At 50.7% G+C, this 461,373-nt stretch carries 365 protein-coding genes, 14 pseudogenes and 4 riboswitches (2 of these 383 running past the window's edge); of the genes and pseudogenes, 80 read left to right on the top strand and 299 right to left on the bottom strand.

All coding sequences use genetic code 11. The features are described 5' to 3' along the window. From B9T62_RS04420 to licT, 6 genes are all read right to left on the bottom strand, one after another. Window positions 1-561, bottom strand: partial view of a carbohydrate ABC transporter permease gene (locus B9T62_RS04420; RefSeq protein WP_087914147.1) — the 5' portion only. The gene continues 309 nt to the left of window position 1, outside the view; the window shows 561 of its 870 coding nt (coding positions 1-561); the start codon lies at window positions 559-561; its stop codon lies off the left edge, out of view. Between the two features lie 15 nt (window positions 562-576). Next, window positions 577-1,539, bottom strand: coding sequence for an ABC transporter permease (locus tag B9T62_RS04415; protein WP_087914146.1), 963 nt, complete (start codon window positions 1,537-1,539; stop codon window positions 577-579). A 644-nt stretch (window positions 1,540-2,183) separates the two neighbouring features. Then, window positions 2,184-3,734: a response regulator transcription factor gene (locus B9T62_RS04410; protein ID WP_087914145.1), complete on the bottom strand. Its 1,551-nt coding sequence runs from the start codon at window positions 3,732-3,734 to the stop codon at window positions 2,184-2,186. Window positions 3,735-3,878: 144 nt separating this feature from the next. Beyond that, a complete protein-coding gene (locus tag B9T62_RS04405; protein ID WP_087914144.1) occupies window positions 3,879-5,336 on the bottom strand; it encodes a glycoside hydrolase family 1 protein in 1,458 nt (485 codons plus the stop codon). A 42-nt stretch (window positions 5,337-5,378) separates the two neighbouring features. Beyond that, on the bottom strand, window positions 5,379-7,241 hold the full coding sequence (locus B9T62_RS04400) for a beta-glucoside-specific PTS transporter subunit IIABC (RefSeq protein ID WP_087914143.1): 1,863 nt from the start codon (window positions 7,239-7,241) through the stop codon (window positions 5,379-5,381). A gap of 191 nt (window positions 7,242-7,432) precedes the next feature. Next, a complete protein-coding gene (licT, locus tag B9T62_RS04395; RefSeq protein WP_087914142.1) occupies window positions 7,433-8,290 on the bottom strand; it encodes a BglG family transcription antiterminator LicT in 858 nt (285 codons plus the stop codon). 243 nt (window positions 8,291-8,533) lie between these two features. Here licT and B9T62_RS04390 point away from each other — a divergent pair, with 243 nt between their 5' ends. After that, window positions 8,534-8,782, top strand: a complete 249-nt coding sequence (locus B9T62_RS04390; protein ID WP_087914141.1) for a DUF7667 family protein — start codon at window positions 8,534-8,536, stop codon at window positions 8,780-8,782. Window positions 8,783-8,890: 108 nt separating this feature from the next. Here the strand turns inward: B9T62_RS04390 and B9T62_RS04385 are convergent, their stop codons facing one another. From B9T62_RS04385 to B9T62_RS04375, 3 genes are all read right to left on the bottom strand, one after another. Beyond that, window positions 8,891-10,717, bottom strand: a complete 1,827-nt coding sequence (locus B9T62_RS04385) for an ABC transporter ATP-binding protein (RefSeq protein ID WP_211296488.1) — start codon at window positions 10,715-10,717, stop codon at window positions 8,891-8,893. A gap of 39 nt (window positions 10,718-10,756) precedes the next feature. Next, window positions 10,757-12,517, bottom strand: a complete 1,761-nt coding sequence (locus B9T62_RS04380; protein ID WP_087914139.1) for an ABC transporter ATP-binding protein — start codon at window positions 12,515-12,517, stop codon at window positions 10,757-10,759. A 1,139-nt stretch (window positions 12,518-13,656) separates the two neighbouring features. Beyond that, complete coding sequence (locus B9T62_RS04375) at window positions 13,657-14,208, bottom strand: hypothetical protein (protein ID WP_087920129.1); 552 nt, start codon at window positions 14,206-14,208, stop codon at window positions 13,657-13,659. Window positions 14,209-14,440: 232 nt separating this feature from the next. Between B9T62_RS04375 and B9T62_RS04370 the strand changes: the two genes are divergently transcribed. Further along, window positions 14,441-14,689, top strand: a complete 249-nt coding sequence (locus tag B9T62_RS04370) for a hypothetical protein (protein ID WP_087914138.1) — start codon at window positions 14,441-14,443, stop codon at window positions 14,687-14,689. A gap of 175 nt (window positions 14,690-14,864) precedes the next feature. On the opposite strand, the gene sufB is transcribed toward B9T62_RS04370, so the two are convergent. The 7 genes from sufB to B9T62_RS04335 all read right to left on the bottom strand — a co-directional run bounded on the left by sufB (window position 14,865) and on the right by B9T62_RS04335 (window position 21,401). After that, entirely contained in the window at window positions 14,865-16,262 is a 1,398-nt protein-coding gene (gene sufB, locus B9T62_RS04365; protein ID WP_087914137.1) for a Fe-S cluster assembly protein SufB, read from the bottom strand. A 24-nt stretch (window positions 16,263-16,286) separates the two neighbouring features. Beyond that, window positions 16,287-16,718 (bottom strand): Fe-S cluster assembly sulfur transfer protein SufU, encoded by a 432-nt coding sequence (gene sufU / locus B9T62_RS04360; protein ID WP_087914136.1) that lies wholly within the window; start codon window positions 16,716-16,718, stop codon window positions 16,287-16,289. Continuing rightward, window positions 16,705-17,931 (bottom strand): cysteine desulfurase, encoded by a 1,227-nt coding sequence (locus B9T62_RS04355; RefSeq protein ID WP_087914135.1) that lies wholly within the window; start codon window positions 17,929-17,931, stop codon window positions 16,705-16,707. The genes sufU and B9T62_RS04355 overlap by 14 nt, the downstream gene beginning before the upstream one ends. Further along, entirely contained in the window at window positions 17,928-19,229 is a 1,302-nt protein-coding gene (sufD, locus tag B9T62_RS04350; RefSeq protein WP_087914134.1) for a Fe-S cluster assembly protein SufD, read from the bottom strand. The genes B9T62_RS04355 and sufD overlap by 4 nt, the downstream gene beginning before the upstream one ends. A 26-nt stretch (window positions 19,230-19,255) precedes the next feature. Beyond that, complete coding sequence (gene sufC, locus B9T62_RS04345; RefSeq protein ID WP_087914133.1) at window positions 19,256-20,038, bottom strand: Fe-S cluster assembly ATPase SufC; 783 nt, start codon at window positions 20,036-20,038, stop codon at window positions 19,256-19,258. 314 nt (window positions 20,039-20,352) lie between these two features. Then, window positions 20,353-20,814: a Dps family protein gene (locus tag B9T62_RS04340; protein ID WP_087914132.1), complete on the bottom strand. Its 462-nt coding sequence runs from the start codon at window positions 20,812-20,814 to the stop codon at window positions 20,353-20,355. Window positions 20,815-21,098: 284 nt separating this feature from the next. Next, window positions 21,099-21,401 carry a YunC family protein gene (locus B9T62_RS04335; protein ID WP_087914131.1) on the bottom strand — a complete coding sequence of 101 codons (303 nt, stop codon included), beginning with the start codon at window positions 21,399-21,401 and terminating at the stop codon, window positions 21,099-21,101. 217 nt (window positions 21,402-21,618) lie between these two features. Here B9T62_RS04335 and B9T62_RS04330 point away from each other — a divergent pair, with 217 nt between their 5' ends. Next, the gene (locus tag B9T62_RS04330) at window positions 21,619-22,134 is read left to right on the top strand and encodes a hypothetical protein (protein ID WP_087914130.1); all 516 of its coding nucleotides are present in this window, start codon (window positions 21,619-21,621) and stop codon (window positions 22,132-22,134) included. A 95-nt stretch (window positions 22,135-22,229) separates the two neighbouring features. Here B9T62_RS04330 and B9T62_RS04325 read toward each other — a convergent pair whose 3' ends face one another. After that, window positions 22,230-22,613 (bottom strand): DUF423 domain-containing protein, encoded by a 384-nt coding sequence (locus B9T62_RS04325; protein ID WP_087914129.1) that lies wholly within the window; start codon window positions 22,611-22,613, stop codon window positions 22,230-22,232. A 164-nt stretch (window positions 22,614-22,777) separates the two neighbouring features. On the opposite strand from B9T62_RS04325, the gene B9T62_RS04320 reads away from it, so the two are divergent. Continuing rightward, window positions 22,778-23,188 carry a hypothetical protein gene (locus B9T62_RS04320; RefSeq protein ID WP_087914128.1) on the top strand — a complete coding sequence of 137 codons (411 nt, stop codon included), beginning with the start codon at window positions 22,778-22,780 and terminating at the stop codon, window positions 23,186-23,188. Window positions 23,189-23,345: 157 nt separating this feature from the next. Here B9T62_RS04320 and B9T62_RS04315 read toward each other — a convergent pair whose 3' ends face one another. Further along, entirely contained in the window at window positions 23,346-23,801 is a 456-nt protein-coding gene (locus B9T62_RS04315) for a hypothetical protein (RefSeq protein WP_087914127.1), read from the bottom strand. Between the two features lie 365 nt (window positions 23,802-24,166). Here B9T62_RS04315 and yhbH point away from each other — a divergent pair, with 365 nt between their 5' ends. After that, window positions 24,167-25,327, top strand: a complete 1,161-nt coding sequence (gene yhbH, locus B9T62_RS04310) for a sporulation protein YhbH (protein ID WP_087920128.1) — start codon at window positions 24,167-24,169, stop codon at window positions 25,325-25,327. A gap of 225 nt (window positions 25,328-25,552) precedes the next feature. Here the strand turns inward: yhbH and melA are convergent, their stop codons facing one another. The 6 genes from melA to B9T62_RS04280 all read right to left on the bottom strand — a co-directional run bounded on the left by melA (window position 25,553) and on the right by B9T62_RS04280 (window position 34,107). Next, window positions 25,553-27,058, bottom strand: coding sequence for an alpha-glucosidase/alpha-galactosidase (gene melA, locus B9T62_RS04305; protein ID WP_087914126.1), 1,506 nt, complete (start codon window positions 27,056-27,058; stop codon window positions 25,553-25,555). A 100-nt stretch (window positions 27,059-27,158) separates the two neighbouring features. Next, window positions 27,159-28,097: an AraC family transcriptional regulator gene (locus B9T62_RS04300; protein ID WP_087914125.1), complete on the bottom strand. Its 939-nt coding sequence runs from the start codon at window positions 28,095-28,097 to the stop codon at window positions 27,159-27,161. Between the two features lie 33 nt (window positions 28,098-28,130). Then, window positions 28,131-30,200 carry a methyl-accepting chemotaxis protein gene (locus tag B9T62_RS04295; protein WP_087914124.1) on the bottom strand — a complete coding sequence of 690 codons (2,070 nt, stop codon included), beginning with the start codon at window positions 30,198-30,200 and terminating at the stop codon, window positions 28,131-28,133. Between the two features lie 301 nt (window positions 30,201-30,501). Further along, on the bottom strand, window positions 30,502-31,347 hold the full coding sequence (locus B9T62_RS04290) for a sugar ABC transporter permease (RefSeq protein ID WP_087914123.1): 846 nt from the start codon (window positions 31,345-31,347) through the stop codon (window positions 30,502-30,504). Next, window positions 31,344-32,660 carry a carbohydrate ABC transporter permease gene (locus B9T62_RS04285; protein WP_087914122.1) on the bottom strand — a complete coding sequence of 439 codons (1,317 nt, stop codon included), beginning with the start codon at window positions 32,658-32,660 and terminating at the stop codon, window positions 31,344-31,346. Before B9T62_RS04285 ends, B9T62_RS04290 begins: the two co-directional genes overlap by 4 nt. Window positions 32,661-32,766: 106 nt before the next feature. After that, entirely contained in the window at window positions 32,767-34,107 is a 1,341-nt protein-coding gene (locus B9T62_RS04280; RefSeq protein ID WP_087914121.1) for a sugar ABC transporter substrate-binding protein, read from the bottom strand. A gap of 634 nt (window positions 34,108-34,741) precedes the next feature. On the opposite strand from B9T62_RS04280, the gene B9T62_RS04275 reads away from it, so the two are divergent. After that, the gene (locus B9T62_RS04275; RefSeq protein ID WP_087914120.1) at window positions 34,742-36,487 is read left to right on the top strand and encodes a glycoside hydrolase family 13 protein; all 1,746 of its coding nucleotides are present in this window, start codon (window positions 34,742-34,744) and stop codon (window positions 36,485-36,487) included. Between the two features lie 201 nt (window positions 36,488-36,688). Here the strand turns inward: B9T62_RS04275 and B9T62_RS04270 are convergent. After that, window positions 36,689-44,370: pseudogene (locus tag B9T62_RS04270) on the bottom strand (pullulanase). Between the two features lie 619 nt (window positions 44,371-44,989). On the opposite strand from B9T62_RS04270, the gene B9T62_RS04265 reads away from it, so the two are divergent. The 6 genes from B9T62_RS04265 to B9T62_RS04240 all read left to right on the top strand — a co-directional run bounded on the left by B9T62_RS04265 (window position 44,990) and on the right by B9T62_RS04240 (window position 53,571). After that, the gene (locus B9T62_RS04265) at window positions 44,990-46,027 is read left to right on the top strand and encodes a LacI family DNA-binding transcriptional regulator (protein ID WP_087914119.1); all 1,038 of its coding nucleotides are present in this window, start codon (window positions 44,990-44,992) and stop codon (window positions 46,025-46,027) included. A gap of 148 nt (window positions 46,028-46,175) precedes the next feature. Next, on the top strand, window positions 46,176-46,838 hold the full coding sequence (gene pgmB / locus B9T62_RS04260; protein ID WP_087914118.1) for a beta-phosphoglucomutase: 663 nt from the start codon (window positions 46,176-46,178) through the stop codon (window positions 46,836-46,838). 100 nt (window positions 46,839-46,938) lie between these two features. Further along, window positions 46,939-49,257, top strand: a complete 2,319-nt coding sequence (locus tag B9T62_RS04255) for a glycoside hydrolase family 65 protein (protein ID WP_087914117.1) — start codon at window positions 46,939-46,941, stop codon at window positions 49,255-49,257. Between the two features lie 78 nt (window positions 49,258-49,335). Beyond that, window positions 49,336-51,018: a glycoside hydrolase family 13 protein gene (locus B9T62_RS04250; protein ID WP_087920127.1), complete on the top strand. Its 1,683-nt coding sequence runs from the start codon at window positions 49,336-49,338 to the stop codon at window positions 51,016-51,018. A gap of 108 nt (window positions 51,019-51,126) precedes the next feature. After that, a complete protein-coding gene (locus B9T62_RS04245) occupies window positions 51,127-51,981 on the top strand; it encodes an AraC family transcriptional regulator (protein ID WP_211296411.1) in 855 nt (284 codons plus the stop codon). A gap of 738 nt (window positions 51,982-52,719) precedes the next feature. Then, the gene (locus B9T62_RS04240; RefSeq protein WP_087914115.1) at window positions 52,720-53,571 is read left to right on the top strand and encodes a DegV family protein; all 852 of its coding nucleotides are present in this window, start codon (window positions 52,720-52,722) and stop codon (window positions 53,569-53,571) included. Between the two features lie 69 nt (window positions 53,572-53,640). On the opposite strand, the gene B9T62_RS04235 is transcribed toward B9T62_RS04240, so the two are convergent. The 6 genes from B9T62_RS04235 to B9T62_RS38675 form a co-directional block, all read right to left on the bottom strand. Continuing rightward, a complete protein-coding gene (locus B9T62_RS04235; protein WP_087914114.1) occupies window positions 53,641-55,257 on the bottom strand; it encodes a PAS domain-containing protein in 1,617 nt (538 codons plus the stop codon). 129 nt (window positions 55,258-55,386) lie between these two features. Further along, the gene (locus B9T62_RS04230; protein ID WP_245864337.1) at window positions 55,387-56,088 is read right to left on the bottom strand and encodes an ABC transporter permease; all 702 of its coding nucleotides are present in this window, start codon (window positions 56,086-56,088) and stop codon (window positions 55,387-55,389) included. Then, window positions 56,072-56,992 carry an ABC transporter ATP-binding protein gene (locus B9T62_RS04225; protein ID WP_087914112.1) on the bottom strand — a complete coding sequence of 307 codons (921 nt, stop codon included), beginning with the start codon at window positions 56,990-56,992 and terminating at the stop codon, window positions 56,072-56,074. The genes B9T62_RS04230 and B9T62_RS04225 overlap by 17 nt, the downstream gene beginning before the upstream one ends. A gap of 137 nt (window positions 56,993-57,129) precedes the next feature. Further along, the gene (locus B9T62_RS04220; protein ID WP_087914111.1) at window positions 57,130-58,059 is read right to left on the bottom strand and encodes a sensor histidine kinase; all 930 of its coding nucleotides are present in this window, start codon (window positions 58,057-58,059) and stop codon (window positions 57,130-57,132) included. Further along, window positions 58,056-58,778, bottom strand: coding sequence for a response regulator transcription factor (locus B9T62_RS04215; protein WP_087914110.1), 723 nt, complete (start codon window positions 58,776-58,778; stop codon window positions 58,056-58,058). The genes B9T62_RS04220 and B9T62_RS04215 overlap by 4 nt, the downstream gene beginning before the upstream one ends. Window positions 58,779-58,803: 25 nt before the next feature. Further along, on the bottom strand, window positions 58,804-59,589 hold the full coding sequence (locus B9T62_RS38675; RefSeq protein ID WP_157685441.1) for a hypothetical protein: 786 nt from the start codon (window positions 59,587-59,589) through the stop codon (window positions 58,804-58,806). Between the two features lie 628 nt (window positions 59,590-60,217). Between B9T62_RS38675 and B9T62_RS04200 the strand changes: the two genes are divergently transcribed. Then, complete coding sequence (locus B9T62_RS04200; RefSeq protein ID WP_087913723.1) at window positions 60,218-61,435, top strand: IS4 family transposase; 1,218 nt, start codon at window positions 60,218-60,220, stop codon at window positions 61,433-61,435. Between the two features lie 740 nt (window positions 61,436-62,175). On the opposite strand, the gene tnpB is transcribed toward B9T62_RS04200, so the two are convergent. Next, on the bottom strand, window positions 62,176-63,279 hold the full coding sequence (gene tnpB, locus B9T62_RS04195; protein ID WP_087914107.1) for an IS200/IS605 family element RNA-guided endonuclease TnpB: 1,104 nt from the start codon (window positions 63,277-63,279) through the stop codon (window positions 62,176-62,178). Window positions 63,280-63,521: 242 nt separating this feature from the next. Beyond that, on the bottom strand, window positions 63,522-64,826 hold the full coding sequence (locus B9T62_RS04190) for a competence protein CoiA family protein (protein WP_087914106.1): 1,305 nt from the start codon (window positions 64,824-64,826) through the stop codon (window positions 63,522-63,524). Between the two features lie 226 nt (window positions 64,827-65,052). Here B9T62_RS04190 and B9T62_RS04185 point away from each other — a divergent pair, with 226 nt between their 5' ends. Beyond that, window positions 65,053-66,444: a SpoVR family protein gene (locus B9T62_RS04185; RefSeq protein WP_087914105.1), complete on the top strand. Its 1,392-nt coding sequence runs from the start codon at window positions 65,053-65,055 to the stop codon at window positions 66,442-66,444. 142 nt (window positions 66,445-66,586) lie between these two features. Then, window positions 66,587-67,456, top strand: a complete 870-nt coding sequence (locus B9T62_RS04180) for a PhzF family phenazine biosynthesis protein (protein WP_087914104.1) — start codon at window positions 66,587-66,589, stop codon at window positions 67,454-67,456. Between the two features lie 8 nt (window positions 67,457-67,464). Here B9T62_RS04180 and B9T62_RS04175 read toward each other — a convergent pair whose 3' ends face one another. After that, complete coding sequence (locus B9T62_RS04175) at window positions 67,465-68,355, bottom strand: AraC family transcriptional regulator (RefSeq protein ID WP_169834326.1); 891 nt, start codon at window positions 68,353-68,355, stop codon at window positions 67,465-67,467. Window positions 68,356-68,640: 285 nt separating this feature from the next. On the opposite strand from B9T62_RS04175, the gene B9T62_RS04170 reads away from it, so the two are divergent. After that, window positions 68,641-68,835 carry a hypothetical protein gene (locus tag B9T62_RS04170; protein ID WP_087914103.1) on the top strand — a complete coding sequence of 65 codons (195 nt, stop codon included), beginning with the start codon at window positions 68,641-68,643 and terminating at the stop codon, window positions 68,833-68,835. A gap of 454 nt (window positions 68,836-69,289) precedes the next feature. Here B9T62_RS04170 and B9T62_RS04165 read toward each other — a convergent pair whose 3' ends face one another. Further along, complete coding sequence (locus tag B9T62_RS04165; protein ID WP_087914102.1) at window positions 69,290-71,185, bottom strand: PrkA family serine protein kinase; 1,896 nt, start codon at window positions 71,183-71,185, stop codon at window positions 69,290-69,292. 234 nt (window positions 71,186-71,419) lie between these two features. On the opposite strand from B9T62_RS04165, the gene B9T62_RS04160 reads away from it, so the two are divergent. After that, entirely contained in the window at window positions 71,420-72,247 is an 828-nt protein-coding gene (locus B9T62_RS04160; protein ID WP_087914101.1) for a DUF2161 family putative PD-(D/E)XK-type phosphodiesterase, read from the top strand. Window positions 72,248-72,671: 424 nt separating this feature from the next. Here B9T62_RS04160 and B9T62_RS04155 read toward each other — a convergent pair whose 3' ends face one another. The 3 genes from B9T62_RS04155 to B9T62_RS04145 all read right to left on the bottom strand — a co-directional run bounded on the left by B9T62_RS04155 (window position 72,672) and on the right by B9T62_RS04145 (window position 75,935). Further along, on the bottom strand, window positions 72,672-72,863 hold the full coding sequence (locus B9T62_RS04155) for a hypothetical protein (protein ID WP_087914100.1): 192 nt from the start codon (window positions 72,861-72,863) through the stop codon (window positions 72,672-72,674). Between the two features lie 1,062 nt (window positions 72,864-73,925). Further along, window positions 73,926-75,143, bottom strand: a complete 1,218-nt coding sequence (locus B9T62_RS04150) for an aminotransferase-like domain-containing protein (protein ID WP_087914099.1) — start codon at window positions 75,141-75,143, stop codon at window positions 73,926-73,928. Between the two features lie 135 nt (window positions 75,144-75,278). Continuing rightward, window positions 75,279-75,935, bottom strand: a complete 657-nt coding sequence (locus tag B9T62_RS04145; protein WP_087914098.1) for a response regulator transcription factor — start codon at window positions 75,933-75,935, stop codon at window positions 75,279-75,281. Window positions 75,936-76,218: 283 nt separating this feature from the next. Between B9T62_RS04145 and B9T62_RS04140 the strand changes: the two genes are divergently transcribed. Both B9T62_RS04140 and B9T62_RS04135 read left to right on the top strand, forming a co-directional pair. Then, a complete protein-coding gene (locus B9T62_RS04140; RefSeq protein ID WP_087914097.1) occupies window positions 76,219-76,626 on the top strand; it encodes a hypothetical protein in 408 nt (135 codons plus the stop codon). Continuing rightward, window positions 76,623-77,690, top strand: a complete 1,068-nt coding sequence (locus tag B9T62_RS04135; RefSeq protein ID WP_087914096.1) for a phosphodiester glycosidase family protein — start codon at window positions 76,623-76,625, stop codon at window positions 77,688-77,690. Before B9T62_RS04140 ends, B9T62_RS04135 begins: the two co-directional genes overlap by 4 nt. A gap of 351 nt (window positions 77,691-78,041) precedes the next feature. Here B9T62_RS04135 and B9T62_RS04130 read toward each other — a convergent pair whose 3' ends face one another. The 5 genes from B9T62_RS04130 to B9T62_RS04110 all read right to left on the bottom strand — a co-directional run bounded on the left by B9T62_RS04130 (window position 78,042) and on the right by B9T62_RS04110 (window position 84,461). Continuing rightward, entirely contained in the window at window positions 78,042-78,296 is a 255-nt protein-coding gene (locus B9T62_RS04130; protein WP_087914095.1) for an AbrB/MazE/SpoVT family DNA-binding domain-containing protein, read from the bottom strand. Window positions 78,297-78,418: 122 nt separating this feature from the next. Beyond that, window positions 78,419-78,883 (bottom strand): tRNA (uridine(34)/cytosine(34)/5-carboxymethylaminomethyluridine(34)-2'-O)-methyltransferase TrmL, encoded by a 465-nt coding sequence (gene trmL, locus B9T62_RS04125; protein ID WP_087914094.1) that lies wholly within the window; start codon window positions 78,881-78,883, stop codon window positions 78,419-78,421. Between the two features lie 718 nt (window positions 78,884-79,601). Then, complete coding sequence (serC, locus tag B9T62_RS04120) at window positions 79,602-80,693, bottom strand: 3-phosphoserine/phosphohydroxythreonine transaminase (RefSeq protein ID WP_087920125.1); 1,092 nt, start codon at window positions 80,691-80,693, stop codon at window positions 79,602-79,604. Between the two features lie 104 nt (window positions 80,694-80,797). Further along, on the bottom strand, window positions 80,798-81,682 hold the full coding sequence (locus B9T62_RS04115; protein ID WP_087914093.1) for a hypothetical protein: 885 nt from the start codon (window positions 81,680-81,682) through the stop codon (window positions 80,798-80,800). A gap of 37 nt (window positions 81,683-81,719) precedes the next feature. Further along, window positions 81,720-84,461, bottom strand: coding sequence for a GH36-type glycosyl hydrolase domain-containing protein (locus tag B9T62_RS04110; RefSeq protein ID WP_087914092.1), 2,742 nt, complete (start codon window positions 84,459-84,461; stop codon window positions 81,720-81,722). A gap of 477 nt (window positions 84,462-84,938) precedes the next feature. On the opposite strand from B9T62_RS04110, the gene B9T62_RS04105 reads away from it, so the two are divergent. Next, a complete protein-coding gene (locus B9T62_RS04105; RefSeq protein ID WP_087914091.1) occupies window positions 84,939-87,512 on the top strand; it encodes a glycosyl hydrolase in 2,574 nt (857 codons plus the stop codon). Between the two features lie 307 nt (window positions 87,513-87,819). Here B9T62_RS04105 and glnA read toward each other — a convergent pair whose 3' ends face one another. From glnA to metA, 22 genes are all read right to left on the bottom strand, one after another. Then, complete coding sequence (gene glnA, locus B9T62_RS04100) at window positions 87,820-89,244, bottom strand: type I glutamate--ammonia ligase (protein ID WP_087914090.1); 1,425 nt, start codon at window positions 89,242-89,244, stop codon at window positions 87,820-87,822. A 284-nt stretch (window positions 89,245-89,528) separates the two neighbouring features. Further along, entirely contained in the window at window positions 89,529-90,575 is a 1,047-nt protein-coding gene (gene aroF, locus B9T62_RS04095) for a 3-deoxy-7-phosphoheptulonate synthase (protein WP_087914089.1), read from the bottom strand. 210 nt (window positions 90,576-90,785) lie between these two features. After that, window positions 90,786-91,745, bottom strand: a complete 960-nt coding sequence (locus B9T62_RS04090) for a 4-hydroxy-3-methylbut-2-enyl diphosphate reductase (protein WP_087914088.1) — start codon at window positions 91,743-91,745, stop codon at window positions 90,786-90,788. A gap of 60 nt (window positions 91,746-91,805) precedes the next feature. Next, window positions 91,806-93,266: a sensor histidine kinase gene (locus B9T62_RS04085; RefSeq protein WP_087914087.1), complete on the bottom strand. Its 1,461-nt coding sequence runs from the start codon at window positions 93,264-93,266 to the stop codon at window positions 91,806-91,808. 1 nt (window position 93,267) lies between these two features. Next, entirely contained in the window at window positions 93,268-93,957 is a 690-nt protein-coding gene (locus B9T62_RS04080) for a response regulator transcription factor (protein ID WP_087914086.1), read from the bottom strand. Window positions 93,958-94,110: 153 nt separating this feature from the next. After that, the gene (locus B9T62_RS04075) at window positions 94,111-95,775 is read right to left on the bottom strand and encodes a S1C family serine protease (RefSeq protein WP_087914085.1); all 1,665 of its coding nucleotides are present in this window, start codon (window positions 95,773-95,775) and stop codon (window positions 94,111-94,113) included. A 742-nt stretch (window positions 95,776-96,517) separates the two neighbouring features. Next, window positions 96,518-96,820, bottom strand: coding sequence for a hypothetical protein (locus tag B9T62_RS04070; RefSeq protein WP_087914084.1), 303 nt, complete (start codon window positions 96,818-96,820; stop codon window positions 96,518-96,520). Beyond that, window positions 96,802-97,122, bottom strand: coding sequence for an anti sigma factor C-terminal domain-containing protein (locus B9T62_RS41185; RefSeq protein WP_211296410.1), 321 nt, complete (start codon window positions 97,120-97,122; stop codon window positions 96,802-96,804). Before B9T62_RS41185 ends, B9T62_RS04070 begins: the two co-directional genes overlap by 19 nt. An 8-nt stretch (window positions 97,123-97,130) precedes the next feature. Further along, window positions 97,131-97,895 (bottom strand): anti sigma factor C-terminal domain-containing protein, encoded by a 765-nt coding sequence (locus B9T62_RS04060; protein WP_087914082.1) that lies wholly within the window; start codon window positions 97,893-97,895, stop codon window positions 97,131-97,133. 5 nt (window positions 97,896-97,900) lie between these two features. After that, window positions 97,901-98,380, bottom strand: a complete 480-nt coding sequence (locus B9T62_RS04055; protein ID WP_087914081.1) for a sigma-70 family RNA polymerase sigma factor — start codon at window positions 98,378-98,380, stop codon at window positions 97,901-97,903. Window positions 98,381-98,511: 131 nt separating this feature from the next. Then, on the bottom strand, window positions 98,512-99,165 hold the full coding sequence (locus B9T62_RS04050; RefSeq protein WP_087914080.1) for a response regulator: 654 nt from the start codon (window positions 99,163-99,165) through the stop codon (window positions 98,512-98,514). A gap of 3 nt (window positions 99,166-99,168) precedes the next feature. After that, window positions 99,169-100,251 carry a sensor histidine kinase gene (locus B9T62_RS04045; protein ID WP_245864336.1) on the bottom strand — a complete coding sequence of 361 codons (1,083 nt, stop codon included), beginning with the start codon at window positions 100,249-100,251 and terminating at the stop codon, window positions 99,169-99,171. Window positions 100,252-100,253: 2 nt separating this feature from the next. Then, a complete protein-coding gene (gene liaF / locus B9T62_RS04040; protein WP_087914079.1) occupies window positions 100,254-101,324 on the bottom strand; it encodes a cell wall-active antibiotics response protein LiaF in 1,071 nt (356 codons plus the stop codon). 163 nt (window positions 101,325-101,487) lie between these two features. Further along, window positions 101,488-103,416 (bottom strand): methyl-accepting chemotaxis protein, encoded by a 1,929-nt coding sequence (locus B9T62_RS04035; RefSeq protein WP_169834325.1) that lies wholly within the window; start codon window positions 103,414-103,416, stop codon window positions 101,488-101,490. Window positions 103,417-103,703: 287 nt separating this feature from the next. Next, entirely contained in the window at window positions 103,704-103,850 is a 147-nt protein-coding gene (locus tag B9T62_RS38670) for a hypothetical protein (RefSeq protein ID WP_157685437.1), read from the bottom strand. 137 nt (window positions 103,851-103,987) lie between these two features. After that, window positions 103,988-104,755 (bottom strand): 3D domain-containing protein, encoded by a 768-nt coding sequence (locus B9T62_RS04030; protein WP_245864335.1) that lies wholly within the window; start codon window positions 104,753-104,755, stop codon window positions 103,988-103,990. 96 nt (window positions 104,756-104,851) lie between these two features. Continuing rightward, on the bottom strand, window positions 104,852-106,795 hold the full coding sequence (gene thrS / locus B9T62_RS04025) for a threonine--tRNA ligase (RefSeq protein ID WP_087914077.1): 1,944 nt from the start codon (window positions 106,793-106,795) through the stop codon (window positions 104,852-104,854). 603 nt (window positions 106,796-107,398) lie between these two features. After that, window positions 107,399-107,569 carry a type II toxin-antitoxin system antitoxin gene (locus B9T62_RS04020; protein ID WP_087914076.1) on the bottom strand — a complete coding sequence of 57 codons (171 nt, stop codon included), beginning with the start codon at window positions 107,567-107,569 and terminating at the stop codon, window positions 107,399-107,401. Window positions 107,570-107,580: 11 nt separating this feature from the next. Further along, entirely contained in the window at window positions 107,581-108,423 is an 843-nt protein-coding gene (locus B9T62_RS04015; protein ID WP_087914075.1) for an SPFH domain-containing protein, read from the bottom strand. A gap of 259 nt (window positions 108,424-108,682) precedes the next feature. After that, window positions 108,683-109,819, bottom strand: a complete 1,137-nt coding sequence (mqnC, locus tag B9T62_RS04010; RefSeq protein ID WP_087914074.1) for a cyclic dehypoxanthinyl futalosine synthase — start codon at window positions 109,817-109,819, stop codon at window positions 108,683-108,685. Between the two features lie 157 nt (window positions 109,820-109,976). Beyond that, window positions 109,977-111,146: an aminotransferase class I/II-fold pyridoxal phosphate-dependent enzyme gene (locus B9T62_RS04005; protein WP_087914073.1), complete on the bottom strand. Its 1,170-nt coding sequence runs from the start codon at window positions 111,144-111,146 to the stop codon at window positions 109,977-109,979. 50 nt (window positions 111,147-111,196) lie between these two features. Then, window positions 111,197-112,114, bottom strand: a complete 918-nt coding sequence (gene metA, locus B9T62_RS04000; RefSeq protein WP_087914072.1) for a homoserine O-acetyltransferase MetA — start codon at window positions 112,112-112,114, stop codon at window positions 111,197-111,199. 90 nt (window positions 112,115-112,204) lie between these two features. Then, window positions 112,205-112,336: riboswitch (SAM riboswitch) on the bottom strand. Between the two features lie 395 nt (window positions 112,337-112,731). Between metA and corA the strand changes: the two genes are divergently transcribed. Beyond that, window positions 112,732-113,667: a magnesium/cobalt transporter CorA gene (gene corA / locus B9T62_RS03995; RefSeq protein ID WP_087914071.1), complete on the top strand. Its 936-nt coding sequence runs from the start codon at window positions 112,732-112,734 to the stop codon at window positions 113,665-113,667. A gap of 102 nt (window positions 113,668-113,769) precedes the next feature. Here corA and B9T62_RS03990 read toward each other — a convergent pair whose 3' ends face one another. Next, window positions 113,770-113,991 carry a hypothetical protein gene (locus B9T62_RS03990; protein ID WP_087914070.1) on the bottom strand — a complete coding sequence of 74 codons (222 nt, stop codon included), beginning with the start codon at window positions 113,989-113,991 and terminating at the stop codon, window positions 113,770-113,772. A gap of 91 nt (window positions 113,992-114,082) precedes the next feature. On the opposite strand from B9T62_RS03990, the gene B9T62_RS40155 reads away from it, so the two are divergent. Continuing rightward, on the top strand, window positions 114,083-114,898 hold the full coding sequence (locus B9T62_RS40155) for a hypothetical protein (protein ID WP_211296409.1): 816 nt from the start codon (window positions 114,083-114,085) through the stop codon (window positions 114,896-114,898). A gap of 260 nt (window positions 114,899-115,158) precedes the next feature. Here B9T62_RS40155 and B9T62_RS03980 read toward each other — a convergent pair whose 3' ends face one another. After that, on the bottom strand, window positions 115,159-116,175 hold the full coding sequence (locus B9T62_RS03980) for an HRDC domain-containing protein (RefSeq protein ID WP_087920122.1): 1,017 nt from the start codon (window positions 116,173-116,175) through the stop codon (window positions 115,159-115,161). Between the two features lie 237 nt (window positions 116,176-116,412). Continuing rightward, entirely contained in the window at window positions 116,413-117,291 is an 879-nt protein-coding gene (locus B9T62_RS03975) for an ROK family protein (RefSeq protein WP_087914068.1), read from the bottom strand. A 486-nt stretch (window positions 117,292-117,777) separates the two neighbouring features. On the opposite strand from B9T62_RS03975, the gene B9T62_RS03970 reads away from it, so the two are divergent. Next, window positions 117,778-117,978: a hypothetical protein gene (locus B9T62_RS03970; protein WP_157685436.1), complete on the top strand. Its 201-nt coding sequence runs from the start codon at window positions 117,778-117,780 to the stop codon at window positions 117,976-117,978. 340 nt (window positions 117,979-118,318) lie between these two features. Here B9T62_RS03970 and B9T62_RS03965 read toward each other — a convergent pair whose 3' ends face one another. From B9T62_RS03965 to cobI, 4 genes are read right to left on the bottom strand one after another with little or no spacing between them, the layout of a single operon-like run. Then, window positions 118,319-119,833, bottom strand: coding sequence for a cobyrinic acid a,c-diamide synthase CobB (locus tag B9T62_RS03965; protein WP_087914067.1), 1,515 nt, complete (start codon window positions 119,831-119,833; stop codon window positions 118,319-118,321). After that, window positions 119,830-120,948: a cobalt-precorrin 5A hydrolase gene (locus B9T62_RS03960; protein ID WP_087914066.1), complete on the bottom strand. Its 1,119-nt coding sequence runs from the start codon at window positions 120,946-120,948 to the stop codon at window positions 119,830-119,832. The genes B9T62_RS03965 and B9T62_RS03960 overlap by 4 nt, the downstream gene beginning before the upstream one ends. Further along, entirely contained in the window at window positions 120,938-121,831 is an 894-nt protein-coding gene (cobM, locus tag B9T62_RS03955; protein WP_245864334.1) for a precorrin-4 C(11)-methyltransferase, read from the bottom strand. The genes B9T62_RS03960 and cobM overlap by 11 nt, the downstream gene beginning before the upstream one ends. Then, the gene (cobI, locus tag B9T62_RS03950; RefSeq protein WP_245864333.1) at window positions 121,828-122,703 is read right to left on the bottom strand and encodes a precorrin-2 C(20)-methyltransferase; all 876 of its coding nucleotides are present in this window, start codon (window positions 122,701-122,703) and stop codon (window positions 121,828-121,830) included. The genes cobM and cobI overlap by 4 nt, the downstream gene beginning before the upstream one ends. A gap of 433 nt (window positions 122,704-123,136) precedes the next feature. Between cobI and tnpC the strand changes: the two genes are divergently transcribed. Continuing rightward, window positions 123,137-124,642 (top strand): IS66 family transposase, encoded by a 1,506-nt coding sequence (gene tnpC / locus B9T62_RS03945; protein WP_087914065.1) that lies wholly within the window; start codon window positions 123,137-123,139, stop codon window positions 124,640-124,642. A gap of 316 nt (window positions 124,643-124,958) precedes the next feature. Here the strand turns inward: tnpC and cbiE are convergent, their stop codons facing one another. From cbiE to B9T62_RS03870, 16 genes are all read right to left on the bottom strand, one after another. Next, a complete protein-coding gene (gene cbiE, locus B9T62_RS03940; protein ID WP_087914064.1) occupies window positions 124,959-126,215 on the bottom strand; it encodes a precorrin-6y C5,15-methyltransferase (decarboxylating) subunit CbiE in 1,257 nt (418 codons plus the stop codon). Continuing rightward, window positions 126,208-127,353: a cobalt-precorrin-5B (C(1))-methyltransferase gene (locus B9T62_RS03935; RefSeq protein WP_087920119.1), complete on the bottom strand. Its 1,146-nt coding sequence runs from the start codon at window positions 127,351-127,353 to the stop codon at window positions 126,208-126,210. The genes cbiE and B9T62_RS03935 overlap by 8 nt, the downstream gene beginning before the upstream one ends. Window positions 127,354-127,637: 284 nt before the next feature. Then, on the bottom strand, window positions 127,638-128,288 hold the full coding sequence (locus B9T62_RS03930) for a precorrin-8X methylmutase (protein WP_087914063.1): 651 nt from the start codon (window positions 128,286-128,288) through the stop codon (window positions 127,638-127,640). 16 nt (window positions 128,289-128,304) lie between these two features. Then, window positions 128,305-129,093 carry a precorrin-6A reductase gene (gene cobK / locus B9T62_RS03925; RefSeq protein WP_087914062.1) on the bottom strand — a complete coding sequence of 263 codons (789 nt, stop codon included), beginning with the start codon at window positions 129,091-129,093 and terminating at the stop codon, window positions 128,305-128,307. 6 nt (window positions 129,094-129,099) lie between these two features. Further along, window positions 129,100-131,376 (bottom strand): precorrin-3B C(17)-methyltransferase, encoded by a 2,277-nt coding sequence (gene cobJ / locus B9T62_RS40485; RefSeq protein ID WP_245864332.1) that lies wholly within the window; start codon window positions 131,374-131,376, stop codon window positions 129,100-129,102. Between the two features lie 513 nt (window positions 131,377-131,889). After that, the gene (locus B9T62_RS03910; RefSeq protein ID WP_087914061.1) at window positions 131,890-132,735 is read right to left on the bottom strand and encodes an energy-coupling factor ABC transporter ATP-binding protein; all 846 of its coding nucleotides are present in this window, start codon (window positions 132,733-132,735) and stop codon (window positions 131,890-131,892) included. Window positions 132,736-133,003: 268 nt separating this feature from the next. After that, window positions 133,004-133,789 carry a cobalt ECF transporter T component CbiQ gene (cbiQ, locus tag B9T62_RS03905; RefSeq protein ID WP_087914060.1) on the bottom strand — a complete coding sequence of 262 codons (786 nt, stop codon included), beginning with the start codon at window positions 133,787-133,789 and terminating at the stop codon, window positions 133,004-133,006. After that, on the bottom strand, window positions 133,773-134,069 hold the full coding sequence (locus B9T62_RS03900) for an energy-coupling factor ABC transporter substrate-binding protein (RefSeq protein WP_087914059.1): 297 nt from the start codon (window positions 134,067-134,069) through the stop codon (window positions 133,773-133,775). The genes cbiQ and B9T62_RS03900 overlap by 17 nt, the downstream gene beginning before the upstream one ends. Then, window positions 134,069-134,833, bottom strand: coding sequence for an energy-coupling factor ABC transporter permease (locus B9T62_RS03895; protein ID WP_087914058.1), 765 nt, complete (start codon window positions 134,831-134,833; stop codon window positions 134,069-134,071). Before B9T62_RS03895 ends, B9T62_RS03900 begins: the two co-directional genes overlap by 1 nt. Window positions 134,834-134,932: 99 nt before the next feature. Further along, the gene (locus B9T62_RS38660; protein ID WP_157685435.1) at window positions 134,933-135,094 is read right to left on the bottom strand and encodes a hypothetical protein; all 162 of its coding nucleotides are present in this window, start codon (window positions 135,092-135,094) and stop codon (window positions 134,933-134,935) included. 21 nt (window positions 135,095-135,115) lie between these two features. Further along, window positions 135,116-135,308: riboswitch (cobalamin riboswitch) on the bottom strand. 100 nt (window positions 135,309-135,408) lie between these two features. Then, entirely contained in the window at window positions 135,409-135,477 is a 69-nt protein-coding gene (locus tag B9T62_RS41660; RefSeq protein WP_157794191.1) for a hypothetical protein, read from the bottom strand. After that, on the bottom strand, window positions 135,474-136,493 hold the full coding sequence (locus tag B9T62_RS03890; RefSeq protein ID WP_087914057.1) for a HAMP domain-containing sensor histidine kinase: 1,020 nt from the start codon (window positions 136,491-136,493) through the stop codon (window positions 135,474-135,476). Before B9T62_RS03890 ends, B9T62_RS41660 begins: the two co-directional genes overlap by 4 nt. Further along, the gene (locus tag B9T62_RS03885; RefSeq protein WP_087914056.1) at window positions 136,490-137,179 is read right to left on the bottom strand and encodes a response regulator transcription factor; all 690 of its coding nucleotides are present in this window, start codon (window positions 137,177-137,179) and stop codon (window positions 136,490-136,492) included. The genes B9T62_RS03890 and B9T62_RS03885 overlap by 4 nt, the downstream gene beginning before the upstream one ends. 30 nt (window positions 137,180-137,209) lie before the next feature. After that, the gene (locus B9T62_RS03880; protein ID WP_087914055.1) at window positions 137,210-137,926 is read right to left on the bottom strand and encodes a hypothetical protein; all 717 of its coding nucleotides are present in this window, start codon (window positions 137,924-137,926) and stop codon (window positions 137,210-137,212) included. Between the two features lie 18 nt (window positions 137,927-137,944). Next, window positions 137,945-138,727, bottom strand: coding sequence for an ABC-2 family transporter permease (locus B9T62_RS03875; protein ID WP_087914054.1), 783 nt, complete (start codon window positions 138,725-138,727; stop codon window positions 137,945-137,947). Then, window positions 138,724-139,470 (bottom strand): ABC transporter ATP-binding protein, encoded by a 747-nt coding sequence (locus B9T62_RS03870; protein ID WP_087914053.1) that lies wholly within the window; start codon window positions 139,468-139,470, stop codon window positions 138,724-138,726. The genes B9T62_RS03875 and B9T62_RS03870 overlap by 4 nt, the downstream gene beginning before the upstream one ends. 336 nt (window positions 139,471-139,806) lie before the next feature. Between B9T62_RS03870 and B9T62_RS03865 the strand changes: the two genes are divergently transcribed. Both B9T62_RS03865 and B9T62_RS03860 read left to right on the top strand, forming a co-directional pair. Then, on the top strand, window positions 139,807-141,528 hold the full coding sequence (locus B9T62_RS03865; protein ID WP_169834323.1) for a sensor histidine kinase: 1,722 nt from the start codon (window positions 139,807-139,809) through the stop codon (window positions 141,526-141,528). After that, window positions 141,503-143,134 (top strand): response regulator, encoded by a 1,632-nt coding sequence (locus tag B9T62_RS03860; RefSeq protein ID WP_169834322.1) that lies wholly within the window; start codon window positions 141,503-141,505, stop codon window positions 143,132-143,134. The genes B9T62_RS03865 and B9T62_RS03860 overlap by 26 nt, the downstream gene beginning before the upstream one ends. 38 nt (window positions 143,135-143,172) lie before the next feature. Here the strand turns inward: B9T62_RS03860 and B9T62_RS03855 are convergent, their stop codons facing one another. The 23 genes and pseudogenes from B9T62_RS03855 to B9T62_RS03730 all read right to left on the bottom strand — a co-directional run bounded on the left by B9T62_RS03855 (window position 143,173) and on the right by B9T62_RS03730 (window position 171,277). Further along, a complete protein-coding gene (locus B9T62_RS03855; protein ID WP_087914050.1) occupies window positions 143,173-144,876 on the bottom strand; it encodes an extracellular solute-binding protein in 1,704 nt (567 codons plus the stop codon). A gap of 111 nt (window positions 144,877-144,987) precedes the next feature. Then, the gene (locus tag B9T62_RS03850; protein WP_087914049.1) at window positions 144,988-145,866 is read right to left on the bottom strand and encodes a carbohydrate ABC transporter permease; all 879 of its coding nucleotides are present in this window, start codon (window positions 145,864-145,866) and stop codon (window positions 144,988-144,990) included. A 16-nt stretch (window positions 145,867-145,882) separates the two neighbouring features. Next, window positions 145,883-146,848 (bottom strand): ABC transporter permease, encoded by a 966-nt coding sequence (locus B9T62_RS03845; protein WP_087914048.1) that lies wholly within the window; start codon window positions 146,846-146,848, stop codon window positions 145,883-145,885. Between the two features lie 803 nt (window positions 146,849-147,651). Next, entirely contained in the window at window positions 147,652-148,056 is a 405-nt protein-coding gene (locus B9T62_RS03840) for a carbohydrate binding domain-containing protein (RefSeq protein ID WP_087914047.1), read from the bottom strand. Window positions 148,057-148,077: 21 nt separating this feature from the next. Next, window positions 148,078-149,271 carry a glycoside hydrolase family 5 protein gene (locus B9T62_RS03835; protein WP_087914046.1) on the bottom strand — a complete coding sequence of 398 codons (1,194 nt, stop codon included), beginning with the start codon at window positions 149,269-149,271 and terminating at the stop codon, window positions 148,078-148,080. 585 nt (window positions 149,272-149,856) lie between these two features. Continuing rightward, window positions 149,857-150,783: a 5'-3' exonuclease gene (locus tag B9T62_RS03830; RefSeq protein ID WP_087914045.1), complete on the bottom strand. Its 927-nt coding sequence runs from the start codon at window positions 150,781-150,783 to the stop codon at window positions 149,857-149,859. A gap of 53 nt (window positions 150,784-150,836) precedes the next feature. Continuing rightward, window positions 150,837-151,127 carry a hypothetical protein gene (locus B9T62_RS41180; RefSeq protein ID WP_281257686.1) on the bottom strand — a complete coding sequence of 97 codons (291 nt, stop codon included), beginning with the start codon at window positions 151,125-151,127 and terminating at the stop codon, window positions 150,837-150,839. Then, a complete protein-coding gene (locus tag B9T62_RS41175) occupies window positions 151,033-151,704 on the bottom strand; it encodes a sugar phosphate isomerase/epimerase family protein (protein ID WP_087914043.1) in 672 nt (223 codons plus the stop codon). Before B9T62_RS41175 ends, B9T62_RS41180 begins: the two co-directional genes overlap by 95 nt. A 22-nt stretch (window positions 151,705-151,726) precedes the next feature. Continuing rightward, window positions 151,727-152,542, bottom strand: coding sequence for a carbohydrate ABC transporter permease (locus B9T62_RS03815; protein WP_087914042.1), 816 nt, complete (start codon window positions 152,540-152,542; stop codon window positions 151,727-151,729). 33 nt (window positions 152,543-152,575) lie between these two features. Beyond that, complete coding sequence (locus tag B9T62_RS03810) at window positions 152,576-153,493, bottom strand: carbohydrate ABC transporter permease (protein WP_211296408.1); 918 nt, start codon at window positions 153,491-153,493, stop codon at window positions 152,576-152,578. Continuing rightward, window positions 153,456-154,814, bottom strand: coding sequence for an ABC transporter substrate-binding protein (locus B9T62_RS03805; RefSeq protein ID WP_087914041.1), 1,359 nt, complete (start codon window positions 154,812-154,814; stop codon window positions 153,456-153,458). The genes B9T62_RS03810 and B9T62_RS03805 overlap by 38 nt, the downstream gene beginning before the upstream one ends. A gap of 131 nt (window positions 154,815-154,945) precedes the next feature. Then, a complete protein-coding gene (locus tag B9T62_RS03800; RefSeq protein ID WP_342746185.1) occupies window positions 154,946-155,737 on the bottom strand; it encodes an HAD-IIA family hydrolase in 792 nt (263 codons plus the stop codon). A 212-nt stretch (window positions 155,738-155,949) separates the two neighbouring features. After that, a complete protein-coding gene (locus tag B9T62_RS03795; RefSeq protein ID WP_087914040.1) occupies window positions 155,950-156,528 on the bottom strand; it encodes a glycerol-3-phosphate responsive antiterminator in 579 nt (192 codons plus the stop codon). Window positions 156,529-156,727: 199 nt separating this feature from the next. Next, complete coding sequence (locus B9T62_RS03775) at window positions 156,728-162,589, bottom strand: glycerophosphodiester phosphodiesterase family protein (RefSeq protein ID WP_157685434.1); 5,862 nt, start codon at window positions 162,587-162,589, stop codon at window positions 156,728-156,730. A 537-nt stretch (window positions 162,590-163,126) separates the two neighbouring features. After that, window positions 163,127-163,450: an ArsC/Spx/MgsR family protein gene (locus B9T62_RS03770; RefSeq protein ID WP_087914039.1), complete on the bottom strand. Its 324-nt coding sequence runs from the start codon at window positions 163,448-163,450 to the stop codon at window positions 163,127-163,129. 971 nt (window positions 163,451-164,421) lie between these two features. Then, window positions 164,422-165,605, bottom strand: a pseudogene (locus tag B9T62_RS03765) (IS256 family transposase). 556 nt (window positions 165,606-166,161) lie between these two features. After that, window positions 166,162-167,169 carry an RluA family pseudouridine synthase gene (locus tag B9T62_RS03760; protein WP_087914038.1) on the bottom strand — a complete coding sequence of 336 codons (1,008 nt, stop codon included), beginning with the start codon at window positions 167,167-167,169 and terminating at the stop codon, window positions 166,162-166,164. Further along, window positions 167,169-167,732, bottom strand: a complete 564-nt coding sequence (locus tag B9T62_RS03755) for a cob(I)yrinic acid a,c-diamide adenosyltransferase (protein ID WP_087914037.1) — start codon at window positions 167,730-167,732, stop codon at window positions 167,169-167,171. Before B9T62_RS03755 ends, B9T62_RS03760 begins: the two co-directional genes overlap by 1 nt. 197 nt (window positions 167,733-167,929) lie before the next feature. Next, complete coding sequence (locus B9T62_RS03750) at window positions 167,930-168,187, bottom strand: aspartyl-phosphate phosphatase Spo0E family protein (protein ID WP_087914036.1); 258 nt, start codon at window positions 168,185-168,187, stop codon at window positions 167,930-167,932. A gap of 481 nt (window positions 168,188-168,668) precedes the next feature. Further along, window positions 168,669-169,889: an aminotransferase class I/II-fold pyridoxal phosphate-dependent enzyme gene (locus B9T62_RS03745; protein WP_087914035.1), complete on the bottom strand. Its 1,221-nt coding sequence runs from the start codon at window positions 169,887-169,889 to the stop codon at window positions 168,669-168,671. A 13-nt stretch (window positions 169,890-169,902) separates the two neighbouring features. After that, window positions 169,903-170,403 carry an Lrp/AsnC family transcriptional regulator gene (locus B9T62_RS03740; protein ID WP_087914034.1) on the bottom strand — a complete coding sequence of 167 codons (501 nt, stop codon included), beginning with the start codon at window positions 170,401-170,403 and terminating at the stop codon, window positions 169,903-169,905. Window positions 170,404-170,625: 222 nt separating this feature from the next. Further along, window positions 170,626-171,018, bottom strand: a complete 393-nt coding sequence (locus B9T62_RS03735) for a spore coat protein (RefSeq protein ID WP_087914033.1) — start codon at window positions 171,016-171,018, stop codon at window positions 170,626-170,628. 25 nt (window positions 171,019-171,043) lie between these two features. Then, window positions 171,044-171,277 carry a hypothetical protein gene (locus tag B9T62_RS03730; RefSeq protein ID WP_087914032.1) on the bottom strand — a complete coding sequence of 78 codons (234 nt, stop codon included), beginning with the start codon at window positions 171,275-171,277 and terminating at the stop codon, window positions 171,044-171,046. Between the two features lie 156 nt (window positions 171,278-171,433). On the opposite strand from B9T62_RS03730, the gene B9T62_RS03725 reads away from it, so the two are divergent. Continuing rightward, window positions 171,434-172,684 carry an NAD(P)/FAD-dependent oxidoreductase gene (locus B9T62_RS03725; protein ID WP_087914031.1) on the top strand — a complete coding sequence of 417 codons (1,251 nt, stop codon included), beginning with the start codon at window positions 171,434-171,436 and terminating at the stop codon, window positions 172,682-172,684. A 125-nt stretch (window positions 172,685-172,809) separates the two neighbouring features. Here B9T62_RS03725 and B9T62_RS03720 read toward each other — a convergent pair whose 3' ends face one another. From B9T62_RS03720 to B9T62_RS03675, 10 genes are all read right to left on the bottom strand, one after another. Next, window positions 172,810-173,163 carry an FMN-binding protein gene (locus B9T62_RS03720; protein WP_087914030.1) on the bottom strand — a complete coding sequence of 118 codons (354 nt, stop codon included), beginning with the start codon at window positions 173,161-173,163 and terminating at the stop codon, window positions 172,810-172,812. Window positions 173,164-173,211: 48 nt separating this feature from the next. After that, window positions 173,212-174,642, bottom strand: coding sequence for a flavocytochrome c (locus tag B9T62_RS03715; RefSeq protein ID WP_087914029.1), 1,431 nt, complete (start codon window positions 174,640-174,642; stop codon window positions 173,212-173,214). Between the two features lie 1,139 nt (window positions 174,643-175,781). Further along, the gene (locus B9T62_RS03710) at window positions 175,782-176,942 is read right to left on the bottom strand and encodes a DUF4367 domain-containing protein (RefSeq protein ID WP_157685433.1); all 1,161 of its coding nucleotides are present in this window, start codon (window positions 176,940-176,942) and stop codon (window positions 175,782-175,784) included. Continuing rightward, complete coding sequence (locus B9T62_RS03705) at window positions 176,924-177,472, bottom strand: RNA polymerase sigma factor (protein WP_245864533.1); 549 nt, start codon at window positions 177,470-177,472, stop codon at window positions 176,924-176,926. The genes B9T62_RS03710 and B9T62_RS03705 overlap by 19 nt, the downstream gene beginning before the upstream one ends. A gap of 168 nt (window positions 177,473-177,640) precedes the next feature. Beyond that, a complete protein-coding gene (locus tag B9T62_RS41655; protein ID WP_087920113.1) occupies window positions 177,641-177,826 on the bottom strand; it encodes a pyridoxamine 5'-phosphate oxidase family protein in 186 nt (61 codons plus the stop codon). Between the two features lie 348 nt (window positions 177,827-178,174). Continuing rightward, window positions 178,175-178,906, bottom strand: a complete 732-nt coding sequence (locus B9T62_RS03695; RefSeq protein WP_087914026.1) for a response regulator — start codon at window positions 178,904-178,906, stop codon at window positions 178,175-178,177. 1 nt (window position 178,907) lies between these two features. Continuing rightward, window positions 178,908-180,512 carry a DcuS/MalK family sensor histidine kinase gene (gene dcuS / locus B9T62_RS03690; RefSeq protein ID WP_087914025.1) on the bottom strand — a complete coding sequence of 535 codons (1,605 nt, stop codon included), beginning with the start codon at window positions 180,510-180,512 and terminating at the stop codon, window positions 178,908-178,910. Window positions 180,513-180,627: 115 nt separating this feature from the next. Then, the gene (locus B9T62_RS03685; RefSeq protein ID WP_245864330.1) at window positions 180,628-181,191 is read right to left on the bottom strand and encodes a hypothetical protein; all 564 of its coding nucleotides are present in this window, start codon (window positions 181,189-181,191) and stop codon (window positions 180,628-180,630) included. A gap of 137 nt (window positions 181,192-181,328) precedes the next feature. Beyond that, entirely contained in the window at window positions 181,329-181,748 is a 420-nt protein-coding gene (locus B9T62_RS03680) for a DUF350 domain-containing protein (RefSeq protein ID WP_087914023.1), read from the bottom strand. 32 nt (window positions 181,749-181,780) lie between these two features. Next, complete coding sequence (locus tag B9T62_RS03675) at window positions 181,781-184,147, bottom strand: endonuclease MutS2 (protein WP_087914022.1); 2,367 nt, start codon at window positions 184,145-184,147, stop codon at window positions 181,781-181,783. Window positions 184,148-184,326: 179 nt separating this feature from the next. On the opposite strand from B9T62_RS03675, the gene B9T62_RS03670 reads away from it, so the two are divergent. Continuing rightward, window positions 184,327-184,674 (top strand): phage holin family protein, encoded by a 348-nt coding sequence (locus B9T62_RS03670; protein WP_087914021.1) that lies wholly within the window; start codon window positions 184,327-184,329, stop codon window positions 184,672-184,674. 325 nt (window positions 184,675-184,999) lie between these two features. Here B9T62_RS03670 and B9T62_RS40475 read toward each other — a convergent pair. Further along, window positions 185,000-185,547, bottom strand: a pseudogene (locus B9T62_RS40475) (GGDEF domain-containing protein). An 861-nt stretch (window positions 185,548-186,408) separates the two neighbouring features. Between B9T62_RS40475 and B9T62_RS03655 the strand changes: the two are divergent. Further along, window positions 186,409-186,819 (top strand): cupredoxin domain-containing protein, encoded by a 411-nt coding sequence (locus B9T62_RS03655; protein WP_211296407.1) that lies wholly within the window; start codon window positions 186,409-186,411, stop codon window positions 186,817-186,819. 651 nt (window positions 186,820-187,470) lie between these two features. On the opposite strand, the gene zapA is transcribed toward B9T62_RS03655, so the two are convergent. The 8 genes and pseudogenes from zapA to murQ form a co-directional block, all read right to left on the bottom strand. Continuing rightward, entirely contained in the window at window positions 187,471-189,660 is a 2,190-nt protein-coding gene (gene zapA, locus B9T62_RS03650) for a cell division protein ZapA (RefSeq protein ID WP_087914017.1), read from the bottom strand. Window positions 189,661-189,853: 193 nt separating this feature from the next. Then, a complete protein-coding gene (pheT, locus tag B9T62_RS03645; protein ID WP_087914016.1) occupies window positions 189,854-192,304 on the bottom strand; it encodes a phenylalanine--tRNA ligase subunit beta in 2,451 nt (816 codons plus the stop codon). Window positions 192,305-192,336: 32 nt separating this feature from the next. Then, window positions 192,337-193,370: pseudogene (gene pheS, locus B9T62_RS03640) on the bottom strand (phenylalanine--tRNA ligase subunit alpha). 465 nt (window positions 193,371-193,835) lie between these two features. Next, entirely contained in the window at window positions 193,836-194,333 is a 498-nt protein-coding gene (locus B9T62_RS03635) for a PTS sugar transporter subunit IIA (RefSeq protein ID WP_087914015.1), read from the bottom strand. Between the two features lie 41 nt (window positions 194,334-194,374). Continuing rightward, a complete protein-coding gene (locus B9T62_RS03630) occupies window positions 194,375-195,241 on the bottom strand; it encodes a MurR/RpiR family transcriptional regulator (protein ID WP_087914014.1) in 867 nt (288 codons plus the stop codon). A 44-nt stretch (window positions 195,242-195,285) separates the two neighbouring features. Then, window positions 195,286-196,335, bottom strand: coding sequence for a DUF871 domain-containing protein (locus B9T62_RS03625; protein ID WP_087914013.1), 1,050 nt, complete (start codon window positions 196,333-196,335; stop codon window positions 195,286-195,288). Between the two features lie 60 nt (window positions 196,336-196,395). Continuing rightward, complete coding sequence (locus B9T62_RS03620; protein ID WP_087914012.1) at window positions 196,396-197,850, bottom strand: PTS transporter subunit EIIC; 1,455 nt, start codon at window positions 197,848-197,850, stop codon at window positions 196,396-196,398. Window positions 197,851-197,853: 3 nt separating this feature from the next. Beyond that, window positions 197,854-198,756, bottom strand: a complete 903-nt coding sequence (gene murQ, locus B9T62_RS03615; RefSeq protein ID WP_087914011.1) for an N-acetylmuramic acid 6-phosphate etherase — start codon at window positions 198,754-198,756, stop codon at window positions 197,854-197,856. A gap of 550 nt (window positions 198,757-199,306) precedes the next feature. Between murQ and B9T62_RS03610 the strand changes: the two genes are divergently transcribed. Then, entirely contained in the window at window positions 199,307-200,890 is a 1,584-nt protein-coding gene (locus B9T62_RS03610; protein ID WP_169834321.1) for a sensor domain-containing diguanylate cyclase, read from the top strand. Between the two features lie 1,383 nt (window positions 200,891-202,273). On the opposite strand, the gene pulA is transcribed toward B9T62_RS03610, so the two are convergent. The 13 genes from pulA to B9T62_RS03545 all read right to left on the bottom strand — a co-directional run bounded on the left by pulA (window position 202,274) and on the right by B9T62_RS03545 (window position 220,291). After that, window positions 202,274-204,673, bottom strand: coding sequence for a type I pullulanase (pulA, locus tag B9T62_RS03605; RefSeq protein ID WP_087914009.1), 2,400 nt, complete (start codon window positions 204,671-204,673; stop codon window positions 202,274-202,276). Window positions 204,674-205,090: 417 nt separating this feature from the next. Further along, a complete protein-coding gene (gene ptsP, locus B9T62_RS03600; protein WP_087914008.1) occupies window positions 205,091-206,803 on the bottom strand; it encodes a phosphoenolpyruvate--protein phosphotransferase in 1,713 nt (570 codons plus the stop codon). Next, a complete protein-coding gene (locus tag B9T62_RS03595; protein WP_087920112.1) occupies window positions 206,796-207,071 on the bottom strand; it encodes an HPr family phosphocarrier protein in 276 nt (91 codons plus the stop codon). Before B9T62_RS03595 ends, ptsP begins: the two co-directional genes overlap by 8 nt. A 98-nt stretch (window positions 207,072-207,169) precedes the next feature. Further along, on the bottom strand, window positions 207,170-209,230 hold the full coding sequence (ptsG, locus tag B9T62_RS03590) for a glucose-specific PTS transporter subunit IIBC (RefSeq protein ID WP_087914007.1): 2,061 nt from the start codon (window positions 209,228-209,230) through the stop codon (window positions 207,170-207,172). Between the two features lie 289 nt (window positions 209,231-209,519). Continuing rightward, window positions 209,520-210,377, bottom strand: a complete 858-nt coding sequence (gene glcT / locus B9T62_RS03585; RefSeq protein ID WP_087914006.1) for a glucose PTS transporter transcription antiterminator GlcT — start codon at window positions 210,375-210,377, stop codon at window positions 209,520-209,522. A 130-nt stretch (window positions 210,378-210,507) separates the two neighbouring features. Then, window positions 210,508-212,121, bottom strand: a complete 1,614-nt coding sequence (locus B9T62_RS03580) for a hypothetical protein (protein WP_087914005.1) — start codon at window positions 212,119-212,121, stop codon at window positions 210,508-210,510. Then, window positions 212,114-212,821: an ABC transporter ATP-binding protein gene (locus B9T62_RS03575; protein ID WP_087914004.1), complete on the bottom strand. Its 708-nt coding sequence runs from the start codon at window positions 212,819-212,821 to the stop codon at window positions 212,114-212,116. The genes B9T62_RS03580 and B9T62_RS03575 overlap by 8 nt, the downstream gene beginning before the upstream one ends. 76 nt (window positions 212,822-212,897) lie before the next feature. Then, complete coding sequence (locus B9T62_RS03570) at window positions 212,898-214,448, bottom strand: flotillin lipid rafts scaffold protein FloT (RefSeq protein WP_245864329.1); 1,551 nt, start codon at window positions 214,446-214,448, stop codon at window positions 212,898-212,900. After that, window positions 214,448-214,984 carry an NfeD family membrane protein gene (locus tag B9T62_RS03565; RefSeq protein WP_087914003.1) on the bottom strand — a complete coding sequence of 179 codons (537 nt, stop codon included), beginning with the start codon at window positions 214,982-214,984 and terminating at the stop codon, window positions 214,448-214,450. Before B9T62_RS03565 ends, B9T62_RS03570 begins: the two co-directional genes overlap by 1 nt. Window positions 214,985-215,189: 205 nt before the next feature. Continuing rightward, window positions 215,190-216,353: an iron-containing alcohol dehydrogenase gene (locus tag B9T62_RS03560; RefSeq protein WP_087914002.1), complete on the bottom strand. Its 1,164-nt coding sequence runs from the start codon at window positions 216,351-216,353 to the stop codon at window positions 215,190-215,192. Window positions 216,354-216,520: 167 nt separating this feature from the next. Beyond that, window positions 216,521-218,101 carry a UDP-glucose--hexose-1-phosphate uridylyltransferase gene (locus B9T62_RS03555; RefSeq protein ID WP_087914001.1) on the bottom strand — a complete coding sequence of 527 codons (1,581 nt, stop codon included), beginning with the start codon at window positions 218,099-218,101 and terminating at the stop codon, window positions 216,521-216,523. Between the two features lie 23 nt (window positions 218,102-218,124). Then, window positions 218,125-219,111 carry a UDP-glucose 4-epimerase GalE gene (gene galE / locus B9T62_RS03550; protein ID WP_087914000.1) on the bottom strand — a complete coding sequence of 329 codons (987 nt, stop codon included), beginning with the start codon at window positions 219,109-219,111 and terminating at the stop codon, window positions 218,125-218,127. A 1-nt stretch (window position 219,112) separates the two neighbouring features. Then, on the bottom strand, window positions 219,113-220,291 hold the full coding sequence (locus tag B9T62_RS03545) for a galactokinase (RefSeq protein ID WP_087913999.1): 1,179 nt from the start codon (window positions 220,289-220,291) through the stop codon (window positions 219,113-219,115). 215 nt (window positions 220,292-220,506) lie between these two features. On the opposite strand from B9T62_RS03545, the gene B9T62_RS03540 reads away from it, so the two are divergent. Continuing rightward, a complete protein-coding gene (locus tag B9T62_RS03540; RefSeq protein WP_087913998.1) occupies window positions 220,507-221,373 on the top strand; it encodes an AraC family transcriptional regulator in 867 nt (288 codons plus the stop codon). Between the two features lie 78 nt (window positions 221,374-221,451). On the opposite strand, the gene mgrA is transcribed toward B9T62_RS03540, so the two are convergent. The 4 genes from mgrA to B9T62_RS03520 all read right to left on the bottom strand — a co-directional run bounded on the left by mgrA (window position 221,452) and on the right by B9T62_RS03520 (window position 224,852). After that, entirely contained in the window at window positions 221,452-222,456 is a 1,005-nt protein-coding gene (gene mgrA / locus B9T62_RS03535; protein ID WP_087913997.1) for an L-glyceraldehyde 3-phosphate reductase, read from the bottom strand. Window positions 222,457-222,556: 100 nt separating this feature from the next. After that, entirely contained in the window at window positions 222,557-223,294 is a 738-nt protein-coding gene (locus tag B9T62_RS03530; protein WP_087913996.1) for an NAD-dependent protein deacylase, read from the bottom strand. 26 nt (window positions 223,295-223,320) lie between these two features. Beyond that, window positions 223,321-224,091, bottom strand: coding sequence for an HAD family hydrolase (locus B9T62_RS03525; RefSeq protein WP_087913995.1), 771 nt, complete (start codon window positions 224,089-224,091; stop codon window positions 223,321-223,323). A gap of 20 nt (window positions 224,092-224,111) precedes the next feature. After that, complete coding sequence (locus B9T62_RS03520) at window positions 224,112-224,852, bottom strand: alpha/beta hydrolase (RefSeq protein ID WP_087913994.1); 741 nt, start codon at window positions 224,850-224,852, stop codon at window positions 224,112-224,114. Between the two features lie 209 nt (window positions 224,853-225,061). Here B9T62_RS03520 and B9T62_RS03515 point away from each other — a divergent pair, with 209 nt between their 5' ends. Then, window positions 225,062-226,102 (top strand): acyltransferase family protein, encoded by a 1,041-nt coding sequence (locus B9T62_RS03515; RefSeq protein WP_087913993.1) that lies wholly within the window; start codon window positions 225,062-225,064, stop codon window positions 226,100-226,102. Window positions 226,103-226,132: 30 nt separating this feature from the next. Here B9T62_RS03515 and B9T62_RS03510 read toward each other — a convergent pair whose 3' ends face one another. The 6 genes and pseudogenes from B9T62_RS03510 to B9T62_RS03490 form a co-directional block, all read right to left on the bottom strand. Next, window positions 226,133-227,080 (bottom strand): ArsR/SmtB family transcription factor, encoded by a 948-nt coding sequence (locus B9T62_RS03510; RefSeq protein WP_087913992.1) that lies wholly within the window; start codon window positions 227,078-227,080, stop codon window positions 226,133-226,135. Between the two features lie 345 nt (window positions 227,081-227,425). Continuing rightward, window positions 227,426-227,549 (bottom strand): annotated as a pseudogene (locus B9T62_RS40150) (transposase); the annotation flags it as partial. A 199-nt stretch (window positions 227,550-227,748) separates the two neighbouring features. Further along, window positions 227,749-229,530: a glycoside hydrolase family 2 protein gene (locus B9T62_RS03505; RefSeq protein WP_087913991.1), complete on the bottom strand. Its 1,782-nt coding sequence runs from the start codon at window positions 229,528-229,530 to the stop codon at window positions 227,749-227,751. A gap of 42 nt (window positions 229,531-229,572) precedes the next feature. Further along, a pseudogene (locus B9T62_RS40470) lies at window positions 229,573-229,665 on the bottom strand (carbohydrate ABC transporter permease); the annotation flags it as partial. A 59-nt stretch (window positions 229,666-229,724) separates the two neighbouring features. After that, window positions 229,725-230,138, bottom strand: coding sequence for a hypothetical protein (locus B9T62_RS03495; protein WP_245864328.1), 414 nt, complete (start codon window positions 230,136-230,138; stop codon window positions 229,725-229,727). Between the two features lie 330 nt (window positions 230,139-230,468). Then, window positions 230,469-231,032 carry a family 43 glycosylhydrolase gene (locus B9T62_RS03490; RefSeq protein ID WP_245864327.1) on the bottom strand — a complete coding sequence of 188 codons (564 nt, stop codon included), beginning with the start codon at window positions 231,030-231,032 and terminating at the stop codon, window positions 230,469-230,471. Between the two features lie 148 nt (window positions 231,033-231,180). On the opposite strand from B9T62_RS03490, the gene ilvD reads away from it, so the two are divergent. Beyond that, window positions 231,181-232,869 carry a dihydroxy-acid dehydratase gene (ilvD, locus tag B9T62_RS03485; RefSeq protein WP_087913990.1) on the top strand — a complete coding sequence of 563 codons (1,689 nt, stop codon included), beginning with the start codon at window positions 231,181-231,183 and terminating at the stop codon, window positions 232,867-232,869. A gap of 650 nt (window positions 232,870-233,519) precedes the next feature. Here the strand turns inward: ilvD and B9T62_RS03480 are convergent. Then, complete coding sequence (locus B9T62_RS03480; RefSeq protein WP_087913989.1) at window positions 233,520-234,926, bottom strand: polysaccharide deacetylase family protein; 1,407 nt, start codon at window positions 234,924-234,926, stop codon at window positions 233,520-233,522. Window positions 234,927-235,169: 243 nt separating this feature from the next. Here B9T62_RS03480 and B9T62_RS03475 point away from each other — a divergent pair, with 243 nt between their 5' ends. Further along, window positions 235,170-236,333: an AI-2E family transporter gene (locus B9T62_RS03475; protein ID WP_087913988.1), complete on the top strand. Its 1,164-nt coding sequence runs from the start codon at window positions 235,170-235,172 to the stop codon at window positions 236,331-236,333. Here the strand turns inward: B9T62_RS03475 and B9T62_RS03470 are convergent. From B9T62_RS03470 to B9T62_RS03430, 8 genes are all read right to left on the bottom strand, one after another. After that, window positions 236,330-238,144 (bottom strand): peptidoglycan D,D-transpeptidase FtsI family protein, encoded by a 1,815-nt coding sequence (locus B9T62_RS03470; RefSeq protein ID WP_087913987.1) that lies wholly within the window; start codon window positions 238,142-238,144, stop codon window positions 236,330-236,332. The genes B9T62_RS03475 and B9T62_RS03470 overlap by 4 nt on opposite strands. An 819-nt stretch (window positions 238,145-238,963) precedes the next feature. Further along, window positions 238,964-241,033, bottom strand: a complete 2,070-nt coding sequence (locus B9T62_RS03460; protein WP_169834320.1) for a methyl-accepting chemotaxis protein — start codon at window positions 241,031-241,033, stop codon at window positions 238,964-238,966. Between the two features lie 46 nt (window positions 241,034-241,079). Further along, complete coding sequence (locus tag B9T62_RS03455) at window positions 241,080-242,042, bottom strand: acetylxylan esterase (RefSeq protein WP_087913984.1); 963 nt, start codon at window positions 242,040-242,042, stop codon at window positions 241,080-241,082. A 133-nt stretch (window positions 242,043-242,175) separates the two neighbouring features. Then, the gene (locus B9T62_RS03450) at window positions 242,176-243,198 is read right to left on the bottom strand and encodes a glycoside hydrolase family 130 protein (protein ID WP_087913983.1); all 1,023 of its coding nucleotides are present in this window, start codon (window positions 243,196-243,198) and stop codon (window positions 242,176-242,178) included. 54 nt (window positions 243,199-243,252) lie between these two features. Beyond that, entirely contained in the window at window positions 243,253-244,086 is an 834-nt protein-coding gene (locus B9T62_RS03445) for a carbohydrate ABC transporter permease (protein WP_087913982.1), read from the bottom strand. Between the two features lie 4 nt (window positions 244,087-244,090). Further along, the gene (locus B9T62_RS03440; RefSeq protein ID WP_087913981.1) at window positions 244,091-244,972 is read right to left on the bottom strand and encodes a carbohydrate ABC transporter permease; all 882 of its coding nucleotides are present in this window, start codon (window positions 244,970-244,972) and stop codon (window positions 244,091-244,093) included. A gap of 17 nt (window positions 244,973-244,989) precedes the next feature. Further along, entirely contained in the window at window positions 244,990-246,360 is a 1,371-nt protein-coding gene (locus B9T62_RS03435) for an ABC transporter substrate-binding protein (protein ID WP_087913980.1), read from the bottom strand. Window positions 246,361-246,702: 342 nt separating this feature from the next. Beyond that, on the bottom strand, window positions 246,703-247,470 hold the full coding sequence (locus B9T62_RS03430; protein ID WP_087913979.1) for a response regulator transcription factor: 768 nt from the start codon (window positions 247,468-247,470) through the stop codon (window positions 246,703-246,705). A 237-nt stretch (window positions 247,471-247,707) separates the two neighbouring features. Between B9T62_RS03430 and B9T62_RS03425 the strand changes: the two genes are divergently transcribed. The 4 genes from B9T62_RS03425 (at window position 247,708) to B9T62_RS03410 (ending at window position 251,722) form a co-directional block, all read left to right on the top strand. Continuing rightward, window positions 247,708-248,655, top strand: a complete 948-nt coding sequence (locus B9T62_RS03425; RefSeq protein ID WP_087913978.1) for a glycoside hydrolase family 113 — start codon at window positions 247,708-247,710, stop codon at window positions 248,653-248,655. A 24-nt stretch (window positions 248,656-248,679) separates the two neighbouring features. Then, window positions 248,680-249,900 (top strand): AGE family epimerase/isomerase, encoded by a 1,221-nt coding sequence (locus tag B9T62_RS03420; protein WP_087913977.1) that lies wholly within the window; start codon window positions 248,680-248,682, stop codon window positions 249,898-249,900. Window positions 249,901-249,902: 2 nt separating this feature from the next. After that, on the top strand, window positions 249,903-251,081 hold the full coding sequence (locus tag B9T62_RS03415) for a glycoside hydrolase family 130 protein (protein ID WP_087913976.1): 1,179 nt from the start codon (window positions 249,903-249,905) through the stop codon (window positions 251,079-251,081). A 365-nt stretch (window positions 251,082-251,446) separates the two neighbouring features. After that, on the top strand, window positions 251,447-251,722 hold the full coding sequence (locus B9T62_RS03410) for a hypothetical protein (RefSeq protein WP_157685430.1): 276 nt from the start codon (window positions 251,447-251,449) through the stop codon (window positions 251,720-251,722). A 200-nt stretch (window positions 251,723-251,922) separates the two neighbouring features. Here B9T62_RS03410 and B9T62_RS03405 read toward each other — a convergent pair whose 3' ends face one another. Further along, on the bottom strand, window positions 251,923-253,383 hold the full coding sequence (locus B9T62_RS03405; RefSeq protein ID WP_087913975.1) for a stalk domain-containing protein: 1,461 nt from the start codon (window positions 253,381-253,383) through the stop codon (window positions 251,923-251,925). Between the two features lie 209 nt (window positions 253,384-253,592). On the opposite strand from B9T62_RS03405, the gene B9T62_RS03400 reads away from it, so the two are divergent. Next, window positions 253,593-254,495 carry a manganese catalase family protein gene (locus tag B9T62_RS03400; protein WP_087913974.1) on the top strand — a complete coding sequence of 301 codons (903 nt, stop codon included), beginning with the start codon at window positions 253,593-253,595 and terminating at the stop codon, window positions 254,493-254,495. 124 nt (window positions 254,496-254,619) lie between these two features. On the opposite strand, the gene B9T62_RS03395 is transcribed toward B9T62_RS03400, so the two are convergent. The 13 genes from B9T62_RS03395 to B9T62_RS03335 all read right to left on the bottom strand — a co-directional run bounded on the left by B9T62_RS03395 (window position 254,620) and on the right by B9T62_RS03335 (window position 270,898). After that, window positions 254,620-255,693: a LacI family DNA-binding transcriptional regulator gene (locus B9T62_RS03395; protein WP_087913973.1), complete on the bottom strand. Its 1,074-nt coding sequence runs from the start codon at window positions 255,691-255,693 to the stop codon at window positions 254,620-254,622. 44 nt (window positions 255,694-255,737) lie between these two features. Continuing rightward, on the bottom strand, window positions 255,738-257,045 hold the full coding sequence (locus tag B9T62_RS03390; protein ID WP_087913972.1) for an ABC transporter substrate-binding protein: 1,308 nt from the start codon (window positions 257,043-257,045) through the stop codon (window positions 255,738-255,740). Between the two features lie 15 nt (window positions 257,046-257,060). Continuing rightward, entirely contained in the window at window positions 257,061-258,950 is a 1,890-nt protein-coding gene (locus B9T62_RS03385) for a sensor histidine kinase (protein ID WP_087913971.1), read from the bottom strand. 291 nt (window positions 258,951-259,241) lie between these two features. Beyond that, window positions 259,242-261,467, bottom strand: a complete 2,226-nt coding sequence (locus tag B9T62_RS03380) for a methyl-accepting chemotaxis protein (RefSeq protein WP_087920110.1) — start codon at window positions 261,465-261,467, stop codon at window positions 259,242-259,244. Between the two features lie 253 nt (window positions 261,468-261,720). Next, on the bottom strand, window positions 261,721-263,052 hold the full coding sequence (locus B9T62_RS03375; RefSeq protein ID WP_087913970.1) for a peptidase U32 family protein: 1,332 nt from the start codon (window positions 263,050-263,052) through the stop codon (window positions 261,721-261,723). 56 nt (window positions 263,053-263,108) lie between these two features. Continuing rightward, window positions 263,109-264,041 carry a peptidase U32 family protein gene (locus B9T62_RS03370; RefSeq protein WP_087913969.1) on the bottom strand — a complete coding sequence of 311 codons (933 nt, stop codon included), beginning with the start codon at window positions 264,039-264,041 and terminating at the stop codon, window positions 263,109-263,111. 441 nt (window positions 264,042-264,482) lie between these two features. Continuing rightward, complete coding sequence (gene mltG, locus B9T62_RS03365; protein WP_245864326.1) at window positions 264,483-265,526, bottom strand: endolytic transglycosylase MltG; 1,044 nt, start codon at window positions 265,524-265,526, stop codon at window positions 264,483-264,485. Window positions 265,527-265,920: 394 nt separating this feature from the next. Further along, on the bottom strand, window positions 265,921-266,229 hold the full coding sequence (locus B9T62_RS03360; protein WP_087913968.1) for a DUF1292 domain-containing protein: 309 nt from the start codon (window positions 266,227-266,229) through the stop codon (window positions 265,921-265,923). Continuing rightward, window positions 266,222-266,530 carry a DUF1292 domain-containing protein gene (locus B9T62_RS03355; RefSeq protein WP_087913967.1) on the bottom strand — a complete coding sequence of 103 codons (309 nt, stop codon included), beginning with the start codon at window positions 266,528-266,530 and terminating at the stop codon, window positions 266,222-266,224. The genes B9T62_RS03360 and B9T62_RS03355 overlap by 8 nt, the downstream gene beginning before the upstream one ends. Window positions 266,531-266,543: 13 nt before the next feature. After that, complete coding sequence (gene ruvX, locus B9T62_RS03350) at window positions 266,544-266,960, bottom strand: Holliday junction resolvase RuvX (protein ID WP_087920108.1); 417 nt, start codon at window positions 266,958-266,960, stop codon at window positions 266,544-266,546. Next, window positions 266,960-267,235, bottom strand: coding sequence for an IreB family regulatory phosphoprotein (locus tag B9T62_RS03345; RefSeq protein ID WP_087913966.1), 276 nt, complete (start codon window positions 267,233-267,235; stop codon window positions 266,960-266,962). The genes ruvX and B9T62_RS03345 overlap by 1 nt, the downstream gene beginning before the upstream one ends. 350 nt (window positions 267,236-267,585) lie before the next feature. Further along, the gene (gene alaS / locus B9T62_RS03340; protein ID WP_087913965.1) at window positions 267,586-270,219 is read right to left on the bottom strand and encodes an alanine--tRNA ligase; all 2,634 of its coding nucleotides are present in this window, start codon (window positions 270,217-270,219) and stop codon (window positions 267,586-267,588) included. A gap of 403 nt (window positions 270,220-270,622) precedes the next feature. Further along, window positions 270,623-270,898: a MarR family winged helix-turn-helix transcriptional regulator gene (locus tag B9T62_RS03335; protein ID WP_211296406.1), complete on the bottom strand. Its 276-nt coding sequence runs from the start codon at window positions 270,896-270,898 to the stop codon at window positions 270,623-270,625. Between the two features lie 161 nt (window positions 270,899-271,059). Between B9T62_RS03335 and B9T62_RS03330 the strand changes: the two genes are divergently transcribed. The 4 genes from B9T62_RS03330 to B9T62_RS03315 all read left to right on the top strand — a co-directional run bounded on the left by B9T62_RS03330 (window position 271,060) and on the right by B9T62_RS03315 (window position 276,297). Then, entirely contained in the window at window positions 271,060-271,959 is a 900-nt protein-coding gene (locus B9T62_RS03330) for an AraC family transcriptional regulator (protein WP_087913963.1), read from the top strand. Between the two features lie 97 nt (window positions 271,960-272,056). Then, the gene (locus B9T62_RS03325) at window positions 272,057-273,553 is read left to right on the top strand and encodes an amidase (protein ID WP_087913962.1); all 1,497 of its coding nucleotides are present in this window, start codon (window positions 272,057-272,059) and stop codon (window positions 273,551-273,553) included. Between the two features lie 109 nt (window positions 273,554-273,662). Beyond that, window positions 273,663-274,001: a DUF3139 domain-containing protein gene (locus B9T62_RS03320; RefSeq protein WP_245864325.1), complete on the top strand. Its 339-nt coding sequence runs from the start codon at window positions 273,663-273,665 to the stop codon at window positions 273,999-274,001. A gap of 1,378 nt (window positions 274,002-275,379) precedes the next feature. Beyond that, window positions 275,380-276,297 (top strand): ArsR/SmtB family transcription factor, encoded by a 918-nt coding sequence (locus B9T62_RS03315; protein WP_087913961.1) that lies wholly within the window; start codon window positions 275,380-275,382, stop codon window positions 276,295-276,297. A gap of 500 nt (window positions 276,298-276,797) precedes the next feature. Here the strand turns inward: B9T62_RS03315 and B9T62_RS03310 are convergent, their stop codons facing one another. Together B9T62_RS03310 and B9T62_RS03305 are read right to left on the bottom strand one after the other, a co-directional pair. After that, on the bottom strand, window positions 276,798-277,082 hold the full coding sequence (locus tag B9T62_RS03310) for a DUF6171 family protein (protein ID WP_087913960.1): 285 nt from the start codon (window positions 277,080-277,082) through the stop codon (window positions 276,798-276,800). 14 nt (window positions 277,083-277,096) lie between these two features. Continuing rightward, window positions 277,097-278,593: an alpha-N-arabinofuranosidase gene (locus tag B9T62_RS03305; RefSeq protein ID WP_087913959.1), complete on the bottom strand. Its 1,497-nt coding sequence runs from the start codon at window positions 278,591-278,593 to the stop codon at window positions 277,097-277,099. 173 nt (window positions 278,594-278,766) lie between these two features. On the opposite strand from B9T62_RS03305, the gene B9T62_RS03300 reads away from it, so the two are divergent. After that, complete coding sequence (locus B9T62_RS03300; RefSeq protein WP_087913958.1) at window positions 278,767-278,958, top strand: hypothetical protein; 192 nt, start codon at window positions 278,767-278,769, stop codon at window positions 278,956-278,958. Between the two features lie 53 nt (window positions 278,959-279,011). On the opposite strand, the gene B9T62_RS03295 is transcribed toward B9T62_RS03300, so the two are convergent. The 7 genes from B9T62_RS03295 to B9T62_RS03265 all read right to left on the bottom strand — a co-directional run bounded on the left by B9T62_RS03295 (window position 279,012) and on the right by B9T62_RS03265 (window position 286,558). Continuing rightward, window positions 279,012-279,797, bottom strand: coding sequence for a GNAT family N-acetyltransferase (locus tag B9T62_RS03295; RefSeq protein WP_087913957.1), 786 nt, complete (start codon window positions 279,795-279,797; stop codon window positions 279,012-279,014). Window positions 279,798-281,035: 1,238 nt separating this feature from the next. Then, window positions 281,036-281,746 carry a GDSL-type esterase/lipase family protein gene (locus B9T62_RS03290; RefSeq protein WP_087920106.1) on the bottom strand — a complete coding sequence of 237 codons (711 nt, stop codon included), beginning with the start codon at window positions 281,744-281,746 and terminating at the stop codon, window positions 281,036-281,038. 53 nt (window positions 281,747-281,799) lie between these two features. Beyond that, window positions 281,800-282,024 (bottom strand): class I SAM-dependent methyltransferase, encoded by a 225-nt coding sequence (locus B9T62_RS03285; RefSeq protein WP_087913956.1) that lies wholly within the window; start codon window positions 282,022-282,024, stop codon window positions 281,800-281,802. 182 nt (window positions 282,025-282,206) lie between these two features. After that, entirely contained in the window at window positions 282,207-282,635 is a 429-nt protein-coding gene (locus B9T62_RS03280; RefSeq protein ID WP_087913955.1) for an RbsD/FucU family protein, read from the bottom strand. 13 nt (window positions 282,636-282,648) lie between these two features. After that, window positions 282,649-283,299 carry a class II aldolase/adducin family protein gene (locus B9T62_RS03275; RefSeq protein WP_087913954.1) on the bottom strand — a complete coding sequence of 217 codons (651 nt, stop codon included), beginning with the start codon at window positions 283,297-283,299 and terminating at the stop codon, window positions 282,649-282,651. Window positions 283,300-283,323: 24 nt separating this feature from the next. Then, on the bottom strand, window positions 283,324-284,763 hold the full coding sequence (locus B9T62_RS03270) for a rhamnulokinase (protein ID WP_087913953.1): 1,440 nt from the start codon (window positions 284,761-284,763) through the stop codon (window positions 283,324-283,326). Between the two features lie 28 nt (window positions 284,764-284,791). Further along, window positions 284,792-286,558: an L-fucose isomerase gene (locus B9T62_RS03265; protein ID WP_087913952.1), complete on the bottom strand. Its 1,767-nt coding sequence runs from the start codon at window positions 286,556-286,558 to the stop codon at window positions 284,792-284,794. 238 nt (window positions 286,559-286,796) lie between these two features. On the opposite strand from B9T62_RS03265, the gene B9T62_RS03260 reads away from it, so the two are divergent. Next, window positions 286,797-287,567, top strand: a complete 771-nt coding sequence (locus B9T62_RS03260; protein ID WP_087913951.1) for a DeoR/GlpR family DNA-binding transcription regulator — start codon at window positions 286,797-286,799, stop codon at window positions 287,565-287,567. Between the two features lie 97 nt (window positions 287,568-287,664). On the opposite strand, the gene B9T62_RS03255 is transcribed toward B9T62_RS03260, so the two are convergent. Next, the gene (locus B9T62_RS03255; protein ID WP_087913950.1) at window positions 287,665-290,040 is read right to left on the bottom strand and encodes a glycoside hydrolase family 95 protein; all 2,376 of its coding nucleotides are present in this window, start codon (window positions 290,038-290,040) and stop codon (window positions 287,665-287,667) included. Between the two features lie 15 nt (window positions 290,041-290,055). After that, window positions 290,056-290,727, bottom strand: a complete 672-nt coding sequence (locus tag B9T62_RS03250; protein WP_087913949.1) for an SGNH/GDSL hydrolase family protein — start codon at window positions 290,725-290,727, stop codon at window positions 290,056-290,058. A gap of 79 nt (window positions 290,728-290,806) precedes the next feature. Here B9T62_RS03250 and B9T62_RS03245 point away from each other — a divergent pair, with 79 nt between their 5' ends. Continuing rightward, the gene (locus B9T62_RS03245) at window positions 290,807-291,781 is read left to right on the top strand and encodes an aldo/keto reductase family protein (protein WP_087913948.1); all 975 of its coding nucleotides are present in this window, start codon (window positions 290,807-290,809) and stop codon (window positions 291,779-291,781) included. A gap of 1,244 nt (window positions 291,782-293,025) precedes the next feature. After that, window positions 293,026-293,553: a hypothetical protein gene (locus tag B9T62_RS03240; protein ID WP_087913947.1), complete on the top strand. Its 528-nt coding sequence runs from the start codon at window positions 293,026-293,028 to the stop codon at window positions 293,551-293,553. A gap of 87 nt (window positions 293,554-293,640) precedes the next feature. On the opposite strand, the gene B9T62_RS03235 is transcribed toward B9T62_RS03240, so the two are convergent. The 5 genes from B9T62_RS03235 to B9T62_RS03215 all read right to left on the bottom strand — a co-directional run bounded on the left by B9T62_RS03235 (window position 293,641) and on the right by B9T62_RS03215 (window position 299,347). Further along, entirely contained in the window at window positions 293,641-294,603 is a 963-nt protein-coding gene (locus B9T62_RS03235; RefSeq protein WP_087913946.1) for a glycoside hydrolase family 43 protein, read from the bottom strand. Between the two features lie 72 nt (window positions 294,604-294,675). Beyond that, on the bottom strand, window positions 294,676-296,154 hold the full coding sequence (locus B9T62_RS03230; RefSeq protein WP_087913945.1) for an alpha-N-arabinofuranosidase: 1,479 nt from the start codon (window positions 296,152-296,154) through the stop codon (window positions 294,676-294,678). Between the two features lie 29 nt (window positions 296,155-296,183). Beyond that, the gene (locus B9T62_RS03225) at window positions 296,184-297,071 is read right to left on the bottom strand and encodes a carbohydrate ABC transporter permease (protein ID WP_245864530.1); all 888 of its coding nucleotides are present in this window, start codon (window positions 297,069-297,071) and stop codon (window positions 296,184-296,186) included. 78 nt (window positions 297,072-297,149) lie between these two features. Continuing rightward, on the bottom strand, window positions 297,150-298,028 hold the full coding sequence (locus B9T62_RS03220; RefSeq protein WP_087913943.1) for a carbohydrate ABC transporter permease: 879 nt from the start codon (window positions 298,026-298,028) through the stop codon (window positions 297,150-297,152). 77 nt (window positions 298,029-298,105) lie between these two features. Then, window positions 298,106-299,347 (bottom strand): extracellular solute-binding protein, encoded by a 1,242-nt coding sequence (locus tag B9T62_RS03215; RefSeq protein WP_087913942.1) that lies wholly within the window; start codon window positions 299,345-299,347, stop codon window positions 298,106-298,108. 499 nt (window positions 299,348-299,846) lie between these two features. Here B9T62_RS03215 and B9T62_RS03210 point away from each other — a divergent pair, with 499 nt between their 5' ends. Both B9T62_RS03210 and B9T62_RS03205 read left to right on the top strand, forming a co-directional pair. Next, window positions 299,847-300,806, top strand: coding sequence for an ArsR/SmtB family transcription factor (locus tag B9T62_RS03210; protein ID WP_087913941.1), 960 nt, complete (start codon window positions 299,847-299,849; stop codon window positions 300,804-300,806). Between the two features lie 88 nt (window positions 300,807-300,894). Beyond that, a complete protein-coding gene (locus B9T62_RS03205; RefSeq protein ID WP_087913940.1) occupies window positions 300,895-301,053 on the top strand; it encodes an asparagine synthase in 159 nt (52 codons plus the stop codon). 135 nt (window positions 301,054-301,188) lie between these two features. On the opposite strand, the gene B9T62_RS03200 is transcribed toward B9T62_RS03205, so the two are convergent. From B9T62_RS03200 to B9T62_RS38650, 18 genes are all read right to left on the bottom strand, one after another. Continuing rightward, window positions 301,189-301,959 carry a class I SAM-dependent DNA methyltransferase gene (locus tag B9T62_RS03200; protein WP_087920105.1) on the bottom strand — a complete coding sequence of 257 codons (771 nt, stop codon included), beginning with the start codon at window positions 301,957-301,959 and terminating at the stop codon, window positions 301,189-301,191. Window positions 301,960-302,010: 51 nt separating this feature from the next. Continuing rightward, window positions 302,011-302,931: a CvfB family protein gene (locus B9T62_RS03195; RefSeq protein ID WP_087913939.1), complete on the bottom strand. Its 921-nt coding sequence runs from the start codon at window positions 302,929-302,931 to the stop codon at window positions 302,011-302,013. Then, the gene (gene rsfS, locus B9T62_RS03190) at window positions 302,928-303,275 is read right to left on the bottom strand and encodes a ribosome silencing factor (RefSeq protein ID WP_087913938.1); all 348 of its coding nucleotides are present in this window, start codon (window positions 303,273-303,275) and stop codon (window positions 302,928-302,930) included. The genes B9T62_RS03195 and rsfS overlap by 4 nt, the downstream gene beginning before the upstream one ends. Further along, window positions 303,272-303,850, bottom strand: a complete 579-nt coding sequence (gene yqeK / locus B9T62_RS03185) for a bis(5'-nucleosyl)-tetraphosphatase (symmetrical) YqeK (protein ID WP_087913937.1) — start codon at window positions 303,848-303,850, stop codon at window positions 303,272-303,274. The genes rsfS and yqeK overlap by 4 nt, the downstream gene beginning before the upstream one ends. Next, the gene (locus tag B9T62_RS03180; RefSeq protein WP_087913936.1) at window positions 303,822-304,424 is read right to left on the bottom strand and encodes a nicotinate-nucleotide adenylyltransferase; all 603 of its coding nucleotides are present in this window, start codon (window positions 304,422-304,424) and stop codon (window positions 303,822-303,824) included. Before B9T62_RS03180 ends, yqeK begins: the two co-directional genes overlap by 29 nt. A gap of 33 nt (window positions 304,425-304,457) precedes the next feature. After that, a complete protein-coding gene (yhbY, locus tag B9T62_RS03175) occupies window positions 304,458-304,751 on the bottom strand; it encodes a ribosome assembly RNA-binding protein YhbY (RefSeq protein ID WP_087913935.1) in 294 nt (97 codons plus the stop codon). A gap of 363 nt (window positions 304,752-305,114) precedes the next feature. Continuing rightward, window positions 305,115-305,993 carry a shikimate dehydrogenase gene (gene aroE / locus B9T62_RS03170; RefSeq protein ID WP_087913934.1) on the bottom strand — a complete coding sequence of 293 codons (879 nt, stop codon included), beginning with the start codon at window positions 305,991-305,993 and terminating at the stop codon, window positions 305,115-305,117. 16 nt (window positions 305,994-306,009) lie between these two features. Next, the gene (gene yqeH / locus B9T62_RS03165; RefSeq protein ID WP_087913933.1) at window positions 306,010-307,137 is read right to left on the bottom strand and encodes a ribosome biogenesis GTPase YqeH; all 1,128 of its coding nucleotides are present in this window, start codon (window positions 307,135-307,137) and stop codon (window positions 306,010-306,012) included. Beyond that, entirely contained in the window at window positions 307,137-307,661 is a 525-nt protein-coding gene (locus tag B9T62_RS03160; protein ID WP_087913932.1) for a YqeG family HAD IIIA-type phosphatase, read from the bottom strand. Before B9T62_RS03160 ends, yqeH begins: the two co-directional genes overlap by 1 nt. 86 nt (window positions 307,662-307,747) lie before the next feature. Further along, window positions 307,748-309,985 carry a transglutaminase TgpA family protein gene (locus B9T62_RS03155; protein ID WP_087913931.1) on the bottom strand — a complete coding sequence of 746 codons (2,238 nt, stop codon included), beginning with the start codon at window positions 309,983-309,985 and terminating at the stop codon, window positions 307,748-307,750. Between the two features lies 1 nt (window position 309,986). After that, on the bottom strand, window positions 309,987-311,234 hold the full coding sequence (locus B9T62_RS03150) for a DUF58 domain-containing protein (RefSeq protein ID WP_087913930.1): 1,248 nt from the start codon (window positions 311,232-311,234) through the stop codon (window positions 309,987-309,989). Window position 311,235: 1 nt separating this feature from the next. Next, a complete protein-coding gene (locus B9T62_RS03145; protein ID WP_087913929.1) occupies window positions 311,236-312,192 on the bottom strand; it encodes an AAA family ATPase in 957 nt (318 codons plus the stop codon). A gap of 244 nt (window positions 312,193-312,436) precedes the next feature. Further along, window positions 312,437-312,937, bottom strand: a complete 501-nt coding sequence (locus B9T62_RS03140) for a hypothetical protein (RefSeq protein WP_087913928.1) — start codon at window positions 312,935-312,937, stop codon at window positions 312,437-312,439. A 580-nt stretch (window positions 312,938-313,517) separates the two neighbouring features. Continuing rightward, on the bottom strand, window positions 313,518-318,557 hold the full coding sequence (locus B9T62_RS41170) for a rhamnogalacturonan lyase family protein (RefSeq protein ID WP_281257683.1): 5,040 nt from the start codon (window positions 318,555-318,557) through the stop codon (window positions 313,518-313,520). A 202-nt stretch (window positions 318,558-318,759) separates the two neighbouring features. After that, the gene (gene spoVAE / locus B9T62_RS03130) at window positions 318,760-319,110 is read right to left on the bottom strand and encodes a stage V sporulation protein AE (protein ID WP_087913927.1); all 351 of its coding nucleotides are present in this window, start codon (window positions 319,108-319,110) and stop codon (window positions 318,760-318,762) included. Next, window positions 319,107-320,141 carry a stage V sporulation protein AD gene (gene spoVAD, locus B9T62_RS03125; RefSeq protein WP_087913926.1) on the bottom strand — a complete coding sequence of 345 codons (1,035 nt, stop codon included), beginning with the start codon at window positions 320,139-320,141 and terminating at the stop codon, window positions 319,107-319,109. The genes spoVAE and spoVAD overlap by 4 nt, the downstream gene beginning before the upstream one ends. Next, window positions 320,138-320,590 (bottom strand): stage V sporulation protein AC, encoded by a 453-nt coding sequence (gene spoVAC, locus B9T62_RS03120; protein WP_245864528.1) that lies wholly within the window; start codon window positions 320,588-320,590, stop codon window positions 320,138-320,140. Before spoVAC ends, spoVAD begins: the two co-directional genes overlap by 4 nt. A 184-nt stretch (window positions 320,591-320,774) precedes the next feature. Continuing rightward, window positions 320,775-320,942: a hypothetical protein gene (locus tag B9T62_RS38650; RefSeq protein ID WP_157685429.1), complete on the bottom strand. Its 168-nt coding sequence runs from the start codon at window positions 320,940-320,942 to the stop codon at window positions 320,775-320,777. A 146-nt stretch (window positions 320,943-321,088) separates the two neighbouring features. On the opposite strand from B9T62_RS38650, the gene B9T62_RS03115 reads away from it, so the two are divergent. Both B9T62_RS03115 and B9T62_RS03110 read left to right on the top strand, forming a co-directional pair. Further along, the gene (locus B9T62_RS03115) at window positions 321,089-322,162 is read left to right on the top strand and encodes a M42 family metallopeptidase (protein ID WP_087913924.1); all 1,074 of its coding nucleotides are present in this window, start codon (window positions 321,089-321,091) and stop codon (window positions 322,160-322,162) included. 204 nt (window positions 322,163-322,366) lie between these two features. After that, window positions 322,367-322,597: a hypothetical protein gene (locus B9T62_RS03110; protein WP_157685428.1), complete on the top strand. Its 231-nt coding sequence runs from the start codon at window positions 322,367-322,369 to the stop codon at window positions 322,595-322,597. A 356-nt stretch (window positions 322,598-322,953) separates the two neighbouring features. On the opposite strand, the gene B9T62_RS03105 is transcribed toward B9T62_RS03110, so the two are convergent. From B9T62_RS03105 to B9T62_RS03075, 7 genes are all read right to left on the bottom strand, one after another. Further along, entirely contained in the window at window positions 322,954-324,117 is a 1,164-nt protein-coding gene (locus B9T62_RS03105) for a mannitol-1-phosphate 5-dehydrogenase (protein ID WP_087913922.1), read from the bottom strand. 2 nt (window positions 324,118-324,119) lie between these two features. Continuing rightward, window positions 324,120-324,551 (bottom strand): PTS mannitol transporter subunit IIA, encoded by a 432-nt coding sequence (locus B9T62_RS03100; protein WP_087913921.1) that lies wholly within the window; start codon window positions 324,549-324,551, stop codon window positions 324,120-324,122. A gap of 16 nt (window positions 324,552-324,567) precedes the next feature. Further along, window positions 324,568-326,631 carry a BglG family transcription antiterminator gene (locus B9T62_RS03095; RefSeq protein WP_087913920.1) on the bottom strand — a complete coding sequence of 688 codons (2,064 nt, stop codon included), beginning with the start codon at window positions 326,629-326,631 and terminating at the stop codon, window positions 324,568-324,570. Between the two features lie 111 nt (window positions 326,632-326,742). Next, window positions 326,743-328,206 carry a PTS mannitol transporter subunit IIBC gene (locus B9T62_RS03090; protein WP_087913919.1) on the bottom strand — a complete coding sequence of 488 codons (1,464 nt, stop codon included), beginning with the start codon at window positions 328,204-328,206 and terminating at the stop codon, window positions 326,743-326,745. A gap of 768 nt (window positions 328,207-328,974) precedes the next feature. Next, entirely contained in the window at window positions 328,975-329,874 is a 900-nt protein-coding gene (locus B9T62_RS03085; protein WP_087913918.1) for an aldo/keto reductase, read from the bottom strand. 121 nt (window positions 329,875-329,995) lie between these two features. Further along, window positions 329,996-330,310, bottom strand: a complete 315-nt coding sequence (locus B9T62_RS03080) for a DMT family transporter (protein WP_087913917.1) — start codon at window positions 330,308-330,310, stop codon at window positions 329,996-329,998. A gap of 1 nt (window position 330,311) precedes the next feature. After that, a complete protein-coding gene (locus tag B9T62_RS03075; RefSeq protein ID WP_087913916.1) occupies window positions 330,312-330,656 on the bottom strand; it encodes a DMT family transporter in 345 nt (114 codons plus the stop codon). Window positions 330,657-330,718: 62 nt separating this feature from the next. Beyond that, a riboswitch (guanidine-I (ykkC/yxkD leader) is annotated at window positions 330,719-330,823 on the bottom strand. A gap of 197 nt (window positions 330,824-331,020) precedes the next feature. Between B9T62_RS03075 and B9T62_RS03070 the strand changes: the two genes are divergently transcribed. Together B9T62_RS03070 and B9T62_RS38645 are read left to right on the top strand one after the other, a co-directional pair. Continuing rightward, a complete protein-coding gene (locus B9T62_RS03070) occupies window positions 331,021-331,836 on the top strand; it encodes a hypothetical protein (RefSeq protein WP_087913915.1) in 816 nt (271 codons plus the stop codon). A 432-nt stretch (window positions 331,837-332,268) separates the two neighbouring features. Continuing rightward, entirely contained in the window at window positions 332,269-332,607 is a 339-nt protein-coding gene (locus tag B9T62_RS38645; protein ID WP_157685427.1) for a hypothetical protein, read from the top strand. Between the two features lie 680 nt (window positions 332,608-333,287). Here B9T62_RS38645 and B9T62_RS38640 read toward each other — a convergent pair. The 3 genes from B9T62_RS38640 to B9T62_RS03050 all read right to left on the bottom strand — a co-directional run bounded on the left by B9T62_RS38640 (window position 333,288) and on the right by B9T62_RS03050 (window position 337,732). Then, on the bottom strand, window positions 333,288-333,428 hold the full coding sequence (locus tag B9T62_RS38640; protein ID WP_169834319.1) for a hypothetical protein: 141 nt from the start codon (window positions 333,426-333,428) through the stop codon (window positions 333,288-333,290). Window positions 333,429-333,584: 156 nt separating this feature from the next. Beyond that, window positions 333,585-336,413, bottom strand: coding sequence for a glycoside hydrolase family 3 protein (locus tag B9T62_RS03055; protein WP_087913913.1), 2,829 nt, complete (start codon window positions 336,411-336,413; stop codon window positions 333,585-333,587). A 638-nt stretch (window positions 336,414-337,051) separates the two neighbouring features. Next, on the bottom strand, window positions 337,052-337,732 hold the full coding sequence (locus B9T62_RS03050) for a hypothetical protein (protein ID WP_087913912.1): 681 nt from the start codon (window positions 337,730-337,732) through the stop codon (window positions 337,052-337,054). 526 nt (window positions 337,733-338,258) lie between these two features. On the opposite strand from B9T62_RS03050, the gene B9T62_RS03045 reads away from it, so the two are divergent. Then, window positions 338,259-339,152: an alpha/beta hydrolase gene (locus B9T62_RS03045; RefSeq protein ID WP_169834318.1), complete on the top strand. Its 894-nt coding sequence runs from the start codon at window positions 338,259-338,261 to the stop codon at window positions 339,150-339,152. 157 nt (window positions 339,153-339,309) lie between these two features. Here the strand turns inward: B9T62_RS03045 and B9T62_RS03040 are convergent, their stop codons facing one another. The 6 genes and pseudogenes from B9T62_RS03040 to B9T62_RS03015 all read right to left on the bottom strand — a co-directional run bounded on the left by B9T62_RS03040 (window position 339,310) and on the right by B9T62_RS03015 (window position 344,581). Further along, the gene (locus B9T62_RS03040) at window positions 339,310-339,783 is read right to left on the bottom strand and encodes an Ig-like domain-containing protein (protein WP_087913910.1); all 474 of its coding nucleotides are present in this window, start codon (window positions 339,781-339,783) and stop codon (window positions 339,310-339,312) included. 53 nt (window positions 339,784-339,836) lie between these two features. Then, window positions 339,837-340,034: pseudogene (locus B9T62_RS03035) on the bottom strand (hypothetical protein); the annotation flags it as partial. A 73-nt stretch (window positions 340,035-340,107) separates the two neighbouring features. Further along, a complete protein-coding gene (locus B9T62_RS03030) occupies window positions 340,108-340,896 on the bottom strand; it encodes a PHP domain-containing protein (protein ID WP_087913908.1) in 789 nt (262 codons plus the stop codon). 32 nt (window positions 340,897-340,928) lie between these two features. Further along, entirely contained in the window at window positions 340,929-341,762 is an 834-nt protein-coding gene (locus B9T62_RS03025) for an energy-coupling factor transporter transmembrane component T family protein (protein ID WP_087913907.1), read from the bottom strand. Then, window positions 341,749-343,710, bottom strand: a complete 1,962-nt coding sequence (locus B9T62_RS03020; RefSeq protein ID WP_087913906.1) for an ABC transporter ATP-binding protein — start codon at window positions 343,708-343,710, stop codon at window positions 341,749-341,751. Before B9T62_RS03020 ends, B9T62_RS03025 begins: the two co-directional genes overlap by 14 nt. After that, on the bottom strand, window positions 343,703-344,581 hold the full coding sequence (locus B9T62_RS03015) for a DUF8171 family membrane protein (RefSeq protein WP_087913905.1): 879 nt from the start codon (window positions 344,579-344,581) through the stop codon (window positions 343,703-343,705). Before B9T62_RS03015 ends, B9T62_RS03020 begins: the two co-directional genes overlap by 8 nt. Window positions 344,582-344,765: 184 nt before the next feature. Here B9T62_RS03015 and B9T62_RS03010 point away from each other — a divergent pair, with 184 nt between their 5' ends. Beyond that, window positions 344,766-345,599: a MurR/RpiR family transcriptional regulator gene (locus B9T62_RS03010; RefSeq protein WP_087913904.1), complete on the top strand. Its 834-nt coding sequence runs from the start codon at window positions 344,766-344,768 to the stop codon at window positions 345,597-345,599. A gap of 643 nt (window positions 345,600-346,242) precedes the next feature. Here B9T62_RS03010 and B9T62_RS03005 read toward each other — a convergent pair. Further along, window positions 346,243-346,549, bottom strand: a pseudogene (locus B9T62_RS03005) (glycoside hydrolase family 2 TIM barrel-domain containing protein); the annotation flags it as partial. Between the two features lie 105 nt (window positions 346,550-346,654). Between B9T62_RS03005 and B9T62_RS03000 the strand changes: the two are divergent. Together B9T62_RS03000 and B9T62_RS02995 are read left to right on the top strand one after the other, a co-directional pair. Then, on the top strand, window positions 346,655-348,718 hold the full coding sequence (locus tag B9T62_RS03000; protein ID WP_087913903.1) for a Na+/H+ antiporter: 2,064 nt from the start codon (window positions 346,655-346,657) through the stop codon (window positions 348,716-348,718). 212 nt (window positions 348,719-348,930) lie between these two features. Further along, window positions 348,931-350,250, top strand: a complete 1,320-nt coding sequence (locus B9T62_RS02995; RefSeq protein ID WP_087913902.1) for a hemolysin family protein — start codon at window positions 348,931-348,933, stop codon at window positions 350,248-350,250. Window positions 350,251-350,458: 208 nt separating this feature from the next. Here the strand turns inward: B9T62_RS02995 and B9T62_RS02990 are convergent, their stop codons facing one another. From B9T62_RS02990 to B9T62_RS02960, 7 genes are all read right to left on the bottom strand, one after another. Beyond that, window positions 350,459-350,893 carry a MarR family winged helix-turn-helix transcriptional regulator gene (locus B9T62_RS02990; RefSeq protein WP_087913901.1) on the bottom strand — a complete coding sequence of 145 codons (435 nt, stop codon included), beginning with the start codon at window positions 350,891-350,893 and terminating at the stop codon, window positions 350,459-350,461. Next, window positions 350,881-351,699, bottom strand: a complete 819-nt coding sequence (locus B9T62_RS02985) for a class I SAM-dependent methyltransferase (protein ID WP_087913900.1) — start codon at window positions 351,697-351,699, stop codon at window positions 350,881-350,883. Before B9T62_RS02985 ends, B9T62_RS02990 begins: the two co-directional genes overlap by 13 nt. 428 nt (window positions 351,700-352,127) lie before the next feature. Beyond that, a complete protein-coding gene (locus B9T62_RS02980) occupies window positions 352,128-352,559 on the bottom strand; it encodes a protein-tyrosine phosphatase family protein (protein WP_087913899.1) in 432 nt (143 codons plus the stop codon). Window positions 352,560-352,673: 114 nt separating this feature from the next. Continuing rightward, window positions 352,674-353,093 carry an arsenate reductase (thioredoxin) gene (gene arsC, locus B9T62_RS02975; RefSeq protein WP_087913898.1) on the bottom strand — a complete coding sequence of 140 codons (420 nt, stop codon included), beginning with the start codon at window positions 353,091-353,093 and terminating at the stop codon, window positions 352,674-352,676. Window positions 353,094-353,126: 33 nt separating this feature from the next. Beyond that, window positions 353,127-354,200, bottom strand: a complete 1,074-nt coding sequence (gene arsB, locus B9T62_RS02970) for an ACR3 family arsenite efflux transporter (protein WP_281257682.1) — start codon at window positions 354,198-354,200, stop codon at window positions 353,127-353,129. Between the two features lie 19 nt (window positions 354,201-354,219). Beyond that, window positions 354,220-354,564, bottom strand: coding sequence for an ArsR/SmtB family transcription factor (locus tag B9T62_RS02965; protein WP_087913896.1), 345 nt, complete (start codon window positions 354,562-354,564; stop codon window positions 354,220-354,222). A 97-nt stretch (window positions 354,565-354,661) separates the two neighbouring features. Then, window positions 354,662-354,985 carry an ArsR/SmtB family transcription factor gene (locus tag B9T62_RS02960; protein ID WP_087913895.1) on the bottom strand — a complete coding sequence of 108 codons (324 nt, stop codon included), beginning with the start codon at window positions 354,983-354,985 and terminating at the stop codon, window positions 354,662-354,664. 502 nt (window positions 354,986-355,487) lie between these two features. Here B9T62_RS02960 and B9T62_RS02955 point away from each other — a divergent pair. From B9T62_RS02955 to B9T62_RS02940, 4 genes and pseudogenes are all read left to right on the top strand, one after another. Further along, window positions 355,488-355,937: a MarR family winged helix-turn-helix transcriptional regulator gene (locus B9T62_RS02955; protein ID WP_087913894.1), complete on the top strand. Its 450-nt coding sequence runs from the start codon at window positions 355,488-355,490 to the stop codon at window positions 355,935-355,937. Window positions 355,938-356,015: 78 nt separating this feature from the next. Continuing rightward, window positions 356,016-356,816, top strand: coding sequence for an arsenite methyltransferase (locus B9T62_RS02950; protein ID WP_087913893.1), 801 nt, complete (start codon window positions 356,016-356,018; stop codon window positions 356,814-356,816). A 132-nt stretch (window positions 356,817-356,948) separates the two neighbouring features. After that, a pseudogene (locus B9T62_RS02945) lies at window positions 356,949-357,146 on the top strand (N-acetyltransferase family protein); the annotation flags it as partial. A gap of 951 nt (window positions 357,147-358,097) precedes the next feature. Beyond that, window positions 358,098-358,922, top strand: a complete 825-nt coding sequence (locus tag B9T62_RS02940; RefSeq protein WP_087913892.1) for a carbonic anhydrase — start codon at window positions 358,098-358,100, stop codon at window positions 358,920-358,922. Window positions 358,923-359,166: 244 nt separating this feature from the next. Here the strand turns inward: B9T62_RS02940 and B9T62_RS02935 are convergent, their stop codons facing one another. The 5 genes from B9T62_RS02935 to B9T62_RS02915 all read right to left on the bottom strand — a co-directional run bounded on the left by B9T62_RS02935 (window position 359,167) and on the right by B9T62_RS02915 (window position 367,871). Beyond that, window positions 359,167-359,370 (bottom strand): hypothetical protein, encoded by a 204-nt coding sequence (locus B9T62_RS02935; RefSeq protein ID WP_245864324.1) that lies wholly within the window; start codon window positions 359,368-359,370, stop codon window positions 359,167-359,169. Window positions 359,371-359,427: 57 nt separating this feature from the next. After that, window positions 359,428-360,273, bottom strand: coding sequence for a pirin family protein (locus tag B9T62_RS02930; RefSeq protein WP_087913891.1), 846 nt, complete (start codon window positions 360,271-360,273; stop codon window positions 359,428-359,430). Window positions 360,274-360,624: 351 nt separating this feature from the next. Continuing rightward, window positions 360,625-364,662 carry an endo-1,4-beta-xylanase gene (locus B9T62_RS02925; protein WP_087913890.1) on the bottom strand — a complete coding sequence of 1,346 codons (4,038 nt, stop codon included), beginning with the start codon at window positions 364,660-364,662 and terminating at the stop codon, window positions 360,625-360,627. Between the two features lie 434 nt (window positions 364,663-365,096). Further along, entirely contained in the window at window positions 365,097-366,899 is a 1,803-nt protein-coding gene (locus B9T62_RS02920; RefSeq protein ID WP_087913889.1) for a glycosyltransferase, read from the bottom strand. Window positions 366,900-366,920: 21 nt separating this feature from the next. Then, on the bottom strand, window positions 366,921-367,871 hold the full coding sequence (locus tag B9T62_RS02915; protein ID WP_245864323.1) for a glycosyltransferase family 4 protein: 951 nt from the start codon (window positions 367,869-367,871) through the stop codon (window positions 366,921-366,923). A 227-nt stretch (window positions 367,872-368,098) separates the two neighbouring features. On the opposite strand from B9T62_RS02915, the gene B9T62_RS02910 reads away from it, so the two are divergent. The 3 genes from B9T62_RS02910 to rfbG are packed head-to-tail and all read left to right on the top strand — an operon-like array spanning window position 368,099 to window position 370,859. Further along, window positions 368,099-368,971, top strand: a complete 873-nt coding sequence (locus tag B9T62_RS02910; RefSeq protein WP_087913887.1) for a glycosyltransferase family 2 protein — start codon at window positions 368,099-368,101, stop codon at window positions 368,969-368,971. A 32-nt stretch (window positions 368,972-369,003) separates the two neighbouring features. Beyond that, complete coding sequence (gene rfbF, locus B9T62_RS02905; RefSeq protein WP_087913886.1) at window positions 369,004-369,774, top strand: glucose-1-phosphate cytidylyltransferase; 771 nt, start codon at window positions 369,004-369,006, stop codon at window positions 369,772-369,774. Then, window positions 369,762-370,859: a CDP-glucose 4,6-dehydratase gene (rfbG, locus tag B9T62_RS02900; RefSeq protein WP_087913885.1), complete on the top strand. Its 1,098-nt coding sequence runs from the start codon at window positions 369,762-369,764 to the stop codon at window positions 370,857-370,859. Before rfbF ends, rfbG begins: the two co-directional genes overlap by 13 nt. A gap of 89 nt (window positions 370,860-370,948) precedes the next feature. On the opposite strand, the gene B9T62_RS02895 is transcribed toward rfbG, so the two are convergent. The 8 genes from B9T62_RS02895 to B9T62_RS02860 all read right to left on the bottom strand — a co-directional run bounded on the left by B9T62_RS02895 (window position 370,949) and on the right by B9T62_RS02860 (window position 379,010). Further along, window positions 370,949-371,887 carry an NAD-dependent epimerase/dehydratase family protein gene (locus tag B9T62_RS02895; RefSeq protein ID WP_087913884.1) on the bottom strand — a complete coding sequence of 313 codons (939 nt, stop codon included), beginning with the start codon at window positions 371,885-371,887 and terminating at the stop codon, window positions 370,949-370,951. Next, a complete protein-coding gene (gene rfbC / locus B9T62_RS02890) occupies window positions 371,884-372,447 on the bottom strand; it encodes a dTDP-4-dehydrorhamnose 3,5-epimerase (protein ID WP_087913883.1) in 564 nt (187 codons plus the stop codon). The genes B9T62_RS02895 and rfbC overlap by 4 nt, the downstream gene beginning before the upstream one ends. Before the next feature lie 22 nt (window positions 372,448-372,469). After that, window positions 372,470-373,495: a glucose-1-phosphate thymidylyltransferase gene (locus B9T62_RS02885; RefSeq protein WP_087913882.1), complete on the bottom strand. Its 1,026-nt coding sequence runs from the start codon at window positions 373,493-373,495 to the stop codon at window positions 372,470-372,472. Next, window positions 373,492-374,490 carry a hypothetical protein gene (locus B9T62_RS02880; protein ID WP_087913881.1) on the bottom strand — a complete coding sequence of 333 codons (999 nt, stop codon included), beginning with the start codon at window positions 374,488-374,490 and terminating at the stop codon, window positions 373,492-373,494. The genes B9T62_RS02885 and B9T62_RS02880 overlap by 4 nt, the downstream gene beginning before the upstream one ends. A gap of 88 nt (window positions 374,491-374,578) precedes the next feature. After that, window positions 374,579-375,439, bottom strand: coding sequence for a hypothetical protein (locus tag B9T62_RS02875; RefSeq protein ID WP_087913880.1), 861 nt, complete (start codon window positions 375,437-375,439; stop codon window positions 374,579-374,581). Between the two features lie 91 nt (window positions 375,440-375,530). Continuing rightward, complete coding sequence (locus tag B9T62_RS02870; protein WP_087913879.1) at window positions 375,531-376,523, bottom strand: phosphotransferase; 993 nt, start codon at window positions 376,521-376,523, stop codon at window positions 375,531-375,533. Window positions 376,524-376,743: 220 nt separating this feature from the next. Then, window positions 376,744-377,532, bottom strand: a complete 789-nt coding sequence (locus B9T62_RS02865; protein ID WP_087913878.1) for a HipA family kinase — start codon at window positions 377,530-377,532, stop codon at window positions 376,744-376,746. A gap of 14 nt (window positions 377,533-377,546) precedes the next feature. Next, window positions 377,547-379,010 carry a hypothetical protein gene (locus B9T62_RS02860; RefSeq protein WP_157685424.1) on the bottom strand — a complete coding sequence of 488 codons (1,464 nt, stop codon included), beginning with the start codon at window positions 379,008-379,010 and terminating at the stop codon, window positions 377,547-377,549. 173 nt (window positions 379,011-379,183) lie between these two features. Between B9T62_RS02860 and B9T62_RS02855 the strand changes: the two genes are divergently transcribed. The 4 genes from B9T62_RS02855 (at window position 379,184) to B9T62_RS02840 (ending at window position 382,734) form a co-directional block, all read left to right on the top strand. Beyond that, a complete protein-coding gene (locus B9T62_RS02855; RefSeq protein ID WP_342746155.1) occupies window positions 379,184-379,801 on the top strand; it encodes a glycosyltransferase family 2 protein in 618 nt (205 codons plus the stop codon). Window positions 379,802-379,881: 80 nt separating this feature from the next. Further along, on the top strand, window positions 379,882-381,201 hold the full coding sequence (locus tag B9T62_RS02850; protein ID WP_087913876.1) for a glycosyltransferase: 1,320 nt from the start codon (window positions 379,882-379,884) through the stop codon (window positions 381,199-381,201). Beyond that, entirely contained in the window at window positions 381,201-381,731 is a 531-nt protein-coding gene (locus tag B9T62_RS02845; protein ID WP_087913875.1) for a PIG-L family deacetylase, read from the top strand. The genes B9T62_RS02850 and B9T62_RS02845 overlap by 1 nt, the downstream gene beginning before the upstream one ends. A gap of 37 nt (window positions 381,732-381,768) precedes the next feature. After that, entirely contained in the window at window positions 381,769-382,734 is a 966-nt protein-coding gene (locus B9T62_RS02840) for a glycosyltransferase (protein ID WP_087913874.1), read from the top strand. A gap of 52 nt (window positions 382,735-382,786) precedes the next feature. Here B9T62_RS02840 and B9T62_RS41650 read toward each other — a convergent pair. The 6 genes and pseudogenes from B9T62_RS41650 to B9T62_RS02815 all read right to left on the bottom strand — a co-directional run. Beyond that, window positions 382,787-382,909 (bottom strand): annotated as a pseudogene (locus B9T62_RS41650) (hypothetical protein); the annotation flags it as partial. 24 nt (window positions 382,910-382,933) lie between these two features. Next, window positions 382,934-383,824, bottom strand: a complete 891-nt coding sequence (locus B9T62_RS02835) for an ROK family protein (protein ID WP_087913873.1) — start codon at window positions 383,822-383,824, stop codon at window positions 382,934-382,936. A gap of 6 nt (window positions 383,825-383,830) precedes the next feature. After that, the gene (locus tag B9T62_RS02830; protein WP_087913872.1) at window positions 383,831-385,327 is read right to left on the bottom strand and encodes a glycoside hydrolase family 32 protein; all 1,497 of its coding nucleotides are present in this window, start codon (window positions 385,325-385,327) and stop codon (window positions 383,831-383,833) included. A 32-nt stretch (window positions 385,328-385,359) separates the two neighbouring features. Then, a complete protein-coding gene (locus B9T62_RS02825) occupies window positions 385,360-386,973 on the bottom strand; it encodes an ABC transporter substrate-binding protein (RefSeq protein WP_087913871.1) in 1,614 nt (537 codons plus the stop codon). A gap of 58 nt (window positions 386,974-387,031) precedes the next feature. After that, the gene (locus B9T62_RS02820) at window positions 387,032-387,913 is read right to left on the bottom strand and encodes a carbohydrate ABC transporter permease (RefSeq protein ID WP_087913870.1); all 882 of its coding nucleotides are present in this window, start codon (window positions 387,911-387,913) and stop codon (window positions 387,032-387,034) included. A 17-nt stretch (window positions 387,914-387,930) separates the two neighbouring features. Beyond that, window positions 387,931-388,815: an ABC transporter permease gene (locus B9T62_RS02815; protein WP_245864521.1), complete on the bottom strand. Its 885-nt coding sequence runs from the start codon at window positions 388,813-388,815 to the stop codon at window positions 387,931-387,933. Window positions 388,816-389,262: 447 nt separating this feature from the next. Between B9T62_RS02815 and B9T62_RS02810 the strand changes: the two genes are divergently transcribed. Next, window positions 389,263-390,303, top strand: coding sequence for a LacI family DNA-binding transcriptional regulator (locus B9T62_RS02810; protein ID WP_087913868.1), 1,041 nt, complete (start codon window positions 389,263-389,265; stop codon window positions 390,301-390,303). A gap of 105 nt (window positions 390,304-390,408) precedes the next feature. On the opposite strand, the gene B9T62_RS02805 is transcribed toward B9T62_RS02810, so the two are convergent. The 4 genes from B9T62_RS02805 to B9T62_RS02790 form a co-directional block, all read right to left on the bottom strand. Next, window positions 390,409-391,695: a cellulase-like family protein gene (locus B9T62_RS02805; RefSeq protein WP_087913867.1), complete on the bottom strand. Its 1,287-nt coding sequence runs from the start codon at window positions 391,693-391,695 to the stop codon at window positions 390,409-390,411. 299 nt (window positions 391,696-391,994) lie between these two features. Next, window positions 391,995-393,389: a transcriptional regulator gene (locus tag B9T62_RS02800; RefSeq protein ID WP_245864322.1), complete on the bottom strand. Its 1,395-nt coding sequence runs from the start codon at window positions 393,387-393,389 to the stop codon at window positions 391,995-391,997. Window positions 393,390-393,759: 370 nt separating this feature from the next. Beyond that, complete coding sequence (locus tag B9T62_RS02795) at window positions 393,760-396,120, bottom strand: beta-galactosidase (protein ID WP_087913866.1); 2,361 nt, start codon at window positions 396,118-396,120, stop codon at window positions 393,760-393,762. A gap of 16 nt (window positions 396,121-396,136) precedes the next feature. Next, entirely contained in the window at window positions 396,137-399,493 is a 3,357-nt protein-coding gene (locus tag B9T62_RS02790) for a DUF5107 domain-containing protein (protein ID WP_087913865.1), read from the bottom strand. Window positions 399,494-399,878: 385 nt separating this feature from the next. On the opposite strand from B9T62_RS02790, the gene B9T62_RS02785 reads away from it, so the two are divergent. From B9T62_RS02785 to B9T62_RS02765, 5 genes are all read left to right on the top strand, one after another. Further along, on the top strand, window positions 399,879-402,101 hold the full coding sequence (locus B9T62_RS02785) for an AraC family transcriptional regulator (protein WP_087913864.1): 2,223 nt from the start codon (window positions 399,879-399,881) through the stop codon (window positions 402,099-402,101). Further along, window positions 402,059-402,253: a helix-turn-helix domain-containing protein gene (locus B9T62_RS02780; RefSeq protein WP_087913863.1), complete on the top strand. Its 195-nt coding sequence runs from the start codon at window positions 402,059-402,061 to the stop codon at window positions 402,251-402,253. The genes B9T62_RS02785 and B9T62_RS02780 overlap by 43 nt, the downstream gene beginning before the upstream one ends. Window positions 402,254-402,509: 256 nt before the next feature. After that, window positions 402,510-404,138, top strand: a complete 1,629-nt coding sequence (locus tag B9T62_RS02775) for an extracellular solute-binding protein (protein ID WP_087913862.1) — start codon at window positions 402,510-402,512, stop codon at window positions 404,136-404,138. Between the two features lie 72 nt (window positions 404,139-404,210). Further along, window positions 404,211-405,170 (top strand): ABC transporter permease, encoded by a 960-nt coding sequence (locus B9T62_RS02770; RefSeq protein ID WP_087913861.1) that lies wholly within the window; start codon window positions 404,211-404,213, stop codon window positions 405,168-405,170. 12 nt (window positions 405,171-405,182) lie between these two features. Next, the gene (locus B9T62_RS02765; protein WP_087913860.1) at window positions 405,183-406,064 is read left to right on the top strand and encodes a carbohydrate ABC transporter permease; all 882 of its coding nucleotides are present in this window, start codon (window positions 405,183-405,185) and stop codon (window positions 406,062-406,064) included. A gap of 363 nt (window positions 406,065-406,427) precedes the next feature. Here B9T62_RS02765 and B9T62_RS38630 read toward each other — a convergent pair whose 3' ends face one another. The 8 genes from B9T62_RS38630 to B9T62_RS02730 all read right to left on the bottom strand — a co-directional run bounded on the left by B9T62_RS38630 (window position 406,428) and on the right by B9T62_RS02730 (window position 417,050). After that, window positions 406,428-406,598 carry a hypothetical protein gene (locus B9T62_RS38630; RefSeq protein ID WP_157685422.1) on the bottom strand — a complete coding sequence of 57 codons (171 nt, stop codon included), beginning with the start codon at window positions 406,596-406,598 and terminating at the stop codon, window positions 406,428-406,430. A 23-nt stretch (window positions 406,599-406,621) separates the two neighbouring features. Beyond that, window positions 406,622-409,414, bottom strand: a complete 2,793-nt coding sequence (locus B9T62_RS02760) for a glycoside hydrolase family 2 TIM barrel-domain containing protein (RefSeq protein ID WP_087913859.1) — start codon at window positions 409,412-409,414, stop codon at window positions 406,622-406,624. Between the two features lie 5 nt (window positions 409,415-409,419). Next, window positions 409,420-410,268 carry a carbohydrate ABC transporter permease gene (locus B9T62_RS02755; RefSeq protein WP_087913858.1) on the bottom strand — a complete coding sequence of 283 codons (849 nt, stop codon included), beginning with the start codon at window positions 410,266-410,268 and terminating at the stop codon, window positions 409,420-409,422. A 5-nt stretch (window positions 410,269-410,273) separates the two neighbouring features. Further along, complete coding sequence (locus B9T62_RS02750) at window positions 410,274-411,179, bottom strand: carbohydrate ABC transporter permease (protein ID WP_245864320.1); 906 nt, start codon at window positions 411,177-411,179, stop codon at window positions 410,274-410,276. 66 nt (window positions 411,180-411,245) lie between these two features. Continuing rightward, complete coding sequence (locus tag B9T62_RS02745) at window positions 411,246-412,589, bottom strand: ABC transporter substrate-binding protein (RefSeq protein ID WP_157685420.1); 1,344 nt, start codon at window positions 412,587-412,589, stop codon at window positions 411,246-411,248. A gap of 156 nt (window positions 412,590-412,745) precedes the next feature. Further along, complete coding sequence (locus tag B9T62_RS02740) at window positions 412,746-414,305, bottom strand: response regulator (RefSeq protein ID WP_169834317.1); 1,560 nt, start codon at window positions 414,303-414,305, stop codon at window positions 412,746-412,748. Next, complete coding sequence (locus tag B9T62_RS02735; protein WP_087913854.1) at window positions 414,298-416,055, bottom strand: cache domain-containing sensor histidine kinase; 1,758 nt, start codon at window positions 416,053-416,055, stop codon at window positions 414,298-414,300. Before B9T62_RS02735 ends, B9T62_RS02740 begins: the two co-directional genes overlap by 8 nt. Before the next feature lie 146 nt (window positions 416,056-416,201). Further along, a complete protein-coding gene (locus tag B9T62_RS02730; protein WP_087913853.1) occupies window positions 416,202-417,050 on the bottom strand; it encodes an AraC family transcriptional regulator in 849 nt (282 codons plus the stop codon). A gap of 156 nt (window positions 417,051-417,206) precedes the next feature. Here B9T62_RS02730 and B9T62_RS02725 point away from each other — a divergent pair, with 156 nt between their 5' ends. After that, window positions 417,207-418,337 carry a glycoside hydrolase family 88/105 protein gene (locus B9T62_RS02725; protein ID WP_087913852.1) on the top strand — a complete coding sequence of 377 codons (1,131 nt, stop codon included), beginning with the start codon at window positions 417,207-417,209 and terminating at the stop codon, window positions 418,335-418,337. A 249-nt stretch (window positions 418,338-418,586) separates the two neighbouring features. On the opposite strand, the pseudogene B9T62_RS02720 reads toward B9T62_RS02725, so the two are convergent. The 7 genes and pseudogenes from B9T62_RS02720 to B9T62_RS02685 all read right to left on the bottom strand — a co-directional run. Continuing rightward, window positions 418,587-418,868: pseudogene (locus B9T62_RS02720) on the bottom strand (sigma-70 family RNA polymerase sigma factor); the annotation flags it as partial. 387 nt (window positions 418,869-419,255) lie between these two features. Further along, window positions 419,256-419,717, bottom strand: a complete 462-nt coding sequence (locus tag B9T62_RS02710) for a helix-turn-helix domain-containing protein (protein WP_157685419.1) — start codon at window positions 419,715-419,717, stop codon at window positions 419,256-419,258. Between the two features lie 410 nt (window positions 419,718-420,127). Further along, on the bottom strand, window positions 420,128-420,694 hold the full coding sequence (gene sigK, locus B9T62_RS02705; RefSeq protein ID WP_342746184.1) for an RNA polymerase sporulation sigma factor SigK: 567 nt from the start codon (window positions 420,692-420,694) through the stop codon (window positions 420,128-420,130). Between the two features lie 4 nt (window positions 420,695-420,698). Beyond that, window positions 420,699-421,304 carry an ATPase gene (locus tag B9T62_RS02700; RefSeq protein WP_087913848.1) on the bottom strand — a complete coding sequence of 202 codons (606 nt, stop codon included), beginning with the start codon at window positions 421,302-421,304 and terminating at the stop codon, window positions 420,699-420,701. Next, window positions 421,297-421,476 (bottom strand): hypothetical protein, encoded by a 180-nt coding sequence (locus tag B9T62_RS02695; RefSeq protein WP_087913847.1) that lies wholly within the window; start codon window positions 421,474-421,476, stop codon window positions 421,297-421,299. Before B9T62_RS02695 ends, B9T62_RS02700 begins: the two co-directional genes overlap by 8 nt. 146 nt (window positions 421,477-421,622) lie before the next feature. Further along, window positions 421,623-422,135 (bottom strand): annotated as a pseudogene (gene sigK, locus B9T62_RS02690) (RNA polymerase sporulation sigma factor SigK); the annotation flags it as partial. A 33-nt stretch (window positions 422,136-422,168) separates the two neighbouring features. Beyond that, window positions 422,169-423,218 (bottom strand): NAD(P)-dependent alcohol dehydrogenase, encoded by a 1,050-nt coding sequence (locus tag B9T62_RS02685; protein WP_087913846.1) that lies wholly within the window; start codon window positions 423,216-423,218, stop codon window positions 422,169-422,171. Window positions 423,219-423,328: 110 nt separating this feature from the next. On the opposite strand from B9T62_RS02685, the gene B9T62_RS02680 reads away from it, so the two are divergent. Next, window positions 423,329-423,745, top strand: a complete 417-nt coding sequence (locus B9T62_RS02680; protein ID WP_087913845.1) for a MerR family transcriptional regulator — start codon at window positions 423,329-423,331, stop codon at window positions 423,743-423,745. Window positions 423,746-423,933: 188 nt separating this feature from the next. Here B9T62_RS02680 and B9T62_RS02675 read toward each other — a convergent pair. From B9T62_RS02675 to B9T62_RS02660, 4 genes and pseudogenes are all read right to left on the bottom strand, one after another. Further along, a pseudogene (locus B9T62_RS02675) lies at window positions 423,934-424,209 on the bottom strand (sigma-70 family RNA polymerase sigma factor); the annotation flags it as partial. Between the two features lie 618 nt (window positions 424,210-424,827). Continuing rightward, the gene (locus B9T62_RS02670; protein WP_087913844.1) at window positions 424,828-425,121 is read right to left on the bottom strand and encodes an AMP-binding protein; all 294 of its coding nucleotides are present in this window, start codon (window positions 425,119-425,121) and stop codon (window positions 424,828-424,830) included. A 30-nt stretch (window positions 425,122-425,151) separates the two neighbouring features. Continuing rightward, entirely contained in the window at window positions 425,152-425,814 is a 663-nt protein-coding gene (locus B9T62_RS02665; protein WP_211296405.1) for a YdcF family protein, read from the bottom strand. After that, entirely contained in the window at window positions 425,811-426,641 is an 831-nt protein-coding gene (locus tag B9T62_RS02660; protein WP_169834316.1) for a pyruvate kinase, read from the bottom strand. The genes B9T62_RS02665 and B9T62_RS02660 overlap by 4 nt, the downstream gene beginning before the upstream one ends. Before the next feature lie 36 nt (window positions 426,642-426,677). Here B9T62_RS02660 and B9T62_RS02655 point away from each other — a divergent pair, with 36 nt between their 5' ends. Next, window positions 426,678-427,424, top strand: coding sequence for an IS4 family transposase (locus B9T62_RS02655; protein ID WP_157685418.1), 747 nt, complete (start codon window positions 426,678-426,680; stop codon window positions 427,422-427,424). Next, on the top strand, window positions 427,421-427,816 hold the full coding sequence (locus tag B9T62_RS41645) for a transposase (RefSeq protein ID WP_157685417.1): 396 nt from the start codon (window positions 427,421-427,423) through the stop codon (window positions 427,814-427,816). The genes B9T62_RS02655 and B9T62_RS41645 overlap by 4 nt, the downstream gene beginning before the upstream one ends. A 388-nt stretch (window positions 427,817-428,204) precedes the next feature. Here the strand turns inward: B9T62_RS41645 and ltrA (B9T62_RS02645) are convergent, their stop codons facing one another. The 13 genes and pseudogenes from ltrA (B9T62_RS02645) to B9T62_RS02590 all read right to left on the bottom strand — a co-directional run bounded on the left by ltrA (B9T62_RS02645) (window position 428,205) and on the right by B9T62_RS02590 (window position 446,992). Continuing rightward, a complete protein-coding gene (ltrA, locus tag B9T62_RS02645) occupies window positions 428,205-429,443 on the bottom strand; it encodes a group II intron reverse transcriptase/maturase (protein WP_087913485.1) in 1,239 nt (412 codons plus the stop codon). A 543-nt stretch (window positions 429,444-429,986) separates the two neighbouring features. After that, a complete protein-coding gene (gene ltrA / locus B9T62_RS02640; protein WP_087913531.1) occupies window positions 429,987-431,249 on the bottom strand; it encodes a group II intron reverse transcriptase/maturase in 1,263 nt (420 codons plus the stop codon). Window positions 431,250-431,892: 643 nt separating this feature from the next. Then, window positions 431,893-432,594, bottom strand: a complete 702-nt coding sequence (sigK, locus tag B9T62_RS02630) for an RNA polymerase sporulation sigma factor SigK (RefSeq protein ID WP_087913841.1) — start codon at window positions 432,592-432,594, stop codon at window positions 431,893-431,895. 255 nt (window positions 432,595-432,849) lie between these two features. Beyond that, complete coding sequence (locus B9T62_RS38620) at window positions 432,850-433,002, bottom strand: hypothetical protein (RefSeq protein WP_157685416.1); 153 nt, start codon at window positions 433,000-433,002, stop codon at window positions 432,850-432,852. 28 nt (window positions 433,003-433,030) lie between these two features. After that, a complete protein-coding gene (locus tag B9T62_RS38615; RefSeq protein WP_157685415.1) occupies window positions 433,031-433,534 on the bottom strand; it encodes a DUF5050 domain-containing protein in 504 nt (167 codons plus the stop codon). A 484-nt stretch (window positions 433,535-434,018) separates the two neighbouring features. Continuing rightward, complete coding sequence (locus B9T62_RS41640; RefSeq protein ID WP_353953971.1) at window positions 434,019-434,108, bottom strand: putative holin-like toxin; 90 nt, start codon at window positions 434,106-434,108, stop codon at window positions 434,019-434,021. 269 nt (window positions 434,109-434,377) lie between these two features. Next, window positions 434,378-434,545: pseudogene (locus B9T62_RS02620) on the bottom strand (RNA polymerase subunit sigma-70); the annotation flags it as partial. Window positions 434,546-434,811: 266 nt separating this feature from the next. Beyond that, entirely contained in the window at window positions 434,812-435,213 is a 402-nt protein-coding gene (locus tag B9T62_RS02615) for an Imm8 family immunity protein (protein ID WP_087913840.1), read from the bottom strand. 460 nt (window positions 435,214-435,673) lie between these two features. Further along, window positions 435,674-436,168, bottom strand: coding sequence for a DUF2247 family protein (locus B9T62_RS02610; protein ID WP_281257751.1), 495 nt, complete (start codon window positions 436,166-436,168; stop codon window positions 435,674-435,676). A 258-nt stretch (window positions 436,169-436,426) separates the two neighbouring features. Beyond that, window positions 436,427-436,951: a hypothetical protein gene (locus tag B9T62_RS02605; protein WP_087913838.1), complete on the bottom strand. Its 525-nt coding sequence runs from the start codon at window positions 436,949-436,951 to the stop codon at window positions 436,427-436,429. Between the two features lie 484 nt (window positions 436,952-437,435). Next, the gene (locus tag B9T62_RS02600) at window positions 437,436-438,062 is read right to left on the bottom strand and encodes a copper transporter family protein (RefSeq protein ID WP_087913837.1); all 627 of its coding nucleotides are present in this window, start codon (window positions 438,060-438,062) and stop codon (window positions 437,436-437,438) included. 22 nt (window positions 438,063-438,084) lie between these two features. Further along, a complete protein-coding gene (locus B9T62_RS02595) occupies window positions 438,085-444,813 on the bottom strand; it encodes a DUF6531 domain-containing protein (RefSeq protein ID WP_245864319.1) in 6,729 nt (2,242 codons plus the stop codon). A gap of 25 nt (window positions 444,814-444,838) precedes the next feature. Further along, a complete protein-coding gene (locus B9T62_RS02590) occupies window positions 444,839-446,992 on the bottom strand; it encodes an S-layer homology domain-containing protein (RefSeq protein ID WP_157685414.1) in 2,154 nt (717 codons plus the stop codon). A 51-nt stretch (window positions 446,993-447,043) separates the two neighbouring features. Further along, window positions 447,044-447,137: riboswitch (cyclic di-GMP riboswitch) on the bottom strand. A gap of 764 nt (window positions 447,138-447,901) precedes the next feature. Between B9T62_RS02590 and B9T62_RS02580 the strand changes: the two genes are divergently transcribed. Next, window positions 447,902-448,303, top strand: coding sequence for a CHRD domain-containing protein (locus tag B9T62_RS02580; protein ID WP_087920101.1), 402 nt, complete (start codon window positions 447,902-447,904; stop codon window positions 448,301-448,303). 730 nt (window positions 448,304-449,033) lie between these two features. On the opposite strand, the gene B9T62_RS02575 is transcribed toward B9T62_RS02580, so the two are convergent. From B9T62_RS02575 to B9T62_RS02555, 5 genes are all read right to left on the bottom strand, one after another. Continuing rightward, window positions 449,034-449,912 (bottom strand): DUF3037 domain-containing protein, encoded by an 879-nt coding sequence (locus tag B9T62_RS02575; RefSeq protein WP_087913834.1) that lies wholly within the window; start codon window positions 449,910-449,912, stop codon window positions 449,034-449,036. Continuing rightward, window positions 449,882-450,883: a hypothetical protein gene (locus B9T62_RS02570; RefSeq protein ID WP_087913833.1), complete on the bottom strand. Its 1,002-nt coding sequence runs from the start codon at window positions 450,881-450,883 to the stop codon at window positions 449,882-449,884. The genes B9T62_RS02575 and B9T62_RS02570 overlap by 31 nt, the downstream gene beginning before the upstream one ends. Before the next feature lie 104 nt (window positions 450,884-450,987). Then, on the bottom strand, window positions 450,988-451,677 hold the full coding sequence (locus B9T62_RS02565; protein WP_087913832.1) for a hypothetical protein: 690 nt from the start codon (window positions 451,675-451,677) through the stop codon (window positions 450,988-450,990). A 29-nt stretch (window positions 451,678-451,706) separates the two neighbouring features. After that, window positions 451,707-453,263: an IS1634 family transposase gene (locus tag B9T62_RS02560; RefSeq protein WP_087913831.1), complete on the bottom strand. Its 1,557-nt coding sequence runs from the start codon at window positions 453,261-453,263 to the stop codon at window positions 451,707-451,709. A 448-nt stretch (window positions 453,264-453,711) separates the two neighbouring features. Continuing rightward, window positions 453,712-455,583: a polysaccharide deacetylase family protein gene (locus B9T62_RS02555; protein ID WP_087913830.1), complete on the bottom strand. Its 1,872-nt coding sequence runs from the start codon at window positions 455,581-455,583 to the stop codon at window positions 453,712-453,714. Between the two features lie 336 nt (window positions 455,584-455,919). Here B9T62_RS02555 and B9T62_RS02550 point away from each other — a divergent pair, with 336 nt between their 5' ends. After that, window positions 455,920-457,101: a glycoside hydrolase family 10-like protein gene (locus B9T62_RS02550; protein ID WP_087913829.1), complete on the top strand. Its 1,182-nt coding sequence runs from the start codon at window positions 455,920-455,922 to the stop codon at window positions 457,099-457,101. Between the two features lie 103 nt (window positions 457,102-457,204). Here the strand turns inward: B9T62_RS02550 and B9T62_RS02545 are convergent, their stop codons facing one another. The 5 genes from B9T62_RS02545 to B9T62_RS41635 form a co-directional block, all read right to left on the bottom strand. Then, entirely contained in the window at window positions 457,205-458,371 is a 1,167-nt protein-coding gene (locus B9T62_RS02545) for a hypothetical protein (protein WP_087913828.1), read from the bottom strand. Then, window positions 458,368-459,828 carry a sensor histidine kinase gene (locus tag B9T62_RS02540; protein WP_087913827.1) on the bottom strand — a complete coding sequence of 487 codons (1,461 nt, stop codon included), beginning with the start codon at window positions 459,826-459,828 and terminating at the stop codon, window positions 458,368-458,370. The genes B9T62_RS02545 and B9T62_RS02540 overlap by 4 nt, the downstream gene beginning before the upstream one ends. Next, window positions 459,825-460,538 carry a response regulator transcription factor gene (locus tag B9T62_RS02535; protein ID WP_087913826.1) on the bottom strand — a complete coding sequence of 238 codons (714 nt, stop codon included), beginning with the start codon at window positions 460,536-460,538 and terminating at the stop codon, window positions 459,825-459,827. The genes B9T62_RS02540 and B9T62_RS02535 overlap by 4 nt, the downstream gene beginning before the upstream one ends. Window positions 460,539-460,769: 231 nt before the next feature. Beyond that, window positions 460,770-460,904, bottom strand: a complete 135-nt coding sequence (locus B9T62_RS41165) for a hypothetical protein (RefSeq protein WP_281257681.1) — start codon at window positions 460,902-460,904, stop codon at window positions 460,770-460,772. A gap of 420 nt (window positions 460,905-461,324) precedes the next feature. Continuing rightward, a protein-coding gene (locus B9T62_RS41635) for an ATP-binding protein (RefSeq protein ID WP_087913825.1) crosses the window boundary here: on the bottom strand, window positions 461,325-461,373 show its final stretch. The gene runs 194 nt beyond the window's last position; only the last 49 of its 243 coding nucleotides appear in the window; its start codon lies off the right edge, out of view; it ends in the stop codon at window positions 461,325-461,327.

Raw genomic sequence — 461,373 nt, 5'->3', positions numbered from 1 at the left:
CACAATACGGAACAGAATCCGGAAATCATTAGCACCGTCCAGCTTGGCGGACTCGATAAGGCTGATCGGCAGGCTCTCGAAGCTCGTCTTCATAATCAGGAAATAGAAGGTACTGATTGCCCCCGGGATAATGATCGCCCAGCGGGTATCCACCAGCCCCAGATTCTGAACCAGCAAGAAGGTTGGGATCATCCCCCCGCCAAAAAACATCGTAAAGGTGATCAGCTTCATCAGCGTTTTTCTGCCGTACAGATCCATCCGGGACAGGCCATAAGCAGCCAATGAGGTCATCAGAAGATTGAGCAGCGTTCCTACAATCACATAGAAGAGCGTATTCATATATCCGCTGTAGATCTTCGAATTCTGAAATACCGCCTTGTAAGCCTCCAGCTGAAACCCTTCAGGCAGCAGCATCAATGACCTGGAGCGCAGCAGCTGATTCGGGTCGCTGACAGAGGAATTCAATACATACAGCAGCGGATAGAGTGAAATAATCATGACCATACCTAGCAAAAGAACATTAAAGCAATCAAATATTCGTTCTCCTGGCGAGCGTCGCATCGCTTATCCTCCTGTTCACCATAGACTGGTTGAATTTACTTTTTTACTGATGGAGTTAGCCATGATTAACAGCGCGAAATTAATAACTCCGTTAATTAACCCGATAGCGGTCGAGTAGGTATAGTTCCCTTCCAGAACCCCTGACCTGTAGATGAAGGTTGAGATGACATCCGAGGTCTCATAGGTAGGTGCGGTCTGCATCAGCAATATTTTCTGGAAATCAGAGTTCATCACCGCGCCCAGCCGCAGAATCAGCATCACAACAATAGTGGGCGTAATTCCCGGAAGTGTAATATGGAGCAGCTGTTTCCAGCGGCCCGCTCCGTCGATCTTGGCGGCTTCATACAGCCCCGGATCAATGCCGCTGAGCGCTGCCAGGAAGATGATCGAAGCCCAGCCGGCACCCTGCCAGATGTTCGAGAATATGTACAAAGCACGGAACATGTCTTTTTCCGCAAGGAACATGATCGGCTGCATATCGAAGAAATCCCGGAATATATTAAACAGCCCGCCATCCAGCGCGGAGAAGGTCTTGAGCATCCCCACTACCACTACCACCGAAATAAAGTGCGGCATGTAGCTGATGGTCTGCACAGTGCTTCTGAACCATTTTTTCCTAACCTCGTTTAGCAATAAGGCCAGGATAATCGGCGCCGGGAATCCAAACAGAATACTGTAAAAGCTTAGAATCAAGGTGTTCTTGATAATCCGCCAGAAATAATAGCTGTCAAAAAACATCTTGAAATTATCAAAGCCGATCCACTCACCGCCAAATATCCCCTTGATCGGACTGTATGATTTCTGAAAAGCCATCAGCAGGCCATACATCGGCCCATAACTGAATATCAGATAATACAGCACCACCGGAACCAACATGAGATACACGTATTTATTGCGTTTCAGCTCTTTTTTGATAAAAGATCGTTTGTTCTCCTTCAGCTTGGTTGTGTGAACCGGCAACTGTTGTTTAAGCTCCACTGTCTCCCCCCATTTCTTTAATCCTTAATAAAATAGTAGCGCTTACAGTTATTACTTTACAGATTGTTGCGTTTATTTCCCATGCTTAAATCAGGGGGGAATTTGTTCAAAACCGATGAATCGATCCCTCCCAAACCAACCTTCGATCCCACCCAAACCCTCCCTTCCAAGGGAGGGCCCCAAAGGGCTGCACCCTCTGGACTCCCGCAAGTTTGGTGAAGGAGTCTGGCGGTACTGTGATTAGGGGGCTGGGGAGGGTGGACCGCTTATCCCTGCGGGACCGCTTGGACGGCGCTGATGTTGGCCGGCGGTCCCTGACGGGATGCTCGACCGGAGGTTAAGTTCAAGGGCGGGCTGTTCCTGCGGAATGCGCAAGACCCTAAGGGCAAGATCCTAAGGGCAAAGGCGGGCTGTTCCTACGGAATGCGCAAGATCCTAAGGGCAAGATCCTAAGGGCAAAGGCGGGCTGTTCCTGCGGAATGCGCAAGATCTTAACGGCAAAGGCGGGCTGTTCCTGCGGAATTCGCAAGACCTTAAGACCAAAGTCGGCTGTTCCTGCGGAATTCGCAAGGGCCATCACACAAAAACACCCTGCGGCGCCAAACTTCGGCGATCCGCAGGGTGTAGCTAGATTGTCGGCTCTCTTAGACTACCGTTCTCTTGTATTCCGACGGGGAGAAACCGGTGTGCTTCTTAAACATTTTGCTGAAATAGGAGACATTATCACCGAAGCCCGACTCCTCTGCCAGATTGGTGATTGTACAAGATTCTTCCTGCTCTATGCGCTCCAGAGCCTTCTGGATCCGGTAGGTCATCATATAGTTAGTGAACCTGTCACCGGTTTCCTTCTTAAACATCTTGCCGACATAATCAGGATTCATATACATCTCATTCGCAATCGTCTGCAGCGTCAGTGTCTCATCACGGTATCGTGTCTGCACCAGCTGCTTCATCGTAATCACCATCTGCGACTGCTTGCAGCGGTTTCGTGCGTAACGCTCCAGAGTTACCTCCTTGGCGATGTCCAGCACAAACTGTTGGAAGGACTGGAGGGTGCTTGTCTCAATGACCCCTGGCAGCTTGTCCATATAGACCTGCATCCGTTCCTGCTCGCATAAGCGGATAATCTCCATAAAGATCTGGATCAGATACGATTTGGTTTTGGCAATATTGCATCTAAGCTCGGACAGGCTTAACAGCAGTGCCCGCAGCTCCTCCTCTGCATCCTCCCAGTGGCCGGCTTTGATCAGCAGGATCATCCGCTCCTGGTCCATTTGCAGTTCAATCTCCTGCCCGTCGTCAGGCGCTGAGATATCCTTCTCTGTGATCAGACTGCCTTCCCCAAGATAGAAGCGGTGGTTCAGACATTCGACCGTTTGTGTGTAGAGGCGCCTCGCCTGTGACAGCTCACCCGCTTCACTGAGCGAAGCCGTAAGATCGATATGATAATACTTCATGAACGTCTCGCGGATGGTGTCTATTCTTGTGAACAGCTCCGGCTCAGTCAATCCGTCTTCCATCAGCAGCAGGACACGTCTGCCTACAGTTGAGCTTAGGATCGGATTCTGAAAAATGTCCTCGGCGATATTCCGCACCGCGAAGAGATGTTCATATTCATGCGCGCCTTCTATTTCTACCAGCAGCAGCCGAACGGTCTGGCTCTGAAAGGAGAAGCCGAATAAATCCCCGAAATACTGCCACTCCTTGACCCCATAGGTTTTATTCGTCACGAACTCTTTCAGAAACTGTTCCTTGGCATGGGGCATTACACGCTCCAGACCATATTTGATCGACATTATGAAGTTCTCCTGCTGCTCCCGTTCCTCTCTTTCCTGGACCAGCTCGGCGAGCGCCTCATTCAGGCTCTCCTCACTGCACGGCTTCAGCAAATAATGCTTCACCCCATACTGCATCGCCGTCTTGGCATAGTTGAATTCCGAGAACCCGGTTAACACAATGAATGAGATCTGCGGATACAGCTCGCTGACCTTGGCAACCAGCTCGAGGCCATCCATCCCCGGCATACGAATATCGGTAATCATAATATCCGGGGGATTCTGCTCGATCATTTCCAGTGCCTCTACACTATTTTGCGCTGTTCCGGTTAACACCGTACCCAGTGACTCCCAATCGATCACTGAGGATATTCCATCCAAGATAATAAACTCATCATCCACCAACAATACCTTCTGCATTACAGTCCCTCCACTACTTAAGCGTTTACATTATTGCATAATAATCAGCCTATCATAAAAATGCCGGCTTGCCTCTATCCCTCAGAAAAAAAGAGGATACATTAGCCCAGCGGCTAACGTATCCTCTCTCACCTTGTATAAGTCCTACAGCTTCTCGCCATTGCTGGCGATCACTTCTTTATACCAATGGAACGAATCCTTGCGCGAGCGCGCCAGGCTGCCGTTACCCTCGTCGTCCAGATCGACATAGATGAACCCGTAACGCTTGGACATCTCAGAGGTGGACATGCTGACCAGGTCGATCGGGCCCCAGCTGGTGTAGCCGATCAGCTCCACGCCATCCTTGATTGCTTCCTTCATCTGCTGGATATGCTGTCTGTGGTAATCGATCCGGTACGTATCATGAATCGAACCGTCTGCTTCCACTTTATCGTAGGCACCCAGACCATTCTCGACAATAAACAGCGGCTTGCGGTAGCGGTCATACATCGTGTTCAGCATCACGCGCAGGCCAATCGGATCAATCTGCCAGCCCCAGTCGGAGGCCTTCAGATAAGGGTTCTTCACGCCGCCGAACAGGTTGCCTTCCGCCCGCTCCCCTTCCGGACTGGTCGACACGGTTAAGGTCATATAATAGCTGAATGCCACATAATCCACCGTGTTGTTCCGCAGCGTCTCGGCGTCGTCCGCTTCCACGTGCAGCACAACATTGTTCTCATCGAAGTAGCGCTGCATATACCGCGGATACTCTCCCCGGGCATGAACATCAGTGAAATACAGATTCATCTGGTTCTCCTGCTGGTTCTTCAGCACATCCTCGGGATTGCAGGTATGGGCATAACTCTCCATCCGTGCCAGCATACAGCCCATCTGTGAACCGGGGATGATTTCATGCACCAGCTTGGTAGCCAGTGCACTGGCCACGAACTGGTGATGCAGCGCCTGGTACATCGTCTGCAGCTTATTCTCCGACTTGTCGATCACTACACCGCCACCCGTAAACGGACTGAGTGTCATCATATTGATCTCGTTGAACGTAATCCAATACTTCACTTTATCCTTGTACCGCTTAAAGACGGTCTCCGCATAAGTGGTGAAGAAGCCCACCACCTCGCGGCTGGCCCAGCCATTATATTTCAGCGTAAGACCCAGTGGCGTTTCATAATGGGCCAGTGTAACCAGCGGTTCAATCCCGTATTTATGCAGCTCATCAAACACATTGTCGTAGAATTGCAGCCCGGCTTCGTTCGGCTGAGCATCATCGCCATTCGGGAAGATCCGCGCCCAGTTGATCGACAACCGGAACACCTTGAAGCCCATTTCGGCGAACAGGGCAATATCCTCCTTATACCGGTGGTAGAAATCAATGCCCTCCCGTTTAGGGAAGCGGGCTTCGAACTCGCCAGAGAGAATCTGCTGAATCCGCTCCGAGCTGATCTCAATCGCGTGGTCCTGTGTCCGTTTGTCCTTCGGTACATAAGCAACCATGTCGGCGCTGGAGAGGCCTTTGCCGTCTACATCATAAGCCCCTTCCAGCTGATTGGCCGCTGTGGCGCCTCCCCATAAGAAATCTGCCGGAAACCCCTTGTTGATCTTAGTCATCATACTCTCTCCTCTGTAATCATAATCGTAGTCGTTATAGCTCTATACCACCAGCGTCAGCAGATACTCCCCTGCCTTCACCTCTGCTTCTCCACTCTTCAGCACATCCAGATAACCTGCGGAATTGGTGACAATGACAGGGGTTGCCGTGACGAAGCCCGCTTCGCGGATCGCTTTCAGGTCAAACTCCAGCAGCAGCTGCCCCTGCTTCACCTGATCGCCTTCCTGTACCTTTTTGTCAAAATGTTTCCCTTTCAGCTTCACCGTATTGACTCCTACATGGATCAGCAGTTCTGCACCATCCTCCGAGGTAATGCCGATGGCATGGCCTGTCGGAAATACGGTTGTAACCGTACCGTTCACCGGCGAGGTCAGTCTGCCTGAAGAAGGCTCAATTACAATTCCTTTGCCCATTGCACCGGAGGCAAAAGCTTCGTCTGGCAGGGTATTGAGCGTCTGCAGGGTGCCATTCAGCGGACTTACCACCACTTCCTTCTGTATTACACTTGGAGTGGAGGCAGGATTAGCCTGCGCCGCCGGCGCTGCGCTTTCAGCGGCAGGATCATCGAAGCCCAGCAGAAGCACCAGCAGCATAGCCAGTACGAACGCAATGACCAGTCCGATTACAGCCCAGGTAAAGCCGGTTCCGATATAGGTGGGCAGAGCCAGCAGGCCAGGCAGAGAGAAGGCCAGCGCTCTCGCACCGCCGACGGCAATGACAGCACCCCCGACCGCACCGGCGATGCAGGCATAGATGAACGGTTTCTTTAGCTTCAAGGTAACTCCGTAGATCGTAGGCTCCGTGATCCCGAAGACCGCCGCCAGTGTAGAAGAACCGGCCAAGGCCTTCATCTGCGTATTTCTTGATTTCAGGAAGACGGCAAAGACCGCCCCGGCTTGAGCAAGCACAGCCGCCGACAGAATCGGCAGCATGGTGTCATAACCGATAGTGTCGATGTTACTTAACATAATCGGAACGAATCCCCAGTGGACACCGAAGATGACGAACACCTGCCAGAATGCCCCGGCTATCGCGCCTGCTACCAGCGGACTCAAATTATACAGCCATGTGTAGCCGGACGCCAGTCCGTCACTGATCAGCGAGCCTACCGGACCAAAGACGAGAAAGGTTAAGGGAATGACAATTAAGAGCGCAAACATCGGCACAAGTATATTTCTGACCGACTCATGGATGATGGAGCGGAAGCCTTTTTCCACATAGGATTGCACCCACACCGCCAGAATAATCGGAATGACACTGGAGGAATAGTTCACCAGCACCACCGGAATCCCCAGGAAACTTAGACTGCCCGGACTGTCCACGGCAGCTATAACCGCCGGGTATATCAGTGCTCCAGCTATTGCCACGGAGACGAACTGGTTAGTCTTAAACTTCCGCGCCGCCGTAATAGCCAGGAAGATCGGCAGGAAGTAGAACACACTGTCAGAGGCGGCATTCAGAACCAGGTACGTTCCGCTCGTATTGCTGATCCAGTCCAGCGAGAGGATCAACGCAAGCAGCCCCTTCAGGACCCCCGCACCGGCTAGCGCCCCCAGAATAGGGGAGAAGATACTGGAGATGACATCAACCGCTCTGCCCAGTATCCCCGTGCTGCCTTCACCCTCATCGGAATCGTTCTTCTTCTCTGCATCCTGCAGCTGGGTGTCCGCCATAATCTGTTCAAACACTGTACTGACATTATTGCCGATGACTACCTGAAACTGTCCGCTGTTCTCGACAACGGTAATAACCCCGGGGGTCTTCTCCAGCGCTGCTTTATCCGCTTTGCTGTTATCCTTTAATTTGAATCTTAGCCGGGTCGCACAATGAAAGACGGAAATCACATTGGATTCGCCGCCTACCAGAGAGATAATTTGTTTCGACAGCTCTTTAGTGTTACTCATATCTGTAAGTCTCCTCTGCATGGTTCTGAATTTGAAGGTTCGCAGCAGTTATAGAATGTGCCAGCACTCCACGCATTAACCACCATGAACAAGAAAAACCTGAACTCAAGGTAAAATGAAGACATTACGCCTCATTTTGCCATCAGTTCAGGTTTTGCCTGCATTACCAGTAACACCCTGTTTGGTTGATGCTATTCGATATTTTGTTGAATATCATTACGCTCCGTCACCCGGTGGATATGGATCGTCAGGTAGACGTATTCATCCTTGCTCAAGCTCTGTCCATAGGATTTCTCCAGATATTCGTTGATCTTGACCGTACATTCAAAAGCTTTGACATACGTCATGCGAACCTGATTATACAGGAAATCCTCCCCGCTGGTGTGCGTTTCCTTGCGCAGCACCCGCATCGCAAAATACTGCAGATGAGTCAGGAAACGGGAATAATTCAGCGAAGTTTCATCCTGTACCGAGCCGTAATGATAGGTAACGATATTCAGAATGTTCTGGACGATCTCCGTCATTTTGAGCGTGGATCTCATCTCATTGCCGTCAATTCTCGCATTCACCAGATGCAGGGCGATAAACCCGGCTTCATCCTCTCCTAACCAATGGCCGGTCGATTGCTCAATCAGCTTCAGCGCATCCATCCCGATCTTAAATTCCTTCTTATAGAAGCGTTTGATCTCGAATAGCATCGCGTTCTTCAACACAATGCCCTTCTCATAACGCTGGACGGCGAACTGGATATGGTCTGTCAGGGTCAGGTATATATTATCGCTTAATTCGGTTTGCAGCACCCCGTTCGCATACGTGACGATCTCACTCGCCAATTCCAGCAGATTCACCGGGATGTCGTTCAGCAGCTCGGTCAATCTGGCCGTGAAGGCATTCTCATTCAGCAGAAAAATCTTGTCGATCTTCTCGGCATCCACCGTATCTCCAATGACCTTATTGAAGGAAATTCCGCGTCCCATGACAATAACTTCCTTGCCCTTGTTGTTGCGGGTCAGCAGTACATTGTTGTTCAGCACCTTCTCTATAATCAAACCTTCTCACCCCCGAGCTTTTACTGTACAAAAAAAGCCTAAGTTAATTCCAGTATCATTGGTAAAATGATCCTCGAATTAGCTTAGGCATTGCCCACGTTAGCGGTCACAATCCTGTATTACTGCTATTGTAACATATAATAAAACGATTACAATAGCTTTTTTTCAGTTTATCATCCCGGAGCACCGGCAACACTGGTAAATGGCAATAACAAGTTCACTAGCACAAAGGGGGAGCGTCTGATGTTAGCCATCCATGAGCGCCTTGCCGAATTATTTACCCTCAGCCGCCAGCGCCGGCTGACCGCTTCCGAGGAAGCCGAGCAGCAGCAATGCCTGTATGTCAATGCTTCCTACTGCTGGGAGATGTCGCGTCTGCACAACGAATCACTGCTGGCTGATCTGACAGGTGATACAGCGTGGCAGCAGGAGCTCAGCGAACAGATGCTGGAGCTGCGCGACACGGGCAGACTCCCGAAGCGCGGCAAATAGCTGCTGCAGTCTTATATAGAAGGAATATATCCTATTAGAATGCAAACAGAACAGCCCGCTCTCCCTGCCGTTAAGGCAGGAAAGCGGGCTGCTTCCATTAAGTGCAGTTTAATTCAGGAAGCGGAACTGCGCTTCAATCAGGCCGTTATATACTCCGTCCCGCGAGGTCAGCTCCTGATGGGTGCCTTCCTCTTTAATCTCACCGTGATCCAGCACAACGATCTTATCCGCATGGCGGATCGTAGACAGGCGGTGGGCGACGATAAAGGACGTCCGCCCCTTCAGCAGCGTCTTGAGCGCTTCCTGGATCTTCAGCTCTGTTTCGGTATCAATACTCGCCGTGGCTTCATCGAGGATCAGAATCCGCGGATCGGCGAGCAGCGCCCGCGAGAAGGAGAGCAGCTGGCGCTGGCCCATCGAGAGTGCGCTGCCGCGCTCCTCGACTTCCGTCTCATAGCCGCCGGGCAGCTTCATAATGAAGTCATGGGCGTCTACCGCCTTGGCCGCATTCTCCACCTCTTCATCGGTAGCATCCAGCCGCCCGAAGCGGATATTCTCGCGGATGGTGCCTGAGAAAATAAAGGTATCCTGCAGAACGATCCCGATCTGTGTACGCAGACTGTCCAGCGTGACATCGCGGATGTCCTGACCGTCAATCGTAATCCGCCCGGAAGTAATATCATAGAACCGGCCTATCAGGTTGATGATCGTGCTTTTGCCGGAACCGGTATGGCCGACGAGTGCGATCGACTGTCCTACCTTTACATCCAGGTCGATGCCTTTCAGGGCAGCCCTGCCTTTTTCGTATTCAAAAATCACCTGGTTCAGGTTAATGTCGCCTTTAATCATCGGCAGCGGTTTCGCACCCAGTTTGTCCTGCACGGACGGCTGTTCATCCAGATATTCAAAGATCCGCTCCGAGGAAGCCATCGCCACCAGCAACTGGTTGTACATCTGGCCCAGACGGTTGATCGGGTCCCAGAAGTTGCTGACATAAGTGCTAAACGCCACCAGGTAGCCGACCGTCAAATCGCCGGATTGAATCAGCTGGGCACCATACCAGAACAGCACCATCGTGCCGAGTCCACCGGTGATTTCTATGATCGGGCCAAACGCCTGGTTCATGGCCGATGCCTTGTTCCAGGATTTGCGGCTCTCCATGTTCATCACGTCGAAATAATTCATATTCTCCTGCTCCTGCGTGTACGCCTGCGTCACCCGGATGCCCTGAATCGATTCATTGAGGTGGGAGTTGATCCGTGAGTTCTTCATACGCACATCCTGCCAGGCGATCCGGATTCTCTGGCGCAGCTTGGTGGAGATCAGGAACATAATCGGTACAGTCAGCATGACCGCAAGGGCCAGCTTCCAGTTGATCAGCAGCAGGATCACCATAATTCCTACCAGCTGCACACAGTCGATCATCAGATTAACGACCCCGTTCGTGAACAGATCCTGTAAGGAGTTAATATCATTGGTGACCCGGACGAGGACTGAACCTGCCGGACGTTTGTCAAAGAAGTTAAACGACAGCTTCTGGATATGCCGGAACAGGTCAGAGCGCAGGTCATAAATCACCCGTTGCCCAATGATATTGGTATACTTGATGCGGTACACTCCGGCAATCCATTGAATGATATAGAGGATTACCACGCTGGCCGTCAGTGTATACAGCAGAGTCAGGCTTGGGTTGCCCACCTTGGGATTTATAGCCTTGTCTATCGCCATACTAGTCAGGAACGGTACAGTCAGCTTGGTAATTGTGCCCAGGATCATCATGATGGAGACCAGCGGCAGCATTTGGCGTGCATAAGGCTTCATATAACCGAACAGCCGGGTGAACTGCTTCCAGTCAAAAGCCTTGTCAATCACATCATCATCCTTGTAGACAAAACGCTCCTCGAGCGTCTGCTGCTCGGCAGCCGTCTGCTCCATGTCTGCCGCAGCTTGTTTTTTGGCTTCAGTTGTCATATACTACGCCTCCTCTCTTCCGGTTGCCCTGGCTAGATAATCGGCGTACTGAATCCGGTAGACATCCCTGTAAGGACCGGGAATCTCGATCAGCTCTTTATGTGTGCCCTGCTGCAGCACATGGCCTTCGTTCATCACAATGATCTGGTCGGCATGGCGCAGGGAGGAGATGCGGTGAGCAATAATCAGCGTGGTCCGCCCGCGCATAACCTCCTGGAAGCCGGCCTGAATCTCATGCTCGGTCTCCATATCGACCGCACTGGTCGCATCATCCAGGATCAGGATACGCGGATTCTTCAGCAGCGCCCGGGCAATCGCGATCCGCTGCTTCTGTCCGCCGGATAATCCCATTCCCCGTTCTCCGACTACGGTATCGTACCCTTCCGACATTTCCATAATGAAGTCGTGGGCCTTCGCCAGCTGGGCGGCACGGATAATTTCCTCCATCGTTACATCCTTAATGCCGTAGGATATATTGTTGCGGATCGAAGAAGAGAACAGGAACGTCTCCTGGAACACGGTTGCGATCTGGGAGCGCAGACTGCGCACACTATATTCGCGGATATCGGTGCCATCCAGCGTAATGCTGCCCTGATTCACATCATACGCCCGCATCATCAACTGGGTAATTGTCGATTTGCCTGAGCCGGTACCTCCCAGGAAACCGATGACCGCACCCGATTTGGCTTCAAAATGAATGTCCGTGACGGCAGGCATCTTGTTTCCGTAAGCGAAGGTGACATGATTAAAGGCAATGTCGCCTTTAATTTCAGTACCCTCCAGCTCGTGCGCATCTTCCTTGTCCTTCACGTCCACCCGTTGATTCAGCACTTCAAGCACACGTTCTCCCGAAGCTTTGGACTGAGTGTAGTTGTTAATATGGAAGCCAAGGCCCCATACCGGACCAATGATGTACCAGATCAAGCTGAAGAAAGCAACCAGCTCACCCAGCGACATATGATCCTTAATGACAAGCGTTCCGCCAACGCCAAGCAGGATGGCTACACTGACCGAAGCCAGCAGCTCCATCGCCGGGAAGAACTTACTCCACAGCTCAGCGGCAAAAATCTGATTGTTCTTATAACGTTCATTACGGTGCGAGAATTTCTCTACCTCGTAAGCCTCTCTGGCAAAGGATTTAACCGTCCGCACACCTGTTACATTCTCTTGGACAGCCGTAGTCAAGGAGCTCAGCGCGAGGCGCATCTCCTGAAAGGCCGGATGGATCTGTGATTCGAAACGGAAAGCTACCGCCGCCAGAAACGGCATCGTGATCAGTGTCACCAGCGTCAGCTGCCAGTTGATCGTAAACATCATAATAGAACCGAAAAATACCATAAAGAACACATTCAACAGCTGGGCGAAGCCGAAGCCGATAAACATCCGGATCGCTTCCAGGTCCCCGGTCAGCCGGGACATCAGGTCACCTGTCTTGGCCATATCATAATAGCGGAAAGACAGGAATTGCAGCTTCTCATAACAAGCATTACGCAGACGGTAGGCCAGGTAATTCCCCAGTCTTCCGCCCCAGAATCCGTGGGCAAATTGCAGACAGGCTTTGACAAACACAACCGCCAGCACCGAGACAGCCAGCACAGGCACCTCTTCAAACTTCATTGGAACAATGACATCATCAATCAGCCTTCTTAACAAGTTGGGGGTAATCAGCCCCACTGCAGTCGCGGCGGCTAAGGCTACAATCGAAAGAATCAGTAAATGCAGCTTCTCCCGGTAAAACCCCCGCAGTTGCCTGAGAACATCCATATCTCTCCTCCTATTAGCTTTACGTAGTAAAGCGGCTTCGTAAGCATTGGTTTTTAACGCTTTCATTTTAGTGACTTCATGCAGTGTATCATCCCTATTTTGTGGCGGCAAAGCGGAGAATAGACCGTTTTTGCGGTTTTTTACGAATAATTTCAGCTCCAGAAGAGGTTAAGGCCCACCTAACTCTTAAAATGCTTCTAATTCCTCCCGAATGCTGGCGAATCATCCATTGGTCCATTAGGCAGAGAATCCGCTGTCATTTCATAACACCTTTATCTTGTTGAAATGTATAAAAATACAAAATCGATCCCTCCCAAACCCTCCCTTCCAAGGGAGGGCCCCAAAGGGTTGCACCCTCTGGACACCGGCAAGTTTGGCGAATGAGTCTGGCGGTACTGTGATTAGGGGGCTGGGTGGGGGGAGCGCTTATCCCTGCGGGACCGCTTGGACGTCGCCGGGCTGGCCCGCTATCCCTGACGGGATGCGCGCGCCGGGGCTAAGGTCAAAGGCGGGCTGTTCCTGCGGAATGCGCAAGACCTGAAGGGCAAAGGGCCGGCTGTTCCTGCGGAATGCGCAAATAACAACGGCTCAAGCTAAAAATCAGTGGTTGATTAGAAATGTGAACAGCGTAGAGGGTTGGAGGAATTCTGGAGAAACGGTAGTGTTCGCCTTTAAAGACCTATTTCGTTACTTCTTAGATCCCACGGAGAATTTCGGGTGCAGCATCAGAGCTATCAGAGAAATTAGATGCGAAAGTACATCTAATTTCAGCTGAAACTCCTGTTATCGGGCAAATAAGTGCGAATCTGCAACTATTTTCGAGTAAATCGCTTCTTTAACGCTCCAAATCCGAAATTAGATGCGTTTCCGCACTTATTTGCTCTAAAACGGAAAAAATCAGCGAATTAGATGCAGATTCGCAACTAATTCGGTGGACAAGACTGATGAACACGATCTTGGAACGGAGGCTGAGGTCTCTGATCATACGAAGCCCGAAGTAGTAACCTGATTTCACCCTATGTTCAGTTAACAATCAGGAAACCGGCCTTTAACAGCGACCGGGATCCCCCCAACCTGCAGCGTGCTTCCTCACAAGGGTTATTCACCGATTTAAGTTACGAGCCATAACATCATCAATTTTATTTGGCAGCCTTGGCTGCATCCAGAATCGCTGTCAGATAACCTTTGGTATCCACCAGAGTAGCTCCGCTGACAGCGTCCACCATCTGGGTTTTGCTCTTCTTGGCCAGTGTAGCTTCCAGCTCCTTGATGGTCTTGCCGGTCGCATATTTCTCAACAGCTGCCAAGTTCTTGTCGTATGCAACTGTAGATTTAGCTTCTTCGGTCATGTGCTCACTGTAATATTTGTTGTTGGCTTTCTTGGAGGCCAGCACCATCTTGGCATCCTTATAATTCTGTCCGAAATCCGCATCGGAGTTAGGCACTCCCTTGGCCACGTCCGTGCTAAGGAATTGATAGTCATCCAGCGAAGCGGCTACAATTTTGCCGTTCTGAACGACAGCGACAGCCACGGTGAAGCATTTGGTGCCATGAGCAGCCGCTTCTACCCTGCCTACTTTAAGCGGCGCACTTGCCGCTGAAGATACATTGTTCAGAACCGCACTGGTTCCGCCCCCTACAAGTGCCAATGAAATACCGGCAGCCATCACTAATTTTGTAACTTTTTTCACAAACATTCCCCCGATCCTAATGTATGAAACGCTTACATTCTATATTTATCAATTTCCAGCCCCTTAGTCAGTTACAAATGTTACTAGAATAATGTAAATAACAGGGAATGTAATGAGTGGGAGTTAATTACGAAGAGATTGACCAGTTGCTTGCTACTCCGCTGTGGTCTAGCACATTAGAATCTACTGTGTATTTTATATAAAGAAACATAATAGAAAGGGGTAGATCCGAATGGCTACGCGTCAGCCCGACTTAGTATTGATCACCTGGAGCAGAAATCCTCTGATTCCTGGATCTGCACGCCGGATTATCAGTGTCCGCATTATCGGAAATGCTCAGCCTTGTAGACCTAGCTTGAGACCAAATGGATTGCTGAACACCGCCTTAGCTTGTTTATTAGACAACGACATTGGTTTTAAAGTAGTCTTCCGTAAAAAAACTTCAAGAATTAGCGGATATATATTGTTGCAACGCAATTAATTTTAGGGGGCAGCGAAATGGCTGCTCCTTTTTACTTCGTGGCTCCCCACGTTCTCCTGCATGCTCATGTTTCCTATTTACTGGATAGCTTGGCACAACACAAAAAACGTGCCCGAGCGACTTCAACACCTAAGGTGTCAAGATCACTCGGGCACGTATTTGCAGAAGGTATCGGTTACCCGATACTTCCTTCCATTTCGAACTTGATCAGACGATTCATCTCAACGGCATACTCCATCGGCAATTCTTTGGTGAATGGCTCGATGAAGCCCATAACGATCATCTGGGTAGCTTCGGCGTCGGTGAGGCCGCGGCTCATGAGGTAGAACAGCTGCTCCTCGGAGACCTTGGATACCGTTGCTTCATGCTCCAGCGTAATGTTGTCATTCATAATTTCATTATACGGAATGGTATCTGATGTGGATTCGTTATCCATAATCAGCGTATCACATTTGATGTTGGATTTGGCGCCATCCGCATTGCGGCCGAAGGAGGCCAATCCGCGGTACGTTACCTTACCACCGTGTTTGCTGATCGATTTCGATACAATTGTAGATGTGGTATCAGGTGCCAGGTGGATCATTTTGGCGCCTGCATCCTGATGCTGCGCTTTGCCGGCAACGGCAATTGAGAGCACGGAACCTTTGGCGCCGCGGCCCTTCAGCACAACCGCCGGATATTTCATCGTCAGCTTGGAGCCGATGTTGCCATCAACCCATTCCATTGTGGCGTTCTCTTCAGCAACCGCACGTTTCGTAACGAGGTTGTAGATGTTTGGCGCCCAGTTCTGGATGGTAGTGTAACGCACACGAGCGTTTTTCATGCAGAGAATTTCGACTACGGCACTATGCAGGGAATTGGTGCTGTAGATTGGAGCTGTACAGCCTTCCACATAATGCACGAAGCTGTCTTCATCGGCAAGGATCAGGGTGCGCTCGAATTGGCCCATGTTCTCGGAGTTGATGCGGAAGTAAGCCTGCAGCGGCACCTCGCATTTCACACCCTTAGGTACATAGATGAAGCTGCCGCCGGACCAGACCGCACTGTTAAGGGCAGCGAACTTGTTGTCCGCAGGCGGAATGATGGTGGCAAAATATTTTCTGAACAGCTCCGGGTATTCCCGCAGCGCGGTGTCCGTATCGGTGAAGATTACCCCTTGATCCTCAAGGGACTTCTGCATGCTGTGGTAGACAACCTCGGATTCATACTGGGCGGATACGCCGGCAAGGAACTTCTGCTCCGCTTCCGGAATACCCAGCTTGTCGAAGGTTTCCTTAATTTCGGAAGGAACCTCTTCCCAAGTCTTGCCCTGCTTCTCTGAAGGTCGAACATAATACTGAATTTCCTCGAAATCCAGATCATCGAGATCGCCGCCCCATTTAGGCATCGGCATTTTGCGGAACTGCTCCAGTGATTTCAGACGGAAGTCCAGCATCCACTGTGGTTCATTTTTGATTGCGGAGATTTCTTTAACAATTTCGGCCGTCAATCCTTTACCAGACTGGAAGATCGACTTGTGCTCATCACGGAACCCATACTGGTATTCCTCCATATCAGGCGCTTTCTTAGCCATGGTGTCAGCCTCCTTGTTTCTGTTTTATTGGTGGGTCTCTTCTTGATCTATGCCTTTGCGTAGCGCGTTCCAGGCCAAGGTGGCACATTTGATCCGCGCCGGAAATTTATTGACACCGGAAAGGGATTCAATATCCTCATAATCTCCGAAGTCGGCTTCCTCGCCCTTCATCATGGAGGAGAATTGCTCCGCCATATCAAGCGCACGCTCCACGGTTTGGCCTTTGACCGCTTCTGTCATCATGGAAGCCGACGACATGCTGATCGAGCAGCCTTCTCCGCTGTAGCGGGCATCCTGAACGATTCCATCCGCAACCTTCAGCTGAAGGGTAATGCGGTCGCCGCAGGTCGGGTTGTTCAGTTCAATCTTTACAGCGTCGTCTTCGAAAGAACCACGGTTCCGGGGATTTTTGTAATGGTCCATAATTACGCGTCTGTACAAGTCATCCAAGTTCATCGGCGAAATACTCCTTTGTCTTGATTAAGGCGGCCACCAGCTGATCCACATCACTTTCGGTATTGTACAGATAGAAGCTAGCGCGTGCAGTAGAGCTTACCTCCAGCCAGCGCATCAGCGGCTGGCAGCAGTGATGCCCTGCACGGATAGCGATCCCCTGCGCATCCAGAACGGTTGCCACATCATGGGGATGCACATCGCCCAGATTGAAGGTGATTACCCCCACCTCACGGTTGCGGGGGCCATACATGCTTAAGCCTTCAATTGCAGCGAGGCGCTGCTCCGCGTAAGCGGCAAGAGCAGTCTCATGACGGTGGATTTCATCCATGCCCACCTCCTGCAGGAAGTCGATGGCCGCTCCTAGTCCTACTGCACCGGCAATAATCGGTGTGCCGCCTTCGAATCTCCACGGAAGCTCTTTCCAGGTTGCATCATAGAGGCCGACATCATCAATCATCTCTCCCCCGAACTCAACGGGCTCCATCGCTTCCAGCAGAGCTTTCTTACCATAGAGGGCGCCGATGCCGGTTGGAGCAAGCATCTTATGGCCGGAGAGGGCGTAGAAGTCACAATCCAGGTCCTGCATATCGACCTTCATATGCGGTGTACTCTGTGCACCGTCGACCACGATAACCGCACCATGACGATGGGCGATCGCCGCCAGCTCTTTTACCGGATGGGTAACCCCCATAACGTTGGATACATAAGCAATGGCCACAATCTTGGTATGGTCGGTAATAGTTGTTTCGGCATCCTCCAGCAGGATCGTTCCATCCTTCTGAAGGGGCAGATATTTCAGGGTCGCTCCTGTTCTCTTGGCAAGCTGCTGCCACGGAATCAGATTGCTGTGATGCTCCATCTGAGTGATTACAATCTCGTCTCCCTCACCGACCGCTGAAGGGCCATAGGAGGAGGCTACAAGATTAAGCGCTGTGGTTGTTCCGCGAGTGAAAATAATTTCTTTACTGCTGCGGGCATTGATAAATTTCTGCAGCTTCTCTCTCGCACCTTCGTAGGCATCCGTTGCCCGGCTGCCCAGTGTGTGCACGCCGCGGTGCACATTAGCGTTGTCCCATTCATAATAAGCTTTGACGGCCTCAATGACCTGGCGCGGCTTCTGAGAAGTCGCCGCGTTGTCCAGATACACCAGAGGATGGCCGTTGATATCTTGGTTCAGAATGGGGAACTGCTCACGGATCGACTGGCTGATCATTGGCCCAACTTCCTTTCCACAAGAGATTGGAGCTGATTGCGCAGTCCCTCCAGTGGAATCTGTGACACGACAGGAGCCAGGAAGCCATAGATGACAAGTGTTTCTGCATCGTGTTTGGAAATTCCGCGTGACATCAGGTAATATACCTGCTCTTCATTGACCCGTCCTACGGAAGCGGCATGGCCGGCTGTAACATCGTCTTCATCTATAAGCAGGATCGGGTTCGCATCTCCGCGTGCTTTGGGGCTCAGCATCAGAACTTTCTCCGTCTGCTGTCCGTCGGCCCGGGTGGCGCCCTTCTCGATCTTGGTAATTCCGTTAATAATCGATGTGGCAGAATCACGCATTACAGCACGGGTGATCATGTCACTTGGTGTGTTCCGGCCAAAATGCTGTGCCTGTGTAGTGTAGTTCAGCTTCTGAGCACCTGAGCCTACCGCAATCACCTTGGCATTGGAGGAAGAACCATTGCCCTTCAGGATTGATTTGGTATCGCTGACGGTATCCCCGTAGTTCATCTCGCCCACGATCCACTCAATGGAGCCGTCATTCTCAACCACCGCACGGCGGTAGGTCACGTCCGTTGTATCTGCACCGAGCTGGTGAACGGAGGCATATTGCACCTTCGCACCTGCACCCACAAATACTTCAACCGCACCGTTGTGCAGCCCGGCTTCCGATTTGTCGGAGACATAGTTGTCTACATAGGTCACGGAGCTGTTCGCGTCGGCTACAACCAGAATATGCGGTACAAAAGCAGCTTCGGCATCATCGGTCAGCAGAATGGCCTGAACCGGTGTATCCACAATCACATTCTTCGGAACGTACAGGAATACGCCTCCGTTCCACAGCGCTGCATGCAGCGCGGCAAGGGAATGCTCATCCGGCTTAACGGCTTGATGCAGATAGCGCCGCACCAGTTCGCCATGTTCCTTGACCGCAGTCTGCAAATCGGTGAAAATAACGCCCTGTGCTGCAAGCTCCGGTGCCAGCCGTACATAAACGGTTCCCGAGTTGCGCTGAATGATCAGGCTGCCCTGCTCCTGGTCTTTGACCAGTGCTGCTACAGAAGCCGGAGCTTCTTCCAGGCTCTGTAGTGCCTGAACAGTCTTATAGCTGCCGTATTTGCTAAGATCCCAGCGGTCGATCCGTGTCTTCTCCAGCCTTGGCAATGCAAGTTCTGCTGCCAATTCCAGTGCCTTCAGGCGGCTGTCCTGCAGCCAGCCCGGTTCGCTGTTTGCCTGCGATAATTCGCTTAAGCGCGCAGCGTCCACTGGAAGAATGGTTTCTGTCGTCATAAGTGGTCTCCTCCTTCCGGCTCGTCTTACGCTTCGTTTCCTACAGTTTCATCTTCGATGCCCAGTTCTTCCTTAATCCATTCATAACCATCGGCCTCAAGGCGGCGCGCCAGTTCAGGTCCGCCGGATTTCACAATCCGCCCCTGCATCATAACGTGCACATAATCTGGTGTGATGTAGTCAAGCAAACGCTGATAGTGAGTGATAACCAGGAAGCCGCGGTCTTCGCTACGCATGGAGTTCACACCATCGGCAACAATTTTCAAAGCATCGATATCCAGACCGGAGTCAATTTCGTCCAGGATGACGATTTTGGGATCGAGCATCATCATTTGCAGAATTTCGTTCCGTTTCTTCTCCCCGCCGGAGAAACCTTCATTCAGGTAACGGTGCAGGAATTCGGGATTCATATCCAGTTCCTTCATCTTAGCTTCCATCTGCCGGATGAAACGGATCAGTGAAATTTCACTGCCCTCTTCACGGCGGGAATTAATGGCACTGCGCAGGAAGTCGGAATTGGTAACACCCGAGATTTCACTTGGATATTGCATCGCCAGGAACAGACCGGCGCGTGCACGCTCATCTACAGCCATTTCAAGCAGATCTTCGCCTTCAAGTGTAGCGGTCCCTTCGGTAACTTCATATTTCGGATGTCCCATTAATGCGGAAGCCAGCGTACTTTTACCCGTACCGTTAGGTCCCATGATGGCATGAATTTCGCCACCCTTCATCTTCAGGTTGATCCCCTTCAGAATTTCTTTACCTTCTATTGATGCTTTCAGTCCCTCAATGACAAAATCTGCGGCCATAATTAGTATTCCCTCCATTGATCGATTTGCGAAATCAGAAAGCTGTATGTTGCACAGGGTATCCCTGTTGCCAGCACAATTAGATTTTATATCACATTATAATTATTATAATGTGAAATGGAATGATTATCAATGATTCTCATCAATTTTATAACAAAGCCTGTTTTTTTACAAATATCGATTTTCACTTTTCCACAACGCAAGAGGTCCGTCAATATAAACAAATAAAGCCTCCCGCAGGAGGCCTTATGATATTAACAGACAAGAAATTACATGATTTCATTAAGGCATTAGATCATGAGATGTCGATTCGATCAGCCCAGGAAGGAGCGCAGCATCCATTGGTGCTTCTCCAGATCACTGCGGATCTTGATGAACATATCCGCTGTAGGCTGGTCGGAAACCTGCTCAGCGGCTTCGATGCCTTCTGCCAGCTCCTCAACCACGGTTGCAAAGTCCTCGATCAGGGTCTGCACCATACCATGAGTGTCCTCTTTGCCTGTGGCTTCCTGGATGGTCGCAAGCTCCAGGTATTCCTTCATGGTCGCTGCAGGGCTTCCCTTGATGCTGAGCAAACGTTCGGCGACCTCATCCATTTTGAGCGTAACCTCATCGTATAGTTCTTCAAACTTCACATGAAGTGAGAAAAATTGCTCTCCCTTGACGTACCAGTGATAGTTGTGAAGCTTAACGTAGAGTACGTTCAAGTTCGCTACCTGAGTGTTCAGAATCTGCTCCAGTGATGCGGTGTTTACTTTGTTCGATGCTTTAGCCATGGTATGATCCCTTCCTTATTCCTAAATTTTAGCCGGCTGCTTGTACCATAATCCGGCCTTGCAGTTGTCTATACACCATTTACCCTTCCCCACTTCAGACGAAACAAACTGCCCAGGAGATTCATCCTTGAACCTGTTTATGTAGAATGAGCCAAGAGGAGTTGACTTATACACCGAGAACTCCTGTACCGCAGCGTTTCAGAAATAAAGGGCTTCCCCCCAAGCCGAACGGCTTAGGAAGACACCCCCTTCAAGCTGAAATACCTTCCTGTGACAATGTTGGCTCACAGCATCCGCAGCAGCGCTTCCGCACCAATCATGCCCGGCACAATACCCAGCGACTCTGCTTCAAGCGTTACCGACTCCAGCGGTGCTGCCAGCAGCTCGGGTAAGGTGCGCACGCCTACCGCACGCGCAGCAATAATCTGCCGGTCGCCGAGCTTCTCATTAAGCAGTCCAATATCCAAGGCGCCGCACATGATGTAGCCTCGGCTTGTGCTGATAGACAGCAGCGTGGTTTTGGGCAGCTTAACCTCTACGCCGATCACCGTATGTTCACCTATAACAATTGGCTCTATGGTAACCAATGACAACACCTCCGTTTTTGTCAATCCACGCTGTATATGTATGCTTCCTGCACAAACCGCGTGTGGACAGAAGACCTGTTCCTTGACAAAATAAAACAGTTCCAAGGACCTAATTCCCACTAGGTCAGGTATATGATTCTCAGTGGTTTAATGATATAGTTTATATACTTTATTACTATATTTATAGTATCGTTCTTAACGATAAGCTGGGGGATTTATGAACAAGAAATTACAACATACTGACGGCAATCATCTATTTAACCTCGACATCCTTATTGATGCCCGTACGAACCCGCTCGCCTTACAATATTTACTGGAGATGTTGAACAGCAGCAGTGCAGTTACAGACTTCAACATTAATTCAGGTTTGGATATGGGAAGAACGATAGACACCTTGCTGCGTTCCGCCAAGATAGCTTTGAATCAAGAGACACCTGTTCCTGCCAACCTGAAGATGGCGCACAAGCCGGTTGCCAAGGAGGACCCCAAGCTGCCTGAAGCTGCGGCCAAACCTTCTATTCACGAAACACCCGCCGATGCCTATGGCAAGATCCGCCAGTATATCCAGAGCAATCAATTGGTTCGCCTGAGAGCCAACCGCCATGGCAAGCAGGTATCGATGCCCTGCCGGATTCTGAATTTCGATGAGGCCGCCAACTCCCTAAGCGTATATCACGTAGATGAGAAGCAAGTCTATACCTTTAATCTGAATGAGATCGACGAATTCAACTGACTCCATGCAGCTAGCTGGGCAGCACTGAGCGCCAATAACCCTGTATCCTTAAAGCGGATACAGGGTTATTATCATGCAGAGGCCAACTGAGGCTCTTAGGATTTCTCTCTATGCGAGAGCGCCTCCAAGGCCAGACAGATCCAGCCGGCGATAAAGCATATGCCGCCAAGCGGAGTAATGGCACCCAGCACCTTGATGCCGCTGATGCTCAGCACATACAAGCTGCCCGAGAAGAGCAGAATGCCTGCTGTCAGCAGCCGTCCCGCCCAGCGGAGACGCGGCCGCTCCCCCCACTGGCCGGCAACAAGGGCAATCAGAATCAAGCCCAGCGCATGCATCATATGATATTGCACACCGGTCTTATATACTTCCATATAATCGGCGCTGATTACCGGCTCCAGCAGATGTGCGCCGAATGCGCCGATCGCCACGGCCAGCATAGCGAGCAGAGCTCCCCAGGCCATAAATGTTCGCTGCACGAGCAGATCACTCCTTAGATTCAATTTCATCTTATCTTAACTTGCCCCGTGCTGCATTTCCAGCTGCAGCCGGATTTTCGTATTCAGAGCTTGCATTTCCAGCCACATTATGAAAAAGTGAACAGGAAGGATTTATTACTCTTATCTATGAAGGAGTGCGGTTTATGGACAACCACCAGCTTTCCGAAACACCGGCTCATCCCCCTGACTCCTACCCGGAAAGGCCTCATGATTATCCTCATTCCGGTCCCGGCATCGCTTCCTTTGTAATCGGCCTCATCAGCATCGTCGGCTATGTAGTGACCTTGTTCGTGGCCAGTTCCAGGTCCTACAGCGTCATTGTTGAAGACAACCGGATTGTAGGCGATGTCTCACAGACGATTATGTTCCTGGGCTTGGCCGTACTTAGCCTCACAGCACTGAATGTCATCGGTGTTGTCATTGGAATTATCGGTATTTCCCTTAGCAAACGCCGGAAGCTGCTGGGCATTATCGGCACCCTGATCAATGGCCTGATTATTCTGTTGTTTATGTTCATGGTGGCAGCGTTCCTCGTCAATGCGGGTTCCATTTAACCTAAGAAGAACCGGCCGCTTGCATTGCAGGCTGATATGCAGCCAAAGAGCTGTTCCCGGATGAACCCGGGAACAGCTCTTTGTGTTGTGCACTCAGAAATTATGGACTTACAAGCAAATCAAGTGACGTGCATACAAGGGTGTGACCAAGCCGCTCTCAGCTCCCCTGTTCTTCAAGGGTCAATCTGGAGAGAATGCGCTGCTTCACGCTTGAATCTCCTTCTATTGCTTTCTCTACATATTCGAAAGTTACGGTATCATCTGTATTTAGCTTCTCCGGGGCAGTCTCTGTCCCAGCACCAAGTTCAAAAGCAGTAGGTCCTTCTTCCGTCTGAATCTCCACGGAATGATTATCAATTTGTCCCAAATAAATTCCTTTCCCTTGCAGCACTTGCGGCTGCGCTTCAGATGACGGCGAGAGGCTTGGCGTTGCTGCAGTCTCTGTAGGTACGGGAGCAGGAGTAGTTGTAACTGCAGTCTCTGTAGGTGCGGGAGTAGTCGTAGCCGCCGGCTCCGAGGGAGCTGCCGCCGGTGAATTTCCGCTGCAGGCTGTTAAAGCTAGCGTTAAGACAGCAAGCGCTGCGGCTGCCGGCAATGAGTATTTCTGTCTCATGTTGTGTTCCTCCTTAGGTCGCGGTAGGTTGACCTGATTCTTAACACTATAAACGTTCAACCTACCACAAAGGTTTCAAATATCTATTTAGGACATAATTTAACGAACACCCAGAAGGTGACGGTGAATACGACGCTGGGCGCTGCAGTTTCCAGGTTAACCCCTGTGAGTGGAGAGTCTTCCGGACGGGCGGACCGTAAGGCAGCAGGCCCAGTCCAACGCGGTGGTAATCTTGATCTATGCCTCCCTGACATCAGTGAATAGTCACATATCCGCAAGGGCCATGAATATACTTAGTTACAGCCCCCTCAAGCTTTAGGGCCGACAGTATAGCAGCGAAACATATTCCATGGGAGGTGGTCGTCCTGCCGCAATCATCCGGTCCCTTTGCTTTTGTCGTATCGAAAGAAGACTGGTCCCTTCACCGCAAAGGCCATCAGGATCAGGAGCGTCATCAGCAGAAGGTCAGGGAAGCCATTAAAGATAATCTGCCTGATCTCGTTACCGAAGAGAACATTATTCTGTCGGGAGGCAAGCAAATCGTCAAAGTGCCGATCCGCAGTCTCGATGAGTACCGGATTATTTATAATTTCCGCAAGCAAAAACATGTCGGGCAGGGTGACGGCGAAAGTCAGGTGGGCGATGTGCTGGGACGGGATTCACAGTCCGCGGGTCCCGGCAAGGGAGAGAAGGCCGGTGACCAGCCCGGACAGGATACCGTGGAGGCCGAGGTCAATCTGGAGGATCTGGAGGATATTCTATTTCAGGATATGGAGCTGCCCCATCTCAAGCCGAAGGACAAGGAAGAAATCGAGGTCAAATCGATAGTCTTCAATGATATCCGCAAAAAAGGCATGATGTCCAACATCGATAAGAAACGCACCCTGCTGGAGAACCTTCGCCGCAATGCCAGCCGTGGGGCTCCCGGTATTCACAGCATCAGCCCGGATGACCTGCGCTACAAAACCTGGGATGATATTACCGTTCCGAACTCCAATGCTGTCATTATTGCGATGATGGATACTTCAGGGTCGATGGGCTCCTTCGAGAAATATTGCGCCCGCAGCTTCTTCTTCTGGATGACCCGCTTCCTGCGCCGCCAGTATGAGAAGGTCGAGATTGTATTTCTGGCCCATCATACGGAAGCCAAGGAGGTCAGCGAGCATGATTTCTTCACCCGCGGCGAGAGCGGGGGCACGATCTGCTCCTCGGCCTACCAGAAGGCGCTGGAGATTATCGACGGACGGTACCCGCCTTCCAAGTACAATATTTATCCGTTCCACTTCTCCGATGGCGACAATCTGACGTCCGACAATGAACGTTGTGTCAAGCTGATCGGCGAGCTGCTGAAGCGCAGCAATATGTTCGGGTACGGCGAGGTGAATCAGTACAACCGCAGCAGCACATTGATGTCCGCTTACCGCCATCTGAAGCATGACCAATTTATGCATTATGTTATTAAGGATAAGAAGGAAGTGTATCAGGCGCTGAAGACCTTTTTCGGCCAAAAAACAGCCGGTGCCTAAACCGGCTGTACTCTTCCTGACCGTACCCTTCTGTTACTCGGCAAGGAGCATCCCAACCTGGGCATACCGTTTCGACAGGCAGGCGGATGCTCTTTTTTCTGCAGAAATAACGATGGAGCTTCTATGCCTGCGAGAGCCTACTCCTCCCATCGGGAAGCCTGGCCTGCTCGCGCATGACAAAAGCCGAAAGCGAAGTCCATCCGCTTCCGGCCCCGATAGGGTTAATTAGCGTACCTTCTCGCGGTCCTTGCCCTTGTCAGATTCCCCGGCGTTGCGGCTCGCCGCTTCGCGGTCCAGCTTCATCTCTTCCACTGACTTCACTTGCAGCCTTGCGGCTCCTTCATTGCCCGCCAGAGTAGGAATTAAATTACCTGCGGCCAGACGTTCCTTGGCGGCGGCAATCGCTGAGCTGTACTGCGGCAGCCACGCTTCTCCGGCAACCAGCATTTCGTCGACCATCTGCCAGATCTCTTTCGGATTGCAGACCGCACCCACCAGCGGGTCCATCATAAAGGCCTGGCGCAGCAGCAGGTCATCTCCATGTACAGCAGCTTCTACCGCCAGGCGCTGCACGGAAATACTGACGTTGCACACCGCAGCCAGCCCCAGCGAAAGATCACCGACATGCGGCATGGAGATGCCATTGCGGTCCACATAACCCGGAGCTTCGATAATGGCATCATCCGGCAGGTTCGCAATCGCCCCGTTGTTCACGGTATTGAAGTGGCCCCGGTAGACCCGGCCGGTCTCCAAGCCTTCTATAATATAAGAACCATGCTCTTCCCCGCGCTTGTCCGATGTATACTTCAGGGCAGGCTCCTTCATCCAGTTGGGGAAATCCGTCTCGAACCAGTTGCGCCCTTCGGTGCAGACCCGCAGATACCCACCAGTCTCCCCGTTAATCCAGCTGCCCAGATCGATCCAATCCATAATCTCATCGCTGCGCTTGCGGTACCATGGCACATATTCGCTCAGATGCCCGTTCGATTCCGTGCTGTAATAGCCGAACCGGCGCAGCATATCAATCCGTACCTTCTCCGTCCGGCTGAATTCCGGATGCTTCTCGAAGGCCTCAAGCAGACCTGACGTCAGGTCCTTGCCTTTATGCTTCGCGGAGATGTACCAGGTCTGATGATTGATCCCGGCACAGATAATATCTACCTCGGATTTATTCAATCCGTACACATCTGCAATCTGCTGGTGTCCATGCTGCACCCCGTGGCATAGACCAATCGTCCGCACACCGCCGTATTGGTTGCAGGCCCAGGTCAGCATCGCCATCGGGTTCGAATAATTGAGCAGCAACACATCCGGCGCCGCCACCTCGCGGATATCACGGCAGATGTTCAGCATCTCGGCAATGCCGCGCTGTCCGTACATAATGCCTCCGGCGCACAAGGTATCTCCTACACACTGATCGACGCCATATTTCAACGGAATGTCCACATCGGTGGCAAAAGCTTCAAGTCCACCTGTACGAATCGTACAGAATACGTACTTCGCATCTTTGAGTGCTTCCCTGCGGTCCGTAGTTGGCCGGATCTCAATATGGAGGCCGTTCTCCCGGATATCCCGCTGGCACAGCTCAGTGACCATCTCCAGATTATGGCTGTTGATGTCCATAAATGATACTTCTATATTATTGAATTCCGGTACAGTCAGCAGGTCGCGCAGCAATCCGCGGGTAAATCCGATGCTGCCTGCTCCAATAAAGGTTACTTTAAAAGACATCGCAATCATCCTCCGGCATTGAATTGGTTGTTCCTGTCCATTGTAGCAAGGGACGCCGGGAGAGCGTAACCAATATCATGACCATTATGCCGAAAAGCTGTCAAATATCCTCACCTAAATTTCTATCTACGGTGGTTTCGTCGCGCCAGGAATATCGATCCATTGAATGCCGGTACTCGACCGGAGTGCAACCACTATATTTTTTGAATAAAAGATGAAAATATTGCCTGCTGCTGATGCCTACATAATCGGCAATTTCCGCAACCGGAATCTCGCTCTGACCGAGCAGCATCTTGGCCTTCTCCATCCGCAGCAGATTGAGATAATCAGTGAGCGTGCGGCCGGTATGTGTCCGGAAGATCCGGTGCAGATACCCCGGATGGACATTTACGGCGGCGGCCACCTCCTTGACCTGTATGCTGCGGTCATAATTCTGGTGCAGCCATTCGATTGCGCGGCGTACATATAGCTGAGATGGCTGTTGGCTGGTATGCAGCTGCTCCCGGCGCAGCCTGGACAGGCGCAGCAGCAGTTCGGCGAATAGCAGCTGGACCATGCTTCCGCCGTCACTGCCGCGTTGATCCAGCTCCAGCACCAGCGCCTTCAGCACATGAAACACTTCCTCGGGATCAGGCAGCACCAGGCTGGAGAAGGGTGTACGCAGCAGCTCGGCCAGCACTTCTTCCTCTCTGGCCAGTTTGCCGACGGAGGGGGCTACCCCTGAATATTCCGTGAAGCCGAATTCAACATTCAGCATCCGGCAAGGCGTCCCCTCTTCGACAATCAGCCTGTGTGGGACATTGGAATCGAGAATAATCAGTTCTCCCCGTTTCAGGCGGAACCGTTCCTCGGCCCCCGGTCCGCAGCTCACATCCACTGCGCAGCTCCCCGAGATCAGATACATGATTTCTGTGGAATTATGCTGATGGTACGCCATCGTGTAATTATTCCACTGCTTATAGTAGTAAGCCAAAAAAAGCGGGCTGTACTCCCCCTCCAGCAGAGCCTGCTGAAAGAGGCTTCCGTTGAGCTCTGCCAAGCTGCTCCCTCCTCTTATCCCACTCCCGCACCTCTAGCCGTGAAAGGAAACGAGCGACCGCTTCAAATCCTCCGCCAGCTCCTCAAGTTTGCCGGACAGCGCCACCAGTTCCTCACTTATTATGAATTGCTGTGAAGACATGGAAGCCACCTCCTCTGTCGAAGCACTCGTCTGCTGCACAACTGAGGTGACACTGGCCATGGATTCACTTAACTGCTGCTGGAAGCCGTTCAGCTCCGCGACAGCGTCCGACGACTGGCTGATATAGCCAATGAAATGGCCCATCTCTGCCCTCACGCTTTCAAATATAACAGAAGACTCCCGCACAGAGGTAATCTGCTCGCCGAACAACGGGGCTGCTTCTCTAACAAGATTGACCGTATTCTCAATATGGCTGCTGATCTCTTCGGTAATTTGGGATACGGAAGCTATCGACTGGTTGGATTGATTGGCCAATCCCCGGATCTCCTCGGCGATAACAATAAACCCTCTTCCCGCAGCACCGGCGCGCACGGCTTCAATGGACGCGTTAAGCGCGAGGATATTGGTCTGCTTGTTCACGGCAATCATCGGGCTGAGAATGCTGCGGATGAGGTGTGTGCTCTCCCGCAGTTTATCGGAGTTTCCCTGAATCAGATCCATCATCTTCAGTGAGGATTCACTCTGTGCAACCAGCTTCTTCATCAGCTCTGCACCCTGTTCACTGACAGTGATAACCTGCTCTGCCGAAACATCCATGCTGACATTAACCTCTGCGACTTCCTGCATCTTGCCGCCCATCATTTCCACGTTCCGGTTGCTGCTCTCTGCTTCCGCTGCCAGACTGGCCGCACCTTGCGCTATCTCGCTTGTAGCGGCGGCTACCTCTCTGGCGTGGGCTGAGGTTGCCCCTGAGGCCTGAACAAGCTGCTCCGAAGTGGACAGCACAGCTTCCGCCGACGCACTGCTCTGGCCAGCCAGGCACGAGATCTGCTCCATCATCCGGTTGAAGCTGTGACCCAGCCGGCCGATTTCATCGCGGCCCTTGAAGTTGGTACGAACATTAAGGTTGCCTTGCTCCCCTTCCTCCATCAGACGTGCGAGCTTGCCGAGCGGCCGGCCAATCAGACGGACCAGCACATAGCCGATCAAGAGAGCAATCAGCGCCGCCGCGAGTACTACGAGTAGTGTAATGTACAACAGGCGGTCGGCCGACTTGGTGAAATCACTGACCGGCGCATAGCCAAGCAGTGTCCAACCACCTGTGGTCAGCGGCTGGTACACCGCCAGTTGCTCCGTTCCGGCTTCATCGTCTGCCATAAAGGAACGATCCAATTCTTGGCCCGGCTGCGGCTCGACCTCTGCCCTCGACGGCTTGATGAATGAAGGCTGCTCCAGCAGAGCATCATCCGCCGCATACACAACCTTTCGGTCAGCATCAAGGATGCGCAGCTCACCGTCTTCTCCGATGCGCAGGTTCGCTAACATGTCGTTGAGAGAGCTTCGCTTGATCTCAATCAGCATATAATATTCCGCTTGCGGATTTTGTATATTGCGCAGAAGCCGTCCCATCGTGAGAGAAGCTTCCGAGTATGTATCGAAGAAGCCCTTCGGCCGGACCGGGAACCACACTGGATTGCCCTTGGCCTCGTCAATCTGCTTGAATCTCGCCAGGATCCACTCATCGGTGCGGATCCCCGTAACGCCCGAGGTTTTATAAGATTCAACTTCGGCAAGGCTGCGGGAAACAAGCCGGATGCCCAATAGACGCTCATCGGAGCCTTTGACTGCATCCAGCTTGCTGCGGATACGCCCTTCGGCGGCAACCTTAGCCACGATCCCGATACCGGGATCATTTACCGCCTCCAGATCTGCCTTGAGCGCTTGATCCACGGCAAATTGCCGCGAAAGCGCTTCATACTCAACAAAGAGGAAATCCAGTTTATCAGCGGCCTGGACAATCGCTTGCGATGAAGCAGCAGCTACTTCATCGGTAATAATACCTTTGGCGGCGTAATAAGAAGTCAAACCAAGCACGGAGGACAACAACAGAATGGTGCTGAACAGGATTACGAATAATTTGACGCCAACCGATTGCAGATGCAGGCTTCGCTGCCGTTTCATAAGTCTACTCTCCCCATAGAATAAAATAACGCCACAACCGCAGGTTTTATCCTTGAAGCCTAATCAGATGCCGAGCTGAAGTCCCTGAATAACCCCGCAAAGTGGTGATTTGCCTGGATGCCGGTTCAGATCCTTTGCAAGGACCCCGCTAATAAACCCCATAAATTGATGATTTGCCTAGATGACGATTCAGGTCCGCTCTATCCTTAAATAAGAATATACAAGACAAGGTACACCCTTCCCATTCAAATGAAGGTGTACCTTGTTTCGTGAATGCACGCAAAAGCGGGAAACGGCTTGATTAGCCTTTGCTGGCCCCCGCCGTCAACCCTTCGACGAGCAACTTTTGCAGGAAGGCAAAGAGAATCATGATCGGAATAGAGATCAGTACAGCACCTGCCGCAAAAGTCGTGAAATTGGTGTTCTGATTCGTATTCACCATGTCCCACATGCCCACGGCAACGGTCCATTTATCCTTGGTCCGCAGAATGAGTCTGGCAAAGATAAAGTCAACCCACGGTCCGACAAATTGGGTAAGCGCCATGTAGGTAATCATCGGTCTCGACAGAGGCAGAATAACTCTCCAGAAGATTCCAAAGTTGCTTGCTCCGTCAATGCGGGCAGCTTCGTCCAGCGAACGCGGTATCGTATCGAGGAACCCTTTCGCGATCAGTGTTCCGCCTAGCGGAGCTCCGGCTGCATATACCATAATCAGAGCCATATGTGTATCCAGCAAATCAAACTCTTTCAGCAGCAAATAGATGGCAATCATACTCATGAAGCCTGGAAACATTCCAAGCACCAGCAGTCCGGACATGGTGGTCTTCCGCGTCTTGAATCTGAACCGGGAAACCGCATAACTGGTAAGCAAAGTCAGGAAAACGCCCAAAAGCATCGAGCACGAGGCTATCTTTAATGTATTGAGCCACCAAGTAGGGAACAGCAGGGTGGGATCATAGAACAGCGCCCGGAAATGTTCAAGCGTAAACGTTTCAGGAATCAGTGTTTTACTGTAAAGGGATTTGCCCGGCCGCAGCGACGATAACAGAATCCAAATGGCAGGATAGAGTGCTGCAACAGACAGAATCAGCAACGTCAAATAACTTAATCCGAGCCGTATTGTTCTTTTAATGTTTACTCCGCTCATTGGATCATGTCCTCCTCCTGGAATGATTTCGTCCGCCGGTAATTGTAAAGCGAGAAGCTGGCTACGATTAAGAAGATAATGATCCCAACCGCAGATGCCATGTTATATTTGTTCTGGTCAAGCGTGAGCTTGTAAAGCCACGTCACGAGCAAGTCGGTGGAACCGGCATACTGATAATCCCCGTTTGGGGGATTACCGGCTGTTAACAGGAAGATCGCATTAAAGTTATTGATGTTGCCTGCAAACTGGGCAATCAGTGTAGGCGCCGTCGAGAATAGCACCATAGGCAATGTTATGATGCGGAATTTCTGGTAGCTGTTCGCCCCATCCACTTCGGCCGCTTCATACATATCGCGCGGAATCGTTGTCAGAACCCCCATAATCAGCAGCATGGATACCGGAATACCGACCCACATGTTAACTACGATAACCGTTACTTTGGCCCAGAATGGATCCGTTAGCCAAGGAAGGCCATCGAGCCCGAAAACTTTTAGATATTGGTTAATCGGACCAAACTGGCCGTTGAACAGGTTGCGCATGAGCAGAAGGGAGATCATCTGCGGAATAGCATAGGGAACAATCAGAATAGCTCTCCAGACGCCCTTGAAACGAATGCCTTGCTGGCTGACCAGCATCGCGACCAGCATGCCGCCCAAATAGGTGGTAACTGTCGACAGGATCGCCCAAATAATGGTCCAAGTGAGCACACCGTAGAATGTTTGGCTCCAAGATTTAAGCACCAGCAGGCTGCGGAATGTTTCGAAGCCAACCCAATCTACCAGCTTGGCCGGAGGCATATGGTTAGGCGCAGAATAATTCGTAAACGCCAGCATGACCATGAAGATGATCGGCATTACTGTAAATAACAGAATACCTACAGACGGCAGGATAAGAAATGTCTGCGCAAACTTATAATCTAGGATATAACGGATGCTCTGTTTAAACGTACCCGGAGTATGGCCTGCGTCTCGCGCAGCTCCAGTCTTTCGGGCATCTCTAATGTTCATATACCACGCAAGCAGAAACAGAAGAAAGAATATAATCGTGATCAAACTCTGAATTAGAATAAATATAGAATGATCACCTTTGACGAGCTTGGCAATCCCTTTGACCTTCTCAAAATGTTGGGAGGTTGTACCCAAGGTAACGATACCCCAGAACGCCCGTCCCAGCTTCTGAATAAAGTAAGTTAAGCTTAATGCCTCTACAATCAAAAAAATAAAACCTTTGATAAATTGGCGGTTATATATTTGTCCCAATCCCATAAACAATGTAGACAGTATCGTTGCTGCTCTAGTATGGTGTCGCTGCATTTCCCTTCCGTTCTCCTCTCCTGGGAAATCAGAGAATCGCCCGCCGCTACCGGGCGGCGGGCGATTTGATTTCATAAATTCACTGTTGGAATAGACCTACAAATGTTTACTTCGAAGTGCCGTTGTTCAGATCCTTGATCTGTTGGGCTGCTTTATCCATTGCAGTCTTAGGGTCTACGCCTTTGTCCCAGATTTCCGGCAGGGCTGCGTTGACAGGACTCCACACATTGCCCATTTCAGGAATAGATGGCATTGGCTGGGAGTTCTTCGCCTGTTCAGCAAAAGCAGATACATAAGGGTCATCCTTGATTTGCGGATCTTCCAAGGCTTCTAAATTGGTTGGAATAGATCCGACCAGTTCGTTCAGCATAAGCTGAGCTTCCTTGCTGGAAGCGAACTCAGCATAGAGCTTGGCGGCATTTGGATATTGCGTATACGCGTTAACCGCGAAGATCTTGAAGCCAGCCAAGGAGATGGCAGTCTTTCCACCGACAGTCGGCAGCGGTGTCAGTCCCAGATTGTCACCCAGAGCCGCTTTGTACCCGGCCAGTTCCCAAGGACCTGTGATATCCATTGCGACATCTCCGGAGTTGAAGAGACCGCGCTTAATATCCGGGTTAATATCGCCGCTGTTGATTGGCAGAACTTCTTTCAGTTTCTTAAATTCACTCAAGCCTTGAATTGCACCGTCGGTATTGATCCCGATATCGTCTTTGTTCGTGCCGTTATCCCCGAAGAGATAACCGCCGTTGGAAGCGATGAACGGATAGTCGAAATACATGTTGCCGACTTCCCACATGATTCCGTACCGGTTTTTGGATTTGTCGGTGAAGGTTTTGCCGAAGGCGAGTACATCATCAAAGGTCTTAGGCGCTTCAGTAACAAGAGACTTATTGTAGAACAAAGCATAAGTTTCAACTGCACGCGGGTAGCCGTACAGGAGACCGTCATAGCTGGCACCGGTAATCGCGGCTTCTGTATTGTTCTTTATTGTTTCTTGCTCGAACACATCGTTTGGAAGCAAGAGTTGTGCGCTTGCTGCTCTGCCCAGGTTGTCATGCGGAATCAGAATAACGTCGGCGCCCAAACTGGAAGGACCGTCTTGGGACAGCTTGGTAACTTGCTCTGTCGGTGACAACTCTTCAATTTTTACCGGAACATTGTATTTTTCAGTGAATTCCTTCGCGATCGCGTCTGTAAAGGCTCTTTCTTCCTTACTTTCCCATACCATCAGGGTTGCGCCATCTTCAGGAGTGATTTGTGCAGTTTCGGCGCCAGTGTTGTCCGTGCCTGCGTTTCCGGCCGGAGCCGTGCTTTCTGATGGTGCGTTCGTTGCGGCTGAGTTGCTGCCCCCGTTATTTCCGTTGTTGTTGTTAGATCCGCAGGCAGTAACAGAAAGTGCCATAGACGCTGCGGCGGTGAGAACCATAAGCTTTTTCATTTTCATTTCTTTAACCCCTCCCGATTTGTGTTTCATTCCTGTGCTGGCAGACTACGCCAAATCATTTGCGCAAACGATTTCAGAAGAGCGTAAAAAAATATGTAATCTGTAATGGGATCCCCTTCTGTGTACGCTCTTGCCTATGATAGAAAGCGCTTCATTCCTAAATTCATCATACAACAGGATTAATATTTGTAAAAACGTTTGCGCATATCATATTCAAGCATATTACCCCATTTCAATAAAATTTCGCTGTATATTCTACATATTTCAAATGATATCTCGTTATTACTATATTTTTCTACAATTCATAAATAAAATTTAGCGTTATTACGGCCTTTTTACTTTTTCCAGACCATTTTCACTATTTTTCTGTAAAAGAAAACCGGTTTCACAAGCTTTTATTTTTGTGCAACTGTGTGCAACTGTTTGAACAAAAGTATTGTCCAGCTTTTTTTTCCATGCTATAATCCAAATCGTTAAGAAGAAACCGCCCCTCACACAACCCAAAGGCAATGTAACTGTAAAAAGGTACAACCTCGACTGCTTTGTTTACGTCGGTTGTGCCTTTTTGCCATGGTTATTTGGATCTGGATTGTACCAAGAATGCACCATCCAACAACATGAAGGAGGAATTAACATGTTATTAGAAGCTGTCTATCATCGTCCCCGCTTGAATTGGTCTTATGCTTATGACGAGAACACCATCCACCTGCGGCTGCGGGCCAAAAAAGGCGATCTAACCGAGGTCTATGCCTGGGCGGGAGACAAATATGCCTGGGACACCACCAAAGAACTGATTCCGATGACTCTGTTCACCTCAGATGCGATGTTTGATTACTGGGAATGCGAATCTGTGCCGCCGCACCGCAGGCTGAAGTACGGTTTCCTCCTGCAGAAGGATCATGAACGCATCTGGATGACCGAAAATGACTTTCAGACCGAGCGTCCGAACAATCCGAACCGGCTGTTTGAGTTCCCTTATATCAACCGCGGCGATGTGTTTGCACCCCCGGCCTGGGTCAAGGACGCCGTGTTCTATCAAATCTTCCCGGAGCGTTTCGCAAACGGCGATCCCAACCTCAGCCCGGAGAAGGTGGAGCCATGGGGCGGCACACCTACACCAACCAATTTTTTTGGCGGCGATCTGCAGGGGGTTATCGATCATCTCGATTATCTTGAAGGGCTGGGGATTACGGGGATTTATTTCACGCCGGTGTTCTCAGGCACTACCAATCATAAATATGATACTGAGGATTACATGAAGGTGGACCCTCATTTCGGAGATACCGAGACGCTTAAGAAGTTGGTTGAAGCCTGTCATGCCCGTGGCATCCGTGTATTGCTCGACGCAGTCTTCAACCACTCTGGCCGTACCTTTGCCCCATTCGTCGATGTTCTGGAGAAAGGTGAAGCTTCACGCTACAAGGACTGGTTCCATATCCGCGAGTTCCCGCTCCAGGTAACAGACGGATATCCGACTTATGACGCGTTTGCATTCGAGCCGCTGATGCCTAAGCTGAATACGGAGAACCCGGAGGTGAAGCAATATTTGCTGGAAATAGCCGAATACTGGATCAGGGAAACCGGCATCGACGGCTGGCGGCTGGATGTGGCCAATGAGGTGGACCACGAGTTCTGGCGGGATTTCCGCAAGGTGGTGAAACGTGCCAATCCGCAAGCCTATATTCTGGGCGAAATCTGGCATGAGTCCGCCCCTTGGCTGGAGGGTGATAAATTCGATGCTGTGATGAATTATCCGTTCACGGATGCGGTGCTCGATTTCTTCGTGAATGACAGCCTGGATGCCGAAGGGTTCGCCAATTCGATTGGCAAGCAGTTGTCCCGCTACCCGCTGCAGGCTAGCGAAGTGGCCTTCAACCTGCTGGACAGCCATGACACGCCGCGCCTGCTTACCCTGGCCGGCGGTGACAAAAAGAAGCTGAAGCTGGCTGCGTTGTTCCAGTTTACTTTTATGGGCACGCCCTGCATCTATTACGGGGATGAGATCGGCATGGACGGCGAAGGTGATCCCGGCTGCCGCAAATGTATGGAATGGGACCCGGCGAAGCAGGATCTTGAGCTGTTCGCCTACTATCGCACATTGATTGATATCCGTAACAGCCACCCGGCGCTCCGCACCGGCACATTCACTTTTCTTGAGGCGCAGCGGCAGGGCAGCAAGCTGGCCTACGAGCGCCGCCTGGGCGAAGATGTGGTAGTCGTGCTTGTCAACACTGAAGAAACGGCCCAAACATTCCGCGTTAACGTTGAAGAAGTACACTGGGAGAATGTGCTCACAGGCGACTCCCTGCGTACCGAGCGCGGTAATCTGGCTGTCAAGCTGCCGGCTTATGGGTCTGCAGTGCTTAAGGCGATATTCTAAGTAGAAACGGCTCGCCGTCCTCTGAAAAGCGTATGCTTCCGAAGCAGCGATACTACGTATCGCTTTCAGGTATCCGTTTCTGCGAGAAATAGAAGGATAATGGATAGCGTGAAACATATATTGGACATAGCTAAACAGGGTATTCAGACAAGCCATATTGGCTTCTGGATACCCTGTTTGCATTAAGACTATTGTTATGGATTACGAGCTGAGGGCGCTCAGCAGCTTATAGATAACCTGCGCGCTTTCGGCGCGTGTCATCAAGCCTTTTGGGGCAAATTGATTATTTCCCCTACCCTGTACCAATCCCAGCTGTGCAGCGGCATTCACGTAGGATTCTGCCCATTCGCTGATACTGATTGCATCTGCAAATACCGTAGTGCTGGCTGCTGGATCTATTCTCTTACCTTGCTGGACCAACAACGCGCGGATGGCCATGACAGCCATTTCCTCACGGCTGATCGTAGCGTTCGGTGCAAACATAGTATTACTTCGTCCGTTAACAATGCCCAGCTTAACAGCTGTTGCCACATAAGAGGAGTACCATGCATCAGACTTAATATCAATGAATGTAACCTGCCCATCCGTTGTCATACCGAGTGAGCGCATAAGCAGTGCTGTAAATTCCGCACGGCTGACGTTGCTGTTGAGATCAAATTCGGAATCTGTAACTCCTGTCACGATTTGCTTCGCGGCAAGCGATTTAATTGCCGCAGCTGCCCAATGCGCAGCAGGTACATCTCTATACGATTTATCGATCTCAAGTACCGCATACTTACTGAAGTGCGTAATTTGCGCAGTCACGATGTCACCCTTAAGTGCACCACCTACATACTCCATTTTGCTGTTGTCGCCCAGATCGTAGACATTGGTCCATTCTTTATTCGGATTATCTTTGAGCTTAAATGAAAGGGTAATTGGCTCCTTGAACTTGACCACCGGAATACGGGTGCCGTCTTTTTTGACGATATAAAGATTGAATTCGTACACTTCGGATAAGGAAGTTGCCTTCCCACCTTTCTTGTCCAGCCCTGCAATTAATGCATTTGCTGCATTCGCCTGGAGTGGGCTGACTTCGATTAAGATTTGGAAGCTGTCTGCTTCAGCACCAGATACCGTTGCTTGAATCTCGCTCAATAATTCGTTAGGGAAAGTCACGGACAGATCGCCTGTCTTAACCACCAAATCGTTTCTTCCCAGCGTCTTGGCGGCCTGAATCGGCAGAAGCACCGATTTCTTGCCTTGAGCGAGTTCTACTACAACCTTACCGTCCTTGCCACTTCTCAAGCTGTCATTAGTAACAACTTGAGTGTCAGCCGGTATTGCGCCAGCCGTAGGCGCTGGTATAACGACAGGTGCCAGTGTGGTTGTCACTTCAGGTGTCGCCGTTGGTGTTGGTGTTGGTGTTGGCGTCGGTGTTGGCGTTGGTGTTGGTGTTGGTGTTGGTGTTGGTGTCACTTTGGACACAGCAGCCAGAATAACTGTTCCACCTTCATTTCTGCCTGGCAGATCAATCGTTACCTTGTGGTCGTCTGATACCGTGTAAGATTTACCGCTGTACTCGTCGTTCACAAGAGCCTTGGCTGCAAACGGCACTGGAATCGTTGCAGACACGACATCAGCATTGGTGTTGATGACCGTTACGATATTATCGTTTCCGTAATGCTTGTTGAAGGCCAGATAACCCAGTGCATCCGAGCCTGCCAGTTTCGTCCGCGTACCTTTGGCATAAATTCGGGAGTACTTCGCACGGATATTCAACAGCTTCTGATAGTGGTCGTGAAGCCCCTGCTCTGCGGTCAACTGGTCCCACGGCATAGCAGCACGGTTCTCGCTGAACTCCCCTTTGCTCATATCACCAGCATTTCTGCCTGATCTTCCAAGTTCTTCACCATAGTAAATTACAGGCTGTCCTTTAGCCGTGATTTGCAGTGCAGCGGCAATCTTCAGCTTGCCTTTATCCCCCCCTACGGACTCAGAGGATAGAAAGCCGTCCTCATCGTGGCTACTCAGGAATTGGGCCATCATCTTGGTGTTATTGATCTTTGATTCACGTTCCTGCAGATAAGAATCAACGTCATTGATTGTACCGTTCACGAAATCTCTTGCTTTATCTTTGAACCCAAAATCAAGCAAACTATCCATCTGACTAGTTCCTAGCATTCCACCGTTACTATCGATCGTACCTCCGAAGTATTCTCCAACCAGCTTGAAGTTCGGATCGATGGTCGCCAGTACATTCTTGAATGCCTTCCAAGTTGTATCTTCCACATGCTTGATCGTATCGACGCGGAAATAATCGATGGTGTCTCCCCGCTCAGTCCGGGCATTGTCCAGCCAACCCGTCTGCCAGGCAATGATTTTCTCCCGTACCGCAGGATCTTCAGTTTTGAAGTCCGGCAGACCGCTAAGTTCGCCCTTTATGGGATCTGTGGTAGACGACACTCCGTCTGTGCGCAGCATACCGGCAAAACGCTCCTTGTCCTCAGCTGTAATCGTCGGACTATTATCATCCGTCTTCAAGCCGTAACCCGTATGGTTAAGCACAACGTCAACCATAATCTTGATGCCCATGTCATGCGCCTTGTCGATCAGCTCCTTGAATGTGGCCATATCGCCAAGATGCTCGTCGAGCTTAGTGAAGTCTTTTGCCCAGTAGCCGTGGTAGGCATACTGCTTGCCGTTGAAATCGACGCCTTTATTGAAATCAATGTTATCCACGATTGGCGTGATCCAGAGCGTATTAATACCCAGTTTCTGCAAGTAATCCAGATTGTCTATCATTCCTCTGAAATCTCCACCATGATAAGCTTCCAGATGGGTCTTGTCGACGTTCTCATTGTTCGTGACATCACCATCCTTAAACCGGTCGGTCAGCGCGAAGTAAACCCGTGCCTCATCCCAATCGAAATCAAGCTTTGCACCTGTATAGGTTCTTGCTTTCACCTCAATCGAAACGGTCTGCTTATGCGGGTTACCGTACTGGTCCACCAGGGTAATTGGAATATCCTTCATACCCGCTGCCACGGTATCTTTCACCGCAATCGTCTGTTCCATAAGCTCCGTATCAAATGGTACTTTGCTAGATCCTCCAAGAGCGGTCAGATCCATGTATGCATCCAAGTGGGTTACATTCTCGGCGGATGTTGCTTTGACCGTTACAATAGCATTTTGATTGGAAGTAACCGCTTCCGGATGAACCGTGGCCGTTACCGTTACCGCAGGTTTGTGATAAACCAGTACCGATTCCCCGTTCACCGTATTTTTGGGGTCAGTGAACTCCGTAGTGTCGCCGTCTTTCGTAAGCAGGAAGGTATACTTATACGTCCCCTCTTTCAAATTGGACAGCTTGTAGCTGAACCATTCTTTATCGGCATCATAGGTCATGTCGTACTCCATGCCATTCACTTTCACTTTGGCATCCGTTATTGCAGCTATATTGCCGCTGCGGAACACATCATCATCCCGGTAAATGAAGGTAATCTCGCCATTCTCCATGACTGGACCACTTACGCTCGGTGTAATATCAATTTCTTTGACCATGCTGGTCACGTTGACTTTAAAGAATGATTCACCCGACGTGAGCGGAATTTCGCGGTTGTCGGGGTAATCCTGTTTTGCGGTATTCCAATCCGTTCCTTTGCGGACCAGGAATCCAACGTTCGTTGCATTTGGTGCCACCTCGATCAGCACACTTGCCGTCCCATTCTTAAAGGTTGTGAAATCAATTTGGTCATCTTTTATTCCAGTGCCCCAAACCCAGAGGTTCCAATCCTTGTAATTGTTGTCTTCACGGGTATAGGTGAACTGGACATACCGCTTGTTATCAACCGGCTCGGCAGTAACCTTAACAGCAACGTTTAATGTTTTAGCACCGTACGTAATTGTAATTTTGGCCGTTCCCAAGCCAACCGCTTTCACTTGGCCTTTCTTCGTTACGGTAGCTACATTCTCCTTATCGGAAACGTAAGTGGCTTTGGTCGTAATATTACTTCTGCTGCCGTCATCATATTTCGCAAAAACTGCCATTTGATGCGTATTATTTATTTGTAGTGCGTAGCTGGCACTGTCCATTTCCAAAGAAGTGAGGACAGCGGCGGCAGCATCCTTCTGAATAATTACAGCGGTCAGCGGCTCCAGTGTAATGGAACTTGCTGTCAAGGTAAATCCAGACTGATGATCAACCGGAATAGCTTGAACACCGGCTTCATCGTTGTCGACAAGTACCTTACCGCCAGTCAGATCCTCTGAAAGCGTAAGTGTTCTTGAGGTGCTGTCTCCATTCATGAAGACATAGTAGATCCCCGTTCCATCGGTTGCTTTGTTGGTGTAACCGATCACAAGATCAGTTGCCTTCATTTCCGGCGCGGAAATCAGGTTAATATTGGAGTCAACCAAACTTTTGTCCCCCAACCGGAATGCATTGCTAGACTTTCTTAGTTCGATCAGACCCGCCGTATATTCTCTCGTCGAGTTCTGCATAGGGAACTTCACTTCATCCGTTGCTTTCGTCCAATCAAACCTATTGATTGCATCCGATGAATCGTAAGAATCGTTGATGAAATAACCGAAGGATTTGTCAGCTTTATCTTTTAATTCTGTGTATTTTTGTTCAGGAATACCGGTTCCCAGCCATTGCTTCGTGCGTCCATATTCCTGCCCAGCTTGAAGGAAGGACGTACCCTGCGAGGTAAGGACCAACATATTGCCAAGTCTAATCCGCTGCTGAATTTCAAGCTCATTCTCTGCGATTGCTGGATCTTTCTTGATTGATTGCGCAATAACATCGTGCAGCGTCAGGTTGTCATGTGCTTCGATATACGGCACGATATCTCCTGGATCATCCGCAGGAATATTCGAAGGCTGACCTTTAATATTGTTCAGAATGGTTGTAATCGAACGTGCTCCGCCCGTAATAAGTCTCGGTTCACCTTCCGAACCGTAACCGGACTTTAATTCATTCCGGAATTCATCGGAGAATACGCCAACACTGTCCGTCTTGTCCATCCAGCTTTGATCTGCGCCTTTACCCGCAAGGGATGGGTCGGATGCATCACCGCCGAACGTTTTCCAGCCTTCTCCTATGAAGAGAGCCTTCGGATTAATGGCTTCCGCGGCATCATATGCATGCTGCACGGCGTCTGCTGTCGCGTCGCCCATCATGTCCCAGCGCATGCCATCTATTTTGTACTCCTTGAACCAGTATTTAACGGAGTCTACCATCAGCTTCTCTGCCATCTTATGGTTGGTCGCCAGGTTGTTTCCGAACCCGCCGATAAAGCCACCGTTTGCATCTTGGAATGCATAGTAATTAGGTACGATGTCGTTTAAAAACTCTTTCTTCGCCATGTGGGTATAGACAACGTCTAGGATGACACCCATGCCTGCCTCATGCACCGCATCAATTAAGCCTTTTAATTCTTTGATCCGCTGCTCTGGATCGGCAGGTTTCTCGGAATAAGCGCCGTCCGGAGAGAAATAGTTATGAGGATCATAACCCCAGTTGTATTCATTGTTTTGCGTTGAATAATTCAGCTCTCTATCTTTCATATTCGTTTCATCCCCATAATACCAAGCCATTACAGGCATCAATTGAATATGGGTTACACCTAGGGATTTAATGTAATCGAGCTTCTTGGCAAAAGCATCATAAGAGCCCCATCTTTCGCCGCTCAGGCTGTCTTCGATCGTAGGATCGGATGTAAAGTCTCTAACATGGACTTCATATACAATGGCATCTTCGCGATCTTCATAACCTGCAATATCAGCATAGCTAAAAGAATCGGGGTTAGTCTGGCTTAAATCGACAATTGCCGCTTTGCCCACCGTATCCCCCCAACGCCTGCAGCACCCGTGGTATCCACGGTGAATACAGCCATTGATTTGGCGTAAGGATCAAGCACTTTATGGGTTATACCATCATTGGTTACTTCGTATTGATAGTAGAATCCCCGCACATCATTTGCGGCGGGTGCACCCGTCAGATCAGCTGGCTTCAGATCGGCCGACCAGACCCCCTGCTCGCCTTTCGTTAGGTCAACGCTGCCTACAGAAATGTTCGAGTCGTCCTTATCATATACATTCGCCACAACGCTGGTCGCTTTAGGCGCCCACAGCTTCAGTGTGGCAGATTTGTCCGCCGTTTTGTATGTGGCACCGAGATCATCTCCCGTATAATTGTACATTTCATCAAGCATTCTCCAGCCGCTGGTAGCGGATACCGTTTTCCCCGAATAAGTAACACTCAAAGGAGTTTTGTCCAGATCAAAGGACTCTGTATCGACTTCTATCGAAGTTTTGCTTGTAATGGATACAGCAGATACTGTTATAACAGTACCTTCTGAGTCCTTCACGGTAATTCCTGTCTTTAATGCGGCTGCATCCAGACCATCGGTTAACGTAAATCCGAGAAGAATTTGGCTAGTTGATAAGACTTCTGCGGTAACTAAACCGACTGGCGTTTCACCAAACGGAGAAACATACACCTGGTTATCGCCTTCCTTCACCCATAGCTGATTATAACGGTCCAAGAGGGTAAAGGTTTTGTTATCCCCGTCTTTGTCTCCGTTCGACGGTTTCATGACGATAAAGCCCATTTTCTTGGCATTCTCTAAGAGTGGAACATCCACATAAGCGCCGAAGTGATCCATTTGCCCTTCCGGAAATGGGGTTGCGTCTGCGGGCCAGGCTCCGGGCAAGTTATCGGAAGGCATGGCAACATCATCCCACAGCCATAATCCATACTGACTTTGAGTGGAGTCTGATCTCATATAATGGATTCGAACGGTGTTGGCGGGAAGTGTAACCGGTTCGTAAGGCGTGACAGCATCGGAGCCTTCTGTAATCCAGATTTCATTGGTTTGTGGAGTGTTGATGGAGAATATTTTGTCTCCTCCGTCTTTATCCCCGCTAGAGCGCTTTAACGCAATAAACGATATTTGCTTTGCTCCATCCTTAAGTGGCACGTCAACATAAGCTCCATAGGAATCAACTTGCCCTTCTGGAAACGGAGTTGCTCCCATAGCCCAACCAGCGGATGGTGTTATAACATCACCCCACAGCCACAATCCTTTATCGGTATAATCACTGGCTTTGTAGTGAACCCGTATGTTTCCTGCTGGTACGGGGTTTACCACTCCAGGTTCTACAGGAACCGTAAATTCGGCGGCCACACTGTTCTCCTTCGTATTGAACTTGAAGGTAACTGGAAGCTTCGAAGGAAGATTCAAGGTTTGTTCTGTCTCCGGATAGGAAATATCCGTTGCCGCAGTGTCTCCCGGAACAAATATCTTGTAAGTGTAATCGCCTTGAGGTACATCAACAGTTGACTCATACACACCGTCATAATCAGGATCTGCTAATGTGGTTCTCGCGTCAGCTGGGGAAGAATCATTGGCATCACCCAACTCGGTTTGCACGGTTCCGATCACTCTCGGCAGCTTATCGGACGCAATCGGTGTGTAATACGTGGAATCTGCGATTTTCTTAGTGTTATCGTTATAGTAAAAGGTTACTTCCGTCTCAGCGGCTAATGAAATTTCAATATTCTCGGCATCTGAAACGCCCTGTGGATTAGTATAGCTACCGTATCCATAACTTTCATCCCAAGATCCGTTAAGAGCAACTTTATAATGATAAGTTCCCGCCGGCAGTGTGCCGGTAAATGAGTAATAGCCATTTTCTCCGTAAGTCATTTGCGTTACGCTTGAATTCTCATTCCAATTCTTAGCCTCCGGCGACAACTTCGACTGCAGATCACCAACCAGAACCACCTTCGTCGTTGCTGCCTCAACGTTAACCGGATTTATACCGAAACCGGAGAACACCAGAGCAATGATTATTGTGATAGCCAAAGCTTTCTTACTCCATAAAGCAAATTTCATTCCGTCCATCCCCCCATAATTGTTAATGAACCGCTCAATTCTGCGGCTCGCATCCCCCGTGCGAAGAAATCAACACCAGCCCCGTACGCGGCTCGTCAAGCCAAATGAACAGCGGCACCATCCTCATCAAAGTTAAGCCATTGGACAACAAAGGAAGACAAACGTTTGCACGATGATGTGCACAAACACAGTCTCATCAGACACTATCACTTGTTCACCAGAACATCCGCATAGAATCCGCACTTGTAAACGCTTACCATATTTTGATTCTCATATTAATCCCGTTATTAAGTTATTGTCAACTAAATTTTAATTTAATAATTCCCCCATTCCCCTGGTTCTATCTGCGCCTTTTCCTTTGTTGATGATTGGTTATCTATAGGAGCAAATCGTTTGCACCATACTAAAACAGTATTCAGCAGCAATTTGGTTTTATTATCTGCCTCAAGCTCATTTTTTCTTTATTTTTTAGTATAAATATACAATTATTCCCTAAAATTTCTTATACATCCTCCAAAAGTAGCTTTACCAACTTTCATAAAGACTTTATCTATTTACAATTGACAGTTCTTCGATTAATATTACTGTGTAAAGCAAACGGTTCCATAAGGAGGTTTCTATGGCAGTTACCATTAAGGACGTGGCCAAGAAAGCGGGAGTTTCTCCCTCCACTGTATCCCGGGTATTGTCCAACCATCCAAGAATTAGCTTGGAAACTTCCCGTAAGGTCAAAGTTATCATGGAGGATATGGGATACACCCCTAATATGATGGCCAAAAGTCTGGTATCCAAGACTACTAACAGCATTTGTATCATCCTTCCGAAACCTGCTGAAGAGCTGTTCTCCAATCTCTTTTTCATGGAATTGATCCGTGGGATCGTCACACAATCGAGCCGTTCCGGCTATGATGTGCTGATCAGCTCCGGTGCAAATGAAAAGGAAGAACTTGAATCCGTCTCCCGTCTTCTCAAGGGACGCCGTGTTGACGGCGTTATTCTGCTGTATTCCCGTAAAGATGATGCTGTTATTGATTTTCTGGAGAGCAACGCTTATCAATTCGTTCTGGTAGGGCGAAGCGACCGCTATGAGAATATATTATCTGTAGATAATGATAATGTCATGGCAGCGTACGACGCTACACATCATTTGATCTCGATGGGTCATGAACGCATCGGCTTCGTCAGCGGACCGCCTAACCTTATCGTTTCGCGCGACCGCCTCGAAGGATACCGCAAAGCCATGCTGAGCAACGGTTTGGAGATGCGGCCTGAATGGATTGTTGAAGGTGAATTTCTGCAGGATAGCGGTTATAGGGCGATGTCTTTCTTCATGAACCTCCCCAATCGGCCGACCGCGCTGGTAGCAGTGGATGATATGGTGTCGTTCGGAGTATTGCGTGGACTAAATGAACTGAAGTACAAAGTCCCTGAAGATCTGGCTATCGTGAGTTTCAACAATATTCCGCTTTCGGAATTGTCCAGCCCGCCGATCAGCAGCATTGACATTGGAATTTATCATCTTGGCTACACAGCATCTCAGGTGCTGATCCAAAGCATCAAGAATCCGAATACCGATGCAGGTTATACCAACAGATTTGTTATCCCCCATCGTCTGATTGTAAGAGAATCTTCCATGTATTCACTAAGTCAGAAATGATCTACCCGTATTAAATAAATGAAGCTGTTTCAAGCTTCATTTATTTTTTGGAGATTTGTACAAACGTTTGCGCTACATATAAATACTTATTTATCACCTTTTTTGAGCGTTGGAGGAATGCTCTACTAAACTTTTAGGAGGTACAACAATGACACAAATTAAAGCCTGTTTGTTCGACTTGGATGGAGTACTGGTCGACACCGCTAAATATCATTATATAGCATGGAAGGAACTCGCAGAGAGCCTTGGCTTCCTGTTCACCGAACAGGATAACGAACGTCTCAAAGGCGTCAGCAGAGTCGCCTCGCTAAACATTCTGCTCGAAATCGGCGGACTGACGCTGGATGAAGAAGAGAAAGCTCAGCTGGCAGAAAGGAAAAATAACCGTTATATCGAATACATCGCCAAGATGGACAGTTCAGAAATTTTGCCTGGTGCACTTAAGTTCCTGGAGGAGTGCCGCGACCAAGGCATCAAGGTAGCCCTTGGCTCCGCTAGCAAGAACGCAATGACTATTCTGAATAATACCGGGCTGACGCCTTACTTCGATGCTATTATCGACGGCACGCATACTAGCGCAGCGAAACCCGACCCTGAAGTCTTTCTATTGGGAGCCACAGCAGTGAATATTCATCCTGAACACTGCGTCGTCTTTGAAGATGCCGAAGCTGGCATCATAGCTGCCACCCGCGCCGGCATGATCAGTGTGGGCATCGGTTCACCGCAGACACTGAGGGCAGCGAATATGGTCGTCCCTTCCCTTGCGCACATCAGCGTTGCAGTACTCAGGGAATCATTTGCAGTCGTTTGACGAACATTAACAGTAATAGGTAATGTGAGTTCTCCTCTTCTAATACACAAATTTAGTTCATTCTATATCCTCATCCCCCATTTAAAGGAGTCGGTTAAACTTGAAACAATATTTAAAAATTGATGAATGGTCCATCATTGAGGAATCCTTTGATCCACAGACTCAGGAAATCTCCGAAAGCGTCTTTAGTATCGGAAACGGTTATATGGGCGGACGTGCCAACTTCGAAGAGCAATACAGCGGCCGCAGCCTGCAGGGCAGCTATATGGCGGGTGTTTATTACCCTGACAAAACACGCGTCGGCTGGTGGAAAAACGGCTATCCAGAGTATTTTGCCAAAGTACTGAACAGCACCAACTGGATTGGCATTAACATCGACATCGATGGTACCCCGCTTGATCTGGCGAAGTGTACTGTCTCCGAGTTCCGCCGGGTATTGAATATGAAAGAAGGCACGCTTTCGCGCAGCTTCACTGCCGCTCTGGAAGATGGCAAGGAAGTCAAAGTGGAGAGCATCCGTATGGTCAGTATGGTCCGCCAGGAGATTGGCGCGATTCGCTACTCCATTCTTCCGCTAAATTTCAACGGTGAAATCACGGTCACTCCTTATCTCGACGGCGATATCAAGAACAAGGATTCCAATTATGATGAGAAGTTCTGGAATGAGGTAGAGAAGAAAGGCGAGCCGGATAGCGGCTACCTTACCCTGAAGACCAAAAAACTCGACTTCCATGTAACCTCGGCTATGGCTTTTGACATTCTGGTCAACGGCGAACAACTGAATGCAGAAGCTGAAGTCATCGAGCAGGAGAAATACGTGGCCAGTACAGTCCATTTGTCGGTAAAGCCCGGCGATCAGATCGTTATTTATAAATATGCCGCTAACGTCACCTCCCGCAATCATGGACTCGGCCAGCTTGTCGATGCGGCGTCGGCGGCGCTGAACAGCGCCCGGGAAGCCGGATTCGTGGCTCTGCTGAGTGAACAGGCCGCAGCTTGGAGAGACAAGTGGAAGGAAAGCGACATTTATATCGAAGGTGACGTTTCGGCGCAGCAGGCGATCCGTTTCAATATTTTTCAGCTGAACCAGACGTATAATGGCGAGGACGACCGACTGAACATCGGGCCCAAAGGGTTCACAGGCGAGAAATACGGCGGCAGCACCTACTGGGATACGGAAGCGTATTGTGTGCCTTTTTACCTCAGTACCGCTGACTCCACGATTGCCCGCAACCTGCTGATCTACCGCTATAAGCATCTGGAGAAAGCCAAGGAGAACGCCCGCAAGCTGGGATTCCGCAAAGGCGCCCTCTACCCGATGGTCACTATGAACGGCGAAGAGTGCCACAATGAATGGGAAATCACGTTTGAAGAGATTCACCGCAACGGGGCAATTGCCCATGCTATTTATAACTATGTGAATTATACCGGCGATCAAGCCTACCTGGGGCAATATGGGCTGGAGGTGCTGGTGGAAATCTCCCGCTTCTGGGAGGAACGGGTCCATTATGTGCCGCACAAGGAGAAGTATGTCATGCTCGGCGTCACCGGACCGAACGAATACGAGAACAATGTGAACAACAACTGGTACACCAACCGGATGGCTTCCTGGACGATGGAATATACGCTGGAGGCGCTGAGCTATCTGCAGGAGCAGGAGCCGGCACGTTATGCCGAGCTGGTCGACAAGCTTGAGCTGCTAGAGGAGGAAACGGCGAAGTGGAGCGAGATTATCGCCAAGATGTATTATCCGCTGGACGACGAACGTGGCATCTTCCTGCAGCAGGACGGCTTCCTCGACAAGGAAATTATCCTGGTCAAGGATATGCTGCCTGAGCATCTGCCACTGAACCAGAAATGGTCCTGGGACCGGATTCTGCGCTCTTGCTTCATTAAGCAGGCCGATGTGCTGCAGGGACTCTATTTCCTCGGCGACCGCTATGACCTGGAAACCAAACGCCGCAATTTCGATTTCTATGAGCCAATTACCGTCCATGAGTCCTCCCTCTCCCCTTGCATTCATGCGATTCTGGCTTGCGAGCTGGGTTATATGGAAAAAGCCTATGAGATGTATCTGCGCACCTCAAGGCTGGACCTGGACAATTACAACAATGACACCGAGGACGGCTGTCACAGCACCAGCATGGCTGGCACCTGGATGTCCGTGGTCCATGGCTTCGGCGGACTTCGTGTAGAGGACGGCCGTCTGAGACTTGCGCCTTCCAACCCTGGCCACTGGACCTCTTATGCCTTCAAGATCATGTTCCGCGGCTCACGCCTGAAGGTCAGCGTCACCGATCAACAGGTGACTGTTACGAATGAAACCGAGATTCCGGCTGCTCTGACCCTTTACGATCAGGAATACGAAATCGAGGGACTCGGTACGATTACTGCCGACGGGGTTTCCATCACTGCTTAAGCTATACACCCTGCCCCGGAAGCTTCAGCTTATGGGGCGTTTTTATTATCCCCTCTATAAAGGAGAATGGTTATGACAATGAACAGAACCTTTTGGAAAGAAGCTGTGGTCTATCAAATCTATCCGCGCAGCTTCCAGGACAGCAACGGCGACGGGATCGGCGATCTGCGCGGCATCATCTCCCGTCTGGATTATCTGCAGAAGCTGGGAATCGACGTAGTCTGGCTGTCCCCGGTATACAAGTCTCCCAACGATGACAACGGCTATGATATCAGTGACTATCAGGATATTATGGATGAATTCGGCAACCTTCAGGACTGGGAAGAGCTGCTCAGCGGACTACATGAACGCGGCATACGGCTGATGATGGACCTTGTGATCAACCACTCCTCGGATGAGCATGCCTGGTTCGCGGAATCCCGCTCCTCCAAGGAGAACCCGTACCGCGATTATTATATCTGGCGGCCGGGCGGTCCAGACGGCGAGCCGCCCAACAATTGGAGCTCCATCTTCAGCGGACCGGCCTGGGAGCTGGATGAAGCCACCGGCGAATATTACCTCCACCTGTTCTCGCGCAAGCAGCCAGACCTGAACTGGGAGAACCCGCGCCTGCGCGAGGCTCTCTACAAGATGATCACCTTCTGGCTGGACAAGGGGGTCGACGGGCTGCGGATGGACGTGATCAATCTGATCTCCAAGGCAGATGGCCTGCCTACTGTGGAACGGGCGGATCTGGCTCCCGGCGAGCTGGCCGGAGGGGGAGAATATTATATGAATGGGCCGCGGGTCCATGAGTTTTTGCAGGAAATGAACCGGCAGGTGTTATCCAAATACGACATTATGACCGTTGGCGAAACTCCTGGAGCTACTGTTGAGGATGCGATTCTCTACACCGCAGAAGACCGCAATGAGCTGCAAATGGTCTTTCAATTCGAGCATATGGATGTGGATTCGGGACCAGACGGCAAATGGGATGTCACCCCGTGGAGTCTGCAAGGCCTGCGCGCGATTCTCCATAAATGGCAGGTTGGACTGGCCGAGCAAGGCTGGAACAGCCTGTACCTCAACAACCATGACCAACCGCGGATGGTCTCACGGTTCGGGAATGACGGAGCTTACCGTGTGCTCTCTGCCAAGATGCTGGCCACGCTGCTCCACACCCTGAAGGGTACTCCCTATATTTATCAAGGTGAGGAGATTGGGATGACGAATGTGAAGTTCCCGGTGCTGGAGGATTATCAGGATATTGAGACCCATAATATGTACAGGGAGAAGATGAAAGCCGGCGATGTGGAGCATGAGACTATTCTGAAGGCGATTCACGCCAAAGGCCGTGATAATGCCCGAACCCCCATGCAGTGGAGCACGGCTGAGCATGGAGGCTTCACGGATGGTACCCCTTGGTTGAAGGTGAATCCGAACTATACTTCCATTAATGTAGAGGAAGCGCTGGCTGACCCGGATTCCGTGTTTCATTATTACCGGCAGCTGATAGCCCTGCGCAAACATCATCCGGTTATGGTTTACGGAGACTATGAGCTATTGCTCCCCGAGCATGAATATATCTATGCCTATACACGCACTCTGGAAGATATACGCTGGCTGGTTTTGCTTAATTTCAGCGACCAGCCGCAGCAAGCGGAGCTGCCGGATGAGCTGAAACGCCTAGAAGCAAGGATTATCGGAAACTATGCGGAGAGTTCAGTACTGCCTGGACTGCTGCGCCCCTATGAAGCTGCCGTCTACAAGCTGAAAGGCTGACTCCCCACTCCTGCTTCGGTTATACTATACCTGTCTAACAACCGCATGGAATGACAGGACAGATAGGCCTGCCGAATGATAGGATCAATGCATAAGGGAGATGGCGAATTGGAATGGCTGTACCGCATGACAGAAGCATTGGATTATATGGAGAGCAAAATGGAGGAGCCTATGCACATCGATGAAATTGCCAAAGTTGCTTACTCCTCCTCCTTTCATTTCCAGCGTATGTTCAGTATGCTTACCGGTGTTTCGGTGGCCGATTATGTGCGCAGGCGGAGACTAACACTGGCCGCACAAGAGCTAGCGGTATCCAAGCTACGTGTGCTCGATATTGCCCTGAAATACGGCTATGAATCCCCTGAAGCCTTCGCCAAGGCCTTCCGTAAGGCACATGGAATCTCACCATCCGCCGCACGGAAGCCGGGAGTTCAGCTGAAAGCCTTCCCACGCCTCTCCTTTCATTTATCTTTGAAGGGAGATCAAGAAATGGACTACAGAATTGTGCATAAAGAAGCTTTTTCGGTTATTGGGAAATCATTGAAGGTCAGCACCAAAGAAGGCGAGAATTTCCGCAGAATCCCCCTGTTCTGGCAGGAGGCTAATGCCGATGGAACCTCTGACCGGCTGTTTGCAATCGGCGGAGACAAAGATCTGCTCGGGATCTGTATGGACATCTGTCATGAGAAGGAAGAGCTGTCCTACTGGATTGCTGTAGAGGCCAGTCCCGATACCGATCCTGAAGGCTATGAGATCAGGGATATTCCTTCGACCAGCTATGCCGTCTTCACCTCCGTCGGGCCTCTGCCGGATGCCATCCAGAAGGTATGGCAGCGAATCTTTCAGGAGTGGTTCCCTTCCACCGGATATGAACATTCCGGCGGACCAGAGTTTGAACTCTATCCTCCGGGAGTGGACGGGGAAGATTACCGCTGTGAAGTCTGGATTCCGGTGATAAAGTAAAACATCGATCCCTCCCAAACCCTCCCTTCCAAGGGAGGGCCCCAAAGGGTTGCACCCTCTGGACACCCGCAAGCTTGGCGAATGAGCCTGGCAGTACGGTGATTAGGAGGCTGGGGGGAAGGAGCGCTTATCCCTGCGGGACCGCTTGGACGCTCGCATGGGCGGCCCGCTATCCCTGACGGGACGCACGCCGGGGGCAAGAGCAAAGGCGGGCTGTTCCTTCGGAATGCGCAAAATCCTAAGAGCAAAGGCAGGCTGTTCCTTCGGAATGCGCAAGACCTTATATACAACAAAAGAAAATCATAATTTCCTATACAGCTAGTAAGAAGGCTGCCGATATTTCCGGCAGTCTCTTTTTCTTGTTTTTTCATTTTGAGAATTGGACAGGTCTTGGTATAATTAGTAGATTGGTTACTACTTAGGACCAGTGAGGAATGATAGGGAAATTCTACCGCTAGTTGGGCGTTCTGGCGAGCTTATAGGGAATTTTTACCGCTAATGAGGTCCTATCCGCTCCGAAAAGCCCTCAATAGATGATGTAGTGGTAACTTTTCCCTATAAGACACGACAATCGAGCATGAGCCAGGTATTAACGGTATTTTTTCCCCATAGCCACCTCTGTTGTACTACTCCGAAGGCACAAACCTACTTGGGGATGGCTAGGGTCCTAAGTAGTAACGTAGATTATAAGAAAATGTAACTTATTCATATCATCCAAGAAATGGTGAGGAGAAATCCATGTCTAACGTGAGTATATTTTCAGACAGCACTTCCGATTTGCCTCAGAGCTGGAAGGAGACCTATTCAATCGGAGTTGTCCCCTTATACGTAGTTTTTGAAGATGGAACCTATAAGGATGGTGAAGAAATCACACCGGAGGAGGTCTACCGCCGGGTAGCCGTAAGCGGTACGCTGCCCAAGACCGCAGCCCCTTCGCCGGCTGACTTCATGAAGGCGTTCCAGCCAGTTATCGACAGCGGTGGGGATATCGTCTATATCAGCCTCTCCTCCTCGTTGTCTTCGACATATCAGAATGCCCTGCTGGCAGCCGGAGAGTTCCCGGCAGGCCGGATAGAGATTATTGACTCCTCTACCTTATGCGGAGGAATCGCTCTGCTGATAATGAAGGCTGTACGTGCGGCTGCGGCAGGAACAAGCGCAGCAGAAATAGCGGCGATGCTTAAACACAGCCGCAATCTGGTGGAAACCCAATTTGTAGTAGACACGCTGGATTACCTATATATGGGCGGGCGCTGCTCCGGCATGACCAATTTCATTGGCAGTCTGCTCAAGATCCGGCCTGTGCTTAAGTTGATTGACGGGGCAATAGTGCCGATCAACAAGGTTCGCGGCAAGAAAGAGAAGGCTGTCGATCAGATGCTGCAGAATGCGATGCTGGATGCCGACCGAATGGACAAGGAGCTGCTGATTATTGCCCATACCCTGGCCGAAGAAGACGCCAAATACCTGCAGACCGCCTTGCGTGAGCAGACGGGTGTGCAGGAGATTGCTATCATTCATGCAGGCTGTGTTATCGGGAGCCACTGCGGTCCTCAAACCGTTGGGCTGATGTATATGCTGCAGCCATAAGCTGTTACCAACCCTCAACCTCCGTCCCATTGCTAAGCAGGCAACAGGGACGGAGGTTTGTGCTGTAGGCTAGATGGAATCGTTCGTGCGGTCATGCTCCTCCTCAATAAACGGCAGCATGAAACGGAAAGTAGAGCCGACACCCTCCTCACTCTCCACAAAAATAGTTCCTCCCATCAATTCAACCAGCTGCTTGCAGATCGCAAGCCCCAGTCCCGTCCCCCCATATTTGCGGTTAATGGACGGATGCAGCTGGGAGAAGGATTGAAACAGCAGGTTCAGCTTGCTGCCATGAATGCCCACCCCGGTATCACGCACAGAGAATTCCAGCAGAAATTCACGCGAGTACGGCAGCAGAATATTCTTGACCGAGAGCGTAACATTGCCTTGTTCGGTGAATTTAAGCGCATTGCCAACCAGATTGACGATAATCTGCCGCAATCTGTTGGAATCTGTTGTGACCCATTGCGGCACACTTGTATCCGCCCACCACCGGAGGGACAACGCCTTCTCCTCCGCTTTGGGGGTGAATAAATTAACTATACCTTCGAGCATTTCACGCAGATCAAAGCTTTCCTTCTGCAGCGACATTTTGCCTGCTTCAATCTTGCTGAAATCCAGAATATCATTCAGAATCTGCAGCAAGCTGTAGCTGCTGCTGCGCAGAATCTCGGCATAGTTGTGCTGATCCTCGGTAAGCTCGGTTTCCAGCAGCAGATCGGCCATTCCGATCATTCCGTTCATCGGTGTGCGGATCTCATGACTCATCATCGCCAGGAAATCGGACTTCGCCTGCGCCGCCCGTTCTGCCGATTCCTTGGCGTGCAGAATCTCGCGTTCACCGGTAATATCGCTGAAGGCAACTACTGCACCTGCAATTTGGCCCTTGTCTATCAGTGGGGCGACTCGGTAGTTCACAAAAAAACTGGTGCCGTCCTTCCGCCAGAATATCCCGTCATCCATCACACGGTTCAGGCCATCTGCTATGGTCTGGCTGATCGGCGATTCTGCGGGGTTATAATTGGAGCCGTCTGCACGGGTATGATTTAGATTGGAGATATTGTGCAGGCCCAGAAACTCCTCCTGCGAATACCCAAGCATCCGCATGGCAGCAGGATTAATAAAGATGGTTCTCCCTTGCGCATCCAGACCAAATATCCCTTCCGATACGGAGTTGAGGATCAGGCTATGCCGTTCATGCAGCTCCTGCAAATGCTCCAGAACCGGTTCAATCGAGCTATGGAGCGCCTGTGCTTGTGGATCTTCCTCCAGCTCCAGCCGAATCTCATCCTGCACTTTGCCCCGTTCGGTGATATCCTTGGCAATGCTGAATGCTCCGATGATCTCATCATCAACAGTAATGGGTACATAACTTACCTGAACCCGATGGACCACGCCTTCCTTGTCGGTAAAATCAATCTCGAAGCATGAGGATTCACCATTCAGCACTCTGGAGAAATAATGGCGGCAAATAAAACGGCTATCAGACAACAGCACTTCCTTGGATAGCTCGTTCAGATCCTCACAGGAATAACCAGCAAGCTCACGCGCAGAGCGGTTCGCATGTACATAACTGCCCTGCAGGTCCATCACAAAAATATAATCGGGATGATTCTCGAAAAACGACTTATATATCCCCTCATCTGTAACGATTCGCTTTAGAATCAGATGGTTATCTACCTGCACAGTCCACTTCCTTTCTCACGTTCGCCCTATTGTGAATCTATTATATCAAAATTGTGTGCCTCCGCATCCGCTAACACAAAAAAATAAGCCTCTGTCTGAGACAGAGGCCCTAATAATCCTTTATTCATCTTAAGCAATATCCTCGGATTCGACATTGCGGATAGAGAGATAGGCAATCACCATCCCCACCAGCCCAAGCGAGACGGACACGCCTACCAGATTGCCAAGCCGGAAGTCCCCCCACCCGGAAGAGATCAGAGACGCAACCAGTACCGCTGTAACAATAGTGGCGGAGACTGATTTTTTGCGCATCCCTACGAATAGGGCAATCAAGCTGATTCCGGCGGCATAGACCGCATCGGCCATGATTGTGACCAGCTCTGTGCCAGCATCCTGCAGGGAAATCGTTCCCGGTATAACCTCTACAAAATGATTAATGCCCACGATTATGGCACCAAGCACAATGTTGGATACGATAATATTCACAAGGGTGAACAGGAACACAATAATCAGCTTGGCGGTCATCAGGCTTTTGCGCGGAATGGGATACATGAACAGCAGGCTTATTGTGTTGCTCCTATATTCTTCAATTACCAGCTTGCTCAACAGAACCGAAGCGAAGATAATAAACGTTGTTTTCACAAAAACAGACAGCCCGTCGAACACCTCAGAGAACGTAGCAAACGTCGGATCAATCTCCCCTTGGTCGATGAAAATAACCATTATCATAAAAGCCAGAATGACGAGGTTGGCGATAAGTACCGCTTTAAACAGTCCGCCCAGCTTAAACTTGCGGATCTCCAGAGTCATAAGTTTAAGCAACGCCCTCACCCCCAGTCAGGTTCAAGAAGTAGTCTTCAAGGGAATGATATTTCTTGCTGATGCTCTCCAGCTCCACGTCGGCGTTCACAAGCGCCTTGTTCAGCTCCCGCTGAGATATCCCGCCATCATAGATACGAATCGTCTGCCCGTCCATCACCTTGTAATTGGTCAGGCCCAGCTTATGCTCCAGCACATAGAGGGCTTTCGTGCTCTCCTTGGTTACTATCTCGGTGTATTCCGAATTCTGGCCGCGGATCGAATCCATCGTCACTTCCTCGACAAGAATACCCTGGCGAATGACCCCAATCGTATCGGCAATCTGTTCAATTTCAGCCAGGATGTGACTGGAGATCAGCAGCGTCATCCCATATTCGTGGCTTAACATCCGGAAGAGCTCTCTCATCTCCTTGATGCCCTGCGGATCAAGTCCGTTAATCGGCTCATCAAGAATCAGGAGCTCCGGCTTGGTCATCACGGCCCGGGCAATACCCAGCCGCTGCTTCATACCCAGGGAGAATTGCTTGACAGGCTTGTTGTCAATGCCGGCCAGCTTCACCAGCTCCAGTGCCTCTTCCATCGCCTTCGGGTCATAAAGGCCCATATATTCGCCATGCAGGATCAAGTTTTCTCTGGCCGACAGCTTGTCATAGAATACCGGATATTCAATAATGCAACCCATCCGTTTGAGCATTTCGTAAGAGCGGCTGGTCATTTTCTCGCCAAAAAATTCAATCTCACCGTTGGTCGGCTTCACCAGATTGGTGATCATCTTCATTACGGTTGTTTTACCGGCTCCGTTCGGCCCAAGGAACCCGTAGACTTCCCCTTGCTTGATGTTCATATTTACATTGCTTACTGCCTCTTTGTCCTTATAGAGCTTCGTTAAATTCCGCGTCCGCACGATATGGTTCATATCCTGTATCCCCTTTGGTGTGTCTTGTCTTCCTGGTATTTATTCTACACAGCAGAATATGCTTTTTTATTACCTGATTCTTAAGAGATTCTTAAGCTGAGTGTTCAAGATACCGGGACCGTGCGGCTTGCGGCTGGCTAGAAGCTTAATTTGCGAAAAGCAAGCGTGAATACCGTCTTGTCATACGGTTTGCTGCTTAAGGTAATCGTGCCGTTCATCTGCTCCGTTAATCTTTTGGTAATGGTCAGGCCAAGGCCGCTGCCCTGGTAGAATCGGTTGCGCGAATCCTCCAGCGTATACAGGCGTTCGAACACCTTGTCCTGATGGCGCTCGGCGATGCCTTTGCCACGGTCCCAGACTTCAATGTACAGCTGGTTGTTGTCCTCCCGCAGCTTCAGACCCAGCACGCCGCCCTCGCTGCCATAAGTAATCGCATTGGACAGCAGATTGGTCAGAATCCGGTCCAGCGCCTCTTCGTTCCCCATCATGTAGAGCGGTTCATCCGGTAGTTCAATGGACACCTCGCCGCCCTGCGCGCTCAGCATATCATAGAAGGACAATACATTGCGCCGGCAGACCTCGCCCAGCTCCACCCTGGATAACGGGATCTCCTTGTCCCCGGATTCCAGCTTCGCCAGATCGAAGAAGGTATTCATCAGCACAATCACTTCCCCCGCTTTGCTGTGAATCTTCCGCAGCATACGTTCTCGCTCCTCTGCCGGCATCCCTTCATCATGCAAAAGTGTCTCAATATAGCCAAGCACAACCGTCAGCGGCGTCTTGAGATCATGGGAGATATTGGAGAGCATATTGCGCATCGACTTCTCCAGCCGAATCCGCTCTACGCTGCCCCTATGGTTGATGTCCAGCAGCCGATTCAGGTCATTCAGCAGCAGTTGCAGTGCTTGCCTGCTGTTGAACACCAGCAGCCGTTCATGTGAGCCTTCGCTGATAATGGCGCTCAGCTTGGTATGAATGTAGGCCAATGAACGGTCACCCTGGCGCAGCTGCAACGCTTGCCAGACTATGATCAGCACAAGGATCAGGGCTATTAGCAGTGTAGTCATTGCACCGGCTCTCCCAGCTTATAGCCAATCCCCCATAACGTCTTGATATACTCCGGGTGGGAAGGATCATCTTCAATCTTCTCGCGCAGCCTTCTCATATGTACATTGATTACATTCTCATCCCCGTAATAATCGTCCTCCCACACGTTGGCATAGATCTGCGCCTTCGTGAACACTCTGCCGGGATGGGTCACGAACAGCTTCAGAATATGAAATTCCTTGGCTGTCAGCTTAATGTCTTCCCCGTTCTTTGCCGCCGAGAAATTATCCAGATCCACGGTCAACCCCTTCAGCGTCACCACCTGGTTCACCGGAGCGGGTGCTTCAGGCGCCGAACTTGGCGCTGCGTTGTAACCGGCCCGGCGGATCGCCGCCTTCACCCTCGCCAGCAGCTCAATCATGGAGAAGGGCTTCGTTATATAATCATCGGCCCCGAAGCCCAGCGACAAAGCCTTGTCCACGTCCGTGTCCTTGGCGGACATGATCATTACCGGAACCAGGCTCCCGGCGCGGAACGTCTGCAGCAGCTCTGTGCCGCTGCGTTTGGGCAGCATCAGGTCCAGCAGGACGAGATCGAATGGCCCCTTCGTCCGAAAGGCCGTCTCGGCAGCCTCTCCGTCAAAAACGCTCTCCACCTCGAGCCCTTCCCTGGACAGGTAAGACCGGACCATCTCGCTGATGTCCCGGTCATCTTCAATCAATAATATACGGTGTGCCAATTTGTTCTTCACTCCAATCGTTAGGTCAAGGTTGTTTCGCATGCTCTATCAAATGATAGATATCCATCTTCCAGATGCCTTGTTCCTGTTTCAGACCGTAGGCTATCTGGCTGGTGTATAATCCAATACTTGCGCTGATCACCACCGTACGTTCCGCTTCGGTTGCTGCATCCTGCTGGGCGGTAACGGAATCATAATATCTCATCTTGAGTGAGCTTTCGAGCTCTTTGTTCGACAGCTCATCATAATATTGCTGGCGGAAGGTGTCCGCAGCCGGCAGCTTACCGCCGTTATAGGTGAACAGGTAGATCAGATCCGCATCGCCTCTGGCCACGGCCTGCAGATACACCAGCAGCATCTCTTCCGGCGTAAACTCCCGCAGATAGCTGATGTCCTTGCTGCTCTCAAACCGCTTATACAAGTTCAGCCGCTCGCTGCTGAGCTGCTCCAGGTAGGAGAATTTGGGTTTGCTGCTTGTAGCTCCTCCAAATATTGGAGGGGGCTCGGAAGCGGCGGGCGAAAGCGTCGAATCTGACGCTGGCGTAGTTGCGGATGGCTGAGCTGGAGCGACTGCTGGAGATGCAGCAGGTGGCTGAGCTGGAGCAGCTGTGGTGGCTGTTGACGGTTGGCTGGAGTCAGGAGTTCCCGCTGCCGCTTCTTTACCACCGCCGCCTGCCTGCTGCGTCGTGGAAGGTATTGTTGTTACAAGTGAATCAGGTGCCGCCGAATCGGTACGGTTATCCGAGCATCCGGTCAGCAGCAGCGCTCCCGTAGATACCACAAGTAGTAGTTGGATCATTGTTTTTCTCATACTGGCACCCCCACTCCACATTACCATATTACGCCAGTAATTTCCGCAATAAATCACCCGCATCACCACCAGTACACGTCTACACCTACGCCCGCCAAGATCCATATCCCCACCCAAACCGCCAACAACAACTCTACATAGGTCTACCACCATCACCATCACCCGCTCTAACAACAGTAACTCACGTACACCTGCGCTAGTTCCATCATCCACACCACCGCTACCCACACCTTACCAGTAACTCACGTACACCTGCGCCAGTTCCATCATCCACACCACCGCTACCCACACCTTACTAGTACCGTCACTATCCAGTTATCCTTCCCCCCGGTGCGGGTGCGTGTGTGGGTACTTAATGCGAACAAAGTTGCTGAACTGCTGACGGGTGTTGAGTAATCATGGGTTAGGCTGCTAATAGTAGCTTCTTAAGCGGAATGGGTTGGTTCAGCATCTCATTGCCGATAGAAATGGCTTCTGATTATACGGGAATCAGTGCGCGTGGCTCCTTTCGGCAGAAATTCCCAGTAATTTTGCAAAGAACCTGACATCAAAGCAGTCAGGGAATATTTACAAAAAAAAGAGACTCCATTATCGTAGAAGTATACACACACCCACGAAAGGAGATCTCTTGGTTAATAAAGTAGCTGAAAAGGTGTTGTTATGTCAAGTCACCCAATGGTTAGATCGCAATGCTTCCTTGCTGCTCGGCGACCGTTATGCCAAAAAACTTCACTGGGGCAACACGGTGTTTCTCTTTTTAGAGGCCATATTTAGAGGACGAAAAGGGACTCAAGAGATTGCAGATCATGTAGAGAGTTCTACGTGGATGCAAGAATGCACCGGAATTCAATCCATTCACCAGTCGTCCTTGAACCGCAAGCTCGGCGAACTGCCCCCGGAGGTGCTCCGTGAGCTATACCTCTCTCGCCTGGAGCATCTGTTGGAACAGGAAGGACCGTCCCTGCCTAAAAAACTGAAAAAGTTGGGCCCCCTCGCAGCAGTCGATTCCACCAGCCTGACGCTGGGGCGGGTTCGCGGCCAATGGGCCTACCAGCAAACTGGAAAAAACGCCGTCAAGATGCATACCTGCTTGCACCTGACGGGCGAGCACTCGGCGATTCCCATGGCTCCGGTGCTTTCTACCGCGACGGTGGCCGATATGGACACTGATGTGCTAGCGGCATTGGTTTGGCAAACAGGGATTACGTATTTGTTCGACCGGGGGTATATTCACTACACTCAATATCTACAATGGCTCCAGGCAGGTATTCTGTTCGTCGCTCGCCTCAAGCAAAATAGCAAAGTGAAGGTGCTTAAAACGCGGAAGGTGAAGGCAGCGGGACTGGTGCTGGATGCGGATGTGGAGCTGACGTGTCCGAAGACGGGGAAAACCGGTGTATTTCGGCTCGTGGAGTACAAGTATACGGACAAGAAAAAGAAGGCTCACCTGGTTCGTGTTCTCACCAATCGCTGGGATATCACGGCTCTCGAAGTCGCACAGCTGTACCGCTACCGCTGGAAAGTAGAACTCTTTTTTAAATGTATGAAATCCAACTTACACCTGAAAAAAATCTATAGCAGCCGGAACCCGGAAGCCGTATGGAACCTGATCTACCTCTACCTGATTGCGTATGTGCTCTGCGAAGAGCTCCGTCTGTGTTATGCACCGAAGCAGCGAATCGGCCGGGTGCTAGCCGTGTTCCGCTTGTATATAAAAGGAACGTTGGCGGATTTCCTGAAGCATCTAAACCGACCGAAAGAGCGAACGAGCAAAGGGCGAAGGAACAAGGGAGGCAGACCAGCGACTCGGCCGAAAGTGTTGAAGCCTAAGCCTATCCAATTTTAGGTAAGTTACAAGTGATGAACAACTGAAGCTAGACCAATCCAAAAAAATGAGGTGTGTGTAGGCTTAAGTGGAGGTGGCTTTTTTTTGCTTTTTTTGAGTAGACCCCAGACGCGTTCGCCTGGGGCCAGGGAAAGTGTACAAAATACGCCCCTCCCAAAACGTAACTTACAGTAAATAAGCCTACCACGCCTCCTCGTGTGATGTTCTTTGCAAAATTACTGAGAAATTCCTGCAAATGTGCAGGCTTTGGTGCCGCACTCCAGCCTTTGGGACGAATTCCTGCAAATGTGCAGGTTTTTAGACGTTATCTTCCGTTTGTGAGAACGAACCCGGTAAATACCTGTATTTTCGCAGGAATTCACCTCATAACGCTGTGAAAGTCCCGAAATACCTGCAGATTTGCAGGTATTTCGTTTGGGAAGCGGCACCGGAATAACTGTCCCACCCACGCTACCCCGGTCATCCCCCTACAATCAGCTAAGATGCTTGATGTCCGGCAACAAAAATAACCGGTCGAGAATGATCTCGCCCCGGCTAATTGTGTTTGTTGTTATAGACTAAATAACGTGTTCACTGGAAGCTGTAAATCTTCAAAGACGATGGATTGAATCATTTCCTGCTCCATATTTGAACCTCTCATGGCTAAAGCCACGAGATTCTTGGGTAGTCCATTCTACCGAACAGAATTGGTAATATATACCACCAAGCTATCCCTGTCGTTCCGACAGTTCGTGTAATCGCTACACGGTAAGCAGTCTTTTTCCTTCAGATAGAATATTCAGGCTGGCATTGAAATCTCGATCATGATGAGTTCCACAGTTCGTACACGTCCATTGTCGTAGCTTCAGATCCTTTACGTCTTTGTTTTTGGTTCCACAACACGAACACAACTGCGAAGAGGCAAAGGTTTTGCCTACAGTAACCACCCTGCGTCCATACCACTTCGCTTTATATTCAAGCAGGGTTCGGAATTGATACCAAGAAACTTCGCTAATTGCTTTCGCCAGTTTATGATTTTTCATCAGATTCGAGACTTGCAAATCTTCAATCGCAATCAGGTCGTGGTTTTTGACAATGTGCGTTGAAATCTTGTGCAAGTAATCGGTTCTGGCATTGACTATACGTTCGTGGATTCGAGCCACTTGGATTCGCTGCTGATTCCAGTTCGATGACCCCTTCACCCGTCTCGATAAGATCCGCTGCTCCCGAATGAGTTTTTGCTCTATCTTCCGTAGAAATTTGGGATTCGCAAACACTTCACCATTCGATAGAATCGCGAAATCCTTTAACCCAAGATCAATTCCGACTTCTTGGTTGGTTTTGGGCAAGGCATGCACTTCGGTTTCCACTACCAACGAGACAAAGTATGTACCGGAAGGATTGCGCCTTATCGTAGCGGATTGGATGCGGCCTTCGACTTCTCTGGACTTTGCGAAACGTACACGTCCAAGTTTGGGTAACTTCATCTGATTTCCGTCCACCGCAATGTTTCCGCTCGTGTGTTTCGTTGTATACGCCTGAACCTTGTTTTTTTTGGACTTGAAACAGGGGGCATCGTTTTGTCTCTTGAAAAATCGAGTGAAGGCATCCGCAAGGTTCTTCACAGACGATTGGATCGCAATGCTATCGACTTCTTTTAACCAAGGGAGTTCCTTCTTCAAATTCGGCAGTTCCGAAGAACAGGAATCATACGATAATCCTTTACCGGTTGCTTGGAAGCTATCGTTCCACTTCGCTAAGAAGTGATTAAACACAAACCGACAGCATCCTATGGTTTTAGCGATGAGGACTTCTTGTGCTGGGCTGGGATAGAGACGGAATTTGTAGGCTTTATTTACCAACATGGTTTCACCTCACTTTCTGGTGTTGAAGGGTTAGATGAACATAATCACAATCACTTTCAATTCTGAAGTTGTGACCTCAAATACAGGATATCATAGGTTGAATCATTCGAGTGATTATCCCTAAATAACAGTGTTTTGATTGTTTTCAAGAAACACCTGTCGGACCATTGACGTATCTAAAGATACGCCTTGTCCGAAGCCCATTCATCTCACGACTAAAGTCACGAGTGTTCTCGGCTAATTCATAAATCTTCTATCTCAACAAGCCACATACGAATCTTCGGATCATTTATTTTACCTAAAGCGTATCTGACCCATTTCTTCACATCCAACAGAGTTAATCCGTAATCCTCAAGTTCTCTTCTATGTAACTTAAGAAAATAAAACAGCGCTTCTGATTCTTGAGGAGACAAGGACAAGTATTTTAATTTCGAGATATACTCAACCACATCAATTTCTACTGTGAAATGGGCTTCAGCCACTTCTTCGAGTGTTTCTTGAGCTATTGATGCAAGATATTCCTCCCTTGCCTGCTGTTCATTCCTGGTTTCGTTGGATTCTCTTCTTACCGCATCCGCTGCTTCTAAGGCTTCAATCTGATACAGTACTCGATTGGCAAATTCAAGCCTGTTCCCGTCTTCCTGATCCTTATCGCTGAGCAGAATTTCATCCCGAACGATCAAAGCTTGAGAAATATTCATTCGATATCCTTTAGTTAATGCAAAGGCTCTGAATGGTGACCGCATTTGATCAAGGATCAATCTATACACAGAGAACGTAATTTCATCTCCGATGGAGTGAACATAATACAGACTTCTCACATCATGATTCATGGGGCCATGTGCTCTGTATCCAAATAATCGAGGAATAGTATAGCCTGGAAATTGCTCCCTCAGTTCCTTCAATAATTCATCCCATTTGTAATCCTCTTCCGTCTTTATGGCCAAGCCATACTCGGCTTCCCACAAGTGAAGGACCCTATGCTCATAATCATCCGCTAATTCCCTGTCTTCCACAAACCAGATGGATTCAAGACCTTTATCTGTAAAGTACTTATTCCGTTTATTAATAGTTTTTACGAACTTCTCGTCTCCAATTTCATGGACATTCGTAATCACAGAGACGGCAAATTCACGGCCATTTTTATTAAGATAAATATCAGGGTAGTGCTTCCACTTTTCTTCAGCTTTTTCTTTATAGCCATACTCAACTTTCAGATCAGGTCTTATCAGCTCCTGACCTTTAAGTTCGTTATAGATAATCTCCTTGATAACGGAATGCTTTTTATTCTCCCGTTTCGTTTGCTTATGATAAGTATCGTATGCCTCAGATTCCTGACAAGACATGCCTTTGAGATGAGCAAAATGAATATCGCGAATTTCTCCAGCACGCAGGCGTAGCTCCTCATGACAGTAAGGACAAAGCATTGCCTTTTTTTCAGCAGCTTTCCGATACTTATCAATCATTCTTTCTTTTTCTACTTCACTATATCTGCTGATTTCGGCCGTAATATTGAGTATTTCCCCCTCGTACAAAGCGACATCCATTTGAATCCCTCCTATACATAGCCATACGACTAATCTTCTACATTACTAAGGAAAATCCTGCAATTTCCATTAATATCTACGTCTCTCCTTTCATGTTTCGCTCAGCATACTCCCCCCACACCCCCCATATACATAATAAGAACGGTTCCGGCCGCAGCCGCCGGGCCTTGCGGAGCAAGCTGCTTAGCGCCGCAGCAACCAGCAAGCAGAAGGGAGCGATACGTTCATGCCAGAGAGTGAGATTCAAGCGCTGGAGCGGTCCATCGCCGAAATTACCGAGATTGCCACCGGGTTCGGCCTGGACTTCTATCCGATGCGTTATGAAATATGCCCCGCCGATATTATCTATACCTTTGGTGCCTACGGCATGCCGACCCGGTTTGGACACTGGAGCTTCGGCAAAACCTTTCATAAAATGAAATCGCAATACGATTTTGGCCTCAGCAAAATTTATGAATTGGTCATCAACTCCAATCCGTGTTACGCCTTCCTGCTCGACGGCAACTCGCTGGTCCAGAACAAGCTGATCGTCGCGCATGTGCTGGCACACTGCGATTTCTTCAAGAACAATATGCGCTTCTCCATGTCCAACCGGGATATGGTCGAGAGCATGTCCGCCACCGCCGACCGGATCGCCGATTATTCCGTCACCTACGGCACCGAAGCCGTCGAGAGCTTCATCGATTCCGTGCTTGCCGTGCAGGAGCATATCGATCCCAGTCTGATCCAGCCGCGCAAGCTGGGCAAGACCCATCTGCTGGAAGCCAAAATGAAGGAACGCAAGCTCACCCCTCCCGGCAGCAACCGTCCGGCTAACCCCTACAATGAACTGTGGGACCTCGATCCAAACCAAGCCGGGCCGGAAGAAGCCCCCTCCTCCACCCGCGCGTTCCCGCCAGAGCCGGAGAAGGACATCGTCTGGTTCATCCAGCAATATTCCACCGCTCTGGAGGACTGGCAGCGTGACATTATGACCATGCTTCACGACGAGATGCTCTATTTCTGGCCGCAGATGGAGACGAAGATCATGAACGAAGGCTGGGCCTCCTACTGGCATCAGCGGATCATGCGCGAGCTGGATCTGACCTCCGAGGAGACGATTGAATACGCCAAGCTAAACTCCTCCGTGGTGCAGCCGTCCCGGCAGATCCTGAATCCCTATTATCTGGGGCTGAAGATCTTCGAGGACATCGAACGCCGCTGGGACCGGGACAAAATGTTCGAGGTGCGCGAACTGGAATCCGACATCTCTTTCATCCGCAGCTATCTGTCCAAGGAGTTGGTGAACGATCTGGACCTTTATATTTTTGAGAAAAAAGGCCCGGAATGGAAGATTACCGACAAAGCCTGGGAGCATGTGCGCGACCAGCTGGTGCTGGCCCGGGTCAACGGCGGTTCGCCGTACCTGGTGATCCAGGATGCCGACTATGAGCGCAACGGCGAGCTGCTGATCATCCACCGCTATGAGAGCATTGAGCTGGACCTGAAATACCTGGAGCGCACACTGCCGCATCTCTACAAGCTGTGGGGCAGGACCGTACATCTGCAGACCGTGGTGGAGGATAAAAAAGCGCTGTTCACCTATGACGGCAAGCGGGTGCAGCGGAAGTTTATGTGAATGTAGATCAGCAATCATACGACAAGCCAGCTGGCTTCCGGTTTACCGGAGCACGGCTGGCTTTGTTTTTTCGAGACAAATGACCTATGATCTATATCTACAGGCAGAAATACAACATCAAGAAACGGAGTGAATATACAGGATGGTTAAGGTTTATACGCTAGATGCTTTTGCCCACAATCATTCCGGCGGGAATCCGGCCGGGGTCGTGCTCGGCGCAGATTCCCTGACAGCGGACCAGATGCAGCAGGTTGCAGCCAAGGTCGGCTTCTCGGAGACTGCCTTCATGGAGGAATCAGTGAGAGCCGATTACAAGCTGCGCTATTTCACACCTGGCCATGAGGTGGATGTATGCGGCCATGCCACGATTGCCACCTTCAGTCTGATGTTCTCGCAAGGGCAGATCCGGGCTGGAATCTACTCGCTGGAGACAGGTGCGGGCATTCTGGAGGTTAATGTGCAGGCAGACGGTTATATTTATCTGGCACAGGCGCTGCCGCAGTTTGGCGACATTCTCGACAAGCTGCCGATTGCCGAATCGTTGCGGATCTCTCCCGATGCACTGGATGCCGACTTGCCGGTACAGATTGTATCTACAGGGCTGCGCGATATTCTGGTGCCGGTCCATAGCGTTGATATGCTGCGGCGGATTGAGCCGGATTCTGCTCAAATCATTGAGATATGCAGGCAGCATGACGCAGTAGGCTACCATCTGTTCGCACTGGATACTCCCGCCGGGACTACCGCCGAGTGCAGAAACTTCGCCCCGCTGTACGATATTCCCGAAGAGAGTGCGACCGGGACCTCCAATGGCGCCTTATTATGTTATTTATACCATCATGGCAGACTGTCGGCAGAGCAGGCACGTGAGGTGGTTCTAGCTCAAGGGTATGCCATGAACCAGCCGTCGGAGATCCGCGGGCGCTTAAGTGTCACTGCCGATCAGCACATCTCGAAGATTGAGATCGGCGGAATTGCGGCCAATATCCAGCTGATTTCGATCGATTTGTAGTCTGCCTTCTACCCCGCCTGTACCGGAACATAAATCTCCATCACCGTATCCGGTCTGGCATGGCAGCGCTCATCGTAGAACTCGAAATCCAGCTTGCGCTCGTCATACACATAGCCGCTCTCCGGAAACCAGACCTCAAAAATGTATTTCCAGGTGCTCTGGATCACCCGTGCAAACTCATCCGACTCCTGCTCACCCGAGATATCTACCGGCGGCGTGGTGAACACAGCATATTCCGCTGTCGGCACCTCGATCGTGAGCATGTCGGCGGTCACCTGGCTGAAATCCTCGACAATCACACCCAGCAGGTAAGTGGCGTTCCCGTTCTGCTCAGTGGGAGAAGGCACACATAACCCCACCTCCCCGTGCTGGGGCGGGTCGAGAATTTCATACATTTTGGACTCCAGGTTCTCCCCCTCATAGTGGCTCCAGAAGGATGCGATGTCCTTGGTGTAGCTGCCCCCGGCAATATTAGTCTCAATGCCATATCCCGCCACTTTAAAAGCAGGTATCGTCACAATTACTGGTTTCATAGGATACCCTCCCTGTTCTAATGCTGTTGCCGTTGCCGTGAATCTGCTGAGGCGTGCTGCATATTGCCCGGGACTGTAGCCGAAGCTTTTGCGAAAAGCTTTGGTGAATCCGCTCTGCGTCTCAAATCCATAGTCCAGCGCAATATCGATGATCCTTCGTCCGTTAAACAACTCACTTGCGGCCAGCGACAGCCTGCGTCTGCGCACGTATTCTATCACTGGCATCCCCTTGCACAAGCTGAACACCCGGCAGAAATGATACACCGAATACCCCGCTTCCGCAGCGATCCTGTCCATGCTCAGCTCTTCACGAATGTTCGATTCGATAAATGCAATACAACGATCTATATCTTCGCGGTAATTCAACCCTCATCAACCTTTCCCGTACGGTACCTTCATTATATCAAGCGCCATGGCGCGGGATTGTTCCTGCTTTGCTGTCTGCTCCATATCTAGCGCTGAATATGCTGGACGGGGTGAACGACATTTCACTCAGCGCATTCCCTGAGGCGCAGAACACCGAAACCCTGGTGATACGTTCGAGAAAGTCATCTATCAGAACCCGATGATTCTTGGGGCCTCCCGGTATGGCTATGATTATACGACCTTGACGCTGCACATCGAGTCACCCAAGGCTTGGAAATCAACTCTATGGACAAGTATAAATCCAAGCTGGCCGAACTGCTGAAACAGGGCGAGGAGCTGATCGTCATCCGTTTGCTCGCCAAGGGTACCGACGACGAACTGGTGCAGGATACCGCAGATGTCTTCCAGTCCGTCGCCCCCGACAAGGTCGAGACCACCGAACTGTTCGGGCTGGGCAGCTATGTAGTCATTAAACCTTAAGCCGGATAGGTTATTGTAAAAAGGGTGTCCCAATCGCCATGTGTGCATGGCTGCTGGGACACCCTTTGTTATGCGAGAGGTTGGAGGGTCTTTAGGCGAATTTAGTTCTTGGGCAATCTGAGTGTACGGACCGTATAGCCCCTATTCTTTCAGGCAGGCATAAACAAATAGAAACGGCTTCGCCGCCCTCTGTAAAGCGTATGCTTCCGAAGCAGCGCTACTACGTATCTCTTTCAGGTATCCGTTTCAGTGAGAAATAGAAGGATAATTTATAGTGTAGAACGTATAAATTATATTTGTACAAACAGACCGCCCGGAGGCGGTCCTGTAAACATCCGGCAGGTTCGTGGTTGGTGAACGAACATGTTCCGATATTGCGAGGCAGGTGGTATCACCGCAAGTCATCGCACAATGATTAACGTCAAATGAATAACCTCAACCGATGAACGGCGGCTTAACGGTTCAGCAGACTGCCCACATACTTCAGCAGCTCGTTAGCGCAGGTTGGGCAATAGCCATGCTCGTCGATGAGGCGGCGGCTGACCTCGTTGATCCGTTTCAGCTGGCTTTCATCCGGCGTTTTGGACGAAGTGGTGATTTTGACAATGTCCTTGAGGTCGGTGAACAGCTTCTTCTCGATGGCTTCGCGCAGCCGGTCATGGTTGTTGTATTCAAACTTCTTGCCTTTGCGCGAGTAGGCGGAGATGCGGATCAGAATCTCTTCGCGGAACGCTTTCTTGGCATTCTCGGAGATGCCGATCTGCTCCTCAATCGAACGCATCAGCCGCTCATCCGGCTCCATCTCCTCATCGGTCAGCGGGTCACGGATTTTGGCCCAGTTGCAGAAGGCCTCGATATTGTCGAGATAATTCTCGAACAGGGTCTTGGCGGATTCCTCGAAGGAGTAGACGAAGGCCTTCTGCACTTCGCTTTTGGCCAGAACGTCGTATTCCTTGCGGGCAATGGAGATAAAATTCAGATAACGCTCCCGCTCCTCCTTGGAGATGGAAGGATGCTGGTCCAGGCCGTCCTTGATCGCCCGCAGCACATCGAGTGCGTTCATGCACTGGAGATCGCCTTTGATCAGCGCACTGGAAATCCGGTTAATGACATATCGTGGATCGATGCCGGACATGCCTTCGTCCAGATATTCCGTCTGCATCTCCTTGAGATCGGCCTCTTTGTAGCCCTCAACCTCTTCCCCGTCGTACATCCGCAGCTTCTTGATCAGGTCCATGCCCTGCTTCTTACTCTCCTTCAGCCGTGTCAGAATGGAGAAAATCGCTGCCGCCCGCAGCGCATGCGGAGCAATATGCACATGGTTCATGTCGCTTTGGCCGATCAGCTTGGCGTAAATCTTCTCCTCCTCTGACACTCTCAGGTTATAGGGCACCGGCATAACGATCATGCGGGATTGGAGTGCTTCATTTTTTTTGTTGGAGATAAAAGATTTATATTCCGTCTCATTCGTATGGGCGATAATCATCTCATCCGCGCTGATCAACGCGAACCGTCCGGCCTTGAAGTTGCCCTCCTGCGTCAGCGAGAGCAGATTCCACAGAAATTTCTCGTCGCATTTGAGCATTTCCTGGAACTCCATCAGGCCGCGGTTGGCCTTGTTCAGCTCTCCGTCGAAGCGGTAGGCGCGCGGGTCGGATTCCGAACCAAATTCGGTGATCGTCGAGAAGTCGATGCTGCCGGTCAGATCGGCGATATCCTGCGACTTGGGGTCGGACGGACTGAAGGTCCCGATGCCTACCCGTTCTTCTTCCGATAAAAGCACCCGGACCACCCGCACCTGCTCGATGTCTCCGGCATATTCATTCTTCACGCGCATCTGGCAGGAAGGGCATAGATTGCCTTCAATCCGCACGCCCAGCACCTTCTCAATCTCCGGGCGCAGCTCCAGCGGAATCAAATGCAGCGGGTCCTCATGCATCGGGCAGCCTTCCACGGCATACACCGCTCCCCCGTCAGTACGGGAATACTGCTCCAGCCCGCGCTTCAGCAGCGTCACCAGCGTCGACTTGCCCCCGCTGACCGGTCCCATGAGCAGCAATATCCGCTTGCGCACATCGAGCCGCCGGGCGGCTGAATGGAAATACTCCTCCACCAGCTTTTCCACCGCACGGTCCAATCCGAAGATTTCCTGTTCAAAAAACTTATACCTTTTGCGTCCATTGATATCCTCTACGCCATGCGACTTGATCATGTCATACACGCGGGAGTGCGCCGATTTGGCGGGAGAGGGGTCTTTTTTCAGCAATTCTATATAGTCCTTGAAGGTGCCGGCCCACGCCAAACGCTTGTTCTCTGCTCGATACGAAGATATACGCTCAAAAATGTCCATTGCTCGCTGCCTCCTCTTGCGCTCCTATGGCCTTTACAGCTTTAAAAAGTGTATTACATACCTATGCGGCGAGCCCGGAATAGTTGACCTCTTTTTTGCTGTGCTATAATAGAGCATCCAAGAAGAAGCGGCTTCGCCTTCCTCTGAAAGAGACGGCATCCGTTGCTGCGGCAAATTGTGTGCAACCTATAGATTCTTATAATTCATGAATAAGCAGTACAGGAGTGACTTGAGATGGCGGTAAAACATGAGACGGAGCTGTATGCTCCGCTGAAGCTTTTTTTTGAGCAGCAGGGGTATATAGTGAAAGGCGAAGTGAGGACCTGTGATCTGGTGGGAATGCGCGAGGGCGAAGAGCAGCCGCTGATTGTGGAGCTGAAGAAATCGTTCAATCTGGCCCTGCTGCTGCAGGGTGTGGAGCGGCTGCGCCTCAGTCCGAATGTATATCTTGCGGTGGAGCGGGTGCGTGACAAAAAAGGAGCGGTCAACCAGCGCTGGGGCGAGCTCAGCGGACTGTGCCGCCGCCTCGGCCTCGGGCTGATCACCGTAGTCTTCTACAAGACGAAGGCTCCGCTGGTCGAGGTGCTCGCGGAGCCGGAGCCGCCGCCTGCGCCCGCCCGCGGCGGGGCACGGCGCCGCGAGCGCCTGCTCTATGAGTTCCGCGAGCGCAGCGGCGACTACAACACCGGCGGCAGCACGCGCGTCAAGCTCGTGACCGCCTACCGCGAGAAGGCGCTGCGCGTCGCCCTCGCGCTGACCGCCGCCGAGGCGGATGCAGCGGCGGCCGAGCTGGCCGCTGCCGCCAAGCGCGCCGCGCGCGCAGCCGCGGCGCAGGACACCGCCGGCGCGGACGCAGCCGGCGGCAGGGCATCGGCCGCCGGTGTCACACCGGCCGAGCTGCGGCGGCGCAGCGGTGTGCCCACCGCAGCGGCGATCCTGCAGCGCAACTACTACCGCTGGTTCACCCGGGTGAACCGCGGGCGGTACACGCTGACCGCAGCCGGGCGTGCGGCGCTGCTGGAATACGCCGCCGTAACCGAAGCCGGCGCGTCCCGGGAATAGGCGGCGCGGGGATGTCGCCGCCAACACATATTAGCCGGGCCGCTACGATGGCCCGGCTAGTACAAGTCCAGCCCCCCTCCCTGCGGCTAGCACCGCACTATATACGTCCAGCCCCCCTCTTTGCGGCCAGCACCGCACTATATACGTCCAGCCCCCCTCTTTGCGGCCAGCACCGCACTTTATACGTCCAGCCCCCTCTTTGCGGCTAGCATCGCACTTTATACGTCCAGTCCCCTCTTTGCGGCTAGCACCGCACTATATACGTCCAGCCCCCCCTCCCTGCGGCCAACACCGCACTTTATACGTCCAGCCCCCTCTTTGCGGCTAGCATCACACTTTATACGTCCAGCCCCCTCTTTGCGGCTATTCCGCTCTCTCTACGGCCAACACCGTCCTCTCCTCCTCATGCCCCGCTCACTCCGCCTCACTCAGCACGCTCTGCCTCCAGTCCTACATTCTCCCTCCACCCTGTATTCTTCGCTCTCAGCCCTGCACTCTCCGCTTCCAGCCCTATATTCTCCCTCCACCTTGTATTCTCCGCTCTCAGCCCTGCACTCTCCGCGTCCATCCCCGCACTCTCCGCTTCCAGCCCTACACTCTCCCTCCACCCCCACACTCTCCCTCCAACTCCCCGCACTCTCCGCTTAGGCTGATGCATCTGCTCCAACACCCATCAGGTCTGCAACAGATTAAACACTATCAAACAGAACTTCAGCGTCGGCGAGAGAATAAATTTTGTTTCAGATCACTACTTAAGTCACAGCGAGGATTTAGAACGTTACCCTGGAACAGCCGGAGCAAATAGATGTGAATGTGCAACTAATTTCAACCAAATCAGCAATAATCAGGCAAATAAGTGCGAAACTGCAACTAAATTCGAGTAAATCAGGTCAGAAGCGCTCGAATGCCGAAATTAGATGCCTTTTTGCATCTATTTGCTTCAAAACGGAAAAAGTCCGCCAATTAGATGCGTTTTCGCAACTAATTACGCTCAGCAGTATGCATAGCTAGATCCGGCCAACTCGGCAGCTTAAGTGTAACAAGAGGCTCTTCCAAATTCGTCTATAAAAGGAGATAGGTTACTGGGCAGGACCTCGTCAACATCAGCCGGAGGATTACAATATAGGTGAGAAGTGGCCTACAATTTTCGATAAAAGGCAAAAAAAGCAGCAGTCCTCCATCACTGGAGACCGCTGCTGATTTTTCCTCAACTTTGCTTCTAGTTTTAGTTGTGATTGTGATTGTGATTGTGATTGTGATTTTGCATCAGACTTTGTTTCTATCTGTACATCTTGCTTTACACTTGATTTCGCTTCTGACTTTGCCTTGTCCTTGCACTTGCACTTGCACTTGCACTTGCACTTGCACTTGCACTTGCACTCACACTTGCACTTGCACTCTCACTTGCACTCGCACTCGCACTCGCACTCGCACTCGCACTCGCACTCGCACTTACCTCTATCTTGCCACTTGCCTAGCACTAACGCTTACCTTTGTCTTACACTTACCTTTGCCTTACACTTGCCTTTGTCTTGCACTTACCTTTGCCTAGCACTTGCACTCATTCATCTTACCTTTGCCCTAAACTTCCTCTTACCTTTACTCTTCCGTTCCCATACCACACCTTCGCCCTACTTTAGCAGCCGCACCTCTACCCCGCCAGCCACAGCCCCCACCCTCAGCTCCGCGCCGTAAACTCGCTGACCGCTTCACTCATCAGGTTCATGCCGAGCAGCAGCTCATCCCGGCCGGGATGGCTGAAATTCAGGCGGATGTGGCCCGCGCCGCCGTCCACACTGCATGACGGCCCCGGCAGAAAGGCCACGCCTTTGGATAACGCCACCTTAAGCAAGGCCAAGGCGTCTAGCCCCTCTGGCAGCGCTACCCACAGGAACATTCCGCCTGCCGGCAGGGCATAAGCACTGTTCTTCCAGGCTTGCCGCTTCAACAGCTCGGCCATCAGCTTCAGCCGGGTATTATATTCCCGGTTCAGCAGCGCAATATGCTCTCGCAGATCGAACGCCGAGACATCCAGCAGATGATGCAGCAGCCGCTGGTTGAGCGAGCTGGATTGCCAGTCCGCCATTTGCTTGGCAGCGGTCATCATACCGATCAGCTCGGGGCTGCCTGCGGCCCAGCCCGTCCGCAGCGCGGGTGCTACCGTTTTGCTGAAAGAGCCGATGTACAGGACGTGTCCGCCGCTGCTCACATTCTCCAGCGAATACAGGGAAGGATATTTCCGTGCCGGAGGTTCACCATATCTCTGAAAATGAAGATCTCCGTATGAATCATCCTCAACGATCAGTACATTGCAGGAAGCGCATAGCTCCAGCACTTCCTTGCGCCGGGCAAGGCTCCATAGAATGCCGCTGGGATTGGTGAAGCTCGGGGCCGCGAACAGCATCTTCGGCTTATGCTGCGCAATCTGGGCCCGCAGATGGTCCGGCAGCAGCCCGTGGGCGTCACCGCGTACCGGAATGATCACAGCTCCCTGCATCCGCAGCGCCTGCAGGAATCCCGGCGAGGTAGGATTCTCCACCAGCACACGGTCTCCCGGATCAATGTAGACACGGGAGAACAGATCGATAGCCTGCTGGCTGCCTGTTGTAAGCAGCACGCCCCCTTCAGCAACCTCTACCCCCTTGGCCCGCAGCCAATCTCCGGCCAGCCATTCACGCAGCGGTCCATAGCCTTCAGGATCTCCGTATTGCAGCGCACCCGCATCGGCGGAAATGACAGTGGAAGCTGTTTCGGCCAGCAGTGACAGCGGGAACAGCTCTTCAGCCGGCAATTCCTCGGCGAGCGATATCATGGAGCCTCTCCTTGTCTGTGTACGGATGCTTAGGAGCGGTGATGACAGTAACGTGTGTGCGCGAGCAGAAAACTCATAGTTCACACAGAATCCCCCCTTTCCTGGTAAGGTAAGCAGCTGGCACGAGCTTGGCTGCCAGGCCTGATCCGGTTGAAGATTCTCTCTCTTTCTATCCCCACCTTATTCACCCTTGATTTCTATTATGTCGTGAAACCAGGATTATGCATACATCGGTTTGGTTTGCCTGGAGAAGAGCGCAAATTTCTCAATCGCCTGCGCTCTTGTTGAAACATCAAGCTTGACGTAAATTTTACGCAAATAATTGTCGATGGAACGGCGGCTCACCTCAATTTCAAGTGCAATCTTGTCATAGGTGATCCCCTGAACGATCCGCTGCATAATGAACATCTCCGTCTGGTTCAGCTGCATGACACTGTCCAGTCCCTTGGCTGAAGCAAGCGGCCAGAAACCCTTCTCCAGCCATTCCAAAGGCAGCGAAATGAATCCCTCCCGCAGACCCTGAATCAGCTGCAGAAGCTGTCCAGGAGACACCCCCTTGGATAGAATGCCGCTGGCCCCTAGCCCAATAAGCGGTTGCAGCAATTCTCTGCCGTCTTCCTCTGTCATCACCACAAAATGGGAGGATGGCGAGCTTTTTTTCATACTTAACAACACTTCTTCGATATTGCCTTCTGGCATATGATAGTCCGCCAGCACCAGCTCGGGCTGCATCGTCCGGACAACGGGAACGCATTCGCTCCATGTGGAGTACATCCCCAGTACCTGAAGCTCCCCTTTCTCTTCCAGAATCAATTTCGTCCCCAGCATGCTTGTGGGGTGACACCCCACTATGACCACCTGCCAAACTTTCATCATTCGTGCCCAGACCTCCTGCTATATATATATAATTTATCCAAAGAGGAAAGCGCCGCAGCGTTTCCATTTATAACGCATGCAAGGAGCGGTGGTGTAAGCTCAGCCCATTAATCATTTACCTTGAATACGTCTATCAGATATTCCAATCTATAGAAATTGTATCGCAGTAGTTTAATAGGATGCAATTACTTTTTCTTATTTACTGAGACTCTTTCATTTTTGCGAAAATAGCTAAAGTCTGATAGAATGGGGACTTGAAAAAAGAAGAGCTTGAGGTGATCAAATGCAACCGCTAGCGGAAAAGTCCCAGGTACACTCGCGCCGATCCACAGCGAGAAGCGGCCCTTCCGTAAAATGGTTTTTACTGTTCTGGATTTTGATAATCGGCCTCGGGGTTTATGCTGTATACAGCTACACCAACCACCTGAAACAACAGGTCTTATCCGAGCTCAGCCTTCAAAGCCAACAGCAGCTTACCGTTTTGAAAAGTGATTATGAAGCAAGAATAGCCGTCCTGTCCTCAGAGGTGAAGGAGTTGCAGAATACCGTGCAGAGCTTCAACGAGCTGCTGACCTTTACCAAAGACAATGCCAGTGCCAAAACAGACAACAGCAACAAGCTGTACACCCAGCTGAGCGAGGTGCGCAAGCAGCTCGATGCGCTGAAGAAAGAGATGGATCTGATTAAATGATGACACCTGTCAAAAAAGTCAACCGTTTCTTCATGCTGCTGACCGCACCCTTTTTCGGACTCCTGATCGGGCTATGGTGGCATCAGCCCCAGCTGCAGCTGGATCTTCAGGTATCGCAGTTCTCTGCAACACCGGGTCCGGTCCAGGAAACTGCCACGATTAAGGAGAAACTGTCCGCCGCAAGCGAAGCCGCCTCCTACACCATCGATTCGGTAAGCGCCAGCGCCAAGCTGTACAAGGACACTACCCGTACCATGAATGAGCTGGTCCACACAGCCACCGCACAGACGGCCCGGCCTCAATTGATCTATAACCGCCGGATTACCTCGAAGCTGGGAACCCCGTCGGAAGTGATCAGCAGCGACCGAATTCGGATCGAATTATACCGGCTGAACCCCGGCAACTATAAAGCCTATGCGCTCAAAATCAAACTAAAGGACCCGGAAGCCATGTCGATGAGCCTCGCAGAGGAAACCTCAAGCGGAGCTGAAACCACCATGCAGGCGGTAAGCCGCCACGGGGCCATTGCCGGAATCAATGCGGGCGGCTTTGCCGATAAAGCAGGCAAACGTTATCCTTTAAGCACAACGATTGTGGGCGGCCAGTATTTATATGGTTTTGAACCTACTTATAAGGACCTAAGCTTCGTTGGACTGAACCAGTCCGGCCAACTGATCGGCGGGAAGTTCTACAACCGCTCACAGCTGGACCAGCAGAAGCCGAAATTCGGCGCCACCTTTGTGCCTGTTCTCTTGAAGAACAGCACCAAGGTTCCCATTCCGCAGAAATGGAAGCAGGCTCCCGGGCGTGCTCCCCGCACTGTAATGGGCAAATATAAGGATGATCAGCTGCTGGTTATGGTCGCAGACGGTTATAACGAATATGGCAGCTCCGGGGCAGCCTTGGAAGAACTTCAGAACAAGCTATTCAATATGGGTGTTATCGATGCCTATAATCTGGATGGCGGAGGTTCTTCGTCACTGATCTTTAACGGCCGGGTAGTCAACCATCCTTCAGACGGCAATCTGCGGCCTGTGCCAACCAATTTTTTATTCTTCAAGTAGAAACGGCTTCGCCGTCCTCTGCAAAGCGTATGCTTCCGAAGCAGCGATACTACGTATCGCTTTCAGGCATCCGTTTCTGACATTTCTCACATTTTTGCATTTATTTCCGGCAGCAAGCAAGTTATAATCAGGGTAAGCTTTACAGCCAGATTGGGAGGTGCCCGCATGTCGTTCTCCTTGACCTTTTGGATTGTAACCCTGGTATTTGTGTTATTCCTGGCCGGTATTCTGACCTCATCGTACAACGACGATCAGACCAAAGGTTTATAAACAGCAAAGACAACCCTCCGCAGCTGCTGAAGGTTGTCTTTTTTGTACAATCTGTTCTTGGATACTTCTCCAATAAGGCTCTTAAGCGTGTCGTGGCAATTGCGTCATTTCGGTGAGACACGTAGAGCAAATATAACGGTCCCTATATTCGCTTACGCCTTCCATCGATCCGCAGAAGACACATTTCGGACGATAACGCTCCAAAATAATATGATCTCCCTGAACCAATATTTCAACCGGATCGCCTTCATTCATCTGATACCTTTTACGCAGGGACTTAGGCAGAACAATTCTACCCAGCTGATCCACTTTGCGAACTACACCAGCAGGTTTCATATCTAACGTACACCTCTCCTGTTCAACTAATATTAGTATCTACTACTTATTTCGGCACTTATCATTCATTTCGTTACTTAATTGTCGAATCCTGCTGGATTTCTCGAAAAAAATGTCTACTTTTAGACAAGTTTCGGAAAATCGAGCTGACGAAGTGCTTCATACACAATAATTGCCGCAGAATTGGACAAATTCAGCGATCGTACCGCATCGCTCATTGGCATCCGCATGTTAGTTTCCTTGCCGGACTCCAGAATCTCCGCAGACAATCCCTTGGTCTCCTTGCCGAATACGAAGAAATCTCCATCCTGGAAGGAGAAGTCGCAATATCTCTTCTCCGCCTTGGTGGTTGCATAGAAGAACCGGCCTTCGCTGTACTTCTCCAGCACTTCAGCAAATGAATCATGATATTCAATATGTACGGCGTGCCAATAATCCAGGCCTGCGCGTTTCAGTGTGGCATCGTCTGTACGGAAGCCGAGCGGGCGCACCAGATGAAGGTGAGTGCCTGTAGCGGCGCAAGTGCGGGCGATGTTGCCGGTATTGGCCGGAATCTCTGGCTCAACCAGTACAATATGTAGTGGCATAATATGGATGTTTCCTCTCTTTGCTGGCTGTAATAGATTTCGATCCCTCCCAAACCCTCCCTTCCAAGGGAGGGCCCCAAAGGGCTGCACCCTCTGGACTCCCGCAAGCTTGGCGAAGGAGTCCGGCGGTACGGTGTCTAGGCAGTTGGGGAGGGTGGACCGCTTATCCCTTCGGGACCGCTTGGACGCCGCTGATGTTAGTTGGCTATCCCTGACGGGATGCTCGGCCGGGGGTTAAGTTCAAAGACAGGCTGTTCCTTCGGAATGCGCAACACCTTAACGTCAAAAACGTTACTACTCAGGTTCCAGCCAGAATTTATAGTCTGCCCTGCAGCCTTTCCAGTAATTAGATGCGAAACTGCAACTAAATTCAGCCGAAACGTCCATCAGCAGGCAAATAAGTGCAAATCTACACCTAATTTCGAGTAACTCACTCTTGGAACGCTCAAAAGTCTAAAATAGATGCGTATTCGCACTTATTTCCTCCAAAACGGAAAAAAACGGTTAAATAGATGCAGTTTCGCAACTAATTGTTCGGCTCCTAAGGATGGAACAGATTCTGCATAAATCTTTTGATAAAGAGTCCTAAGTAGTAACATCAAAAGCGGGTTGTTCCTGCGGAATTCGCAAGTTCGTAAGGTCAAAGGCGGGCTGTTCCTACGGAATGCGCGAGACAAAAACCCTCCGCCAAAGACGGAAGGTTAGATATCAACTGTAATTAACCTTGCGTTTGGCGGAAATGAGTCATGAAGTCGGAGAGTGCTTTGACACTCTCATAAGGAACCGCGTTGTAGATGGAAGCACGCAAGCCTCCAACACTGCGGTGGCCCTTAAGGCCAACGAACCCTTCCTGCTCCGCAGCCTTGACGAACTGTTTCTCCAGCTCCTCGGAATTCATGCGGAACGTTACGTTCATAATGGAGCGGCTGCCTTGCTCGGCAACCCCGTGGTAGAAGCCGTCGCTGCCGTCGATATGATCATAGAGCAGGCCCGCTTTGTCGCGGTTCTTGGCTTCGATGCCGGCCAGACCGCCCTGTTCACCGATCCATTTCAGCACTTCATTCACCATATATACAGAGTAAGATGGCGGCGTATTGTAAAGAGAGTTGTTCTTGTAATGAGTATCGTAGCGAAGAATCGTCGGAATGTTCTTCGGCGATTCCGCAATCAATTCTTCCTTGGCGATTACTACAGTTACACCCGAGGGTCCAAGGTTCTTCTGAGCACCCGCGTAGATCAGTCCGAACTGATTGACATCAAAGCTGCGGCTCAGGATATCACTGGACATGTCGGCGATCAGCGGAATGGAGCCCGCATCAGGGAATTCGGCGTATTGAGTACCTTCAATAGTCTCATTGGAGGTAACATGCAGATAAGCGGCGTTGTCCGCTGCTTGGATCTCACTCAGCGCAGGAATGGCAAGGAACTTGCGATCTTCGGAAGAAGCAGCTACATGTGCGCCACCAGCCAGCTTGGCTTCCTTGAACGCTTTGTCAGCCCAGCTTCCCGTCATGACATAGCTGCCCACCTGGCCGGCCGAAATAAAGTTCATCGGGATCATGGCGAACTGTGTAGTTGCCCCGCCCTGCAAGAACAATACCTTGTAGCCTGTGGGATTGCCGAGCAGCGACAGCAGACGTTCCTGCGCTTCATTATGCACGGATTCGTATATCGCCCCACGGTGCGACATTTCCATGATGGACATTCCGCTCTCCCGGAAATCAACAAACTCTGCCTGTGCACGTTCCAATACTTCAAGCGGCAATGCCGCCGGACCGGCGTTGAAATTATACGCTCTCTTGCTCAAAATTACTCCCCACCCTTTCTCTCCTATCAATATGGATATCGATTATGATAGCAGTATTCTCACACACCAGCAAGTATAATTATTCACATAGCCGGTCAGTTCACAGCTTATTCAGCAGCAAAAAAACGGTAGCTCCGCGCCCAGCGCTTGCTTTGACGCGGTAAAAGGCTAATGTTAACAAAAACTTCCGGTGAAATCACATGGCTCTCTCCCCATAATGCAATCTTGCTGACCGGGAAATCCCCACTTTCGGATACGCCTGCTCCGCTGGGCTTGTGAATCAGCTCCCAATTCATTGCTCGCGGCTCTTCCCAGCCGGATATTCTGCAATAATAAGGTTGAATAGGGATACTGTTCCAACTGATGGTTTTCCCTTCCGCCTGTAGCAGCTGGGCAGTATAATCCGATTCCGTCTCCTCAATGACAAGCTCCTCGGCGAAACGCAATTCATAGTCTCCGCTGGTCTGCGCTCCATTGATGCCAATGAAGTTATGCACATATTCTTCGGTTTCAAAAGGCTCTGTCCCCTGATTTTCAAGCTCGTAGCTGATGGTCAGAGTATTCTTGTCTATCGCTATGGCTTTGCGGAGCTGTATGCGATAGCCGCCACTATCTGCACCCTGAACGTTATATACGATCTGGTTAGAATCCTTTGTTGAAGTTACGGTAAAAGGTTCTATTTCATAAGGTTTGAAAAAATCGTAGGGTCCGTTGTTCGGTCGCTGCAGCAGCCCGACTCCCGGCTTCGGGAACCATTCTCCCGGCTTTGCCGTTTCATATCCGATTGCCCGGGAAATGCCAAACTCATTGCAGAGTCCCAATCCCCCGCTTCCGTGCCCGGGAATCAAGCTTTCCGGTACACAGAACGTATGCTGCCCTTGCTCCAGCGTCACCTGCGTAATCCAGCCCGTCCAGTCAAAACGGGATTGCCGGTATTCTCCCACCTCCGCAATCTCCACGGTGATGATTCCATTCGATAAGATGTGAGCCACTCTTGCTGCCTCCTTGTTAAGTGTATTTCCTTAGGAATTACACTAATTCGACTTCCAGGCAGTGGATACCTTCCGCAGATAATGCGGCAATCAGCCTGCGCTCAATCAGCAACCCCTCCTCGACACGCTGCAGCGTCACCTCACTGCCATTCAGCAGTACGGATTGTATCTGGTACTCCCCATATTCCACGCTCCCAGCAGCCTTATAGACCACCCTCAGCCTGCGGTCTGCGAAGAGCGTTTCGATGGAGGCTGTGCCATCAGGTCCGAATTGCTGCTTCACCAGCTTCGGTGCCAGCAGCAGATCGCCGAGCAGCCCTTTCACGCCAAACACCTCATTGACCATCGTCAGCAGCAGCCAGCTCGCCGAACCGGTCAGATACGTATACATCCCCCGGCCTTGCTCGTTGATGTATTCAGGAATACCCGGATACATACGGCTGCGTTCGAAATCTGTGCTTAGCCGGTACAGAGAGTCCAGCACTTTATACCCTTCCTGCACATATCCGCGTTTATAGAGGGCATTGGCGTACATCACAGTCATATGGCTGAACATTGCCCCGTTTTCTTTATGCCCAAAAGCAAATCCGAACGCCCGGCCCAAATTCTGCTGGATGCCGCCAAAACGGGTATTCAGCCTGTAGCCGATATTCGGATCAAGCAGATTGCGCTCTACGGCAGCTATGATCTGCGGCACCTGCTCCGGTGCTGCCGCAGCCCCAAGCAGCGGGAATACCTGGCCTGTAAGGGTCATGCGGACGCCTGCGGCAAATTCCCCTTCTACACGTTCGGCATCGTTATTATAGTACCCGTTGAACCAGCCGTCGCCGGATGTACTGGTTATCCATTCGCTGCTGCGCAAATGCTCAAACATCCACTCAGCTTTGCCCGCCAAATCCGCGGCCACCCGGCCGATTTCAAGCACCGCCTTATTGCCGCTCACTTCATTGGCTGCTGCACTGTAATACGCCTCCAGCCTGCTCAGTTTGCCTGAGATGGATTCGTAGTCAATCGCTTCACCCAGAGTATCCAGCAGCAGCACCATTTCCTCAGCCAGTTCAACCGTCTTCAGGCCTTTGCGCTGTTGCAGTGTATCCAGCAGCCGTGAGATTTCGAGCAGATTACTGGCATAAAATGAAGTGAAGGCTACGCTCTCACCGCGTTGTGCGCCCATATCCAGGCCGTCATTCCAGTCCGCACCCTCCAGCAGGATGTTGTTGTGTTCTCCCACATTAAAGAATGGCACCAGATTCTGCAGCAGGATATGCTCCAGGATCGTCCCCTTATAGATCTCTCCCGCTGCTGTTCTGAGATCACTGCCATCTGCGGCGCTCCAGTCCGGATTACGCTGCTTGCAGCGGCTGCTGAAGGCATCGCGGAAATAGGTCTGCTCCTGCAGCAGGAACTCCAAATCGCCGCTCTGATTAAGATACAGCAGCGTCGTCAGGAACGGCCAGGCCCCATGATCCATCCAGACACGCGGAATATTGTTGCGGTCAGCGATGAATTCACCCGGCTGCTGGCCGATAATCGTTGCATTGCTGCCGTCAATCCGCACGCCGGCATAATTATTCAGCAGCAGCGAACGCACTTCGCCCGGCTCCATGATCAGCAGAGCCAGGCAGTCCTGCCACAGATCCCGCCAGCCGCGCCCACCCCTGCCATAGTCATGGTAGGGCAGAAAGGAATTTCCATACAGTCTTCTCAGCACCGGCTGCAGTGTCACCCATTTCATCCATTGATCCGCAGCCGAATCGCCGGTTTCGAACTGTACCGTATTGACCTTGTCAGCCCAGAAGGCTTGCGTCTGCTTCAGATGGGAATCAAAGCCCGTTTCAGAACCGTAGCGCTCCATCAGTACAGGAACGTCGATTCTATCCTCATCAATCGCCAGCACCAGCACATAACTTTTGCTTGCTCCCGGCTGCAGAATCACTTGGGCAAAACGAATGCCGCCGATGGCCTCATACCCTTCCAGTGCTGCTCCGTCTACCGCTTCGGCGGCTTCTGTATTCAGCACTACAGCTTCCGGCCAATCCAGGCTGCCGCCTTCCCCGATAAATTGTTCCTGGACCGGGAACAGACCAACCGGACCGGCTCCATTGCCTTCCGCTCCAAATACACCATAGGAGGTATGGTTAATCCGGTGGCCGCGCTCGTCAAAGGAAAGCGCGGGCTGCACCTCCACACCATAAGCGGACGTATACGTGCGGTGAAGCAATGAGGTGACATGCCGGTGGTCGCGCAGATCATCCGCTGAGCGGGCATAGAGTGGTATGGCTGCCGTTGGCGTCAGCTCCAGCGGCTCTGACCCGCTGTTCTTCAGCGTTACCTTCATCAGCTCTACGCGGTCCTGGCCGCAAGGCACGAAGCTGGTAATTTCCGCAGTTATCCCCAACTGCAGGCTGCTACGCGTTACTCTGTGCCATAATAGTCCCGCCTCCAGCTCCACTGGATCGGCCTCATCTGTATACACCTCCGCATTTTGTTTCGCGGAATTGCCTGCTGCCGACCAAACGCCTTGGCCCTCCAGATGAATCCAGAAATTGCGGGATGCCCGCGAATTATGCAGATCCTCCACCGACAGTGGCGGTGTAAGGAAGGTATTGTGCCCGGAGGCCACCTGACCGTGCAGCTTGGGGCTGACCGAAGACATCATCCCTCCTTCATTGACTAGCGGGAAATATAAATAACTGCTGCTCTCCGGCTGTTCAAGCTTGAAATCCCCGTTAGTGCCAGTAAATCTCCAGCCATGCTTCTGCTTCTGCGTTTGAACCAAATGAAATCATCCTCTCCGTGATAATGGCGCAGGGTTCGTTACGTTATCCGAATCATTAACGAAACCGCTTTCGTTAATGATTATTACACCAGATTAACAGGTTGTAAAGATGATTATTTTGTTTTTATTGAATACCTTTCAATTAACCGAAAGCAGTTTCGTAAATAACAAGCACACCTGTTACTATTTAGAGCTCCTTATAGAAGTTCATTCAAGTTTTTGAGCATAGGCAAGGTCAATTGTTGGGTAATGAGGTATACTTTTGTCGCAATCCGTTCAGCGTTTAGATCTCCTTTCTGGTGTAAAGAAGCAAGGGAAACATACAGTTGATAAATTGGGTTATTTTGCTACGCTACATTTTTTATCTGTCCATTTATTTACATAAAATGATATATATGCTACGTTTAATGTGAGCGGTTACATTCGCTCTGAGGTGCAAGATGATCTATCAAATTTTACATGGAAAGGAAAGTGAAAATGAACTATTTAGTAAAAAAGGCAAGCGCAATTGCAATCGCATTTTCTCTGCTGCTTGGTTTGTTGACAGCGCCCGTTCATGCAGACACCGCACTTTTCGTTATTGAAAGCGAAAACGCTCAACTCACATCCGATCTTCAAGTGGTGACTCAAATTTACGGACAACCAAAGCCCGGATTCTCCGGAAATGGATTTGTTTGGATGCAGAATTCCGGCACACTAAGCTTCCAAGTCACTGTTCCGGAAACCGGAATGTATGCGATTTCCACCCGGTATATGCAAGAGTTGAGTCCTGACGGCAGGCTTCAATATTTAAATATTAACGACGTTAATAAGGGCTCGTATATGCTTCCCTACACTAAGGAGTGGTCGAATTTCGGTTTCGGCTTTCATAAGCTGAACCAAGGCAGCAACACAATACAAGTTAAGGCAGGCTGGGGATTTGCTTATTTCGACACCTTTACCGTGGATTATGCCGATCTTGATCCTCTGGATGTACAGCCCGTCCTCACAGATAGTCAAGCCACAGCGGAAACCCAAATTTTAATGAACTATTTAACAGAGGTTTACGGCAACAATATTATCTCGGGACAGCAAGAGATTTACGGAGGCGGAAATGACGGCAATTCGGAACTGGAGTTTGAATGGATTCACAACTTAACAGGAAAATATCCGGCAATCAGAGGCTTCGATCTTATGAACTATAATCCGTTATACGGTTGGGAGGACGGCACAACCAATCGTGTTATTGATTGGGTTAATAACCGAAACGGGATCGCTACGGCTTCCTGGCATATTAATGTCCCAAGAGATTTCAATTCCTATCAGCCCGGTGAGTTTGTGGATTGGAAAAAAGCCACCTATAAGCCTACTGAAACCAATTTTAATACAGCCAATGCAGTGATTCCCGGCACAAAAGAATATCAATATGTGATGACGACCATTGATGATTTGGCGGAACAGCTGCTTATTCTGCAAGATAATAATGTGCCTGTTATTTTCCGCCCCTATCACGAGGCTGAGGGCAACGGCGGGGTGAATGGGGAAGGCGCGTGGTTCTGGTGGGCCTCGGCAGGTGCGGAGGTTTACAAAGAGCTGTGGGATATGCTCTATACGGAGCTTACTGAAACGTACGGCTTGCACAACTTGATCTGGACATACAACAGCTACGTGTACAACTCTTCCCCCGCATGGTATCCTGGCGATGCTCAGGTGGATATCGTGGGGTATGATAAATACAATACCATCTACAACCGCTATGACGGTTTGTCGGGCGTACCCAATGAAGATGCCATTACATCGATTTTCTATCAGCTTGTTGAATTAACCCATGGTACGAAAATGGTGGCAATGACGGAGAATGACACGGTGCCAAGCGTACAAAATCTTACAGAGGAAAAGTCGGGCTGGCTCTATTTCTGCCCATGGTATGGCGAGCATCTCATGAGTTCCGCATTTAATTATCCGGATACCCTGACTGAGCTTTATCAGAGCAATTATGTGATTACGCTGGACGAACTGCCCAATTTAAAGGTTGATCATCCAACCCCAAGCGCATCCATCGTACCCGCAAACGTCGAATTTGACAAATATACGCCAAATCCAAGCGACAAAGCAATTGCAGTAAATTTTAACGGCAATACGTTAACCTCCCTTAGAGCGGGCGCCAATGTATTGGCCGTGGATGAGGATTACACTATAAGCGGAAATACACTTCTGCTGAAAAGTGCATTCCTTGCCCGGCTGCCGATTGGCGAGCATTCGATCATCTTTGACTTTAATCAAGGACAAGATCCTGTATTAAAAGTCAAGATCGTAGATTCAACACCGAGTGCTGCGATTTCTCCCCTGAATGCAACATTCGATAAAGCGGCAGATCCGCAACAGGATATTGAAATATCCGTTACATTAAACGGTCATCAGCTTGCAAGCGTTACCAATCAATCTTATTCACTTGAACCTGGCCAGGATTATACGCTATCAGGCAATACTTTCGTTCTGTCTACATCCTATCTTTCCAAGCTGCCGCCTGGCCAACATGCCATAACCTTTCATTTCAGCGGAGGAAACAACGCTGATCTTGCATTAAATGTAATTGACAGCGATGCTCCCGTACCCGCAGGAGACTTGGCGATCCAATCCTTTAACGGCAATACGAGCGCATCAACCAACGGAATTTCACCCAAATTCAAATTAGTCAACACAGGTGACTCGGCTATCCATCTTAGTGATATAAAACTTCGTTATTACTATACAATTGACGGTGAAAGCACACAGAATTTCTGGTGCGACTGGGCAAGTGTAGGGAGCGCGAATGTAACAAGCGAATTTGTCAAGCTGGAGAATCCTGTTGCAGGAGCCGATTATTATTTGGAAATTGCCTTTACGAATTCGGCTGGAACACTTAATCCCGGACAGAGTGCAGAAATTCAAGCGAGGTTTTCCAAAACCAATTGGTCAAATTACAGCCAGGTTGACGATTACTCGTTCGATGCATCAAGCAGTCAAGTCATAAACAATGAACAGATTACAGGTTTCATTAACGATCAGCTTGCATGGGGAATTGAGCCGTAGGCAGATTAGGCAAAGTGGTTGGATCAGAGGTTGTCCTGGTCCAACCATTTTTGCAGTTTGGATTGTCAACACAAACCTTTCACCTCGCAGTCCTGCAAGAGATTCTGCGGCGCTTCAGATCACCGCTTCTAAGAAGTGCTACTGCGCCGCTGTGAAGCCGGAGAAGGCCTTCCAGGCCCCTGTAAGGAACCATCACCAATAAATCTGTGAACCCCTCTGCTAAAAGGAAGAGTTAAAACAATTCAAAAACCCCCGGAATCAGCAGATTCCGGGGGTTCTTCTCCAAACAAGTATGAGCTAAGTTATCTTATACGTCGAAGTACAGGGAGTATTCATGTGGATGAACACGAATGGCTACTGCTTGAGCTTCGGAACGTTTCAGGGACACATAGTTGGCGATGAAGTCTTCAGTGAATACGCCGCCTTCAGTCAGGAAGTCATGATCCGCTTCCAGAGCATCAAGCGCTTCGTCCAGGGTGCCTGGAACGCTGCGGATTTTTGCTTTTTCAGCATCGGACAGCTCGTAGATATTTTTGTCGTAAGGACCATATCCCAGCTCTTCCGGGTTCATCTTCTTCTTGATTCCGTCCAGACCTGCCATCAGCATAGCCGAGAACGCCAGGTAAGGGTTGGCTGTAGAGTCTGGTGTACGGAACTCGATGCGACAACCTTTAGGAGTCACAGCCGCTACCGGGATACGAACAGCAGCGGAACGGTTACCCTTGGAGTAAACCAGGTTGACCGGTGCTTCATAACCAGGTACCAGACGTTTGAATGAGTTGGTGCTTGGGTTCGTCAAGGCGATCAATGCCGGAGCATGGTAGAGAATACCGCCGATGTAGTTCAGAGCCATCTCACTCAGGTTGGCATAAGCACCCTTCTCGTAGAACAATGGCTCGCTTCCGTTGAAGATCGATTGGTGAACGTGCATTCCGCTGCCGTTGTCTCCGAAGAGCGGCTTAGGCATGAACGTTGCTACCTTGCCATATTGACGCGCAGTGTTCTGCACGATGTATTTGTAAGTTAAGAGATTATCAGCTGTTTTCTTCAGAGTATCGAAACGGAAGTTAATTTCCGCTTGTCCAGCCGTAGCCACTTCATGGTGATGACGTTCAATGCGAAGTCCCGCTTCAGCCAGCAAACGGCACATTTCACTGCGGATATCCTGCTGGGAATCCACTGGTGCTACCGGAACATAGCCGCCTTTGACTCCAACCTTGAATGCCATGTTGCCGCCTTCTTCTTTACGGCCGGTGTTCCATGCTGCTTCTTCGGAATCTACGAAATAAGAGGAGCTGTTCATGCCGCTCTCGTAGCGAACATCGTCGAAGATGAAGAACTCGGACTCAGGTGCAAAGAATGCTGCTGATCCCACGCCGCTTGCCTGCAGGAATTCTTCTGCTTTCACTGCGATCCCGCGTGGGTCGCGCTCATAACGTTCACCATCAGGAGTGAAGATGTCACACATGATGTTAAGCGTAGGGTGAGCTGTGAAAGGGTCGATATATGTAGTGCTTGGATCGGGCATCATGACCATATCCGATTCTTCAATACCGCGGAACCCTGTAATGGATGATCCGTCAAAGGCCACACCGTTTACAAAAGTTTCATCTTCCACTTCGGACGCAGGCAACGAAATGTGGTGGGCACGTCCTCCTAAATCTACGAAACGAAAATCTACCCATTCGATATTGTTCTCTTTGATTGTTTCCAACACTTTTTTAACCGACATGAATTTTTCCTCCCCAAGTTCCGAACATTAGGCCGCTCACAGTATGCAAATGTTCTTGTTTTAATTTTTTTGCTGTCGTCATTATAAATCTCATACCTAACACCGTCAATGCTTATGTCAGGTATTTCTTATGACAATGTAAGATATTCTGACGCTTTGGTGAAAAAAACAGATTCGGACGGGACAGGCTGCAGATCATGCCCGGACAACACAAAAACAGCCCTCTTTCCGCGCCCTGAAGCGGGTTCGGAGGGCTGTAATCGAAGGGCCGGCGGCCCAAAAAATTAAAGAACTGCAGCGGTTTCGGGAGAAGAAGAGAACTTGCGTCCGACGATCGGTGCAATTTTTTCCAGATCTCTCAGCAGATCATCAAATTGCTCCGGGAACAGGGATTGAACGCCGTCTCCGGTCATAGAGTTGTCGGGATCCGTATGCATCTCGATAATCAGGCCGTTGGCTCCGGCTGCAACCGAGGCCTTGGCCATCGGTGCCACCAGCTCACGCCGTCCTGTACCATGGCTTGGATCGGAAATCACCGGCAGATGGCTCAGGCTCTGCAGTACCGGAATGGCCGATAAATCGAGTGTATTGCGTGTGTAGGTCTCAAAAGTGCGGATACCGCGCTCACAGAGCATCACGTCACGGTTGCCCCCGGCCAGAATGTATTCGGCCGCGTTAAGCAGTTCGTCATAGGTGGCGCTGAAGCCGCGCTTCAGCAGCACCGGACGTCCGCAGGTGCCGAGCTTGCGCAGCAGATCGAAGTTCTGCATATTGCGTGTGCCGACCTGCAGAATGTCTGCGTGCTCCGCACAGATATCGACGTATTCCGGAGTCATTACTTCTGTAATGGTCAGCAGGCCATGACGTTTGCCCGCCTCGGCCATCATGGTCAGGCCTTCCACACCTACGCCCTGGAAGCTGTAAGGGCCGGTACGCGGCTTGAACGCGCCGCCGCGCAGCACCTGGGCGCCGGAGGCTTTGACCAGCCGGGCAATCTCGTCGATCTGCTCGGGTGATTCAACGGCGCAAGGGCCGCCCATGATCACAAGGTTCTCCCCGCCGATCTTCACACCACGGATATCAATTACGGTATCCTCGGGATGGAAATCGCGGCTCGCCAGCTTGTAGGATTTCGAGATCTTGACGACATTGGCTACGCCCTTCATCTGCCGCAGATGTTCTGCGAGCTTGGGAGTAACCCCGCCCACCAGACCAATTACAGTATGGTCCGCGCCTCTGGACAGGTGGACCTGCAGGCCTTCTTTTTCAATTACGGCAATGATATCCTTAACCTGCGCTTCCGGTGTTTGGTTCGATGTAATCACAATCATGTTATAACTCCCCTTCTATTCAATAGCTGATTTATTGGTTATAATTTCAAACTCTCACACTACGACGCGTGTTCGCTTTTAAGCTTCTACGCTTTTAATCACTAAAGCGATTTTACCGCAAAAATAACCATTCGTCAAGTCAAAAGAAAAGGTGGAGTACGGGAAAACTCCCCTCTCCACCTTCTGCTATATGGGCTGCGAAGCCATTAATTACCCATTGGCAGCAGCACTTTTGTTCTTGACCGGCGGCAGCAGCTTAGCCATATTCACTGTACGTTTAATCTCCCATGTCTCCGGAAGCTCGGGATCATACTGTTCCAGATAATTAATAACTTCCTTGGTAATCGGTGTAGGCGTGGAAGCGCCCGAAGTTACTCCGACTACTCGGACACCCTGCAGCCACTCCACCTTGAGCTCGGACAGATCGGCAATACGATGGGCGGGTACGCCTGCGATCTCCTCCGATACCTGGGCCAGGCGGTTGGAGTTGTTGCTGCGAGGATCTCCTACCACAATCACCAGATTAGTCTGTCCGGCCTGCTCGGCGACAGCTTCCTGTCGCACCTGGGTAGCCATGCAGATCTCGTTGTGTACTTCCGCCCCGGGGAATTTTACCAGCAGCTTTTTCATAATATGCTTAATATCCCATTGGCTCATGGTGGTCTGATTCGTGATCACAATACGGGAGGAAGACACCGACAATCCTTCAATCTCCTCTTCCTTCTCGATCAGATGCACATGCTCCGGCGCAATGCCAACAGCACCTTCCGGCTCGGGATGGTCTCTCTTGCCGATATAAATTACCTCATACCCTTCCTCTGTCTTCTCCTTGATCAGGTCATGGGTTTTGGTCACATCGGGACAGGTGGCATCCACCGTGGTCAGTCCCTTGGCTCTGGCAATCTTGCGTACTTCCGGGGATACGCCATGTGCGGTGAAGATAACCGTACCACTGTCGATCTTATCCAAAATATCCAGACGGTTATGGCCGTCGAGTGTGATAATGCCGTCGTCCTCAAAAGAGTTGGTCACATGGCTGTTGTGCACAATCATGCCCAATATATAAATCGGCCGGGGCAGGTCTAGATTTTGTGCCGCCTGCCGTGCCATCACCATGGCATCGACAACGCCGTAGCAATAGCCCCGGGGAGAAATTTTAATGACTTCCATGACTTCACCAGCTTTCTGCTGTCGTTGACTGCTATAATAGGACCCGCCCTATTATACCATCTATTCCAGCGGCGGGGCAAAGAGAAGCGGCAGCCAAATCACGAAGGTAGTCCCTTCACCCTGGCGTGTCACAACCTCCACAGAGCCGCCATGCTCGTCAATAATCCATTTGGCAATCGACAGCCCGAGGCCGATGCCTTCCGTAATTCCGCGCGACTCGTCCGCCCGGTAGAAGCGGTCAAAAATATGCGGCACCTCATCCTTGTCCATCCCGATCCCTGTATCCCTGATCCGTATCCCCACCTGGCTCTGGTAAAAAATCGTATCCAGCGTCACCTCGCCGGAAGGGGTATACTTGAAGGCATTATCAATGAAGATAAACAGCATCTGCTGCAGGTAATCTTTGTTGCCGACGATATATTTGCCGTTCAGGGCCGACATATCGCCAGTGACCCACTCTGCCTCATGCGGCAGGAAAGAGGCTCTACGCGCCACCTCGGTCATCATCGGCTCCAGTGCCACCGGCTCGATGTCGAAGGTCCGCCCGGTATCCGCACGGGCCAGGGAGAGCATATCCGCCACCAGGCGGCTCATCCGCTTCGATTCATCGGCGATGTCCTTCACCGACTCTACCGAGAGCTGGCGGATTTCCTCTTCAGTCATCGATCCTTCACCAGGCTTCATTTCCCATACTTTGTGCAGCAGGTCGATGTTACCGCGAATGGTCGTGAGCGGCGTGCGCAGCTCATGCGACGCATCGGAGACGAACCGGCGTTGGGCCGCATACGAATCCTCCAGCTCTGTGTAGAAGCCCTCCATCCGTCCAAGCATACTGTTAACGGTTGCAATCAGGCGGCCGATCTCATCGGGCGGTCCGTCGTTTTCGATGCGGGAGCTAAGATCCGTTCCTGTCTGAATGCCGTTGGCTGCCTCGATTACCTTCTCGATCGGGCTCATCGCCTTGCGGGCCAGGAACAAGCCGAAGGTGAAGGCGGCAAACAGGGTGGCGAAAGAACCAAAAAGCAGCACGCTCTTAATGCGAGCCATCAGCCTGTCTTCCTGATTGGTTGGAGTAGCCACCTGCAGAATAGCGACAGGATCGCCTACAGGGTTACGCAGCGGGATCTGATAGATCATAAAATGATAACCGCCCGCAGTGGCTTGTGCAAACCCTTTGGATTGTTCCAACTCTTTAATATCCGGCACATCAAAGGTAATTTGTGAAGCAATCATATTTTCCGTATATTGAGTAATATTACCTTGGTAAATATGCGTTTGGGCTAGATAGTTGGCCTCCTCCAGACGGCTGGCCTGGGAGAAATTCATGCCTACACTCAACAATGAATTGTTCAGTCCCCAAATGGGAACCAATTTGAGTTGTTCCGCCTGCTTCTGCACCCGTTCCTTCAAATCCCCATAAGTATTAATATATACAAAACCGTAAATTGCGGCTGATAAGGCCAGCAGCATAACGGCCAAAATTCCAGAATACCAAGCTGTCAGCCGCAGTCTTATGGACATATTAATTGTCACCTCTTAGGATGTAACCGGCTCCCCGGATCGTTTGAATCAGACGTTTGCCACCGTGCTCCTCCGTCTTCTGGCGCAGCATGGCGATATAAACCTCAAGCACATTGGATTCGCCGCTGTAGTCGTAGCCCCATATTTTGTCCATTATCAAATCCCGTGACAGCACACGCTTCGGATTCTGCATAAACAGATGCAGCAGCTCAAACTCCTTCGCGGTCAGCTCCAGACGTTTGCCGTCCCGGATCACTTCACGGGAATCCACATCCAGCGTTATATCCTCATAGGCAACTGCCTGATCACCGTTACCATTCTGATCACTTTTGCGGCGCAGCAGCGCACGCACCCGGGCCAGCAGCTCTTCCAGTGCAAACGGCTTCACCAGGTAATCATCGGCTCCCAGATCAAGACCTTTGACCCGGTGCTCAATTTCATCCTTGGCTGTAAGCATCAACACTGGCACATTGCTGCCTCCCTCACGCAAACGCCGGCACACCTCATATCCATCCACCTGCGGCATCATCACATCCAGAATGACCACGTCAGGATCACTGCTGATTACTGCGCGCAAACCATCTGCGCCGTTCACCGCCGTTTTGACATCATAGCCTTCAAAAGCAAGCCCCCGGCGCAGCATGGACAGGATTTTGTCATCGTCATCAATAATTAGAATATTCGGTCGCATCAAGCAGCCCCCATTGTCGATTCATATTTATATATATTAGTATTGTACCAGTCAACGATGCACTTCGCATCTGCGGGCAAGAAGAATACAGGCTTATATCTCAGCAAAAACGGAAGGGTTGCCCCTCCCGCTTCACTGTTGCCGCTCTGGCAATTATTGCTCTTGGGTTTGTGCGGCAAAATCATTTTTGTTGCCGATCGTTACCTTCAGATCCAGCTTCTTCCCGTCACGAACCACATTAAGCGTTGCCTTGTCGCCAACCTTCAAGGTCTGAATAAATTCAATCAATTCCTGGTTGGTGGCATATTTCTTGCCGTTTGCACCCGTGATGATATCGTAAGGACGCAGGTCGGCGTTGTAGGCTGGGGATTTAAAAATAATCTCAGCTACTACAGAACCTTCAGTCAGATCTGTGCCCATCTGCTTCGCCACCTCATCGGTGATGGTCATCAGTGTTGCTCCAATAAACGGCACCGGCTCTTTTGGAATTTCCTGGTTGGCTTCCAGCTTATCCACAACTTCTTTGATGGTGTTGACCGCGATAGCAAAACCTATCCCCTGCGAGTCTGTGCTTACAGCCACGTTCATCCCGATTACCTGTCCGTTCATGTTCAAAAGTGGTCCTCCGGAGTTCCCCGGGTTGATGGAAGCATCCGTCTGCAGCAAATCCTTGTAATTGCGTGTTCCGCTGCCATCTTCTTCAGGAATGTCAATGCTGCGTCCCTTCGCGCTCAGTACCCCTGCAGTAACGGTATGGTCAAAGCCCTGCGGATTGCCGATAGCCACCACTTCAGAGCCTACCTTCAGACTGTCGGAATCGCCAAGTGCTACGGTTGGGAAATTGTTGTCCCCTTCAATCTTCAGCACAGCCAGATCGAGATCCTTGCTGGAGCCAAGCAGCTTCGCTTCGTATGGCTTGCTGTTGCCTTCAATGGTAACCTGAATCACATCCGCACCGTTGACTACGTGTTGGTTGGTCAGAATATAACCGGCCTTGTCATAGATGAAGCCTGTTCCGATTCCTAATGGCACCAGCTGTGTGGAGGAGTCTGACCCTGACCCGGTTCCTGCATCAGGCTGAGTCTGTGAGTTATTGCCGCCATACTGGTCTCCGAAGTAGAATTGCGAGAACGGATCAGTCTGGCTGCTTTGGCTTCTGCTGCGGGAGGCGGAGTTGACCAGTGTCTCAATCTTGACGATGGCCGGTCCAACGCCGTCCACTACGCTGGACACATCACCTGTTCCGTTCACAAGCGATGCGGTTGAAGTGACGGGGGCCACTCCTGCACTTTCATTGGTAGTTTTGGCTGTACCAACCGTGCTTATCGACGCTGTCGTTTGCTGGCCTCCGGTGAACCAGTTGTAATGGTCAGAAGCAAACATCGAACCCGACAATACGATCATTCCGGCCAGAAAAGAAATTAGCACGGCCTTCACGGGGCGCTTCGGCTTGCTTTTATATTGCCAGCCGTTGTTGCCTCCGTCCGATCCGTTTCCACCGCGTCCGCCGTTCCCGTCATACCCCGTTGTCCGCAGCACAGTGCTATGAGGTGCCGTCCGGACAGGTTCGGGAGGACTAACCTCTACACGTTCCGACTCACGACGGTTGTAATGCTGGGTATTGCTGTCTGCCGGTACTTCGTCTTTGTTCAAGGATTTGAACGGCCCGTAAGAATAGTAGTAAGAAGACCCTGTGTCTTCAGCTTGTCTGTTCGTAGTGTTATCATTGCTGCTTTCATGGTTGCTGCCGCTATTATTCCATTCCCGATCCGACGCCGGTTCATTATCACGATTAAAGTTGTTGTTCTTCTCGTCCATGTTTGTCATTCCTCCCGCGCCCTGTCCTGACTGACAAGGTGTATTTGATTTCTTGTTCTTATTTTGTACTTTAAACCTTAAGGTCACATTAAAAACAATTTAAGGTTAGATAAAAAGATTAGTGGGGGGATCGGGTACCAGGCTCCGCCGCTGTTGAAATCATGTTCCCTTGAATGGACCCTGCGGGTGGAACATGATTTCAAAGGCGGCCGTAAACTCTCCGCTCTGATACCCGATCCCTGGGCAGGGAAGCACGGGACAAGCCCTGGCGTATGAATCTCGCCGGGCCAGACACCAGAACCTTAAGAGCAAAGGCTAAGACGATAAGGGCAAAGGCTAAGGCACACGGGCGCACAACCCACGCCGTGCCAAACCTTAGACCATCTTAAGGGCAAAGACTAATGCACACGGACAAGTACACACGGGCGCACAAACCACGCCGTGCCAAACCTTAGACCACCTTAAGGGCAAAGGCTAATACACACGGACAAGTGCACACGGGCGCACAACCCACGCCGTGCCAACCTACACCCCCACAATAGTGTAGATACGGACTCTATAGCCCTTATTGTGCCGATTTCAGCTGTTTTTGAGCCTCAACGGACTCCAGTGCCCTTATAACCATAAAAAGCCTCCACAAGGAGGCCTTTTAGCTCGAATAGAGGCACTGGAGTCCGCAGCAGCAGCAAAATGGGCGATCTACGCGAAATAGCGGCACTGGAGTCCGCAACATCTGCGCAGCTTAAGGCCGAGGGTTGATGGTCCACGACAAACCAAACAATACAAACATACCAATGCTTACAAACAACGGGATGGCGATCCCCCATACAGCATATGACCGGCGGCCTCTGGGCGCGAACAGCCCGCATATTCCAAGCAGCAGCTCCGGTACCAACAATGCGGTAGGCTGCGCAAGCGGCACGTTCCTGAAGATCAGCGCGGCATTGAGCAGGGCCAGCGAGAGCAAGCCGAATAGAAAGGACAACAGCCCCGCCCAGGACAACAGGCGCTTCAATGTATGCTTGTTCAAGAATGCCAATTCCATAATCTTGTCTCCTTTACTTTGACCGCACGGACCGTACTTGTCTGCGCAAGCTTCTTAAGTTCAGACACAGGGCCTGTGACCACCGCTCCGTAAATCATTACCGGATGCCCGCTGAGGTATTCCGCCCGTTCCGGCAGATCAAGCACCTTCGCGCCGGATACAGCTGTGGCCAGCTGTTCGGCCTCAGCCAGCTGCTGGATGATGGAAAGGAACTGCTGCTGGTTGGTTTCTGTACGATCCGGCGCCGCGAAGAATGGGGACCAGGGATCTGTGTCATTCTGAGCGGGATATCCAAGCGGCAAGGCAAACGTCACCTCTTCACCGACTGCCTTACGGCCAGGCTCGTAGTCCCCGAGTCTACCACCAGCCAGGACGTATCCAGCTCCGCCGGCATAGCCTGCCGGACCTCATCCTCCGAATACAGTGTGTCCAGCGAAACATACAACTCGGCCACACTTTCATCAGGCAGTCCGTTAAGCACCTCCAGCTCCCGGGCCGAATCAAAGGTCATCGCCGCCAGCGGGTGAATAAAATAGTTATTCTCCCGGCTCGCCACCGCCGGAGAAGCCACCTCCAGCAGCGTTGTGCGCTGCACCTCGCTCACCCGGTCCATAGAGAACCGGATGTCCAGCTCTGCACTTCGGATATCCTGCTTGCCGACTCTGGTAACTGCCAGCGCCTGCGCATCCATGGAGAAGATGCCGATGTTGGATTTCAGCCCCCAATCTGCCAGCCTTTGGTTCGGGGCTGTGACATAGAACGTTTTGGTGGATACATCCAGTAGCTCGTTGGCCTTCATTCCATAATAGATGTAGGAACCAAGGGTAAGCACAGGCAGGATCAGTAGGAGAATCGCAAGCGTCGTCAAGACAGAATTGAGCCTGGCGCGAAGCTGCGCGGTGCGGATCAGCTTCCGTTCCCGCTCCGGTTCAAGTCCGGGTGACTCCTGAATGTCGCGGACAGCCTTGGAGATGGCGCGGTAATATTCTTTGTCTTCCTGATCATTGCTTGCTTCGCTGCCGCCTTCGTCCTGACCTTCAGCTGTCAGGTTATTATTCTGTTTATGGTCATCCATTGGAATCACTCCTCCTTTTGCAATAAGCTCCGCATCGTCCTGCGCCCGCGCAGCAGATGGCTTTTGAGCGTGTTAAGCTTCATGCCCAGAATGTCGGCAGCTTCCTGCTGTTTACATTGATGCAGATCACATAACAGCAAGGCATGCGCTTCCTTCTGCGGAAGGCTGTGTATCAGTGCAAGAATGTGCTGCAGCCCCTCTTGATCCAGCATTTCCTGCTCAGGCGTATGGCGATCCAGCCGCTCAGGCGGCTGCCTGCGCAGCAGGGTCCGTTTGCTTTTGCGTGTATGATCAATAAACGCCCGGTAGCCTACTTTGAACAACCACGGTTTAACCGCTTCGATCTCGGCCTGCTCCAGATACAGACACGCACGGTAGAACGTTTCATGCACCAGATCCTCCGCCATATGATGATCGCCTGAGAGGGAGTATAGATACCGGTACAGATCTCTGGCATATCTTTGGTACAGCAGCTCCAGCTCCATGGTCTCCCCCTTTCACGGTATCCACGTATAAGCGGCGCAAATAGTTGCAATCGCGATCCACCTCACTCGGCCACAAGCAAACATGCCCGGGTGCGGGTGCACTCCGGGCATACTATGTATTCAAGGGTTCTTCAGCCTTGCGCCCAGCCCTTGCGGTGGGCATAGATCGCCAGCTGCGTACGGTCATCCAGCTCGCATTTCATCAGCAGATTGCTGACATGTGTCTTGACCGTTTTGATGCTGATATGCAGCTCTTCGCCGATATCCTTATTCGTCTTGCCTTCGGCAATCAGCAGCAGCACTTCCTTCTCGCGTTCGGTCAGGCCGGAGGAATCGCCCTGCACCGTCCGCTGGCGGATGCCGCGCGTCAGCGCCTGCGACACATCGCCGGTCATAACAGGCATGCCGCGGTAAGCCCCCTGCAGCGCGTAGATCAGCTCCTCTGCCGATACCGTCTTCAGCACATAGCTGATCGCACCGGCTTCAATAGCATCCACGACCAGATCATCCTCCAGGAAGCTGGTGAGGATAACGATTTTGAGCTTCGGAAATTCAGCCAGCACCGCTCTCGTTGTCTCCGCCCCGTTCATCACAGGCATCATCAGATCCATCAGCACCAGATCAGGCAACGCCTCCTCGCCGCCTTTGCGCAGCAGTTCCAAGGCTTCATGCCCATTCGCCGCTTCACCAGTCACCTCGAATACTGGCTCCAGCATCAGGTAGGTTTTGAGGCCCATCCGGACCATATCGTGGTCATCCACAATCAGCACTTTGATCACACTCATGTTCTAACCCTCCTCTTCGGGAGCAGCAGCGCCCGTAATAGCTTTGGTGTTCCCCTCCACATTGCCCGCAGCCTGAACAAACTTGGGGATATGTACACGAATCGTCGTTCCCGCTCCCTTGCGGCTGATAATCTCCACCTGGCCGCCCAGCTTCTCCGCCCGTTCACGCATCGTAATCAGACCATAGGAGCCCTGCTTCTGCTGCACATGCTCGAAGCCCTGCCCGTCATCGCTGATGCTCAGCACCACCTGCCTGCGGCCTTCGCGCAGCGAGAGACTCACCAGGCATGCGCCTGCATGCTTGACGATATTCGCCATCGCCTCCTGGATAATCAGGAACAGCTGATGCTCGATGGCTTCCGACAGCTCACCCTGCAGCTCCAGCTCCTTCATGCCCTTCAAGCCATTCTGGCGGCAATAGTCGGGGAACCATTTCTCCAGGGCTTCGAACAGATTGCGCCCCTCCAGCTCTACCGGACGCAGTTGGGCGATCAGCGCACGCATCTGCTTCTGAGCCATTTGCGACATGGTAATCAGCTGGTTCATCACCGTCTGGCCCTGCTCCTCATTGCGCTCCAGCACTTTAGGCAGCGAAGAGGCGGACATATGGATCGCGAACAGCTGCTGGCTTACCGTGTCATGCAAATCACGGGCCATCCGCCGCCGCTCCTCCAGTACCGCACTCTCCGCCGCCTGTTCCTTCTCGATAACTTCCTGTTCGCCGAGCCGCTGCAGGATCTGCATTTTGTTCTCCACGGTATCCATCATCATATTGAACTCATGATAGACCCTTGCAAAAGACTGATCCTCACTGTTTGCCATCCGCACCGACAGATTGCCTTTGGCTACCTGCAGCATATTCAGATCCAGATCATCAATCCTTCGCTGAATGCGCTGGCCTGCCATATAGCCGACAACGACCGCGAATAGCACAATAATGAGACACAGGTACAGCCACATGCGGGAATCCGCCACTTCGATGAAACCCAGGCAGGCACCGGCATAGAGCATTCCGGCTGTCACTCCTCCGCTAAGGAGGAAGTAGACCATCAGCATCCATTTAGTATTACTGAAGATCTTCCCCATCCTTAACCCACCGTTTTGACTTTGATATCGCCGATGAAGGCACTTACGTTGATCCGGACCTTTTTGCCTGCTTCTTTATAGTAGGGAGTGCTGCACTGCACATTGCTCATGAATCCGCTGCGTGATTGGTCCAGCACCTCCATATCACCGATAAAGGAACTGCTGTTCACCGATATGCCAAGGTCCATATCATCCGGGATGTATACCTTAATATCGCCGACAAAAGCGGAAATATTAACCTTCGTCTCCCCATAAGCAATCTGGGCATTGGTCAGATCCAGCACCGTATCACCGATAAATTGTGAGATGTTGCTGTTCTTCAATTGAAAGTGTTCCCGGCCCATATGGATATCTCCGATAAAAGCAGACCGGTTCGTCGAATCCTTGCTGTTGCCGCTGAAATTCTCATCCTTGAAATCCTCATGCCATTTGCCAGGCCGGTGGCCGTGGCGTTCATGCCGCTCCTGGCGTTTGCGCTCGTGCCGCTCCTGCTTCTCCTGCCAGCGCTGCTCGGGAGTAGACGGGCCGGCCTGGCTGCTGCCGGCATCCGTCTGATCCTTGTTCAGATAATCATTCCAGTCACGTGTTCCGGCAGACTTGCCGAATTTCTGCTCGAATTGCTCATCCAGCGTTGATTCCAGCGGTTTCGGCGGCGGGGCGTCCAGCGGATCACGGCCTTGCGGAAACGGTCCTGGCGGCATAGGCGGAGCCGGAGGAGCAGGCGGCTGCGATCTGCGCGGCTTGAAGATGATATACAGCCCGCCGCCGATCAGCATCACCGGGATAAACATTCTGAAGAAATCACTGCCCGACAGATCAAACCAATCGAGATTGCGGCCCAGGAAAAAAACGCCAAGCGATATAAAAAAGATACCGCCGAGGAAAGAATTCCCCTTAGAACTGTCGCCAAGCAGGTTCTGCACTCCAATATAGATCAGAATAGCCGGCCAGTAGGTTGAGAACAGGGAACCGATGTTGATATCCGTATAACCCAGCTGCCTCATCAGAAACAAAACCCCTAGTCCAATCAAGACCAGGCCGCCAAAAATCTGGCTTGTTAACCTTTTTTTCATCTCCCATTTCCCCTTTGATGAGTTTGATTACGCACTCGTTTAAACTTATAGCCTCAGTTTACATGAAAGCTGCTGCGGGGAACAGCGGCGTGAGAAGGAATAACCCCTCCGTCTGCAGACGGAGGGGCATGGATTTTTTTACTATATCATTATAATCTTAGCATTAGTTATGATAAATTTTAAAGCGCAGCACAAGTTGCTGCAATTGCTCTGCCATGCTGCTCAATCCCGCTGCCGAGGAGGCAATCTCCTCTGTGGAGGCCTGCTGCTGCTGCGTCGCCGCTGAGACCGAATCTGTAATCTCGGAGGCATGCTCGGAGATCGACTTGATCTTATTCATATGCTCAACTACAGCAGCCGCATTACCGTTCATTTCCTGAGCTGCGTTAGCCAGCTCCTCCAGGGTGGAGGCGGAATGTTCCACAGTCCGTGTAATCTCCGAGAAGGAACGGCCTGAGATGTTCACAGCTTCAATTCCGCTCTCGACCTTCGTCTTCGTAACTACCATTTCGGCAGCTACTTCTTCCACATGCATGCGGACGGCTTGAACCAGCTCGCTAATCTGGAACGCGGATTGCTCAGAGTTGAAGGCCAGCTTGCGCACCTCTGAAGCCACTACAGCAAACCCTCTGCCTTGCTCACCCGCACGTGCGGCTTCAATAGAAGCATTCAGTGCCAGCAGGTTGGTCTGCTGGGAGATATTGGTGATTACCTCAACGATGTTGTCTATTTCAAGCGAACGTTCTCCCAGCTTATTCACGATTCCATCCAGCCGTCCAACCGTCTCCTGCACACTGTAGATTTGCTGGGCGGCCTCCATCGCCGCTTGGTTGCCTTCATGTGCCGAAGCCGACGTCTGCTGCATGCCCGAAGACATCTCCTGCATTTGGCCCGACAGATTCTGAATCTCTGCAGAGATATTAGTCAGGCTCTGTGCACCTTGCTGTACGCTTCCCACCTGCTGCTCGCTGCCCGCAGCCATCTCCTGCACCGAGCCGCTGACATGTTCAATGGCATGGCTGGACTGCTCTGCGCTGGCAGCCAACTCCTCGGCCGAGGACGAGACCAGCTCGGTTGTCTCCTGAACTCCCATAATCATTGCCCGCAGGTTGTCCACCATGCTCTGGAAGCTGCGCGCCACATTGCCGATTTCATCCTGTTTGCGGGTGTCAATCAACGCAGTCAGGTCACCCTTGCTGATTACCGCTGCCGATTCCTGCAGCCTCAGAAGCGGCCGGGTGATGGAATTGACCAAGAAGGAGCAAGCCGCAATCAGGACGAGCAGAATGACCACAATCGTAATCGTTACAATCCTCTGGATCGCGTCGGCCCCTTCATTCAGCTCCTCCTCATACAGCGAACCTCCGATTTTCCAGCCAGTAGCCTCATTAGTCTGGAAGACCATTTTTTTGCCATTGTCCCCCAAATCGTAATCGAAGATGCCGCTTGGTTCCGCAAACATTGGGTCAGCATAGCTCTTTCCGGCTTCGTCCGCCGGTTTTAGGTCTGGATGTACGATCACCTTCTTCGCTCCATCCAATACGACTACATAACCCTTGTCTCCAATATGTATACTGGATTGTGCGCTTAACACGTCCAGATTAAGTGAAATACCCAGAACCCCGGAGCCGTCAGGCAAGGTCTTCGACATCACAAGCGCTGGTTTGCCCGATGTATTAATTATGATCGGTGTCATTGCGATTTTGCCCGGAGTCTTCATCGCCAGCTTATACCAGTCCCGCTCGCGCGGATCGTAGCTGGAATCATCCTTGGCTTTGCCGCGGATCATCAGCCCCTCCTTAGTACCTATATAAATGTCGTTGGCGTCAGCATGCATGCCTAGATACTGCTCCAGTGATGGCACAATACGCGGACTGCGCGGACCATCGATCATCGAAGCATTGATGATACTTGTTAAATAATCTGCATCATGCATTTTGGCCTGAATGGCGTTGCTGATAATCAAATTGACTGTCTCTACGCTCTGCTCTGCGCTGCCCAGCATCTGCTCCTGCATCTTATCGCGGGAGGTTTCGGACGCTGTCCACCCAATGATCAGAGCCGGTATCAGCAGCACTATAAAAAACGACAAGTAAAGCTTCTTCCTAACCGTAAATCTGAATTTCTTCTTCATTCCAAGCAACCTCGTTTCTATATTATCTCATTCGACATTTCTCCTTATATATCGGCACTAGGTACAGGGAAATATAAACACTTATTGTCCAAATTCCTTCTTTTGGTTATATAGTCCTACTGGTAAACGTTCACATAATCATTCACTTTCTCATTTATCAGCAAAAACCGCTCCTTATAGCCTATTGGCTAATAAAGAACGGTTTATGCTTCTGCAGCTATCCTACTGCAGTAATGCTCACAATCCTACTGCTGTGGTTTCTGAGCCGGTTTTGGCGTCGTATTTCCAAGTTGCTTAGTTGTGCCGTCATTTTCAGCAGCAAACTCGGCATTGAATTTTTCATTCGGTGTTTTGTAATTTTCCTGTACCTTTGGTTTTTTGGTATTGGCCACTTCATTCACCTCCCTGTTTCCCGGTGCAGCATCATAAGATACTGCGCTGAGAATTTCTCAGAAAGGGCACGTCTATGCCCCAGTCCGTATTATGGGAAAGTGAAGGCCCTATTATGCACTTTCAAGTGAAATAATGTTCAAATGGCTTCCTCCAGCAGCGATTGCGGCACCGATCTGTGCGTTTCGATCGCCCGGCTGAAGTTTCTAAGCATCGCTTCCGTACATTTTCCGTTGCCCCGTTTGATAAGCTGTACGGTCACTGTTTTTTTGCCCCATTCCTTATACACCTGTTTGGTGGTGGCAAAATAAAGATCAATCTTTCGCCCCTTGATCGCTGATCCGGTATCAGCCACTATTGCGTAGCCATAGCCCGGAATATACAGCACACTGCCCAGCGGCAGCACCTTGGGGTCTGCGGCAATCGTCGAGACTGTATTTTTGTCTCTACGCACCTTGACACCGGAATACGTGATCCCGTATTGGGGATGTTTTGCCGTTTTGCCTGTAGATTCATAACCCGCGGTATAACCGGTAGCCGTAACCTTTAGTGAGGTGATGATCTGGTGCGGCGCAGGTGCCGATACAGGCATAGCATCCGGCTGTACAGGCAGAGCTGGCTTGCTTCTGCGCACAGCCTTCCGGCTGCTCTGCTGCTGCGGTGGTAATGTGCTGGATGGCTTCAGCTGTGAGAACACCTCGGGACCAACCACATGGCCGGCATAGGTTGCATACTTCTCGGCCATCGAGCTGCCTGAGGCCAAGATCACCTGCTGATGTGTTGACGCCACTCCTGTTGCCTCCGCCGCCTTGCGGCCGGACTGAGGATATATACCTGCTACACTCAGCAGCAATACAATCGTTACAATAAGACACCATAACCTCTGGCCTTTGCTCATTTTGTTCATTAGATAAACCTCCCCCTATTAGCGAAGGTTTCCCGTTTGACAAGATTTTATACATCAAGGTCACTTGCACACCTTTATGCGGCATTGGTTCAGCAGCTATTCAGCAATTGTGCGTTCGGCAATTTCCTTGGCCAGCATTTGGATCACTTCATCCAATGGCTTCGCACCCATATCGCCTTCTCCGCGCTTGCGGATCGAGACGGTTCCGGCATTCTGCTCATTCTCGCCGATGACGAACATGTAAGGCAGCTTCTCCAGCTGCGCTTCACGGATCTTGTAGCCCAGCTTCTCATTGCGCAGATCCGCTTCCGCGCGGATGCCTGCCATGCGCAGCTTGTCGATGACTTCATTGGCATACTCATCAAACGCAGTGGAGACCGGAATGACCTTCACTTGCTGCGGAGACAGCCACAGCGGCAGGGAGCCGGCAAAGTTCTCCAGCAGGAAGGCTACGAACCGTTCCATTGTACCCAGAACACCGCGGTGCAGTACAACCGGACGGTGCTTCTGGCCGTCATCGCCGACATATTCGAGATCGAAGCGTTTGGGCAGCAGGAAGTCGATCTGCACGGTAGACAGAGTCTCTTCTTTACCCAGAACGGTCTTGATCTGAACATCAAGCTTAGGCCCGTAGAAGCCGGCTTCCCCTTCCGCTTCGTAGAACGGCATGCCCGATTCTTCAACGATTTCACGCAGCAGGCCTTGTGCAGTGTTCCACATGTCGTCGTCCGGGAAATATTTCTCGGAATCCGCAGGATCACGGTAGGACAGACGGAAGCGGTAATCCTTGATTCCGAAGTCGCTATACACCCGTTTGATCAGTTCAATAACACGTCTGAATTCACTCTTGACCTGATCCAGACGACAGAAGATATGCGCATCGTTCAGGGTCATGGAGCGTACGCGGTGCAGGCCGGTCAAGGCTCCGGACATTTCGTAGCGGTGCTGGATGCCAAGCTCGGCAATGCGGATCGGCAGATCGCGGTAGCTGTGCATGCTGCTCTTATAGATCATCATGTGATGCGGGCAGTTCATCGGGCGCAGCACAAATTCCTCATTATCAATAGTCATCTTAGGGAACATGTCTTCCTGGTAGTGCTCCCAGTGGCCGGAGGTTTTGTACAGATCCACGTTGCCGAGGACCGGAGTGTACACGTGCTGGTAGCCGAGGCTGGCTTCAATATCCACAATATAACGCTCCAGGATACTGCGCAGCTTCGCGCCGTTCGGCAGCCAGATCGGCAGCCCTTGTCCCACCAGATTGTTAAAAGTAAACATCTCCAGCTCCTTGCCCAGCTTGCGGTGGTCGCGTTTCTTCGCTTCCTCCAGCAGGCGCAGATGCTCGTCGAGCTGGGCCTTCTTCACCCATGCGGTACCGTACACCCGCTGCAGCATCTTGTTCTTGCTGTCGCCGCGCCAGTAGGCACCGGCTACACTCATCAGCTTGAAGACCTTGATCTTGCTGGTCGACGGCACATGTGGTCCGCGGCAAAGGTCGAAGAATTCGCCCTGCTCATAGATGGTAATTACGCTTTCCTCTGGAAGCGCCTCGATCAGTTCCAGCTTGTAAGGATCGCCCAGCTCGCCAAAGATCTCCAGCGCTTCCTTGCGGCCGACTTCCTTGCGCACAATCGGCAGATTCTCGTTAATGATACGCTCCATTTCCTTCTCGATCTTCAGCAGATCCTCGGGATTCAGCGGATGCTCCAGGTCCATATCATAGTAGAAGCCGTCTTCAATAACCGGTCCTACCCCCAGCTTCACTTCTTTGGTTCCGAACAATCTTCTGACTGCCTGGGCCATCAAATGCGCGGTACTGTGGCGCATGACCTCCAGCCCTTCCGGCGAATCCAGAGTCACGATCTCAATCAGGTCACCCTCCCCGACCGGAGTTGCCAGATCTACTACGATCCCGTTCTGCTTGCCTGCTGCCGCGTTCTTGCGCAGACCGCTGCTGATGGATGCCGCTACATCTTCGATGCTGCTGCCATCCGCGTATTCCCGGACCGAGCCGTCCGGAAGTTTGATGTTTACTGCCATCTTAATTCCTCCTAGTAAGTGTGATTAGCTTAACTTTCTGTTACTACTTAGGCCTCCGTAGGATAAGAGCATCAAAGACTTAGCTCCATGCTAGCCTCATTAGTCGAATTCACAGATTTAGTTGCAAAAATGCATCTATTTTCTCTGAAAGCTCTAGGGCAGCGCTCTAAATCCTCGGTGGGACCTAAGTAGTAACCACTTTCTTGCCTATTGTTTCGGCCGACCGGCCGCCTGCTTTTGCGAGAGGGCCTATCTCCACGCATACAAAAAACACCCGTCCCGCAAAGGGACGAGTGATTGCACCCGTGGTTCCACCCAAATTCGATTCTTGTACAGAATCCTTCGTCAGCATGGGAATAACGGCCATGAACCGGCGGTTCTTACTGTCCCTCGTTAGAGGGAGTTCATAACCGCAGCTACAAAGGGGTAAATGAAATCCCGGATACCGGAGGAAATTACAGCCTATGTTCCCTCTCTCTGGACGGTCCTTGACGATTCACTCATATCTTTGTCGACGCTGTTAACGTGAATTACGAGTAATTATAGCGCCGGGCTGTCTTTCAAGTCAAGCGGATTTCAACTAATGATCCTGCGCTGAAGCGGTTAATCCTCCTGGCGTTTTCTTCCCGGCAAGCGGCCTGCACGTTTCAAAGATTCACGCAGCAGGTATTCGATATGTCCGTTTACGCTGCGAAATTCCTCTGCCGCCCACCGTTCCAGCGCCTCATGCAGCTCGGGATCAATGCGCAGCGGAAAGCTTTTTTTGGCCGCCATGATAATCCGACCTAGTACAACGAACCGGCGTTAATCACCGGGCTCGCTCCGCGTTCAGATACAATCGCCACCATCAGATTGTTGATCATGGCCGCCTTGCGCTCCTCATCCAGCTCGACAATGCCATCGGCCTTCAGCTTGCGGATCGCCATATCCACCATCCCGACGGCCCCCTCCACGATAATCTGCCGCGCAGACAGAATGGCAGAGGCCTGCTGCCGCTGCAGCATCGTGCTGGCAATTTCCGTGGAATAGGCCAGATGGGTCAGCCTCGCCTCGATAACCTCTACCCCTGACAGGGACAGACGGTCCTGCAGCTCCACCGCCAGCTCCTTGGCAATCTGATCCGCATTGGCCCGCAGCGACATACCGGATTCGTTGAAGTTATCATACGGATATTTGCTGGCCACATGGCGCAGCGCCGTCTCACTCTGGATCTCCACAAAAGCCATATATTTGTCGACATCAAACAGGGCTTTGGCGGAGTTGACCACTTTAAAAACAATAACCGCAGCAATTTCAATCGGATTGCCTTCGACATCATTGACCTTCAGCTTGACGCTGTTGAAGTTGCGCACACGCAGCGAGACGGTCTTGCGGATGCTGAACGGAATGACTGCAAACAATCCGCTCTTGGCAATCGTTCCCACGTACTGTCCGAAAAATGTCACCACCACCGACTTGTTCGGCTGCACCACAGTGATGCTGGTCGAAAGAATCACTGCCGCTACAAACAGGATTACCGGTACCGTAACGTACAGATGTACAAGCCCATAGATCCCTCCTGCCAGACACAAAGCAATCAAAGCAATGACCCAGAAACCGCTAACCGGATGAAGTGTTTTCTCCTGCATAATCTTACCTCCACTAGATATGTATTTGATATTATTATGATATCACTTTTGGATGTATTTGTATATAAGAAGAAACGGCTTCGCCGTCCTCTGCAAGAGGCGGCATCCGTTTCTGCGAAAAATAGAAGGATAAAGAATAGTGTAGAACATATAATTTCTTATATTTCTAAAAAAAACAGGCAGGATTCCCCTAGCGGAGAAAACCTGCCTGTCCGTAGATACCAATCGCTCCTCCCTAAGGGGACAGAGCAATTATCATCTAATTCTGCATCACAAAATCATTGTCAATCTTCTCATTCGCATCGTCGAATACCCGCAGGATGTCATAACGTGTGTTGCGTTGTGCCGGAACTTTGCCTGCTTCACGGATGAGCCCGGTAATCGACTCGATGTTGACCTTATGGGTCGCACCGGCGGATGAGACCACGTTCTCTTCAATCATCGTGCTGCCGAAGTCATTGCAGCCATATCGCAGCGACAGCTTGCCGACCTCCGGTCCCATGGTTACCCAGGAGGACTGGAAGTTCTTGATATTATCCAGCACCAGCCGGCTGATTGCCACCGTCTTCAGATATTCCTCCGGCGTCTGGCGGTCCAGCTTCAGATTCGTATTGTCCGGCTGGAAGGTCCAGGAGATGAAGGCCAGGAAGCCTTCCGAATCATACTTATTCGCGATGCATTCATCCTGAGCTTCACGCACTCGCAGCAGATGCAGCGCGCGCTCCTCCATGCTCTCGCCAAGCCCGATAACCATCGTCGCTGTAGTGTTCATGCCGATTTTGTGTGCCGTCTGCATCACATCCATCCACTCGCGCCAGGAGCCCTTCAGGCGGCTGATCTTGCGGCGTGTGCGGTCATCCAGAATCTCCGCTCCCCCGCCAGGCAGGGAATCCAGACCTGCAGCGTGAATCTCGCGCATCACCTGCTCCAGCGGCAGGCCGGAGACTTCCACCATCTTCATAATCTCCGCCGGGGAGAAGGAATGCATGGTAATCTCAGGGAAACGCTGCTTGATGCCGCGCAACAGGTCGGTGTAATAGCTGAATGGCAGGTTCGGGTTGGTGCCGCCCTGCATCAGAATCTCCGTGCCGTTCACTGCCATCGTCTCGGTGATCTTTTGGAAGATCAGCTCGTCCGGCAGCACATACCCTTCATCTGAACCGGGTTTGCGGTAGAATGCGCAGAAACGGCAGTAGACGTCGCACACATTCGTATAATTAATATTGCGGCCGATCACAAACGTAGCCAGCGGGTCCGGATGCCAGCGTTCCATAATCTTGTTGGCGGCAGCCCCCATTTTCTCAATCTCATTGCTCTCAAACAGCCGCACCGTATCTTCCAGTTGAAGACGTTCACCTTTCAGTGTTTTGTCCAGAATAAGATCTATCGCACTCATCGTTAGCAGCCTCCTTTAGGTTCCTCGCTGTTAGGTATAAACAATTACCAATGTATAAAAAGTTCCATTCCCTCATCGTAACATAAACCGCAAAAATCCGCACAGGTCAGACCTGGCGGATTCTTCAGGAACTGCGAAACACTTCTGTGCAGAGCGGTTATTTCTCCAGCTCAGCCCGTGCCGCTTCCAGCGCATTGCCGAGATCGTTAATCAGATCCTCGGCATGCTCGATACCGACGGAGAAACGCAGCAGACGGTCATCCACGCCTACAGCATCGCGGATCTCAACCGGGATATCGGCGTGTGTCTGCACAGCCGGGTAAGTCATCAGCGACTCCACGCCGCCCAGGCTCTCGGCAAAAGCAATCAGCCGGATATGGCGGAGCACAGGCTCAATATAGGCGGCGTCTTTGACCTTGAAGGAGAAAATCCCCGTGTTGCCGGAGGACTGGCTGTTCTGAATCTCGAACCCGGGATGCTCGGGCAGGCCCGGATGGAACACCTCGGCAATCGCCGGATGATCCTGCAGAAAGCGGGCCAGGGCAAGTGCGTTGCTCTCATGCCGCTCCATGCGCAGCGCCAGCGTCTTCATCCCTCTCATCAGCTGGTAGCTGTCGCTTGGGCCAAGCACCGCCCCGATCGAGTTGTGCAGCACGGCCATCTCGGCAGACAGCTCACTGCCTTTGGTCATAATCAGTCCGGCCAGCACATCGTTGTGTCCGCCCAAATATTTGGTCGCACTATGTACCACAATGTCCGCACCCAGCTCCAGCGGCCGCTGGAAGAACGGGGTAAGCAGGGTATTGTCAACAATCGTCAGCAGATTATGCTCCTTGGCCCAGCTACACACCGCCCGTATATCAGTAATCATCATCAGCGGATTGGTCGGAGTCTCGACGAATACCGCCTTGGTACCCGGCGTCCGCGCCGCTTCCAGCGCTTCAAGGTCATTGGTATCCACATAGGAGGCGCTGATGCCGAAGCGGGAGAGAATCCGCTCCAGCAGACGATAGGTTCCGCCGTACAAATCAAGTGAGACCACCAGATGGTCACCTTGTCCAAACAAGGCAAAGACGGTCTGCAGCGCAGCCATGCCGGAGCTGCAGGCAAATCCGGCATCGCCGGATTCCAGCTCAGCTGCGACAGTTTCCAGCACAGAACGGGTCGGGTTCTTGGTACGGATGTAGTCGAACCCTGTGCTTTGTCCCAGCCGCGGGTGTCTGAATGCCGTTGACTGATAAATCGGAAAATTCACCGCCCCCGTTGCAGGGTCCTCCTGTGAGCCAATTTGTGCCAGCCTGCTTTCAATCCTCAGTTTCTCATCCATTCCATAAACCTCCTAAAAGTGATGTCGAGTGTTTGCTTCTTTTCATTATATTAAATAATTGGACCGATATCGTAAGGAGTCTCTTGGTATACATAGTAATTCAACCAGTTAGAGAATAATAAGTTGGCATGGGCCCGCCATACAGCAGGCGGTGTCCGGGTCGGGTCATCCTTGGGATAATAATGCTTCGGCAGCTCAATATCCATGCCCTTGGCGATATCCCGGTCGTATTCCCATTTAAGGGAGTTCGGATCGTATTCAGAATGTCCGGTGACGAAGATCTGCTTGCCGTCCAGCGTGGACACCAGATATATACCGGCTTCTTCCGATTCAGCCAGAATCTGCAGCTCCGGATTGGCTTCGATATCAGCACGGGAAACATCCGTATGACGCGAATGAGGTACATGGAATACCTCGTCGAAGCCGCGCAGCAGCTTGAAGTTGCTTTGGCTGAGCGTATGCGGGAAGACGCCGAAGCATTTTTCGGGCAGAATTTCTTTTTGCACCCCGAAGTGGTAATACAAGCCTGCCTGTGCCGCCCAACAGATATGCATCGTCGAGGTCACATTCTGCTTGCTCCATTCAAAAATCTCTTTCAGCTCTTCCCAGTAATTCACGTCTTCGAATTCCAGCTGCTCGACCGGGGCACCGGTCACAATCAGACCGTCCAGGCGGCGGTGGCTGATCTCGTCGAAGGTTTTGTAAAAGCTCTTTAGATGCTCGGCTGAGGTGTTCTTCGATGTGTGGGAGCTTGGATGCAGCAGAATCACATCTACCTGAAGCGGGGAGTTCCCGATCAGACGCAGCAGCTGGGTTTCGGTTGTCTCCTTGGTAGGCATCAGATTGAGAATGGCAATCCGCAGCGGACGGATATCCTGGTGATAGGCCAGACTCTCGTCCATTACAAAAATATTCTCACCCGATAATATCTCTTTGGCGGGCAAACTGTCAGGAATCTTAATCGGCATTTACGCTCACTCCTTCATGGGGTTGATATACAACAAAAAAAGACCTCTCCCGGAACGAGAAAGGTCATATCTACACAACATATGCGCCCTCTCTCATCTGCCAGACCGCTTTACACTGACGGTTAACCGCCAGCCAAGCTTCCGCAAGAATTAGCACCGTGCGTTTACACGCCGGTTGCCGGGTTTCATCGGGCTAGTCCCTCCACCTGCTCTTGATAAGATTTAGCTGTATTCAATTATTATATTAAAATCCACTTTAAATCATGAACCTCCTTTTCGTCAAGTCCATACAATGCTCAGGGGGCTTGAAAATGGCAAGAATTCTTCTTGAAAGAGCCATACCCGGGCGTTATACTAGACAAGTGTTTCCAGACTTAGATGAAAAGACGAGGTGAGTAGAAGAATGGAAGGCGACCCGAGCTCGCATATAGGCGTACCAAATGAACAACCACACAGGATAATCATCAGCTTGCCGGCGGCGGGAGCATCACTTCTTCATGCCCTCGAACGGATATGTGACCATTAGGTTCGGATAGCAGCCCCGGCCAAGCTGATGATTTCTCTGTGCTTTAATTAGCATCTCTGGTGGATAACCAGGGACAGAAGGAGTGAATCAGATGAAAATCCGGCTGGTAAATTCAGGGGTTTTTACAACGATGGACGATATTAAAGAAACACTTGCACCTCCAGCGGAGGGGTTCTATTGGATTGATGCGGATGTGGAGGATCTGGAGCTGCTCCAGCCCCTGTTTAACCTGCATGATCTGGCCGTAGAGGATTGCCTCAGCGAAGAAGATCAGCGTCCGAAGATCGAAATTTATGAAAGCCATTATTTTATAGTAGTGAACAGCATCCGTTTTGATGATGAGGAGATTTTCCTGCGGGCGCTTAACGTCTTCCTGGGAAGACATTATATTATTACAGTAACGAAACAGAAGATCAATGAGCTGCGTGTGCTGAAGCCGATGCTCTGGGAGCAGGAGGTCAGTGAGCCGGACATGTTCCTGTATCTGCTGATTGACCTTGTGGTCGATAATTATTTCTCCGTCGGCGACCGGATTGAAGCGCGGATTGAGAAGCTCGAAGAGGACATTCTGATGCACACCAAGAAATCGCATCTCAGCGAGATTATCGGTCTGCGCAGTGAGATTCTCTGGCTGAAGAAGATGCTGGGTCCGCAGAAAGAGGTTATCAACACGCTGAACAAAAAAGACCTCCGCCTCATCGACGACCAGCTGCAGAAATATTTCAGCGATATCTACGAAAATGCAGTCAAAATCTCAGAAACCTTCGAGACGTACCGCGATCTGATGGGCAACTTGCGTGAAGCCTATCAATCGAGTATCGCCAACCGTGCCAACGAAATTATGAGGGTGTTTACGGCGATTACCACTATATTCATGCCACTGACGGTCATCACCGGTATTTATGGGATGAACTTCGAGAATATTCCCGAGATTCATACGAAATACGGCTATTATGGCGTAATTGGTGCCATGGTTACACTAGGTTGTGTAATGCTCTACGTCTTCCGCAAGAAGGAATGGCTATGAACCCTAAAGGACGACAAGTAGAAACGGCTACGCCGTCCTTTAAAGGACGGGGCGTTTCAGCGAGAAATGAAGGATAATTTATAGCGTGGAACATATAAATTCTTATATTTTTAATGTAGACGAAGGCTCTTCACCGTGAGGGAAGATACCTTCGTCTTTTTGCATATGGGCAACGTTAATCGTGATGCTGATGAACCCGCTCCGTTCCTCTTCCTCACCTCTGCTCTGCATATACGACACGCCAAAAAAATAATAACCAGCAGCGGTATGAAAATATACCATAACTCCTATACGATACAACATCCCTCTGCTAAAAGTCCTCATGGGTGCAACCTCCTCTACGTTAGCGTATGACATAGGTGGTTTTAACCATTTTTTGGAGAGGTAACATTGTGGCCTGGCAGCCCCGGGCACAGTGCGTAGGTGGCTTGGGTCGCTTACACAGTTCGCGGCGACTAGCAGGGTGGGACTGTGCGCGGGCGGCTTACGGCCGGGACATTGCGCGGACGCTGTTGGCGCGGGACTGTGCGCGGGCGGCTTACGGCGCGGGACATTGCGCGGACGCTGTTGGCGCGGGACTGTGCGCGGGCGGCTTACGGCCGGGACATTGCGCGGACGCTGTTGGCGCGGGACTGTGCGCAGGCGGCTTACGGCCGGGACATTGCGCGGACGCTGTTGGCGCGGGACTGTGCGCGGGCGGCTTACGGCCGGGACATTGCGCGGACGCTGTTGGCGCGGGACTGTGCGCGGGCGGCTTACGGCCGGGACATTGCGCGGACGCTGTTGGCGCGGGACTGTGCGCGGGCGGCTTACGGCCGGGACATTGCGCGGACGCTGTTGGCGCGGGACTGTGCGCGGGCGGCTTACGGCCGGGACATTGCGCGGACGCTGTTGGCGCGGGACTGTGCGCGGGCGGCTTACGGCCGGGACATTGCGCGGACGCTGTTGGCGCGGGACTGTGCGCGGGCGGCTTACGGCCGGGACATTGCGCGGACGCTGTTGGCGCGGGACTGTGCGCGGGGGGGGGGGGGGGGGGCGGGACTGTGCGCGGGCGGCTTACGGCCGGGACATTGCGCGGACGCTGTTGGCGCGGGACTGTGCGCGGGCGGCTTACGGCCGGGACATTGCGCGGACGCTGTTGGCGCGGGACTGTGCGCGGGCGGCTTACGGCGCGGGACGGCGGATATTTAAGGGATTTATCCTTTATTTTTTTCGCTCTCAGGCTTGCTGAGCAGAATTTAAGGGATATATCCTTTATTTTTTGCGCCCGCAGGCTTGTTGAGCAAAATTTAAGGGATATATCCCTTATTTTTTTCGCTTTCACGCTTACTGAGCGAAATTTAGGGGGTATATCCCTTATTTTCCTCCACCTATATCTCGCCGAGCGAGATTCAAGGATTCATTCCTTTTTACAACGCCTCAGGACCCTACACATGTGCTCGGTGCGCACAGCCGACGCCGATGTGTGCCTGCACTTGCAGAAACCTCCCCTCAGCTGGTGGCACTAAGCTCGGACGTGGTGTGCTGTGCCCGCCGGAAGCGGATGCGGACCAGCCGCAGGCGCTCATAATACATATCCAGTCCTTCAGCGGCGGCGAAGTCCTCTCCATAAACCTTATGCAGCACAGGCTTCAGAAACATATCGCCCAGCTCCTCATAAGCCTGCCAGATCGCCTGCTGCTCGCTGCCCGGGACCTCCCCCAGTTCCTGCTCGATCAGCTTCTCCACGGAATAGCCGTCCTTCTCCAGCTCTTCCACGGCTTCAAGCAGCTCGCGGCGGCCCACGCCGCTGGCAGCCTTCAGCTGATCCATGTCGTTGCCACCCTCGATGCCCTGCAGCAGCACCCGCCGCAGGCGCAGATGCTCCAGTTGCTTCTTGTATTTGATCTCCTTCTGCTTGTATAGCCAGGAGATGAAGGCTTCCTCACCTACCGCCTCATGCACCCATTTCAGCGGAAAGCCGTGCTCACGGGCTGCAGTAGCTGTGATGGCCAGCCAATCCGGGCCGTACTGGGCGGCCTTGGTTTCGCCAATCCCCGGAATCTGCAGCAGCTCCTCCAGAGTCTGCGGCAGAAAAGCACTTAACATCCGCAGCAGCCGGTTGCTCGCCAGAATATAGGGCGCTTTCCGTTCGCTGGAGGCCCTGCCCCTGCGCCAGGCGCACAGCTGCTCATACACCTGCTCATTGCCGTGATGCTCACTGTAGAACTGCAGCTTCTGCTGCTCCTGGTTACGGCTGTTCAGACCATCCTCCTCATGGAACACCCCATCGATTAAGGGACGGTATCCATCCCCCATCTTCACGGCAAGCTCATGCCTGTATACGCAGAGCATCTCATTCCAGGAACCGCCCTCATACCACAAGTGATCTTCGCTCTCCCCGCCGCTGGAGAAATCACGCCAGCCCAGACTCCACACCCCTTCCTCCTCACCAATCCACAGCTGGGCAAAAATCTCCTCTTCCACTGTCGAGCATCTGGACAAACGGTTCATGAATACAATTTGCATAATCATCCCTACCTTCCTGGTCTTACAGTAAGCATATTTGCTATGCCATTGGAGGTTTACGCTCCCTTCTATGGGGCCGATTGCTGCCGTCATACCCCACAAGACACAAAAAAGCACCTCTCTCACGATAATCGCGAAAGAGGTGCTCCCTCATTAGATGCTATACTGTTAAATCCAAGGATACCATATATTAGGCCGTAGTCAATCCCTAATCTACTGAACGGAACTTATAAATTCTTATACTTCCAGCGCCAGCTTGGCGAGACCAAGCGCTCCGGATAAGCCTGCGTTGTCGCCCAGTTGCGGCGGCACCACATAGCTGCCGATGCCGGCATTCAGTGCCGGATGCTGTACATAGCCGGCCAGCAGCTCCTGCAGCTTGCGGTGAATCAGCGGGAACAGCTGGGTCTGCTTCATCACGCCGCCGCCCATGACAATCTTCTGTGGAGACAGGATCAGCACATAATTCATCAGTGCGTGCGCGAGATAGTGGGCTTCCATCTCCCAGGCCGGGTGATCAGCCGGAAGCTCACCAGCGGGCTTGCCCCAGCGGCTGCCGATGGCCGGACCTGCGGCCAGACCTTCAAGGCAATCGCCATGGTAAGGACAGAAGCCTTCAAAAGTATCCTCAGGATGACGGCGCACTAGAATATGGCCCATCTCGGGATGTGACAAACCGTGTACCATTTTGCCGCCGACCACAGCACCTGCTCCAATTCCGGTGCCGACGGTGATATACAGGCAGCTGTCGAGGCCCTGTGCTGCACCCCATTTGTATTCGCCCAGCGCCGCCCCGTTCACATCGGTGTCGAAGCCAATCGGCACATTAACTTGTTCCGCAACCGTTCCGACCAGATTATATTGGCCCCAGTGGGGCTTCGGAGTTGTTGTTATGTAACCGTAAGTAGGGCTGCCAAGCACCGGATCAATCGGTCCAAACGATCCGATCCCGATAGCCTCAACCTCTTTGTTCTTAAAATATTCCAATACCTGCCCCATCGTCTCCTGCGGAGTCAGTGTCGGAAAGCTAACCCGGTCCAGGATGGTACCGTCTTCATTTCCAATCCCACAGACAAACTTGGTCCCGCCTGCTTCAATTGCACCAAGAAGTTTCATATTCTGTAATTCCCTCCTAAATTCATGCCCTTCAGTGATTAGCAACCTGTTAACCTATCACTTAACGATATCATTTTTCACTGGGTAAGACTACTGCAAATTACTCGATGCGCTGTTCACCGGTATGGTATCAAAGATCAAGTCCAGCTGGTGCACGGAGTAATTGAAATAATTGGAGTAGTTGAAAAATTGAGTAGTTGAAGAAGTTTCAGTAGTTCTCATCGCACATCTGTGGCTCTTGCTGAACTATTGCTTGAATCGAACGGAAACCGGCGGCTTACGGACTCAGGAGACCCTATTTGCTCAAAAACCACTCACCCGACCTGCATGCGGACTGAGGAGCCGCTATTTTGACAATTCACCCTTGATTGGGGTCAATTATTGGTGATTAGAGGCTATACAGTCCGCTACTCCGGCAAAATGAGCTGAATTGAGCAAATAGAGGCTATACGGTCCGCAAGGTACTGAGAGTAACGGTTATGGGCAATGCTGGGTTTGCTTCTCGTGGAACTAGTGGTGCTGGTAGAGCTGGTGGTGCTGGTAGAGCTGCTAGTGCTGGTAGTGCTGGTAGTGCTGGTAGTGCTGTTAGTGCTGTTAGTGCTGTTAGTGCTGTTAGTGCTGTTAGTGCTGTTAGTGCTGTTAGTGCTGTTAGTGCTGTTAGTGCTGGGATGCTGGTGGTACTGGTAGATTTGTTAGTGATAATGATGGCACTGGTGGATATGACGCGAACGCTAGTGCTGGTAGTGCTCCTGCTCGTCGCTGGTAGTGCTGGCGCTACTAGTGCTATTTATGCTCGTGATACTTGTGCCGTTGGTCTGGTTGTGGCGAGTGGTCCAAGGCAAGTTGGCAGTATTAAACATCGATGAGGTATAGACGTCAAGGGAGCGCTGCGAAGGTGGAATGTGAGCGCATATTCTGAAACTACGGGATCAATGTCTGTTTTAAAAGCCCTGTCTGGGCTGTTATAAACAACAAATAAGAGAGGTTTGCCTCTCTCTTTGCCTTATTTATTGTTATGGCTAGGGATTTAAGCCTGCACCCCTCGGCTCGCTGCAAAAGCCCAGCATTGCGCAACAAAACGCGATGCGGCAGGTGGATAAGATGCCAGATGGATATGTGTGTACGCAGCCAGCAGATTGCCATTCACATACCCCTCCACACTGCTGCCGCTGCGCCCATTGCTACTGTAAGCGTGGGAGCGCGGTTCGTCCGTGTAAGTCATGACAGAGTAATGAAACTCATGGCCGCGCAGCTGCTCGCCTTGTTTCAGCAGCAGATTGTCTTCCAGCGCGGTTACCTCGCGGTAGCCCAGCGCGGCTCTGCGAGCCTGCATCACGCTGTGGGCAGGAATCAACCCGGCCATCTGGTGTACGGCTCCGGCCCGGTCCGTCAGTGTGCGGGCCAGCACCATGTAGCCGCCGCATTCTGCATATAGCGGCTTTCCCTGCCCGGCAGCGGCTCGCAGGCTCTCCATAAAGCCTGCATTGGCGGCAATCGCGGCGGCGAACTCCTCCGGGAAGCCGCCGCCCAGATAGATGCCGTCCGCCTCTTCCGGCACAGCTTCGCCACGGAGCGGACTGAACTCGACGAGCCGCGCTCCCGCAGCGGCCAAGAGTTCAAGATTGTCCGTGTAGTAGAAGTTGAAGGCCGCGTCACGGGCGACGGCCAGGACCGGAGCCCGCTGCGCCACGAAGTCGCAGGGGCCACTCGGATCAGCAGGCCCGGCCATGGCGGCCTGCTGATCCGAGCTACGCCCTGCCCGCCAGCCACCCGCAGGCGGCGAGGCGGGGTAAGCTGCAGGCAGCGGAGCCTGCAGCGCAGGAGCGGCCGCGGCAAGCTCCAACAGCCGCGGCAGGTCCGTGCCCGCGGCCAGCATGGCGGCGGCGCGGTCGAACAAGGGCGCCAGCTCGCCGCGCTCCACAGCCGGCAGCAAGCCCAAATGCCGCTCAGGAATAACCAGAGCGGCATCCCGCATCAGCCCGCCCACTACGGGAATGCCACAGGCGGCTTCGATAGCCGCCTTCACCAGTTCGTAGTGGCCGGGGCTGCCGCAGCGGTTGAGCAGCACCGCTGCGATCCGGACCTGCGGCTCCAGCTGGCGGAAGCCCAGCACCGTCGCCGCGGCGCTGCGGCCCATGCTGCGCACATCCAGCACAAGCAGCACGGGGCTGCTGGTTAGGATGGCGATCTCGGCTGTCGATCCGGCAAGCCCGAGCGGGTCTTTGCCATCATACAGCCCCATGACCCCTTCAATAATCGAAACATCCGCCGCTGCCGAAGAACGCAGAAAATGGCTGGTCAGATAGTCGGCCGGGGTCATCCAGGAGTCCAGATTACGGGTTGGCCTGCCCGTAACGGCAGCATGATAGGCCGGATCAATATAATCCGGGCCGCATTTATAGCCTTGCACGGTCAATCCGAGCTGGGCGAACGCCCGCATCAACCCCAGGGTAACCGTGGTTTTGCCTGAACCGCTGCCCGTACCCGCAATCACGAGCCTATTGCGGCGCTGCCACCCTTCAGGCGTCTCCATTCGATTCATGTTTCTTCCTCCTCTGCCCCGTCAAAAAGAATCCGGGCGATGGCGACCGTCACGTTGCCGCTTGCGCGCTTGCCCAGCAGCAAGTCCTCCGCACCCGAAGACAGCACAGCCGCCGGTTCACAGACTCCATAGGCCCCAGTGGCTCTAAACACGACAGCCGATGGAGTCTCCAGCGGCACGGTATTAAGCTGTGCCGGTGTGAACAGGGCCAGCTCCCAGCCGTATTTGCCGCACAGCGTGAGCAGTCCGGCTTCATCGCCCTTCAGATCGATGGTCGCCACGTTCCTGACGCTGGACAATGACAGCCTCTGCTCCTTCAATACTGCTTCCACCGTTGCCTCCAGCTCCTCTGCCGAGGTGCCGCGGTTGCAGCCGATGCCCAGCACCAGCGAACGCGGGCGGTATAGTACGCTCCGGCTTCCCAGTGCCAGCAGCTCCGAGTCAGCAAGCAGCCGGTCTGTGACCAGGATCGCTGCCGTGAAGGGAGCTGCCGTAGCCTCAGTCATAGTTCGGCAGAGCCTCACATGTCCTGGCAGAGCAGTTCCAGCCTGCAGCCAGCCGCGCTCTCCGCTCTCCTGCAGCAGCACAACAGGTTCTCCGTTCACCAGCGCCGCGCTGACGGTCTTCATTCCCTCGAAGCTGTCGGCTCTCCAGCCATACTCCTGCCCAAGCAAGTCCACTGCCAGATTCCCTTGGACATCCGAAGCAGTGGTTATCACCGGACGGCTCTCCAGCAGCCCGGCGATGGTCAGCGTCAGCGCGTTAGCCCCGCCAAGATGGCCGGACAATACGCTGATTACATGCCGTCCCTGTTCGTCGATGGCGATGACAGCCGGATCGGTTTTTTTGTCTTGCAATAGCGGAGCGATCAGGCGGACCACCGCCCCGAGCGAGAAGAACAGGATGATGCCCTCGTATTGTGCGAACAGGCGGGGCAGCAATTCTTGCAGCGGCTGATCAAAAAAATAGCAGTTTGGCCCCTCCGCCGCTCCGTCGCTGTATTTGGAATAACCATAGACCACGCTGCCCTCCAGCCGTTCTCCAAGACGCCGCGCGAGCTGGATGCCGTTCCTGGTAATGGCAACCGCTGCGTATTTGTTCTGTCTATACTCCATCTGCTGCCTCTTGCGGAGGAGCGGCTTGCCCAGCTTCACTAACAGCAGTGTTATCCACTGACCCGATTACAGCTTCCGCCACCCCTTCCCGGCAGCCATGAGTAAACTTCTTGTCATACAGCTTCGAGCGGTGTCCTCCGCCGTCAATCAGCTGTGGGTCAAGCGCCCAGCCGGCCAGAATCATCGCATGCATCGTAATGCCTGCTTCATGCAGGTCCGGCTCCAGATTCTGCACCGTGGTGTGCAGAATCTGCTGGTCCGGCCAGGTGGCCCGCTTCACCACGGCCACCGGAGTGTCGGGATTCCAGCCTGCGGCGAGGAATTCCGCCGTGGCGTGCCCGGCCAGCGAGGCGCTGAGGAACAGCGCCACGGTGCAGTGGTGCGAAGCGAGCAGGCGCAGCTGCTCGCGGTCCGGCACCGGCGTGCGCCCCTCGGCGCGCGTCAGGATGACGGTCTGCGTCAGCCCCGGAACCGTCAGCTCCGCGCCCAGCGCGGCGGCCGACGCGAACACCGAGCTGACGCCGGGGATGATCTCGCAGGAGATGCCGAGCAGCTTCAGCAGCGACATCTGCTCCAGGATCGCTCCATACATGGAGGGGTCCCCGGTGTGAACGCGGGCTACGCTTAAGCCCGCTCTGACATAGGAGGCCATTACCTCGACCTGCTGCTCCAGATCCATCCCGGAGCTCTGCAGCACCTCGGCCCCGGCTTTGGCACTGCGGACCAGCTCCTCGCTGACCAGAGAATCGGCATACAGCACCAGATCCGCCGAACGCAGAATCCGGCTGCCTTTTAACGTAATCAGCTCGGGATCGCCCGGTCCTGCGCCTACGATATATACCTTGGCCTCCAACACAGCCATTGTCATTTGCTCAGTCGTCATTTGCTCACCACCATCAGGCTCAAATATTCCAGCGGCTGGCCGCGCAGCTCACGCGCATCCAGCCAGATTGCTTCATACGGGGAGGAGACCTTCGTGACCACGGATGCTTTGCCGCCGAGGCCCAGCTCCTCCAGCACGTCCAGCACGGTGTCCAGCACCTTCGCCACCTTCAGGAATACGACAGTGTCATGATGCAGCAGCGCTTCCCTAAGCGCCTCACGGTCATCCGTCGCCGGGATAATCCCCAGACGTTCATTCCCGTCAGCCAGCGGACGTTCCAGCGCAGCCGCAGCACCCAGCACCGACGAGATGCCCGGAACGGAAACCACCGTCACCCCCGGATACAGCTCCTGCATCAAGCGGGCCAGATGGATAAAGGTACTGTACAAATTAGGGTCGCCCTCCGTCACAAAAGCCACATCACGGCCCAGCCGCAGCTCCTCCCAGCATAGCTCAGCGGTCCGTTTCCAGCTGTTCTCCAGCAGCACAGAGTCCTTGCTCATGGGAAAAACAAGGCCAAGCAGGATCTTCTCCTCCGCATTGACATACATATTCACGATTTCATGTGCGTAGGATTTGCCGCCTTTCCGCGCAGCAGGGTAGGCAATAACGGGACATTCACGCAGCAGCCGGCAGGCTTTTACCGTAATCAGCTCAGGATCACCGGGACCGACGCCCACACCATACAACGTGCCCGTTGCCACTGGAACTACCGCCGAGTTGTCCACCAAAGCTTCTGCCGCACCCGTCCCTTCCTCCTCATCCACAAGGCCAAGCGCACTTGCCATCTCCCGCTCTGCTTCGGTAAGCGCCCGTTCGGCCGTAACCTCACCGATGCCAGCCGTTACCGGCTGTTCTGTTTCACTTTTCATTGCGCGCCCACTCCTATCATCCTATGGGATGTCCGTCCCTTAATTTCTTGCATTTTATTTGTAGTTACTGCCTAGTTACTTGCTTAATCACAGCTGAGTTACAGCGAGGATTTAGAATTTTGTAAGGAATGTTCAGCGCGTTTAAATATGAAAGTGGTTACCACTTACGTCCCCGCGAAGTAATTAGAATGTTACCCTGGTTCATTCGCAGCAATTAGATGCGAACGTGCAACTAAATTCATCCGAAACTCCTGTCAGCAGGCGAATAAGTGCAAATATGCAACTAATCTCAAGTAAATTAGACTTAATACGCTCAGATGCCAAAATTAGATGCCTTTTTGGTTACTACTTAGGACCCCTTTTCTTCTCCATGTATGTCATGCCCTAAAAATTGGGTAATGAATAGTACTCATACATAAGGGGGGGGAGCATAGTGATTGCCAGAAGACATAACCGAATCCTTCAAGATAAGTTAGAATGTCTCCATCGTACTCTCGCTGAGCTTCGCGCCAGACTGAACGAACTGGAAATCCACAACGCTGCCCTTACCGCGAAACTTATAGAGCGGGATGCCAAAATCAAGGAACAAGAGATCGAAATCAAAGAACTCAAGCAGCGGCTTGGGCAAGACTCGACCAACAGTCACTTTCCCTCCTCCCGGGATCTGAAGCGCAAACCTCAGAACAACCGTACGCCGGGAGGGAAAAAAGGAGCGCCCAAAGGACATCCAGGACATACGCTGAAGTTCTCTGCTACGCCAGATGAAACGATTCTTCATCCTTTGACGCAATGTCCAGACTGTCAAATGTCCTTAGCTGACGTACCCGCTGCCACCTACCAATCGCGGCAGGTCTTTGAGATGCCCGAGCCGAGAATCCACATCACGGAGCACCGGGCCCAGCAAAAACATTGCCCTTGCTGCCGCAAGAAGCAACAGGCGGCTTTTCCAGAAGGTGTGCGGGCGTATGTGCAATATGGCCCCAGGCTGATGGCTTTTTCGGCCTATCTGCATGGATACCAATTGTTGCCGCTTGCCCGATTAAGCGAACTTTTGTATGTCCTGACCGGATGTAAACCGAGTGAGAGGACCCTGCTGGGACAGATTGAAGCCACGTCCGGGACGTTGTCACCCTATATCGAGCAGATTCGGGAAGCCGTGCTGGGAAGCCCCGTCATTCATTCGGATGAAACGGGCGCCCGGGTCCAGAAGAAGGAAAAATGGGTCCATGTCAACAGTACGCCCGACTGGACGCTGCTCGGCGTAGCCGACAGCCGGGGAAGTGAAGGCATGAAAACCCTCCGGGTGCTGGATGCATACCTGGGAACGGTGGTCCATGACGGCTACGGCTCTTATTTCAAACAAGACACCTTTGTCTTTGAACACGCCTTGTGCAATGCCCACCTGATGCGGGATTGTAAGGGGATTGCCTTATATGATAAGCAGGCGTGGGCAAGCCAGATGCTGGCTTTGCTCAAGGAAAGCTGGGACCTGGAGCAGCAGGCTCGCCAGACGGATTGCCGGCTCAGCCAAGAAACGATCCAGCAGCTGGAACAGCGCTACGACGAGATTCTGGAGCAGAGTCAGGCGGAACTGGTGAACGTCCCGATCCCAACCAAGACGGGTCCACGGGGACGTAAGAGCAACAGTAAGGCAGGCAACCTTGCGGCTCGCTTCAGTAAACACAAGGAAGCCATTCTAAAGTTCTTGCATAGCCCCGCCGTCCCGTTTGACAACAACCAAGCCGAGCGCGATTTACGCATGGTGGTCGTCAAACAAAAGATCTCGGGCTGCTTCCGCGCCTCCGATTCTCCTGAATGGTTCGCTACCATCCGCAGTTTCATCTCCACCTTGATTAAGCAAGAACGCCCTGTTCTGGCTAGCTTAATGCTGGCTTCTTCCGGCTCATTTTCTTTTACTCCCATTGGGGGTCGTAAGTAGTAACCCTTTTTGCACTTATTTCCCCCAAAATGAAAAAAATCCGCCAATTAGATGCATATCCGCAACTAAATCAATGATTCAATGATTCAATGATTCAATGATTCAATGATTCAATCCTATGAAATCATCACGGAGCCGATTCTTTTATTCCAACTCAATGAGCGGATATACTAGGAGATCGTGCTGTGCAGCACCACATTCGTTTATCCATAAGTCATGCTGAGACCTAAGCAGACACAATATATCCTCTGTTAAAAAGACCGGCTTCGCCGTCCTCTGCAAGAGGTGGTATCCGTTTCTGCCAGCGCTCTCTGCGCTACTTCCGTCCACTCACGACATACACCGGATTCATGCCCTCGAACCGGGTCATACCGAGGATCGGCTTACCCCGCGAGGCCTGCAGCATCGTCACTTCGACGGCCAGACCGGCCTGCCGCAAGGCCTCCAGGCTTCCGTGCAGCGTTTCTATCGTGATCGCCCCGACTACAATACGGCCCAGCGGCCGCAGCCGGACTGCGCAGTGCGCTATAATCGCCGCCAGCTCGCCGCCGCTGCCGCCGATAAACACGGCGTCGGGATCAGGCAGCTGCGCCAAGCCCTCTGGCGCTTTGGCCTGAATAATGGTGAAGTCAGCGCGAAAACGGTGCCGGTTGGCTTCCATATTCGGCAGGTTCTCGGCTCCTTTTTCCAGAGCATACACCTTGCCAAGACGGGCTATCCGTGCACATTCCGCCGCTACGGCTCCCGAGCCGGAGCCGATATCCCAGACCACGGCATCCTCGGCCAGGTTCAGCTCCGACAGCACCAGCGCGCGTACCTCACGTTTCGTAATCAGGCCTCGCTCCGGCTTGCGCTGCTGGAAAGCCTCATCCGGGTAGGCGAAACCGCGCCGCTGTTGCCCATTTAGATCCCCGGCCGCATCATCTCCCTGCTTGCGGCGCAGTATCACCACATTCAGGGCGGCGATATTTGCCGCCCCCGGCTCCTGCTCCAGCGCCAGCTCCGCAAGCGTCCAGAGGCGGCAGCGCTCCTGCGGTCCGCCCAGCCGTTCACAGACATACGCTTCATATTCAGTCATTCCGAATTCAAGCAGATAAGCGGCGATCCGCCCCGGGGTATTCGTTTCATCGGTCAGCAGCGCAACCTTCGCCTTGCCGTCAATCCGCTGGGCCAGCCCGGAGAGCGGCCGACCGTGCAGGCTGACCAGCTCCGCATCCTGCCAGCTGTCTCCCAGCCGGGCGAATGCCAGCTGTACGCTGCTGTAATGCGGAATTACCTCCACCCGCTCCGCTCCGAGCCTGCTCGACAAATACCCGGCAATTCCAAAAAACAGCGGATCGCCCGAAGCCAGCACCACAACGCTCTGTGTCTGGCTAAGCACCTTCAGCCGCTCAGGCAAGCCGCCCAGACCGCCTTTGAGTACCCTTTTCTCTCCTGCATAGCCGTTGAAAAAAGCCAGCTGCCGCTCGCCTCCGAGCAGCACCTCGCTCTCCAGCACCTTCCGCAGACTGTACGGAGCCAGCCCTCCGGCCCCATCTTCGCCGATCCCAATGATGTGTATAAGGTTACCCACGGATTTCCGCCCTTCCCAGCACTCGGCCCTTCATCGTAATCAATACCATCTCCACAGTCATGCCGCCGCCGACATGCTCCAGGCAATTCCTGCAGGCATACCGGCACATGTTCTCAAAAAAACTAAAGTTTCCCGCCTCCGTCATCAGGTCAACGACCTGTGACGCTGTATTCGCACCGGCAACCTCCCGGACCAGCGTTTCCTCCGCTCCCGCCTCTGCGGCGAGCCGGGCCAGAAAGCCAAAGTCCACTGGCGCGCTTTTGGAATGGATCAGCATGGCGCCCTGCGCCACCTTGGAGTATTTGCCGGCCATACCCACCAGCGTAACCTTGCGAAGGCCATAGGCTTTGGCGTGATCCAGTGAGAAGCCGACATATTCGCCCATCTGGATAAAAGCTTCCTCCGGCAGCTGTGCAAACATCGCTATTGCATATTTCTCACTGCTGCCTCCGGTGGTCAGCACCACCTCACGGTTCCCGCTGGCAGCAGCCACCGAGATCGCCTGCTTGACGCTCGCCTTGTAGGCTGCGGTAGAGAATGGCGTCACTACGCCGCGTGTGCCCAGAATCGAAATCCCGCCCAGAATGCCAAGCCTGGCGTTCAGCGTCTTCCGCGCGATGGCCTCGCCTTCCGGCACGCTGATCACTACCCGCACCCCACGCGCTGCGCCATGCTCCTCCAGCACCGCGGATACCGCCTCGCGGATCATCGCGCGGGGCACAGGGTTGATCGCCGCTTCGCCCACCGGTACCGGCAGCCCGGGCTTGGTCACCCGGCCTACACCGTGGCCGCCGTCTATCTCCACCCCGGCCTCTGCGCGCCAGCTGACAGCGGCTTCGATCACCGCCAGATGCGTGGCGTCCGGATCATCACCGGCATCCTTCACCGTGGCACAGACCGCCAAGGTACCGGCATCCCAGCGCGGCCCTGTCAGCTGAAAAGTGTGGCGGAAGCCTGCCGGCAGGTCAATGTCTACAGCCTCCGGGGCTTCACCGGTAATCAGCAGCAGCGCCGCCCCCTTGGCGGCAGCGGCTGCACAGGAGCCGGTGGTGAATCCCCGGCGCAGCGGTGGCGCTTCAGCCCCCGTTGCCGTTTCCGCCACCTTTGCTTCCACAACGTCCGACTCCGACGCTTCCATTGCTGCCGTTGACGCCCCAGCTGCCTTTGCTTCCATACCCGCCGTTGCACCCGCGGTTTCCGCAGCTTCCATTGCTTTCGCAGCATCCATAGCTTCCATAGCTTCCATTGCTTTCGCTGCATCTACTCCTGTCGTCGCTTCCAAAGCCGCAGCTACTGCGGTTTCCGGCTTATCGTTGCTCATGGCCTTCCCCTCTTTATGTCTATTTCGCAACGCGCGCGAATCTCCAGCGCCCATTATGCTAAACCGTTGAGCACTTCTGGCCGCTTCAGGCTACAATTCCCTCACTGTTGACGCTCGGCCAGCAGGCTGAGCGCATTGACTGCAGCGACAGCAACCGTGCTGCCCCCCTTGCGGCCAATATTCGTGATATAAGGAATATTCAGCTTGCGCAGCTCATCCTTCGACTCGGCCGCAGACACGAACCCTACCGGTACACCGATGACAAGTCCCGGTGAGGCCTCGCCTTCTTTTACAAGACGGATTAATTCCAGCAGCGCTGTAGGCGCGTTGCCGATCACATAGATGCCTCCGGGTGCTTCAGCACAGGCCTTGCGCATGGCAATAATCGCCCGGGTGACTCCCAGCGCCTTCGCTTGCTGCGCCACATCCTCATCCGCTATATGCACCCGAACCTCACCGCCCCTGGCTTGAATCCGCTGCTTGGCGATCCCGGCCTCAATCATGCGAACATCCGCAATAATCGGCATGCCCTGACGGATCGCCGTGATACCCGCCTCCACTGCCCGGGGATGGAACACCAGGCTGCGCCCCAGTTCGAAATCAGCCGTAGCATGAATAACACGCTGCACCACTGCAAACTGCGGCACAGTGAAATCATGCGCTCCCAGCTCCTCCGCTATCATCGCGAAGCTCAGCCCTTCAATTTCCTGCGGTTGTACGGTCAGCGGCTTGAAATCCGTTCCAAAGTCCATAGTTGGCCTCTTTTCTCTATTCTTGTATGTAGCGCCGGTCTGCCGGCTGCTGTTCCAGTGCATCGGCAAGTGCGGTGAAGGAATCAAACACCGCAGCCCCCCGGGCGGGAGGACGGGCAATCAGAATCACATGCAGCCCCATATCCAGCGCACTGTGTAGCTTCTCATCCACCGAACCCTCTGCTCCGCTCTCCTTCGTAATCATCACCCGGGTGCCATATTGGCGGTAGAGCGCCTCATTCAGCTCACGCGAAAAAGGCCCCTGCATTCCGATAATATTCCGCTGCTGAATCCCCAGAGACAGGCATTTCTCAATATTCTCCAGGCAGGGCAGCAGCCTTACCGTCAGTGTAATGTCGGGGTCACCAATTAGCTGCCGGGCAAAAACCTCCAGTGTCTTGCCGCCCGTCGTCAGCATAACCGAGCCTTTCAGCTGCTTGGCCTGAAGCGCGGCTTCTTCATAAGAATCGCAACGGATCAGCCTTGGATGGCTCTCATACTCACGACTCGGCCGCTCATAGCGATAGTAGGGAAGCCCCAGAGCCGCTGCAGCGGCTCTGCCATTGGCATGTGCCTGCTCAGCAAAAGGGTGGCTTGCATCCACCACCGCACGGCAGCCGATGTCCTGCAAAAGCTGGATCATCGCCTGCTGATCCAGCCTACCCGTGCGGGTAGGGATGGAAGCTTCCTGCAGGCGGTCTGCCGCGCTGGGCGTCACCACCGACGCCAGCAGCGGCAGACCGCGACTGCGCAGCACCAGCGCCAGCTCCCTCGCGTCGCTCGTTCCGCATAACATAAAGATCACAGCTTCTTACCTCAAGCCTGCGCTGGAAGCCGGAGTTTCCGGAATGGCAGGCTGGTCAGACGCTGCGGCCTGATTCTCCCGCTGATCAGTCGGATCATTGCCCTGGCTCAGCTCCTGATTTGCAGCGTGATGGTGGTGGTGATCCTGGTGGTCATGTTGACGGTGACCATGTTCATGTTCGTGCCTGTGGTCATCGTGGCTGTGATGTCCGAGGTCATTGTGGCTATGCTGCTCATGCTTTCCCTGATCACGCTCATGATGACTATGCTGCGCCTCATGTTCATGTTCATGTTCTTGCTCATTATGGTGGTGCTCCTCATGATGATGTCCGTGGTCATGATCATGCTCATGATGGTGGTTCCCATGTCCGTTGTCATGCTGGCAGTGATGTCCGTGGTCATGATCATGCTCATGATGGTGGTACTCATGTCCGTTGTCGTGCTGGCCGTGATGTCCATGGTCATGATCATGCTCATGCTCATGCTCATGATGGTGGTTCCCATGTCCGTTGTCGTGCTGGCAGTGATGTCCGTGGTCATGCTCATGCTCATGATGGTGGTGCTCGGCAGCTTCGCTGCGGTACTTGCACAGATCACAATTGGCTGCAACCTGGCCTGACAGCGTCTCGTCAATCCGCTTGGACAGGATCTCGGCCAGCAGTGGGTGCCCACCCAGATAAGAGCCCATCTCCACTGCGATCTCGGGATGTGCGGCGGCAAAAGCAGCAACCGCCTCAGCAAACTGCTTCATAAGCACGCCCGTGAACAGCAGATAGGGCAGCACAATAATTCTGCGTGCCTGCAGCTTCAAGCAGCGTTCCAGTCCCTCCGGCAGCAACGGACCGGTAATTGCAATGAAACAAGCTTCAACGCTTTGATAGGGTGTTTTCTCCCAGAGCAGCCGGGTCAATTTATAGAAATCACTGTTGGCATCCGGGTCACTGCCTCCGCGTCCCATCAGCAGGACTACCGTATCCTTATCGGCAATCTTTGCCGGCAGCCCGGCTGGCTCCTGTTGACCTTGATCAGGCGGCAGTAGCGGGACAGCCTGCTTGATACGGTCCAGCAGAATCTCCGCTGCGTGCTCATGCATGCCAATTGGCCGGCCATATATGAAACGCATCCCCGGATATTTCTGCTTGGCACGGTCGATCGCCTGCGGAATATCCAGCTTGGAGTGTCCTGCCGCGAACAAAATAATCGGCACCACATATACCGCCTCCGCCCCGCTGCGGATGCAGTTGTCGATTCCCTCGCTGATGGAGGGACGGCACAGCTCTATGAAGCAGGTCTCGAACTTCAGCTCCGGCCGCCGCGCCGCAAGCTGCGCGGCGAACGCGCGTAGCTCCTCATTGCCCGCCTCTATGCGGCTGCCGTGTCCCACCAGCAGCACGGTTTTGCGCTGCTGCTTCGGGCGCATTCGGGACAGTCCGCTATCAGCGTCCGCCGCGTCCAGCGACCAAGGCTCCGCCGCCGTGCGCAGCCGCTCATGCGGCTTCAACGCCTGGGTCTGCGCCGCAAGACTATATTTCCGCTCGTACCCTCGCGGAGTCACCATCAGGCCCTCATACACTGCCGTGGCTGAATTGCCGACAATCACCGTCGACAGCATCCCGATCTCATGCTCAAGCATATCCTGGAGCGTGGTCACAACGGTCTGCTGCCGGTCACGGTACGCGCTGCGGACAATCCCCACCGGCGTAGCAGGATCACGGTACCGCAGCAGAATCTCGCGCGCCTCTTCGATCTGGCGCGTCCGCTTCCCGCTGCGCGGGTTATAGAACGCGACGACGAAGTCCGCCGCGCCCGCAGCCTCCACCCGGGCTGCGATCGTCTCCCACGGCGTCAGATGGTCGCTCAGACTGATCGTGCAGCTGTCATGCATAACCGGCGCTCCCAGCAGCGAGGAACAGGACTGAATTGCCGATACGCCGGGAATCACCTCGACCTCCACTCCGTTCTCTCGGCTCCAGCCCCGCTCTATCAGCACTTCATAGACCAGACCGGCCATGCCGTACACTCCGGCGTCGCCGCTGGAGATGACCGCGATGGTCTGCCCTTCCTCCGCTCTGCGCACCGCTTCCTGTGCCCGGCTGACCTCCTCGGTCATGCCGGTGCCGACAATCTCCTGATCCCGCAGCAGCGGCCGGATCAGCTCCACATAGGTGTTATAGCCAATTACCGCGTCACTCTCATCAAGCGCCGCCAACGCCCGGCCCGTAATATGCTCCAGTGCGCCGGGGCCAAAACCAATAATCAGCAGCTTGCCTTGTTTCTCCCTCATGTTTCTTCCCCCGTTCCAATCTGGCTGCCCGCCTGATAGTCATACCTATTCTATTGCGCCAACATTACTAAATCTGCCGTTGGGCTCATTTACTCAACTAACTGGCGCCTAATCTTAGCTACAACTATCCATGTACTTCAGCACTCCAGCGTCGCTCAGCGGCCAATTACCTGGCTACTCCACGGCCGGAAAAACTCTGCCAGTCACTTTAACTGTATTTCTTACAACTATTCCAGTTATTTTTCTGCTCAATTGGTATTTAGCTGTATTCGGTACAGTTAAAATATCACCAAAAGCCTCTTTATACCATAATTTTACATTTTAAATGTACAAAATACATCTATACCTTCTAATGACCGCTCCAGCGCCACTTTAACTGCACAGAATACATTTATTCTTCAACACCAACAGAATCAGCATTGTGCACCCTTACCTTCCAACACCAACAGAATCAGCATTGTGCACCCTTACCTTCCAACATCAGTAGCATCAGCGCTGTTCTCCACTCACCTGTCACTTCACGAATTGCTGCAGCAGCTCCTTCATCTCGCCAACATTACGCGGAGCGGCCATACCGGCAATAGCCTTCTGTGGCAGGCTGTGCCAAAGATCGGCCAGTATGGGCAGCCCAAGCCCTATAGACTGCATCACTTCCGGGTCGGAGAACACTTGCTCAGGCGTCCCGGACGCATAACACTGTCCCCCGGACAGCACAATCAGCCAGTCCGCCCAGCGGTAGGCCAGGTCCATGTCGTGTGTCGCCATGACTACGGTCGTTCCCTTGCCGTGAATGGCCTCCAGCCCTTCCAGCAGCAACGCTTCAGAGAGCGGGTCCAGATACGCCGTCGGCTCATCCAGCAGAATCAGCTCTGGCTCCATCGCCATCACACCGGCGAGCGCAGTCCGTTTCTTCTGCCCCAGGCTGAGCTGGTGGATCGGCTTATCACCGAATCCGCCAAGGCCCAGCCGCTCCAGCGCCTCCTGGCTGCGCTGCTGAATGACTGCTTGCTCCAGTCCCAGGCTGCGCAGTCCAAAGGACACATCGTCCAGCGGCGTGCTCATAATAAGCTGCTGCTCCGGGTCCTGGAATACCAGGCCGACGTTACGCCGCAGGGAGACCAGCTCTTTTTTGCCATACTCCAGGGGTTTGCCTTTCCAGCTTACCCTGCCGCTCTGCGGGCGGAGAATCCCTAGCGCATGCAAGAACAGCGTCGATTTGCCTGAGCCATTATGGCCGATGACAGCTGTCCTGCATCCCTTGGGAATAGTCACCGACAAGCAGTGCAGCGCAGGCGCACTGGTGTCGGGATAGGTAAATCCCAGCTGCTCAAAAACCATATAATCTGCCGCCTGCTCCATCCTATCGACACTCCTTCTCATCTTCGCTATGCTCCGGTACAGCTTTTATCCCTTTTACTACTTAGGACTCCAGCCTTCCCCAAGTAGTCTTATAATCTCACCAGAAACCCCAACTTTCGTCCAACTAGCGGTAGAATTTCCCTATAATTCTTCACTGACCTAAGTAACTTATTAGACCTCAGCCTCAGCCCTCGGCTCTCAGCGTTCAGCCTTGACTCTCAACTCTTATCTCTCGCCCTTCCCTCAGACCTCTCCCTCATCGCAGCCCTCACCAGCTCATCCACAGCTGTGCCAGCAGTAATACAGCGATCCCGGAGCAGCCCTCCACCCGGTATCTAAGCGGGACCGGACCGCCACTGTAAGGCGGCAGCGGGATTTCGCCGGTGAACCCTCTGGCCGCAAGCCCCTGCGAGAGTCCGCGGTAGCGCCGCATGGTCTGGCCCAGCAGAGCTCCGCCCATACTGCCCGCTTCGCGGATAGTGGCCCGGAATCCTCTGGAGCCGCCGCGCAGCCGGCGGGCCAGCAGCATGCCGTGCGCAGAATCACTCAGCAGAAACAGAAAACGGTACATAATCAGCATAAGTTCCAGCACCAGCTGCGGCACACGCAGTCGGCGAAGCACCAGCAGCAGCTCCGTAAAGGGTGTTGTGAAGATTACGAACAACAGACAGCTCAGGCAAGCAGCCAGCCGCGCCAGCAACAGCCCTCCCCGCAGCACCCCTCCGGCGGTAATGTAAACCGTCAGCGAGGTCAAGGGAAGCGGGAAGGTTATCCATGCCTGTCCTGCTGCCGGGTGGCCGATTTCGAGCAGCAAGGCAGGCAGACTGAGCACATAGAACAGCAGGGCCATGCCCAGCAGCATGACATAAGCACGTACAGGAATTCTGGCGTACAGCAGACACCAGACCGCAATCCATAGGCAGATCGTCAGCTGCAGAAACGGATGCAGCAGATAGGACAGGATAAACATGACTGCCGCGAACAAGCTTTTCCATAGAGGAGACAGCTGCCGGAAGCCATTCGCATAAGAGATGGCATCAATTCTTCTGATCATGCAGCTTCTGCTTGTCTTGTCTTCCTCTCAGAAGGCCCACCGTGTATCCGATAATTCCGGCACCAATAGCTGCCTGTAAGGCGAACAGCATACTTTCGGTTTCCCCGGGCAGCTCCGTGAGCGGCTTAAACCAGGGTTCATACGACGGAGCCAGCTCGCTGATCGCCCCTTCTGCGGCATCATCGGCTCCGCCGAATTCCCCTTGAACAAACAGCAGGGGCAGCACCACCAGCAGAACAACGGCCAGCAGCATCAACCCATTTCTCCATTTGGCACTCATCAGAAGCTTCCTCCTTTGGTTTGCCGTTTGAGCAGCGACAACTCGCCCGGACTGTATGACTTCAGCCAGTTCCACAGCAGCACTGTGAGCAGACCCTCGCTGATGGCCAGCGGGATCTGCGTGACTGCAAAGATACTGCCGAATTTAGCAAAAGAAGTCCAAACTCCGCCGTCAGCTGCCGGAAAAGCAATCGCAAGCTGCACGGAGGTCACCACATAGGTCACCAGATCAGCCATGGCAGCCGCGGTAAATACAGCCACTCTCTCGCGGCTTGTCAGCTTCATCACCAGCTTGTAGGCAGCATATCCGGCAAACGGACCCGCCACTGCCATCGAGAAGGCATTGGCTCCCAGCGTAGTAAGGCCCCCATGTGCCAGCAGCAGCGCCTGAAACAGCAGTACAACCGAGCCGAGTACACTCATCGACAGTGGCCCCAGCATTACGGCTCCAAGGCCGGTACCCGTAGGATGGGAGCTGCTGCCGGTGACCGAAGGCAGCTTCAGCGCCGACAGCACAAAGGTAAAGGCTCCCGCCAAACCCAGCAGCAGCTTCAGCTCAGGGTTCTCTTTGGTCATTCGAGTAAGCTTAACCAGACCGAGCGCGAAGAACGGTATAAAGGCCAGCCACCAGAACAAAGCCCAGCCTGCCGGCAAAAACCCCTCCATAATGTGCATCGCATTCGCCGTTCCCGGCTCATTCAGCAGAAAATAAACGGTAAATCCGGCCACAATAGCCGCAAAACTGCCAAGCCTGCATTTTCTCATTTCAATCTCCTCCTTAATTTGACGGGTAAATCAAACTTGCACTGCCATACGAAAATAACTCCCACCCTATAGGGCGGGAGCTGTTATGTACGTTATCCGTTAAGAAATAGAAGCTGCTCCGGCAAGCCTGTTTGTTATCCAGGCCGAACCATCACTTCGCTCTGCATGTAAGCCCAGCTTCCCTGCCGGAAGCAGCTCAAAAAAAGCGAAGCTACGCCGCATGGCGCGCATCTTCTTGATCTTATCCGTTAATTCGTACACCGCTCCAATCCGCGTAGAGTCCTGGTGTGCGGAATCAAGGTAGGTCTCCTGGCTTCGGATGCTTAATGCCTGCTCTTCGTCTTCCCTGGAATGTTCCCCAGTGACAGGTGAAGAATGGCTCTCCAATACAGTGGCGGGACCGCTCGGGAATTGCACCCGATTCCCTGTTACCCCCCCGCTGCAGGCAAGGGGCACCTTGAATCATCGCTATAATATATCCTGTACATCATAGCGGACGGTCCAGTGCGGTGTCTGTGATAAAAGTAGGAGCCCCGGCATCATCCTCCGGGGCTCCTGTTTAAGTTCACTCTTCTTCATAGGTTATCGGCATTAATCGAGTAGCCAATGGTCGTCAGTATGGCTGCGATAAACGGCAGGCTCATCTCAAAATAGGGATGGTGATTTCAAAAGTGATGATGTCAGAACGTACTTTTGCCTGTATATTTCCTTTCATTGACTGAATAATAGTTTTAGCAATATATAAGCCTAAACCCAAATGCCCGTGAGCATCTGAACTTTCTTCCGTATAGAACCGCTCAAAGATCTTTTCAGTCTTACTTGCGGCAAGCAGGGCTCCATCGTTTTCTACGCGCAAGAAGAATGTTTGATTGTAAATCTCTGTTGAAATTGACAAAAAGTCCTGTGTATAGCGATAAGAATTGCTAAAAATATTTTGAATTGCCCTCTCAAGCTGATAAAAGTCAATGCACATAGCGGCATTCTCTTTTGCATTAATTGCATTGGTTAGTTCAGGGGTAATCCCTCGTAGCTGACACTCACTTTGGATACTTTTGAAAATGTTAACTGCCCAGTCATAACAATCTACTTCTTGTAGCACCAAATGCAATGTATCGGGTGTCGTGTAACTTAAACTAAGCTGATTTGAAAGCTCCGTAAGCACAGATAGCTTGTTTTCAATAATTTTCAGGTATTGCTTTTCTTCCTCCGGCGTTGCTGCCATTTTGTCTTGCAAAGCCTCAATATACGCCGAAATGGAAGCAATGGGCGTTTTTAGATCATGCGAAATACCATTGATGAAATTTTTGCGTTCTATCTCGAATTGCAGCTGTTTTTTCTGCTGCTCATGCAGGTTATCTCTCATCCGATCAAAAGAGAAAATAAATCTGCCTATCTCATCATCCTTTTTATATACGATGGGATGGGATAAATCCCCTGATGAAATAATATTGGCTTCCTCGATCAGTATACTTAATGGTTTAATCATTCGTTTCTTGACATAAAGGATAATCCAAGCTGTTAGAACAACTGCAGGTATTGTTACTAACAGAAAGATAATCAAGATAAATTGCGCCTGCGCTAAAAACATAGATGTGATAAACGGTAAGACGCACAGGATACAGCATATAACGATTAAACGGCGTATAATGCTTTCTTTCATTTTAATTCTCCATCAAATCGGTATCCAATTCCCCGCATAGTGGTTATACCATGTGCTTGTCCTAATTTTTCTCTGATTTTTTGGATATGGATAGCGACTGTATTGATGTCCCCATACTCATTCAATCCCCACACATTATCATACATTTGCTCTTTGCTGAGAACCTGCTTTGGGTGCTTTAATAAGAATGCCAACAAATCAAACTCTTTTGCTGTAAGGTTCACTGGTTCTCCCTCAATGGTCACCATTCTGGATGTAAGGTCAATCAGCATATTGTTGAATTGAATCCTTTGGTTAGCCTCCGTACTAAATTGATAGGCGCTTATCCTTCTAAAAAGGGCATCCACACGCGCTACCAACTCTTTAATTGAAAAGGGCTTTGTCATGTAATCGTCTGCTCCAATTTTCAGGCCGAGAATACGATCCAATTCAGTTTCTTTTGCGCTAATGATAATAACAGGTATCGCAGACTTCAAACGTACTTGGCGGAGGATTTCCAGTCCGTCCTTGCCGGGGAGCATTAAATCTAAAATCACCATATGGGGCTGATACCTTTCGACTACCGCTAAAGCATCGCTTCCATTACAGCAAATCTCCGCATTATATTGCTCCTTAATAAGATAATTTTTAATCATATTCGCTAAGTCGCGTTCATCTTCAATGATTAGTATGTTTTTTCTACTCATATTTACATCCTTTCAGAAATCAGAATGATATCACACAAACAAATCCTTTCGTCTAAATATGCTTGTGGTGAATAATGAAAATGCGATAGCCAAGAATACAAGTGCTCCAACAATGAGTATTCCCGTACTAAAGTTTGCATTAACAGTTGCTTGCAACGTGATAACTTGCATTGTGGGTACATACGTTGAAATCTGTTTAATGGATTCCAGAATAAGCATGATAATGACTGTTCCCATTGCAAACCCGATTGTAACTGCTTCGTTTTCCGTTACGATCATGCAGAATATGAATATGCTGACGAAGAACAAAATGGTGCTTATTGCCCCTATAGATGCCAGAACAAATGATTGCCCCCAACCCATCCATTCAGAATTAGGCGAAAAAATGCATGCCGCAGTAAAAGAGCTTAACAAATGAACCAGTAAAGCAAAAAAGCAGATACCAGCAGACAAAATTGACTTTGAAGCAATATAACTGGTACGGCTTTTTGCATATGGAATAGTCGTCTTCAACGTTTTGCTGTGATAGTCACTTGAAATCACATCGCAGACCATATAACAACAAATCAGCCAATATACGGGACGGAACTGCGAAAGTCCGCTATCCACTACCTCAAACATAGGTAACCCTCCGTGAGATAAGTACACAGCATATATAATGCTGAATAATAATATGCCAGTCAGAATCATCAAGTATCTTTTTTGATAAACTAATTTTTTGAAATCGAAATGTAGCTGGCTCAACATCGTTCTATCCTCCCATCATCAGACGTATAAGTCTTTTTTTCTGAATATCCGGTATCCAATAATGCTGCAAATCACACAATACACAACCAAAACTAAAAAGCTAATCACGTTATAGTCAAAAGGTTTTTCAAAAATATCAATATGAAAAAACAACATTTGATGAAAAACGGCAAATTGCTTTACGGAGGGCAGCACTTCAAAATATTGTCCAACCATAAGGAGAATACCCATAATCGTGGCATTCACTGATATCCGACTTGTAAACATGGAAATTACCATGGCAATCATACCAAATGCAAAATATGAAAATGCGAAAGCAAGCCCGCTTAGTAAAGTAATTAGTATACCCTGCAAGCCGCCGGAGGTCAGAGAAAAGAATACCATGTTGTCACCCCAGCCAAAGAACAGCATACCCACCATATAACTTAGCACAATCATAAGAAGGGTAATAAACACGGAAAAGAAAAATATAGATACGACTCTGCTCATAAAATACTCAAGTCTGGAAATAGACCGTGTTAAAGGCAGTTTGATGGTTCCTTGAGTACGTTCCTGCGTTATAATTTGACCGACATAGATTGCTACAAATATCCCGGTAAACAAGAAGCTCGCCTGTAAATGCTGAATCGGGAATGATTGTGCATTTCCTATCGTTAGTACAGAACCGTCACTTCCCATCATTCTAAAAAAGATTGCCGATATGTTGAAACTGATAAAGTAAATACCCGTATAAGTTGCGGTGGTTTTGGAAAGCAACATCCGCTTTACTTCAAAGCCAATAAGAGAGCCTGCCTTTTTCATTGCCGGGCCTCCTGTACACAAGCAAAGAATAAATCTTCCAGATTATCAACTCCATAATCCTTTAGAAGTTCATTTACTAATCCAGTTTCAACCAACGAACCTTTTTGAATTATGGTTACTCTATTGCAGAGGTCTTGCATTTCACGCAGCATATGACTGGAAATTAGAAAAGTGATATTTTCTTGTTGGGACAGTCGCTTAATCAATTCCTTCATCTCACGAAGCCCCGCTGGATCAACCCCATTGGTAGGCTCGTCAAGTATAATAATGGCCGGACGGCATAGCAAAGCATTTGCGAAGCCCAACCGTTGTTTCATGCCCAGGGAGAAGGTTTTTATTTTGTCATTTTTGACATCTGACAAATGTACAATTTCTAAAACTTCGTCAATCCTGGCTCCCCCAATTTTTGTATCAGATAACTCGGCACTTAACTTTAAGTTTTGTTTGGCTGTCAAATCTAAATAGAACGCCGGATTTTCTATAATGCTTCCTACAACGGACAAGGCTTTTCTATAATCTCTTTCAACAGAATATCCGTTGATAAAGATTTCGCCTGATGTAGGAAATATCAAGCGGGTAATCATGCGCAAAGTCGTCGTTTTCCCTGAACCATTTGGACCCAAAAACCCATAAATATCGCCTTGCTGCAAACTGAAGCTCAAATTATTCACAAGTTTTTTTTGATTCATTTGCTTTGTGACTCCTTTTAGCTCTAAAACCGGGAAATGTTTTCCTTCTGCCATTTATATTCCTCCTGTATGTTTTGGTTTGCTTCCAATTTATCAAATGAAAATAAAGTTACCCTCTATCTAAAATAAAGTTTTGATAAACTACAGTGAGTGGCATTAAAACAGGAATTCATATCGGCTCTATTCATGCAGTGGAACTAAGATTCTACAGTACGGAAGAAACGAATAGATTACCAAAAATCCATTCTACTCAAGATTTTTTTCAGACATAGTAAATGCACGTATTTTGTAGATAACTGTTGCCTAACCTCGACCCCAGCACCTACTATTAGAGTAAGCCGCGTAGTACATAACCCGATTCAATTACCGAGCTGTATGGGAGGAAATACTGTGAGTCAACGTCTGTCGATATTTCAGAAGCTGATGCTGGGCCTTGTGCTCATGTTCCTGATGATTGTTGCCGTATTCTGGCTGGTGTACCGCCTTAACGTAAATGATATTCAGAAGGAGCTGAAGAACAACAAGATCGCCGAGGTGAAGTTCATGACCTCGCAGCTGACCAGCCATTTCGAACAGGTACTCATGAATACGACTACATTGTCTGAGGACCAATCGGTGCGCAGCTACCCCTACATCCTTGTGAACGGCGATCAATACAGCAAATATGAGGCCAAGCTGAATATTATCAATAAGCTGGCTCTAACGAGCGCCAGTACCTCCTGGAATGTGTTAATTACGCTGTATTATACAGACCAGCTTGAGACGGTATCTTCCGATTCGAGCCTGAGCTTCAGCCGGTTCAGTCTGCCCGTGCAGCCGCGGGACAAGTGGATCATCCACTCGGAGGATAACCAGCCGAAATACTATTCCATTCTGTCCAAAAGCTATCTTGGGCCCATCTACCTGGAAACCAGGGTACCGCTCGACAGCCTGCGCAGACTGCTTCAGCAATATACCTCAGGTACACCGCTCCTGTATGACGCCATGAATGATGTGGTCATTCAGAATAGCTCTGATCCACTGTCTGCCGAGGCTACACAGCGGATCATTCCTTTGCTGCAGGGAGATCAGGGATTCCTTACCGTTGACGAGAACGGGACCCAGTATCTGCTGAATTACATGAAGTCCGATATGCTGGACCTCTATTTCGTAGACTACCACCCGATGCTGCAGTTCATAGAGCCGCTGTCGCGGAACAACACCATCTTCGTCTGCTCAATCGTGCTGTTGCTGCTGCTCTCTCTGATCTACACCCTGGTGCTGCGCAGACAGGTACAGAAGCCGGTCATCACGTTGCGGCAGGCTATCGGCCGGTTCGACCGGGGAGATTACTCCAGCCGGGTCAGCGATTTGAACAGCAGTGAATTCCGTATGCTGGGCAATTCGTTCAACCGGATGGCGGAGAATGCGCAGCGGCTGATTGAGCAGGTGCTGGTAGGCGAGCTGGATATCCGGGAAGCCCGGCTGCGGCAATATCAGGCGCAGATCAATCCGCATTTTCTGTATAACTGCCTTAATTTCATTCAGAGCAAGGCCAGCGTGGAGGACTATGAGGCCGTCAGCGCCATGACTCTGCATCTAGGCTCCTATTGCCGCTATGTTCATAATATTGAGCAGCCCGATTCGACTGTAGAGCAGGAATTGGTCATGGTGGAGCACTACCTGTCGATTATGCATATGCGCAAACGCTCCATTACCTTCAGTATCGCAGTTTCCGAGGCCATCCGCCGCTACCCGCTGCCGAAGATGATCCTGCAGCCGCTGGTGGAGAATTGTATCAAGCATGGCATTGAAACCGCTGTAGGCCCGGGCAAAATCAGCATTGAAGGCGAGGAGGACGAGCAGCAGTTCCGCATAGTTATCCGGGACAATGGAGCAGGGATGTCAGAGGAACGGCTTGCTTCCGTCCGCAAGCATATCGATGGCTTGACCGCAACGGAAGGACTGAGCGGAACAGGAACCCGCAATGTGAACCAGCGGCTGCGGCTGTTTTTTGGCAAACGCTCCGGTCTGGCCATTGAATCCACGCTGTCTGAAGGAACCGCATATCTTCTTACTATCCAGAATGAGAAAGAGGAGAACCCCTATGCTGCAGCTATTATTGGTAGATGATGAAGAATATGTGGTGGACGATCTGGAGATTTCTTTTCCCTGGAGCAGCTACGGCATCGAGAAGGTTCATAAGGCATATTCAGGTACAGAGGCACTGCAGATTGTGAACGATCACCCCATCGACATCTTGATTTCAGATATTGCTATGCCCGGCATGAGCGGACTGGAGCTGATCCGCCGCATCCGGGAGCAGAACCGGGTCATGAAGTGTATTCTGCTAACCGGCTACGCCGAGTTCAGCTACGCCCAGGAAGCGATCAAGCAGGAGGTCAGCGACTATCTGATCAAGCCGCTGGACCGCAGCAAGCTGGGCCAATGTCTGGAGATCATGATCCAGGCCATGAAGCAGCAGCTGGAGCAGACCATCTCCCATGAGAATGCCCTGCGGACCTTCCTTGAGCATCTCCCGCTGCTCAAGGACAAGCTGCTGAATGAATTGATACAGGGCAAGGCCTACGCCCCTGCCCTGCTGGCAGGCATGCTGGATAAATACGCTCTGCCGTTCAAGCAGCAGGATGAAATCTTCTTCGTGCTGATCCGGCTGGAAGCGCATTTCACCCGCTATGGACGGGATAGTCTGCTGCTGTTCGAATATGCGGTCACGAACATTGCCTGCGAGCTGTTCGGTGACAGCTTCGCGTCCTGGTATTGCCGCGATTCCTATGATTATCTGGTATTTGCGCTGAAGCCTTCACAGCCTCCAGAGGCTGCCGATGCGCAGACCGGAACGGAGCAGATCCTGGCGAAGCTGACCCATCTCTCCCTTCAGCTGCATCATAATGTGAATGAATATCTGAAAGGAGGTATCTCTGTCATCCTGACTGGCAGCAGCTATTTCAGCCAGGGCATCCCCCTGCTCTATCAGCAGGCCGTGACTGCACTGCGGAAGCAAATCGGCCAGGAACAGGGATACTTCCTCGCACTTCCCAAGCAGCCCGAAGCTGCCGCCGTCCAGTCCTTAAGCATACTCTACGAGCCGCCGACCTTTCTCCACCTGCTGGAGACCGGACAATGGGAGGGCTACAAGGAACGGCTAATGCGGACCCAGCAGTCCTTGGAATCCTTACCGGAGATTACCGAGGAGCATCTGGACGAGCTGACAAGCCTGCTGCTCTCCAGCTTCCACTACATCGCTCATAAGAATAACAGCCTGCTGTCCGAGCTGGTCGGCAGAGAGCTGATCCACAGGCCTGCTTTTCGCTCACTGTCGCAGATTATCGAGTGGGCGGTCCTGCTGGCCGATACGCTGCGCAGCAAGCTGGATCGAGAGAGCAACTGTCAGAAGCAGGAGCTTATTCAGGAGATCCAATCCTTTGTGTCCGGGGACCTGGCAGCCGCTTCGCTTCAGTCTGTAGCCGAGCACGTTTCGCTCCATCCCGTATACGTCTCCAAGCTGTTCAAGCAGCACTCGGGCCATAGCCTGAGTGAATATATTCTCCGTGTCAAAATGGAGCAGGCCGCCTATATGCTGCAGCATTCCCAGGACAAAATCTACGAGATATCAGAGAAGCTGGGGTACTCCAACTCCCAATATTTCATCAGGGTGTTCAAGGAACAGAACCGGATGACTCCGCAGGAATACCGTGTCCTCCACCACGGGGGCTGATCCGCATGCCCGTGGTGGAGGGCTTCTTCTGTTACTTCTTATTTTTTGACCGAATCGTACCACTCATTAACTTCCTTCTCGATGTCATCTCCACCGGAGGATCTATATTTGGCAACGAACGAATCGAATTCATCAATCGGCATTTTATTATAGATGATCTTGTTCAACACTTCTTTCTCCAGCTTGCTGAGCATGTCTCCCTTGGCCAGCTGTGTCTTGGTCGGACTGCCGGTGAACATATTCATCATAATGGCATCCTTCTGGTCGATTACAATCTTGGCTGCTTGCATCTGCTCAGGAATCGCTGTAGTCAGCGTCTCTTCAAAAGGCGTCGAAGGGGCTTCGCCGTTAGCGAGCTTCGCCAAGCCATTGATCCGCAGCGATGGGATAATTGCACCGTCAAAGGTCAGCGTGTAGCGGATTGCATCCACCCAGCCTCCCTCGATTTTGTCGCTCTCCTGCTCGCCGTATTTCTCTCCGTTCGGGCCGAACGCGTAATCGTAGCCTTCTGCGAAGCCGTCGGAGAACGGTCCTTCTCCATCCGGATTAGCCCAGTTGTCGAACAGATAATTCTGATACACGAAGAAGGCATCCTTATTCTTCATGTCCTTGTTGATCAGCACAGCCCCCGAGCTAATCTGCGTACCATGCCGGCCAACCGTGCCGTCAGGTCCTGCGGGAAGCGGGTAAGCCTTGTATTCGGAATCCGGAACATTGCCTTTCAAATCGGGAATCGGCCAGCCTGTCATCCAGTAAGGACCCACAATAATTCCTGACTTGCCTGCCGTAAATGCTTCAGTTGCCTTAGCTTCATCATACAGACCGGATTCTTGGGACATATACCCCTTGGTCATCCAATCCTGCATCTTAGCCAGAGCGGACTTCATCTCCGGTTGAATGGAGCCGTAGACCAACTTGCCTTCTTCTGTCTTGTTCCATTGGTTAGGCATCGTACCGTACATGCCGAAGATCCAGCCTGCATCGGACATCCAGGTATTCAGATTGTTCTTGAAGCCCACCGACAGGGCAATGGTATCCTTCTTACCATTGCCGTCCGGGTCCTGATTCACAAAAGCATCCATCACCGTCTCCAGCTCATCCACTGTGGTAGGCGCCTTCAGATTCAGCTTCTTCAGCCAGTCCTCACGGATATACATCACCGGGTCATTATTGTAGGCGCTTTCCAGAATCGGAATCCCCATTCGTTTGCCGTCACGCATGTACGGGTCCCAGACCGATGGATCTTCTGCCATAGCCGCCTTATAGGTATCGGATGCGTATTTGTCGAACAGCTCACCGGCATCGGTGAACTGACCGCTCTCAATCAGGTCGCTGATCAGGGTTGGATCTCCTCTGAAGGAGATGATATCAGGCATTTCCTGTCCGGAGGACAACATCAGACGCAGTTTGGTCTGGTAAGCGTTGTTCTGCTCACTTACAGTCCATAAGTATTTAATATTAATGCCCAGCGTACCCTTGGCCCATTTGGTATGCACGTTGTTATCAATGTTCTCGCCGTTCTTGAACTTCATATTGCTGCTGATCGGAAATACCGTTGTGATGGTTACCGGTTCAACATATTTACCGTTCTCGAACTTGGCTGAATACATTGAGCCTGAATCCTCCGCTGCCTTCCCTTCATTCGCAGCATTATTATTATTTCCGTCCCCACAGCCTGCCAGCACCCCTGTAAACATGGCTCCGGCCATAAGCGTACTGTACAGCTTCTTTTTGTTCAACATGTACTGATCCCCCGTTTCACACATTTGTAATGGTCCAACCTTCCACATGGCAACAACTGCTTGTCTTTACGGATTCCTTGGCGGCAAGCCCCCTCTCAATGGGATTAAGTCTTATTCCTTAACGGCGCCCAGCACAATGCCTTTCACGAAGAAGCGCTGTAGGAACGGATACACCAGCAGAATAGGCGCCATGCCGATAAAGATCTGCGCAGCCTTGACTGTCCGCTGGGAGATGTTCTCCAGATCCTCCGGACGAACGGCCACCTTGCTGAAATCCTGCTGCACAATAATGGTCTGCAGGAACGTGGCGAGCGGATAATTCTTGTGGTCTGTCATAAAGATCAGTCCGTCGAACCAGGAATTCCAATGCCCTACCATGGAGAATAACGACAAAGTGGCAATCGCAGGCAGGGAGATCGGCAGATAAATACTGAACAAGGTTCGGAGATGTCCTGCCCCGTCAATAAAGGCCGCTTCCTCCAGGTCCTTGGGTACGCCGCGGAAGAAATTGAGCAGCAGAATCATATTCCACACGGACACGGCCCCTGGAATAATCAGCACCCACATGGTGTTCATCATGTGCAGCTTCTGCACCAGAATATAGAACGGAATCAGACCGCCGCTGAACAGCATTGTGAATACGAAGAACCAGGTATAGATATTTCTGCGTCTGAAATGGTATTTCTCCTTGGAGAGCGGGTAAGCGGCCAGGATAACCACGGCCATACTGAGCACGGTACCCAGCCCGGTACGTTGTACCGAGACCCATAGGGAGCGCAGAAAGTTCTCATTCGCCAGTGTTTTGGCATAAGCCTCCAAGGTGAATTGTACCGGCAGCAACCCGACAAGGTTGGCGTTGGCTGCCGATTTCCCGCTGAAGGAAACTGCCAGAATGTGAACCAGCGGAATAATGCAGATAATAGAGAGCAGCGTTAGAAACGTATAGTTGAGTATGGTAAAGGTTTTGTAGCTTTTGGATTTATAATACATCTGTCGCTTCCCCCTTCTAGAAAATTCGGTAATTAGCCAGCTTGTAGGCCAGACGGTAGGCGACTACGATGAATACAAACCCTACCAGGGATTTGAACATTCCCACTGCTGTGGAGAAACCGAACTTCCCGTCAATAATCCCGATCCGGTATAGGAAGGTGTCAATGATATCCCCTTTGTCATAGACCAAGGCATTATAGAGATTGAAGATCTGGTCGAATCCGGCATTCAGGATATTGCCCAGCGAAAGCGTTCCCACAACAATGGTTATTGGAATCAGCGCAGGGATCGTGAGGTACCAGGTCTGCTTCCAGCGGCTGGCCCCGTCCACTTCGGCCGCCTCGTAAAGCGCTGGATTAATTCCGGCTAGGGCTGCCAGGAAGACGATGGTTCCGAATCCGAATTCCTTCCAGACATCACTGGTAACCACGATGAAGCGGAACCAATTCCCGTCACCCAGGAAGAAGATCGGCTCCATGCCAAACACCGCACCCAGGAACTGATTGATCATTCCTTCATTAGAGAGCATGTCCAGCAGTATCCCGCCCAGGATAACCCAGGAGAGGAAATGGGGCAGATAGACCAGCGTCTGTATTGTACGCTTGAAGGAATTGCGTCTGACCTCATTCAGCAGCAAGGCGAACAGAAACGGGGCAATCAGCCCGGCAACCATTTTCATCCCAGCAATAATCAGTGTATTCCAGATGACCTGCACATACTCGGGCGTGCTGAACAGATATTGAAAATGCTCAAACCCGATCCAGTTCGATTCTGAGAACCCCAGCCAAGGCTTGTAATCCTGAAACGCGATCACTAAACCGGCCATCGGTATGTAGGCAAAAATAATAGTGAGGATCACTGCAGGCAGCAGCATGGCATCCAGCACCAGCTCCCTCCGCCGTTTGTCCTTCAGCTCTGCACGGCTCTTTGCGGCTGGAAGTGCAGCCGTTTGTGTGTCTGTAACCCTATCCAGTTTCGGCATCCTAACGCTCCCTTTCTATTGTCCAGAGCAGCTGCGGCATCGCTCAGCCGCCACTCCCTGTCCTCTTGCCCCAATTATATAGTCCCCCCCTTCGCGGTAACATGATAAATAGGAAACATAGATAACAAATTGTTAAGGTGAGGAACTGCTGGATAGCGGGGGGGGGGGGGGGGGCAGACTGCAGCGGGGAGCTGATTGACTGGGCGGGGGGCGGACTGCAGGGGGGCGTGCTAACTGACTGCGGCGGGGGCGGATTGACCTGCGGGCGTGTTCAACTGCAAATCCACATCTAATTTCTCTGAAAGACTCTAGTATCGCTACCTACCGATACAGCGCTAATACTCGATAGAGGCAGCATTCAGAACTCCCTACAGATCTTCACTCAACCATCGCTACTGCAGAATATTCCTGCAAAAATACAGTTTTTTTCGTGCAAAGTTGGCCTTAGGGACGGAAACCTGCAAAAGTGCAGGAATTTACGCCCAATATATGTTTTACAGACCCGACCATCGAAAAACCTGCACTTTTACAGGAATAAGACCTCCTGGAGAGTAAAAAGAGGAAATTCCTGTATTTATGCAGGAATTTCCTTATTGCCCTGGGCCCCATTCTTACTGTTCTCAAGCTACTATGGCTCAGGAAGATACACATATCGGCAAAAATAGGGATAAACTACCATTAAATCTTTTAAAAGAGTCGATTATACCTACTTATAGGGAAAATTTACCGCAAAACCTACCATCCGGGTTTATTTAGAAGTGGATCTGCTGGAATTAAGGGTTATTCCTATATAATCCTTAGATCTATCTATAGGCGTCGAATAGCGGTAAGATGCCGCCCTGCACACTCATCATCGTCAGCTTAATGTCTGCCGCGGATGCACCGGCATCCAGCTTGACCCAGGCTCGTACGGCATAGCTGCTGTTCGCAGCAAGCGTGCTGGCGAACCCATAGTTCGGTCCCTCCCAATCCTGGGTGCGGCCGGATATGTACAGGCTGTGGGAGCCGCTGCGATAGACGCTGCCGGATACAGTCACGACTTCACTTCCTTTGGCCGTCCAGCCTTGGGCAGTACCGTCTTCGAAATTTGACACCAGAATTCGCTCTGTCGTCACCTCACCTGCACCTGCTGCCATTGGAGCCGGAAGAACACTCCCTGTGATAACTACAACCGCCAGCAAAGCTATGAACCATTGTCTGATCCTCATCGTTATTATCCTTCGTAACCTCTATTCTCCACCCGGTAAAAGCGCCTCAACCAATTCCTCTCTCCATAGCCCTGCCGTGCGATCATACAGCCCAAACGATGCCCCGAATTCCCAATAGGACCATGACATGTCAAGACGCTCCGCTTCCGACCGTACCGCCTTCGTCCAGGCAATGCGCGAAACGGTATCTGCTGTGCTGTATACCCCGAATTCTCCCAGGAAGAGCGGCCTGTCATGGTCTTTGCCCCACTGCGCCGCCCGTTCCAGATCACGAATCAAGGCCGCCATTCCGGCCGGGTTGTCCGCAGCGGGTTTCGTATTATAATCGTTGAAGAAGCCGCTAACCCAATCGACCTCCTGTGCCGCGGTTACCGGAGCTACCGGCTCGGCAGGCGGACCAGGCCAGGTAAGGCCGGTCGTTCCATACTCGGCTGTCATCCATTCCGCGCCTTGATGCGTGACCAGAATCGGGCTGTAGTAATGGAAGGTCGCTATAATGTTGCGGTCATCCTCCGGCAGCTCCAGCTTATACAGGCCGTCGATGCTGTTCCACTCGCCTCCGCCGACGATCAGGGTCCGCCCGGGATCATTGCTACGGATCACTGCAATGGCTTCGATCAGATATTCGTTCCACAGCACCGGGGTAATTGCCGTGTTCGGCTCATTGAGCACCTCATAATACACCTGCTTCGGCTGATCGCTGTATCTGTGGGACACCTGATCCCAAATCGCCAGCAGGCGGTCCTTATTGCCTGCCGGGTCGCTTAGCATCTCATCGAAATGATGCAGGTCGACGATGACCTTCAGTCCCTCCTCCAGACTCTGCTCCACCACCCAATCGACCCGCTCCATAAAAGCCTCATCGATGGTGTAGGGGGCTTCTGCCTGCGTTTTGTTCGAGTAGCGGATCGGTACACGCACGCTCTGGAAGCCTTTTTCACGAATTAGCCCGAAATATTCCTCCTGGATCACCATATCCCATTCTCCTTCGAATGGAGCATCCAGCGCATTGCCCAGATTCACGCCCCGCCCCAGTGCCCGGGCCTGTTCATACACATCCTCTTTCGCCTCTGCCTCCATGTTTTCCCCGCCTTTGTCATTGATTTTATTCCCGCTGCCGCTATCATTTCCTGTGCCGGAACAGCCCGGAAGCACCAGACCCAGCAGAATAGCTAGGAATGCCGTCTGCAGCAGTTTCATTCTGAAGAATTTCAATCCGTCCGCCTCCCCATTCTATTTAAGCGCTTCCACATTTCTTCTCTCTTCCGCCTCTCCCCCCATGAACAGCTATCAGGTTACCTTGCATTATAGTCTGTCACTACGTGTTAACAAATGATAAATTCATTCTGCGATAACAAAATTTTAACTAGTGCAAGCGAACGGGCAAGTAGAAACGGCTGCGCCGTCCTCTCCACAGCCTATGCATTAAAAACAGGAATAGCTCAAAAAAACATCCCTGAGGCTAAGGAAGCCTGCTTACGGGATGTCTTCATATGGATTGCTTTATCGACTCAGCTACGGCTGTACAATTCCTGCAATCATACAGTTTTTTCGTGCAAAAGCGGTCTAAGAGAAGCTAAACCTGCAAAAGTGCAGGAATATATCGTCTCCTAAGCTGTTTTGCTGGCCCGATCGCCGGAAAACCTGCACTTTTACAGGAATTAAGCCTGTAAGAGGAAGAAGAGAGGGAATTCCTGTACTTTTGCAGGAATTTGTCTCCGGCTCTGCCTACCGCCCCTTCGTCCACAGGCAGGGCTTCTGGACACTGGGGAACAGGGAAAGAACTTGGGAGACACACTACTAGCCCAAATCGCCCAGCTCGATCTGCACGATGCCCAGCTCTTCCTCCGCTTCGGCAATCAGATGCATCAGGCTGCCGAACTCCAGCTCGTGGAATTTGCGGGCGGCGTTCTCCCGCTGCAGCTGCCACAGGCTGTCCGCCAAGGTGCAGACGACTGGCACATCACAACGAATCTCCGCCAGCTCACGGGACAAATGCAGCATGTCGAGATCGGCCTCGATTTTGGCACGGACACCCTTAGGCAGCAGATGCAGGTTCGCGATAACGCCGTCTATGGTGCCATGATCAGCCAGCAGCTTCAGCGCCGTCTTCTCGCCGATTCCGCGCACGCCTGGATAGTTGTCGCTGGTATCGCCCATGAACCCTTTGAGGTCGATCACCTGCGGCGCAGTCAGTCCCTTCTCCTCCAGCAGCACGGCCGGATCGTATACCTTGTAGTTGGAGCGGCCTTTTTTCATAATAACGACCTTAACCCGCTCATTCACCAGCTGCAGCATATCATGATCTCCGGTCAGGATGTATACCTCGGACTCCTCGCTGAAGCAGGACGCCAATGTACCGATGCAATCGTCTGCCTCATACCCCACAAGCCCGATATTAGGCACCCCAAGCTCTGATACAACTTCTTTGACCAGTTCAAATTGCGGGACCAGCTCCAGGGGAGCTTCGATCCGGTTTGATTTATACCCGCTGTATTTCTCTGTACGAAACGTTCCTTTGCCCATATCCCAGCAGCAGACGACATGAGACGGTTCATACGTACTGACCGCATCGAAAAAATATTGCAAAAATCCATAAACCGCATTCGTCGGTAATCCGGCCTTCGTCTTGCGGATATATCCTCCATAGGAAGTCGCATAGAAGGCCCGGAACAGCAGCGCCATTCCGTCTACAAGCATTACCCGGCCTTTGGTTTCTGTGCTCATTATGTGTAACACCTGCTTTAATTGATATTGGAACATACATTCCTCTATCAAGTCTACCCTATTCCCGGGACAGGTTCAATGCCATAGACGGCCTGGTATTGCTGGCGCAAATGGTGAAGTTTGGCTGCGGACGGCAGCAGATCCCCAGGATGCCGCAGCTCCAGCACCCAGGCACCGCAGAAGCCGCCTGCCGCCAGCCAGGCGACCATCGACTCCAGCGGCACCTTGCCTTGGCCCAGTCCCAGGTGCTCATCCTGTTCTCCGGCATTGTCGCTGAGATGCAGCGCGACCAGGCGGGACATGGCCTGCTGCATCATAAGCAGGCAGCGGTCCTTGCCTGCCATCAGAGCATGGCCGCTGTCGAACACCAGGCCTACGCGGGCGGAAGCCACCCGCGTAGGCCAGCTCCAGCAGCTCCGTGACCTCCGTCCCCAGCAGGCCGGGGTACGGAGGGACATTCTCCAGCGCGATAACCGTCTCGGAGCCTGCGGTCTCCGCCAATATCCGCTGGAGGAACAGCACAACCCGCGCCTGGGCCGCTTCCCGCAGCCCGGCGGTGGCCTCGCCTTCCGTGTCCAGCTCCCCGGCATGCAGCACCACATAGCTGCAGCCCAGCGCTTCCGCAACGCACAGCGTGTCCAGCAGCAGTGCTTCCGCCGCAGCCCGCTGCTGCTCATCCGCCGTTGCCGGATTGCAGCCGGTGATCGGCGAATGGATGCTCCAGCGGATACCCTGGGCCTGGCCCATGCGGGCCAGCGAAGCCAGCTGGACTTCCGTCCAGTCCAGCAGCTCGCCATGCCTGCCCTCGCACATAATCTCAATATGCTTCCAGCCCGCAGCGGCCAGTAATTCAATAGCCTCCACCAGCGGACGGTTGATGTAGACATAGGTAGATACCGCGCAGCTCTGTAATGACGTCATCCGAACTCCTCCTTGGACAGCTCTATTTAATGCCGGAATGCATGAAGCTCTCGATGAACTGGCGCTGGAACACCAGGAAGATCAGCAGCAGCGGGGTGATTACCAGCAGCGTAGCCGCGCTGACCTCTGTCCACTGCACCCCAATCTCGAATGACTGGGCAAAAATCGACAGCCCCACCGTAAGCGGCCGGTTCTCCACCGAATTGGTGATGATCAGCGGCCAGAGAAAGTTATTCCACTGATAGCTAATCGATACGAGCGCAAAGGCCACATAGGTCGGCCGGGCCAGCGGAAAATAAATCCGCCACAGCACCTGCCATTTGCTGCAGCCTTCGATCAGCGCCGCCTCCTCCAGCTCGGCGGGAATCGTCTTGAACACCTGGCGCAGCAGGAAGATTCCGAATGCCGAAGCCAGGAAAGGCAGCATAATGCCCAGCTTCGTATCCAGCAGTGACAGCTGCTTCAGAACGTTGTAGTTGGGGAAGATCAGCACATCGGCGGGAATCATTATCTGCACCAGAAACAGCAGGAACACGATGCTGCTGCCGGCAAAGGTTACGCGGGCAAAAGCAAAAGCGGCCATGCTGGCCGTCAGCATCTGCACGGCAAACACGCAAACCACAATCAGAATCGTGTTGAAATAATACGTAGCAAACGGCGCCGCCGACCAGACCGTAGCAAAGTTGGCTAAAGTGAAGTCCAGCGAGAACAGACCCGACAGCGCCGCATGCCTGGGACGGAACGCCGTGACTGTCATCCAGAGCAGCGGAACCAGCCAGAGGGCTGCCAGCGCCAGCATCAATATATTTCCCAGCTTGGGTGTGAATTTGGTTACCATAGAATTGCCTTCCTTCCGGCAGCAATGCGGGATTTAGTTATAGTGGATTCTGCGATCCAGGCCAAAAAACTGTACCGCCGCAATCAGCAGCAGCACGGCAATCATAACCACCGTCAACGCGGACGCCATCCCCTGATCCCAGAAGCTGAACGCTGTCTCGTAGATGTAATAGAGCAGCAGATTACTGGAGTTGTTGGGACCGCCCCGGGTCATAATCATCAGATGGTCGACCAGCTTGTAGGCGTTGGTGAGCGCAACAATACTGACGAACAGTGTGGTAGGCATCAGTAGCGGGAAGGTGATTCTGCGGAATACCGTGAACCGGCTCACCCCATCGACATGAGCGGCCTCATACAACTCTTTGGAGATATTTTGCAGACCGGCGAGGTAAAAAATCATAAAGAATCCCGCTTCCTTCCAGATGATCATCAGGATCATCGCCCACATCACCAGCCCCGGTGTGCCCAGCCAATTGATATCGTTCACGCCGAACCAGGACAGCACCCTGCTCATAAATCCATACTCCGGTGTATAAATAAACAGCCATATGTTAGCTACTGCGATCATCGGGATCAGCGTCGGATAAAAGAAAGCCGAACGCATAAAACCTCTGCCGTGCAGCGCCTTGTTGGCGAACACAGCCATTAGAAGCGCCAGGGCGATTCCGAGTGGAACCGTCCCCAGCGCAAACAGCACATTGTTGCTCATAACCTTGTGAAAGACCTCGTCTTGAAACATGGTGCGGTAATTGTCGAGGCCGGTGAAGACCGGCTCCGGCGCGGACAGGTCTGCCTGGAACAAGCTCAGCCGCAGCGTTAGCAGAATCGGATAGAACGTGAACAGCAGCAGAAACAACAGCGAGGGCAGCAGCAGCAGCCAGGCGAACCCATTTCTTCTCAGACTGGCCTTCATCTTACTTATTAAAAGAAGCCAGGGCCTGGTCCGCTTCATCCTGCGCTTTCTGCAGGGCTTCCGCCGGTGTCAGCTCATTGGTCAGCGCGGCCTGTACGGAGTCGCTGAGGATTTTGACAATTCGGCCATTGTTGTGGGTGGACAATTCGGCAGCTGCATGTTCCAGCTGGTCACGGGCGATCAGCGCAGCCGGGAACTCAGCGGCATAGGCCTTCATCCGTTCGGTTTCATACGCCGACTTCTTCACCGCTACATAGCCGGTATCCATGCTCCACTGTGCCGCACGTTCGGTTTCGGTCATGAACTTAACGAATTTCCAGGCCGCTTCCTGCTTCTTCTTGTCGATATCCTTGAAAATATAGAAGTTGCCGCCGCCGGTAGGGCTGCCATATTGCTTCTGTGCCGGCAGGAAGCTGACGCCGAAATCAAAACTGGCATTCTTCTTGACATTGGTCAGGTTGCCGGTGGTATGGTACATCATCGCCGTTTTCCCTTCCAGGAAGTCGGAAGGCACGGTGCTCCAATCGGTTACGCCGCCAGGCATAGCCTTGTGCTTCGCGGCCAGATCGACCCAATACTGTAGACCCTCGACATTCTCGGGGGTGTTGAACATTACTTTTTTGCCGTCAGGAGTCATCAGATTGTTGCCGTTCTGCAACGCGAAGGTCTGCAGCATCCAGTAGGCGTAGCCGGTCACCGGAATCTCCAGTCCCCACTTGCCGTCACCCGCCAGCTTGACCGCGTATTCCTGCATTTCTGCCCAGGTTGCAGGCGGCTTCTCCGGGTCCAGTCCGGCAGCCTTGAACCTATCCTTGTTGTAATACAGAACTATGGTGCTGCGCTGGAACGGAATACTGTAGGTCTTGCCCTCTGTCTGGGAATTCTCCATAAAAGCCGGATAGAAGTCGGATAGATAAGTATCTCCGCCCTCCTGCGCGATGAAATCATCCAGCGGAATAATCGCATCCATATCCAGCAGGCTGAACAGCTCGGTGGACTGCAATACCGCTACATCAGGCGGCTGTTTCGCCTGGACTCCGGCCTGTGTTTTGACCGCTGTATCGGCATAGCTGCCGGTGTATACCGGCTTAACCACAATATCCGGGTTCTCCTTCATGAAGTCTGCAGTCATGGCTTCAATGGTAGCCGTCAGCGGTCCTCCAACAGCAATCGGATAATAGTAGGTCAGCTCCGTCTTGGCTCCGTTGTCCGCCGCAGCGGCAGCCGCTTCACCAGCCGCGTTGCTGTTCCCATTGCCAGTATCGTTATTGTTGTTGTTCGTGTTCGTGTTGCTGCCGCAGCCTGCCAGCACTGACATTCCCAATGTAGCCGTCATAACCATCACATTCACTTTACGCATCTCTTAATCTCCTCCATATATCTATTCATAAGTAGCAGGAAGATCGGCAGCCCTCTGCGGACAGCTGATCCTCTTACTCTAGCAAACATTTGATATTCCCCTGTAAACCTGTTGTTAATCCCCGGTAAAAATCAGCTTAGAGGTGAAAGTCCTTGCAGCATCTCAGCCATCGAGGTCCAGATATGATCCGGCCGGATCGAATATTGCTCCAGATCCTCTCTCGCGGTCACACCGGTCAGTACCAATGCCGTGCTGATGCCGTGGCTCAGGCCAAACCGGATATCCGTATCCATCCGGTCTCCGACCATCAAGCAGTTCTCGCGCTTCGTTCCGCTCTGCTCCAGCACCTTCTCTGCATAATAGGCGGATGGCTTGCCGATAATCTCCTGCACCGTGCCGCAGCTGGCTGCTTCAATGGCCTTGACCATGGCCCAAGTATCAGGAATCAGGTCGCCCACTACCGGACAATTCGGATCAGGGTTCGCGGCGATCAGGAGAGCGCCCGCCCGGACAGCCTTCATCGCGCGGTGCAGCTTCTCATAAGTGAACTCGCGGTCCATCCCGACCAGCACATGCGTGGCCTCCACAGGATCATCCGTGAGCACCGTATGGCCGCCGGCCATTTCATCTTGTAGTGCCTGTTCTCCGATCACCAGCACCTTAGGCCTGCCGGGCATTTCCCGGAAATACACGGCAGATACCGAAGCGGCAGTCACCACCTCATCCGTATGTGCTTCAAGCCCCAGCTGCCTTAACCGATTCCGGCATTCCTCCCGGGTCCGAATGGTGGTGTTGCTCAGGAACAACACTTGTTTACCCTGCTCCCTTAAATACTGCAGTGTCTGCCGCACTCCGGGCAGCAAGAGGTCGCCAATAAAAATGGTGCCGTCCAAATCAAAAAAATACGTCTCATACGCAAGCACATCCTGCAATGGGAAAGCAGCCTCCTTAATGGAAACAAACCAAAAAACCCTATATCCAGCACAGGAAAGCAGGCATAATGAATCAGCCGTTTCCATGTGCTGCATAAGGGTTTTCTCTTCGTCTCCGACCCTTGATATGAAATTGAATGGTGTTTCCTTACGCTTACTTCTTCACTATAACCAAGCCGTGTTATCCTGATATTAACGCCAGGTTAAGCTTGTGCAAAACTATGCCAGAGCGCTGGATTGCCCATTGATACCGCACTTGCTCCCGCCTGCAGAGCGGTCTGGATCTCCTGATGGTCCTTGATCAGGCCACCTGCAATGATGGGACGGGAAGTGCTGCTGTGCAGCTCGCTAATCACCCGGGGAATCAGCCCGGGCATCACTTCAAGCGCATCCGGCTCATTCTGGCGCACATTATTTATGCCGTGCTCCAGCGCCGAGGTATCGATCAGGAACAGGCGCTGGATCGCCTGAAGCCCGCTTTTCTTGGCTTGCTTGACCATATGATTCTTGGTTGAGATAATGCCGGTCGGGCCAATCTTCTCGGCAATATATTTGACTACCAGTGGATCACTGCCCAGCCCGCCGATGAAATCAACATGCAGGAAGACCTTCTTCCCGGCCTCTAGGCCCTGCCTCACATATTGCTCCACAGTGAACAGGTCGCCGATCAACAGAAAGATCATCGGCCATTCGCTGTCACAGGCCTTCTGCAGATCCTCCGCCTTGCGCACTGCCGGTATAATATTGTGGTTGCCGATTCCCGCAAACAGTCCGTTCTTCACCTGTTAACCCTCCTTCTGAGCTATAGAACGTGAACTTATGAATGTTACACACGAAGTGGCCAGAGAGCCCTAGGCATCAGGATTTCTGGCCACTACCTTATTCCATTCTTAAGTTCATCTTATATAGTGAATATTTGACCATTGTAGCAAGCGTTTGTTACCGGGGCATTAACGGCAGGGCCGCAGTTCAGCTCGCGCGTCATTGGATGAAGCCCGCCAAGCTTAGGAACCGCTGCATCAGCACCGCTGATTGGGCGCGGGTTGCGTTTGCTCCCGGCATCAGCATCTCTGGCGACACGCCGTTCATTAATCCGGCTTGAATCACCGTATTCCAGTCCTCACGGCCCCAGGAGATGGCCGCTGTATCCTTGAACGACTCCAGGGAAGGTGATGCTTCCGCAGCTGTGGCTGTGCCATTCTGGCCGATGAAGTGCAGGGCGCGGGCCAGTATGGCCGCTTGCTCGCTGCGGGTCACCTTGGCGTCCGGACGGAAGGTGCCGTCGCCGAAGCCGCTGATCAGGCCTGCTGCGGCTGCGGCCGATACGTCGCCTGCGAACCAGTCCGCAGGCATGACATCCTGCCAGGCTGCCGGGTTAGCCACGTCCGTAGCGGATGGCAAGGCCAGCGCGCGCGTCAGCATCGTGGTGAATTCGGCGCGGGTTACCGCGCGGTCCGCTTCAAAGCGGCCGTCTCCGGTTCCGTTCAGCAACAGCTTGTTCACCAACTGCTCGACCTGTTGCTTGGCCCAGTGGCCGTTCAGGTCACTGAATTGTTTATCCAGCGTCATGACCGTCAGGATGCTGCTGCCGCTCTGGATCTGGCGCAGCAATCCCTCGCCTCTATTGCCTGTGAAAGTGGCGGGCACAAAGGACAGGGCTACCTTCTCCGGCGAGAACATCACTCCGGTAACGTGACTGCTCCCAGTTGCCGAGTTCAATGCCAGGGTACGCGTGAGGTAATGGGAGCCGGATGAGACCTGACTTGTGCGCCCGTCTGACGACACTTCAAGATTAAACTCTACCGCTGCAGCCATTTGCCTGCCACCGGCCTGCTCCACGGCGCGGGTTACCGCTGCCGCGGCTTCTCCGTCCAGCTTGCGGAGGGTGACGCTAAGCTTCATCTCCTCCAGGCCTACGCCCAGCTCTGCAGCCAGCTGTTCCAGCTGCAGTTGCTCAAGCGGGAGCACATATCCGGCTTTTGCTTCAGTATGGGTCACCTTCAGCAGGGCACCGCTGCGCGCTGCGTTCTGCAGAGCAATTGCCGGAAGCTCCAGCGCATCACCGTTGAAGGATACTTCCACCGCTGCGGAGGTGCGGAACGCTTCTTCCAGGACAGCAGCTTCTACTGCGCCATCCACAGCTTTAAGCACAGGTGCTCCCGGGGAAGGGATCACGCCGACTGTTCCCGGGACACTATTCCCGGTTCCAGGCGTGGTGTTTGGTGGTGTATAGCCGCCAGCTCCTGATCCAGGGCTTGGTGCCGATGTTGTTATTGGCGTCGGTGCTGCTGTCGCTATTGGCGATGGGGTTGCGGTTGGCGACGGTGTTGTTGTCGGCGTCGGCGTTGCGGTTGACGTCGGTGCTGCGGTCGGTGATGGTATTGACGTCGGCATTGGCGATGTTGTCGCTGTCGGCGTTGGTACTGCTGTCGCTGTCGGCGTCGGCGTTTCAACCCCAGCGCTTTTTACCGTAATCTCCACCGGCTGCGAATAAAGATCATACGTGCCTCCATCTTTAATGGAAGCGGAGTAACGCAGCAGCACATGGGCGGTTCCCGCTTTCCGGGCAGTCACCTGACCTCCCTCCGTCTGCAGCAGCTCCTGCCCATCCAGGAACACAAGCTCAGGCGTGATCTCCTTGCGCTCGCCTTTGTAGGTCTCGACGATGGCGGCCAGCGTTCGGTCCTCTCCTTCGTTCAATTCCATCCGTGCTGTCTTCGCACTCAGCGATGCTGCCCAATCGGATGCCCAGTAGGTGTAATCCGTAGTGATGCCGAAGGCTCCCAGCTTCAGGAAGCGGATCACGTCCTCGCGTTTGTTAAGCGTCCAGGGTGAAATGATCAGGCCACGGTGTTTGGCCGCCTCCATGAACTTCGGTCCAAGGCCGCTGTAATCGGTGTTGTAGGTCAGATTAAGCTTCGACACCGTCTTCAGTGTATCCCGCAGCGAGCCTTCCACGTTATTCTCGCTGGCGATATACCCGGTCAACAGTCCGGCTGGAATTTCCGGCATCAGCTTGTTCAGCCGCTCCAGCTGGGCTGGGTAGAAGGACATCACATTCACAATATCCTCTGCCTTATGCTCCTTCACTGTGCGGACAAAAGCATCCACCGCCTCCGGCGTCTGCGTCTTGATCTCGGCATACACCAGCTTGCCGCGTGAACGGGCCAGCTCCAGCTGCTCATCCAGGGTCGGCATTCTTACCAGCGGGAAGCCCTGCGGATAAGGCTTGTTGGCATTGTAGGTTTTGAGCTGCTCCAGGGTATAATCCTCCACTGGTCCGTTGCCGTCCGTTGTGGTCTCCAGCACCGAGGAGTGCGTGATGATCAGATGCCCGTCCTTGGTCAGGAACATGTCATTCTCGATATAATCCGCTCCGGCATCCAGCGCCATGATGTTGCTCTCGATCGTATTCTCCGGGGATACGGAAGGCATCCCGCGGTGTCCAATCATATAGACCTTGCGGATCAGCGTGGTATCGCGGTTGTACAGCTCCAGCGCGGTAATGGCCGCAGCTGGCGAGCCGGTTACCAGGCCGTTGACCCCTGCTGTGATCAATTGATGCAGCCCGGCTGTCGTACCGGACGGGGCAGGTGCCTTCGCCTCACTCCAGACCATCACCGCCAGCTTCTGCAGATAGGCCGTATTCTCGCGGGTTGCCGCATTCTCGGCCAGCAGCGCTACCCTCGCTCCGCTGGCTGCTGTGGTGCGGCGCATCTCCAGCAACTCCTCCGGCCCCGGATTCTCTGCGGCCGTGAAGTCGATAATGCCGCGCGCCATCGGGTAAGCCGCTCTGGCCCGCTTAATCAGCCCGCCTTGCTCTGAAATCACGAACACATCCTCCAGCCCGCGTTCCCGCAGCTCCTGGGCCAACCGGTCCACAGTCAGCTCATCGCTGACATAAAAAGCAGGGATTACCCGATTCCCTGTTGCCACCAATGCTTCCGGCAGGCTGGCAATTTCCGCCCCGCTCCCCGGCTCAATCACCTTCAGCTCCGGGTTTAGATGCAGGATTGCCGTGGCCGGAAGTTCAGCTGCAGCAAGCTTGTCCAGGTCGCTTGCCTGCGAGATCTCTGTAACAATCGTCGGGGCAAGCGCAATTTGCGTTTGCGGCTCTGCTACTTTAATGAAGGGTTCGATCACAGGGGCAGGCAGCGGTTCCTCCAGCAAGGTCACCCGCAGGTTATCCACCCGCATCTTGCTGCTGTCCGCCTGCAGGCCAATCCCCCCTTTGGTATAACTGTTCGCCTGCACCGAATCGATAATCAGCTGATTGCCAATCCACTCCTGTACCCGGTTACCGTAAGCCTTGATCGTATAGTGCAGCGGAGCACCTTCGGTCAGCGGCTCCGTATAGGAGCCTCTCTCCATAACATTCCATTGATTGGCCGCCGTCCGCTCCGCGAATTCCACACCATTGGTAGCGGAAGGATCTTTGCGCACGGCCATCTGGTAATACGGAGAATCGCCCTGCTGGACCCGGAACATCACGGAATTCCAGCGCGCGGCATTCAGCGCCTCCGTATGGGTGACATCGGCTTCGATCACATAGTTGCCGAACAAGCCGAGATACTCCGGGAGCATGACGCGTATAGGATTATCCGGGGCTGCGGTGGCATTCAGCTCCAGCGCTCCACCCGTCACGGCAGCTTTGCCGGCCGTCATGCCCTGCACTCTTGTCCAGCCATCGGGCAGAGTCCCCTCCACCGTGCTGTCGAAGTTGTCCGCAAACAGCACGTATTCCTTGGCTTCCGGTTTTTTGGCTGCCAGAATTAAATGTATTACGGCATCGTCCTTGCGTCCGGTCAGTTGATGCACGCCCTCACTCTGCACAGCTATACCGTCTTTGCCAAGGGTTACCCCCTTGCTGTCTGTGCTCCATTCCAGCGCGTCTCCCTTCAGCTCTCCCGTGCTGTAGTCGCTGGACTCTGCGATGAACGTCAGCGCTTCATATGCCAACTCCCCGCCGGCCTGCGCCAGCACATAGCCGGTTTCATGGCTCAGGCTCAGCACCTTCGCTCCCGTCTTTGAAGGCGTGACGGTCAGCAGACGGCTGGCTTCAGCCTGATAGTAGACGGCTGTAACCGTCGCCTGCCCTTCTTTTAGCGGCACAGGCTGATTGTTGACGATCTTCACAATGCTCTCGTCGGAAGAATACAGCTTCAGGCCATTTGCCGATACCGGCTCTGTCACCCCGTCGGAATAATAGACCGCACCCGTCACCGTCAACGGCCCCGCCAGTGCCTCAGCCTGCTGCGGCAGATTCAGCTCCAGACGGTCGGCTGTAAGCCGCGTCACCTTCAGGTTGTCAAAAGAAACCGCCGACTGGTCAACCTGGAAGCCCACTTTGCCCTTATCCAGCAGCCCGCTCTCCAGCGGCTTGTCCAGCAGCAGGGTATAACCGGCCTCCTCCTTGGCCTTGATGTACTCCTTGACGTTGTCCCCGAAGACACGGACCTTCATCGTATAATCCTTGTTCAAGGCTAGCGGAGTGCTACTCCCGTCCGCCGTCACATTCCAGCTGCCGTCCGGCTTGCGATAGGCCAGCTCGTATTTACCATTCTGGCGCACCGCCATCTGGTAATACGGCAGCTTGCCGTTAGCCGGGACACGGAACATGAGCGCTGCCCAGCGCGCACTGTTCAGCACACTCTCGAAGCGGACATCCGCTTCAATCGTATAATGATCCGCCTGCACCGGGGCTACAATCCGGCCCTGCCGTCCGGCGGCATTGCCGTCAAACCGCAATCTGCCATTTCCATAGGTAGCTTCGGTGACACTGCTGATGTCTTGTTCCGAGTCGTACGTTGCTGCGGTCACCGAACTTGGCTCCCGAACCACCGCAAACGGGCTGCTGCCTGCAGTTCCGTCGGCAATCCAGTTTTCAGGCACAGCTCCATCTGCATAGCTGTCGAAATTCTCCTCCAGCAGCACCGGATTCACCTCACCGGAGACCGGCTGTTCGCCCTTTAATGTGATCACTCCATAGCCGGAGGTATCATTCCAGAAGCTGGCGGATTTGTAGGCGCTCCAGTACCCTGTGCGCTGCTTGGCGGGATCAGCCGCCTCCAGCCGGTCTGTCACACTCAGCTCCAGGCCCAGCTGCTTCGTCAGCTGAGGGTCCAGGCCCAGCATCTCCCAGGGCACGGCAATTTCCGCACTCCAGCCCTGCTCCGTCTGATGGATAGAGCGCAGCACCTGCTTCTCATCCTTGCCCTGATGATTGTTCAGCGCCGCGCCGAAGCGGAATTCAGGCGTGCTGCTGCCTGGCTGGTAGAGGATGCCGAACTGCATATCATCCTTCGCAAAAGGGGAGGAGCGGTGCATCGTCGGGTCCAGGAACAAATTCAGGTTGTCCTGATCGAACCAATACCCTGCACCGTTGTGGATCGGTGTGATGTCAGGCGCATCTACTGCGATGTATAAATAAGTGCTGTCCCACAGCAGTCCGAACCTGCCGTTGTCCGCTAGGGGCTCCCCGGTCCGTACGCTTAAAGATTCGCCCAGATTCCAGAAGCTTTCGTCCAATTTGCCGTCAATGACCGGAGCGGACAGCGTCCGGCTGACCTCAGTTTCTGCTCTTCCGGGTTCGGCAGCTGCTGGCGATGCAGGTGCCGATGCTGCGGGTTCTGATAATGCAGACGCTGAAGACACAGACGCCGATTGGGCAGATTCCGATGCGGCAGACTCTGCTGTTAGTGGTGATAAAGAAGCAGTTGACACTGCCGTGGACTCCGCAGCCGAAACGGTTGCAGGCAATAACGACGTTTCCAGTAAGCCGGTCAATAAAGCTGCAATTGCCATCAGGTTCACAAGCTTTTTTGCTGTTTGCACTTTTTGCATCTGTGATTGTACCCTCCCAAATGTAGTGGTGAAATCTGAGCAGCACAAAAAAACCCTACAATCCGTCAAGGTGACGACCAGACCCGTAGCGGGCCTGCGTTCACTTTGACGCATATAGGGTTTTCTCCTCGTCTCCTACCCTGCGGCTTTAAGTTGGCGCTCTCACGTTTACTTTAATGCGGAAGAATCATCGCTGTATTAACGCCGGGTTAAGCTAATGTTAATTCAGATCGCGGTGCCGGGGTGTCTTGACGGAATCAGTGAACTGGATGCACCAGGACCGGCAGACTCACTAGACTGGATGCACTAGGGCAACCAGCGGACTCGCTAGACTGGATGAACCAGGGCAACCTGCGGCTTGCTAGACTGGATGGATCAGGACAACCAGCGAACTCGCTAGACTGGATGAACCAGGGCAACGTGCGGCTCGCTAGACTGGATGAACTAGAGCAACCGGCGGCTCGCTAGACTCGATGAACTAGAGCAACCGGCGGCTCGCTAGACTCGATGAACTAGAGCAACCGGCGGACTTGCTGACTACGCGGACCAGGCTTCGCTGTATTGCGCTTCCTTGAAACCGACGGTCACCTTGGTGCCGTCAGTGACCACCGGGCGCTTGATCAGCATGCCGTTGCCTGCCAGCAGCTCCAGCTGCTCCTGCTCGCTGAGAAGCGGCAGCTTGTCCTTCAGTCCGAGTGACTTGTAGACCTCGCCGCTGGTATTGAAGAACTTTTTGAGCTCTAGTCCGCTGTCTGCGACCAGCTTGCGCAGCTCCAGCTCATGCCCCTGGTTCTTCAGCCACTTGACTGCGCTCCGGCAGGTGCTGCATTTTGGATATTGATAGACTTTCAGTTGGCTCATGATTCTGCTCCTTTGGCTTTGATAATACCCCCGCGCTATTAGCAGGCACCGCTCCAATCGATGAACCCCATTGTGCATGCACCTTACGGGGAGTATTGACCGTTCATTGCGATTTTAGTGTCTCTCATTAATTTAGTTGCGAAAACGGTTACTACTTAGGACTCCGTATGATAAGAACACTTCAGATTCAGTTCCATGATAGTCTCATATGTCCAGTCCAAAGAATTAGTTGCGAAACTGCATCTATTTAGCCGTTTTTTTCTGTTTTGGAGGAAATAAGTGCGAAAACGCACCTAATTTCGGATTTTGAGCGTAATAAGCTTGCTTTACTCGAATTTAGTTGCAGATTTGCACTTATTCTCCTGATAATGGGCGTTTCGGCTGAAATTAGTTGCAGTTTCGCATCTAATTCCTCCGAAGGTTCCAGGGCAACACTCTAAATCCTGGCTGAATCCTAAGCAGTAACCGAACACGCAACTAATTGGCGGATTTTTTCCGTTTTGGAGCAAATAGATACAAAAAGGAATCTATTTGGGGCTTCTGAGCGTAAGAGGTCTGATTTCCTCGATATTAGTTTCATATTTGCACTTAATCACCCGTTGATGGGCAATTTGGCTGAAATTAGATGCACTTTCGGTTACTACTTAGATCCAGTGAGAGATGATAGGGAAATTCTACCGCTAGTTGGACGAAGGTTGGGCGTTCTAGTGAGCTTATAGGGAATTTTTACCACTAATAAGGTCCTATCCGCTCCGAAAAGCCCTAAATGGACGATGTAGTGGTAACTTTTCCCTATAAGACACGACAATCGAGCATGAGCCGGTAGCGTCAAGAAGTTTGTGTAATTATTTTTAAGGGTTGTAGGATATCCATTGGGACAATGGATATGAATGGTATTCAAAGGGTCAGGGGGGATCCCCCCTGCGAAAATTTCCTTTCATATCCAGTTACGTCTGCCGTCGGTTTTGTTCTTAGCTGTCTTGGGCTGGGGGATACTTTTCCGCAAACTTTTTACTCAAAGCGGCTTTCGTCTGGGGGTCCCCAAACCCCCGCAGGACACGTCGGCTCCATCTCTCGTTGTACCCAATCGCTTCCAAATAGACAATCTTTTCGGCGGCATCCATATTGGTCAAACTGTTCATGGGACGCAGCCGTTTGCGGATTTCTTTGTTGGTTCGCTCGATCGGGTTGGACGTGTAAATGGCGTACCAGATCTGGGGTGGGTAGTCGTAAAAGCGTAGCAACACATCCAGCTGTCCCCCCAGGACTCTAGTTCCTTGGGATAGATTTTGCCCCATTTCTTCAGCACCACATCAAAGTTGGCAAGTGCCACATCCTTATCCGGTGCGGTGTAAATGGTCTTCAAATCGCCGACCATCTCGGTCTTGTGGGTATCCCGAATTTTGGGCAGCGTGTTGCGCATCTTGTGGGTCACACAGCGCTGGACATCGGCTTTGGGGTAGGTTTCCTTGAAGGCTTCCTCCAGCCCGGCCAGCCCGTCAAAGACGCCCAGCAGCACCTCATGCACGCCTCTGCGGTGCAGGTCTTGCAGCACTTCCCGCCAGCCATACGCGCTCTCCTTGCCGCCAATAGCGAAGCTGAGAATTTCCCGGTGCCCGTCTTCGTCGATCCCCATCGCGATGTAGATGACTTCACTGGCCACGGTTTGGCGCTTCAGTTTGACGTACATGCCATCCAGATAGATGACCGAGTAACGCTTAGAGAGCGGACGATTTTGCCAGGCAGCCACATCTTCCAGCACCGTGCCGGTGATGTTGCTCACGGTGGTTGGCGAGTACGAGGTCCCGAACATTTTTTCGATAAACGAAGCGATATCCCGGGTGCTCATGCCGCCTTTATACATATGGATGACGGTGTCTTCCAGCCACGCCTCCCGGCGCTGGTAGGGCTCAAAGAGCTCCGTCTGGAATTGACCCTGCCGATCCCGTGGGACGTTCAGGTCGGGGATCAGGCCGTGGCGTGTTTTCCAGGTGCGGGTGTAATATCCGTTGCGAGTATTGGAGTCTTCCGGATGTTCGACACCGAGATAATTTTTGATTTCTTCGCGGAGCATGAGTTCAATCTTTTCTTTCAGAAAACTTTGGATGCTATTTTCGAGTAGATCATGGAACGGGTTTTGTTGTATACTGGTCATTGAGTAGGGCTCCTTTTCTTGGTGACTTTCGCAATCCCAAGGATACCCTACTTTTTTGTCGTTTACTAGACTCCCCGGTCCTTACACAAACTATTTTACGCCATCCATGAGCCAGGTATTAACGGTAGTTTTTCCCCATAGCCACCTCTGTTGTACTACTCCGAAGGCGCAAACCTACTTGGGGATGGCTGGGGTCCTAAGTAGTAACCACTTTCGCATCTATTTACGCCAAACGTTCCAGGGTAACATAAATCCTCACTGAGAAGCTACATAGTAACTACTCTAGTATCTATTCGCGCCAAACCTTCCTGGACAACACTCTAAATCCTCGCTCGGATCTAAACAGTAATATTCCGCGTACTTTTTCCTTATAAGAACATACCTTCAACTGCTGGAGCCAAATTTCAAGGCACAAATTTCCCTATACATAGCCCTCTCACCGTCACCCTGCTCAGATTAACCCGAGCTGCAAGCGCCGATATGCCGTATGGGCCAGGGCGCCAGCATAAAAAAACAGACCTGGCGCAGTGAATCCACGGGGATTGCTCCCGTAAATTCACATCGCATCCGTGCCGCTGCCGCCCTCTGCCAGCAGCTGCTCCAGCGCTGCCATGTCCGGCGGCAGCGGCGCCTCGAAGGTCATCTCGTGCAGCAGCACGGGATGCCTGAACGTCAGCCGCACGGCGTGCAGCGCCTGGCGCGGCATTGCCGCGTCGAGTGCGGCCACCTGCGCCAGCGGTCCGGCCTGTGCGGCCTCAGCAGGCCCGCCGCCGGGCACAGTCTCGCTATACAGACTGTGCCGGTACATGCCATCCCCGATCAGCGGGCAGCCGATCGAGGTCATGTGCACCCGAATCTGGTGGGTGCGTCCGCTCTCCAGCTTCAGTTCAACCCTGGAGCCGCCGGAATAGATCTCCTTGACCTCATACCGGGTCAAGGACGGGTATCCGTCCGGCGTAACGATGCGCCGGTGCGGCTCCGCAGGATCGCGGTCGATCGGACCGTCGATATCGCCGCGCGGCTGCGCAGGTACGCCGTGGACCAACGCGGCGTAGCGCTTGTCCACCGTTCCGGCAATCATCTGCTCGGAGATATGCTGATGCGCATAGGGATTCTTGGCGATGACCAGCACGCCGGAGGTCTCCTGGTCCAGTCGATGCACCGGGCGGAAGCGGAAGCGTTCCCCGCGCATGGCCCAATAGTGGACCACGCCATTGGCAAGGGTATCGGTATAATGCCCATGCGTGGGATGCACGATAATCCCGGCCTCCTTGTTGACCACCAGCAGCTGTTCATCCTCATACAGAATTGCAAACGGAATCGGCTGCGGCAAAATATCCTCCGAGACCTCTTGTTCCATCCGGATCTCGACCGTATCTCCCGCGGCAACGCGGACACTGATATAGACGCGTTTCCCGTTCAGCATAATGCCCTGCTCTGTTTGCTTGAGCCGGGACAGCAGCTTACGCGATACCTCCATCCTCTTCTGAAGAATGGTCTTCAGCTGCCAGCCATCCTCCAGAGGCGGTACTATATAAGCAATAGGTGAATAGTAGTCTGCCATCAGTTGCGGAACACCTTTTTGCTGCGCACATATTCCACGTCAGCAATGCCTGCTCTTGTATTGGCCGTCCGGGCCAGCGCGAAGAAATAATCCGACAGCCGGTTAAGATAAATCACTGCTTGGGGATTGATGTCGCTACTACGTCCCAGTGTCACCGCACGCCGTTCCGCGCGGCGGCAGACGGTGCGGCAGACATGCACCACCGAGGACAGCTGGCTCCCCCCCGGCAGAATAAACCGTTCCAGCTGCGGATTCTCCGCCTGCAGACTATCAATCCAGGATTCCAGCCGCTCCGCCATTTCAGCCTTCACCTTATATTTGCCCTCACTAAGCTTCACAAAAGCCAGATCAGAGCCGCAATCAAACAGCTCATGCTGGATCTCCAGCAGCTGCTCGCGCAGATCAGCATACTGCTCCTCCTCCATCAGACTCCGCGCCTGCCCCACGAAACAGTTCAGCTCATCGATCGTCCCGTAGGCCTCTACCCGCACATCATCCTTCCCCACCCGGCCGCCAATCACCGAGGTTTGTCCTTGATCGCCCGTTCTTGTATATATCGCCATAATTTTCTCCTCCTTCAACTATCTCATATGTTCTCAATAAACCTATCCAAGATGAACTTAAGATGAAACTGTCTATATACTTTATTATGATTTGGAGGATTAGGCAATGAAGGCCTAAGTTATTCAATCTGCTCCATACTCTTCAACGCAAAAAGAGGGCCCGCAGGCCCTCGCATCAGTGTCCGGGTGGCCAGTGGCTATTTGCCGACCGTGCGCCCCTTCATGTATTCATTTATCTTTAGATCAAGTAGAATACTGATTTCTATCACACTGTCTGAGGTGAAAGAGTTCTCCTGAGTAAACAACTGTTCCATCCTGCTGCGGAGTATCCGAATTTCGTCTTCCAATGTGAGACAGCGTTCAGAAGGTTCACCTTTGACAGGCCGCTTCCCGTTTCCCGGGAAACTGTTTCCGCCATAGGAAGGTAAATAATAATCGGCGCTGAGCACAATCATCCCTCCTAAAAGTTTTGTTAGCTGTGCATCCTGTAATATTCGTCGTACAAAACTCACTTCGAAAGCATACACTTAAGTTTTGTTAGCTATGCTTCCTGATATTCGTCGTACAAAACTCACTTCGAAAGCATACACTTAAGTTTTGTTAGCTATGCTTCCTGATATTCGTCGTACAAAACTCACTTCGAAAGCATACACTTAAGTTTTGTTAGCTATGCTTCCTGATATTCGTCGTACAAAACTCACTTCGAAAGCATACACTTAAGTTTTGTTAGCTATGCTTCCTGATATTCGTCGTACAAAACTCACTTCGAAAGCATACACTTAAGTTTTGTTAGCTATGCTTCCTGATATTCGTCGTACAAAACTCACTTCGAAAGCATACACTTAAGTTTTGTTAGCTGTGCTTCTTCACTTGAAATTTACTTCTGAAGTAAAATAATACCATAAGAGTTGAATATATGCCATAGTGCTATTTTCTCTATTGTGTACGTTCAGATTCTAATTGTGTGACGAATGCACCGATCCGCTCAACCGCCTCGTTCAGCTGCGCCACAGAGGTTGCATAGGAGCAGCGCAGATACCCTTCGCCCCCAAGCCCGAACACACTGCCCGGAACCGCCGCCACCTTATACTCCAGCAGCAGCCGCTGGGCGAATTGGTCGGAGGTTAGTCCGGTCCGCTGGATGCTCGGAAAAGCATAAAATGCGCCCTGCGGCTCATGGCAGTCCAGTCCCGCATCCCGCAGGCCTTTGACGATCAGGCGGCGGCGCTGGTTGTAGGAATCCGCCATCCGGTCTTTCTCTTCCATCCCGTTGGTCAGCGCCTCCAGCGCAGCCACCTGGCCCATCGATGGGGCACACATTACGGTATATTGGTGGATCTTCAGCATCGCAGAGATCAGATCCGGGTGGCCGCAGGCATAACCCATGCGCCATCCGGTCATGGCGAAGGCTTTGGAGAAGCCGCTGACCAGAATGGTGCGGTCAATCATCCCCGGCAGGGAGGCGAAGCTGACATGATTGCTGCCATAGGTCAGCTCGGCATAGATTTCATCTGAAATTACGATCAGATCATGCTTCTCCACCACCTTGGCAATCGGCTCCCAGTCCTCGCGGCTCATGATCGCGCCTGTCGGATTACTCGGGTAGCAGAGGATCAGAATCTTGGAACGCGGCGTAATCTTCGCTTCCAGGTCTGCTGCTGTCAGCTTGAAGTGATTCTCACCGAATGTTTCAATGCCGACCGGTATGCCCCCGCCAATCGCCGTAATTGGAGAATAGGAGATATAGCAAGGCTCAGGGATCAGAATTTCATCTCCCGGTGAGATCAGCGCGCGGAGCGCAAGATCAATGGCCTCGCTGCCGCCAACCGTAGCGATAATCTGGTTGGCGGGATTATATTCTACGGCGAAGCGGGTGTGCAAATACTGGGCGATGCCCTCCCGAAGCTCCGGCATGCCTGCATTGGAGGTATAGCCGGTGAATCCTTTTTCCAGGGAATAGACACAGGCTTCTCTCACATGCCAAGGTGTTTTGAAATCCGGTTCGCCCACCCCGAGTGAGATAATATCCTTGCTGCCTGCAGCAAGATCAAAAAACTTGCGGATCCCCGAAGGCTGAATCTGCTGCACCAGCGGGGCCAGATAGGAATTCATCGATTTATGGGTATCACCGTTTAGCTGCGTTTTGTTAGTAATCATATGGATGCTTCCTTTATGGAGAGATCATCAGACGGTTGTCTTCCTCGTGCTCTTCAAAGATGATCCCGTCCTGTTTGTATTTTTTGAGCGTAAAGTTTGTTTTGGTGGAAAGTACGGCGTCGATAGGCGACAGCTTCTCGGATACGAAATTCGCGACCTCACGCAGATTGCGCCCTTCCACTTCAACCAGCAGGTCGTACGCACCGGACATCAGATATACGGATTTCACCTGTGGATACAGATAGATACGTTCCGCAATCCCCTCGAAGCCGCGGCCGCGTTCCGGTGTAATCTGCACTTCAATCAGAGCCGTCACGCGCTCATCGTCAACTTTATCCCAATTCACCACTGTGGCATATTTAACAATCACGTGGTCCTTCTCCATCTGCTCAATCACAGACTTCACGTCAGCCTCATCCGCCCCAAGCAGGGTTGCCATCAGATCCGTAGAGCTTCTCGCATCCTCCTTGAGCAGTTCCAGCACTTTCCTCTTCAAATCATTCATTGCGTTCATGCCTTCCCTCCCGCTTGTTCGCCTATGGCATACCCGGCTAGCTTTAGCCCGGAAGCCCCCGCGAAAAGATTTATTATTAATATGACATGAAAAAGGTATCTCTGCAAACAAAACAAAAAACTGACTCCGTCATCTGCGGAGTCAGCCTGAGATTATAGCCCGGATACCAAGCCGGTGAAGCACAGGAAATACTTCCTGTGCTTCACCTTTTAAGCCGTAGGGTTACATATAACTAGGGTTATGAGCCTGTACATTGGCTTGATGCTGGAGGACGTTCGGGTCCTGGGCATAGCTGCCGGCGCCGCTTGTCTTCTGCTGGACAAACTGCTGGCATTTCTGCTGAGTCTGCTGCGCCGTCTGTATCTGCTTGTCCACATCCTGGCGCAGCGCCTGGGACGGAGCCGGGTACATATTCATCTGCGACATATTCGTGTACAGATCACCCTGAAGACGTAGCGTATCCATGGTCAGATCGTTAAAGGCTTGGCGGACCTTCGGACAATTCGATTCTGTAGCAGCTGTGGTATATTCCCGCACCGTCCGTTTCAAGTCGGCCAATACAGTATTTAACAAATCCTCATCCGGCATAAATTGTGAACCGTTTGCTCCATTCATTGAATAACCTCCTTATAGGTTGCGATTATTGTGGCGAGGTAGGCGCATATTGCTGATGCTGCTGGAGAAGCTGGGTAAGTGATTCCATATGCTGTGTATGGCTCTGGATATGCTGCATGCAGATTTGGCGCACGTCTGAATTCTGGGTACTTCCTACGGTGGCAGCCAGCTGCTTGATCAGCAGATCCTCATTGGAGATCGAGTCTGCGATATACTCCAGCTCTTTGCCGCTAAGACCCTGCATTTGCGTGGATTGCATGTTGGGTAATCCCTCCTTATAAATGTTCAAGCAGGGCTTAGTATGCCGTTCACCTCCCCCGATTATGTACAGGCATGGACTGCGGAATAATATTCGCATGAGACAGCTTAAGGCCGTAAATACTAAATCCGGATGGGATATGAAGGAGAGATAACCATGAGATTAAACAGCGGACAGCTGCCCTGGGAAAATACTTTAACTAATCCTCCGGTTTATCCGGTTCTGCAGGAAGATATTCACTGCGATTATCTGATCGTAGGCGGCGGCATGGGCGGGGCAATGGCTGCCTACCGGATGTCACTTGAAGGGGCAGACATGGTCCTGATTGATAAAAGGGCGGTCGGCACCGGAAGCACCCATGCCAATACTGGACTGCTGCAAATTACCAATGACAAGTCGCTGACCGCTTGCATGAATACCTTCGGAAGAACGAACGGACTTCTTTTTTACCAATTGTGCCAGAAAAGTATGAATACTATTCTGGAGCTGCCGGGCAAGCTCGATATTGACCCGCTGATCATCCCACGCAGCACTCTGCTGTATGCCAGTGTCCCGGCAGACGTTCCAGCTCTGCGTGAGGAGTATAAGAATCTGGTCGATAACGGCTTCGACACGGAGTTCTGGGAGGAGGATCAGATTGCTGCACATTATTCCTTCTCCAAACCGGCGGCCTTGTTCTCCCGTGGAGATGCGGAGACCAATCCCTTCCGCATGGTGTGCAGCCTGATTGACAGAGCCGCCAAGCAGGGCGTGCGGGTGTTTGAGCATACTGAAGCACTGCATTATGACTACAACGAAGATGGTGTAGTTTGCCACACGGCGGGCGGCCTTATCTTTGCGAAGAACGTGATTTTTGCCCTGGGGTATGAAACACAGCAGATGAAAAAAGACCGGGGAGCCGAACTGATCAATACCTATGCCATCAAGACGCGTCCGCTTAAGCAGATGCCGAAGTGGCATGAGCGGAGTCTGCTCTGGGAAACCGCCCGCCCGTATCTGTTTTTCCGCACAACGGAGGACGGATGCATGATCGCCGGAGGCAAGGATGAGGCGCTGACCGACCCGGAGCGCCGCGATATCCGCGTCCTGTCCCAGAGCCAGCGGCTACTGGAAGAGCTGGAAGCCTTGTTTCCCGAGATCAAGGGAACCGAAGTCGAGTTCGCCTGGGGTTCAGTCTTCGGCTCCACCCGCGACGGGTTGCCGTATATCGGCCCGCATCCTAAGTATCCGCATTGCTACTTCATTGAAGGTTATGGCGGCAACGGTACAGTCTTCAGCATGATCGCAGCCGAGCTGCTGGCTGACACACTGGCCGGCATTCACCGCCCGGAGCTGGAGCTGTTCTCGCTGACGCGCACAGCGAAGCCTAATCCGGACGGGAGCGAACCGCTTCCGTCCAAGGTATAAGCACGGGCACAACAGTGTGCAGCTATTACGCTACAACATAGAGAGACACCCGCAGCCTGTAAGCCGCGGGTGTCTTTTTTAAATACAATAAATGATATGATTCCATATAAACTCCAAGCAGTCCGTTACTTCTTCGCAGTTTCAAGCGCCTTGCTTACCGCTTCAATCACGCCGCCGCTGGAACCGGAAGCACCGGATAAGGCGTCTACACCTTCTGTGGTCTGCTTCTCGATAATTTCCGGAATGGTAGTTTCGATAGTCGCATCCAGCATGGACTGGGTTTCCTTCTGTTCCACAACTTCAATGCTGGCGATTTTCTCATCCTTCACTTCAACCGAAACCTTGATATCACTGCTGGCGCCTTTGCCTGTGCCTTCATAAGTGCCATCTACATATTGCCCTCCGGAGGAGCACCCCGCCGTCAATGCAATCAGTGCAGCAAGCGCACCAGTCATAGCCCATTTCTTGGTTCTGTTCATGTTTATTCTCCTTATTTGTTCATACGTTATCTGTTGTCTGTAGGACCTTTACTTGCTGCCTAACGAATGGACTGCTTCCTCCGCTGCGATCCGGCCATAGGTTACGATATCCGCCAGTGCGTTGCCGCCCAGACGATTCGCCCCATGTACACCGCCAGTGACTTCACCCGCTGCGTATAACCCCGGGATGATCTGATCCGAAGTATCCAGCACCTCGGCTTTGGTATTGATGGCTACACCGCCCATAGTATGGTGGATGCCGGGCGTCACCTGGATTGCATAATATTTGCCGGTAGCCAGGGACAACGTCAGGTCTGGACGCTGGAAGTCGGCATCATTCTTATCAGCAACATATCCGCTGTACTTCGAAACCGTTTCTGCCAGAGCTGCCGGATCTACGCCAATTTCGCTTGCCAGCTGTTCAACGGTATCGCCTTGTTTAACCAGGTCCATCCCGAAGTAAACCTCGGTAGCTTTCAGATTGGCGCGCAGCTCATCATTAAAAATGATATAGGCGATTTTGTCGGTCTGAGCCAGAATATTCTTCGACACCACATCACGGGTCAGCAGCTCATTGGTGAAACGTTTGCCTTCCGCATTGACCAGAATGGCTCCGTCTCCGCGCACGCCTTCCGTGATCAGCACGCCTTTGCCGGGGATCGTAGTCGGGTGGATCTGGATTTCCTTCATATCTACCAGCTTGACGCCGATTTGCTCCGCCATGGTTGTTCCGTCGCCGGTTGCCCCTGCATGGTTGGTTGTGGAGAATCCTGCCAGCCCAGGCTGATATTTGGTGACCATCTCAAGATTGGCTCCGAAACCGCCGGCTGCCAGAATTATCGCCTTGGCCTGAATGGTGGATTCTTTGCCCTCTTTATCCTTCACCTTGATGCCTGTAACGGTTCCTTCCTCATTCTTGATAATCTCCGTCGCTGTAGTCTGCAGTCTCACGTCAATCTTCTCATCCTGCAGCTTCTTCTTCAGCGCCACTACGATGAAGTTGCCCGCAGCTTCACCGCCGGCTGGCCGATGAATCCGGTTCACACTGGCGCCTCCCGCCCGGCCAACCTCAGACAGCTCTGCACCGTTCTCCTTCAGAAACTCCACAGAAGCCGCAGCATTCTCTGTCAACGTGCGGACCAGATCAGGATTATTCAGATTATGTCCGCCAGTCATCGTATCCTGATAATGCAGCTCTGGGCTGTCTTCAATGCCCGCAGCTTTCTGATAAGGTGTTCCTGCGGCATTAAGTCCGCCTTCCGCCCGCACAGTGTTGCCGCCAAGCATTGGCATCTTCTCCACCAGAATGACACTGGCACCCTTGTTATGCGCTTCAATGGCCGCCGTCATGCCTGCACCGCCGCCGCCGACAATCACGATATCTGTAGTTTCATCACTGTTACTGCAAGCTGGAAGGATAAGCATACTCAACAGCATTCCAACCATACCGGCCTTTAAGGCCAATTTGCTTTTTCTCATTATGTCCTTGCCCCCTTGTGCATGTTTTCACAATAATCATAACGTGAACATGGAGGGGGTTGAAGCTTACGTAACTAAAGAAATGATTGAGTAATTATAGTAACTGGATCTTTCGGTTGGAGAGGTGGGATGCTCATGGGGGACAGCATAGGCAAAGAGCCCGCGTCGGACGCGGGCTTCTTATGCTGGAGTTATAGCGATGTATCGGCATTCCGGTAGTTTTGGGAATATCAAGAGTCAACACTCGGTCAACTCCAGAGCCAGGCAGAGTCCTAGAAAGTACTTACAGAGCACGGTTGGCGGTATCCTTTAAAAGTGCCGGACTCTACAACGTGGGGAAGACTGCTGCTATCTAAATCTGTCGTAACTCCTTTTACGTTGCCGATTCCTGAGAATGGCCTGTGGAAGAAAGGCGTAGCCGCCAACCCCCACCGATGTAGGCCTTGGCTCCTTTCTTGCGCTCAAACCCGCCTTGCTCAGGTTGTCCAAGCGCTGAGAAAGGGTGAGACTGTAGCTACTACATATAGAAATGGCCCATTTGTTGCTTCGCAAATCAACACGCATGCACCGAATCAACTTTAGGTCAACCTAAACATTTCTATATCATCGAATTTTGTCGAACTAACGTTCGTAAAAAACTCTATACTTTTCCAAAAAACTATGATAGCTAAAAATACTAGCACTCGACGTCGAAGAGTGCTGACAACGTTTCGTATCTCTTGTGGTTTGGCCCTTTGGTAACAAATTCACCATACATAGATCCATACGAGGAGTGATAACAATGAAAAAATTCATTCAAAAGATAAGTGCCCCAGTGCGCAGCAGTATAGCACACTGTACCCACTTGAGGTCTGCCCTTTTTTGAAACTGGTTTTCATATTCCATCTTTTCCAGCTCTAATTATGCACTTTCTCTGGTTTAGCCCCTTCATACTGCTCCTTATTCCGAGAGGCTATAATCTGTATTATCTTGCTACATTGCTATAGTAATAATATGGATTGGAAGTTCATATGAGAGCAATGCACGAATTCTTATAAAATCTCACGAATATGCAGTCCTTCGCACATGCAAAAAACGCTCGAGGGCTGTCCCGCTATCATAGATAGCGAAACAGCCCTGAGCGCCCAATCTGCGTTCGTTTAATTCATCATACTCGCGGCAATGCGGATGATCTCATCCTTGGTTAATTCGGAATCCTTCTGGCGAACCCCCACGGAATAGACAATCTGCGCTTCGGGGTCAGACCAGTATAGGTTATACATAGACCCCATGTCGATCTCCTTGTTGCTGGAGTTATCGACATAAATGAGCTGCTTGCCGTCAATCTCAATATTCTCTACCTTTGTATTTTTGTTCCACGGCAACGAATATGCAGGTTTACTTTTGTCATCAACACGTGAGGCATTGATTTTCACCTGAACCTTCCCCTTCTTGTACACCAGTGAAGAAGTGAAATAGCCAATGTTCTCCGCTTTCTCTACTCTCCACGTCATCCGGAAGTTGTCTCCCAGGTCTTTCTCGCTTCCGCCCTCAAGCTGCTTCTCATCTGAATGTTTCAAGAAAGAAGGATTGATGTTTGCCTGGTCCAAGGCATAGCCTTCCGGCATATACCCCGGCTGCATCACTATCGGAGCGTTGTACTTCTCTACACTGGTCTTATAGGCGGCATAGTCCTTGAATGTGAGCAGCGGACGGTATGTGCTAACTCCAAAAGAAGCATCTTTCTGATCTGTACGTGACATAACATAAGAGGCATACTCCCCAGGAGGCAGCAGCTTCTCAAGGATGTTGTAGGCCTTTGACCTTTTCATTTCGTTGAGTTTATTCTCTTTGTAGCCTTTACTATCTTTGCTCAGCGGTACCTCGGGAAGAAGGTATACCAGGGGTTCTTCCGTCTTCTCTATCATACCGCCTGATGTCGTCGCCGGAAGCGGCTTATACGGCAGCACCTTATACTGAGCTCCAGCCCCCTGCCGGAGTTCACCGGAATACTGGGTATAGCCGCCGCCCAGCAAGACCATTACAAGGAGTGCCGCCACCCAGCCCTGCACCGGAATCCGCAGGATTCGCCTCCGGCTCCGCCCCGTTCCGGCTTCTGTCTTTAGCCTGCGCATAACGTTAGGAGCCCCTCCGTTTGGCGGATGTGTCTGCAGAGGGGTCTGCTCTTCTGCAGCAGGTAAGGTCCCTCCAAGCCCGAGCGCTTTCATTACCGGTTCATGAACATCAACGGGGATGAAATTGGCAGACCGGTCTCCGTGCTTCAGAAACCGCTCCTCCGAGGTTAATTCACTCTTGTCCATAGTTGTTTCTCCTTTCTCTCCAACACCTTTTTAAGCTTGCCTTTGGTCCGTTCATATCTTTTGCGTGCGGTAGCCGTACTGACGCCCAGAATTTCGCCGATTTCCGCAAACGATTTATCTTCATAAATACGCAGAATCAACAAATTCCGGTCTTCCACATTCAGCTTCCCCAGGGCGGCCGAGACCGGCTCGCTGAACAGGCGGTTCTCGACCATTTGTTCGGCGCTGTTCACCGCAACCTCCTGCCGGAGCAGCTCGCGCAGTTGAAGCTGAAATTTCTGCCGCCGCAACTGATTCAGACAATGGTGGTAAGCGATCTTGTAGAGCCATGATACGAAATCCGCCTGCGGCTTGTATTGCCCGATATTCTGATAGGCCTTAATCAGGACATCCTGCACCGCATCCTCCGCCTCTTCCCTGCTGTTCAGCAGCCGGAAGCAGTAGAGGTATATCCGCTGCTGGTACAGCCTGATTACATCTGAGAACAGGTGGGCATCTCCGGCCTGTATCCTCCTAATCTTCTCTTCCATAGAATCCACGTTGGTCTCCTTTCTTCTATTTCTTCTGTTTCTATAGATATAACACTTGAGTAGCCTCAGGCGTGACATTTATTTCTTCCGGCTGCACAGCAAAAGAGACCAACAGATGAATCCCTGTTGATCTCCCTGGTGTAGAGCCTGCTTCCGAAACCGTCTGCTCTACTCTAACTCGACGGTCTGGTTGAGGTTCAGCTCTCCGGTATCCTGGTTGGTGATCCGCTTGAACATGTACATCACCTTCTCGGCCAGGTTCCCGCTTTTCCAGTATTCGGCTGCTTCGGCATAGACCTTAATCAGAATTACATCCGGGTCATCATAGCCGGTCTTCAGGAACGCCTCGCAAATAAAGGCAGGGCCTACATTGGTGGGGGTTGGCGGCTACGCCTTTCTTCCACAGGCCATTCTCAGGAATCGGCAACGTAAAAGGAGTTACGACAGATTTAGATAGCAGCAGTCTTCCCCACGTTGTAGAGTCCGGCACTTTTATAGAATTCCGCCAGCCACGCTCTGCAAGTACTTTCCAGACCTCTGCTTGGCCCTAAGGTTGACTCCCTGTTGACTTGAGATACCTCTTGGCACTCTGTGCGAATCCTACATCACCATACTTCCAGCACAAGAAGCCCGCGTCGGACGCGGGCTCTTTGCATATTCCATCTTCCGTAAGCGTTCCGCTGCCCCAGCAGCAAAATGCAATTAAAGTAATCGGCCGCAATACTTGGAAATCAAATCTTCGCCTTCATTAGTTACCTTATACATGTACATCGGTCTGCCCACCGCACCATAGCTGCTCTCCATCGACAATACCTTGATTTCTGTCAGGAAAGCGAGGTATTTACGGACAGAAATACGCGATAGGGGTACAGCCTGTGTGATATCCTCTGTGGAGAACACAGCCTGGGGAAGTCCGCTTATAATCGACCAGATACTGGCGAGCGTCTCTTCTGTCAGTCCTTTTGGCAATCCCTCTGCCGCTGCTGCTTTAGTATCTAACCCACTATACCGCACCAGCTTATCCAGCTGTTCCTGACTGAGGTTCTCTCCCCGTTTGATCAGCTGATGCTCTTCCCGGTAGGCAGTAAGCGCGGCCTGGAAGCGGGTGAATTCAAAAGGCTTGATCAGATAGTCCACAGCTCCATACTGCAGCATTCTGCGGATGCTGACATTGTCGCTCGCGGCCGAGATTACAATCACATCGACGGCAAGCCCCTGCTCCCGCAGAGCTGTCAGCAGCTGGATTCCATTCGTATGCGGCATATAGATATCCAGCAGAATGAGGTCCACCTCCTGCTCATCAAGCAAGCGTTTCGCCTCATCTCCCGATGCGGCCCAGCCTACGAATTGGAAGCCTTCCATCTGCTCCAGATAATGGCGGTTAAATTTGGCTACCATCGGATCATCTTCAACAATCAGGACTTTAATATCCATATTAGATCTCATCATCCTTTACATTGTACTGCACACTCGCTACAAAAGTGGCACCGGACTGATCCGGTGGCAGCAGCTCAAGCCGTCCGTTCAGCTTGTCCACACTGCGCCGCACCAGATAAAGTCCCATGCCGCGATTCTCCCCTTTGGTAGAGAAACCTTGCGTATAGATCTTCTCCCGGAGCGCTTCGTCAATTCCTGGCCCTTTATCCTGCACCATACAAACCAGATAACCGTTGTCATAACGAAAAACAAGCCGGATGACTTTATCGGGTGCATCCTTCATCGCATCAATGGAATTGTCGATCAAATTGCCAACAATTGTGATCAGTTCATGAATGACTGCCGGGTCCTCTGATCCTGGCAGATAACAATCCTCGTCAAGCAGCAGACTGATGCCCGCCTCGCGGGTCCGGCTGAGCTTCCCGAGCAGGAACCCCGCCATCACGGGGTCCTTGATCTGCCGGGTGATGGAACCAATCTCATTCTGGTAATTGACCACCGTACCGGAGATGTATTCCTGCAGATCGTCATACAGGCCCATATGTGTCATGCCCATAATCACATGCAGCTTGTTCATGAATTCATGCGCCCCGGCCCGGAGAGCATCCGCGTAGACGGAGATTCCGCTCAACCGTTCTGCCAGCTGGGTAATCTCGGTCTTGTCACGAAAAGTAACGATAGCACCGACCGTACTGCCGTTGACCCGGATCGGCAGGCTGTTGGCCAGCAGCGTTATTCCGTTCAGATCGATTTCCTGATCCTGCTTGCCTTCGCCGGAGGCAAGCACGGTCTCCAACTGCAGGCCTGGCCATATCTCAACTATAGGCTGCTGCATCACTTCCTCGCAGATTCCGGCTACGCGCAGCAGCCGTTCCGCTTCCAGGTTAATCAGGGTAACTCTGGCATCATGATCGACAGCGATGATTCCCTCGCGGGTAGATTGCAGCATCGCGCTGCGTTCCTCCAGCAGCTTGGAAATTTCCAGCGGCTCCATCCAGAAGATCATCTTCTTGATCTTGCGGGCGAGCACTATTGCTCCGGCCGCGCCCAGCACCGCCCCAGAGAGCAAGATAGCGATAATGGTCCATTTGTTCTCCAGAGTAATTGCCTTCACGCGGTCCTGGGAGAGTCCGACGATCACCAAACCCACCTGATTACCTTTACCGTTAAATACAGGCACAAAGGCGCGGAGCGATTTGCCCAGCGGTCCCTGGCCTTCAGAGAAGCTCTCTTCTCCCTGCAGAGCCTGCTCTTGTTTCCCTCCTACAAACGGCAAACCGATCAGGGTCGCATCGGGATGGGAATAACGAATGCTGTTCATATCAGTGACAACTACAAACATGATATCATTGCGGCGCGTGATTTTGGAGGTATAGGCTTGAATCGCCTTGCTGTCTCCCTTGCTCAGACCGTCCGATATTAAGGGGACCAAGGCAATGGTACGGGCTATCGCCACCGCCTTCTCCTCCAGAGCTTGTCCCGGCTGCGGGATGAGCCGGCTGCTGAAGACAGCATACAGCACCAAGAGCACAAGCATCACCACACCACACACCATTAGAGTAACTGTTGTACGCAGACCGTAGATCCGTTTTTTTCTGAACACTGCTGGATTCTCCCGATTTCATAATAGCCTTGGGCATCTTCCCTTCATTGAAAAAGGCCCATAGCGGCGATAAGCATCCGCAGGGCCTTCAAGTCAGTTATCTGTTCCCGCCGGCTTATTGCTGGCTGTTCGTTACATTGCGCACCAGCTGAACCCGATCCTGCTGCGCCAGATTATGCTGCACATGGAAGCAGGACGGGCATACATATACATTGAGCGAGACCGGTGCCTTCAACACCGGTCCGCCACCCAGCAATTCAGGTGTGGACGGTTCAAATGCCGAGATCACCTGCTTGCCGGCCAGCAGCATCAGCTCATGACATTGCGGACATTCCGGCGCTTCTTCCTGCAGGGCCAGCAGCGTGGAGCTGTTCTGGGCATAGGCCGCCATGTCGTATTCTTCACTGAACTGATCCAGCGTATTGAAGATTGGCACCACGCTGTCCTTGTCGTTATCGTCCCACAGATCATTGTCGTCAGCAGCCTGTTCCTGCGGTGCTGCCGCAGGCCGCTGCGGAGCCGGCTCTGCTTCCTCTTCTTCCTCCAGATCGTTCACACCCAGCCGGACCGTACGGTAGCCGCTAAGCTCATTGTTGCAGTGCGGGCAATTCTCTTCCGGCCCGAATTCCTCGTCCCATACAATTTCCGTATGGCACCAAGGACATACTGTTGTTTCCATGATTATTTTCTCCTTTAAGGTTCACCTGACTATTTGTAATTCATCATCTAGTTCATCAGCAAATAAATAATACCCGCTGCTATAAATACTATGGCGGACAGAAACAGGACGCGGATCAGAATCTTCATGATTTCCTCCTAGAATATCGATGCGCCGATTACATAGGACAACGATACCGAAATCAGCATGGCAGTCAGTCCGACCGCACGGTTGTCTGCGGCAATCTCATCATCGATGGAGAATACCGGTGTGAGGAACTCGAACAGAAAGTAAGCCAGCAGCAGAAGAAGGAATCCCACCACCGACCATTTCATCGTCTCATAGATCGAAGCACCGGCTTCAATGCTGAAGCGCAGCACATTGCATATCCCGAAGATTTTGCCCCCGGTCGCCATAGCCGCCGCCACATTACCTTTGCGGATTTCTTCCCAGCAGTTGTATTTGGTGACCATCTCGAAGAAGGACAGAAATACAACCAGCCCCATAACCGCTACTGTAAAATAGCCGAGCAGCGCACCCAGCGGATGACCCAGCACAAGGTCAATATTATCCTGCATACGTTCCTCCTTTTTCAGCCGGGCTTCTTTTGTTACTGCAGCTCAGCCACGGTCACGCCTGCGCCGCCTTCATTGTAATTTCCCAGCCGGTAGCTTTTGACATGTTTGTGCTTGCGCAGATACTCCTGAATTCCTGTACGCAACACACCTGTCCCTTTGCCATGAATGATGGAGATCTGGCCCAGATTGCCCAGGAAAGCTTCATCAATGAAACGGTCCGTCTCCATCAACGCTTCTTCCAGATTCGTACCGCGCAGATCCAGCTCGCGGCGGATGTTCTCGTCGCGCGAACGTTTCACAGTTGTCGCATGGCGAACAGCCTGCGGGGCGGCCGAACCTTGCGAAGACAGCAGCTCCAGGTCAGACAGGCTGACCTTCATCTTCATGATGCCGAACTGCACCAGCGCTTCGCTGTTGCCGCTCAGCTCCACCACATACCCTTTCTGGTTCACACTGTGCACCTTGACCTCATCTCCGGCCTCAATCCGGCGCGGCGGCTTCACCGTGGTCTTCGGACCGGATTTCTTGCGCACCTCCGGCTGGGCATCATCGAGGCGGCGGCGTGCTTCAATCAGCTTATGCTCCTTGACCGAAGCCCCTTCCTCCATGGCCAGGCGGCGCAGGTCGCTGATAATCTCCTCGGCTTCCTTACGCGCTTTGTCCAGCAGTGCGGCGGCATCCTTCTCCGCCTTCTCGAGCCGCTTGTCGCGCTGGCTCTCCAGCTTGTCAAGCTCCTGCTGGTGTCTTGCGCGCAGCTCCTCAACCTCGCGGCGGATCTGCTCTGCGCGTCCGCGCTCATGTTCGGCTTCCAGCCGGTTCTCTTCCAGCGAAGCGATCATGTGCTCCACGCGCATATCTTCTTCCTTGACCTCGCCGCGCGCATGCTCCAGAATCGGGGCCTGCAGACCTAAACGTTCGGCAATCGCGAACGCATTGCTTCGTCCAGGCACTCCAATCAGCAGGCGGTAGGTAGGGCTTAAGCTCTGCACATCAAATTCCATGCTGGCATTGATGACGCCTTTGCGTTCGTAGGCATAAGCCTTAAGCTCACTGTAGTGAGTAGTAGCCACCATGCGGCACTCAATGCGGTGAATATGCTCCAGAATGGCAATAGCCAGCGCAGACCCTTCTGCCGGGTCGGTTCCTGCTCCCACCTCATCCAGCAGGATCAGACTCTTCGGCGTCATTCTACGCAGAATGTTGATAATATTCGTCATGTGACTGGAGAAGGTACTCAGACTCTGTTCAATGCTCTGCTCATCGCCAATATCAGCATAGATGGCGTCGAACACACACATCTGGCTGCCTTCCTCCGCCGGAATGAACAAGCCGGACATCGACATCAGGCTGAGTAGCCCGATCGTCTTCAGCGTAACGGTCTTCCCTCCGGTGTTGGGACCGGTAACAATAATCGAACTGTACTGGTTGCCCAGCTCCACATCCAGCGGCACCACCTGCTCGGCGGCAATCAGCGGATGACGTCCCTTGCGCAGTCTGAGATAGCCCCGGTCATTCATGCGCGGCTGGGTAGCCTTCATATCGCGGGCCAGACGCGCTTTGGCGAAGATGAAATCCAGCTCGCCCAGGATATCGATATCATAGGTGAATTCCTCGGCAATATCGCCAACCCGGTCCGTCAGGCGGTGCAGGATGATCTCAATCTCCCGCTCCTCGCGCAGCCGGGTTTCGCGCAGCTTGTTGTTCATCGCCACAATAGACTCCGGTTCGATGAACAGCGTCGCACCGGAGCCTGACTGGTCATGCACGATGCCGCCGAAATGGGCGCGGTATTCCGCCTTGACCGGAATGACAAACCGGTCGCCGCGAATCGTTACCAGCTGATCCTGCAGCATCTTGGCCACCGAGGAGGAGCGGATCATGGAATCCAGCTTCTCGCGGATTCGCGTCTCCCCGCCACGCAGCTCGCGGCGGATCGAAGCAAGCTCTGTGCTGGCGGAATCCATTACATCCGCGTTCTCATCGATACAGGAACGGATATCATCCTCCACTGGCTTCTGCTCCGACAGCAGGTCACTCTGCGCGAACAGCAGAGGAATCTGTTCTTCCTCATGCATCGCCGCAAGGAATCGCTTCACTCTCCGTGCCCCGCCGATCGTGTTCCCGACAGACAGCAGCTCCGTCGTTCCCAGCATGCCTCCAATCGATGCACGCTTCAGCGCCGGCTTGATATCGCTTATCCCACGGAAGGACGGTATGCCCTTTAGCCGGTCCACATTGGCCGCTTCGTCCGTAGCCTGCAGCAGCAGCTTCACGCCTTCGAAGTCTGCTGAAGGCTTCAACTGCTCTGCCGTAATCCGTCCCATGGTGGTCTGCGTATATTGCATTAATTTATTTAAAATCTTGCGATATTCAAGTGTATGCAAAATCTTGTCGTCCACTTGCTGTCACAGCTCCCTTCATAGATGAATACATTATACCGAATTTAGCCGATTTCCGCTATTCAGCTTGCCGCAGCAGCCGTCCAGGAACTCCAATTCATAAAAAACAAATATCCGGGTCATAATAACCCTTGCAAATATCCTTACCCGACGACGAAAATCAAAGGAGGTTAATGGCAATGAGAATATTGAGTCATATCGTCCGGTTTGTGGTCGCAGCCATCGTGCTGCTGGTAGTAGGCTGGATTGTTCCGCAGTTTACGGTCGGCGGCTTCGGCAGCGCCCTGATTCTGGCACTGGTTATCGCTCTGCTGGGCTGGATAGTAGAAGGCGTCTTCGGCAAAAAAACCACCCCGTTCGGTCGTGGAATCGTCGGTTTTCTGGTCAGTGCGCTCGTCATCTGGATTGCGCAATTTGTAGTCACCGGAGTCAGTGTCTCGGTTGTAGGCGCCTTGCTCGCAGCGCTGGTGATCGGAATTATCGACCTGTTCCTCCCGATTGCCACGCCGTTTGAGGCCGCCAAGTAAGTGCCTTTCTTGGCAAGGGTGCTTCCCGCACTAAGAAGAAACGGCTTCGCCGTCCTCTCCAAGAGGCGGCATCCGTTTCTGCGAAAAATAGAAGGATGAATTATAGTGTGGAACATATAATTTCTTATATTTCGAGTAGAAACGGTATCGTCCGTTTTAGGTAGCCTACGCTTCCGAAGCAGCGATACTGCGTATCGCTTTCAGGTACCGTTTCAGCGAGAAATAGAAGGATAAAGGATATTGTGAAACATATACTTTCTTCTATTCACACAAAAAGGCTGCGCCATTCTTACAGGAATGGCGCAGCCTTTATCAATATAAGGGGTCAGGCGTAAGAGAAAATTTCGTCATCCTTGCTTACAGAAGCGGTGACCACTGCATTTTTGCCGTTTCTTTTAGCGGTGTACAAGGCATTGTCCGTCTTGCGGAACAGCAGCTCCTTGCCATTCCCGCTTTCATAATCACATAATCCGACACTCACCGTGATCGGCTTGTCTCCGGCATAAGGATGCGCCATTAGCGCCATTTGGCCGCGCATCGCTTCCACCGCCTCATAGGCTTCCGGAAGACTGATGTCCGTGAAGATAACCGCGAACTCCTCGCCCCGTACCGGGCGGCAAAATCGTTCAGCCCAATCATCCCCATAACCTTGGATGCAACCTCTTTCAGCACCAGATCCCCCACCCAATGCCCATACGTATCATTCACACGCTTGAAGTTATCGATGTCAAACAGCGCCAGCTGCAGCCGAAGACCATTGCTCTCACATTGCTCCAGCAGCGAATCCAGGTACTCATGGAAGGTTTTATGATTGTAGAGGCCAGTCAATGCATCAATCTTCAGCAGTTTGTCGGAGATCGCACGTTCAACCATCAGAGACTGCTCCGATTTAGTTAATTGCTCCATATGGTCGCGGGCCTCGCGGGCACGGACAATAACAGCGTGAGACATCAGGACAAAAACAAGGTATACACATTCCACCATCAGGAACTCCAGCAGCGGCTTTTTAAGAAACACTCTTTCCAGCACGAAATAGATTCCCGCATAAATGATCACGCTGATCGTGCCCAAACTGTAGAGCATCTTGCGGTCAAAGTAGACCAGAGCCACCATAATGGGCATCATCAGCGTCATTTGCGCGCCATCCACAAACGGCTCAATCACAAAATACATCAAATAGGAAACCACAAATGAAGTGGTTGCCACCGCCTGCTTCTGATGCTTTAGCTGTGAACGCAGCCAGAACTCAGCGCTGACCAGACAGAACACGATCAGTACATTGCAGGCCATAAAAAGGTGCCAGGAATCAGAATTGACCGGGGTTTTCACATTCAGCATATCCGCACTTAGTACAAACAGCAGCTCCGCAATCATCATAAAACCGACGATTACCCAGTAGCCGTTAAGAATCTTGCGATGCCAATGCTCCGTGTTCCATTCATCATTGTTGATGTTAATGTGTATCCCCTACTTTTTACAAATATAAGAATTTATATGTTCAATCCATAAATTATCCTTCTATTTCTTGCAGAATCGGATTAGTTTGCTTACAGAGGACGGCAAAGCCGTTTCTACTTGGCGTTTTATAGCTTTTATTATAATGAATTTTAACTATTAATGCATCATATTTTCACAATTTTCGACATAATTCGAACTTTTTTGTCCACTCCCGAAATTTTCAAAATTTCTCAGAGCGTTTACATTTATTTTAGGCTATGATGTCTACATAAATTCATGGTTAAGGAGAGGATTACCCTGAAGAAATCGGCATTTCTTATGCTGCTGCTCGGAACCGCCCTTCTTACAGCCTGTGGCAGCAATCATGAGAACCTGGGGAACAGCGGCAACGGCAAAGGTAACTCAGACAACGGAATAACGGCGGATGAGGAACTGGTGATTACCGCCAGCAACTACAGCTTCGACCAGCAGGAATATCATCTAAAGAAGGGTGTTCCCGTCAAAATCATCTTCAAGAACGAAAGCGGCAACCACGGTATTCTGGCCCCCGGCCTCGAGCTGCATCTGGACGGCAAAAAAAGCTCACAGGTGATCGTACCGGAAGAAGCCGGCACCTTCGAGATCAGCTGCTCGATTATGTGCGGCTCCGGCCACAGCGGGATGCAGGCCAATTTCATCGTGGACTAATTCAGTTGTCCTGATATCACAAACGGATCATCCGATCGTTTCTTAAGTCCAATCCGCCGATTTAGTTGCGAAAGTGGTTACTACTTAGGTCCAGTAAGGATTTAGAGTGTTGCCATGGAACCTTCGGAATAATTAGATGCGAAACTGCAACTAAATTCAGCCGAAGGTTCCATTAACAGCCGAATAAGTGCAAATCTGCAACTAATTTCGAGTAAATCACTCCAGGAACGCTCAAACTTCCAAAATAGATGCGTATTCGCACTTATTTCCTCCAAAACGGAAAAAAACGGCTAAATAGATGCGTTATCGCATCTATTTGTTCGGCTCCCTAATTTTGGAGCTAAGTCTGTGTAGTTCTAGCGTCAGCAGTCGGAATTACCCAAGATTAGTTGAAATTGCGGATAGGGACGGCGGGTTTTCGACTGAATGTTTCAACCTATAGAGAGAAGGCTGGAGGTCTTAGTAGTAACCATTTTCGCATTTATTTGCCTCACAGCTAACGATTCAGCTGAAATTAGGTGCAGTTTCTCTTTAGCATCTATTGACTCCGAACGTTCCAAAGTAACATGTTAACACATCATATACAGCAAAAGGGGCAGACCCGCAAGCCATTGCCGGCTTGAGGTCTGCCCTTCTTCATGCATCCGCCATTCAGCTGTCCTGTTCGATCAGCTGAATCCATTCATTATATTCATTCTGCAACTTGGCATATTCCGCCTGCAACGCGCGGTGACTCTCCGCCAGCTTGTCCAGCTGATCCTTGTTCAGCTCAGACTGGGCCTGCAGCAGCCGCAGCTGGCCTTGGGCCAGCTCGTAATGCTCGCCGACCTCGTCCAGCTGCTGAACAGCCTCGCTGCGCTCGCGCTCCAGCGCAACCCGCTTGGTTTCAGCTTCGTCCGCTTCCTGCTGCCACAGCTCAATCTCCTCACGCAGCTGCTCTTCCGTATCGTTCCACTGCTGCTGCCGCTGCTGCAGCTCCTCGAATCTGTGCTTCCAGGCCGCGCCGGTCTGCTCCGCTTCCTTCAGCACCTCCTGATACTCCACCGCAGCGGACGCAGCTTCGCGGCTGGCTTCCGACAGCTCATCGAGCCGCCGCGCCGTTTCCTCGCTCTCGGCCTCCAGCAGGCTGTATCTCTCCTGCAGACGTTCGCCTTCCTGCAGAACCTCATCATACTGCGCGATCATTTCCTCATAGCGCACCTGAAGTGCCGCCAGATTCTTAACAGCCGTTTCCTGCTGTCCGCGCAAGGCTGCACTCTCGGACTCCGCCTGGCTGCGCAGCGCAGCTTCACGGTCCAGCTGCTGTACTAATCCGTCGGCTTGGCCGCGAAGTGTCTCGATCTCGCTCTGCAGCGTCAAGGACTTCTCTTCCGTCTCCAGAAGACTCATCTCCAGCTCGCTGATCTCTTCCATACGCTTGTCTGCCAGCGCCTGCCATTTCTTCGCCTCTGCTGCCGTGCCGCTCAGCTCTTCCTGAACCCGGCTCAAGGTGCCGCCGGTCTGCTCCAGCGAGCTGTGCAGCGCAGCCGCTTCACTCTGGGATGCGTCATAGCTGGCACGCAGCTCTTCCAATTCCTCACTCAGCAGCGTGCCCAGCTCAGTAGCGGAGCGAAGCTCCTCTTCCAGCTGTTCCTCGCGCTTGACCACGGATTCGTACTGCTCAAGCAGGCTCTGGCGGGAATCCCGCTCGGCCTTGATATTCGCTTCAGCGGCGCGCAGCCGCGACTGCAGCTGCCCTGTGCCCCCGCGCAGCTCTGCCAGCTGCTTCTCCAGCTCCTGAAGCTGCTGCTTGTGGCGGTGCTCCTGCGTTCCCTGCGATTGCCGCAGCTCCTTGTTCTTCGCCAGCTCCCGCTGCAGCGCTTCGCGCTCGGTGTTCAGAGCCTGGCCCAGGCTCTGCTTGGTGTCCTCGAGCTCCTTGCCAAGCTTCTGCCGCGTAGCCTCCAGCTCCTTGCCCAGCCGCTCCTTGGTGCCTGCCAGCTCGTTGCCAAGGCTCTCCTTGGTATCGGCAAGCTGCTGACCCAAGGTTGTCCGCGTCTCGGCAAGTTCTCCGCCGAGGGACTCCTGCACGGCCGCCAGCGCCTCCGCCTTCTCCCGGCTCATCCGCTCGCGCTCGCTCTCCTGCTCCAGCTGGTGCGCCGCCTTCAGCTCCTCCAGCTGCTGCAGATGCAGGGCTTCGGCATTCGCCAGCTCCTGCTGGGCACTCTCGCGCGCGGCAGCCTGCTGCGCTTCGAACTCGGCCCGCAGCGCCTGGATCTCCTGCTCGCGCGCCTGCAGCGCCTCGCTTCCCTCCTGGCGCAGCGTTGCCTGCTCAGCCTCATGAGCGGCCCGCTGCTCCTGCAGCTCACGCTCGCGCTGGGCCAGCTGGTCGGCCAGCTCCTGGCGGGCCGCTCCTGCCAGCTGCTCCGCTTCCCGCAGCTGCTCGGCATGCAGCTTGCGCTCCTGCTCCTGCTGCTCCAGATGACGTACGCGCTGCTCCTCAGCGGCGGCGATCAGCCGTGCGGCTTCTTCCTTCGCAGCTGCTTCAAGCTGCTCGTACTCCTCCTCGCGCTCCTGCTGCACTTCCAGCTGGCGGGCCATTTCAACCCTAAGCTCGCTGCGTTCTCCGGTCAGCATATTAAGCTCTTTCTTGAAGTCCTGAACCTGAATGGCCTGCTCGGCCATATGTACAGCTGTCAGCACCGCAATACGCGGCGTGTCCAGTCTGGAATGGGATTTGGAAATGGTACGCATGTGCTCGTCTACAAAACGGGCAACTTGCTTCATATATTCAGTGCTGCTTCCGACAAGATTATAGGAAGTTCCGTATATCTCCACGGCGACACGTGTCCGGTCCATAGCCACAGTTGTGCCCTCCTTTGTATGTGTGCGGATTCTAAGTTGGTTTCTCTGCTCCTATTGTAGCTTTAATCTTAATGCTTTAGCAAAAAATAGAAGGATAATTGATAACGTGAAAACATATAAATTCTTATATTTAAAAAAACCGCTGCGAATCTATGTTTCTAAATGGATTCGCTGCGGCTTTACACAATTCCTGCTACTTTCTTAATTCTGCTCCAAAAGTTTGCTGAAGTGCCGTCAATACCTGACCATGCACCTCGGAAACCTCCTCGTCAGTCAAGGTATGGTCACTGTGGCGATAGAGCAATGAGATAGCGATGCTCTTCTTCCCGCCCTCCAGCTTGCCGCCGGTGTAGACATCGAAGATCTGCACCGATTGCAGCAGACTGCCGCCGTGCTCACGAATGCTGGACAGCAGCTCACCCGCCGGTACAGCTGAATCTACCACCACGGCGATATCGCGCTCCATACCCGGGAACCGTGCCAGCTCCTTGTGCTGCAAACGGCTGCCTGCCGCCTCATAGAGCGGCTGTAGGGCAATCTCGGCCGCGTAGGTGTCCACTAGATCATACTGGCGCTGCAGCTCCGGATGAATCTGTCCCATCGAACCCAGCTTGATGCGCCCTTGCTCTCCCGTCAGGTACAGAGAGGCAGAACGTCCCGGATGGAAGCCTTCCGGACTGTCCCCTTCATATACGATCCGGCCTTCCAGCCCCAGATGGGCAAAAACCGTCTCCAGCGCACCCTTCAGGTCAAAGAAATCGACCGGCTGGACCGGGACATTCCATTGCTTAGCGGTCAGACTGCCGCTGAGCAGCAGACTCAGCACCGGCAGCTCACGCGGCTGGCGGGTCAAGGCTTCTTCATCGGAATAGAACACATTGCCGATTTCGAACAAGGCCAGATCGCTCTGCCGGCGGTTCGTATTGTACGTGGCGATATCCAGCAGCTGCGGAAGCAGGCTGGTGCGCAACACACTGCGCTCCTCGCTCATCGGCATAGCCAGCTTGACCGTGCGGCCTTCTCCGGCGAAGGCAGGGAACAAGCCGCTCTGCGCAGGCTGTATGAAAGAGTATCCCAAGACTTCCTGATATCCGCCATGCGCAAGCAATCTGCGCAGCTGGCGGCGTATCCGCTGCGGCCAGGTGAGAGAACCCGGCGTGGTCGGTCCTTCAATCAGCGTCGTAGGGATATTGTCATATCCATAGAGACGGGCAATCTCCTCAATCAGGTCCACATCATAGCTGATATCGCCGCGCCGTGCAGGTACCTGCACTTCCAGCAGTCCTTCGCCAGCATCGCCATATTTGAAATGCAGCCGGGTGAACAACGTCTTCACCTCCAGCAATGACAGCTGGGTGCCGAGGTAGCGGTTCAGCTTCTCCAGCGAGAGGGTGATAAGCTTCTCTTCCACATTGCCGCTGGCCGCTTCCATAATTCCTTCATGCACCGTTCCGCTGGCATAATGCGCAATCAGCGCCGCCGCCCGGTTCAATGCCGGAATAACGGCATGCGGGTCAACCTCCTTCTCGAAGCGCAGCGAGGCTTCGGAACGCAGGCCGAGCTGGCGCGAGGTTTTGCGGACCGTTCCCCCGTCGAAGCGGGCCGATTCCAGCAGGATGTTCACGGTATCTGACGTAACCTCTGTAGCAAGCCCGCCCATGACACCCGCCAAGGCTACAGCCTTCTCAGCGTCCGCGATCACCAGCATCTGCGGCTCCAGCTTGCGCTCCTGGCCGTCCAGCGTAGTCAGAACTTCGCCTTTATGCGCCAGCCTTACGCCCAGCACGCCACCTTCCACGCGGTCTGCGTCAAAGGCATGCAGCGGCTGGCCGAACTCCAGCATGACATAATTGGTGATATCGACGATATTGTTGATCGGGCGCACTCCGGCGGCCATCAGCCGGTTCTGCATCCACAATGGGGCTGCGCCAAGCTTCACACCGGAAATATAACGCGCTGTATAGTGGGCGCAATGGGCCTCATCCTCAATCTTCACGGAGATATGCGCTGCGGCGGAATCCGCCCCGCTTACTTCCACGATATCCTCCTGCGGATCAGGCAGCTTGACGTCACGGCCCAGAATGGCGCTAACCTCATAAGCAGCACCAATCATGCTCAGGCAATCCGAGCGGTTGGGCGTAAGGTCAAACTCCAGCACCTCGTCGTTCAGGCCCAGCACCTGGGTGATGTCCTGGCCGATTTCGGTCGCTTCTGGCAGCACCAGAATACCTTCCTGCAGCTCTTTGGGCAGCAGCTTGTCGTTCAGGCCCAGCTCCTTGGCGGAGCAGATCATACCCTGGGACAATACGCCGCGCAGCTTGGCCTTCTTGATATCCAGGCCCGGCAGCTTGGCGCCCACCATGGCTACAGGAACCTTCTGGCCTGCATCCACATTCTTGGCCCCGCAGACAATCTGCAGGTCCTCGCCCTGACCGACGTCAACGATACAGACGTTCAGCTTGTCTGCGTCCGGGTGTTTCTCCTTGCTCTTCACATAGCCGGTGACAATCCCGGAGATCCCCTTATTGCGGCGCTCCACACCGTCAATCTCAATGCCGGCCGCGGTGATTTTGTCTGCCAGCTCCTCAGCGGTAACTCCGTCCAGCGATATATAATCAGCCAACCATCCGGTTGATACTTTCATTTCCGCTCACTTCCTTTAGTTCAGATGTAATGCTAAACGCCCTTGAACTGCTTCACGAAACTCATGTCATTGTTATAGAAGTAACGGATATCATCGATGCCGTATTTCAGCATCGCAATCCGCTCCACACCCATCCCGAAAGCGAAACCGCTGAACTCAGTCGGATCGTATCCGCCTATGGCCAGCACATTCGGATGCACCATCCCGGCGCCGAGAATCTCCAGCCAGCCGCTCTGCTTGCACAGTCTGCAGCCTGCCCCGCCGCATTTGAAGCAGCTGACATCCACCTCTACGCTTGGCTCGGTGAACGGGAAGAAGCTTGGACGCAGGCGGATGCCGGTGCCTGGCCCGAACATTTCCTGCACGAACTGCTCCAGCGTGCCCTTCAGGTCGCTCATGCGGATATTGCGTCCGACAACCAGCCCTTCAATCTGGTGGAACTGGAAGGAGTGGGTCGCATCATCGTCATCGCGGCGGAACACTTTACCCGGACAGATTACTTTTACCGGCACCTGTCCGTTCATCGACTGCATCGTACGGATCTGCACGCCGGAGGTCTGGGTACGCATCAGCAGATCCTCTGTCAAGTAGAAGGAATCCTGCATATCACGGGCCGGATGGTTCTTCGGCAGATTCAGCGCTTCGAAGTTGTAATAATCCGTCTCTACCTCAGGACCTTCGGCTACCTGGTAGCCCATGCCGATGAAGACATCCTCAATCTCTTCCACCACACGGCTCAGTGGATGAATACCCCCTGCAGCATACGGCGGCCCGGCAGGGTGACATCCACCTTCTCCGCAGCCAGCCGGTTCTGGGTTTCCTGCTGCTGGTAGGCTTCCTGCTTCGCGGCAATCACTTCTTCAATCGCGCTGCGGACGTTATTGGCTACTTGCCCGATCAATGGACGCTCCTCGGCACTGAGTCCTCCCATGCCGCGCAGCACCTCGGTCAGCTCGCCTTTTTTGCCCAAATATTTCACACGCAGATCATTCAGCACCTGTGCGTCTGTTACTTCCTGCAGCTTGGACAGCGCCTCAAGCTTCAATGCTTCCAATTTCTCTTTCATGGCTGTGTACAGCCCCCTTCAGATAAAGTCTGGATTCAACAAAAAAAGGCCTTTCCTCCCGGTAAAGGGACGAAAAGACCGTGGTACCACCCTTGTTAGACAAGCTGAGCTGTCTCCTTAAGAGCTATATTCCCTCTTTAAGGCTGGACAGATACCCGTCTCACTCTACACAGAAATAACGGTCTGCGGCCGGTATCCCCTACGCGGGTTGGCGTCAGAATCGGCTTCGCCGTTCCTAAGCACCGTTCAGGGAACTGCTCCGGAGTGAACTTCGGCAGGTCTGCAACTTAGAAACGCTCGCAATCTAAGGCGTCTCCTCCCTGTAAGCCAGGCACTGCGTACTCTTCTCCATCAATACATTTCATAGCTGATATATCCTATCATTATATGCAAAAGCTGTCGGTTTGACAAGCAGGACAAGCAGGCATTCTTTCCTACGGCTGAAGCCGCTTCAGCCGACAGACCCTATGTCAGCGTCACACGAATTACCGCTTGGCCTTCCGGGCCGTCTCCGCTGAGCAGCGGAATAGCTTCTTTAACATTATCCTGTCCGCCCGGGACGATCATCGGCGTCACCACCGAATAACCCGCTTGCGTAATGGCCGCCATGTCGAATTCCAGCAGCAGCTGTCCTTGCCTCACCCGGTCGCCAGTCTGGACATGGGCCGTGAAGCCCTCCCCTTTCAGCGACACGGTGTTCGTGCCGACATGAATCAGAATCTGCACACCGGACGCATGCTCCAGCAGCACCGCATGTTTGCTCCGCTCCATCAGATGGGCCACAACTCCGTCAAAAGGGGCAGTGACCCGCCCTTCATCCGGCTCCACCGCGATTCCCGGGCCCATAGCACCGCCGGAGAAGGCCGGGTCCGGAACCTCGATGAGCGGTATAATCTTCCCCTTCACCGGTGACGGGATGTCCAGGACGTCACTGGCTGTCAGTTTCTTTTTGAATCCAAACATAATATTACCTCCTCAGTCGGCTAATCTGCCGCTCACTGCCGCTAATGCTCCGACTCGATCCGTTTCAGCTCCTCAATCGCCTTGCGCGTCTTGGCAATATGATCGATGGAAGAGTCAATATTCATGGAAGCATAAATATAATACAGCGTATCGATAATAAAAAACTGGCTGTGCTTCGAAGCCGTCGCCGTGCTGCGCACCTTGGCTTCGGGCGCAAGCGCCGTGAACAGATTGTAGTCGCTCAGCTCGGACAGCTCGCTGCGGCCGAACCCGGTGAAGCTGATCGTCGTCAGTCCGCTTTGCCTCGCAAACTTGGTCAATTGCAGCACCTCGCGCGTCTGCGCGCTGTACGAAATGCCGATAAACACGCTGCCTGGAGGCGCTGCCGCCATACTCATGGTCAGGACATGCGTGTCCAGGAAGGCATAAGCATTCTTGCCCATCCGCAGCCACTTCTGCGAGATATCCTCGGCCACCAGCGAGGAAGCCCCGATCCCGTAGGCAAAAATAGCAGGAGCCTTATGCAGGCAACGCGCAATCTCTTCAATCTGGCCGACATCCAGCTGACCCACCGTATCTCTCAGCGACTGCATGGCGTTCGACAGCATTTTATCGACCAGCTCGGCCGTATTCTCATTTTTGTGCAGATCGTAATAACCTGATTTCTGCTCCTGGGCAAGGTCTGCTGACAACGTTACCTTCAGCTCCGGGAATCCCTTAAGTCCGATGGAGCGGCAGAAGCGCACCACAGACGCACTGCTTGACAGTGAATGCGCCGCCATCTCCTGAACGGACATGGATACAACCCGGTCCGGCGAACCCAGTACGAACTCGGCCACTTTCTGCTCGGACAACGTCAGCTTGGGCAGCATGGTTTCGATCCTGGACAAAATCTGGTCATTCCCCACATGAACGCCTCCATTTAGATGTGCAAAGAAACAATAAGTTCATCTTATTCGTTTCCGGGCGGACTGGCAAGGAAGCGGAAGGGATGGCCGGATTGCTGCAGGAACGGCAGCAGAAGCAGGTCTGCTTCCTCCACATAGCCGATCACATTCACCCGTTCGTCGGCAGGCAGCGGCTTCAGCACGATCTGGAATTCGCCTGTGTAACGCTTATACAGGTTATTATCCAGGGTCAGCGCCCCCGCCTTGCGTTCCACACAATTCTCGGGTTCAATGCTGCCCGTGCTCTGTCTGCGCGCTTCTTCGGAGCGGATCACATCACGCGCTATATCCGGGCGATTGTGATGAATCTGCTCCCACACCTGAGCCGCCCGCTGCTCCCTTACACGCAGCAACACGGTCCCTTCCTTCCAGGCACGGAACTGCTGGAGGGTCCAGTCTGAAACGGAGAGGTCTCCGATCAGAACCCGATCCGTAAATCCCTGCTGCTTCAGCTCCAGATAGGCGGCGAACGAAGAGACGCCGCGGTGCTGCTCCAGCGTTGGCAGCCCTTCATGGAGCGGGCCGCGCAGGATGCCGTCTCCCGGAATAAAGGCCGCCACCTTCAGGCCCTGGGATTGCAGCCATTCATTCTTGGCGACGAAACCGTCCCAGCCGAGTCCGGTCTCCGGACGCGGATAATAATTATGCCACGCTTCCAGCGAATCGAAATTGGCCCCCAGCGCACGCAGATCATGGAGAAACTCTTCATTAATGGTGCTGGCGTTGAACGAGATCTGCCAGGACTGCGACAATTCGGCAATCTCCGCATTCTCCATGCCATAGTCGATGCGAAGTCCGGTTACTCCGGCTTCCTTCAGTTGGGCCAGCGAGAAGCTGGCGAAGGTCCGCGGGGATACATCGGCCATCAGCAGCATATTATGCTCGGCTGCGAAGCGGCCAATCAAGATCAGCGGCGCCAGCAGGCGGGACGGGTCCTCCTCCGGCATTTGCAGTGAGGTGAAGATAGCTCGAAACCCGGCGCTGCGCATAACCTTCAGGTACTCCACTGTTTTGTCCACACTTTGCTCTGTTAACGATACCAGTACACCATCCAAACTACTCACTCCTTGTGTGCTTCATTTGAGGTATTGTTTGCATATTGGTTGATTTAAGATTTAAGCTTCTTTAGGTTCGCGGGCTTCCTTCGGCACGCCGAAGAAGTAGGTGCAGATAAATCCGAAGATATAGGCTGTCACCAGACCCAGCAGATAGATCCACCATTTGCCGTCGGCGATCAGCAGCAGCATCTCCAGGCCTGACGCGCCGATTGCGATAGCTCCCACATTGCCGAAGAAACCGATCACCGCGCCGCCGAAGGCACCGCCCACACAGGCGGTTACAAAAGGACGTCCCAGCGGAAGCGTCACCCCGTAAATAAGCGGCTCTCCGATGCCTAGCATTCCGACCGGCAGCGCACCTTTGATGATATTGATCAGCGGCTTGTTGCGTCTGCAGCGTACCCATAGTGCCAGCGCCGCACCGACCTGACCGGCTCCTGCCATGGCGAGGATCGGCAGCAACGCTGTCATACCCGTACTGGTGATCAACTCAATATGAATCGGCGTCATGATATGATGCAGCCCCAGCATAACCATAACCAGCCAGATGCCGCCAAGGATGAAGCCAGAGAAAGCGCCTCCAACCTCCAGAATCCAGTTGACCAGAATCAGCAGGTTCTCAGCCACGAAGCCGGCGAAAGGCATAATAAGGAAGATGGTAATAATACCTGTACTAACGACACTAAGGAAAGAGGTCACGATTAAATCAATCGAGTTGGGAATGATTCGATGCAGCCGCTTCTCAATCAGCGCCAGAATCCAGACGGCCAGCACCACTCCGATAATTCCGCCTTGTCCGGCAATCAGCGGCTCCCCGGTAAACAGATTGGTGATCGGCAGCTCCGGCTTCACACCAGTAAGCAGTGTCGCGCCCCCGATAAGACCACCCAATGAGGGACTGGCCCCGAATTCACGGGCGGCATTTATGCCTACGAAGATGGCCATGTAGGAGAACAGACCGCTTTTGATAACATTCAGAATCATATTGAACTGGACCCAGCCGTCGCCGCTGATGATTTCGGCGGTCATCATATTGCCGATGACGGAGGTGATGCCTGCCAGCAGACCGGCGGAAACAAAAGCGGGAACGAGCGGAATGAAGATATTGGCAATCGTCTTGAAGAAATTCTTGATCGGAGTGTTATTGCGTTTCTTATAGGCCGCTTTATTCTCCGCTGCGATCCGGGAGACCTCGTCCTTATTAGACAATGCGCCCTCGCCCAACTGTGGATCGGCATTCAGCGGAATAATCTCACCCAGCGTAACACCGCTGATGGCTGCAATCTCTGCTGCAACCTTGTTTACAATTCCCGGACCCACAATTACCTGCAAGGTGGAATCTTCAACCACGCCAAGAACACCGGGCACCTTCTTCAGATCATCCAGCTGGATGATCTGGTCATCCCGCATCGTCATGCGTACCCGTGTCATACAGTGGGTAATCCGCTCCACATTCTCAATACCGCCTACATGCTCCAGAATACCCCGTGCCAGATCCTGCTCTTTCCCCATCTTTTATCTCCCCTTTCCGTCTTGGATGGCCCGGCGGATGAAACCGTCCGATTCCATCAGCTTAAGCTGTGCTTCCTCATACCCCAGATCCATCAGCAGCATCACAACTGCAACCTTGACCTGATGTTTGCTCAGCTCATAGTAGCTGGCCGCCGTCTCTTCATCACAGCCGGTAATCTCGGAGATCATCGCCTTGGCCCGCTGTACCAGCTTCTCATTGGTAGGCTTCACGTCGACCATCAGATTGCTGTAGACTTTGCCGATTCCAATCATAGCAACCGTCGAGATCATATTCATCACCATCTTCTGCGCGGTTCCGGCCTTCAGCCGGGTCGACCCGGTAAGGATCTCCGCACCCGTTACAATTTCGATGGCATGCTCGGCATACCGGGCGATCTCCGAATCCTCGTTGCAGGCCAGACTGGCTGTACGCGCTCCCAATTCTGCCGCCTCCTGGAGCGCGCCGATGACATAGGGCGTGCGACCGCTGGCTGCAACACCGATTACGGTATCGCGGCTGTTTACTTTCAGTTGCCGGATATCTTCCCGCCCCAGCTGCGGTGAATCCTCGGCACCTTCGACTGCCATCCGGATGGCTGTTTCGCCTCCGGCGATGATTCCCTGCACCATCTCAGGCTCTGTCCCGAAGGTCGGCACACATTCCACGGCGTCGAGGATGCCCAGCCGCCCGCTGGTGCCGGCACCGATATAGATCAGTCGCCCTCCCTGCTTGAAGCTTTCAATTACAACAGCCACGACCCGTTCAATCTGCGGCAGCTTCGCCTGGATGGCGGAAGATAGGGTTGCATCCTCCTCCTGCATCAGCTTCAGCACCGATAGGATTGGCATTTGATCCAGATTAAGCGTACTTTGATTTCTTGTCTCCGTTGTCAGGTTCTCCAGCACTAAGACTCCTCCTTCTTGCTCATTTCATAAGATAATTCACACTCGCAAATGCATTGAATGTATTAAATGTATTGGTTCCAGTTTACACCCACAGAAAAATAATTTCAACAATTTTATTATTACATGAAATTTTATTTCAAAAACATTACATGCTATGGACTATTATTTACATAACGGCAGCAGAAAGCTTTTTCGCACACAAGGCGTATCGTTTCTATTAACAGTGGGTAATAAGAACCAAGGGTTTGATAGGAATAAGGCATTAAGGACCATACATATGTTTTTGTTATTTCAGAATTATGAACAGTCCGTAAATTAATCTAAAATTTGATCTGATTCACAGCCAGGATTACCCGGGAAGCGATTGCTCTTGCCGCAAGACCTCCTATATACTTGAAATACTACAAAAACGGCTGGCTATACCAGGCTTTATCTCTCCTATGTCTCTATCACCCCCCTGCTTAAGACTCATTTTGGCTTGATCTATTCCGCACGTTTCGCAGCTTTCAGGAAATTCACAAGTAAAGTATGACGCAGGGAGAGGATGACCGTGTCTGGTTTCACCGAACTTACTGTAACACGCAGACTAGTAATTTTATTCTCTGCCTTATCGGTTCTACTTGTAGGCATCAGCATCGCATCCTTGTTGTACTTAAACTGTACAATTAACAGGCTCTCCTCATCCCTTTACGGCGATGTATATGAGAATTCCGAGCTGGTGCTGAATGCCGACCGGGACTTATATGAAACTGCTGTAGCCCTCCACACCCTAATGGCCAGGAACACCACGATAACCGATCGTGAGGAGCTTGTCCGGACCTTCAAGGACAATATAGTTCAAGTGGAGCAGCGGCTGGGCTGGGCCAAGGCCAATATCAATGCTATTAAGAAGCCGTACAGCGATATGAAGCAAGGCGAGCTGCTGCTTACGGAACTTAAGACCGAGCTGGATGGCTTCGATAACTCTTTTGCCGATTGGAAGCGCTCGGGTGACCAGCTGATCACAGAACGTATGCAGAGCGGCTGGAATCCAGATTCCTTCACCCCTGTGCTGCTGAACCTTACACTCAATCAAGCAAGAAATCATCTGGATCAGTCAGAAACCTTGATCGAACGTTATGCTGACCAAGTAACCAATGCCTTCCGCAACAAAAAAAGCACCCTGTTCACGCTCTACTCGCTGCTGTTCTGCCTGCTGATCCTCGTTATTATTTATTTGGGACGCAGAATCATAACGCTGCAGAAGGAGATGCTGGAGGAGCAGTCGCTGTACCAGCTGATCGGCGAAACAATGTCCGACTTCATTATCCTGACAGATCCGAACGGGTTAATTCTCTATGCTTCCCCTTCACATTCCAGTGTCCTTGGACATATTCCCAAGAAAGGGGAGCCGCTGTCCAATTATATCCGTGAACCGGAAATCTCATGGGCCAAGCTGAAAAGTGTGGTCCAGAGCGGTCAGCGGCTCTCGGAACTGAGGATGCGCGGTGCCGAAGGCCAATGGGTGTGGCTGGAGACCAAGGTAACTCCGGTAAAGGGCAGCGGCAGCTTCCCGGCGCAATTCATGTTGGTATCCCGCGAAATTACGCAGCGCAAGCAGTATGAGGAGCGGCTGCACAAGCTTGCCTTCTATGACCATCTGACGGCCATTCCCAACCGGGCCCATTTCAAAATGTACATGGAGAACCTCATCAGCCAGCCGGAAGAGCGCAGACAGGATATTGCACTCGCCCTGCTTGATTGCGACAGGTTCAAGCAGCTGAATGACACGCTTGGACATCTCGCGGGCGATGAATTCCTGCAGCTGCTCTCACGCGAGCTTCAGCAGACGGTCAAAGGAGCGGGACAAGCCTTCCGCATTGGCGGTGACGAGTTCGCCGTGATTATTCACCGCTTCTCTAATCCGGACATGCTGGAAGAGATTCTGCAGCGGGTGCTGCAGTTGTTCAACAAATCCTGGTCCATTAACAAGGGCTCCAGCTTCCATACCTCAGCCAGCATTGGCGTAGCATTGTATCCGCAGCACGGGAGCAGCATCAACGAGCTGCTGCGCGCCGCCGATGTAGCAATGTACCATTCCAAGAACCAGGGTGGCAACAAGAGCACTCTTTACGACAAGCGGCTGGAGCAATAACGCGCAGCTTGCACCCTAAAAAGGCAGTTCCGGGATTATCGCGCCAACGATACTTCCGAAACTGCCCTTTTCTTTTCCTTAGCTGGTCAGCTGCAGGGAATCAAACCTCATAGACGAGTATGCTCGACTTCGAATTTTTTCCAGACCGATAAAATATAATTCGCATACTTATTTCCTATAGATTTTTTGGCTCAATCTTAAAATCAGCGGTTGCCATCTGTGAATGAAGCCGCTACGGGTTCGGAGGGTTCTTGCGATCGCTGTTAAAGCCCGATTTCTTGATTGGAATAGGATTATAGGCTGAAATCGGTCTTTAAAGGCGAACACTATCGTTTCTCCAGAATCCCTCCGCCCCTCCGCTCTGTTCACTCTTATAGTCAACCGCTGATTTTGGTTTTGAGCCGATTTTTTCAGATTAAATTATCGTTCACTTCCATTAAATACTTATATTAACAAAATATAGTATACTATAATAATGCTGGACGGAGAACAACTTGTGATGTAGTTGTGCGACACGGTTCACAAAGCTAAGTCAGGACCACAGACGAGATAAAAATTAAGACAAACCCGTTACTACTTAGAGCCCCCTTTGTTCCTTGTGTTCCTTGTGTTCCTTGTGTTCCTTGTGTTCCTTGTGTTCCTTGTGTTCCTTGTGTTCCTTGTGTTCCTCGTCCGAGCCTGTCATACCACACCGCGCGACAAGGAGGCTAAGAATCACAAATGAAGGCCGTCGCCATGCGCTTAACTTTCAGACTACTAACGGACTCAGGAGCCTCTATGTGCTGTAAAAAGGCTGTTTTGCGGCTCTAACGGACTCAGGAGCCCCTATTCAAGCCGAAACCCACTAGGTAAGGCCTGTTTTGCCGATATAGAGGCTATGCGGTCCGTTACATTCCAAACCAGCGCAGAAATGAGGAAATAGAAGCTATACGGTCCGTTAGGACGTAGGTTACCTGAAGTTCGGATGGGGGGAGTGTTTGGGTTAAGGTAGCGCGATCCCATTATATTCTCGAGTAACCTTCTATATCCTCGCAGGGTCCTAAGTAGTAAGACAAACCCAACTTAAAAGAAACCCAGTGTGACATGAGAAGAAGGTTGGCTCGCGGCTTCTATAATAGTTATGTGGATTATTGTGGAGATAATCCGTAATCCAAAACCAAAATTCGTAATTATGCATATACTAGTCTTGTTACTCAGCACAGTATTCTTTATTTATTTTTGATAATTTCATACTTACAATCAGCCATCTTCCGAACAACCTTTGGTATTTTTTTATTTGGCGGGGTTCAAGAAAATTTAAAGAATCTACGGATACGAACAAAAAAAGGCTGTACCGGAATCATTGCGGATCACAATGAATCAGATACAGCCTTATACTAGGACTTAGCTGGTCAGCTGCAGGGAATCGCCAACGGTTCCATCCTCGGAGCTTTCTCGGTCACGCACCAGTACCCTGATCAGCTCATCGTCACTTGAACAGTCAATGAACCGGTCGCCTTCTCCATCTTTCTCCTCCCAATCGTTCAACCGCAGCAGATAGCCAATGGACTGGGTATCCGGGAGCACTTCAATCCTGGCTACGGCGCGGCCGTCCTCCATCTGGCGGAAATCGTTCTGCCCATCCTGAATTCCCGTTCCCCATACCCAGAGATTCCAGCCTTGGTATTGGCCATCCGGGCGTTCATAATGCACTTCAATGACCTTGGCCCGCGGCCCTGGTTCGCTGCTCCGATCATAGAGTACCATCATCGACAGTCCTTCAAGCTCCACCTGCTGCCCCTCAACTCGGCGCAGAACCTCTGTTCCGGCTCCGCTGTGGTCCACGACTACATTCCATGACCCAGATACGCCGGTAAGATCTTGGATAACCGGCTGCGTATTTGCATTGAATATAACTACAATATGCTGCCATGAGTCGCCTCCGGCATGATCCTTCAGCATATAGGAGACCACGCCGCCTTCGCAGCGCAGGAATTGCAGCGAACGCTCAATCTCCTGCCGTCCGTGCAGGCGGAAGGCAGGATGTGCCCGCCGCAGCTCGATCAGCCCTTTGTAATAGCGGAATACCGGCTGGAAGACTTGTTTGCCGCTCCAGCGGATCGCATTGATGGCATCGCTGCTGCGGTAACTGTTGTGGTCGCCATACTTGCTGCGCAGCAGCTCGTCTCCCGCATTCAGAAAGGGGATGCCCTGCGAAGCCAGAATGATTCCGCTCGCCAGCAAGGAACGGCGTACAATCTCATTATCCAGCACATGCTCGGGGTCTACCCCCACATAAGGATCCGCTGCTGCCACAGCGGCTTCGACACTCCCGCCATCCTTCAGCCTGCCGTTCTCCATTACAGGGAAGCGGGCTTGCTGCCGCAGGCCTTGAACAGCCAGCAGTTTATCCCATAGATTGAGATTGTCATGGGCTGTCACATAGTTGACCGTCTCCACAGGAGACTCGGTGAAGTCGTGAATCGCTCCCATTATTCCCGATGCGATTGCACCTTCCCTGCCGTGTTCTCCGGTTATGAACCCTCTGCCCCAGCCATCGCTGTCGCCTTTAATGGCCGAACGGAAATTGTCATTGAATACAGCGTAGCCTTTGCCGCGCTGCACCCCCTTCAGCGTCTTGGTAGCAAGCGGCGAATCACCGCCGGTCCACGGCTCTCCATAGAGCAGCAGCTCGGGATTGACCTCCAGGCGCAGTTCTTCGGTAATCTCCCGCATCGTCACACTGTCCATCAGACCCATCAGATCAAAGCGGAACCCGTCAATATGATATTCTGTGGCCCAGTAGGCAAGTGAATCCTTGATATATTTGCGTACCATCGGGCGTTCAGTAGCCAGCTCATTGCCAACCCCGGAACCGTTGGACAACCGTCCAGTGTAATCACGGCGGTAGAAGTAATCCGGCGCCAGCGGCTCAAAAGGACCTTTCTCTACGGCATAGGTGTGGTTATAGACAACATCCATAATAACCGCGATGCCCTGGCTGTGCAGAGCCTGCACCATTTCCTTGAATTCACGGATGCGCAAGCCCGGATCAGATGCGTCTGTGCTGTAGGAGCCTTCAGGAACATTATAATGCTGCGGATCATATCCCCAGTTGTAATCGGTATAATAGGCTTCCGGACGTTCAGCCTCCGGACGGTTCAGTTCATCCACTGTCTGATAGTCAAATACCGGCATAAGATGCACATGGGTAATGCCAAGCTCGGCCAGATGATCGATGCCGATCATGTTTCCTGCAGCATCCCGCAAGCCGGTTTCAGTGAAGGCCTTGAATTTGCCTTTGTAGCGCATGCCTGAGCTCTGATGAGCAGAGAAATCGCGTACATGCAGCTCATAGATTACAGCATCGGCGGGATGCGGCAGCGAAGGCGAAACATCCTGCTCCCAATGCTCGGGATCGGTATCACGCAGATCGACAATAGCTGTCCGAACGCCGTTGGCAGACACCGCTCTTGCGTAAGGATCTGCCGCTTCCTCCATTGAGCCGTCAGCATATACTGCACGGTACATATAATATTTGCCTTTCAGGTCTCCGGCTACCTCCGCCTGCCATACCCCGTTATCATTGCGGCGCATCAGGTTTACGTGGCCGTGGTCTTCCACAGTACCAGCCGGCCCTGCCGCCGATTCGGCTCCGCCAGTCTCATACACCACTACCGCTACCGAAAAAGCGCTAGGCGCCCACACCTTGAATACGCTGGATAAAGTCCCATATTGCAGCCCGAGATCCTTGCCTGTATATAGTTCCGTAAGCGATACTGCATTTATATAATTGCTGTTCATAAGCACTCACCATCCTAGTTGCTCCCGATCCACAGCCGGGATGCTTTATGCGTCCATATATTTACATTAAAAGCACATTTTATACTTTTTAAGGCACTGTCACTTCTTCCTGCCTCACACTATATAATACGTAACACTATGTTCACAGGTTTGGGTTCCGTTTGAATTTAGAAACCGCCTACTGCTATTATCGGCATCCTTGTCTATCATTTGTAGCTTGTAATTAGAAAGCTGCTATTCTTAAGGAAGTATACCGTTTCCCTCAGCAATAAGCTAGTCCCCCAACTTGTAATGAGAAGCAACTCTGAAATCACAAAGTGGTTTCCTGCATACAAAAAAATCCGGCTCCCAGGTAGGGAGCCGGTAATAGGTAGTTGGAAAAGTGTGATGCTTAAAACAGACAATCAGGAAGAAAACCTATGCATTGATGCTGTGCACCAGCGCAGCCACTTCTTCGGCGGTGCCCATCTGGAGCGCTTTGGCGGCAAGCTCCTTCATATCGGCGGCAGACAGCTTGGAAATCTGGCTGCGTGCCGGCAGGATGGAGGTTGCGCTCATGCTGAACTCATCCAGACCCAGACCCAGCAATAGCGGAATGGCGGTGGAGTCACCGGCCATTTCGCCACACATGCCAGTCCATTTGCCTTCGGCATGGGCGGCGTCGATGACGATTTTGATCAGGCGCAGGATGGCCGGATTGTACGGCTGATACAGGTAGGATACCCGTTCATTCATACGGTCTGCAGCCATCGTGTATTGAATCAGATCGTTGGTGCCGATGCTGAAGAAATCAACTTCCTTGGCGAACTGATCCGCCAGTACGGCAGTGGAGGGAATCTCCACCATGATGCCGAGCTGGATGCTATCGGAGACCTCATGGCCTTCGCCGCGAAGCTTCTCCTTCTCTTCCAGCAGCAGGTCGCGGGCAGCCCGGAATTCACCAAGTGTAGCAATCATCGGGAACATAATCCGCAGATCGCCATGGGCGCTTGCTCTCAAGAGAGCGCGCAGCTGGGTGCGGAAGATATCCTGACGGTCCAGACACAGACGGATCGCCCGGAATCCGAGGAACGGGTTCATTTCCTTCGGAAGATCCAGATAGGGCAGCTCCTTGTCACCACCGATATCCAGGGTACGCACAACAACCGGTTTGCCCTTCATGTTCTCGATTACAGTACGGTAAGCATTGTACTGGATTTCCTCGGAAGGCAGCTTGTCGCGGCCCATATAGAGGAACTCCGTGCGGTACAGGCCAACGCCTTCCCCACCGTTCTCGATTACACCATTCACATCGTTAGGCGTACCGATATTGGCGGCCAGCTCAACATGTTTGCCATCGGCAGATACGGTTGGCTCATCACGCAGCTTCTTCCATTCCGCAATCTGCAGATCGTAAGCTTCCTGCATCTTGGTGTACTCTGCTACTTCGGCTTCGCTCGGATTGATCAGCACATCGCCATTCAGTCCGTCCACAATAATCAGGTCGCCGGACTTCACTCTCGACAGAATATCCTTGGTGCCTACAACAGCCGGAATTTCCAGCGAACGGGCCATAATCGCCGAGTGCGAAGTGCGTCCGCCGATATTTGTAGTGAAACCTTTAACGAATTTGCGGTTCAACTGTGCGGTATCCGAAGGCGTCAGATCAAGGGCGATGACGATTACCTCTTCGCTGATCTCCGCCGGGCTTACATAATGGATGCCCAGCAGATGGTTCAGCACACGTTTGGTTACGTCACGCATATCAGCGGCACGTTCCTGCAGGTACGCGCTTTTCATATTCTCGAACATTTCGATAAATTGACCGGCTACTTCATTCAGGGCATAGTCCGCATTAACCGATTCCTCACGAATTTTGTCCGCTACAGGATTGATCAGTTCCGGGTCATCCAGAATCAGCAGATGGGATTCAAAGATCTCTGCTTTCTTCTCTCCCAGCTCTGCCAAAGTACGCTCCTTGATCACCTGAAGCTCGGCTTTGGATTTCGCCAGGGCATCATTCAGCTTGGCTACTTCAGCTTCCGCATCCTGTACGGCAGTCTTCGTAATCGTATAATCCGGATGTTCCAGGATAAAGGCACGGGCTACCGCAATCCCTGCTGAAGCCGCGATTCCTGAAATCTTATTCATGCAGCTCTCCCAGCCCTTCTTTAATCATCACTTCCTGCAGTGCGCTCAGCGCTTCCACTTCTTCGCTGCCTTCTGTGATCAAGGTCAAGGTATCGCCTGCTTCAAGGCCCAGGGACAATACGCCCAGAATGGATTTCAGCGTTACTTTTTTGCCTTTCGCTTCAGCGTAAGCTTCTGTACCTTTGAATTTTGTTGCTGTATTTACTAGGGCAGTAGCCGGACGTGCGTGAATTCCGTCTTCGTCAATGATTCTGAATGTTTTTTGCATAATAATGTCCACTCGCTTTCTATTCATTAGATTAGTTTGGTATATGGTGAAGGCTGCGCTCCCTCCAATTATAAAGGAAGCGCTGGGCCATTGCACATTTACTGAATAGTGATGATGTCTTTGTCGCCGATGGATACCTTGCCCGGCTTCTTGAGTGTAACCGATGAACCTTCCGGCAGATTGGAGAAAATAACCGGTGATATCACAGATGGCGCGTTCGCCTTCACGAACTCCAGGTCAACCTCCATAATCGGCTGTCCTGCAGCAACCAGCTGGCCTTCTTCGACCAGGATGGTGAAGCCCTGGCCCTTCAGCTTAACTGTATTTACGCCGATATGGACAAGCACTTCCTTGCCGCCATCGGACATAATGCCGATCGCATGTTTGCTTGGGAAGACGTTGAACACTTTGCCGTATACCGGCGAAGCTATCTTGCCGTCATCCGACAGGAAGGCAAATCCATCCCCGGTCATCTTCTGTGAGAACACCTGGTCCGGAACCTGGGTGATATCCAGCAGCTCACCGTTGACCGGGGAGACGATATCTTCCGGTATAATGGCCTCGCCTTCTTCCCCTGCCTGCTTCTCCAGCTCCGGCTGCGGAACGACCGCCGCCGCAGGGGCTGGTGTACGGCCATTCATCACATCTTGAATCTGCGACTTGATCGTATCCGAACGTGTTCCGAAGATCGCTTGGACATTATTACCCACTTCCAGCACGCCTGATGCGCCTAATTTTTTCAAGCGGCTCTTATCCACACCCGCTTTGTCCTTAACCTCGACACGCAGCCGTGTGATGCAGGCATCCAGATGGGTAATATTCTCCTTGCCCCCCAGTGCGGACAGGATGTTGCGCGGCAGATCATCGCCTTGCTTGGAAACCGAAGCCAGATCCTCATTCGCATCGTCTTCCACATCCTCTTCACGGCCGGGTGTCTTCAGATTGAACTTGCGGATAACAAACCGGAAGCCGAAGTAGTAGATCACTCCAATGGCCAGACCTACCGGAATGACCAGCCACCACTGGGTACGGTTCGGAATAATTCCGAAGAGCACATAGTCGATGAACCCCCCGGAGAAGGTCATGCCGATCTTGACGTTGAGCAGTTGCATGGTCATAAACGACAGCCCTGCGAACACAGCATGCACCGCGAACAAGAGTGGTGCCACGAACAGGAAGGAGAATTCCAGCGGTTCGGTGATCCCCGTCAGGAACGAGGTCAGCGCTGCAGAAATCATCAGACTTCCGACAATTTTCTTGTTCTTGGTTTTCGCTTCGTGATAGATCGCCAGCGCTGCGGCTGGAAGACCAAACATCATAAACGGATATTTACCTGTAGTAAATGTACCCGCCGTCAGTGTCACTCCATCCGTCAACTGCTTCATGAAGATACGCTGGTCCCCGCGAACCAGTTCACCCGCCTTATCCACATAGCTGCCAAATTCATACCAGAACGGTGAATAGAAAATGTGATGCAGACCAAAAGGAATCAGCGAGCGCTCAATCACCCCGAAAATAAAGGCAGCCAGGGTTTTGTTCGTATCGATCATACTCTGCGAGACATAGTTCAGACCCTCTTGAATCGGCGGCCAGATCTGCGTCAGCAGCAGACCAAGCAGCAAGGACGTAACTGCCGTCATAATGGGTACGAACCGCTTACCGGCGAAGAATCCGAGGTAAGACGGCAGCTCGATGCGGAAGAAGCGTTTGTACATCTCCGCAGCGAGCACCCCGACGAGAATCCCTCCGAACACTCCTGTCTGAAGTGTAGGAATACCCAGTACAGAGGAATAGGCAAAGTTGCCTTGACTTAGTACATAATCATTCACGCCTTCAACGGTTCCCATCGTAATATTCATTACAAGGAAACCAATAATGGCGGCCAATCCCGCTACCCCTTCACCGCCGGCAAGGCCTATGGCCACACCCACCGCGAACAATAATGCGAGATTATCAAATACCACTTGCCCTGAATTCATCAGAACACTCGCAACACCTTGCACAACATTATTCTCTAGCGCTGGAACATACTGGAGGAAGTCAGGGTTAACCAACATGCTGCCTATCCCCAGCAGGAGACCAGCTGCGGGCAGAATAGCGACGGGAAGCATCAAGGCTTTACCGACCCTCTGCAGAACGCCGAATAACTTCTTAAACATCAAAATTCACTTCCTTAATCAAATTTTCGGCAAGACAGACACCAAAAAAGGCATGAGCAATACAGTACGGAGATTGAAATCTAACTTTAATAATAAAGTTAGATTGCCCAGACAAAGGGCTAAACAACCAAAATACTGTAAATCACTCATGCCTGATCGAATCAGTTACACGTTGGTATGCTGTTGTGAAACGGATACCGCTCTTAACGAGGGCGGCAAAGCCATTTCTTCTTGTTTCAGTGGAAATTGTAGCATCTATGAATAGATAATGCAAGCAAAATTCTGTGGCCTATCTTTCCGGTTCATCTTCCTTTTTCTGGGATAACCTTTGCAAATGTATGGTTAGATAGCTGACCTCCGCAGGATAGACGGGAATGCGCATCCGCTTCTCAATGACTTTGGTGATCTTCCAAGCAAGGGTGTACATTTCGGGATATTCCCGTTTCATCAGACCGTCCAGCGATGACGTCTCCCGCACGGCTTCCCCTCGACGAAGCCGTTCCAGCACGAAGCGCAGATGGGTCACAAGTCTGGAATAGTCCAGCGAATCACGCGGGATGCGGTATTCCAGAATATTCTCCACCAGCCCGACCAGATCCCCGATCAGTTCGGAATGCTGCTTCACCTCGGAGATATGCCTGTTGCTGATCGCACTGACAATATGCAGCGCTACGAAACCGATCTCATCCCCCGGCAGATTAGCTCCCATCACTTCATTGATCCGGGCTATCGCATATTCGGCCAGCTGGTACTCTTCCGGGTAGATCTCCCTGGTCTCATATAGAAAAGGGTTATGAATGGCTATATTCTGTTCATTGCGGCGGATGGCGAAGGATAGATGATCTGTCAAGGCAATATGAATATGCTCATTAAGCTGCTGGCGGCTGCTCTGCATAATATGCAGCACAATTTCCTGTACCACCTCAATCAGCTTCTCATCCACCTGTGGAACCAGCTGCTTGTATTGCTCTTGCTCCTCCTGGCTGCGCAGAATGAACATCTTCTCTACGGAGGAGAGATTTATACGATCACGCGTTTTGCGGTTAAAGCCAATTCCCTTGCCGATGACAACTACCTCGGAATATTGGGGATGATCTGCAATAATAACATTATTGTTCAGCACCTTGGCTACGGTAATGCTGCTCAAACTGAACACCTCTTTGCTTTCTGAATACCTGACTTACGGCAGCAGCCCGTTCAAGAGGCGGCACGACTAGATTATACATGGGCAGCAGGCTAAACATCAAGGCAGGGCAGTAAAAAGAGGCAACGACCCGCTATTTTACCCGGAAGGTTCTGACCGAAAATTTGTTGACCAGCAGCAAAGCCCCGACTATATAGGCCATGGTTGCCAGCAGCACATAAAAAGCAAAAACGGTGGAATCACTCTGAAAACGAAGGCAAATAATACAAAGCGCCACTACAATACTGTTCACAATGGTGAAAAAAGGATTCTTCACATTCAGCTCAGTGCTATAAGGCTGGAAGATATAATACATGGACAGATGGTGCACCGAGACAAACAAGGAGAGCGACAGAATGGTTACCCAGTAAAGGACCACATCTGCCAGTAACCAGACATGACCTGAAAGCAGGATTAGCAGGGATACGGACATACAGATGGCCAAGGCGGGAATCAGGTTCAGCAGACTGAGGCGGATCAGACGGATTCTGAAGTTGCTGAGGATCGAGTTCTTCTCCCGGTAGAAACCATAACGCAGCAGGCTGAGGTCACAATTGTAGAACATCGCCTTGCAGACACGTTCCCCAATAGACGCATAGAACATCACAAGTACAAATGCCGACAGTGTTCCGGCCAGATAAGCTCCAAGCGCCGAGAATGTGTCGGGTGAGATCCAGCGGGTCACCAGCCCTGCGGCAAGCAGTGCACCGATAAGGGTAAGCCTTCTTTGGATTGGAGCAACCAGCAGGCGCTTGTGCCTGGAGAAGAAAATCGCGTTCAGGTAAGCATATCCCTGTTTGCCTTTGTATCGGTCTACACCCGGAGACTCTCCGCTATAATCCGTCTCTTTAGTGCTGACTTCCGCTACCCGGGCTTCCCTCATCATCCGGCCCATGTCCAGCAGCGGATCATCAATTTTGGTCACGGCGTTAACCGCACTGCGGTAATCCGGGTAACGGGCAATATAGATTCCAGCTACCAGCCCAAGCAGCACAATTCCGGACATGACCGGAACGCTAAGCAATATGGAACTAGTGAACAATGGCTGCTTATAGTAGAGCATTCCGAAGGCAAGCAGATAACCTGCGCCGATGACGGACCAGACCCAGACATTATTCTTGACCAGTACCCTATTCTTGCGGGTAAACACCAGCAGATTCAGCGCCTCCGTGACGGTCCGCCATGCACTCAGCAGCAGTGTAAGAACCAACCCGTGCCAGAGCGGGGCACCCAGCAGCGAGACAAACAACAGCAGCGCCGGGATGGAATATACCGTGAAACTGAAGACCTTCAAGACAAGAACAGCATGCATATAGTCGGCAGCGGGAATTCTCATCAGCTTGACCGCTATGTATTTATCTCTTTTGGGCTCCAGAATGAATACATTGGACGCAGCGGCCACAATAAAGCTTAGGCTTACAAAGATATGCAGAAATAAAGAATATTGCTCATCCAGAGGTAAATCACCCGCAGCCAGCTTAATCGGCCAAAAAATAACAATTCCTAAATAAGCAAATCTGGACAAGAAACCCCAGATCAGCTTCAGTATAGACACAAAAATTACCAAATTCCGCTTAAGTCCGGCACGGGCGTACATGTGCTCGTTCAGCAGCTTGCCTACAGCAGGAATTCTCATAAAATAATACATGAACCGGTTGGCACCCGACGAGCCTTTGATCCTCTGAAGGGTCAGCAGCGTTCTAAGCATGTTCCCCATCCCTCAGCAGTTCAATAACCTGCTCTTCAAATTCCGGACTACGCAGGGTTTCCGGTGGAATCTCCTGAAGATAACCATTGTTCAGTATGACCAATTCATCACACAGATCGGCGGCCAGCTGCAGGATATGAGTGGAGAAAATAATAATATGATCCTGCTTCATCTCCCGCAGCAGCTTCTTAATCTCCAGCGCCACCACCACATCAAACGAGGTCAGCGGCTCGTCCAGCAGGATCAGCGGCGGCCGGGAGATGATGAAGCACAGCATCTGAATCTTGTTCTTCATGCCATGCGAATAACCTTTGATCAGCCGGTGGCGATCTTCCTCCTCAAACTTGATAATCGAGAAATAGTCCTCAAGTGTCCGTCCGGGATCAATCTTGTCCTGGTTGATATCCATGTAGAATTTCACGAATTCGTACCCAGTGAGGAATTCAGGCAGAATGGGCAGCGAGAACACATACCCGATGTCCCCCTCCTCCAGCGGACGGCTGACTTCCTGCTCGCGTAGAAACGCCGCCCCGCTGTCCATGCCGGTTTCGCCGCTCAGGCAATTGAACAAAGAGGTTTTGCCGGCTCCGTTGCGTCCAAGCAGTCCATAGATCTTGCCTTGCTCAAATGTGAAGTCGATGCCTTTCAATACCTCTTTGTTGCCAAAGCTCTTGCGGATATTATCCAATTGCAGCTGCATCAGCACATCCTCCTGTCTCCTAAATTAAGAATTAGCCGGACTGACCCGCAGTCCGGCTAAAGGTTACTTGCTTGTGTCATTGCCCGAGATCTTCCGGCAAAGAGCCAGGAGCCGCAGGTTTAGCAGGCATTGCCGGAAGACTGGCTGCAGACTGGGCAGCCGGAGCTTCGGCGGACTTATGAGTCAGCTTCTTGATCAGCGACTCCACATCAATGCCAGAGACACTCTTCAGCATCTCGGGAGCAGTGGACATCAGCTCAGTGACATAATTGCTTACACGCGCCGCCCCGGCGCCATTGCCGGTATCCACCACTGTCAGCTTATCGATGGAAGCAAGCGGCTGAGCGATTTTGCCGGCCAGCTCAGGCAGCATTTTGACGATTATGTCGAGAATGGCAGCTTCGCCGAACTTGGCAAAGGCCTCGGCCAGCTTCTCCTTGGCTTCCGCTTCCGCCAGACCGCGCAGCCGGATAACCTCGGCATCTGCAGTACCTTTGGCCAGCTCGGCATCGGCGACCGCCTGGCCTTCCAGACGCTTCTGCGCGGAGGTCGCTCTTGCCTGCGTCTCGATGCTATACTGGATCGCATCGGCTTCACGCATTCTCTTCGCCTTGTCAGCCTCCGCTGCCTGCTCTACCGCATAACGGTCCGCTTCGGCCTTCTTCTTCACTTCCGCGTCATACTGCTTCTCACGGACCAGAATTTCCTTGTCCTGGAGATCAATTTCGCGCATCTTGCGCACCAGCTCCACCTTCATCTGCTCTTCCACCACTGTCTGCTTGCCGCGTGCTTCCTGGATGAAATAGGCCTGATCGGCTTCTGCCTTCGCAGTATCCTGGTCCCGCTTGAACGCTGCCACCTTCAGCTGGTTCTCTTTGGAGGCTTCCGCGATGTTCGTATCGCGCAGCAGCTCGGCTTTCTGGCCTTCCTCTTCCGCCGAAGCCTTCTGAATCCGGGCATCACGCACGGCCTGAGCCTCCGCGATCTCCGCATCCCGCTTCACGGCCGCGATCCGCGGCTTCCCGAGCGCCTCAAGATAGCCGTGCTTGTCACGCACATCCTTAATGGTGAAGGAGACGATCTGCAGACCCATTTTCTTCAGATCTCTTGCAGCCACACCCTGAACCTCCTGCGCGAAGCGGTCACGGTTGCGGTAGACCTCTTCAACGGTCATCGTGCCGAGAATGGCACGCAGATGGCCTTCCAGCACCTCCTGGGCTTCACTCTTCAGCGACTCAATCGGCTTGCCCATGAACTGCTCTGCCGCTGTAGCTACGTCCTCCGTGGAACTGCCTACCTTGATAATGGCTACCCCATCGGCAATAACCGGTACGCCTTGCTCGGTATATACCTCAGGAGTGGTAACATCCAGCTTATGGGATAGCAGCGACATAAATTCAGCCTTCTGGAAGATAGGCAGAATAAATGCACCGCCGCCCCGTACAATCTTGATCTTGCGGCCGGAGCCGTCATCGGACAAATGGTTCTTCCCGAGAAACGAGCCGGTTACGATCATGCCTTCATCCGGTCCTACTGTCCTGAAGCGTGCCCAGAATGCCAGACCGAGTACAATTAGAACAGCGACAACGACTGCTGGTATGAAGAAATATTCAGGAATTTCCGGCATTACATATCCTCTCCTTTTCGCTTTTCGAATTCTGATACCATTGCTACGCCTTCCTTAACTTCCACTACTACAACCTTGATGCCTGCCGGAAGGAGCTCCTGATCGAAGCTTGCTGCGGTATGCAGACTGTTGCTCGCCCCGAATCTGACCATAATTTCACCGTATCCCTGTGCAGGAACCGGAACCATCACTTCGCCTATTCTGCCAGGCAGCTCACTCATCGAGAACCCGCTCGACATCTCACTCTTATCCATCGGCCTTACGAAGCCGAGATACATCAGTACGCCCAGGAACCCGGCAGCCAGCAGCGACAACGCCGCAACCGGACCCGCCTCCAGTGCGCTATAGCGGGTAAGCAGAATGCCTGCTCCGCCAAACACGGTTACCGCGCCTGCAAGAACAGTGGGATTCAGGAAATGAAAGGATACCGCATCGAACATTCCATCCAGCGCATTGCCGATCAGATCTCCCACCACGACGCTGACCACGGCAAAGATGACGCCAAGCACCAAGCAGCCCAAATACAGCGTTTCCAAAGTTAACTCCTCCCGTCTAATTTCAGGACTGTCATACTCCTTTAAACGTGCAAAGTACGCCCTTGGTTTCACAATCTTTGGGTTAAATCCCAAAAGAGCAGGATAAACCGCATCTTTTCACTGGCCAGAGCACTCAACGGGTGCACAAAAAAGCAGCCCATCCCCATGGAAAAGAGATGGACTGCTTCGGTGTTATAAAGGCGATTTAAAGCGCCAGCTTGTAAATCTCGACCACATCTTCGCGGTTCAGCTTGCGGAAGTTACCGAACGGACCGAAACGGACTGCCTTGTCGGCCATCACGCCAAAATCGCTGTCGTCGATATCGTAGTCGCCCAGCACCTTCGGCGCGCCAATGGAATCCCAGAAGCTGCGCAGCGCTTCAATCCCTTCCAGACCGGCTTGTTCGTCGGTTTTGCCAGAAGGATCAATACCGAATACCTGAACAGCCAGCTGGCGGAAACGGGCCGGATTCGTGCTCAGGTTGTATTTCATCCACTGCGGGAACAGAATGGCAAGTCCGCCGCCGTGTGGAATATCATATACCGCGGAGACGGCATGCTCGATGTTGTGAGTGGCCCAGTCTCCTGCAAAACCCATGCTGACCATACCATTCAGCGCCATCGTGCCACAGTACATAATTGTCTCCCGCAGCTCGTAATTCTCAAGGTCGTCAATCAGCTTCGGAGCCGTTTCGATCACAGTGCGCAGGAGCGTCTCACAGAAGCCGTCCTGCACCAGCGTATTGCCGTCAGTGTGGAAATAATGCTCCAGCACATGGGACATAATGTCCACCATTCCGTAGACCGTCTGGTCGCGCGGCAGGGAGAAGGTATTCTCGGGATCAAGAATAGAGAACGCCGGGTAGGCATGGATGCTGCCCCAGCCCATTTTCTCCTGGGTGACTTCGTTCGTAATGACCGAGCCGTTGTTCATCTCGGAGCCGGTGGCCGCCATGGTCAGCACGGTTCCCAGAGGCAGAGCGTCCTGCGCTGCCGCCTTGCGCTCTACGAAATCCCACATATCTCCGTCATATTTAGCCCCAACAGCAACCGCCTTGGCACAGTCAAGCACGCTGCCGCCGCCTACGGCCAGAATCAGATCAATCTTATGCTCGCGGCACAGCTCTACGCCCTTATGAACTGTGGACAACCGCGGGTTCGGCTCTACGCCGGACAGCTCGGTTACAACCGCATCCAGCTTGGTCAGCTGGGCAATAACTTTATCATACAGGCCGCTGCGTTTAATGCTGCCGCCGCCATACATCAGAAGCACGTTCCGGCCGTATTTCGGCACTTCAGTCTGGAGTGTGTCCAGGGTACCTTGTCCGAAGATCAGCTTGGTCGGATTATAGAATTCAAATTTACGCATATGGGTAGTCCTCCATTAGTGCTCGAATGTGATGCCTAACATATTATAAACCTCTGGGGAGCGGCATTCAAATCGGCTGGGGCCAATTCAGCTCCCGGCTGGGAACGAACAAAAAGAGATGCCCCAGCCCATCCGGCCAGGGAACATCTCTTCATAACTACTCCGGCTTACAAGGCGCCGAAGCTCTGCAGGAACCGGCGGAAGGCAGCCTGCCCTTCCGGGGTACGCTTGTAGACGCCGGCATGCTCCAGAATATGGGTGAACTTGATGCCCACCTCATTCTGGACCGTCCGCACGGCCTCCTCGCGCGCAAGGCCTGTGCCGAAGCGCTCCACCAGCTCTTCCGCCCAGCCCGCGTGCTGCGCAAGCGGATGAGCGGCATCGCTTCTCAGCGCTTCAAGCACCACCGCATCGCCGGCCAAGACGCCGGCAATGGCATCCAGCTCTTCCTTCAGCCGTCCCGGCAGAATCGCCAGGCCCATCACCTCAATCAGGCCGATATTCTCCTTCTTGATGTGGTGCATCTCCCGGTGCGGGTGAAAAATCCCTTCCGGATACTGCTCACTGGTGCGGTTGTTGCGCAGCACCAGGTCCATCTCGAAGCTGCCGCCCTGGCCCCGGCGCACAATCGGAGTCACCGTGTTATGCGGCTGGGTGTCACCCTCCACTTCACTGAAGGCCAGCACCTCGGCAGCAGGATCGCTGTAATTCTTCCAAGCCTCATACAGCGCGTTGCCGCATTCGAGCAGAACCGCCGGGTCCGCCCCATTCAGACGCAGCACAGACATCGGCCATTTCACGATCGACAGGCTTACGCCGGGATAGGCTGGATGTGTAAAGGTCTGCTCATTCGGAGCCTTCTGGATCGGGAACGTATGGCGCCCGCCCTGGAAGTGGTCATGCGTGAGAATCGAGCCGCCCACAATCGGCAGATCGGCGTTGGAGCCGATGAAATAATGCGGGAATGCCTCCACGAAGCCAAGCAGGCGCTTCAGCGTATCCTTGGTCAGCTTCATGGGCACATGGTCATGATGGAAAATGATGCAATGCTCGTTATAGTACACATAAGGTGAATACTGGAAGAACCATTTCTCCTTATTCAGCTCCAGCGGAATAATCCGCAGATTCTGGCGGGGAGGATGATTGACTCTTCCGGCATAGCCGACATTCTCGCGGCAGAGCAGGCATTTCGGATAGACCGGCGGCGGAAGCAGCCGGGCCATGGCGATTTCCTTGGAGCTTTTCTCCGGCTTGGACAGATTGATCGTCATCTCGATATCGCCATAAGGCGATTCCTGCAGCCAATATACGTTCTTGGAAATACGGTCCATGCGGATATAGTTGGAGTCAATGCTCAGCTTGTAGAAACGGTCGGTAGCCGCCTCGATCCCTTGCTCAGCCTTGAGCGCATAGAATTCACGGTTGACCTCGGAAGGCCGGGCCATCAATAAGCCCATGGTGCGCGCATCCAGCAGATCACGGTAGGTATCGGTATTCTCCGGGATTAAGCCGATCTGGTAACCGTACTCCATCAGTACATCCAGCGGAGCCTGAGGACCCTCCAGCTCACTCTGGTCTGCTTCCCCGGCATAAGGCTCACTGAACCCAAACTGGTCCAGCAGCGCGTTGCGGCTATAGTCGAAATCCGCTTCAGCAATCAGCTGCCGGCGCAGCGCGAACAGGACCAGCTGTTCAATCGCATGCTGTGCCTGCTGCGCGGCAGGGGTAGTGTTCTTGTCGTTGTCCATCTTGATTCTCCTTCTAGTTGATGTTATTCCCCATACCCCTGCGGATTGGCTGAATGCCAGCTCCAGGCACTCTGAATGATGTTCTCAAGATCGGCATGCTGCGGATTCCAGCCCAGAATGGTGCGGGCCTTGTCTGAAGAGGCTACCAATACAGCCGGGTCGCCGGCGCGGCGCTCCTGAATGACTACAGGAATCTCCAGACCGGTAACCTTCTTCGCAGTCTCGATCACCTGTTTAACAGAGAAGCCCGTACCATTGCCCAGGTTAAAAATGCTGCTGTCGCTGCCGCTGCGCAGATAGTTCACCGCTCGTACATGCGCATCCGCCAGATCGCTGACATGGATGTAATCGCGCACGCAGGTGCCGTCTTCCGTCGGGTAGTCTTCGCCGAAGACCGCGATGCTCTCGCGCTGCTTCAGCGCGGTTTGCAGCACCAGCGGAATCAAATGGCTTTCGGGACGGTGATCCTCGCCAATTTTACCGCTGGCATGGGCACCTGCTGCATTGAAGTAACGCAGAGCTACGTATTTGATCCCCAGCACCTTGTCAAACCAGGCCATCATACGTTCCATGGTCAGCTTCGTTTCACCATATACGTTAGCCGGCTCGGTGCGGTCGGTTTCTTCAATCGGCACCTTTTCCGGCTCACCGTAGGTCGCTGCAGTGGAGGAGAATACGATTCTGCCGACACCGGCCTCCTGCATCGCGCCAAGCAGGCATTGTGTGCCATACACGTTGTTGTCATAATATTTCACAGGGTCCTTCATGCTCTCGCCCACCAGGGAGCTTGCCGCAAAATGAATGACTGCATCAATCTGATTCTCCGAGAACAGCTTGGCCAGCAGCGCCTTGTCACGCAGATCGCCTTCGTACAGCTTGCCGCCCAGCAGCGCCTCGCGGTGCCCTGTCAGCAAATTGTCGATTACCACTACTTCCTCACCCCGGTCCAGCAGCTCAGCCACCGTATGGGAACCGATATATCCCGCTCCGCCTGTTACAAGTATTGCCATCTTAATTCGCTCCCTTCAGCTGTTCGACACCATTGCCGATGCCGCATACATAGAATTCGCCGTCCAGACCGGTTCTGGTCTTGTAGGCTTCTCCAACTTCCTTGATGAACCGCTCCACATCATCCTCATGCACCAGCGATACCGTACAGCCGCCGAAGCCTGCACCAGTCATCCGTGAGCCAAGGGTACCCGGAATCTTCTGTGCTTCCTCCACCATGACGTCCAGCTCTTCACAGCTGACTTCGTATAGATCCCGCAGGGAGGTGTGAGAGTCATTCATATATTGACCGAACTGCTTCAGGTCATTGTTCTTCAGCACTTCCACCGAATCGAGCACACGCTGGTTCTCTTCTACCACATGCTGCGCCCGGCGTCTGACTGTCTCATCTTCAATCTTGCCTTGATGCGCTTCGAACTGCTCCGGCTTCAGCTCTGCCAGGTAGGAGAGCGAAGGAACTTCCTTCTGCAGAATGGCCAGTGCTTCATCACATTGCTGGCGACGTTCGTTGTATTTGGAGTCCACCAAACCGCGTTTTTTGTTCGTATTGCCGATCACCAGCTTATAAGCTCCGGTTACAAAAGGCACCAGCTCATACTCCAGCGTATCGCACATCAGCAGAATGGCATGATCACGCTTGCCGTTGGCTACGGCGAACTGGTCCATGATGCCTGAGTTAACGCCGACGTACTGATTCTCTGCACGCTGGGACAACAGGGCGATCTCCACGGTATCCGTTTCCGCACCTTCCAGTGTCAGCAGGGCATAAGCGGTCAGCACCTCCAGGGATGCAGAGGAAGACAAGCCGGAGCCGTTCGGGATATCGCCATGGAACAAGAGGTCATAGCCTCTGGTTACCGGAGTGCCTTTTTTCTGAAGTTCCACCATGACACCCACTGGATAATCAATCCACTCGTTTGACTTAAGCTTGCCGATTTCACTGACCATCAGCGTGGCCACATATGGAAGATTAGTAGAAGCGAAATGAATCTCATCATCGCTGCGCGGACGCACGACCAGGGTTGTCCCGAATTCCAGGGCTGCCGGCAGCACGTAACCTCCGTTATAATCCAGATGCTCGCCGATCAGATTAACACGCCCCGGTGCGTAGAACACCTGCGCTTCAACCCCGTCCTCCCCATATTTCTCAATAAATTTCTGTTTCAGATCCTGAATGCTCATGAATGCCACTCCATCCTTTCGCTGATTGGACTTAACGTTGTCTTGACATGCCTGCTTCCCTGCTACCATTATAATAAAAACAGAGTCCATCCGGTAATGCAATCATGTGTGTAATGTATGGATAAATGTGACTTCCAGCTATATAATAACTATACTTTAACTCTGCCTGAACTCTGCTGCGAGTCTCCCAGGCAACCAACGGAGGTAGTCCATGTATGGAGCATACGTATAAGGTAGGATCCAATCCTGTTTATTATGATAAACAGAACCTGCATGTTTTATTTGCCGGTGAGAGTCAGACCCTGCCGATGCATCAGGCCGGACCGAAAATCTATGATTATTATCTGCTGCATTACATAGAGACCGGGAGTGGCATCTTCCGCACCGAGGAGCGCAAATATGAGCTGGGGGAGGGCGATTGCTTCCTGATTCATCCCGGCCAGCTGGTCAGCTACATCTCGGACAAGCAGCACCCCTGGCGCTACCGCTGGGCAGCCTTCAGCGGAAATGAGGCGGACCCGCTTGTCCGGGAGGTTGGCTTCAGCCCGCTGAAGCCGGTGCTTGCAACCGCCGAGCAGAGCGTCATTCCTGAAGCGCTCTCCTCCATGCTGCTGGCCTTCAACGCCCATAAGGACAGCGCCAGACTCACCTCGCTGGGGTACTTGTATCTGATTATGGGTGAAGCAGCTGAACGGCTCACCTCCTCCTCGCGGCTGCCAGGAGCAGATTCGCAGGTGCAGCGGACCGTGAAACAGATGCTCTATTATATGGCTTCACAGTATGCCCACCCAGTCTCCATCGAGCAGATGAGTGCCAGCCTCGGCTATAACCGGGCCTATCTCTCACGCATCTTCAAGCAGGAAACCGGCCTGTCTCCCGTCACCTATCTGCTGAAGCTGCGGATTGAGAAATCCCGTCAGCTGCTGCGGGAGCGGCCGGAGCTGTCCGTGGAACAGGTTGCCGCCTCCGTGGGGCTGACGGATGCACTCTATTTCTCGCGCCAATTCAAGCGCTTCTGCGCAGAGTCGCCCACCTCCTACCGCCTGAAGACCGCCCGGTACGGGGATCAGACCTCTTCTTAGGAGACGCAGGCCGCTCCAATTACAGCAAAAGCCCGCTCCTTTCGCGAAGAAGGAGCCGGGCCGCTTGTGGTTTCGTTGTTACGCTTCATCGCTCTTCTTAAGAATGGTCTCGATCCGTTCCAGCTCCTCGGAGGTGAACTCGGTGTGGGACAGGGAAGCAATATTCTCTTCGATCTGGCTAATCCGGCTGGCTCCGATCAGCGCCGAGGTAATCTTGCCTCCGCGAAGTGCCCAGGAGATAGCGAACTGGGCCAGGCTCTGCCCGCGTGAAACCGCCAGCTGGTTCAGCGCACGGATCTGGCGCAGCAGCTCCGGCGTAATCCGGCTCTCGTTCAGCGCCGTAGAAGGTTTCGCAGCCCTTGACCCTTCAGGAATGCCATTGAGATATTTATTGGACAGCAGCCCCTGGGCCAGAGGCATAAAAGCGATGCTGCCCATCCCCTGATTCTCCAGCACATCCTGCAGCCCGCCTTCTATCCAGCGGTCAAGCATGGAGTAGCTGGGCTGATGAATCAAGAGAGGTGTGCCCAGCTGCCGCAGAATCTCCACAGCCTCGACAGTCTGCTCTGCGGAGTAATTGGACAAACCTGCATACAGCGCTTTGCCGGAGCGGACGGCATAATCCAGCGCCTTCATTGTCTCCTCCATAGGCGTTTCCGGGTCCGGGCGATTCGAATAATAGATATCCACATAATCGACGCCCAGTCTGGCAAGGCTCTGATCAAGGCTTGCCAGCATTGACTTGCGCGAGCCATAGTCCCCATAAGGCCCGGGCCACATCGAGAAGCCCGCCTTCGTGGAGATCACCAGCTCGTCGCGGTAAGCTGCCAGATCCCGGGCCAGCACCTTGCCGAACAATTCCTCTGCCGATCCGGCAGGCGGACCGTAATTATTGGCCAGATCAAAATGGGTAATGCCGAGGTCAAATGAACGCAGAATCATCTCGCGCCCGTTCTCATACGAATCGATCCCGCCAAAGTTATGCCACAGCCCCAGCGAGATGGCCGGCAGCTTCAGACCCGACCTGCCGCAACGGTTGTAGCGCATCTCTTCATAACGTGTATCGCTTGCCGTATATCCCATTGCAGTTTCGCCGCCTCTCAGTTACTCAGTTGTCATGATACCCTACTATAAACCAGTCGAAGCGATTGTAATCCATCTTGCTGAAATCTATAGAGATCCATTACAGCAATTGTCCGACAGCTTCCATCACCTGACCGATCCGGTCGGTAATAATCAGATCTGCCTGATGGTCATACGGAGTCGGGTCGCCATTGAGCAGCACGGTGTGACTGCCGCGGAAATAAGTAATCAGACTGGCAGCGGGTTGAACCGTAAGAGAAGTGCCGCCAATCATAAGCAGGTCGGCGGCAGCAATCGCCTCCACTGCCTCCATTAGCACCGCTTGATCAAGCGCTTCTTCATACAGCACTACGTCCGGCTTGATGATCCCGCCGCATTCGGTGCATCGCGGCACAACCGCTGTCTTCTCCAGCAGCTGCTCCAGCCCGTAATACCTGGAGCAATCCATGCAGTGGTTGCGGTGAATCGATCCGTGCAGCTCAAGCACCTTGCGGCTTCCCGCCAGCTGGTGCAGCCCGTCAATATTTTGAGTAATGACGGCCTTGAGCTTGCCTTGCCGTTCCAGCTCGGCCAGCAGTTGGTGAGCTCCCCCGGGTCTGGCATCGGGATGAATCATTTTACTGCGGTAGAAATCAAAAAAAATGTCCGGCGAGGACATAAAAAAGCTGCGGCTGAGCATGACTTCAGGCGGATAAGGGGAATGCTGCTCCGTCTGATAGAGACCCGCTGCCGAGCGGAAATCGGGAATGCCGCTTTCCGTAGAGGTTCCGGCGCCGCCGAAAAAAACGATATTGCTGCTGTTCTTGATCCATGAAGCCAGGGTCTGCTGTGAGTCCATAGCCGTTTGCACATCCTCTCTTGCTTCTATATATTAACGGTAATCTTCAGCTCATCATAGCCGGTAATCAACCTATCGGCATCGGCTAAATGCTCCTGAGCGCCGGGTGAGGCTATACCAATCGTGAGGCTGAGGCCTGCGCCCCGGCCCATCTGCATATCGGCATTGCTGTCGCCAATCAGAATCGTCTGCTCCGGGTCCAGTCCCAGCTCCCGGCAAGCCGTCTCGGCCATCTCGGGCGCCGGTTTGCCGTGAATCACTCTGTCCCTCGTTACCACGGTTCCGAAATAACCGGATATGCCTAGCCACTCCAGATGCTCTGCCGTGCTTTGTGCCTCATCTGAGGTTACGACTCCCAGCTTCAGTGAAGCCCCGGCGCATTGCTGCAGGAAGGGCACAAGCCCTGGTAGCGGGTGAACCGCCCGCGACTTGCGCAGCTCATTCGATGCTTCCTTGGTCATATTCATTACCCGGGTCAGAGCCTCATTCCACGGCACTCCGGCGCTGTACAGCTGCCAGGCAAGGATACCATGTGTCTCCTCGGGGGTTGCCATCGAGAAAGGGCCTGAAGGATCATAGCCGGTCAACTGCCCCGCTCCATTATGCGAGGTGCCGAGCACCCCGTCTTTGCCTCCGGTGAAGCTCCCGCCGATCAAGGTCAAATGAGCCTCCATGCTGCGGATGACCAGCTCTGCCCAGGTTCCCCAGGTCGCCATTAAATCAAGCAGGGTACCGTCTTTGTCAAACAAGATGCCCTGGCAAGCAATGGCTTGGCCGTTCACATGTAGAATTGGCACTTCTTCTTCTCCCTTCAGAACTAGCGCAGATTGCCCAGCCAATCCAGCATCGATGCGGCGGTACGTTTCTGCTGCTCTTCTTCGGTTATCGTTGCCTTTCCGTCGCCCTTCTGCTCACCATAACTTCCGAACTGGGCATGATTGCCCCCCTGCACCGAATAATACACGGTATTATCGGGCAGATAGTTACGCCCTTTGCGGTAGCTGGCCAGGTCCATAACCCCGTCTTCCGTCCCCAGAATGGACAGCACAGACAGGGTTGTACCCTTTAAGCTGCCTTTCTCATCGGGATAGGAAGCGAGGAAGAATACACCCTCTAGCTGGTCGGGATGCTCCGATGCGTAACGCGAAGCCATCACTCCGCCAAGCGAATGGCCGCCAATGACAAAGCTGAGACCGGGATGCACACGAATGATATCTGCAGCGGCATCTCCTTTGGTCACAGCCAGATTGAACGGCATCTTAGCGATATAAAAAGGATGACCGGCTGCAGCAACCGACCGGGCCAGCGGAGAATAGGCCTCCGGCTTCACGAGCGCTCCCGGATACATAATAACCGCGGTGCCGGTTGAGACCGCAGGCTCAAAAGTAATCCAGTTGTCATTCTGCTCCACTGTTACGCCGCCGCTGGAGATCAGCGCGGTTTCGGCCTTCTTTTCCGGTGCATAGGGGGTCAAATACCTCCAGATGAACAAGCCTGCCACAACCAGGATGATCGCAACCACTATTAATACACGGCTTTTGGTGATAATTCTCTTCACTAGGCTCCACTCCCGGCTGTAACTGCATCTTTCACAGAAAATTATAGAGGAATCTCCCCCCGCAAACAACCTTCAAGACATCGCCACAATTGCACCGGATGATAGCGCTTTCTAATGTGAGTTAATTCACAATTACTTTGACGAAAATCATGTATTTTAAAATTAAACTATATAAGATGAACTTTTATTTGTTCAACTGGGGGCCGATCATGTTGGAGGATCATTCGCTGCAAGCGCGTGGAGAAACCTTTTTTCTGAACCTGCGCTTCATGCTGATAGTTACAGTATTTGTGGGCAACGCCATTGAACCGCTGATCGGAAACATGAGCGGGTTGCATAGTCTTTATCTGTGGATCTTCAGCTTCCATATGCCCCTGTTTGTACTTGTTACCGGCTATTTCGCCAGAAAAAGCCTGACCGGGACGGCAGGCTGCAAGGTGCTGCTGCAACTCGCAACACAATATCTTATTTTTCAAAGCCTATACTCGCTGCTTGATGTTTCCCTCTTCCATGTGTCCAACATCCATCATTCCTTCTTCGCCCCTTATCTGCTCTTATGGTTCCTGGCCAGTCATGCCTGCTGGCGTCTCCTGATGCTTGGGATGGGCAGATGGTCCACAGGTGCACAAATCACCTTCGCCGTAACGGCGGGAGTAGCCGTCGGATATTTGCAGCTTGACGGTGTCTGGTTCAGCATCAGCCGCACATTCGTATTCTTACCCTTCTTCGTAATCGGCTACCATTTTTCGTTCGGCATGTTCGTCAAATGGGTTCAGAAATACGTCAAAATTGCCGCAGCCGCATTCTCCGTCCTGATTTTTGCCGTTCTGGCCGCAATAGGCTCCGAGTTTCCGCTGGGCTGGCTCTACGGGAGCATGACTTATATGCAGCTTGAGGCGATCGAATGGTATGCAGGTCTGTACCGGCTTGCAGTATACGCTCTGCAGATCACCGCCTCCCTGGCTTTCCTCGGCTGGGTGCCTTACCAGGTGAGCCGTATGACCGACTGGGGCCGCCGCACGCTTTATGTCTTTCTGCTGCACGGCTTTATCGTCCGTTTGGCCGCCGTTTCCGGATTGTATGCCTATATCGGCAATGCCGCCGGCACAGTTGTCCTGCTGCTCTGCGCAATTCTCTCTACTGTACTGCTGGCCCAACCCGGTGTTAAACATCTGCTCCACCCGCTTGTTGAGCCGTCCGTCGACTGGATGATCACCCTGCAGCGCGCCGCTCTCCGCCGTACTCCCTGACTCTGGCGAGTATGAAAGAGTAGACTGCCGTTATAAGTTATCCTCAGCCTGATCCATCGTATATTTCACCTGCATCAGAATATGCTGTTCATAATCCCCGAATTGACGGCCGAACAGGTTCAGCCCGCCCTGATGCACAGCATCAGGGTTAATTCCAATGCGCAGACGCAACTTGGGACTCTGATCCATCTGAAGATCATTCAGAGCAACACCAGACACCTTCTCCATATCAAGCGTCGTCTTCTCATGGTCAACACGCCAGGTTTTGAGAAACCCATATTGAGTGGAGCCGTCAAACCACCAATTCGGATTCAGCTTGCCCCGCCGGTCACCGAAATCACCAGGACTGGTCCACATGCCAATCTCCGCATGATTTACCCATACAGAAATATTCGAAGGCCAGTTCTGGTCATAATTCGGTGCTTCGGAACACATCTCCATAGACAGCTCAAGCGACTCTATTCTCGCTCCGGCAGGGATATCCATAGGCAGCAAATATTCCAGGAAGCCTTTGCGGAGCCAGATCAGCTGGGCGTTGACATGTTTAGGGTGATAGAAGCTCGCCGGTTCATCCTCCTTGATAAGCATGCCCTCGGCATTAGCCATCCCGCAGGTGGGGGATACCTCACAATCGCTATAATGGCCAATCGGCATCTCTACCTCATAGACATGCGTCACTCCGGTAGACATCGGTTTCTTCAGGTTCAAGGTAATGTGAAGATCGTCATAATTCCTGCTGCAGACTTTCATCGCCCCGCGGGATGCCGGAACCAATTCGGTATGAATTAACTCAGCCGCCTCCAACACTTTGATATTGCTCGCTACCGTGGAGACCGGAAGCTTCAGCTTCTCGGCAATTTCGATAATATTTAAGTTTTTGGAGTTTAATAGCCGAAGAATATCAACCCTGGAACGAGTGGATAAGGCATGGGTTACCGTGACCAGTTTGTCCGGGTCACTCAAGCTAAGTTCCAGCACAATTCAGCTCTCCTTATTTCCTATTCATTATATTGGCACAAAACCAAAATCAGCGGTTGCCCCTAGTGAATGATGCCCGCTACGGGTTCGGAGGGTTCTTACGATCGGTCTTTAAAGGCGAACACTACCGTTTCTCCAGAATCCCTCCGCCCCTCCGCTCTGTTCACTCGTATAGTCAAACCCTGATTTTTAGATCGAGTATTATATTTATCTTACTTCTTAATGTAGTGAAAAACAATTAGGGCCTGGTACATCTACTATGCGATGGACGATGGAGATAATGTGAACCACCGGATGTATGTGAAGGAGAATACATCAGCAGACCCCACGCAGGGGGCCTGGCAGGACAAAATAAGAAGGATTCCAAAGATTATCTCCCCGCAATTTCTTGCTTGATCTTAGGAAACTCTTTAAACAAAAGTCTCGCGGAAACACCCTTTAACGCTTTAATCATATTAGGTACTGAATGGCATAGACGTAACCTCGTAAAGGGATTATTGCAATAGTCACCTAAACATCTGTCGGATAGTTAGTGTGGCATAAGCCACACCCTATCCGCAGTGTTCTAACTCACGACTGAAGTCACGAGTTTGCGATAACTATCTATCAATTACGGGACGCGGAAGCGTTGAAAGATGTGCCATTGTGTAACTCCTTCTATATAAGTATTAGTTATGGAGATGCATCATAATATTGCGAATGGTTGCGAGCGGCGCTTTGGGCTTTCTGTCATAAGTGAGCAAACCATTGATTTCCTGCTCGACATCTGTTAACTGGGTATAGCAATAACCCTGGATCACCGGCGAAGTGAACATCGGGTCCACCACAGCCTTAAGCTTAATCAAGAAATCCGCTTCATTCTCCGCCCCGGAATAACCCCAGCCCTCCCAATCGCTTTTCTTGAAGGCAATTCCGCCAAACTCCGATACAAGAATGGGCTGGCCTTGATACGAAGCTCCGCCTACAAAAATCTTCCGGTTTGCCGGCATCGCATTCACGGCGGATTCTGCCGTGGCATATCTCTCTTCCAGCACTTCTTGACGACTCTCATAGTCGTGAATGGTTACCAGGTCGGTAGTCATATGCTCCCATCCATCGTTATACACCACAGGCCTCATCGCATCCAAGGATTTCGTTAAGTGATACATAGCCAGTCCGTGCTGCTGCTGCTGGATGTCAATCTGAACATTGGGAACCCCCCAACTCTCATTCAGCGGAACCCAGGCCACAATGCTTGGATGGTTATAGTCGCGTTCGATGATCTCCTGCCATTCCGCAGTGAAACGGCGGACATACGCCTCGGAATATTCGTAGGCATTGGCTGCTTCGCTCCATACCAGCAGGCCAAGCTTGTCACACCAGTACAGGAAACGGGGATCTTCTGTCTTCTGGTGCTTCCTAACTCCGTTGAACCCCATTTCCTTCGCCAGCTCCACATCGCGTTTCAGAGCTTCGTCGGAAGGTGCAGTTAGAATGCCACCAGGGAAATATCCCTGATCCAGCACCAGTCTCTGGAAATACGGGCGGTTATTCAGGCATAGCCTGCCATCCTCAATCGATACCTTGCGCATGCCGAAATAACCGGCGACTTCATCGATAATCTCCTCATTCCGAACTAGCCGGAATTGAATGTCATACAGGTTCGGATGCTCCGGGCTCCATAGACGCCCCAGACCGTGATCCGTGAAATCACCCAGACCAATGGTCCGAAGCTGCTCGGCAGCCCCGACTCTATATTGATCTTCTGCAACCACTTCACCGCCATAGGATATCGTGATGCTCAGCTTGAGATCATCGGCAGCCTTAAACCCCTGCAGGAACATCCGAAGCCGGATTTCATTGCGGTCAATGTCAGGCGTCATCATAGTTTTAGTGAGATGCACCGCAGTCAGCGGTTCAATCCAGACGCTCTGCCAGATGCCGGTTGTGCGGGTATAGAAGATGGCGGCTGACTGCTCAAGCCAGTATTGCTTGCCCCTCGGCAAGGTTACATCCCGGCTGAAATCCTCCGCGCGCAGCACAATGGTGTTGCTTCCTTGGATCAGCGAAGCGGTGATATCTGCCTGAAATGGCGTATGTCCGCCTTCATGCGTGGCCACCAGCTGCCCGTTCACCCAGACTTTGGCCAAATAATCTACGGCTCCGAAATGAAGCACGATCCGCTTGCCGTCCCAATCCTCTGGGATCTCAAAGGTCCTTCTGTACCACACCACGTCATGAAAAGAAGGGTCTTCAATGCCGCTCAGCTTACTCTGAAACGCAAAGGGCACTTGGATGGTTCGTGCAAAAGCGGGGGCATCAGCCAGGTACCATGCTTCTTCCTCACCAACGCCTTCGTCATCAAAACTAAAATCCCATTCTCCATTCAGGCTTAGCCACTCTTTACGGAGAAACTCGGGCCTCGGATACTCCGGACGCGGAACTTGTGTATGGGCTGCTTCTGTCAACATGGTCTACTTCACTCCTATTGTCTATTTTCATGTATTGGCCTGCTATCCTTTAATCGAACCTACGTAAACACCTTTAACAAAATATTTTTGCAGGAACGGGTATACCATTAATATAGGAAGCGTTGAAAGCCATATGGCTCTGAGCGCTGTCAATAACTCCCCCGCCTGCACTGCCGATTGATGTTGCGGTTGCGTCATTGGCTACCAATATTTCCTTCATTATACGGAGCGATACCGTAAAAGCCGAGTAGCTTGCCATTGTCGGTGACCGTGGTTTTTCTTCTCGATTCCATATCTCCCTCAACCGGATAGGCTGAGTAATCGCTTGGAATGACTTCATCGTAGACGTCGCCGAGGTATGTATCATTCAAGGAAAGATTGACTTCGTTGATTTGCTCCTCTGTGGGTGCTTTATTGCCGCGTATGTCTCCGCTGAGATCCGAGAAGGCAACCGGCTCTTTGTCTGTGGATACATTCTCTTGGTTGAAGAAATTCGAATCAGCCCCATTCTGCGGCTTGTTGCCACTGCATGCGGTGACAGTCGAAACGATCAGTATTGAGGCAAATAAAAGACTTAAAAAACGCTGTACATTGTTCTTCCTGCGCAACCTCCCTCTTTAATCTGCGATTGATACAATTATTTCGTATCTTAAACCGAATTATAAGCATGTATATTCATTTTGTCAACGCTTACAAACTACTTTTATGTAATACTAAACGTCGTAATTATATAAATCATATGCTCTGACAGAATGATCTTGGAATAAAAATCCTCATCACAGCCTATGTACAAGCTGGTTATATCTACATTTCTCCTGCATATAAGCCCTTATCCAAGACTAGAAACCAGAACATATACAGGTTCGCAAGAAAAAGCTATTTGTTACAATTATTCTGTAACAATTAGCTTTTTCAAAGAGGAATATTAAGTTTCTTACTCACCCGAAGGGACGGCTATAGCATGAGTATCGCTGCAGGGTATCGCTGCAGGGAATCCCGCAATCCGGTGTTCCATCCGGGTTCCACCCGAATTTCTGAATACGGGTTGCACGCAAAGACACGTCCGCTCCGGCAGCCGGAAGCGCATGATAGACGATCCAGTCCTCCCTGTCATCCGGTGATCGGGTGAAGCTATTGTGTCCGGTAGCATAAATTCCGTTCTCTACACTTTTGCAGAATACAGGTGACATGGATTTCTCCCATGATAGCGGTTCCATAGGATCAGCCGCTTCGCTCATGGTGAGCATCCCCAGTGCATAATCCTCAGACCACGTTGTGCTGGCGGAATATACCAGGCAAATAAGGCGGTTCCGCTGCAGGATCACCGGACCTTCGTTAATGGCCATACCGCCTTGTTTCTCCCAAGACAGCGTTGGTGCGGTAAGCAATCGATGCTCCCCTTCGAGCGTCCAGGGATCGCTCATTCGCATAATGTAAATCGCCGAACCATATTCAGGGAAATGTTCATATCCCGCCCTGCCGGCAGTCGCGTCATCCGACAAAGTTCACATTGCCCGGTAGAAAAAAGCGGGTTTTTGTGATAGACTCACTAATAACAATCGCACGTCTACTCTTTGACGCGGTAATCGTTTAGTGCCCATTCAACACTTTGTATTTTTATAATAGAAGCTTATTTAGGGGGAAGTTATTATGGCACCAGCCAAGAAAATGCGTTCAGACATGATCACCAAAGGCTTCGACCGCGCTCCGCACCGCAGTCTTCTGCGTGCAGCAGGCGTAAAGGAAGAGGATTTCGGCAAGCCGTTTATCGCGGTCTGCAATTCTTATATCGATATCGTGCCAGGGCATGTGCATCTGCAGGAGTTCGGCAAAATCGTCAAGGAAGCCATCCGTGAGGCGGGCGGTGTTCCTTTTGAATTCAACACCATCGGTGTGGATGACGGCATCGCCATGGGCCATATCGGGATGCGTTATTCGCTGCCAAGCCGCGATATCATTGCCGATTCTGTGGAAACGGTCGTGTCCGCACACTGGTTCGACGGCATGGTCTGCATTCCCAACTGTGACAAGATCACTCCCGGAATGATGATGGGCGCGCTGCGCGTCAACATCCCGACGATCTTCGTCAGCGGCGGCCCGATGAAAGCCGGCGTAGACAGCAAAGGCAAGAAGCTCTCCCTCACCTCTGTGTTCGAAGGGGTTGGCGCGCATCAGGTTGGCAAGATCAACGATGCTGAGCTGCTGGAATTGGAACAATACGGCTGTCCTACCTGCGGTTCCTGCTCAGGTATGTTCACGGCCAACTCGATGAACTGTCTGGCCGAAGCCCTTGGCCTGGCTCTTCCGGGTAACGGCACCATCCTGGCTGTAGCTGATGAACGGAGACAATTCGTGCGTGACTCCGCCACCCAGCTGATGGAGCTGATCAAGCTCGACCTGAAGCCGCGTGATATCGTGACCAAGGAATCGCTCGATAATGCTTTTGCGCTGGATATGGCTATGGGCGGCTCCACGAACACCGTGCTGCATACCCTGGCTCTGGCCCAGGAAGCAGGTATTGATTATCCGCTGGAGCGGATCAATGAAGTGGCGAACCGTGTGCCTTACCTCTCCAAGCTGGCACCTGCCTCCGATTATTTCATTGAGGATGTGCATCAAGCCGGCGGCGTAAGTGCCGTGCTTAACGAGCTGCTGAAGAAGCCGGGCGCCTTGTACGGCGACTGTATGACCGTAACCGGCAAGACATTGGCCGAGAACGTAACCGGCCATGAGATTATGGATACGAATGTTATCCATACCCTGGACAACCCTTACTCCGAAGTTGGCGGTCTGTCCGTACTCTACGGCAATCTGGCACCGCAAGGATCCATCATCAAAGTCGGCGCAGTAGATGCATCCGTAGGCGGCTACCACAAAGGACCTGCCATCTGCTTCGACTCCCAGGAGTCGGCTCTGGAAGGTATCGCGAACGGCAAGGTTAAGGAAGGCCATGTCGTTGTTATCCGCTACGAAGGACCTAAAGGCGGACCGGGCATGCCGGAAATGCTGGCTCCTACGTCCCAGATCGTGGGCATGGGTCTCGGCGCCAAGGTCGGCCTAATCACCGACGGCCGTTTCTCGGGCGCTTCCCGCGGCATCAGCATCGGCCACATCTCACCGGAGGCGGCTGAAGGCGGCCCGATCGCTTTTGTCGTAGATGGAGACATCATCGAGTTGGACCTCAACAACCGCAAGATTGAGCTGCTGGTTGAAGAAGAAGTGCTCGCAGTCCGCCGCAGCGAATGGAAAGGCTTCGAGCCTAAAGTCAAAACCGGCTACCTGGCGCGTTACTCCAAGATGGTAACCAATGCGAGCAATGGTGCGGTGCTGAAGATCTAATGAAAGACCAACCTCGAAACTAATTATATGGCCCGATCCCTGCTTACAGGGATCGGTTTTTTTGCTGCAGTTTGGCAGTATCTTGACAAGGCAATTGTGCGTCGTGTGGGAAATGTAACTGGAGGGCGAGGTGAAGTGAGTCGATATGTGTGTTGACGGGTATTGCTGGGCATTAGTTGGGCGTTCTGCCAGGCGTTATGGAGGGCGTGAGCAAAGGGCATCACATGCATCACATCCCCCCACTGCGGACCGAGGAGCCCCTATTTGCCGAATTTCCGGGTAATTTACCCACTTACGGACTCAGGAGCCCCTATTCCTCTCGAACCCTGCTGTTTTGCTCCAACAATAGCGTTATAGAGGCTATACGGTCCGTAACAATGGCAAATTAAGCTGAAAAGCACAAATAAGAGCTATACGGTCCGCAGAGTGGAAAGTAACTGGGGTGTTTAGGCGGGGGTCAACACAATGGCGGGTATGCGAATTGAACATGAAACAGCGGCTCCACCGCCCCATTAGGGCAGTGAAGCCGCTGAATTAAGTAACCACATGTAGTAGTTTATTATTTCGTTCGAAGCAATGAATGCAAAGTGAAATCAATTTCAACCGGATTGCCGTTTAGCGGCGAATAAGTGCGAAAGTGTAGGTCTTGCTTACTGTACAACCGTTGCACTTGGCAGCTCTGCTTCCACTACCGTGCCTCTTTGTGCCGCTGGCTGCGACTGCTCTTCCTTCCCCTTGCGTTCGCCTGGTGAGATGGAGTTCTTATGCTGCGTCTGGTTCATCTGATCCAGCAGCCGGGATACAGGCATCAGAATCATCTTGGGTACCAGCGCCTCACTGCGTTCCTTCAGTCTCGCTCCGCCTGCAGGATGGATCACGCTGAGTAGTAAACTTAGGTAGAGCTTGGTGGAGCGGGCAAACCAGCCGTCTGGCAGATCCAATACCGTGAAGCCGAATTTCTCCGGTCCCCGGTTGATCATAGTGACGCCATACAACGCTTTGGCCTCACACAGAGCCGGATCATCCGCGATCAGCTCTGCCAGAATCGGCAGATCCTTCTCCATCCGGCGGATCATGCGGATCGCCAGCTGGGCTGATGAACGGGAATGTATTCCGAGATCGAACAGCTGCCGGTTGTCGACATGCAGTTCAATCACGAGGTCACCCTTACCCAACATAGAACCACCTTCCAGCATAACCGGATCACCATTGTACTTGCGCAGCCGGTAGTGCAGGAACGGATCTGTTGGTGAAATTGTCTTGAGCTGGAACAGCACCTGAAAAACCTGCTCCCACGCCAGCCACAAACCCACAATTAGCCGTTTGCCAAAAGAAAGCCGCTGAATCGGCGAGGCCTCCACCCGCTTGATCATCTGATCTACCCGGATGCTGCGCAGCCCTCTACTCTCTGCCTCCAGCAGTGTGCGCTCCAGCGCCAGCAGCATATTCTGCGGGGCATCCGGGTCTGCGCCAAGCGTTGCGCCGCTGTCGTGCAGCAGCATGACTTCGCCGGGATTCAATCTCGAGATCATTTTTTCGGCCAGTCGGTCCGCACCCAGCTTCTCCCGCCAATCGCCAAACATGGCTGACCAGAGCACAATCTGTACCTGGCGCCGTTTGGAGATGTCGAACAAATTCACAATACCCCAGGGCGGGCGGTAGTAGGTACTTTTTTCGCCGGTAATGTTATAGATAATATCTGCGGTACGCTGAATCTGCCGCCGGACCGTTGCCGGGCGCATCAGCCAGTTGGTCTTGTGCACATAATTATGAATGCCGATCAGATGCCCTTCGTCGTGCATACGCTTGATCAGCTCAGGGTATCGTTCCGCATTGGAGCCTACTACAAAAAAAGTTGCCTTCGCGCCATAACGCTGGAGCATATCAAGCAGCATGGGTGTAAATTTCGGGTCGGGTCCATCATCAAAGGTGAGCGCGAACTCAGATTTTCCAATTCCTTTACGGAAGACGCGGTAGCCGAAGATCCGGCTGATCATTCCGGGAATAAATGCATAAAATGATGAAATATAAAATAACCAGAGCAGCAAAGTCTGCATGTAAAATTCCCCGCTTTTCCAGAGTTGACTTTGGCTCGCCTTATTTCTGCCAGCAGGTCGTCGAGTACGGCCAAGTAGAGTGGAAGGTTCGCCGGTTCGTGAAGATTTTTAGGATCAGGCAAAAAAAACGTTTCCCCCTATTTTAACACAGCAGGCAAACAAATAGACAATTTCTAAACAAAATCATGTACAATGAATTCAAACTGCTATCCACTTTCCCATGAAAAGGAGTCGTTTATTTCTATGCTGCCGCTCTACAAAAAATATTGGCGCACCGTTTTTGATATCGGGCTGCTCGTCTTGACCGTCTATTTAGTGATGTTCAGCTTCAGCAAGCTTTATCAACTGGCTGCCCCGGTATTCCTGTCCTTTTTTGTTTTTCTGCTGATTGAGCCTTTGGCCCGTCTGCTCAACCGCAGAGGCCTCGCCAAACCGTTCGCATCGGCCATCTCCGTACTGCTGTTCCTGATCGTGCTGCTCGGTGTACTGTTCGGGGCCGGACTGCTGGTTACCTCACAGCTAATCGCTTTCCAGGTCAACCTGCCCAAGTATACATATGTAGTTCAGCAGCATTTTGCCGAATTCACAACCTATCTGCAGCTCAAAATAAACAGTCTCCCGCCCGACATCACTGCCAAGCTGAATGGCTATTTCACGGATGCCACCAATCTTCTCTCCCAATGGCTCATTATTGTCTTTAAATATTTGGTTGGCATCCTTGGCTCTTTTTCTTCCTTTATGGCCAATTTCGGGGTGGCTATTATCCTGGCGTTTTTCCTTAGCATGGAGATCAAGGATTGGCGTAAAATTGCCCATGACAAAATGCCGCTGACGTTCAAGAAAGCCTTCGCTTTTCTGCAAGGCAATGTCTTCAAGGCCATCGGCTCTTATCTGAAGGCGCAGCTGATTCTGATCAGCATTACCTTCGTTATTGTGCTGGCAGGTCTGCTAATCCTGCGGAGTGGCAATGCGATTACGATGGCGCTGGTCTGCGCCGTGTTCGATGTGCTGCCGCTGCTCGGCGTCTCAACTATTCTGATCCCGTGGATCATTTACCTGTTCATTGTGGGCAACACTTCGCTTGCCATCGGTCTGATTGTGCTGCTTGCTGTGGTCCTGATTGTAAGACAGCTGCTCGAACCGAGGATTACGGGCAATTCCATTGGTGTATCGTCAGCGTTTCTGATGCTCTCCTTTATGATTCTGTCCACCTCGGCCTTCGGCATCGCCGGTCTGATCCTCTCGCCGATCCTGCTGATTCTCTTAAAGGAACTGCTCCAGCAAGGGTATCTGCAGAGCTGGATTCACCTGCCGGAGGGAGAATTCATCGTCTCTCCGTTTGCTTCGGCCGGACCGGTGCCCACCGGTGAACCGGTCACCGAGCCAGAGCCACCGGCAGCGCCTTAGAGCTTCTGCTGAGCCTCTGCCGCAGAGCGGGAGAGCAAATCCTGCACCTGGCCAAACAGCCGGGTTGCCAGATGGGGACTGCCGGGCGCTACGTTCTCCACAGCTACGGATACGGCATACCTGGGCTGGTTCACCGGCCCGTAGCCGATGAACCACTGGTTATTGCGCTTCGCCCCCTTCACCAGCGTCTGGGCGGTGCCGGATTTGCCCGCCACTGTCCAGTGCGTGCCGCGCAGCTGCCTGCCGGTGCCTTCCGTGACCACAAGCCGCATCCAGGCTAACAGCTGTTTCGCCGTGGACGGTGAGACGCTGCCGCCCTGATGCGGTGCGAGATGCACCGGAAGATCGGCCAGCTTCTGCCCGTTGGCGAAGGAGACCCGCTGCAGAATGCGCGGGGCTCTAACCTCTCCGCCATGCAGCAGGGTGACGATCAGATTCGCCGCCTGCAGCGGCGTCATCCGCACGTCACGCTGTCCGATGGCGGACTGCACCCGAGCCCCGCTGTCGTCCGTCTCCAGCGAGGCGAAGATGGTGCCGTGCTGCTCGCCGGCCAGCGGCCTCAGCAGCGGCAGTCCCAGGGTATCCCTGGACTGCCAGCCGATCTCGCGGCCCAGGCCGAGCGCCAGCGCAGCGGACTCTAGCTGCGCGCCTTGCAGCCGCTCGGCCAGAGTGGCGAACACGGTATTGCAGGACACGGCGAACCCTTGCGCCAGCGTGAGGGAGCCGTGTTTTTTGTGCTGCGGACAGGACAAGCCATATTTGCCGTATTCACCGGCACAATGGAACACTTCGTCCGCTGTGGTTAGCCCCGCCTCCAGGGCGGCGGCGGCGGTAACGATTTTGAAGATGGAGCCGGGCACCGCCTGCTGCAGCGCCCGGTTATTCCATTGCCCGCCTTCCGGAGAAATCTGCCCCGGATTATAGAAGGGCAGTGACACCATTGCTTCAACATCCCCGGTTCCCGCATCCAGCACTACAATGGCCCCCTCTTTCATTCCAGCCTCCAGAGCCAATTGCTCAATGCCTTCCTGCAGTTGCTTGTCGATGGTCGTAAATAGGGCGAGCGGGTAATATGGATTGCCTGGCGACCTCACCTGAAGCTTGTTTCCAGGCAGGCGATTGCCCCGCGCGTCCACCTGCGCATAAGCTTCGGTATGCCCGACTCCTCTCAGCAGCGGCTCCAGCGTCTTCTCCAGTCCATCCGTACCGCTGAGCGGAACTCTGAGTTTGGATGGCTCAGCTGTGGTCCCTGGCTTGGCTGCGGCCTCCGACAAATAACCCAGCCATTGTCTTCCGCTGGAACTCCCGTTATATCTGCGTGCATAGGGCAGTACAGACACACCGTCGATGCCAAGCTGCCTGATCTCCTCCGCCTGCTGCAGCGTCAATTCCAGCGGTTCCTTGCTCGCTGGCGAAGGCCAGAGCAATGGCTGCTTCAGATCCATCCGGCTTCCCAGCAACTGCTCATAGCTCACTCCAAGGATGGCCGCAAGCCTGCGCAGCGGACCACTGTCCGCCGTCGCCACTTGGGCCGACCTCCCCTTATCCTCCTGAGGAAAAAAAGCAGCCGTCCAAACCGTCTCCCCGGCAAGCGGCTGCCCGCTCCGGTCATACAAGCGGCCTCTCCCCGTATCCAGCACCGTCTCCCGTTCGCTCTGGATTTGCGCCATTTGGGCTAACGAATAGTTGGCGCCCGGAACAGGCTCGTCCTTCAGCACCAGCTGCACCCAGGCCAGCCGCAGAATCAGCAGAGCAACCGCAGCAGACAGAATAAACAACGCTCCCCTTATACGTGTACGGCTAAATTTCATGCAATATCCTCCTAGAAGCCATTCCTAAGCTTTATTATGTCCCAGCCTGTTAATTTCTTACACTTATTTTAACCTCAACCTCTCCAGTCCAGCCACTCCATACGAAGCTCAGTTTCTCATCCAAGCCAATCTACAGCCGCCGCTCCTAACTTCAATCAATGCACAACCAATTACATACTGCAGCATCTTCCCGCTCATCCTGCTACTCATCACCTGTCTGTATGCCGATAGCACCTGTTATGTCCGCCGCCTTCTGTTACGGACCGAGAGGACTCTATTTGCGCTGAATTCGGCTTATGGAGTGCTGTTACGGACTGAGGAGCCGTTATTCGAGTAACTTTGCTTCGTTTGAGGCTCAAATCCGCTCAATAACGGCCATACGGTCCGCAACAGAAGAAAAGTGGGCTAAATCGCATGAATAAGGGCTATAGGGTCCGTAGTGCATGGGGTAGGCACATTGTGGGTTGGTTGGTTCGTCGGTTCGTCGGTTCGTTGGTTCGTTGGTTCGTTGGTTGGTTGTCCATTCATTGGTCGTTCGTTTGTTGGTCGTTTGTTGGTTCATTCGGTCGCGAGCTCTGGGTTCGTTGGTTCGTCGGTCCGTTCGTTCGGTCGCGGGCTCTGGGTCCGTTGGTTAGTCGGTTCATTCATTGGTTGCTCCGTTCGTCCGTCCATTCCTTGGTTCGGGGTCGCGCAGGTTGCCGCATTCCCGGTTCCCCATTCGCCAGTCCGCCGCTCCGTCCTTTCATCGCTCGCACCAACGCAGTCTGCCTCCCCAACACCCATCACAAAAGCCGCCCCCACAAAGGGAGCGGCCGGAAACTACAAACTAAACTTGGACAAGCGATCCTTTAGCTGTGAGGAAGCCCGTTCCAGCTTGGCTGACAGTCCGACCAGATGGTCGCTGACGCTCTGCTGCTCGCCGCTGAGCGAGGCCACCTCCTCGGAGGCGGCGGAGGATTCCTCAGCGAATGAGCTGACATTGCCAATGGTCTCTGACAGCACCCGCTGGGATTGGCCCAGTCCATCTATTGAATAGGTTACCGAATCGAGACGGGTAATGAATTGCTCCATCTGTGCCTGCACGGTTACGAAGATCTCGCTGGTATTCTTCACAGAATCCATCTGCTCATGGAACAGTGGGGCCACCTCAGCCAGCGCAAACACGGTTTCGTTCATATCGTTCATGATTTTGTCCGTAATTTCGCCCACCATGGCGATTGAGGACTTGGACTGATTGGCCAGCTGGCGGATCTCATCCGCCACGACCTTGAAGCCCTGGCCCGCTTCACCGGCCCGCGCGGCCTCAATGGAAGCGTTCAGCGACAGGATGTTGGTCTGCTGCGTGATGCTCTTCATGACCTCAAGCACCTGGATTACCGAGGAAGCGGTCTCCTTCAGCTCGTTGACCTTCTCCACCAGCCGGTTCGTCAGTTCACCGGTGTTGCCGGTGCGGCTCTGCAGCTCGCTTAACCGGCTTACGCCTTTCCCGCTTAACACACCCACGCTGCGCGCGGTGTTATCCATCTCATGCGCATTCGCGGCAACGGCGCTGATCTGCGCCGAGATCTGCCTGGTCAGCTCATTTCCCCGGTCCGCCTCCAGCGCCAGCCCGCCTGCACCGCCGGCAATCTCTTCAGTCGCGCTGGCAATATCCTTCGCAGCTGCAGCCGTCTTACGCGATGCGCTGCCCAGCTCATCGGCATATCCCAGCACCTCACGCGCCGTCTCATTCGTGTGAGTGACCAACTCCGAAATTCGCTCCATCATCAGATTGAACGAAGAAGACAACCTGCCGATCTCGTCCCGCGAGGTTACCTTTGTGCGCACGCCAAGCTTCCCTTCCGCTCCCTGGCTCATCAGATCGCCCAGCCGGTTCAGCGGACGCGATACCATTCTTACCATCAGGAAGCCGATCAGGATGGCAACCAATGCTGCCGCCCCAACGACCAGATACGTCGTGCGCAGAATCCGAACGGCATCCTGGGAGAGATTCTCGGCAGGTACCACGCCAAGCAGCTTCCAGCTGGAGCTGTCCAGAGTACCGTACACGGCCAGGATGGACTTGCCCCGTTCGTCTTGGGTGGGCAACGAACCAGAGCTCTCGCTCAGTCCTTCAAACAAGGTACCCCCGAGCTGCAGATAGGCATCGGTCTCCTGCTCCTGGGATGAGGCGATCAGCTCGTCCTGACCAGTGACCAGCTGCATATAGGACGCAGGCCCAAGATTCACCTTGCGCAGCTGGTCTTCCAGTTCCTGCACCGGAATGTCACTGACCACAACATAACCCGGCCCGCCGGTCTCATCCGTTGACGACTTCGCCAGACGGATCACCCCCGCACCGCCGTCTCCAGCGGCCCCGGTAATCCAGACCGCTTGTGGTTTCCCGACAAGCTGCTTGTACCAGGCCGAAGCTCTGGCCCCTTCCCCAAAGGCGGTATCGACACTTCCCGCAGCCAGCACCGGCTGATCAGCAGCAGCCGGAATCAGCATGACAGCTTGTACGCCTTCACCGGCTGACAGCCAGCGCTCCAGCTCGGATGTAAGCTTCTCTGATCCTGCTCCAGCCCCGGTTCCTGCGGCAACACCACCCGCAGCATCCGCCTGAAGCACTTCGTGGAGCTCCCGGCTGGCCAGCAGCTGATCCAGTCTGTCCTCATACCGCAGCAGCTCAATGTCCAGCTTCTCCGCCGTCTGAATCACGGTCTGCTGGTTGGCCGCCAAGGCATTATCTTCGATCGTCTCTCTCGCTACAGAATACGAGGTGTATCCCAAGGACAGCACAAGCACCATTGTCGAGATGAAGAACAGCAGAAACAGCCGCACCCCAATCGACTTTGCCGGGTGCAGCCTAATATATGTCTTCTGTTTGTTAGGTTTGGATTGAACCAAATTATTCACCGCCACTATTCGCTAGTATTCCTGTACAGTTCTCCTGTTACAAGGTCATTAGCATCTGCAGTGCCCGGTCAGCAAGGTAAGGAAGATACTCATGACCGTATTCATAATAGACCATTAATTCTTTGGACGCTGTGATTTTGTTGTATGCGGCGAATTGTGTCGAAGGAGGACAGATAGTGTCAGCCAATCCGGTCACCCACAGCACCTTGCCCTGTATCCGTCCCGCCAGGTTCTGAATATCAATATACCCGAGCCGGTTAAAAATCTCTTCCTCGCGCAGATGATGCGGATCAAAAAATCTGAAATAATAGTTGATCTCCTCATAAGCGGAAGTGGTGATATCCAGCTCCCAGGCCCGTTTGTAATCGGACAGAAAGGGGTAGACCGGCACAGCTGCCGCAATCCGCGGCTCCAGCGCTGCGCAGGCTACCGTCAGTGCGCCGCCCTGGGAACATCCGTACGCTCCGACGCGGGCCGGGTCTACCTCATCCATCGACATCAGAATCCGTGCGGTCTGCACGGTATCCAGGAAGACGTTGCGATAATACAGCCGGTCAGGATTGGGATCATCCAGCCCACGGATAATATGTCCCCGGATGGTTGTGCCCTGCACCGGCAGGTTGTCCTCCGACAAGCCGCCTTGTCCACGGCAGTCCATTGCCAGCACACTGATGCCATGGGCTGCATAAGTGACCTTCTCCATCCAGTCGCCGCTGTCACAGGAATATCCATGGAACATGACCACACCTGCGCCCTTGCTTCCACCCTTTTTCTTCGGTCTGACATATTTGCAGTGAATTTTAGCCCCGCCTACCCCGGTAAAATACAGATGGAAGCATTCAGCCAGTTCACTGGTGAATTCCGCCGGCTCCAGGGTGTAGTCCAGCGGCTGGGCATCCAGCTCCTGCAGCGCCCGTTCCCAGAACTGATCGAAATCCTGCGGTTTCGGGCTGCTGCCCGCATAAGCGTGTAATTGGGGCAGTGTCATATCGGTTGCCACTATAACTCCTCCTTTGGATGGTCATACCTTTTAGATGGTTATACATAAAGAACAGAAACGAAAAACCTGTACTTCAGGCTTTCCGTTTCTGTTGTATTACAGTTGCAGCCCTATGCTTAGCGGCCAGCGAATGCTAGATTTTGCCCAGACCGGCATCGTCACCAACTTCTTCATGGGTATCGATCACATAGTTCACGATCTCCTGAACCGTTGTATACGCTACGCCAACATAGGTGTCGGCAGCGCCATAATAGATGGCAATCCGCCCGGTTTCTGCGTCATGCAGGGTCGCGCAAGGGAACAGCACATTGTTGACGAAACCTCTCTCCTCGTACCACTCTTCAGGGGTCAGCACAAAGTTTTTGGAGCGGTATTTCACCTTGGAAGGTTCGTTGATATCCAGAATGACAGCACCCATGCTGTATACCAGACCGTTGCAGGTGCCGGTAACACCGTGGTAGAACATCAGCCAGCCTTCGCTGGTTTCAATCGGAGCAGGTCCGCCGCCGATCTTGACACTCTGCCACCAGCCCTGTCCGCCCTTAGTCATCACATGGCGGTGTTTGCCCCAATAGACGAAATCCGGACTTTCACTCAGGAATACATCACCAAACGGCGTATGCCCGCTGTCGCTTGGACGGGAGAGCATCACGAAGTTGCCATTCAGCTTCTTCGGAAACAGCACGCCATTGCGGTTAAACGGCAGGAACGGGTTCTCCAGGCTGGTGAAGCTTTTGAAATCCTGGGTTTTGGCTACACCGATAGCAGCGCCGTAGAAATCCGTACACCAAATAATGTAATACGTATCCTCAACTTTGACCAGACGTGGATCGTAAGCATACCGGGGCATGTATGGATTGCCGTCTTCATCCTTGAACTGGATCGGCTCATCGTCGATCTTCCAGTCCAGACCGTCTGCGCTGTAGCCCATCCGCAGATGCGGGCGGGTCGTGTTGTCCTCCACGCGGAATACGCCGAGGAAACTTCCTTCATAAGCAGCTACTGCACTGTTGAAGATTCGGGCTACTCCTTTGGCAGGATTACGTTTGATTACAGGATTGTCGTTATGTCTCCAGAGCGGATTCTCATAACCGGCAGGCTTCTCCTGCCAAGGCATATTCGGAATGTTGTTGCCGATGATTGTTACTTCTTTCATAGATATTACTCCTTCCAAATGTAGTGCAGCCACAGCTGCAGAATTTTCCACTTCCTATTTTACCGAACCTTGGGCAAAACCGTTATAGATATATTTCTGTAAAGCAACGAAGGCAACCAGCGTCGGAATAATCGCAATCATAATCGCGGCACAGATAACTTCCCACTGCGAGCCATAAGGCCCTTTGAACTTGAACAACGCCGTGGAGATGACCTGCAGGTCGCTTTTGGGCATATAGAGGAACGGAGTGTAGAAGTCATTGTAAATATTGACGCCCTTCACGATAATTACCGTTACAATCGCAGGCTTCAGCAGTGGTAGAATAATGCGGCCATAAATCGTCCAGTAGGATGCGCCGTCCAGCATCGCTGACTCATCCAGCGACTCGGAGATTGAATCCAGAAACTGCATAAAGATGTATACGGCGATAATATCTGTACCCAGATACATCAGGATTGGCGCCCAGCGCGTATTGAACAAGTCGAGCGCATTGATGATCTGGAAAGTAGCTACCTGGGTGGTTACCGCCGGAATCAGCGTAGCCAGCAGAAAAGCGCCCATCAGCAGCTTGCTGCCTCTGAATTTGAAGCGCGCCAGAATATAAGCGACCATAGACCCGGTCAGGGTGGCACCGGCAATCGAAATCACCACGATAAATACGGTGTTGCCGAAGCCAAGCAGCATTTTGCCGTCAATAAAAGCCTTCGTATAGTTCGAGAAGTTCAGCCAGTTCTCCGGAAGCGTAAGCGGACCGGTATTAGCGTACTCCGCATTGGTCTTCAAAGAGGCAAACAGGACCACAACAATCGGAATCAGCGCCGCAAACGCCCCTAGAATCAAGGTGAGGTATTTGAATATAGTGGCTGTAGTGTATTTTAGAGTATGCATAATTCTAAGCCTCCTCCTTAATCAGAATGCGCTGTACGATAGTGACCAGAATAACGATGAACAGCAGGATAACCGCCAGAGCCGAAGCCAGACCGAGCTTGCTGTATTTGAAGGCCACATCCACTGTCTGAATAACGAAGGTGCTGGTGCCGTTGGAGCCGCCAGTCATAACGAATGGAATTTCGAACACGCCGATCGCTCCGCTGATTGCCAGAATCAGGTTGAGCTGCAGAATGCGCTTGATACTCGGCAGAATAATATGCAAGAACTGGTGCCACCGGTTGGCCCCGTCAATGTCGGAGGCTTCGTACACATCCTTGGAAACCGACGAAATCGCTCCGAGAAAAATAATAAAGTTCATCCCCATATATCTCCAGAGCGAAGCTCCGGCCAGTGAGATATTGTTCAGGTTCGGGTTCAGCAGCCATTTCTGCTGCAGGCTCTCCAGTCCCACGAATTGCAACAGCGTGTCCAGCGTGCCATCCGGCTTGAAGAAGAACAGAAAGATAAATCCAATGGCTACTCCGTTAAGGAGCGTCGGGAAGAACAGAATACCCTTGAACAGATTTTTCATGCGGACATTAAAGCTTAGTATTGTTGCAAAATACATCGCCAGTCCCATTTGCACGAAGGTCGCGACGAAATAATACAAACTGACTTTAAATACAGCGAAATATTCAGGTTTCGTAAAAATGGTCTTGTAATTGTCAAAGCCTACATATTCCATGTTCTTGCTGAGACCGTTCCAATTCGTGAAGCTGTACTGGAACATCTTGATTACCGGGAGATAGGCGAAGGTAAACAACAGCACCACCGGAACGATTGAGAAAGCTAAAATGATAAAAATACGTTGGTTTTTATAGCTCAAATTCGATAATTTGAACACTCTCCACACCTCTTCATTTATTTGGCGGCTGTTACCTTCGCATACGAGGCTGCCCATTTGTCGTTCAGGTCTTTCATAATGTCGTCAAAGGAATCCTTGCGGTTGCCGATAGCAGCTTCAATGATGAACTTCTTGAAATCCGGCTGCCACAGACCTACTTCGGCATCCTTGTCAATCCTATCAACCCAGCCTTCCTTGCCGGCTTGTGCAGGGGTAATCGTGTCAAAGGTTACATCTGTGCCTTCGAATTGCTTCAGGATCTCAGGAAGCTCAGCGCCTTTAACTGGGCTCATGCCGCCGCCTTCGGTTGTAGGGTAGGTGGAATCATTGATGAAGAAATCCACCCAGGCTCTGGCTGCTTCCTTGTGCTTGCTGTGTACGCTGACACCGATGTTGTAGTCATCAGCCAGTGGAACCAGGATTGTGTCTGCATTGGTAGGGAACGGCATGAAGCCGATATCATCCGGATTGGTCGCTACACCTTTAATCTGGCCGATGGCCCACGAACCCAGGACCATGGTGCCGATCTTGCCGTTGGCCAGATCCGCTTTGGAGGATTCCCAGTCGGTTGTCGTAGGATCTTCTTCAATCAAGCCCTTCTGTGCGGCATCGTACATCACTTTGTACAGGTCGTAGTGCGGTTGGCCTGGAGTGAAGTTGTCAGGTGCGGCAAGCTGTGTAATATTCACGTAATCGCGGCTGCCTGCTACCGTCGGCAGAACAGATTCCCATTGGGTCAGCGGCCAGCCTGCGGCATAGTTGGTATAGATTGGAACCGCTTCGGTTTTGTCCTTAATCGACTGCAGAGCAGTCATGAATTGATCGATGGTCTTAGGCACCTCGGTAATTCCGGCATCCTGGAACACCTTTTTGTTATAGATCACACCGGTGTAGTTGATCGTGATCGGAATACCGTAAGCGACGCCATCTACAGCCCGTTCTTCCAGACCTGTATATTGCTGCTCCATCTCGGCCAGCTGACCAAGCGGTTCGAAGAAATCCGGCATATCTTTAATGGCTACACTGGTAGGCAGCAGCAGTACGTCTCCGTAATCCTCGGTGCTCATGCGGATCTTGATCTGATCCTCATAGGTAGTCAGCGCTTCGAAGTTCACTTTTACGTCCGGGTATTTCTCGTTAAATTTGGCAGCATAATCCTTGAATACGGTATCAACAATATCAGTTCTTTGAGTAATGACCGTGATTTCACCTTTAAGGTCTTGGCCAGCTTCACCGGCAGGAGTGGTTGTAGCCTCTGTACCTGCTCCGGCGTTGTTGGTAGCCTGTTCATTGCCTGTGTTGGCGTTGTTATTCGAGGAACATCCTGCGAACAATCCGGTCGTCAGCGTGAGTGCCATGAGGCCCATCATTGTTTTGCTTTTTTTCATTTCTGTAGTACCCCTCTCTTCGATTTACCTTGGCAGTTATAATAACAAAAATAATAACTTTTATCATCAAACCTTCAAGAGCAGATAACCTGTTTCTCGGCAAATTACATACTCAAGTTTGAAAATGAATGATGATATCGCTTACAAACATATTATAGATTTATTTCAGTGCTATTACGATGGTTTCAATTGTTTTTTCTGGTCTTGTATTTGTTATTTTTGTTTTAACAAAATATTTATTTGTTATTTATATTTGAATAGAAACAGCAAAAAGAGAGGACAAGCGCCCTCTCTATCTATACCGTTTGCAATTTGGATTTTTCCGGCTGCCACATTTCAAAATCAGCTTTTCGGAATTCTGTAACCGCTTTTATAATCCTTCGGCGTCATGCCGCATATTCTCTTGAATAGCTTGTTGAAATACACGGGGTCACTGTAGCCCACCTTCTCGGCAATCTCGTAGTTCTTGAGATCCGGGTGCTCCATAAGCAGCTCCTTGGCCTTGGCGATCCGAATGCCAATCAGGTAATCGGTGATCGTCTGGCCGGTCTTGAATTTAAACAGACGGCTGATATAGCTGGCATTCATCCCTACTGTATCGGCCAGACGCTCCAGCTCGAAATTATGTACATATTCCTTCTCAAGGATCGCCTTGGTCTGTTCAACGACATAATGCTCTCCGCCTTCCGGTACCGGCTGTACAGATTCTACCCCCGTCTTCAGGGCCGCTGCCTTCTTATCCTGCACACGCTTCAGCAGCTCGTAGAGCTGGGCCTTCTCGATCGGTTTCAGCAGATAGTCCAACACGCCATAGCGAATAGCCCGCCGCGCATATTCGAACTCGCTGAAGCCGCTGAGCACGGCGATCGAGAGATTCTTCATATGAACTCTCACCTCTTCAATCAGCATAAACCCATCCATACGCGGCATTTTGATATCGGTAATCAGCAGATCAATATCTTCCTCACCCAGTGTGGACAGATGCTCCCAGGCCTCCAGACCATTGCCGTATGAGCCTATAACCTTAACTTCCAGATCCATTCTGGAAGTAATCTTGACCAGTCCCCTGCGTATGACTTCCTCATCGTCCGCAATCATAACCTTAATCATTGAAGATCCGCCTCCAGTTATAGTTTCTGACCTTATGATTGCGTTATCATCCTCCCATTATAAGCTTGCCCCATTTATAAGCAAAGGTGCTGTATTGCTCTTTAGTAGTCTTGTATTGACATTCAGACAAGAACTTCTTGAAATTTCACGGTAAAAAGAGTATAAGTGAATTAAGTTGTTATCTATAAATAACAATTTCATAATAATATAATAACAAATTTGCATGGAGGTTCCAACATGGCACTAGAGAACGAATACATCGGAGGTGTAACCTGGGGATTCCCCGGCCACCGCGGAACATGGAACAACAGCGAAGCCGAACGATCGATGGAGCAGATGTCCAAGGCTACCGCTGCGAACTGGACAGCAATTGCCTTCAGTGCGTACCAGGCTACACCTCAATCCACCGAAATTCCTTACTGGCAAGCACCTACCGTCAGTGATGAAGAAGTTCACTGGGCGATTGCCAAGGGGAAGTCGCTCGGACTGAAAGTATGCCTGAAGCCGATCGTGAATTGTGCCGACGGCACCTGGCGAGCGCACATCAACTTCTTTGACAAGGATGTTCCCTGTGAGCCGAAATGGTCACAGTGGTTCAGCTCTTATACTAACTTTATCCTCCATTATGCGTCGATCGCCCAAAAGACCGGCTGCGAGATGTTCTGCATTGGCTGCGAGCTTGTCCAATCGGACCGGAGGGAGAATGAATGGCGCGCCTTGATCTCGGAAGTCCGCAAGGTCTATACCGGTACTCTTACTTATAATTGCGACAAGTACCAAGAGGACAATGTAACCTGGTGGGACGCGCTGGATGTGATCTCCTCCAGCGGCTATTATCCGGAGCAGGATTGGGAAGCCCAGCTTGACCGGATTGAGCAGGTGGTGCAGGCGGAGAACAAGCCTTTCTTCTTCATGGAAGCGGGCTGCCCCAGCCGGACCGGCAGTGCGGCGATCCCGAATGACTGGACCTTGCAGGGCGATCCTGACGAGGCTGAACAGAACCGGTTCTACCAGGCGATGTTCGCAGGCAGCGAAGCCAGAGAATGGGTTCAGGGCTTCATGTTATGGGATTGGCCGGCGCGCCTCTACTCCTTGGAGGAAGCCGCCCAGAACGACGATTATTGTATGTATGGCAAGCAGGCCGCCGGAATGATTAAGGAATATTTCACATCCAAAACTGTATAACGAGAAAGGAGTTGACCTGACTTCATGACGCTTACCTCTGAAGCATGGCTCTCACAGCTGGAAACTGAACTGAAAGATAATATTCTTGGCTTCTGGATCAAACATACGGTTGACGAGAAGCAAGGCGGTTTTATCGGTGAAATGGATAATGAGATGAATATTACTCCCGGGGCAGACAAAAGTCTTGTGTTGAACGCACGGATATTGTGGACTTTTGCGAGCGCTTACCGTTTCTATGCCCGTCCTGAGGATCTGACTATGGCCCAGCGTGCCTACGATTACCTGCTGACTCATTTCCCTGACAAAGAATATGGCGGAATGTATTGGTCCGTTGATGCCGCAGGCGCTCCATCCGAACCAAAGAAACAGTTATACGGCATGGCGTTCGCCATCTACGCATTGGCCGAATTCCATCATGCCACCGGCAGACCCGAGGCGCTGGAGGAAGCTGTTAAGCTGTTCCATACCATAGAGAAATACGGTTATGACCCCGAACATAAAGGGTATATCGAAGCCTTATCCCGTGATTGGCAGATGACCGATTACCAGATGCTCAGCGTTAAGGATCTCAATGAGAAGAAATCAATGAACACCCATCTGCATGTGCTGGAGGCTTACACCGGACTATACCGGGTATGGAAATCCGAAGAGCTGCGCGCCAAGCTGGCCGAACTGATCGTAACCATGCTCGATCATATCATTGATGCGGAGGGCAAGCACTTCCACCTGTTCCTCGATGAGGCCTGGAACGTGAAGTCCAATCTCATCTCCTACGGGCATGACATTGAGGGCAGCTGGCTGCTTACGGAGGCTGCCGAGATTCTGGGAGATCAGGAGCTGCTGCAACGCGTTCAGCGTGTAGCCCTCACCATGGCTGAAGCGGTTCTGGCTGAAGGGATTGCCGGGGACGGCGGTGTCTGGAATGAGGCTACTCCTGATGGATTGCTGAACCAAGAGAAGGACTGGTGGCCGCAGGCCGAAGCCGTAGTGGGCTTCTACAACGCCTATCAGTTGACCGGGGATGCCCGATTCCTCGAGGCTGCGCAGACTTCCTGGTCATTCATTAAGCAATACATTGTGGATCACGAGCATGGAGAATGGTTCTGGGGCGTTGACGCCAATCTGCTGCCGCTGGCTCACGAGCCGAAGGTCAGTGCCTGGAAATGCCCTTATCATAACAGCAGAGCCTGCTTCGAGATGATTGCGCGGCTCACACCCATAACAGCCAATACAAAGGAGAACTGACAATGACCTCATTATTTCAGGAACGCAAGCAACTTCTTACTGAACGTTACGAAGAGCTGATCAACCGCAAGAACAAGCTGCAGCCCGCAGGCAACGGTATCTATGACCGTTATGAATATCCGCTGCTCACCGCTGCGCATGCGCCGCTGATCTGGCGTTATGACTTCAATCCCGAAACCAATCCGTATTTCGCCGAAAGAATCGGCGTGAATGGCATCTTCAATCCCGGTGCGATTGAGCTGAACGGCAAGTTCTATATCGTAGCACGCGCGGAAGGCAACGACCGGAAATCCTTCTTCGCCGTAGCCGAGAGCAACAGCGGTGTGGACGGCTTCCGTTTCTGGGATCACCCGGTAGTGCTGCCGGAGACTGAAGTCCCGGACATCAATGTCTACGATATGCGCCTGGTCAGCCATGAGGACGGCTGGATCTACGGCTTGTTCTGTACGGAGCGCAAGGACCCGGATGCTCCGCACGGCGATCTGTCCAGCGCCGTAGCCCAATGCGGTATTGTCCGCACGAAGGATCTGAAGACCTGGGAGCGGCTCGCCGATCTAAAGACCGGCTCAGCCCAGCAGCGTAATGTTGTGCTGCATCCTGAATTCGTCGATGGCCAATATGCCTTCTACACCCGTCCACAGGACGGCTTCATCGACGCCGGCTCTGGCGGCGGAATCGGCTGGGGCTTGTCAGCTACAATTGAGAACGCCGAGATCACCAGTGAGACGATTATGGATGAGCGTCATTACCACACGATCAAGGAAGTGAAGAACGGCCAGGGACCGGCGCCGATCAAGACCCCACGCGGCTGGCTGCACATCGCTCATGGCGTACGCAATACCGCGGCAGGCCTGCGTTATGTCCTGTATGCGTTCCTGTCGGATCTGCAGGAACCGAACAAAGTTACCTACGCCCCGGGCGGCCACTTCATCGCGCCTGACGGCGAAGAACGTGTAGGCGACGTGTCCAACGTTGTGTTCTGCAACGGCGTGATCGCCCGTGACAACGGCGACATCTATGTGTATTATGCTTCCTCCGACACCCGCATCCATGTGGCCACCACCACGGTCGAACAGATGCTCGACTATGTAATGAATACGCCTGAAGATCCGCTGCGTTCGTACGCCTGCGTGCAGCAGCGCATCGCACTGATCGACCGCAATCTGCAGGTCAAGGCTTAAGGCGTTATAACCAAAACCAGCAAACTCCAAGGGATGGAGCTTGCTGGTTTTTTTAGATAGATCCTGTGTAGCTGCCTAGGAGTGATTGCTTATGCGACTGAACAGTTTCGGAGGTCGAGCCCAATAATTCCTGCAAATCTGCAGGAATTATTGGCAGATATCCTCACCCGGCACCAAAACCTGCAAATGTACAGGCATTTAGCAGTAGAATCGGTCACCGAAGCAAATCCGGCTCAAATAACTGCAGATTTGCAGGCTTTTGCCTCTTAGAGGTCAATAACGGTCTGAAAGCCTGCAGATTTGCAGGCTTTTGCTCGGGTATCTTAGGTATCAGCGGTATCCGTGGCATAGGTAATATGGGTAGTATGGGTGGTATCGGCGGCATCGGCCGCATCGGCGCATCGGTGGCATCGGCGCATCGGCCGCATCGGCGGCATCGGCGCATCGGCGGCATCGGCGCATCGGCGCATCGGCGCATCGGCGCATCGGCGGCATCGGCGCATCGGCGGCATCGGCGCATCGGCGCATCGGCGCATCGGCGCATCGGCGCATCGGCGCATCGGCCGCATCGGCGCATCGGCCGCATCGGCGCATCGCATCGGCGCATCGGCCGCATCGGCGCATCGGCGCATCGGCGGTGACCAAGCCCGCTCATCGGCTGATCCTCCAAACAGCGGCAGAAATACGATGGCTGAGATAGCAAACAGCGCTTATTCCGGTATGGAGTAAGCGCTGTTTAGACTGTCACAAATGTATAGAGGTGCGGCCTGCTTATGAAATTTAGCTTATGTTCATGGAACATCTAGGCGGCCTCATGAATGAGAGAATCGGAGACTTCACCTCACTTGCTGTCAATCCTTACTGCATAAGCCGCGGCATCCCAGCGAACCTCCGCCCCCAGCAGCTCGCTGATCAATCGAAGCGGCACGTACACACTCTGGTTTACAAAAACCGCCTTCTCCTGCGTGGGCACTGCCACCCCGTTCAAGGTAGTTACGCCTGTCACCGAGTTAAGCACAATCTTCACCTGGGGTCCGTTCACCCTTACCGAACGGGTCTTAACATCCCAGTCCAGCTTTAACCCCATCTGCTCAAACACCCCGCGCAGCGGCACATAGGTGGAAGATTTCAACAGCAGCGGAGGCATCGCCAGCCCCTTCTCCTGCCCGTCGATAAACACCGAGATTGATTTCTTGACCCGCTGTGGTTCTGTAATCTCAAAATCCAGCACACCGAGTCCGGTCTGCCCGTATTCATTCGCGCCCCAGGACATCACATATCCATCCTTCAGCAGCACATAATGATTTCTGCCGCTGGATGACACGGCAGCTGCATTCGTAATTCCGGCCACCTGCTTCAGGCGAAGCCCGTCCTGCCACTGCGTCTCCCACTGCCAGACGGTTCCGTCCGCCTGGACGGCAGCATCGATACTGATCGACACGACATCCTTAAGCCCCTTCACCTCATAAGGCACGAGCGGCTTCAACGCATAAGGCTCCGCCATGGCCTGGTTCTTCCATACCCAGACTGTTCCATCCGCTCTAAGCGCCGCGCCGTACAGCTGATCAACCTCAAGCGCGGTATACGTGCCATTCCCCTCAACTACCGAAGGCTTGCGGATGGCAGGAGGCACCTTGCCCTGGCTCTGCTCCGCACCAAAAACGGTCACCTCGCCTTCACTGTCAAGCACAGCGGAAATCAAATTGCCTGCCGATATAGCCTTAATGCCTGTCAGCCCTTTGATCTGGACCGGCTGCAGGGCATGAACACGCGAGGAGTCGCCAAGCTGTCCGGCATCATTGCCTCCCCAGCCCCATACGCTTCCGTCCTTCAGCAGCGCAAGGCTGTGGTTGTCCCCGGCGGCGACACTGCGCACATCGGCCAGTCCTTGTACCTGCACTGGACGGGTAGTGATTGCAGCAGTCACCTTGCCATCTCCCAGCTGTCCATGCTCATTACCGCCGACAGCCCATACGGTGCCGTCCGTCTTCAGCTGCAGCGAGTGGCGGTAGCCGCCGGAGATCTGCTGCACCTGGTCCAGCTGCATCCGAACAGGCGTATAAGCCGGTGTAGTTGCCCCGTTCCCGATGGAGCCAGTCCCACCTCCCCAGGCCCAAGCGCTACCGTCTGCTTGGATGGCGTAAGCGCTCTGTTGCCCTGCATCCAGACTGCTCACCTCTGTCAGAAGCTTGTCGTCCCCTTGAGCTGCATGAACAGCCGCTACCGGCTGAAGCAGGATGAAGCCTGCCAATACTCCTGCAACCGTTGTTTGTGCAAATTGCCGAATTGATTTTTTCCCCATCCTTGCATCTCCTTTGATTTAATAGACGTTGATATCCATATTCATACTGGAATAGACGCTTCGTCTTGCAAGAAGGTTTCTTCCGCAAACCAGATTAATCCCTTACTTTATGCTTTGAACTTGCATATTGCGTTTAAATAGTGCGAAGAATAACTATTACTGCCAAGATGAACTCTACTTACATTATTTTCCAGGAGGATGAGTACACTATGTTTAAACGTATGGATGAGATCCTGATTGAGATCCCCAAGGTAGAGAAGCCGGATGCCAATGCGGCTGCTGCCATACAGGAATTGCTTGGCGGCAAGTTTGGAGAAATGTCGACGCTCAACAATTACCTCTATCAATCCTTTAATTTTCGTTCCAAAGAAAAGCTGAAACCCTTCTATGACTTGGTCATGAGCATTACCGCCGAAGAACTGGGTCATGTGGAGCTGGTGTCCCATGCCATCAATCACTGTCTGAGAGGCTCTACAGAATATAAGAAACCTGATTCTACGCCGCTGGAGGCTGCCAAGGATGCGCGTCTGTCCTATCATTTTCTCGCCGGTGCTCAGGGTGCAATGCCATTCGACTCGATGGGCAATCCCTGGACCGGAGCGAACGTGTTCAACAGCGGCAACCTGGTAGAGGATCTGCTGCATAACTTTTTCCTGGAGTGCGGAGCCAGAACCCACAAGATGAAGGTCTATGAAATGACTGATCATCCAGCTGCCCGCGCTGTCGTAGGATTCCTGCTGGTCCGCGGAGGCGTTCACGTGGTGGCTTACGCCAAAGCACTGGAAATTGCGACTGGTGTAAATGTGACCAAGCTGGTGCCGATCCCCTCCCTGAATAACAAGTCCTTCACAGAAGCCAAGAAATATGAGGACAAAGGCGTGCATACGAAGCTATACACATACAGCGACAAGGACTTCACCTCCATTGGCCAGATCTGGAAGGGTACACATCCCGAGGATAATCAGCCTCTTGAGGTGATTGAAGGAACTCCCAAAGGGTATCCCATCCCGGAAGCTCCTGCGGTGGAAGAAGAGTTCGCCCCGGGAATCTCCGAAGAAGAGTTCAAAGAGATTGCTAAACGGCTCAAAATGGCCGGTAATATCAAGGAGTAGTAGCCGTCAAGTGGAAACGGCTTCGCCGTCCTCTGTAAGAGGCGGCATCCGTGTGAAACAAATAAATTCTTACTATTTTCAAAAAAAGGTGCCATCCTGCAGAAGGATCGCACCTTTTTGAATTTCATTGACCTGAATCGGCCGGCCCTTCTACCGAGTCCCGGTGGACAATGTCGGCGCTGATCAGAATCTTCTCCAGCGGCGCGGCTGGATTATGGATACGGTTCAGCAGCTTCTCCACCGCAGCCCAGCCCATGGCTTCCTTGGGCACATGCACCGTTGTCAGCGGTGGCTGGTTTCTGCTGGCATCCTCGATGTTGTCGAAGCCTGTGACCGAGATGTCACCGGGGATGACATAACCTTCCTCCAGCAGTATCTCGCTGACTGTCAGAGCTACCGAATCATTGGCGCAGACTAGCGCCGTGGGAGCTGCCTTGGCCTTCTTCTGCTTGTTCATCCACAGCCTGAAGGGCTCGCGGAAGGACCTGTCATCCATCCCTTCCAGCAACAGCATCTCATCATCTCCGTCCGGCGTCCTAAGCGCATTCTCCTCCAGGGCGCTGCGGAAGCCTGCCCAGCGGTCGCGGAAGCTGCGGGAGTATCGGATATTACCGATAAAATGCAGCTGCTTATGCCCGGCGGCCATCAGGTGATTGCACAGCCTGGACATCGAGTCCACATTATTAGCAAACACCGTATCGCTCGGAATCAGCGGATCCTCATGGTCTATCAGGACCATCGGCAGCCCGATACGATGTACCTCCAGCAACAAAGAAGTCGAGATCTGGCCTACGCCGACCAGCCCGAGAATGCCGCTGGGATTAAGAATATTAATGAAATTGTCTGCCCGCTGCTCGGACACGATGACCATCCCCAGCCCTTCCTGATCAAGGGCCAGCGCGATTCCGTCCACAATCTTGCCCCAGTACAAGGAATCCTGGGTCTGGAAGCGGATATTGGGCATCAGCACCAGCACCGATTGCTTGTTGCGGTCGCTTGCGGCAGGCGGCGAGCCGCGTTTGATGCCTTGTACATAAGCATTTTTCTGGGTGAAATATCCGAGCTGGGACGCTGCTTGAATGACCCGCTCCCTTGTGGTTTCGTTGACGCCCCCTTTGCCGGACAACGATTTCGAGACTACAAACTTGGATACGCCGAGATGATCGGCTATTTTTTGCATCGTAACCTTCTTAGCCATAGGTATCTCCCTCCGAAGATGTTTCATCATTATTGATCTGCCGCTCAAGGACCGCCCGAACCCAGCATTCCTGCCCGGGCTTCCTTCCATTTGGCATTTAATTCGTCAAAAGACTGCTGCAGATCCGATGCTGCAATCAACTCCTGGATATAATCACCGGACCAGAAGGACAGCTTCGAGCGGTTAGCCAATTCGATGAATTGATCCGTCTGCACAGTGGCCTCCAGCAGCTGCGGCTGATAAGACAGGAACTCACGGTATTGCTCCATGTCAGGCTCACCGCTTCCTTCAGAAGGCAGGAATCCCCATTCCTCGCTGTAGGAGGTTTCCTTGACGAAGAAATTCAACCAGGCTTCCGCCAGCTCCTTATGCTTGCTGAATTTGCTGACCCCGACGAACCAGTCGGGATTAAGCGGGGCGTAGTGGGTTGTGGAATTATCGTACGGGAACGGGAAGAACCCGATATTCTCCGGCTCCGCACCAGCATCGAGCACCTGGCGGATGGTCCAATTGCCCAGCAGATACATGCCAACCTCACCCTTTGCCAGCTTGTTTTTGGAAATCTCCCAATTATTGGAGAACAGCTGATCTTCTACATAACCCTTGGCAATCATCGTCCTTGCAATGGAGATGGATTGGCCCCACTCGTTGTTCAACTGCCAGGGACTGTCCTTATTTACCATATTGTTCAAATATTCCGGATTGCCGGTCATATAATTAACCAGGTTATTGCCCCACTCCCGCAGTGGCCAGACCGCCCCATAATTCATATAGAGCGGGATAATCCCGGCCTTCTTCAGCTTGGCGGAAGCAGCATAGAACTCATCCAGCGTCTGCGGAACGCGGGTAAGGCCTGCTTTCTCAAAAGCTTTTTTGTTATACACGATCCCGCTCGTCGTCGTTCCGGTAGACAAGCCATACCGCTTGCCGTTGTAAGTGGCAAAGGTCGTGAACCGTTCCTTGTCGGCGGTAGCCGCATTCAGCGGCTCGAAGAAATAATCCAGCTCCTTGGCAGGCAAATTCACCGGCAGCAGCAGCACATCTCCCGCATCTTTGGTTGAGAGCCGAACCAGAATGTCGGTAGCATAGTTGGACAAGCCCTCAAATTCTATATTCGTCTCCGGATACCTCTGCTTGAACTGGTCAGCGTAGCCTTTAAAGGTTCCATTCTCAATCAGATCAATCCGGTTGGTCAGCATAACGATGGTACCGGTTAACTCCGGTTTCGGCTCAGCGGCAGGCGGTGCCGGTGCCTCTGCCGAAGGCCTCTTTCCATCCTCACACCCGGCTGACACCAGCAGCAACAGCAGCAGTAAGATGCGTATGGCTGAATGGTTCCTGATCCCCTTCACTTGATTTCCCCCCGCTCATTCTTCAGGCTCTTGGTTCTTGATCTCTTCTGGTTCGCGCAGCGGCAGAGACAGAATGACATCCGTGCCTTCTCCAGGTTCGCTGTATACCTCGATGCCATAGGCCGCACCGTAATGAAGCCGGATGCGCTGCTGCACATTTTTCATGCCGATCCCGCCGTTGATACTCCGTTTCGGAGGTGTCTCATTCTGCAGATGCTGATTGAGGAGAGACAGCGTAGCGCTGTCCATTCCGCAGCCGTCATCCCTGATATGAAACCGCAGCAGCCGATCGGTCACCTCACAGCGAATGCTCAGATGCATCTGCGGTTTGCTGTCATCCAGTCCGTGGTAAGCTGCATTCTCGATAATCGGCTGGAAGACCAGCTTGATGATCGCGTACTTGCCCAGCTCCTCAGGCACATCAATCTGCAGCAGGAAGCGGTTCGGATAACGGCAGTTCAGCAGCTCGACATAGTTGCGAACATAACCCAGCTCCTGATTCATTGTGGTTCTGCCGGATAAATCACTGGTGCTGTAGCGCAGCAGCCGTCCGAGAATCGAGATCATATCCGCCGCTTCCACATCATCGTTCAGCTCGGCAGTCATACGGATGGATTCCAGGGTATTGTAGATAAAATGGGGATTAATCTGGCTCTGCAGCGCCTGCAGCTCCGCTTCCTTCTTCTGCTGCTCAATCCAGTAGATATCCTGGATCAGCTGGCGGATACGGGCCAGCATGCGGTTGAATTGATGACCCAACAGGCCGATCTCATCACGGCGTCTGAACCGGAAGGTCACATCCAGGTCGCCCCCCTGGACCTTTTTCATGACCTGGATCATCTGCTTCAGCGGCTTGGTCAAGGCAAACGAAAGCACCATCGAGATAATCAGCGCCAGCACAATGATAATAAAAGTGGCGGCCAGCGTTACGTTGCGGGTTACTTTTACATTGCGGGTCAGCTCGTCCACAGGGATCGAGATAATAACCTTCCAATTCGTCTTCAGCGAGCTGGAATAAATATTAAGCCGCTCCTTGCCTTCTTGCGTATTGTAGAAGCTCCCGCTGCTGCCGGACGCCTTCTTGAACAGCTCTCCATCGGAAATGTCCGTGGTAAGCAGCTTCTTATTGCTGTCGTAGACCACCTTGCCGGACTCATCCACAATCAGTGAGGTTCCGTGGGTCACGTTATCCAGCTCAGCCACCTGATTCTCCAAATTGCTGATATTGGCCTCCACTGCAATCAGGCCTATGGGATTCCACAGGCCATCCACAATCTTGCGTACTACGGTGAAGGCGTACCGGGTACTCTGCAGATTGCTTGTATAGGCCTGGGTGCCGAACAGCAGCGCTTCTCCGCTGGAATCCTTGGCCTGTTCACTCCAGAACTTGTAGCTCTGCTCCAGATCAAGCCTTACCCCGCCGTCCTTGGCGGAATAATAGCCATTGCCTTTGCCGTCAAATATGTAAACGGAATTCGTGCCCCTCTTGATGTTGTTGATAAAAGAAATATTGCCTTCTATTCCCCGCTGGATCGTCAGCAGCAGATCGAAATCCTCAGGCGACAACGAGCTTGTGTTGCCCCCGCTGTCAATCCTCGCTTTGTCCTCATAATAACGGTTGGAGCGGATCAGATTCTGCTTGATGTCATTCACATACGCCGGCATGGAGGAGATCCGCTTCATATCCTCGATATAATCATCAATTCCGTCCATCATTTGATCAATCAGCTTCTCGGAATAAGTCACCGTGTTGTGCTCGATGGACTCGGAATAACTTTTGAAAGAAATCAGGCTGATGAAGGACAGCGGCAAAATGATTATAATTAAAAAAACCAGCAGCAGCTTGCGTTCCATACTCATATCGCCAATCCAAGACCACCAGCTGAAATTCCGTTTCGCTTTCACTTGTCCTGCTCCTTCAATCCATGATCCTAACTTTTCTATAAATACCATAACAAAAACCTAACAGAATTATTATACGTTTATGCTCTTCATTACACAAGTAGAAACGGCTTTGCCGTCCTCTGCAAAGCGTATGCTTCCGAAGCAGCGATACTACGTATCGCTTTCAGGCAGCCGTTTCTGCGAGAAATAGAAGGATAAATTATAGCGTGCAACCTATATATTCTTATCTTTCAAGAAAAAACGGCTGCCAGTCCTTGTAAGGACGGCAGCCGTGCATGAACATTCCTGCTATTAGATGGTGAACATGGACAGTTTGTCCTTCAGCTGACCGGATACCTGCTCCAGCTTGGCTGACAACGACACCAGATGGTCGCTGACATTCTGCTGCTCGTTGCTCAAGGAAGCCACCTCTTCCGAAGTCGCTGAGGATTGCTGGGCTACAGCACTCACATTGCCCATCGCTTCCGACAGTACACCCTGTGAATGATCCAGACTGCCGATTGCGGTTGTTACCGATTCGATGCTGCTGATGAAATCCTCCATCTGCTCCTGAACCGAGAGGAAGATTCCGCTGGTGCTCTTCACCGACACCATTTGCTGCTTGAAGAGCGGAGCAACCTCGGATAACACAACCACAGTTTCATTCATTTCATTGATGATCTTGTCGGTAATTCCCGCTACCAGGGCAATGGACTGCTTCGACTGGTCAGCCAGCTGGCGCACCTCTCCGGCAACGACCATGAACCCTCTGCCGGCTTCACCGGCCCGGGCGGCTTCAATGGTAGCATTCAGCGACAGGATGTTGGTCTGCTGGGTAATATTCTTCATGACATCCAGCACCTTGACTACCGAGAATACGGTCTCTTTAAGATTGTTGACACGATCCACCAGCGCACTGGTCATTTCGCCTGTGCGTCCGGTCTGCCCCAGCAGCTCTTCCAGCTGCTTCGCGCCAATTCCACTGGATTCTCCGATTTCACGTGCAACAGCGTCCATCTCTGAGTTGGCGGCTACTACCGTCTGCATCTGAGTCCCGATAACATCGGTCAGATCACTGCCGCGTTCAGCTTCCTGTGCCAAGCTGCCTGCGCCTCCGGCGATTTCTTCGGTAGCCGCTGCAATCTCCTTGGCCGAAATCGCCGTCTTGCGGGAAGCTTCACCCAGCTCACCGGCTGTATTCAGCACTTCACGGGCTGTTTCTGTAGTCTGAGCCACCAGTTCTGTAATCCGCTCCATCATGCTGTTGAAGGAGGCGGATAGCTGGCCAATCTCATCCTGTGAAACATATTCCGTCCGGACACTCAGATTCCCCTTGGAACCTTCGACCATCAGATCCTTAAGTCTTGCCAATGGACGGGCAATCATCCGTACCATCCAGATGCCGACCAATACGGCAAGCAGGGCTGCCGCTGCTGCAGCCATAAAGGTGGTCAACAGGATCGGATGGGCTTCCTTAACCAGCTCCTCGGTTGGCACAACGCCTGACAGCTTCCAGTCTGCACTGACCATCGGGCTGTATACAGCGAGGAGCTCTTTGCCTTCCGCATTTTCGGTCTCCTGGCTATTGCTCATCGCCTTGCTCTCTTTGATAAAAGCAAATTCGGAGGTTTTGCCGTCATCCTTCGGAAGCGAGGAGGCCACTACCAGTCCTTCCGGCGAGACGAGCTGAATTCGCGAGTCATTTCCCAGCTTCACACTGGTGAAGGCATCCTCCAGCATCTTATTCTTCACTTCAAGCAGGACTACATACCCAGTTCCTGCACCCAGATTCTTCAGAGAACGCACCATAGCGATATTGGTCGAACCTTCGGCTTGAATGGATGTGGTGAACCAGAAGTTCTGGGTGCTCTGTTCTTCAGCTTCAGAATAATACGGCTTGTAGGATTTCGAGTTGGCCACAGCCTGCTTGAACCAGTCCTGCTCTCTCAGCCCATCCAGCTTAATGCCAGCGCTGCCGCTTGTGATCACATCATAATTCTCTTCATCCGGAATCAGCGAGACGCTGACAATATTGGAATCAGTAGTCGTCTGGCTGGACAGCTTCTTGCTGATCGCATCCGTGGCAATAAATTTATCATAATAAGTATCCGCTGAGCCCAGCGCTGTAAGATCGTTCTGCATTTGGGCATCAAAATAAAGCTGAAGCACCAGGTTCTCATATTGCTTCAGTGTAATATCCAGCTTCTCCGAGGTTTGGATAATCGTCTGGCGGTTTGCTTCCGATACATTGTCCTTGATCGTGGTTTTGGCTTTGTTATAGGACAGCAGACCCAGGGCCAGCACTACGACCACGATGGAGCTTAAAAAGATCAGAAACAGCTTCACGCCGACCGATTTCGTCGGATTGACTCTTTTCACCTGTCCCACAGAGCCCTTCAATGCTTTTTTGAAGTTGAAATCAGATTTGCTGAATTTCCCCTTCGGCAGGCCTGGGCCACTCTTTTGCGCTGTGTCTTTAGGGCTGTCCTGCAGCTTTTGCTGCTTCGCAGGTTTCTCTGTTTTCTTACGCAATTTCATTTTTTTCTCTTTCTCCTTTTCAACTTTGCTGGCTTGCCCTGGGGACTTCATCACGATTCACCTACCCGTTAGATTGGAAGACGTATGTAAGCGTTAACTGCTTTATATATCGGCATATGGTTCTCAATTACTTAGTTTTTTCAATAATCCGTATTAATTTTTGTATCTTTTGTCCTATGAAAAAGGGGGTTTTTGTCGAAAAAAAGACTGCTTCCTCGGCAGAATTATCTGCTTCAGAAACAGCCTGTTCGTTTTATGAATTTTTTCGCTTGCGCATCATATCGAAGTAGGCAACCGGCTGGTCTACCTTCATCCGAACCCGCTGCAGCGGATGACGGGCAACCTCCAGCGCGTTGCCTTGCTCATCCCACAATTCGCCGACGGTCTGCTTAAAGAAAGTGTCGTTAGGGCCGAAGAATTCCACTTCCTGTCCAGGCTTGAAATTGTTGCGCTGCTGAATCAGCGCCAGGCCGCTCTCGGCATCATATTCCAGCACAAGCCCTGCGAAATCATAAGGCGCAGCCTTCTCTTCCGGTTCATAAATATGATCCTCATGATCGGGGGTATCATAGAAGAACCCGGTATTCAGCGGCCGGTTCGCCGCCTTGTTCAACTCATCCAGCCATTCCGGCTTCAGCACATAACCCTCCGGATCGGCCATATAGGCATCAATGGCTTTGCGGTAGGCATTGACTACAGTAGCCACATAGTGGATCGATTTCATCCGGCCTTCAATCTTGAAGCTGTCAATTCCGGCTTCGATCAGATCAGGGATGCTCTCCAGCATGCACAGGTCCTTGGAGCCCATGGAGAAGGGGTTGTCCCCTTCTTGCTGCAGCGGCAGCTGCGTCACTCCAGGCTGCAGCGGCTGCGGCGACTGGAAGCCGTCCTGCTCTTCCTCGGAGACCCACCCTTCGGCACGTGCATCCTCGAACAGGTCGTATTTCCAGCGGCAGGACTGGCAGCAGCCGCCGCGGTTGGAATCGCGGTCGGTGAAGTGGTTCGACAACGTGCAGCGTCCCGAATACGAAGAGCACATGGCGCCGTGGATGAAGCTCTCGATCTCGATATCCACGTGCTGCTTGATCTCGGCGATCTCCTCCAGGCTGGTCTCCCGGCCCAGAACGACCCGCGGCAGCCCTTCTTCCTTCCAGAAGGAGACAGCCTGCCAGTTCAGGGTGGACTGCTGGGTGCTGAGATGCACCTCCAGCCCCGGCACCAGCCGGCGTGCGGTATCCACAATAATCGGATCGGCTACGATAATGGCAGCAATACCGGCTTCATATAGGTTACGCAGGTATTCTTCAATACCGGCGATATCTTCATTGTGAGCATAAATATTCGTGGCTACGAACACCTTGGCGCCGTATTTTTTGGCAAACTCCACGCCTTCACGCATTTCCTCGAAGCTGAAATTGTCAGCTCCTGAGCGCAGGCCGTATTTCTGACCCCCGATATAAACAGCATCCGCACCATAATGTACGGCAAATTTCAATTTCTCCAGATTGCCTGCCGGAGCCAGGAGCTCCGGTTTGTCCAGACGGTAACGCTTGCCCTTGTGCTGCGGCTTGGTCATGGTTCCCATTCCTGTTCTCCCCTCCATAAAACCTTAATTGATTATGTGCAATTGATACATTTGGCTTAATAGACCTGCTCCTTATAGAAGAAGCCGAAAGAAAGCTCACGCTCCGGGTCCTGCAGCGCCCGGATGTTATCCACCCATTCCTCACGGAAGGCATACCCCTGCGGATCGGCAGCATAGAGATCAATCGCTGTGCGGTAAGCCTTAACCACCGCAACATTGTAAGCAGCAGGCTTCAAGAGGCCTTCGATCTTCAGACTATGCACGCCCGCCTCCAGCAGCACATGCAGATCCTCCAGGATGCAAATATCATCCGAGCTCATAATATGCGTGCCATTCTCATCCTCATAAATCGGAAACCTCTCATCCTGCCGCTCCGCCTCAATCAGGAACAGCCCGCGTTCCTTGCCCAGGCTGCCGCCATCGCTGGGGCGTCCCTGATGTGACATATAGCTCTCTACAAGCTTGCGCTTGGAGTGATAGATATTGGTCATGCCATGCACCTGAACCTGGGCTTCCACCTCCAAGAGCGGCACCATCTCGGTCATTTCCTCCATGTTCAGCTCGCGGGCCAGCACAACCCGGGTTGCTCCCTTGCGGCCCCAATAGTTGGCTGTAGCGTAGTTGGTAGAGGTCATCTCCGCATTCCAGTGCAGCTTCATCCCAGGCGCTTCCCGTCTTACAGCCGCCAGGACTGCCGGATCGCCGAATTCAATCCCGTCCACGCCGATTTCGCCCAGCGCTTTCACATAAGGCGGCAGCTCATCCAGCAGACGGTTCGGCATCAGTCCGCCGAGACCGGCATAGATCTTGGCTCCGCGCGCATGGGCCATTTCCGTAGCCTGCGCGGTTTCTTCCAGCGTGAAATGCCCAGCCAGCCGCATGCCGAAGCGGTCATCCCCGATGAGCAGCGCATCTGCACCGGCATCCAGCAGGGCAGCCGCTTCTTCCAGGGAAGCTGCTGTCACCAGCAGCTCCGGTTTGTTGTTCATTTTTGGCCCTCCTCAAAGTTTTGTGAGCGTCGCTACTCCGATTAAGCTTCGTACAAAACTCGCTTCGGAAGCATACACTTAAGTTTTGTGAGCGTTGCTACTCCGATTGAGCTTCGTACAAAACTCTCGTCGGAAGCATACACTTAGTTTTGTTGTTTGTTACTACTTAGGTCCAGCGAGGAAATATAGGGATTTCCTACCGCTATTTGATCTCAGTATGGCCATTCGATCAGGTTATAGGGAATTCTACAGCTAATTACGTCAGATTCGCTTCGAAACACCTTCGATGGACAATTTAGCGGTAACTTTTCCCTATATCCAATGGAAATCGAATATTTGCCTGGATTTAACGGTAGTTTTTCCCCATAGCCACCTATGAATTACTGCTTAGAACGCTCAAACTACATACGGAAGGCAAGGGACCTAAGCAGTACTGTTGTTTTAGTTCTGCTTGCTTTTTTCGATGTTTGCCAGATGCTCCTTGTACGTTTTGCCGAATAGGTGTCCTTGGCTGCCATCCTTTTTGGTCACATAATAGAAATATTCCGTAGCTTCCGGCTCCAGTGCTGCCTGGATGGACGCAAGGCCCGGATTGCTGATCGGTCCAGGGGGAAGCCCCGTATGCTTATAGGTGTTATAAGGACTTTCGACTTCCAGATCTTTATAGAGCAGCCTGTCCTTCTGCTTGTCCAGCAAATACTGAACCGTAGCATCAATCTCCAGCTTCTGATCCTTCTTCAGCCGGTTGTATATCACGCCCGCGACCAGCGGACGTTCGCTTTCCACAACAACCTCCCGCTCTACAAGAGAAGCAACGGTCAGCAGCTGATGCAGGGTTAAACCACGCTTATCCAGCTTGGCCTGCCAATCGGGAATCTGCTCCAGCTTCTTATCCAGCTGCTGCAGCATCGCTTCAACGACCTGCTGCGGAGTGCTCTCCTTGACCAGCTCATAGGTTTCCGGGAACAAATATCCCTCCAGCCGGTGCAGCACCTGCTCCTCCTGCGGAATTCCCAGTAGCTCCGTCTCCTGCAGCGCTTTCCCGGAATTGATAATCTCCAGGAATACTGCCGGCTCAAGCTTCCAGTCGGCGGCAAGCTTGGCGGCGACCTGCTTGGCGGTATACCCTTCCGGAATAGTGAAGACCACCGTCTCCTTCTTGACCACATCGCCTGTGTTCAAGCGGGTGATCAGCTGGTCATAGCTGTCGCCGGGCGCAGCTGTGTACGTGCCTGCCTTGAAGCTGGACCCTTCCTTGGTCCACTTCAAATAGCCCTTGAACAGCAGACTATTGCGGATAATGCCATTCTCCTCCAGAAGGTCGGCAATGTCCGCACTGCCCATCCCCTTCTCGATGGTAAAGGTTACGGCAGGACCTGCCGGTTCCACCGGTGACATCCCGTTCCATATATACCATGCTCCTCCCCCTGCTGCGGCTGCCAGCAGAACGATAATAAGCAGCAATGTACGGATTGCGGATTTCAATGCAGTTTCCTCACTTTCAGACTATAAATTATAAAATTTAATCGGTTTAAATTCAACCTATATATTTCTGGGTATCTCTCAGCTGTGACGGAACGGCTGGATAAATTATCTCTGTATTCAAGCAAAAACGGCTTCGCCGTCCTCTGTAAGAGGCGGCATCCATTTCTGCGAGAAATATAGAACGTGAACTTAAGAATGTTACATACGGAGTTGCCAGGAAGCCCTATGCATCAGGCTTTCTGGCAACCCCACTACTCCATTCTTAAGCGCATCTTATATAGAAGGATAATTTAGGGCGTGAAACAAATAAATTCTTATATTTCATGCAAAAAGAGCGCGGAATAACTCCGCCCTCTTCCGTGCCCAAGCTTAAATGTAACGTACATGTACGGAATTACTCCGCTTCATCGCCGGGAAAGGTCAGCTCATCGTACAGCTCAGATACATCTTCCCACTCTTCATCATCCATGATGCTCTCCAGCTCAGGCAGCCCTGAGGGCGAAACTATGATACGCAGAATCTCAGGCTCCGCATCCTTGCCGGAGCCTTGCAGCACCGCATAACCACGGCCGTCAATCTCGAACTCGCCGATAATATCGTAAACGGAAGACTTGCCCTGCTCATCTTCCAGTTCTACTGTTTCTCCATAGGTTTCTTTAAGCTTCGATGTCCATACCGCATTGTCAGCGGACCAATCAGTCATTCTCCGCTCCTCCGTCCAGCTCCTCGACCAGGGTGTTGAAGGTCTCTTCAACAATTGCCCACTCCTCGTCGTTCTCAATCATGAACAGCTGCAGATCATCGCCTTCTTCTTCGTAGCGGAAGGCATAGACCTCATCGGTCTCTTCATCTTCAGAATCCAGCGGCACTACCATCATATACTTGGCTTCCGAACCATCCACCTCGAATTTCATGATGACCTCGAATTCTTCTTCGTTCCCCTCTTCATCGGGAATATAGATGATTTCCGGTTCTTCTTCTTGGCCAATCTGCTCGTTTGTCATATCCGCGCACCCCTCACCTTTTACTGTTAGCATCCAAAAAATTTTGCAAAATCAGGGCTGCGGCCATACGGTCCACAATCCCCTTGCGTTTCTTCCGGCTGACGTCCCCTTCAATCAGCACCCGCTCGGCGGATACCGTCGTCAGACGCTCATCCCAAAGGTGTACGGGCAGTTCTAGTTGCTCCCGCAGCTTGTCGGCGAACTCTATACAGATATCACCGCGGGGTCCTATTGAACCATTCATATTCTTAGGCAGACCCACTACAATCTCTCCGATTTCGTGCTCCTTCACAAGTTCACGGATACGCTCAAACTCGTTGCCGTTCCCCCTGCGCTCAATCGTTTCCAGCGCCTGGGCCGTCCATCCAAAAATATCGCTTGTGGCAACCCCGATTCTGCGGTCACCATAATCCAGTCCCAGCTTCTTCATCATTTGGAGTGGTCCACCCGGTGACTGGCAAGGTAGAAGCGAACCAGCTCTTCAATCAGCTCATCACGTTCTTTCCTCCGGACCAAACTTCTCGCATTGTTGTGGCGCGGAATGTAAGCCGGATCACCGGAAAGAAGATACCCTACGATTTGGTTGATGGGATGATAGTCCTTCTCAAGCAACGCGTCGTATACTGCGAGTAGAATTTCCTGGGAAGAAGCTTCCTTCTCATCGCCCTTCACATTGAATTTGACCGTTTTGTCCATGGAGTCCATTTGTGACACCTTCCTTCTGCAAAATCACCTGACATAGGCGGCTTCGCAAAGTTGCTGCTGTACAGCTCACTTGCTGTGTTCATCATAACATATTCATGGCCCAACGAGGAAATCTTGCTGGGGGAATAACGCTTTTTTTGGCATTTTGTCCACAAAAACAAGATTTTTTTTGGTTTATAAGCTATTGCCATTAGATGAACTTGAGAACGAGCAGGCGAAATGGACGGTCCGCCTTTTCGGATAAAGTATCTTTCTTATACTTTTAGAAAGCAGCGGCACTGATATCACGCTCTCAGTACCGCTGCTCAGCTTGCTATTCAAGCTATGGAGATGTTAAGTCAACCCTCAGCTTAGCCCAGTGAAGCTACCAGCTCTTCAGCCTTGGCCAGTGCTGCGCCCAGCTTCGTAGCATCCTTACCGCCTGCCTGGGCCATGTCGGGCCGCCCGCCTCCGCCGCCGCCGCAGACCGCGGCGATCTCCTTGACCAGCTTGCCGGCATGGAAGCCCTTGGCTACCAGCGGCTGTGGAACGGATACGACAAAGTTAACTTTGCCGTCCATTGCCGCGCCCAGCACCAGCACCGCATCCGGCAGCTTGGCCTTCAGCTCGTCGGCTGTAGAGCGCAGGGCATCTATATTGCCCGCCTGTACTTCAACGGCCAGCAGCGGCGTGCCGCCGCCCACAGTCTTCACGCTGCCGGTCAGCTCGGCGGCAAAGGTCGCGCTCAGCTTCGACTGCAGCGACTCGTTCTCGCGGCCAAGCTCGCGAACCTGGGCGTGCAGGGCTTCAATCCGCTTCGGCACATCCTGAAGCGAGGTCTTCAGCAGAGCTGCCGACTGCTTCAGCAGCTCCAGCTGGCTCTCGGTGAACTGGTAGGCGTAACGCCCGGTTACCGCTTCAATCCGGCGCACCCCGGAGCCGATGCCACTCTCGCTCAGCAGCTTGAATACCCCGATCTGCGCCGTGTTGGACACATGGATTCCGCCGCACAGCTCCAGGCTGTAGTCGCCAACCTGCACCACGCGTACGATGTTGCCGTATTTCTCGCCGAACAAGGCCATGGCACCCATTGCTTTCGCTTCATCGATCGGCTTGTTCTGGGTGACCACGTCCAGGCTGCGCCAGATCTGCGCATTCACCTTCTGCTCAATCTCGCTCAGCTCTTCCGGCGTAATCGCTCCGAAATGCGAGAAGTCGAAGCGCAGGCGTGAGCCTTCCACCAGTGAGCCGGCCTGGTTCACATGACCACCCAACACTTCCTTCAGCGCCTTGTGCAGCAGGTGGGTAGCGGTATGGTTCTTGACAATATCCTCACGCTCGGCCCGGTTTACTTCCGCGCGGACGGTATCGCCCACCCGCAGTTCTCCGGCTTCCACTGTTACCAGATGCACGTGCTGGCCATGCGGTGCCTTGAACAATCCAGTAACCTTAGCTGTAACCGAACCTCCGGTTAACATGCCTGTGTCACTGACCTGACCGCCGCTTTCCGCGTAGAACGGAGTGGATTCCAGAATAACCTGGCACTCTGTGCCTTCGCTTACACTATCCACCAGAGTCTGATCTACTACAATGGCAGCAATTTTGGACTCGGTTACGAAATCATTATAACCAACAAATTCACTTTTAACCGTCAGCTCGGCGAGTGCGCCACCCTGCACCTTCATGCTGCCGCTGTCCTGCCGTGCCGCTCTGGCGCGATCGCGCTGCTCCTGCATCGCGGCGTCGAAGCCTGCACGGTCCACGGTCAGCCCCTGCTCTGCGGCAAAATCCTCAGTCAAATCAAACGGGAAGCCGTAGGTGTCATACAGCTTGAACGCATCGGCTCCAGCAATCGCGGACAGCCCGTCAGCCTTAGCCTTGGCGCTGATCTCGCCCAGAATGGCCAGCCCGTCGGACAGGGTCTCATGGAAACGCTCTTCCTCCGTGCGGATGATCTTCGCGATGTATTCACGGTTGTCGACTACGGACGGGTAGTACACGCCCATCACCTCGCCTACAGTTTCAGTAAGAACATGCAGGAATGGACGGTCCAGACCCAGCGTCTTGCCATAACGGACAGCACGGCGCAGCAGACGGCGGATAATATAACCGCGGCCTTCATTGGAAGGAAGCACGCCATCCCCAACGGCGAACGTAACCGTACGGATATGGTCGGCAATGACCTTCAGCGCGATGTCCTGCTCCAGACTGTCTTTATAGTTAATGCCTGCCAGCTTAGCAGTCTTCTGGATGATCGGCTGGAACAGGTCGGTGTCGAAGTTGGAATCCACATCCTGCAGAATGGAAGCGAAACGCTCCAGCCCGGCACCTGTATCAATGTTCTTGTTTGGAAGCGGCGTATAGCTGCCGTCCTTGTTATGGTTAAACTGCGAGAACACCAGGTTCCACACTTCAAGCCAGCGTTCATTCTCGCCGCCCGCATACATCTCCGGGTCACTCATGTCGCTGCCGTAGGCTTCACCGCGGTCATAGAAGATTTCCGAGCAAGGGCCGCAAGGGCCTTCGCCGATATCCCAGAAGTTGTCGTCCCCAAGCTTGATGATGCGTTCCGCGGGCAGTCCCACTTGTTCATTCCACAGCTTGTAGGCTTCCTCATCCTCCGCATACACCGTAACCCAGATCCGCTGCGGATCGAAGCCGATCCACTCCTTGCCGGTCAGGAACTCCCAGGCCCAGGTGATCGCTTCCTCCTTGAAGTAGTCGCCGATGGAGAAGTTACCCAGCATCTCGAAAAAAGTATGGTGGCGGCGTGTCTTGCCCACATTCTCAATATCATTGGTGCGGATACATTTCTGCGAATTGGTCAGGCGCGGATTCTCCGGGATCTCCCGGCCGTCGAAATAAGCCTTCAGCGGCGCCATCCCGGCGTTGATCCACAGCAGGGAAGGATCGTTATGCGGAACCAGCGAGGCGCTTGGTTCGATTCGGTGGTTCTTGCTCTCGAAGAATTGCAGCCATTTGGAACGGATTTCACTTGCTTTCATTAAGTACAGCCCCCGTCTTATAATTGATGCGGCACTAGCGGCCGGAATACATATCCTTAAATTTCAACAAAAAAACGCCCCTGAAAATTCAGGGACGATTATTATCGCGGTACCACCCTGGTTATCGCCTTGCCCCGTAAATACAGGACGTCTAAGCAGACGATCGCCTTGTCGCGGCTGTTAACGGGCGCCCCCGGTGAGCTTCTACTCACACTCCGAAATCAGCTTTCCGCCAGCGTGTCTTGCGGGTTCTCACAGCCATTACGAATCCAATCCGTAACGGAACCCGTTCTCTGCACAAGCCATCTCTCCGGCGTACTTCATTTCATCAACGATTTTTCCGATTTACTTTTTAACATTTCCAGTATAGCCAGCCGCTTATATTCTGTCAATCTGCAGCCGTTTATACCGTCGAATTCACTTTGAGCAGCAGCTTCATTAAGGTTTCCGCCTCTTCTTCCGTAAGCCCTTTGGTGATGTTATGCTCGACTTCCATAAAAATATCATTAAATTCCTCGACCAGATCCGTCGCTTTCTTCAGCAAATATATTTTCTTCTGCCGCTCATTGTCTTCCGGGATCACCTGTCTCACGAAACCGTTCTTCTCCAGACCCTGAAGCATGCTGGTGATACTGGCCCCCTTGCGGTTAAACCGCTCCGCCGAAGTTTTAACCTTCATCCCGTTACGGACTGTATAGCTGCTGTTTGTGCTGATAGCACCATTTTTGCAGGGTAAGCGGACGGCCACCATTGACGATCACTTGTCCATCATGGACTATGTTCTGATTATTCACCTGCCGTTCGTTTGACAAGCCCAGGCTCGGGAAGCATAGTGTAACTATGGATACTATTCGCAAGCACGACGGCTTCATGTCACAGCGTTTGATTGTATTGCCTGAGCATGTCATGACGGAATATGCCCAGCATCCGCTCGTCCGTCCTTTATACATTACCGACATCGGTTACTTCCCCCGTGCGCTCCATCACTACCGGGAACGGCCTGATGGAAGTGCGGCTTATATTGTAATCTACTGTGTGGAGGGGTCGGGCTGGTACCGGCTGGACGGGCAGCGGCGGCAGTCTTTGCACAAGGGATGCGCTGTGGTGATTCCAGCTTATATGGCCCATGAATATGCATCTTCAGAGGAGCAGCCCTGGAGTATCTACTGGTGGCATATGAGAGGAGAGCAGGTGGCAGACTTCTTCACCGGTTTCAACCGGCACTCAGAGCCTATCCTTATTCCAGCCCTGAAATCACTGAAGCTCATTGAGCTGTTTGAGGAATGCTATATGCTGCTGGATAAAGGCTATTCCCTCCGATCCATCATCTACGTCTCCCAGCTGGCCTGCCACCTGGCGGCGATTCTCGCATTCTCGCAGCTTGCGCCATCCGCCGGAACCGGTCCGCAGCAGCGGGCCAAACACGATATCGACCGGACGCTGACGTTTATGAGCGGGCATCTGGAACAAACGGTCACGCTGAAGGAGCTGGCCGCCCAGGCCAATCTCTCCGTTCCGCACTTCACCCAGCTGTTCAAGCAGGCCACAGGGTACCCGCCGATTGATTATTATCTGCGCCTGAAGATCCAGCTAGCCTGCCAGCATCTTGATCTGACCGGACAGAGCATCAAGGAAATCAGCCTGCGGCTTGGTTTTCAGGACCCCTACTATTTCTCGCGGCTGTTCAAAAAAATCATGGGTCTTCCGCCCACCGAATACAGGAATACCCGCAAAGGCTAGGCGGATGGCGACAAACGTTTGATATAATGAATAGAGACTAGCCTCAACAGGCCTTCGGCCCGAGAAAATATTGCTCCACAGAAAGAGGTTGTAAGCCATGACTATACCCTACCTATCCTATGATGCCGTAGGACTCGCTGCACTGATTCAAGAACGCCAAGTCTCTGCGCGTGAGCTTGTGGAAGCTGCCTTCGCGCGGCTGGACGAAGTGAATCCAATCCTGAATGCGGTCGTCCGCACCCGGCGTGAAGCTGCTCTGAAGGAAGCGGACGCCATGCCGATTGGCGACGGTTCACGACCTTTCGCAGGTGTCCCCTTTCTGCTGAAGGACATTTCCCAGGCGATTGGAGGCGAGCCACTGACCTCCGGCGCGATGCTGCTGAAGCATCATATCGCAGGGCGTGACTCCAACTATGTCGATGTAATCCGGCGTAGCGGGTTCATTCCGCTTGGCCACACCAATACGCCCGAATTCGGGCTGAAGAACATCACCGAGCCGGTTCTGCATGGAGCGGCCCGCAATCCTTGGAACCCGGCGTATTCCCCAGGCGGGTCCAGCGGCGGTGCAGCCGCTGCAGTGGCGGCGGGGATCGTGCCGGCAGCCGGAGCCAGTGACGGCGGGGGCTCGATCCGTATCCCGGCGGCGTTCACCGGGCTGTTCGGCCTGAAGCCGACCCGCGGGCGCACGCCAGTAGGCCCGGGGGTCGGGCGCCAGTGGCAGGGCGCCTCGGTTGATTTTGCGCTGAGCCGCAGCGTGCGCGACAGCGCAGCCCTGCTTGACCTGCTGCAGACGGTGCAGCCGGAGGCGGCTTTTCAGACGCCGCTGTATCCCGGCGTGTACCGGGACGACCTGTACAAGCCGCAGGTCCGCAAGCTGCGGATCGCGTTCACCACGGATTCGCCGGTCGGCACACCGGTGAGCAGCGAGGCCGTTCAGGCGGTGCTTCAGACCGTAAGGTGGCTGGAAGCCGAAGGCCATGAGGTTGAAGAGAAGCTGAACCCCGTGAACGGGGTAAGGCTGATGGAGAACTACTATATGATGAACACCGGGGAAGTGGCCGCGATGTTCGATTCGTTGGAACGGCTGACCGGCAAGCCGGTCACTGCCGCCGATGTGGACATCGTCACCTGGGTGCTGGGCGAATCCGGCAAAAAAGTATCCGCCGCCGACTTCGTCCACAGCTTGAACGAATGGGATGTGGCCGCTGCGCATATGGCTTCTTTATTCAGCCGTTATGATTTCTACCTCTCGCCGACCAATGCCGACTCTGCCCCCAAGGTGGGCCAGCTGACACAAACTCCGCAAGAAACTGAGCAGCTGCTGCGGGTGAGCGAGCTATCCAAGCAAGAGCAGCAGCAGTTGATCTACCGTATGTTCGAGCCAAGCCTGACCTATACACCGTTCACTCAGCTGGCCAATCTGACAGGTCAGCCAGCGATGAGCGTGCCAGTGCATCTCACACCGGAGGGCTTGCCTCTGGGCGTGCAGGTGATCGGCGCCAAAGGACGCGAGGATCTGCTGCTGCAGCTGGCCGCGCGGCTGGAGCAGAGTCCGCTGTGGGTCGGCATGAAGGGCAACCCGATGCTGGCGTAGCTGCATTGGGTTGCTTAAGTAACATTAGGGGAGCTTAAGTACATCGGATAGCTTAAGTACATGGGGCGGCCTAAGTAACCATATTTTCACCCGGAAGGTGGAGTACGCTGTGAGCAGAAAACCTGCACTGATCCTGTTTCTTGTCATGCTGATTATTCTGGGAGCCGGCTTCTATTCACTCCATTCCTACAAAGACAAGATGAACCGGCAGATCGTCCACTACCTCACCACAGAGCAAGGTTACACGGAGAAGCAGCTCTATAAAGTGTACACCCAGATCGGTAAAGCGCCGGTGGTGAGCACTACCGTCATTTTCGCCGATGAACCGGATGCCAGGTACTTCTACCGCAAGGAAGCCGGACAGATCTATCAATATAGCAACGCCCCCGCCGGGCCTCCGGACGGCAGCAAAACCCACTATCTTCACCTGGAGGAGGATGGCGGGTAGCTCTAAGAGTGGCAGTTGGCAGGGGATGTAGGGTGAAGGCCGGGATGTGAGGCAAATGTCGAGGCTTGAGACTTAAAAGCCGGGATGTGCGGCAATGTCGAGGCAGAGGCTTAAAAGCCGCGATCTGAGGCAGAGGCCGAGGTATCAGGCTTAAAAGCCGCGATCTGAGGCATAGGCCGAGGTATCAGGCATAAGGACCACGGGATGAGGCATAGGCCGAGGTATCAGGCATAAGGACCACGGGATGAGGCATAGGCCGAGGTATCAGGCATAAGGACCACGGGATGAGGCATAGGCCGAGGTATCAGGCATAAGGACCACGGGATGAGGCTACTAACACCGCAGTTTGGCTCATGGAGCAACAGTCGACGCTATGTGAGGCGTAATGTCATAACTATTTAACTTTAGGATGATTAGATATCAAATGGTCTGTTATACAGCACGCTCTCCATTAGATCCGCTGATTTAGTTGCGAAAGTGCATCTAATTGGCGGATTTTTTCCGTTTTGGAGGAAATAGATGCAAAAAGGCATCTAATTTCGGCGTTTGAGCGTAATAGCACTGGTTTACTCGAAATTAGTTGCAGATTCGCACTTAAACGTCCGATGACTCACGATTTGGCTGAAATTAGTTGCACTTTCGCATCTAATTGCTCCGAACGTTCTTCGGCAACCTTCTAAATCCTTGCTCTGACCTGTACAGTAACCTTCTTCTCATCCACATGTGCTGAACGTTCCAAACCAAATCCCCCGCTAAACTTAAAAGTAACTATAAGGTCTTTGATTTCGCTCAGAGAGCGGCGGCGGCGCGTTATGAGGCATAAAGGCCTTTGATTTCGCTCAATGAGCGCCGGGCGGCGCGTTATGAGGCATAAAGGCCTTTGATTCAGCTCAGAGAGCAGCGGGCGGCGCGTTATGAGGCATTAAGGCCTTTGGTTTCGCTCCCGCAGCTCTGCCGGGAGCGGACAGTGACAAATTGGAGCTCCCTTCGGCCTCCAATTGGACAACAAAAGGCGGCCCCCTCGAAAATTCATCTACGAGGGAGACGCCTTCTAGCTTGCAGCAGCTGCAGGCTACAGCGGCCGGAGGGTGTACACGCCTCCGGCCTGCACCGCGAACATGCCCTGCGCGCAGGGCGCAATGACCCCGGCTTCATCCGTGACGGTGAAGAGCAATTGCATCATAACGTATCCTTTCAGCTCTCACATTCTGATATATAGAACTTGAAATGGTATACTCTTATGATACCTCGCCTTTTGAATACAGAAAAAACTGTCCGGCGGGAGATAAACCGATGATTTGCATTGTAAAAATAATATTTAAATAATATAATTATTAACTATATAAGATTCTATACACATGTTTGCCGGAGGTTAACTATGAAACTTGATCTAACGGAAGAGTCCCTTCCCGTATATGAAGCATTATCCAGCACCGTACGGCTGCATATGCTGCGGCTGCTGGCTGAGAAACCGATGAATGTCAAGGAGCTTGCGTCTGCCGTGCAGCTCAGCAGTGCCATTATGACGATGCATGTCCGTAAACTGGAGACTGCCGGGCTGATCCGCACCCATATGGCCCCCGGAAAAAGCGGGCTGCAGAAGATCTGCACATTCGCTGCCGAGAGCGCGGAGATTGTATTTCCGGGCACAGCGGCACAGGCTCCCCGCAAAAGCTACCGGCAGGACATCCCTGTCGGTCACTACACAGACTTCCAGATCGAACCGACCTGCGGGCTGGCTACCCCGGAGCAGGTGATCGGCAGCTTCGATGATCCGCGCTACTTCTGGGATCAGGAGCGGATGAACGCGGGAATTCTCTGGTTCGGCAAAGGATATGTTGAGTACAAAATCCCCAACTTCCTGCTGACCAGCCAGCAGCCGGAGGAACTGGTAATCACCATGGAAATCGCATCCGAAGCGCCTTCCACCAACAATAATTGGCCTTCGGACATTACCTTCACCCTGAACGGGCATAAGCTGGGCGTCTGGACCAGCCCCGGCGATTACGGCGATATCCGCGGCAAGTACACTCCCTCGTGGTGGTCCTCGCAGACGAACCAGTATGGTCTCCTGAAGCAACTGCGGATTACTCCGCGGGGGACCTTCATGGATGGCCTGAAGCTGTCTGACTTTACGCTGGAGGAAGCAGAAATCCGCAACAAGCAGTGGACCTTCCGGCTGTCTGTCGAAGCCGATGCCGAGCATATCGGCGGCCTGACCCTATTCGGCAAAGGCTTCGGCAACTACAACGACGATCTCGCTTTTGAGCTCTATTACAGCGATCTGCAGAGCTGAGTGAACATTGCCGGCCGACGTAGAGGGCCGCGGAGCGGCGGGGGCGGGAGCAGCCGTAAACATAGAGCCGCTGGGCGCAGCGGCGGTTTGGATGGGAGGCAGATGTGGTGGGTGGCTACTCCCCCACAAGCCACCACCCAGACAGAGGTTATAGGGAATTTCTACCACTAAGTAGAAGCAGAGGCTAGTGGAATCCCAATTATAGGGAAATCTGACCGTTAATATGGGGTTTCCGGTCTATAAAAGCTCGTCCACCCCTGATTAGTGGTCAAAATTCCCCATAACAAGGCGTGAAGAGCCTTTTCAGCCAAATTAGCGGTAGTTAATCCCCATAACAAAGGAAGATTAGCGCGAACCCCGGCAAGTCACCTGTTCCAAATTCAAACCTTCCTCCCAGCCTTCTGCCAAGCGCACAACAAGCCGTGTTCCGCTCCCCAAGGAGCAGAACACGGCTTATGTCATTTACCGCTGTTCTATCATACTATTGATCATTTATGCTGCTATTGTTGATCACCCGTGTAACTGCCCCACATTCCGCCGCCCGGCAGCGGGCAGCTGCGTGCCTTCAGCCTGGCGATGACGGGGATGATGCAGCCGCAGGCCACGCAGGTTACGCCGTCCTGCAGTTTCGGACAGTTGCCGCACAGCTGCAGACGCTGCTGGTACACCTCATCAGGCACTGAATTCTCCGGGTTAAACATCGAGGAGGCCAGAATCCGGCTAATCTGCGCTTCTGTGACCTTATATTCCTCCCGGCAGCCTTTGCAAGCAGAATCAACGGCCATATCCTGTCACCACCTTAAGCCTGCTGTTTGATTGCCAGTACAGTTACTGACATAGGTGCCAGTTCCACAGTCAGAAGACCATCTTCAAGTGTGAAGTTGCTGAAGGACTGCGGCGCCACCGCGTCCGGCTGTTCAAACGTATTATGAGCATCAATCGCGCTTCCAGCGAGCGTGGTGCCTGTAATCTGGGCCGTACCGGCTACCAGTCCGCGCAGCTCCAGCGGCAGCGTTGCAGCAGCAGCATGGTTCAGGTTACACAGGCTGACATGAATCACACCCTCAGCATTCACTGAAGCCGAAGCGGATACCTCGGGAATGTCACGACCCTCGAAGCTGTACTTGCCGCTCTCCAGCGACAGGTCCAGACGCTCGGCATCCTGGTGTACCTTGAACATGTTAAACACATGATAGGTAGGCGTTAGCAGCATTTTCTCCCCTTCGGTCAAGATTACCGCCTGCAGCACGTTCACCGTCTGGGCAATATTCGCCATCCGCACCCGTTCATTGTGCTTGTGGAAAATATTCAGGGTCAGTCCGGCCACCAGCGCATCGCGGATCGAGTTCTGCTGATAAAGGAAGCCCGGATTGGTGCCCGGCTCCACATCATACCAGGTGCCCCATTCGTCTACGATCAGGCCCACTCTGCGCTCTGGATCATATTTGTCCATAATGACACTGTGGCGGGTAACCAGTTCGTCCATGCGCAGCGCTTTCTCCAGCGTGGAGAACCATTCGTCCTCTTTGAAACCGGTCGCGGCTCCCTTATTGCTCCAGTCTGACTTAGGCAGCGTGTAGTAATGCAGCGTAATCGAGTCCATGAAACGTCCGGCTTCGCGCATCAGCACTTCCATCCAGTGGTAATCGTCAATATTCGGCCCACAGGCAATACGATGGATTTTGTTATCGCCGTAGTTGCGTACATAGGTCTGGTACTGCCGATATAGATCAGCATAGAATTCCGGGCGCATGTTGCCACCACAGCCCCAGTTCTCATTACCTACGCCAAAATAAGTCACCGACCAAGGCGCCTCCTGCCCATTGGCTTGACGCAGCTCGGACATCGGGGACACGCCTTCAAAGGTCAGATACTCCACCCACTCGGACATTTCCTGAACCGTGCCGCTGCCCACATTACCGTTGATGTACGGCTCACAATCCAGCATATGGCACAGCTCCATAAATTCATGGGTCCCGAAATGGTTATTCTCCACCACACCGCCCCAGTGCGTATTAATCATCCGTTTGCGGCCTTCACGCGCGCCAATGCCATCTTTCCAGTGGTATTCATCGGCGAAACAGCCACCCGGCCAGCGCAGCACCGGAATCTGCATTTCCTTAAGCGCTTCCACAACATCATTGCGGATACCCTTCGTATTCGGAATCGGGGAGTCTTCGCCCACCCAGAGGCCTTCATAAATACAACGTCCCAGATGTTCGGCAAAATGTCCATAAACGTTGCGGTCAATTTTTCCTTTGCGGATATCCGCATTCAATACAGCGCGATGAGTCATAATAATTCCCGCCTCCATGATTTATGATTATATTAATTAGTTAATACTTATATAAATATTATAAACATGTATCTCCCCATTCGTCAATCCAATATTAGCTGCAAGCTGATCCTGAAACTTTTTGGGTAATCTATAGGTATATACTTTTATATCCTTTAGATGAGGTGATTAAGATGATCCAAGATAACCTGGTATGCAAAGCCTGCGGAAGCACAACCTTTGTCCAAGGCGACATGAGTAACGGTTACGCCAATCTGATGCCGCTCGATAAGAAATTCTCCTTCGGCTCACCGCTTCTATTCACGTTCTGCAAGAAATGCGGGGAGGTAGCATCGATCAAAGTGAAGAACACGGATAAATTTTAAAGCCGCCCGAAGGCGGCTTTTTATAGTGTCACGATATCTTCACTATACTGGGTTCATCCCTGAATTTCCTTGATACTTTTGCCGCCCAGAAAAGCATGTCCAAGAACCAGCCTGGCCACGGTCTGAAATCCATACTTCTCATAGACTCGCTCTACACGCTCGTTAATCGGCGCAACCCACAGCTGCTTCACTCCTCTGTTCAACACCTCCTGTTGAATCCATCGGATAAGCCGGCCGACCAAGCCTTGTCCTCTATAAGCTTCCAGTGTGGCTACACTCTCCAGCCGGGCTTGCTCGCCATCTGCAAAAATACAAGCCGTGCAGCACGCTCCTCCCTCTAAGCGTAGCAGATAATGGGTGAACGCGCCGTCCTCGAATTGTTGCCGGTAGACCTGCTCGACCGCCTCCCTGCCGCCAAATTCCTGAATGCTGCATTCGATCTCCAGTGCTTCCCGGTAGTTGGCTTCCGTAACTTGTTCTATCGTAATTCGGGGGTCAGGGTCAACCGCAGCTACTTGCCCGTTCCACAGTTGGATGGGACTGATCAATTCCTCATAGCCGAAACCTCTTGATTTCAGCTCAAGCAGCAGAGGCTGCTGCACTTCAATAGGGTTCAGGTAGAATCTGGGGATGATATTCTTCGATTGGTAGTAATGTATGACTTCATCAACAACGGACTGCGGATGCTCCACGGCTTCACCGATCTGCGCATGATTGGAATCATAGTGAAGCGGCTGGTTCCCGTTGCAGAACAACGTCCCCCAGGGCCGCTCCTCCCGGTTGGTAAAGGTATCACAATAGGATGCTTCGAGTGTTATGAAATCCTGCACACTGCTCATTTTACTCCTCCTGAACTCGGTTTCTGCTCTCGCGTATCTAATGGGCAGCATACCATATTTTGGAGAGGATTATTTAGTTGGGGCGTTCGCAGAATTGTGAGGTAGTTGCTGAGTTAATTGGGGAGCGGCGAGTTATGGCGAAGATGGAGCAAGTAATTGGTTAGTTGGAGTAACCTGGCGGCAGGGGTGAGTGTTAGATAGTTGGAGAGCAGGATGTAGTCAGGAAGAGGCTAAGTAGCTACAGTAAGGTCAGGTGGTTGCAGTAAGATCAAGTAGTTGCAGTAAGATCAAGTAGTTGCAGTAAGATCAAGTAGCTACAGTAAGATCAGGTGGTTGCAGTAAGATCAAGTAGCTACAGTAAGATCAAGTCGTTGCAGTAAGGTCAGGTGGTTGCAGTAAGATCAAGTCGTTGCAGTAAGATCAAGTCGTTGCAGTAAGATCAGGTGGTTGCAGTAAGATCAAGTCGTTGCAGTAAGATCAGGTGGTTGCAGTAAGATCAGGTGGTTGCAGTTAGATCAAGTCGTTGCAGTAAGGTCAGGTGGTTGCAGTAAGATCAGGTGGTTGCAGTTAGATCAAGTCGTTGCAGTAAGATCAGGTGGTTGCAATAAGATCAAGTCGTTGCAGTAAGATCAGGTGGTTGCAGTAAGATCAAGTGGTTGCAGTAAGATTAGGTGGTTGCAGTAAGATCAAGTAGCTGCAGTAAGATCAGGTGGTTGCAGTAAGATCAGGTGGTTGCAGTAAGATCAGGTGGTTGCAGTAAGATCAGGTGGTTGCAGTAAGATTAGGTGGTTGCAGTAAGATCAGGTGGTTGCAGTAAGATCAGGTGGTTGCAGTAAGATTAGGTGGTTGCAGTAAGATCAGGTGGTTGCAGTAAGATCAAGTGGTTGCAGTAAGATTAGGTGGTTGCAGTTAGATCAGGTGGTTGCAGTTAGATCAGGTGGTTGCAGTTAGATCAGGTGGTTGCAGTTAGATCAGGTGGTTGCAGTTAGATCAGGTGGTTGCAGTTAGATCAGGTGGTTGCAGTTAGATCAGGTAGCTTACGAGGTACGCGAGGGTTAACTGTATTTCGTACAGTTAAATAAGCGGATTCGGCACTGGAAAGGCATATAACTGTATTTCGTACAGCTAAATCTCCCCATTTAGCCGTAAAGCAGCGTTTTGGCGAAATATAGATGTACGTAATACAGTTAAAGTCTGTTTGGTCGGGTTTTTATCAAAAATAAGTGTAAGAAATGCAGTTAGCCATGGCCATGGCCACGGCCACGCCGCAGAATCCGCTCCATGAACCGCGCTCCCAGCAGCTCATAGCCGGCCGCATCCGGGTGCAGGCCGGCCGGCAGCAGGGCGGCGTCCTCCGCCCCCAGCCACTCCAGGCCATCGCGATAGGCGAGGTGATTGTCACCGCGCTGCTGCAGCAGCGCGACGGTTGCGGCGATCTCCTTGCGCAGCAGCGGCAGGGTGAAGCCCAGCTTGTTCTCGTCGGTCTCCCGCTCGGAGCCGTAGAGCGGGGAGATCACCAGCAGCGGCGTATCCCGGTGCCGCTCGCGGATCGTCTCCAGCAGGCCGATCAGCGCCGGCTGGAACGTGCGCGGGCTAAGCGTGCCCGCGCCGTACACATTCACGCCGACGCACAGCGTGATCAGCGCCGCCGGAAGCCCGCGGATCATCCGGGCGACCATCGGCTCCAGATGGCAGTTGCCGGAGTAGCCGAGGCAGGTCAGGTTATAGCCGGCCGCCGCAGCGGCGATGGCCGGCCAGGTGCGCGAGGGGCTGGACGCCGCCACGCACTGGGTAATGGAGCTGCCGTAGGTAATCCACCTCGGCGGCGTATCCGCATGGAACCCCGCTCTGAAGTCCGATGGCGTCACACCCGTGATCTTCTTGAACATCTCGCTGAAATAACGGCGTTCCTCATAGCCAACGGCCGCCGCCACCTCTTGCACGGGCATCCCTTCCACCCGCAGCTAGGCTCGGGCAACGCTTGCCGGAGATCATAGTGAAATCACCGCACCCCGGCAGTGAATTTCCCGCCCTCGACGGCAACCCCCTTCCGTCTGTCGCTGACATATTGCAGACTGTGCGCTGCCATCACGAATTCCACGCTGTTGTCCGCGAGCGGGATCGGCTCATTGAAGTCATGGACCATATCGGTGCCGGCATAAGAGATCCGGTCAATCCCAACACAGTCCCGGTGTTTTCTTTTTCCGCTACCCAAGTCCACCCTCACCCTTGTTCCCTTCTTCCTTCCGCAGTTTTCCGTGTATTCTATTCCCGTAAGGGTATACGTGTATAAGCATTCATCCCTTGTCAATCTGCCCGTTCTCGGGCGGAAAATAACAATAACCCCCGCGGTGTGCGCAGGGGTTTGGTAATCAGCTTAGACTAGTGGATCATGGCGATCAAGCCAGGTTATGCCTGGATGACGCCTTTTTTGAGAATGACATTGCCGTACAAGGCTTCCTCACCCGTCACGACAATCACATGGCTCTGCCGGGAACGCTCGTAGAAGGCGAATCTCTCCTCATAGTCAATCGTTGCCGATTTATCATGCTTGGCAATCAGCTCCTTATAAGTGGACCAGATTACCGGTACGGTTGGATCTCCTTCGACCACGGACATAAACGCTACCTGATGCTCGGCATAATGATCAAGCGGCAGCAGCTCCAGAATAGCATCCAGCAGCGCCGGAATCCCGGTTCCATCATACCGGATCACTCTGGAATTCAGCGAATGTCCGGGATAATTGGCGTCGGCCAGCACCAGCTCATCGCCGTGCCCCATTTCCATCAGCACCCGCACCAGCTCGGGAGAGAGCAGCTTGGGAATCTTGTTCAGCATGAGTGTTGCCTCCTTACATTCCGTAGAAGGATCTTAGAGCCACCAGTTCGTCGATCCGGTGCTGCGGCAGCTCACGCTCCCCGCCGATCATCCGGGTAATATAGGTTAGCTTCGCGGTGTATTCCAGGCGCTCCATATTCATGTACGCGGCCATAATATCCTTGCCCCAGGTCAGCGCGCCGTGGCTTTCCAGCAGCACCGCTGTTTTTTTGCCCAGGAACGGCTCCAGGGAATCCGGGATTTCGTCCGTAGATGGTGTTCCGTATACGGCCAGCGGAATATCGCCCATGGCAATAACCGACTCCGGCATCATCATCTTATCCAATGCTTCGCCCTTGATTGCGAAGGCAGTCGCATACGGCGGATGGGCATGCACCACCCCGTTCATCTCGGGCAGCTCATTGTAGATCTTCAGGTGCATCTTTGTTTCAGTTGAAGGCCGATAGCCATCTGCCGCTTCCAGAATTTCACCTTGCAGATTAACCTTCACCAGCATATGCGGCTCCAGATAACCTTTGCTGACACCTGTAGGTGTAGCCAGCACCTCGCTTTCGGACAATCTGGCCGAAATGTTGCCGTCGTTGGCGGCAATAAAATCCTTATTGAATAAGTTACGGCCGATATCGCAAATCCGGCGGCGCAGCTCCTGTTCAAATGTTTCCATGGTATGCTCCCCTTTATCTTTCTATTATTGGCTGATGCCGCCTGCCGGCTGATAGCTCCGGCAAGGAAACGACCGGGTGACCAATTCCCCTGCCCGGGCGCTGTCCAGTTTGCCCAGTGCGACCAGCTGAACGATCAGATTGCCGATCGAACTGGCTTCCACCGGACCGGCAATGATTTCTCTTCCGGTAATATCAGCCGTCAGCTGGCAGAGCAGCTCATTCTGAATCCCGCCTCCGACCATATGAATAACGGAAATCCGCTCTCCGGTCAGCTCCTCCAGCTTCTTCAGGGTGTCGCTGTAGGAGAATGCCAGACTCTCCAGAATGAGACGGATCAGCTCGCCTTTGGTTTGCGGAATCTGCTGCTGCGTCCAGCGGCAATATTGACTGATCCGCTCCGGCATATCGCCGGGTGTGCCGAACAATGGATCATTGGGATCAATCCGCGCCATTGCCGGACCCGCGGCCTTGGCCAGCCGGACCATCTCAATGTGGCTAAGCGGCTCACCTGCCTCTTGCCAGCAGCGCCCGGTCTCCTGTAGAATCCATAGCCCGGTAATATTCTTCAGCAGCCGGTTCGTGCCGCCGAAGCAGCGTTCGTTGGTGAAGCCGAACTCGTAGCCCTTGTCGTTAATGACCGGCCCGGATGTCTCCATTCCCACCAGCGACCAGGTGCCGCAGCTGATGAAGGCGGCTCCTTCCTTGTTCACATAAGGAATGGAGGCTACTGCCGAAGCGGTGTCATGCGAAGCTCCGGAGATCACCTTCATCGGCCCGATGCCAAGCTCCTCCTGCAGCGCGGGCAGCACCTGCCCAATGACGGTGCCTGCCGGCACCTGCTGCGGAATCAGGGCAGCCGGCAGGCCCAGCCGCTCCAGCAGCTCCGCCGACGGCTTCCCGCTCGCCGCATCCAGCAGGCCGCTGGTGCTCCAGATCGTAGTCTCCGCCGCCTTGATGCCGGAGAACAGATAATGGAACAGATCAGGCATCATCAGCAGGGTATCTGCCGTCCCGGCAAGCGCCGGATTCTGCTGCCAATCGGCAAACAGCTGATAGACCGTATTGATCAATGCCGGCTGGTTGCCGGTCCGGTTGAATTGTTCTGCAGGCGGCACCCTCCCTTCCAGCTCGGAGCGGCAGGCCACGGTACGCTGATCCCTGTAATGATGCGGGGAATAGAGCAGCCGCCCTCCATCGTCGATGAAACCATAATCAACTCCCCAAGTATCCACGCTTAAGGACCGCAGCTGGTCGTGTTCTCTGGCCGCTGCACGGATTCCTGTCTTCATCTCGTGGAATAATCTCAGCACATCCCAGTGCAGATGCTCCAGGATGGACACCGGTGTATTATCGAACCGGTGGATCTCCTCGACAGACAGCACAATGCCATCGTATTTACCCAGAATCACACGCCCTGAGCTTGCACCGAGATCGATGGCTAACAGCTTGATGGGTTCGCCCATTATTCTCGCACCTGCTTCACCTGTTGATTTAGTAGAGCGGCCCGAAATTCTGGCAGGCTCTGTAGTCGGCGCTCTCCAGATCCTCGGTGCCGAACAAAGACCAGACACGCGGTCTGAAGATTCGTGATTCTTCTACATTGTGCATGCTGACCGGAATCCGCAGAATCGAAGCCAGGGTGATCAGATCGGCACCGATATGGCCGTAGCTGATCGCTCCGTGATTCGCTCCCCAGTTGTTCATCACATCATAGACGGACTTGAAGGAGCCTTGATCGGTCAGCTTCGGTGCGAACCAGGTTGTCGGCCAAGTGGGATCTGTTCTCTGGTCAAGCGTATGGTGGACTTCTTCAGGCAGTTCAACTGTATACCCTTCCACCAGCTGCAGGACGGGTCCAAGCCCTTTGACCAGATTCATCCGTGCCATGGTGACAGGCATGCCGCCCTTGGTCAAATAGTCGGTGGAGAAACCGCCCCCGCGGAAATATTCCCGGGAAGCCGGGCGGAACTGGGTCTGCTTCAGGCAGGCGTCCATTTCTTCGTCGGTGATCTCCCAGAATGGCTTGATCGCAGGTTGGCCGTTCAGCTGCTGTTCGCCGGTTCCGTCCAGAGCAGCAGAACCGGAGTTGATCAGATGCAGCAGTCCGTTAGCGGCCTGCCCTTCCAGCTTATAGCCCGTTACCCGTTCTACAGCCGCCGGACTCCAGAATGTCCGCACATCGGCAAAAATCTGCGCCGTGTTCGTCAGCAAATAATTGAACAGCATGGTCACACCGTTCATGCTGTCGTTCTCTGTAGCCACCAGGTAAGGGGCTCGTCTGCCATTCCAGTCGAAGGAGGAGTTAAGAATCGTCTCCATGAAGTCGCCGTTCGGGAAATGATCGGTCCATTGGCGCTGCCCCTGGAATCCGCTGACAATCGCATGGTGCCCGTAGGCTTCTTCCTCGAAGCCAAGCCCGGCCAGCTTCGGATTGCCGACCATCAGATCACGGGCAATCAGCGCCATCTTCACGCAGGTCTCCCATTGCTGCTCCTTCGCTTCATCGCTGAGCTGCAGATGTTCGGGATTATTGTCTGCACCGTTGAGGCAGTTCTCCTTCGTCCAGGCGAGTGCACGCTCGAATTCCTCTTTATCGTAAATTTCCTCTTCGAAGCGGCGTACGAACTCTGACATATCGATATATTCGTTGCGCATGCCCAGATAATCCTGGAAGAATTGTTCGTTAACGATCGACCCGGCGATCCCCATCGATACGGAACCCATCGACAGATAGGACTTCCCTCTCATAAGGGCTGCCGCCAGCGCCGACTTGGCGAACTGCAGCAGCTTGGCCTGCACATCGGCGGGAATATGTTCACTGCTTGATTCCTGAACATCTTCACCATAGATGCCGAAGGCCGGGATGCCCTTCTGGGCATAAGCCGAGAGAACGGCAGCAAGGTACACGGCTCCGGGACGTTCGGTTCCATTAAAGCCCCATACCGCATGAGGAATGGAGGCGTCCATATCCATGGTTTCCGACCCATAGCACCAGCAAGGGGTCACTGTGATCGATACGCCGACATTGGCAGCCTTAAACTTCTGGGCGGCAGCCGACGCTTCCTTGACTCCGCCAATGGTGGAGTCTGCGATAATACACTCTACAGGGGTGCCGTCTGGATAAAATAAGCTCTCTTCAAGAAACTTGGCCACCCGCTGCGCCATGCCCATCGTCTGGGCTTCCAGCGATTCGCGGACCCCTCTTCTTCTGCCATCAATCGTGGGGCGGATTCCAATCTTCGGATAATTTGCACTCACTGCTGTTCCTCCTCGGGATCAAGTTGATGAATGATTTCACTTAAGTCTTGCTTCTTTTCTATCATAAATAGTGCAAACGCTTAAGTCAACATAAAACCACAGTATATTTCTAATAATATGTGGTTTTATGTGATACTTTTATTAACGAAACTCATAATACCACATTCAATGTTTTACTATTGTATGGTTTGGTGTAGACTTAAGCTTACATATCTCAAAATCAAGGGTGAGTGAAGCGATGAAAGCATTTGAACGGCGTGATCTGATTATTAATGAGCTCTACCGGCACAAGAAGGTGCATGTCGCCGACCTGGCGCAGAAGTTCAACGTCTCGGAGGAGACGATCCGGCGCGACCTCGACAAGCTCGATAAAGAAGGCCTGGCCAAAAAAAACTACGGCGGAGCCATCCTCAACGCCCAAACCAATGAAGACCCTTCGTATTCAAGCAGACATCAGGTCAATATTCAGGCCAAACGTTCCATCGCCTCTCTAGTGCTGGAGTTGATTAACGACGGGGACAGCCTAATGACAGACACCAGCTCCACGGCATTTGAAGCGCTCCGGACGATTATTGAGCACCGCAGCAAGCTGACGGTTATCACCAATTCGCTTGTGGTGTTGTCCGAATTCCAGCATGCCGGACAGACCCTGATCTCCACCGGCGGCATCCTGGGGCCGGAGACCAGCTCCTTTGTTGGACGCAATGCCTCCCAGACGATTCAGAAATACCATGTGGATGTCGCCATTTTCAGCTGCAAGGCGCTGTCGATGAACGCCGGGTTATGTGATTCTAATGAGGGGGAGAGCGAGCTGAAGGTGCTGATGCAGCAGCAGGCCAACAAGGTCATACTGCTGGTGGACCATTCCAAGTTCGACCGGATCGCTTTTATTAAATTGTTCAGCTTCGATAAAGTGGACTATATCGTCACTGACCAGAAACCGTCGGAGGAATGGATTGAGTTCCTGGGCAACTATCAGGTGTCGCTAATCTACCCTGCTGCGGAGTAAACGTCGGTTCTTGCAGCCTGTAAGGAAACAAACAAATAGAGCATCTCTCTACAATCAGAAAGATGCTCTGGAGCGCCAAGTTATAGATCAGGATATTCTACTGCAGGGCAGCCGCTGCAAAATCAACCACATATTCCCGCCCCGCCTTGCCCTGAAAAGAAACGATACCGTCCGCGAGTTGATACGGTACAGCCGTGCCTTCACAAGTAACAGCAATCAAGCACCCGTTGCCTATTCTGCACGTTCCGCTTTGGGCACAGCGGATTAGCGCTTGTGCGGGAATCCCGTGTTTCCATGCCAGACTTACTTCGAAGCCGCCTCGGGCCCGCAATCCCTTGAAGTACCCTTCAGGCCAAGCCTCCGGCAGTGCCGGCAGCAGCTCCAAAAAACCTTGATGGGATTGCAGCAGCATCTCCATAATCCCGGAAGTTGCCCCGAAGTTTCCGTCAATCTGAAAAGGCGGACAAGCATCGAACAGATTCGGATAGACCCCACCCTGTGCGCTGCCCTCTTCCACAAGCTGCAGCAGTTTGGACAGCAGCTGCAAAGCGCGTGTCCCTTCGCCGAACCGGGCCCACAGGCTGATCTTCCAGCCCAGACTCCAGCCGGTGCCTCCGTCTCCCCTTCGCTCCAGACTCTGTCTGGCGGCTCGGAACAGCTCGGGGCTATTCCGTTTCGTCAGCTGAACTCCAGGATACACACCGTACAGATGTGAGACATGACGGTGATGTCTGTCCTCTTCCTCGAAGTCGTCGGACCATTCCTGCAGCTGACCGTATTGTCCGATCTGCAGCGGAAATAAAGCGGTCTTGGCAGCCATCAGTTCCTGGCTGAATAACGTATCTTCTCCCAGAATTGTAGAGGCCTCAATACAATTACTGAAGAGATCCCAGATCAGCATCAGGTCCATCGTAGTGGCTGTGCTGACCCCGGCATAGCTGCCGCCGCTGCGGAATTTATGCTCGGGCGAAGTGGAGGGCGAGGTCACGAGCCTTCCGTTCCCGTCATCAAGCAGCCAGTCGAGGCAGAACAATGCTGCCTCCTTCATTACAGGGTAAGCACAGGTTCTCAGAAATTCCTCATCCTGTCCGAATTCATAATGCTCCCACAGATGGCGGCAGAGCCATGGACCAGCAAGCGGCCACAGTGACCAGACCGCCTCCCCATGACCCTCTCCCCCTGCCGGGGAACTCTGGCGCCAGATGTCCGTATTATGGTGGGCAGTCCAGCCCCTTGCTCCATAATGTACTTCGGCGGTCTTCCGCCCGTTCCGGGCCAGCTCCTCAATCAGCCTGAACAGGGGCTCGTGGCATTCCGCCAGATTGCCGCTCTCCGCAGGCCAATAATTCATCTGGGCATTGATGTTCAACGTCCAGTTGCTGCTCCATGGTGCCCTTGTCTCCTGATTCCAGATGCCCTGCAGATTGGTGGGCTGTGTGCCTGGACGGGAGCCGGAGATCATTAAATACCGCCCGTACTGGAACAGCAGCTCCACCAGTGCGGGATCGGAGGCACCGTAGTGCTTGATCCATTGATCGGCTGCTATATCCTCCGGTGCCTGCCGCTTTCCTAAGGAAAGCTGGACACGGCTGTATAGAGATCGATAGTCTGCGATATGCGCAGCACGGAGTGATTCATAGGATTGTTTCAGCGCCTGCCGCAGGTCCTCTTGGGCTGCTGCACTGTAATCCTTCCCTGCCCGGCCGGGCACCTGATCGAAACCGTTATAGCTTGTGGCCGCGCTGAAACAGAGCGTAACCTCAGTCGCCTCCATAATATGTATAGCTCCGGAGGCAAATTCAATGCGCCCCCCCTCTGTCCGCACACCCACTCGCCCCTCGAAACCCATGGCATCTGTGTTGTCCCATTCTCCATAGCTCAGCGGATTCTTCTTGCTCATATAATTGGGATCTGCATTCTCCGGTGCCATTCCCTGGATGATCAATTCTCCGTTCTCCACCCCTGAACGGTGGCGGAGTGCGCTGTCCAGCTTCACTGTCAGGCTTAACATTCCAGGCTCATCCGCAGTCAGGTGAAGGACAAGGACCCGGCCCGGGAAGGAAGCGATGGCTTCGCGGGTATACTGCACTCCGCCAATTGTATACTCTACTCTTGCAACAGCCTGCTCCAGATCAAGACTCCGTTCATACCTGTCCGTGTAATCGCCATGCTCAAATTGCAAATACAGATCGCCAAAGGGCAGATAGGATTGAACGTAAGGACTCAGCATTCCTCTGCATTGTTCATCCGCTTCCAGGAATTTCTGCTCCTTCAGCAGACGGCGCACTTCGGGAAGCATCGCAAGAGCTTCTGCATTATTCCGTTCCTGCGGGCTGCCGGACCATAAAGTATCCTCATTCAGCTGAATCCGTTCCTTCTCTACCCCTCCAAAAAGCATGGCGCCCAAACGTCCGCCTCCAATCGGCAGCGCTTCGTTCCAATCCTTGGCAGGCCTTGTGTAATTCAGTTTCACCGTGACCCGCCCCCCTTATGACATCAGTTGTTTCAACAGGCCGCCCTCTTCTACAGCCCTAAGCCATTCCTTGGCAATCAGGTCATGCCCCGCAGCTGTCGGATGAACGCCATCCCACAGATAATAAGCAGCCTCCGCGCGCTGGGCAGCGTCATTGAAGGGTTGCTGAAGTGGGACATACAGCGCATGAAATTCCTCCGCAAGCCTGCGGACCACCTGCTGATGATGAGTAATCCACTGTTTCCAGGTCGTCCAATCCTCTGCCGGAGCGCCGGTATTCAGGATAAAAGGCTCGCACAGGACCAGCTTCGTCTGCGGCAGCACTTCGCTTGTCTCTTCCAGAACGTGGCGGTACGCCCGTTCGAAACGGTCGGTCACTCCGCTGGGTTCACCCTTCATCGTTCTCCAAATATCGTTGACCCCAATCAGAATACTGATGATATCGGGCCGCAGAAAGATGGCGTCCTCGTTCCAGCGTGCGTACAGATCGGAGATCCGGTCCCCGCTGACACCGCGGTTATAGAAGACCGGCTGCTGCTCAGCCAGCTCGTTTCCCAGTTTGCCGCCGATGATGTAAGCATAGCTGTGTCCGAGGATATGATTGGGATCATCGTCACGGCCACGGTTGCCGTCTGTAATGGAATCCCCTTGAAATAGAACGATTGTGCCGGTTTTAGTAGTAGACATAGTATTGCTCCATCCTTTTCGCTATGATAGATTCATCAGTAAAGTTAACATAAATACCACTCTGAAGGGAAGCGTTAACATGAAATACAGAAGACTTGGCAACAGCGGACTTAAGGTAAGTGAAATCGGCCTGGGCAGCTGGCTTACATACGGAACGGCGGCAGAGCAGGAGGCGGCGGATGCCTGTATCCGCCAGGCTTTTGAATGCGGTATCAATTTCTTCGATACGGCTAATGCCTACAACCGCGGCGAAGGTGAAAGAGCAATGGGTGCTGCCCTCAGTTCCTATAACCGCTCGGATTATGTGCTGAGCACCAAGGTGTTTTTCCCGATGGGCGAAGGTGTGAATGACCGCGGCTTGTCGCGCAAGCATATTATGGAGCAATGCGAAGCCAGCCTGCGCCGCCTCGGCACCGATTACATCGACATCTACTTCTGTCACCGTTATGACACGGAGACACCAACGGAGGAAACGCTGCGCGCGCTGGACGACCTGGCGGCCCAGGGCAAAATCCTCTACGCGGCCGTCAGCGAATGGAGTGCCGCCCAGCTCTCCGAGGCCGGCGGAATCAGCCGCCGCCTGAATCTGCGTCCGCTGGTGTCCAACCAGCCGATCTACAATATGTTTGAGCGTTATATCGAGGATGAGGTGCTTGCCGTCTCCGCACGCGAAGGGCTGGGCCAGGTGGTGTTCTCCCCACTGGCACAGGGTATCCTCACCGGCAAATACAAGCCGGGCCAAGCCGCTCCGGCCGGCACCCGCGGCGCCGACGATGCCGTGAATAGCGTCATCCGCAGCTATCTGCGCGATGATGTGCTGGGCGTGGTCGGCCAGCTGAATGAGCTGGCCGCAAGCCAAGGCCTGAAGCTGTCGCAGCTGGCCTTGGCCTGGGTGCTGCGCCAGCCGGGCGTAAGCTCGGCCATTATTGGCGCGAGCAAGCCGGCGCAGGTCCTGGAGAACGCCTTGGCGGTCGACGCCACGCTCTCGGCGGATACCCTGCAGCAGATCGATAAGCTGCTGCTGCAGGTCAAGGACTTCGCCCCGGCGCGCTAAGCCGGGCAACGGACTTGACAGCGGCCCTGTGCAGGGTCCGGTTGAAGCATCAACCGGGTCCCTGCACAGGGCCGCTTTTTGCTGCGGACATAGCTGCTGTGTGGTACCAATTAAGCCCCCTATTGATTTGATTCCTCTATTTGCTTGTACCTCTGAGCATCATACCTTTCCTTCCTACCATTTAAGTGCGAAACCGGTTACTACTTAGGACCCACGCCCTCTGATGTACGTTTCAACTTACTAAGGATTAACCCGTAGGTGGCTATGGGGACAAACTGCCGCTAATCCTCGGCTAAAGTTCCGTTACTCAGAGAATTAGATGCGTTTTCACACTTATTTGCTCTAAAACAGAAAAAACCGCTGAATTAGATGCGTATTTGGTTACTACTTAGGCCCTGCGAGACTCCAAGCCCTTGAACTAGGTAACCTGCATTTTAGCGGACCGTATAGCCCCTATTTCCTCCTATCTGCGATCTTTTGAAGTCTTACGGACCGTATAGCCCCTAAGTCGTCAAAACAGGCTCAAAAGCGAGGGTTTTCTGTGATATAGAGGCTCCTGGGTCCGTTAATCCTGCAAAACGGCTTATTTACAGCAAATAGAGGCTCCTGAGTCCGCAACCGTCTGAAATCGAAGCGAGGGTTACGAGCGAAGAGGGCTAGGGGACCTAAGTAGTAACCATATTTGCACTTATTTCCTCTAAAACGGAGAAAATTCGCAAATTAGATGCACTTTTGCAACTAAATCACGGTTCGGATTTAGGAAACTGTCATGGAGCGGAGTCTTCGATGTTCTCATCATAACCGTGGCCTAAGCAGTAACCGTATTTGCAACTAAATCGGTGGATCGGACAAATGTGGCCATCAAGTGGCTTAGTCTTTGATGCTCCTATCTTTCGGAGGCATCACTTTGCATGTATTTTGATCAACGAGCGCATCCGCCTACTTTTAAGTTTGAAACTACAATATTTCCTGGCCTAAACCTTCATCCAGTGACATAGAATAATAACGATCTGCCTTTCACAGGTATGGCCTGATTCGTCTCCTTCACCTGATATAGCGCAGGTTTGGTTCTCCCCCTAAAGCCCCATTTCTCTGGTTTTATCTTCCTATGCCGTTTTCCGAAAAATAATTGCAACATTTTCAGAAATATCTCGTTTAAAGAGGTAGAAAGCACGTTTGAAAGAGTTCAGCAAGGGTAATCTACCTTATACTGTGCTACACACATCCCAAGGGGGAGATAAATCATGTCCAAGAAAAGATCAGCTTACGTATTGCCTGTTGTTGTCCTGTTATTCCTTTCCCTTATTACTACGGCCAGCACAGTCGGGACGAAGGCTAACGCGCAGAGCGGCGTATCCGCTCAGCAGCTTACGGTGTATATCCAATCGTTAACATCCGGTGACGGCAGCACTGCCCTCTCGGCCGATGAAATAGAATGGTATCAGGGCGCTGAAGCCACTGAAGTTTTTGCACAAAGAGAGCCTGAAGCTGCCGCTGAGATCGGCGGTCCACCGGATGATTATTATATCGTGAATGACAGCGACAGTCTGACGGACTATCCGGTAGCGGCCACCGCCACAGTAACTCTCCAAATCTATGACCACACCGGCAATATCGAAGATCTCGATATCAACTGGAATGAGCAGGTTACCCTGGAGCAGTTCGTTAAGCTGTTCAGCCAGAATGAGGTGTTTGATCTAAGCCAATCGCCATACCATATTACAGTACAGGATGGCCAGATTACATCATTCGTTCAGCAGTATACTCCTTAAATCTAAATTAACTTAATTATATCCTTACTAACCCAAACGAGCAGGCCACCGATTTCCGGGGCCTGCTCGTTTCTTGTTATTTCCTGCTTAGGATCTGCCATCCTTCACCGGAACACCAAACTCCGGCGTGCCGTCTTCCTTCCAGCGGAAGACCTGAGCGCGGGTGTGGCGGTTCGGATCATACAGCGGATCACCTGTAATCTCCTTGTAGTTGCGGGCATGATAGATCAGCACATCGTCTCCTTCTTCATTGACGGTGAAGCTGTTGTGCCCGGGACCATATTGCCCGTTCTCTTCGCTGGTCTGGAAGACCGGCTGCGGGAATTTCGTCCAGGAGGCCGCATCCAGCAGATCACTGTTCTCATCGGCGGACAGCAGCCCCATACAGTAATTATGATCTGTTGCACTGCCCGAGAAACTCATGAAGATTCTGCCATTGCGGTTCAGTACCGCAGCGCCCTCATTCACACTGAAGCCGTGTGTCTCCCAGTCATATTCCGGCTTGGCAATCATCGTCTGTACACCGGTTAATGTCCAGGGATTGCTCATCTCTGAAATGTACAGATTGGAATTGCCCGGAATGACCGGGTCCTTCTGGGCCCAGACATAATACAGCTTGCCTCTGTGCTGGAATGCAGTCGCATCAAGGGCAAAGGATTCCCAGGCCGTCTTCACCTGGCCTTTCTCTGTCCACGTACCCTCCAGCGGATTCGCCGACTCATTCTCCAGTGCAAACATCCGGTGGTCGAACAACCCTTCATTCGTTTCAGTTGTCCGGGCAGCCGCGAAATAAATGTACCATTTGCTATCAATATAGTGAATTTCCGGTGCCCAGATGTTGGCACTGAGCGGACCGGACTCATATTTGCGCCAAGCTACAACCGGCATAGCTTCCCGCAGCCCTTCAAGCGTCGAGGCTCTGCGTACCTCAATCCGGTCATATTCCGGCACGGAAGCCGTGAAATAATAATATCCGTCTGTATGCTTATAGATCCAGGGATCGGCCCGCTGCTCCACCAGCGGATTGGCATAGTCTCTGTTTGTGTTCATAATGGTTTCTCCTTTGATCTGTTAGCAGTCATAGATTGATGTTGATTTCGTTCCTTGTTGAGGGCAGCCTTCCTACTTCAACGTAAGTACAACCACGGAAGCGGGCGGCAGCTCGCACTCCAGCTGTCCGTTATTCAGGGCAGCACCATTATAGGCGGCAATGGTTACTTTCTCTGGTTCTTCGAATGTATTATGGGCATTAAGCTCCCCATGAGTCAGTATTTGTCCGGATACCTCTTTCAGCGAGGCGCCTCCGATCCGGAAATTTACGCTTACCGGCTCCAAATGGCTCAGGTTGCAGATCGACACGTATACGTTGCCGCCTTGATCCCGGGATGCAGAGACGCTTAACTGCGGAATGGTCACCCCTTCGAAGGAATAATCCGGACTTGCGAAATTCACCGCCAGCGACTCATTTCCCTGATGAACCTTGTACATGTCGAAGACATGATACGTAGGGGTGAGCAGCAATTGATCGCCTTCGGTCAGGATCATCGCCTGCAGCACATTCACTACCTGAGCCAGATTTGCCATCTGTACCCGGTCACTGTGCTTCTGAAAAATATTCAGATGTATACCTGCTACCAAAGCATCCCTTAATGTGTTCTGTTGATAGAGAAACCCCGGATTCGTTCCAGGCTCACTCTGGAACCAGGTTCCCCATTCATCTATAATCATCCCTATCCGCTTCTGTGGATCATATTGATCCATGATGGCGGAATGGCGGGTAATCAGCTCATCCATATGCAGCGACTTCTTCATCGTCTCCACCCATTCGGCTTCATCGAAACCAAGCGCCGGACGTTTCTCTTCCCAGCTGCCGGGAATGGTGTACGAATGCAGGCTCAGTCCATCCATGAAACGGCCCGCTTCCCGCATCAGTACCTCCGTCCAGTTATAGTCGTCGACATTGGCGCCGCCGGCAATTTTGAACAATTGGTTATCCCCGTAATTCCGGACATAGGTCTGATACTGCCGATAGAGATCGGCGTAATATTCGGGACGCATGTTGCCGCCGCAGCCCCAGTTCTCATTCCCTACACCAAAATACTTCAGCTTCCACGGCTCTTCTCTGCCGTTTGCCCGCCGCCAGTCGGCCATCGGGGACTCACCCTCGAAGGTCATGTACTCCACCCACTCCGACATTTCCTGAACCGTGCCGCTGCCGACATTGCCGCAGATATAAGGCTCGCAATCCAGCAGCTCGCAGAACCGGAAGAATTCATGGGTGCCAAAGTGATTGTTCTCAACCAAACCGCCCCAGTGTGTATTTACCATCCGCTTGCGGGTTTCCTTCGGTCCAATGCCATCTTTCCAGTGATATTCATCGGCGAAACAGCCGCCCGGCCAGCGCAGCACCGGAATGTTCACTTGCTTCAGCGCCGCCAGCACATCATTGCGGAAACCTTCCGTATTGGGAATCGGCGAATCCACGCCTACCCAGATGCCTTCATAGATACATCTGCCGAGATGTTCGGCGAAATGGCCATAGATATTTTTGTTGATTGTTGCTTGCGGCAGATCCGCATGAATGACGATAGATACGCTCATAGGTTTCTCTCCCTCAATCTCTATTTAGTCTAGCCTTTGATACCCGAATTCAAGTTAATGGATTGCACAAAATATTTCTGCGCAAACAGGAAAAGCAGCATGGTTGGAATAATCGCCAGAATCGCAGAGCCCATCAGCTGTCCAATCATCCGGTAGTTGCCGTAAATATCCTGCAGCAGCAGCAGACCTGCCGTTACCGGCATTTTGTCTACATCGGTGAACACGATGACCGGCCACAGGAAATCGTTCCACGAGCCTGTGAATGAGAACAGCCCGCACACAATTAGTATGGGTTTCATCAACGGCAGAATGACTGAAGCATAAATTCTGAAATCACTTGCACCGTCAACCGTTGCCGATTCGTCCAGCTCACGTGGAATCCCGTTCATGAACTGACGGACCAGGAAGATATTGCCCATTCCGGCCAGACCGGGGATAATCATCGCCCAGGAGGTGTTCACCCAGCCGAGCGCATCAATGATTTTGTAGGAAGGAATCAGATTCACCACACCGGGGAAAAAGGAAATACCCAGCAAGGTAAAAAACAAGGTGTCTCTTCCCTTAAACTTCATCCGCGAATAGCCGTAGCCGGTAATCGAGATGATTACAACCACCAGAAACGTATGCAGGGTCGCGATAAACAGAGAGTTCATCAGCCACCGCAAAATAGGCGCTGTTGAGGTATTATCCAGAATCTTGACATAGTTCTCAAGGATCCACTGTTCAGGGAAAAGCCGGAACCCTGAGGAGACTACTTCCGTTTGCGAACGGAACGACGTGGATACCCCGAAGATGACAGGAATGACCCAGATTAAACATAAGCTAATCAGAAAAAAGTAAGAGATGTATTTGGAGATGCTGATTCCTAATCCTTTTTTCGATGCTCCTTGTCCGTTTAGAGCCGGACGGTTGTCCATATGATTGATTGCCTGCTTTGACATTTGTTTGCACCTGCCTTTTCCTGTTCCATGGTTAGCAAGGATGAAATCGCGAACTTAAGCTGCGTTCCGGTTCATCACATAATATTGCAGCGCCGAAATGACCAGAATGATCAGTCCCAGCAACACCGCCATCGCTGATGCCATTCCGGCGATGGATTCCCCGTTGCCGAACGCCAGCTGCCGAATGTACATCATCAGTACATGTGTGCTCTGTTGCGGCCCGCCATCGGTCATCATGAGTGGCTGACCAAAGACATTAAAGGCTCCGGCCGTAGTCATGACGAAGGTGTAAATCAGCGGGAAACGGATGGAAGGCAAGGTAATGCTGGTGAATCGGCGGATGGCACCCGCACCGTCCAGCTCGGCCGATTCATACAGATCGGGAGCTACACCGCTGATCGAAGCGCGATAGATAATCATGTTGCCGCCCACTCCGCCCCAAATGGTGATGACGATAATGATCAGCCAGGCATAAGGCTGATGCGTCGGCCAGGCGATCTGGGAGCCGAAGATATTGCCGGTAATTCCAAGCTGCTTATTGAAGATCAATAACCATATGAGAGCTGCCGCAGAGATGGAGATCAGGCCCGGGATGTACAATATGGATTGAATCAGATTTTTCATCTTCACTTTCTTATGCTCCAGGGCTACAGCTATCATCAGCGGAATGATGATTAATAGCGGAACGCTCAGCACGACAAAGATTAACGTATTCTTGAGGCCATTCTGAAATTGGGTGTGAAAGGTGGAGCCGCTGTCAAATAGAATCGTCTTGTAGTTGTCTAAACCTACCCATACCGGATCATTCATCAGATTCCATTTTGTAAATGAAGCGTAAATTCCATAAATCGTCGGCAACAGCACGAATACGGCAAACAAGATCACATGCGGACCCACAAAGAAAACAGGTGCCAGATTCAGCTTCTTTTTCATAGGCAATCATTTCTCCTTTTGTGTGAGGGCAATGGGCCTACAGCCCATTGCCCTCACACAATCTATTCTGTTTGCGTTTATTTAGCGGCACTACTGCCTTCAGCGATTTTATCTTCCACAAACTTCTGCATCGTCTGCAAGGTTTCATCTATGTCTACTTTCCCGCGGACAATATCTGCGCAGTAGGTATCGACGGCTTCCGCAATGTATGGATAATATTCGTAAGTATAAATGTATAGGGATTCAATTTCTTTCTCATCGGAGGTGAAGAAGGATTGCATATATTCCTTGTATTCCGGACTTTCATTAACTTGTTTACTGGCAACAATCTGGCCGGCCTTAGCCCATTCCAGTGAGTTCTGACGAATAAATTCCAGGAAGCTGCCGATTCCCGCTACCTTCTCTTCCGTTCTTTCCGAATTCTTCAGCATGGAGAACAAATGGGAAGACGAACGGTTGGTAAATTTATCAGGGGTACTGGAGTAAACATTGGTCACTCCAAAATTCAATCCTTCCACACCCGCGTGGGCATTGGAGCTCCAGGTTCCATCCGTGGAGAACAAGACATTGCCTGACTGGAACATCAGGTAGCCATCTTCCCCAAAGGGAGTCATCATACCGGCATCGGCAACTTTCTTGACATTCTCGAACGCTTGCTTCATGACCGGCGTATTCACCGCAGGCTTGCCGTCCTGTTGAATATCTCCGCCCAAGTTCTGGATTTGAGCCAGAATGACCCAGCCCAGCAGCGCATCATTTACAACATAATCGCCTTCATCCAGCTTCCCTTGCAGGGACAGCATCTCATCAATAGTCACCACATTATCATCTAGGAAGGATTCGGCATTATACTTCTTCAGCAGATCCTTGTTGTAGTACATCGCGGAGCTGTGGATGTCCAGCGGCACCGTGTATTGGGTTCCGTCTACGGTTCCGGTTGACCAAGCCTGCGGCAGGTAGTTATCCTGCTTGATCTCGGGCTGCGCGCTGGTGACTGCAGTCATCGGCTCCAGCACTCCCTGTTTCACATATCCGGGAACACGGTCCGCATGGATGATCGTCAAGTCCGGCACTCCTTTGCCGGAGTTCAATACGGTGGAGACTTTGGTGTACATATCAGAGGTGATTACGTGCTTCACTTTCACAGCAGGATCTGTAGCGTTATAATCCTTGACCAGCTGATCCATATAAGCCCCGTCATCTCCGGTAAGAGGCGTCCAGAAGGTGATGCTGTTCTTGTCCTCACTGCTGCAACCAGCCAATACGCTCATTAGTACAAGAACCATAATTAATGATGAAAAACCCCACTTTTTTCTCATTACTTTCTCCTCCAATATAAATGAATTATTGTACTGCACCAGACGTTGGTTCAAAAAGCCTGATTCATTTCACCCTCCCTGTTTGTAACCGGATACAATTCACCTTCAAGGCTTAGCGGACCGGTTACATCCTGTATGAACCACCTTCTGTTTAAAATAGTATGAAACATTTAAATAAGCATTGAATGTATTCGCTTACAGGTATAAAATAACACATATACGCTTCTTTTGTAAACATATTTATCTAAACCAATTTACACTTACATGAAATGAAAGGATAATACGTCTTTAAAACAGAAATATTGTGCATTTTTCAGAAAATAATTGACTTTTATGTTTAGGTAAAACTAAAGTTATATCAACCCATTTTTATATTTTAGCTAATTTCGTGCATTTAATTACAAATGAAGTAAGAAAGCTTTATTTTCAGTGTTGATTAGTTTATAATTTTATAAAATAGTTAATAAATTCACAATGTCATGGAAGAAGGTAAGGTCACATGATATACATTAAAGATCTAATGAGTGGAATTGATATCTTCAAAGCGCTGAGCTCCGAGATCCGGATTCAGATTCTGGAGATGCTGGCCACGAATCAGGCCTTGAATCTTAATGAAATCGCCAAGAAGCTGAATCTCAGCAACGGTGCCATCACTATGCATATCAAGAAGCTTGAAGAAAGCGGTCTCATTGAGATTAATACTTCCGTAGGCAAACACGGCATCCAGAAGCTCTGTTATTTAAATAAAGACAAACTGATGGTGGATTTGCGCAGCAAGGATGTGGACAACCTGTATGAGGTGGAGATCCAGGTCGGGCATTACAGCAATTATCAGGCGGTTCCTACCTGCGGGCTGGCTACCAAGGACAGCATTATCGGTGATTTCGACGAGCCGCGTTATTTCGCAGACCCGCAGCGGATTGATTCGGAGATTATCTGGATGGCGGAAGGGTTCCTGGAGTACCGAATTCCGAACTACCTCAAAGCCAACCAGACCTTTCGTGAGATTCAATTCTCCATGGAGATCGGTTCGGAGGCACCCGGCTACAACGATAATTACCCTTCTGACCTCTACTTCTATGTCAATGGGATCGAGATCGGCTTCTGGACCAGTCCTGGCGACTTCGGAGCTTCGCGTGGCACCTTCAATCCGGACTGGTGGCCGCCCCATCTGAATCAATACGGCATGCTGAAGCTGATCCGCATCAACAATGAAGGCAGCTTCATTGACGGCTGCCGTATCTCCCAGGTAACTCTGGATGATATCCAGCTGAATTATAAGAGCGAGCTGACCTTCCGCATCGCTGTCACGGACAAACCGCTGAACAAACGCGGCCTGACCATCTATGGCAAGCACTTCGGCAACTACGGCCAGGACCTGATGGCCCGCGTGCTCTACAATGTGCATGAGCTGGCTGATGAGGCTGTGACTGAGGCTCCGGTAGCGGAGAGGGAATAATTGGCTTCAGTCCTTCCTCCGCATAATACACTGCCCTTCTACCGAGACTAACCTTTGTCTCCCATACCACTGAGAAGGAGTGTTTCGAATGCGCGAAGGTATGATACCCACCGTTCTTGGAACTGTAGTTACCGCTTCTAGCGCTGCTTTGTTTCGCAGCAAGTACAGAATGGCTGCAACCGGCGTACTCGGATTTGGTCTGGCCCATATTGTTCTTGGTGCGATTGACCTGTTTGAGCACCGGTAAGAGGGATTGGAAGACAGGAGTGACCTTAGCCGAGAATGGCTCGGGTCACTCTTTTTTTGGAATAAGTGTATACGTGAACAGCTACCAAACATAAAAAGGCCCTCGCCGGGGGCAAGGACCTGACCTTAGTGCTATTTATTTCACTGCTATATAGAACAGTCTTGCCGCGTCATCCCCGGCTTCCACCCATTCGAAATCCGCATAGGTCTTCACATTGCTGAATCCGGCCTGCAGCAGCTCTGATGTCAGCCATTCGGGCTCGTATGCCCGCTGGATGTGGGTCTCCTCGAAACGCTGATAACGGTCCGGACGGTCCTTCTCCTGCACAAAGATTGACAGATTATGCTCGATCTCCCGCCGGGGAACATCCAGCCCGCAGGTCCAGATATAGGACACAGCAGGCTCATTGCGCACGAACGGCTGCTCCTCCTCATACCGGATAAAGGTATTGGGATGATGCACATCAAACAGGAAGCAGCCTCCCGGCTTCAGGCCTCTGTAGGTGCTGGCAAACACGGAACGGATATCCTCTTCCTCCAGCACATAATTCAGACAATCGCAGAAGGAAATCACCGCGTCCACCGGCTCAGGCAGCTGCCAGTCCTTCATGTTCTGTCTGATCCAGCGCACACTGCCTTCCCGCAGGAAACGGCGTCCCTGTGGGTGCTCCTCCATCTTGCGCTGGGCTACCGCCAGCATATCCGATGAGAGGTCGATTCCCGTCATGTGATAGCCTTCAGCGGCCAGCGGGATCGTAATACTGCCTGTTCCGCAGCCCAGTTCGGCAACTGTATGCGGTTTGCCGTATTGGCTCCAAGCTGTCTCGGCAAATCTCAGCCAGTCCGGATAGGGCATATCCGCCATCAGCTCATCGTATACATAAGCAAATTTTCCGTAGGAAGACATCATTACACCGCACTTTCTATTACCTTAAACAATCTACTGCTGGATCATCTGTCAGTCGTTGGTTTTGTCATCCGCTGCGGCTTCCTGATCCTCTTCCTTGTTTACAAGGTAGGTCCAGTTCTCCTTCTGGGTAATCAGACCTTCCTTGTACAGCTTGCCCAGCGCTCGCTTGAACGCAGACTTGCTGATGCCAAACCGCTCCTTGATGATATCCGGCGGCGTGGCATCGGAATACGGCATCGCAGCGCCCGGACGCTCCTTCAGAAAGCTGAGCAGCGCGGCGGAATCCACATCCCGGCCCACTTCCCGGCGGGCAGACATGGACAGGTTCACACGGCCGTCTTCACGGACATGCGAGACACGAGCCTCAAACAGCTCACCCAAGCGCAGCAGACGGCTGCGTTCGGAGGAATGTACCATACCGATCATGCCGAAGCCCAGCACACCGCCGTCGACCAGCACGAAGGTGCCCATCTGCAGTGGTCTGTAGACCCGCGCCTTGACCGTCTGGCCCATCCAGGACTCCGGTGCAGCGACCACATAAGGCATCAGCTCCAGTTCTCCGCACAGCTTGGCGCGAAGCCGTCCCTGCTTGTCATGCTCCATAAGGACAAATACACGGTCACCGAGCTGCGGCCGCAGCTCGGTCAGCTCCGGCAGCTCGCTCATCGGAAGCAGCAGCTGGCGGCCCAGGCCCATTTCCAGGAAACAGCCCAGCCGCGGATGGATATCTGCTACTTCCAGCAGGGCCATCTCGCCAAGCGTCAGAAAGGGTTTCTTCATCGTAGCTGCCAGGCGGTCCTCGGTGTCGAAGAAGATGAACACCTCTACCTTATCGCCGGCTCTAACCTTTTCGGTCAGTTCCGTATAATGCAGCATAACATCTTCATCTCCCGCATTCAGAAAGAACCCGTAGGGGGAGACTTCTCTAACTACATCCAGCGTAACTGTAGTTCCGGCAATCAGGCTCATACCGATTCCACAACCTTGGCATCCGACCACAGACGCTCGATATTGTAATATTCGCGTTCATCGCGGTGGAATACGTGTACGATTACATCTCCGAGATCAAGCAGCACCCAGCGGGCGGAATCCATGCCTTCAATGCCGCGGATCATGCCGCCGGCTTCATGGACCACTTTACGGATTTCGGTAGCAATGGCCTGCACCTGCACATCCGAATTACCGTGGCAAATGACGAAATAATCACTGATTGGTGAAACGCTGCGCAGGTCCAGAGCCACAACGTTCATTGCTTTCTTATCTTCAACGGCCTTCAAGGCCAGCTGTAACAGCTTGTTTGATTGTACGTTCATATGTTTTCCTCCAATATTCTTACTAAATCGTTGCGTGCGAGTACGGTGAGCGGGTAAATAATCCGACGCTTCTCGAGCAGCAGACTGATCGTGGAATCCAGACCGGCAACAAGGCCTTCCTCCAGGCTGGATTTGGCCAGCTTGCGGATATGGTCCACGCCTGGAAAGTCACGTCCAGGTTCGATGTAATCGGCAAGACAGACAATTCTCTCCAGCAGACTCATCCCCTCCCGGCCCGAGGTATGGAAGCGGATGGCGTTCAGCACGTCAGAATCGGCAATACCGTAATCCCGCTCCGCTACAAAAGCGCCAACCTCGGCATGCCACAGCTGTTTGTCATGCTTCAGCAGTCCTGTATCGAGGCCGTTCTGCTCCATAATCTCCTTCATGCTCTCCACCGGCCAATATTTGGCCACATCATGCAGAATCGCAGCCGTTTCGGCTCGCTCCGGATCTGCGCCATACTGCTCCGCCAGCTTCACGGATGAAGCCATAACGCCCAGTGTATGCTTCCAGCGCTTGTCGGGCATCTGCGCCGATACCGCTTTAATCAGCGCTTCGCGGCTGTACTCCATACAATCCACTCCTTTGAACATAGTCATAAACAGCGTCGGGTACCATGTAACGGATAGAGCGGCCAGCGGCAGCCCGTTCTCTCAGCTGAGTAGAGGAGATTTCGACCAGCGGCATATCTGCCAGCAATACCTTGGCCGCAATGGCCTGGGGCAATGCTCCCAGATCCAGCTGAGTACCCGGACGCTCAACGCCAATGAAGTTAATCCGCTGAGCCAGCTCCTCAATGCCCTGCCACTTGGGCAGGTACTGCACCATATCCGCACCGATGATGAAATAGAAATCCAGCTGCGGATACTCCTCCTGCAGCTTCCGGATCGTATCGATGGTATAGGAAACGCCGTCACTCGACACCTCCCAATCCAGCGTACGAAAAGCCTCATGCCCCTTAACCGTTTCCTCCACCATAGCAAGCCGGTCTGCAGCGGATACATAGGCTTCATGCTTGTGCGGAGGGATGTGCGAGGGCATAAACCACACTTCCTGCAGGCCGTAGCTCTCTCTTGCCGCCTCGGCTGCCATCATATGGCCGATATGCAGGGGATCGAAGGTCCCTCCCATAATGCCAACCTTCAAGAGACCTCCTCCTTGTAACTTGCCTGTTTGATGTTAACGGGGCAGTTCAATGGTCTTATTATCTTTGGATTCCTTGTAGAGCACAATCGTCTTGCCGATCACCTGCACCAGCTCGGAGCCGGATTGTTCGGAGAGCGCCGCACCAATTTCCTTCGGATCTTCAACATTGTTGTTCAGCACGCTGATCTTCATCAGCTCGCGTTTCTCGATCGCTTCCTCGATGTGGCGGATCAGATGATCGTTGACACCGCCCTTGCCTACCTGGAATACCGGGTCCAGATGATGCGCCAGAGAGCGAAGATATCTTTTTTGTTTACCGTTTAACATAAATGAACAAACCCCTTAATTAACATATATTATTACCCTAACTGTTACTACTTAGGCCTCGCATGATAAGGGCATCAAAGACTCAACTCCATGATGGTTCGTAAGCCCATTCCACCGATTTAGTTGCAAATCTGCATCTAATTAGCCAATTTTATCCGTTTTGGAGGAAATAAGTGCAAAAGGGCATCTAATTTGGGCACTTGAGCGTAATAATCCTGATTCACTCGAAATTAGTTGCAGAAACGCACTTAATTACCTCCTGGCTTGCGATTCGGAGTAAATTAGTTGCAGTTTTGCACCTAATTTACTCCGAACGATCCTCGCATGAACCTAAGTAGTAACCCTAACTTCACTAATCCATTTCTAGATGCTGCTGCTGTCCTGTGTTTCCAGCATACTGCTGCGCATAACGTCAATTGGCGCAGGGCGTCCAGTCCAATATTCAAGGGCATAAGCCCCCTGATAGATGAACATCCCCAGGCCGCCGTGGATGCGGCAGCCCCGCTCCAGGCTCTCCGTCAACAGCCGGGTGCGCAGCGGGTTGTAGATCAGATCACTGACCACCATTCCTTCATGCAGCAGCGAAGGGTCCAGCGGTGTCTCATCCGTATGCGGATACATGCCTACAGAGGTCGTGTTGATCACTACCTGAATACCCTGCAGTTCCGCCGGCATTTCAGCCAGACTGATGCCCTTCACCTTACCTTTGGTTCTGCATTCCGCTGCCAGCTCCACTGCCTTGGCCGCATTGCGGTTAGCAATCACAATCGAAGCCGGATTCTCCTGCAGCAGCGACGTAACGATGCCTCTGGCCGCTCCTCCGGCTCCAATCACCAGAATGCGCGCGCCCGACAGGTCAGCTATCGCTTCAGCCTTGAGCGACCGGACATACCCGATGCCATCGGTATTATAACCGGTCAGCACTCCGCCGTCATTGACTACTGTATTGACCGCACCGACCGAAAGCGCACTTTCGTCCAGATGGTCCATATACTCCATAACCGCCACCTTGTGCGGAATCGTTACATTCACGCCACGGAAGCCGAGGATGCGGATCGCCTGGACCGCTTCGCCCAGCTTATCTGGCGTGACATGCAGCGGCACATAGGCACCGCTTATGCCGAGTGCCCTAAGGGCTGCCTCCTGCATAAGCGGTGACTTGGAATGACCGATCGGGTCTCCCATCACTCCCAGCAGGATCGCTCCACTTGCATTCACCCCAGCCGAAGCTGTCTCAGACATAACCTTCTCCTCCTCGTCAGATCAGCGATGGACGGGTCAATACCTTCACGCCGCGCGGTACATGAACGGCTACCACAGCGCCTTCGCTTCCGTTCACCTTGATCCAGCCCAAGCCGGACATGAACAGATCGGTCTGGCTGTTCTTGGCAATGCGGAACTCATGCCGCTGCCACGTGGGAAGCTTGTCCAACTGTTCGCTGCCCGGAGGCGACAGCATCACTCCGCGGTGATTCTGATACAATTCATCGGCCCGTTCCAGCTTCGTGCGATGAATCTTCAGCGTACCGCTGATGAAGCAGGTGAAGGACTGATGTACGCCCTGCACGAAGTCAAACCGTCCCAGACCGCCGAAGAACAAGGTCTGTCCTTCATTAAGCTGGTACACTGCAGGCTTAAGCGGATTAGATGGCATTACGGCATCCAGATCCTGCCGCTCGACCAGCTCACTGTAACGCCAAGGATAAACGATACCCGGCGTATCAATAATATAATGCCCGTCATCCAGCGGGATTCTAACGGTATCCAGCGTGGTGCCTGGATAACGTGAAGTGGTCAGCTCCTGCTCCAGATCACTATAATCGGAGATCAGCCGGTTGATCAGGGTGGACTTGCCCACATTGGTAGCCCCGACCACATACACATCGCGTTGTCCGCGAAGCTCGGTAACCGCCTCCAGCAGGTGGTCGAAGCCCTGATTGCGTTTGGCGCTGCAGAGCACAATCTCTGCGGTCCGCAGTCCCTGCTCCTTGCAGCGCTGCTGAAACCAGTTGCGCAGCTTGTTCCAATTCGTCACCTTGGGCAGCAGGTCGGTTTTGTTGACGGCAAGAATAACCGGGTTATTGCCGACGAAACGTTGCAGGCCGGAAATCAGGCTGCCTTCAAAGTCAAAAATATCAACAATATGGATTACCAGCGCATTCTTCTCTCCCACACCGCTCAGCAGACGGAGGAACTCGTCCTGGTTCACCGATACCGAAGATGCTTCATTATAATTCTTGATCCGGAAGCACCGCTGGCAAATTATCGGGTCCCGTTCAAAGGACACCTCCGGCAAATAACCGGGCTGGTCCTTATGCATGGTCTGCAGCGTAATGCCGCAGCCGGTGCATTTTACAGGACGTTCTGTTTCATCATGTTCAATCATTAAGATTTATCCTCCTCGTGCCACATTCCTTGCTTGCGCAGCCGTGTCAATGCAATTTGCTCAACCCGGCGGTTAATTCGCGTGCCAAGGCCTTCATCCTTCACCGAAATTGGCAGCACCAGTACCGTGAACAGGCCCAGCCGGTTGCCGCCATAGACGTCGGTCAGCATCTGGTCGCCCACGACAATCGTTTCTTCCGGCTGAAGCCCCATCTGCTTCATCGCCCTGCGGAAGGGAGCATTGCTCGGCTTGCGGGCCTGATGCACAAATTCAATGTTCAGCGGAGTGGCGAAACGGGATACCCGGTCCATATTGTTGTTCGATACAATAATCAGCTTGAAGCCAAGCACCTTTACCTTCTCGAACCACAGCAGCAGCTCAGGCGTTGCCAAGGGTGCCTTGGCTCCAACCAGTGTGTTATCCAAATCTGTGATAATTCCGCGGTATCCCTGGCGATACAGCTCTTCCAGAGCGATATCGAATACCGTATTGACGCGGAGTTTGGGAACCAACATTTCAAACATACGCTCACCTCAATTTCATACCAAAAACTATAACATACTCTTAACGCTTCGCAAATGAATAGACGTCAGCTTTCCGTCTGTTCAGTCTATTTACGTGCCTTCATATGTTGGCGCAGCCGCAAAGCTTCAGTATACACCTTGCGCCAATCTTTGTCTTCAATAACATCCGGGCTGTATTCCGCTTGTTCAAACAAGGCCAGCAAGGCATGAAGCGAGGCAGCTGCCGCCGGTTTCTCCCTGCTCCAGCGTTCCACAGCTTCACGGAGGGTTTCATGCTCTTCCTTCAGCATTCCCCTACGGCGCATATACTTAACCCAACGTTCGGTTTCGGCCACCATTTTCTGGTCCGGCGACAGCGGGCGGCCATAACGCACGCGCCGCAGCAGGAAGCGGAGATTAAACCGCTGCTGCCAGAGCAGGAAGCCCAACCAGGCCAGCAGCACCAGCGAGGCTGCAAGGACAAGCCAGAATCCAAATCCCCCGCCTTCACTCTCTGCTTCAGCGGCGGTTGCAGCCTGCTCAGGCGTAGGTGTTGGTTCCGCTTCTTCCTCTGCCGGATCTTCCTCCGGCGCTGCTTCGTCCGCTGTCAGCAGCGGTACGGAGAAACCAGGTGTTGCTTCGATAGGCACCCAGCCATAGTCACCGAAATAAATCTCGGCCCAGGAATGGGCATCCGCATTGGTGATGGTGTAGCTGTTGTTCAGTCCCTGCTCGCGCAGCTCCAGATTGCCTGGGAGCTCCGCCTGCTCGCCGGGAGCATAACCCTTGACCCAGCGGGCCGGAATATCCAGCGAGCGGGCCATGGTAACCAATGCCGTGGAATAATAGTCACAATATCCTTCCATGATCTCAAACAGGAAGCTCTCCACAAGATCATCGCTGGTCCGGCGGGAGAGATCAGGCTCGTTGGTATAAGGGAAGGTCTGCTGTAAATATTGTTGCAAAAGCATGACCTTCTCATACGGTGTTTCTGCTTCAGCTGTAATCTCTTCGGCCAACACCTTCACCCGATCCGGGAAATTTCCGGGCAGCTGCAGAAACGTTCCATCCGCAGGAGCATTGCCGTACAGCTCTTCAAAGGTTGCCGCACTAAGGGCTTGGACGGGCACTATCGGCACTTCTGAGGTCAGCTCGTATTCTTGGGGATAGCCACCGTTCCGGCCATCGATATCCCACAGCAGCTCGCTGTCCCGCTCTCTCCAGTAGATTCCGTTGTTCTGGTTCTTCCCGTCTACGGATTGCACGCCAGAGATCGCGTATCCGCCAAAGAGCACCGGATAATAATTGGCGCCAAGCAACTTGATTTGGAGCTTGATCGTCTCCGTCTGTCTCTTCGGGGCCGCAGCGGTATTCAGGGGTTCACCGATATCGAAACGCTCCAGCGGGCCGCGCGTAATCCGGTCATCGTCGCTCCAGCCATTGCCGGAGTAGACACTGCGTGTCTCACCTCGCATATAAGTCCGGCTGTCTGAGGTGACGGTCATAACCGGAGTATAATCGAAGTTAAAGCCTCCGCCCAGATTGCTGTCATCCATACTGTAGCCGGAGGTGGTATTGACCGAATTCCCTGTCCCCGCACCGGGAAGGGCAACTCCGGTGGTCCGAGTTCCTGACGATTTGCCGTTGCCGTTCCACTCCTGCCAGGCCGTATAAGGGTCGGTCAGAGTTGGCCGCACATCCGGCATATTCACACCGATCATAATCACAAGCGAGAAAACAATGGCAATATTGACGGCGATCTTCAGAGGATACTTCAGCAGCCGGTTCCAGCCGCGAGGGTAATGAAGCTGGAAGCTGCGCAGATGCTGGCTTACCAGCCAGCCCATGCCTGCGAATACCGTCCAGGCCACCTCCTGCCACAGAATCGAATCCGTGAAGGAATCCAGCGCCGCGAACGCCGCGATATTCATTCCGATAAACAGCAGAATCCGTGCCTTGGTGGATACCCACCAGGAACAGAGCAGCAGCAGCACCCAGGCTGCCGCCGCAAAATAAAGATAGGGCAATAGCTGCGAGCCGGCATTGCCCAGCCGTTCGCTAATGGTTTCAGCCGGATAAGCCAGATATATTCCATAATAATTGGTTGTCCGATAAACGATATACACCAGAGCAGCGGCTTCAATCAGCAGCCGGTAGAGCAGCTTAACCGGCAGCAGCACTTCGACCCCCACCACCACTGCCACCACGAGCAGCACCGAAGAAGAGGTCTGCGCCAGCCAGACGGGCTCCGTATAGGAGAGCCATTGCAGTGCAATAATAGTAAGCCATAACAGTGCTAAGGAACGGTGCCAGGACGATTTGATCTGATTCCACCAACGACTCATATCACTGTTCCCCCCCTAACACTGCGGGAAGCTCTTGAAGTGAGCTGACCCTATAACCAGGGATGCCTTGTGAACGGAGAGTATCCTTCCACTCCGGACTGTGGCTGTGGCCTGCCGATGCATGGCCTACGTGAATATGGCACGGCGTCATCCCCCGCGTGCCGGCCCAGCGCAGCACATCAAGTACCGGCTGGCCTGTCTGCGGGCTGATCAGCACGAAATAAGAGCCCTTCGGGAACATCCGGTGAGCCTGCTCCAGCCTCGCAACCAGCGGGCCGCGTCCCTGCGCATTGATATCAATCAGGTACTGGAGCATCTTCTGCCGCTCCGAGCCGCTCTCGGCCGGGGCAAATATCTTGGTCGTTTCATCCAGGCAGCACAGACCGATACCGATCCGCTCACGGATGCCATAACCAAGCAGAGAGGCAGCAATCGAGACTGCCAGCTCAAACTGGGCTGAAGAGGAATAGGCCGAGGCACTGCCGTCCAGCACCAGCATCGTTTTGGGAATGGACTCATGCTCAAATTCCTTGGATTTCCAGTCTCCCGTCTTGGCAGTGGCATTCCAGTGGATACGTGTCAGCCGGTCTCCGTACACATAGTCACGTACGCCGTTGATCTGGGTTGTCTCCCGTCGCGATTGTACAAACGACACCTGAGGTCCCGCCAGCCGTGATCTCCGTTCATAGAGCTGCCAGCGCGGGATGACGACCGAACGCGGGAGCACCCGGAACCGGCCTTCAGCCTCGAAGCTGCCTTTGTGCTCCGCCAGGCCAAAAATATCCCCGCTGACAATCTCCGTCTGGGCAAAGGAGTAGCTGCCCCGCTCCAGGGATGGAGTCTGAAACCGCAGTTCGCCCACTCCGCGCAGGCTGGGAACCAGGCTCTCCTCAAATATCCAGGTCTCGCCGTTATGGCGTTTCAGAATCTCTCTGACCACAACATAAGGCAGAGGCAGAAAGCCCGGAATGGTGATAGCGAGCCTGACACGGAGATAACCTCCGGCATAGAGCAGATCCGGCTTGTCCTGCTCGAAGTGGAGGCTGCGTGTGCCTTTGGCTCTGCGCACCCCGCCTATTCCGCCTGCCACCAGATAAATGACCAGAACGGAGACCATAATAAACAGCATGAATGAAGTTTTGCCGCCCTGAAATAATACATAGAACAAGGTGATGCCCCAGATGGCAAGCACACCGGCAAGCTTCGCCGGCTGAAGCACCGCTGCCGCCGCAGACAAATAACGTCTCATCTTAATGCCTCATCGTGACAGGCACATGAATGTTCTGCAGCAGCTTCTGCAGCATGGACTCCACACTCACATTGTCCAGACGCGACTCAGGACGCAGCAGAATGCGGTGGGCCAGGGCATACGGAGCCAGGGTCTTCACATCATCGGGCAGCACATAATCCCGTTCCTGGAGGAAGGCATAGGCTTTGCAGGCCATCATGAAGGACAGCGAAGCGCGCGGACTCGCTCCCAGCAGAACCAGCGGATGTTCCCGGGTCTGGCGGACCACATCCAGCAGATAATTGAGCACCGGGTCACTTATATATACATCGCGGATCTCTTCCTGGATCGCAGCGATCTGCTCCATGTTGCTGACCGGCTCCAGCCTGTCCACAGGCTGGCCATCCCGATGGCTGAGCAGCAGGCTCTTCTCGGTATCCAGGTCAGGGTAGCCCAGGGTAAGCCGCAGCATGAACCGGTCCAGCTGTGCTTCGGGCAAGGTATATGTACCCTCGAAGTCAATCGGGTTCTGTGTCGCGCAGAGCATAAACGGATGGGGAAGCGGATAGGTCTCGCCGTCTACGGTCACATTGCGTTCTTCCATGACCTCCAGCAGCGCGGACTGGGTTTTGGTGGTGGCACGGTTGATCTCGTCCGCCAGCAGAATATTGGTCATGACGGGTCCCGGACGGAAATGAAACATCTCATCCCGCGGATGGTATACGGATACCCCGGTAATGTCACTTGGCAGAATATCGGGATTACATTGAATCCGGCGGTAGTCTCCCGACATCGAACGGGAGAGTGCCCGGATGAGCTGGGTTTTGCCTGTACCCGGCACGTCCTCGATCAAGACATGTCCGCCTGCCAGGAGCGCCGTCAGCAGCAGCTGTATTTCGAATGATTTTCCTAATATGCAGGATTCCAGATTGGTGCGGATTGCTTGAACGACATTCATGGACTCTTGACTTACGGGCATATATAGTAAACCTCCTATGGTAAAATAACAATGATACTTATATTTTACATGATTAGAAGGTTCAAAGCACATTTTTGCAGCCCAATCAGGAAATACTGTGTTTGGGATCATTTCATAGAAGGCTGCACAGCAAGAAGAAACGGCTTTCCCGTCCTCTAAAAGAGTCGGCATCCGTTCTTCAATTCCATCTTATCAAAATCACAAAAAGTCGCGATCGGTTATGCTCACAACCTAAATCTCGACTTCATTTCAAATCTTCCGCAAAATACACAAGGTTCTTATCTGGAAAATAGAGAACTACTAATCTATCATTTTCACAATTGAACTCTTGCCATTGATAAACTTCATTAAACGCAGGTGTGTTTTCTTGAGCAACACCCAATTGAGCTGTTATATTTTCAGTAAAAAGTTTGATGTCTCTGTCATTTTCATTTAGGGAGTCCCCAGAATATGCTACAATCGTTTTTCTTCCGCCTGTAGACTCTAATATGGATGAAGTGTATTCTCCTTTCGTTCTAAAAATGGTATAGCTTATCCCGTCCCCGTGAAATCCTCCTTGATTATTGTATTGATCAAGCTCATTAAAATTGGAAGGCAATTTCAACTGCCAATTCATCTCATATTGTCTTTTGTTTGAAAAAGCGTTTTTCCCTTCGTTATATAGATAAACTGGAAAAAGTACGGCAATGATAACGACAATAACTACTACAGCATTCATTACTCTCATTCCCATTCCCATTCTCATTCTCATCCTCCAGAGGGTTTCCTCTTGATCTATATCTCGCAATTTCTCTAAAATGAAATATATTGTCATTTATTATATAATAACCTATTATATCTCATATTGTCCAAATGGTCTTCCAAGATCAGTTACTACTTAAAACCCTGTGAGGATATAGAAGGTTACTGGAATGTTATGTAAGGCAAGTTGTGATGGCCGGGAAGACTGAATAACGAACTGGAGGAATTACACGTGGATCGATGCTACATTAACCCAAACCCACTCCCCCACCCGAACTTCAGGTAACCCACGTCATAGCGGATCGTATAGCTCCTATTTCCTCATTCCTGCAATGGTTTGGAGTCTAGCGGACCGCATAACCCCTATGTCAATAAAATAGGCCCTAACTAGTGGGGTTTTGCCTAAATAGGTGCTCCTGAGTCCGTTAAGCCCGCAAAATGGCCTTTTTACAGCAAATAGGGGCTCCTAGGTCCGTGAGATCTTTATTAGTTGTTGAACCTCATGAAAAGGTAGTTCAAACGAATTTAAGTGCCGGGCTGCTCTCTCGCCCGGCACTTCTTATTGCAGCTGGTATCTCGCAGCCTTATTGTACGGTAACCTTCATAATCTCACTTACCGTAACGCCCTGGGCATTCACAAGCTCTGCCTTATATTCATAGACTCCCGGAGTATGGTCTGTCAGCAGCGTAGTGGCCGCTTGCGCCTCCGGCGTTCTGGCAGTCAGCTCCTGCGTGTCTATCAGTACCCCATTCTCATATAAACGGTAGGTGGTGCCGTTGGTGCCCCACCATTGATTCATTGTGATCCGGTAGCTGCCATCCTGATCCCAGTTATCATGGGACAAGACCGGTTTGGCCGGCGCAGCATCCTTCACAGTTACGCTGTGCGCAGCAGAGAGGGTCTTTCCTCCGGCATTAATAAGCTCTGCTGTATAAATGTAGGTTCCGTTTGCTTTTCCAGTAATAGAGGTTACTGCCACCTGCGCTGCCGGAGAATGGTCGCTCAGCGTCTGCGTGTCAATCAGCCGTCCATTCTCATACAGCTTGTAGGTTGTGCCATTGGTCCCCCACCATAAATTCATCGTAATCTGATAGTCTCCATCCAGCAGCCCCGTACCATGCCCGTTGTTGCTTGACAATACCGGCTGCGCTGGCGCCTCCCCGACTGGCTCCTGCGGCTGTCCTGCCAATACAATGGCCGGTGGTGGTGGCGTCTCCATGTCCGTTCCCAGATAGAACCCCGGATGCGGCGGCTGGTTATAGCCGACATTCTGCCAGGCGACGCCCAGACGATAGATCGGATCATGCATTAAAGTGCGTATCCGGTAATCCGTCTGATCTGTCGTGGTATAGATACGCATCTCCGAGCTGTCGGAGGAGCGCCACATGATCTCCTCGCGCCAATCCCCGAACAGGTCGGCCTGCAGGCTCGGATTCGCCTTGGTGGAGTTGTTGGAAGCTGCTCCTGCAGCCGTCAGCAGATTAACCGTAGTTTCGTTGTCCCAGTCCCATTTGTCCACGCGGTTATTATCCATCAGCTCACGCAGCAGATCACCGTCCCACCATACGCCAAAATTCGTTGAAGACGGAATATTCTTCGTAATCAGTTCACCCTTGACGCTGTACAATCCTGTGATTGGAACATGCTGCTCACTGGCAATGGTGGAAGCCCACACTTCCTCACCGGGGTAATTCGGATCAATATCCGCCGACATGCCGCGGCCTGTGTCCAGGCCGGTATAAATGCCCCAGATCGCTTCGCCCGAAGCAGCATCCCGCATCTCGATGCCATATTTGGATTCCTTATGCTCATGGACATCGAACACCTCCAGCCCCGGTCTGGAAGGATCAAGATCACCGAAGTGGAGCGCATCGCCATGCCCCAGCTTGGTATTGTAGAGCGGTGTCCCGTCGTCATCGATCGCCATCGCCCCAAAGGTAATCTCATCCTTGCCGTCGCTATCCACATCGCCAACGGACAGATTGTGATTGCCCTGGGCTTCGAAATCTTTGCCATAAGCCTCGTCAGTGCTGTCAAAACGCCATCTCTTCACCAGCTTGCCCTCGCGGTAATCGTAAGCGACCAGTACGGTTCTTGTATAATATCCCCGGCTGAACATCGCACTGGGATGCTCACCGTCCAGATAAGCTACTGCTGCCAGGAAACGGTCCACGCGGTTGCCGTAGCCGTCGCCCCAGGCCGCGACATCCCCGCGCGGAGGGTCATAGCTGACAGTGTCCACAGCCCGGCCGGTAAGTCCCTCGAAGACGGTCAGATATTCATCGCCCAGCAGGACATAACCGCCGCTGTTCCGATAGTCGGCCTCAGCATTTCCAATGACTGTGCCTTGGCCGTCCACCGTTCCATCCGCTGTCTTCAGCATCACCTCGGCACGTCCGTCACTGTCCAGATCATAGACCAGGAACGGTGAATAATGGGCACCAGAGCGGATGTTGGGACCCAGGCTGATCCGCCACATTCTAGTTCCATCGAGCTTATAAGCATCCATATAGACAAGGCCTGTATACCCGGCCTGTGAATTGTCCTTGCTGATCGAAGGCGACCAGAGCATGACAATCTCGTATACCCCATCACCGTCAAGATCGCCTACGCTGGCATCACCGGCCACATACGTATACGGCTGGCCGTCCTTGGTGTAGTCATCCGCCGGCTTCTGCAGCGGTACGGAGAGATATTGCTTCTCCCATACGCCGAATTCTGCCGTTGCCGGCTTCTCTAAACCGTTCAGGACGGTGGTGATTGTATACTTGGAATCCTCAGTTCCTGACGGATCGAGATAGTTGGTGCTTGCGGTCAGCGGAGCATCCGTCAGCTTCTCTTTTCCGCGATACACATGAAACCCGATAGACTCGGGATCAAGTCCCAGCATCCGCCAGCTGACCAGATTGCCCTGCTCCGTCTTCACGGCTATAGGAGCACGGTCCAGATATTCCATGTTCCGCTGCAAGGTAGTTACTGCAGGCGTCTTAAGTGCATCGGACAGCCCGGAGATGCCCCCGGCATTCACGGCAGATACCTTGTAGTAATAGGAAACGGTAGTCAGAACAGTTGTATCCGTATAGGAGGCTTCTGCCGTGCGGCCGATCAGGAGATATTCCCCATCCGCCGAGGATGAACGGTACACCTGATACCTTGTGGCTGCGGCATCCTGCTGCCAGGTGAAGGTCAGCTCATTCTTGTCAGTTGACTGCAGGGTTAAGCCGGTTGGCACGGCTGCCTTGGCTACCGAAGCATCCACCATGGATACATTCAGGAGCTGAGAAGCCACCGACTCCAGTCCGGTAGCATCCACCGATGTAATCGTATACATATAATCCATGCCCATATCCGCTGCGGCATCTATATAGGACGGGCTTGCCGTTTCGGCCAGCAGCTCCGCCAGGCCTCCTGTGGTGGCCTGGCGGTATACGCGGTATTTCGCGGCTCCATCCATCAAGTCCCAGGCTAATGTGGCCGTGACCGGATCAGCGCTTAGATCAAGGTCTGTCAGCTTGAGACCAGTCGGCGCCTGCAGCAGCGGAGTAATCTCCACACCATTCAGATGGGCGGTCGTTCCGCTGAACACCAGATTCATCTGGCCGTCTTTGACGGCTACCTGGTTGTATAACTTCTCGGCAATGTTCTCCTTACCTGAGGAAATCAAGCCGTAATCCTTGCCTTCAATCGCCACATTCGTCTTGGTTGAACCGATCCAATCGCCTGTGTAGGTCTTGACGGTGTAATACCCGTTCGGCAGATCAACCTTGAACTCATAACTTCCTCCGAAAAAGATTACGAAATCCCGGCGCAGATCATCGGTGGCACTGCCGCGGTCGCGGTCAGCCATGCCCTCGCTTGAAGTCAGGCCGTACCCCCGTTCCGGCGTGTACAGCACACTACGATTCACTTCGGTATAACCTGCGGCTACCGGCGATCCTGCCGGACCGAAGTCATAGCGGAAGGTGGCTAATTTGGTGGTGACGGCCACCTCATCGGACAGCTCCGATTCGCCCCGCCCGTTCACGGCGCTGACCCGGAAGGTATAGCTCTGGCCTTCCGCCAGTCCGCCAAGTGAAATCGTCGGAACGGTCGAGGTGCTGGCCAAGCGGTAAGCGGATTCATCAGCTGCCGCAAGCTTGCGGTATATGCGGTAAATGTCCGTATTGTCCACCTTGGTCCATTGCAGCACAGCTCCTGCATTGCTGATGCTGCCTGCTACCACTCCTGTCGGCTTCGCCGGAACGGCATCGGGCTGATCCAGCTCGCGGACATAAGCGGCCAGCGGAATATCAAGCTGCTGCACACCGCCCGCAAGCAGGCGGGCCATCTGGATGGCGCCATACTCCTGGAAGTGGGTATTGTCAGCCGATCCGCCGGCAAAAGCTGCATAGATGCCCGGATCAAGATGCAGGAAGACTGCTCGTGTAGCCTCGAAGCCAATCGAGTTGAAATAGGTGTTGCTAAGAGCACTGAGATCAACCAGCTCTACATCCAGTTCAGCTGCGACCTCTTTCATAGCCTGCACATATTCCGGGAAGCTTACATTAAATGTACCCGCTGCGGTGTTGTAATCTCTGCGGCCCATCGGCGTAATCAGCACAGGGGTCGCACCCCGCTGCCTGGTGCCTTCGATGTAAGTCTTCAGATAGATTCGGTAATCGGCGGGAGAGGCATAACGCTCTGGCACGCTGATTGTCGCATCATTATGGCCAAATTGAATGAAGAAATAATCACCGGGACGCAAGTTCCGCAGAATCTCATCCAGACGGCCCTCAGTAATAAAGGTCTTGGAGCTGCGTCCTCCGATGGCATGATTCTTAACCGTTATCTCTGAACTGAAAAATTTCGGCAGCATCTGGCCCCAGCCGGCTTGCGGCTTCCAGTAGGGATCGTACGTCTGCACGGTGGAATCTCCGGCAAGATAAACGGTTGGCTGTCCGCTCTGCTGGCGGTCCGGCAGCTTCGTAATCACAAGCGAATTAATTACAGGCAGTGTGCCGCTAAAAGCAAAGTTCATCTGTCCATCAACCAGCGCAAGGTCGAAGCTCATCTCCAGATATTGTCCCGCAGGCTTAGCGGTCTGCTGGACCTTCTGCATTGATTCCACCTTGATTGCCAGATCCGTAGCGCCTTCACTGTCGCCGGCAATCAGCGCAACGGTATAGTCGCCATTCGGCAGATCCACATTAAAGACCGTATCTCTCGGCACTACAAAATCAGACCGCAAGGCATCCGAACCCGCCCGCTCTCCCCCGGTAACGCGGGAAAGGTCTGCGAATCCATACTTGGCTTCCGCCGAATATGCGGTGTCCGCCTTAACCTGAAGATAGCCATTCTCTACAGCACCTGATCCGAAATCAAAGGCATAAGGTCCTCCTTGCGGCAGAGCCGCAGGCGGGCTGTACACCGCATCTGTCACGGCTGAGGGACTGTTCTCAGAAGACTCTGGTCCCGCTTGTTGCTCAGGACTGGTGGATGCGCTTTCAAATACCTTCAGGGGAGACTCTGCCGATTCGGCATTTACAGAGGGACTTGCAGACATACCCGGCAACAGCGACGATCCGATGAGGACAGAGGATAAGAGCAGTACAAACAGGGGTTTTGCAGCTTTGTTTCTTCTCATAGAGACGTGATCCACCCGCTTTCGTTTATTTTACATAAATATCTATTTAACCCAAACAGATACTATCATTTCAGCTGGAGAATGAACATGTAAAAATCAGTTATTATCATGCACAAAACCGACCTGTTTCCCTTAGAATGAAAACAAAAACAGCGATCCCCCAAAATCGGAGAATCGCTGCTATCCTTATTACTGTATTCCTTCAGCCCTTCGGTCTTACCACCAACGCGGCAAGGAAGGAAAAGACAATGGCTGCCGAGATACCTGCGCTTGTCAAGCTGAAGATACCGGTTACCACCCCAATCCAGCCCTGCTGCTCCAGCTCCGTAAGCGCACCGTGCACGAGTGAATTCCCGAAGCTCGTAATCGGAACCGTTGCTCCTGCACCGGCGAATTTCACCAGTGGATCATAGAGGCCGAACGCATCGGCAATAGCTCCTGCCACCACCAGCGTGCTCATCGTATGGGCAGGCGTCAGCTTACCCACATCAAACATCAGCTGTCCGATCACACAGATGGCCCCGCCAACCAGGAAAGCCCACAAGTAGATCATCTTGTTTCACCTCCAAATTCGAGCGCTACCGCATGAGCGACACAAGGGATGCTCTCCCCTTGCTGATAGGACAGAGGCGAGAGCAGCGCACCTGTAGCCACGACGAGTACCCGCTTCAGTTCCCCTTTTCGCATCCGCTTCAGGATATGCCCGTAGGTGACTGTTGCCGAGCAGCCGCACCCACTTCCACCTGCGATGACATATTTCTGCTTGTCCATATTGTAGATCATGTTCCCGCAGTCCTTGAACACCGTCTCTTCCATAGGAATCCCGCCTTCAGCCAGCAAAGTCTGGGCAATCGGCAGCCCCACAGTAGCCAGATCACCGGTAACGATCAGATCATAATGGCTCGGGGTAAGTCCGGTATCTCGGAAGTGGGCAGTTAGGGTGTCTGCCGCAGCCGGAGCCATCGCTGCCCCCATATTAAAAGGATCGGTGAGACCCAAATCCATAATTTTGCCCAGTGTTGCCGTTAGCATATACGGGTGCTTGCCCGAGCCATCATTCACGCCAACCACAGCGCAGCCGGAGCCCGTTACAGTATATTGTGCGGTCGGCGGCTTCTGCGAGCCATATTCCGTTGGATACCGGAACTGCTTCTCCACCGTACAGTTGTGGCTGGAGGTTCCTGCGAGCACATATTTGCTACCGCCGGAATCAACAATCATCGAGGCAATCGCCAGACTCTCCATTGAGGTAGAGCAGGCGCCGAATACGCCCAGGTATGGCACACCCAGCTTACGGGCGGCGAACGAGCTGCTGATGATCTGGTTCATCAAATCGCCGCCCACAAAAAACTCCAGCTTGTCCTGCTCCAGATCGGCGTTCATCAAAGCCAGCTTGGAGGCTTTCTCGAATAAGGCCCGTTCGGCCTTCTCCCAGGTCTTCTCGCCCATCTCCAGCGAGTCGTAAATGAAATCAAAGTCAGAGGCCAGCGGCCCCTCGCCTTCTTCAGGCCCGACTACGGCGGAAGCGCCCAGAATGACCGGACGTGTCGTAAACTCCCAGCTTTGCTTACCTAGCTGCTTCATAAATGTCCACCTCCCAGTCCCAAGAAGGCATAAACAACGCCTACTATAAAAGCCGCCACCACCCCGAACACAATGACGGAGCCGGCCAGCTTGAACATGTTGGCGCCGACACCGAGCACAAGCCCTTCGGCCCGGTGCTCCAGAGCCGCGGAACACATGCTGTTGGCGAAACCCGTAATAGGGACAGCGGTGCCCGCACCGCACCACTGCGACAGCTTGTCGTATACGCCAAAGCTGGTCAGAATAACAGAAATAATAATTAATACCGCCACAGTCGGGCTTGCAGCTTCCTTGGAAGTCATGTCGAAATACGCCATGAACACCTCCTGGATTCCTTGTCCAATTAAGCAGATCAGTCCCCCCGACAGGAATGCCCGCAGACAATTCTTAAGTACAGGACGATTCGGCACGTAAGGCTTGGACAATTTCTCATAATCTTGCGGAGTCATGGTGTCAAGCCGCAGCTTGACACCGGACTTCCTGGTTTTGGCCGGCAAAAGAAGACACCTCCTGAAATTAGGCGAAGGGATATGGTTCATCTAAAGGAACTTGTTGGCCTTGCCCATGGTTCTGCTTCGCCTAGAAGTTTGTCCTTAGTGTTCGCCATATCCCCCTCCGTTATGTCATGCCGGTTCAGGAAAAATACAGCAGCACCACAATCAGCAGCAGAAACAGGATCAGAATGAGTATTGCTTCCTGTTCAGCCCGTTGCCTGCGGTACCGTCTGCGGATCGCCGCCGCAGGAATAACCTTGGTAAGCTTGGTCGGCCTCCTGTATTGGGGCATGCTACCTACCCTCATCTACTTCGCTTCCTTTCACGGACTCCTGGCAGCGGAGTCTCTCCTACAGCTTATTCCGGCGGCCTCTGCCCGGTTCCGCTCTTCCTGACGTGGACAATCGCGGTCACTTTGTTCATACTATATAGAAGTAAAGGAGCGATATAATCATGAACCAGGAAACCCTTGATTTGTTCAAAACATTAACTGAATTCCCCTCAGCCCCGGGCTATGAGCGCGAACTGCGCGCTTATGTCAAGGAGGCTATGTCACCTTATACGGACGAATTTCTGCAGGATCGTCTGGGCAGCTTGTTTGGTGTGCTGCGCGGTGAAGAGAACGGCCCCAAGATTATGGTCGCCGGACATTTTGACGAGGTAGGCTTTATGGTTACCGGCATCACGGACAAAGGCATGATCCGCTTCCAGACGCTGGGCGGCTGGTTGTCTTCTGCCGTCAGCTCGCAGCGGGTGGAGGTGATCACGCCCCAAGGCAAGCTGAACGGTGTGGTCGGCAGCATGCCGATCCACTTATTGAGCGATGATGAACGTAAGCAAGCCGGCGATATCCGCAAAATGTACATCGACATCGGTGCCGACAGCCGGGAGGAAGCCGAGAGCTTCGGCGTTGCTCCGGGGCAGCAGATCCTGCCGGTCTGCCCGTTCACCCCGCTGGCCAATCCCAAGAAGATTATGGCCAAGGCCTGGGACAACCGTTATGGTGTAGGGCTGGCGATTGAGCTGATGCAGGCGCTGCACGGCAAAAAGCTGCCCAATACCGTCTTCGCCGGAGCAACTGTCCAGGAGGAAGTGGGCCTGCGCGGTGCGCGCACTGCGGCCAACCTGCTGAACCCCGATATTTTCTTCGGACTGGATGCGAGCGCGGCAGCCGACATGACTGGCGACCGTCAGGCGTTCGGCCAGTTGGGCCAGGGGGCGCTGCTGCGTATCTATGACCCGACCATGGTTACCCACCGCGGATTGATTGAATATGTGCAGGATACCGCACAGACCCATAAGATCAAGACGCAATATTTCGTCTCCCAGGGCGGCACGGATGCCGGCCAGGTGCATGTCAGCGGAATCGGTGTTCCGTCCACCGTTATCGGCATCTGCTCCCGTTATATCCACACCGCCTCCTCCATCATTCACAGCGATGATTATGCCGCTGCCAAGGAGCTGCTGATCAAGCTGGTAGAGGGTCTGGACCGTACTACGCTTGAGACGATTATTGAGAATAGCTGATCGATCTGATCGATCCCTCCCAAACCCTCCCTTCCAAGGGAGGGCCCCAAAGGGTTGCACCCTCTGGACTCCCGCAAGTTTGGCGAAGGAGTCTGGCGGCACGGTGATTAGACAGGTGGGTGCGAAGATCGCTTATCCCTGCGGGACCGCTTGAACGCCGCTGGGACTGGCCGCTATCCCTTCCGGAATGCACGGCCGGGGCAAATGTCAAAGGCGGAGCTATTCCTGCGGAATGCGCAAGACCTTAAGGGCAAAGGCGGGCTGTTCCTGCGGAATGCGCAAGACCTTAAGGGCAAGGGCGGGCTGTTCCTACGGAATGCGCAAGACCTTAAGGGCAAAGGCGGGCTGTTCCTGCGGAATGCGCAAGACCTTAAGGGCAAGGGCGAGCTGTTCCTGCGGAATGCCCAAGAGAACAAAAAAGAACCGCAAGGGTAGTATGCCTCTGCGGTTCTTTTTCCAATTGCCTATTTATACTGTTACTACTTAGGTCCTACTGGGGGTGTAGAGTGCTGCACTCAGAGAAATTAGATGCGAAACTGCATCTAATTTCAGTGAAAACTCCTGTTACGGGCAAATAAGTGCGTATCTGCAACTATTTACGCGTAAATCGATTCTCTAGCGCTCCAAATCCAAAATTAGATGCGTTTTCGCACTTATTTGCTCTAAAACGGAAAAAATCGGCTAAATAGATGCAGATTCGCAACTAATTCGGCGGCTGGACGGATGTGGCGTTCCAGAAGCTAAGTCTTTGCTGATTACAGCCTGAGGAGTCCTAAGCAGTAACTTTAATTTTATACTTGGGACGGCTGCTGCTTCAGCTTGGCGTATTCCGCCATCACCGCCTGGTGCACCGGATGCTCCGCTGCGATTCCGCTAACCTTCGTGAGCGCCGCGGCCACGTCGATGTCCCTGATAGAAGCCGCCAGCTCAGCGGCCTCGGGATCATCCGCTGACTCAAACAGCAGCGCTGCGGCCATTGAACGCGCAAGCGCGGTATACCCTAGTCCGGCTTCATAAGCCTGCAGCGCAGGTGACACCAGCCGGTCATTCGGCGACAGCTTACGGATGGGCGAACGGCCGACACGGGACACTTCATCGGTCAGCGCCGGATTGCCGAAACGCTCCAATATGGTGCTGATATATTGTTGATGTGTTGCCTGATCGAACCCGTGCTTGCGCACCAGCATCGCCCCGGTCTCCTCCAATACTTCACGAACCTGTGCAGTCAGCTGCTCATTCTCCATTACCTGCTGAATCGTGTTGCAGCCGTGCAGATACCCAAGATAGGCGGCGGAGCAGTGGCCAGTATTAACCGTGAACAGCTTGCGTTCAATGTACGGCTCCAGATCATCCACATAATGCACACCCTCGACCGGCTGATAGCCGGGCAGCATCCGCGACCCGTCCACAGCCCACTCATAAAAAGGCTCTACCACTACCTTCAGAATATCCTCATGCTGCTGCAGCGGCACAATCCGGTCCACTGCGGCATCCGGGAACGCTACGGTTTCGTCAGCCTGGCTGTGCAAAGCCTGATCAAGCTGGCCATATACCAGTTCTTTTAGCTGGGAGCTGCCGCCAATGGCGTTCTCGCAGGCGATCACATGCAGCGGTGCCGAAGTCACGGCCAGCCGCCGCTTGATGCCTTCCGCCAGCACAGCCGCGATATGCTTCAGCACGGATACCCCGACCGCCGTTGTGACCAGGTCGGCCTCTGCAATCGCTGTGGCCACTTGATCCGCTTCCGTTACACTGCTGAGCGCTGTTACATTGTGGACAACTACGGTCTCCTGGCTTCCGCTTGCCAGTGTCACCGGATATTCTCCGCGCCGCTTCAGCTCGGCCACCACCGCCTCATTCACATCGACGAAACAGACCTCATACCCTGAACGCGACAGCAGCAGTCCGATAAACCCTCTGCCGATATTGCCTGCTCCGAAATGGACGGCTTTCATGCTCACAGCCCTCCTTCGAAGATAGCCATGACCTCGGCTGGAGTCGCCGCATTCATCACCCGCTCAATCGCGTCGTCCTCCGAGAAGATCATCGCCACATTCGTCAGCACCTCCATGTGCCCGTCTCCGGCAGCCGCAATGCCAATGACGACAAAAGCAGGCTCGTCGCCGCCAAAGTCCACCCCATCCGGGAAACGGATGATCGACATGCCGGTGGATTTGATGAAAGGTCTCGCTTCCTTGGTTCCGTGCGGAATGGCCAGTCCGCCGCCCATATAAGTGGAGACTACCTCTTCACGCTCCAGCATCTTGGGCACATATTCATCCGTCACATGTCCGGCATCCACCAGCAATCTTCCAGCCATCTTGATGGCTTCTGTTTTATCTGCGGCTGCTCCATGCATAATCACTTTGTTTTCTGACAATATATTCATAAGGGATCTCTCGCTTTCATATTTTATTCTGAAAAAAACGCAGCAGCTCTGCGGACAGATACGCACGTATCTCCGCTTCCGTCCGTTCCTCCAGCAGCTGAACCAGCTCCGAATTGAGCAGCAGCGCACTGATCTCGCTGAGTACTTCCAGACTTTCTTTGGAGAGCTTGCGCGGCGCCAGCATCAGCAGAATGACCCGGACCTCCGTCTCCCCTTCCAGAACCACTGGCTGGTCCAGTCGGTATAGTGTCAGGGAGGACTTCAGAATATGGCTGCTTCTGCTATGGAACAGCGCCAGCGCTGTATCCGGAATGACCTGGCTCGCCATCCGCTCACGCTCCAGCAGCCGGTCCAGCACGATTCCATGATCCTCCACAACGTCGCCGTCAAGCTTATCCAGCATGCCCGACAAGGTTGCGGCAAGACTCATTCCGCTGTTGTCCAGCGGATGGAAGCGGAAGCGCTTAAGCAGGCCTACCATGACCTCAAGAATGGCCTTATGGCTCTGCAGGCGCTCCAATGCCCCTTCTTCGCGCTGCGGGGATGCAGTCTCCTCAGAGGTGCGGGGAACACGGTTCTTAAGCGTCGTATTCTGGACAAAGCTGAGCAATTGCTCGATTTCTTCCGCGGTCAGCAGCGGACTGATCTTAATGTAACGATCCTTCGGAAGCGGCAGATCGATGGTAGAAATCATCAGATCATATTCTTCCTCTGGCAGGCGGGCTGCTTCATACCAGGAGATGCTGCGCAGAATTTCGATCTGCGGCATTTCCTTGCTGAGCCTTGTGGCCAGCAGCCGTGAGGAGCTGAGTCCGCTGGCGCAGACCAGAATCGCCCGGACACTGCGTCTCAGCTGGTTCAGCCGTTCCATCGACGCTCCAAAATGCATCACCAGGAAACCAATCTCCTCATCCGGTATGCGCGGTGTAAGCTCCAGCTCCTCCACCGAGGAGCGGACCACCTCGAACAGATACTCGAAATCCCTGCGGATGGGTCCAAGCAAGGGATTGCGAATCCGCGTCCCTTCCCGGATGCGTTTGAGCGCAGGATCGATATGCTCCAGCAGCCCTTCACGCAGGGTACGGTCACTCTGAAAAGAAATGCCTGTGCGTCTCATCACGTTATCCGTCAAGCGGTAGACAATTTCCATCAGCTCCATATCGCCGTAGGCGTAGCCCGCGGTGGAGAATGAATCCTGCACCCGGTCAAACAGACCGGCAATATACAACATTTCGTTCCTGGGGAATTCTATGGTGAGCGTGTCTGCCAGCCGCTGGACAAGCTGCTCCGCCCCGGCAATATTGCGGTGGTCGGAGAGCAGCGGATAGCCGTGCTCTTCGGAGCTGCCGATCAGTCTGCCGAGCTCCAGACGCCTGACCGTTACTGAAAGACCCAGCAGCAACTCCATGTAGACAATCTCCGGCAGCTCCGCGATCCAGCTCCAGTCCATATCCCACAGCGTGTTCTCCACATGCATCAGGTTGCCCTGACCTACAGTGGAGAGCAGCATTTTGAATACAGGTCTGCCCTCATTAAGCTGGGCATGACCGACCAGATCGGACTGATCAAGATGCTCGGCGGCCAAGCGGCCAAGCGCGCGGCGTTTGTCAATTTCGCTGCCGTTAATCTCCACCCCATACCCCCGCCTGCGCACCAGCAGAAGGCCGAATTTCTTGACCCAAGGCTCCAGTTCATCCAGGTCATAGCTAATCGTGGCTACAGTAACCTTCAGCGAATGGGCCAGTGCGAACAGCTTGACTGGTTCTTCCGCTTCCAGCAGCAGGCACAGCTCATACACCTTGCGGTCCTCGCCGGAATAGTCTGCCGGCTTCTCATCCCTGAGTGCCATTCGCAGCTTCTCCATACCGGCTTCCGGACCGCTTACCTGAATGCCCTTGCCTGACTTGCGGATCAGATCCAGTCCGTAACCGCGCAGGACAAGCTCAATATCCTCCATCTCCCGGTGGACGGTTCTCACGCTCACACCGGTAGCTGCTGCAATTTCAGCAGCCGTATTCCCTTCGCTTACGCCGATAAGAAGCTCAATCATGCGGCGCTGCCTGGCGGTTATTTTCCTCATAGTGGGGAACCCTCGCCTTAACTGGAGCGAACGCTGGCGCCTGTGGCCAGCGTTCGTCTGCTTTTTTTTGTTGAACCTATTACTCTCTATGTTATGGTGCACGGATTGAAACTATTTCAACCGTTCTACCAGCTCATCGTATCTCGGACTCTTCAGGAAATTATCGATGGAGATATGCTCAGCCTTCGGGCTGCTGGCAATGGCCCGCTCGGTCAATGTTTTCTGGGTGATGACGATATCGGCATCGCTCGGAATCTCGCTGACTGCCGAGTTGACGACGGTAACATTCACACCGGCGGTCTGCAGCTTCTTACGCAGCACCGAAGCCCCCATCGCACTGGAACCCATTCCGGCATCGCAGGCGAAGACGATTTTGTTCACATCACTCTTGTTGCGTACATTGGCGTTGTTGACGGTACCCGTCAGATTGGCGCCTGTTGCAGTTCCGACAGTTCCAGCGGTAGTTCCCGCTGATTTCATATCCTTGACTCTGGCTGCTGCTTCTTCCAGTTCGATATCATCCTCACCGTTGCTTCGGGTGGTCTTCAGCAGCACCGCTGCCAGCAAGAACGATACGATGGTTGCTACGGCCACACCGGCAAACATGGGCAGGAATTCACCTTTGGGTGTCATAGCAATGTAGGCAAAGATACTGCCCGGCGAAGGCGAGGCGGTAAGACCTGCACCCATCAGCTGGAAGGTGAACGTTCCGGAGACGCCACCGCCGATAACGGCCAGGATCAGACGGGGATTCATCAGAATGTACGGGAAGTAAATCTCATGAATCCCGCCCAGGAAGTGAATGATAACTGCACCGGGAGCGGAAGACTTCGCAGAGCCGCGTCCGAACAGCCAGTACGCCAGCAGAAGGCCCAGCCCCGGGCCAGGGTTCGATTCCAGCATGAACAGAACGGATTTGCCGATTCTGGCTGATTCCTCTGCAGCGATCGGGCTAAGGATTCCGTGGTTGATCGCGTTGTTCAGGAAGAGGATTTTGCCTGGCTCAATAATAAGGTTGACGAGCGGCAGCAGGCTATGGTTGACCAGGAACTGTACACCGTCCGCGAGGATGCTGGTCAATCCCTCAACTAATGGACCGATTCCTTTAAAAGCACCCAGTGTCAGTAGTCCGCCGATGATGCCCAGCGAGAAGTTGTTCACAAGCATTTCGAAACCGGCTTTGATCTTGCCTTCCACCCAACGGTCGAACTGCTTCAGCACCCAACCGGCGAGCGGGCCGACAATCATCGCGCCTAGGAACATCGGAATGTCTGCTCCTACAATGACACCCATGCTCGCTACCGCACCAATGACTCCACCGCGTTTGCCATGAACCATTTGACCGCCTGTATAACCAATTAAGAGCGGCAGCAGGAATTTGATCATTGGATCAACCAAAGTTGCCAGATCTTTATTGGGTAGCCAGCCTGTTGGAATAAATAATGCAGTTATTAACCCCCAAGCGATAAATGCCCCGATATTCGGCATCACCATTCCGCTCAGCATGCGGCCGACCTGCTGTACCTTTATCCGCACACCGGCGGATGAATTTGTTTGGATTTTCGTTGTGGCCATTGTTAAATGCCCCCTTTATGAATTGAACGGGATGGCTGCGCAGTCTCGTGTGACTGCTGGTTCATCCCCTATGCACACATCTTAATCAAAGCGCTTTCAGAAGTCACCAAATTGAAAATGCGGTTTCGGCATGAACAATGTTGACAACATTTAAGAGCCTGCAGCCATGCGGAAAAACAGCGGCTGCGGGCTTGCAGTAGCCTCCGCTTGAAAGTGAAACGGCGCTGCGGGCATATGGAAACAGCACCTCACCACTACCTTTCGTATGAAGTTATAATTAGCTAATACAGCCAGTTCAATGCATTTTGTTGGAAATAAGCAGAGAATTAGGCAGAGCCGAATCAGGGAGGGCACTGGGCATCGGAGAAGTGGGCGGAGCGGCCCAGGAGCATCACCGGGCATCGGCGCAGTAGTCGAGCGGACTCTGGAGCCCTTATTAGTCCGTTTCTTGGCTTTTTGCCACTGTTGCGGACTCAGATGCCCCTATTCGAGTAAATCGGTGGATTTCGGAGGGTAAACCTAAGCTTTAAGAGCCATAGTGTCCGCAAAACCGTGTACAGCAGCAAAATTGCACAAATAGAGGCTATGAGGTCCGCTCAGTGTTACAAGTAACCTGAGGTTTAAGTCCAATTAAGAAGAAACGGCTTCGCCGTCCTCTGCAAGAGGCGGCATCCGTTTCTGCGAAAAATAGAAGGAGAAATAATAATGTAGAACATATAATTTCTTATATTTCAACAAAAAAACCCGCCAAAATGGCGGGTTTCCAGCTTAAATCATATCCAGCGGCACCTTCCAGGAGGGAACCGGGAACGCATCGTCCAGCTTCCACAGCTCCTCCTCGGCAAGCGTGATCAGACCGGCGGCTGCATTACAAGCGGCATGCTCCGGTGACGCCGCCTTCGGAATGGCGATCACATCGCCGGAGCGGAGGGTCCAGGCCAGCATCACCTGCAGCGGGTCAGCCTGGTGCTTGGCGGCAATTTCCAGCACCGTCTCATTCTCCAGCAGTCCCTTGCGCAGGGAGCCTGCCTGGGCTAATGGGGAATAGGCCATCGCCGGAATGTTCTGCCCTCTCATCCAAGGCAGCAAATCGTGCTCAATCCCCCTGGAGCCCAGGTGGTAGAGCACCTGATTGGTGGCGCAATGGGTGCCGTCGTCGATATTCAGCAGCTGCTTCATATCGTCCGTGTCGAGATTCGATACACCCCAACGGGCGATTTTGCCGTCAGCCACCAGCTGCTCCATGCCGCGCACCGTTTCTTCGAGCGGAATATTGCCCTTCCAGTGCAGCAAATACAAGTCAAGCCGGTCGGTACCCAGCCGCTTCAGACTCTCTTCACAGCTGCGGACCAGATTCACCCCTCCGGCATTGTGCGGGTATACTTTGGACACCAGAAATACCTGATCGCGGATGCCGCGGATCGCCTCACCCACCAGCAGCTCCGAGCGTCCCTCTCCATACATTTCTGCCGTGTCAATCAGGTCCATACCCAGCTCGACGCCCAGCTTCAACGCCGCTATTTCTTCGGCTCTGCCAGAGTTTCGGTCTCCCATATTCCATGTCCCTTGCCCGATCCGCGCTACGGAGGTTCCGTCGGAAAGAGTAATCCGGTTTGCCCGGTTTACTTGGGCTATTTCTGCATAATCGGTTTCTTTCAATCTGTTCATATCACTAATCTCCTTCAACGAATAGGTTACTGGATAAGCGCTAAAAATATATGTAAACGTCAATATTCATTTTCATCTAATTTAAACGCTTCTATACTCGTTGAAACAGGAAGCTGCCGGATCAAGCCACCAGCTTGAGTCCGACTGCCGCTCCAAGAATCATCACAATATAGAGGATACGCCGCAGATCACGTGCTTCTCCATACCGCAGCATTCCCAGCACCGCCCCGCCGGACGCGCCAATTCCCGTCCACAAGGCATAAGCCGTACTCATCGGCAGCGTCTGCATGGCAAGCGTAAGAAACAGGAAGCTGCCCCCAAAGCCAAGGCTAATCATACCGATGGACCGCCAGTTGCGCGCTTTATTTAAGCTGTGAATCATCGATACCCCGAACACCTCGAACCCTCCGGCTACAAGCAGATAGATCCACGCCATATTAACTCTCCTCCTTTGCTTCAGGTTCTGCCGTTACTTTTTTGAGACCCATCACGCCAACCAGCAGAATCCCGACCAGCACAAGCTTGATCCATTTAAAATCTTCTCCGAACCACAACATATCGGCAAACATCGTCCCCATAGTCCCCAGCCCCACAAAAACCGAATATACCGTACCTACCGGCAGCTTGGCTGAGGCGGAAATCAGTCCGTAGAAGCTGATCAAGATGGCCACCGCTGTAATCCCCCATTCCCAGGGAGTGGACGCATGCTTCAGACCCATGGCCCATAGGACCTCAAATCCCGCAGCGACAGCTACTTTGATCCATTCTATGTTTGTTCTCATCTTGACTTCCTCCTCCTGGTATCTCGCAAAAAAAGCCCGGAAGGTAATCGTCAGCTGACGATTCCTCCCGGGCTTTTGTCCCTCCGTGTAGACACGGATAAGACTATCCGCGTGTTTCCCCTCGGACCAGACCTGCCAACGGCAACGGAACCCTAGGAAACTAATTGATAATTATATTACTTCGTATGCTAGCAAAGTACGGCGAGAAACGCAAACCTTTTATTTCATAATCTCGGCAACCCCCTGCTAAACCGTCCTCTGCCCTGCACCACACGCAACCATTGCACAGGCATAGAGTATAACTCATAACAAGGAGGGGATTACCATTCAAATTCAATATATCAGAGGTTATGAGCAGCAATTTGTGCTCTACTCCGACATCACCATCGATGATCAATATGCTGTCTTCACAGTGGGCCGCAGGAGCGAAGACGACCCCGATATCAGCTTCGAGTCAGGATTTCAGGCCGGCGTGCTCAAATATGATTTCGTCCATCAGACCAGCCAGTATTTCGCCTACGAACCATACGTCTATCTGGAAAGCCAACCTAATTCAGAGAACAGCATCTATTATGCCTATATCCAGTGGACGGGCCTTCTGGCCGAAATCACGATTCACCAGCTCGATTGCCGCAGCATGAGTACCCGCAAGGTGTATACGCTGAGCATCGAAGATTCCGCCGAAGTCAGCCGTGAGGCCTCAGGATTATGGAGGCTGGAGCTTATAGGACTCAGCGATCGTCTGCTGAAGGTAGGCATCCCCACCTTGCCATATCCGGCTCGGGGCGATAAGTCCCGTATCTCACACTATCTGCTGGTTGACCTGGAAGCACAGACTCATGCCATCCTTGCAGATAAGACTGCGGCGGAAGCTGATGACGTATCTATGCCAGCCGGTTCCGGCCGCATATTCTCCAATGCCGGAACGCCGCTTGGTGTTATCTGTGGGGACTGCTCCGTCGATCTCCATAACGTGCAGACCGGGGAGAAGCTGTTCTCTACGTCACCTGAACGGATGATCCGTTTCGCGAATGATGAGGCTGTGCTTACCCAATATTTCGCTGAGGGGCATGTGCTGCTCCACGATATCCGCCAACAGCGCATTCTTGCTGAGTACACTAGCTTATCGAACAGCTTCCACTATCTGGAGAAGCAGGATCTGATGATCCTGATCCCCTAGATTCATCCTGATGATTCTCCTTGAGTTTCCACTTTAAACAGCAGCTATACTATTTTCCCAGTCGGAATATCTCCTTCCCTGCACCTTCACGGCAGCTCAATGATTACTTTGCCACGCACCGTCCCGGCATCTCCCGAATCACTAACACGTTCGGCTTGCCGTACTTCTCAATCACTGCTGCCAACATGAGGACACTTCCCTTCGGGTAATATAACAGAATATAACATATATAGAATGTGAACTTAAGAATGTTACATCCGGAATTGGTAGAAGATCTTATACAACAGGCTGTCTGCCAAAATTGCTGCTTCATTCTTAAGTTCCTCTTATATAGCTGGATTTTCTGTATTTATCAGGTTCACTTCTGCAATTGTATGGTACAATTTAGGTGACTGTGCGCAGGATCAATTCAATACCAGGAGGCATGTTCCCATGGGAATCGGACTTATATTTGTGATAGTGTTTGTATACATTGTGGTGCAGCTTATTCTGCGGGATACGCGCAAGAAGGTGGGCAGAAACCGGAACCGTCACAGAAATAATGACGGGTATGACAGCTCCTTTATAGGCGCTTCAGGGATGGATATGTATAGTGATAGTGGATCTTCAGCCAAACACAACGGCTCGGGCGATTCGCACCATCACCACCATCATGATCACAGCCCAAGCCCTACTCACTCTCCCGGCCATGACAGCGGAGGAAGCTGGGGCGGGGACAGTGGCGGCGGAGACTCTGGCGGTGGAGACGGCGGCGGCGGTGGCGGGGATTGATCCCCTGTGAGGCGATGTCAACAGTAGAACAGCAAACAACCCGGGGTAAGAGGCCTTGCGGGTTATTTGCCGTATTCAGATTAAATAGGCTCAAAACCAAAATCAGCGTTTGCTATTTGTGAATGAAGCCCGCTGCGAATATGTAGGGTTCTTACGATCGTTATTAACGCCCGATTTCCTGATGGTAACCTACGTATAGGGTGAGATCGGGTTACTGCTTAGTTCTCAGTTTAGGTCTCAGCGAAGATTTAGAAGGTTACTCCGGAACGTTTAACCAAATAGATGCGAATGTGCAACTAATTTCAACTGAAACCTCTGATAGGAGGCGATTAAGTGCGATATTGCAACTATTTACTCCAAAGTGGAAAAAATCAGCAAATTAGATGCACTTTTGGTTACTACTTAGGTCCCCTAGCCCTCTTCGCTCGTAACCCTCACTTCGATTTCAGACGGTTGCGGACTCAGGAGCCTCTATTTGCTGTACATAGGCCGTTTTGCAGGATTAACGGACCCAGGAGCCTCTATATCACAGAAAACCCTCGCTTTTGAGCCTGTTTTGACGACTTAGGGGCTATACGGTCCGTAAGACTTCAAAAGATCGCAGATAGGAGGAAATAGGGGCTATACGGTCCGCTAAAATGCAGGTTACCTAGTTCAAGGGCTTGGAGTGTCGCAGGGTCCTAAGTAGTAACCACTTTTGCATCTATTTCAAGACTCGGTCCAAAAGGGGCTTTTAAATAGAAGCGTTCTCCCCCCTCTTCATCTGCCCGTGCTTCATCATCAATTACTTGAATATTATTCTGACGCAGATATTCACGCATTTCATCTAAGTTCTGCACGTGAAATGCTGGGTGGGCTTTTGTAGCGGGAACAAAGAGCCATTAAATAAGCAGAAACGGCTGCCTTCTCCTCTAAGGAAGGGCAACCGTTTCTGCGTCAAATAGAAGGCTTCACAGCTAATTGCATGCCGCTTTAGCTTAGTGATTAAACTGGAAGCGGCTGAGCAGAATCTCGCCGCCGAGGACCAAGTAGATGTCCGTTCTTCCGGAAGAAATCCGGACTTCTCCATTCACCTGTTCCCACTGCTGCAGCTGACCTGTGGAAGGAACGGCTACGGTTCCGGCTAATTCCCCGTCCGGGCGGCCGGTGCGGATCTCGATGCTGCCGCCTGTGGCAGAGGATACCCGTGCAGTGAACTGTGCTGCGCCTTCCTCAAACTGCACATCCTTGAAGGTGATCCAGGCACCTTCGGCAGCCGGGTGGATCGAGGCTCCGCCCGCCTTGCATTCATCCAGATACACCTGATGATAGCCGTCATAATTCTCTGCCGGAGTTTCAACGAAGAGATTACGCGGCGGAATGGCGTCTCCTGTCACGGTAATACGTCCTTCGAGCTGCACATCCGCCGAGGAGCGGCCGATTACAATCCGGTATTCTCCCGGCTCCACACAATATTGCTCACGCGTCACATCCCAGAAGGCCAGCTCGCCTGCAGGCAGGATGAACTCCACCGTTAGCGATTGACCTGCAGCAAGATGGATCTTCTTGAAGCCTTTCAGCTGTTTCAGCGGACGTGTTACCCGCGATTCCAGCGCCTGCACGTAGAGTTGAACAACCTCGTCCGCATCGATGGCTGATGTGTTGCTGACTTGGACGCTAAGGTTCAGCGTTCCATCGGCTTCCAGCTTCGTGGAACTAAGCTGGAGATCCGCGTAGGACAGCTCCGCATAACTCAAGCCATGACCAAACGGATACAGCGGCTCGCCGTCAAAGTACATATAAGTTCTTTTGCCCTGAATAATGTCGTAGTCCAGCAGCGCAGGCAATTGCTCTACCGAACGATACCAGGTCATATTGAGCTTGCCCGAAGGGCTGTAATCCCCGAACAGCACATCAGCCACGGCGTTACCCAGCTCCTGTCCGCTGTGGGAGGTATACACGACCGCCGGAATATGCTCGTCGATCCAGGATGAGGAGATCGGATAGCTGCCGACGATGACCACAACCGTATTCGGGTTGGCGGCATAGACTGCTTTTACCAGTTGCTCCTGCTCTTCTGCCAGCACAATATCCGGTCTGTCAATCTCCTCCTTGCCATTCAGCAGTGGATGGTTACCCACGAACACTACAGCTGTATCGGCAGCCTTCGCCGCTGCTACTGCGGCCTCCAGGCCGTTCTTAACAATCGTCTTGTTGAACACAGACTTCTCTGCCGGCGCATTCGCTTCTATCACACGCAGCGTGCCGTTCTCCGGATCTACATGGATCGGCTTGTCATTCCACGTACGCAGCGAGACCTTGTCTTCTCCTTCAGGCACCAGATTCAGGCATTCCTTGACGTACCAGCCATAGATCTCCTTCGAGGAGGCGGCCAGCTGCTCCGCTTCATTTAGGCTCACATATTCTCCACAGCTGGAAGATTTCAGAATATGGCTGTTCCAGCCCCAAGCGGTATGCGCGAACATCTCTCCATGGGACTCTGTGGCATGAATCACAGCCAGCTTGCCTTCCTCACCAATGATGCCTAGTGCTTTGGCGTCTGCTGCCGAGGTCAGAAGGATATCATCCGCACCGCTCTCAAAAGTAACCTGTTTGCCCCGCAGCTTCTTGCTTATCCCTTGCAGCGGAGTGACCGCATACGGCTGGGTGCCGGAATACCAATCCCGGAAGGCCTCATCGCCAAGCGGGCCAATAATCGCAACCTTGGACAGCTTGGCTGCGCTGAGCGGCAGAACCGAGTTGTCATTTTTCAGTAATACGATCGATTGTTTGGCTGCTTCCAGGGACAACTCGCCATGCTTGCTGCTGAGAATCACCGAGTCATCGATGGCGGCATACGGATTCAGCTCGGCCGGATCAAATTCGCCCAGCCTGAAACGGACACGGAACGTGTTGAACAGCGCTTTGTCCAGATCCGCTTCCGTCAGCAGCCCCTGCTCCACGGCTTCACGTACCACCTTGATCGTCTCTTCCGTCTCTTCGGTCACGCTGTCGATCCCGTTCTTGATCGATTCCGCCATCGATTGGGCGAACGATTCGTAATATTTATGGTCCTTGACAATCCCGAACAAGTCTCCGGCATCGCTCACAATGAAACCGTCCATTTCCCACTCGCCTTTGACAACGTCCATCACCGCCGGATGAAGAATGACGGGAACGCCGTTCACGGAGTTGTAGGCTGTCATCATCGACTGTGCTCCGCCCTCACGGAACGCAGGCTTGAACGCCTCCAGATAATACTCGCGCATATTTCGCGGATCGATGCTGGCCGAGCAATGTCCACGGTCGATTTCGTTGTTGTTGCCCAGGAAATGCTTCAGCGTTGCTACCGCTTTCAGATAAACTGGATGGTCTCCCTGAATGCCCTGCACGAGAGCCGTGCTCAGCTGTCCGGTCAGCTGCGGGTCCTCGCCGTAAGCTTCCTCGGTTCTGCCCCAGCGCGGGTCGCGCTCCATGTCCACGGTAGGTGCCCATAGGGTCAGGCCGTTGACCGTCGGATTCTTCCGATAAAAAGCTCTGGCTTCATCCCCAATCGCCGCACCAATCTCCTTCATCAGCTGCGGGTTCCAGGTGCAGGCCAAGCCGCTTGGCTGTGGAAAGGAGGTCGCTTTGCCCAGCCAGGAAATCCCGTGGGCCGCCTCCGTCCCATGTTTGTAAGCGCCTACGTTTAAACGCTCGACAGCCGCTTGATATTGCGGGATCTGGGCTATTTTCTCATCCAGGGTAAGGCGGGACAGCAGGTCGCGCACCCGTTCGTCCAGAGGCAGATCATGCTGCTGGAAGGGCCATTCAGCTTGTGTAGTCATTGTAAAGTAATCGCTCCTTTAGGGTCTTGTTATGGTTTAGTGGTGGTGGTGGTGGTGGTGGTGGTTAGCGGTTACAAATAAGCTTGAGGACTGAAGGTACCTTACTCATACCTGTCCTATCTTCACCATCATAAAAGATTCCCTCCCCCCGCGCCACCACAACAATTGGGATAAAAATCAGTTCATAATTAGAGATTGGTTGGTTGAGGGAACCCATGTGCTGCAAAACCCCAATCCCTAAATATCTATATAACGACGCTCGTCGTACATTTCCCGATTATACAAACCATATCAGTGAGACAAATTGACGTAGAGGCGTAATGTGCTTCCACCTACTGGTGCTTAATGTTCTCAAGGCTGCTATGATTCTATCATCTAAAGTAACTATGGTTTTTGCCCTTAGCTTCTCCTCACTCACCCGAATCAGTCGAATTTTATGGGATATATCCCTTATTTTCTTCTCATTTGCCTACTACAGGCTAAATTTATGGGATATATCCCTTATTTTCTTCTCATTCACCCGCTACAGGTGAAATTTATGGGATATATCCCTTATTTTCTTCTCATTTGCCTACTACAGGTGAAAATTTATGGGATATATCCCTTATTTTCTTCCCGCTCACCTGCTTCAAGCTAATTTACCACAACCGTGTGTCTGTGAATGAAGGAATGTATTCATAACGGTGCACCTTGTAATTCCCCTTGGTAGCTAGCGGTTTAAATTTACCTTTTTGACAGAGAGATTTCATACATTTATTTACCGTACGAGCATCTACCCCCAGCCCCCGCACCAAATCCACAGGCCGGATATACCCGTCTGTCCGGATGGCCAGCTGCAGAATATCCAGCTCCAAACGAGTATAGCCACCATCCACACCCGGACGCGATATAGCCAGATGCGGCATAAACAGCGATTTGAGCAAAGTCATCAGAAGGGCAGAGTTACTCTCCAAATCATCATAAGCAATAGATACCACGCGGTAACCCGCAATTTGCAGATAGATCTCACGGTTTAGCTCCTGACGGTAACGCACACGATCCATGTCCTGCACATGCGGGCCGTAGCCCTTAACCTCAATCGCATACTTCACCTCACCCGGCTTCCAGACAAAATCAACAAAATACGGTCTGCCGCGCCAGTCGGCCACCTCATATTCGGGATGCAAATGATCCAGCTGTCCAAACATCGGCCACCAGACCCGTTCCAGAAACATCCGCTCCCCATGCCCATGTCCACGCTCCAGCCGGCTTCGACGTTCGCCCATCCTCCGGTCCATATGATGTGTCAACCAGCGTTCATGCTCCTCGGCAAATACCATTCATTCATCCTCCTAGTTCATCCAGAAACACAAAAAATCCCGTACCCCACCAGCGGGATACGGGACGTGCTTCGTCCTATTTGGTCAAAGTATAGAGCCGGTCCCAGCTGGTGTCAACCCCCTTCACACTAAGCAGGAAACGGCAGCATTCTGGCAGAATTAGTAACCATAGTTAGCCATAGCTGGCGTACCAAATCATATTGAGTGTAGATAACCTTAGTTAGTCACAGACAGTCTCATGAAGTTACATGAAGTTACATGAAGTTACATGAAGTTATATTTAGTTACAGCTAGTTACATTAGATAGACTTAGTTAGAGCTAGTTACGGTTAGTCCAGTCAGACGCAGGCACGATGTTGGTAATATAGGATGGGCGCGCAAAGTCACAGAAAGGCACAACGAGCATTGAGCATTAAGCATTGAGCATTGAGCATTGAGCATTAAGCATTAAGCATTGAGCATTGAGCAATGTACGATGTGCAAATGCAACGTCTGGCTATCAACCTACATAGGAGGCGTGGAGAACATGTTTGATTACCCAGTACAAGAACAGGTTTATGCAACGACGATAGGCGGGCAGGAGCCGCTCAGGCTGTTTATCGTCGGCGGGCCGGCAGAACTTGCAAGTGGGCGTGAAGTCAGTGAAGCCAGTGAAGTCAGTACTGCCAGTACACCCAGCGCGTTCAGTGAAGCCGGTGAAGCTAGTCCGTGCAGTCCAGGCAGTATGGCCAGACAGGGCAGGCCAGCGATTTTATTTTTTCACGGAGCCGGGTTTACTACGCATAAGAAGCGGCCGGAACAGTTCCAGCACCATGCCGCCCACTTCGCTTCCTTAAGGTTCGTGGCGATCTGTGTAGAGTACCGGCCTCCTTCCAGGGAAGGATTGTTCTCCCCCCTAGAGAGCCTGAGCCATGCCAAATCAGCCGTTCGCTGGGTTCGCTCCAATGCCTCTGTCCTGCAGGTCAATCCTGACAAAATCGCCCTGGCCGGCGCGTCGGCCGGAGGTTATCTGAGTCTGTGCTGTGCAATGGTTCCAGGCTTCAGCAACGCCACTGACGACCTGGCCGTCAGTTGTGTGCCGGATGCGCTGGTTATTTTTAACGGCGGGGTGGACGCAGAAGCGCTGCTTCCCCTCTTCCCATTGGAGGCCGCCAACCTGGCCACCGCCTCTCCGCTGTTACATGTGCAAGGCGGACTGCCACCAAGCCTGTTTTTTCACGGCACAGAGGATGCCAATATCCCCCACGCCACCATACAGACATTCACGGAACATATGCGGTTGGTTGGCAATGAGTCAACAATATCTACTTTTGCAGGCATGGGGCACGGGTTCTTTAACTATGGTTCACATGACAATGTGCCTTACCAGAGAACGCTTGAAGAATCGGAGCATTTCCTGAAACATCATGGATTTCTCTAACATAACACGTTGAACCGGCTACCATCCTGTATAAATTCCACCTGTAGGATCGCTATATTTCATTCCTCAGTGATGCTGCTCAGAGGCCCGATAATCTGGAATTACGAAAAAAACACCCGCAGACCTCCCGTCTGCGGGTGTTCATCTAACCTCTGAGCTACTCCTCACCGGCAGGCAATACGGCAACATCCCCGACAACGGTAAAGGTGTTGCCCGCCTGATCCGTCACCGCAAGCGTGAACTGGTTCTGCCCGCTGAAGTCTGGATCAGGCACCAGGGTGAACGTACCGTCGGCGTTCAGCACAAGCTGACTATTTCTAGGCTCCCGCACCACCTGAGCTGCGGTTATACCGCCAAAGCCCAAGGCATTCAGGTTGCCGGTCAGCGTCTGATTCTCTTCCGTCTGCATGGAGATGCCTAAGCTGCTGGCAGGATCCTTTGGCGATACAAGCATTGTGATGTTGTATAGGATGATACTGCCATCCTCTTTTGTGTATCGGATGGTGAAGCTGTCGGTGCCCACGAATCCGGCATACGGCGTATAGACGAATGTACCATCCCCGTTCAGTCTTACGGACCCATGTACCGGTCCGGGTGCCAGACTGAAGAGCGCTCCCGCGCCTCCCGGCACGGCTCCGCTTACTGCAAGGCTGACAAATGTGCTGCCTGCGGCGCCGTATTGACCGCTGTTGCAGGATCAGGGGCTACCGTGAAGGTGCCGGTAGGCGTTGTGAGCAGGATCGGATCGCTAATGTTGGCGAGCACACTCGTGCCGCCCGTATCATAGCTGCCCGACCAGATCAGTTCAGCGTACAGTACACTGCTGCCCTCCGGCAGACTCAGCACAGCCGATGAGCCATTCAGCAGATAATCCAGTGTAGTTTGCCATAAACAACAGAAATAAACCCCGTATTGCCGGATAAACGGCGATGCGGGGTCATTTATGTTGCAAGGATTAGACTACTGTCTGCGCTTCCTCCCGTGAGGGCGCTTCGCCGAGCAGCTGCTTCAGCAGCTTTTTCATCATTACTGAGGCCTTGACTTTCACTGGCAGAGCCGGTGAGATTTCAATCTCATAACGGCCGCCCGCAATCGCGGCTTTCAGCTCTGCCACCGTCGAACAGGAATCCTCCAGCCGGTTAACCACGCTGCCGTATTGCAGACATTGATGGCTGTCACTGCCGGCAATCACGGGAACGCCCAGCTTGCGGGCAAACGGCATAATCAGCTCCCGGTAAGCCTCTACTCCCTGCATATAAATATCCTTAGCATTAAAGTCGAAGGCATCCAGGCGCTGCAGCAGCTCCGGGTCCAGATGGTGCAGCGGCGTGGAGGCGCGGAAGGGGTGCGCTCCTATTTTCCACAGATCATGGGCGTCTGCAATATCCAGCAGCTCTCTGAACGGAATAAAGTGGCCTTCAGCCGTATGCTCATTCAATAACGCTCTGGCGGCAAGAATATTCTCCCGCAGACCAATCAGCAGAATATGGCCGTTCTCGGCAATATCAACCTCCATGCCCGGGAAGATCCGCAGACCGTCTGCCTCATAGCTATGCCCGTTGAAGGGATAGAGCTGATCCAGTGCTTCATATAAAGCGTAGAAATTGGCGGTGTTAAAATGCTCGGTCAACGCTAAAGCGTCCAGTCCGTTTGCAGAGGCTTCAGACATCATTTCCGCGAAATAAGCGGGGGAGAAGGCGGATTTTTTGGACAGCTTGCCGTGGGTGTGCAGATCAATATACATGAGTAGTTTCGTCTCCTTTTGGACTTCGCCGGTTAGTAGAGCAGATTGGGATACAGATTACTGATCCAGAACAGCAGGGCTATATATAGCACGGAGCCTGACAGGAAATACCAATCCACCGGTTTGAAGGCCAGATAGGATAGCTTAAGCTTCTTCACCTTAGGATTGTTCAGGCCGTAACTGAAGCCACGGGTCTCCAGCGCTTCTACGGTGGTGCGCGAGCGTTTGGCCGTGTTCAGCATCAGAGGATAGAAGACTAGCACAATAATCCGCAGGTAATAGCTTACTGTTCTCCAGTAGAGCAGCCCGTGCCGCAGCGGCCGCTGCCCCCTCAGCCGGAACGACAGCAGAATCTGGTGGAATTCCTCCAGCAGTGTAGGCAGAATGCGATAGCCATAGGACAAACTGAAGGCAAAAGCGTCCGGCACCCCCAGCGAGGACAGTCCATCGCTCAGCCGCTCCGGGTCCAGACTGGAGAACACCGTAATGCTCGCCAGCGAGATGACGGACAGCTTCAGCGTCAGAGTCAGCATCGGCAGCAGCGATTCCGCGCCGCCCCCGAAGAACAGCGACAACAGCAGCATCCAGCCTACCTGGCTGACTAGACCCAAACAGAGAATAAACAGGATATACGGGCTTACCCGTGAGAGTACTGTGGTTACCACCATCAGGACAAACATCCCGGCAAGCAGTGTACGGTTGTGGACAAACCAAGGTACGATGGCAAAAAATAAATACCACAAAAGTAAAGTCCGGGGGTCCAGTCTGCCCAGAAAAGTGCTGCTGCTGTTATAAGCGGTGCCCAGCAGCTCCAGCTTGATCTGTTCGACAGAAATCCGGTTCAGCGCCCGCTTAACAGCTTCCACTTGGAATCAACTCCTCTGTCTGCAGTGAAACGTGTTGTATAAATTCATCCAGCGTGGAACAGAGTTGCGGAAAGCCCAGCTTAACGCCCAGCTCCATCAATTGGGTCTGGGCCAGCCCTGCCCGCCGCAGCAGCTGGCTGTCCGCGAAGATTTCCTCTGCACTGCCGTCTGCGATAATCCGGCCTTCATGCATCACGATGATCCGGCTGGCCCATTCGGCAACCAGCTGCATATCATGCGTGGCAATCACCACCGTCTCTACATGGCTGCGCAGCGTGTCCAGCACCTGGACCATCTCCTGCTTGGTGGAGATGTCGAGGTTCGCCGTCGGCTCATCCAGCAGCATGACCGCAGGCCGTACGGCTGCACCAATGGCCAGCGACACCCGGCGCTGCTGGCCTCCGCTCAGCAGCCGGGCATCCCGCTCCGCCAGCTCGCCGAGCCGGAACGCCGCCAGCATAGCTTGGGTCCGCTCCTCTGCATCAGGAAGCCGCCGTGCTTTCAGATAGTAGGCGATTTCTCCGCGTACGGAGTCTGCGATGAACATCTCCTCCGGGTTCTGAAAGACATAGGCCGCTGTCCCGGAGAGCCGCTCTGGCGGCAGGCCGCCCACATTCAGCCCTTTGAGCGCAATCCTGCCGGCTGTGGGCTGCACAATACCCGCAATCAGCTTCATGAGCGATGATTTGCCTGCACCGTTATTGCCGATCAGCGCCACGGATTCCCCATGCCGCAGCGTAAGCCCGATCCCGTTCAGCACCTGATGCTGTGTTCTATGAATCGTACGGTAGGACAGCTTAACCTCCTCCATCCGCACAACCTCTTCTTTCATTAAATAATGCGATGGCTGAAGCGCAGCAGCTGCAGAACCGGAGTCGGGGATTGTCATGCCGGCAGCCGCGTCCGTTGGAACAGTATGTGCAATAGTTCGAGCAGCTGGCAGAGCAGCAGACTGAGCGGCAGACTGTGCGGCAGACTGTGCAGCTGGCTGGGCTGCTGACTGTGCAGCGGCCTGGACTGCTGGCCGTGCAGCTGGCTGACCAGCAGACTGAGCCGCAAGCTTAACAGCTGGCTGAGCACCAGACTTAGCACCTGGCTTAGCTGCAAACGCCCGGCTGCTGAACCAGTCCAGCCCTTCGTCCGGATTCAGTGGATACAGCAGGCCGGAGCGCGGCCCCGGCTGAAGCCGCCAGGCCGCCTGCGTCACGGCAGGCGGATAGATGCCCAGCTCCAACAGTTCGTCGACTGCGGACATCGCCTCACGGACCGGCTTCTGCCAGCGGACGCGACCCTGATCCATCAGCACGACATCGCTGCAGTAATCGGCTATAAATTCTGCGTGATGCTCAATCACAATAATCGTCTTGCCATGATCTTCATTCAAGCGGCGCAGAATCTCGTAGATCTGCCGGGCATGCTGCGGATCGAGCTGGGCGACCGGCTCGTCGATTACTAGAATGTCCGGGTCCATAGCAAGTGCACCGGCGAGGGCGAGCAGATGCTTTTGCCCGCCGCTCAGCTGCCAGATGAATTCCTTGCGGAGGCTGCTTAGTCCGGTCAGGGCAAGCGCCCGTTCCCCACGCTCCTTGTAATCGGGATAACCGTAATTCAGAGGCGTATACGAGACATCGTCCATCACCGTCGGCCGCACCAGCTGGTTCTCGAAATCCTGATAGACATACCCCATCGCTCTGGACAGCTCCGAGACGCTCCGGCCTGCCGCTCGGCGTCCATGAGCGATCACTTCTCCGCTGAAATCCCCGCTGTAGTAATGCGGAATTAATCCGTTGAAGCATTTGCATAGCGTAGACTTGCCTGAGCCGTTGCTGCCGATTACCGCCGTGAACGTGCCAGCAGCAATCCTTAGAGAAGCCCCGCTTAACACAGGCTGCTCAGACCCCGGATACGTAAACGTTACTTCCTTCAGCTCCAGAATCGGGTTAGGCATCGGCGGCTCCCGCTTCCTGCCGCCTGCGCGATGCGCGCCGCAGCAAGGCAATAATCACCAGTGCTGCGACAACGGCTGCTGCCAGCATGCTAAGCCAGATCAGGTTCTCTTCGTTCGACTCTGCCCAAGGCAGCTCGAACTCGCCGATGCTCCAGCCGGATTCTGACAATAGCTCCGCTCCTAGAGCGACTCCGGCCAGAATCACACCGCTGATTACCAGCCTTGGCGACAGCCAGGCCCCGCTCGCATAGCTCATATTCCGTTCACGCGGCTTCATGCCTAGCAGCGGTTCGATTTTGCCATATAATCTTGGCACCAGATACAGCGTCGGCAGCAGCGCGAACAATATCCCGGAGAACAGCACATCGTTGAGGAATCCTACGCCTTCAATCAGCACGATACTCTCAGCCAGCCCCTGTACCGCCTCCAGCTCCTCTACCCCTACCCACACCTTGACAATATCGACAACCGAGCTCAGGAACTGGTGAATGATCACGCCCGTCATCGCCGCCACGCCTACCTGCCTGCGGTTCTTTGGGTCTGTCACCATCCGTCCTGCTGTATACATCGCCAGCGAGAAGGTGATAAATTTCTCCAGCTCGCCCAGTCCGCCGAATTGCCCCAGCATCAGCTCCCCGAAGATAATCTCACCGACCGCCGCACCCACAGCCGCATATAGCGGATGGAACAGCATGCACAAGGTTAACGGAATAAATGCAAAGTATTCAACGGACAGCTCCAGCGGTCCCAGCTGAACGCTCGGGATCAGCTCCGTAAACATGTTGGACAAACCGTACAATGACATCGACAACACAAAAATCATCATTTTTTGCGACTGGGTCAGTGTGTACCGCTGCATTACTGGTTTCATGAACTAATAACCTCCCTACAGGAATTTATCTTCATTATAGAGAGGCGATGTCAGCACAGATTTGACCGTCTGTTAAGTGGGTGTAATGATTTTTTCATTATTTTTAACGCTGTAATAATATTTACAAGATGTTCGCGGGCTATAGTTGGCTTACTTGCTTCATTAACAGAGGAGGAAACAGCAGATGTATAAAGAATGGCGGCAGCGCGCCTTCTCCCCCAACCAACGGATCATTGCCGATTTCATCCCCAAAAATGAGCAGCGCGTCCTCTACATGACCGAGCAGGAAATCGCAGACGAACTGAAGCTGAGCATCGCCTCGGTCTCCCGCTTCTGGAAGGCCGCTGGTTACAAGCATGCCAAGGATTTCAAAAGCCAGCTGCGCTTCCGCTTCGAATCCACCCCTTCCGTTAAAATGCGCGATGCCATGCAGCGGACCGGCGGAACCTCTCTGCCGTTGACGCTGCTTGATATCTGCTCGCATCATCTGGAGGAAACGCAGCGGTATCTTACCGATGAGCTGCTGCAGCGTTCCGTTGATACCCTGATTGCGGCCAGGTATATCTACGTGCATAGTCCCGGACCCTGCAGCGGACTGGCAGAATTGCTGAGCTACCGGCTGGCCCGGTTCGGTCTGGATCTGAAGCGGATGGCTGCGAGCGGGCATGAGCTGCTGGAGACTCTGATGCATGCCGGCAAAAAGGATGTGGTGCTGATCTTCGGATTCGTTCAGCTGCTGCCGGAAACGGAGGTGATTCTGGACCAGGCTCAGGAGGCCGGCTATCAGGTGATCCTGATTACCGACAGACTGGTATTCCCGCGTTCTCAGGATGCCGATATTGTGCTGTATGCCGGGAGGGGGGAGGTATGGGAGTTTCATTCGATGGTGGGTCCTACCTATATTATTGAGAATCTGATTCTGGGCATCGGAGTTGCCCGCAAGGATGCCAGCCTGCGTAAGCTGGACAAGCTGCAGCAGTTGCGGGCACAATACGGCAGCAAGCTTCCGCGCAGCTGAGGTTTGCGCGGCGGCTGACTGTTAACAGGCATTGCTGGCTTAGCGGGGGCACTGCTCACTTTCTGCGGGTGCCGCTGACGTTTCTGCGGGTACAGCTGGCTTTCTGTGGGTGGAGCTGACGTTTCTCAGGGCGCCGTACGTTTGCACGGGTGCCGCTCACTTTCTGCGGGTGCCGCTGACGTTTCTACGGGTGCAGCTGGCTTTCTGTGGGTGGAGTTGACGTTTCTCAGGGCGCCGCTGACGAAAACCTGCAAAAGTGCAGGTATTATAGCGATTTCGAGCATCTATGAGCAAATTGATGCAAAAGTGCAGGTATTTACTCACTATTACTGATTCAAGCCGGATTTTACTCTAAAAAGATGCACATTTCCAGGCTTTTGGCACACGCTTCCCCCGTCGGCTCAAAAAGATGTACTATTGCAGGAATTTCCCGTTAGGCATGACGCAATCATCCGCTTGCGCTCGTTCCAGCTTACTCTGACCGATTAGGTTATTTCGGACTGCACACACACAAATCGGCAGCCTTCCTCTTGCGGAGCCTTGCCGGTTATCGAAATCTTCTATTTGCCTGCCGGATATTCACCCATCTATCCCCACCTACGAACACCCGATGATAACGTGTCCGCAGCTCACTCTGGTACTCCTCGGTCAACACATCCAGATGATGGGCAAGCGTCTCGTCGTTGGCCTGCTCCGGCGTATATACCTTGTCCTTATAGTTGAAGAAGGTGGATCCCACCGCAGGCACCTCGCCAATGACGACAATCCCCTCCCGGTCGGCCAACTCCAGCAACTCTCTCGGCATATGGGTAATGGGAGGTGCGGAAGGAATTCGCGTTCACCCATTTCAGCAGGTTGAAGTCCTTCACATTGACCGCATGATCCAGCTCCTTGCCCCTAATATCACTGTCCTCATGTTTGCCGAAGCCCTTGAAGTAGAACGGCTTGCCTCGCCAAGCCAGGGTATGTTCTCCACCCTTTTTGGGATATAATTATGCGATCACAAGTTTTGCCTGGAGCAGATTTTTCTACTATATAAAGAGAGCAGGTATTCTATGGAGTTTATTATTTCCTTTCTGATGTTGGTATTCGTTATTGTAATTTCTACCGTGCTAAGCAAAAAGTTTACCAGAATTCCACTGGCACTCTTTCAAATCATATTGGGAGCGTTGGCCTCCTGGCTGCCTTTACATATCTCGCTCGAATTTGAGCCGGAGGTCTTTATGATCTGCCTGATCGCCCCGCTCCTGTTCGGAGATGCCCGCGTGACCTCGCGCAAGGAGTTATGGTCCTACCGCAAGCCGATCATTCTGCTGGCTATCGGACTGGTCATTATAACGGTGATCGGACTGGGTTATTTCATCCACCTGCTGCTTCCTTCGCTGCCGCTGGCGGCTGCTTTTGCTTTAGCGGCGGTGCTGTCGCCTACAGATGCTGTTGCTGTGAAGTCGATTACGAGAGGACTCAAATTGCCCAAAGGTCTGATGGCCATTCTGGAAGGCGAGTCGCTGCTTAATGATGCGGCAGGGATCGTTTCGTTTAAGGTCGCGCTGGCTGTAGTGCTAACCAGTGTCTTTTCCGTGGAGTCGGCTGCGCTTAACTTCGTGTTTGTATCCGTTGGCGGGTTCGTGGCGGGGCTGCTGCTTGGTTTCGGCTTCGTAAGGCTGCGGCTGACGTTAAGACAGCTGGGCTTCGAAGAAGTAAACTCCCTGGTTGCTATCCAGTTAATTACGCCATTCGTTATTTATATCCTGGCTGAAGAGCTGCACGTATCCGGTATCCTCGCTGTAGTCGCTGCCGGGATTATCCACGGGATTGAACGTGACCGGCTGAAGCAGACTTCCACCAAAATCCAGCTCACCTCCATGACCACCTGGTCCGTCCTCAGCTATATCCTGAACGGTCTGGTCTTCGTGCTGCTTGGTTTTCTGCTCCCCGATGTGCTTCAGGGGCTGCTTGCCAGCAAGGAAGTTACGCTTGGCATGGCGCTTGGATTAACCCTGGTGATTACGGCCTGCCTGTTCATCATCCGTTATGTGTGGGTTTATCTGCTGCACAGAAACTTTGTAACGCATGAAGCAGGAGAGGACATAGGCCATAACAGCGTAAATAACCGCTTGGACGTGAAACAGACCTCGCGGAGCCGTTATGCTTTTTTGGCCGCCACCTGCGGGATTCACGGAACCATTACCCTGGCAACAGCCTTGTCCATTCCCTATCAACTACCGAATGGCAGCCCCTTCCCGCTGAGAGATACCATTCTGTTCATTGCCTCCGGCGTTATTCTGTTAAGCCTGATCTTTGCGACGGTCATTCTTCCGCTAATCAGCAGGAATCCAGAGGAGCGCACCGTAGTAGAGACGACGTTATCCTCGGAGGCTGCAAACACCTTGATTATCAACCGCACGAGCCAGTTCCTGAGAACCTCCGCATCCGGCCCGACGCCTGCTCTGGTCAAAGTGCTTGCCGATCTGGAGGAACAGCTGCGGTACATCAAGACCGGCCGGATTCTGCGCTATTCCAGCACTACGCTGAAACATCTGCAGAACATTGCCCGTGATGCGGAGAAAAAGAAACTCCAGCAGATGATCCACGAGGGACTGCTCTCTCCGCAGCTTGAGATTCTGTTCCCTATCTTCCACCAGCCGCAGGAGCTGTACAGCGTCCGTTCTACGTTTCGCAGATTGTGGAACAGATTCAAATTAAACCGCTTCAAGCAGAGGCTCAAGGTGTTTGAACAAGCAGCTCCCGGGTCCGAGATGTACAAACGTTCACAGAAAGCCGCAGACTTGATTAATGAGCTGCACCAGGTCGAAGGCGTGCTGCAAGCAGCCGCAGCGGAAGCCCTCCGGCTTGCGGCTACAGACGCCAACCGTCCTGAAGTCCTGGTGCTGCTGAAGTACTACAGCCAGAAGAATCAGCAGGATGATGCTGTTACGGCCGACAGAGATATCTATGAGCAACAACTGAAGAACTTGCAGCTGCAGAGCATCCAATTCAAACGCGATCTGATCCAGGAGCTCGGGGAATCCGAGCAGATTTCGGAGAAACTGGTTTATGAGCTGCTGCAGCCGATTAATTACGATGAAATGCTGCTGCTGGGCAACAGTGAGGAGTAGCGGGATACTGTTCTTATCATCCGGCGGAGCGTTCATCCCCCCATAATCTCTAGCTCTGCCCGGACTCGATTCCCCGGCTCTGCAATACGCGGGCAGGGCTGGTCCAGCACCTCCCATTTGATATTTAATCGATAAGTTCATATAATTAGTTCTTAGGAACTCAAAATGAGAGTTTCTACATTTTAAGAACCGAAAGGGATGGTAAAAATTAAATGGGTATAGGACTTAGTTTAACGTTGGTGGCAATTTTGATTGTTTTAACCGCTTTTTTTGTAGCAACGGAATTTGCAGTGGTAAGAATACGTGGCAGCCAAGTGAGCCAGATGGTTATTGAGGGCAAGAAGAACGCCTTGGCAGTACAACGGGTTGCAGCGAATCTGGACGGCTATCTGTCCGCTTGCCAGCTCGGGATAACCATTACCGCACTCGGGATCGGGGCACTGGCAGAGCCGGCCTTTGAGCAGCTGCTGCTGCCGATATTCGAATGGACTAAGCTTAGTCCGAGTATCAGCCATCCTTTGGCGTTTGCACTCGCATTCTTTATTGCAACCTTTCTGCATGTAGTAGTCGGCGAGCTTGCTCCTAAGACTGCAGCTATAAACATTCCGGAAAAAGTCAGTCAAATTACTGCTCCACTGATTATATGGTTCTACAAAATTCTGTACCCGTTGATCTGGGCCATGAACGGATCCGCCAACATGCTCGTTCGGATGTTCGGCATGAAGCCTGCCAGTGAGCATGGCGATGCCCATAGTGAAGACGAGATTCGTCTGATCCTGTCCGAGAGCTATGAGAACGGCAAGATCAATACCGCCGAATATGGCTACGTCAACCGTATTTTTGCTTTTGATGAGATGCTTGCCAAAGAAATTATGGTACCCAGAACCGATATGGTCTGTCTCTACAATAATTTATCCTTACAAGAGAATCTAGCCATTATTCGTAAAGAGCAATATACCCGCTTCCCTGTAGCTGACGGCAACAAGGATAATATCGTGGGGATGATTAATACCAAGCAGTTGTACTTGCAGTATGATAATAATTCCGACTTTGATTATAAAAGCTTGATCCAGCCTGTTCTGACCGTATCCGAGGTCACACCCGTGAAGACGCTGCTGACCCGCATGCAACTGGAGCGTGTGCATATTGCCCTCTTGCTTGATGAGTACGGCGGTACATCTGGACTTGTAACCATAGAAGATATTCTGGAAGAGATCGTCGGGGACATCCGTGACGAATTCGATGGGGATGAACGTAGAAAAATAGAGCAGCTGAGCAATCTGCACTATCTGTTCGATGGCAATGTTTCGCTGGCTGACATCAGCCAGACCACGGGCCTGATCTTAGAGGATGAAGAGGTAACCTCCATTGGGGGATGGCTGTTCAGCCAAGTCGCCGATCCTGCTGTAGGCAAAAGCTTCGTCCGTGACCAGGCTACCTTCACCATCCGCGAGATGAGCAAGCAACGCGTCCGCAGGGTTGAGGTGTTTATTAACGAAGCCGAGGACAGTGCTGTTGAAACAACCTCATAATATAAGATGAAGCAGCCCTTAGGGCTGCTTTTGTATATATTCGTCAATGCATATGGTTTATTTCGCAGGATAAAAGCCGTGCAATATGTCGCGCATCTCCTGCTTGATATTGATATCTGGAGGCAAGACCCGCCTGCCCCCTCCGATAACCACGGTATCCAGAATCTTCGACATCAGAATTCATCCCTTCTATCTCCATCAATCGTCTTTAGCAGCAGTTGTTCTTATTCAGTGCATGGATGAGCAGCCCAAGGCTCTCTGCAACCTGCTCCCGCTTGTCTTCCGGAATATCGTTCATAACGCTGCCGAAATAAGAATTCATTACCGCATTGATCTGCTGATGAAGCGCCTCACCCTTCAGCGACAGCTTAAGCTTCACATAACGTCTGTTCTCCGGGTCTGTAATCCGTTCCACCCACTCATCGGTTACCAGATTATTTACGGTTCTACTCATCGTGCTCTTATCCAGATTGAGGACCTTGGCCAAATCTATCAGTGAGATTTCATTCGCCAGCCCGATTTCCATCACCGCATGGCATTGTCCAATTGTTACTCCGCAGCAAGCGAGCTGTGTCTTCTCCAGTGCACCGATGTTTCGGTCCAGCACCCTCAGCAGATTCTGCAATAGCTCTACCGTTTCCATGAACGTTTCACCCCTTTGTACAGGCTGTAGCCAATCTTCCCGTCAAGAACGGCCTGGTAGAAAATCTTCTCATTCTCCATAGCCTTGAACACCCCTTTGATCCCACGCAGTTGCATAATCCGTTTCAGCGTAATCAGTCGTTCAGGCAAGGTGAGCAACTTGGAGTGGTGGGCTACGTCACGGTCTTTCCTTACCTTCCAGAACTTCTCCGGTTTAGACCACTCTTCATGCTCTGCCGTGATGTTCACAACTCCTGCTGTCTTCAGCATGCCACTCCATTCCTGCAGCTCCAGCGGAGTGGTGCCGTACCGCTCTGCCAGCTCTTCCTTCTCGGCTGTTGTCAGTTCCTTCTTCCAGATCGATTCGTGGATGACTACGGCACCACCCGGCTTCACAACCCGCACCATCTCATTAAGAACCTGCTGGGAATCATCCGGTATACCGACTGCACACTCATTGATTACCACATCAAAGGTATCCTCGTTAAAAGGCAACGCCTGAGAGTCTCCTGCCCGAAAAGAGACTTGGTCAGCCATGCCAGCTTGTCCGGCAGCTTGTGTGGCCGATTGGATCATCTGCGGGGAAATATCTATCCCGGTCACGTGTACCCCATAATTCTGTGCATAAAAGATGGCCTGTGTCCCTCTTCCGCTCGATACATCGAGCACCCGCAACCCTGGCTTAAGCCCGGCAATCTCTGCCGTTCGTTTCGTAAGCTCGAATCCTCCCGGATGCAGAGTTTCAATTCCGCTAATTTCAACGGCATCCTCAATCGTTGGCTTGTGAATTCCTGTTCTTTTCATCATGTATCCCTCCACAGCGATAATGTATCATACAACTGTTGTATAATGCAACAATAAAACAAAAAAGGTTACTACTTAGGACCCAATAGGATAGGAGCATCAAAGTCTGATCGCCACATCAGTCCAATCCACCGAATTAGTTGCGAATCTGCATCTAATTAGATGATTTTTTCTGTTTTAGAGCAAATAAGTGCGAAAACGCATCTAATTTCGGATTCTGAGCCTTAAACAATCGTTTTACTCGAAAATAGTTGCAGATTCGCACTTATTTGCCCAATAACAGGAATTCCAGCTGAAATTAAATGCACTTTTGCATCTAATTTCTCTGAAATCTCTAGTGTAGCATTCTACATCCTCAGAGGGACCTAAGTAGTAATAAAAAAAGACTATCTCCATGAGGAAATAGTCTCGTGATCGGCTATGCATAGGGTTTATTTCGCAGGATAAAAGCCGTGCAATACGTCGCGCATCTCCTGCTTGATATTGATATCCGGACGCTTCTGTTTCGCCAGCTCTTCCGCTTCCTCCACAGTTGAGGCCAGTCCCAGCTCCAGCAGCACACCTGTAGCTACAGTACCTGTACGGTTGCGGCCCCCGGCACAATGGAAGTACACAGATTTCCCTTGATTCACAGCCTCTTTAATGGCCTGAATGGCGGCTCGTACAGAGTTCTCCTGACCACTTGTGTCCTCTACAATCGGGTAATGGTGGCGGGTCACATCATCCGGGAACCCTTCAGCCCGTGTTCCGGTATCTCTCAGATCAAACACATCTGTAATCTCCTGCTCCTGAAGCGCTTCAAGCAGCGCATTCTCACCACCGATATATACCTTGTCTTCGATAAGCGCGTGATAATTTGCCATAATTGTATCTCTCCTGTCAGCCTTAGCAGCAGCTGCTGCTTCCGCCACTTATAGTTAGTCCAGCCCCTTGCTCATCTTGAATGAAGCCTGGATCGCTCCCGGCCTCAGGGTTAACTATTCACCGGTTTCCGCAAATTGCTTGATGCGTTCTCCCACCTGGTCACGAACCCGCTGGAAGACGGCCCATTTCTCTTCCTCTGTTCCCTGTGCCTTGGCGGGATCGTCGAAGCCCCAGTGCTCACGCTTCACTTGGGGTGGAGTGAGCGGACATTTATCGGCAGCGTCACCGCAGAGAGTGACTACCAGATCTGCATGGTTCAGCAGCTCCGGATCGATGATATCGGAGGTCTGCCCCGAAATATCAATGCTTACCTCATTCATGGCCTGAACGGCTTTGGGGTTCAGTCCATGCGCTTCAATGCCTGCGCTGTAGACGTTCCAGCTGTCGTCCAGGTATTTCTTCGCCCAGCCTTCAGCCATCTGGCTGCGGCAGGAATTACCGGTACATAGGAAATAGAGAGTTTTGGCAGACATAGTTATCGTTCTCCTCAATCAGCATATTTGTTGTTATTTCTTGTCCGTAGCAGGAACACCAAGCGGCACAGTGAAATACTTCTTCCTCAACCATAACGAGACATTGACCAGCCCAATCAATACAGGCACCTCTACAAGCGGTCCGATCACGGCTGCGAAGGCAGCACCGGAATTCAGTCCGAACACACCAATTGCTACAGCTATGGCCAACTCGAAATTATTGCTGGCTGCCGTGAAGGACAGCGAAGCCGATACCGGATAGGAGGCTCCCGCCTTTTTGGAGGTCCAGAAGGAGAGAAAGAACATGATCACAAAATAAATAAATAATGGAATGGCGATCCGCACAACATCCATCGGCAGCTCAACCATCATTTCCGCTTTCAGCGAGAACATCAGAACAATGGTAAACAACAGCGCTACCAGGGTTACCGGACCGATCTTCGGCAGGAACGCCTGCTCAAACCAAGCGGACCCTTTGGTCTTGAGGGCAATAATCCGGGTCAGGATGCCTGCAGCAAACGGAATTCCCAAATAAATCAGCACACTTTCAGCAATCTGCCCCATGGTGATGTTTACAATTGCACCCTCCACGCCGAACCAGCCCGGCAAGACCGTCACGAAGAAGTAGGCGAAGATCGAATAGAATACAATTTGAAAAATGGAGTTGAACGCCACCAGTCCGGCCGTATACTCGGGATCCCCTTTGGCCAAATCGCTCCAGACCAGCACCATCGCGATACAGCGGGCCAATCCGATCATAATCAGACCAATCATATACTCCGGCATGTCGCTCAGGAACGTAATGGCTAGCACAAACATCAGAATGGGACCGATAATCCAGTTCTGCACCAGAGACAGCAGCAGCACTTTCCAGTCCTTAAACACTCTGCCCAGCTTCTCGTATTGCACTTTGGCGAGCGGCGGGTACATCATCAGGATGAGTCCCACCGCAATCGGGATCGAGGTCGTGCCGACCTGCAAGCCTGACAACCCGTCGGCAAAGGCTGGAATATAGAAACCAAGCACAATTCCCAGTCCCATCGCTGCAAAAATCCAGATCGTAAGATACCGGTCCAGGAACGACAGCTTTTTCTTTGAATCATTCACACTAACCAGACTCCTTTGGTCAATCACATGAAATTCTAAGGCCTTGTCTGTCCAGCTCCTCCAGCTCATAATCCTGCGAAGGAACAAGATCAATCAGGCTCTGTACCAGATCATTCTGCTTGCTGTCCGGATTCAAGGAATAAAAGATCCATTGACCCTTGCGCTTCTCCTTCACCAAGCCGGCGTCCTTCAGCTTCCGCAAGTGCTGGCTGACCGACGGCTGACTTGTCTTGAAGATGTCGACTAATTCGCACACACAGCACTCCTGCTTCTCTAGCAGCTTCATTATGGTTAACCGGGTCTTATCCCCCAACAGCTTGAGCATCAGGGATACCTCATCCAAATCTTCTAAAGCAAAGCTCATATCCAGATCCCCTTTCACCTCATCATTATATAACTATGCACTTATATAATCAACGACTTATATAAGTATTATATTCCCTCATCTTCCCTTGCAACTATTAATCACAATCCGCCTGCTTGTAATCCTCTTTCAACAGCTGTAGCAACGTTTGGGTATCCGGCAATTTCTCCAGTACGGCCTTAATATAAGGTTTATCTTCGACATTTAAGGAATAATAAACCCACTGGCCTTTTTTTCTTTCCTTCACTATTCCTTGAGCCTTCAGCTTCCGCAGATGCTGGCTGACCCCGGGCTGAGAGATATTGAGAATCTCCACGAAATCGCAGACACACCATTCTTTATCCTTAAGCAGCCCCAGCAGCGTCAGTCTGGTTCTGTCTCCAATCAGCTTCAGCTTCTCAGCCATCTCATGATTAAACATAGGCACAGTCCTTTCAAGATCACCAATCCATAATATATAATAATATACTTATACTAAAGTTGATTGGATTTAAAATCAAGAAAGGCCCCACTTGAACTTTTAGCCTAATCCACTTGCTAGCGGACCGCATAGCCGCTATTTCCTCATTTCTGCGATGTTTGTAAGTCTTGTGGACTGTATAGCCGCTATATCCTCAAAACAGGGCCAAAACGGATGGTTTTCGCTGGAATAGGGGCTGCTGAGTCCGTTAACCCTGTAAAACAGCCTTTTTACAGCAAATAGGGGCTCCTGGGTCCGCTAATCATCTGATGTAAAAGCGATGGTTACTGGCGACGGCCTGCATTGGTTAATCTTTAGCTTCCTTGTTACCGTAGTGTTGGATGGGAGGTTGAGCGAATAACACATGGGAAAAGGGGATCTAAGTAGTAACAAGCACACGGCTTATCTAAAACTTGCATATTGCAAGTAATTCTGATATAACTAATCCATGAGGTGAACCAATATGGACAACGCACGTGAATTATTACAGATCATGACCCGGCGGCTGGGACTGCTGAACAAGACTTGCTGCAGTGTTGGCGGATGTGATCTGACCACTACCCAGAGCCATCTGCTCTATGAGATTGACCGGCAGCACAATCCATCCATGCAGCAGGTAGCCGAGACACTTGGCACTGATATCACTACCTTCAGCCGTCAAGTGCAGTCCCTGATGAAGATGAAGCTTGTACAGAAGACCCCGGATCCTAGTGACCGGAGAGTGTACACGTTGTCGCTTACTCCCGAAGGAAAGATGATCGCAACTACGATTGATCAGCAGATGAACGAGTATCTGGATGAAGCCTTCTCGCATATGAGTGAGTTCGAGAAGGAAACATTACTTCGTTCTATTCATCTATTTAACGAAGCTATGGGGAAATCCAGCAAATGCTGTGCACCTGTAACCGGGTGATTTCCCTTTATCTAATACTTGCATATTACAAGTTATATGCATAAGTAACACAGAACACAACCAAAGGAGCTGTAAACCATGACACAAATTTCAAATGACCAGATTCGCCAGAATGTACGCGGGCGTTACCAGCAGATTGCTGTACGTCAAACAGACGCCTCCACTTGCTGCACCCCTGCAGATAGCTGCTGTGACACCCCTGAGGATTTCGATGCGATTTCCGCCAAGCTCGGCTACTCCAGTGAAGATCTAAGTGCAGCTCCAGAAGGAGCCAATCTGGGACTTGGCTGCGGCAATCCCCAGGCCATTGCTGAGCTGCAGCCGGGTGAGCAGGTGCTGGACCTTGGCAGCGGCGGCGGATTCGACTGTTTCCTCGCTTCCCGGCAGGTAGGGACGGACGGGCATGTCATCGGGGTCGATATGACGCCCGAAATGATCAGCCGTGCCCGCCAAAACGCGGTTAAAGGAGGATTCGAGAACACGGAATTTCGCCTTGGCGAAATCGAGCACCTGCCCCTAGCTGACCATTCGGTGAATGTAATCATCTCCAACTGTGTGATCAACCTGTCTCCTGACAAGCCGCAGGTGTTCCGCGAAGCTTACCGGGTTCTCCAGCCCGGCGGACGGCTAGCGATCTCGGATATTGTTACAACCGCTGAACTTCCTGCTGAGATCAAGAATGACATTCATGAGCTGTACTCCGGATGCATCTCCGGGGCCTCATCCATTGCGGACTTGCACACCATGCTGCAGGAGAGCGGATTTACCGGGATCAGCATTGAACCCAAGGATGAATCGAAATCCTTCATTAAAGATTGGGTTCCGGGGGCTAATGTGGAGCAATATATTGTATCCGCAGTAATCAAAGCACAGAAATAGCCAAGACGACAGCAGGAGTACCTGTGGCTGCAGTTTCCGTCCGCCCGGCTGTTTCAGAAAACATAGATGACATCCTTCGCATCTATAATCAGGGAATTGAGGATCGGATCGCTAGCTGCCCGCAATCACCAGTTCCACAAGATTGTCTTGTTTACCTTCCCTTTCAACCAAGCCGGTCAAGGCTTGTATCACAGCATGGGCTACCGCGAGGTCGGTGTGTTCGAGCGGCAGGGCATCATGGAGGGCGCTTTTATTGATGTGATGATTATGGAGAAGCTTCTGAACAATAACCCCAACGCAGCAAGTATACGCTGCCTGGGGTTATTGTAGTCTTGGGACAGATACACAGAACCAGACAGTAGTCTAAGATATGCAGCTCCCATAACTGTAAACAAAAAATGCAGGTTTAAGCAGGAAGCAAGTTACTACTTAGGTCCAGGCAAGAAATTCTACCGTTAGTTCACGGCTATATAAGATGAACTTAAAAATGGAGTTGTGGAGTTGTCAGAAAGCCTGATTCATAGGGCTTCTTGGCAACTCCGTATGTAACATTCTTAAGTTCACGTTCTATAACCCCATCTTTCGGAGAGTTACGGACTCGAGGGGCCCTTATTTGCTCCTAACACACTTCGATTCGGCGGTTTTGAGCTCAATAAACATGCAGTCCGTTCGTACCACTTTTTTATCTTATATAGAACTGTTTTTATCTTATATAGAAGCTTCCATAAACATTAACTAAAGTTCATTCCGATTACTCCTGCAATAAGGGCAGCCAGGAAATAAAGAATAATCATGACAAGCACGATATTTATAAGGTTAATTGAACGTCTCATTTATACACATCCTTAACTTCATATTTTGTATATTATCTTCTCCTAAAGATTCATGAAATCTGCGGGATAATTGGAATCTTTAATGTATTCGGAGTTATAGAAATTGCCGATTCCTACTCATTTCAAAAACCCACTGATTTTGTTTTGAATTGAAAATGCATTGGTAGTGAATAAAATATCCCCCCTTCAATCTTTTCGTCATAATTGGGTAAATATATATATTCACTTTAGCATATATTCAATTTTATGGTAACCAACTTCGTCTCATACCTTCTTCTATCCATTATCCAACAGCGCTGTTTTAGCAATTCGCCCTGGTCTCTAAGTGTTGCCTAGACAATTAGAACCATTTCGAGAACATTGAGCCTTTTTTCACTTGTTGCTTTCTCTTCCAATATTTACAATATTAATAAAATGTACTACGAACCAAAAGGAAGAAGGATGATACATGAGTATCAACAAAAGGATATCTCGAATATTAATCTCTATCATGATTTTATCTGTAATGGCTGGATGTGGAAACAATGTACAGAGCGACGAGGCAGAAGCTAAAAAGGAGCCCACGACCACCGGAATCGCTCATCAAGCGCATTGGTCCTACGAAGGTGAAACGTCCCCGGAACACTGGGCTGAACTCGACAAACTGTTCACAACGTGCAGTACCGGTACGGCTCAATCGCCGATTAATATTCTTCATGAGAAGGTGAAGGATGATGAGAGCCTGTCCCCTATCAAGGTTGAGTATACACCGTCACAGGTTGCAATAATTAACAACGGCCACACGATCCAGGTTAACCTTAAGAATCAGGACAACCCTATCATCATTGAAGGGAAGACCTACACACTGCAGCAGTTCCATTTCCACCTGCCCAGCGAACATGAGGTGGATAGCAAACATGCCGATATGGAACTTCATTTCGTACATCAAAGTGAAGAAGGCACGCTTGCTGTACTGAGTGTACTAATTACCAAAGGCACCGAAAATGCCGAGTTGAACAAGCTTTGGTCCGTGCTTCCAGCTGAGGAGAGCAAACAAGAAACTCCGATTGAGAGTGCCTTCGACTTGAACAAACTGCTTCCAGCAGACCTTCATTCGTTCCGCTACCAAGGATCGCTCACCACTCCTCCGTGTAGCGAAGGGGTACAATGGATCGTTCTGGAGAATCCGGTTCAATGGTCCGAGGATCAAATAGGCAAATTCGAAGCTATTTTCCCACATGATAATCGTCCCGTACAAACGCTCGGGGACCGGGAAGTAGATAGCGATAACTAGGCTGCTTAGAAATCCCCTCAGTAATATTAACGATTTCACACCAAGTTTGACCTTCTCTATGCCCTTGGACTATGGAGCTCACAATGGTATAAGTCAAAGTCAATCAAATATACGACAGGTATAGCCCCTATACTGGACGCGCAAAAAAAGCAGCTTGCCCATAGAAGACAAGCTGCTTTTTTTTATTTTCACCACTTCACCTTATAAGACTCATGGTACAGCTTTATCAGCGGCTGATTTGAACTTAATAAGGCACCTTAAACATATAACGTCTATGCTCCAATGGATGGCCGGTAGCTTTAGATAGCTCAACAGCGTATACACGCAATACAAGGTTCATCACCAGCGGGGCAATATAGCCCTTCACTTCTTCGTCTATGCCGGCTAAATCAAATTGCTTGGCATCAATCACCAGCATTTTCTCCCCGTGTTCCTTTAGAAACTTCAAAGCCCGGTCTGCCCCTGGCAATTGAAATAGGCCTCCCTTTAAAGGAAGGCCCGCTTGTTATTTCAAAAAAGTTCCCTGCCGATACTCACTAAAGGCCTCCGTAATTTCTCTTTCCGTATTCATTACGAACGGTCCTCGGGCAACTACCGGCTCTTGAATAGGTTCACCTGCGTATAGCAGTACACGCAATGTCTGAATGGCGGTAACCTCAATTTCACTCTCTCCGCTGCCGCCTTGGCCCAAAGTTAAGACCTGGCCTTTGGAAGCCTTAACGTTATTCTGGCCAAATGTCCCGCTGCCTTCAAGAACATACATGAATCCATTATAACTGCCGGGTAAATCCTGCGTTACAGTGTAGCCTGGTTCAATGAGCATCTCTACCATAGTAACCGGCACATAATTTTGAGTGGGTGCAACCACGTCTCTGGAAGAACCGGAAAACACCTTAATCGTTGCCCCTTCTTCTTGCCGTATAGGCATATCTTCACTTTTTAAATTCTGATAACGCGGCTTTGTCATTTTATGCACTTTCGGCAGATTGACCCATAATTGCAGAGAATGAGCAGTCACTCCCTCTGAAGGTACCTCGTTATGCTCCACACCGCTTCCTGCTGTCATCCACTGCACATCCCCGGGCCCGAGCACTCCGCCTTCACCGCTATGAGTGTCATAATGTTCAATCTGTCCGGAAATTACATACGTAACGGTCTCCATTCCGCGGTGCGGATGGATGTCGAAGGAACCTTTCTGGAACTGATCCTCCATCATTAGTAGAAAAGGATCGTTCTTTGCCCAATTTCCCGGCTCAATTACCGGCCCGGCCGCATGGATAGGACTCACATGGCTTAATGTAACCTCTCTGACTTCGCTAATATCCCGTTTCATCGCATTGGATTGTTCCATAGCTATTCGCCTCCTGTGACAAGATGTTATTTCAATACTTTATTTTAACTTATATTTTTATATTAACTATACTTTATATAGTATATATTAATACTCTTTTTGTTATTTGTCAAAAGTTCGCTATATAAGATGAACTTAAGAATGGAGTAGTGGAGTTGTCAGAAAGTCTGATGCATAGGGCTTCCAGGCAACTCCGTATGTAACATTCTTAAGTTCACGTTCTATAACGATTTAAATTCATTAGGGCAGCCCACGCTAGGCGTATGCTAAAAAGTCTACAAGTATATGGTGTACTTGTAGACTTAGCGCTTTTTCACTGGAAAATTCGGAAGTCTACTTTCTCGGCTGGGGCTACAGATTCCAGATGCGGTGCAAAATAACTGCCGCCTCAGCGCGGGTGAGACTATCGTTAGGAGCAATCCTGCCGTTTTTCCCGTTCACGACTCCAGATTTGACCAGAAACGTCACGCTGTCTTTCGCATAGCCGGAAATGCCCGCTGCGTCAGCATACCCATCTACAGATCCGCTGGCTTCGATTGGCTGGCCGCCTGCCTTCAGCGCCCGAACGATCATCACCATCATATCTTGACGGGAGATCTTACTGTTAGGTCTGAACGTATGATCTTCAAAGCCATTAGCAATTCCCAGCTCCTTGGCGATAGCCAGTTCATTATGATAGAAATCGGAGTTTGGGATATCGCTGAATATCGTTGTATTCTCCACTGTTCCTTTCAATTCAAGAGCTCTTATGAGAAGTGAGATGAAATCTACTCTCTTGATGAACTCTTCAGGGAAAAAGCTGTTCTTGGTCGTTCCTTGGAAGACTTCCCGAGCTGCCATTGCATCAATGGCTTGTTTGGCCCAAGGTACGTTCTGCAGGTCTCCGAAGGTCTTGAATACGGAGTCAACTGCATACGTGCTGAAGTGGGTCGTTTGGAATACAACACTTTGGGTTGCCGCTTCATATCGACTATTCGGAATCGGTGTTGCGTTGCCTTTGCCATCCAGGTACCAAACGACGATAAGCTCCGGATTGCTGAGTTCTTCCGCTGTCGGTGTGTAAGGAATGGATACCGTTACAGGAGCTGAAGGGTTATTCCATGCAATGACCTTGTCGCCTGCTACCAGGTTCAGATCGATAACCGGACGGTTCCCTATCCGTTCCCGGGTAACTGGATCCAAGCTGTCCGTAGAAGTTCTGTTTACACGGATGTACACTTGCTCCGTGGTTTCCGTCAAGTTGGACAGCATGTCGCTTGGAATTAGAATTTCTGCGTGTTCTGTCTTCAATACAAGCGCGAAGTTTTCTTGGCCTTTCAAGCTTGCAGCCGGTAATTGCACCTCATATACTTTGGCATCTGCTTGCTTCGCTACATCGATTACGATTTGTTTCTTGCCGTTTGCCGCTGGACTTGCTTGCTCAAGCGCTTTCTTTAAAGTTTCGCTCGGAATCGTACCTTTCGCGCGCCCCTTGTCAGATATCACTTCCAGCTTAATCGTCACAACGCCATCCTTGTTCTCAACGCTTGCTGTCTGTGGGCTAAGCGGACTAAACCCGCTGCCGCTGTTGTTGATCGGTGCCGGTGTTGCCGTTGCTTCTGGTGCCTGTGTTGGTGTTGTTTCTGGCGCTGGTGTCGGCGTTACTTCCGGTGCTGGCGTCGGCGTTGGTGCCGATCCGGCAGGTTTACCGGTGAGCGTAAGCACACCATATACGGATGTGTCCATATATCCGGTGCCGGTCGTATCGTTCCATGCAGCAACACTTTGACGAGAGCCGTCTTTAGCGTCATTGATCTGTACATCGAAGCCGAGCTTGAGATCATTAGCCGGAGTTACCGATTGAAGCGGAATCTTCACTTCAACCGTATAGTTTGTTCCGGAAATTCGGGTTGCCGACTCGAACCCAGTGGCGATACTTGGCGGATTGAATGAAGTCTCGTTGTCAAAATTGACTCTGTATTGTCCGTCATCACCTTGATAGAACGTCGTTTTTGCATTGTTTTGATCCAAGAAGATTTCAACGGAATCCTGTTCATGGGCGTTTATGCTACTTTTGTTAAGCTGCGCATCGTTAACCTGGATCAACAGATAGAGATTGTGATCATCCCAGAGAGCTTTGGTTATTCCGCTTGCGCCTTGCCAAGCCATCTGATAGCGGTTAATCGGCATTTCTGCCGTCTGGCTCCAAACCGCGTCAACAGTCCCGTCTACTACTGGCGTAGCAAAATTAGCAGTTGACTGATTGGCGTCTACCGTCTCAGGCGTATGCTCTGCTATAAACTTGCCCGGGTCGATTACACCATAGTAAGCTGGCTTGGCCTGCAGATTACGATCAAACAACAATGGATTCTGAGAGGCCCTCCAGCTCGAAGTGTCATTCAGTCCCCAGAATGTCACGCGTGAGATATTTGCCGCATGAGCTTTGAACATATTGAACAATTGCGCATAGGCATAACCCTGAGCATTTGCTTGCGCCTCGGTAATCTGAGAGTTGCTTCCAGCTGTAAGATCAAGCTCGGATATGCTTACTTCTACGCCTAAGGAGATAAACTTCTCCAAGGACAATTTAACATTCTCCAGGTTCGTGTTTAAATTGTAGTGCCCCTGCATGCCTACGCCGTCGATGAGCCGTTTGCCGGAGTGTGTCAGCGCATACTTGTCATTGATTTCTTTGACCATACTGTAAATGGCCTGAGCTTTATTCTGGTTATCTTCATTATAATCGTTGTAATACAGCTTGATATCCCAATCGGAATGCGCGTCCAGCACTTCTCTTGCCGCCAAGAACGCCTGCTCTACGTAGTCTGTCCCGATGGCACTGTTCCAAGGGGATTCACGCAGCGCCGCTTTCCAATCCGCTGGGTTAGAAGGGTTGTCTTTCATCGCTTCGTTGACTACGTCCCAGGAGATGACCTTGTCGCCGAAATGCTCCATAACAGTTTCAATATGGGTTCTCAGATTCTCAAGAGCTTCCTCCCGTCCCAAGGGGATCGTGTTGTTCTCTGCATCTGTTGTTGTATTCAGCCATGCAGGCGATTGCTGGTGCCATACCAGCACATGTCCATGCATCTGCATTCCCTCATCCAGCACTTTATTTACAAGCGCATCTGCCGCGGTGAACGTGAAGCCGCCTTTCGTAGGCTGCAACGCATCCGGCTTCATGGCATTGCCTGCCGTAGCGACATTATGATGCATCTTCAGAAGCTCAAGTCTGACGCCATCCAGATCCTCCGCAGTAATTGCGTTTCCGACCAGAAAATCGTTTTGATAAGCATCTTTGAGCGGAGTTAAGTCTTTCTGTATGTCGATCGCGCCTGAGCCTGTATTCTCAAAGCTGATATCGTCGATATAGAAAGATGCTGTTGCGTCCGGGCTTTCTACATAGAGGGTCAAATACTCGCTGCTTACGTTGTTATAGCGATATGTTCCCTCGAACTGAATCCAGCCGTCGCTTGCGCTGACTGTTTTGGGTGCGAACTGAACATAATTGGCGCTGCTTCCATTACCAATCTGCGTGGACAGCTGGATCTGCGAGCTTGCGGGCGAAATCATCTTGACCCATAACGAAATTGTATATTCGCTACCCTTGTCAACATATTTCTCCACACGTAATGTCGGCCCATGCCATGAACCCGTTCTTCCCTCTACCTTCAAAGCGTAAGCACCGTCTGCCGTATGATTGGCTTCATCGGAGACTGTTATCGTCTCAGTGCCTGCCCTGCCTGCAAAACCACCTGCCGTTTGATCCTCAAAAGTTACAGTGGTGAAAGGCAAAGCCGGATCTCTAGGTGGTTCCGGTGCTGGAGTCGGCTCTACCGCAGCCTTCTTTTCGGTAATCAATAGGTCACCGATGTAGAATGGAACCGTCTTCCCGGTATCGTTCGATTGAACGCGCAGGGTCGTATCTTTGTCCGTATCCACGGTGAATTCCTTAGTCAGGGTGATCGCTTGGCCGGCTTCATAATTCACGCTTGCCAAAAGGCCGTAGCTGCTTATGGTTTGAATATAAGCTTGGGCGCCGCCAGGTACAATCACATCAGCGTCCACATAAACGGATGCCGTCACCGTATAGGTTTTGCCGTTTACCAGGCCCATGTCGCTGAATTCGAAATCAACCGCGTCCCAGTTATTTGTTCTGTTGCTTACATATAGAGCTGCGCCGTCCGTATTGCCGGCAAAAACCTTACCAGTGACAGGTGTCAGGCTGGCGCCGCCTGATTGCGAGGCTAAACCTTTACCGCTTACAAAAGTTTCGTGATACACCGTTGCCGTATCTGCTGATACTGTTGTATCCGGCGCCGCAGCTTTCGCTACCGGAGCAAGCCAGGCTGACGGAATAAGCATCGCAGCCGCGAGTACAATCGAGATGATTGGTTTAAGCATTCTCATTTGTTGCATTCCTCCTCTAATCATGTTTGAACGGTCAGTATATAGCCGAAAAAAACAGTCTCTTGGTGGCTTGGAGTAATTCTACAATCAATCACCTCCATTGCAAACGCTTACATGTATACTTACACCATCTTACATCCCCGCCACTATCCGCTGCCATACTAATATTAAAGGTCTTACCCCAAAAATTATAGAAAAAATGTTACTACTTAGAACCCGGGTCATTCCATATAGATTTGCATAATAAAAAAATTCCCAAATTGAAAGCATGTCTCCTAAAAATGAAGAATGGCCACCACCCAATAGAAGGTTCCACCATTATATGTAGATGAAAGACGCTTAGTTAACATAAAACAAAGAAGAATAATCAAGACGATCTCGTCATGACTATTCTTCTTCACCAAGCTAACAATCCGGAAACAAGAGTTACCCTCTTAATAATAATATTTTGATAACCGCTCAGACAACTCCAGCAATTTAGGAAAAGCTCCTAACTCCCTTATGACGTATAAGTCTTCTTCAAGGGCTTCGTTTTCTTGTTGACTGATTACCGAATCTGCAATAGGTAATGTGATTACACCATGCTGGCGTAAACGCGCAAGCAGTAGGTTGAACGCCCGGTCCAAATAGTAATGAAATGCCTCGAAACGATTCTTGTATATCGCCCGAATATTATTATATTCCGTCAGATATCCATTAAGTTCTGTTAATGTCACCCAGTCAGGCTCCATCGTCAAGGCCAGAAATTTAATCTCCATATCTTGGGGGTATTTTTCATGAAATCTCAAAAAGTTCTGACGGGACTGGATCATATTTTCTATGGGTGCAGAATGCTCCTGATGAAAATTAATAACCCCGTCATCATGGATGAATAGGGCCCCCTTTTTCACTGCTCGGTATCCAAACTCCCAATCCTCCCATCCAAATCCCATAAAGTGTTCGTCGAATCCACCAATTCCCTCAAAAAATCGTTTTGACATCGAGACATTGTTTGTAGTCATATTCATCCATGAATACTGAAATTGTTTAAATTTGCTGCCAAAAGTAAGAAGAATACTCTCGAAGTAATCACTACTTATACTCCATTGGTACAGGTGATTCAGATCAAACATCATTTCAAACGGTAATAACTGCACCGGAGTACTATCACTTTGCAAGAAATGTTCTATTAATGGGGCCGCGACAGGATGATCGGTATATATCTCCTTCATTTGCAGCTTCTGCTCGGGAGAATAATTCGGATCGGCAACGGTATATATGCGTCTCCCCCTCATTGATCCCGAAACAATCTTGCGTTCTCCAGTCCGATGATGAGTGACATGATTCATGACAAAATCCGGTCCGCATATCATTTCAGTGTCCAAAAATAATAAGATCTGCCCTGCAGCAATTCCAGCACCGGTATTACGGATTTTTGATCTTCCCGTGTTATTAAGCCGCTGTACATAAATGAACGAATAGCTGGGGTTCAACAAGTCATATATAGATTCCGTACTATCTTTAGAGCCGTCGTCCAGGAAGACAACCTCCATCTGCTGCTTTGGAAATTGTTGTTGATCCAGGCATAACAGAGAAAAATAATTCAGGGGACTGCGGTTATTAGAGGGCATAATCACACTCACTTCGGGATTTATGCTTATCCCTTGGCTTACGACGAGATTCCTTGCTGGATCACGGTAAAAATAAAGTCCTGTTTCATTCCCATTCAGACTCGAAAACATATTAGCGTTAATCTCATCTTTCGTCCTGGCAGTTGCCCATAACCGAAACTCCTTAACTTGGCCTTTAAAGGTACCGTAGACATGTCCTCCAAGACAAAGAGAAGGTCTGATTTTTTCGACATTACTGGGGGTGCTTTCTTCCTTAACCCATTCTCCGTTAATATACAGCTGCAGCCTTCTGTTGTCCAAAACGATGGCAACATGCTGCCAATCCGAAAAATCATACGCTAAAACGAGCCTCGCGGGAAGATGATTTATAGAATGTTCGTATACCGATATTCCATTTGTGCCCACTGAAATACCGCATCCTGCTGCTCCCACAGGATAGAAATCCGGTCCTACCAAATACTTTTTACCTTGTAACCCATCTTCCCCTACATTTTGTTCTTGGTCCAGCATCTGTTCCTCTTCTGCCATTACCCAAAATTCATAAGTGAAAGTGTTATAAATGTCGCACATTTTTTGAAATTTGATCCATCCGTTTCCTTCAAAATGTAACGTATCGTATTCATACATCTGAACACCTCCTTCCTTCTTCTATGTTAAGATTGCTTGTTGATACAGCTTCAAGTAATCATCCGTCATTCTTGATACAGAGAATCGCTCTTTAATATGGCTTCTAAGTTTCTCAGGGGAATAGGGAACTTCGTAATGGTAAAGTTTACGGGTCATTTCGGAGAGAGATTCACACATCATTTGTGGGAAATACTCCAGGATTTCTGGAACAGCCCCATTTGATAGAGCAAGTACAGGAGTACCACAGGCCATAGCTTCAATCATCACAAGCCCGAACGGTTCATTCCACTGTATTGGAAATAGAAGGCATTTGGCATGTTTTAGCAAGTCTTGACGAATGGTTTGGCCTACAGGACCCACATATTGCAGCTGGGGATTCTGCTTCAATCGAGGCGTTATTTCCTGAAGAAATAGCTCCTCGTCATGTATGGGTCCTGCCATAACCAAACGTTGTCCGGTTGCTTCAGCAAGATTCATGGCTTCAATAATCCCTTTCTCCCGAATCATCCTGCCCATAAACAGAAAATAATCTTCTTTTACAGAACTAAACTCGTATTCATCTAGGACAACCCCGTTGTGTATATAGTGTCCGTAACCACCCCCTATTACATTCAAGGCATTATAACTTACATAAACTGGAAATTTAACGTTATTGCGAACAGGCAGGTGAATGGTGTGCACCGTTGGAATGTTGACTCCAATAGGGTTGAACACAGAATTAAACGTATGATCATGAATCACATCAATGTCATGGGGAAGAGTTTCTAATATATAGGAAACTATAGGCTCATCGCCTATAAATGGATAGGGAATCACTGACCCCGAAATATGACTTCCAAATGGAGCGTAGAGTATTACATCATGTCCCCGCCGGCTTAATTCTTGAGCAAGATCATAGACTATTCGTTCCGTTCCCCCATCCTTCTGTGGAGGAACCGCTTCGTGATTCGGCGCTATCTGCAATATCCTCAAGTCAAACCCTCCTAAATGAGCATTGTTCATGGTCACTATTATAAATTGAGCATGTTTATCATCTACTAAGCATCATATGACATCTATCCCGCCCCTGCATAAGGTGTCTGCCTATAAATGAAAATAATCCTCTTGCAAAATCTGGCCAAATATATTTGATCGCCTGGTACAGTTGTCCGTGTCTATATTCCTTATATAAGAATCTACTGTAAAAGGAGGAAAACAACATGGCGAATCTTTCCGTTTTGATGCCGGTGTATAATGCATCCCATTATTTGAGTAATGCGATAGAAAGCATCTTATTACAAAGCTATACTGATTTCGAGCTTATCGTCATTAACGACGGATCAACCGATAGCAGCCTTGAGATCATTCATCACTATTCTGATCCTCGTATTAAACTGATCAATAATCCGGAAAACCTTGGAATTGTTTCAAGTCTTAACCGTGGATTCAGTGCTGCCACAGGAACTTTTATTGCCAGGATGGATGCGGATGATTACAGCCTGCCGAATCGTTTCATGGCACAACTTCAGTTCATGGACTTACACCCAGAAATTGGCGTCTGCGGGACACAGTTCCGAATTATGGATAACTCAGAAGTTAGAATGCAAACCTCGACGCTCCCTTTGGATCCAGATATCCTTTCCTGTTCCCTGCTGCTCAATTGTTGTCTAGCGCATCCTACCACAATGATAAGGAGGCATGTTCTAGAAAAGCTTACCGGTCCACTGTATGATCCATCCTACCAGCATGCAGAAGACTATCACTTATGGGCGAGACTCTCAGAAATAACGCGGATCGCCAACTTGGAAGAATGTTATCTGCATTACCGCCACCATAACGATCAAATCAGCAGAACGAAGGGCTCTGAACAACTTGAACAAGCAGATCGAATCCGTCTGGATCTGATCAAAGGACTAGGAATTGTCCCAACTCAAGAGGAGTGGGAGCTGCACTTGAATTTATGCAATTTGAGGAAAAGCTCAGAATTGTCTGAACGGGAATGGATTCATAAACTATTACACATAAATCTGATAACAAGAAGGTATAACCAAGTAGCACTGATGCTTGTGTTGAACAATGCATGTAGAGGATAAGATGAAGCTGATAGTGAAAGGGGATATCCGGAATGAAGGTCGTAATTCTTGCAGGCGGATATGGAACGCGAATCAGTGAAGAATCGCATCTTCGGCCCAAACCGATGATTGAGATTGGAGAAAAGCCCATCCTATGGCATATCATGAAATTGTATTCCCATTTTGGATTTAATGATTTTGTGATATGTCTAGGTTATAAGGGTTATTATGTAAAAGAATATTTCTCCCATTATTACCTGCACAATTCTGATATCACTTTTGATTATACCAATCAAAATAACGTTACTGTTCATCAGCATAAGGCAGAACCCTGGAAAGTAACCCTTGTTGATACGGGGCTGGAAACCATGACTGGCGGGCGGTTGAAAAGAGTTGCCCATTACATTGGAAACGAGACTTTTATGATGACTTATGGTGATGGCCTCTCCTCAATCGACCTTGCTGCCTTGCTGGAATTCCATCATAGCCACAATAAAACAGCCACTGTAACCGTAACCCAGCCTCCCGGTAGATTCGGGGCGATGCAATTGAATCAACAGAGCAGGGTTGAGGCATTCATGGAGAAGCCGAAAGGAGACAACTCGTGGATTAATGCCGGCTTCTTCGTATTGGAGCCTGAAGTATTCCAATATATTGAAGGCGACCATACGGTGTTCGAGAAGAAACCATTAGAAAACATGGCACGTAACGGCGAGCTTATGGGTTATAAATTCGAAGACTTTTGGCAGCCAATGGATACTTTAAGAGATAAAAATTATTTGGACCAGCTTTGGAAATCGGGGAATGCCCCTTGGAAAAAATAAACTTTTGGAAAGACAAAAAAGTATTTATTACTGGTCACACGGGTTTTAAAGGCTCTTGGTTATCTATTTGGCTACATCAGCTTGGAGCCAAGATCACCGCCTATTCAACCGCTCCTCCAACCGTTCCCAGTTTATATCAAATCAGTAATGCCGATCAGCTTCTCACTTCCGTCATAGGAGATATAAGAGACGCCTATCTCCTGCAGAGGACCATGCGCGATGCTGATCCGGACATTGTTTTTCATCTTGCTGCCCAGCCACTCGTTAGAGAATCCTATATAAATCCCGTGGATACGTATGCTGTAAACGTGTTAGGTACCGTGAATGTACTCGAAGCCATACGGCAGAACAATCTTCTAGGTGCCGGGATTAAAGCTCTCGTCAATGTTACGACAGATAAGTGTTACGATAACAAGGAGTGGCTCTGGGGGTATAGGGAGAGTGACCCTCTGGGAGGCTTTGACCCTTATTCCAACAGCAAAGCCTGCTCCGAATTAATCACCTCCTGTTATCGGAATTCCTTCTTCAATCCTCATCGCTACCAGGAGCATGGCGTAGCTATCGCATCCGCTAGAGCAGGCAATGTGCTCGGAGGCGGAGACTGGGCAAGTGAACGGCTTATTCCAGACTGCTTCAAATCCTTCTGTAACCAGGCCCCTCTTGTCATAAGAAGTCCTAATTCAATACGACCATGGCAGCATGTGCTTGAGCCGCTAAGCGGTTATCTGCTCCTAGGGCAGCGGCTACTGGAAGAAGGAATACGTTATGCGGATTCATGGAACTTCGGACCGGAGGAACAGGATGCAAAAAGCGTGGAATCGGTCGTCCGCCGTTTCTGTAGTTTATGGGGAGAAGGTGCAGTCTATGAGACCCAGCCTGATAACAGGCTCCATGAAGCAGCTGCACTAAGATTAGATTGCTCCAAGGCAAAACTTCAACTGGGATGGCATCCCCGCTGGGATTTGGATACGGCGCTGATCAACACCGCCGCTTGGTATAAGGCATACTTAAACCAGGAAGATATGCTGGAAATATGCCGCAGACAGATAAGGCAGTTTGAACAATCCACTTACAAATACAAATAACAAATAGTGTATAGAACGTAAACATAGCAGCCTTCCTCTTCATTTAGGGGAAGGCTGCTTGAGGTTTCTTGTATCAAGTTCTTCATTATTCATTCATGGTTATGCTCAAGATCGCGGAAGATCAATTGGATTTGTCTCCGGAGCTCTTCTTTTCCATGCTGTTCTTTATATCCGTATCGGTTTTCCAATTTGTCGAGAGAGATTATAAACCTGTTCTCCTGTTGGGGTTGATCTCCATGCGTCAGCAGTAGAACCCTTTGTGCATACATCTCATCGTGTACTTCCTTCACCAATAGTGCTACATCCAAAATTGTCATATGATACTTGGAACCGATATTCAGGGTATCGTATGATGAGGGGAAATTACCAAGAACAGCTATTGTTGCCCCTGCTACATCATCCACACTGACAAAATTTCGCCGTTGCCTACCCGTGGATTGCAAAGTAATCGTTTTGTCGACGAAAGCCTCCCTGCAGAAGCAAGCCGGAACCAAACTCCAGCGGTTTACGGTCGGATGTGCGAAGTGGCCGTATACATTCGTTGGTCTAACGCTGACCGCTTTAAGCAGCCCTTTCCTTGCGTACATTTCGGTGTAGATTTCAGCCATCATATGGTTCGCCGCATAGTCATTTTCTGGATAAAAAGGTGACTCCTCCGTGATCAATCCTTGCAACTCCGAGCCCAGTACCTGTATGGTCGAAAAGAATATCACATGATCAATCGAATTATTAACCGCAAAATCCAGTACGTTTTTTGTTCCAATTACGGACAGCTTTATTCCTTCCCGCCCGTTTTTGGACAAGATATCGTTGGCTGCTGCAAGATGAACAACAGCATCCGCACTAATACGGGTGTCAGGTAAACGCTCTGAAAGCACATCTGCTTCAACATCCTGATAACCCGTGCAATAACCTTCCGCATTAGGTAGTTTATGGAACATACGGACTACCTCGTGCCCTTCCTTATGAAGCTGATCACATAAGCTACTCCCGATGAATCCCCCTGCTCCGAAAACAATATATTTCATGCAGAATCAATCCCTCTGTTTTGTGAAATAAATAGATCCAATGTAGGCAGATTTTTATCTTTTTCAGAAAGAAGCGGCGTTTGGGTCGGCCATTTGATGGCAAGTGAAGGATCGTCCCAGCGGATACCGCCCTCTGCGGAGGGAGTATATACCTGATCCACTTTGTACTGTACCGTACAGTAATCACAAAGCGTGCAGAAGCCGTGTGCAAATCCCCGTGGAATATAGACCATAGATCGATTATCCTCGGATAGGATAAGGCTGTCCCACTGCCCATAAGTTGGGGAATCCTTACGTAAGTCAGCAAAAACATCCAAAACTGCACCGGACACAACTCTTAAGAGCTTGCTCTCTGTAAAGGGCGTATATTGAAAGTGCATTCCCCTAATCGTCCCTTTTTTCAACGAAACCGATTGATTCTCCTGGATCCATTTCCGATGAATACCGTACTCTGAGAAGATGGATTCATCGTAAGATCTCATAAACAAACCCCGATTATCGTAAAAAGAAGACAATTGGATTTCAAAAACACCCTCCAGCCTCTTAGGAATGATTATCATCTTTTCCACTCCCTCTAATGGATCAATGTTTCGGCCAAATACACTGTGACAGGTCACCAAGAATAAAAGGCTCTTTGTGGGAATCTCCAAAAGTGGTAAGCCTTGTTTTTTCTCCAAATATACCGCTGACATAGTTTTGTCGGGTCCCGCTGATTGTAACATCCTGCAGCAGAACACTATGCTCCATGTGACATTCCTCTAATGTAGCTCCGGACATTACTGACACGTAAGGGCCTATCGTACAATTCTTTAACATACAGCCTGAGCTAATGATCACCGGTGAATTTATCGTACAGTTAATAAGAATCGCGTCAGCAGAGATGATATTGGTATCATTGCACACTTCATCCATCATCCACTTATTTGCCTCCAACCATCGCTCCGGATTGCCTACATCGGAACAATGTTGGCTTGTAATCACGTAAGCAACCTTATCTTTCTGATCAATTAACCGTTGGATGGCATCTGTTATTTCCAACTCTCCCCGTTTTGAGGCCGTCAAGACCCGAATACAATTAAAGATTTCGTTTTTAAAAGCATATACGCCAACTACAGTCAGATTACTTTTCGGGAACTCCGGCTTCTCCTCCAGCCTTATTATTTCATTATCGTTAATTTCCGCTACACCATATTGCTGTGGATTATTCACTTTAGTCAGCAGGAGACAGGCAGTTGAATGTTTAAGCTGATCTATCAGCATATCCAATGGCTCCTTGACCAAATTATCACCAAGCATCAGAATAAAGTCATTTTTTCCAATAAAAGATTCAGCTGCTGCTACTGCATCTGCAATCCCTTTCGGCTCATTCTGATAAATATAGGTCAGGGAAACCCCAAAACATTCCCCTTTTCCGGCTAAGCTGCAAATCAGGGGTTCCTGAGATGGATGAATGACGATCCCAATGTCACGAATTCCTTTATCTGCGAGCTTCTCAATTGCATAAAACAATATGGGTTTGTTTGCAACAGGAAGCAGCGTTTTCGGCCGAGAGAAAGTAAATGGTTTTAGACGTGTGCCTTTACCCGCACAAACGATCAAACCCTTCACGAGTAACCCTCCTCCTTACGGGAATAAGCGCCGAATCTGGTTTGAAACGGATTAGAGCCAGATTCAAAGGACTGAATATCGCTCCCATAAGCTTTCCTTTCTTCCACCAATATTGGAGTGCCGTCCAAGTAATAGTCGTAACTCCAAGGCACATCAGAAAGCTCTTCCTTACCCATAGTGTTCAGTTCTTCCTCATAAAGCTGAAGTAAATAATACAGTGGATTACTTTTGTCGGGTATCCACATGTCCATACAATATTGCAGCATCCCATGCATACCGGAATAGTGATAGCACACGAATGGATAATCATTGTCCAACCAATAGCGACCGTCTTCCTCCCTGACGATTTTCCGGCATCTTTCATGCAAGTTCCATGCGGCAATATTGTATCCAGGATGCTTCCATATTTTGATATCAAATAATGCGGGAGCTAAATCCACCCATTTTTGATCGACAAAAAAAGGAGCGTGATAATAACAGTAACTGTACAGTCGTTGTCCCCACCATTCTAAAAAGCGAAAGGTATCTTCCGATCTGCGAAACGCCATAAAACCGGTATTAAAAATCCCGTGTTGGATATAGCCAAGAGGTTCAGGGTTTGGTTCAATACGGTGAGGGGATAAGAGGATATTGTGGTGTTCTAAGGCAACTAAAAGATCGTCAAAGGGAGCATAGGCAATGATATCGGTATCCATAAATACAACATTCTGCTCATGCGTGTACCGGTCAAATAAAGAACGAAGGAACATGGGTTTGATTGAGGTTACCGCCTCAAGCAGACTATATTTAAAGATACTCCCTTCAAAGTGGGGAATTCCAAGATCTTTGGCCAGAACGACCTCATCAAACCATGGGACATCCACAGCTGCTGGATGAATCGTTTGCTCCATCAAACAGATGACTACCGAGGCATACGGCATGTGGTATTTGACGGCTCTTGCCATCATCTTGGCCTCATGTAGATTGTCCGCACAAGTCACTGATGAGATTATCATGAAGTTCCTCCTTCTTAAGAAACATTAATAGAACTCGCTGTTGTTCGACAAAGCAAAAGGGTTTTCCACTAACAAACGGCGCATTTTTTCAGTCCGATAACGGGATCATATGGGATAGCCATTCCTTATAATCATTCCACAAAATTGTGTAAGTTGTATGGTCTGGAACTAACTTCTCCAGGCAATAATCTAGCAGACCCAGAAAATTACTGAGATTTGTGCAGCAAAGTGGAACGCGATTCGTTAAAAGGTATTGACCGTTTTCCTGGTACAGCTTTCTGCTGCTTTCGTGTAGATTCCAAAAGGCCAGCTGGTAACCTGGATGCCTTAAAATACCGGCATTAAAGTAGGCTGGGACGAAATTAAGATAAGGTTGGTCGGTAAAAATAGTATTTGACTGCCCCTCAAAGTCGCCTGCAATGATATTCAGCCACCAATTCGCAAAGCTACGTCCCTCTTGGCTATTCTTCACGGCTACCAAACCACTGTGGAACGTACCATCTTGAAGAGTACCAATTTCACGGGAGCAGTCCCAAGGCTCTGAAGGCTCGAGATGATGGGGGGTTAATACAACATCATAGTGGCTCAGCATTTGCTCAAGCTCTGTAAGGGGCTTAAACACATACATGGTCGGATCAAAATAAACAATGTGCTGCTCCTCCGGGTAGGCTTCTAGCAAATATTTGATCAACTGCCCTTTCATTGCTGCAGCGCATTGGAGAGAGTTAAACTTGAATATATAGCGTTCAAAGTCCTTAAATCCGACATAGTCTGAAAGTTCTTTAGCCGTAAATATCCGGTCAATCTCTGGTAAATACCCGTCTTTACTAATATTCTCTTCGACCACACAAACAGCTATTTTGACATGAGGCATATGTTGTTTGACCGAATTCGCCATCAGGATTGCCTTTGGCAAGCCGGACATAGTAACGACCGTCCCGATAATCAATTTCACTCTCTCCTTTTCCTGGACGATTTGGAATAACAATCCCCTACTGCAGTATATAGAAAGAACAGTAAATCGGCACGACACCTGCCCCCTAATGATTAAATAAATTAGATAGTTGCAGGAAATAAACGGTTTTGTCATACTCTCTTTGTAAATAAGCTGTCACATCATCCAAGGACATATTTCTGTATCCACCTTTATCTAAAAAGCGGGAAAAGCTATGGGGAAAAGCTATATCGAAATACATAAGCTCAATTTGGTTGTCGTTCAACGGATTTTCCCGGAGGTAAAAACTCAGAAGATGATCAAACCAGACAGGATCCCAACCTTTTCGCCGATTCATAATACCTTGCAAAAAACGGCCTATATCTTTGGAGGGATAGTCATATCGAATGAATTCAAAGTCGATAACATATAGGCTTGTACCCACCGTCAAAACATTGTCGCTATGAAAGTCGCCGTGACACAAAAAGTGCTTTTGGAGAGGAGCATCGATCCAGCTTTTAAAAAAGGCATGATGTTCAAGCCGTTCAACCAACTCCTGTCCTACTTGCTGAAAAAAATTAATATAGGACAGGATCATCTTTTTTTTAGACGCTCTAGAGTTTCCATACCGGTGCGCCCACTGCCTCATAGAGGATAATTTCCTCAGATAAGTGCTAAGCCACTGCCTTTCCTCACAACTGTATGGTCCATGTTTCGAAAGGAAGCCGAGCGAAGAGGAATGCATTTGCCCAAGAAGAGCTGCTCTACGAGTCACTACCTCTATTGTTGTTGGAGGAACCGGGCCACCCTGCAATTTTTCTTGCAGGACATAACGGTCGCCTTCCCACAGAAAATAAGGTGTACCCGTGAGAGTGGGAAAGATATTGGGTATATGAATTCCCTGCAAACGCAGGAAGTGTTCGGCTTCCAAGATAAACTGGAGGCGTTGTTCACTGGTAAAAATACTTTTCAGAACATAATCACCCTGTAGTGACTTCACAGCCAGAACCAGCGTTCGCCCCGTTTTATGAAGAATTTCGAATTCATAGAATGTTATCCCATATTGTGTTGAAGCGGTTTGCAGCAACTGGTGAAACATAAAGAATCACCTCGTCATGCTTAATTGGAAGTCTGTTACGAAAAAACGGCCTCTTCCGGGTCGGAAGAGGCCGGCTACCTAAATTAGTGGTCGTCGTCGCTAGATGAAGAGCTAGAATTCGAGTGGGAGTCGGAATACTGTTATTAAATGCTCGGACCAAGCAAATGTAACGGCTAATAATCTAGTTATTCGCCATATTTTGTGCGATTTCCCTTGAATATTAACCGTCATCCTTCTGCGTCCAGATCGGGAAATGGTCCCTTAACTCCTCCAAAGCATTGCGAACCAGTTTCCTCCTGCATAGTAAAAAGTCAATCAAATCAGTCACATCTTCCCGGGAGATACCCCACTGTTTAGGAAGCCCCTTTACCGCTTGAATAACCGTTTTTTCGCTAATTTTTTCAACTAACGAGACATAATGACCGAACGGATCCGGACTATCAATAAAAGGAACAAATACTTCATATATAGGACCCCAGAATATATCCATTTTATTAGCATCGTCCATAAATTCATTCTTGTTCCAATCCGGGCCAAAAAAAGCATCCGAGTGATCTATCATTTGAATTTTCTGTTGATCTGGTAAATATAATAGATTGTCTTGCGCGATATGCCGATCCCAATTATTGATCCAATGATCAAATACAATCATCCCAGCTGAATGATATAGATTTTTACACAATGCCAAATTGTGTTTCTTAAATAAGGTGGTTCCTTGCTCGAAATATAAACTGCCAAGATGCAAACCTGCAGGGATATCCAAGCTTTTCAGAGCAGGGAACACATCCAGAAGGTCCTTTGTTATCTGAACAATACGGTAGGGTGCAATGGGCAATCCAAGCCATTGTCCTAGACGATAAGCGATCAGCTCGTTGGCCAAAATACCAGGACCGGCACGATTATTAATGAATTTCACAACATAGGTTTGACCATCCTCACATTTGAACAAATGCGGGAGTGTCCACCCCTGATTCACGGGTCTGATGTATTGCACAGCCAGGATGGTCATCGGTCACCAACCTCTTAATCGTAAGGTCCAAACCACTCCCAGCTATTGTGGTCGTCCCTAACGTAGAATTGATACTTGCCCTCTTCACAAGCAATTACTGTCAATTGTTTCTCATTGTTCTCTACTAAGATTACTTCGTTATAGTGCTCTGTGCCGAATACTGCCGGGCCAAACCAAGGGTGCGTGGGATCGTCGTTGTTTCTCCACCAATGACCAAGGCCCCCCTTCTTCATCGGGGCAACCACCTCGAAATTACCATTGCTGCTCTCCAGAAAAGCAGGCATTCCCGTGACACCTTCCGCAAATTGTTCAGATTGGCACCACTCACCGCTATGCTCATCTCTCCAATAATGCACAAGCCCGTTATTGCTTCGACATACCGCTTCAAGATTACCGAATCTACTCTCAAGCGCTGTTAATCCCTTGATCTTTCCGTCTCCAAATACATAAGGGCCAAACAAGACATCTTTAGTTCTACCTGATTGATTTTCCCTCCAGTAAAGCAGCCCTTTTTCCTCTGAGGCGGCAAGCCACTCTATTTTTGTGCCATTATATTTGCTTCTACGAATAAAAAAAGGCATTTCACCGAGATATTCTTCCATAAATCGTTCTTGATAATCGGGATTCCGCTGGATCTTCCGTTTCATAGCCTCCCGGATAAAGCTTCTTGTTTCATCTTTAAGGTTCCGATAGACCGGATGAATGAGATAGCATTCTGCCTGAACATTCACAAGACTGATTATTTCATCAAGCGGAAAGTGCGGCCGATAACGAATGGTTGATGCAACATCCTCCCGGTAAGCATGCAATTTATAGCCCAGCCGTTCAACTATCGTAGCAAAGACAAGCTCATCCACTCCGAAGGCCCTTGTAGCACGGAGGTTACTCTTTAACAATTCATACTGGTCATCATGTAATAAATGAAGGACCAGTTTCCTGCTGTAAACTTGCCCTACGTTAAAGGACTCCCTATAAGGCTCGTTCCCGAGCAGAGGGATCCAACGATTGATTTCCTGCCTAAGTTGTACTAGGCAATAAAAATCATCATCTGGGATTTTCGTACCGATTCCCAGGTAATCCTTGTCTTTCATCTCGTTTAGAATGTACTGCTCAAAACCTTCACTGGAAAACAAAACATCAGAATCCAGATTGATCAGTAAATCGTAGGAATAATTAATGTCCTCCAGCCACTCCATAACTTCTAACATGTATATTGCGGTTACCCCGTAATATAATTTTCTGCTAGTCGGGCATACCAAATATCCCAGACCATTGCATAATTCCGGATCATCTCCACCGTTATACAAGACAACAGAGCTGTTAGGACAGTAACAGCGGATATTGTCTAATAAATCGAAGATCACTTCTCGGCGATTATGCACCAATACGGCAAAACAGATTGTCTGACGAGAATAGTTCGTGTACTCAGAATACGTTGAATAATCCGTATATTCAGTGTAATCACTGCTTTCTGTCACATTTAATCACCTTCCTTATGTTGTGCCGCTGTTATTGTATGGCTAATCCTCAATTTTGATTGGGCAATAGCACATTTCCCCATTAACTTTAGTAAAAAAAATATACGTATATCCCAATCAACTATTTATTTTAGATCATATGGTGAAAAGAACTGGAAAGGAGAGGATTGATTGTGTTGCTTGCACGTATCGACCAGCTTGTAAGTATCGTGGTCCCCTGCTTTAACGCGGAATCTTACATTGAGGACTGTCTAGATCATTTATTCGACCAAATCTACCCAAGTACAGAAATCATCGTCGTGGATGATGCATCAACGGACGGAACTGTCGATCGTATCCAATTGTGGTTGGCTCGCCGGCGATTTCCCCGCTTCACGCTGCTTCAGTTGCCTCGTAATATAGGGTTTTCTGGTTCTCTAACAACGGGGCTGTTCATGGCGTACGGAGAATATATCGCAATTCACGATGCAGATGACTACTCTCATCCTGAAAGGATTAGTAAGCAGGTCGAGTTTCTAATGAACCATCCCCAGATTAGTATGGTTGGCACGAACTATATGGCTTTTGAAGATAACGACATTCTAAAACAAACCCCGTCGAATTGGCTAAGCTATGGTGAGGATATCCCTAAGAGATATGCAATAGGAGAGCACTGCGTCTCTCATCCGACTATTTTATTTCGAGGCAGTGTATTCGATCGTATGGGGGGCTCTCACGGAATATTAATGGAGCCGAAGATTATGAATTTATTGCCAAATGCATTTCTCAAGGCATCCAGGTCGATAACCTAAGGGAGACCCTGTATTATTACCGCTCTCATTCAGCCCAGCGTTCCCGTGAATTTTATTCAGAATAAGGAGTTGAATCAGAATTGAAAAAAAAGGCAGAGGTTCGCAGCAAGAAACCCATAGTTAAGAGACGCATATACAGCAAACAACCTATCGTCCAATACGTCGTAAAAGCTGAACCGCCCAAGCAAGTCGTCTGGTTTAATAAAGAAGAATCGAATCGGAGCATAGAACGTCGATATTCAGCTACAGACTTGCGTATTTTAATGGTATTGGACCAATTTAATATCGGCGGAACTGAAACGCATGTTTTGACATGCGTACGGGAATTGCTTAGAAACGGTGTTCACGTCGTTGTAGCTGGAAAACGGGGAGAAATGTGTGATGCCTTCGCCGCCTTAGGCTGTCCCGTGTATGAGATTAACTTCGTCACGAACGAACATATAAGTAATGATGATGATGAGAAGAAGATCATCTCCCAATTGAAACAAATCATGAATACGGAAGGGATTACAGCCGTTCATATTCATCAAATCCCCTCCGGTTTTTTTGCTGCTAAAGCCGCAGATCAATTGTGTATCCCTCGCATTTGGACGCTCCACATGTTGCTTCCCTTTACAATCGATGAACTGGATCTGATAAAAAGCAGCGCGGCGGTTGTCTGCGTGAGTCCTTCCATAGTGAAACAGTTGCCTGTTAAAGGGCTGCCTGTCCAATTGATTCCTAATGGAATTGATACCGTACAGTTCAATTACCGCTCACTGATTCAGAGCGACTTACGTGAAGAACTGGGAATTCCAAAGGTCGCGCCTGTTATTATGTACGCCGGTAGATTATCTTGGGAAAAAGCAGATATTTGCAGAGATGTCATAGAAGCAAGCAGACGGTTAAAAGCCGAACACTACCCTAATCTAAACATCCTCGTGACTGGCGAAGGGCGGCATAGTGAGAATATTAAATCGCTAGTTGACGTGATTCATAAAGAGACAAAAAGTAAATTCATTCATTTGCTGGGAAACACTCTCAATATGTCTTCCTATTATTCTATCTGCGATATCTTTGTTGGCACTGGGAGAACTGCCGTTGAGGCTCTAGCTTGCTGTCGTCCCGTGGTCGCTGTTGGTGTGAAAGGTTTTGTCGGACTGGTTCACCCTGGAAATTACCGATCAGCATGGGAGACATGGTTCGGTGACCATCAAGCCGACGAAATGTGGACAGTAGAGAAGTTACAAGCAGATATAAAGCGAGCGCTGGATATGCCGGTTCAAGAAAAAATGGAAACAGGCTGGGTGAACCGAAATCTGGTGAAGGAACAATTTAACTTTACCCGTACTACAGACATGTTGATGAACGTATATGCAAATATTCTAAAAGACCGTTATGCCCCATATGAGGTGGAGTAATGTCATCCCATTCGGTAGCAGATAAGCTGATGGTAGTCGCTCATCCTGACGATGAAAGCATATTTGGAGGCGGAGCATTAATCGAGGAGCCAGGCTGGAAAGTCATTTGCTTGACTAACGAAAGCGATGAGACTCGTTCCCGGGAATTCCAAGCAGCGATGGAGTTCGTTGACGCAAGGTTCGAAATATGGGACTTCCCAGACCAATATGATGGGGATTTTGATGAACAACAAGTGAAAGACACTTTAATAAAGCTACTGGATAACAGCCATTTCCATAAAGTTGTCACTCATAATCTGCACGGAGAATACGGACATAATCAGCACAAGTCGTTATCTCGTATTTTGCACAGCATGGATTTAGATCATTTATATGTATTCGATAAAGCGGATGCTCCCCTTCCATTTCATATATTGCAAAAGAAACTCAAATTATTGCAGCACTATAAAAGCCAAATGTATGTCATTGAAGAACTAATGCCCTTCATAGTGAATGAGCGGCTAATTCCGGTTGAACCATGGGAATCTTAGGCTCCCCTACACGATTATCAAACAGAGGTGATTTACAGTGATCATTGTTCAGGTCGCTCCAGACATCATTCCTCTTCCAGGCAGCGGAGGTCTTGAAAGGATCGTATACAATTTATCAGATGCGCTTGTGGATATGGGACATGAGGTCTATATATATGCTCTCGCAGGGAGCCGAAGCAGTGCTATCGTCATTCCGTATGGACATCGGTATGAGACTAGCAGCATCAAGGATTTCGTTCTGGATACTCTACCAGACAATACCGATATCATACACGACCATACACATGATCTCCTGTTTGGAAAGGAAGACCTGCACATTCCAACAGTCTCAACGATTCACACGGAATGGTCGCTTGATGTCCCGGTAAAGCATCCAGTATATGTGAGTCGTACGAAGCTTATTCAGTCTCCTAACCGGTATAAGGGATATTATGTACACAATGGAATCGACCTGAACGAATATAAATATAGTACGAACAAAAAAGATTATGTGTTGTTTCTAGGTCGGATAGATTGGGAAAAAGGCGTGCATTCTGCGATTGAAGTGGCTGAAATGACAGGTGTAAGAACGATAATAGCGGGTCCGGCCTGGGACGAAGAATTATTTAAGCAGATCCTTCCACGAATTAATAACAGTTCTAACATTGAATATGTCAGTGAAGTTCATGGAAAAGCAAAACAAGATTTACTGAGTCATGCCAAATGGCTCATGTTTCCAACAGCTTGTGAAGAGCAATTCGGATTGGTGATGATCGAAGCGATGGCGTGTGGAACACCTGTCGCCGCATTCCCAAGAGGGGCTGTCCCAGAAGTACTGTCCGGATTTCCACAATTCTTGTGTGAAAGTGTTGAGGCCATGGCGGCGAAGATTATTGGCGATGCATCAGTCCATCCTGAACAACTTCGTCATTATGTCTCTAGTCGGTTTACAAAAGAGAAAATGGCGGAGCGTTACTTGAAAATCTACGAGAAGGTTATAGCCAAGAATCGATTTCGCGGATAAACATTATCCTCATATAGTAGGCAGAAAGGGCGGCAGATGCCTTTCCATTCGGGGTGGATTCTCCCTTCCAGTGTGTAGTCGGGAAAGCGAACGGATAATCCCAGTTCGACATCCATACCAACATCACTCTGCGCCCATCTGTCATATCCGAGAAAGACATCGATGCATAATACTCCTACCCAACATCATATTGATTTTTTTATACAGTAGAAGCCTGATTATTCCGTGCTTCAAGTCCCAAGGCCAGAGCACCGCATAATCCCGCCTGCTGGCCAAGACCCGGTGGAACTATATACTCATCCATGTGATCCAGAATGGTACTTGAACTGACATACCCGTTCAGATTCCGGAGCACCGCCTGCCGGATCAGCGGGAACAGCTGCTGCTGCTGCATAACGCCGCCGCCCAGAATAATTTTGTGAGGAGACAGAAGCAAAATGGCACTGGTAATGGACTCAGCAAAATAGAAAGCTTCCATTTCCCATGCGATATGGTTCGCCGGCAACTCGTGGCCCGGCTTCCCCCATCTTGATTCAATGGCAGGACCTGCCGCCATTCCTTCGAGGCAGTCCCCATGGTAAGGGCACACACCTGCGAATTCATCTTCAGGATGGCGTCTAGTCCGCACATGTCCACCCTCAGGATGTACAAGACCATGTATGATTTTGCCTTCGGAATACACGCCGACGCCGACACCCGTGCCTACGGTATAGTACAAACAACTGGACAATCCTTGTGCAGCACCCCATTTGGCCTCACCATATGCTGCTGCATTGACATCGGTATCCCAGCCCAACGGGACCGGAAAGACTCGCTGTAAAGTCCCCAGCATATCGTAATTCCCCCACCCCGGCTTAGGAGTTGTCGTAACGTAACCGTAAGTCGGACTGTCCGGACGGATATCGATAGGACCAAACGATCCAATTCCAATGGCTTCCACCTGTTTGTCTTGAAAATATTGAATGACTTTGGGCAGGGTTACATCCGGATGTTCGGTTGGAAAGCTGATCCGATCCAGAATTCTCCCGCTTTCATCCCCGGTCCCACATACGAATTTTGTCCCACCTGCTTCAATTGCTCCTATACGCATAGTAAGTCAACCCTCCGAATACTGGTTATCGCCATTTGCAGCAGGTAACGATAAATTGTAGACATCCAGTGAAATGAACAGGATCTCTTCATTGTCTGCAAATACAGCAAGACCAGCAGATTCAGGCTTCGGGAAAATAAGATCCGTAATTACCGCCTGGCCTCTATTGCCAAATACCTCAACCGAAGTACGGTCCACATAAATACGAAGATCATCGATCTCACCCGGAGCTTCCAGTTCCACTGAATGACGTCCAGCGAACCATTCGTGGAAATCATGCTGTCCTGAAGCCTGCCGGTCTACATACAGCTCTTGCGTCTTCGCATCAATTCCGATAACAGTTTGTTCCCCCGCCCCAGTTCTAACTTTGAAGCCCGCAGACATGCCGCGAGTGAGCTTGGCTACTATCTCGTAAGATTGAAGCTGAAGATTGGCCAAGGAAGCATTGATTTCTTGTACAGAAACATCTTTAAGTGAAAGAACAGGGAGACGAGCAGCTTCCAGCTCTTGTGCCGGCTTCTGCACAAGCAGGATTCGCCCTTCTCTGGATTCAAGGTACAGCTCTCTTGGAAGGGTCATCGCACCACGGAACTCTTCTGCCGGTGTCTGGCTGGCATACATCCAGTTGCTCATCCAGCCGAGAAAAAGACGTCTTCCATCTTCTTCAGGAACATCTGACCAGCTTACACCCGCGTAATTGTCCCTGCCGTAATCAAGCCAGCGGATATTTCGGGATTCTTCATCCGGTGTAAATACTTTTCCATCGAAATCACCTGTGAAATACTGCGTCCTTGATCCTTCCACACAAGCGGGATCTGCTCCTATACTCACAAGCATCACCCATTGTGTGTTCGACTTGTCTCCATCAACGGCTAGCGGGAACAAATCCGGGCACTCCCACACACCGTCATGAGACCCGATGCCCTCACCGAATTCACTGGCATGTGTCCAGTGGATCAGATCAGGGGAATGATACAGGCCTACCGTTTGACCACAAGCTACGATCATTACCCATTCGTTAGTCTCCTGATTCCAGAACACCTTGGGATCACGGAAATCGATAAATGCATCATGTTCAAGCACCGGATTGCCTGCGTATTTGGTCCACGTTCTGCCGTTGTCTTTGCTGTAGGCGAGACTTTGACGCTGAACGGCCGGTTTCCCTTCCGGCATGTCAAGGTGATGCGTAAAGATGGCTACCAGTCCTGGCTTATCCTCAAAAAATCCTGTCGTATTCTTCCAGTCCACAACAGCACTTCCCGAGAAAATCATGCCGAGCTCATCCGGAGCCAGCGCGACATCCAGCTCTTCCCAGGTGACAAGGTCCTTGCTGACAGCATGGCCCCAGTGCATGGCCCCCATGGTCATTCCACCCGGATGATGCTGGAAAAACAAATGATATTCTCCTTCGAAATACACCATCCCGTTTGGATCGTTCATCCACTTGGCTTGAGGCGAAAAATGATAGGCCCCTCGGTAATTTTGTTTTGTAATTGCTGACATGATGTTCTCTCCCTTACTCCACCGTTTATTGTTTATTTTTGTGTTGCTCTGTCATAACCACCCTGTTTAATCACTAACCATTCTTGCAAGCCAAGACGGTCCATTTCTTTCAGATATTCATCCCACTGCGCATCCACTTTGCCGTTCTGGTACCATTCAGTACGCATTCTGAGGACGTAAGCAAATAAGTCTGTTTCAATCGTCGTCAGGCGGTCCAGCTCTTCAATCGAATTAAACACGCTTGGCATTACATTCTCTGCTTTCATCTTCGGTGCCATGATGTTCTTGATAATATCCATTCTGCCTTTGGCATCATCCGGCATGGTCGTATATTTGCCATAGTAGGAATCGAGAATGGCCAGCGGCCCAGCGATGCTTGTTTTCTCGCGAAGTTCAACGGGAGCGGCACCTTCGAGCGGCAGATGCTTCAGCATACCTTTGGCTTCATCTAATTCGAAGATGTTCTGCTGTGTATCGTCCCCGTAAGTTCCCCAGTTGTTCTGTACAGATTGGATCGGATCATACAGCTGATCCACCCATTTCGCAGTTGTTTCCAGGTTTTTATTAGAGCTCGTAACGACCATTTTACCGCGGCCAAGGCCAAGCCCATTGGTTCTCGTTACGTTAACTTCACCATCCGGGCCAGCGAGTGGAGGCATCACATCATAGGTATCGCTTGCTCCAGAGATGTTCGCTTTATCCCAGGAGAAGTATAGTCCGTATCGTTGCTCCTTCCCCTTAGCCAGGTACGTACTCCAGTCCTGCGTGTAAGCCTCAATATCAATAAGTCCTTCTTTATACAGCTCATGGATAAATGAAACAGCATCCTTATAGCCTTCTTCCGCCGCTGTAAATATCACTTTGCCATCATCGCTCACGACCGCATGGTCAGGATTCTCCCCCAGTCCGAAGGAAGCAAAGAGGAAGGCAATATCTTCGGCTCCCGGCTTGTTAATAAAGGACAGCGGAATTTCGTCTGCCTCGCCATTGCCATTCGGATCCTGCGTTTTGAACGCGATCAACACTTTTTTAAGCTCTTCCGTCGTTGTCGGCATATCAAGCCCCAGCTTCTTCAGCCATTCCACGTTAATCCAAGGCATGCTGTCTACAGCCTGGATTCTTTCTTTTCCGTTGCCAAGCTCTTCAATCCATGGGAATGAATAAATATTTCCATCCGGCGCTGTAATCATGCTTTTGTATTCAGGAGCTTCTTCCAGCACCTTTTTAAAGTTGGGCATATTCTTCTCGATCAGGTCGTTCAGCGGAATGATGGTACCGTCTTTAGCGAGTTTGAGCAGCTCGTAGTCGCCATAGTCCGCATTAAAAATAGCATCGGGAAGATCACCGCTGGCCACTGCCAGGTTTCTTTTTTCCACAAATACATCTTTGGTGAAGTTTTTCCAGTTAATATGAACATTTGTTTTTTCTTCGAGACGTTTATTGATCAGCTTTTCATTCGGATCGGACGGTGCCAGCGGGGAGCTCTGCGTAATAAAGTTCAGGGTTACTTTGCCGTTTGGGTCCTGTTCTTTACTAGCCGCACTTCCTCCCCCACCACCGCTGCATGCACTAAGGAACAGGAGAGAAGCAAGTACAGACGCAGAAGCTGTTTTTGTTAGAACTTTGGACTTTGTCAGTTTTTTCATAGAAAATGACCTCCTAAATAGGATGAGTGTAAATCTGTATATACGTGCAGTCCATTCCCTATTTCAGGGAACCGAGCATGACACCTTTTTCAAAGTACTTCTGGAAGAAAGGATACATCATGATGAGCGGCAAACTGGAGACAACAATTGCAGCATATTTGATGATTTCGGACAATCGTTTCATTTCCGCCATGGCCAGCTGATCACTGATCATGCCTGGATCTACCTGGTTCTGAATCAGGATGGAGCGCAGAACGAGCTGCAGCGGATGAAGGTTTGGATTATCCAGATAAATCATGGCATCAAAGTAGGAATTCCACTGGCCAACAAAGGCATAAAGGGCAAGTACGAAGATAATGGGTTTCGAGAGCGGCAATACAATGCCGAGGAAAATCCTCATCTCCGATGCCCCATCCACATTGGCTGCCTCCCTCAATTCATTGGGCACTCCCTTGAAAAAGGTTCTGGATAAGATAATGTTCCATACGTTGACTGCTCCAGGAATGATCACGGCCCAGACCGTGTCAAGCAGGCCCAGATTTTTGACCAGCAGGTAAGTTGGAACAAGTCCCCCTCCAAAAAACATAGTGATAATGAACAATGTCATAAAAATTCCTTTTCCCTTCAGCCTGTCATCCGACAGGGCATAACCTGCGCAGATAGAGACCAGAACGGTAAGTATGGCAAATGCCACGGAGTAAAAAACAGCGTTTCCAAAACCGCGAATCATAGCTGGATTGGTAAGGATCATTTTGTAGCCTTCTAATGACCAGTCCGAAATCTTGAATGATAATCCATGGCTGAGCAGTACGGACGGATCCATGAAGGAGGCAATCACCACATAAATAAGCGGAAGAACCACCACCATTACGGCGAGAGTCAAGAAGGCGGCATTCAGCGCAAGAATAAAGCGATCCAGCCTGGAATGTTTAATGAACATGAATGGTTACTCCTTTCTTAGTAAAGACCATCGCCCTCATTCAGTTTCTTCACAATGAAGTTAACCGTAAGGAGCAAAACAACGTTGATGAGAGAGTTGAACAAACCCACCGCGGCAGAGTATGCGTAGTCGCCTGACTGCAAGCCTATTTTGTAAACATAAGTCGGAATGATCTCGGAAGTCGGCAGGTTGGTTGCCGTTTGCATGAGATAAGCCTTTTCAAATCCAATCGACATAATGCCGCCTGCTGCTAGAATAAACACTATGGCCATAATCGGACGAATGGTTGGAAGATCAATATGCCGTATTCTTTGCAGAAGATTGGCACCATCCAGATTGGCTGCATTATGTAACTCAGGGTCAACGTTGGCAAGAGCCGCCACATAGATAATTGAGGCCCAGCCTGCACTCGTCCAGATATCCGAAAGAATGTAGATCCAGCGGAAATACTCCGGACGGGACATGAATGTAACAGGTTCACCTGTAGCCCAGGTAAGGATCTGGTTGATTGGCCCTGTCGGGGACAAGAAAATAAACAACATCCCCACCACAACGACAACGGATATGAAGTTAGGCGCATACAGAAACAGTTGTATATTCTTCTTGACTGCAGACCTGCGGACCTGATTCAGCATCAAAGCCAGCAGGATGGGAACGGGAAAGCTCAGAATCAACCCGAAAAAACTTAATTTAAGCGTATTCATAAATATAACTTCAAAATTGGGGGAAGAAAGGAATTTCTCGAAATTATAAAAACCTACCCATTCGCTCCCCATGATTCCTTTGATTGGGCTGAAATCTTTAAAGGCGATGATTGCGCCATACATAGGACCGTATTTGAAAATAAGGGTCAGGATCAACGCCGGCGCGAGCATTAAATAAAGAAAATAATGTTTCTTCATAAAATTTAAAAAGGAGCCTGAAGATCTGGGCACTGTATTTCTGGCATCCGCTTCTATTGAGTTTTGCAATGCCTTTGCCTCCATTCTTTTACAAGTTAAATTTGTGATACCGCCTACTGCCTTTACAATTTATCAAAGTCTTAACCACGCGTCAATACATTATGTAAAATTAATTTTGTTCATTTGACAATCGAATTACACCAAAAACTCTACATCCTTTATAAAATAACAAAATATTAGTCTGAATAAGTAGAAAAATGCAATTTTCATCTTAACATTTTCACATTGAGTAGTAATAAACATATTGATTATGCACACACAATTAATAAATAATGTAAACTAATTTGTGCATTTGTAAATTTTATATTGCTATTTTTGGAAAACTATTATACATTTAAGGAAGTTAGACAATGAGAAGAACATGATATAGAGGTGATTGTACAATACATGGCTAGAGATAGAGTAACCATACAAGACATCGCTGATGCTTTAGGAATCTCCAGAAACACGGCCTCCAAAGCCTTGAACGGAACAAAAGGCATTCCCGATGAAACCAGAAATAAAGTCATTAAAAAAGCCATAGAGATGAAATACAAGCAATTTTCCTTTATGGAGGACGATAGCAAGATGTCCAAGAGTTCCATAAACATCGCTTTATTAACAGAGAACTTGCCAAACACTTCCCATTTTGGATCGACCTTGATCAGCGGTTTGGAAAAACGCATCAGCGCCGAAGGATATAATTTATCCATTCACATCATCCGGGACATCGATCAGCAATCCCTATCCCTTCCCAATAATTTTGATGTGTCCAATGTGGACGGAATCATCTGTATTGAGCTATTCAATCTGGAATACAGCAAGCTGATTACGAGCCTTGATATCCCAACCATCTTCATCGATTGTTCTGCGCATGTCTGTTACCCTGAATTTCAAGCGGATGTGCTGTTGATGGAGAACGAACACAGTACCTATCTGCTTACTAAGAAGTTAATTGATGGCGGTTACACAACACTGGGGTTTGTCGGGGACTTTAATCATTGCCGGAGCTTTAATGAAAGATGGGTGGGGTTCAATCGCGCTTTAACGGAGTCCGGCATACAGCTGAATCTTTCACAGTGTGTTCTGGATGAGGATCAGTACTTTTTCTCCAGCCCAAGTTGGGCGGATGAAAGGCTTAAGGATATACCTAAGCTTCCATCGGCTTTGGTCTGTGCCAACGATTACATCGCCGTCAACTTTATGAAAGCACTGAAGAATCAGAACCATTCCATTCCCGGGGATATTGTTGTCTGCGGTTTTGATAACGGTCCAGAATCAAAGATCATCGAACCTCATCTGACCACCGTTCATATCTATAGTAACGAAATGGGTGTCACCGCCGCCGAAATGCTGCTGTCACGGATCAGCCGCCCCGAACAGCCTCATCAGGTCTGTCATATCTATACCAAACCCATATTTAGGGACTCTACACCGAACATCCTATAGCCCCAAGCCATAGGCACTGTAATAAAGAAACAACCGGTCTGCCGAGCAGGTTCGCTGCTCCGGCAGACCGGTTGTTTGTATGGAGGAAGCTGCGGCTGATCCCGGCTACTCTGAATCCAGAATAAACCGGTTCCATTTAACCTGCCAAGCAATATCATTCCAAAACGGATGATGCGGGGCGCAGTTGGAGCATAAGGTCATCCCCCAAAATCCTAGCGACATCCCTTTTCGCAGCGCATATTCCGCGATAAATTTGCCGACCGGTCCTTCCTCGAATCCGGCAAGCAGCGGCGTGTAGCCGACATAGCCCTCACCGATGACGATCGGAATTCCCGCATGACGTACCCAATCATGAATTTCCTCGAACCGGAAATCTGTCTTTTGCAGCATAGCTAGTTTATGGGCGCCGTAACGGTCATATAGATATAAGTCCCATTTGTCTGGATCAGCCCAATCATGCAAGTAAATGAGCTTCATCCCGACCGGATTCCCCTCCATCCTCCACTCCTGTCCTTCCGGCAATGTCCATTGATCAAATGGAGGGGCATCCTCTCTCAATAAAGACTGAACAAAGGGGTTAGGGAACGACGTTTCCTCATCATTTAGCCCTGCAGCATCCATAAGTTCATTCAATACGCCTTTTATATAGAGATGATAATGCGCAACCTGCATGTTGCGGGCGACATAAGCCTTCGGGTAAGCTTCATTAAGCGTATAGCTGGCCGTCATCAGGATATCGGGATGCTGCTCACGAAGAAACTCGATCGCTTCCTCGATATAAGGCTGCATCGCTTCAACAAGCTTTGGCGTATCCGTTTCTTTGATTCCCCGTTCAACGCCCACAGCGGTAAGCTGCCCGAATTCTACCTCATTGTGAAGCTCGGTATAGACAATTTGATTGGCGTAACCTTCCTTCTTAAGGAAGCGGATCAGCTGATCCATGGATCTGGCAATGGCCATGAAACGTTCCGCCGGAGAGATTGCGGCAAGCTCGTCCCTTAATTCTGAATGTGCCAGGAAGCTCGGACTTTGCTGATATTCCCAAGAAGACAGCATGATATAGCAGCCATGTGCCTTAGCCTGTCTGAACAGCTCGAGCAAATGGGCATGACCGTCAAGCTCCGCTCCACCGCGGCAATTGTACCAGCGTGTACGTTGACCGACCTCCCCGAGATTGCCGAACTTCAATCGGCCGGAACGTTTTCCTCTCTCCGTAAACAACATATATGGCATCGCACAAATGCGAATCGTATTATAGCCCCGATCTACCGCCTCTTTGAATCGCGCCGCCAAATCGTTGTATGGCTCGCCTGGCAAAGTCATCGTATACCAGGAGAAATCCCACATCGTAATTGTTAATTTCCGGGGTAAACTCTTCATCAGCTCATTCATTTGGTTATCTCTCCTATAACTAGATTATAGACCACTCCACGGCCCATTATCATCACTCCCCTGTACTTGTCTATACTTTACCTCGGCCAAAGGCATCCGCCAATTGACAAAACGCTTAATTTAATGGACTATATTCTTATTCATCCTGGACTTACACCCGATCTAAGTTTGCAACCAGGGTATGAAAAAAAGGCGCTCCCGAGAATCGGGAACACCCCTCTAATTTAATTATGGATTAAGTCCCCCACCCATGCCCCATTAAAACAAATGTCATTGGTGTAGAAACCACAATCACAACACTACAGAGAACCCAGAAGAACAACGCTTTTTTCCGCATTGAGTCGATTCACCTCATTCGATAGTTTTTTAAATTTCTTCTTGGCATCCAGATCAGCACGATCCCTATATTGCTCAAAAAGAGTCATACAAGTAATGATAATCTTACTACTATTCATTGTAATCGATAATTCTAAACCTTCCAAAATATATTTCATTGCATAATCTTCATTCTGGTTCAGGTGATACACTGCAAGATCGCTTAGAAATTGAGCGTATCCCTCTTTCAATATCTCTGGTTTATATTCGCCATACTCCGTTTGGTCCGCTTGATAAGGTATGTATGCTGAGAAACGCTCCAGGATGCTGTCGATATTACATCCATATCTATTTGCTGCTTGGACCATATGACGTACAGCAACGAAAATCTCATCTTCTTGGGATGCAATGTAATTAGCGTATTCGTCCAGCACTTCCACATCTCCGGACATTAAGCGATAAAGATAAGTATTTGCAATGGCCCATTCAGAAAATTGTCCGATAATACGTCTGGCTTCCTCGCCTGTCTCCTGGACCCAGCTTTCTCCATTGGAATACAGCGCTACAAAATCCAATGCGCGCTTGTAATCCCCACATTCTTCACTAGCCGTAGAACGTGCGAGGTAAGCATAGAGAATGTAATAATACAAAGGGCGCTCCGTCCGTCTCTGTCCTTCATCGGTATGCTCAGAAAGACATTGCAAATCATACTGAATCGTTGCGACCCGATGCATTTCCTTAGCTAGTTCGTCGACCTTCGCCCATTTATGAACCATACCGAAAACATGCATTAACTGCTTTAGAGCATCGAGTTGGTCAGCTTCATTAAGACGATTCACGTATAATTCAAATAGGTTTGCAGCACGTACATTCTCTTCCATATCTTCACTTAGCCCAATCCGAAATAATCGGTACTTACAAACTGCCAGCCGTTCGGAATGCTGATACTTCTCGGCTTCGCTCACATGGACATAGATCAAAGCTGCAGCCTGCTGCTGACTGCTTGCAAACAATTCTTCGGCAATGTCAAAAAGAGCGGCAGAATAGGAGAGATCATCCAGCAGTCTACGGACAATCTGTTCGATACAATCCACGCGCCCCAAAGCCGCACAGTGATATATAAATGGACGAATTCTCCGCATAGAAACTGAAAATGCGAAACATTCTGCCACGTAAGCATCAAAAAAGAAGTCCTCTGCTAACCCCATACCAGCTGTAATAGCACCCAACTGTCGAAAAGAAATGGGTTTGCTTCCCTGTAAGATACGGCTAAGAGTGCCCGAATTTAGTCCTGATTGCTCCAGAAATTGAGAGTGATTCATGTTGTTGATTCTCATATATCTTATTAATGACTCACGAATTAAATACTCCGGTTCCAAAACTAGCGCCACCTCCAAAAAACCAAAAATTAGGACTTATTTATAGATAATAGTAGACGCAAATGAAACAGTAGTCAACTACGTTAAGGTGTTCTAGTTTCACGTAAAAAGAGATATAGATGCATTATCGGTTACTACTTAGGACCCTGCGAGGATATAGAAGGTTTACTTGCGAAGGTTAGGGGATCGCACTAGCGTAAACCAAACCCTCCCCCACCCGAACTTCAGGTAACCTACGTCCTAACGGACCGCATAGCCTCTATATCGGAAAAACAGGCCTTAACTAGTGGGGTTCGGCTTGAATAGGGGCATCCTATTACATAACACAAACAGGAGTCACCGTTATCGGTGACTCCCACATTGCACAGCTCTAGTTAGGTCTAATCACAATCTCGTATACCGGGACTGCGCGAATAGAAGCAATATCTGCAATCAGTTCTGTAGCCGTCTCGTTCCACCCTGCCATCGTGGTGTTACTGTTAACGACAGTACCTTTGCGGATCGGCGACACATAGAGGTACATTCCCTTCTCAAGCAATTGCTCCTCAAATCGCTTCAATCCAATTTCCCATGTGGTGGTGTTGCAGAAATTATCATGAATGAGATCTCCGTCAATGAAGGCATAACCGATATCTCCGGAATAATCAATTTGCAGCAAGGCTTCCTTCACACCGTCCAATGATCCGGATTCGAATTCCAGAACAGCCCGTTCGTTCTTGACCTTCGTGGATTTACATATGATCTCTTTCTTAGGTACAAGCAATTTGTATGTCTTGAATAAACCGTCTTCCGACGTTTCCGCCAGCTTCCCGCCCGATACTGAACCTAAGGAGTCCTCAAAATCAGGGAACACCCGTAGAGTGACCTCTTCTTGATCCGTTGACTCCAGCTTGATCTCATTCCCTGATACCAGCAAATTGGCGTTCGTGAATAAGACACGCTGCTTGCCGCGGATATCCGCCTTCCAGAACTCGAGGCTTTGTTCGCTTGTCATGGTATAGATCACGACTTTCTTTCCCTCTGCAGAAACGAGACGCGCTATGCTGGAATTCTGCTCGTCTACTTCAATGATCGTCATATGGTTAAGGTGCTTGGTATGTCCATAATCGACTTCAATGCTTGTCACATCGTCAGTTTGTAACGCGTACGTCCCCTTCATTCCTTCCGGCGTAAAGAAGAAGTAATACCTTACATCCTCTACGTCCAGCTTCGTGATGAGCTGCGCGGTTGCATATTTCAGCGTAATTCCGGCCAGATCGAAATTATACGGCAAAATAGCGAAGCTCTCACTGCCAAGCGTCAACTCCCCTTGACCCGGAATGGTGATGGTCTCACCGGGAAGCTCGATGCTGACGTTCATGTCCTGCAAATCGTGATTATCCACATGATCCTGGAAATTGTTCAGGAACAGGAAGCCGGCTCCTTCATGTGAACGGACTGCATACCGCAAGGTATCCACCTCGTACGGATCATTCTCCGAGGTATCGCCCGGCAATATCGTCTTGGTCAGAGCAAAGGAATTCTGGAACTCCGTAAACAAATAATGCTGCAGCTTCGTCCGCTTATAAGATTCCCGCACTTGCCCAAATTCCCCGATCATCGCGTTAAAATCATAAGAAATTTTTGGCGTCGCCAGATCGTTCGTGAACAGATTAACCTTGCCTTTCGGGTTGCTTCCCCCATGGTACATATAGTATCCAAGAATATTGCAGCCCTCAGCCGTCTTCATGACAGACATGGCGGGAACGCTATTATAAGGAAATTCAAACCGGTATTTATAGAACTGAACCATCCCGCCGCCCATTTCACAGCAAGCGTAAGGATAATCTTCGGGGCTATAGAACGGCTCGAAATTATAGCTCTTGGGGATGGCATTATTATGTTTATCCCGGAAAATATATTCTGGTGTTGCAGGATGTTCCTTTACGCCTTCGAAGCGGTCGGTTTCATAGTAAATCCATGGCCAATAGGCATAGCCGCCCCATAACGGGAGCATATCCGGTACTGGCGTCGTAGCCCCTCCCCACCCTGTACATGTATAGATGGGCGTATCTATTCCTGCCTCCAGCGCCATGTCCTTCAGCTGCAGCATATGCGCGTTGCCGTCACTGCCGCCACTCAGCCACATATTGTTAACGCCGACTGTCAGGCCCCACTGTGCCGAGGAATGGTTATGCTCATTCTCGATTTGGGTGCCGATGACCGGACCTCCATCTTTGTACAATAATCCTTGCACCTGTAAGCTGATTTCTGCATAAAGCCTCCGTACGTACACCATATAACCTTCATCATTGGAGCGAACCTCGAACGGACGGCCGAACAGCCACTCCGGCATGCCGCCGTTGCGAATTTCCCCATGGCAAAAGGGGCCAATGCGGATCATGACATACAGACCATGCTGATCACACAGCTGAATGAATGTGCGTAAATCTTTATTTCCTTTCCATTCAAACACGCCTTCGACTTCCTCATGCAGGTTCCAAAAAATATAGGTAGTGACAATGTTGACGCCACCCATTTTCATTTTAATAATTTCATCTTCCCAGTAGCGTTCATCATAACGGGAAAAATGGAATTCTCCGCAAATGCCGAAAAAAGGATCGCCGTTTTTTTCCATATAATAGTTCGTAAAACTAATCCGTTCACCGGAAGGGTTCACACCACCCAGCTTCATATGACCCGAAAAGATATTCTTTTTATCCTCACTTACAACGATTCGATAGTTCTTCATACAGGCCTCCCCCTCCTTAATTCATTTCCCAATTTGTTGAGTAGATCATACCTAGATGAATTCGCGCGCCTGTATGGTTAGCTTCCTTAAGAAGAGCTTGCCCAAACTGTTCTTTCGCCCGTTCCAGTTGAAGCAATCCGAGGTGCCCCAGCCCCATCATATACCGGCAGTGAACTTCATTCCTTACGTTCAAATCGTCCTCGAACACCAGGAAGTCTGGCAGGGAAACAGCGAAATAGTCGAATTTCACTTCGTCGAAAAGATGCTTCTCGGCGTAATCGATCAACTTGTTGAAGCGGCGTTTGGCTTCCTTCTCATTACCCAGCGCAAGCCAAGCCATCCCTTGATAATAAATCATATCTGGCGGCTGGTCGTTGTAATACATCGCGCTGGCGGGCTCCTCCAATCCCTTTGAAGCAATGCTGAAGCATTCCTGAGCCAGTTCAGTTTCTTTTAAGCCTTTATGAGCCAGTCCGAGATAGTAATAGACATTGTTCTCTTGTGCGCCCGACAGCTTGCCTTCACCCAGATTATCCGGATAAATAAGTGCTTGCCGCAATAATTGTACTGCCTCTTCATTACGGTTATCAGTCAAAGCCTGCTTGGCTAGCTCAACATGGGCAACAACATGCTGCCCTGTGACTTTACCCTCGCCGCCTTCCCAAGGGTGGAAATTCCGTGCTTGCAGCGCATGAACTGCCTTCTCATGAAAGCCCTGCGCATTCAAAAGAGTGATGTATTCCACGTAGAGATCATCGCGTTTGTTCACTAAAACCTGATGTTCCTCCAGCTTGGCACAGCGGGTCTCCGCCGTGTAACCAAGCTTCTTATACAATTGATCCAGCTCATACAACACGCGTGCGTCATCCGGCCTGCAGGCAAAAGCCTTCTCCATAGAGATAAGCGCCGATGCTGTGTCCCCTTTTTTGTTGAAATAGGCGAGTGACAGATTCCGGTGGACCGTCGCGAAATCTCCCCGGATGGAACGTGAAGCTTCCCAATGGGTGATCGCAGCTTCGTGTCTTCTTTTATCGTATAACCAATTTCCCAGATAGTAATGGGCTTTATCATCCTCAGCATCAGCTGAAATGACACTTGTCAGTACTTGCAGATCGAATAAACTGTTCGGGAAACAGTAATCCGGTGCTGACACGTTTCCAGCCTTTCTGTGCACCTGGGCAAGTTCGAAATGCCCAGCTTTCTCATGCAGGTAGCCAAGCGTATAATGAAGCATCGGGTACGCATTGGAATCATGACCTGCTACGATCCGCTCAATCACTTCAATGGCTTCCTCAAACAAGCCGCAATTGTCATAATCAGAAACCAGATTCAAATAATTATGAGCATCTCCACGCATCAGCCGCAGAAGATCAGCCTTCACTTCGCCGGCCTTCGCTTGCTCACCTTGGCTAGAAACCGTCAGGTAACGTTCATTGGCTGAACCAAAATCAGCGATATCAAGGGCAAGTGTCTCCTCCGAGAAGAGCAGTGCTGCCTCCAGCTGCCCCAGCTTGCGAAGAAGAGCAGCTTTCAGGTGACGTGCTTTGTAATTACGGGAATTGTGTATGAGGGAACGCTCAACCAGTACCAGCGCTTCTCCGAAATCCCCCTTCTCACAGGCAATTTGCGCCAGTGTGAAGAATCCGGCATCTTGCCAGGCCGCAGACCAAGTCGATTTGTAGAGTGCTGCAAAGGCTTCTTCCAAACGTCCTTGTCCTTTAAGCGCAACCCCTAATTGATAAAGAGCTTCACCATCGTATGGATTCGGATTTCGCCAAGTAAGTGACTTTACCGCGATCCGGAAGTGACCTTCTGCCTCGGCATATAGCCCGCGGCGCAACAGGAGTGTGCCATATGCCACGTTGATGCGAATGTCGCTTGGGTCGCGTTTTAATCCCTCCTGATAATAGTGTTCCGGTTCGAACGTTGCATGGCGATATTGCTCCAAGTGCAGCCCGGCCAGATAGAGCTGCTCATTCGTCTTCAGCTCTTCAGGAGCAGGCAGCGGCTTAGCGGCATCCGGTACTTGCTGGATAGATGGTTTCGCAGGCTGATAGGCAATGAGCAGGTTGCCATTGGCATCCTGGACGGTCAGCTTTAAGTCGTGTGCATGATCATCCTCATCAAGCGTAATGACAGATTTGAAGGTCTCTGTCGGCGACAGCTCGACGATTTCCTGTAAATAGGTACGACGGCTTCCCGTCAATTCAACGACAGCGCCCGTAAACAGGGAAGTTGCGTAAGCCAGCACGATAACTTCACGCGATTGCTCGTCAACTTCCAGATTGACGGCAGCATCGATAGATGCATTTTTTACGACACCGATATTTTTGTAAGGCATGAAATATTGTTTGAACGACTTCTCTTCATACGGCTGCAGCCATGTAAAATCCGGTTGGTTGTCTGTGTAGACGCCTGTCATTAGCTCAATATAAGGCCCATCTTCATCCGTCAAATTGCGATCCCATGCCTGGCCGAATTCGCCGTTCCCCCATGTCCACTGCTTTTTACCCGGCGAAACATGATGGTTCGCTACGTGCAGCAGGCCTGCCTGAACGCCATGATCATATCCGCCGACAAAGTTATAGTCCGATTTATAGGCCATATACGAAGTAGGGACAGGAATATTTCTGTAACGCGAAATATCAACGCCCGCAGAGTAATCCATTTTGTAATAGGTTCCTGTAGCGATGGGAAAGCGGGAGACGTCACGTTTACCATGGTCGAAGACAGCCGTTACATCCGGCGGAAAGACGGATTGCGTATGATCGTTAACGGCAACTGCAGGGTTAGCCCACCACAGGAAGGTTTGTGGTTCAGGTGTCCGATTATAGAGCTGAGCGGAAATTTCCAGATAAGCTTTGCCAGGGTATAAGGTGAATCCGGCCGTTACTTTGGTTCCATACATACGGTCGATCTCGCTAACCCAGACGGTAGCGCTTCCATTTTCATTATCCGTCAGCTTGTACTCAACCGGACCATACGTATTCGGACGATGATGCTGTGGCCAGTTGAACTCAATCCCTCCTGAAATCCAGGGGCCTGCCAAGCCCACCAGTGCTGGTTTGATAACACGATTGTAATATACGAAATCGTAGTCATTCGTTTTGTCCAGCGCACGGTAAATACGTCCGCCAAGTTCAGGCATAATCTCAATGCGGACATATTCGTTCTCCAAGATAACCATCTGATACGGCTGGAGTTTCTTCTCATCTTCAATTTTATCGATCACCGGATGTGGATATACTTTACCGGAGCTTCCTTGATACACACGCTTCTCCAAGAACATCGGGTTTCGATCCGGCTCCCCGACCCCATAAGTGGGAATCGAGACCTCTTCTTCCCATATGCGAACTGCCTCACTCAACATCATCACTCCCCTGTCTTTGTCTATACTTTACCTCGGCGAAAGGCATCCGCCAATTGACAAAACGCTTAATTTAATGGACTATATTCTTATTCAGAGGAGACCTCGCAAATGGAATTTACTGAAATTAAGGCTCCCCTTTCTAATCCAAATGGATGCAAGCACATTCTTTAATGAACTAAGAACGTAGCATTTGAATACTATGTTCACACAAGGGCTGATAGTCACACATCAGCCCTTGTATTACTTTCTAGCCAAATAAGTCATCATTAATCTTCCAAGCGTATACAGCCGTCTAGATATTTCGCCTCGGTAATGTCAATTGTATTAAGTCAACTGTCCATGTACAATATACAATGTTGAGCATTGAAGTCTGGACGGGAGGATACGGATGGAGCAAAAAAGAAAAAAATGGTTCAATAGCCGAAGTGTGCTGCTGACTTGGTCCTTATCGTATATGGCTGTGCTGCTGCTTCCGGTTATCCTGAGTTCAATCGTTTATTTTCAGTCCAGCAAGATGCTCGTTGACGAAATTCATCTGGCCAACAATTCCTTGCTCAAGCAACTAAGAGAGCTTATGGATAAGCAAGTTGAAGCGGTCCATCGGTTAAATTTCGAACTGAATTGGAATACAAAGTTTCGGGAACTGGTCGATCAGCACAAGTATGCTGTCTTTCCGGAGGATTACATGTATGATCTGCATGATGCTACTAAGGACATGACCCTATATCAATCCGCTTATTCCGAAACAGACTTGTTCTACATCTATCTGGCTTCACGGGATACCATACTGCTTCCGGGTGTTTACCGAAACACGAGATTCGCCTACGCTGAACATCATAAGTCTGAAATCTTAGATTATGAGCAATGGATGGATACCCTGCAAAGGAACAAATTCAAGGGGTTCGTGCCTATGAAACGTACGACCGAGAACGGGACTTCCGTGGAAGCGATTGCATATATAAGCACCTACGATTATGAGGAGGGCGAGCCCTCCGGCGCTAATGTTATTATGATCGACAAAAGCAAAATACTATCGGCTCTTATGAATATCGAAGCCTTCAGCAAGGGACAGGTTCTCATTGCAGACTCCGAAAACAATGTGTTGGTCTCCAGCTCGAATACAGAGCTTCCAGTCCAGTTACCGTTCGATAAGCTGTCCAACAGCAGCGGCATGTTCATCTGGGAGTCGGAAGGTCAGCGGTATGAAGTGTTCTCCATACATTCAGCAGTATCCAATCTCAGATATATCTCCATGATTCCTAGTGAAGTCTATTGGAAAAAAGCTGAACTGGTCCGCAAACTGACTGTGATGAGCATCTTGGCAAGCCTGCTTGGAGGCGGAGGATTGACTTTCATCTTCCTGCGTAAAAACTATAATCCGATTCAGCGAATTGTACGCGCTTTCAACAATAAAACATCTGTCCGGGAGAAGGGAGCGAATGAGTTTCTTTTTATCCAGCAGGCTGTGGACAGCACTTTAAATGAGATGGACCATATGATGCTGGAAATGAAGAGGCAGCATTATACTCTACGCTCCAATTACGTCATGAGGTTGCTTAAGGGAAAGCAAGACCCTGAGCTTCCTTTGGCAGAAGCCTTGACAGCTTTTGATATACAGCTGCTCTCTGAGAATTTCGCTATTCTTCTGTTTTACCTGGAGGATATCGATATCTTCCTCGAACGGGTTCAAGGCAAAACGTCAGGTGAGAAGCTGCAGCTCTTGCATTTTATTGTGACGAATGTTGTGGAGGAGCTTGTCAATGTCAGACACCGGGGCTATATGGTCGACACGGACGATGCGATGCCCTGCCTGGTCAGCTTATCCGAGATCTCTGCAGAGGAGCAAATCAATGATTTGCTTCAGGTGGCCCGTTCTGCCCAAGAGTTTCTTGCGAATAAGTACAGTATCTATATTACTGTTTCCATCAGCCGTGTTCATCGTGGATTGGATCAGATTCATCAAGCGTATCAAGAGGCCATGGATGCCATGGAATACAAGCTGGTTATGGGAAAACAAGAAATCCTGCCTTATGAAGACATGGAGAGAAACAATATTCGGACTGAAACGGATTCCGGTTATTATTATCCCCTCCAGAGCGAGCAACAGTTAATTAATTATGTCAAAGTGGGCGATTTCTTATCGGCAGAAACTGCCTTAAACGATATCCTGCAGATGAACTTCTCGAAGCACCCTGTAAAGGTACCGTTAGCCCGTTGTCTTATGCTGGACCTGGTCGGGACCCTGATCAAAAGCATCGGCGAATTAGGAACGGCACAGGAGAACATTCTGCTTCAGAATCCCAAACGCATCGACAGGCTCTCTTCTTCGGAGACGTTGACAGAAATGCAGGATCAGCTCAAGGACATGCTTAAAGAAGCCTGTGAATATGCCCAGGCCAAGCGGCTGCACAATGTTCAGGAAAACCGCCAGCGGGCGTTAAATGAACTAATAAACGAGGTGTCGGCCTTCATCGATAAGAATTACACTGATCCGGGCTTGAACGTTTCTCTGCTTGGACAACATTTTGATATGAAGCCCACTTATCTGTCCAGACTGTTCAAGGAACAATCGGGGAAGGGCTTCTGGATACGATCAACAAGAAACGGATAGACGGGTCCAAGCAACTGATGACGGAGAAGCGGCTTGCGGTCAATGAGGCGGCTGAGAAGTCTGGCTTTAACGATGTCGGCACTTTTATTCGTACTTTCAAGAAAATTGAAGGAATTACCCCTGGTAAATACAAAGAGATCATCGATGATTAACAGCACTCCCTGCTCGCCACCTTACGTGGCGGACAGGTTTTTTTATGCCGATTTGCAGGAAGAGATTCGGATTCTAACCTAATTGCTTATCGTATTGTCTAATTTGCCGATACCCCGGACGCCACTTTCAATTCTATTGGATATACTGCGCATGTACAGTGGCAATGGGCAAACCTTATAGTTATGGCATGAACCTCAGCAGTATAGCCGGTTCTTACAAATCTAAATGGAGTACACTACAAGGAGGTTAACAAGAATGAGGAGAACAAGCAGAAAAATAGTGTTTTCGCTTATAGCATTTCTATTAGCAGGAAGCACGCTTGCAGGATGTTCGGGGAACAATGGTGAAGACGAAGCCACTTCTTCCACGGAAACGGCTTCGGAGTCTGGGGCGGTATATCCAATGGAGACGGACACCACACTCACTTATTGGGGAGCACTGCCTAACAATCTGACCGGGGTGAAGTCGCAGCATGCAGAGGTTCCTATTTATCAAGAATGGCAAAAGCAAACAGGCATTAAAGTGAACTTCACCGCCCCTCCAGCCAACCAGGTCGACGAATCCTTTAACGTTATGCTGGCATCAGGGGAACTGCCTGATATGCTGGAGTATAACTTCTTCAACTTCCCGGGCGGTCCGGAAAAGGCGATCAAAGACGGTTATATTATGGAACTGAATGACTTGATTGACAAATACGCGCCGAATTATAAGAAGTATCTGCAGGAGCATCCCGAGATTGAGAAAATGGTTAAAACCGACAACGGAAGCTACTATTCCTTCCCTTTTATTCGCGGAGATGAATCCCTGCTCACCTTCCAGGGTCCGGTGATCCGGAAGGATTGGCTGGATGAGCTGGGTCTGCCCGTGCCCGAAACCATTGAAGAATGGACGACTACGTTGAAAGCGTTTAAGGAGAAAAAAGGGGCTGCTGCACCCATCTCCTTCGTCGCCAAGCCGCGTGTATTCAATGAATTAGGCAACGGTGGGTTTGTCGGTGCTTTTGGCGTTACACGCGACTTCTATCTGGAGGATGGAAAGGTCAAGTTCGGTCCGGCAGAGCCGGGTTATAAGCAATTTCTGGGCCTGTTCCAGCAGTGGTACGCCGACGGGCTGCTGGATAAGGACGTGTCCACGGTAGACTCCAAGGTGATGGATGCCAACATTACGTCAGGGGAGACAGGAGCTACCTGGGCCAATTCAGGCGGGGGTATCGGCAAATGGCAGCCTATCCTTAAGGAGCAGGATGCCAAGGCCTCAATCATCGCGGCACCTTATCCGGTTCTCGAGAAAGGCACCACGCCAAAATTCGGGCAAAGGGATTATTCCTTCTCCACAGGCGGAATGGTAGCCCTATCGGCTACGTCCAAGAATGCGGAGCTTGCGGTCAAAATGCTCGATTATGGCTACAGCGAGCAAGGACATATGCTCTTTAATTTCGGGACCGAAGGTGTCAGCTACACCATGAAAGACGGCTATCCGAAATTTACTGATCTTTTAATGAGCAATCCCGACAAACTGGCCCCTTCTCAAGCCATGTCACTTTATATCCGGGGTAATACCATGGGTCCCTTTGTTTCTGATAAGCGGGTTTCAGAACAATACTTGAACATGCCGGAGCAGCAGGCGGCGGTAGCCTTATGGCAAAAGACAGATATGGCCAAATACCAGATTCCGCTGGTTACTCCGACTCCCGAAGAAAGTGCGGAATTCGCCAATATTATGGCGGATGTAAACACGCTCGTAGACGAAATGACGTTAAAGATCATTCTGGGTACTGAGCCGCTGGATGCGTATGAGGAGTACCTTGAAAAGCTGAATTCCGTCAAGCTCTCCCGTGCCATAGAAATTAAACAGGCAGCGTTGGAGCGTTATTTAAAGCGCTAAATCACAAGACCGTACCGGGAGCAGACTAAACAGCCCTATCCCGATCTGCTCCCTAAGGAGGAATAGAACAACATGTCTAAATTGGCGCCTTTGAGTGGATATGAAACCGCTGCCAACACTAATAGCTTCAGGCATCGTTTTATCCGGGATTTCAAACTGAACCGGCTGCTGTATTTTATGATGATCCCTGTCATGCTCTACTATGTTATTTTTCATTATGCGCCGATGTATGGAGCGATTATCGCCTTTAAGGATTTTTCACCCATGAAAGGCATTATAGGCAGTGACTGGGTAGGGCTTCAGCATTTCCAGGACTTCTTCTCCAGCTACTATTTCTGGCGTATTCTGAAGAATACGGTTGTCATCAGTGTGTATTCCATTTTGTTTATGTTTCCGGCTCCGATCATTCTGGCTTTGCTTATTAATGAAGTTAGAAATCAGACCTTCAAGCGCGTAGTACAGACGTTTTCGTATATGCCCTACTTCATTTCACTGGTCGTTATTTGCGGCATGATCACCGATTTCACCAACAGCAACGGAATCATTAATTCGCTGTTCTCGTGGTTGGGCTATGACGGAACCGCTATGCTGCAGAAGCCCGGTCTGTTTCGGCCGATCTATATCCTGTCCGAAATCTGGCAGAAAATCGGCTGGGAATCGATTATTTACATTGCCGCCTTGGCGGGCATCGACCAAGAACAATACGAAGCTGCGCGTATTGACGGCGCCAGCCGTCTGAAGCAGATGCTGCACATTACGCTGCCGGGTATTCTGCCTACGATCACTATTATGTTCATCCTCCGGATGGGCAATATGCTGAACGTCGGATTTGAAAAAATCATTCTGCTGTACAGTCCTGTGACCTATGAAACGGCTGACGTGATTTCTTCCTTTGTATACAGAAAGGGCCTACTGGAATTCGGCTGGAGCTACAGTTCAGCTGTCGGTTTGTTTAACTCGGTTATTAATCTCATTCTATTGATCTCGGCCAATTATATCAGCCGTAGAGTCAATAAAACCAGCTTATGGTAGGAGGAAACCGTTATGCATGCCGAAAACGGCCTGAGAAACAAGGTCTTTGATATTATTATTAATACGGTTCTGATTATGCTTGTTATAGTTACGCTATACCCGCTTTTATATGTATTGTTCGCTTCCTTCAGCGACTCCTCGCAGCTGGTTGCCAACAAAGGTTTTTTATACAAGCCGTTAGGCTTTAGTCTGGAAGCCTATAAGAACGTTTTTAGTAATCCTGGCATTATCAAGGGTTATGGCAATACGCTGTTCATTCTGATCGTCGGAGTCACTCTCAACATGTTTCTTACCGCAATAGCAGCCTATGTTTTATCCAGAAGAAATGTAATGTGGAACAGCTTATTTACCCTACTGATCGTGTTCACCATGTTTTTTCACGGAGGGCTGATTCCGCTGTACCTGGTCGTTAAGGGTGTAGGTCTGATCGATTCTTTGTGGGCGACCATTGTTCCGTTCGCCGTAAGCACGTTTAACCTGATTATCATGCGTACCGCATTCTCGGCCATTCCCGAGAGCCTGGAGGAATCGGCGAAGATTGACGGAGCCAACCATTTGACCATCTTGTTCAGGATCATATTGCCTTTGTCCAAGCCGGTTATCGCCGTGATGGTGCTCTATTATGCAGTCGAGAAATGGAATGCATGGTTCTATGCATCCATCTTTCTGAAGGACAGAGACCTGTTCCCGCTGCAGCTGGTGCTCCGGGAAATTCTGATTGCCAACTCAACGGACAGCATGTCTGCAGGAGCCAGCTCGGCTGATCAGTACATGATTGGAGAAACCATTAAATACGCCACGATCATAGTGGCAACTGTGCCTATCCTGTGTGTGTATCCTTTTGTCCAGAAATACTTTGAGAAAGGCGTAATGATTGGTGCGGTGAAAGGGTAACAGGTACTACATCACTATAACTTCCCTCAGCAGCTTATGTATTGCTGCTGAGGTGTCTTTACGCTCCTGCTGCACAACTATCAATCTATGCGTTACATGAAAGGATGTATCGAACTGAAATTCACTTCATCACTGCTGGAATAGATGCATCCCAAGCCGATCCGTTAACTTCTCCTGTAAACCGGCTGATAATAGCCTTTCGAATCATAGCTATAACTGAGTTCATACAAGGCATTTGGTAATGTGCCTATATGATCTCAGAAAAAGAGAAAATTGAACAGGAAAAGCTTAATATCTGAACAAAAGAGAGCTACAACCCTTACAATCAGGTTGTAGCTCTCTTAATTAGGACGTGCATGCAAACTATGATATTAGAGCTCGTTTCCAAACAAGTGCTTCCACATCCCGGACCAGCATGCGAAGCGCGTGCCGGACCGGCGGAGAAGGCTCCCCGGAAATCTGAATCCGCAGCTGTCCCTTTAACCGCAGTACATCTGCAGAACCGCTCATCTTCATGCTCCTGATCTCCTTCATGCAGATTTTCTCCTGCATCCCTGTTACCCGTACGTATCCGCATCCGGATTGGCGGCAACCTCGGACATTTCTGTGCTGACGAACAATCTTTCCGTGAATTCCTCGGTCCATTCGTCCCTGGGAGCGAAACGGTTCGAAGCGCAATAGTTCAGCAATGAACGCATAAACTGCCTGGCTTCTGGCCGATCCTGCTGACTCCAAAGGTCGATGGAACAAATCAGCAGCTGTCCGTTCCCCACCTTTGCTTCAAAAACAACACCGAGCTTATGCTGTCTCGCCACATTATCGATCACCTGAACGATGGGCCGGTAGTCCGTTGCCGTATCATCCAGCACCATGGCCCGGGAATGCCTCATCAAGTGCCACCATTGCCACTCTGCATGCGAAGCCGTCGGAAATTCCGCCAGCGCCGGATGATCGGCAGCACAATAGATGCCTAACGTTCCGGGAGGATTGTACTTCTTGAACATGGGATAACACCAGAAGTCGGGAATAAACGTTCCGGCGGGACCGTTGCCAAACGACCCATTTGCCGGAGGAATCAGCAGCACATTCCTGCCGCTCTGCAGTTCACGCCGCGTATCCGCGTCAAAAGCATCCGATACCACAACCGAGGAGGGAATCTGTACCCCGGCATCATCCGGGTATACCCACAGCGTATATTCATTGCTGTAGGACGTTCCTTCGATGCTGATTTGAAGTGTCCAGCTGTCCGCTTGTGCCATTGCGGGAATCCGGTATTCAAGCTCCCCGGCAAGCCACAGCTCGCCTTGGGGAATGGTGGCTGCCGGATAACTCCCTTCTCCGATCCTACGGCCACAGCCGTCGGTGATCGACCAGACCACTTGGACATCCGTAAGCGGACCCGGTCCATAATTCGCAATCTCTATCTGCCCCAGAATACTTTCGCCTTCGGTCCACACATACCGATGAAGCCGGGCGAGAGGAACCACTTCGCTGCAGAAACGCCGCCATTCCTCAGGAACAACAATTCCCTTGGATTCCATAAAAGCATCCAGCATGCCGACCAAGGCTCCACCCTGACCGGGGAAATCCTGCAAATCCAGCAGTTGAAAACCGGCCATCCCCGGTGTCCGCAGAGCCGCCTCAATCTCCTCGCGGTAGCATAGAGCGGCGAGCTGTCCAGAGGCGGCATGGAGCTCATCTGCCTGCTGGAGCAGCCCCGAAGCAGCCGCCTGATTGCGGAAGCCTATAAGGTGTCCCGGCTCCAGTACCCCCAGGTATTTGTCAATTTCCCTGAAGTCGGGGTAAACCTGAAATTGTCCGACTTCATGCCCGATCACGGGGATCGGAACCCCCCGGATTTCTTCGCGGTAATCCTTCCGGCCAGAAGGCGGACTGTTGTTAATAAACCCGCGTGTCGGATGCGGTGTCGCTCCGCGGACATGCTTCCCTCCGTATCCTGCCTTCTTCACATTCCAGACCCCTTCGGTCCAGAAGGTGGTCCAGTAATCCGAGTTGCCGGGCAACCCCGCCTGGAGGAAAAAATTATTGGAGCCGATGGCATATAGTTTGCCTGGGTCCCATCCGTGGGCCTTCTCTACGAGCGCCTCCATCCGTTCCATCGAACCCGACAGCTCATTCCCCCAGGCAAACATGACAAATGACGGGTGGTTGCCATACGCTTCAATAATCCGGAAGGCCTCATCCGAGAAATAGCGCCACTCCTCATCATTCTGAAACGCCGTCCCGGGGTCCCAGAACGGCAGCTCCGGCTGCAAATAAATGCCTGTCTGGTCGGCTGCTTCAAAAGCAGCCTGCGGCGGACACCAGGAATGAAAGCGATAATGGTTAATACCGTAAGCCTTCGCCGTCCGGAAAACCTGAAGCCAGGACTCCTTATCCATAGGGGCATATCCCGTTAACGGGAATACACAGCCGTCATGTTTGCCTCGCAGGAACGTCTTGTTTCCATTCACTGTAAATTGGGTTCCTGATACACCAAAAGTCCGAATTCCCAGAGGAACGGTGAGTTCATCTGCAGCTGACTGCTCCCGGTACTTCCCCTCTAGCACAGCATGTACCGTGTACAGGCTCGGGTTAAATTCATCCCATAATTGTAAAGCATCGGTTGCAGGGATCAGGAATGGAATTTCTCCCCCCGAGGAATCCGCTTCAAGCTGGAAAGGGATGCTCCCGCCATCGTACAGCTTCTGGCCGGCAGAATCCTGAACCTGAATGGACACATATCCGTCGGCAATGCCCTGGTCCGGTTTGCTTACCAGGAGGCTGCCTTTGACCGTTCCTCCCTGCTGAGGATACAGGCGAAGCTGCCCGATCCGCAGCGGGTCGGTTGCGGTAAGCTCGATGGCCCCAAGGATGCCGTTCCAGTTCGTCTGGGTATGATCCGTCGCCATATGCGAATTGCGGATGCTTCTCCAGCCCATAACTCCGGAGCTGTTATCCACGATAACAGAGAGAACATGCAGCCCCGGCTCAAGATAACCGCTCACATCATACAGCTGCGGGGTCGATAACGTGTTGCAAGACCCTACCTGTACCCCGTCGATCCACAGCTCCGTTTCCCGCGTCCGTTCCATTGTGAAGAAAAGTAATTTCCCGCGCCATTCCTCCGGAATAATGACCTGCCGTTCGAATCGGGCACGTCCCTCATACGCATGCTTTCGGGTCAAATGATCGGATGAAACCTCCGGCTCCGGTCCCAGTCCATGCTCGTCCAGCGTTCCGGGTAAGGTAAGGGTCTTGGACACTGTCTTTCCCGGCTCGCTCCAGTTGTCCAACCCGACGCTCCATATGCCGTCCAGAGACATCGTTTGTCTGCTGCCGTTCTCCATTCGTCTCATCCTTTCAATCCCGTTGTGCTGATACCTTCTACAATATAGCGCTGGAATACAAAGAAGATGAGAATAGGCGGAATGAGCGACAGCGTAGCCATTGCAAACATGGCGGACCAATCTGTACCTGAGCTCGGATCTGCAAACAGACGGAGGGCGACGCTGATGGTGTACAGCTGCGGTTTCCCTAAATAAATCAGCGCCCCGAAGAAATTGTCCCAGGACCAATAAAATTCAAAAATGGCCGCTGTCACTAACGCCGGTGTAATGAGCGGCATAATGACACGCGCGAAAATTCCGAACCGGCTGCAGCCGTCAATCTTGGCAGCCTCATCCAACTCGTAAGGAATGGTGCGGATGAATTGCAGCAGCAAAAAGATAAAAAAGGCAGAACCGAAAAAAGCCGGAACGATCAAGGGCAGGAACGTATTGACCCAGCCCAGCTTGTGAAAAATAATATATTGCGGAATCTGTACAATCTGTCCCGGCAGCAGCAAAGTGAGCATAACTGTTCCGAACCAGAAGCCTTTCAGCCTGAACGGGATTCTCGCGAAACCGTAAGCGATTAACGAGCAGGAGACCACGGTTCCAGTCACCACGGAACACACAATAATGATCGTGTTCTTGAAGAATGTCCCGAAGGTGATTCCGGCAAACCCTCTCCATCCGGTTGTATAATTGCTAAAGTCCCAGCTTCTCGGGATAAGCGAGTGCGCGCTGACAAATACTTGAGAGCTTTCTTTAAACGAGCTGGCCACCATCCACACCAGCGGGTACAGCGATACGATTCCAATTAACACACACAACAACTGGATCATCAGCTTGCCCATTGAGAATTTTGAATTTCGTGTCATAACGACTATCCTTTCGACTCGTAATGTACCCATGATGACGATGATTTAAAGACAAGTGCGGTCAAGACCGCAACAATCAACAGCAAGAAACATGACAGTGCTGCGGCGTACCCCATATCCAGGAATTCGAAGCCTTGCCGGTATACATAGAGCTGATAGAACAAGGTCCGATCCAGCGGTCCGCCTGCCGTAATGATGAGTCCCTGCGTAAATGTCATAAATCCGCCAATGATTTGCATCACGAGATTGAATAAGATGACCGGCGTCAGCAACGGGAGCGTAATTTTCACAAATCGGTGAAACGCATTCGCGCCGTCCACAACCGCGGCTTCGTAATAAGATTCGGGAATGTTTTTTAATCCGGCCAGAAAAATAATCATGGGAGACCCAAACTGCCAAACGGCCATCAGGATGAGCGTCCATAGGGCAGTATCGGGATTGGCAATCCACGACACATTCGGCGGAGTCCCTGTCACTGCTCCAATGATTCCGTTGACGGCCCCGTTTAAACCAAACAATTGTCCCCACATGACAGCAACCGCTACACTGCCCCCAATAATTGAAGGTACGTAGAAAGCCGTTCTGTATACACCCACAAACTTAATCTTCATATTCAGCAGCATGGCAATAAAAAGAGCGAAGATAAGTCGAAGCGGAATTGCTGTCAAAACATAGAAAAAAGTAACCTTCAAACTGGTAAAGAACTTCTCGTCTGTTGTGAACATGCGGATAAAATTATCCAGTCCGATCCACTTGGGAGTGGACAAGAGATCGTAATTCGTAAAGGAAAAGTAAAACAAAGCAACAAACGGGATGGCCGTAAACGCGATAAAGCCTATAATCCAGGGTAAAATAAACAGATAACCGGCCCCGTTCTCCAAACCGCCCGCTTTTCCGATTTTTTGTTTCATTATTGTCACCACACCCATCTGCGGCCGGTTGCTTAACCCAGGATCAAGAACCGGCCGCCATGTTAGTTACTGCTTATGTTTAGCCACGATATTCGCAGCGTCCTTCTTCAGCTTCTCATAAGCATCATGGATGGAAGTCTGATCGTACATAATTTGCTGCTCCAGATCGACCATCAGCGTATCGATTTCCGTAGCACCGGCCGGGGCAGGAGCATCGAGCGGACCGCTGTGCTCGGAGACGATATCCAAGTAATCGGCTACCTCTTTCATTTCAGGATCGAATTGGTCCATCAGAGACTCGCGCACCTTGCTGGTAATCGGCATGCCGCGGTTCGCATTCAGCAGCTTGTTCGCTTCAATATCGTTCACAAAATAACTGATGAACTTGGCGGCTGCCTCCTTGTTGGGAGAGCTTACAGAGATCGAGAAGTGCTGGCCCGGCCGCACATCCATCGCCTTCTCCGAATTCGGTCCTGGCATAAGAATCATCTTAAGCGGTCTTCCTGCCGCTTTTACGACTCCGGGATATTGACTGGTGTAACCAACCATCACGGCGGATTGACCCTTCACAAGGAAGGACTCCTCCGGATTCTTCACCGACATCGAGGCATCCATCTTCGGAATCAAGCCCTCCTTGGCCCATTCCTGCCGGTAAGTAAAGAAATCCGTGTATAACTTCTCGTCGAAGCCGATTCCTGTTCCTTCTGCGTTGACGGTCTGGTCAAACTGACGGGCATAATAAGGCAAGGTGAAAGCAATGTTGAACAGGTCATCGGCCCCGTAAGCACCGGTCACATCCTTTAGTTTTTTCAGGTCTTCATACAGCGCTTCCCAGCTTTCATACCCTTTTTCTGGAATCGTCAGACCCACTTTTTCGTAAGCGGCGGGGTCAATGATCATCACTCTGGCATTGACACCAAGGGGAATCCCGTATATTTTGCCGTCTGATCCTTTCCCGCCGGACAACGTGCTCTCTCCGATCTCGGAAACGTCGATGAGACCGCTTTCGATATACGCGTCCAAAGGTTCGACCAGCCCTTTATCAATGAACTGATTGGCATCACTGGCCCCCACATAAAACTGAAAAACGTCGGGCATGTTGTTGGAAGCGGCCAGCAGCGTAAGCTTTTGGTAATATCCGTCAAATCCCTGGTATTCAGGAGTGAACGTTACGCCCGGATTGGCTTTGGAATAGAGATCGAGCACCTCCGAGGTTAAATTGTGCCGGTCCTGATTCCCCCACCAGATCACGCGGAGATTTCCTCCAGCTTCCGGTGTGCCGGTACTGCCGGTTTCCTGCGTCGGTTTTGACGTTTCGCTTGGCTCAGCCGAGTTGTTGCCCGAACAACCAGCCACAGCAAGGATACACGCCATTGCCAGGATCATCATCATGGATAAACGTCTCTTCATTTTTAGCGCCCCTCTTATTGTTGTATTGGTGAACGCATTTGCGATTCCAGGCCTGGAATAGATACAAATATGTCTACCCTTAAGATACATCTCATCGACAAACTTCAACATGGAAAAAACAGAGGTTCTTCTTGAAATAAATCGTGTTCTTGCGTGTTACCGTTCCTGTGTCTTCCCGCTTCGCAAATACTCCGTCGGCGTCATGCCGGTGTATTTCTTAAATACTTTGGAGAAATATTGGGCATCTTCCGGATACCCCAGCATCACGGCAATATCGTAAATTCTCAGCTCATTGTCCTGCTCCATCAGCCTTTTGGCCGATTCCATACGCAGCTGCACCAGATAGCTCGAAAATTTGTTTCCAGTTTTTCGGGTGAACATTTTCCCCAGATAATCGACATTCACGTACAGCAGCTCATTTCCAATCCACTTTAACGACAAATCGGGATTGCCCAAATTTTCTTGTACAATACGAAGCACCGAGTCGATCAGATCGTTCTGCCGTTTAGCCGTCCAGCCCGAATTCAGTTGGGCCAGCTCCAATGCGGTTTCCTCCAGAAACTGAAAGGCCCCGCGAAGGGACGGCATATTGTAAAGCTTGGGGATACCCGTCACATATTCGTCAAGCCCTCCATCCGTCTGGCGGATAACGGTCAGAAACAGATCCAGGCAGAATTTCTTGGCCGCAGCCGCATCGAACAAGCCGTTCTCAAGCCACCTGCCGGCTTCCACAATCGTTTCACTTACCTCTGCAGCATGGCCTGTCCGGACTGCCGCAGCCAGTCGTTCCGTTAACATTTCCGTGTCCACCGGAAACTCCTGTTCGACATCCATCACATCCTGCGGAGTCACGATGTACCCTTCCTGGAAGAAAATTCCGAAGCTCAGACATCGTCTTACACTGTCATACATCGGCCGGATTGCTGTGAACCCACCTTCATTACTGATCGCGACAAACAGTTCAAGCTTGTAATAAGCCTTGTAAATCCGCTGAACCTGCTTGACCTTCCCTGATAGCCGCTCGAAATCGACCGCCTTTACAAGCAGCAGGACCTGATCCCGCACCACCGTCGTTAGATAAGCTCCCTCATCCTTGAACACTTCCTCGGCAATATTTTTCAGCGCAAATTTATGGATGTATTCCGATTCTTCATGGAGGGTGAATAACACCAGCTTGAACATTTGCTGCTGAATCATGAACAGATCCATGAAATAGTCACAATCCTGCTTGTTGTACATGCCGGTGAGAACAATGTCCCGCAGCAGCTGTTCTTTAACATGGGGTAATACTTTCTTGAAATCGTTCTGCAGCCGTTCCACAAAATGCTCATGATCCGCCCGTTCTTTCAGTTCGGCGATCACTTTATACAGGACTTCCAGGATCTTCGTCTCATTGGAGGGCTTCAACAAATAATGTTTGACTCCCAGGGCCATCGCTTCGCTCGTATAGTCATATTCGCCGTAACCGGACAAAACAATATACTCCGTGCGCGGTGACTCCTTCTTAAGCTGCCTGATTAAACGCAGTCCGTCCATTACGGGCATGCGGATATCTGTGATCACGATGTCGGCAGGCTCACGGCGAAAGCACTCCAACGCCTCCACTCCGTTATAGGCCACCTCGGTCAATTGAAGCCCGCTCTTTTCCCATTGGATCAGACTGGAGATTCCCTGCACTACCAGTTCTTCATCATCGACAAGCAGCACCTTATACATATCTGCTTCCTCCTCTTGGTATTGTAATCCGGACGCAGGTTCCTTCGCCGAGCACGCTTTCGATTCCGATTCCATAGCTCTCTCCGAAAGCCAGTTGAAGCCTTTCATGGATGTTCCGTAGTCCAATCCCTGTTCCTTTCGCTTCATAATCCAGCGTTCGGAGGCGCTCCAGATAAGCCTTGTCCATCCCGGGACCATCGTCCGTCACCATAAAGACAAGGTCTTCGCCATTGCTGGCAGTTTCCGAATGAAGCGTAATGCGGCATACCCCTGCCACCTGGTCTACGGCATGATACACCGCATTCTCCACAATCGGCTGTAACGCAAACTTGGGGATCTGGCTATCCATCGCTTCTTCCTGTACCTCCACCTCAAAATCGATTCGCTTCCCATACCGCACCTTTTGAATATACATATAGCCTTTGATCAGCTCGATTTCCTCGCGGACGGTCACCATGGTGCGTTTGTTGTCCATCGCGCCACGGAGAAGCTGGCTCAAGGATTCCACCATGGTCGAGATGACCTCTTCGTTACGCATGCGGGCCATCCAATTGATGGAATTCAGTGTATTGTACAGGAAATGCGGGTTGATCTGCGCCTGCAGCGCTCTGTATTCCGTATCTTTAATCACGATCTGTTTCTTATAATTCTCGTCGATCAGCTGCTGTATATTACGGATCATACTGTTAAACCTTTTGTGCAAATAGCCAATCTCGTCCATTTGAGATACAGCGCGGATATCCACCAAGGAAGCGCTGAAATCGCCTTTCTCCGCGCTGCGCATCTGTCTGGCCAATTGATCGATCGGCCGGGTGAAACTCCTGGCAAACAGATAGCTGATCGAACAGGCAACCACAACCAAGATCGCAGCAATGAGCCAAATCGTGTTGCGCAGTGATTTTTTCTCCTGAAAGACATCGTCGTATGGAATGAGGCTGATATATTTCCATCCTGTCGTTGAAGAATGCTTATACGCCAGAAAATAGGATTTGCCTTCAAATTGCTGAAGAAGCGAACCATATTTTCCAGGCAAAGCGATTTTTTCCACCTCAAAGCCTTGGAACCTTTCTGCTTTCGGACGATACAGTACACCAGAGTTTGACATGACGAACAGCTCTGTCGTCGGACTCGATGTCGGCCGAAAATGCCGCTCCACAAGCTTTTGAAAGTCGATACGAAAAATGAGCGTTCCCAGCGGCTCCAAAATCGGTTCAAAAATAGAGCGGACCTCCCTGGCCGAAATCAGCCCGGCATCGATATTCTCGGGTTCGATCCAGACGCCGGAGCCTTCCTTTTCATGTGCAGTACGGATAATCTCAGCGATTTGTTCTTCCTGATTGGTTACCTTGTTCTGCCCAACCAAGAAATCGTATCCGCTAGTGTTTAAGAATCGGATGGAGGAAATACTATCTTCCGAAAACATGTACTGCATAATTTTATTTTTGAAATCCGTCGTTCTGACCGAACGCTCGTAAGAGGAGATACCCCCTTGTATACTGATCAACTGTTCCTGAATTCTGGAGTCAAGCGCCATATTCATCGATAGCTTCTCTATATTTCCAATCTCGTTCTCAATTCCTGAGACCGACAAATTCATGGCGCGTGAAGCCTGCTCATACAGCATCTCATCATAGGTTCTAAAGGAAATCGTCGTGACCACCAGAAATCCGGCGCATACAACAGAGATGACCAGCAGCATAAAGAGCACTAGCCGGTGAAAAATTTTCATTCGTTTGAGTATACCAAGCATGGAAATTTCTCCTTTGCAGTCGTTGTTTTAAAGAAACGCTTTCATAAAGCTGCAGTTTCCTGCCTTGACGTGCGGCCACTCATAGATATCCTCATTTCTCCAGATACATCATCAAGAGGCAAGATCAAGCAAGGGAGCATCACCCATTACTCCTGCATTAGCTTTCTTTTCCTGTAATACAGCGGCGCATGGCCTGTGACCTGCTTGAATACCCGCCCAAAATGCGTGATGCTCCCAAACCCTACCTTTCTTGCGATCAGATTGGCCTTCATCGAAGACTTCTCCAGCAGCTGCTTCGCTTCCTTAACCCGTACGCTGTTCAGATATTCCACAAAAGTAAAGCCTGTGGCTTCCTTAAAAAAACGGCTTAAATAGTAGGGGCTTATGTAGAATTTCTCCGCCACCCCCGGAAGTGACAGCTCCTGCATGTAATGGCTATTGATATATTTGACAACCTCGAAGATTCGCTCATGCACCGGACTTTGTGCTTCCGGCCATTCGGCGCTGCTGTGCATCACATGCCGGCAACAAATCACGAGCATCTGCAATGTCAGGGTCTGGACGTACAGCTCGAAGCCGGGCTTCTTCTCCTGAATCTCCTCCACGATGCTGCGGGAGAACTCTTCAATAATCAGACGTTCCTGCAAGGAACATTTGACAATGAGATATTCCTGCAGCAGCAATGGCTGAAGGAAATCCGGGGAGACTCCGTCGGTCCAAGCCAAATCATCACCATGAATGTTGATGACCAGACGCTCATATCCGGGCGTGTGCGCATCGGTGGTGCGGTGCAGCACATTTGGCGCAATAATGATCATATGGCCTTCATCCACCACCATCGTCCGGTCTTTAATAAAAAAGGTCCTTTTACCAGACATCAGATTAAATATTTCATAGGTGCTATGAAAATGGTTAACCTGCATATGATGGCTCCTCGCCTTCCTGTAGGATACCAAAAAGGTTTCCTTGCCGTTATCGTAATCGATGTCTTCCACCCTGTCAGTCGCCGCCTTTCTTTCCACCCATTGATCTTCATCATAAATCCCCTCTTCAGATCCCGCAAGATTTGAGAAGATTTAAGGATTTTCTGCAAATAATGTGCATTTTTTTGTGTTAGCATAGGCTTAAATTCTTAAGGAGGTCTGATTACAATGAATGATGCGAAAAAGTCTGCGGGGAACACGACCCGAACAACCTTGTCCCCGATCGAGTGGGCGCAACTCGCTTGCGAGACCTTAATGAAGACATATGAGCCGGAGCAGCTTCCGCCGGAACGTTTTCATTATCATCAGGGCGTCTTTTTGTCCGGAATGGGGAAATGCTGGCGGGAGACTGCCAAACCTGAATATTATGATTATATTAAAAGATGGGTCGACAGCCATATCTTGAGTGACGGCAGTATTAGAAATTATAAAGACACCGAGTTAGATGATATTCAGCCGGGAGTCCTCCTGTATGATCTGCTGGAGCAGACCGGCGATGAGCGTTATACCAAAGCACTGCAAACCCTGGTTTCCTTACTGAGAACATGGAATACCAATCCGTCAGGCGGATTTTGGCACAAAGGCCATTATCCAAATCAGATGTGGCTGGACAGTCTGTATATGGCCGGTCCTATCGCGGCACAGTTCGGCCACACTTTTGGCGAGAATGATTTTTTTGACATGACGGCCTTTCAGGCCATCCTGATGGCGAAGCACACCAAGGATCCCGTTACCGGACTCCTATACCATGGCTGGGACGAATCCAAGATGGCCGAATGGGCCGATCCCGATACTGGACTGGCACCGGAATTTTGGGGGCGCGCCATCGGCTGGTATCCTGTCGCCCTGTTGGAGATGCTGGAATATTTCCCGCAAAATCACAAGGACAGAGAGACATTGATCGCTATTCTGTGTGATCTGCTTGTTGCAGTTGTCAAATACCAGGACGCGGCCACCGGTCTATGGTATCAGGTTGTCGACAAAGGCGACCGTCCGGACAACTGGCTGGAAAATTCATGTACTGCTCTGTTCGTTCAGGCCATTGCCAAGGCGGTAAGGTTCGGGTACTTGGATGCCGGGTATTTGAAAGTGGCTTGGAAGGGATATCAGGGAATCATCGATACGCTCAAATTTGATGATGACGGCAAGCTGCGGATCGGGCACATCTGCATCGGCACAGGAATCGGCGATTACGCTCACTACATTGCCCGTCCCACCAGTGAGAACGACCTTCACGGCGCCGGCGCTTTCATTCTGATGTGTGTCGAAATGAGCCTTGCACAGCCAGCTGGCCAATAGAATTAGGACCACTCCCGTAAGTCAACAAGGCAACCTTTTCCCAGGCTGCCTTGTTTCAACAAATAACATCTTGCACTGTTTGTCAGCAAATATTCCTTATCGATAATAGAAGGTTTCGAGCTTGCAAAATCGCGGGTCCCCCGGCGGCAGATATCATATTTGCCGAAAAAGGACTCCTCTCCAAAAAAGCGACTCATCCGAAGACAAGTCACTTACTACAGCTGTATTTATCAAATAATTTATATTTACCTACCGCTTCACCTTATAAAACTCATGATACAGCTTCATCAGCGCCCGCTTCTCAATCCGTGACACATAACTCCGACTGATGCCAAGCTCCTTGGCAATCTCCCGTTGCGTCCGCTCTTCTCCTCCGGTGTCCAGGCCGAAACGCCCGACCACCACCTCTTTTTCCCGGTCATCCAGAATGTCGAGGTTGCGGTAGATCTTGCTCTTCTCGATCTTCAGATCGACTTCTTTGATAACGTCGTCGGCTTCAGAGCCGAGTATATCGATCAGCGTGATTTCATTAACACATGCATTATAGACGTAATAATATGTATTGAAAAATCAGGAATTTCTGCAAACTCTAGTCCTGCATGCTGGTTGCAAGTTTGTATCATTATTACTCCTCTTCAAGGTTCGATAAAAAAAATAATCTCATCATGAGTCAAATGTATGGATTGCTTATTCTTCAGTACACTACCTGCGCGTAATATGCCGTAAAATTCTGCTTGAACTGCCTTGGGCACAATAAACTCAATAAATCCGTGCCGTTTCTGATCTATAAGATCATCCAGATACTCCAACAGGTGCATTGATCCGAAAACCAACGCTGAGACAAACACATTTGTGTCCCAAAGAATCCGGACAATCGGACCATCCTTTCGATTGTCCGGTATATTGGATCTCTTCGTATTACTCATTGAATTCCCCATCATTATCACGATATACAATTTGTGGGTGCTTTAATGATATTTCTGCATCCTCACCAAATAATTGCTTCCGCCGTTCAAGAAACTCATTGCGCGATGAGATTTTTTCTTGAAATTGCCCCTTAGGAATTCGATAACCCCGACCACCTGGAGATGGTTGATTGAAGATGACCTTCTCTTCCTGAATCCATTTATAAACCGCCTGTTTCGTAACTTTGAAACGTTCTGCAACTTCTGCTACAGAATAACAATCGTCCTGAAGCTTTATATTCCGTAATTTGGAAAGTGCACCTGCACGCCGCACGCGTAAGACCGCAACCCTAGGAACATTTACATGCTTTATCAAATCTTCCAACTCAGATGCAGTTAATGTTACTGTAGCACTTCCCTTGAATTTGGCTTCGGGTGCAATCCGTTGCAGCTTTTCCATAACCTTAGTGTCCAATGTCATTCGACCTCCTTGTTTCTTCTTAATCAGTATAACACCTTTCAACTTATTCAACCATTAGACAACTTATTCAACTAAAGGATATATCTTTTCAGTTCAACACAACACCAGATAGTCAGTTTCCAGGTGTTAAGCGCTTCGATACGTCCAGCGAAAAGACCCAAGATAAACTTATTCAGATGAAATCCTTCAAAACACCCGCTTCTGATTCCAATCATCAATAATAATCTGCAATAATCTACCTTCTATAAACCGAATCGCATGATTAATTTCCCGCTCCTGCAGGAAGTTCGAGGTGGGAAAATTCATACGATTAGCGTGATAACTTCAAAGTAAGTCACGGATGTCCTCTTGGCGTAAAACGTAATTTCAACCCTTAAGATTTCCTAAATAAACAAATGATTAGACTAGCGCTTCACCTTATAAAACTCATGATACAGCTTCATCAGCGCCCGCTTCCCGATCCGTGACACATAACTCCGGCTGATGCCATGCTCCTTGGCAATCTCCCGTTGCGTTCGCTCTTCCCCGCCGGTGTCCAGGCCGAAACGCCCGACCACCACTTCCTTCTCCCGGTCATCCAGGATATCGAGGTTGCGGTAGATTTTGCTCTTCTCGATCTTCAGATCGACTTCCTTGATAACGTCGTCAGCTTCTGAGCCTAAGATATCGATAAGTGTGATTTCGTTCCCTTCTTTATCTGTACCTATAGGATCGTGAAGAGACACGTCCTTACGGGTCTTCTTCAGAGACCGAAGGTGCATCAGGATCTCGTTTTCTATACAACGGGCGGCGAACGTGGCCAGCTTCGTCCCTTTGTTGGGGCGGTAGCTCTCAATCGCCTTGATCAGCCCTATGGTGCCGATGGAGATCAGATCCTCCATGTCTTCGCCGGTGTTATCAAATTTCTTGAGGTTATGGACACGATATGATGTCAAAAAAATAAACCAACTACGATCGATATCGATTCGAATTGGTTTACTTTTGCGTTTTATAGTTATTCTGTAATTGTTTACCGATTATTTTGACCCATTCAGGTAATTCATTTAAATAATATTTTATCCCGCTTTTATCTGCTTCAAGAATAAACTCCCCATCAGCTTTACTATTATCAACAACAATTAATTGATCAATCAGGTCTAAGTGAGATACCAGATTATTCATACTTGTTACATTGCGTCTGACAATATCCTCGGTTTCAATATGATGGCCACCGTTTTTCACACGTAGAGCGACACGTTCAATATTTAGCCGAACATCCCCTAGTCCCACATAAAACACAATAATTTCAAAGCCTTGTTCCTTTGCATCCCTCATCTGCCTTATAACGTTACCACCCGCTAAGGTGGTTTCCACAGTGAAATCCCACTTTTTTCGGATACACTCCCTAGCTATTCTTATAGCTTCTTTCCCAGCAGATACTTTACTCTTTTCAGGATGTCCATTATTAATTTTACGGGCTAGTGCATCCGGATCAATATTTACACTTACTCCAAGCCGGTCAACAATCAAGTTGCGGATTGTGCTCTTACCACTTCCATTATTACCTGCAAACACAAACATCGTTGCCTTTGTCTCATTCATGGATGAAATCCTGTTCATTCATTTTCTCGATCTTACCCGTACCATATTCTCTTACAATTTGCCCCTCATTTGTCTTATATACTATATATGTTCCATTTGCTTTAGCATCCAACTTCGCCCGGTCACCCGTTAGCCGGATCAATTTAGCTAGGTCCTTCGTAAGATTCATCATTACACAAACACCTCATTTTCCACTTATAGTTCGAGTATACCACAGTACAGTTTAATTTAAATCACCCTAAGCTCTATGCATAAAAACATAAATAACCTGTAGGATTGAGACATTTAATATCTCATTCCTGCAGGTATATTCATTAGTTATCGCTTCGCCTTATAAAACTCATGATACAGCTTCATTAGCGCGCGCTTCTCGATTCGCGATACATAGCTACGACTAATTCCAAGGTCCTTTGCAATTTCCCGTTGTGTCCGTTCTTCTCCTCCGGTATCCAGGCCGAAGCGGCCGACGACAACTTCCTTCTCGCGTTCATCAAGAATATCAAGGTTACGATAGATCTTACTTTTCTCAATCTTCAGTTCAACTTCCTTAATCACATCATCGGCCTCAGAGCCGAGGATATCGATCAGCGTGATCTCGTTACCTTCCTTGTCTGTCCCAATCGGATCGTGGAGAGAGACATCTTTACGGGTCTTTTTCAGCGACCGAAGGTGCATTAGGATCTCATTCTCGATACAGCGGGCCGCAAAAGTGGCTAGCTTCGTGCCTTTGTTCGGACGGCAACTTTCAATGGCTTTGATCAATCCAATCGTGCCGATGGAGATGAGATCCTCCATATCTTCACCTGTGTTATCGAATTTTTTGAGGTTGTGGACACGATGCGATGTAAAATAAGGGGTCGATCCTTATTCATTCCCCATCGTGCTGATATCAATGACAAACCGGTACCGGACATCGGAAGCGAGTACACGCTCCCAGGCTTCATCAATCTGGTCGGCAGAGATAACCTCAATTTCAGATGCAATATTGTGTTCAGCGCAGAAATCAAGCATCTCCTGCGTTTCACGGATTCCGCCAATCATCGATCCGGCAAACGAACGGCGGTGACCGATCAGCGAGAATACGTTAACTGCTAGTGGATCAGCGGGCGCACCAACGTTGACTAATGTACCATCCAGAGCTAAGAGCGAAAGATAGGCATCGATATTAATCTGCGCACTTACAGTATTTATGATTAGGTCGAACGAACCGGCAAGCTGCTTGAATGTCTCCTGATCGCTTGTCGCATAATAATGGTCTGCACCTAATTGCAGACCATCTTCCTTCTTCTTCAGTGACTGTGACAGAACAGTAACCTCAGAACCCATGGCATGAGCGATCTTCACAGCCATGTGTCCAAGTCCGCCAAGACCCACTACAGCTACTTTTTTGCCTGGAGCAGCTCCCCAATGGCGTAGCGGAGAATAGGTTGTGATTCCGGCACACAGAAGCGGGGCAGCAGCGTCAAGCGCAATGGCGTCAGGAATCCGGACCACGAAGTCTTCTGTCACAACAATATGGGTGGAATACCCGCCCTGGGTATAATGCCCATGCCGGTCGATAGCTCCATAGGTACCTGTACTTCCATTCAGGCAATACTGCTCCTCGCCTTTATGGCAATTACTGCACTCTCCACAGGAGTCAACCAAACAGCCTACCCCTACCCGGTCACCAACTGAATATTTTGAGACTTCGGAACCGACCTGGCTAACAATTCCGGCGATCTCATGTCCTGGAACGAGTGGATAGTTGACCGGCCCCCACTCCCCGCGGGCTGTATGAATATCCGAGTGACAGATCCCGGCGTATTTAATCTCAATAAGAACATCGTGCGGCTGAAGATTTCGGCGCTCAATGGTGGTTAGCTTGAACGGACCTTCCTGACTGAATGTAGCGCGTGCATTAACTTTTATCATAGGGTAACCTCTCTTCTAGTTCATATTAGAAACAGCTTTACAAAACTTATGTTATTACTTAAAGTTAACTCTAAGTCAAGCACAAAATACAATGGAGACTGGAGATCCGAATGAAGACATACTCTATAACTGAGGTTGCAGAATTCTTTAACATGACACCACATACCCTGCGTTACTATGACAAGGAAGGTCTTATGCCTTTTATCGAAAGGACCTCCAGCGGGAAACGCGTGTTCAAGGAAACGGATTTGGAAGCTTTAAAAGTAATTGAATGCCTCAAATCATCAGGGATGCCTATTAAGGAAATCAAATATTTTATTGAGTGGTGCTCTGAAGGAGATTCCACCTTGCAGCAAAGATACGACATGTTCCTGGAGCGGAAAGCCTCCGTAGAAGCACAGATGGAAGAGCTAAAAAAAACGATGGAAGTCATAGAACACAAATGTTTATATTACAAAACCGCCTTGGATAGCGGTACAGAGGATGTTCATAAAACCAATAAGCTAAAAAGTTTATCCGCTCATTAGAAATAGACTTCCAAACCGATGCTGCCTCCTGACAGGAAGCAAATCAACGCACAAAGAGTGTCTGTAAACATCCGATGCCAAAATAAGGGAATATCCAAGCGCCATAAAAGCTGCCCAGGACATTCCCTTAATTCGCAAATAATATATTAATATACATAGATGATATTTCAAATTCACCGCTTCACCTTTTAAAACTCATGATACAGCTTCATCAGCGCCCGCTTCTCGATCCGTGAGACATAACTCCGGCTGATGCCAAGCTCCTTGGCAATCTCCCGTTGCGTTCGCTCTTCCCCGCCGGTGTCCAGGCCGAAACGCCCGACCACCACTTCCTTCTCCCGGTCATCCAGAATATCGAGGTTGCGGTAGATTTTGCTCTTCTCGATCTTCAGATCGACTTCCTTGATGACGTCATCGGCTTCGGAGCCGAGTATATCGATCAAGGTGATTTCATTCCCCTCTCGTACTACATCCCTCCTTTTGGGACCTTTTGTACATCTATAATTGTAGAGCTTGGCCAACAGCAGCTGAGAAGCTACCATTTAGAAATAAACTTATGTAAGAAATAATCGCTCCATCAGATACACTGAGAATGATAAACGAGACGGCGAGGATTTAGAATCATCGATTAGCAATCGTAAATGACTTATCATCATTCCATAATTAATAAATATATTTCGCTGGACAAAGAATAATACAAATATTGAAATTTAAATATAACTGTCCACAATCCCCATAACACAAAAACTAAAGGGATAAAAAGCATCCTTGGAATATTGACCAGTCTTTCACCTGCATTAACTATGCCCTTCACCACAAAAAAACTAATAATCCCCATACCCAGTATGGAGTTTTTACAAGGGCTTCAATAATTGAGAAATTCACTTCATATCCTCCTTATATTCAGTCGCAATTACATTTGTCCCCTTGATTATTTTAAAATAATTGTTTTGAATACACATCTACTCAGAGATAGACATCTTGAAAATCATATCTATCTAAAGATATACAATCATCAAATATTATCTAATTCTTTACTTAATCGAAGTCCGAGCAATTCACACAATAAAAAACCTATACCATTATTTTGGTAAGGCTTCAATCATGAGCGCTGCTTCTTTTATCCCATCAAATGATAATAATACGCTTTCAATTTCTTCAGGGTATATATTCCTACCATTCATGTTAATCATATTATCTTTTCTACCAACAATATATAGATAACCTTCATGATCAACATAGCCTAAATCATCAGTATGCAGCCAACCATTTATTAATCCTTTGTTATTTTTATAATACCCTTTCATAATATTTGAGCCCTGAACAAGTACTTCACCAATTATTAATGGTTTGCATTTTCTGCCATCACCATCCATAATGCATATCGATTGGTCACCAATAGGTTATTATTCTAAATTAGAAACTAAAAAATCTGAAAAGTACTTTCCGCATTTCTCCAACTCACCCAGTACCCTATTTACTCCTGTATGGCTTTTATGCCAATTTTCACTTGAAATTCCTTGAGTCTCACTCGGAACTACATAGATAATCGTATCTGGAAACCAATGAATATAGGTCATAAGTGCCCTACGGGCATGGAATGCTTGACAACATAGAATTGCCTTTTTAACCAAAATATTATTATTGCTCAATATATCCCTAGAGTACTGGGCATTTTCCGATGTGTTAGTCGATTGATTCTCACATAGAATCGCATCTTTTGGAACTCCGTTCTTTTTTAATACACTAGAACAAAATTCAAAATCCGTTTTGAACTCTCCTGTATAAAGTTCATTTGTTATTCTCTCATTTGGAAAACGACCTAACTTAGAGGTGTATTTTCCAGCAGGGAGTATATATCTTGCATAGCCTTGATTAAATAAATCAGCTGCTTTTTTTGATATTTCCCATTTCGATGAACCTGGTATTAAAATAACGTCGCTAATTTGAGGTTCATCTTCAACAAAAATAAAATCTGTAATGTCCTTTATTATTCTAGATGTCATAAATAATCCTTTCTTATTCTTATTTTCGATTATAAAGCTGATCAACTTTCTGAATAAATTCAACAACATTTTTTCCTTTTCTCAATACATTTATTTAGCGTTAAATCCTGTGAGAACAATAGATTCTCAAGGCCAACATTAATAGCAAGACAACCTCTCGCTATCATAATTTCATCGCTAACATCGATTATAGCATCTATATTTTTAATCGCCGAGTAACACTCTATTTTCGACATAATAATCGGATTATAATTTTCATATTGTAACAACTCTTTAAATTCAATGACATCATTACTTGTTTCTATGTAAGATAAAACTATACATTCAGGTCTAAGTACATCGATTAATTTTACACACTTATCTTTAATATCAATAGCTGAAGGTTTAATAAAGCCCTGTTTTGAAGCTATACCTAGACCAGACTTTAATAATCCATCATTTTTCGCAACGCATTGTAGATAATCATCACCAATTTGAGTAACAGTTAAAATTATTTCTGCATTACCCAGATATATTTCTTCACCAACATTAAATAATGAACAATCAAAATCAACGATAATTTTTGTGTTATTGAAAATTTTATCTTCACTCATACATATAAAAACTGTTTCTCCACAAGAAATCTGTTGTTCATTTTCAATCCATATTCTTTTTTTGTCTTTTGGCCATGCTATATCTAACATTAACAGTAAGTCTTTATTTGTATGTTTTTTAAATTCATTCCTCACATAATTAACAGCTTCAACGTGTTCATAATATGAAGCTTTTGATACATTACAACGAACCATATGAGCAGATGAACTTATCAAGTTATCCACTAATGTATTATGACACGCCTGTTGATTACCCAAAATAAGGAATAAAAAAGGTCGCTCTTTCGGTAAAATCAATTCCACCACAGAAGTTGATTTGAAAGAGGCGACCTCATGAAAAAGTCTACCACGTTCACCACCTTAGTTCAAACCCTATTGACCGAAGACGATGTCAATGAAATTCTGCAAGAATTGCAATATAAGGACACGGCGACCAAGTTTACCGTAAATCAGTTGCTACTCTTCTTTATGCAAGCGGCCTTGGGTCAGTGGGATAGCTACCGTTCGGGCGTTGGACAGGCCGTAACCAGCGGCTTACTCCCTGTTTGTTACTCTACCTTTTCTTCCAAAGCCAGCGAGGTGCCCTATGAGCCGTTCAAGCGCTTGTTTCATCGGCTTCTATCGAAATGTAACCGTGCAACGAAACGTCATTTAGGGATTCCCAAGAACCTGTTGCTGGTAGATTCGACAACCCTTACGGTGGGGAAAACGAGACTTCCCTGGGCCTTATTTCATGGAGAACGTGCAGGGATTAAACTGCATGTAGCGTTTGCAGCGGACACGGAGCAGCCGGTCCAAGTCATTGAAACCCTAGGTTCTGCACACGATGGTCCCGTCGGTGAAAGCCTTGCGAACAAAGACTACATTCTGGTCAATGACCGTGCGTACGGAAAAATCAAGCGCTTCGATCAGTATGTGAAAGAACAACAGTTTTTCGTGACTCGGATCAAAGAGAATATCACGTTGGTTCAATCCCGTTCCTTAAAGCGAGAAGGGACAGCGGGCTCTAATGTCGTCAAGGACGTCACTTGTTATTGGGAACGCCTCCATGCCAATCGAAGCTTCGCCATCGCGTCGTGATATTTACGGATGATTATGCTCATGAGATTCGAGTAGCTACCAATCTCAAGCATCTGTCTGCGGAACAAATCGCTGACATGTACAAGGCAAGGTGGGGCGTCGAAGTGTTCTTCCGGTGGATCAAACAAAACTTGAATGTACCGATTCTGTTTGGAACCACAAAAAATGCCGTATTCAATCAATTGTTTGCCGCTCTCATGACCTATTTGGTCTTAAAATGGCTCTACGTTCGATCTAAATCTCAGGTTATTGCGTGCAAATCCATCCCTCTTATTCGATTTAAAGAATGTATGCAAGCGAACCAATGGCAAGTGGAATGGTTGATAGCGATCTCTAAAATTTTAGATAGGTATGTCTATTTGTCGCGCCTTCAAATTCCAGAAACTAGATAATCAACAGGCGTGATCTTGAGCAAACATGAATTAATTGCTCCTTCCTTGCCTCATGGATCTTGATTATTTGGTTTAAGACAAATATTCGTTGAACCATATCCTCTGCAATATAAAATTGCTTCTTGAAATGATTAATTTGTGTTCGGTATGGATGGGAATTTTCTAAGTTCTGTTCATAAACATGGAGAAGTTGAACATGTAGATCATAAGCCTCTTTGTATGTCATTATCCCCAACACTCTTCCTCTCGGCTTTTTCTAATAATCGAGTAGGAGGGGGCGGCTAGCCCCCGACCTCTCAGTCGAGTAGCCCAAAGGAGTTTCACCTTCAGGCTCTCACAGAACCGTACGTGAACCTCTCGATTCATACGGCTCTTATCATTCAGCCAGTTATGGTTTCATTCCGAGAGCCCAATGTGGAAACATATTGGGCTCTCTTTTTGCAAGTTCTTTCAGCCATTTTTCCGCTCGACTGCGATGTCCCCTGAACCTCTTGTATTTACACATTGCCCATTTGACCAATCTGCGATTTAGACAGTCAATGGTATACTTTACTGCTGATGGATTGAATTTCGTGAAGTAGTTAAGCCAACCTCTGACCATCGGAGATAGCATTTCAGCGATCATTTCAATTTTACTACCGGTATAGCTATGAATTCGCATCGCTTTTATCTTGTCTCTGAATGCTTTGGCTGATTTCACACTCACCGATGGTAGGAAGTTGAACTGCAACCTCCCTAGTCTGTCTTTTATGAACACCCTCCGAAAGGTATATCCCAAAAACTCAAAATCGGTGACTGGAAACTCCTTCACTCTGTCCTTATCCTTGCAGTATACAATCTTGGTTTTCGTTGGATGCAATTCAAGCTTGCATTCCTCTAGTCGTTTCTTGAGTTTTTCCAGAATCTCTTCTGCTTCTGCTTGCGTTCTGCAGTGGATAATGGCATCATCTGCATATCTTTCAAACGGTGCATTTGGATTTGTTCGTTTCATCCACAAGTCAAAAGCGTAATGCATAAACAGATTCGCAAGTACAGGACTGATGACACCACCCTGAGGGGTTCCGCTTTTGCGTTCAATCCATTGACCTTCTGAATTTATGAACGGTGCGTTGAGCCATCTTTCGATATACATCAGTATCCATGATTCGCTTATGTGCTTTCGCACTGCACGCATTAATAATTCATGATCGATATTGTCAAATAGACCTTTGATGTCAAATTCTAAGACATAATCATTTCTCCAGCACCTTTTCCTCGCTTGACCTATTGCATCGATAGCTGACTTGTTTGGACGGTATCCATAAGAGTCTGTATGGAATATAGCCTCTACTCGCGGCTCTATATACATTTTAACTACCATTTGGGCCACTCTATCCCCGACTGTCGGAATGCCGAGTCCTCTTGTTCCACCTGATTTCTTTGGAATCTCGACCAATTTAACCGGTGGAGGGAAATAACTTCCGGAACTCATTCTGTTCCAGATCTTATACAAGTTTCCTTTGAGGTCTTTTTCAAAATCCTTTATGTCCAGACCGTCAATCCCTGCGCTTCCCTTATTCGCTTTGACTCTCTTAAATGCTGTCATAACAACTTGCTTTGAAATGTCAAATGGCTTGCCCTCTTTCATCGAATCCTCCTGTTACAACAGTTGTTCTCTGCTTCGAGCTGAATGATGGTACCCCTTCGCTCCATTGCCATTACAGCAACTTCATTACTATTACGGGTACCTCCGCCCCTGCATCACGCTTTGCTATTTCGACCTCGTCTTTCTGTGACTTGTGTCTTTTCACTTACTATCGTGATGCAGGTTCCTGTGTTTCACATCAGAGCCTGATATGCACTCATGCTGCCTTAATACCGTTTGCCGAGCAGTCAGCCTTCAGGTCTACTTCTGCTCTTATCCCTGTCTAGTGGTGAACAACAGGTTTTGACAAAGCTTTACGTTATCGATACTTCATCGGCAGTTCACTTTCGTTCATCTTTGCATATCCCACATGATTGCTTGTGGCAACCTTTTCCCTAGACGCTCACTACCACAACTCTTAATTGCAGCAGCTTAGGGTTGTTTGACGGGTTCGCCTGACTCGATCCCCGTCGAGGGGCCTTCCTCATCTCTGACGCAACTTTCACAGCACACCACCACCGTACGTACCGTTCGGTATACGGCGGTTCATGAAATATTCCGTAGTGAGTTGTATCTGTCCAATAAGCTCTTGAGTCCATTGGATTCCCAGTATTGGTTATTCAATGCTCGTGACAAAATTGGACTTCCTGCTATTCGCCAATACCCTTTTCGGGTATTTCCCCATTCATAGGCTTTATTCTTAGGCATGCCTAAGGATAGTAGCCTTTTGACTTTGGTTCTCGGGTTCTTCCATTGCTTCCAAAGGCACATTCGTAGCCTTCTTCGTACCCATTTATCCATGTCTTGAAGAACACTTGGTGTATCCGCTAGCGAGAAGTACCCGCACCATCCCATTAGGTATTGGTTTAGTTCCTTGATTCGCTCTTCCATCTTCATCGGTTTCTTTCGAGACGTGATCTCTCGAATTCTGACCTTCGCTTTCTGTAAGGACTGCTTCGCTATTCTCACCTTCGGCTCTTTGTCCACACTAAAACTAAACCCAAGAAATTTCCGTTTCCAGGGTCGGTCTACTGCACTCTTTCCTTGGTTCACCTTGAGTTTTAGCCTTGTCTCGATGAATCGGGTGACGGATGTCTTGACTCGTTCGCCTGCTCTTGGCGTTTTCACGTAGATATTACAGTCATCCGCATAGCGGACGAAGTGGTGTCCACGTTTCTCTAATTCCTTGTCCAACTCGTCCAGTACAATGTTAGATAATAACGGACTCAAAGGACCCCCTTGCGGTGCTCCTTCTAGTGTCGGTTGAACTAACCCGTTCTCCATCACGCCCGATTGAAGGTATTTACGAATAAGTAAAAGGACTTTCTTGTCCTTCACTTTCTCCGAAATCTTCAGCATTAGACGGTCATGGTTGACGCGATCAAAGAATTTCTCCAAGTCCAGGTCGACTACAAATCGGTATCCTTCTTTCATGAATCCTCTTGCTTCCCTTACGGCATCATGTCCCCGCCTTTTGGGGCGAAATCCATAACTGTGCTCGGAAAACTGTGGATCGAACAATGGGGTTAACACCTGGGCGATGGCTTGCTGTAGCATTCGGTCGGTCACGGTAGGAATTCCTAACTTCCTGACACCTCCGCCATTCGGTTTCGGGATTTCGACCCGACGCACGGGGCTAGGTTGGTAGGTTCCTTCTTCTATCGCTTGCCGTAAGGATTGCCAGTTGTGTACGATGTGTTCTCGTAAGGATTTTACGGACATCCCATCTACGCCATGGCTTCCTTTATTGGCTTCCACACGCTTTAACGCTTGTAGAAGATTTTCCCGTGACAGTAACTGCTCCAACATTTTTTTATATACCTCTCTTTACGTGATTTGTACTTTCCTCTTGTGCCAGAGATGAATTCTGCCCTGCCGAAGCCCCACACGGAATTCACCGCTTCCTTCTTCAGTCAGTTCCTTTCGGATATTCTGCTTTCATTACTCATCTTGAACGCCTGGATGTACAAATACCTATTTCATGTTCGGTCCTTCCGCAGCTATTGCAACAGCTTGCGTACTATGACGTCTGCTGACTTCTGTGCGTTCAGCCTGTCCTCACGAACAGGGTTACAAAGTTGTCTTCGTGTTTCGCACAGATCTCCCCAGGTAAGAACGCTATCTTTCCCTCCATCTATTCGCCTCATTTACTTCCGTTCATCTTCGGCAGTAAGGACTTTAACTTGTTATGCAGTCTCATCCAATGAACGTTAGCCTGATATGAGATTCGTGTTCCTCGAACCGGAGGTTTGCCGCCGACTTCCTTCAGATTCCACCTCACGTTGGACACCCTTGTCTTAAGCTAATGGCTACTACTGCCTTCACCATTCGGGACTTTCACCCTATAGATAGCGCCCATGCTGGGCGCACATAAAAAGGCGACTTCTCCGAAGATTCGCCGCCTTCTGAGTGCAATATGTTCTAACGGAAGCTTCTATACTCTGTCTCTGAGTTACCGCTTTGCTTTATAAAACTCATGATACAGCTTCATCAGCGCCCGTTTCTCAATTCTCGATACATAACTGCGACTGATGCCCAATTCCTTGGCTATTTCACGTTGCGTTCGCTCTTCTCCGCCGGTATCCAGCCCAAAACGACCCACCACGACTTCCTTTTCCCGATCATCCAAAATATCCAGGTTGCGGTAAATCTTACTCTTCTCAATTTTGAGGTCGACTTCTTTGATGACATCGTCGGCTTCAGAGCCAAGAATATCTATAAGTGTAATTTCGTTACCTTCCTTGTCTGTCCCAATTGGATCATGCAGGGATACATCCTTGCGTGTTTTTTTAAGGGAACGAAGATGCATCAGAATTTCATTTTCGATACAACGGGCAGCAAAAGTGGCAAGCTTCGTGCCCTTATTCGGACGATAGCTCTCAATCGCCTTGATCAGGCCTATGGTGCCGATGGAGATTAAATCCTCCATATCCTCTCCGGTGTTATCGAATTTTTTCACGATATGGGCCACCAGCCTGAGGTTATGCTCAATCAGCAGGTTCCGTGCCTTCGCATCTCCCTCGGCCATCATCCCTAAGTATTTGCTTTCATCCTGCTCCGAGAGCGGCTGGGGAAAAGCGTTGTTCCTTACGTAGGATACCAGCAGTGTCAGTTCTTTGATCAGCAGCGCTACCGTGCTTATAATTCCTGGCAACTTGGCGACACCTCCCGCACATGTACAATGAAACCGATCTGTAGTTTGAACTACGGGTTCATGGTCCTTTTATTGTATGTGGGTAAATGCCCAGAAGTGCATGTACGCAGGAAATAGGTACGAGTTATTCAAAATCAATAGTAACTTCTTCTAAAATCTTGTTTCTCTCCAAAAATTCTTTGATTCCTTCTTATCAAATTCATGATCCAGAGCCATCTTATCATCCGATATCAGAAAATAATCATATCTGACATGTCACGGATTATCCGGGGCAGGGTCATCCCATGTCGCATCCAAGTGATAATAGACACCATTTAGGACAATGATATTCCATGCATGACCGCCTCCATTGGTCAATCCTGTTATATAATAACTTTCCACATTGGCTAGTTCTAACAGTACGTTCATAGTTATTGCATACCCTTGGCAGACAGCTTTATGCTCGTGAGGAAGATGAGTCGGTAAGCTGAGTCACTTCGCTGCCATCTGTGCGTATTTTGTAAATACCATCAATAGCAATATAAAAAATCCAATCCCCTTGAACATTCAACATTCGCGCTTGAGCCGGAATCAGCGTGGTAATCTCTCCGCCATCCTCGTTCACTTTATACAGATGACCGCCATTCCCTCCGGTTGGATAACCTGAATGTTCATTTTCAAGTCCATAAATCCACTTTCCCTGCTTAACGGCAAAACCGTTATTCATCAGATTGGAAGCAGAATTCCCAGTAGGCTCAGGAGAAATAGAAGTAAGCAGAGGGGCGGTGGAAGATATCGTGATCGATCTTGCCGTTGCGTTCCAAGTTACCTTTGCTCCGAAAGCCTCTCCGACAAACCTAAGCGGGACCATTACGGCACCCTCAATGATTCTACCGGATGAAGACATAGCCGTTTCAATGTTATTTATACGCGCATAAGAGTTACCAAGCGTATATTCCATGTTTCATAGATGCATCAAATCATCACTCCGTTAAGAAATAATCCTGCATAAAATAAAAAAAGATGATATATTTCGGGCTCAATCTAAAAATCAGGGGTTGACTATACGAGTGAACAGAGCGGAGGGTCGGAGGGATTCTGGAGAAACGGTAGTGTTCGCCTTTAAAGACCGATTTCACCTATAATCAGGTAACAATCAGGAAATCGGGCTTTAACAGCGATCGTAAGAACCCTCCGAACCCGTAGCGGGCATCATTCACTAGGGGGCAACCGCTGATTTTGGTTTTGAGCCATATTTCGATGTTTATTTTCTTGCGGTATAATATAAATTAAGTAATACAGAGTTTGAGGTATATTGCTTGTTATGATAAGATAAGAATATAGAAGGAGCCGTGCGTCAACACGACTCCCGTGTACAATCCGCATTAAGAGCGGCAGCTTACGGAATGGGCCAGAGATAGACCGTTATCCTTCGTCGGGGCGGTCTATTTCTTTTTGTGGAATGAAAGGATCAACACAATCAGTGTCGCAAATGAAATCATTAGCGTCAACGCTTGGTATACCTCCACGGGCATCACCTCCCTTCCGGGAGATTAGCCGACCGCCCTTATGCCGTTGTACAAACCTCATTATAACAAACCGTATCCTACCAGGGTATGATTTTTTGTGTTCCAAAGAAAAGCCTCTATTCGAGGAGTAAGCTTGTCCAATCCAAAACCTTTATGCCTAAAATATTTAACTCACTGTTCTTTGAGGATCACAAACTGCTTCTGTTTACCCGCCTTTTTAAGCAACACCCGTTCCGAAAAAATAACAATTTTACGTTGGAGTTTGTTTATAACGTCTTGACGATATGGGCCACCAACCTGAGGTTATGTTCAATCAGCATCCCTAAGTATTTGCTTTCATCCTGCTCCGAGAGCGGCTGGGGAAAAGCGTTGTTCCTTACGTAGGATACCAGCAGTGTCAGTTCTTTGATCAGCAGCGCTACCGTGCTTATAATTCCTGGCAACTTGGCGACACCTCCCGCACATGTACAATGAAACCGACCTGTAGTTTGAACTACGGGTTCATGGTCCTTTTATTGTATGTGGGTAAATGCCCAGAAGTGCATGTACGGGAAAAATGAGTACGGGCATCTATGTATAAAAATAAAACAAGTTTGAGGTATACGACTTCCCCAGTAATGAAGGCTGCAAAAGGGTAGGGATCGTCCTTTCAGTACAAAATCATAACGTTTGTTTGTAGAGTGTAAGTTCCATCGGTTCCTGTTTGACATCAGTTTGGAGATTGCAGCCTCTTCTGTGATAGGTCTACCCTTCTTTGTACCTCCTCACTCGAAAAGTATTGAATGTTATCATATTCCCATCTCAAATATCGGTTAATAGCCTTTGCCACTTCATCCCAAGTAGGGCGGATACAATCCTTTAAAATCTTATTTATTTCTAGCTCCAACAAATCTAGGTCAAATTCACTAACATTGAATGTCGCCCTTCCATCAAAAACATTATTTTCACTTAAAAATCTCGCTAGAAATTCTAATGAAATCACTTGAAAATGAAAGCAGTCTGCACCCTTATCATTTTCTTCTGAAATGTAAGCTGTTGCTCTCACATTAAAATTAGTCTGTTTTTCTGGGTTTCCAACAAAATCAATACCTTTAAGCTTGGGTATTATCACACGCATTCCACCTTTCAAATCATTTAATTTTACGTGGAGATTTCCCATGGCAGTAATTATGGCTAACGGCCTTGTTAATTCAGCACGCCATTGTTCTAGTAAAGACCATTCTCGGTGTGGGGAGGTGTGTTTGGAAAGAATTCCTCTTCCAGCCGCTAAGTTACCAACATAATAAGTACTTAGCGATCTGAATACTATACTTTTTGATGTATTTTTTTTAATATCCTTTGCCTCTTCTAAACTTAGTATAGGGATATCTAACTCTCAGCAATCTTTGTATTTATATATTCCTGATCTTCGACGCTGCCTGCGCATCACTGAGATAAAAGAGTATCTTCACCGCCGTGCCCGCTATCGTTCATGAGTTCTTTGTCGAACCTGCACAATAGCCAAAATAGCGATCTTCCAATAATAGAAAAATCGCTACCTTGCTGCTTCTATTTGATTGTATTATTACCTTTTAATCCGAAACAGAATATCTCTTTTTTTGTTTCTCCAAATAGTCATTCCAATTCTTATATAATCGTTCTATATTTAATTCTAACGAATAAAGCATAGGCTGATTTGTTGGCATATATCGTACAAACCGAGAAATTTCCTCCGGGTAGTCAAAATCCGCATAAATACATTCAACCACTTCAAGCGGATCTGAATAATTATTTTTATTTTCAAACACCCACTTCAATATTAGATATAAATTTTTTTCTTTTGCCATACTGTAGTCTTTTTCAGAGATTGAGCTCGACAGCTTATCTAGATATAAATCAATATCTTCTTCTTTATCTAAACAAGCCAACTCTATGACATCATTAGAGGGTAGTTCCTCTCTATTAATCACATGTATAGCATGTTCAATTGCAGCTTCATAAGTCAGAAAGCGTTGTTTAATTGCAAACAAGATGTCACTCCACGTTATATTAACCAAATTTAAAACAAAAAAATTGTATGGGAGCATGAGATTTAAAGTGTTCACTATTATCACCTTTCATCATTTTTGATTGGGTACTCCAGTAATTAATCAATTTGAGTTTCAAAGTAATTTTTTAACGTTTTCTATTTTATTTCACCCTTTTGAATAAAGGAATTTGAGCAAGAAATGGAAAACCAACTAATTCATGAAAGTAAAATCCACTCTTGTTGAGGCTAATACTAAAACTATAAAAAGCCACGTGCAGATATTTCACTCTTATGTGGCTTAAAGTAAATACTATACTTATTCTAAATAAGGTGATTCGTAACATTCAACAAATAGGCCTGAGTTACTTATAAATTCTAAAGAACTACTACATTCCATCCTACTTCCAATGTACATGTAATAATCAAAACCAAAGTGCACAAACATATTCTCACTTTGAAGTTTACACCAAAGCTTTTCTCTTAGAATTAATTTACATAATAACTTTAATTCATCCCCAGAGATATAGTCATTATTCTTTACATTACTATAAAGGCTTTTTGTTTCGTCAGAATAAATGTAATGAAATTTTTCGTCTAATAAATTTAAATCATGTTTTTCAAGGTCTCTAACTTGAAGTAAGTTTGTATTATTCTCCTTTAATATAGATATTATAGCCTCTATATATAATAATTCAGTTTGAAGATAATGCTCAATCAAAAACTCTCCAGTTGGATATAAATTTCCAGTATCGCTTATTGAAGTCCATTCTTTTTTTTCATAAACACCATTAATACGGTTAGCTGGGTTATACTTTGTAATCCTCCAAAAATGAGTGTGCATCTTATTCCCCCATCTTATTTAATAGTGCATCATAAGTACCAGAACGTATATTTCTTGCTTTAGGATCGATAATAACATCTTTCACCACTACCCTTACAATAAAGGTTGGGGTTAATGCAATTGAAATTTTAGAATACTACTCAATTGCTTCAATTTTTACGAGTTGATCACCAAACTCAATAAACAGATAACTTTTATAAGGCACAAACTCGGCAAGTTCATTATCTCTTTCTGATGGTAAAACGATACCCGTGTGCATAGGCTGATCATTTGGCTTTTGATAAATGGGGATAATATTAGAGTTTTTCTTGTGCGCACACTTAATTTGGGGAAATAGTTATCGTGGGAATACGACATTTTGGTCTAGTTATAAGAACCGATTCAGCTCATTCGGCACTGGGTGGGGCTATTCTGCCACCGCGGTGGTGCGAAAAGAAAAGAACCACAAGCAGAAGGATTCACCTGTGGTTAGAATAATTTTGCTTTAATTCACTCTACTTGATGTTCCTGCTGTAATGTCGATCTTGAATTTTTCCTCAGGGATGCCAAGATCTTTTGTCGTATACAGAATATAATGAGATGCATTATCTATTGCCTCGAGTTCTACCCAATGATTAACTTGACTCTCCCTAAGTACCACAATCTTGCGCGTCTGAATCTCCATCGGAATGTAGGTTTCAACTTCTGTACCAACATCTTTTAGATAGAGTCTTGCATGACTGTTTCTTTGGAATAAATTAATTAATTCTATTCGATATTCATACTTTTTGTCATCCGTAATCTGTATCGAGTCACTTTTTATCTTTTCATCCGCCCAACCGTTGGTACTAACACTTTTAATCAGTCCGGCAGAAAGTGCTGTGGCTAACACTATCACAATGCAGATTCCAACATAATCTAGCCCACTCGTTGGAGCCCATCCTTTTATAAGTAACACAGTAAATAATACAGCGAACAATAGAACCGGAATACCTCCACCCCATAAATTAGTAGTTCCTATAATATCCATCCCTCGTTGAAAATATGCTGTTGAACCTAGAAGAAACCAAACAAAAGATGAAACACTAAGTACTACTATTACTAACAATAAAATTCGTAACCATAATTGCATACTCTTCCCCCTTAGTTACTTATCAATCATTAGCCGATTTCTTTAATATTGGCTCAATATACTTTTTCCAAATATCTACGTTGCTGTGCATTGCTGAATGAGCTTGGATTTTAGTTCCTTTCTTCTCAGCATCCTTAGCTCGCACGTTTTCTGCGCCTTTAAATTTTCTTGTAGTTGGGAAAAACACCAACCATTTCCCTCCAAAATCTCCTTGAACACTATCTCGATTATTATACATCTGAATATGTTGCCCCACCTTTGTTTCGAGTTTATATTCCCTCACAGGAGTTGCAATAGTAATCAAGGTTTCTACTTCCATTCCTTTTTTAGCTAACAAATTAGTCAACAGGATTGCTACGTTCCCTCCATGACTATGACTCACTAGTCTAATGGGCTCATTAGGATTTTCCTTATGCCATTCGTAGACTTGGTTCAACATCTCTTCTGACGCATCAGAACGAGCACCACTATTATTCTTTCCTGTCCAATTTAACTTATCACTTGATTCATTAAACAGACCTTCCACATACTTCACAAAATCTGGTGTCCATGTATCTCCATTTGAAAATGTTCCATGAATCAGCCAAACTTTATGTCCACTCGGGTCAGAATAAATCAGCGGATTATTCTCCACATACGTATACAAATTCAACGTCAGCGGATTATCAATCTGCCCCTCATACGTATCCTCATTGATAAACCGTCCAATACTGGAGTCAAAATCCCGCGCTTGCGCATGGGAGTAGCCGCTGTAGTAATCATAGCCCAGGCTCGTGTAGCCGAACAAGTTGTCCGGGCCGGACCAGTTCAGGTCGAATTTCTCTGGATTCTCGCTGACACCGAATTCATCGTAGTGGTACCGTGCGGACATACTGCCGTCCTGGCCTTCCAGCCCAATGACGCTGCCCTGCGCATCACTGAGATAATAGAGTGTCTTCGGCGCACCCGCCGCCGTACCCGCTCCGCTGGCTCCGGCAGTCGGCTCCCAATCGTTGCTCTCATCCCCGCTTACCGAATAGCTCATGCTGATCCGCTCTTCACCAGCTCCGTATACATAGGACTGCTTCCAGTTCTGTCCGGTGGCTCCGGTTGCGGTCAATGGCTGCGGAATGCTCATGGTAATGTCATTGGTAAAATAAAGATCCAGTTGCCGCTTCTTGTACTGCGGCTCCCAGCCATCCCGCTTGCCGGCAGGATTCCCGGACAGGTACGCATCCTGAATGGCACCATCACCGATGGTTGTCCGCATATTGACCCGGTTGCCGTCACCGTCATACTTGTACGTGGTGATGTCGCCGGATGCGTTGGTGTTCCCGATCAGGCGATTCGATGCATCCCAGCGGTTGCTCTCCAGCACCTGCGGGCCTGCAGCCAGCGCAGCCTTCAGCAGTGCTTCGGGGTTAAGCACTTCATCTGCTCCGTAGACCTCTTCCGTTACGCCTGATTCCAGTCCGCTTGCAGCCGTATCCGAATATACACTTTCCGGTACGGTAATTTTCTGAACGTTGGCCTTTGCCGTGAACAGGCTCAGCGCCGCTTGGCTATCGATCCCGCTCACTTCCAGCAGATTGCCGCGCTTATCGTAGGCATAATCTTTGTAGTCGCTGCCTTTTTCGAAATGGGTCAGCTTGTTGGCCGCATCGTAGGTATAACTCTCCGAGGTGTTAATTCCGGCCTCTGTCATCTCTTTGCTCAGACGATTACCTACAGTGTCGTAGGAGTAGACGACCTTGGAGCCGTTCTGCTTCTGCACTTGAACCAGCTGGTCCAGTGCATCGTAAGCATAATCCGAGATGTCTGCCGGACGCTGTACACCGGTCGGATGATCCTCATCGCTGCCGCCTTCCAGGCGCTCTGTGCGTATTTTGTTCCCTGCCGGATCGTAGACATAGGTCAGTTGCTCCAGAAGCCCGCCGCCCGGTGCCTGATGCTTCATCTCCAGCAGTTGTCCAACCCCGTCATAGGTGTATGTGCTGTGGCCGGTGTTCGGCAGCAGCTTATCGGTCAACCGGCCGCCCGCATCATATTGATAGCTGGTCGTCTGGTTCTGCGCATCCGTCACCTGCTTAATCCGGTTTAGCTTGTCGTAGTCATAGCTCACCACAGTGTTATCCGGGTAGATTACTCTGCTGCGCTGTCCGGTTGCGGTCCATTCATAACGCACATTATTGCCGCCCGGATCAATGACAGAGGTTGGCCGGTTCAGCGCGTCATAGGTATATCTTGTGTCCCCCGTGCTGTCCGTCATCATCTCACGGCGTCCCGCGAGGTCATATTTATAATTTACCGAAAGAACGCTACCGTACTTAATTTGCACCACTTGATCGCCTTTGTTATAGGCATACACAGTTGTATTATTATCCGGTTCGGTGACCTTCTGCAGATTGCCGTTCTCATCATAGACCCTAGTGGTCTTCTCCTGCAGCGGATTCACCGATTCAATCACCCGGTTAAGTGCATCATAATGGTAGGAAGTCACTGCGCCCAGGGCATTGGTTTTGTCCAGCAAGTTACCGGAGGCGTCATAGGAGTAATGGGTGGTGCTGTCCTCCGCATTCTTCACGTCCGTTAACCGGCCCAGCGGATCATAGGTGAAATCTGTTTCGTGATGATTCGCATCCACGATCTTCTCTACATTGCCTTGGGCGTCATAGATATAGGAGGTCTCATAGCCTAGGGCATTGCGGACCCGTGTACTCCGTCCCAAATCATCGTATTCATAAGAAGTCTTCTGGCCTGCTGCATCCGTGAATTCAGTCATTAGCCCACGTGCATTGCGGGTTACCGCAGTTTCCTCATTCAGCGGATTGATTGTTCCCTTATCCAGACCCCTGCTGTCGTATTTGGTCTTCCAGATGGAATGATTAGCGTCGATGACGGCGACCTGGTTACCGTTCTTGTCGTACTGGTATTCAGTTACCGCATCAAGTGCATCTGTTACCTTCACCAGCTGTCCGAGCGCATCGTAGTCATAATAAGTGCTATTGCCCAGCGCATCCGTCTCTTTGATCGTATTGCCAGCCGCATCGTAACGGTAAAGCGTCTTGACTCCGAGTGGATCGGTTACACTCAACAGTTCATTGCGTTTACTGTAAGTGTAGGAGGTGATATTACCCTTCGCATCTTTCTGGCTGAGCATATTTCCGTTATCGTCATAGGTATACCTGCTTGCCTTGCCTTCAGCATCGGTAACTTCCTTCAGTTGTCCGACATTGTCGTAGCTGTAAGCAGTAACTGCTCCCGCTTCATCCTTCGCTTCTATGACGCGGCCAAGCGCATCATAAGTTTGGGTGGTGCTGTTCTGAAGTGCGTCCTCAGTACCGCTCAGACGGTACACCTCATAATTACTGACTGTTTTTGTTCCCGCTTCGTCCGTATGCTTCACCGGATTGCCATTGGTATCGTAGGTGACGCTGCTCGTCTGGCCCAGCGCATTGGTTACGGCAACCGCACGATCCTTCTTGTCATATTCGATACCTTGCAGCTTGCCTTCGGCATCCGCCACATGGGTGGTACGGTGCAGGGTATCACGCTCAATCACGGTGGTATATCCGCTTGGGTCCTTGATTTTCTGTGCGAACCCGTCAGCATCATTGGTATATGCTGTTGTATGCCCTTCGGCGTCGGTTACGGAGACCGGAATCCCTGCGTTGTCTCTTGCAATGGTGACAGTGCTGCCGAGTGCATCGGTACTTTTGACAAGATTGCCCACTGTATCATATTCGTAGGTGGAACGATTGCCAAGGGCATCTATCTCCTCAACCGGGCGGTTCAAGGCATTATAACGTGTGAGTGTGGAATAACCATTCTCATCCGTCATCTGCGTAACATTCCCGCGCTCGTCATATGCCAATTTCCCTTTATTACCGTTAGCGTCTGTAATGGCGGTTACCCGGTCGCTGCTGTCATAGCTGTATTTTACGATGGAACCATTTGCCGCTTGCCGCTGAACGACTTGAAAATTCTTGTTCCAGACATAAGCAGTATCTTGCTGCAGCGCATTGGTCCATGTTGTCTTATTCGCAGTAGTAGCGATAGAGGAGGCTAATCCGGCAGCACTCACCACTTTCGCATTCCCGGAACCTGCACTACCTGCACCGCTCTCCGAATAGGTCAAAATGGTCTTGCCTGTTCCTACTCCCGTATGAACAACAGGAGTCTGGTTAGGCGTCATATCTCCGCCAAGGACGAACAGACCGCCCGTCTGTACCTTCAGATTATTGTTGACACTAACGTTGTCGCGAACGAACAGGTCACCGCCGTTCACGGTCAAATTCGCCGTCTGGTTATTGGACACCATCCCGCCAACGACCATCTCCTGGGCAATGTTCATTTCTACCCGTGTGTTGATGGACAAGTCTCCGGCAATTAGAACCCGCTGGGCATCAATGGTTAGCCCGCCGCTGTTGTAGGTCAGACTGCCCGTTTGCAGCGTATCCCCCACAGTTACGGATGAATCATTGTTGAGATGAATCGTTCCGCCGGACCACAGATTGCCGTACAACCCTTGAACCTTCTGCACATCCAGTGCAAGCTTGGTATTAGCGTTAAGTCCCTGCTTCAGAATCAGCGTACCGTATACGCGCACCGTAATATCCCGGTTCGTATTCATCCCGTCCACGATGAGGACTACAGGCTTAATCGGCGACCCGAACGTTACGCTTTCTTCAACATTTAATTGGCCCGAACTGACAACTGCAGGGGATGCGCTGCTGGCCGCAATTGAGCTTTGGACGGCAGCAATCCCGCCTGGAGCGGCAACCGCAGAAGCAATGAAGGCATCCCGTTTGTTCTCGATGGCTCCGATGCTGCCCGCCAAATAGTCGGCTATGAGCGGCTTCAGCCCTTCAACCTGCCGGTATGCAGGTGCATGGGCAAGATTATGCATCGTACCGGATACAATCACTTCATCCGAGTCCGGAATGTCCCGTCCGTTCGCGGGATCTATCCCTGTCTCGCCGCCTTCAGGCTGTTCTCCCCTAACCACTGGAGCCACGCGCCCTTCATAGCTGGAAGAACTAGACTGCCCGTAGAAGTCGGTAAAGCCGGTTACACGCTGATTGTCATCATAAGTTACACTCATCGCCGCGGTCCCTTTGGCATCCGTTACACTGAGCACATGATGGCTGTTATCATAGGTAAGCTTGGTTGTGGCTCCATCCACATCAGTAATCGAAGTCAGGTCACCGCTTGCCGTATCATAATGAAATGACATTTGGCGGCTGGTTGGATCACTTACAGCAATCAGCTTCCCTGCTCCGTCATAGCTTAAGCTCAGAGAAGCCCCGGCTGTACTGACCGCTTCCAGCTTCGTACCCTGATATGCAAAAGTAATCTTATTCCCATTCAAATCCATGATGGATTGCAGCAGCCCTTCTGCATTGAACCGGTATAGATCGCCTTGAGGCGATGTGAGCGTATATGCTCCTGCTGATGGGGCACTCAGCGTCCAGTCGGTGCCGCGCGGTGCCAGATACTGTCCTCCCGCCAAAGGCATATACTCAAAGCGTGAGCCATCCGGGCTCATCACTTCTACCTTGCCGTCTTCTACCGCAGTCAGCTTCCATTCATAGCTGTGATGCCATCCAAGTCCACTTACACCTGTAAACGGGTCACGACTTAAATAGTTCAGGCCGAATTGTAGCGGCATCAACGCTTGCAGACGAATCGAATCGCTGGAGTAGACAAAATCTCCCCGGGCCGGATCAACCGGCGCCTGTCCAGACGGGTTCACGATCCGCAGCCGGTCCTGGATAGCCGCTTCCGTAAACTGCGGCAGATCCCCGCTGGCGATAGCCCGGCTGGTCTGCGGATGGGTCAGCAGAATGCTGGTCAAGCCGCTGATTGTTCCCGCCCAGGTCGCAGACTGGTTCAATACGGCAATGTCCTGAGCCTTCTCTTCCATGCCCTGAACCGTATCCAGCTTATAATAATAGGCCGCCAGAGCTTTCCAGCTGAGTGCAAAAGCAGGCATAGGCGCACGCAGCACCGCAAGCGGCTCTGAATATCCTGAGAGCTTGCCGTCCTTCTTCGCCCTCGCCGTGATATGCGTAGTTTCACCCAGCGTAATCCCGATCGGTTCGCTCCATTGTCCAGCGCTGTTGACTGCAATATTGGAGTACAGCCGTTCTTCTCCGCTGGATGGATAGTAGAGTTCTACTTCTAGTAGAGTCCCTGGTTCCGCAGTCCCTGAAACCACCGATTGTCCAGAGGCAGCAGGTTTGATCTGCAATGCTGCCGGAGGAGAAATCTCGTCGCCGCCAAGAATTTCGAAGCTGGCAATCTGCCCGTAGTACACGCCAACACCGTTATACTCAGCAGGAGAGATGCAGATATTATAGCGCCCTTCATCCAGCGGTACGCCGCCGATTTTCCCGTCCCAATCATATTCATGAACGATGTAATTACCGTTCAGCTTCGTTGGATACACACCGCTCGTAATCAGATCCCCGAGGAGCGGGGCAGAGCCGTCCTGCTGCGGAATACATAGGCTAATATTCGTCTTATGATTCTCCTGGCCATCGTCAGCCGCGTTGAAACTGAAGATGATTTTAACCGTATTTCCCGATTCCGGGTTAAGCTCACTCGGCTCAATCCGCATGTTGGTTGCCGCATAGGCTGACGATGTCCACTTGTCTAGTCCCGGAAGGACCGGAATGTAAGTTATGACCAGCAGCAGCGCAAGCATGAGGTTAAAATACGCCTTCATGCCACCGCTGCGCCGCTTCCTTTTTAACGCTCGGAATTTCATAGATTGTTCTCCTATCTGTTATAAGTTAGAGTAATTTCAGCTCAGCCAGCAGCTTGTACATAATGACTGCCGCTTCGGCTCTCGTTGATGAATCTTTAGGCTTCAGAAGCTGTCCGTCACCCTGCACCAGCTTCTTCTCAACCGCCGCAGCTACGGAATCCCGTGCCCATTTGCTGATGCTGGCGCTGTCCTTGAATCCGGAGAGTCCAGCCCGAGACTTGGCCGAATCCGCAACAGTAGTCGGATTAGTCACAGTGCTGTCAATCGCTCTGATCAGCATGACCATCATCTGTTCGCGGGTCAGCGGATCATTGCCGTGAAACAGTCCTGCTTCTCCGGTTACGATTCCTGCCGACGCTGCCGCTTCCACATAAGCATAGGACCAGTTCGCAGCTGAAACATCACGGAAGGTCGGCGTATCTGGCTGCAGCGGCTGCAATTGAAGAGCTGCTGCCAGCAGCTTGGTGAATTCAGCCCGGGTCAGGATGCCTTTTGGCGCATATAGGGTGCCGTTCATCCCATTCACAATTCCTCTTGCCGCCAGCACCTCTACGGCTTGCTGTGCCCAGTGGCCTGACATATCTGTGAATTTAGCTTCGCGCAGCATTATCGCATACAGTCCAGAAGCTGCAATCCTGGCCTCTACGAAGCCGTCTTCCGCCGCAGTCACTCCGCCAATATAGCTCCAGATGCCTTTTGCCGGATTGTAGCTGTAGATTCCAAGCTTCTCACGCTCTGCCGTCCAAGGTTCTTCCTTCGGATACCCTACCGCCAGCTTGGCCGGAATTAGGAATGGAGCACTTGCTTGTACCTGCCAGGCGGAACCTGCCTTCAGCAGTTTGTGGCCACTTGAGTCGAGCAGTACCTCTGTCTCCAGCTCAGCCTGAGCCAAGCTTACGCTGGTGTTGTCCGGGAATGTTCCTGCTGAAATCTCCAGCCGCGCCCAGCCATTCAGTACGGACAAGGTACCTCCAGCACTTCCGATTACCTGACTATCCTTGGCTCCGGTTACCACAGGGATCTTCACTTCCGGGATTAAACCCGTGTTCGGGGCTGTACCTGGATTTGGGTTTGTTCCCGGATTTGGGCTTGTACCTGGATTTGGGCTTGTGCCAGGATCTGGGTTTGTTCCAGGATCTGGGTTTGTGCCTGGGGATGGAGTCGTTTCCGGACTTGGATTGGTTGATCCTTCTTTCAAGTCAATCGATTCTATGTAGTCATCCTTGTTGCTATAGAGCAGCTTATCCCCGCTTATTCCGATCAGCTTTGCTCCCGGCTCTAATCCTGGCAGCGGTTTTACTGCATATGTAGAGAGGTTTACTTGCTGCAGCGTGACAGCACCGTCCACTTCCTCTTGAAACACCGCTTGCCCCTCACCTATGGACATGAAGGCATACTCTGTTCCTCCAGGCTTCATCTCAGTGAGATCCACAGGCTGAGCAGTCAGATCCTTGATATTCATAAGCACATATTTGCTCTCGGAGGCGCCGTTTTTTTGCTTGAACAGCACATAGCTCCCGTTAAAAACAAACCAGTCCACATAGCTAGCTCCGCCCAGGCTAACAATCGCACGCGTAACTCCGCTGCTCAAATTCAGCAGACCGAGGCCTCCGTCACGGGCATTCTTATACACCACATTTCCACCGGCCAGCACCGGGAATCGACCTTCGCCGAGATCAGCTTCAACGCCCGTTGCCAGATCATGATAGATCATGCTGCCGTAATGCTTGCGCTCATACCAGACCACGCCAACTCCATCCGTAGTTGGATTGCCATATTGTCCGGACTGCTGATTAAGCTTCCTGCGGGTGCCTGTCTCCAGATCGGAACTATAGATGTCCCAGTTCAAGGAGGATTCCTGCTCCGTTCCCTTATCCGCCCACACTGCAACGTTTCCGCTCATATAAGGCGCATCCTTGGCGGATGAACTCGTCGTAAGCACAGTACCTGCACCACTGCTCTGATTCAGCGCGTACACCTGTTTCACACCGTTCGCACCTGCTTCCAGCCATACAATCCGGTCTCCGGATATGCTATAGTCCGTTCTGCCCGGATCTGTCCCGGCTGCCGAAACCTCCTTCATGCTAAGACTACTGATGAACAGCCCCGCAAGCATACACACCGCCACCACTGCGGCCACAACCGACCGCGACAACTTCATATCCCTTCTAAACCTCATTCACTTCTCTCCCCCAGCGCTATTTGTAGGCACGCCAAATAACCAAGTGCCTTGAGTGGCCCGGCTGTCTTAACATCCTCCCTTGGATGAAGTAGACCCGTGGCTTTGCGTCTCCGACTTTCGTACGGATTTGCCTTTGTTCCAAACTCGGTTTTTATGTCCCTTTTTGATTTTGTAGGTGCGAGTTTTGATGTACAGGACTCTTTCATTATCGGAATTTATTCCTGTAAAATTAAGATGTTCTATTTATACCTTTTTATGGGATTAAAATGAGTAAAAAGGGACTATCTTACCGCATATCGTGCGGATAAGACAGTCCTCAGCCTTTAGTTTAGTAATCGGTTACTACTTAGGACCCTGCGAGGATATAGAAGGTTACTCGAGAAGGTTGTGGGATCACGCTACCTTAACCCAAACCCTCCCCCACCCGAACTTCAGATAACCCACGTCCTAACGGACCCTATAGCTCCTATTTCCTCATTGCTGCCATGGTTTGGAGTCTAGCGGACCGCATAGCCGCTATGTCGGCAAAATAGGCCCTAAATAGTGGATTTTCGCTTGAATAGGGGCTCCTGAGTCCGTTAATCCTGCAAAACAGCCTTTTTACAGCAAATAGGGGCTGCTGAGTCCGCAAGAGTCTGAAAGTTAAGCGCGGGTTACTGGTGGCAGCCTTCATTTGTTATTCTAAGTCTCCTTGTCGCGCAGTGTGGTATGACAGTCTCGGACGAGCAACATATGGAAAAAAAGGGGGACCTCATAATTCGCAGTACATCAGACGGGCTGCCTACGTTGATGTCACCCGAGTATCCCCCTATTCATTCACAAAAAATCCATCAACCCTAGACGGATGAACAATCCCCTCCTTCCACACGGAATATAATACCGTATCAACGAAAAGGGGTGAGGAATATCAAAGCGTTTAGGGCTTTCTTGAAAGGAAGAAACGAAGTCCCTCCTGTAAGGACAATCTCTACAGGAAATGCTTTTTTTCAGCTTAACCGTGCTGGTGATAAATTAGTATTTAGAATTGTCATCCGAAATATAAACCGAGTAACACAAGCCCATATTCATCTTGGGCGAAGAGGTGAAAACGGTCCTGTAGTCGCCTTTCTATTCGGCCCGTCGAAATTTGGAATTTCCGTAAGACGAGGAGTTATTCGTGGGACTCTGACTCGCAATGATTTAGTCGGCCCTCTAAATGGGAAGACGATCCGCGATCTAGTCCGTGAATTTGAAAGAGGCAATGCTTATGTCAATGTACACACCATACAAAATCCAAATGGAGAAATCCGCGGCCAAGTTATTTCGTAAATCATACATGAATAATTGAAATAAACGTGCTCCTCACGCAGAGAGTACCTTCACGCTGGTTGCAGAATCGACCGCTCTCCACATGCAAAAAGCATCGATCCACTGGATCGATGCTTTTTGCAATGGAATGGTATGGAGCCGAACCGTGTCAACACCTTTTTCCACGAATTGTAAGCGCTAATCTTCGTAATTCTGGCCAAACAATCTTCCATTTGTAATGAACGGCAGGCGATCGAGTTCTGTGCGTCAGCTAACCGTATTCGCGCAAGTACACAGGATTAGCGTATACCTGACGCTCATTTAACGTTGATGCAACGGGTTAAAACGTTCTGATGTCGAGGACGGGGGTCGAACCCGTATTGTAGTTACCTACCGCAGGATTTTAAGTCCTGAAATGGTCTTCGTAGACCCTTTTCTACGCTATGGGAAGTTCGAGCATAAAGCCTTTAACCATGCGGGTTAAAGGCACCTTTTGTGTTCTATAGTCTCTGCGTTCAGAAATTTGTATATGCAGCCATGTTAGCAAAAATGTTAGCAAATAGATTTGAGCAGAAGCCTTACATTCCTGCTCTTTTTTACGTCCAATCAATCACTATTATTTCGGAGGTTTATCCGTTTGACCACGCTTAGGACAAAATCCTACAGGCATTTTCTGGCTTCTCTCCTCAGAGAAAGTCCGACAGATACGTTATAATGAGGTTGTACCAACGCCTTACAAAAATTCTTAGTTTTACATAGCAATAAGTTCTGATTCATATAAGGTAATATCTTTTGCTTCAGTTTCAACTTTAAGGCAAAGTTTATTAAAAGCTTCTGATTCAATTGCTACAGGGGAAATCCTATTATCTTTCTTTTCAAAAAAGTGAACCATGTCATCAATTGTTCTATCTTTATTTAAGTGATCATTTAGATCATATATTAAAAAGAATCCTGAGTCCTGTTTATAATTATCAAGCATTGTGTTTGTTTTAGAAAACCATTCTGTTAGTTTGTCAGGAGTTGAATTTGATGGAAAGGTTTGAATGAGATTCCACACTCCATTTTTAAATACATAATCAACTGTAAAGTGCATATTACTAATGTCTTTTATTGGATGAATTTTTACGTTGGGTTTTATCTTTGTTCCTATCCACTTTTTTTGATTAAACACTTCTTTTGTGTATTGCTTAACATTCCTACTAACAATTTCCTCTACGATAATATCCTTTGAAGGGAGTTCACCGATATATGTCTTAGTCAGTGTTTCGAATAATTGTTTAGGGTCTCTTGTTAATGAGAATGTTGGCTCAGAGAATTTAAATTGACTGGGTAAATTTTCTTGTATTTGTAACAAGAAATTCTTATCATTTATATTTGGAGTAAAGAGTGATGGACTTGACATTACAGAATTTATGAAATAATCAAATATGTCTTTTTGTACTTTAAATGTTTTAAACGCAACCTCATCCTGTAGTAATCCTCTAATCTTAGGGGAACTTTCATCCAAAATCGAATGGAATAATGCATTTTCTTCAGGGCTATGCAACATTAACCCAACATTGATTGTTTCCCCTCGCAAATCACTAGGACAATACTGTACTACTGAGTACCAGTAGGCTTTACGTTCCATTTTAGTTCCCCCCCTAAGTGAGTTTGAAAAGCACCCTTATCGGCCATTATATTCAATAATTCCCTTAATAGTTGCTTTTGATTCATAATAAAGTGTTTGTAATGATCAATTTGAGATAATTTGTCTTTATACCACTCATCGGGAATTCCTGAAAACCAGCTATCGATTAATGCAGGAGTAATTTTTTCTGCTTCTAAAACGATATCATAAAAACAATGATCCTCATTGTTTGCAACATCGATATATTGATCTAAGGCCCGAAATATTTCACCTAAACCAGACATAAATGCGCCGCCACTACTTTGAGTCAATGCTTTTGTCCAAAAATCAATGTATCCACCCTGGGAAACACTTAGCATACACTGTCTTTTTTGAAGATTAGACCATGCCGGTCCCCAAAAGCAATGACCGTGATCGATGCAATACATTAGACGTTCCCCATTATTAGTAGCAATAATCAAATTCCCAAAATTACCAAAACGATCAAAGTTTGCAGTTAATAAGTCAAGAATAACGATCTTAGAAACATCAGACTTATTTGAAATATTATTAAAAAAAGATGACCAAGGTCTTTTTATGTACGGTTTACGCAAAGCTAACAGTGTCTCATAACCATCACGCAAGTTATTTTCGACTCCGTCTACTAAATTACTAGCAAAATGAAAGCCAGGAACATAATTATGAGTAAACCTCAAGGCTGGAGCGTGTGTAAGAAATATACTATCAACGTTAGCAATAGCACAATCGGGTACTGTTATCCCAAAGTGTTTAGCAATACGGTGAACTAGCACCTCTTGAATAAACATACTATCCCATTCAACCCAGGTTCTACGTGACGGGTCATAAACATTTTGATTTTTAAGTACATATTCCTTACCGTTGCTTCCAATTACTTGAACGGGTCGACTCATTCCGCCCGTATTGTCACCTAGTACTTTAACAAACGCATCTACTTCAATATGTTCTAACACAGAATCCCCCCTTTGTGTGCCTGAAGAAATTTAATTTAATATTAGCAGAGTTTATATACTATGAATATAATAATTGTGAATTAAAAAATGAACGTATGATAAGATTATTGTATTGATAGAGCTTCAGTATAATGAACCCACCCCAATGTACTTAATTGCTCTAAGTTCTTTAAGTAAACTTCTTCATCCATAGATATACATAATAAGTCAGTTGGCCTTGTCATTGCTACATAAGCTACTTTTAAATGTTTTTCTTCATATGCCTCTAATTTTTCTTTGCTTCCTCCAGTTATGTATTCTATGATACTTTCCACTGTCTTAGAATGGTACACGGTTTCTAAGTATAAAGTGGCTGTATGGGTCTGACCCTTAACTCCATGAACTCTATCGAGTTCTATATTTAAATCATGAAAAATATAAGTATTTTCTTTAACCAATACTTTCTCATCTTTTGGAGTAGAGATAGTCATTCCTTGCATAAATCCATCACTTTTCAAATCGATTTGGAAGTTAAATAGACGACTTAAGACAACAAAGATAACATATTTAAAATGTTTTATTATAGGTTTTCCAGTTTCAATTCTTAAGATTGCCCTGGCAAAAAATCTATACGTAAATTTGAATAGATCATCGTCTTGTTCTCGTAGAAATCTCAAAAAATAAGTCTTTGAATAATACTTACCTTCTTCAGTTTTAATATCGTTTAATCTCAATATCTTCAAAAAAATAAGAATAAAACGATTATAATAAGCCTGCACTCCTTCTTTTTGTATAATACTTTGATCAATTTTCATTAAGAACCTGAATTCCCCGCAAATTATAACTAGGTTTTAAGGTCTATATTAAAAATGCGTGCGATCTCTTTATGCATCTTGGTAGATTCGGTAAAGATAGATCCATATCGTCCCGAATAGGTGATCTTGGAGAGCGTCTCCATTTCCTCAAGCAGTTCCTTCACGGTAAAATGCGCCAGCGAGGGATGTTTTTGGATCGTATTGCGGATCGCACTGATATAGATGAGCGCTATAAATTGCAGAAATATCCGGCCATCCATGGTCGAGGAATGATGAACCCGTAGCCGTTTCATATCCAGTTGGTTCTTGAGATCATCAAAACAGTTTTCCACGACGTCCTTATTTCGATAGCTATCCAGTGCCGTTGCGGGGTTTTTAATGCCAGTGGTAAACAGGATGAAAAAACCGGCATAGCGCTTGCGATAGCCCTGCACGGCTTCTGGATTGAATCTTACTTTGACCCCCCTCACCGGGGTATTCTTTATGATAAAATATCGCTGATAAAACGACTCGTGTTCTTTGACTCTGTGTCCCGACTCCAGTTCTGCCTTGTATTCAAGCAACTTTTCATGAAAATCGTCCCTGTCCTCTGCGGCAGCACGAGCGTTATGATAAACATGAACATACGAACGTTTTCCTTGAGTCCCCCATTTGTACAGTTTGGTTCTCACGTAAAGGACATCATCACCGATCTTCCGGTAGTTCTCTACATCCAGCATATCGGGCTGGAACTCATCCACAATTTCTTGCACCCATTTGAGGTGGATCGAAACCCCCATCGTAAACTTATGGTGCGCAGCAAACAACTCGTCTACATTGGCGTTACTGTAAAATCCTTTATCCAGTACAAGATGAAGTGTTTCGTTGCCCAAGAAGTTCATCGTCTTCAAAAAGTTAGACAACGTGCTCACATCTGTAATGTTTCCAGGCAGACGCTTGTAATAGACAGGCAGTCGGCTTTGTTGGCCAAACAGCATCGCCATATTGATCTGGGGCAATTTTTCTTTGTCCCGGTTGTATCCATACTTCACATACTCATTCTGTTCGGAATACGAGGAAACGGAAGTGATGTCATAACAGAGGCATTCTTTTTCCGTGATGACGCGACTCCATTGCTTGAAAAACGTTTGTCTGGCATCTTCGGTTTGAGAAGCAAGTAGCTTACTAATCGCCTGACTGGTCAGTCCTTTGGAGTATGGATGCAGGTGGCCTTTACACCAACTTTCGCAGTGGCTTAAAGCCTGGCCCCGTTGAACCAGGAAATAGACCACGGAGAGCACCTGTTGATGGTCGTTCGGAAAACACTTCTTCAGCAGTTTTTCAATGCCAAGCTCTTGAGTAATCGAATCCAGGAGGAGAGAGGGCCCAGCCACTAGAGACGTTGCGGTGGCCTTAGAGTTATGTAATGTGGAAGGGGAGGAATTCAACCTTTTGGAAGGAATCAATTCACCCGTTTCCAAATCCAGCTTCCCGATACAGACTTGCTTATTTGTGGAAGTCTTTTTTTCCTTATCCCATACTGAAACAGCTTCGTAGACATAAGTGATTCCGTTCTTCTTATTGTAATGATGCACGCGGTAGGCCATATAAAATTACCCCATAATTTGGATTTATGGTTATAATTATAACCATGTTATGGGGATTGTACAAGTGAACTTCCGATCAATTCCCTTGGTGTATAAGGGTTCTTTGTTTGCATGATCCCGCATGGTTATAATTTCGGGGGAATTGAGGTAATAATAGTTATTAATAATTTCCTTCTATTAATTCGTTTGGTGTTTGTTGCATCATGTACATTATGATTTTTCATTGATGGTTACCTCGCTCTTATTTTGATTAAGTAAATTAAATTTTATATATCCAATATTAGCAATCAGATGTATCTTACTGTCCTTCTCCTGTATCGTAGTTGTAAAAAATACATTGCTAAATTGTTTAATTTCTTAAAACAAACAAAAAACCTGCATAAAGCAATTTTGCTTTTTGCAGGTCACTTTCCAGCCTCAATAACTAGAATTTTGAGGGGGATTTCTATCATGACATCTTTAACTCTAACATCATTTTTACAATTTCAACCCCATAAGAAAGACTAGGCGCCCACTTTCCTCCCAATGATTCAACCGTGATTGCTGTTCCTTTTAAATGAGGAAAATGTCGTGGATCAAATGTTACCGATTTGGGATACCCATCGACACCTGCATACAAAGCTAAGTGATCAATGTGGGCTTGGATACCTTCATTCCAGTTGGAAAACCGTTGGTGGGCACTCTGGTCATAGTCTGAACCACCATCAATAGTCTTTAGTCCTGCCGGATTCATATATGTTTCATCCAACACGCTACCGAATTTCCCATAACCCGTCTCTTTAGCAAACTGGCAAAATACAACAACCGGATCAACCCCCGCCTTAAGGGCTTCACTCCATATTAGATCAGAAAGATCAACAAACATTTCTGTTGCTCCCTTGGCTCTCGCCCAAGCTTTCGCTTGCTCTACAGTAGCGGTTGGAGCAGATAATATAGGCGTTTTGCTAACACTATCACTCACCATATCGTTGTTGATTGATTCATTCCTGTCAGACAGCGTAACGGTATTGAGCTTAGAATCCCACACTAGATCCATGCCGACCAGTTCACCCAGAACCCTTATTGGCACGAAGCTGTTCCCTTTTACAATAGTTGGGCTAGTATCCATTTCAAGAGCTTTTCCGTTAACGACAGCTATCGAGTCGCCAACCCTTAATTCAACATTTAAGTTATCTTTAAATAGATGAATTGTTTTTACTGCATTACTTATGCCAAAGCTTACATTGAAGTTTAGTAATTCTGTTATGAACCTCACTGGAACTTGTAGCCTATTATTGGAGTCTATATAGGGCTTGACATCAAGAAATTGGATTTTTTCCTGATTATAAATCAAATAATACTCTTTGTTTACAGGCACATTTATACTATTGTGTGTTGAGTCTGTAATAGAGTCCTGCTCAATAACCAAATATGATGAATCTACCCAGCCGATCTGTCCTTCAGGCAGCTTGATTTGGTACCAGTCACCATGACTAGATATAATATGTACTCTTGTTCCAGACGACAATTTGCTAATAATTGAATATTCCAATCCTCTTCCAGCTCTAACATTGAGAATATCAGTTGTAACAATTGCGGCCTTGTTTAGAGATTGCTCTGTAGGCTCAGTTGAAGAAACATTACTTTCCTTCACATTATATAGTTGGGGCATTGTGACAAAGGTATAACCTTGTTCTTTGTAATATTTTATGATTTCTGGAAGTGCTTTTACTGTATTTTCTCTGTTCCCTCCACCCGAGTGCATGAGGACATTGAGCTTGCTTCCAGGATTGGCTTTTACAATTTGGAGAATAGCAGAAACTGAATGGCCTGTCCAATCAAGGGTATCCACGTTCCATAACGCCTGCACAAGCCCCGCAGCTTCGATTTCTTTCTTAACTTGAGCAGATGTGGCTCCGTATGGAGGACGCATGAGAACCGGTGTTATACCCGTTAAATCACGGATTGCCTGATTTGTTGTTGAAATTTCTGTGTGAATTTCTTTATTGCTTATTTTTGTCAAATATGGATGGCTCCACGTGTGATTCCCTAAAGCATGCCCTTCTTTTGATATCCGTTGCATCACATCAGGATACATTTTAACCTGACGTCCTATTACAAAAAAGGTGGCTTTAATTTCATTTTTTTTTAGTATGTCAAGGATTTGCTCTGTGTATTTCCTTTCTGGTCCATCATCGAAAGTTAAAGCTACCACTTTATTGGAGCCTGAAGCTTGAGCAGCTTCTGCTGAAGATTTGTTAGCTGCCACCGTGAGAACCGGCATCATTATCATGGCTATTAACAAAGCTAGTATCCCTGGATTGTATTTTTTCTTCATCATCTATCCCTACTTTCATTCTATGTCTACTAGATTAGTTAGTGTACATAGAATTATAGGCGATAGATATTTCATAAATTATAGATTTTGTATCCAAGTTGTAACTTCTTCTTCCAATATCACAAAATTTCGTTATCCCCCCTCCTTTCACTCCATATTTTACAAAAAAGATACATAGATACGGAGGTTTGAAACAACTCTCCCTTATTCTAGTTGAGTGCCCTGTGATGATGGCATTGCTGATTGGATTAACAAAAATGCGGAGGTAGAAGGGAGGATACGGAGGTAATTTATTTTGTCAATTAAGCTTGGTTTTTCAGTATAATCAGGAGGTTTACCATGAAAAATAGCAGTAAAGTTTTTTTCTTTTTGTTAATGCTTATACTTATTTGTCCACAACCTATCTATGCATCTGCAAACTCCCAAGTGTCTGGTGAGCTAAGAGGTGCATGGATTAGTACCGTATATAATATTGATTGGCCTTCAAAATCCGGTCTCTCTGTGGATAAACAACAACAAGAATACATTACGATGCTGGATAAACTTAAAGCTATGGGCATTAACACCGTATTCGTCCAGGTCAGAGCAGCTTCTGATGCTATCTATCCTTCTAATTATGTACCATGGGCACGTTCGCTCACAGGTGTCGAAGGAAAGAATCCTGGATATGATCCATTAAAATACATGATTGCCGAGACTAAGAAGAGAGGCATGGAGTTTCATGCCTGGTTTAATCCTTTTCGAGCAGGTACAAGCAATACAATAAGCTCGCTTAGCTTTAAGCACCCTGCCAGAACAAATCCTCAATGGGTTATATCACATGAGAATAAATTAATATTTGATCCTGGAAATCGTGAAGTGCGCCAGCATATAATTAATGCAATTATGGAGGTAGTACAGAATTATGATGTGGATGGAATTCATCTGGATGATTACTTTTATCCCTATGGAAGTGTGCCTTTTAACGACCAGGAAACATTCTCAATGTATAAAGGAGCTTTTGTTAAGAAGGCAGATTGGAGAAGGCATAACATTAATGAATTCGTTAAAGAATTAAGCAAATCTATAAAAAATGAAAACAGTACTATCAAATTCGGTATTAGTCCATTTGGAATTTGGCGAAATAAAGGACAAGATAGTACTGGATCAGCTACTAATGGTAACAGTGCCTATGATAACCAATTTGCGGATGCCAGAACCTGGATAAACAAGGGGTGGGTTGATTACATAGCCCCCCAACTCTACTGGAGTGTAGGATTTAAGCCTGCTGACTACAAAATCCTTGTTTCCTGGTGGGCTAATGAGGTTAAAGGAACCCAAACAAAGTTATACATTGGACATGCAGCATACAAACTTGGTACCAATAATGCAGACTGGGGCTCAAGTAATGCAATCATTCAGCAGCTCAAGCTTAATCAACAGTATTCCGAGGTTGCTGGAAGTATATTCTTCAGTGCCAAAACATTAACCCAGAATAAATTAGGGATAGAAGATGCTTTATCAAAATACTACAGATTTTAAAGCCATGATTTTTTCAAGTAAGTGTAGTGCGCTAGTCCGTATCAGTTAAACAGAGCAGTGCTTCTCTTATCTTAGGAGAATCACTGCTCTGTTTTAAAGTTCGCTACCACATCCTGAAGGTAAACCGATATATTTCGCTTGTACTTAAAGAGCTCCCGCCAACAAACAGACTGTTTTCAAACCAGCTCATTTTATTAAAATCCTGGATATTTCTATAAATAACAGTGTCAGATTGAAGTTCATCATTCTTCAGGTAAGCGACATGCAGCTCATTTTTATCCCGCTGATTTTCCAGCATCTCCATGTAAGCAATGCGAGAGCCATCTTTGTCTATTTCGAATCCGAGGAAACTGCCCTTTTTTAGTAGTTTGTATTGCTTATACTGCGAATCATAAAGGTATAAGCCTCTTGTTCCATTAACTTGGCCCAACAGTAAGATACTTTCATCTTTATAAAGAGAATACTGATAGATTTGTTCAGCGTGAGTAAATATTTCGCTATCCCCACCGTTTAGTGAGTAACGGTAGATCCCTTCGTTGTTCTCACCAAAATGAATCATCATGTACATGTAGTTCTTATCTTCGCTGGTAGTCATACTTTCAGGGTGAGCTATCGTTTCGTTAAGTGAATCATTTTCTGTGAAATGAGAAAATTCAGAACCGATAGTATCAAGTGTCAATAGCTTCGTTATCTTCTTCGTAGTTAGATCTACTTCATTAAAAAAGAAGCCATCAAAACTGATATATTTATTGTCTCCGACAAATACACGGTAGTATGCCTGATCCTGGTTCAACTTTTCACTTGCTCCCGATTTCCATTCATATGAGTAGACCTCTGGTTCATTTTTTCCAGACTCGTATCCAGTGTATATAATCTTCTTGCGGTCTGCTGAAATACCAACACCCAAGTTTGAATTGGTTTCAATATCCTTAACCTCATTGTCATCCATAAATAACATTGAAAGCTTGATTCCGGTATATGAAGGCTGCATGCGGTTGAAAATAACCGAATTGGAGTCTACAGCCCAAAAACTATACATGGAGAAACCGTTGCTCTGTTTCGTCGCACTTTCTATTCGGAACGAGGAATCGAGAGCAAGATTAAGCGGCGCGCTCACAAGATTTTCCGGTAGAATATTCAGCCTTGTCTTTGAATCTATTTTATAGAAGAGTCCATTAATACTATATAGCCCGATGACAAAGAGCAGTAGTAATCCTGAGAGCAAAAGAATATCCCGTTTACTCCTCAACCATGCAAGAATGTGGTTCATACACTGTTCACCGGCAAAGTAATTTGAAGTTCGCTCCCTAAATTTATAATGCTTTTCATTCTAACTTTACCTCCATGCTGTTCTATTGTATTCTTAACGATAGATAAACCTAGGCCTGCACTGCCCTTTTCTACAAGATTCACATCATTATCACGGTAGAAAGGTTCAAAAATACGTTCCAGTTCTTCCTCTTGGATACCTTCACCCTGGTCACAAATCATAATTTTGATCTCGTCCCCAGACTTGAAAGCATTGACCGTAATAGTTGAGTTAACATAACTGTACTTAATAGAATTATCCAATACATTAATGAAAACTTCCTTTAGCCTGTTGATGTCACCATATAAAAGCAAGTTACTCTCAATTCCGGTGTCAATCATTATATTATATTTATCTGCCTTAATGGACATTTCGTCACAGGTTTCTTTCAATACATTCGATATGTTCATCGACTCAAACTGAAAATTCCGTCTTGTTGACGCTGCTACGGACGCATCCAAAATATTTACTACCATCCTGTTAAGACGTCGGCTCTCATTTATAACGTAGTTTAAACCTTTTTCAAAAAAAGCATGATCAGTAAAACCATTATCACGGAGTATTTGAGCATATCCCAGAATTGTAGTAAGCGGGGTCTTCAATTCATGAGTCACATTATCAAAAAAAATCTTACTGCGTTCCTGAACCAGCTTCACCTCATCACGTTCATGCTCAATCACATCAATCTGTTCCCGGATTTGCCGGATCATTTTCGAAAAGCTTTTCGCTAACTCACCGATTTCATCGTGTGAGTGTACTTCGATTTCAGAGTCAAGACTCCCATTGGTAACATTCCTGGAGTGTTGTATTAATATACGTATCGGTTTCGTCATCCTCTGTGAGATAAAAATCGAGGCAATGAACACACATACAAATATTACAATAGCAAAAACAGTAATTGTGTTTGAAAATTGCATACGCTGTATAAAAAGCTCTGAATAATCCTTTTCAAAGCGTATAATGCCTATCACCTGATCTCCTCTTATTAGTGGCGTAGCCAGACTTGCCGTGATGTGGTTCTTATTGATCGTTGTGCTATATGCGATTGTAGAATTTGAAGCCACCTCTGCAACCTCACGAAAAATTTTGACCGGCTGACTTTTGCCCTCAGCGTATTTATAAGAAGAGGCATCGGCACGGTAAAGATCAACCTCGCCTCCAATCGTGAGACCGATTTGCTTCTCAATCTCGTTAATTTCCGCCTCAATGGTTTGTTCATTCATCTGCTTGTTTAATAGAATAAAATATTGGCTTATCGCAATATCCAGATTTTTTTTGTAATAAATCATATCCTTATCGATCTCACGATACATATTGTCTACACTAACCTTGTTAAATGCCAATAGTAAGGCTGCAAAACCAACAAAAATGATTACAGCAAAGAGAACGACCATTTTAAACTGAATTGTCCACTTCATGTCCGTACCACAGCATCGAGTTTATAACCTACACCAAATACAGTTACAATCATTGAGCCAGCTGCATGATTATCATCAAGTTTTTTTCGGATACGCTGCACATGAATATCGACCGTACGTGTATCGCCTGCGTATTCAAATCCCCATACCTTGTCCAGTAGCTCCGATCTGTTAAACACCATACGATTATGCTCAACAAAAAACGGTAGTAATTCATACTCTTTGTTGGTCAAGAACACACGTTCTCCATCTTTCAATACTTCACGCTCGTTTCGGTAGATTACAATGGTTTTACCCAAGTGTATAGTTTCTCGAGCGGTTGGTTGTCCACTCTCTACTTTTTGATCAATTCGCCGAAATATTGCACGGATGCGAGCTATCACCTCACGGATGTCAAAAGGTTTTGTAATATAATCATCAGCACCAAGTTCCATACCCAGTACCTTATCCAGCATATCGGATTTGGCGGTAATCATAATCACCGGTGTACGTGACGTGTATGACAGCCTTTTGCAAATATCAAAACCGCTTACGTCAGGCAACATCAGGTCAAGCAATACCAGATCGGCATGATTTCGCTCCAGGAGCATAAGCCCCTCTTGACCATTAGCTGCTTCAAGAATTTCAAATCCTTCCTTGCGCAAAGAATATGAGAGAATGTCGCGAATCCCCTCTTCATCCTCAATAATCAAAATTTTTTTGGATCTCATAGTTCTTCAGTTCACCCTTCTATATTTTATTATCTGCCTGAGTGTTTACAATGACTGGATCTATACTATTTTTAATACATGGTTTAGCACCTGAAAATTGTAGTTTATCATAATTCTAAATCAAGCAAAACTCTTTATTTAGGTCCTTTTTCTTCCTTTTTCAGTTAACTAACAAGCCTGCTAACAGCTCTACTGCATATGCAAATCTATTACAGTCCCTTCCTTTAAAAATCAACAATTTATATTTATTGGTGCATGCACCACCGCTGCCTGCAATTTCTCCTTCTTATCGGCCAGCTCCCTGGCCTGAATCTCGGCATTCACCGCGTTCATCTCATCGTTCAGCCGGGCAACGAATTCATTCAATTCGCTCTCCAGCTGCGCCTTGCGCGCCGTTGCCTCGGCAGTAGCGATTTCGTTTTTAAGCGCAGTTGGCTAAGCATAAATGCACCTAACAGTAGAGCGATAGATGTGTTTCTTTTTTTTCCCATAGTCTCCTCCAAAATTAGAACCTTTATTGTCCTCTCAGGAGATGTATCCAACTTGTAAAATAAAAAGACTCTCAGGAATTATTATTGCTTATAGTAATAGTCTTGTTTAGACTTTCGTTAGCCGTGTCTTTGAAATGCTTTTCCACACTAAAAAAAGCACGGGTATCCAAGGAGGACAACACGTGCTTCGAATCTCCATGAAACAAGGAACGGTTTGACTAAAAGAAGAGGAACATATCAGTGAATGTCGGAAACCGGGATTTTCAAATACCTCTCACATAGCAATTTATTTTTATTAAAATCGTTGCTCGGGGATTTCCAGAATAAATGTGGTTTTTCCCGGG

The sequence above is a fragment of the Paenibacillus donghaensis genome, from assembly GCF_002192415.1.
GTDB classification, from domain to species: domain Bacteria; phylum Bacillota; class Bacilli; order Paenibacillales; family Paenibacillaceae; genus Paenibacillus_AQ; species Paenibacillus_AQ donghaensis.
The sequence above is the reverse complement of the archived record's forward strand: the minus strand, read 5'-3'. Positions and strand labels throughout refer to the sequence as shown.

Coding starts and splice junctions, on each gene's coding strand:
- B9T62_RS04410 (WP_087914145.1), bottom strand. CDS start 3,734: ATGCAGAAGGTATTGTTGGTGGATGATGAGTTTATTATCTTGGATGGA.
- B9T62_RS04405 (WP_087914144.1), bottom strand. CDS start 5,336: ATGACTAAGATCAACAAGGGGTTTCCGGCAGATTTCTTATGGGGAGGC.
- B9T62_RS04400 (WP_087914143.1), bottom strand. CDS start 7,241: ATGAGTAACACTAAAGAGCTGTCGAAACAAATTATCTCTCTGGTAGGC.
- B9T62_RS04390 (WP_087914141.1), top strand. CDS start 8,534: ATGTTAGCCATCCATGAGCGCCTTGCCGAATTATTTACCCTCAGCCGC.
- B9T62_RS04385 (WP_211296488.1), bottom strand. CDS start 10,717: ATGGAGCAGACGGCTGCCGAGCAGCAGACGCTCGAGGAGCGTTTTGTC.
- B9T62_RS04380 (WP_087914139.1), bottom strand. CDS start 12,517: ATGGATGTTCTCAGGCAACTGCGGGGGTTTTACCGGGAGAAGCTGCAT.
- B9T62_RS04370 (WP_087914138.1), top strand. CDS start 14,441: ATGGCTACGCGTCAGCCCGACTTAGTATTGATCACCTGGAGCAGAAAT.
- sufB (WP_087914137.1), bottom strand. CDS start 16,262: ATGGCTAAGAAAGCGCCTGATATGGAGGAATACCAGTATGGGTTCCGT.
- sufU (WP_087914136.1), bottom strand. CDS start 16,718: ATGAACTTGGATGACTTGTACAGACGCGTAATTATGGACCATTACAAA.
- B9T62_RS04355 (WP_087914135.1), bottom strand. CDS start 17,931: ATGATCAGCCAGTCGATCCGTGAGCAGTTCCCCATTCTGAACCAAGAT.
- sufD (WP_087914134.1), bottom strand. CDS start 19,229: ATGACGACAGAAACCATTCTTCCAGTGGACGCTGCGCGCTTAAGCGAA.
- sufC (WP_087914133.1), bottom strand. CDS start 20,038: ATGGCCGCAGATTTTGTCATTGAGGGACTGAAAGCATCAATAGAAGGT.
- B9T62_RS04340 (WP_087914132.1), bottom strand. CDS start 20,814: ATGGCTAAAGCATCGAACAAAGTAAACACCGCATCACTGGAGCAGATT.
- B9T62_RS04330 (WP_087914130.1), top strand. CDS start 21,619: ATGAACAAGAAATTACAACATACTGACGGCAATCATCTATTTAACCTC.
- B9T62_RS04320 (WP_087914128.1), top strand. CDS start 22,778: ATGGACAACCACCAGCTTTCCGAAACACCGGCTCATCCCCCTGACTCC.
- B9T62_RS04315 (WP_087914127.1), bottom strand. CDS start 23,801: ATGAGACAGAAATACTCATTGCCGGCAGCCGCAGCGCTTGCTGTCTTA.
- melA (WP_087914126.1), bottom strand. CDS start 27,058: ATGTCTTTTAAAGTAACCTTTATTGGAGCAGGCAGCATCGGATTTACC.
- B9T62_RS04295 (WP_087914124.1), bottom strand. CDS start 30,200: ATGAAACGGCAGCGAAGCCTGCATCTGCAATCGGTTGGCGTCAAATTA.
- B9T62_RS04290 (WP_087914123.1), bottom strand. CDS start 31,347: ATGAGCGGAGTAAACATTAAAAGAACAATACGGCTCGGATTAAGTTAT.
- B9T62_RS04285 (WP_087914122.1), bottom strand. CDS start 32,660: ATGCAGCGACACCATACTAGAGCAGCAACGATACTGTCTACATTGTTT.
- B9T62_RS04280 (WP_087914121.1), bottom strand. CDS start 34,107: ATGAAAATGAAAAAGCTTATGGTTCTCACCGCCGCAGCGTCTATGGCA.
- B9T62_RS04275 (WP_087914120.1), top strand. CDS start 34,742: ATGTTATTAGAAGCTGTCTATCATCGTCCCCGCTTGAATTGGTCTTAT.
- B9T62_RS04265 (WP_087914119.1), top strand. CDS start 44,990: ATGGCAGTTACCATTAAGGACGTGGCCAAGAAAGCGGGAGTTTCTCCC.
- pgmB (WP_087914118.1), top strand. CDS start 46,176: ATGACACAAATTAAAGCCTGTTTGTTCGACTTGGATGGAGTACTGGTC.
- B9T62_RS04250 (WP_087920127.1), top strand. CDS start 49,336: ATGAACAGAACCTTTTGGAAAGAAGCTGTGGTCTATCAAATCTATCCG.
- B9T62_RS04240 (WP_087914115.1), top strand. CDS start 52,720: ATGTCTAACGTGAGTATATTTTCAGACAGCACTTCCGATTTGCCTCAG.
- B9T62_RS04225 (WP_087914112.1), bottom strand. CDS start 56,992: ATGAACCATATCGTGCGGACGCGGAATTTAACGAAGCTCTATAAGGAC.
- B9T62_RS04220 (WP_087914111.1), bottom strand. CDS start 58,059: ATGACTACACTGCTAATAGCCCTGATCCTTGTGCTGATCATAGTCTGG.
- B9T62_RS38675 (WP_157685441.1), bottom strand. CDS start 59,589: ATGAGAAAAACAATGATCCAACTACTACTTGTGGTATCTACGGGAGCG.
- tnpB (WP_087914107.1), bottom strand. CDS start 63,279: ATGTTGGTAAATAAAGCCTACAAATTCCGTCTCTATCCCAGCCCAGCA.
- B9T62_RS04190 (WP_087914106.1), bottom strand. CDS start 64,826: ATGGATGTCGCTTTGTACGAGGGGGAAATACTCAATATTACGGCCGAA.
- B9T62_RS04185 (WP_087914105.1), top strand. CDS start 65,053: ATGCCAGAGAGTGAGATTCAAGCGCTGGAGCGGTCCATCGCCGAAATT.
- B9T62_RS04180 (WP_087914104.1), top strand. CDS start 66,587: ATGGTTAAGGTTTATACGCTAGATGCTTTTGCCCACAATCATTCCGGC.
- B9T62_RS04170 (WP_087914103.1), top strand. CDS start 68,641: ATGGACAAGTATAAATCCAAGCTGGCCGAACTGCTGAAACAGGGCGAG.
- B9T62_RS04165 (WP_087914102.1), bottom strand. CDS start 71,185: ATGGACATTTTTGAGCGTATATCTTCGTATCGAGCAGAGAACAAGCGT.
- B9T62_RS04160 (WP_087914101.1), top strand. CDS start 71,420: ATGGCGGTAAAACATGAGACGGAGCTGTATGCTCCGCTGAAGCTTTTT.
- B9T62_RS04145 (WP_087914098.1), bottom strand. CDS start 75,935: ATGATGAAAGTTTGGCAGGTGGTCATAGTGGGGTGTCACCCCACAAGC.
- B9T62_RS04140 (WP_087914097.1), top strand. CDS start 76,219: ATGCAACCGCTAGCGGAAAAGTCCCAGGTACACTCGCGCCGATCCACA.
- B9T62_RS04135 (WP_087914096.1), top strand. CDS start 76,623: ATGATGACACCTGTCAAAAAAGTCAACCGTTTCTTCATGCTGCTGACC.
- B9T62_RS04130 (WP_087914095.1), bottom strand. CDS start 78,296: ATGAAACCTGCTGGTGTAGTTCGCAAAGTGGATCAGCTGGGTAGAATT.
- trmL (WP_087914094.1), bottom strand. CDS start 78,883: ATGCCACTACATATTGTACTGGTTGAGCCAGAGATTCCGGCCAATACC.
- B9T62_RS04105 (WP_087914091.1), top strand. CDS start 84,939: ATGAACTATTTAGTAAAAAAGGCAAGCGCAATTGCAATCGCATTTTCT.
- glnA (WP_087914090.1), bottom strand. CDS start 89,244: ATGTCGGTTAAAAAAGTGTTGGAAACAATCAAAGAGAACAATATCGAA.
- aroF (WP_087914089.1), bottom strand. CDS start 90,575: ATGATTGTGATTACATCGAACCAAACACCGGAAGCGCAGGTTAAGGAT.
- B9T62_RS04090 (WP_087914088.1), bottom strand. CDS start 91,745: ATGGAAGTCATTAAAATTTCTCCCCGGGGCTATTGCTACGGCGTTGTC.
- B9T62_RS04085 (WP_087914087.1), bottom strand. CDS start 93,266: ATGTCCATAAGACTGCGGCTGACAGCTTGGTATTCTGGAATTTTGGCC.
- B9T62_RS04080 (WP_087914086.1), bottom strand. CDS start 93,957: ATGCGACCGAATATTCTAATTATTGATGACGATGACAAAATCCTGTCC.
- B9T62_RS04075 (WP_087914085.1), bottom strand. CDS start 95,775: ATGGACGAGAAGAACAACAACTTTAATCGTGATAATGAACCGGCGTCG.
- B9T62_RS04070 (WP_087914084.1), bottom strand. CDS start 96,820: ATGGAATTGGCATTCTTGAACAAGCATACATTGAAGCGCCTGTTGTCC.
- B9T62_RS04060 (WP_087914082.1), bottom strand. CDS start 97,895: ATGGATGACCATAAACAGAATAATAACCTGACAGCTGAAGGTCAGGAC.
- B9T62_RS04055 (WP_087914081.1), bottom strand. CDS start 98,380: ATGGAGCTGGAGCTGCTGTACCAAAGATATGCCAGAGATCTGTACCGG.
- B9T62_RS04050 (WP_087914080.1), bottom strand. CDS start 99,165: ATGAGTGTGATCAAAGTGCTGATTGTGGATGACCACGATATGGTCCGG.
- B9T62_RS04045 (WP_245864336.1), bottom strand. CDS start 100,251: ATGGGGAAGATCTTCAGTAATACTAAATGGATGCTGATGGTCTACTTC.
- liaF (WP_087914079.1), bottom strand. CDS start 101,324: ATGAAAAAAAGGTTAACAAGCCAGATTTTTGGCGGCCTGGTCTTGATT.
- B9T62_RS04030 (WP_245864335.1), bottom strand. CDS start 104,755: ATGAACAAAATGAGCAAAGGCCAGAGGTTATGGTGTCTTATTGTAACG.
- thrS (WP_087914077.1), bottom strand. CDS start 106,795: ATGGCAGTAAACATCAAACTTCCGGACGGCTCGGTCCGGGAATACGCG.
- B9T62_RS04020 (WP_087914076.1), bottom strand. CDS start 107,569: ATGGCGGCCAAAAAAAGCTTTCCGCTGCGCATTGATCCCGAGCTGCAT.
- B9T62_RS04015 (WP_087914075.1), bottom strand. CDS start 108,423: ATGCAGGAGAAAACACTTCATCCGGTTAGCGGTTTCTGGGTCATTGCT.
- mqnC (WP_087914074.1), bottom strand. CDS start 109,819: ATGAGTGCGATAGATCTTATTCTGGACAAAACACTGAAAGGTGAACGT.
- B9T62_RS04005 (WP_087914073.1), bottom strand. CDS start 111,146: ATGGATGAGAAACTGAGGATTGAAAGCAGGCTGGCACAAATTGGCTCA.
- metA (WP_087914072.1), bottom strand. CDS start 112,114: ATGCCGATTAAGATTCCTGACAGTTTGCCCGCCAAAGAGATATTATCG.
- corA (WP_087914071.1), top strand. CDS start 112,732: ATGAAAATCCGGCTGGTAAATTCAGGGGTTTTTACAACGATGGACGAT.
- B9T62_RS03990 (WP_087914070.1), bottom strand. CDS start 113,991: ATGAGGACTTTTAGCAGAGGGATGTTGTATCGTATAGGAGTTATGGTA.
- B9T62_RS03980 (WP_087920122.1), bottom strand. CDS start 116,175: ATGCAAATTGTATTCATGAACCGTTTGTCCAGATGCTCGACAGTGGAA.
- B9T62_RS03975 (WP_087914068.1), bottom strand. CDS start 117,291: ATGAAACTTCTTGGTGCAATTGAAGCAGGCGGGACCAAGTTTGTCTGT.
- B9T62_RS03970 (WP_157685436.1), top strand. CDS start 117,778: ATGCTGGGTTTGCTTCTCGTGGAACTAGTGGTGCTGGTAGAGCTGGTG.
- B9T62_RS03965 (WP_087914067.1), bottom strand. CDS start 119,833: ATGAATCGAATGGAGACGCCTGAAGGGTGGCAGCGCCGCAATAGGCTC.
- B9T62_RS03960 (WP_087914066.1), bottom strand. CDS start 120,948: ATGGAGTATAGACAGAACAAATACGCAGCGGTTGCCATTACCAGGAAC.
- cobM (WP_245864334.1), bottom strand. CDS start 121,831: ATGACGACTGAGCAAATGACAATGGCTGTGTTGGAGGCCAAGGTATAT.
- cobI (WP_245864333.1), bottom strand. CDS start 122,703: ATGAAAAGTGAAACAGAACAGCCGGTAACGGCTGGCATCGGTGAGGTT.
- B9T62_RS03935 (WP_087920119.1), bottom strand. CDS start 127,353: ATGGAAGCGTCGGAGTCGGACGTTGTGGAAGCAAAGGTGGCGGAAACG.
- B9T62_RS03930 (WP_087914063.1), bottom strand. CDS start 128,288: ATGGACTTTGGAACGGATTTCAAGCCGCTGACCGTACAACCGCAGGAA.
- cobJ (WP_245864332.1), bottom strand. CDS start 131,376: ATGAGGGAGAAACAAGGCAAGCTGCTGATTATTGGTTTTGGCCCCGGC.
- B9T62_RS03910 (WP_087914061.1), bottom strand. CDS start 132,735: ATGGAGCAGGCGGCAGATTATATGGTTTTTGAGCAGCTGGGATTTACC.
- cbiQ (WP_087914060.1), bottom strand. CDS start 133,789: ATGATCAGAAGAATTGATGCCATCTCTTATGCGAATGGCTTCCGGCAG.
- B9T62_RS03900 (WP_087914059.1), bottom strand. CDS start 134,069: ATGAGTGCCAAATGGAGAAATGGGTTGATGCTGCTGGCCGTTGTTCTG.
- B9T62_RS03895 (WP_087914058.1), bottom strand. CDS start 134,833: ATGAGAAAATGCAGGCTTGGCAGTTTTGCGGCTATTGTGGCCGGATTT.
- B9T62_RS03890 (WP_087914057.1), bottom strand. CDS start 136,493: ATGAAAGAAAGCATTATACGCCGTTTAATCGTTATATGCTGTATCCTG.
- B9T62_RS03885 (WP_087914056.1), bottom strand. CDS start 137,179: ATGAGTAGAAAAAACATACTAATCATTGAAGATGAACGCGACTTAGCG.
- B9T62_RS03880 (WP_087914055.1), bottom strand. CDS start 137,926: ATGTTGAGCCAGCTACATTTCGATTTCAAAAAATTAGTTTATCAAAAA.
- B9T62_RS03875 (WP_087914054.1), bottom strand. CDS start 138,727: ATGAAAAAGGCAGGCTCTCTTATTGGCTTTGAAGTAAAGCGGATGTTG.
- B9T62_RS03870 (WP_087914053.1), bottom strand. CDS start 139,470: ATGGCAGAAGGAAAACATTTCCCGGTTTTAGAGCTAAAAGGAGTCACA.
- B9T62_RS03860 (WP_169834322.1), top strand. CDS start 141,503: ATGCTGCAGCTATTATTGGTAGATGATGAAGAATATGTGGTGGACGAT.
- B9T62_RS03855 (WP_087914050.1), bottom strand. CDS start 144,876: ATGTTGAACAAAAAGAAGCTGTACAGTACGCTTATGGCCGGAGCCATG.
- B9T62_RS03850 (WP_087914049.1), bottom strand. CDS start 145,866: ATGTATTATAAATCCAAAAGCTACAAAACCTTTACCATACTCAACTAT.
- B9T62_RS03845 (WP_087914048.1), bottom strand. CDS start 146,848: ATGCCGAAACTGGATAGGGTTACAGACACACAAACGGCTGCACTTCCA.
- B9T62_RS03840 (WP_087914047.1), bottom strand. CDS start 148,056: ATGAGGATCAGACAATGGTTCATAGCTTTGCTGGCGGTTGTAGTTATC.
- B9T62_RS03830 (WP_087914045.1), bottom strand. CDS start 150,783: ATGAGCACAGAAACCAAAGGCCGGGTAATGCTTGTAGACGGAATGGCG.
- B9T62_RS41180 (WP_281257686.1), bottom strand. CDS start 151,127: ATGGCAGGCAAGGACCGCTGCCTGCTTATGATGCAGCAGGCCATGTCC.
- B9T62_RS41175 (WP_087914043.1), bottom strand. CDS start 151,704: ATGACGTCATTACAGAGCTGCGCGGTATCTACCTATGTCTACATCAAC.
- B9T62_RS03815 (WP_087914042.1), bottom strand. CDS start 152,542: ATGGTAACCAAATTCACACCCAAGCTGGGAAATATATTGATGCTGGCG.
- B9T62_RS03810 (WP_211296408.1), bottom strand. CDS start 153,493: ATGAAGCGGACCAGGCCCTGGCTTCTTTTAATAAGTAAGATGAAGGCC.
- B9T62_RS03805 (WP_087914041.1), bottom strand. CDS start 154,814: ATGCGTAAAGTGAATGTGATGGTTATGACGGCTACATTGGGAATGTCA.
- B9T62_RS03775 (WP_157685434.1), bottom strand. CDS start 162,589: ATGCAAAAAGTGCAAACAGCAAAAAAGCTTGTGAACCTGATGGCAATT.
- B9T62_RS03770 (WP_087914039.1), bottom strand. CDS start 163,450: ATGAGCCAACTGAAAGTCTATCAATATCCAAAATGCAGCACCTGCCGG.
- B9T62_RS03760 (WP_087914038.1), bottom strand. CDS start 167,169: ATGGCAGACTACTATTCACCTATTGCTTATATAGTACCGCCTCTGGAG.
- B9T62_RS03755 (WP_087914037.1), bottom strand. CDS start 167,732: ATGGCGATATATACAAGAACGGGCGATCAAGGACAAACCTCGGTGATT.
- B9T62_RS03750 (WP_087914036.1), bottom strand. CDS start 168,187: ATGATTGTGCTCAGCGCCGATTATTATTTACCTTCCTATGGCGGAAAC.
- B9T62_RS03745 (WP_087914035.1), bottom strand. CDS start 169,889: ATGATTACTAACAAAACGCAGCTAAACGGTGATACCCATAAATCGATG.
- B9T62_RS03740 (WP_087914034.1), bottom strand. CDS start 170,403: ATGAACGCAATGAATGATTTGAAGAGGAAAGTGCTGGAACTGCTCAAG.
- B9T62_RS03735 (WP_087914033.1), bottom strand. CDS start 171,018: ATGAATGGAGCAAACGGTTCACAATTTATGCCGGATGAGGATTTGTTA.
- B9T62_RS03730 (WP_087914032.1), bottom strand. CDS start 171,277: ATGCAATCCACGCAAATGCAGGGTCTTAGCGGCAAAGAGCTGGAGTAT.
- B9T62_RS03725 (WP_087914031.1), top strand. CDS start 171,434: ATGAGATTAAACAGCGGACAGCTGCCCTGGGAAAATACTTTAACTAAT.
- B9T62_RS03720 (WP_087914030.1), bottom strand. CDS start 173,163: ATGAACAGAACCAAGAAATGGGCTATGACTGGTGCGCTTGCTGCACTG.
- B9T62_RS03715 (WP_087914029.1), bottom strand. CDS start 174,642: ATGAGAAAAAGCAAATTGGCCTTAAAGGCCGGTATGGTTGGAATGCTG.
- B9T62_RS03710 (WP_157685433.1), bottom strand. CDS start 176,942: ATGGACAAGAGTGAATTAACCTCGGAGGAGCGGTTTCTGAAGCACGGA.
- B9T62_RS03705 (WP_245864533.1), bottom strand. CDS start 177,472: ATGGAAGAGAAGATTAGGAGGATACAGGCCGGAGATGCCCACCTGTTC.
- B9T62_RS03695 (WP_087914026.1), bottom strand. CDS start 178,906: ATGGATATTAAAGTCCTGATTGTTGAAGATGATCCGATGGTAGCCAAA.
- B9T62_RS03685 (WP_245864330.1), bottom strand. CDS start 181,191: ATGGAAACAACAGTATGTCCTTGGTGCCATACGGAAATTGTATGGGAC.
- B9T62_RS03680 (WP_087914023.1), bottom strand. CDS start 181,748: ATGCAGGATAATATTGACCTTGTGCTGGGTCATCCGCTGGGTGCGCTG.
- B9T62_RS03670 (WP_087914021.1), top strand. CDS start 184,327: ATGAGAATATTGAGTCATATCGTCCGGTTTGTGGTCGCAGCCATCGTG.
- B9T62_RS03655 (WP_211296407.1), top strand. CDS start 186,409: ATGGTTAAGGAGAGGATTACCCTGAAGAAATCGGCATTTCTTATGCTG.
- pheT (WP_087914016.1), bottom strand. CDS start 192,304: ATGAAAGTATCAACCGGATGGTTGGCTGATTATATATCGCTGGACGGA.
- B9T62_RS03635 (WP_087914015.1), bottom strand. CDS start 194,333: ATGTTTGGATTCAAAAAGAAACTGACAGCCAGTGACGTCCTGGACATC.
- B9T62_RS03620 (WP_087914012.1), bottom strand. CDS start 197,850: ATGGGGAAAGAGCAGGATCTGGCACGGGGTATTCTGGAGCATGTAGGC.
- pulA (WP_087914009.1), bottom strand. CDS start 204,673: ATGAACAGCAATTATATAAATGCAGTATCGCTTACGGAACTATATACA.
- ptsP (WP_087914008.1), bottom strand. CDS start 206,803: ATGAATAAGATTTCAGGAATCGCGGCTTCAGCAGGGATTGCGGTAGCC.
- B9T62_RS03595 (WP_087920112.1), bottom strand. CDS start 207,071: ATGCAAAAAACATTCAGAATCATTGACGAAGACGGAATTCACGCACGT.
- ptsG (WP_087914007.1), bottom strand. CDS start 209,230: ATGTTTAAGAAGTTATTCGGCGTTCTGCAGAGGGTCGGTAAAGCCTTG.
- B9T62_RS03580 (WP_087914005.1), bottom strand. CDS start 212,121: ATGCTTAGAACGCTGCTGACCCTTCAGAGGATCAAAGGCTCGTCGGGT.
- B9T62_RS03575 (WP_087914004.1), bottom strand. CDS start 212,821: ATGCAGCTGCAATTGGATAATATCCGCAAGAGCTTTGGCAACAAAGAG.
- B9T62_RS03570 (WP_245864329.1), bottom strand. CDS start 214,448: ATGCCGGAAATTCCTGAATATTTCTTCATACCAGCAGTCGTTGTCGCT.
- B9T62_RS03560 (WP_087914002.1), bottom strand. CDS start 216,353: ATGCGTAAATTTGAATTCTATAATCCGACCAAGCTGATCTTCGGACAA.
- B9T62_RS03555 (WP_087914001.1), bottom strand. CDS start 218,101: ATGGACAACGACAAGAACACTACCCCTGCCGCGCAGCAGGCACAGCAT.
- galE (WP_087914000.1), bottom strand. CDS start 219,111: ATGGCAATACTTGTAACAGGCGGAGCGGGATATATCGGTTCCCATACG.
- B9T62_RS03545 (WP_087913999.1), bottom strand. CDS start 220,291: ATGAGCATTCAGGATCTGAAACAGAAATTTATTGAGAAATATGGGGAG.
- B9T62_RS03540 (WP_087913998.1), top strand. CDS start 220,507: ATGGAGCATACGTATAAGGTAGGATCCAATCCTGTTTATTATGATAAA.
- mgrA (WP_087913997.1), bottom strand. CDS start 222,456: ATGGGATATACGGCAAGCGATACACGTTATGAAGAGATGCGCTACAAC.
- B9T62_RS03530 (WP_087913996.1), bottom strand. CDS start 223,294: ATGGACTCACAGCAGACCCTGGCTTCATGGATCAAGAACAGCAGCAAT.
- B9T62_RS03515 (WP_087913993.1), top strand. CDS start 225,062: ATGTTGGAGGATCATTCGCTGCAAGCGCGTGGAGAAACCTTTTTTCTG.
- B9T62_RS03505 (WP_087913991.1), bottom strand. CDS start 229,530: ATGTTGACAGAAGCAGCCCATACACAAGTTCCGCGTCCGGAGTATCCG.
- ilvD (WP_087913990.1), top strand. CDS start 231,181: ATGGCACCAGCCAAGAAAATGCGTTCAGACATGATCACCAAAGGCTTC.
- B9T62_RS03480 (WP_087913989.1), bottom strand. CDS start 234,926: ATGCAGACTTTGCTGCTCTGGTTATTTTATATTTCATCATTTTATGCA.
- B9T62_RS03475 (WP_087913988.1), top strand. CDS start 235,170: ATGCTGCCGCTCTACAAAAAATATTGGCGCACCGTTTTTGATATCGGG.
- B9T62_RS03470 (WP_087913987.1), bottom strand. CDS start 238,144: ATGAAATTTAGCCGTACACGTATAAGGGGAGCGTTGTTTATTCTGTCT.
- B9T62_RS03450 (WP_087913983.1), bottom strand. CDS start 243,198: ATGAAAGAAGTAACAATCATCGGCAACAACATTCCGAATATGCCTTGG.
- B9T62_RS03445 (WP_087913982.1), bottom strand. CDS start 244,086: ATGCATACTCTAAAATACACTACAGCCACTATATTCAAATACCTCACC.
- B9T62_RS03435 (WP_087913980.1), bottom strand. CDS start 246,360: ATGAAAAAAAGCAAAACAATGATGGGCCTCATGGCACTCACGCTGACG.
- B9T62_RS03430 (WP_087913979.1), bottom strand. CDS start 247,470: ATGATTAAGGTTATGATTGCGGACGATGAGGAAGTCATACGCAGGGGA.
- B9T62_RS03425 (WP_087913978.1), top strand. CDS start 247,708: ATGGCACTAGAGAACGAATACATCGGAGGTGTAACCTGGGGATTCCCC.
- B9T62_RS03420 (WP_087913977.1), top strand. CDS start 248,680: ATGACGCTTACCTCTGAAGCATGGCTCTCACAGCTGGAAACTGAACTG.
- B9T62_RS03415 (WP_087913976.1), top strand. CDS start 249,903: ATGACCTCATTATTTCAGGAACGCAAGCAACTTCTTACTGAACGTTAC.
- B9T62_RS03410 (WP_157685430.1), top strand. CDS start 251,447: ATGGGTGGTATCGGCGGCATCGGCCGCATCGGCGCATCGGTGGCATCG.
- B9T62_RS03405 (WP_087913975.1), bottom strand. CDS start 253,383: ATGGGGAAAAAATCAATTCGGCAATTTGCACAAACAACGGTTGCAGGA.
- B9T62_RS03400 (WP_087913974.1), top strand. CDS start 253,593: ATGTTTAAACGTATGGATGAGATCCTGATTGAGATCCCCAAGGTAGAG.
- B9T62_RS03395 (WP_087913973.1), bottom strand. CDS start 255,693: ATGGCTAAGAAGGTTACGATGCAAAAAATAGCCGATCATCTCGGCGTA.
- B9T62_RS03380 (WP_087920110.1), bottom strand. CDS start 261,467: ATGAAATTGCGTAAGAAAACAGAGAAACCTGCGAAGCAGCAAAAGCTG.
- B9T62_RS03375 (WP_087913970.1), bottom strand. CDS start 263,052: ATGGGAACCATGACCAAGCCGCAGCACAAGGGCAAGCGTTACCGTCTG.
- B9T62_RS03370 (WP_087913969.1), bottom strand. CDS start 264,041: ATGAACAACAAACCGGAGCTGCTGGTGACAGCAGCTTCCCTGGAAGAA.
- B9T62_RS03360 (WP_087913968.1), bottom strand. CDS start 266,229: ATGACTGATTGGTCCGCTGACAATGCGGTATGGACATCGAAGCTTAAA.
- B9T62_RS03355 (WP_087913967.1), bottom strand. CDS start 266,530: ATGACAAACGAGCAGATTGGCCAAGAAGAAGAACCGGAAATCATCTAT.
- ruvX (WP_087920108.1), bottom strand. CDS start 266,960: ATGAAGAAGCTGGGACTGGATTATGGTGACCGCAGAATCGGGGTTGCC.
- B9T62_RS03345 (WP_087913966.1), bottom strand. CDS start 267,235: ATGGACTCCATGGACAAAACGGTCAAATTCAATGTGAAGGGCGATGAG.
- alaS (WP_087913965.1), bottom strand. CDS start 270,219: ATGAAAGCAAGTGAAATCCGTTCCAAATGGCTGCAATTCTTCGAGAGC.
- B9T62_RS03335 (WP_211296406.1), bottom strand. CDS start 270,898: ATGAAGGTTAAAACTTCGGCGGAGCGGTTTAACCGCAAGGGGGCCAGT.
- B9T62_RS03330 (WP_087913963.1), top strand. CDS start 271,060: ATGGATACTATTCGCAAGCACGACGGCTTCATGTCACAGCGTTTGATT.
- B9T62_RS03325 (WP_087913962.1), top strand. CDS start 272,057: ATGACTATACCCTACCTATCCTATGATGCCGTAGGACTCGCTGCACTG.
- B9T62_RS03315 (WP_087913961.1), top strand. CDS start 275,380: ATGAAACTTGATCTAACGGAAGAGTCCCTTCCCGTATATGAAGCATTA.
- B9T62_RS03310 (WP_087913960.1), bottom strand. CDS start 277,082: ATGGCCGTTGATTCTGCTTGCAAAGGCTGCCGGGAGGAATATAAGGTC.
- B9T62_RS03305 (WP_087913959.1), bottom strand. CDS start 278,593: ATGACTCATCGCGCTGTATTGAATGCGGATATCCGCAAAGGAAAAATT.
- B9T62_RS03300 (WP_087913958.1), top strand. CDS start 278,767: ATGATCCAAGATAACCTGGTATGCAAAGCCTGCGGAAGCACAACCTTT.
- B9T62_RS03295 (WP_087913957.1), bottom strand. CDS start 279,797: ATGAGCAGTGTGCAGGATTTCATAACACTCGAAGCATCCTATTGTGAT.
- B9T62_RS03290 (WP_087920106.1), bottom strand. CDS start 281,746: ATGCCCGTGCAAGAGGTGGCGGCGGCCGTTGGCTATGAGGAACGCCGT.
- B9T62_RS03280 (WP_087913955.1), bottom strand. CDS start 282,635: ATGCTGAACAAGATTCCCAAGCTGCTCTCTCCCGAGCTGGTGCGGGTG.
- B9T62_RS03275 (WP_087913954.1), bottom strand. CDS start 283,299: ATGGAAACATTTGAACAGGAGCTGCGCCGCCGGATTTGCGATATCGGC.
- B9T62_RS03270 (WP_087913953.1), bottom strand. CDS start 284,763: ATGGGCGAACCCATCAAGCTGTTAGCCATCGATCTCGGTGCAAGCTCA.
- B9T62_RS03260 (WP_087913951.1), top strand. CDS start 286,797: ATGAAAGCATTTGAACGGCGTGATCTGATTATTAATGAGCTCTACCGG.
- B9T62_RS03250 (WP_087913949.1), bottom strand. CDS start 290,727: ATGTCTACTACTAAAACCGGCACAATCGTTCTATTTCAAGGGGATTCC.
- B9T62_RS03245 (WP_087913948.1), top strand. CDS start 290,807: ATGAAATACAGAAGACTTGGCAACAGCGGACTTAAGGTAAGTGAAATC.
- B9T62_RS03240 (WP_087913947.1), top strand. CDS start 293,026: ATGTCCAAGAAAAGATCAGCTTACGTATTGCCTGTTGTTGTCCTGTTA.
- B9T62_RS03235 (WP_087913946.1), bottom strand. CDS start 294,603: ATGAACACAAACAGAGACTATGCCAATCCGCTGGTGGAGCAGCGGGCC.
- B9T62_RS03230 (WP_087913945.1), bottom strand. CDS start 296,154: ATGAGCGTATCTATCGTCATTCATGCGGATCTGCCGCAAGCAACAATC.
- B9T62_RS03225 (WP_245864530.1), bottom strand. CDS start 297,071: ATGGACAACCGTCCGGCTCTAAACGGACAAGGAGCATCGAAAAAAGGA.
- B9T62_RS03220 (WP_087913943.1), bottom strand. CDS start 298,028: ATGAAAAAGAAGCTGAATCTGGCACCTGTTTTCTTTGTGGGTCCGCAT.
- B9T62_RS03215 (WP_087913942.1), bottom strand. CDS start 299,347: ATGAGAAAAAAGTGGGGTTTTTCATCATTAATTATGGTTCTTGTACTA.
- B9T62_RS03210 (WP_087913941.1), top strand. CDS start 299,847: ATGATATACATTAAAGATCTAATGAGTGGAATTGATATCTTCAAAGCG.
- B9T62_RS03205 (WP_087913940.1), top strand. CDS start 300,895: ATGCGCGAAGGTATGATACCCACCGTTCTTGGAACTGTAGTTACCGCT.
- B9T62_RS03200 (WP_087920105.1), bottom strand. CDS start 301,959: ATGTCTTCCTACGGAAAATTTGCTTATGTATACGATGAGCTGATGGCG.
- B9T62_RS03195 (WP_087913939.1), bottom strand. CDS start 302,931: ATGAGCCTGATTGCCGGAACTACAGTTACGCTGGATGTAGTTAGAGAA.
- rsfS (WP_087913938.1), bottom strand. CDS start 303,275: ATGAACGTACAATCAAACAAGCTGTTACAGCTGGCCTTGAAGGCCGTT.
- yqeK (WP_087913937.1), bottom strand. CDS start 303,850: ATGGAGTACAGCCGCGAAGCGCTGATTAAAGCGGTATCGGCGCAGATG.
- yhbY (WP_087913935.1), bottom strand. CDS start 304,751: ATGTTAAACGGTAAACAAAAAAGATATCTTCGCTCTCTGGCGCATCAT.
- aroE (WP_087913934.1), bottom strand. CDS start 305,993: ATGTCTGAGACAGCTTCGGCTGGGGTGAATGCAAGTGGAGCGATCCTG.
- yqeH (WP_087913933.1), bottom strand. CDS start 307,137: ATGATTGAACATGATGAAACAGAACGTCCTGTAAAATGCACCGGCTGC.
- B9T62_RS03160 (WP_087913932.1), bottom strand. CDS start 307,661: ATGTTTGAAATGTTGGTTCCCAAACTCCGCGTCAATACGGTATTCGAT.
- B9T62_RS03155 (WP_087913931.1), bottom strand. CDS start 309,985: ATGAGTCGTTGGTGGAATCAGATCAAATCGTCCTGGCACCGTTCCTTA.
- B9T62_RS03150 (WP_087913930.1), bottom strand. CDS start 311,234: ATGAGACGTTATTTGTCTGCGGCGGCAGCGGTGCTTCAGCCGGCGAAG.
- B9T62_RS03145 (WP_087913929.1), bottom strand. CDS start 312,192: ATGCCCGTAAGTCAAGAGTCCATGAATGTCGTTCAAGCAATCCGCACC.
- B9T62_RS03140 (WP_087913928.1), bottom strand. CDS start 312,937: ATGAGAATGGGAATGGGAATGAGAGTAATGAATGCTGTAGTAGTTATT.
- B9T62_RS41170 (WP_281257683.1), bottom strand. CDS start 318,557: ATGAGAAGAAACAAAGCTGCAAAACCCCTGTTTGTACTGCTCTTATCC.
- spoVAE (WP_087913927.1), bottom strand. CDS start 319,110: ATGATCTACTTGTGGGCTTTCCTGGTTGGCGGGGCCATCTGTGTGATC.
- spoVAD (WP_087913926.1), bottom strand. CDS start 320,141: ATGAAGCAGCTAGGTAAGCAAAGCTGGGAGTTTACGACACGTCCGGTC.
- spoVAC (WP_245864528.1), bottom strand. CDS start 320,590: ATGACTCCGCAAGATTATGAGAAATTGTCCAAGCCTTACGTGCCGAAT.
- B9T62_RS38650 (WP_157685429.1), bottom strand. CDS start 320,942: ATGAGGGTAGGTAGCATGCCCCAATACAGGAGGCCGACCAAGCTTACC.
- B9T62_RS03115 (WP_087913924.1), top strand. CDS start 321,089: ATGAACCAGGAAACCCTTGATTTGTTCAAAACATTAACTGAATTCCCC.
- B9T62_RS03110 (WP_157685428.1), top strand. CDS start 322,367: ATGTCAAAGGCGGAGCTATTCCTGCGGAATGCGCAAGACCTTAAGGGC.
- B9T62_RS03105 (WP_087913922.1), bottom strand. CDS start 324,117: ATGAAAGCCGTCCATTTCGGAGCAGGCAATATCGGCAGAGGGTTTATC.
- B9T62_RS03100 (WP_087913921.1), bottom strand. CDS start 324,551: ATGAATATATTGTCAGAAAACAAAGTGATTATGCATGGAGCAGCCGCA.
- B9T62_RS03095 (WP_087913920.1), bottom strand. CDS start 326,631: ATGAGGAAAATAACCGCCAGGCAGCGCCGCATGATTGAGCTTCTTATC.
- B9T62_RS03090 (WP_087913919.1), bottom strand. CDS start 328,206: ATGGCCACAACGAAAATCCAAACAAATTCATCCGCCGGTGTGCGGATA.
- B9T62_RS03085 (WP_087913918.1), bottom strand. CDS start 329,874: ATGAACAGATTGAAAGAAACCGATTATGCAGAAATAGCCCAAGTAAAC.
- B9T62_RS03080 (WP_087913917.1), bottom strand. CDS start 330,310: ATGGCGTGGATCTATCTGCTTGTAGCCGGAGGGTTCGAGGTGTTCGGG.
- B9T62_RS03075 (WP_087913916.1), bottom strand. CDS start 330,656: ATGAGAACAAACATAGAATGGATCAAAGTAGCTGTCGCTGCGGGATTT.
- B9T62_RS38645 (WP_157685427.1), top strand. CDS start 332,269: ATGGGAATCGGACTTATATTTGTGATAGTGTTTGTATACATTGTGGTG.
- B9T62_RS38640 (WP_169834319.1), bottom strand. CDS start 333,428: ATGCGTGAATATCTGCGTCAGAATAATATTCAAGTAATTGATGATGAA.
- B9T62_RS03055 (WP_087913913.1), bottom strand. CDS start 336,413: ATGACTACACAAGCTGAATGGCCCTTCCAGCAGCATGATCTGCCTCTG.
- B9T62_RS03050 (WP_087913912.1), bottom strand. CDS start 337,732: ATGGTATTTGCCGAGGAGCATGAACGCTGGTTGACACATCATATGGAC.
- B9T62_RS03045 (WP_169834318.1), top strand. CDS start 338,259: ATGTTTGATTACCCAGTACAAGAACAGGTTTATGCAACGACGATAGGC.
- B9T62_RS03030 (WP_087913908.1), bottom strand. CDS start 340,896: ATGTATATTGATCTGCACACCCACGGCAAGCTGTCCAAAAAATCCGCC.
- B9T62_RS03020 (WP_087913906.1), bottom strand. CDS start 343,710: ATGCCTAACCCGATTCTGGAGCTGAAGGAAGTAACGTTTACGTATCCG.
- B9T62_RS03015 (WP_087913905.1), bottom strand. CDS start 344,581: ATGAAACCAGTAATGCAGCGGTACACACTGACCCAGTCGCAAAAAATG.
- B9T62_RS03010 (WP_087913904.1), top strand. CDS start 344,766: ATGTATAAAGAATGGCGGCAGCGCGCCTTCTCCCCCAACCAACGGATC.
- B9T62_RS03000 (WP_087913903.1), top strand. CDS start 346,655: ATGGAGTTTATTATTTCCTTTCTGATGTTGGTATTCGTTATTGTAATT.
- B9T62_RS02995 (WP_087913902.1), top strand. CDS start 348,931: ATGGGTATAGGACTTAGTTTAACGTTGGTGGCAATTTTGATTGTTTTA.
- B9T62_RS02990 (WP_087913901.1), bottom strand. CDS start 350,893: ATGGAAACGGTAGAGCTATTGCAGAATCTGCTGAGGGTGCTGGACCGA.
- B9T62_RS02985 (WP_087913900.1), bottom strand. CDS start 351,699: ATGATGAAAAGAACAGGAATTCACAAGCCAACGATTGAGGATGCCGTT.
- B9T62_RS02980 (WP_087913899.1), bottom strand. CDS start 352,559: ATGGCAAATTATCACGCGCTTATCGAAGACAAGGTATATATCGGTGGT.
- arsC (WP_087913898.1), bottom strand. CDS start 353,093: ATGTCTGCCAAAACTCTCTATTTCCTATGTACCGGTAATTCCTGCCGC.
- B9T62_RS02965 (WP_087913896.1), bottom strand. CDS start 354,564: ATGAGCTTTGCTTTAGAAGATTTGGATGAGGTATCCCTGATGCTCAAG.
- B9T62_RS02960 (WP_087913895.1), bottom strand. CDS start 354,985: ATGTTTAATCATGAGATGGCTGAGAAGCTGAAGCTGATTGGAGACAGA.
- B9T62_RS02955 (WP_087913894.1), top strand. CDS start 355,488: ATGGACAACGCACGTGAATTATTACAGATCATGACCCGGCGGCTGGGA.
- B9T62_RS02950 (WP_087913893.1), top strand. CDS start 356,016: ATGACACAAATTTCAAATGACCAGATTCGCCAGAATGTACGCGGGCGT.
- B9T62_RS02940 (WP_087913892.1), top strand. CDS start 358,098: ATGAGTATCAACAAAAGGATATCTCGAATATTAATCTCTATCATGATT.
- B9T62_RS02930 (WP_087913891.1), bottom strand. CDS start 360,273: ATGGAACAATCCAATGCGATGAAACGGGATATTAGCGAAGTCAGAGAG.
- B9T62_RS02925 (WP_087913890.1), bottom strand. CDS start 364,662: ATGAGAATGCTTAAACCAATCATCTCGATTGTACTCGCGGCTGCGATG.
- B9T62_RS02920 (WP_087913889.1), bottom strand. CDS start 366,899: ATGTATGAATACGATACGTTACATTTTGAAGGAAACGGATGGATCAAA.
- B9T62_RS02910 (WP_087913887.1), top strand. CDS start 368,099: ATGGCGAATCTTTCCGTTTTGATGCCGGTGTATAATGCATCCCATTAT.
- rfbF (WP_087913886.1), top strand. CDS start 369,004: ATGAAGGTCGTAATTCTTGCAGGCGGATATGGAACGCGAATCAGTGAA.
- B9T62_RS02895 (WP_087913884.1), bottom strand. CDS start 371,887: ATGAAATATATTGTTTTCGGAGCAGGGGGATTCATCGGGAGTAGCTTA.
- rfbC (WP_087913883.1), bottom strand. CDS start 372,447: ATGATAATCATTCCTAAGAGGCTGGAGGGTGTTTTTGAAATCCAATTG.
- B9T62_RS02880 (WP_087913881.1), bottom strand. CDS start 374,490: ATGATAATCTCATCAGTGACTTGTGCGGACAATCTACATGAGGCCAAG.
- B9T62_RS02870 (WP_087913879.1), bottom strand. CDS start 376,523: ATGTTTCACCAGTTGCTGCAAACCGCTTCAACACAATATGGGATAACA.
- B9T62_RS02865 (WP_087913878.1), bottom strand. CDS start 377,532: ATGACCATCCTGGCTGTGCAATACATCAGACCCGTGAATCAGGGGTGG.
- B9T62_RS02845 (WP_087913875.1), top strand. CDS start 381,201: ATGTCATCCCATTCGGTAGCAGATAAGCTGATGGTAGTCGCTCATCCT.
- B9T62_RS02835 (WP_087913873.1), bottom strand. CDS start 383,824: ATGCGTATAGGAGCAATTGAAGCAGGTGGGACAAAATTCGTATGTGGG.
- B9T62_RS02830 (WP_087913872.1), bottom strand. CDS start 385,327: ATGTCAGCAATTACAAAACAAAATTACCGAGGGGCCTATCATTTTTCG.
- B9T62_RS02825 (WP_087913871.1), bottom strand. CDS start 386,973: ATGAAAAAACTGACAAAGTCCAAAGTTCTAACAAAAACAGCTTCTGCG.
- B9T62_RS02820 (WP_087913870.1), bottom strand. CDS start 387,913: ATGTTCATTAAACATTCCAGGCTGGATCGCTTTATTCTTGCGCTGAAT.
- B9T62_RS02815 (WP_245864521.1), bottom strand. CDS start 388,815: ATGAAGAAACATTATTTTCTTTATTTAATGCTCGCGCCGGCGTTGATC.
- B9T62_RS02810 (WP_087913868.1), top strand. CDS start 389,263: ATGGCTAGAGATAGAGTAACCATACAAGACATCGCTGATGCTTTAGGA.
- B9T62_RS02805 (WP_087913867.1), bottom strand. CDS start 391,695: ATGAATGAGCTGATGAAGAGTTTACCCCGGAAATTAACAATTACGATG.
- B9T62_RS02795 (WP_087913866.1), bottom strand. CDS start 396,120: ATGAAGAACTATCGAATCGTTGTAAGTGAGGATAAAAAGAATATCTTT.
- B9T62_RS02790 (WP_087913865.1), bottom strand. CDS start 399,493: ATGATGTTGAGTGAGGCAGTTCGCATATGGGAAGAAGAGGTCTCGATT.
- B9T62_RS02785 (WP_087913864.1), top strand. CDS start 399,879: ATGGAGCAAAAAAGAAAAAAATGGTTCAATAGCCGAAGTGTGCTGCTG.
- B9T62_RS02775 (WP_087913862.1), top strand. CDS start 402,510: ATGAGGAGAACAAGCAGAAAAATAGTGTTTTCGCTTATAGCATTTCTA.
- B9T62_RS02770 (WP_087913861.1), top strand. CDS start 404,211: ATGTCTAAATTGGCGCCTTTGAGTGGATATGAAACCGCTGCCAACACT.
- B9T62_RS02765 (WP_087913860.1), top strand. CDS start 405,183: ATGCATGCCGAAAACGGCCTGAGAAACAAGGTCTTTGATATTATTATT.
- B9T62_RS38630 (WP_157685422.1), bottom strand. CDS start 406,598: ATGAAGGAGATCAGGAGCATGAAGATGAGCGGTTCTGCAGATGTACTG.
- B9T62_RS02760 (WP_087913859.1), bottom strand. CDS start 409,414: ATGGAGAACGGCAGCAGACAAACGATGTCTCTGGACGGCATATGGAGC.
- B9T62_RS02755 (WP_087913858.1), bottom strand. CDS start 410,268: ATGACACGAAATTCAAAATTCTCAATGGGCAAGCTGATGATCCAGTTG.
- B9T62_RS02750 (WP_245864320.1), bottom strand. CDS start 411,179: ATGAAACAAAAAATCGGAAAAGCGGGCGGTTTGGAGAACGGGGCCGGT.
- B9T62_RS02745 (WP_157685420.1), bottom strand. CDS start 412,589: ATGAAGAGACGTTTATCCATGATGATGATCCTGGCAATGGCGTGTATC.
- B9T62_RS02740 (WP_169834317.1), bottom strand. CDS start 414,305: ATGTATAAGGTGCTGCTTGTCGATGATGAAGAACTGGTAGTGCAGGGA.
- B9T62_RS02735 (WP_087913854.1), bottom strand. CDS start 416,055: ATGCTTGGTATACTCAAACGAATGAAAATTTTTCACCGGCTAGTGCTC.
- B9T62_RS02725 (WP_087913852.1), top strand. CDS start 417,207: ATGAATGATGCGAAAAAGTCTGCGGGGAACACGACCCGAACAACCTTG.
- B9T62_RS02700 (WP_087913848.1), bottom strand. CDS start 421,304: ATGAATGAGACAAAGGCAACGATGTTTGTGTTTGCAGGTAATAATGGA.
- B9T62_RS02695 (WP_087913847.1), bottom strand. CDS start 421,476: ATGATGAATCTTACGAAGGACCTAGCTAAATTGATCCGGCTAACGGGT.
- B9T62_RS02685 (WP_087913846.1), bottom strand. CDS start 423,218: ATGATAAAAGTTAATGCACGCGCTACATTCAGTCAGGAAGGTCCGTTC.
- B9T62_RS02680 (WP_087913845.1), top strand. CDS start 423,329: ATGAAGACATACTCTATAACTGAGGTTGCAGAATTCTTTAACATGACA.
- B9T62_RS02670 (WP_087913844.1), bottom strand. CDS start 425,121: ATGGATGGTGATGGCAGAAAATGCAAACCATTAATAATTGGTGAAGTA.
- B9T62_RS02655 (WP_157685418.1), top strand. CDS start 426,678: ATGAAAAAGTCTACCACGTTCACCACCTTAGTTCAAACCCTATTGACC.
- ltrA (WP_087913485.1), bottom strand. CDS start 429,443: ATGAAAGAGGGCAAGCCATTTGACATTTCAAAGCAAGTTGTTATGACA.
- ltrA (WP_087913531.1), bottom strand. CDS start 431,249: ATGTTGGAGCAGTTACTGTCACGGGAAAATCTTCTACAAGCGTTAAAG.
- B9T62_RS38620 (WP_157685416.1), bottom strand. CDS start 433,002: ATGAACGTACTGTTAGAACTAGCCAATGTGGAAAGTTATTATATAACA.
- B9T62_RS38615 (WP_157685415.1), bottom strand. CDS start 433,534: ATGGAATATACGCTTGGTAACTCTTATGCGCGTATAAATAACATTGAA.
- B9T62_RS41640 (WP_353953971.1), bottom strand. CDS start 434,108: ATGCCCGTGGAGGTATACCAAGCGTTGACGCTAATGATTTCATTTGCG.
- B9T62_RS02610 (WP_281257751.1), bottom strand. CDS start 436,168: ATGCTCCCATACAATTTTTTTGTTTTAAATTTGGTTAATATAACGTGG.
- B9T62_RS02605 (WP_087913838.1), bottom strand. CDS start 436,951: ATGCACACTCATTTTTGGAGGATTACAAAGTATAACCCAGCTAACCGT.
- B9T62_RS02600 (WP_087913837.1), bottom strand. CDS start 438,062: ATGCAATTATGGTTACGAATTTTATTGTTAGTAATAGTAGTACTTAGT.
- B9T62_RS02595 (WP_245864319.1), bottom strand. CDS start 444,813: ATGAAATTCCGAGCGTTAAAAAGGAAGCGGCGCAGCGGTGGCATGAAG.
- B9T62_RS02590 (WP_157685414.1), bottom strand. CDS start 446,992: ATGAGGTTTAGAAGGGATATGAAGTTGTCGCGGTCGGTTGTGGCCGCA.
- B9T62_RS02575 (WP_087913834.1), bottom strand. CDS start 449,912: ATGGAACGTAAAGCCTACTGGTACTCAGTAGTACAGTATTGTCCTAGT.
- B9T62_RS02565 (WP_087913832.1), bottom strand. CDS start 451,677: ATGAAAATTGATCAAAGTATTATACAAAAAGAAGGAGTGCAGGCTTAT.
- B9T62_RS02560 (WP_087913831.1), bottom strand. CDS start 453,263: ATGGCCTACCGCGTGCATCATTACAATAAGAAGAACGGAATCACTTAT.
- B9T62_RS02555 (WP_087913830.1), bottom strand. CDS start 455,583: ATGATGAAGAAAAAATACAATCCAGGGATACTAGCTTTGTTAATAGCC.
- B9T62_RS02550 (WP_087913829.1), top strand. CDS start 455,920: ATGAAAAATAGCAGTAAAGTTTTTTTCTTTTTGTTAATGCTTATACTT.
- B9T62_RS02545 (WP_087913828.1), bottom strand. CDS start 458,371: ATGAACCACATTCTTGCATGGTTGAGGAGTAAACGGGATATTCTTTTG.
- B9T62_RS02540 (WP_087913827.1), bottom strand. CDS start 459,828: ATGAAGTGGACAATTCAGTTTAAAATGGTCGTTCTCTTTGCTGTAATC.
- B9T62_RS02535 (WP_087913826.1), bottom strand. CDS start 460,538: ATGAGATCCAAAAAAATTTTGATTATTGAGGATGAAGAGGGGATTCGC.